The sequence below is a fragment of the Pseudomonas sp. SIMBA_041 genome, from assembly GCF_046535095.1.
In the GTDB taxonomy this organism is placed as follows: Bacteria; Pseudomonadota; Gammaproteobacteria; order Pseudomonadales; family Pseudomonadaceae; genus Aquipseudomonas; species Aquipseudomonas mucoides.
This window is the reverse complement of sequence record NZ_JAWRXJ010000004.1, coordinates 230687-560901: the sequence shown is the minus strand read 5'-3', so window position 1 is coordinate 560901 and position 330215 is coordinate 230687. Positions and strand designations below refer to the sequence as shown.

Sequence of the window (330215 nt, the reverse complement as noted above, 5' to 3'; positions counted from 1 at the left end):
CTTCCGATCACTCGGTAGCGGGAGGCGAATTCTACAGCGTTACACGCTGCTGTCAACACCTCTTTTTCAACTCCTTTTGCGCTTCGATGACCTGAAGCCGCCTGCTGCCGAAAACTGCGTAACTCTTTGTTTACCAAGGAGTTTTTCGTTTCGACTGCGCCGGAAGTGGGGCGAATTATAGACATCCAGAATCTGCCGTCAACCTTTAATTTCACAATTCTGTCATATAAGGCAAAAAGGCCCGGAAACACAAAGGCCGGCCCCAAGGGGCCGGCCTTCTTCCCTTCTACTTACAAGCTAGGGAACGCAAATTGCGACGCCTCATGGCTCGCACGTTGCGGCCAGCGCTGGGTGATGGCTTTGCGACGGGTGTAGAAACGCACACCGTCCGGACCATACGCATGCAGGTCGCCAAACAGCGAACGCTTCCAGCCACCGAAGCTGTGGTAAGCCACCGGCACCGGCAACGGTACGTTAACGCCGACCATGCCCACTTCGATCTCATCGCAGAACAACCGCGCCGCTTCACCGTCACGGGTAAAGATGCAGGTGCCGTTGCCATACTCGTGATCGTTGATCAGCTGCATCGCCTCTTCCAGGCTGTCGACCCGAACAACGCACAGCACTGGCCCGAAGATTTCTTCTTTATAGATGCGCATCTCAGGCGTGACGTTATCGAACAGGCAGCCACCCAGGAAGAAACCTTCCTCATGACCGGCCACGCTCAAGCCACGACCGTCGACCACCAGGGTCGCGCCGGAAGAAACGCCGTCTTCGACATAACCGCTGACCTTGTCGCGTGCCTGACCGGTGACCAGTGGCCCCATGTCCAGACCACACGTAGTCCCCGCGCCGATTTTCAGCGCCTTGATCTGCGGCACCAGTTTTTCCACCAGCGCATCCGCCACCTGGTCACCGACGCACACTGCCACCGAGATCGCCATGCAACGCTCGCCGCAAGAACCGTAGGCAGCGCCCATCAACGCGCTGACCGCGTTATCCAGGTCCGCATCCGGCATCAGCACCGCATGGTTCTTCGCGCCGCCCAGTGCCTGAACGCGTTTGCCGCGCTTGGTGCCTTCGGCGTAGATGTATTCGGCAATCGGCGTCGAACCGACAAAACTCAGCGCTTTGACTTCCGGCGCTTCGATCAGCGCGTCCACCGCCGCCTTGTCACCGTGCACGACGTTCAGCACGCCTTTAGGCAGACCGGCTTCCAGCAACAGTTGAGCGATCAACAGCGTGGAGCTCGGATCGCGCTCGGACGGCTTGAGGATAAAGCAGTTGCCGCAGACGATGGCCAGCGGATACATCCACAGCGGCACCATCGCCGGGAAGTTGAACGGGGTAATACCGGCCACCACGCCCAACGGCTGGAAGTCCGACCAAGCATCAATGTTCGGCCCAACGTTACGACTGTATTCACCCTTGAGGATTTCCGGCGCAGCGCACGCGAACTCGACGTTCTCGATACCGCGCTTCAATTCGCCGGCCGCATCTTCCAGGGTCTTGCCGTGCTCTTCGCTGATCAGCTGAGCAATGCGTGCTTCGTTCTGTTCCAGCAGTTGCTTGAAGCGAAACATCACCTGGGCACGTTTGGCTGCCGGCGTGTTGCGCCAGGCCGGGAATGCAGCCTTGGCCGAGTCGATGGCTTTTTGAATGGTTTCACGGCTGGCCAATGGCAGCTTGTGGATCGCCTGGCCGGTAGACGGGTTGAACACGTCGGCCGTGCGACCGTCTTCGGTCACCAGTTCGCCATTGATCAAATGCGGGATAAGGCTCATGTAACGCTCCTGAAAAGTTGTCCACAGGCGCCCCGTATAAGGACGCCTCTATATAGAAGAGAAAATCAGTCGATCTTGTTCAGCACTTCGCCGACCGCGTCGAACAGACGATCAAGGTCTTGCGGCTTGCTGTTGAAGGTTGGGCCGAACTGCAGGGTGTCGCCGCCGAAGCGCACATAGAACCCGGCTTTCCACAGCGCCATACCCGCTTCGAATGGACGCACGATCGCGTCGCCATCACGCGGCGCGATCTGAATCGCACCGGCCAGGCCGAAGTTACGAATGTCGATGATGTTCTTCGAACCTTTCAAACCGTGCAGCGCATTTTCGAAATGCGGTGCCACCTCGGCCACGCTCTGCACCAGGTTTTCCTTTTGCAGCAGATCGAGTGCTGCCAGGCCAGCAGCGCAAGCCACCGGGTGCGCGGAGTAGGTGTAGCCGTGCGGGAATTCAACCGCGTACTCAGGCGTCGCCTGGTTCATGAAGGTCTGGTAGATCTCGGAGCTGGCAATCACCGCGCCCATCGGGATTGCGCCGTTTGTGACTTGCTTGGCGATGCACATCAGGTCCGGGGTCACGCCAAAGGTATCGGCACCGAACATTTTGCCGGTACGGCCGAAACCGGTGATCACTTCGTCGAACACCAGCAGGATGTTGTGCTGATCGCAGATCTCGCGCAGACGCTTGAGGTAACCCTGTGGCGGAACCAGTACGCCAGCAGAACCGGCCATCGGCTCAACGAATACCGCGGCGATGTTTGACGCGTCGTGCAGCTCGATCAACTTCAGCAGCTCATCGGCCAAAGCAATACCACCCAGCTCCGGCATGCCACGGGAGTAGGCATTGCTCGCCAGCAGCGTGTGCGGCAGGTGATCGACGTCCATCATCGCCTGACCGAACATTTTGCGGTTGCCGTTCACACCGCCGAGGCTGGTGCCGGCGATGTTCACGCCGTGGTAACCGCGAGCACGGCCGATCATTTTGGTTTTGGTCGCCTGACCTTTCAGACGCCAGTAAGCGCGGACCATTTTCACTGCGGTATCCGCACACTCGGAACCCGAGTCGGTGAAAAACACGTGATTCAGGTTGCCCGGGGTCAGGTCGGTGATTTTCTCGGCCAGTTGGAACGATAGCGGATGGCCATACTGGAAGCCTGGCGAGTAGTCGAGCGTGCCCAATTGCTTGGCGACCGCTTCCTGGATTTCCTTGCGGGTGTGCCCGGCGCCGCAGGTCCACAGACCGGACAGCGAGTCATAGACTTTGCGGCCCTTGTCGTCGGTCAGCCAGCTGCCTTGCGCCGCCACGATCAGACGCGGGTCGCGCTGGAAGTTACGGTTGGCGGTATAGGGCATCCAGTGAGCATCAAGCTTGAGCTGGCTGGCCAGGGAAGACGGGGCGTTTTCAGGCAAGTTCATGGGCAAAACCTCGCAGGCAATAAGCGGCATAGAGATCAAAAGCGTTCTTGCAGCTAAATTGCCACGGGGATAAAGTCTGTGAAATCCAACTCTTCTAACGTTCAGTCAGGCCGCTACTAAACTATGAGCACGCGTCGTCCCGATCCACTGGCGCAAGTCAGCGACTTTGATATCCGCTTGTTGCGGATCTTTCGCAGCGTGGTCGAGTGCGGCGGCTTCTCGGCGGCGGAAAGCGTGCTGGGGATCGGTCGCTCGGCCATCAGCCAGCAAATGAGCGATCTGGAACAACGCCTGGGCTTGCGGTTATGCCAACGCGGTCGCGCCGGATTTTCCCTGACCGAAGAAGGTCGCGAGGTGTACCAATCGGCCTTGCAGCTATTAAGTGCGCTGGAAAGTTTCCGCACCGAGGTCAATGGCCTGCACCAGCACTTGCGTGGCGAATTGACCATTGGCCTGACCGACAACCTGGTCACCCTCCCCCACATGCGCATCACCCACGCGTTGGCACAATTGAAGGAACGCGGCCCGGACGTGCAGATTCAGATCCGCATGATCGCGCCCAATGAAGTGGAGCAAGGTGTGCTCGATGGCCGCTTGCACGTCGGCGTCGTGCCGCAGGCCAGTGCGTTGTCGGGGCTGGAATATCAGCCGCTCTATAGCGAGCGCTCGCTGCTGTATTGCGCAGTCGGCCATCCGCTTTTTTACGTCGACGACAAACAACTCGACGATGACCGTCTCAACAGCCAGGACGCGATCGCGCCGACCTTCCGACTGCCAGCGGAGATCCAGGCCCATTACCAGGCACTCAACTGCACCGCCAGTGCTTCGGACCGTGAGGGCATGGCGTTCCTGATCCTCACTGGGCGCTACATCGGCTACCTGCCGGATCATTACGCCAGCCTCTGGGTGCAACAAGGTCGCTTGCGTGCGCTGAAACCGAAGGCGCGTTTCTATGACCTGAGCCTTGCATCGGTCACGCGCAAGGGCCGTCGCCCGCATCTGGTACTGGAGAGTTTCCTGGAAAGCCTCGCTGCGACGCGCTGAACAACCGAAGAATCCTGTGAACCGGGACTTGTCTGAAGCCCGTGGGTGCGCTATCAACGCACTGGTTGCACCCACCTACCTGTCTGTCTGGAAGTGCCTATGACCTTTGAAGTCCCAGCTCACGGCGGTAAACCTGCCAGCCGCATTCGTCAGAAGAACGAAGAGACCATCATCAAAGCCGCCGAAGACGAGTTCGCCCGTCACGGGTTCAAAGGCACCAGCATGAACACCATTGCCCAGAATGCCGGGTTGCCCAAGGCGAACCTGCATTACTACTTCACCAACAAACTCGGTTTGTACGTGGCGGTGCTGAGCAACATCATCGAGTTGTGGGACAGCACCTTCAACACATTGACTGCGGAGGATGATCCGGCCGAGGCATTAACCCGCTACATCCGCGCCAAGATGGAATTTTCCCGGCGCCAGCCACAAGCGTCACGAGTCTTCGCCATGGAAGTGATCAGCGGCGGCGAATGCCTGACCGAGTATTTCAACCAGGACTACCGCGCCTGGTTCCAGGGCCGGGCCGCGGTGTTCCAGGCGTGGATCGACGCCGGCAAAATGGACCCGGTCGATCCGGTCAACCTGATCTTCCTGTTGTGGGGCAGCACTCAGCATTACGCCGACTTCGCGACCCAGATCTGCCGGGTCACTGGGCGTACCAAGCTGACCAAGCAAGACATGGAAGAAGCCGGCAATAACCTGATCCGCATCATTCTCAAAGGCTGCGGCCTGACCCCGTCTAATTAAGATACCTATGCCTTTTACCCTCAGCGGTTTTTGCGAATACCGCGAAGAGATTCGCAAAAGCCGCTTCATCACCTTCGCTGCGCCGATCTCAAGCCCGGCTGACGCCCAGGCGTTCCTCGAACAGCACAGCGACCTTAATGCTTCGCACAATTGCTGGGCATGGAAACTCGGCGACCAGTACCGCAGCAACGACGATGGCGAGCCCGGCGGCACCGCAGGCCGACCGATTCTGGCGGCGATCGAAGCACAGGACTGCGACCAGGTCGCGGTGTTGGTGATTCGTTGGTACGGCGGCATTCAATTGGGCACCGGCGGCCTCGCCCGGGCGTATGGCGGCGGTGCTAACAAATGCCTGCAAGCGGCGCCCAAGGTTGAGCTGATCAGCCGAGTGCCCGTCAGTTGCGCCTGTGTCTTCAGTGAATTGGCGCTGGTGAAACTTCGCGTGACGGAACTGGGCGGGCTGATCGTGGAAGAAACGTTCACCGCTAACGGCGTCGAACTGCAATTGGCGATGGGAAAAGCACAGATCCCTGCCCTGCAAACACAACTGGCGGACTTGAGTCGCGGACGCATTGTGTTGCAGCACTGAACGCACCAACAACGTTCACCCTTATTCCGCCGACGTCGGGATTTTGCCCACATCTACTGTGCACCCGGCTGTGGATAACCTGAGCACATGTGCCTGTAACCCTTCTGTCATGCGGGTTTGCGGGCTTTGTTCATTTTTCGTCCAATTTCCCACCACCAACGTTAAATTCACGTAAAAACAAACAGTTAGCGCGGGTTATCACCTTTAGAAGATAGCCGCACGGTACTTATGCCCGACGTTTGAGCTTGCGCACAAATACTGTGGAGCAATCTGTGGATAACCCGTTCATGGTCGTCGCGGCCCCATGTCCGGCATGGCTTGCGGGCTACTGTTCATTTTTTAACCAATCCCCTGCGAGCAAAACTGGAGCCTGATCAACAGCTTCGCCCTCAAGTGGTGCCTGGCCCGGTGTCGATGGATCGCAATGCACTGACCCTGAGGCCTGTGCTTGCGCGGATTTTCAGCTTTCCTGACCCAATGGCCAGGAAATTGCTTTATCCACAAGCATCACGCCCATCGACCCGAGTCAGTCATGCCCAACCCCGTGCCGATCCCCGATCAAACACCCCGCCTGCAATTGCGCCACATCAGCAAACGCTACCCCGGATGCCTGGCCAACGACGCCATCGACCTGACCATTGCGCCTGGCGAAATCCATGCCTTGCTTGGGGAAAACGGTGCTGGCAAAAGCACGTTAATGAAGATCATCTACGGCGTCACCCAGGCCGATTCCGGGGAAATGATCTGGCAAGGACAACGCGTGAACATACGCAATCCTTCCCAGGCCCGTGGTCTTGGGATCGGCATGGTGTTCCAGCATTTCTCGCTGTTTGAGACATTGAGCGTGGCGCAGAACATTGCCCTGGCGATGGGCGCGGCGGCCGGCACACCAAAACAGTTGGAACCGAAGATTCGTGAAGTGTCCCGCCGTTATGGCATGGCGCTGGAGCCCGAGCGACTTGTCCACAGCCTGTCGATTGGCGAGCGGCAACGGGTGGAAATCATTCGGTGCCTGATGCAAGACATCCGCCTGTTGATCCTCGATGAACCGACCTCGGTCCTGACCCCGCAAGAAGCCGAAGAACTGTTCATCACCTTGCGCCGACTCGCGGCCGAGGGCTGCAGCATTCTGTTTATCAGCCACAAGCTCGGTGAAGTCCGGGCGCTGTGCCACAGCGCCACCGTGTTGCGCGGCGGTCGAGTGGCCGGGCATTGCGTACCCGCCGAGTGCTCGGACCGGCAACTGGCGCGGCTGATGGTCGGCGAAGTCGCCGAGACAATTACGGACTATCCGAAGGTGGTAGGCGGCGGGGTGTTTCTCAGCGTCAGTCAGTTGTCCTGGCTCAATCCCGATCCGTTCGGCTGCTCGCTGAAGGATGTAGATCTTGAAGTGCAAAGGGGTGAAATCGTCGGCATCGCCGGTGTTGCGGGTAATGGTCAGGATGAATTGCTGGCGTTACTCAGCGGCGAAGAACGGCTGACCCGAAACAACGGCGCAACGATCCGTTTCGCCGGGCAAGCGGTCGCCCACCTGCGACCCGATGCACGACGCGAACTCGGCCAGGCCTTCGTCCCCGCGGAACGACTGGGTCACGGCGCCGTGCCGGAATTGAGCCTCGCCGACAACGCGTTGCTCACGGCGTTTCAACAAGGACTGGTCAGCAACGGCTTGATCCAGCGTCGCAAGGTCGACGCGTTGGCCGAAGAGATCATCCGTCGCTTCGGGGTCAAGACACCCGATGCCCAGACACCGGCCCGCAGCCTGTCCGGCGGCAACTTGCAGAAATTCATCCTCGGCCGGGAAATCCTCCAGCAACCCAGACTGCTGATCGCCGCACACCCGACCTGGGGCGTGGACGTCGGCGCCGCCGCGACCATTCACCGTGCGCTGATTGCCTTGCGCGATGCCGGCGCGGCGATCCTGGTGATCTCCGAAGACCTCGACGAATTGTTCCAGATCAGCGACCGCCTCGGCGCGTTGTGCGGCGGTCGCCTGTCGCCACTGAAAGCGACCGTCGACACACGCTTGATTGACGTCGGCGGCTGGATGGCCGGCCAGTTCGACGCCCCTCACTCACCTGCACCCGCATCGGCTTAACGGAGTTTTCCATGCTGCTTTCTCTCGAACCCCGTGGCCAGCAATCACGCCTGATGCTCTGGTGCTCGCCGTTGCTCGCGGCGGCCCTGACGCTGGGCTGTGGCTCATTACTGTTTATCGCGCTAGGCCACGATCCGTTGCTGACCTTGCACACCTTGTTGATCGCACCGATCAGCGACGGGTATGGCGTCTCGGAACTGTTGGTCAAAGCGTTGCCGATTTTGCTCTGTGCATTGGGGCTGGCCGTGGCCTATCAGGCGCGCATCTGGAACATCGGCGCCGAAGGTCAATTGCTGCTCGGCGCGTTGGCCGGCAGTGCCTTGGCGGTGAACATCATCGACCTGCAAAGTCGCTGGGCACTGGTGTTGATTCTGCTGGTCGGCACCCTGGCCGGCGCGGCGTGGGCCGGACTGACCGCGTGGTTGCGCACGCGCTTCAACGCCAACGAAATCCTCACCAGCATCATGCTCAATTACATCGCCCTGAACCTGCTGCTGTTTTGTGTGCATGGGCCGTTGAAGGACCCGGCCGGGTTCAATTTTCCGGAGTCGGCGATGTTCAGTGACTTCAGCCGATTGCCATTGCTGATGGAGGATGGCCGGGTTCACGCCGGGGTGTATTTCGCCTTGCTGGCGTTGGTTGCGGTGTGGGTGTTGTTGCAGAAAAGCTTTATCGGTTTCCAGATCAAAGTGCTGGGGCTGGACAAGCGCGCGGCGGGTTTCGTCGGGTTTCGCGAGAAGCGTCTGATCTGGCTGGCGCTGTTGATCAGCGGTGGTTTGGCGGGGCTGGCCGGCGTGTGTGAGGTGACCGGGCCGATCGGCCAATTGGTGCCGCAGGTCTCGCCGGGCTATGGCTACGCGGCGATCACGGTGGCGTTTCTCGGGCGACTCAATCCCGTCGGCATTCTGTTTTCCAGCCTGCTGATGGCGCTGCTGTACATCGGCGGCGAGAGCGCGCAGATGAGCATGAACCTGCCGCAAGCCATCACCCAATTGTTCCAGGGGATGATGCTGTTTTTCCTGCTGGCCAGCGACGTGCTGATTCTCTACCGACCACGCTTGAACGTGCGCTGGGCCCGTCGCGCACCAGCCACCGTACCTGCAGGAGCGCTGTGATGGATATCGATCTGCTGAGCAATATTTTCTACGCGATGGTCCGTTGCGGCACGCCGTTGCTGTTGGTGGCGTTGGGTGAATTGATTTGCGAGAAGAGCGGCGTGCTCAACCTCGGTCAGGAAGGGATGATGCTGTTTGGTGCGGTGATCGGTTTTATCGTCGCGCTGAGCAGCGGCAACCTGTGGCTCGGTGTGCTGTTGGCGATGCTCGCCGGGATGCTGTTGTCGTCGCTGTTTGCCTTGGTGGCGCTGGTGTTCAACGCCAATCAAGTGGCCACCGGGTTGGCGCTGACGATTTTCGGCGTGGGCCTGTCGACGTTTGTCGGGGCGGCGTGGGTCGGTAAACCGCTGGCCGGTTTTGAGCCGGTGGCGATTCCGTACTTGAGCGAGATTCCACTGATCGGGCGGATGCTGTTTGCGCAGGATCTGTTGGTGTACCTGTCATTCGCGCTGTTTGCGTTGGTGGCGTGGGTGATTTTGAAAAGCCGCGTCGGGTTGATCATTCAAGCGGTTGGGGAAAACCCGGACGCCGCCAGTGCGATGGGCTTGCCGGTGTTGGGTGTGCGCACGCTGGCGGTGTTGTTTGGCGGTGCGATGGCCGGGTTGGCCGGGGCGTATCTGTCCCTGGCGTACACGCCGATGTGGGCGGAGAACATGAGCGCCGGGCGCGGCTGGATTGCGCTGGCGCTGGTGGTGTTTGCCAGTTGGCGAGTGTGGCGCTTGCTGCTGGGGGCGTACCTGTTCGGGCTCGCCAGCATCCTGCATTTGGTGGCGCAGGGGTTGGGGCTGGCGATTCCGTCGAGCCTGCTGGCGATGCTGCCGTATGTCGCGACGATTGTGGTGTTGGTGTTGTTGTCGCGGGATGCCGTGCGGACAAGGTTGTATGCGCCGGTGTCGTTGGGGCAGCCGTGGCAGGGTGGGCATTAGGATTGAATCGACCGGCCCCTTCGCGAGCAAGCTCGGCGCCTACAGGTTTGGCGCTGCGCCCGTAGGAGCATGGCTTGCCAGCGATGGCTGCCGAACTGGCAACACCTGAACCACGCCCCAAGCCAATTCAAAGACCAGGAAAACCACTAACAGCGAACTGGCCCCATGCAGCAAGGCATACAGCTGCCAAGCCGAAAACAGGAATCTTCCAACCGCGTCATACCGCCCAAACACCTGCTGCGGATCCCGAATCCGCAGCACCGCCCAAACGCACACAATCGACCCCAACAGATTTGCCATCAGCATGTGCATCGGCTCAAACGCCGGTAGTGTTCCAGGCAAATCCAACGCCTGACTCAACCCCGTCAGTGCCCCATGCAAACCCGCAAAACTCCACGGCGTGACAAACGCCGCTGTCACGATCAAGTCATACCAGGCACTGCCCCGCACCACCCGGCGATATTGCGCTGAAGTCCACATCGGCCCTGCTCCATATATATTCGAGGAGCAACAAGGCTAAAGCCTGGAGTATGCTCCAAGGTCAAGCCCTCTCGAGACGTCAACATGCGCATCGGTGAATTAGCCCAGGCCAGCGCCGTCAGCCGTGACACGCTACGGTTTTACGAGCAACGCGGATTGATCGCGGCGCAACGCAGCGCCAATGGTTATCGCGACTACCCGGCAGACATGGTGCAACTGGTGCAGTACATCAAGACCGCTCAAAGACTGGGTTTTACCCTCGGCGAAATCGGCAACAGTGTCGCGGCAATCCGGCAGTCGCCTGATCCAGACAGCGCCGTCACGCAATTGCTGCGAGACAAACTCAAACTGATCGAAACCCGGATGGATGAACTCGGCGCGTTGCGTCACGAGTTGCAACAACGGCTCGGGCAACGCTGTCCACTGAATCCGTGAACCTCTTTTTTCAAGGAAGCCACTCATGTCCAAGGCAAAAACCGCGCTCATCATCGGAGCCTCACGAGGCTTGGGCCTCGGCCTGGTGAAAACCCTGCTGGCCGACGGCTGGCATGTCACCGCCACCGTGCGTAACCCGCAAAACGCCGACGCCCTGCGGGCCGTGGGCAACGTGCGGATCGAGAGACTCGACATGGACGATCAGTCGGCGGTGATCGCCCTCAGCCAACAGCTCAAGGGCGACGTGTTTGACCTGCTGTTCGTGAATGCCGGGGTCAAGGGCCCGGACGTTCAAACACCGGGCGGCGCGACGCTGGCCGAGGTTGGCCAGCTGTTTTTCACCAACGCCGTGGCCCCGATCAACCTGGCCCAACAATTCGTCGGGCAGATTCGCCCGGACAGCGGCGTGCTGGCGTTCATGAGTTCGGTGCTCGGCAGCGTGACCATGTCGGACGCACCGGAACTGGCGCTGTACAAGGCGAGCAAGGCTGCACTGAACTCGATGACCAACAGCTTTGTGACGCAATTGGGCGAGCACAAACTTACCGTGCTGTCGCTGCATCCGGGCTGGGTGAAAACCGACATGGGCGGTGAAGGTGCGGACATTGATGTGGAGACCAGCACCCGTGGGCTGGTTGATCAGGTAAATGCCTACACCGGCAAGGGCGGGCATCACTTCGTGAATTACCGAGGTGAAACCATTCCCTGGTAATCACCACACAATTCCCTGTGGGAGTGAGCTCGCTCCCACGGGGGATCATTCCAGACAAGGGATTTTTGTTGTCTGGTCGGGTCGGGCTTGCCCGGCGCTGCGTTTTGTCCGAAACTCCGCACCTCGCCCCCGCGGCGATCCTGGATCAGCAGACAGGGTAATCACTGAGCTGGCAACCCTGAACCCCACTTTCAGAGGAGCCGGCCAACATGCCCGCATCCCGTACCTGGTTAAAAAATCCCCTCGCTATCTTCACTGCCAATGGCCTCGATGCCCGTGGCGGTCTGGTTGTGCAAGACGGTGTGATCGTTGAAGTGCTCGCCGTCGGCCAGCAACCGTCCGCGCCCTGTGGACACGTTTTCGACGCCCGCGAGCATGTGATCCTGCCGGGGCTGATCAACACCCATCACCATTTCTATCAAACCCTGACCCGCGCCTGGGCGCCGGTGGTCAATCAGCCGTTGTTCCCGTGGCTGAAAACCCTGTACCCGGTCTGGGCTCGCCTCACCCCGGAAAAACTGGCCCTCGCCACTAAAGTCGCGCTGGCCGAGTTGCTGCTGTCTGGCTGCACCACTGCGGCCGATCACCATTACCTGTTTCCCGAAGGCCTGGAAAACGCGATCGACGTGCAAGTCGAAAGCGTCCGCGAACTGGGCATGCGCGCCATGCTCACCCGCGGTTCCATGAGCCTCGGCGAGAAGGACGGCGGCCTTCCACCGCAGCAGACCGTGCAGGAAGGCCAAGTGATCCTCGACGACAGTCAACGCTTGATCGCCGAGTACCACGAACGCGGCGACGGCGCGCAAATCCAGATCGCCCTGGCGCCATGTTCGCCGTTCTCGGTGACTCCGGAAATCATGTCCGCCAGTGCTGAACTGGCAAACAAACTCGACGTGCGCCTGCACACGCACCTGGCCGAAACCCTCGACGAAGAAGATTTCTGCCTGCAACGTTTCGGCCTGCGCACCGTGGATTATCTGGACAGTGTCGGCTGGCTCGGCCCGCGTACCTGGCTGGCCCACGGCATCCACTTCAACCCGGACGAAATCGCCCGCCTCGGCGCTGCCGGCACCGGTATCTGCCATTGCCCAAGCTCGAACATGCGCCTCGCTTCCGGCATCTGCCCGACGCTGGACCTGACAGCGGCGGGCGCGTTGCTCGGGCTGGGCGTGGACGGTTCGGCGTCCAACGATGCGTCGAACATGATGCTCGAAACCCGCCAGGCGCTGTACATCCAGCGCCTGCGTTATGGTGCGGAGAAGATCACGCCGGAACTGGTATTGGGCTGGGCGACCAAGGGTTCGGCGAGTCTGCTGGGGCGTACCGATATCGGTGAGCTGGCGGTTGGCAAGCAGGCGGATCTGGCGTTGTTCAAACTGGATGAACTGCGTTTCTCCGGCAGCCATGATCCGGTGTCGGCGTTACTGCTGTGCGGCGCAGATCGGGCGGATCGGGTGATGGTCGGTGGCAAGTGGCGAGTGATTGATGGGCAGGTTGAGGGGTTGGACCTCAAAGGATTGATTGCCGACCACAGCCAGGCCGCTCGCCAACTGATCGCCGGAACCTGATACAACACAAATCTAAAACTGTGGGAGTGAGCCTGCTCGCGATGACGGTGTGTCAGACGCTATCAGTGTCGACTGATACGCCGCTATCGCGAGCAGGCTCACTCCTAAAGGAGATTTGTGGTGGTTTCAGAGACCGAGCAGCGACAACATGATGAATGTCGCGAACAGCACAAAGTGGGTCATCCCTTCGATGGCGTTGGTTTCGCCATCGTTGAGGTTAATCGCACTGACGATCAACGTCAGGAAGATCATCACCGTCTGCACCGGCGTCATCGCCATCTGAAATGGCTGGCCGGTATACAGCGCCATCGCTTCCATCACCGGCACGGTCAGGATCACCGTCGATAGCGACGCCCCCATCGCGATGTTGACCACCGACTGCATCCGATTGGCCAACGCCGCGCGCAACGCCGTCAGAATCTCCGGTGCCGCCGAAATGGCCGCGACCAGAATCGCCGTAATCACCGGCGGAGCGCCCGTCCCTTCCAGCCCCAGATCGAGGGTCTTGGACATCACCTCGGCCAGTGCGCCGATCACCACCACACCAAACACCAACGTGCCGATACTCAGCGCCACATTGACCGGTTCGGCTTCTTCTTCCGGGACTTTGCGCCGGCGTTTTTCAGGGTAGCTGTAGCTGAAAAAGTAACTGTGCGGCCCGACCTGCATCCGCAGGAACAACGCATACAGCACGACCATGGCACCGATGGTGAAGCCCGAATAAATCTTCCAGTTGGCCGCGGGAATAAACTCCGGCACCACCATCGACACGCCCATGGCCGTGAGGATCATCACGCTGTAGCTGCGCGCCGAATCATCGTTGTAGGACTGCTCGCCGTGCTTGAGCCCGCCCATTAATGCGGCGAGGCCGAGGATGCCGTTAATGTCGAGCATGACGGCCGAGTAAATCGTGTCGCGCACCAGAGTGGACGAGGCTTCGTTGCTCATCATGATCGCCAGGATCACCACTTCCACCAGCACCGCCGCCAGCGTCAGGATCATCGTGCCGTAGGGGTCGCCAACTTTTTCCGCCAACAGCTCGGCGTGATGGGCGACGCGCATGGAGGCGGCGACGATGAACGCAATCAACACCAGCCCGGCGGCCAGCGCGACCGGTTGGCCGCTGTGGAGCATCCAGTGCTCCAGCGGGTACGCGACGACGGCGGCGAACATGGCCAGCAGCAGAAATGCTTCTTGCTTGAGGTGTGTGAACATTGCGGGCCTTTTTGCGCAGTGAAGCGAAAGCAGAGTGATGAGCTACTGACTGCGGTGAAGCGCTAACGTTTCGTTACACCTTAGCGCACCAGTGGATGGCAGCAGGTTCAGGGCGTGCACTTTTATCGGCCTCAAGGGCCGCATCGCGAGCAGGCTCACTCCTACATTGGAATGCGTTCCCCTGTAGGAATGAGCCTGCTCGTGATGGCCTCGACACGGTCTCACGTCGTTTGTTGTCCTGTTGGTCAGCAATTTGCATCACCCCTTCCAACCACAAAACAAAATGGAGTTGGAATTCATGCATAAACGTCCGCTGAAGAAGCTGCTTTGCGCCGTCGCCGCGGCCATCGGTCTGAGCGCCAGCCTGACCGCCAGCGCCGCCGACCCGCTGAAAGTCGGCTTCGTCTATATCGGTCCGATCGGTGACCACGGCTGGACGTATCAGCATGAACAGGGGCGCAAGGTGCTGGCTGAAAAATTCGGCTCGCAGATCACCACCAATTACGTGGAGAACGTCGCGGAAGGCGCCGACGCCGAGCGGGTAATCCGCAACATGGCCAAGGACAACTACGACCTGATCTTCACCACCTCCTTCGGCTACATGAACCCGACGCTCAAAGTCGCCAAACAATTTCCCAAGGTCACCTTCGAGCACGCCACCGGCTACAAGCAGGACAAGAACCTCGGCACCTACCTCGCGCGCACCTATGAAGGGCGCTACGTCGGCGGTTTCCTCGCGGCGAAGATGACCAAGACCAAGAAGATCGGCTATGTCGCCTCCTTCCCGATCCCGGAAGTGATCCGCGACATCAACGCCATTCAACTGGCCCTGAACAAGTACAACCCCGGCACCGAGATCAAAGTGGTGTGGGTCAACTCGTGGTTCGACCCAGGCAAGGAAGCCGACGCCGCCAACGCGCTGATCGACCAGGGCGTGGACGTGGTGTTCCAGCACACCGACAGCCCGGCGCCGATCCAGGCGGCTGAACGTCGCGGTGTGTATGCCGTCGGCTACGCTTCGGACATGGCGCACTTCGGGCCGAAAGCGGTGCTGACATCCATCGTCAACGACTGGGGTCCGCACTACATTCAGGCGACCCAAAGCGTGCTCGACCACGACTGGAAATCCCAGGATTACTGGGGTGGATTGAAGGAAGGCACCGTTGAACTGCCGATCAGTGACCTGGTGCCGGCACCGGTGAAAGCCGAAGCCGAGCAGATCATTGCCAACATCAAGAGCGGTGCGCTGCACCCGTTCACCGGGCCGATCAAGGATCAGGCCGGCGTAGAGAAAATTGCAGCGGGGGCGACGGCGAGCAATGCCCAGCTGGCGTCGATGAACTACTACGTTGAAGGCATGAAGGCCGAGATTCCGAAGTAATCCATTTCAGCCACACCACCGTACCTGTGGGAGCGAGCTTGCTCGCGATAGCAGACTAACAGTCAGCCTCATCGCGAGCAAGCTCGCTCCCACAGGGGTACTCCGGTGTTTTTCAGACTGCGTATTCCTCAGGACAATTGCATGAACCGTCTTCCTATCATCGACATCGCCCCGCTCTACAGCGATGACCAAAATGCGTGGACAGCCGTCGCTACCGAGATCGACCACGCCTGCCGCGAATGGGGTTTCTTCTACATCAAGGGCCACCCGATTTCCGCGCAACGCATCGCCGCCGTACTCGACCACGCCCAACACTTTTTCGCCCAACCCACTGCCGAAAAGCTGAAAATCGACATCACCCAAACCCGCCATCACCGCGGCTACGGCGCCATCGCCACCGAACAACTCGACCCGAGCAAGCCCAGCGACCTCAAGGAAACCTTCGACATGGGCCTGCACCTGCCGGCCGATCACCCCGAAGTCCTGGCGGAAAAACCTTTGCGCGGGCCTAACCGTCATCCGTTGCTGCCTGGGTGGGAAGCGCTGATGGAGCAACACTACGTCGACATGCAGGCCCTCGCCCAAACCCTGTTGCGTGCGATGACGCTGGCCCTGGGCATCGAGCGGGATTTTTTCGACAGCCGTTTCAACGATCCGGTCAGCGTGTTGCGAATGATCCATTACCCGCCCCGCCACACCGCCAGTTCCGCCGAACAACAAGGCGCCGGCGCTCACACCGATTACGGTTGCATCACCCTGCTCTATCAGGACGCCGCCGGTGGCTTGCAAGTGCGCAACGTGAAAGGCGAATGGATCGACGCGCCACCGATTGAGGGCACGTTCGTGGTCAACCTCGGCGACATGATGGCGCGCTGGAGCAACGACCGTTACCTGTCGACGCCGCATCGGGTGCTCAGCCCGTTGGGCGTGGACCGTTATTCGATGCCATTCTTCGCCGAGCCGCACCCCGACACACGCATCCAATGCCTGCCCGGTTGTCAGGATGACGTGCACCCGGCGAAATACCCGGCCACTACCTGCGCCGAATTCCTGCTCTCGCGTTTCGCCGATACCTACGCTTATCGACGGGAACCGGAAGCGGTGTGATCAACCGGCTGGTCAGGTTTTGCTAAATGTTTCTACGAGCATCTGTAGAATGCTCGCCATCTGCACCTGATGAGAAAAGACCATGTACGACTGGCTGAACGCCCTGCCCAAGGCAGAACTGCATTTGCACCTCGAAGGCTCGCTGGAGCCTGAGCTGCTGTTCGCCCTGGCCGAACGCAACAAGATCGCCCTGCCGTGGAGCGACGTCGACACCCTGCGCAAAGCGTACGCCTTCAACAACCTGCAAGAGTTTCTCGACCTGTATTACCAGGGCGCCGACGTGTTGCGCACCTCGCAGGATTTCTACGACCTGACCTGGGCGTACCTGTTGCGTTGCAAGGCGCAGAACGTGATTCACACCGAACCGTTCTTCGACCCGCAAACCCACACCGACCGGGGCGTACCGTTCGAAGTGGTGCTCAACGGCATCGCCGCTGCGCTCAAGGATGGCGAGCAGCAACTGGGCATCACCAGCGGTCTGATCCTGAGCTTCCTGCGCCACTTGAGCGAAGACGAGGCGCAGAAAACCCTCGATCAGGCGCTACCGTTCCGCGATGCGTTTGTCGCCGTGGGCCTGGACAGTTCCGAGAGGGGACACCCGCCGAGCAAGTTCCAGCGCGTGTTCGACCGTGCCCGTCACGAAGGCTTCCTGACCGTGGCCCACGCCGGTGAAGAAGGCCCGCCCGAGTACATCTGGGAAGCCCTCGACCTGCTGAAAATCCAGCGCATCGACCATGGCGTGCGCGCCATCGAAGACGAGCGCTTGATGCAGCGGATCATCGACGAGCAGATCCCGCTGACCGTGTGCCCGTTGTCCAACACCAAGCTCAAGGTGTTCGATCACATGTCCCAGCACAACATTCTCGACATGCTCGAGCGTGGCGTGAAAGTGACGGTGAACTCCGATGACCCGGCGTACTTCGGCGGCTACGTGACCGAGAACTTCCACGCGCTGTACACCGACCTGGGCATGACCCAGGATCAGGCCAAGCGCCTGGCGCAGAACAGCCTGGATGCCCGGTTGGTAAAACCGTAAGGCTGCTGAAGATCACATGTGGGAGCGAGCTTGCTCGCGATGACGCCATCACACCCAACATCATTGTTGAATGTAAGGCCGCCATCGCGAGCAAGCTCACTCCCACAGGGATTGTGATTAATTGACGACCACTGCTTCCGTCAACTCCTCCAGCGTCTTCCCTCGCGTCTCCATCCCGAACACCCACACCACCCCCGCCGCAATCGCAAAACACATCGCCCCCAACGCGAAGACCCCGCCCTGCCCGGTCACCGGAAACACCAACCCCGTCACCAATGGACCGAGCAACGAGCCCACCCGACCAATCGCCGAGGCAAACCCCGAGCCCGTAGCGCGTGCCGACGTGGGGTACAACTCCGGCGTGTAGGTGTAGAGCACCGCCCACATGCCGAACAGGAAGAACTGCATCAACAGCCCCGACGCGATCAACAGGCTGACATTGCCGCCAAACACTGCGCTTTGCCCGTAGAGAAACGCCATCACCCCGCCGCCGAGCAAGGTCACCACGCACACCGGCTTACGCCCCCAACGCTCCACCAGCCAGGCGGCCATGAGGAAGCCGGGAATCCCGCCGAGGGAAATCAGCACCGTGTAATACACCGACTGGGTCACGGCAAAACCCGACTGCTGCAGCAAGGCACTGAGCCAGGACGTGAGGCCGTAGAAACCCAGCAAGGCAAAGAACCAGACGCTCCAGATCATCATCGTGCGCTGGCGATACTGCGGCGACCAGATCTGTTGCAACGCGGAAAAGAAGTTGCCTGGCGTAGTCGCCACGTGCGGCAGCCGAACCGGCTCAGGTAAGTCCCCACGTCCCAGCGACACACGCACACGCTCTTCGATCCGTCGCAGCACCGTGTCGGCCGCCGCATGATGCCCGGCCTGTTCCAGCCAGCGTGGCGACTCGGGAATGAAAAAGCGGATCGCCAGCACAAACACCGCCGGCACCGCCAGAACCAGGAAGATGTCCCGCCAGCCAATCACCGGCAACAGAAAATAGGACAGCACCCCGGCCGCGACAAAACCCAGTGGCCAGAAACCGTCCATCAACGCGATGTAGCGCCCACGCCGTTTGGCCGGGATCAGCTCGGACAACATCGACTGGGCAATCGGAAACTCCATGCCCATGCCGATGCCCAGGAGGATTCTGAACAAGGTCAGCGTTTCAACGCTCTGCGCCGTAGAACACAGGTAACTGGCGATGCCCCACAGCACGATGCTCCACTGGAACACCGGCTTGCGACCAAAGCGATCGGCCAGCATGCCCGACAGTGAGGCGCCCAGCACCATGCCGAAGAAACTCGAACTGGCCAGCAGCCCGGCCTGCGCCGAACTCAGGCCGAACTCGGTTTTGATCGAGCCGAGCAGAAAGGTCATCATTGCCAGGTCCATGGAATCGAAGAAAAACGCCAGGGCAATGATGATGAAAATGATCCGGTGATAACCGCTGATGGGCAGACGTTCCAATCGTTCTGCCGCGCTGAAGCCACGTGATTCCATACCACATCCCCCTCATCCGAAAGTCCCTGGATCGAGTGTGCGCGATAGTGTCTGGCGGCTATTGCTGGATGCGACCTGTCCACAGCTCTGAACGACGCCTGAACACGATGCCGGCAGACGTCGACATCAGGACGCTCTAAAGCGCCATTTCCAGTTCGGTTTCCTTGGCGAAACGATGGATTTCACGCTGCCCCGCAGCGGTGATCTGCAAGGCGCGGGACTCGTTGGGCAGGCTCAACCAGCCCGATTGCATGAACAGCTGCAACAACGCCGCCCCCAGTGAACCGCCCATGTGCGGGCGTCTTTCGCTCCAGTCCGGGCAGGCGCAGGCCACTCGACTGTTGCGATGGGCCAGCGCCTGGATGAACACGCCGCGTGTCGCCAGTTGCGTCGAGCCTTTATGGGTAATCATGACCCGCTGATCGATCTGTTCGATCCAGCCTGCATCCAGCAATCGCTGGTAAAGGTCGGCGGCCAGGGTGCCGCCCAAATGGTCGTCGCACAGTCTCGCCCGCAGCAGTGAAGATGGCGCCGCCTGAGGTTTGGCGACGGGATTGGGACGCTTGAAAACATCCGGGACTTCCCGTGGCGTACTGGCCAGCGTGGCGCTGGCCAATGCCTCGATGGCCGCGCCGACTTCGGGGGCAGCCAGGCGGAAAAAACGCTTTCGCCCGCGAACGTCAACTTTCAACAGACCGCCTGCGGACAATCGCCCCAAGTGCGCGCTGGCCGAAGAGGGTGACAGGCCGGCCAACAACGCCAGCTCTTCGGTATGCCGCGCCGCGCCGTCCATCAAGGCCCACATCATTGCGCTGCGCTTTGGGTCAGCCAGTAACGTGGCGATCTGGCTGATGCAAGGTGCATGTTCCATGTATTCACTCCCTGTTGAATCGTTTCGTCTGCTGCTCAGAGACATCTTGACCAGTAATGTGTCGTCGGCCAAGACGCGGAAACCGCCATTAGCCGGGCAAAGTCCCCCGCTCACCCGAGCCATTTCTTCGCAGCCAGGGCAAAGGTCGGGTACTTGAACGGAGTGCCAGCCGACTGTAACGCGGACTCGCCATCGCGAGATCGACGGTGCGTACATGAGGCGGGCGCTAGTATAAGCGGGTTAACCGCCGGTTCCTGCCCTTGGGAAACCGTGGGTGCTGATAGTTGCTGACAGAAATTTCTCTATTTGCCTGCGACTATTGATCGTTGCCCGATATCGTCGGGAATTGTCTGCCCAAATCAGCACATCGGCTGGCAAGCATTTCCCGCAACAGGTTCACAGGCTTACTCAATTGTGCGCGATGGGCGCACAGCAAATTCAGCGGTGCGCGCTCACAGAGCAGTTCCGGCATCAACACTTTCAACCGCCCGGCGAGCACATCGGCGGCGACATCGAGCCAGGACTTGTAAGCGATCCCGGCGCCGGCCACCGCCCACAGACGCACCACATCAGCATCGTCACTGAAACGATCACCGCTGACCGTCAGGCCGACCTCGCGTTTGCCGTCATGGAAACTCCAGTGATCGTGGACCCGACTGCCGAGCATGAACAATAAACAATTGTGCTGGGCCAATTGCTCCAGCTGCCGGGGTTCGCCATGTCTGGCCAGGTAATCCGGCGCGGCACACAGGACGCGGCGGTTCTGCGGGGCGATGGGCAGCGCCACCAGGCTCGAGTCTTCCGGCTCGCCATAACGCAGGGCGATGTCGACCGGTTGCCGGAACAAGTCGGCAATGCGATCACCCAGCAACAACCGCACGGTCAGTTTCGGATGCTCGCGCTGAAACTCGTCCAGCCACGGCAATAACAGGTTGCGGCCAAAGTCCGACGGGGCGGACAGTTGCAGAATCCCGCTGACCTGGTCCTGACCACTGGCCAGCAAACGGCGCCCTTCATCCAGGTTGCTCAGGGCCGCCCGGGCATATTCCAGAAAGCCCTCGCCTTCGGCCGTCAGGCGCAGGCTGCGGGTGGAACGTGCGAGCAAGCGGGCACCGAGTTGTTGCTCGATGCGCTTCAACGCCGCGCTGGCCACCGCCGCGGACATGTCCATCACCCGCGCCGCCGCCGACAGGCTTCCCAGATCGGCAGCGCGAACGAACAGCTGCAAGTCATCGAAACGCAGCATTTTCAGCCTCGATTATCAAAAAAATATTGAAAGAGACTGCTCTTTTAGCGGGTTTTATCTTGCGGCGAAATAGCCAATCATCTGTGCAATCGAATTCATCACGCTCCCGGAGTCGTTCATGTCCCAGCCATTTACCGCCATTGCCACCCTCATCGCCAAAGCCGGCCAGCAAGACGCTCTCGAACAGCACCTGCGCGCCCTGCTGGAACCGACCCGCGCCGAGGCCGGTTGCGGCCAATACGATCTGCACCAGGACCTCGCCAATCCCTTGGCCTTTTACATGATCGAACAGTGGAGCAGCGACGAAGCCCTGCAAGCGCATGACGCCAGCGCCCATATCCAGAATTTCCGGGCCAAGGCCGGCGACTTCCTCGAACACTTCGACCTCAAGCGCCTGCGTACCGTGGCCTGACCCCTCCCGCCGACGCGCACTTTGTAGCAGCTGGCATCAGGCCTACCCCTTCTTTTATTACCTTTCGGAGCTCCTTAGATGAAAGCCATTGCCTACTACAATTCGCTGCCGATCAGCGACGAGCACTCCCTGCAAGACATCGAGCTGCCAGAACCGGTTGCCGGTCCGCGCGATCTGTTGGTGGAAGTCAAAGCCATCTCGGTCAACCCGGTGGACACCAAGGTCCGCCAGAACGTCCAGCCTGAAGAAGGCGCAGCCAAGGTGCTCGGTTGGGACGTGGCCGGTGTGGTCACGGCCGTCGGCAGCGACGTGACCTTGTTCAAGGTCGGCGACAAGGTTTTTTACGCGGGCTCCATTGCGCGTGCCGGTGGCAACAGCGAACGCCATGTGGTGGATGAGCGGATCGTCGGCCACATGCCGAAAACCCTCGGTTTCGCCGAAGCCGCCGCACTGCCGCTGACCGCCATCACCGCCTGGGAATTGCTCTTTGAGCGCCTGCAAGTTCGCGAAGGCAACACCGATGAAGGCCAGAGTCTGCTGATCGTTGGCGCGGCCGGTGGCGTGGGTTCGATCCTCACGCAATTGGCCAACCAGCTCACCGGGCTTAAGGTCATTGGCACCGCCTCTCGTCCGGACACCCAAGACTGGGTTCGTGAATTGGGGGCAGACCTGGTAATTGATCACAGCCAACCGCTGAGCGACGAACTCAAGCGTGCCGGCGTGGACGCCGTGACCCATGTCGCCAGCCTGACCCAGACCGATCAGCATCTGGACCAACTGGTCGAGGCGCTGGCGCCGCAAGGCAAACTGGCGCTGATCGATGACCCCAAGTCACTGGACGTGACCAAGCTCAAACGCAAGAGCCTGTCGCTGCACTGGGAGTTCATGTACACGCGCTCGCTGTTCGAAACCGCGGACATGATCGAGCAGCACAAACTGCTCAACCGCGTTGCCGGGCTGATCGACGCTGGCACGTTGAAAACCACGGTCGGCGAGCACTTCGGCACCATCAATGCGGCCAACCTGCGCCGGGCACATGCGCTGCTGGAGAGCGGCAAAGCCAAGGGCAAGATTGTGCTGGAAGGCTTCTGAAACATGATGAAACAGTGTCGCTCAGCAATGAGCGACACCGTCAGTCCGAAGGTTGACGTCTGTCACAATAGCGATCGTATTCGGGTCTACAATCGAAATCTCTGCGGCACAATCTTTACGTAGCAACTTTTACGAGAGGAGAGATCAGCAATGAAGATCCTGATAAAAGAAGTGGCTAAATCTCAGTGGCAAGTCCGTCTGGACCAGCATGCCGTGACCTTTCGCAGTGAAGCCGAAGCACTGGCCTTTACCCGAACCCTCGAAGCCCGCCTGTACGCCCCCCACCAGATTCCCGGTCGCCAACAGCAGCGCGCTGCTGGCTGAGTCCTGCCTCAGACCTGGGCTTGTGCCAGCGCCCGGGCATTTTGCAAACGACGGGTGAGCATTGCAGCGCTCACCACCAACAGTCCGCACAGGCTGATGACCATCGCCATCGGCACGGCGCTGCCATCGTGTAAAACACCCACAAGCGCAGCCGCACCGGCCGCGACGGTGAACTGCAGGCACCCAAGCAATGCCGACGCACTGCCAGCACGGGCGCCCTGCCCGTTCATGGCGCACGCCGACGCATTGGGCAGGATGCAACCGAGGCTGGAGATGCAAATAAACAGCGGGATCAGCAACGGCCACAGGTGCTCAGGGTGCAGCGCACTGACGGCGAGCAGCGCCAGGCCGGCGGTCAGGTAAACCCACACGGCACGCGCCAGCAGGAACGCCGGCCCCCGCTTGGCCAGCAATCGCGCATTGACTTGCGCCACCAGAATAAACCCCGCCGCGTTCGTGCCGAACAGCCAGCCGAAATGCTCGGCCGGTATGCCATAGAGTTTGATGAACACGAACGGTGATCCGGCGATGTAGGAAAACATCCCGGCAATGGCGATGCCACCCGTCAGGGCGTGACCGAGATAGACCCGGTCGGACAACAGGCGACCGTACTGCCGCAAAGCCCCCGTCAGCGGCTGGCGCGGCATATGCGCGGGCAAACTTTCCGGCAACCCGAGTGCCACGGCCAAGGCAGCCAGGGCACTGAAACCGGACAATACCAGGAAGATCGACTGCCAACCCGTGGTGTTGACCAGCAAGCCGCCGAGCATCGGCGCGAGAATCGGTGCCAGCCCCATGACCAGCATCAGTTGCGAATAAACTTTCGCCGACCCCACGGCGTCGCATTTATCGCTGACCACCGCACGGGAAATCACCATCCCCGCACAACCGCCCAACGCCTGGACAAAACGCGCGCCGATCAGCCATTCGAGGTTCGGCGCATAAGCGCAGGCCAGCGAAGCGAGGGTGAACAGACCGACCCCGGCCAGCAACGGGATACGCCGTCCAAAACGATCGGCCACCGGGCCGTAGGCCAGTTGACCAATCGACAAACCGAGGAAGTACGCCGCCAAGGTCAGTTGAACGTGTTTTTCATCGGTGCCGAAGGCCAGGGCCATTGCCGGGAAGGCGGGCAGATAGAAGTCGATCGCCAGCGGACCGAAAGCGGTCAGGGCGCCAAGAATCAAAATGGTACGGAAATTCATCAGGCATCCAGTTGAGCATGGGTCGGCAGGCCCCACAGTCTAGCCGCGCATGAACGCCTTGAACATTCCGATAGCTCGCTAACTATTAAAAACCCGCTGAATGAATGTAGATTCCCTGTAGGAGTGCGTTGGGTCAGGCGACTTTGGCGTCGTAGCCTTCTTCGGTGATCGCGGCGATTACCTGCTCAACCGTCAGCGCGCTCTCAACCCCGACTTCCTTGGCCGCCAGATCGACCCGCACGCTGGCCGCCGGATCCTTGGCTTGCAAGGCCTGGGTAATGGCTTTGACACAGTGACCGCAAGACATGCCCTGAACGTTGAACACTTGCATGGTGTGGCTCCTTTATTGAGGTTGCGAACAGTCTCGAGCTTGCCACCATGGCAAGGTCAAGTTCTTCAACAATCTGCCGGGCTGGCATTCGGCGTCGTGCTCGGCCAAGCTGCGTGCATCAATGACTCGATTTCAGGAGATTCAGCCATGCGCTGGTCAGCTCTCAGCCTGTTTGGCTTGCTCAGCCTCTTTGCCGCGACACCTTCGGTTCAAGCCGCCGGGGAGGACTATGGCGTACTGATCATTTCCCGCGAGCGCCTGGAAGTCGCGACCTCCTGCGAAATCGGTGTGTACATCCAGGACCAACTGTCCGCACGACTGTTCCAGGAACAAAGCACCTCGTTCAACCTGCCACCGGGCCCCGTGTCCCTGCGCCTTAAACTGCTGCCGGGCCAGGTGCCGGGTTGCAACCCGGGCATGCTCGCGCCGGGTTCGCAGATCATCTCGCTCAAGGCGGGGGATGTGTTGAAGTACCGGATCGCGATGACGCAGGAAGGGATGTACCTCAAGCCTGCTTCTCTCGAATACTGAGCAAATCCAATGTGAAGCCCCTGTGGGAGCGAGCTTGCTCGCTCCCACAGGGTTCGGCGCAGGCATAAATATTGGTGCTTGACCTTGCCCGCATGGCAAGGTTGATCCTGTGGGTATCTACTACAGGGAGTACGACCGATGTCCGAATCCACCACATTCGATCTGCCGATTGCCGGCATGACCTGCGCCAGTTGCGCCGGGCGTGTCGAACGCGCCTTGAGCAAAGTCATCGGCGCCACCGCCGTCAGTGTCAACCTGGCCACCGAACAGGCCCGCGTCCAGGCGCCCAGCGACAGCTTGCCCGCGTTGATGGCCGCTGTTGAACAGGCCGGTTACAGCGTGCCCCGCCACAGCCTGGAACTGAGCATCGACGGCATGACCTGCGCCTCGTGCGTCGGCCGGGTCGAACGTGCGCTGGCGAAGGTGCCGGGGGTCCAGAGCGTCAGCGTCAACCTGGCCAACGAACGCGCCCACCTCGAACTGCTCGGCCAGATCGATCCACAGACCTTGATCGCGGCAGTAACCAAAGCCGGTTACGCCGCCAGTGTCTGGGAAGTCGAACACCCGCCCACCGACACTCAACAACAGCGCCTGCACCGTGAACGCTGGGCGTTGATCATGGCTCTCCTCCTCGCCTTGCCGCTGGTGCTGCCCATGTTGCTGCAACCGTTCGGCGTGCACTGGATGCTTCCCGCGTGGGCGCAATTCGCCCTGGCAACGCCAGTGCAATTCATCTTCGGTGCACGTTTTTATGTGGCGGCCTGGAAAGCCGTGCGCGCCGGGGCCGGGAACATGGATTTGCTGGTCGCCCTCGGCACCAGCGCGGGTTACGGCCTGAGTCTTTACGAATGGGCCACCGCCGCCGGGCGCATGCCGCACCTGTATTTCGAAGCTTCGGCCGTGGTGATTGCCTTGGTCCTGCTCGGCAAATACCTGGAAAGCCGCGCCAAGCGCCAGACCGCCAGCGCCATTCGCGCCCTCGAAGCCTTGCGTCCGGAGCGGGCGATTCAAGTGATCGAGGGACGCGAACAAGACGTCGCCATCAGTGCCCTGCGCCTAAATGACCTGGTCATGGTCAAACCCGGTGAACGCTTCCCGGTGGACGGCGAAGTGGTCGAAGGCCAGAGCCACGCCGACGAAGCGCTGATCAGCGGCGAAAGCCTGCCGGTACCCAAGCAACCGGGGGACAAGGTCACCGGCGGCGCGATCAATGGTGAAGGGCGATTGTTGGTGCGCACCCAGGCCTTGGGCGCGGAAACCGTGTTGGCGCGCATCATTCGTCTGGTCGAAGACGCCCAGGCCGCCAAGGCACCCATCCAGAAACTGGTGGATAAAGTCAGCCAGGTGTTCGTGCCTACTGTTCTGTTGATCGCCCTGGCGACCTTCATCGGCTGGTGGCTGTACGGCGCGCCGATTGAAACCGCCCTGATCAATGCCGTCGCGGTGTTGGTGATTGCCTGCCCCTGTGCCCTCGGACTGGCCACGCCAACAGCGATCATGGCCGGGACTGGCGTGGCGGCACGTCACGGGATTCTGATCAAAGACGCCGAAGCACTGGAACGCGCCCATGAAGTCAGTGCGGTGGTATTCGACAAGACCGGCACGCTGACCTCGGGCGCACCGCGTATTGCCCATCTGACGGCTATCGACGGCAATGAAGCGGCCCTGCTGCAAATGGCCGGTGCGTTGCAACGAGGTAGCGAACACCCGCTGGCCAAGGCCGTGCTGGACGCTTGCACCGAACGCGGCTTGACCGTGGCGGATGTCGGCGACAGTCAATCGCTGACGGGGCGAGGCATCGCCGGCACGCTTGAGGGGCGTCGACTGGCACTGGGCAATCGTCGTCTATTGGAAGAAAGTGCTTTAAACGCGGGTTCATTGGCGGACTCGGCAACCGCCTGGGAAACCGAAGGCCGAACCCTGTCCTGGCTGATCGAACAAAGCCCTGAATCGAAAGTGCTCGGCCTCTTTGCTTTTGGCGACACTCTCAAACCCGGTGCCCTGCAAGCCGTGCAACAACTCAGCGCGCGGCACATCAGCAGTCACCTGCTGACCGGCGACAACCGTGGCAGTGCCAAAGTCGTCGCCGAGGCACTGGGCATCACCGATGTCCACGCCGAAGTGCTGCCCGCCGACAAAGCCGCCACCGTCGCCACACTTAAAAAAACCGGCGTGGTGGCGATGGTCGGCGATGGCATCAACGACGCCCCGGCGCTGGCTGCGGCGGACATCGGCATCGCCATGGGTGGCGGCACCGACGTGGCCATGCACGCGGCCGGGATCACGCTGATGCGTGGCGATCCACGGCTGGTGCCGGCGGCGCTGGAGATCAGCCGCAAGACCTACGCGAAGATCCGGCAGAACCTGTTCTGGGCGTTCGTCTACAACCTGATCGGCATTCCGCTGGCGGCGTTCGGTTTCCTCAACCCGGTGCTGGCCGGGGCGGCCATGGCGTTGTCGAGCGTCAGCGTGGTGAGCAATGCGTTACTGTTGAAAACCTGGAAGCCCAAGGACCTGGAGGACAATTGATGAACATCGGTCAAGCAGCCCGTCAAAGCGGCCTGAGCGCAAAGATGATCCGTTACTACGAGTCCATCGGACTGCTCAAGGCTGCCCATCGCACCGACAGCGGCTACCGGGTTTATGGCGACGACGACCTGCACACGCTGGCGTTCATCAAGCGCTCCCGGGACCTGGGGTTTTCACTGGAAGAGGTCGGCAAGCTGCTGACCCTCTGGCAGGACCGCCAACGCGCCAGCGCCGACGTGAAGGCCTTGGCCCGTCAGCACATCGACGAGCTGAACCAGAAGATCCGCGAACTCGGCCAGTTGCGCGACACCTTGCAAGACTTGGTCGAGCATTGCCAAGGCGACCATCGCCCCGACTGCCCGATCCTCAAGAACCTGGCGTCGGGCTGCTGCGCCGAACCTGTGCGCCCCTGATCGCCAGGCCCTTCACCACCAGCAACGTGGTGAGGGGAATGCCGTGGAACAGCAACACCACCGCACCCGGCGTCCACCATGAATAGAACGGTGCGGCGATCAACATGCCGACGCCGAACCCGGTCATTTGCAGCAGGGTTAAGAAACTGAAAATCGGCAAACGCAGAGCGTCCGGTTCGCGTTGCAAACGGGACATCAAGCCGACTTCCGAGAAGCCGTCACCCAATCCCGCCGGCAACGAGAACAACAGCAAACCGAACAGGGTCTGCTGCTGAAACATCAGGATGAAGCCGCAGGACATCAGCAACACCCCGAAGAAAAATCGCCGCTCCAGATTGATGTTGTCCGAGCCTTTCAGGCGACTGGCGATTCGAGCGCCGATTAACTTTCCGCACGCCCAGACCGCCAGCGCCAAGCCCAGCGTGGTGCTGGCTGATTCGGGGGTCAGCAGTTTGGAAACTATTGGCAAACCCACGTTGTGCGCGGCACTGCCAAGGGTGTCGGCCATGGTGACCGCGAGCATCGCGGCCACGACCGGTGCGCTGTGCAACCCTTGGCGCAGGGCCGCCCATTCACCGCCCTTGCGGGACGACTCATCACTGGCTGCCGGGATGGAAAATCGCAGCGGCAATATGAACAACGCGGCCAACAGGTACGTCACCACGTTCAGCGCAAACACCGTTTCAAACCCAAACGCCGCCACCAAAAGCCCCGCCACCAGACTGCCGCCGACCATCGCGGCCGACGATGCGGAGGTGATCCAGGCATTGGTCTTGAGCAGGTGTACGCCATCGATCAAATGCGGCAGCTGACTGTTCAGGCCGATGGCAAACATCGAGTTGCCCAAACCCAGGCCGAACGCGATAACGGGGAGCAGCAGCGCCTGTTGACTCACCGGCAGCACCAGCAACAACCCGAGCAATCCTGCACGCAACAGGTCGAAGGCGATCAACGGCATGCGCCCGCCCCAGCGGCGATAGAACGGGGTGCCGATCAGACTGGCGAAAATCCCTCCGCCGACACGGCTGGCGAGGAAAATGCCGACACTTATGGCGCTGTTGCTGAGCAGGTAAACGTAAGTGGCCAGGGCGACCATGTTGAGGAAAGCGCCAAAGTCCGAAACCAGACGGGCGGCGATGATCAGTCGGGCGTTGCGGGTGGAGGTGTTCACATTCAATCCTTGAGTGTGGAGGGTCTGGCTGTTGTGGATTGTCTGGTCTGACGCCATCGCGGGCAAGCCACGCTCCCACAGGTTATGTGCAGACCACGGATCTGTGATCGACATCTAACCTGTGGGAGCGTGGCTTGCCCGCGATGCAGACGCCGCGGTTCCACAAATAAAGCCTCTACAAAAAACCCGGCCGAAGCCGGGTTTTTGTTTAGCCCATCACTGCATCCAGGGCGGAGGCGGTTCTTCGGCTTTGCTCGGGGGCGCGTCGTCAGCAGCGCGGATCGCTTGCTTACGCTCTTCGTCCAGCCGCGCAGCCTCGATTTCACGCATGATCCCGCCAACGTCGGCCAACTCTTCCGGCTCGTCGAACTCGCCGGTCAAGATACTGGCCGGGTGCAAGGTGCCGGCTTCGTACAACGCCCACATTTCCTTGGCGTACTTGGTCTTTTTCAACTCCGGCGCAAACCGCCCGAAGTAGGACGCCATGTTGCCCACGTCCCGTTCCAGCATGTTGAACGCGTGGTTGTTGCCCGCCGCATCCACCGCCTGAGGCAAGTCGATGATCACCGGGCCGTCCGGGGTCAACAGCACATTGAACTCGGACAGGTCACCGTGCACCAGACCGGTACACAGCATCAGCACGATCTGTGAAATCAGGAACGCGTGATATTCACGGGCCTGGTCCGGTTCCAGCACCACGTCGTTCAGACGCGGCGCGGCATCGCCGTATTCATCGGCCACCAGTTCCATGAGCAGTACGCCTTCGAGGAAGTCATACGGCTTGGGCACCCGCACACCGGCACCGGCCAGACGGAACAGGGCCGCCACTTCGGCGTTTTGCCAGGCGTCTTCGGTTTCTTTCTTGCCGAACTTGGAGCCCTTGGCCATGGCACGAGCCTGACGGCTGTTGCGTACCTTGCGGCCTTCCTGGTACTCGGCCGCCTGACGGAAACTGCGTTTATTCGCCTCCTTGTAGACCTTCGCGCAACGTAACTCGTTGCCGCAGCGCACCACATAAACAGCTGCTTCTTTACCACTCATGAGTGGGCGCAGCACCTCGTCGACCAGACCGTCCTCGATCAGGGGTTCAATGCGTTTTGGAGTCTTCATCAGCTTTTATTGTGGGTCCTTTATTACCAAACACGCGAAAGTCATTCGTTATACGGCAATCCACTCGTTCGGGGGAGGGGTTGCCGACCTATGAACGTCGTGATGCACACAATGTGCCGGATTAATTGCTCATTCGCCGCCGGTCGTCAATGACCGCCGTAGATCATAGCTGAGCCGATGACACACGTAAGCGAATGGTTTTTAGGGCATTTACGACAGAAGCTGACATCCAGATTCGTACCCTTCGTAGGATTTTTCCAAACAGGCCTCAATTTCCCCCGCCAGCAGCCGAAGTCCTCAGTGACAAAGGTATTTGTCCGACAATCTTTCCTACAGAAAACGACGGCGCACTCACGGACCCGAGATGAACAACAACGTTTTCGGCTGCCAATATTCCGCGAGTCATCTGCACTGCGTGGGCCTACAAGAAAATCTGGAGCGCGGATGAACATCAAACAGAAGTTGACCTGGGCGTTTGCAATCATCGCCTGCTTGCCCGTGGTGCTGGTCGCCACCCTCGTTGTGATGAACCTGCGCAGCGATGCCAAAGAGAGTTTCGTCGATGGCAGCGGCCGCGAAATTCGTCAGGTCAGCAACGCCATGCAACTGTTTTTCGACGGCATCAGCCAGAACGTCGACTATCTGGCCAAACAACCGCTGATCAAAAACTCCGACGACAGCCTCAAGACCTACATGAGCGCCAACGCCGAGAGCATTCCGCAAGGCGAGATGGACAAAAAAGTCTTCGGCCTCCTGCAGGACCTGGGCAACAGTCACCCGTCCTACGCCTACGCCATTCTCGGCACCGCGGCCGGTGGTTATGTGTCGTGGCCGGACGATGCGAAGCTGAACAACTATGACCCGCGCCAGCGCCCCTGGTACAAAGCAGCCCAGGCCAAACCGGGCAAGCCGTTTCGCACCGAGGCCTACTATTGGGCACAGGACGACGCGACTTACGTCAGCACCGTGCGCACCATCGACAACAAGTTGGGCAGCAACGGCGGCGTGGTCAGCATCGACGTGACGCTCAAGCAGCTCACCGAAATCGTCAAACAGATCAAGCTCGGTGAAACCGGCTACCTGATGTTGCTGGAAAACACCGGCATGGTCCTGGTGGACCCGAAACAACCGGAGCACAACTTCAAGCCACTGAGCAGCCTCGGCGAGGGTTACGCACAACTGGCCAAGGCCGGCAAAGGCCTGGTGGAAGTCGAGCTCAATGGCGAACGCTACATGGCCAACGTCTGGCCGTCGGAGCAACTGGGCTGGACCTTCATCGGCCTGATCAAACAAAACGACGTGATGAGCTCGGCCACCCAACTGACCTGGCTGATCGCAATCATCGCCGCCGTGCTGGCCGTGTTCTTCGCCATCCTCGGCGCCAGTTTTGCCAGTGTCATCGTGCGGCCGATCCGCAGCGTGGCCAGCGGTCTGGAAGGCATCGCGCAAGGCGAAGGCGACCTGACCAAGAACCTGGAAATCCGTGGCAGCGACGAAACCGCGCAACTGGCCAATTGGTTCAACCAGTTCCTGACCGCGATTCGTAACCTGATCCAAAGCATCGGCGGCGCCGCGACCAAGATTCTCGCCACCTCGAAAAGCTCGACCCAGGTCTCCAACGACATGGCCGAAGCCGCCGGGCGTCAGCGTGAAGCGGTGGACATGGTGTCCACGGCGTTCCACGAAATGGTCGCCACCGCCAACGAAGTCGCGCGCTCTTGCAGTCAGGCGGCGGACTCTGCCGACAGTGGCCAGCGCCAGGCGCGCGAAGGCCAGCAGCAAATTGATGCGGCAGTAAGCAGCGTTGATCGCTTGAGCCAGGAAATCGAACAGTCGGCACAGTCGATGCAGCAACTCGAGCGCGACAGCAACGATATCCAGTCGATCCTGGGGACCATTCGCTCGATCGCCGAGCAGACCAACCTGCTCGCGCTGAACGCGGCCATTGAAGCGGCCCGTGCCGGCGAGCAAGGTCGCGGGTTTGCGGTGGTGGCTGACGAAGTGCGGGCGCTGGCCAAGCGCACGGCGGATTCCACGGCAGAGATCGACGGTCTGCTCGGCAACCTCGCCAAGCGCACCAGCCAGGTGACTCAACAGATGCATGCGAGCCTGGAAGTGTCGCAGCAGTCGGTGAGCCGCATCGGCGAAGCGCGCAACAGCTTCGGGTTGATTCGCGAGTCGGTGGACGTAATCCGCGACATGAACACGCAGATCGCCACCGCGGCCGAAGAGCAGCATCACGTGGCCGAAGACATCAACCGGCACATCAGCCAGATCCATGGCGACGCGCAATTGGTCGCGGAACTGGCGAACTCGGCGCGTCTGGATTCCCAGAGCCTGGCCGGGCTTTCGAATGAACTGGACGGGTTGGTTCGACGCTTCAAAACCTGATCTCAAGAACACCACACATCCACTGTAGGAGTGAGCCTGCTCGCGATGAGGCCATGTCAGTCAACATCAATGTTGAAGGTCAGTCAGCTATCGCGAGCAGGCTCACTCCTACAAGGATCAGGTGGTGTTATTGCTTGAAGAGCTCGCCAGGGGTAAACCCGAACAGCCCTTTGAACGCCGCAATAAACGCCGACGTCGAGTCATACCCACACGCCAGCGCTGCATTGGTCACGCTGTCGCCCTCCTCCAGCAAACTCAACGAAGACAACAGCCGCATCCGTTGTCGCCAGCCGCGAAAGCTCAAACCCGTCTCGCGCTGAAACAGGCGCATCAGGGTCTTTTCCGACGTGCCCAAGCGCTCCGCCCACGCCTGCAATGTCACGTTCTGCTCAGGGCTTTCAATCAACTCGTTGCACAACCCCAGCAGCCGCTCATGCCGTGGCAGCGGCAGGGAAAACCCCACCTCCGGCAAGTTCGCCAACTGATCCAGCAACACACCCACCAACCGCGCTTCCTGGCTGTCGCCTTGTGGATATTCCACGGGCAACATGCAAAAACTCTTGATCAGCTCCCGCGCCAACGGCGTGACCTCCAGCACCCGGCAGCGCCCGTCCGCCCACTCACAATCTTCGCGACGCACGTACAGGCTGCGCATTTCGGCGCGCATCGAGGTCACGACTTGATGTTCAAGGTCCGCCGGAATCCAGATACCCCACTGCGGCGGCGCATAGAAACTGCCTTCGGCGGTATGCACGCCGAGGACACCACTGATGGCGTAGGAAAACTGCACCCAGTCGTGGCGATGCGGGGGTGTCCAGGACCCGGCGTTAAGACTTTCTACCCGGGCGAATAACGGTCGGGGCAGTAACGACAGGGTTGGGATTGTTCGTTCGAGGGAGATCTGTCCGTTAGTCGGCATCAACGAGCCTTATATCGCACGAGGGCTGATGGGGCCGACGTTAGGCCAAGTAGCAGATTCATACAAATCTATTTGATGCCGAGAATCCTTGTAGGCGTGAACCTGCTCACGCCTACAGGTTACGGTGTTTCTTCAGCGTTCGATGATGGCGGTGACGCCTTGGCCACCCGCCGCGCAGATCGAAATCAATCCCCGCCCCTTGCCCGCCGCGTCCAGCAACTTCGCCAGGTTGGCGACAATGCGCCCGCCGGTCGCCGCAAACGGATGCCCGGCCGCCAGCGAACTGCCTTTGACGTTGAGGCGGCTGCGGTCAATGGAGCCCAGCGGCGCATCAAGGCCGAGCCGGGTTCTGCAATAGTCAGGATCTTCCCAGGCCTTCAACGTGCAGAGCACTTGCGCGGCGAAGGCTTCGTGGATTTCGTAGTAATCAAAGTCCTGCAAGGTCAGGCCATTGCGCGCCAGCAAGCGCGGCACCGCGTAGACCGGCGCCATCAACAGGCCTTCGGCACCGTTGACGAAATCCACCGCCGCCGCTTCGCCATCGCGCAGGTACGCGAGGATCGGCAGCCCCCGTTCCTTCGCCCATTCTTCACTGCCCAGCAGCACCAGCGACGCACCGTCGGTGAGTGGCGTCGAGTTGCCCGCCGTCATCGTGCCCTTGGCGCTTTTCTCGAAGGCTGGTTTCAGCTTGGCCAGTTGTTCCAGGGTCAGGTCCGGGCGCAGGTTGTTGTCGCGGGTCAGGCCGAGGAACGGTGTCATCAAGTCGTTGTGCCAGCCTTCGGCGTAGGACGCGGCCAGATGCTGATGGCTTTCCAGCGCCAGTTGATCCTGTTCTTCGCGGGGGATGCTCCAGGTCTGCGCCATCAGCTCGCAATGTTCGCCCATGGACAACCCGGTGCGCGGCTCGCCGTTGCGCGGAAATTCCGGAATCAGATGCCCGGGGCGCAATTGCAGGAATGTTTTCAGCTTGTCGCCGGTGGTCTTGGCGCGGTTGGCTTGCAGCAAAATCCTGCGCAGGCCTTCACTGACGCTGATCGGCGCATCCGAGGTGGTATCGACGCCACCGGCAATGCCGCAATCGATCTGCCCCAGGGCAATCTTGTTCGCCACCAGCAACGCCGCTTCCAGCCCGGTGCCGCACGCTTGCTGGATGTCATAGGCCGGCGTTTCCGGCAACAGCCGCGACCCGAGCACGCATTCGCGGGTCAGGTTCATGTCCCGCGACAGCTTGAGCACCGCCCCCGCGACCACTTCCCCCAGGCGCAGGCCGTGCAGGTTGTAGCGTTCGATCAAGCCTTCGAGCGCTGCGGTGAGCATCGCCTGGTTACTGGCGGTGGCATACGCCCCGTTGGAGCGGGCGAAAGGAATACGGTTACCGCCGATAATCGCGACGCGGCGCAGCTGAGTCATGAAAAGCTCCTTAAAAAAATGAAATGTGAATGCACATCCCTGTGGGAGCGGGCTTGTCCGCGATAGCGGTGGATCAGCCAACAACAATGTCGGATTGGCTGGCCCCTTCGCGGGCGGGCCCGCTCTCACAGGTTCTGCATGACCCCGCAAGTTCTGCTAAACCCAAGCTCCAACTACTCTGCAATGTTCAAGCGTAGGCCTTATCTCGTGGATCGAACGACTGATTGCCATTCGTGGTCCACACTTTGAACCTCAGCCGCCGGAGCACGTTCCATGTCAGACCGTTATATCGACTTCGCCAATTCGTCCATCGGCCATCGCCTGGTCGGGGCCCTGGGTTTGCCGTCGCCGGTTCGCCTGGAGCGCTGGCAGGCAGGCCGGCTGCGGCCTGTCGAAGGGGCGCTGTTGATCGGTGGAGGCCCGTTGGCGGACAAGGTCAGCGCTTTAGCCAATCGCCTGACCGACGCGATTTACAGCTACGGTACCGAGCCGTCCCTGGCCACCGCGTGGATTCCCGGCCACGGTCCGAAACTCAAAGCCGTGGTGTTCGACGCCAGTCATTTGCTGCAGACCGATCAGCTCAAACAGCTGCGCGAATTCTTCCAGCCGCTGATGAAAAACCTCGATCACAGCGCACACCTGGTAATTCTCGGTCGTGCACCGGAGACCTTGAGCGACCCGTTCGCCGCCAGTGCCCAGCGCGCGCTGGAAGGCTTCAGCCGTTCGCTGGCCAAGGAACTGCGCAGCGGTGGCACCTTGCAGTTGATCTATGTCGGCGACGGTGCGGACGATCAGCTGGAAGGACCGCTGAGGTTTTTCCTCTCGCCGAAAAGCGCGTTTGTGTCCGGGCAAGTGATTCGTTTGAAGGCGTGCGCTACGCCCGTTGAGGACTGGACTCGACCGCTGGCGGGACGCAAGGCGTTGGTAACCGGTGCAGCGCGTGGCATCGGCGCTTCAATCGCCGAGACGCTGGCCCGTGACGGCGCCGAGGTGATTCTGCTCGATGTGCCACCGGCCAAAGCCGATCTCGACGCTCTCGCCGCACGCCTTGGCGGACGCAGCATCACCCTCGACATTTGCGCCGAAGACGCCGCTGCACAGTTGATCGAACACCTGCCCGACGGCGTCGACATCGTGGTGCACAACGCGGGGATCACTCGCGATAAAACCCTGGCCAACATGACCCCGGAATTTTGGGATGCGGTACTCGCGGTCAACCTCAACGCGCCACAAGTGCTGACCAAGGCCCTGCTCGACAGCGGCACCCTGCGCGACAACGGTCGGGTGATTTTGCTGGCCTCGATCAGCGGCATCGCCGGCAATCGCGGGCAAACCAATTATGCGGCGAGCAAGGCCGGGCTGATTGGCCTCGCGCAAGCCTGGGCGCCGTTGCTGGATCAACGCGGTATCAGCATCAATGCAGTGGCGCCTGGGTTTATTGAAACGCAGATGACCGCGCACATTCCGTTCGGCTTGCGTGAAGCGGGCCGGCGCATGAGCTCGCTCGGCCAGGGCGGCTTGCCGCAGGACGTCGCAGAGGCCGTGGCGTGGCTGGCGCAACCGGGCACCGGCGCGTTTACCGGCCAGGCGTTGCGGGTCTGTGGACAAAGCGTTCTGGGGGCCTAAGTGATGATCACCGACTGGCACACACTCAACCGCGAACCGAGCTTGCCGGCGTTGTACATGCGAGCGGCGACGCGACGCAAAATCACCGGCACCACCCTGCCCGACACCGGGTTGCACTGCTGGGTCAATGTCGATCCCAAACGCCTGGCGGCGTATCGCAACGTCTGCGGATTTGCCGACAACGGCTTGCTGCCGCCGACCTATCCGCACATCCTCGCGTTTGCCTTGCAGATGCAATTGCTCACGGCCAAGGAGTTTCCGTTTCCCCTGTTGGGGCTGATTCACCTGAGCAACCGCATTCGCGTGTTGCGCCCCATGGGCGGCGTGAATCGGGTGCGCGTGAGCGTGCAGGTGCAGAATCTGCAACCCCATGCCAAGGGTGCGACGTTCGATCTGGTGACCACGTTGGACGATCAATTGGGAACGCTCTGGGAGGCGCAAAGCCAGATGCTGTGCCGGGGCGTCAAACTGGACGGCGAACCGCTCGAGGACGTGTTGGCCCCGACGCTGGAGATGATCGAAGTGACCCGCTGGAAAGCGCCGGCCGACATTGGTCGGCAATACGCCAAGGTGTCCGGCGACTACAACCCGATTCACTTGAGTGCCGTCAGCGCGAAACTGTTTGGTTTCCCGACCGCCATTGCCCACGGGTTATGGAACAAGGCACGCACATTGGCGGCTCTGGCCGATCACTTGCCGACGGCGAACATCGAGATTGCCGTGCAATTTCGCAAACCGGTGCGGTTGCCCAGTGAAGTGACATTACTGGCGAGCGCGGCGGGATCCAGTGGGGATTTTCGGTTGGTAGGTGTTGGAAATCTTGAGCACATGGTCGGGCATTGGCGGCCGGTGGCTTGATGCCAGGCAACAAAATATCTTGCGAGTTTGAAATGGCTTTCGCGAGCAGGCTCGCTCCCACACTGGATTTGCGCAACAACACAAATCCCTGTGGGAGAGAGCCTGCTCGCGATAGCGGTCGTCCAGACTAAGACGGAGCCACAGGCTGCGGAAACAAATTACCCAGCGTCTCCAGCAACCGCACGTGAAAAATCGGCTTGCGAAACAGTTCGAGCACCTGCAAGCGCAACATGTCGCTGACATCCTCCATGTCCGCGTGCCCGGACGTGACGATTACCGGCAAATGCTGACGCGACGTGTGCTCGCGCAAGCGCTTGATCAGTGACATGCCGCTTTCCTCTGGCATACGCAGATCCGTGATCACCAGCGCAATGTCCGGATGGCGGGTCAAGTGCTGCAAGGCGAGCTTGACCGAGGTTGCGGTAAAACAGCAAAAACCCTCCCCTTCCAGCAACTCCGCCAGTTCCATCAACGCGTCCTCCTCGTCATCGACCAGGAGCAGCTGTTGCCGTGGGTGTGCGGGCGCATTCATGAGGGCTTCCTGCAATGGACCAGGCGATAACGTTAGAACCACTCAGGCTAGTTGGCAAACAGCAATGATCAAGGACCAGGCAGCACAGCTTTGATACTGGCGGTAAGCGAAGTAAAAGCGCTTGTAATGGAGCCCATGAAAACGCCCACAGCCACTGCCGCAAGACCCGCGATGATGGCGTACTCGATGCCCGAAGCGCCTTCGGTGTCTTTGGCCAGGTTGTAGTAGAAAACGATCTCGCTCTTGATGTGCTGAAAAGCGCTTTTAAAGGACATGACGACTTCTCCTAAGGACTGCGGGTGTTGCACGGTCGCAACATGATTCCCCTTTGCCAGCATCAGCATTGTCGGCATTCCCCAACCCAACAACTGTAAGAACGTATTAATACTTAAGTAGTACCCCACCCGTTTTCGGCAAAAAACGGGGCCTGGCATTTCAAACACCCCCATTTCCTCGTTTTTTTGCCACCCAGTAATGGCGTTTTGCTCTAGCTGCGCTACCTTCAAATAGCGAAATAGTTCCATGTATTTAAATGCTTTTTTGCGAATCTATCTCGTTCGAGACGGTACGGATCATCGGCAGCTGGAAAGGGAGAGCCCTCATGAACAGCCGCGTCACCCTGGGATTGGCCGGATTGTTTCTGGTGGGTGCCATCATTGCCGGTTACTGGGGACTTGCGCTGAGCCGTCAACCCGCTCCCGAGCCTGCCGCGCAACCTGTCGCTAACACAGCGCCAACCGCTCCAGCCCCTGTGCCAATGGACGATCCCACGCGCCAACCGGTGGTGGTCCTGCTGCACGACGTAGCCCCCTTCGTTCAAATCACCGCAGCCGACGTCACCCTCGAAAAACTGCGTACCGCCCCGGCCGGCAGTTTGACCACGCTTGAGCAAGCGATTGGCCGTACGCCTTGGCACGCCCTCACCGCCGGCACCTGGCTCAACGATCAAAGCTTCGAGGCCGGCAGCTCGCTGGCACGGATGATCCGCCCCAATGAACGAGCACTCGCGGTCGCAGTGGACGAAGTGACCAATGCCGGCGGACAACTGAGCCCTGGAGATTATGTCGACGTGATGCTGTTTCTGCGCGCCGACGCCAACAACACTCAGCAATCAGCCCAGGTGGTAGTCCCGGCGTTGCGCGTACTCGGGGTCGGCGAACAATTGGGGCTGACTAACGACGGGCGTCCCGCCAACCCGGCGCGCAGCAGTGAAGAACAACTCAAGCAGGACCAACTGCGGGCCAACGCACGCTCGGTGTTGCTCGCCGTCCCCGAACCCTTGCTGAGTCGCCTGACGCTCGCGGCCCAGGCCGGCACGTTGCGCCTGGCCGTGCGCAGCGCCGAAGAAAAACGCCTGGCGCATTACTGGGCCGGCGAAAGCGCTTCGCCGGCCAATCTCGCCAGCGCCAATCGCGACCTCGTGCAATTCAGTCAACTGGCCCTCGTCGGCACCCCCAAACCCCTCACCGTCGGTGCCAGTTCGGCACCGCAGAAAAAAGGCGTGGAAGTCATTCGCGGCAATCAGATCACTCAACAAACTCCCTGAATTGAGCAAGGACGCATCTACATGCGCAGAAGTACCATGTTCATGTTTCAAGGCCTGCTCTGGGGCACGCTGCTGAGCAGCGTGCCACTCACGGCAACCTTTGCGGCTAGCGGTAACTGTGCCGCACTCGGCCAATTGCCGGCGACACTGCAAGTCGGCGAAGGCTTGCAGCAGGAAGTGCAATCCCCGGTGGCGATTACGCGGCTGGCCGTGGGAGATCCGAAAATCGCCGACGTGCGGGTCAACGGTAACCAGGCCTTTTTGCTCACCGGCATGGCGCCCGGCGCTACCAGCCTGATGGTCTGGACGGCGTGCGCCAGCGCCCCGCGTCAAAGCATGGTGTTTGTGCAGGGTCGCGCCACGGCGGCCATGACCGGCAAGTCAACCCTGGCCTCTCAGGACCCGTTGCTACCGTCGCAAGTGCAGACCGACATTCGCTTCGTCGAGGTCAGCCGGACCAAACTCAAAGAGGCCAGCACCTCGATCTACGGTAAAAACTCGAACTTCCTCTTTGGCTCCCCCGGCACCGTGCCGAACACCGCCGTGACCCCGCGAGTGCTGCCATTGCGCAACCTTGATCCACGCATCGCCGTGCCGAGCATTCCGCTGGCCAATGACATGTTCAACATCGTCGCCGGCGGCGGCAACTTCCTGGCGATCATCAACGCCCTGGAAGGCAGCGGCTTCGCTTACACCCTGGCGCGGCCGAGCCTGGTGGCGATCAGCGGGCAGAGCGCGAGTTTTCTCGCGGGCGGCGAGATCCCGATCCCGGTGCCGAGTGCCAACAGCAACAGCTACTCCATCGAGTACAAGGAATTCGGAGTCCGCCTGACGCTCACGCCGACCGTGGTCAGCACCGATCGCATCGCCCTGAAAGTCGCGCCGGAGGTCAGCGAGCTTGATTTCGCCAACGCTGTCACCATCGGGGGCACCACGGTTCCGGCGTTCACCATTCGCCGCACCGACACCAGCATCTCCTTGGCCGATGGCGAGAGTTTTGTCATCAGCGGTTTGATCAGCACGCAAAACACGTCACAGGTCGACAAGTTTCCGGGACTGGGGGATATCCCGGTCCTCGGCGCCTTTTTTCGTAGTTCATCAATCAGGCGCGAAGAGCGTGAACTGCTGATGATCGTCACCCCCCACCTGGTTCAACCGCTGGCCGTCAATGCACCACTGCCGTCGCTGCCCGGTGAACAACTGCGCAACTACGACCCCGGTTTCTATCGCATGTTCTTCCTCGAAGACGGCAACTTCGATAAACGCAGCGGGTTATCGCAATGAGCCAGAACCTGAGCCAGACCTTCCTCGCGATCACGCGCAACGACACTGACCTTGAGTGGCTGCAAGGCGCCCTCGCCCCGTTGGGCCAGGTGGTCAGCGCCGGCGGCGGCAGCCTCGACGAACTGTTGGCGCTGGTCGACGTCACCTTCGCCAGCCTGGTGTTCGTCGGGCTGGACCGCGAACACGTGGTGGCGCAAAGCGCGCTGATCGAAGGCGCATTGGAAGCCAAGCCGATGCTGGCGATCGTGGCGCTGGGCGATGGCATGGACAATCAGCTTGTGCTGAATGCGATGCGTGCCGGTGCGCGGGATTTTGTCGCCTATGGCTCGCGCTCCAGTGAAGTCTCGGGGCTGGTGCGCCGGCTCGGCAAACGCCTGCCAACGGTGGCGCCGAGCACCCAGCTCGGTGGCCTGACCGTGCTCTACGGTGCGCAAACCAACGCCGACGGAGCGCTGATCGCCAACCACATGGCGCAAGTGGTGCAGAAAAGCGGCCAGCAAACCTTGTTGCTGGACCTGGGTTTGCCGCGCGGCGACAGCCTGGCGTTGCTCGGGTTGGAGAGCTCGTTTCATTTCGGTGACGCCGTGCGGCACTTGCGGCGCCTCGACGCCACGCTGATCGACAGTGCGTTTACCAGCAATGAGGCGGGACTGCGAATCCTCGCCTACGCCAGCCACGATGAACCACTGGAGCGCACCAGCGCCGCCGAGTTGTACATGCTGCTCAGCGCCCTGCGCCAACACTTCCAGCACATCGTGGTGAACCTCACCGGCCAGCCGGACAGCGAAGCGCTGCGCACCTTTGTCAGTCATTGCGACAAGCTGCTGTGGTACACCGATCAGAACGTGCTCGACTGCCGGCGCAACCTCGCGGTGCTCAACCTGTGGCGCGAAAAAGGCATGAAGCTCGATCACGCCCGGTTACTGATTGACCGCTACCTGCGCAATGTCGCACCCGACGCCGACACCCTGGGCAAAAGCTTCGGCATGGAAGTCTTCGCGATTCTGGCCTTCAGCCCGGAAGTGCGCCTGAACGCCAAAAACCAGGGTGTGAGCCTGTTCGAACTGGCCCCGCGTGAAGGCCTGACCCAAAGCCTGCGCACCCTCGGCGAAGGCCTGGCCAAACGCTCCGAAGGCCTGGCCAAACCCAGGATCGGCTGGTTCAACCGGCTGAGGGGTGCGCAATGAGTACGGAAAAACTCTTCGGCGCCCCGGCGCGCACGCCGTCCGGCAACACCGACAACGAAGGCCTGAAACTGGTGTTGCACCGCTACATCATCGATGCCATCGAAGAGTCCGGAAAAAACTTGCTGGAAGGGTCGCGGCCGGCGCTGTCGCAATTCGTCATCGACAAAGTGGCCGAATACATTGCCCGGCTGCACCTGGCGATTTCCCGTTATGAGATGGAGCGCTTGGCCGAAGAACTGGTCGACGAACTCACCGGTTTCGGCCCGCTGGAAGTGCTGCTGCGCGACCCGTCCGTGACCGAGATTCTGGTCAACGGTCCGCACCGGGTGTTCATCGAACGCGACGGCGTGCTGCATCAAAGTGACTTGCGTTTCATTGACTCGCACCACGTCGAACGCGTCATGCAACGTATTCTCGCGCCCTTGGGCCGACGGCTCGATGAGTCCTCGCCCATGGTCGATGCACGCCTGCCCGATGGCAGCCGGGTCAACGCGATCATTCCGCCGATTGCCCTCGACGGGCCGTGTCTGTCGATTCGCAAATTTCGCAAGGACATGCTCAAAAGCAGCGACCTGATGGCAATGCAAACCATCGATCAGGCGATCTACGACTTCATTCAGGAAGCCGTGGGCAAGCGCTGCAACATCCTGATCAGCGGCGGCACCGGCACCGGCAAAACCACGTTGCTGAACATCCTCAGCCAGTTGATCAATCCGCACGAACGCCTCGTCACCATCGAAGACGTCGCCGAACTGCAACTGGGCCACCCGCACGTCGTGCGCCTCGAAACCCGGCCGCCGAATGCCGAAGGTCACGGCGAAGTGAAGTCCAGCGACCTGATCCGCAACGCCCTGCGGATGCGTCCGGACCGGATCATCCTCGGCGAAATTCGCGGCGTCGAAGTGCTCGATGTCCTCACGGCCATGAACACCGGTCACGACGGTTCGATGAGCACCGTGCACGCCAACAATGCCCAGGACGCGCTGCTGCGCCTGGAGACATTGGTCGGCCTGACCGGCCGCACCATCGCCGAAAAAACCTTGCGCCAGATGGTTTGCGCCGCGCTGGACGTGGTGATCCAGCTCACCCGCATGCCCGACGGTCGCCGCTGCGTCAGCGAGGTGGTGGAAGTGGTCGGCGTGCGCGAAGACGTGTACGTCACCAACACCTTGTTCCGGCTCGACCGTCGCACCGGTTTCGGTTTTATGCGCGAGGCGGTCAACCCCGCCGGCGACAAACTGCGCCGCGAAACGGCACTTGTTTCCTCACCGCACTGAGGCCACGGCATGCTCAAACCGGCGCTGCTGATTCTCGCTTGCCTGATCCTGTTCGGGCTATCGATCCGCTTGTTGCTCCGCGGGCTGCGCCAGACCGGGACCGAACGCGTATTGGGTCGCCTGAGCCAAGGGCAGCCGCAAATCGTCGTCGAAAAAACCTCCTGGGCCGGGCCGGAACGGGCGTTTTTGCGCGCCGGTCTCGGGCGTCCGACTGAACGGTTGGGACGCTGGGTGCTGCTGTGGGCCCTCGGTATTTTGCTGGGCGTTGTCGTCGGTGGCTGGATCGGTGCGCTGCTGTTTGTACTGGTGCCGCCGTTGCTCCTGCGGCTGTATGTCGGCTGGCGTTATCAGCGCCGGCTCAAGCGCATGATCGAACAACTTCCGCCGTTGCTTGATCACACCGTGCGCAGCCTGAAATCCGGTCGAACCCTGGCCGATGCCCTGCTCGGCGCTATCGAAGCCGCCGATGACCCATTGAAAAATGCCATGGGCCGGGTCCAGCGCAACGTGCAGTTGGGTGTCAGCTTGCCCGACGCCGCGTCGGACTTCGCCGAGTTGTATGAGAGAGATGAACTGCGCCTGCTGGCCCTGGGTTTGAAGGTCAATCATCGCTACGGCGGCAATGCCAGTGAACTGCTGGAGAACCTGATCAAGATGATCCGTGAGCGCGAGCAGGCCGCCCGCCAGCTCAGCGCCATGACCGGTGAAACCCGGGTAACCGCGTGGGTGCTGGGGTGTTTACCGCTGGGCCTGGCCGGTTATTTTCTGATCGCTAACCCGGCCTATTTACTCGCCATGTGGAATGACCACTCGGGGCAAATCATGCTCGCGACAGCGTTTGGTTTGCAGGCGGTGGGCAGCCTCGCGCTCTGGCGCATGTTGCGCAGCGTATGAAAATGCCTCTACTGATCAGTGCACTGCTGTTTTTCGGGGCCACGCTGTTGCTGCTCAGCAGCCTGCTGGACCAGCGTCGACGGGCGCGTCAGGTGGCCCAGCGGCTGGACGGCAAGCCGCTCGGTCACAGCCAGTTGGGTCTCTGGTTGCAGGCGTTGGGCAATAGTCGGATCGGTCAGCGCTCGGTCAATCTGGACAACGAAACCCAGGCACTGCTCAACCGCCTCGGCTGGCGCAGCACCCGTCGTCGCTCACTGTTCGCCGCGTGCCAGGTCGGCGTGCCGGTGCTGGCACTGGCCATGAGTTTGCTGATTCAGGGGGTGTTCTATCCCGATGCGCAGAACCACTGGATCGCCCCGCTGTTCGCCACGGCCATCGGCTATTTGCTGCCTAAGCGCTTACTCGCCGCTGCCTCGTTGCGTCGACAAAAACAACTGGCGTCCGAGATTTCCACCTTCATCCCGCTGCTGCGCATCCTGTTCGAATCGGGCATGGCGGTGGAGCAGTCGTTGCGCGTCCTGAGCACCGAAGGCAAACAACTCATGCCCGCGCTGACCCATGAACTGCGTCTGGTGCTGGCCCGTGTCGATTCCGGCCTGGAACTGGGTGAAGAACTGCACAAGGTCAGCCGTTTGCTGGCGGTCGATGAATTCACCGACACCTGCGTGATCCTTGAACAGTTGATCCACCAGGGCGGCGGTGCGATGAAATCCCTGCTGACGCTCAAGCAATTATTCGATGACCGGCGCCTGACGCGCCTGCAGGAATACATCTCCAAGATGTCCGCCAAAATGTCCGTCGTGATGATGCTGTTTCTCTTCCCGGCGTTATTGATCGTGCTGGCCGGCCCGGGCTTCACCGCCCTGGCCCGGGCCATTGGTTCATAGAGGGGTCCTGATGAAAGCGATGATTGCCGGTTTGAGTTTGCTGTTATTGGGCGGTTGCGCCACCGACGGCCAGACACCATGGAGCGCCCTGACCAGCAGCGCCAGTTGCAGCAAATTGAGTGCCGATGAACAGCTGAAATTAAACCTGGCCGACGACATGGCCAACGACGGCAAACTGCACGCCAGCCTGGCCAACCTGCAAAGCCTGCCGGACAACGTGGCCGACGTACGCCTGCGCCGGGCCAAGGTCTACCGCCTGCTGGGGCGCAGCGAAGCCGAGCCGTTATACCGCAGCCTGCTCGGCACCTGCATGGCCGCCGAAGCCGAACACGGCCTGGGCCAACTCGCTGCAGCCAAGGGCGACAACGGCCTGGCCCAGGCTCACTTGCTGCGCGCCGCGCGGCTGGCGCCCACCGACGACAAAATCCGCAACGACCTCGGCGTGGTGTACCTCAATCAACTGCGCGTCGACGATGCACGCTTTGAATTCCTCACCGCCATGGAACTCAAGCAAGGCGATCAACTGGCCGCATTGAACATGGTGACGCTACTGATCTACCAGGACGACTGGAGCCGCGCCGCCGAACTCGTCAGCCGCCTCGGCCTCAGCCCCGCCCAAGTCACCGAAGCCCAGGAACGCGCACAAAAACTCAAGACCCCGGGCAAGACAGGCCCGATTCCTGTTAACCAGGTCGCCGTCGTCACGACGCCGAGCCTCCAATAGGGAGTCCTTTGCGATGAAACCAATCGTCCTCAGCTGCCTCGGCCTGCTGGCCCTGCCCCTCGCCGCCCTTGCGCTCGACGGCCCATCCTCGCCACAACAAGCGGAAACCGAAGGCTGGCTGCAACTGCAAAGCAGCAACAAGGCTGCTTCGCAGAAACCACAGACCTCGACAGCGACTGAACGCGAGCTGAGCATGCAGCGCTGGTTGAAGAGTTATGAGCATGAGATCCCGCAGTTTTTTGATCAGGATCAGGGGGGGACGGTGAGCAGTGGGTCGGGGGGGTAGGTTTTGGTTTTTTGTGTGTGGTTTGCCGCCTTCGCGAGCAGGCTCGCTCCCACAGGTCAAACAGTGTGCAGCGGAGGAAAATCAGTGAGCCGTAACCCGCTGGCGCATCCCGGAACTGCTGGGCGACAACGCCAACGCCAACTGGGTGCGGTTATGCATATGCGTCAAACGCAACACCTGCGACACATACAGTTTCACCGTGTTCTCGGTAATCCCAAGCTCACAGGCAATCTGATAATTGGTCTGCCCCTTGCCCACCAACCGCGCCACATCCAGCTGTCGTGGCGACAACTGATTGAAAATCGCCGGCATCTCCACCCGATCCACATCACTGACCTCAGCGTCGCCGACATCCGCCTGAGGCCCACGTCGAACCTTATCCAGATCCTGATACAAATCATCGATCGACTCGGACAGATACTGCAGCTTCTGATTCAAATGCCCCAGCTGCAGATTTTTCTGCCGCTCCTGCAACGCCACTTCCTGACGCTGAACCCCTTCCAGCAACTCACCCAGATCAACCGGCTTCTGATAGTAATCAGCAAACCCGGCCCGCAGCGCCTTGATCACATCCTGCTTGTCCGCACGTCCTGTCAGCATGATGGCTTCAAACGCCCGGTGCTTGCCAGACAACCGCTGCAACACCTGAACCAACTCAATCCCGTTCAGCCCAGGCATCTGCAAGTCGCACAGCACCAGGCCGACATCCAGATCCTCCTCAAAGCGCTCGATCGCCTGCTGGCCAGACTCACACGGAATACAGCCATAGCCCTTGCTCTCGAGGAATTCGCACAGCTCCTCCACGATCAAAGGCTGATCATCGACCACCAGGATTTTTACCGCAGACGTAAACTTATTCACGCGCCACTCCATGCTCAGGCCAACGCTGACCGCTCCTGTACTGACAGCCCCAGGCTGCACAACCAGTGATTTGAAAGTAGACGCACTTTCTGACTCTGTACATAGAACGGGCGACTAGTGAATCCAGGCGAACGTGAACAACAACCCCACCAACACAAAGGGCGCAAATGGCTGCTTCCTTGACACTCCCGGCTCCAGGTAGCGAAGACGAGCCCTAAGCCCTTGACCCAAATGAAGCCAGACTCTTGGCGCCACCAGCAGCCATAAAACACTGGCCAGTGCGGCACCGATAAAGCTGCCCAGCAGGTGTATACCGTCCGTCGCGAGACCCAGGGCGCCCATCAGTTTCACATCGCCCGCGCCCATGCGGCGCAGCGCATAACCGGGCAAGGTGAAGGCCAGCGCCAGCAACAACGCCCAACCGCCCTGCGCGGCCTCAGCGCCCAGCCAGGTGGTGTCGGTCCACAACAACCAGGTCAGCGCCAACGCGCCTGCACCGAGGGTCAGGCCATTGGCGATGTGCTTTTCCCGGGCATCCTGTGCCGCGCAGAGCGTCAGCCAGATCAATAATACAAAGCTTTGCATTCGGTAAAAAACATCCGTTATGGCTGAATGATTCTATGCTGATATCACGCTGTGACAGTCAGGGTAGACGCACTCATGAAATCAAGCCTCCCCCGCAAACAAAAAGGCGCCGTTGCGATTGAGTTCGCCTTGGTGTTCGTGCTTTTTTTCGCCGTGTTCTATGCAATTGTCAGTTACAGCTTGCCGCTGTTGCTGATGCAATCGTTCAACCAGTCGACCGCTGAAGCGGTTCGCCGCAGCGTGGCGGTGGACCCGAGCGCGCCCGGTTACGCGGCCACCGTGCAAGCCACCGCAGCAGCAGAATTGAACCGGCAGTTGGCCTGGATTCCTGCCGCACTGAACTTCAATGCCGCCACCGATTCCACCATCACCTTTGTCGCCGGAGTGCTTAAGGTCAAAGTCGATTACCCCACCAGCAAGCTCAACCGTGTGGTGCCGTTTCTGGTGCTGCCGGGGATCGGTTCGGTGCCCAATTTGCCGGCGACACTCAGCGCCAGTTCGAGTCTGCAATTTTGAGTTCCGGCGACAAACTGTTCGGCCGTCTGCTGAACCGCCATCCGCCACAGCCTGTGACCATGCCCGACACCCTGTGCGTGCAGAGTGTGGGCTTGCAACTGTACCTGGATGCCGAAGGCCGGGTGATTCATCAGACGGGACCGCTGCGGCATATGCTGGCCCAGCAGATTCCAGCCGCGCAGTCCCCGCTGCTGGTGGATTACCTCATGCCCCACAGCAGCCTCGCGGTCGAAGGTGTGCCCGCCGACTGGCAGGGACAGACCCTGGACCTGGACTTCTACACCGTCAGCGGACAGCCCCTGCACCTGCGCGGCTGGGTCCAGCCCGCGGACAAAAACTGGTTGTTGCAGTTACTCGACATCGGCGACGTCTTGCTCGAGCGCCGGCAATCGCGCAGCCGCGAACAGAACCAGTTACTCACGGCGAAGATCAGCGAACAGCTGCGCCTGTGCAGCCTGGTGCGTCTGCCCGATGTTTTGCTCGATCAGCTTCAGGTGCTGGCGCAACGTTTTCACATTCCCTGCGTTGCGGTGGCGTTGCTCGATGAGCAGGCTCAGGGCTGGCAAATTCATCAGCAATACGCCGCCCTCGATGCGCCGAAGCTGTGGCAAAACGCTCAGCGCCTGGGCACCGGGCTCGACAGTTTGAACGGCTCGGTCGCCCAACACCTGACGCCCGCCGCGCACCCGCGCCTGCAAGACATCTTCGGGCATGCCGACGGCTTGGCGGTGCCCTATTACGACGCTCACGGTGTGGTCGCGTGGTTACTCTGCGGTGTGTATACGGCGCAGCAACGTGCTCCGGATCTCAACGACAGTGACTGGTTGCAGCTCTGCGCTGCACTGGCCAGCCCGCTGCTGGAACGCCTGCGCGAGCATCGTCATCAACTGCAACTGGAACGGCTGGAATCACTGCAAGGATTGCTCGGCACCGGTTGGTGGGAAATGTTCAGCGACAGCGCCCAGGTGCAGTTGGCGCCGTCGCTCGCCAACGTGCTGAGCCTGACGAGCACGCAATTACCGTTGAACGAATGGCTCGACCACATTCACCCCGCTGACCGCGAAGAACTGCGCAGTCGCCTGCTGGACTTGCAGGACGCCGGCACGCCGTTGTTGCTGTGTGTGCGTCTGCACCGCCCCGAAGCCACACAAACGCCGATCTGGTATCGCCTGCAAGGCCAGGCCCTGGGCGCCGGTAAACAGCGGCGTTTGGTTGGCTTCATGCTCGACATCAGCGATATCAAAAATCAGCAACAGAACGCCGCCACCGCCCATGCGCGACTGGACAACCTGATCGCCAGCTCACCCGCGGTGATTTACGTGCAGCGCTACGTCGAAGGCGCATTGCAACCGACGTTTTTCAGCGACAGCCTGCTGCCGCTACTAGGGCTGACCCTCGCCGATTGCAGCGCCGGGGCCTTGATCGAACGCATTCACCCGCAGGACCGCGATCAGTATTTCGAGCGTACCCGGCAGTTGCTGCGCGAAGGCTCGGTGCGTGCCCGTTACCGACTGCGCGACCATCGCGGCGATTACCACTGGCTGCTCGATGAGGCCAAGCTGCTGCGCGATGACCTCGGCCTGCCGGTGGAAGCCGTCGGCTTGTGGCTGGACGTCACCGAAGCGACCCTGGCCGCCGAACAGGTGAAACAGAGTGAAGAGCGCTACCGGATTCTGGTGGAGGACTCGCCCGCGATGATTTGCCGGTATCGCCCGGACCTGACGCTGACCTTCGGCAATCGGCCGTTGGCGACCTATCTGGAATGCCAGCCCGAACAATTGCCCGGGGTGAATCTAGGCCAATGGATGTCGGACGAACAACGTGAAGCGTTCGTGCAGCGACTCAGTCAACTGAGCCCTGAGTTCCCGGTGAGCACCGCGGAAATCAACCTGCAACTGCCCGGCCGGGAGCACGCGTGGTGGGTCTGGTCTGATCGCGGGGTGTTCGATGAGCAAGGGCTCCTGCTGGAGATTCAGGCCGTCGGGCGCGATAACACCGAAGTCCGGCGCTCGCAGCAGCAACTCACGCAGAGCGCAAAAATGGCCACCCTCGGCGAAATGGCCACCGGCCTGGCCCACGAAATCAATCAGCCGCTGAACGTGATGCGCATGGCCATCGTCAATGTGCTCAAGCGCCTGAGCACGGGCGAGGTGCAGATCGACTACCTCACCGACAAGCTCAACCGTATCGATTCCCAGGTCCAGCGCGCCGCGCGAGTGGTGGATCACATGCGCGTGTTTGGCCGTCGTTCGGAGATCGAACAGCATCCGTTCAACCCGGCGCAGGCCATCGAGGGCACGCTGTCGCTGCTGGCCGAAGGCATGCGCGGCAAAGGCGTTGAACTACGGGTCAGCGAGACCGGTTTTGACGTGCAAGTGCGCGGCTACGTCGATCAGCTGGAGCAGGTGTTGATCAACCTGATGGTCAACGCCCGGGACGCGCTGCTGAGCAAACGCGAGGCCGACCGCGAGTTCAAGCCGTGGATTTCGGTGTACGCCGAACGGGACAAGCAGTCGGTGCGGCTGTGGGTCGAGGACAATGGCGGCGGCATTGACCCGCGGTTGATGGAGAAGATTTTCGAACCGTTTTTCACCACCAAACCGGTCGGCATCGGCACGGGGTTGGGGTTGTCGGTGAGCTACGGCATCGTCGAGAACATGGGCGGACGCCTGAGCGTTCGCAACTCAGTGGAGGGCGCACGGTTTTGCATCGAGCTGCCGGTTGCGTTGGATGATCAGAGCAGCAGTGATGCTCGACCGGAGTGACAGCTGAGGTTGGCGCCGACCTGAATTTTCCCGACCTCGATGCCAAGGGTTTTCAGGACGGTGTTGAGCAGGTTGTCGAGCAGCGGGCTGAGGATCGAGTTCAGCGTTGTCGTCAACAGCGACAGCACGCTGGTCAACAGCGAGTTCAGCAAATCGAAAACCGCCTGCAGCAGGAAGCCGGGACTGAATGACGGGGTGTGAACAATCAATGGCAAGGGATTGATCGCCTGCGACAAGCCGGAGATCGCATTGGTGGCGGTCAAGGTATAAGGCGGACTGGAGGGGGCCAACCCGACTTTCGGCGGGTTGATGAACGTGGTTGATGCGCTGGTCGGCACGACGGGGCTGTCGATCCTGAGTTCAGCGCCACCACCGGAAAAGGGCACGCCGGCATGCCGGATATCGAGCAAGGTGAAGGGCGTGACGCTCAGAGGCGCAATCGAGGAGGCCCAATTGGAGTTGACCCGCCCGACCCGCAATTCAGCCACGGTGGTGGTGGTGAAAGCGGTCAGGCTTTTATTGGATTCGCTGGCGCAGGTGTAGTCGGTGACGTAACTGCTGCCCCCGCCCGCCTCAAGACTCACGTCCAGATTGGGATTGGGCAATACATACAAATCGAGTCCCAGTAACCCGGTGACCACAGACAAAGTGCTCGTCACCAAACCGGTCAGGTTAGTGACCAGCGACAAATCCAGGCTCACCAACACCCGGACCTGCGCGGTGCGCACATAGATTCGATTGGCGCCCAACGGCGCCAGTTTTGCCAAGGCCGGGTTACCCACTACCGACAACTGTGGCGGCTCGATCACCTTGATGTTTGCCGTGGCCCCGAGGCCCAACCCCAACAGATTCACCGGAAGCGTGCCCGTCAGCGCACTCTTGCTGTTGCCCAGTTCGATAAACGCCTGGACCAGTTGAAAGGCATTCACGTTAGCGTTCAGGCCGGACGCGGTGCTGCCCGTCTGCAACTGCAAGATGTCACCCAAATGCACTTTGAGCGGATTGACGACGGTGTTGGCCAGCGCATTCAAACCGGTCTGAACGTCCGCCGTCGCGCCATTGGCCTGGGCCACGGTCGCGGCAGCTCGCAGCAGCTGGCCCACCGTGGCGTCTGCGCCGAGCAATTGGGTGTAGTCGCCGGCGGTGACCTGCAGGTCAACGGCAAGCTGATCCATGTATTTGAGCAGGTTGATATTGGCAGCCACCAAACCGTTCCAGCTGGCGACGGTCAAGTTGATCGGCGCACCGCTCAAGCCAGACAACATACCGTTCAACAAATTAACGTCTGCCAGCGTGCTTTGAATACTCAGTTGGGCCACCGGCGGCCCCGCGACACCCGCAACGGCCGTGGCGCTCAGGTTAATGGTCGAGTTGGCAGGGGAGCCGCCGAACATCGCTCCGAGACCGCCGACCAGACTCTGCGGCACCACATGGCTGGCGATGACCCGGATCGCTTCGCTTTTGCTCGGGTCCGCCGCGAATACCCGAAGGTTGCCGGCGTTCACGGTCACCGCGCCGCAGACAACGGCCAAGGCGCGGCCAGCGCTGGGGAGGGCGAAACCATTGCGTTGGGCGCTGGCGGTGGCGTAGGTGACGGCGGAGGCGCCGACCAGGCAGTCACCGCCCCGTGTGGCGGCTTCCAGCGCAGCCATGTCGGCGACCCGTTGCAGGTTGCGTTTTTCCAGGTAGAGCCGGCCGGTGTCGACCACAACCACCAGGCACAATAGCGCCGCCGCCATGGTCAGCGCCGCCATCAAGCCAATCGCCCCCCGTTGCCGGGCCGGTCCACGAAACTGCAAGCGGGGAGACATCGCGCACTCCTTTGCCGGTGCACTGCCGGGGCTTTCTGCGATCGTGAAGAGCAGTGTAGACAAGGGTTGGCCAGAATGCTGGCAACTCGCCAGCCCAGACAACAAAAACCCCTGTAGGAGTGAGCCTGCTCGCGATAGCAGAGTGTCAGTCGACATCAATTTTGACTGTTACACCGTTATCGCGAGCAGGCTCACTCCTACAAGGGGATTAGTGGGCTAATTTGGGTGGATAGTTGGCCAGGATGCGCGCCACGGTTTCGTGGATCGCAGTGCTGCGATCCGACGGGTTCGGCGAGCCGCTGAGCAGTTGCTCGTCGCTGCCGCGCCACACCAGTTTGCCGTCCTTGCCGTCGAGCAGGTCGATCTGGATGGTCGCCACTTTGTAGCTGACGTTGCGGGTTTCGTTGTACATCGGCGCACCCCAGTAACCGTTCCAGGGGTTGCCATAACCGCCGCCATAGCTGGTGGTGACTTGTTGCTGGCGCTCTTCGACGATCAGATAGGTTTGTACGTTCAAATCGCCCCGGGTGCCGGTGGCGGCCGGGCGCAAGCCGCGCTGATCAAGCTGATCGGTCACCGATTCACGGATGCGTTGTTCGGTCAGGTCACTCTTGATCCGCGGATCATCCGGGCGGTATTGCAGGGCCGGTTCTTTCCAGCTCCAGCTGCGGTAGGCGGCAAAATCGCGGCTGGCGTCAAAGTCATGATTGACCTGGTTGGCGGCGCAGGCACTGAGCAGCGCGGCCACAACCAGTACAGCGAGACGTCGGAACATGATCTTTCTCCGGTTGAGGCGTCACCTGCGCAATGCTTCTTATCGACAGAAGCTAACTCGGAGGATACGCCGACATTGCCTTTTCTACAGCCTTTCGCAGGGCATCGGCTTGTTCGCTCTGGCTGCCGCTTTGGCCGGTTTCGGCGCTGCCGCTCCACACCGGCTGACCGGTGCCGGCGTCGTACAGATCCACCTGCACCACCAGGACTTGCTCCTGATACGTGCGCACGATCGGCACGCTGCCGTACATGCCGTAACCGTTGCCATAGTGGTTGTAACCGCCATAACCAGCGCCGTAGTAACCGTAGTCGTCGCGCTCCTGGCGCAAGCGGGTTTCGATGTGCAGGTTGGCGCTGACAAACAGGTCGGCCGGACGGTTATCGTGCAGCGGACGCAAGCCGCGCTGATCGAGGGCGTTGCTGACCACTTCGGCCACCTGCGCCGGGTCGGCCCAGGTGGTGCCCGGCGGCAGATGGCCGTCGAGCCACGCCCAGCTGCGATAACGCCCATAGTCATGAGGCGGCGCCGGGTAGGCGCTGCGATCGAACACCTTGGCAGCGCCCGGCGGCGCCGGCGGAATCGGATTCGACGACGCCACATACGGGTTGCCGCCCTGACAGGCCGCCAGCCCGAGACAGATCACCAGTAACCCTGAACGACTTTTCATTTCGAGCTCCGATCAGACCGGCCGACAGATCCAGTGCAAGTAGCGCCCGAGCCCGGCAAAGCTCGGGTGACGACGGTGGGCCAGTTCCATTTCGAGCAGGTCCACCAGCTCGGCACGGGCCTGGAATTCCACGGGCATATAGTCGTGAAAAACCCGCACGCCACTCTGGGTTTCGACCTGCCACAAGCCCTCAAGTTGCGCCGCCAATTCCCGCGGGTCGAGCGGTTGTTGCGGGGTCAGGCTCTGCTTTTCGCCCGCCATGTCGTTCTTGCGCATCTTGCGAAAGTGGCCCTTGAGCAGGTTGCGGTAAATCAACGCATCGCGGTTGTAGAAGGCCAGGGACAACCAGCCGTCTTTTTTCGTCAATTGATGCAATACCGGCAAAATCGCGTGAGGTTCGGCCAGCCATTCCAGCACGGCATGGCACAGGACCAGGTCGTAGGGTTCGGTGAGCTGACCGAGCAGTTCCTGCCACGGTGCCTGGATGAAAGTCGCGCTCTGCCCCGCCTCGGCGAAACGTTGGCGGGCGCCTTCGAGCATCGGTTCGGCGGGCTCGGCCAGCGTGACGTCGTGACCACGCTGGGCCAGCCACAACGACATGTGGCCCAGGCCGGCGCCGATGTCGAGCACACGCAGCGGCCGGTCCGGCAGGGTTTCGGCCAGGTCGGCCTGAAGCACCGCCAGGCGGATTGCGCCTTTGGCCCCGCCGTAGATTTTTTCGGCGAAGCGTGTCGCCAGTTGATCGAAATGACGATCACTCATCAGCTGAACCTCTTTTCGCTGTCCGCGAGTTTGCTGAGCACGACTTCATTCATGTCCAGCCCCAACTCGCTGCACAGCAGCAATAAATAGAGCACGATGTCGCCGACTTCCTGCCCGGCATGGGCGAGCTTGTCGGCCGGCAATTGACGCGACTGGTCTTCGGTCAGCCACTGGAAAATCTCCACCAGCTCGGACATTTCCACGCTGGCGGCCATGGCCAGGTTTTTCGGGCTGTGGAATTGCCGCCAGTCGTTGCGGTCACGGATGGCATGCAGGCGTTCGGTCAGTTCAACAAGGTTCATCGGGCTCTCCTGAAGGCGTATAGCTTCGGGGGGATGGCCGGGGATGGCAAGGGCGCTTTTCCCACAGGTGCAGTGCAACCCTCTATGCTTGTGGGGAACTCGCCACTGCGATCAATGGCCCAAGGCTCAACCACTTACATCAGGACGTTAACGACATGCAGGTAGAAGGTTTTTTCGAATGGCTCGGCCAGGCGCTCGGTTCGGTCATCCGCTTTATCGTTGACGCCCTCAGTGGCTTGTTCAACCTGTTGAGCCACGCCGGCAGCAACTTTGTCGATGGGTTGTCCCGGACACTGGGGATGGACACTTCGATCATCAACATCATTGCGCTGATCCTGGGGTTGATGCTGTTGTGGTCGGCGATTCGGGCGTTCATGAATGCGTCGGTCATCATGGGGATTATCTGGTTGCTGTTGGGGCTGTGGCTGCTGAGCTGGATCATCCACTGACACCCAAAAATCTCTGTAGGAGCGAGCCTGCTCGCGATTGATCATTCCCACGCAGAGCGTGGGAACGATCACTTCCAACTATCGCTACAATGCCGGCTTCGCCAAGGAGCCTGCATGTCCAACCTGATTGCCGACTGGCGTGACCGCCCGACCCATCGCCGGGTCTGGGCGCTGGCTGCGCCGATGATTCTGTCGAACATTTCCGTACCGCTGGTGGCGCTGGTCGACAGTACGGTCATCGGCCACCTGCCCCACGCCCATCAGTTGGGGGCCGTCGCCGTCGGGGCCAGTTTGTATACCTTCCTGGCCTGGGCCATGGGTTTTCTGCGCATGGGCTCCACCGGTTTCGCGGCGCAGGCTGCCGGCCGCGGGGATGGCGCAGCGTTGCGGCAGATTTTGCTGCAAGGCTTGTTATTGGCGATGGGGCTGGCGATTGTCCTGGGGGCCGCGGGTGTTCCCTTGAGCGGCGTCGCGCTGCACTTCATGCAACCCTCGGCAGAGCTGGATCAACTGACCCGCGAGTTTTTCCACACGCGGCTGTTCGGACTGCCGGCAGCGCTGGCCAGTTATGCATTGGTCGGCTGGTTCCTCGGCACCCAGAACGCCCGGGCGCCGCTGGCGATTCTGCTGAGCACCAACCTGGTGAACATCGCGCTGAACCTGTGGTTCGTCCTTGGGCTGGAATGGGGCGTGGTCGGTGCCGCCCGCGCCTCGGTGATTGCCGAATGGACCGGCGCACTGATCGGTTTGCTGATGACGCGCAAAGCCCTGCGCGCCTACCCCGGTCATATCGTCTGGGCCGCGTTGGCCCTGTGGCAGAGTTGGCGGCCATTGCTGGCGGTCAATCGCGACATCTTCATCCGCAGCCTGGCGCTGCAATCGGTGTTTTTCCTGATCACTGTACAAGGCGCGCGACTTGGCGATGCCACCGTTGCCGCCAACGCACTGCTGCTGAACGGCTTACTGCTGACGGCCCACGCACTGGACGGTTTGGCGCATGCCGTGGAAGCCCTGTGCGGGCACGCCATCGGCGCCCGTGATCGAGGGGCGCTGCGGCGTTCTCTGGTGGTCGCCTGCGGCTGGTCATTGCTGGCGAGCCTGGGCTTTGCCGTGCTGTTTGCGTTCGCCGGGCATGTGTTTATCGAGATGCAGACGAACATCCAGAGCGTGCGCGACACCGCCTTCATCTACCTGCCCTACCTCGCCGCGCTGCCGCTGATTGCGGTATGGAGTTACCTGCTCGACGGGCTGTTCATCGGTGCCACTCGCGCCCGGGAAATGCGCAACGGCATGCTGTTGACCGTGGTTCTGCTGCTGCCTTTCGCCTGGGCGCTGCAAGGCTTGGGCAACCAGGGACTGTGGATCACCTTTCTGCTGTTCATGGTGTTGCGCAGCCTGACCCTCGGTGCGTTTGCCTGGTACTTGCGCAAGAACGACGGCTGGTTCACTGGATGATGGGGTCAGGGCCCTCTCTGGGTTGAGCGTTCTGCCACAGGGTGCGCAGGCTATCGAGACGCGCCTGCTGGGTGGCGCCCGACAAAGGCAGTTCAGGCGTTGCGCCGGGGTGCTGCAAACGTAGCCACAACCAGCCGTCGAGCACCGGTCGCTCGCTGAAGCCCAGCGCCAGCCCTTCCCTCAGATGGGACCATAGACGGGTGTAATCGCGACCGGTGGATTGGCTCCAGCGCCAGGCATGCTGCTCCAGCAGGCAGGTTTGCAAAGCGTCGCGCTGACGCGCACTGAGATCTTCCTCAATCCCTAGCGGTTTGACGACAAGCCCTGGATTGAACAACTGCTGCCAGCCCTGACAACCGATGGCCCGATCAGCCCAGGTTCCACCGAACCAGCGTATCTGCCGGATCGGACCGAGCCAGCGACTCAGTTCCGGGGCATCGCAGGCATCGAAAAAGTAACTGGCCGTGTGGGAGTTGTAGAAACTCAGCAAGGCGCGGTGGTGCAGGCCAACAGTGACGGTGAGCATGCGGCGTAAATGCTCGAGCAACTGTGACGCAGGCGCCTGACTGACCAGCCACAACCCGCTCCAGAGGTGGGGTTCGCGCAGACAACGCTCGGCCAGCGCCGGGCATCCCTTGAGGTCGACCAGCACGGGCCCGTGATCCCGTAACGACTGCCATTCGGTGTCGTCAAACAGCCCGTACTGGCGGACGTGGGCAAAGGGTTGCCGCAGCGTTGCTCCGGCCCCGGGTACGCCCGGCACATCGAGCAAGAGCCATTGTGAAGTTGGATCGGGAGCCTGGGCGGCAATCATGGTGCACCGCTCTGGCCAAGCTGTGTCGCTGCCCGGCACGCGCAAAGGACTTGTGTGCAATGTACGAAACTGCCCCCGCCGGGTAGCAGACACAGCAACACCAACGGTTCGCTGGACTGTAACAGGCGCAACAATCCATCAACCGACACATTGTTATCCGCCACCACAGCGGGCTGCGCATCGGCCAAGCCTGGCGCCTGGGCGACTGGGGGGCCGCAAAGAAATCCGGTGATGAGCGGTTGATCGGGATCGCCTTCGATAAAGCTCACCAGCACCTCAAGACCTTCTCTCATTGGCAGGGTGTGGGCGCCGCTCAATTCAGGCGCTATCGACAACCAACAGTGGCTGGGGGCCGCGCCTTCGCCCTGATAGAGCCAGTCAAATTGCACCGCGACAGGTCTGGCTACATCGGGTTGAGGCTCATCGACTTCGACCACCCAAGCCCGTTGCAGGCTGTGCATTCGGGGGCCAGTGGACAAATTCATCGGAGGCAACTCTGCGCCGTCCTGAACATGCCCGTCACCCAAGACCAGACAATGACCACGCCTGCGGTGCTCGAAGTGGTAATGCAGGCGTTCCTGCGCGCATAGCCGCTGGAAAAACTGCAGGTCCGATTCCTGATACTGCGTGCAGAAATCCCGAGGCGGGTAATCGCCGGTCAACTCGAAACGCCGATCCTTGCCGGCAATGCCATGTTCCTTGAGTACCTGGGCGAGGATCTCCGGGACCGAACGGTTGCTGAAAATACGCTGGCTGAATCGCTGGGCCAGGCAGGCCAGTTTCGGCTTCAGGCGTACACGACAGCGCCTGGGTGTGGCGCTCTGTCCGGCCTGGACCAGTTCATGCAACTGTCCGTGAAAACCGTTTCCCGGTGGACCGACATGCAAAAAGGCCGGCCGGTACAACAGGCTTGCCAGGTCCAGTGCCGGATCGTCAATCAGCAGCTCCATGTTGAACTCAAAAGGTTCGCTGATCGCGTCACTGCCGCTAAAGGCCAAGACCGCAAAGGGATCAGGCAGACCCTCTACATCCAGACGAAATGACGTCTCGTTGGCTGGATCGAACATCGGCGATTCTCTACAGGAGGGGCGGCTGGGGATTCTCTCTGAGAGAGTTGGCCGAGTAGAGAGCTGAACTACAACTTAGGAAATGACCTACGCGAAAAGAAGACCACATCGCAGGGATAGACGAGGATGTGAGTCATTTCGCGGGAAATCAAAGACGCGTCGCACCAGGCCATCTGAAATTTCCGCAGCGTGCGGAACATTTTCAGACAACCTGATGGGAGCGGTGCCCTACCTTACGAAGACAGGTAAGACGAACGGGTCAGGCCCAGGCGCAGAGCGTCGAGGAACTGGGTGCGCTCGGCCGCGGTGATGCGTGCACTGGCGCACTTGTCGCGGTAGTGGGTCATCAACTCTTCCGGCGACAAGTGCACGTAACGCAGCATGTCTTCGATGGTGTCGTGGGTTTCGATACCGGCGTGGTACACGCTGCCGTCGGCGTTCTGGTAGATGTTCACCGAGTCGGTGTCACCGAACAGGTTGTGCATGTCGCCGAGGATTTCCTGGTAAGCGCCGACCAGGAAGATCCCCAGCAGGTAGTCTTCACCTTCGTTCAGTGCGTGTACCGGCAGGCTGGTTTCGATGCTCTGCTCGTCGACGTACTGCTTGATCTTGCCGTCGGAGTCGCAGGTCAGGTCTTGCAGCACGGCGCGGCGCAGCGGCTCCTCGTCGAGACGGTGCAGCGGCAGGATCGGCAGGACCTGGCCGATGGCCCAGGTGTCCGGCAGGCTCTGGAACACCGAGAAGTTGCAGATGTACTTGTCGGCCAGCTTGTCGTTGAGTTCGTCGAGCACCTGGCGGTGCGAACGCTGACGGGCTTTCAACGAGTTGTGCAGGCGACGGCACACGGCAAAGTAGCATTGCTCGGCCAGGGCTTTTTGCGCCAGGGTCAGCTTGCCGTCGGCGTACTGGGTGGCCACGTCGCTCATGTAGTGCGTCGCGCGCCAGTAGGTTTCGGTGACCATCTCGATGTCGGTCGGGCCCAGCAGGTCAACCAGCCATTGCACGGTTTCCGGCAGTTCTTCCTTGTTGTCGATCTGCGGCACGTCGTCGTTGTGTTTCTCGACGTCGGTGACCTGCACCACCAGCATGGCGTGGTGAGCGGTCAGGGAGCGCCCGCTTTCAGAGAAGATGTTCGGGTGCGGCAGGTTCTGCGCGTCGCAGAATTCCTTGAGCATCCCGACCACGACACCGGCGTAATCGTCCATGTCGTAGTTGATCGAACTGGCGTTACGCGAATGCGTACCGTCGTAATCAACGCCCAGACCGCCGCCCACGTCGATGTGATCCACTGGCAGGCCGAGGTTGCGCAGTTCGCCGTAGTAACGAATCGCTTCCTTGAAACCGTGCTGGTAGTCCGCCAGGTTGGCGATCTGCGAGCCCATGTGGAAGTGCAGCAGGCGAATGCCCTGATCCAGGCCCGCGGCGCGGAAACGCTCAACCACCGACAGCAATTGTGCCGCCGACAGACCGAATTTGGATTTCTCGCCGCCGGTGTCCGCCCATTTGGACGAGGCCAGGGACGACAGACGTACGCGCAGGCCGACCTGAGGCTTGACCTTCAGCGAGGCCGCTTCTTCGATCACCAGGCCGACTTCGGATTCTTTCTCGATCACGATAAAGACGTTGTGACCCAGCTTCTGGCCCATCAGCGCCAGACGAATGAACTCGCGGTCCTTGTAACCGTTGCAAACGATGGTGCCGCCCTTCGGCGCCAGCGCCAATACCGCTAGCAACTCTGGCTTGGAGCCGGCTTCCAGACCAATGGAGACGTCCTGGGTCGCAATGATGTTTTCAATCACCGCTTCTTGCTGGTTCACCTTGATCGGGTACAGCGCGGTGTACTTGCTCTGGTATTCCAGACGCTCGATGTTCGCATCGAAGGCGCCGGTCAGCTGACGCACGCGGTCTTGCAGGATATCCGGGAAACGCACCAGCAATGGCAAGGACAAACCGCTTTTGCGCAGTTGGTCGACTTGCTCGAACAGATCAATAGGCGAACTGGTCGGACCGTTCGGACGAACTTCGACGCGACCGGCGTCATTGATCGCGAAATACCCGGCCCCCCAATGGCGAATCCCGTAAACACTGCGGCTGTCCGCAACTGTCCATTGGCTGCCATCGTCTTTGCGTGTGCGTCGTACGGACATTGAAGTCCCCTATAAAGAAGTCATAGAGCGTCGCCTGGGTTCAGGCCGGCGCAGTCTAAAGAATGAAAATGACGATTAGCCTGCATGCAAGGGCGATAGACCTCACATTCAGGTTTGAGTTTAGAAACCAGTCAGAACAGGCTCTGTGAAAACCATGTAGACGACGCCAGACCCGTTTTCAGGACTGGATCAAGCCGAGGGTGGTTTTCACAGAGGCTGCTAGCCGCCGGACTTCTTCGCTTTGAAACCGAGTTTGATCAGCTCGCCCAAGAGTAGCTCGACATGATCGCCCTGGATTTCAATGATCCCGTCTTTCAACGCTCCGCCTGTGCCACAACGTTTTTTCAACGTGGTGGCCAGTTCCTTGAGCGCGTCTTCGGCCAACGGCACGCCGGTGATGGTGGTCACCGTCTTGCCGCCACGGCCCTTGCTTTCGCGACGCACGCGAGCGATGCCGTCGCCGGCCGGGATAACGGTCTGTTTGCAGATACAGGCGTCCACCGGTTTACTGCAATCAGGGCAATGACGACCTGCGTCGGTGGAAAATACCAGGCCACCAAGGGCGGCGAAGGATGCGGCTTTTTTGGCCACCGGCAATCCTCTTGGGAGGACAAAGACTGGTCGCGGCAACCTGGGCAGGAGCCATCGACCGCGAAGCCCCACTCAGGCAGGGGCAGCGCTACTGAACCAGACGTGCGGGTTCAGCTTGAAAAGGTCGCGCAGTGTAACGGCAAAAAGCCGACTTGCTAAGAGCCAATCGGCGCCAATTTACAGCTCTTTTGCGACGCCATCCCGTTGCGCGCGCAGATAGCGCTTCAACGCCGCCAGAGAGTCCGGGCAATAAGGCTTTTGCTGGATTTCCAGCATGACCTGATCGATGGGCATAAAGCACGCTTCAAGCACCTCTTCGGGCTGCAGAATCAACGGCCCGTCCCAGACCGCCGAAAACGCCGAACACCAGAGCCGGTTGCCGGTGTCTTCAAAGAAGAAGTGATCGTGGGCGGTCAGTTCCACACCGCTCACGCCCAGCTCTTCTTCCAGCTCGCGGGCAGCTGACTCGGCGTAGGTTTCGCTGGCGAGCACCATGCCCCCTGCCGCCACATCCCAGTACCCCGGATAAATGGCTTTGCTCAAGGTTCGGCGGTGCACACAGAGATCACCGGCCGAATTGAACAGCATGATGTAGGTGCCGCGCCCGATCAGCCCACGCTCGCGCAAATCGGAACGGACCAGGGCGCCAAGCAGGTTGTCCTGCTCGTCTACCCAGGCGATCTGTTCGGCATCCGAGGCCGCGCGATGGGCGGCCTCTTTGGCGTTATCAACCATGACTCAGCCTTGATTGAGCAATTGACGCAGATCGATCACTGCAGCGTTGGCCCGGGAAATGTAGTTGGCCATGACCAGCGAGTGGTTAGCCAGTACACCGAAGCCGCTGCCGTTGAGGATCATCGGGCTCCAGACCGGCTCCTGCGATGCTTCCAGCTCACGGATGATCTGGCGCACGCTGACCGTGGCGTTTTTCTTGGCCAATACGTCGGCGAAGTCGACTTCGATGGCGCGCAGCAGGTGAGACAGTGCCCAGGCCTGACCGCGAGCCTCGTAGAACACATTGTCGATCTGCATCCACGGCGTCTCGACGATTTCTTCGTCCACCTGTGGCACTTGCCCTGGCGTCAGGACTTCGGTTTTCAGCGAAGTGTTGAGTTTGACCCGACCGACGCTGGCCGACAGGCGTTGCGACAGCGAACCCAGGCGGGTGCCGACGTCACCGAGCCAGTTGTTCAGGTTGTCGGCGCGGGCATAGAACAGGGCGCTTTTCTGGTTAGGATCGGACAACCGCGCCTGATAGCGGCTCAGCGAATTGATGCCTTCCTGATACTCGGACTCACTGGAAGGCAGCACCCAGCTCTTGTTGTCGAAGTTGAAACGCGGTTCGGCCTTGGCCAGGTCGGCGTCTTCGGCCGATTGCGACTGGGAGCGGGCGAAGTCTTTACGCAGTGCACGGCTCAGGTCGCGAACCTGGACCAGCACGCCATATTCCCAGCTTGGCATGTTGTCCATCCACAGGCCCGGCGGGAAACGGTCGTTGGAAATGTAGCCACCCGGTTTGGTCAGCAACGTACCGGCGACGGTCTTGAGGGTTTCCACGGTGGTGTAGCCGACGACCATCTGCTTGCCTTCTTTCTCGGCAGCGATCTGGGCATTTTGCTGGACCGGGAACAGCGCGGGCTCCTCGCTCCAATACCAACCCAGGGCAATCGCCACCAGCAGGTAAAGGCCGATCAAGGTGGCCAGCGCCCGGCTGAACAGCAGGCCGCCGATATAACTGCGGGTGGCCGACTTCGGTTCAGCGGCACGTTCAGGGGCACTGCCCGCGCGGTTCTTCCAGTCCAGCATGGCGATATCCTTTCAATCACTTGAGTTCATCGGTTCGACCACAACCCTACGCCATCGTGCCTCGTTTTGCCGCGTATTAATCGGCGCGCTGCTGTGAGCCAGGATTGCATCGTCGAGGCGCCACTATAAAGGAAGCACACGCCTTGAGCCTATCCGACCAGCCGGTCACAAACTGAATGACGCCGCATTACAGATTATTGACGTACGACACTCGTGCAATTGCAAAGAGGTGCTAGCATAGAGCCACCAGTCGATCTCAGCTTTTACCCTAACTAGTAGTCAGGATATGACCGAGCCAGAAGACCCCAGCCGTGAGCGCCTCAAGCACCACTTTGCCCAGCGGGTAATTCATCAGGCACGTCAAATTCTTGAGATCTGGCAGCGCCTGCAACGCAGTGAGTGGTCCATCACCGACTTATCGGAACTGAGCGAGGCGAACCTGCGCCTGTTGCGGTTTGCCGAGCGCTTCGAACAACCGGAACACACTCAACTGGCGCGCCACATCGGCCAGTCGCTGGAGGCTGTCGACGCCAATCGCGGACGCCTGAGCAGCGGGCTGATCACCGACCTCAATCGCTTGATGCAGCGCCTGTCGCGTACCGGCCTGCGGCATGGCGATCAGTACGAACAAACCTTCCTGCCGCCGTTGCGCAAGCCGATCTACGTGATGCTGCAGGATCACGACCGCGCTGAGCGCCTGGCCAAGCAACTGGAATTTTTCGGGCTCAGCGCCCAATCCCTCGACAGCGTTGCCGCGTTCCGCGCCTCGATGGTCGAGCGTTTGCCCGCTGCAATCGTCATGGACGTGGACTTCAGTGGCCCCGGTATCGGCCTGAAACTGGCCGCCGAAGCCCAAGAAGGTCTCGATCATCGCCTGCCGCTGTTGTTCTTCAGCCTGCACGAAACCGACACCCCAACCCGCCTGGCCGCCGTGCGCGCCGGCGGCCAGGAGTTTCTCACCGGCACCCTGGAGGCTTCGAGCCTGCTGGAGAAAATCGAAGTCCTGACCTGCGTCGCCCAGTACGAACCTTATAAAGTGCTGATCATTGACGACTCCCGCGCCCAGGCCCTGCACACCGAGCGCCTGCTCAATAGCGCCGGGATCGTCACGCGCACGTTGATCGATCCGATTCAGGCCATGGCCGAACTCTCGGACTTTCAGCCTGACCTGATCATCCTCGACATGTACATGCCGACCTGCACCGGTACGGAACTGGCCAAGGTGATCCGTCACAACGACCGTTACGTCAGCGTCCCGATCATTTACCTGTCGGCCGAAGACGATCTGGACAAGCAGCTCGACGCGATGAGCGAAGGCGGCGACGACTTCCTGACCAAACCGATCAAGCCGCGCCACCTGATCACCACCGTGCGCAACCGCGCGGCGCGGGCACGCAATCTGAAAGCCCGGATGGTCCGCGACAGCCTGACCGGCTTGTACAACCACACGCACATTTTGCAATTGCTTGAAGACTGCAGTTTCCGCTCCCGCCGTGAGAACAAGCCGCTGAGCTTTGCGATGCTCGACATCGACCACTTCAAACGGGTCAACGATAGCCACGGGCATCCTATGGGCGACCGGGTGATCAAGAGCCTGGCGCTGTTCCTGAAGCAACGCCTGCGCAAGACCGACTTCATCGGCCGCTATGGCGGTGAAGAATTCGCAATCGTCATGCCTGACACCGACCTCGCATCGGCTTATGCCGTGCTGGATGAAATTCGTCAGCGCTTTGCCGAAATCCACTATCCGGCGCAGCCTCAAGACCTGTGGTGCACGTTCAGTGCCGGCGTGGTGGAGTTGTGCGAGCACTCCGACAGCCTGATGATGGCCAGCCAGGCAGACGAGGCGCTGTACCGCGCCAAGGACGCCGGACGAAATCGTGTTCAGGCGGCGCGAACGTCACAGCAAAGTGCCACTTTTTCATCAGAATCCACCGATTCGGTCATAACCCTGTAACACAAACGCAATAAATTCAGGCGCTTACCATTCTGCCGTTGGTAGACCCGCTATGCGCCTGAAGCTGCTGACCAATCTCAACACCCTCCTTTTAGTCGCTGTGTGCTTGGCCCTTGGCGCCACGCTGTGGTGGTCGCAAAAGGCCTTGGAGCGCCCCTATCTGTTGATGGAGCGTTACCTGGGGCTGTCCCAGAAATTTCAGAATGAAGTCGCGCGCAATATCGAGGACTACCTCGCCAGTGGCGATGCCCTGCGCCTGAGCAGCGCCAGCCAGGCGATTGATGTCTTGCAAAAAGATCTGGCCGAGCTGCCACCGGCACTGGCCGAGACCTTGCGCCCGAGCCTGTCGACGCTGGATGAGTTCAGCAAAACCGACCTGTTAGCCGCCGGCAAACTCGCGGGCGACCCGCAGGCATTGCTGCTGCAAGCCGAGCGCGAACTCGGCGCCAGTCTTGACCAGCTCAACCAGTACGCCAGCGCAAACGCGGCTTACCTGACGCCGCTGCTCGCCGCTTCTCAACATCTGGGCAAACTCTCTCTGGCCCGGGACAAACTGATCAGCAGCGGCCGCAGCGAACTGGCCGCCGACGTCGAGCGTGAAGTGGCCAGCATCCGTGCTCAGGCGGAACTGCTGGCCAGCTTGCCATTGCTCGGCGTAGCCGCCAAGACAGAATCCAGCACCGATGATTTCGCCTCGATGATGGGGTTGGAGAACAACGAGAAAGCCGCCGCGGAAGACGCTGGTGTCGGCCTCAAGCGTGAACTCAACAGCCTGCTCACACGCTACCCGGCCGAGCTGTCGCGCACCCGTGATCAGATCCAGAAACGCACCGACCTCAGTGCCGCCACACACCTGAAAATCGCCGCCGTGCAGCAAGCGATTGCCGGACTCGAACCGGTGGTCCGCGCGCAGCACGGGCAGATTCAGGGCGAAGTGCGCTTGATGCAGGGTGTGATGATCGGGCTGATCCTGCTGATCGCACTGCTCATCGATACCCTGCAACGACGCCTGGCCCGAACCCTGACCAACCTGGCGCCAGCCCTGTCCACCTGGGCCGAAGGCGACTTCAGCCGCGACATCGAGCTGGGCAATACCAATCGCGAATTGCATGACATACAGGCGTCGCTCAATCGCTTGCGCGCCTACCTGGTGGATCTGGTCGGGACCATTCGTCTCAACGCCGAGCAGGTCGCCGGCAGCAGCCGAACCCTCGCCGATCTGAGTAACGACCTGCACAGCGGTGCCGAACACCAAGCCGGCGACACCGCCCTGATCCGCGATTCCCTTGGTGAACTGGAGGCGACCATTCAACAAGTCGCCGGCGATGCCAGCCAGGCCGCGGATGCCAGTCGCCATGCCGGCCTGGCGGTCGAACACGGTCAGAAAGTCATTGGCCTGAGCCTGACCGGCCTGCATGCGCTGGTGGGTGAAGTGCAGGGCAACGCGCAGATGATCGAGCACCTGGCGGAAGAGTCGGCGACCATCGGCGGCGTGCTGACAGTAATCCGCTCGATTGCCGACCAGACCAACCTGCTGGCCCTGAACGCCGCCATCGAAGCGGCCCGCGCTGGCGAGATGGGGCGCGGGTTTGCGGTGGTGGCGGAAGAGGTTCGCTCACTGGCGCAACGCACCGCAGGCGCGACAGCAGAGATCCAGACACTGATTGCCGGCCTGCAAACCGCCGCGCGTCAGTCGGTAGAGGGCATGCGCGCGCAGGTCGAACACGCCGAAGCTACGGCCAGTCAGGCGCAGGCGGCAGATGGTGCGCTGGATAAAATCGTCGGCGCGATCCAGACCATTGCCGACACGGCCGTGCGCATCGCCGATGTCACCGCCCAGCAAAGTGGCGCGGTCAGCGAGATTCGCGATCACAGTGAGCGCATCCATCAATTGGGTGGGGATAACTTGCTGCGCATTGGTGAAGGGCGTGAGCAAGGGGAGAATCTGTTGGTGCTGGGCGGGCGGCTGCGTACCGCCGTTCAGGCTTTCCGCGTCTGATAGACCGCCATCGCGAGCTTGCTCGCGATGGCGTCGGTACAACCACCACCGAACGCCCCGCCCTGCACACCCGCGCGCCGTCCGCTATCATGCCCCCAATTCCGATACGCGAGATTGTCATGCGCCGTTTGCTCTGCCTGCTGCTTTTAGTGCTCGCCCTGCCGGCCACCGCCGCCGGGTTGCTGGACACCCGACCCAGCTCCACCCTGGGCTCGATCAACAACAGCGCCGACTTCCTGCCGGTGCGCGAAGCCTTTCAACTGAGCCTGGTAGACAGCACGCCGCAATCGATCAAGCTGCGTTTCGTCGCCACCGAAGGCTATTACCTCTATCGCCATCGTTTCCAGTTTCGGGCTGACCCGGCCGAGGTAACGCTGGGCGTCGCCCAACTGCCCAAGGGCGAACAGAAGCACGACGAGTACTTCGGCGATGTCGAGGTGTATCACGGGATCATCGAGGTGGAACTGCCGCGCACCGATCAGCGCGCCTTCACGCTGGCCGTAACCTATCAGGGTTGCGCCGACAAAGGCCTGTGCTATCCGCCGGAAACCGAACGCCTGAGCATTAATGGCATCGGTGCTCCTGATCAGGCCCCGACGCAAAACTGGGGATGGCGTGAACTCGCGCTGTTTTTCCTCGCCGGCCTGGGTCTGACGTTCACGCCTTGCGTATTGCCGATGCTGCCCATTCTTTCCGGTGTGGTGTTGCGCGGTCAGGTCGGTGGTTTGCGCGGTTTCAATCTGTCTTTGGCCTACGTGCTGCCGATGGCCGCCTGCTTTGCCCTGCTGGGTGCACTGATGGGCCTGTTCGGCGCACAACTCAATCTTCAGGCGCGCCTGCAATCGGCCTGGGTGCTGGTGCCGTTCGCGACGTTTTTTGCGGTATTTGCCCTGGCCATGTTCGGCGTATTCGAACTCAAGCTGCCGCACGCCATCAGCAGTCGCCTGGATCGCATCGCCGGGCGCACGGAAGGCGGTTCGCTGTGGGGCGCCGCGGTGCTGGGCGTGGTGTCGAGCCTGCTGGTTTCGCCCTGCGTTTCGGCGCCGCTGGCCGGTGCGCTGCTGTACATCAGCGCCAGTGGCGATGCATTGGGCGGCGGTTTGAAGCTGTTCATGCTTGGCCTCGGCATGGGCGCGCCGCTGTTGCTGGTGGCTACCGGTGGCGCGGCCTGGCTGCCGAAAAGCGGGCCATGGCTGGTCTATGTGAAAAACGCGATTGGCGTGTTGTTACTGGGATTGGCGATCGGCCTGCTCAGCCGCGTACTGCCGGGCCAGATCACCTTGCTGCTGATCGGTTTGCTGGCCGGTGGTGTCGGCTTGTTCATGGGCGCGCTGGAGTTCGTCTACAAACCCCCTCGAAAACGCCTTGGCCAGTTGCTCGGGATGTTCCTGATGTTTTACGCATTGGCCTGCTGGTTCGGGGCGTTCAGCGGACAGACCGATCCATTCAACCCCATCGGCCAATCGCGTGCGATTGCAGGTAACGCGCCTGCGCAAAACGCCGGTACCTGGCAAACCATCAACACGCCCTCAGAACTGGATCGCGTGCTCGCCGATGCTCAATCCTCCGGCACCCCGCTGTTGCTCGACTGGTACGCCGACTGGTGCATCAGCTGCAAAGTCATCGAACACGAAGTGCTCAACGACGCCAACGTCATCGAACGCCTGCAAGGCTATCGACTGGTTCGTTTCGATATCACCGCCAGCAATGCCGAACAACGCGCCCTGCTCGACCGTTACAAACTGTTCGGTCCTCCGGCCCTGATGTTTTTCGGCAAGGACGGTGTTGAGCGTGCCGATGTGCGAGTGATCGGCGAGATCAACGCCAAGGACTTCGCCGAACGTGTTGCGAAGGCAAATGACCGGATTTAATCAGCCGGTCACATATTTCGCGCAAACATCGGCTATCGTGCTGGCTATTGCATAGAACTGGACAGTCACAAAGGCTTTGCGGCATAGTCGCCGGGTTCTGACACTTGCACACAGATAACAAGGAACAGCAGATGGCGACCCTATTGGTGCTGCACGGCCCCAACCTGAACTTGCTCGGCACCCGTGAACCGGGCACCTATGGCGCTACGACACTGGCGCAGATCAACCAGGACCTGGAACGCCGCGCCCGTGAAGCCGGCCATCATCTGCTGCACCTGCAAAGCAACGCCGAGTACGAATTGATCGACCGCATTCACGCCGCTCGTGGCGAGGGTGTGGACTTCATTCTGATCAATCCAGCAGCTTTTACACACACAAGTGTCGCATTACGTGACGCGCTGCTGGCGGTGAGCATCCCATTCATCGAAGTGCATTTGTCTAACGTGCACAAACGCGAACCTTTCCGCCATCACTCTTACTTCTCCGACGTAGCGGTGGGAGTGATCTGCGGCCTTGGCGCCAGCGGTTATCGACTGGCCCTGGAGGCCGCCCTGGAACAGCTTGAACCACAAGCTATACGCCCCTGACCGACCCTTGGGAGTTGATGATTCATGGATATCCGTAAAGTTAAGAAACTGATCGAACTGCTGGAAGAGTCCGGCATCGACGAGCTCGAGATCAAGGAAGGCGAAGAGTCCGTACGTATCAGCCGTCATAGCAAGACGCCGGCTCAGCAATACTACGCACCTGCTCCAATGCAGCACGCTCCGGCACCTGCGCCTGTTGCTGCTGCTCCGGCTGCCGCCGCTGCACCTGCTGCACCGTCCGCACCTGTCCTGAACGGCACCGTAGCCCGTTCGCCGATGGTCGGCACCTTCTATCGCAAATCTTCGCCATCCTCGCCTTCGTTCGTTGAAGTTGGCCAGACCGTGAAGAAAGGCGACACCCTGTGCATCGTCGAAGCCATGAAGATGATGAACCACATCGAAGCTGAAACCAGCGGTGTGATCGAATCCATCCTCGTCGAAGACGGCCAGCCGGTTGAGTACGACCAACCGCTGTTCACCATCGTTTGAACCGCGGAGAAACTTTGATGACTGCGAAGTTGGAAAAAGTTCTGATCGCCAACCGCGGTGAGATTGCCCTGCGGATCCTGCGTGCCTGCAAAGAGATGGGCATCAAGACTGTCGCCGTTTACTCCAAGGCTGACAAAGAGCTGATGCACCTGGGCCTGGCAGACGAATCCGTCTGCATCGGTCCGGCCTCGGCCGCGCACTCTTACCTGCACATCCCGGCAATCATCGCCGCAGCTGAAGTGACCGGCGCTACCGCCATTCACCCAGGCTACGGTTTCCTTGCGGAAAACGCTGATTTCGCTGAACAGGTCGAGAACTCCGGCTTCGCCTTCATTGGCCCGAAAGCCGACACCATTCGCCTGATGGGCGACAAGGTATCGGCCAAGCACGCCATGATCGCTGCGGGCGTTCCAACCGTTCCGGGTTCCGACGGCCCGCTGCCTGAAGACGAAGAAACCGCTCTGCGCATCGGTCGCGAAGTCGGTTATCCGGTGATCATCAAGGCCGCTGGCGGCGGCGGTGGTCGCGGCATGCGCGTTGTGCATAAAGAAGAAGACCTGATCTCCTTTGCAAAACTGACCCGCACCGAAGCTGGCGCGGCGTTCGGCAACCCGATGGTCTATCTGGAAAAATTCCTGACCAACCCACGCCACGTGGAAGTCCAGGTACTTTCCGACGGCCAGGGTCACGCCATCCATCTGGGCGACCGCGACTGCTCGCTGCAACGTCGTCACCAGAAGGTTCTCGAAGAAGCGCCGGCACCGGGCATCGACGAGAAAGCACGCCAGGAAGTCCTCGCTCGCTGCGTCAAGGCGTGCATCGACATCGGCTACCGCGGCGCCGGTACCTTCGAGTTCCTTTACGAGAACGGCCACTTCTACTTCATCGAGATGAACACTCGTGTCCAGGTAGAGCACCCGGTTTCGGAAATGGTCACCGGCATCGACATCGTCAAGGAGATGCTCAGCATCGCCGCTGGCAACAAGCTGTCGTACACCCAGGACGACGTGGTGATCCGCGGTCACGCCCTGGAATGCCGTATCAACGCCGAAGACCCGAAAACCTTCATGCCGAGCCCAGGCACGGTCAAGCATTTCCACGCACCAGGCGGCAACGGCGTTCGCGTCGATTCGCACCTGTACAGTGGTTATGCCGTTCCGCCGAACTACGATTCGTTGATCGGCAAGCTGATCACCTACGGCGCAACCCGTGACGAAGCCATGGCGCGCATGCGCAATGCGCTGGACGAAATCGTTGTCGACGGGATCAAGACCAACATCCCGCTGCACCGCGACCTGGTCCGTGATGAAGGCTTCTGCAAAGGGGGCGTGAACATTCACTACCTCGAGCACAAGCTGGCAGGCGAGAAGCACTAAGCTTCGACCCGATCAACAAAGCCGCCTTCGGGCGGCTTTGTTGTTTCTGGGTATTTCTTATGAGCTGCTACAGGGGCGCGTTGCACATGGCTTCTGCGTTTGGAGCCACCCCACTCCCACAAAACCTCCGCGCTCGCGTAAACTTGCGCGCTTCTCGCAGCCCGCTAGGCTGCAATCAATATTTTTCAAAGGTGCCCGCCATGCCTTGGCTGCAAGTCCGTCTCGCCATCAGCCCAGAACAAGCCGAAACCTACGAAGACGCTTTCCTTGAAGTGGGCGCCGTGTCGGTGACCTTCATGGACGCCGAAGATCAGCCGATCTTCGAGCCAGAACTCAACACCACGCCGCTGTGGTCGCACACGCACCTGCTGGCCCTGTTCGAGGGCGGCACCGAAGCCGCCAGCGTATTGGCCCACCTTGAGCTGCTGACCGGCAGCCCGCTGCCCGAGCATCACAGCGAAGTGATCGAAGACCAGGATTGGGAACGCAGCTGGATGGACGGCTTCCAGCCGATGCGTTTCGGTCAGCGCCTGTGGATCGTCCCGAGCTGGCACGCCGCACCCGAGCCTGACGCCGTGAATCTGCTGCTGGACCCGGGCCTGGCGTTCGGCACCGGCACCCACCCCACCACCGCGCTGTGTCTGGAATGGCTTGACGGTCAGGACCTGAAAGACTGCAACGTGCTCGACTTTGGCTGCGGCTCGGGGATTCTGGCGATTGCCGCCTTGCTGCTAGGCGCCAAGGAAGCCGTCGGCACCGACATCGACGTGCAGGCCCTGGAAGCCTCTCGCGACAATGCCGGGCGCAACAACATCGACGAAGCGCTGTTCCCGCTGTACCTGCCTGAAGACCTGCCACAGGTGAAGGCCGACGTACTGGTCGCCAACATCCTCGCCGGCCCGCTGGTTTCTCTGGCACCGCAACTGTCCAGCCTGGTCAAGCCGGGTGGTCGCCTGGCGCTGTCCGGGATCCTTGCAGAACAAGGCGAAGACGTTGCCGCCGCCTACGCTCAAGACTTCGATCTGGACCCGATTGCCAATCGCGATGGCTGGGTGCGCATCACCGGCCGTCGGCGCTAGAATGAACGCCTGCATAAACCGGATCGCCGCATGACCGACAGCTTCGTCACCCAGTGCCCGCATTGCCAAACCAGCTTCCGCGTCAGCCATGCTCAGTTGAGCGTGGCACGCGGAGTGGTTCGTTGCGGCTCGTGCTTGCAAGTGTTCAACGCGGCCAAGCAGCTGCTTGAGCAACGGGCCGACAAGGAAGCCGTCAAACCGGTAACCCCGGCCATTGTTGAGCCACCAGCGCCACGCGCGATCAGCCAAAAGCAGTGGACGGCCTCCGAACTGGATCTGGACAGCCTGGACCTGGACGAAGAACTCGCCCGGCTCGAACAGCGGGAGATCCAGCCGACCAAGGAGTTTGGCCGGCACCGCGAAGACGGCCTCAGCGCCCGGCGCGACTCTAGCGAGCACGACGAAGAACAGTGGTCCGACAGCCTCTTCAGCGAATCGGCCGCCGACCGCGCCCAACCGGTAGAGACCGAACACCCGGAAACAGCCCCCGAACCGGACAACCACGAACGCACCGAGCCTTCGTTTTCGCTGGAACCGGTTGATCTCGATGATGAACCCCAGGTGCCCCATCTGCGCCTGCACGACCCTCTCGACGCCCCGCTCAACCATGAACGCCTGTCGGCAACCGAGGCACTCGACGACGACCTGCCGTCGATCGAACCGCTGCGCAAACGTCGCGAGCGCAGCGAGCCGGGCGTGCGCGCCGAGGTATTGCAAGACCTGACCGATGACCCACTGCAACTGGACTGGCAAAAACGTCGCTCCCCCTGGGGCCGACGCTTGTTCTGGATGCTGCTGGTCTTGCTCGGCGCTGCGGCGCTGGCCGGCCAATACATTGCATACCATTTCGACGAATTGGCCCGCCAGGACCAGTACCGCCCCTGGTTCCAGCAGCTGTGCCCGCAACTCGGCTGCACGGTGCCATCCAAAGTCGACATTGCAAAAATCAAAAGCAGCAACCTGGTGGTCCGCAGCCATCCGGAGTTCAGTGGCGCGCTGGTGGTCGATGCGATTATCTACAACCGCGCGCCGTTCTCGCAGCCCTTCCCGCTGCTGGAGCTGCGCTTTGCCGACCTCAATGGCCACTTGATCGCCAGCCGTCGCTTCAAACCCGGCGAGTACCTCAACGGCGACCTCGAAGGCATGGCGGAAATGCCACCGCAAACGCCGATCCACATCGCGCTGGATATTCTCGACCCGGGCGCCAAAGCGGTGAACTACAGCCTGAGCTTCCACTCCCCCGAGTGAAACGCTTCACCGCTACAAGCCTGGCGGCAGATTTCTGACTGGGACCGTCCGTACCAAACTGCTGGCAATAACAGAATAACTGTTCAGATTTTGTTCAATTCAGCCTTTATCCAGTCATCGAGAGCGGGTATCATGCCAACCCTTTTTCGAACTCTAATGATCCGGCCCCACAACAGGGAAGTCCTATGTCGGCGGTACGCATCGGTCCATACACATTGCAAAACGGCTTGATTCTCGCCCCGATGGCGGGAGTCACCGACCAACCCTTTCGTCAGCTGTGCAAGCGATTGGGTGCGGGGCTGGTTGTCTCGGAAATGGTCACCAGCGACATGAGTTTATGGAACACCCGCAAGTCGCGGATGCGCATGATCCACGAAGGTGATCCCGAGCCACGCTCGGTCCAGATCGCCGGTGGTGATGCACAGATGCTGGCGGACGCGGCCCGGGCCAACGTCGAGCTGGGTGCGCAGATTATTGATATCAACATGGGCTGCCCGGCGAAGAAGGTCTGCAACAAGGCTGCCGGTTCTGCGTTGTTGAAGGATGAAGCATTGGTCACCGAGATCCTGCAGGCCGTCGTGGCTGCGGTTGATGTGCCGGTGACCCTGAAGATCCGTACCGGCTGGGACCGGGACAACAAGAATGGTTTGACGGTGGCGAAGATCGCCGAGCAGGCAGGCATTACGGCGTTGGCGGTCCATGGCCGCACCCGTGCCGACCTCTACACCGGTGAAGCCGAGTACGACACCATTGCCGCGATCAAGCAGGCGGTGTCGATGCCGGTCTTTGCCAACGGCGATATCGATTCACCAGAGAAAGCCCGGTACGTGTTGGACGCGACCGGTGCCGATGGCTTGTTGGTAGGCCGGGCAGCCCAAGGGCGGCCATGGATTTTTCGCGAGATCGACCATTTCCTGCGTACCGGCGAGAAACTCCCGGCGCTGGAATTGATCGAGGTGGAACGCATTCTGCTAGAGCATCTGGCTGCCCTGCACGTCTTCTATGGCGATGTCATGGGTGTCCGGATCGCTCGAAAGCATGTGGGCTGGTATCTCGCAACCTTGCCGGGCGCCAGGGAGTTTCGCGCCCACTTCAATCGTTTGGAAGATACGGAAGCACAATGCGCCAACGTTCAGGGCTTCTTCGCCGAACGTTACAAGAGCCTGACAGGGGACGGAGAAGGGGTGGCCGCATGACGATGATGACCGAGACTTTAGTGAGTGGAACAACACCCGTGAGCGACAACGTGAATTTGAAACAGCACCTCAATACGCCCAGCGAAGAAGGTCAGACCCTTCGCGGGAGTGTCGAGAAGGCGCTGCACAATTATTTCGCCCACCTTGAGGGCGCTGCCGTCACGGATGTGTACAACCTGGTGCTCTCCGAAGTCGAGGCTCCCCTGCTCGAGTGCGTGATGAACTACGTCAAGGGCAACCAGACGAAGGCCAGCGAGCTGCTCGGACTCAACCGGGGCACGCTGCGCAAGAAACTCAAGCAGTACGATTTGCTGTAAGCATTCAATCAAACCAGAAAGGCGCCCGCGTAAAAACGGTCGCCTTTTTTGCTGACTCCTTTGCTTTTGATGGAAATTGAAATGACCGACCAGACTACCCGCCTGCCGATCCGCCGCGCCTTGATCAGCGTTTCCGACAAGACCGGGATCCTCGAATTCGCCAAAGAGCTTGAAGCCCTGGGCGTCGAGATCCTCTCTACCGGCGGGACGTTCAAGCTGCTGCGTGACAACGGTGTTGCCGCAGTGGAAGTCGCGGATTACACCGGTTTCGCAGAAATGATGGACGGTCGGGTGAAAACCCTGCACCCGAAAATCCACGGCGGGATCCTCGGTCGTCGCGGTATCGACGACGCGATCATGAACGAGCACGGCATCAAGCCGATCGATCTGGTCGCGGTCAACCTGTACCCGTTCGAAGCCACCATTAACAAGCCAGGTTGCGACCTGCCGACCGCCATCGAGAACATCGACATTGGCGGCCCGACCATGGTCCGTTCCGCGGCCAAGAACCACAAAGACGTGGCCATCGTGGTCAATGCCAGCGATTACGCCAGCGTCCTCGAAGGCCTCAAGGCCGGCGGCCTGACCTACGCTCAGCGTTTCGACCTGATGCTCAAGGCGTTCGAACACACCGCCGCCTACGACGGCATGATCGCCAACTACATGGGCACCGTGAACCAGGCCGCTGACACCCTCAGCACCGAAGGTCGCAGCGAATTCCCGCGCACCTTCAACAGCCAGTTCGTCAAGGCTCAGGAAATGCGCTACGGCGAGAACCCGCACCAGAGCGCGGCGTTCTACGTGGAAGCCAAGCCTGCCGAAGTCGGCATCGCCACCGCGACCCAGCTGCAAGGCAAAGAACTGTCGTACAACAACGTGGCCGACACCGACGCCGCGCTGGAATGCGTGAAGAGCTTCGTCAAGCCGGCCTGCGTGATCGTCAAGCACGCCAACCCGTGCGGCGTGGCCGTGAGCCCGGACGCCGAAGGCGGCATCCGCCAGGCCTACGAACTGGCTTACGCCACCGACACCGAATCGGCGTTCGGCGGCATTATCGCCTTCAACCGCGAACTGGATGCCGAAACGGCCAAAGCCATCGTCGAGCGTCAGTTCGTCGAGGTGATCATTGCCCCGTCCGTCAGCGAAGAAGCCCGCGCCATCGTTGCAGCCAAAGCCAACGTGCGCCTGCTGGCCTGCGGCGAATGGTCGGCTGATCGCGCCGCTGCCTGGGATTACAAACGCGTCAACGGTGGCCTGCTGGTGCAGAGCCGCGACATCGGCATGATCAGTGCCGACGACCTGAAAGTCGTGACCAAACGCGCCCCGACCGAACAGGAAATCAATGACCTGATCTTCGCCTGGAAAGTCGCCAAGTACGTGAAGTCCAACGCCATCGTCTACGCCAAGAACCGTCAGACCATCGGTGTCGGCGCGGGTCAGATGAGCCGTGTGAACTCCGCCCGTATCGCCGCGATCAAGGCTGAACACGCCGGTTTGCAGGTAGCCGGTTCGGTGATGGCTTCCGATGCGTTCTTCCCGTTCCGTGACGGTCTGGACAACGCCGCCAAGGCGGGCGTGACTGCCGTGATTCAACCGGGCGGTTCGATGCGTGATGCTGAAGTGATTGCTGCGGCCGACGAAGCCGGCATTGCCATGGTCTTCACCGGCATGCGCCACTTCCGTCACTGATTCAACTCGATCCAAATGTGGGAGCTGGCTTGCCAGCGATAGCATCCCCTCGGTCTAACTGATGAACCGAGTCGCCTGCATCGCTGGCAAGCCAGCTCCCACAGAAAAGCAGCTCCAACGCTGCCCACAGAATTTGCGTCATCCGAGGTTTTTGAAATGAATGTTTTGATCATTGGCAGCGGTGGCCGTGAACACGCACTGGCCTGGAAAGTGGCTCAGGATCCGCGTGTGCAGAAAGTGTTCGTGGCCCCTGGCAACGCCGGTACCGCCATCGAAGCCAAATGCGAAAACGTCGCCATCGACGTGCTGGCTCTCGAACAGCTGGCAGACTTTGCCGAGAAAAACGTTTCCCTGACCATCGTCGGCCCGGAAGTGCCCCTGGTGGCTGGCGTCGTCGATCTGTTCCGCTCCCGCGGCCTGGATTGCTTCGGTCCGACCGCTGGCGCGGCCCAGCTGGAAGGTTCGAAAGCCTTCACCAAGGACTTCCTCGCTCGCCACAAAATCCCGACTGCCGATTACCAGAACTTCACCGAGATCGAGCCAGCCCTGGCTTATCTGCGTGAAAAAGGCGCGCCGATCGTGATCAAGGCCGATGGCCTGGCCGCCGGTAAAGGTGTGATCGTTGCCATGACCCTGGCCGAAGCCGAAGACGCCGTGCGCGACATGCTCGCGGGCAACGCGTTTGGCGATGCGGGTTCGCGCGTAGTGATCGAAGAATTCCTGGACGGCGAAGAAGCCAGCTTCATCGTCATGGTCGACGGCAAGAATGTGCTGCCAATGGCCACCAGCCAGGACCACAAGCGCGTCGGCGACGGCGACACCGGCCCGAACACCGGTGGCATGGGCGCTTACTCCCCTGCCCCGGTCGTGACTGCCCAAGTGCACCAGCGGGTCATGGACCTGGTGATCTGGCCGACCGTTCGCGGCATGGCCGAGGAAGGCAACGTCTACACTGGCTTCCTGTACGCCGGCCTGATGATCGACAAGGCTGGTAACCCAAAAGTCATCGAATTCAACTGCCGTTTCGGCGATCCTGAGACCCAACCGGTGATGCTGCGTCTGCAGTCGAGCCTGGTATTGCTGGTCGAAGCGGCTCTGGCGCAAGCGCTGGACAAGGTCGAAGCGCAATGGGATCCACGTCCGAGCGTCGGCATCGTGTTGGCCGCTGGCGGTTATCCGGGTGACTACGCCAAAGGCGTGGCCATCAACGGTCTGGATGCAGCCGCCGCACTGGAAGGCAAGGTCTTCCACGCCGGTACTGCACTCAAGGACGGTCAAGTGGTCACGGCCGGTGGTCGGGTGCTCTGCGCCACGGCCATGGGCGCCAGCGTCGATGAGGCTCAGCAGCAAGCTTACAAACTGGCGGCAAAAATTGACTGGGAAGGCTGTTTCTATCGCAAGGACATTGGCTACCGTGCCATTGCCCGTGAACGTGGCGAAAGCCAGGAGTAAGGCCATTCATTCGGCCGGGCAAGGGCCGCTGGTCCTTGCCCCACTATTCCGGCACCGCGCATAGTTATAATCTGGCATCAACCTACGAAGGGATTTCGCCGTGCGCAGGCTCAGGATTGCCATCAGTCTCACCGTCACTCTGCTGACCTTGCTCTGCATGCTCCCGGCCCAGGCCGGTCAAGGCAGTGGCTGGGCAGTATTGCTCGACGAACAGGGCGACCTGCAGCTAAGCGACATTCGTTCTGCTCGCTACACCAATCAATTCAGCCCCATCGAACTCGATCGCCTCACGGCGGCCGAGCCCGATGGCGCGTTATGGCTGCGTTTCAGGCTGGCCCCCGGCAAGCATGAACAATTACTGCGGGTGTTCGCTCCCGACCTGTCGTCGCTCAAACTGTATGTACTCGATGGCGACAAACTGATCGATCAAGTGCAGACAGGAACCGTGCAACGCCAGGCTGACCGCCCCCTGCCCAGCAGCGATTTCATATTGCCGCTGCCGCAAAGTGACACCCCCCTCGACGTCTACTTGCGACTGGTCTCCGACCATCAGCTACGGCCCTACATCACCCTGCAATCGGCGGTCATGACCGCGGCCGATCAGAATCAGACATTGCTCTATGGTCTGCTGTTCGGTTGCCTCGGCATGCTGATCCTGCACAACTTTGTCCGTTATGCCTACACACGCTCGCGCAGCAGCCTCTGGCTGGCCTGGTGTGAAGGGTTGTTGATGCTCAGCTTGCTAATGCTGCTGAACCTGGCCGGGCCATGGTTGCCGAACTGGCACGCCATCCAGACGCCTGGTGCCTACCTCGCGTTACTGATGACAGCGCCGAGCGGCCTGATGCTCGCCTGTCGCTTCTTCGCCCCGCTTGGCCCGCACCCGCTGAACAAACTGCTGCTGGCGGACATTCTGTTCATCATCGTCTGCGGCCTGCTGTTATTGTTCGTCAACACACTGCCGCTGAATATCATCACCTATGCCCTGGTTGCTCTGGCAGGCCTGAGCATGTTGTTCGTCAGCGCCTATCACTGGCAAAAAGGTTATCGTCCGGCGCGGTTTTTCGTTGCGGCGATGGTGGTGTTCAACATTGGCACCCTGATCATCCTGCCCGCCCTGTTGGGACTGACTCAGGTCGCGCCGCAAGGCCTGATCACTACGCTTCTGGTGTTCGTTTGCATCAGCGGCCTGCTGATGAGCATTGCCCTGAGCGAACGTCAGCGCAGCATCACTGAAGATCGCTTCAGCGTCAGTCGCGACCTGGCGGCCAGCAACGCGGAGATCAACGCCAAGGCCGAATTCCTGGCGAAAATCAGCCACGAAATCCGAACCCCCATGAACGGCGTGCTCGGCATGACCGAGCTGCTGTTGGGCACACCACTGTCGGTCAAGCAACGCGACTATGTGCAAACCATCCATAGCGCCGGCAACGAACTGCTGACGCTGATCAACGAGATCCTCGACATCTCCAAGCTCGAGTCAGGGCAGATCGAACTGGACGATGTGCAATTCGACCTCAACGCCTTGATCGAAGACTGCCTCAGCATCTTCCGCGCCAAGGCCGAGCAGCAAAATGTCGAACTGATCAGCTTTATTCAGCCGCAAGTGCCACGCGTCATCAGCGGTGACCCGACACGCCTGCGCCAGACTCTGCTGAGCCTGCTGGAAAACGCGCTGAAGAAAACTGAAGAAGGCGAGATCCTGATCGTTGTCGCCCTTGACGAACGCAGTGCCAAACCACGGCTGCGCATCGCCGTGCAGGACAGCGGTGTGCCGATGGAAGCCGAAGAACGCGATGCCCTGATGCACGCCGAACTGCACAGCAAGCACTTCCTCTCGGCGACGAGTCTGGGCGGCAATCTGGGGCTGGTGATCGCGCGCCAGCTGATCCGCCTGATGCAGGGCGAGTTCGGCATCAAGACCGGCGCCAACCAGGGCAGTACCTTGTGGCTGACGCTCCCCCTGGACCCGGACCGGCTTGAACACCCGACCTCCGACCTCGATGGTCCGCTGCAAGGGGCGCGCGTGCTGGTGGTGGACGATAACGACACCTGCCGCAAAGTACTGGTGCAACAATGCAGCGCCTGGGGCCTGAATGTCAGTGCCGTGCCGTCCGGCAAGGAAGCCTTGGCATTGCTGCGTACCAAGGCTCATTTGCGCGACTACTTCGACGTGGTCTTGCTGGACCAGAACATGCCCGGCATGACCGGTATGCAACTGGCCGCCAAGATCAAGGAAGACCCGAGCCTCAATCACGACATTCTGCTGATCATGCTGACGGGCATCAGCAATGCACCGAGCAAGATCATTGCACGCAACTCCGGGATCAAACGCATTCTCGCCAAACCCGTGGCTGGCTACACCCTCAAGACCACCCTCGCGGACGAGCTGAATCAGCGCAACAAAGGCCTGGCGGTTTCACATCACCTACCTGCCGGCCCTGCACTTCCGGTCAAGGTCCCGAGCGACTTCCGCATCCTGGTGGCGGAGGACAACACGATCTCGACCAAGGTGATTCGCGGCATGCTCGGCAAGCTCAACCTGCAACCGGACACCGCCAGCAATGGCGAAGAAGCCTTGCAGGCGATGAAAGCCCAACGCTACGACCTGGTGCTGATGGATTGCGAAATGCCGATCCTCGATGGCTTCTCTGCCACCCAGCAACTACGCGCCTGGGAAGTCAGCAATCAACGCACCCGCACACCGGTGGTGGCATTGACTGCCCACATTCTCGCGGAGCACAAAGAGCGTGCGCGCCAGGCCGGCATGGACGGGCACATGGCAAAACCGGTGGAGTTATCGCAGTTGCGCGATTTGATCGAGCATTGGGTGGCGCAGCGGGATGAGCAAAACCGGGTAGCCGTTAATACGCCCTGAGCGGACAGTGCAGTAGTGCCAAAGCGACGAAACCTCGTCGGTAAGCGTGCCTTACCACTCGGTGTTTGGCGAGGACACCGCCCGTATCTGCTCTTCACGAAAAGGAGCCACAGCCATCGCAATCCGTCCACGCCACGAGTCATAAGCAGCTGAATCCAGCACAGCGACACACCCTTTAAACTCGATTTCCCCGACGATGTCATCGGTTAGAAAGTTTTGCTCGATGATCGAACTCGAAAACGCTTCACGGGTAATGAAACTTACCGTCAGATAGATTAGCCGAGCACCCGCCACGACAATTCCAAACTGCAACCGGACCGTGGTCAGTTTCGAGACCGGATCTTCGGCTATCGAATAATATCGCAGTAACGTACGGGCCAAATGGTGCGGTGAAAGTCTGGACACTTCGATAAACGCGCGACCCACAGCATCGACATATTCAGCGGAAAGAAAACGACGGACTTTGGACGCCACTGCCTGGCTGACCGTCTGGGGCAATAGATCTGGATCAGACCTGAACGAGCCTTCGAAATCCTGAATACGCGACCAACCAAATTTATTAAGCTGCGAGCGATAACCCCCCCACCACTGCTCATACCCGTCCAATCCTGGCTGCTCTGCCGCCGCCGCAAGCTGCATGAATAACGTTGAATCCAGTACATCAGTACACTCACGCGCACTGAGCTCATGCGACATGAGTAAAACGCTCCCACCATCAATATAAACGGCGTAATTAAAATCCAGCATAAGATTCACTTCCGGACTAAAAAAAACCGGAGACAAATGCCTCCGGCCTTTTTGTTACTTACTGGCTAAAATGGCTTGAAACGCACGTTCATCAAGCTCATCCAGATAGGCATTCACCGTCGTCTCCCTTGTACCAGGGTAGTCTTCCTCATGAATGACCAAATACGCCGTGTCCTGGTAAACGTCCACCTCGGAACTTTTCCATTCAACGAACAGCACACCGCCATCTTTACCAGGCTCTTTGGAATAGTTGACTGCTGCGACAGCCATGTTGACGGAACCCTCCTTGTCCTGTGCACAGGAGGCCACACCAAAGCGGCGACCCTGATCTTTCTCTACAGAGCGATTGAAAAGGTTGAGCGCCTTTTCATCCTGTTTGAGGGATCCCAGTGTGTCAGCGACAAGCGAGGGGATACCAATACCTCCAGCGACGCCCTTCACTACGCCGCTAATAATATCGACCGCTACATTGGCCATGGTCAGACTTTGTGTCTTCTTTTCATACGCCTTGGACACCTGAACGACTTTGGTCCACTTCAACGCTGTCAGTACACTGATCAGAAACTGAAAGCGTTGTTCGATCTGATGCTTGGCCGGGTACTTGTTAGTGGCCATGATTTCGGCAAACCGATAAGTATTTAGCGCGATTCGTTTGTTGCGCCGACTCATCCCGTCAAACATACCGATGACGTTAGGGCCGTCGACAACTGCTTGAATATCGTCGAGATTGATAATGCTCGACCCCGAACGTGCGGAAAAACCTGCAACCCGCGGTTTAGCCATTGAAGCAGGGTAACTTTTAACCAAGTCAGAAATAAACGCTGCTTGTTCCGACTCAGCCAACACTTGTACTTCATTCACAATTTAACTTCCTGTTAATTAATATGAGCAAATCCAGCTCGAAGACAACACTACCTAACCCCAGCCTATAACTCAACTCAGAACACATACAAATAATTACCGCCCCAGAAAACAGCACATGAACAACCAAACTAATATTCAACTAACTTGTTTGACCATGCGTTAGCCGCGAGACAGCAAATCCATAAACTCCTTACCCTCCAACTCCGTTAACGCGTCCTGCAACTCCTTGCGGTTTTGCTCAATGACCCGCTGCCGAATGGTAAATTGTCGAACACGGATATCCAGTTGCGCCATCGAATGCCCCACGCTCCAAAAGCCCGTGGACCAATCCAGTTTCAGTAGACGAACATGGCTCAAAAATATCCCCAGGGAGCCGTCCGGCTCACGGTCGGTGGGCAATACTTCAAACGCACCGAAGGCTCTCACTCTGGCGGCGAACGTTCCTTGCAACACTTCATCGCTCTGCAGCATGTTTAAGGCATTTTCAAGCGTTGCAAGCTTGCTGCGTGCAACCCTGCTGGACATGACGTCCAGATACGCTCGCGTCACACTTCCGGAGAACTTCCTGTCAATCACCTCCACCAGGGGTTGATCAAGCCCCCAGCCGATAGACCACATTACCCCGGAGTAGTATTCGAACCACTCAGCCGCCTGTTTGACACTGTTGTATTTTTGGTCCGCCCGGGCTTTGGCATATCGAACGCTGTTTTTGACGAACTGCCTGTCCTGACTCGACAGCTGAGCGCTTAAACCCAGCAAACTATTGTGCAAAACCGCGGCGCCATTTTGCGGCGTAATACCCCGAGTAATGTCTTGTGATGCAAATTCCATTTTGATGCTCCTTTTTTTCATTCCATTGATTGATTTAACGCTGCGCAGAATCTTCTCCTGCGATTGAAAAAACGCGGCACAACTCCCCGTCTGTTAGCCGACAGCCCCCGTACCGCCTGATAGACTCCCCTCGACTCCCCTCGACTTCCCTGACCTGAGAGCGACCACCATGCTCCACGTGTTATTCAGCGTTTACCTGAAGATGCTGGTGCTCTACAGCCCGTTCTTCGTGTTGTCCTGCTTCATCAGCCTGACCCGCGGTTATTCACGCAAGGAACAGCGTCGGCTGGCCTGGAAAGTGGCCACCGCGACGCTGGTGTCCAGCGTCTTGCTGTACTTGTTCGGACGGGTGATTTTCAGTGTCTTCGGCATTACCGTGGATGCGTTCCGCATCGGTGCCGGCAGCGTGCTGTTTATCTCGGCACTGGGCATGGCCCAGGGCAAGTCGGCGGTGCAGACCGACAATGTGCAGCAGGACGTGACGATCGTCCCGCTGACGATTCCATTGACGGTCGGCCCCGGCACCATCGGTGCCTTGCTGGTGATGGGCGTGAGCCAGCCACACTGGGACGACAAACTCACGGCCATTCTCAGCATTGCCCTGGCCAGCTTCACGGTCGGTGTGGTCCTTTATTTGTCCAACCGCATCGAACGGATTCTCGGAGACCAGGGCTTGCAGATTGTCAGCCGATTGATGGGATTGTTTGTGTGCGCGCTGGCGGCACAGATTATCTTCACGGGTGTGAAAGGTTATCTGGTGCCGTAATCAGTGCGGGAACGCTACGCCCTGGATTTTGCCGGTTCTGCGACCACCTCGACCTGAGAACTCGACATCAGCTCCGTTAACGTGGCGCTGCCGGCAACGCCTTTTAGCCTCAGTAACTCGGTCACTATTTCCGAAACCGCCCGTGACCGATAGCCATTGAGCGAAAGGAACACGTCACCCCGCAACGCCACATCCGCAGAGTAAACACCGCGAAAAATCAGGCTGCGCCCGCTGTCCAGGCCGTTCATCACCAGGTGTTCATCGACCAGGCTGACCCATAACTGATCCATGATCGAAGGGTCCAGAATCAGTTTCCCGGGAATCGAGGGTGGCCGCTCAAGCGAATAACGACAATCGACGATGACCGATTCAAGTTTCAACCAGGCCGCTCGGGTCAGTCGGCTTGTCGTGGTCCCCTGACCCATTTTGAGCACCAGGATGCTGACATCATCAGCAATCAACGGCAGAAGGTCATGGGCCCTCTTCGGCCCCTCGACCACCAGCACTTGGGCGTTACGCTGGATATAGTCGAGCGGTCCGACCGTGCTTTTTTGCGGATAGATGTACAACAAACCATCTTCGCGTTCGTGCAGCATCGCACTGGTTTGATCCCGGGTGCCCACCAGCGTGTAGTGCGCAGTAACGGCGGCCTTCGGAATCCGGATCAATCGTCCGCTGCGGACCACATACCATTGAAGGCTGTCGGGGTCTTTGACGGACAGGAAATCGGCGCAGCGATATTCGTTCGCCAGCGCTGCCAGCCCCTCACTCAATGGCCCTTCCAGTGCCGCAACCCAGCGGCTGCCCACCCCCGTAATCCGGACCGGTTCGTTGTGCTGTAAATCCATCTCCAGGCCATCAAGCGTTGTGGCCTTCAGGCCGGCACCCTCCACTTTCACGTCGGTAAAGACCCAGGGCGCCCATTCCTGCATCGGAGCGGGCAATGCCTCAGCCTGCAAAAGCCGGGTTCCCGGGCCAAATGCAGCGTTCAAGTGTGTCGTTTCGATAAAGCGCTGGCTGAAAATCCTGCCCGTTGAAAGATCGAATAACCAGGCAGCCTGATTGTCCGGAACACTACTCAGCAACCGCACTTCTTTGCCATGGCCCAGGTCCGCGAGCAACAGCCGATCCTCCACATACCAGGCGCATAAATCGCCGCTACCCGTAAAGTTGCTCAACCCAAGAAGGGCGAGACTCGACACCGGATACTGCGTCGACACCGCAGGCAGTTCGGACCACCACCGGGCCCGATCCTTGAACCAGGTGCCCGTCAATCCGCCCAAGCGCAGATAGCCTTCCGACGTCATCGTGAAGAACAGGCCCGAGTCGGTCAGGGCAAGATGCCCCTGCTCGACCGCTACAACATTTTTCAGCCCTGTGGGGGCAATTTCTCTGGAAGACCATTGCACGCGCCCCTCGACCATCGACCTTTGCTGGCGCACGAGGCTTTGAATGTCCTTGTCGTAGGTCACGAACACCTCGCCCTCGGCACCGTCGGGCGCAATGAGTAAAAGGGTATCCAAAGCCTTGATCGAATCCTTCCAGCCTCGCACATGGTGACGCCGGGCGGGTGCACGGATGATCAACCCGTCAAGATCGCGGACCCAGACCAGATCACGGGAGTTGTCTTCGCGCTGCCAACAGATCGAAACCAGCGCACCGGGGCGCCAGTCCACGGTATCAACGAACGCTCCCGGCAACACATAATTGCCCAGTATCCGCTTCCAGTCCGTCAGGGTGTCAGCCTCTAAAACCGCCTGCAGTGCTGGATCCTGACCCAGGGTGATCGAGGCGAGCAACACCGTTTGCTGATGGATCAGGAAGGTCAGTTCATCGCGCTGGCCATCCTTGCGAACGTACTGCTGCACGATCTGAATGCCGCCGTTGGCCACGGCCTCACAGCGGCCAATGGTCAAGCCATCCCTGAACAGCAAACGGTAGCGCTGAACCAGCGTGCCGGTGATCGCGTCGACCTGCCAGACATCAAAACTCGCGGGGTGATAGAAATAGGCCGAGCCCTCGACCACGGCGCCCAGCACGGCTTCATCGGCCAGCAGGACATTCGGGTCGCGGATATACAGAAAACGATCCTGCGCCGAGTCGTAATACGCAGCCACCGTTCTCGGTTCGTCCGGTTTTTCAAACGGCACCACGAAGTTGTGAACGGGGGTGTAAGGCATGGCCAGTCGATGTTCGCGGGCCAATGACTTGAAGTGATCCAGCAGCGCTTGTTCCCCGAGCGCCGGATCGGCGTCTTCCTCGACCACCTCCAACTTCAGGGCAACAAGATCAACGCGCACGATTGTGTTCCCCGCCAGCTTGAGCAACACATCGTGAACGCCGCTGCCACTGAACTTCACACCCAGCGTGTCCGAAACGAGCCTGCCCGCAGTGGCTATCCGGATGTCTGCCTCCGTCAACCAGGGCGCCTGCAACACCCAGCGCATGGCCGTGTGACCGGGTGCGTCGAGTACAAGGCTCACCCCGGGATTGAGCAGTACGGAACATTGGGCGCCGGCGCCTTCGATCCGGTAGGAAACCAGTCCGTGCCACGCTTTTGGCAGGGCTGGCACCACCAGCGAACGTTCGATGTTGTCGAGACGCACGTTGAACACCGTGGGCTTGTAGACCGGGTTCAGCCGGCTGACCACGTACTCGCCGGGAAACGAGTAGAACGAAAACAGAAACTGCCATTGTCCCTGTTCATTCTTTTTCTCCAGCCGACGGGCCGTATCGAAGCCGCCGGCATGACGAAACGTGACAAACGGCAGCAATGTGTACTCATAGCCGTACCAGGTTTTGGGTGTGCCGGGCAAAACGATCGCCTGCCCGGGCGGCGGCGCGAAAGGCGCCGAGTCGGGCAACCCGAGGCCCACGCGGATGTCGGTGGCGCGGTCGTAATCCACATCGAAATCGGGAACCCCGAAATGGTCCCGTAGCGGGAACAGCCTGGGGCTGTCGAAACGGACGCAGGATGCGTGCAAATCGAGCTCGGCAAATACCGGCAAGGGGTGCGCAAGCCAGGCGTTCGAGGCCTTGTCCAGATGATAGCCGCCCTCTCGATAAGCCTTCTCCACCCCCTCAAAAAACCGGGCGACCTCCTTGGCTTCTTCGGCAATGGTGGCAAACCCTTCGGCCAGCGCAGCGACGCCCACCGCCAGCCCCCCCAGAATCACCCCGGCACCGCCCAGCACCGCCGCCACCGTTCCCGCCCCGGCCAATGCCGCACCCAGTCCGGCGGCGCCCAACATGGCGCTCGCGGAGTCGAACGCCAGCTGCGTGCCGAATTGCGCCTTCTCAATGTCATTGGTGGCACGGCTTAACTGGTAAATATCAAACCCGACATTCACCATCCCCAACACCGTGCCGACGCCTTCATTGGCCACATGCCCCAACGCCTTTTGCACCAACGGTGCGCTGGTGCGGGCGATCAGTTTTTCATCGTCCAGTGCCTGACGCACCAGCGTCACGACGCCAACCACATCCACCACGTTGCCGTGGACCAGTTGGGCGTAATTGACATAGGCATGCAAGCGAATGGCCGTGGTCAGCGCCTTGTCACCCCCGCTGGCCGCGCCCTCGTGATGACGCAGCGCATTCATCAAGGCTTGCACAGTGAAACCGGCATTGAGCGTATGGACGCTGCCCGCCTCCGTAGGGTCAGGCAAGCTGGCCGACTCATGCGGTTGCGCGGCCAGCGTACGGAAGGTTTCCGAGAGGTAATTCTTGATTCTCAGGAATCGCGGATCATCGGTGGTGACGCGCACAATGGTCTGCGCTGGATCGGTATCGACCAGACTGATTTTGTACTCGCCTGCGGGGGTGATCTCCAGCGTCTCGAACAACGCAACTGCGCTCGACGACAGCCCGTGCTGCGCCTGCAACTGCCGGGTCGCCCGGGCGATCTGATCACCCCACCAGTGGGCGTCCAGCTCCAGCAACGAACTGCCCAGCACCCCATTGCTGACCAACGACTGCCCTCGCGCGCTGGCCAGCCGCTGTCTTACCCGCGGCGCCTGGTCTGGCAGGCTGCCCGAATCGGAAAGACTCGACACCGGGACACCCGACGACAACACCTTTGCATTAAGACGGCCTGCGTCCAGCTCAATCAAATCAAAGGCTGGACGACCGGGCTCCCCATAAGCGGCGTAAGGCCCTGCCATCTCTTGGCTAATGAAAAAATGGGTCAATGCTGCACTGAGCGCTTGCGCGGTATTGAACTCGAAAACACCAAAGTTCGGATCGTAGAAATGATAAGTACTGCGCTCGTCCACCCTACTCTTGGCCAGCAGCATCGAGTGGTTATCCGAATTGAGCATCAACGTGCTGCTGCCGGTTTTCGCTTCAAGCGTCGCGATCACCTGTGCCAGATCGGAGCGCACGACCAGCCCGCCGAGGTCACGGATGTCGACGTCACGAAGTTCTTCGATAACGCTCACGAATGCATTCGAATCTCGGGTACCGGGTTCAATGACCGCCAGGTAAAACCGCTCGCGAAGCATGTTGGCCGCTTCGCTCCCCTTGCTGATCGCCGCCGCCATGGCCAATGCCAACGGATAGCAACGCCCGGCGATCCGGTCACCGGCGCCCTGGAGCAACAAATCCTGTGGCACCAGTTTGAAGGTGCCTTGATCGAAGCTTTCCAGTACATCGGTCATGCGCTCGCTGATGCGATCACGGAATTCGAGTTTGGCGACCTGCTGAATCCGGGCAACCTGGCGTCCCCATTGCAGCAAGGTCAGCGATTGCTCCAACGCCTGCTTCTTCAGTTCAATGCTGGTCTCGGACAATGTCACGGACGGTGTCGAGGCGCGGGCCAAACCGTCAACGAACGCCGGATGACTTTCTTTGAACAGCTCCCGTTCAATCGCCCCGTACCGGTGTGACACGCCCAATTCAGACACGTTGTTAGCGAGGTTTTCCAGCCGCGCGCGGACGTGATCAAAGTTGCGTTGATCCATCGCCCGCGCGCCCAGCAACGAACCGATCAGTAGCCGCTGTCGCGGATCAAGTTGCTCTACCTGCAACATCCCTCGGCCAATTCGGTGAAGCAATTCATCCAGAGCCAACTCCGCGGAGGCCGGCTCACCGACCAGCACCGGCGGTGGCGCGATCTCCTGCGCAAGGATGGATTGACGCTCGTCAAAACCCAGCTGCAATGGTTTGTCGAAAGCCACCTCACCGCTGGTCTGCTGACTCATTGCACGAAAGAAAGGTTCGCCAAGCTGTTCCGCCAGGGATTGCAGCAGTTCAGTCGACAACACGTGTCGACCTTCGATGACGGGCCAGCCATGGTCGAAAGAGAGCGTCTGGCTCTTCAGCAACTGATCCACTTTGCCCAGGTAACGCGCCTTGAACTGCCCGGCTTCCCACCGTTGTTTTTCGTTCTTGAACCACTCCTCGGTGTCGCTTTCGTTTTCTTTCCAGGAGTGGTCCAACTCCTCCTCGGTGGCCCGGTTCACCGTTGCGGCGGGGTCAATTGCCACATCCGTTCGCCAGGCGCCCGCTGCTCGTGGGGTGAAATGCCTGCTTGCGTAATCCGCGAGCGCATCGCGCATCGCAGCGGGCCCGGTCAGATAGATGGTCACTTCGCTTTGGGGGCGAATACCGTCGCTGTAGTAGGAAGCTGCAGCCAGAGCCAGAAGATACTGCGCAGGTTCTACATCCCCCGGCGAAGCACCCAAGAGGGCGAATTTTTCTTCGACGACATCCAACGCAATTTGACTGATGGCCTCAACATCGATAGCGGCGACTTGACGCTCCATGGCCAAACGGGCCGTGGCATCAACGATCTCATAATTGAGTTTGAAGCGATCAATCACGGCGCTGACCATCGCCGATCCTGGATGCGCCATGAGAAACGCATTACTCAGGCTGCCCCCTTCGGCAACCGCTCGCAGTCCGTCCGGTCGCACAAGGCGCTCTGCGGGCTCGCGAAAAACGCTATTCAACGGCGGATGACTGTTGGCGAACTGCTCCAGCGCCGGGCGATGTTCTTCAGGTATGCGCTCGAAGTAGCTTGTGTACTTGCTTCTTGATGCCTCACGACCCGGCATCCACTCCGGGTTCTGATCCAGCAACAACTGCAAGACGCCCAGGCGCGCATCGCTGCTGAATTGACTGATGTCCACCCCGCCCAGCGTCTTCAGAAGAGGCGGCAGGTTATCGACATCCGCATAACTTCCGCCTTCAGCCATCAAGGCCTCAATGCGCACCACATCGGAAGCCGCGGCAAAGTTGCCTCGCAGACTGATTTCCCGTTGGTAAATATCCTGCAAGTGCAACGGTGTTCCATTCGCTGCAATATTACGAAGCTCCACACCGCCCTCGCCCATTGCCGAAATACTTTGATTATTCTTGTCCCGCAAGGCTTTCAAGCTGGCTTCATTCTGACCATATCCACGGACCAGATAATCAATTCGTGCATCATCCGCATTAACACCACGCGCTACCGCTTTGTTGATATGCGCGAACATTTGTTGTTTGAGAACAATGGCCCGTTCCTCATATTTATCACTCAGATCAAGAAACGATTCGCTGCCATGACCGCCATTGACCATTGCATCGGCCTTCGCGGCCTCGACAATGATCCGGTTGGTTTCATAGGCCAGTAATGCATCGCTGTCGTACCAGAGCTTCACGGTATAGCCCTGCCCGGCCAACACCTTTTGCCAGACATTAATATAGTCGCGCTGAATGTTTCCCAAGCCGCCCCCCAGCCAGACGAAGTGGAGATTTTTCGGCACTTCGGTGGCGGCGGTACTCAGCTGTTCAATGCTATTGGACAAGCGCGAGTGGAAGCCTTCGACCCTGTCGCGGATCTCCGTCAGCCCCGGCGCTGCATCGCCCGGCTGTGCTGTGGGCCGCTCCACACCGGCTGCGCGTCGACGCCGGCGCTTGGGCTCGACAAAAGACCCGAGGGCCTCGCGCAGCAAACCCAGCGGCGCAAGCATTCTTGGAAAATCGAGCACTGAGATACAAGCAAAGTAATATCGAAATACTGCGTCATATTCCTCTGCACCTTTATGCTCTTGTAACGCCTGCTCAAGATCAGACAGTTTGAATAGATCGATAAAATCGACGTAGCCGTTTACATGACCAGTTGTTTGTTCACTCATAAAGATACTTCCCTGTAAAAATAAAAGCGGGCCTCCACCCGAACGGAGAACCCATCCGGTTATAAAACAACACTAACCGAACGTTTTATCCGCTTCAAAGAAGAAAACAAACAATTAATGACCCGCCAAACATCCAGAAACTTTAGATATTCAAAAACAACAAAAAAAAGACCAGATAAAGGACAACCATCAACAAACTCGACAGTTTCCTTACACGTGAACAAAACATCGGCTTACATCAACACATCGAACGACCTGCCGCAATGACATCCTGTTCATTAACGGCAGATCGTTATAAAAGCGGCTTCAGAACGAGGCCGCCGACTTTCACGAAGAGGGCTTGTCACCGTACCAGCGTGGCGTATACACCCACTGGCCACCCTCGGCACGCGGGAACACGCAGGTGGTGGAAGAACCGACCAGCACCATGGTGCGCATGTCGACCTGATCGGGGGTCAGATCACCCAGCGTGGTGACACGCAACGTCTGGCCCGGACGACCAATGTCCCGCCCCAACACCACCGGCGTTTCAGCGGAGCGGTGCTGCGCGACAATCTCCAGTGCCCGCCCCAGTTGCCACGGGCGCGACCGCGAAATCGGATTGTAGAATGCCAGCGCCAGGTCGGCCTGAGACGCCAGGTCCAGCCGCTTCTCGATCATTGCCCAAGGCTTGAGGTTGTCTGACAGGGACATCACGCAGAAGTCGTGCCCCAATGGCGCGCCGGCCTGAGCCGCGGTTGCCAGGGACGCGGAGACGCCGGGAAGAATCTCCAGATCGACGCTGTGCCAGCCCGGCTCACTCGACTCATGCAGCGCTTCGAGTACGGCGGCTGCCATGGCGAATACGCCCGGATCCCCCGACGAAACCACCACCACCGACCGCCCTTGGGCCGCCAGCTCAAAGGCGTGGCGAGCGCGCTGCATTTCCTCGCGGTTGTCGGTGCAATGCAGCACTTGATCCTCGCGAAATGGCCCGGCCATGCGCACGTAGGTTTCATAACCCAGCACGTCATTGGCGCGCGCCAGTTCGGCCTTGACCGCCGGCACCATCAGTTCGGCAGCGCCTGGGCCCAGGCCGATCACGGCCAGACGACCGCGTGCACGCCCGATCTGTGCAAGCTCCAGTGGCTCCTTGGCCACCGCGATGGCGATGCCGGTCTCCGCCGACACAATGGTAGCGTTCGGCACGGTGTGGCGGGCCAGCTCGCTGACGCCGCCGTTGACCGACGCAAACCGCAGCGGCACGCCCAGTTCAAGCGCCGCTTCGCGCAACGCAGGATTGGCCATGTGCCGATCGCTGGCCAGCAAGCACGCCAGCGATTGCACGGCGATGTTTGCCTGATGCAACGCCCCGCGAATCGCGTTCGGCAGATCCGCCACCTCGGCGCTCACCGCCACCAGCACGCTGCGCGGGTAGATCAGCAATTCATTGGCCACCGGCGTGCGCTCGGCACTGCCAACATGAATCGACAACGGCGCCTCCGGGTCTTCCGGCAACTGCGCTTGTGCCAGCCAAGGGGCCGCCCCTTCGATGCGCACGCTGTGGCCCGCGAGCAGATCCGAAACAAAACGTTTGCCCAGTTCCAGATCGCCGAGGGCGTAGCCGTTGGGTGGATTGAGCAGGCAGGTGCCGAAGCGCAATTCACCGCTGGTGGTGATCGCCGCCGCCACGTCGAGACCGGCAGCAATCTGCCGCGCCATGACGTTCACGCCACCGAGACCGCCCAGCAGCGGCACCACGGCGCTGCCGTCTTCGGCCACCGCGAGCACTGGCGGTTCGGCGCCCTTCTCAAGCAGCAACGGCGCCAGGGTGCGGATCACGATCCCGGCCGCGCACAAGGCAATGATCGGTGTGTCCTGCTGATAGAACTCGCGCACGGTGGCGCCAAACTCGTGATAAACACGGTCCGCGCCTTCAACCCGTCCGGCCAGGCCATGAATCAGAGCGCCGGGGTAGACCTGCTGGATTTTGCGTGCGGTCGCGAGGCTGCCGTTGCCCAGAATGACAATCGCCGGAGCTGGACGGGCCATCAGCCTTGCCACCTTTCGCCGGGAACGATGATCAGCGAGAAGTATGGCGACGACATCGGCTCGACCTGGTCCAGTGGGACGATTTTCTGATTGGCCATGGTCGCGCGTTCGACGTAGAGCGCACGTTCCGCCAGACCGAGTTCTTCAAGCACTTGGCGGACCTTGGGGAAATTGCGCCCCAGCTTCATGATCACCGCCGCATCGGCATCGGCCAGCCGACGCTTGAGATCGTCGTGAGGCAGCACGCCGGACAGCACCGACAGACTCTGATTGCGGTACACCAACGGCGCACCCAGCACCGAAGCGCCGCCAAGCATCGAGCACACGCCCGGCACCACTTCGGCTTCATAGCGTTCGGCCAGCCGATCGTGCAGGTACATGTAGGAACCGTAGAAGAACGGATCACCCTCGCAGATCACTGCCACGTCACGGCCCGCGTCCAGATGCGCCGCGAGCTCTTCGCCGGCCGCATCGTAGAAATCGCTGATCACTTGCTCGTACGACAGCGGTGCCGGCAGTGCTTCGGTGGTCACCGGGTACACCAGCGGCAGCAGGGTTTGCGCGTCCTGCAAATGGGCTTCGATGATGCCGAAGGCGTTGCCCTTTTTGCCCTTGGCGACGAAGTACGCCACCACTGGCGATTCGCGCAACAGGCGCAGGGCTTTGACGGTAATCAGTTCCGGATCACCGGGGCCGACGCCCAGGCCGATCAAGCGTCCAGTTTGCTGCATCATTCGATCTCCGTGGCGAGGGCGTTGACGGCGGCGGCGGCCATGGCGCTACCGCCCAGCCGGCCTTGCATGATCACAAACGGTACACCGCGACTGTCGGCGGCGAGCGCAGCCTTGGATTCAGCGGCACCGACGAAACCCACCGGGAAGCCGAGGATCAGGGCCGGTTTCGGCGCACCGGCATCGAGCATTTCCAGCAGGTAAAACAGCGCGGTCGGCGCATTGCCGATCACCACCACGCTGCCTTCCAGGTGCGGACGCCACAGCTCCAGCGCAACGGCGGAGCGGGTGTTACCCAATTCGCGAGCCAGCTCCGGAACGCTGTCATCGCGCAGGGTGCAGATGACCTGGTTGTTCGCCGGCAACCGCGTGCGCGTGACACCTTCGCTGACCATCCGCGCGTCGCACAGGATCGGCGCACCGGCGGCCAGCGCCTCGCGCCCGGCCTTGCCCGCGCCTTCGGAAAACTGCAAGCCGTCGATCGCATCGACCATGCCGCAGGCGTGGATCACGCGTACCGCGAGTTTCTCCAGATCGGCGGGGATGCGTGCGAGGTTGGCCTCGGCGCGAATGATCGCGAAGGAGTTGCGATAGATCTCCTGACCGTCGCGGATGTAATCAAGCATCTAGGGGGCTCCGTGAGCGGTCGTCGAGTAAGGCTGCGACCGCTTCAATAGTAAGATTGCGTGCGTGCAGCGCGCCGAAACCGGGCTGTGCTGCGTCGCGAAAATAGAGGTCGTAATGACCGGCGGAAACCGCCAGCAAGGTCATCGGCGCGATGTGCGCAGCCGCGCAGGAGCGCGAGCAACCCGACAGGTGAACGTTCAGCGCCAGCCCTTGGCGTTGCAGCAGCGCGGCCAGTTGCCGGGCATCGCCCTTGGTGTCGGCCAGGCCTTTGCCGCAACCGATCGAGCCGGTGCAGGCGATCAGGTGGGCCAAGGCGTCATCGGCCGAGCAGCGCAGGCCGAGTTGTTCGAGGCGGTGGATAACTTGCGCTGCCTTGTCGAGCGGCACGCCGGGCAGCAACAGGCTTTGCCACGGCGTGAATCGCAGGCTGGTGTCACCGTGTTCCCGTGCCAGTTGTGCGACCCCGCGCAGCATCGCGGGGTCGAGACGTCCCAACGGCGGTACTGCGCCGATGTACACGCGCTCGGCGTCACGCTGCGCATGAGCGCCGATGTGCAAGGCATTCGGACCTGCGATACGCTGCCAACCCTCGATGGCTTTCAGCGGCACTCGCTCGGCCAGTCGAGCAAGAAACGCGTCGAGTGGACATTCAGCGAGCAAATGGCGCATGCGTGTCTGCTCGGGACGTGCCCCTTCAAGAAACAACTCCAGCACCGCCACGACCAGCGCATGGCCCTGATCCAGCGCCACCGAACCGGCAGGCACGTCTGTCGGGCACCCGGCCAGACCGAAGGCCCAGCGTTGTTCGCCGTCACGCTCAATCGCTGCCAGCCACAGGTCATGGGGATGTTCGAGCATCGCCAAGGCTTCGCCGCCATCCAGTTGCACGGCAAATTTGGCGCTGAGGTCATGCAAGCGTGCATCGCTTTGCAGCGTGGCGAGAACCTGCCCGGCCAACGGGCGCGTGTCGATCAACCGGTGCCGATCGATCCCGGCGCTCGGGCTGAGCATCAGGTTGCGCACATCATCGCCAGCGGCGCTGCTCGGGCCGAGTCCGGCCGCCATCAGGCTGTCGATCAAGGCTGCGTGTTCACCGCCAATCCCGCGAATTTGCAGGTTGGCGCGGTTGGTCGCCTCGATCACGCCCCCGGCATAGCGTTCGGCAGCACTCGCCACCGCGTCGGCCTGATCGGCGCTGATCGAACCACCATTCAACTTGATCCGGCAGATGCCGCCGTCCAGCGCCTGGACAATACGCAGCAACCCCGGGCAAGCCGAGGGGCGTAAGGCAGTGGACATCGGACGTTCGTTCAAGGGGGCGACCGGCTGTGTGGGAAAGGCGCTTCGCGGGCGAAGGCGCGGTATTATGCCTGCTTTGTCAGGCGGCATGAAAAGCCTGCCCGTCGGAACCGTCCGATTGAGGACTATTTTTAAGGACTGCAGATGTCACCCTGGCTGACAGTAGTGGGAATCGGTGAAGACGGCTTCAAGGGCCTGGGCAGAAACGCCCGGCATGCCCTGCTGCGCGCTTCGCGGATTATGGGCGGCCAGCGGCAACTGGATCTGCTGCCGGTGTGCATCCGTGGCGAGCGCCAGGTGTGGCCGAGCCCTTTTTCCCTTGAGCCGCTGTTGGCCCGTCGCGGTGAGGCGGTGTGTGTGCTGGCCAGCGGCGATCCGATGTTCTTCGGCGTGGGCGCCAGCCTTGCGCGCCAGGTGTCGGCTGAAGACATGCAGATCCTGCCGGCGCCTTCCTCCTGTTCGCTGGCAGCCGCGCGAATGGGCTGGCCGTTGCAGGAGGTGGTGACGCTTTCAGTCGTTGCCCGGCCGCTCGCCGCCCTCAATGCGCAGGTGTTCAGTGGCGTGCGTTTGCTGGTGCTGAGCAACGACGGTCAAAGCCCGGCGGCGATTGCCGCTCTGCTGCGCGAACGCGGTTTCGGTCCGAGCCGCCTCACCGTGCTGGAACATCTGGGCGGTGCAGCCGAACGGCGCATCGATGGCGTTGCCAATGACTGGAATGATCCGCTGATCGCCGACCTGAACCTGATCGCCATCGAGTGCATCGCCGAGCCGAGCACAGCGAACCTTTCGCGATTGGCCGGGTTGCCGGACTCCGCGTTCAAACACGACGGCCAACTGACCAAGCGCGACGTGCGCGCCATCACCCTCGCGCGCCTCGCGCCGGTGCCGGGTGAGCTGCTGTGGGACGTCGGCGCTGGCAGCGGCTCGATTGGCATCGAATGGATGCGCGCCCACCCGACATGTCGCGCACTGGCCATTGAAGCCGATGAAGGTCGACAGTCGCTGATCGAACACAACCGCGACGCCCTCGGCGTGCCCGGACTGCAACTGATTCGCGGCAACGCACCCCAGGCCCTGGCCGGGCTCGAACGCCCGGACGCGATTTTCATCGGGGGCGGCGTCACCCGTGAAGGCGTGCTCGATACCTGTTGGGCGCAACTCAAACCCGGCGGTCGATTGATCGCCAACGCGGTCACGCTGCAAAGTGAAATGACCCTGATGGCCTGGCGCGAACAGCATGGCGGCGAGCTGACCCGCATCCACATTGCCCAGGCGCAGCCGCTGGGTGAATTCGACACCTGGCGCCAGGCGCTGCCGATTACCCTGCTGGACGTGACGAAGCCCTGCGATGCGTGACGAAACCGCCGAACAACCCGCCCCGTTGCGCAGCGGCCTGACCACCGGCAGCTGCGCCACCGCCACCAGTCTGGCCGCAGCGCGTCTGTTGTTGGGGGGCATGGGTGCTGACGCGGTCGAGATCGTATTGCCCAAGGGCAAGCACGTGCAGATGCGCCTGGAATTTTGTCGCCTGACCGACGACGGCGCCGAAGCCGGAACAATCAAAGACGCGGGCGACGACCCTGACGTAACGCACGGCGCCCTGCTGTACACGCACGTGCGCCTGAGCGTCGAGCCGGGCATTCATTTCAAGGCGGGGCGTGGTGTCGGCACGGTGACGCGCCCCGGCTTGGTACTGGCCGTCGGCGAACCGGCGATCAATCCGGTGCCGCGCAAAATGATCACCGATCACCTGACCTTGCTGGCCGAAGAACTCGGCTACCGCGGCGGCTTCGAGGTCACCGTCAACGTCGAGGACGGCGAAGCCCTGGCGCTGAAAACCATGAACCCGCGCCTGGGGATTCTCGGCGGCTTGTCGATTCTCGGCACCAGCGGCATCGTCCGGCCATTTTCGTGTGCGGCGTACATCGCCTCGATCCACCAAGGCATCGACGTCGCCAAAACCAACGGTTACCTGCACATCGCCGCCTGCACCGGCAACGCCAGCGAAGACACCATGCGCCGGGTCTACGACTTGCCGGAAATCGCCCTGATCGAAATGGGCGACTTCGTCGGCGCCGTACTCAAGCATCTGCGCAAAGTGCCTGTGGATAAACTCAGCCTGTGCGGCGGCTTCGGCAAGATCAGCAAACTGGCGGCCGGGCACATGGATTTGCACAGTCGGCATTCGAGCATCGACCTGCCGCAACTGGCGCAATGGGCAGCAGCGGTCGGCGCGGATGAAGCACTGCAACAGGCCATTCGCGAGGCCAATACCAGCCAGCAAGCCTTGGCGATGGCTGCCGCTGCGGGCATCGCCCTCGGTGATGCGGTGTGTCAGCACGCCCTGGAATTTGCCCGTAGCGTGGTGCCGGCGCAGGTTCAGGTCGAAGTGTTTGCCATCGATCGTCAGGGCGGCATTGTCGGCCATGCGGGGGCTTTTCAATGAAGCGCATCTTGCTGCTCGGCGGCGTGACGGAAGCGCTGGCCATCGCTCGCACCCTTGGCCCTGAACACATTTACAGCCTGGCCGGTGTGGGTCGGGTGCCAACGGATCTGACCTGTCAGGTGCGCGTCGGCGGCTACGGCGGCGCGGAAGGTCTGGCGCAGTTCATTCGCGAAGAAGGCATCGACCTGCTGCTGGACGCGACCCATCCCTACGCCGCCCAAATCAGCCACAACGCCGCGACGGCCGCACAGCTGACCGGCATCACCTGCTGGGCGCTGCGCCGTCCGGCCTGGCGACCCCTGGCCGGGGATGACTGGCGCGAAGTCGCCGACTGGTCCGAACTGATCGAAGCCCTGCAACCCTTCCACCGCCCCTTATTCACCCTCGGTCGCGAACCCTTGCAGCACCTGCAAGAAATCCCGCCGGAGCAATTCTGGACGTTACGTGCGCTGGACGTTTACCCCGGCAACGACCGCTGCGAAGTCATCGGCACACGCGGCCCGTTTGTGATCGAGGAAGAACGCGAGCTGTTTGAGCGCCGACAGATCGATGTGCTGATCAGCAAGAACAGCGGCAGCACCGCGACCGAGCCGAAGCTGGAAGTGGCGCGGGAGCGGGGGGTGCCGGTGATTGTTTTGAAGCGGCCGGTGTTGGCACAAGTTGATCGAGAGTTCAGTTCGCTGGCGGACGTGCTGGCAGCCTTGCGCAAGAGTTCGATACAAAACCTGTAGCAGCCGGACGCAGCCTTCGGCAGCGGCTACAAAAAATGCGCGCCCCTCGCTGGTCGGCACTGGCAATCTGAAATTCGCGACTATCATGAAGTTTATGAAAGCGTGGCACTGCGACACCACACCGCACGCCGCTTTTTTACTTATCGGCCCTGATCAGGCTAAATAGCTGCGCTTGATCGCCCACCCAAACGGATTTCCCCATGTCCCGACATCGGCTTGCAATTGCCTGGATCGCCTGCTTCGCAGTGCTGTTCAACATGCTCGCCATGCCGATGAGCAATGCGATGGCGCAGTCTGCCAAATCGCCTGCCGAGCAATTGTTGTGGGGCAGTTTCTGCACGTCCAGCGGCACCAAGATGGTAGCGATTTCCCTGGGCGATCTCGGGCAGAAAGCGCCGCAAGGCGACGATCACTCCAACATGCAGCATTGCTGGTGTTGCTCGGGCGCAGCGCCTGTCGTGGCGCTGCCAGGGCATGAGCCGCAGCTGTACTTCGCGCAGTTCGAGGCCAATCGAAGCCTGCCTGCCGTCACACTCGATATCCCCACACCGCGCCAGCAATGGCCCAACCTCAACCCCCGCGCTTCCCCTCTGGTGTGATTCCTTCTCGCAATTGATCTGCGTTTTGAATCGCTCTGGAGAACTGCCATGTTGAACAAACTCATCGTTCTGGCCGCGTTGCTGCTGCCTGCCTGCTTTGCCAATGCCCACGAATACAAAGTCGGCGAGCTGGAAATCGCTCACCCGTGGTCGCAGGAGTTGCCGCCGAACGCGCCAACCGTTGCCGCCTATTTCGTGATTCACAACAGCGGCAAAACCGCTGATCGCCTGCTGAGTGTCGACTCGCCGATTTCGGCCGTAGCCGAGCTGCACGAACACGTGATGCAAGGCGATCTGATGAAGATGCAACAGGTGCCGAGCGTTGATATTCCGGCGGGCGGCAACGTCATGTTTGCGCCGATGGCCTATCACGTGATGCTGGTCAACCTGAAAGACCGTAGCCTGTTGAGCGACGGCAAACGCTTCCCGCTGACGATGCATTTCGAGAAGGCCGGTGACGTGACGGTCGAAGTCTCGGTGCAGAAGAAGCCGCCCGAAGACATGCAGATGCACGCTCACGCCCAGTAACCGGCTGAGCAAATGCGCCCGCCTAGCGCCAGGTCATCCGCGACACGCCGTCAGTCATTGAGCCTGACGCGCGGCAGCTGGATCAGCCTGTTCGCCATGCTGATGATCTTTATCGGTCCGCTGATTTCTCAGTCGATGCCGATGGATCAACGCGCCTTGGCAATGGCCATGAACATGTCGATGGACATGAGCATGGACATGTCAGCGATGGAGCACGCCGACCACGGCGCGCAACCCGCTGCCGAGCACTGCCCGCCCACCCCGTCGCACCACGCGATCTGGGAAAAATGCGGCTATTGCAGCCTGCTGTTCAACTGCCCGGCGCTGACCGGCGGTGTTTCATTCACAACCTTCAACACCCCGCTCCCCCACACCTTCACTACTCCGTCCCCCCGCCTGGGCCACGCCCGGCAAACCGTCTTCCCCGGCGCCCGAACCCGCGCCCCGCCCATCGTCGCGTAAACACCTACCTCTGATCTCACACGGATTCGAAGACAGCTTCAGGCTGTCGGCCGTGTCGTTTATGCCGCTCGATGGAAATTGTCATGTCCAGGTTTTCTGCTGACTCACGCTTGAGCACTGCCCAAGCTTCTTTTGCCCTGAACGACGCCAGTGTTCGTTTCAGGCACGCCACCGCCTTCCTTTGTGGCGCTCTATTAACACCCATGGCGCTGGCCGATGAACACGCGGGCCATATCGAAGAACTGAGCCCGACGGTGATCACCGCGATCGCTCCCAGCTCGCCGCTGACCATCGTCACCCACCCCAAGGACCCGCGCCAGCCGGTGCCGGCCAGCGACGGTGCCGACTATCTGAAAACCATCCCCGGCTTCGCCCTCGTGCGCAACGGCGGCACCAACGGTGACCCGGTGCTGCGCGGCATGTTCGGCTCGCGGATGAACATCCTCACCAACGGTGGCCAATTGCTGGGCGCCTGCCCCGGCCGGATGGACGCGCCAACTTCGTACCTCTCGCCGGAAACCTACGACACACTCACCGTGATCAAAGGTCCGCAAACCGTGCTTTGGGGACCGGGTGCATCCGCCGGGACCATCCTCTTCGACCGTGAACCGGAAAGCTTCGGCGAACTCGGTACGCGGGTGAACGCCAGCGTCTTGGGCGGCTCCAACGGCCGTTTCGACAAAGTGGTGGACGCCGCTGCCGGCGGGCCACTGGGCTATGTGCGAGTGATCGGCAACACCGCGCACGCCGACGATTATCGCGATGGCAACAACGACACCGTGCCCTCGCGCTACGACAAGTGGAACGGCGACGTCATGCTCGGCTGGACCCCGGACGCCGACACCCTGCTGGAACTGACTGCCGGCAAGGGCGATGGTGAAGCGCGTTACGCCGGGCGCGGCATGGACGGTTCGCAGTTCAAGCGTGAAAGCCTGGGCCTGCGTTTCGAAAAGTCGAACATTGGCGACGTGCTGGACAAGGTCGAAGCGCAGATCTACTACAACTACGCCGACCACGTGATGGACAACTACACCCTGCGCACGCCCTCCGGCACCGGGATGATGTCCGGCCCGATGGCCTCGAACGTCGACCGCCGCACCCTCGGCGCAAGAATCAAAGGCACCTGGCGCTGGGCCGATGTGCAGTTGATCAGCGGCCTCGATGCGCAAACCAGCGAACACCGCCAGCGCGGCGGCATGGGCGTCGACACTTACAAAAACCTGCCGTACACCGAGGACGCCGACTTCCACAATTACGGTGTTTTCAGTGAACTGACCTGGTACGCCGCCGACCGCGACCGGCTGATTACCGGCGCGCGCCTGGACCGCGCCTCGGCCAAGGATTACCGGCAAACCACCGGCTCAGGGATGACGACCCGCCCCAACCCGACCGCCGACGACACCCGCGCCGACACCCTGCCAAGTGGCTTCGTCCGCTATGAGCATGACCTGGCCGACAGCCCGACCACCCTCTACGCCGGCATCGGCCACACCGAGCGTTTCCCGGATTACTGGGAGCTGTTTTCACCCAAGCTCGGCCCCGCCGGTTCGGTGAATGCCTTCGATTCGATCAAGCCCGAGAAAACCACCCAGCTCGACTTCGGTCTGCAATACAAAACCGAAAACCTCGACGCCTGGGCCTCGGGTTACGTCGGCAAAGTCCACGACTACATCCTGTTCAACTACCTCCCGACCCCAATGGGCACCACCTCCCAGGCGCAGAACGTCGACGCGCGAATCATGGGCGGCGAACTCGGTGCGGCCTACAAGCTGACCTCCAACTGGAAGGCCGACGCGACCCTGGCCTACGCCTGGGGCAAGAACAGCAGCGACGGCAACGCACTGCCGCAAATGCCGCCACTGGATGCGCGTTTCGGCCTGACTTACAGCGAAGACAACTGGAGCGCCGGCGCTTTGTGGCGGGTGGTCGCGGCGCAAAACCGCATCGATCAGAACAAGGGCAACGTCGTCGGCAAAGACTTCGACAAGACCCCGGGCTTCGGCGTGTTCTCGCTCAACGGTGCCTACCGAATCGACAAGCACTGGAGGGTCAGCACCGGCGTCGACAACCTGTTCGGCAAGGCCTACGCCGAGCACTTGAACCTGGCCGGCAACGCCGGTTTCGGCTACCCGGCCAATGACCCGCAGGCCATTAAAGAACCGGGACGAACGCTCTGGACCAAGGTGGACATGAGTTTCTAAAGGCATCGCGGGCAAGCCCGCTCCCACATGGACAGTGTGAAACCTGTGGGAGCGAGCTTGCTCGCGATCGGTTGCGCAGCAACCGCCAACAAACAACTAAAAGATCCATGCTAAAGCGGAGCACACGTGATGAAACAGCCCAAAGTGAATTTCTACAACCTGGCCTGGCGCTGGCATTTCTATGCCGGTCTGTTCGTGGCCCCCTTCATGGTGATGCTGGCCCTGACCGGCACCCTTTACCTGTTCAAACCGCAACTCGATCCGTTGATGTACGGCAGCCTGATGACCGTCCCGGCCGATCACCACACGGTGTCCGCCGACGACCTGCTCAAACGCGTGAAAGAGGCGTATCCACAAGCCACGATCAAACAGTACCTGCCGCCGGTCAACGCCGAGCGCAGCGCGCAATTCGTCGTGATCAACGGCGGCACCGAACTCAACGTGTTCATTGATCCGTACCACGGCGACATCCTCGGCGAGCAAGACGCCAAGAACAACCTGCAAGCCATTGCACGGGCGATTCACGGCGAGCTGATGATCGGCACCGTCGGTGATCGACTGATCGAAATGGCCGCCGGTTGGGGCATCGTGCTCGTGGTGTCCGGGGTGTTCCTGTGGTGGCCCCGTGGTCAGGCGGCCGGCATTTTGTGGCCACGCCTGAGCAGTCGCGGTCGCGTGTTGTGGCGTGATCTGCACGCGGTGACCGGGTTCTGGGGCGCCTCGTTGCTGCTGGTGATGCTGCTCAGCGGCATGACCTGGACCGGGTTCTGGGGCCAGCAATACGCTGGCGTGTGGAACGTGTTCCCGGCCGCCATGTGGGACAACGTGCCCACGTCCGATGTCGAAGCGCGCAGCCTCAACACCGCCACCCGACAGACCGTGCCTTGGGCAATGGAAAACACGCCGATGCCAATGTCTGGCGGCGACCACGCCGAACACATGGCCCACGGCGGCGCGCAAGCCGGCCCCGCCGCCCCGACCATCAGCCTGCAAGACGTGCAAAAAATCGCCGTGCAACGCAAGGTCGAGCCGGGTTACAGCATCACTTTCCCGAAAACCGCCACCGGCGTGTTCACCATTGCCGTGTTCGCCGACGACCCGCGCAACGACGCCACCCTGCACGTCGATCAATACACCGGCGACGTCCTCGCCGACGTGCGTTATGAACAATACGGCCCCGTCGCCCGCGCCACCGAAATCGGCGTGATGCTGCACGAAGGCAAGATGTTCGGTGTGGTCAACCAGATCATCGTGCTGCTGATTTGCCTGATGATCCTGCTCAGCGCCGTCAGCGGCGTGGTGATCTGGTGGAAGCGTCGGCCACAGGGCAAATTCGGTGTTCCACCGCTGCGCCATGACCTGCCTAAATGGAAAACAGCGATGGTCATCATGTTCGCCCTGGCGGTGATGTTTCCGCTGGTGGGGGCTTCACTGGTGGTGGTCTGGGTGCTGGATCGCGTGCTGTTGTCGCGCCTCACCCGACAAACTGAATCGGCCTCATCTTCATCATGAAACAGGCGAGATGCGCGGGTTAGACAGGCCTGTAGACTTCCCGCGCTTATCTCGCGCTTATCTTTAGTGTTACTGTATAACTATAAATTCATCGTTTGTTTCAAAACCGCCATCGCGGGCTTGCCCGCGATGACGTCATCCGCATCACCAAAATCTCCGAGCAAACGCATGACCTCGCTGACCCTCAAAAACCTCGCCTGGACACCCCTGGGCCACGGCCATTGTCATCACCAGTTCCAACTGCGTGATGCCTCCTTGCACGTGGCCGCCGGCGAGTTCGTCGGGTTGATCGGCCCCAACGGCAGCGGCAAGACCAGCCTGTTGCGCTGCGCCTGGCGCTTCAGCAAACCCGAGAGTGGCGAGGTCCAGTTCAATCACCACAACGTCTGGAAGCAATCCTCCCGTTGGTGCGCGCAACGCATCGCCGTGGTCTTGCAAGAATTCCCCGACGCCTTCGGCCTGACCGTTGAAGCAGTGGTCGCCATGGGCCGCACGCCGCACAAAGGCCTGTTCGATGGCGACACCCTCGAAGACCGGAACCTCGCGACCCAGGCGCTGGAATCGGTCGGCCTCAACGGCTTTGAAGACCACGCTTTCGCCACCCTCTCGGGCGGTGAAAAGCAGCGGGTGATCCTCGCCCGCGCCCTGGCGCAACAGCCGCAATTGCTGATCCTCGACGAGCCGACCAATCACCTCGACCCGCGCTATCAACTGGAACTGCTGCAACTGGTCAAACGCCTGAAAATCGGCACCCTCGCCAGCATCCACGACCTCAACCTCGCCGCGGCTTTCTGTGATCGGCTGTACGTGATCAACCACGGCCGCATCGTCGCCAGCGGCACCCCCAAAGAAGTCCTGACCGCCCCGCTGCTGCGCAACGTTTTCGGCGTCGACGCCTTGATCGACGACCATCCTCTGCACGGCTACCCACGAATCACCTGGATAACCCAACCATGACGTTGCGTCCCCTGCTGTGTGCCGCCCTTCTGCTGGGCAGTGCCCAGGCCTTGGCCGAGGCCACTCATTACCCGCTGACCGTGCACAGCTGCAACCGCGAAGTGACCTTCAAGCACGCGCCAAAACACGCGGTCAGTCACGACATCAACATGACCCAGATGATGCTCGCCCTCGGCCTAAAACCAAGCATGGCCGGCTACAGCGGCGTGAGCGGCTGGAAGTCGGTGACGCCCGAGATGCAGAGCATCCTCGACGGCTTGCCGGAGCTCGCCGCCAAGTACCCGTCGGTGGAAACCCTGCTCAACGCCAACGTCGATTTCTTCTTCGCCGGTTGGGATTACGGCATGCGCGTGGGCGGCGACCTGACGCCGCAAACCCTGCAACCGTTGGGCATCAACGTCTATGAGCTGACCGAGTCCTGCGCCTTCGTGATGAAGCGCCCGGCCGCCAGTTTGGAAGACACCTACAACGACCTGCGCAACCTCGGCAAAATCTTCGACGTGCAAGACCGCGCCAACGCCTTGATCGCGCAGATGCAGGCGCAAGTCGACGAGGTGCGCCAGGACCTGCCGGCGGACAAGCCGCGGGTGTTCCTGTACGACAGCGGCGAAGACCGCGCCATGACCTCCGGGCGCCTGGGCATGCCGCAAGCGCTGATCGATGCGGCGGGCGGGCGCAACATTCTCGATGACGTCGACGCGAGCTGGACGCGGGTCAACTGGGAGAGCGTGGTCGAGCGCAATCCGCAGGTGATCGTGATCGTCGACTACGGCGAAGTCACTGCCGAACAAAAGGAGCAATTCCTGCTCGACAACAAGGCGCTGCAATCGGTGGACGCGATCAAGAACCAGCGCTTTATCGTCATTCCCTACGTGCAGGCCACGCCCGGCATCGACAACGTGTTGGCGGTAGAAACCCTGGCCAAAGGGTTCCACGGCGAATGATCAATCGTCGCTACGGTTTGTTGCTGCTGGCCCTCGGCGCGTTGCTGCTGGTGTCGTGCGTGGTGTCGCTGGGCTTCGGCCCGGCGCGAGTGCCGGTGGACGTGGTGTGGCAGATTTTGCTGCACAAGGTCTTTGGGCTTGGTGAGGTGAGCTGGAGCGCCGGGCAGGAACATATCGTGTGGCTGATCCGTGTACCGCGCATGTTGCTCGGCGCGCTGGTGGGCGCCGGGCTGGCGTTGATCGGTGCGGTGCTGCAAGCGGTGACGCGTAATCCGTTGGCCGATCCTCACCTGCTTGGGGTCACGTCCGGCGCGACCCTCGGCGCGGTGATTGTGGTGCTGCATGTGGGTGAGATTGTCGGGCTGCTGACCTTGCCGATGGCGGCGTTTATCGGTGCGTTGGTCAGCATGCTGATCGTGCTGGTGATCGCCCATCGGCACGGGCGGCTGGACAGTGATCGGCTGCTGTTGTGCGGTGTGGCGGTGTCGTTTGTGATGATGGCGATGGCCAATCTGCTGCTGTTTCTTGGCGATCACCGCGCCAGTTCGGCGGTGATGTTCTGGATGCTCGGCGGGCTCGGGCTGGCGCGCTGGGAATTGCTCGCGGTGCCGGCGGTTAGCGTACTGCTGGGGTTGGTGTTGCTGCTGGGCATGGCCCGGCCGTTGAATGCGTTGATGGCCGGCGAGCAGACGGCGGTGACCCTCGGGCTGAATGCGCGCAGTGTGCGGTTGCGGGTGTTTTTGATTGCGTCGCTGATGACCGGGGTGCTGGTCTCGATCAGCGGGTCCATCGGTTTTGTCGGGCTGATGGTGCCGCACATTGCGCGGCGGCTGGTCGGGGCGGAACATCGGCGATTGCTGCCGGCGTGCGTGTTGCTCGGCAGCCTGTTCCTCGTCTGGGTCGACGTCGCCGCCCGCACGCTGATTGCCCCGGAGGACCTGCCCATTGGCGTCGCCACGGCGGCCATCGGCGGGCTGTTCTTCATCGGCCTCATGCGCCGGCGCTGAGCCGTGCCAGCGCGGAAGGCACGGTTCATCCGGCACTCAGATCAATAAGTGCTGCACTTCACAGTTCGTCACGATCCGGCTTCGCCGCCGACTGCACAGGTGGCTGCCAGGTCGACTTCAATCGCCCGCGAAATTGCCAGTAGCCGTCGGTGTCCACGACCTCAAGCCGACCAACACCGGCGAGCGCGGCGAGGTAAGCCGCCACCCCGTCCTTTGCCTCCTCGTTGAACAAGGCCGTTTCCTGCGGCGAGAAGCTGGGGGTGAATTTGAACAGGGCCCCGCCACGACCGGTGAAATAACAACTGCCCCCGGAGACGCCGCTCTTTTTCACGACGTCTCTGCAAAACCACAGATCGGCCAGCGCCAGGTTGTCCATCAGTAGACGATCAGACGCAGTGGGGTCCCACACGAACAGGTTGAAGCGTTTGTAGAACTGATGAACAGCCACCCATTTGTAGTCCTGCGGAAAAACCGGCAACAGCAAGGGCTGCGCGCCCGGCACGGTGACCGGTGCAATGGGCCCGCCCGGTCCTGAGTAAAACAGCGCACTGACAGCCCCACTCTCGACGCCGTCCTCAAGCGGCTCGACAGCCACGAACGACGATGACGCCGGGTGTATCAGCACGCCACCCAGATACTGCTGGCCGACGTATTCGCCAATCTGACTTTGGGCCGAGCGAGCCGCATCATCGGCATGTGCGAATACAGGCCCGAGAGCAAAGCGGTTATCCGACGCCCACCTCACCAACCCGATGCCGGTTTTGACACCCCGGGCATCAACCCTGAACGGCGACCAGAAAGCACTGCGCACCACGACCTGCAATTCACCGTTGGCGATCACTTTGCGCAGATACTCGAACAGCGACTCCTGCCCTGATTGCACAATTCTCTCGTAGGCCTGCGTGGTATGAAACAAGGTCCATTCCGGGGCCTTGCTCCTAGGGGCGTAACGCAACAAGGCGCCATCGGAGCAGGACAAGTAGACGTTGAGGTACGTGGATCCTTCAGCCGTGCGCACACCGACAGCATCCAGCCCGTAGGACAGATCCCGAGGCGATATGAAGCTGTGCGTCACGTCATGGGGCAATCGTCCCGGACGGGTCGACGGACACAAATAGAGGCCCTCGACTCGATACCCCAACGGTAATAAACCTTCGGGAAACACCCGCTCGACCGTGAGATGCCCTTGTCCCCCGTCGATCGGCAACGTCGTCACGTACCGTTCACCGTTCAGCGCCTTGAGCACAAAGCCGAACATCAGGCTGGCACGGGCGCCCACCGTGCGATGGACATGCCGCACGGCGTCGTCCATCTGTGTGAAGACCGGGCTGAGCGCCGGCTCGGCAATGGCAAATCGCTTCACTTGCGACGAAACAATGCCGGGATAAGCACTCCAGTGCGACAGTGGCCTGGCCTCTCCCCACAGTCGGCTCCCCTGAACCACTTGCAACCGCCCGGCGCTTGCAACCTGATTGACGTATTCACTCGGGGTTCGCGTACCGTTGCGCATGTGCAGTTCAATCGGTGTGTGCTGGCGCTGCAACGGGCTGGGTGGCGCCAATGCCCGGGCGAGCTGCTTTTCGCTGGCACTTGCACTGAGGGTGTAGCTGATCAGGCTGCCATCGAGCCCCAGCAGGTATTCCTTGCCGGGCGACAGAGACGGGGAGCGCCCGGAGCCGGTCAGGATGTCCGCCAGAAAGTCGGTAGAAAACATGTTCAGATACACGTCCCGTTCGCGGTTCGACAGGGCGAAAATCGGTTCGATCTGAATTCGGGAATGGTAGCGGGCGACGACCGTACTCCCTGCCAAAAACAACCCCTGTTCAGCCAACTCGTCCAGACGAATCCAGCTGGCAGGGAAGTTCTCGACTTCGACGGCCACCGGCAACGTTGCGACAAACAAACCGTCGGCGCGACGCAGCACCAGGCCACCGTAGACCCGCTCACGCCGCGCGCCCAACTTCGCCAGCGCAAAGCGCGCGGCATCGTCCTGCGACAGAAAGACCGGGCTGAGCGCTCGCCGCTGGATCTGCACGAAAGGTTTCCAGTCAGGACCGACACTGCCCGGCTCGTCCCACAGTTCACTGGTGCGTAGCACCTTCAGTTCGCCGGCCTTGGCGACCATTTGAATGACGCTGGCATAGGGTGGTGTTTCCTTGCCCAATGCTGACGTCAGTTGCTGCACCCCCTTATTGTCGAATTGTGTTGAAGAGGCCGAGTATTGGTACTGCAACAATGCCCCATCCAGTGTCGCGATAAAAATCTTCAGGTCCTGAAAATGCGTCAGACGTTGCGTGCCCTTGTCGTCGTATATCGCTGCTGCCAGATCGCTGACGGGCGCTAAATGCCGGGCTAACCAGGCGTCCGTTGTTGATGACCCTTTAGGCATCCAGCTTGCCGCGTAGTAAAGCCCGAGGGTCCTAAACTCGTCGATCAACACGGGAGCGCCGAAGTCGCTCGCCTGGTTGAGCGTCCCCAGGCGCCCGGTCGTAACCGTTTCGGTCGCCACGTACTCCTCGCGCTCTTTGTGCTTGAGGATAAACCCCCAACCCGCCGCGGCTGCGCGGTAGTCGAGCCGGGCTCGATGACGGGCGTTCAGCACCGCGTCTTCGGCGCTGGTAAAAATTGCCCCCAGCGCCGGAGCGGAGATGTCTGTGCGGGTGGCCTCGTTATCTGGTTCATCACCCAGCAGCGCTCCCCGCGGCCCCCACACGTCGCTGCCGACCACCACACGCAATCTGCCCGTGCCGGCCAGTTCATCGACCACTGCACCGGGCTCCAGAGTGCCGGCCGTCAGCTCCCGATCTATTAGCGTGTTGCCATCAGCGAGTACGGCCACCCGCTGCTGCAGGCGGTTGCGAGCCGCCACTTTCGATACGTCGGGGCTATAAACCAATAGAGAGTCGGCCGAGCCAGACAGGTAAAAATCGACAACATGCGCGTGGCTGTCGAACATCGAGCGAATGTCTTCGGCGGTAAACATTTGCACGTGCGTCAGTTGCCCGTGCAAGTCTGTACGTGTGATGCCCACGGCATCGGCTTGCCAGCGCGAAGCGTAAAGCCCATGAAACGAGTGCCCCTGGACCAGCACAATCGGTGCGCCGTTAGCGTCGAGGGGGCAAAGCATGTCCAGTGCGAACCGTTTTGCGGCAAACACCGGCTCGGTGGCGACGAAGCGTTTGTTTCGATCCTGCAAAATCATCCCGACAAAGCCCTGTTCACGCCGGCTGCCGATGTACTCATGGGCAAAACGTGCGGCATCGTCCGCCATGAGGAACGCAGGACTCAAACGCCGCGACCTGGCATAGGCTTGCCAGGCAGGGCCAACGATCCCGACCACATCCCACAACGCACTGTCCTTCAGCACCGTCAGCTCGCCGGCTGCGACCACCAGCCTGATGTAGTCCGCAGGCTTGAGCGTGCCAGCCTGCAGTCGGACATTGAAATCCGCGCTGTCCTTCAGCGGAGCTTCACGCTGGTGCGCCGAGGGGCGGTACTGCAACACGGCACCGTCGCGGGTCCGGGCGTACACTTTCAGGTAGTCCGGGTATTCCTGCCGGTGAACATCCCACAGCGAAAATTTGATGCCCGCCGCCAATTCGTCCGGTGAAAAAAACCGCTCATAAAGCCAGGGCTCACTGGCACTCTGAGCCGCATCGCCCTGCGGCACGAAGTAAACGCCGTTCAAGTCGAAATCGAGCAGGCGCTCCAGCGTGCGATCAGCTTTCATCGGAAAAGTCTTGAACAATTCGGCTGCCGGCTCGCTGGAAAGTACCGGATAGGTCGCCATGCACTCCGAGCTGTCGGCAGAGGTCACAACAAACCCAAGATAAACGCTGCCGGTGGACAGGGTTACTGTCGCGGCGGCGGCTTCGATGGCCTTGTCCACTTGGTTGAACACCGCACAAAAAAACGGTTGTACCGGGGTCGGACTTCGCACCGCTGCGGTACCGAGCGTCCAGTTCGCCGGCACGTTTCCTCTTACGCCGCCCCACGGCGCATTGGCGACCAGTACGCTGAGCGTGCCGGTCTGGGCAACTTTTTGAATCAGGTGTTCAACGTCGGAGAACGGACCGAAAGCCTTGAACCCTTGCTCAAAGAGTTTTTTCTCTTCTGCCGGCTGAGTGGACTCGTACTTGATCAGTGAACCATCCGGACCCGACAGATAATGACGCTGGCCATAGGCACCCGGGTCCTGCATATGACTCAGGATATGTCCTCTGGAAAAAAATCCGAGGCTCAACGTGATCTGCTCGCTCGTCCAGCCTGGGTGAACACGCAGGACTTCAGCGTGATTGGCCGAATGGGACAGGTAATACGCCGCGCCACTGTAGCCCGGTGGAGAAAACAGCTCTCGGGGGGCTTCAGTAGACAGCAGGAAGTCGAATTCGAAATGCCCCATCCTCCCCGCCACTGGCAACGTGGGCTGAAATTTTCCGTCGCCACGCTGCACGATTACACCGCCGTAAGCCTTGTCGCGGCGCGCGCCGATCTGCCGGTGAACCCAGTAGGCCGCGTCGTCCGCGCTGGTGAATGTCGGCCCCAGGGCAGGAAAGGTTGCCGCCCTTCGGGGTGTTGAAGGTGTGCTGATTGAGGTGCCGTTCATGTGCTGCTCACTCGATTGAGAAGCCACGATGATCAGGATCCCGGAGCGCAGCAGGTGGTACATATGTATCGCCCTCCGGCGTTGCGCTTTTGACGCAGCCAGCACCAATGCTGCGCACGCCGGCGCACCGAAAATAAATCTGTCCCCTTTCTGACGAGTTTATTTTTTGTTTAATTGATGTGTCGAAATCTGGAAGTTCCCCACGGCTTTTTCAGGTTGTTCGTCGGACGTGGGCTGTCTAGTCTGGGGCTGTCACTGAAGACTCAGTGATCGGGTGTGAGAACCCGGACAGGTTTCAATCCAACGCTAGCTCCACCATAATTGCCGCCAGCTTATTCGCTGCCGGCAATGACTATGGCGGCTGTGTGCGGGCGGACTTCGGTTCGGCCGGGTTGATTCCTACCGGTTTCTCACTCCGCACATAGCTGCCACCCCTTCGTCGCGTGAGAAACGACAAGTGATGGCTCCAATTGCTTCAAGGGAATCATTACCATGACTAAGAAAATCGTACCCGATCCACCCATCGACACCACCACGCCCGAACCCGAAACATCTCGCGACGAAGACCTGCTCCGAGACCGCGAAGCCATCAAACGCGCCCTCGACTACTACCTGGATCCGCCTGCGCTCTACACCGAAAAACCCCGCCGCCCCAGCACGATGTACATGATCGCCCCGGACAACGACAGCGAAAGCCTGTTGGTCCATGCCTGTGAATCCCTGGCGTCCGCCAGTGTCCTGGCCAGCGACTTCGCCGCCGACCTGATCGGCCCGCAGCGCCACAAGGCGATGGCCATCCAGCAGATCATCATGCTCGCCGAACTGGCGGTGAACCGCGCGGTGGATAAGGTCGTTCCCACCTGAATACACCGCAAGAAAAAATGTGGGAGTGAGGCTGCTCGCTCCCACCGGGGCTCAACATTCCTTACACTGCGCATCTCACGACCCTCAGGATGAGCCTCATGCTGAAATCTGTTTTCCTGTCGTTGCTGGTATTCGGCTCCAGCGCCGCAATGGCCGATACCACCGTCGATGTCTCGAAGATTTACGGCAAGATCCAATTCGTCGACAGCTTCCCGGACTACAAGGTGCAGGTGGTGAACTCATTTCCCGATCTGAAGGTGCAGCAGGTCGACTCTTTTGCGGACTCGCCGGGCAAGTGGAAAACCGTCGACAGCTTCCCGGATTACAAAATCCAGATCGTCGATTCCTTCCCCGATTTCAAGATCCAATACGTCGACTCCTTTCCCGGCCCCAACTGAACCCTTCTGCATCACCGCTGCCGCCACGCGGCAGCACCACAATGACGCACACCCTCGCACCACCGCCCCGCCCTCGTCCCTTCATGGTGCGCCGCCACCGCGCGCGAGCGCTCTAAAACGACATTTCCCTGCCTTTTGCCGACCGGGCACAGCCTTTGCAAAACACCCTTCAGTAGTCCGCATCTGCCAACCAAAAAAATTCATAAGTTCATGGAGATCGCACAATGAAGCGTCGTAGCTTGATCAAGGCTTTCACACTCTCGGCAAGCATTGCCGCGATGGGCATGACCTGGACTGTCCAGGCCGCCGAGACCATCAAGGTCGGGATTCTGCATTCGTTGTCCGGCACCATGGCGATCTCCGAAACGTCGCTCAAAGACATGGCGTTGATGACCATCGACGAGATCAACGCCAAGGGCGGCGTGAACGGCAAGATGCTGGAACCGGTGGTGGTGGACCCTGCGTCGAACTGGCCGCTGTTCGCCGAAAAGGGCCGGCAGTTGCTGACTCAGGACAAGGTGGCCGTGGTGTTCGGCTGCTGGACGTCGGTGTCGCGTAAATCGGTGTTGCCGGTGTTCGAAGAGCTCAACGGCTTGCTGTTCTACCCGGTGCAGTACGAAGGCGAAGAGATGTCGCCGAACGTGTTCTACACCGGCGCCGCGCCAAACCAGCAGGCGATTCCCGCCGTTGAATACCTGATGAGCGAAGAAGGTGGCAGCGCCAAGCGTTACTTCCTGCTCGGCACCGACTACGTCTACCCGCGCACCACCAACAAAATCCTGCGCTCGTTCCTGCACTCCAAAGGCGTGGCGGACAAGGACATCGAAGAGGTCTACACCCCGTTCGGCCACGCCGATTACCAGACCATCGTCGCCAACATCAAAAAATTCTCCGCCGGCGGCAAGACAGCCGTCATCTCGACCGTCAACGGCGACTCCAACGTGCCGTTCTATAAAGAGCTGGCCAACCAGGGTTTGAAAGCCACCGACGTTCCGGTCGTGGCGTTCTCCGTCGGCGAAGAAGAACTGCGCGGCATCGACACCAAACCGCTGGTGGGCAACCTTGCGGCGTGGAACTACTTCGAATCGGTCGAGAACCCGCAGAACGCGAAATTCGTCGCGGACTGGAAAGCCTACGCCAAGAAACACAACCTGCCGGGCGCCGACAAAGCGGTGACCAACGACCCGATGGAAGCCACCTACGTCGGCATTCACATGTGGGCGCAAGCGGCGGAAAAAGCCAAGTCCACCGACGTCGACAAAGTCCGCGAAGCCCTCGCCGGCCAGACCTTTGCCGCGCCGTCCGGCTACACCCTGACCATGGACAAGACCAATCACCACCTGCACAAACCGGTGATGATCGGCGAGATCCAGGCCGATGGTCAGTTCAACGTGGTGTGGCAGACCGAAGGCCCGATCCGCGCCCAGCCGTGGAGCCCGTTTATCGATGGCAACGACAAGAAGCCGGATTATGCGATGAAGAGCAACTAAGCCACTGGATGTCGGGCCTGGGCATGGAGCCCAGGCCCGACATAAATCCCTGTGGGAGCTGGCTTGCCTGCGATGGCATCACCTCGGAGCATCAGACACACCGAGTCGTCTGCATCGCAGGCACGCCAGCTCCCACAATGTCCGTGTCAAGGCGACTACCTATGCCCTCCGCCCTTTATCGTCTGATTCTCGCCATTGCGCTTTTGCTGCCGGCAACCTCCTTTGCCAGCGACACCGAAGACTTCGTCGCCGCCACCCCCGTGCAGCAAGCCAAACTGCTGGAAGCCTGGGCCGCGCAGCCCGACCCGGCCCGTATCGAACTGATCAACGCCCTGCAACAAGGCGAACTGACTGTCGACGGCCAAACCAAAACCCTGCGCCTGAACAATCGCCTGCGCGGTCTGATCGACACCGCACTGGCCAGCCATCAACTGCTCGCCGCCGACCCGAAAACCCGTCTGGCCGCCGCGCAGCAGCTGCAGAAAAGCGCCAAACCCGCGCAGCTGACATTCCTCGACCAGCAACTGGCCGGCGAAAAAGACGAAAGCGTCCACGCCGCCCTCAGCCTCGCCCTGGCCAATCTGCAACTGGTCGACACCGACCCCGCCGTGCGCCTCGCTGCGGTGCGTTTGCTCGGTGAAACCGGCGACCCGCTCGCCCGTACCCGCCTCGAAACCTTGCTCGAACCGGGCGTCGAAGCCGACGTCGCCGTGCGCACCGCCGCCGAAACCAGCCTCGCCCAAGTCAAACGCAAACTGCTGATCGGCGAGTTGCTCGGCCAAGCCTTCAGCGGCATGTCGCTCGGTTCGATCCTGCTGCTCGCCGCCCTCGGTCTGGCGATCACGTTCGGCCTGCTCGGCGTGATCAACATGGCCCACGGCGAGATGCTGATGCTCGGCGCGTACTCGACGTATGTGGTGCAGATGATGTTCCAGCGCTACGCCCCGCAAGCCATCGAGTTCTACCCGCTGATCGCGTTGCCGGTCGCATTCTTCGTCACCGCCGCCATCGGCATGGCGCTGGAGCGCACGGTGATTCGTCACCTCTACGGCCGCCCATTGGAAACCTTGCTCGCCACCTGGGGCATCAGCCTGATGCTGATTCAGCTGGTGCGCCTGGTGTTCGGCGCGCAGAACGTTGAAGTGGCCAACCCGGCGTGGTTGTCGGGCGGGATTCAAGTGCTGCCCAACCTCGTGCTGCCGTACAACCGCATCGTGATCATCGCGTTTGCGCTGTTTGTGGTGGTGCTGACCTGGCTGCTGCTGAACAAGACCCGTCTGGGTTTGAACGTGCGCGCCGTCACCCAGAATCGCAACATGGCCGCCTGCTGTGGCGTGCCGACCGGGCGCGTGGACATGCTCGCCTTCGGTCTCGGCTCGGGCATCGCCGGCCTCGGTGGCGTGGCGCTGAGCCAGATCGGCAACGTCGGCCCGGACCTCGGCCAAAGCTACATCATCGACTCGTTCCTGGTGGTGGTGCTCGGCGGTGTCGGCCAGTTGGCCGGTAGCGTGCTCGCCGCGTTCGGCCTCGGTATCGCCAACAAAATTCTCGAACCGCAGATCGGCGCCGTGCTCGGCAAGATCCTGATCCTCGCGCTGATCATTCTGTTCATCCAGAAGCGTCCGCAAGGCCTCTTCGCACTGAAAGGACGGGTGATCGACTGATGAACCAGCCCCTGCTCGTTACCGCTACACAAAAAGCCGGCCCCACAGTCACGATCGCGGTCGGCGCGGTGATTCTCGCGCTGCTGCTGGCGTTGCCGCTGCTGTCGCTGTTGTCGCCGATCAGTGTGTTTCACGTCTCGGCCTACACCCTGACGCTGGTGGGCAAGATTCTTTGCTACGCCATCGTCGCGCTGGCGCTGGACCTGGTCTGGGGATACGCCGGCCTGCTGTCCCTCGGCCACGGCCTGTTCTTCGCCCTCGGCGGTTACGCGATGGGCATGTACTTGATGCGCCAGGCCTCGGGCGATGGCTTGCCGGCGTTCATGACCTTCCTGTCGTGGACCGAATTGCCGTGGTACTGGACCGGCACCAGCAGCTTCCTCTGGGCCATGTGCCTGGTGGTATTGGCGCCGGGATTGCTGGCGCTGGTGTTCGGCTTCTTCGCCTTCCGCTCGCGGATCAAGGGCGTGTATTTCTCGATCATGACCCAGGCCCTGACCTTCGCTGGAATGCTGCTGTTCTTCCGCAACGAGACCGGGTTTGGCGGCAACAACGGCTTCACCAATTTCCGCACCATTCTCGGTTTCGGCATCACCGAACCCGGCACCCGTGCCGTGCTGTTTTTCGCCACGGTGGTGTTGCTGGTGGCCAGCCTGTTCATCGGCTGGCGCCTGGCGCAGAGCAAGTTCGGCCGGGTGCTGACCGCACTGCGCGATGCGGAAAACCGCCTGATGTTCTGCGGTTACGACCCACGCGGTTTCAAGCTGTTTGTCTGGGTGTTGAGTGCGGTGTTGTGCGGTCTGGCCGGGGCGTTGTACGTGCCGCAGGTCGGGATCATCAACCCGAGTGAAATGTCGCCAACCAACTCGATTGAAGCGGCGGTCTGGGTGGCCCTTGGTGGTCGCGGCACGCTGATCGGTCCACTGCTGGGCGCCGGCGTGGTCAACGGCATGAAGAGCTGGTTCACCGTGGCGTTTCCGGAGTACTGGCTGTTTTTCCTCGGTGCCCTGTTCATCGTCGTGACCTTGTACCTGCCGAAGGGCGTGATCGGTCTGCTGAAGAAAAGGGGCGAACAATGAGAATCACACCCACGGCGGAATTCATGCTCGAACCAGCCTTTTTTCCCGTAGAGCCAAACAAGGACGCCGGCACCAGCCGCGACGCCATCAGTCACGGCCAACGCGTCGGCCCCGGCCTCGACACCCGCCACGGCACGATCCTGACCCTGGAAGACATCAGCGTCAGCTTCGACGGCTTCAAGGCGCTGAACAACCTGAACCTGTACATCGGCGTCGGCGAGTTGCGCTGCATCATCGGCCCCAATGGCGCGGGCAAGACCACGCTGATGGACGTGATCACCGGCAAGACCCGGCCAAGCCACGGCAAGGCCTGGTTCGGTGAAACCCTGGACCTGACGCAGATGAGCGAAGTGCAGATCGCCCAGGCCGGTATCGGTCGCAAGTTTCAGAAGCCGACGGTGTTCGAAGCGTTGAGCGTGTTCGAGAACCTGGAGCTGGCGCAGAAAACCGACAAATCAGTGTGGGCCAGCCTGCGTGCGCGCCTTACTGGTGAGCAGAAAGATCGCATCACTGACGTGCTGGAAACCATTCGCCTGACCACGTCGGTCAATCGGCCGGCGGGGTTGTTGTCCCACGGTCAGAAGCAGTTTCTGGAGATCGGCATGCTGCTGATGCAAGACCCGCAACTGCTGCTGCTCGACGAGCCGGTGGCGGGCATGACTGACGCTGAAACCGAATTTACCGCAGAACTGTTCAAGACCCTGGCGGGCAAGCATTCGTTGATGGTGGTGGAACACGACATGGGGTTTGTGGGTTCGATTGCCGACCACGTCACCGTGTTGCACCAGGGCAGCGTGCTGGCGGAAGGGTCGCTGGAGCAGGTGCAGGCCGATGAGCGAGTGATCGAGGTGTATCTCGGTCGCTGAACCTGCACACGCAAAACCTGTGGGAGCTGGCTTGCCTGCGATGAGGCCAGCATATCCAACAATGACGTTGACTGTCCCACCGCCATCGCAGGCAAGCCAGCTCCCACAGGGTTCTGTGTGAAACAGAAGGAATTCAGCAATGCTGCAAGTCGACAAGCTGCACCAGTATTACGGCGGTAGCCACATCCTGCGCGGCCTGACGTTTGACGTGAAAGTCGGCGAAGTCACCTGCCTGCTCGGACGCAACGGCGTCGGCAAAACCACCCTGCTCAAATGCCTGATGGGGTTGCTCCCGGCCAAGGAAGGTGCGGTGAACTGGGAAGGCAACCCGATCACAACCTTCAAGCCACATCAACGCGTGCATGCCGGGATCGCCTACGTGCCGCAGGGCCGCGAGATTTTCGGTCGGCTGACCGTCGAAGAAAACCTGCTGATGGGCCTGTCACGCTTCCCTGGCAGCGAAGCCAAGGAAGTCCCGGCGTTCATCTACGAGCTGTTCCCGGTGCTGCTGCAAATGAAGCAACGGCGCGGCGGTGACTTGTCCGGCGGTCAACAACAGCAATTGGCGATCGGCCGGGCGCTGGCCAGCCGTCCTCGCCTGTTGATCCTCGATGAGCCCACCGAAGGCATCCAGCCATCGGTGATCAAGGAAATCGGTGCGGTGATCAAGAAGCTCGCGGCTCGGGGCGACATGGCGATTTTGCTGGTGGAACAGTTCTACGATTTCGCCGCCGAACTGGCCGATCAATACCTGGTGATGTCCCGGGGTGAGATCGTGCAACAGGGTCGCGGTGAACATATGGAAGCCGAAGGTGTGCGCGGTCTAGTCACGATTTAAGGCTACGATCTAATCTGTAGCGTCCTAACGATAATTAGAAACTATGAATGTACCTCTTCCTGCTGTCCTGTTTACCCCGAGCTGGCACGCCGAGCTGGAGCTGGGCTATGCCCGTTTCGGCGACAGCACGCGCCCGGTCCAGCGCCGCCACAAAGGCCCGCTGCGGGTGCAAAAGCACCTGTATGCCGAAGGCCCCGAGGTCTGTCAGCACATCATCGTGCACCCGCCGGGCGGGATTGCAGGCGGTGATCGGCTGGACATTTCGGCCCGTGTCGGCGCGAAGGCCTGGGCGCAAATCACCAGCCCCGGCGCGGCCAAGTGGTACCGCGCGGCAGGCCCGGCCTATCAGCAACTGGATCTGAAAGTCGCGGCTGGCGGAACGCTGGAGTGGTTGCCGCAGGAGACGATTATCTTCAGCGATGCCCAAGCCGAATTGAGCACCTCGATTGAGCTGGAAGGTGACGCGCGGCTGTTCTACTGGGACGTTGTGGCGCTGGGTCGCCCGGCCAGTGGCGAGCGTTTTGACCTCGGGCATTTCCAGGCGCGGCTGGACATTCGCCGCGACGGCCAGTTGCTCTGGCACGAACGCCAGCGCATTGTCGGGAATGACGGGTTGCTGGATTCGCCGATTGGTCTTGATGGTCAACCGGTGTTTGCGACGTTGCTGGTCACCGGGGAGATCGACAGTGAACAGCTGGAAACCTGTCGATCGCTGCCCAATGACGTACGCGGGGATTTGACCCAGTTGCCGGGGCTGTTGGTGGCCCGGTGCCTGGCCAGTGAAGCGCTGTTGGCGCGCGGCTGGTTGATTGAGTTGTGGCGATTGCTCAGGCCTGCGCTGCTTGGCCGGGAAGCGGTCCCACCGAGAATATGGAGCACCTGAAACACGATCCCACAGGGGATTGGTGTTTACAGATCTGAAATTTTTTATCTGCCCAGATGGATTCCAACGATGGACCTGACACCACGCGAAAAAGACAAGCTGCTGATCTTCACCGCCGGCCTCGTGGCCGAGCGGCGTTTGGCGCGCGGCGTGAAACTCAATTACCCGGAAGCCATGGCCTACATCTCCGCCGCCCTGCTCGAAGGTGCGCGTGACGGCCAGACCGTGGCCGACTTGATGCACTTCGGCACCACGCTGCTGACCCGCGAACAAGTCATGGAAGGGATTCCAGAAATGATCCCGGAGATCCAGGTTGAAGCGACGTTCCCCGACGGCACCAAGCTGGTCACCGTCCACCAACCCATCGCCTGAGGAGCCGCCATGACTTACCACATCCGTGACGCGGTGCATGCCGACCTCCCGGCGATCCGCGACATCTACAACGACGCGGTGCTCAACACCACGGCGATCTGGAATGAACAGGCCGTTGATCTCGGCAATCGCCAGGCCTGGTTCAGCGCCCGGCAAGCCCAGGGTTATCCGATTCTGGTGATTGTCGACGGTGACAACAGCGTGCTGGGCTACGCTTCATTTGGTGACTGGCGGCCTTTCGATGGTTTCCGCCACACCGTCGAGCACTCGGTGTACGTGCGCAGCGATCAGCGCGGTAACGGCCTCGGCCCGAAACTGATGACGGTGCTGATCGAACGCGCCAAAGGTTGCGACAAGCATGTGATGGTCGCTGCCATCGAAAGCGGTAACGCCGCTTCCATTCGTCTGCATGACCGCGTCGGGTTCATCACCACCGGGCAAATGCCCCAAGTGGGCACCAAGTTCGGCCGCTGGCTGGACCTGACCTTCATGCAACTGACCCTCAATCCCGGCGCGCAGCCGCCTGTCGCCAGCAAGGAGTAACGCCCGATGAACGCCGCCCAACTGCGACGCGTCAATGTTGAAAGCTTTGCGCACTACCGCCAGGGTTTGATTGATCTGCTGCTCGACGCCGTGGGTTATGGCGCCAGCGTCGGGTTCATGGCCAATCTGGACGCGACTCAGGCCCGCGCCTATTTCGATGAAGTCCAGGAGAACCTGAACAAGGGCAGCGTGCTGCTGTGGGTGGTGGTTCGCGACGAACAAGTGGAAGCCAGTGTGCAACTGACCCTGTGCCAGAAAGCCAATGGCCTGAACCGCGCCGAAGTGCAAAAACTGCTGGTGCGTGAGCACGCGCGTCGTCGTGGTCTGGGCCAACAGTTGATGAGCGCGCTGGAACAGGCCGCGCACCAGCACAAGCGCGGCATGCTCTACCTCGACACCGAAGCCGGCTCCCCCGCCGAAGATTTCTATAAGGCATTGGGTTATACCCGGGCGGGCGAGATCCCCGACTACGCGTGCGACCCGAGCGGGCGCTACAAACCGACCGCGCTCTACTACAAGATTCTGCAAGGAGCCCATTGATGATTCCCGGTGAATACCAGATCCAGCCCGGCGACATCGAACTCAACGTTGGCCGCCGCACCGTCAGTCTGAAGGTAGCCAACAGCGGCGACCGGCCGATCCAGGTCGGCTCGCATTACCACTTTTTCGAAACCAACGACGCCTTGACCTTCGACCGCGCCGCCAGCCGCGGCATGCGCCTGAACATCCCGGCGGGCACCGCGGTGCGTTTTGAGCCGGGACAAAGTCGCGAGGTCGAGCTGGTCGATCTGGCCGGGCATCGCCGGGTGTTCGGGTTTGCCGGCAGGATCATGGGTGACCTCGACTGATTACTGCAGTGCGTCCAAAAAGATCGCAGCCTCGTTTCACTCGACAGCGGCTACAAGACCGCGTGCAACCACAAACGTGTGTGAGCACCTGTAGGAGCTGTCGAGCGCAGCGAGGCTGCGATAGCGAGCTATGCGAGCGGTCTCAAAAACAATCGAATCCCAAGGCAAGCCCATGAAAATTTCTAAACAGGCCTACGCCGACATGTTCGGCCCCACCGTCGGCGACAAGGTTCGCCTCGCCGACACCGAACTGTGGATTGAAGTCGAAAAAGACTTCACCACCTACGGCGAAGAAGTGAAATTCGGCGGCGGCAAAGTCATCCGCGACGGCCAGGGCCAGAGCCAACTGTTGGCCGCAGACGTCGTCGACACGGTGATCACCAACGCGCTGATTATCGACCACTGGGGCATTGTCAAAGCCGACGTCGGCCTCAAGAATGGCCGCGTGGCGGGCATCGGCAAGGCCGGCAACCCGGACGTGCAGCCGAACGTGACCATCGCCATCGGCGCCGGTACCGAAGTCATCGCCGGTGAAGGGATGATTCTCACCGCTGGCGGCATCGACACCCACATCCACTTCATTTGCCCACAGCAAATCGAAGAGGCGCTGATGAGCGGCGTCACCACCATGATCGGCGGCGGCACCGGCCCGGCGACGGGCACCAACGCGACGACCTGCACCTCCGGGCCGTGGCACCTGGCGCGCATGCTTCAGGCCGCCGACGCGTTCCCGATGAACATCGGCCTCACCGGCAAGGGCAACGCCAGCCTGCCGGAGCCCTTGATCGAACAGGTCAAGGCCGGCGCCATCGGCCTCAAACTGCATGAAGACTGGGGCACCACGCCGGCGAGCATCGACAACTGCCTGAGCGTCGCCGACCAGTACGACGTGCAGGTGGCGATCCACACCGACACCCTCAACGAATCCGGCTTCGTCGAAACCACCCTCGCCGCGTTCAAAGGCCGCACCATCCACACCTACCACACCGAAGGTGCGGGCGGCGGTCATGCCCCGGACATCATCAAGGCCTGCGGCTTTGCCAATGTGCTGCCGAGCTCGACCAACCCGACACGGCCGTTCACCCGCAACACCATCGACGAACACCTCGACATGTTGATGGTCTGCCATCACCTGGACCCGAGCATTGCCGAAGACGTGGCCTTCGCCGAAAGCCGTATCCGCCGCGAGACGATTGCCGCCGAAGACATCCTCCACGACCTCGGCGCGTTCTCGATGATCAGCTCCGACAGCCAGGCCATGGGCCGCGTTGGCGAGGTCATCACGCGCACCTGGCAAACCGCCGACAAGATGAAAAAGCAACGCGGCCCACTACCCGGTGATGGCGAAGGCAACGACAACTTCCGCGCCAAGCGCTACATCGCCAAGTACACCATCAACCCGGCGATCACCCATGGCATCAGCCATGAAGTGGGCTCGGTCGAAGTGGGTAAATGGGCGGATCTGGTGCTGTGGCGGCCGGCGTTTTTTGGCGTCAAGCCGACCTTGATCCTCAAGGGCGGGGCTATTGCGGCCAGCCTGATGGGCGACGCCAATGCGTCAATTCCGACGCCGCAACCGGTGCATTACCGCCCGATGTTTGCCAGCTACGGCGGTTCGTTGCACGCCACCAGCCTGACCTTTATCAGCCAGGCCGCGCAGGAGGCGGGCCTCCCTGAGGCGTTGGGGTTGAAGAAAAAAATCGCAGTGGTCAAAGGGTGCCGCGAGGTGCAGAAAACCGACTTGATTCACAACGATTACCTGCCGACGATCGATGTCGACCCACAGACCTATCAAGTCAAAGCCGACGGCGTGCTGCTCTGGTGTGAGCCCGCAGACGTGCTGCCGATGGCCCAGCGATATTTCCTGTTTTGATCGTTCGATCGGTCTGATCATTCCCGGGGACCTGGCGTACCCGTTCCCCGGGAAAGCAGCAATCAAACGTCCGGCTGTACGACAAACGGGACCTCTACCCTTTGCAGTTTTGCGCGGTCGATCGCCTGTTGGGTGAAGGTTTTGAGCAACTCCTTTTTGTCTTCATCGATTGCATTCAGCTCAGCAGCATAGTCTGCGTCGGTCATGACACGGCCCGGCGCAAAATCGCTTTCCGGTTTGCCCAGTTCAGCGCCAAGCACCCTGAGCTCTTCCTTCAACCGAGCCTTTTGCTCAAGGGAAAGCGTTGTGTCATTCGCACGCTGGTCCAATGCCATATAGAAGTCTGTCGTGGCATCGATCCGGCGCCTGAACCCTTTGAAAGCCCGTCGGTTGACCCCTTCGACGTAGGCTGCCCAGAACGGCTGATCGACAAGCAAATCACCGAGCAGCTCACCTTCCTCAAGGTCGAGCACACGCAGGTAAGCATTGTCGATCATCGCCGAGGTGACACCCGCGATCCCTCTGAATTGCATGTTTCGAGACTGCCAGGGCAAGTCCAGCCGTTCGGCAAGATCGGTCATGAACGCCAGGTGAACTTCCACCTCATCGATCGTGCCCATCACCTCCCCCATGGCATTGACACGCCTGAACGCCTCGCCCATCGCCTCGCGTTCGGAAATGGTTTTGCGGGCAATCCTGCTCAGTTCATCCAGACGTGACTTGCCTCGCGCCAGCGTAACCAGCTCACCTTCCACCAGCGAGGGATTGGCCAGTTCATACGCCTCATGAATCAGCACCTCCAGGCCCATGGCATTGAACAGCTGCGCGCCAGCATCGACGCACGCCGTGGGCACGGTGGTCATGGTGAAAAGTTTTTGCCGAAGCTCGGTGTTTTTCGACATCGCTTCGAGCATGCGCCAAACCTTGGCGGTCATATCGACCCGAAATCCGGTGTCGTGCTTGAAATGCCCCGACTCGGTGAGTTTGCGGATCTCGTTGAAAAAACCGACCGATCCGTGCTCATCTTCGACGCTGTTCCAGACCTCCTGTTTCGCCACCCATTCCGACCGTGTCATGCCCGCCTCCCAGTCGAGACTGTCACGCACACCGCGGGGTGGATATGGACGATCCGGGTCCATGCCGACGGATTCAATGGAGTCCCTGAGCGTCTGCAGATTGGCCTCGGCCAACCACTGCGGCTCCCGGCTCAGCAAGGTGCGCGCCAGCAATTCCGCCTGAGCAGAGCCAGGGGGCACTGCCGGAATGTGGGTGATTTCGTTGCGCTGCAAATCCAGGAAAAAATGCCGGAACCGCGGTTGTGCGAACAGCCCCTGCGGCCAGCCATGAATCCCGGTGTCCGCCAGGATCAGCGTGTGCAACCTTCTCATGCTGCCAATGTCCGGGGCTTGCCCCAACGGATTGCCAAACAGGTCCAAAACCTCCAGTCGTGTCAGGTTGCGCAGGTCCGCGACACCTTGTGCGTCCAGGACAATACGGTTACCTCGCATGTTGAGTTCCGTCAGCGCGCGCATGCGGCGGATGGCACCGGGAACAGCGGAGAGCGCATTGCCGTTGACGTTGAGCGAACGCAGGCGGGGAAAATGATCGAGGAAGGAACTGTGTGCGTCGGTCAATTCGGTCAGGGTCAAATTGAGGCGCGTGACGTGATCGAAATTGCCTTCCAGGGCAGGCAGGGTGCGCAGATGACGCCCAAGCGGCATGTTTTCCAGGTCGAGCACCATGCCCTGCAAATGACCGAATGAATCCACATGGCGCAACCCGGTGTGCTGCCAACATTCCCTGACCGCTTTGTACAAGGCGTTTCTGGATTGCCATTCGGCGACGCCGGCAGGGGTGAAGCTGTACGCGTGGGTCGGCGACTTCAACCAGCGTTGAAAGCTGGCATTGAGCCGATCGAATTCCGCTTCGAGTGCGCTGGCCCTCTGCTCCAGACTGAGTTCGCTGCCACTCACCTGCAGATAGGACAAGGCTTCGACCTCCGTCCACCCGGGGCGGACAACACGCACCCGCTCTTGCGGCGTCATGGGCTCGTTGACTCGGCTTAGCCCATGAGCCACCCCGCGCATGCCGCCACGCAGGCGCATCGTGACGGGGTCATACGTCGGTTTGCGTACAGGGTTATCGCCAAGTAGCGCGCTCAACGTGTCCCGTGGCAATGGCGTTTTTTGAATGGCGATCTTGAGCGTGGCGCCTTGATTGACGTGATACCCCAGTGTGTTTCGTTCGGCATCCGGCAAAGCATGCAACACCGACGTGTATAGATCATCGGCCCCGTGCAAATGCAGATCATCGGGATCGCGTGCCTGGTATTGGCCGTCCTCGCTGACCAGGATTCTGCGGTGGGTGGCGTCCGTCGAGCCGATGCTGTCGCGCAACCGCCCGTCGAATGAAAGCTCACGGATTTCGATCCGAACGTTTTCGGGCCACTCCGGTAGCGCTTGAATCGAGTGCAATGCCAGCCGTTCGGTGTCCACACCGAACGGCACGTCGAGAAAGAGCCCTTCATAAGCGCGCGCGGTTCGTATGGCCCGCAAGGCCACTCTCACCCGCTCCCTGAGTTGCAAGGGGATGCGCGACGGCTCGGTGAGGTTGAGCCGGTCTTGCGGCTCGATGTCGGCGAGCAATTCCCGGGCTACGGCCGTGGGGAGCCCATTGAACGCATCCTGAAGCACCTGCACCTGCGGGTTGTCGGTTTGCTGCAAACGGCGACTCAGCGCGTCAAACAGAGCTGCGCGGCGCTGGCTTGCTCGCCCGGCCAACAGGTTTTTCAAGGCTTCGATGCGGATTTGCTCGTCAGACGCAATGCCCTGTCCGAGCATCGCGTGAATGTCCGTCTCGTTCGCAAACTTCACCGCACGCTCCGGCAGTTTCCCTGATCGGACCTCGGCATGGCTGATCTGCAGCGTGTCGGCGGGCAGCGCATCGACGTTGCCCAATTTGATCGAGCGCCCGCTATGCCCGGGGCCGTCAAACAGCTCGATGCTTTTTTGCTCGGGCCATCTGGGCAATTCAACCAGCAACCGGGGCACCTGCTCGACGAACGCCTCCGGAACCTCATCGAGCCTTATCTGCCCGGGCAGTTTTTGCACCTCGGCCCAGGCCTGGAAACGTTCGATCGTGTCGGTCAGCAACGCAGGCGGCGGATCGCCGACGACATGCAACCGACGCAATTGATCCTCTTCCAGCCCACTGACGAGACGAATCTGCTCCAGGGTGTTATCAGAAAAGCCCTCGACCTTCGGTCCCAAGCGCCGCATGAGGGTGGTGGTGTCCCACTCGATGGGGCGGTCGAGTTCGGTCTTCCATGCGCCGGCACCGTTGTGCTCCAGTGTCGGCTGATAAGCCTTTGGCCGGGTCGGATGTTGCAGGCGTGGCTGACCGGTGCGTGGATCGTTGATGACGTCGAAATGTTTGTTGTCATGCTTCAGGATGTCTTTTTCCCTGTGCCGGTACAGGCCCTGCTCGTTTGGCTTCGCCTCGGTGGGCAACACCCTGTCTTGGGCGTAGGGCGAAAGGTCCGGGTTCCATAGGCGCGTCTGACCATCCGCCACTTCAACCTTTTTCAACCGGTCGATAAACGCCGACGGTTTGACAGACGGCGCCGCACCAGACGGCAAGACATGCCCGGCCGCCATAATGGCCAACTGCGCGAAATTGATCATGACACCGGTGAGATGGGCCGCCGCTTCCTCCTTGTCCCCTTTGCTCCAGTCTTCAATGCCTTCCAGGGTTTCGAAAGCCATTTGCCCGGCCATGATGGCCAGCATCGCTTCGCCCAGGCCGGGAACCAGCATGGCGCCAAAGTTGAACACGTTCCAGCCGATGTTCAGATAACTGGTCAGGCGATTCCAGCGGTTGGTGGCGTCTTCATCGCCGGTCGGCACAGCGATTTGCCGCGCGTCCGCAATCGCTTTCTCCCTGCGCCACAGACGGGTCTGCGCCCAGAGATCGCCTGAAAGGGTATGGGTGACAGGTTCTGCGTCGGCATTTTCAACGGCGGTCTCGCGCCACCATGGCCCCATGTCCAGCGGCTCGCGCTGTTTCCAGGTGAATGTCGAGAGGCGCTCGCGAACCCGGGCAAAGAACTTGCCCTGGTCTTTTTGCGCGACGAAACGACTGAAAAACTGTTGATAACCCGGCGAGCGCAATTGGCTCGTCAGTTCCTTCATGAAATCAGTGAAGGACTCGTATTCCTTGAAGGGGTGGTCGGGATCATCGGGGACATACGCAATCAGTGTTCCCTCCAGACGGCTTTGTTGATAAGCATCGTGGCGCTGCAACATGGCCTCGACAAGACCACTGGGGCCATTGGCGAAGAACGCCTGGAGCTGCTTGAACTGTTCAAACTCCTGCCCCGGGAGCAGTGCCAGACTTCGCGACCATTCGAGCATCGTTCGTTGATGCTCTGGAATCAGGGCGTCGTAGACTCTTTTGATTTTAGCGGGATCCGCCACGGCACTGAACAACACAATACCGGACAGCCTGAACCCCATGATCGAAAGCCGATGGCAATGCAGGGGACGACGCCCCATCAAAATGCCTGGTCCGTTGTCACGTATCTGCCGAAGTTTCCCGTAGCCATAGGACGTGACGTCCTTTTTCAGGTACGCGATCAGCGCCGACTCGTGGAACGCGGCTTTTTCACTGGCCGTGCATTGCCGCACGACGTTGGCTCTGGCCGTGACGTCCTCGGGCATCAGTAATGCCGTGAGGTGGCGCTGATATTGCGCACCGATATCGAGCGTCCGGCACAGGGACGCAAATCTTTCGACCGTCAGCGTATGCCGGTGAAGCTCGTTTTCGTCGTCCCTGGTGAAAATGCCCGAGCCACCGCGAAACGCGCCCACCTGCGTTTCGGGGGCCTCGAAATTGTGCAGGGCAGCTTCCAGCAACGACGATTGCCTGAGCCGACTGGCGTTGGTATCGATGCCAATAGCCAGATTGGCGGGGATGTACAGCCGGATCAGCGTCGCGTTGACGTCCAGTTCCAGATTCAACTGCTCTTTCAATGCCTGGACCAGCAAAGGCTCGGCAAAGGCAAGAATGTCCTGCTGCACGTTCTTCAGCGTATTGTCCAATGGCCCCTGAAGGCGCCAGTGCTCGTCGATCAACTCCTTGAGGTACTGGCGATCAATGGCCGTTGAATTGAAATACCACTCAGGAAACTCCGGTTTCGAATGGGCAAAGGCAACAAGGCGCGAGGCGGGTGCGTCTTTGACCAGCGGGGGCAGTTTACCCAGCAGATAATCACGATAAACAGTGCGCTCTGCGTCTCTTGCATGCAGGGCAATGACGGATCGATCCGCAGTGTCTGAACGTTCGTTCATTTCGCAAATCCTTATGCGATGAATTGAACCAACAGATTATTGGCTGGCGACGAAAACAAAAGATCAAAAAACAGCGCTGAAATCAGGCATACCTCAAAGTCGTATTCGATTTAAGAATTAAAAAAACAGGTAATTACCGCCCGGGCGCCAGACGAAAGTGCGCTACCGCGTAATGGTAGTTTTTAGCGGGCAGCAAAGGAGCTAAGATGCGCCAGACTTCCCATCAGGAAACCGGACATGCGCCTACCCGAATTCATCAGGCAACACGTAGACCGTATCGTCGATGAATGGGAGCAGTTCGCCAGTACCATTACCCCGGCGGCCGAGCACATGGACAAGGTCGCCTTGCGCGATCATGCCAAGGCCATTTTGCTGGCCGCGGCGCGGGACATGACCACCGCGCAAACCACCTGCGAACAGATGGCCAAGGCCAAGGGCGAAGGCCCGGAAAAAACCCCGAGCCTGGATGAAGCCGGCGCCAGCCATGGCGAACTGCGCCATACCGTGGGATTTGACTTGGTGCAGATGACCTCGGAATTCCGGCATCTGCGCGCCTGCGTGATCCGTTTGTGGGTCGATACCCTGGAATCACCGGACCTGACCTACTTCCAGGACATGATCCGTTTCAACGAAGCCGTCGACGAAGCCCTCGCCGAGTCCACTGCGGCCTATGCCGATCAGGTCAATCACTCACGGGACATCTTCCTGGCGATTCTCGGGCATGACCTGCGCGCACCGTTGCAAGCGGTGAGCATGTCCACTGAAATGCTGATGCGAAAAGTGGCGCTGGAAGGCGATGCACTCGCCTGCGCGAACAACATAAAGCGTGGCGCACGGCACATGGCGGTGATGGTCAGCGATTTGCTGGAGCTGGTGCGCAGCCGTTTGGGCAAAAGCCTGCCCATCGAGCCGGCGCCCATGGACCTGGCCGATGCCGCGGACGCGGCGATTGCCCAAGCCTGCGCCGGTAACCCGGAGTGCGATCCAACGCTAAAAGTCGTGGGGGACACCCAAGGTGTCTGGGATGCCGGGCGGATCGCTCAACTGTTGCAGAACCTGATCGGCAATGCCTTGCAGCACGGTTTGAACAAACGCGATGTGACCGTCACCGTGAGCGGGGAGCCTCAGGCGGTTCGCCTGACGGTGCACAACTTTGGCGTGCCGATTCCCGAGGAGGCCATTGGCACCGTCTTCGACCCACTGGTGCGCAGTGCCGACGAAGGACTGGGTCAGCCAACGACCAGCCTTGGCCTGGGGTTGTTTATCGTCAAGGAAGTGGTGAATGCCCATGGCGGGACGATAGAGGTCAGTTCGAACAAGACTGACGGGACACTGTTTACGGTGGTGTTGCCCCGGAACGGATAGGCAGGAATACCGCGTTATCGTTCTTCGCGAGCAGGCTCGCTCCCACAATAAACCGAGTTCATCCAGAAGGATGACCGCCCCTGCTCGCGAAAGCGGATTGACAGGCAATCGAGACCTACTCGACCACCAACCGCCCCAACCGTTGCTTCAACATCCGGTTCTCGGCCCGCAACTGCTGAACCTCTTCCAGCAGGTCCAGCGCCAAGGCAACGCCTTCCCACTCCAGCTCCAGGTCGCGCCGCAACTTCGCGGCGCGCTTGGCCAGTGACAGCTCGTAATCGTTGAAACGCCAATCCTTGGGCTGCTTGCCCTGAGGTTCGAGGATGCCGTGTTCGACGATTTCGATCACGTAGACGTCCGACAGGTCGGTCGCCTCACAGAATTCTGCCAGGTCCAGGTGAACGGTCAGGGGGGTGCTCATGATGGGCTACTCCGTCTCTTGGATCAGAAGTTTTCTCTTGGGTTGAACTCGGCTTTTTTCGCCAGTTCCTGCCACAACGCCTTGACCTCATCGTTCGAGGTTTTTGGCATGACCGCCTTCAATTGCACGAACAGGAAGCCACGCTCGCCCGCCTTGTTCAGCAGGCCGTGGCCCTTGGCACGCATGCGCTGGCCGTTCTGGCTGCCGGCCGGGACCTTGAGGTTGATCTTGCCGGTCAGGGTCGGCACCGCCACTTCAGTACCCAGCGCCAGTTCCCACGGTGCCAGCGGCAACGTGATGATCAGGTTCTCGCCTTCAACGTCGAATTTAGGGTGCGGCGCAAAGCGGATGATCAGGAACAGGTCGCCATTGGCGCCGCCACCGATCCCCGGGGCCCCTTGGCCCTTGAGGCGAATGCGCTCGCCGTCGGTCACACCGGCCGGGATCTTTACGTTCAGGCTCTTGGTGGTGTTGCTGACATGCTGGCCGGCCGCGTTGTACTGCGGCACCTGGAAGGTGACCTTCTTCGATTCGTTCGAGAGGCTTTCTTCCAGAAAAATTGCGAGTTCCATTTCCACGTCTTGCCCTCGACGTCCCGCACTGCGACGCGACTCTCCACCGCCAAAACCAGGCCCACGGTTACCGAAGATCGAACTGAAGAAGTCCGAAAAATCGCCCGTGTCCTGACCACCACCGAAACCACCGGCACCACGCCCCTGCCAACCTGGCGGGCCCTGGAACGGCTGGCCGTGCTGGCCGTATTTGCGCAAGTCGTCGTATTCGGCGCGTTTGTCGGCGCTTTTCAGCGCTTCATAGGCTTCCGAGGCGTCCTTGAATTTCGCCTCGGCGTCCTTTTCCTTGCTGACATCAGGGTGATATTTGCGCGCCAGCTTGCGATAGGCAGCCTTGATTGCCTTGTCGTCAGCGGTCGGTTCCACACCGAGAATCTTGTAATAGTCTTTGAAGTCCATCTAAGGATCACCATCCGTTATCAATTCGCGCAGCCACGCACAGCATGCTCCTGTTTGCAGCATTTGGATTGACCGATCTCAACTTTGTGACCGGGCGGCGCGTCAGAAGTTTATCGGCAGCGGGCGGCGGTTCTTGCGACCGCCGGTTGGCTACCAGGCCCATGCCAGCAAGTTTGGGGCAAAGCTGAGTGTTTCAAGCGCTAATGCCTGCGAAATAGCGGATAGTCGGCCTTCGAATATTCGTCGCACTGACATACACTGCGCGGCCGTTTTTTAACCGGAACCTGAAAGTCATGAAAAACGCATCTCCAGCCCGTGCCTGTGGTATCGACTTCGGCACGTCCAACTCCACCGTCGGCTGGCTGCGCCCCGGCATGGAAACGCTGATCGCGCTGGAGGACGACAAGATCACCCTGCCCTCGGTGGTCTTCTTCAACATGGAAGAACGCCGCCCGGTATACGGCCGTCTGGCGCTGCACGAGTACCTGGAAGGCTATGAAGGCCGACTGATGCGCTCGCTCAAGAGCCTGCTGGGCTCCAAGCTGATCAAGCACGACACCAGCGTTCTCGGCACGGCGATGCCGTTCAAGGACCTGCTAGGGCTGTTTATCGGCCAGTTGAAGAAGCGCGCCGAAACCGCCGCTGGTCGGGAGTTCGAGGAAGTGGTCCTGGGTCGCCCGGTGTTTTTCGTCGATGACGATGAAATGGCCGACCAGGAAGCCGAAAACACCTTGGTCGACGTGGCCCGCGCCATTGGCTTCAAGGATGTCTCGTTCCAGTACGAACCGATTGCCGCGGCGTTCGACTATGAGTCGACCATCGAAAAAGAAGAGCTGGTGCTGATCGTCGACATCGGCGGTGGTACCTCCGACTTCTCGCTGGTGCGCCTGTCGCCTGAGCGCCGCAACCACGACAACCGTCACGATGACATCCTCGCCACCGGCGGCGTGCACATCGGCGGGACCGATTTCGACAAGCAGCTGAGCCTGCAGGGCCTGATGCCGCTGTTCGGCTACGGCAGCCGCATGAAGAGCGGCGCCTACATGCCGACCAGCCACCACATGAACCTGGCGACCTGGCACACCATCAACTCGGTGTACTCGCAAAAGTCGACCCTGGCCCTGGGCAGCATGCGCTACGACATCGAAGACACCGGCGGCATCGATCGCCTGTTCAAGCTGATCGACCAGCGCGCCGGGCACTGGCTGGCCATGGAAGTGGAAGAAACCAAGATCCAGCTGACCCATGCCGACAGTCGCCATGTGCCGCTGGACCGGATCGAGCCGGGGCTGAGTGTGGAACTGAGCCGCGCATTGTTCGAATCCGCCATCGAAGCGTTGCTGGAGCGCGTGCGCAACAGCGTGACGCAAATGCTCAACGACGCGAATGTGCGGGTTGATCAGGTGGATACGGTGTTCTTCACCGGCGGTTCGAGCGGGATTCCGGCACTGCGCAACAGCGTTTCGGCGATGTTGCCAAAGGCGCGGCATGTGGAAGGGAACATCTTCGGCAGCATTGGTAGCGGGTTGGCGATTGAAGCGTCGAAGCGTTACGGCACGATGGACTGATCCGAAACCCTGTGGCGAGGGGGCAAGCCCCCTCGCCACAGTAGATCAACAGTCGCTTAGACCATCCCCACCTGCCGCAACTCGCTCTTCAGATAAGCGTAATAAATCGGCCCCGCCACTACCCCCGGCAGGCCGAACGCGGCTTCGAACACCAGCATCGCCAGCAGCAACTCCCACGACTTGGCACTGATCTGCCCGCCGACAATCCGCGCGTTGAGGAAGTACTCGAGCTTGTGGATAAAAATCAGGTAACCCAACGCCGCCACTGCGACCCAGATCGACAGTGACAAACCGACAATGGTGATCAGCGTATTCGACATCAGGTTGCCGATCACCGGCAGCAAGCCGAGCAGGAAGGTCAGCACGATCAGGGTTTTGGTCAACGGCAGCTTGATGCCGAACATCGGCAGGATCACCGCCAGGAAGATCCCGGTGAAGAAGGTGTTGAGCAGGGAAATCTTGATCTGCGCAAACACGATGTTACGAAATGCCTGGACCAGCAAATGCAGACGATCAAACAACGCAGCGGCCAGCGGCTTGCGTTTGGTCAGGTCCGGCACGCGCTGCAAGGCAATGATCGCTCCCAGCACCATACCGATCAGCAGCGTCACGAACATGTGCGCCGCATCCTTGCCGACCAGTTGCAAATCGCTCAAGTGCTTGCTGATCCACTCGCCGATGGCCACGCGAAATTCACCGGCGCTGGCGGGCAGATAGGCGTCGATGAACGGCGGCAATTGTCCGCGCGCGCGTTCAACCACGTGCATGAATTTATCGAGGGACGCGCCGGGGTTTTCCGCCTCGTGCAGCAGGAAACTGAAGGCGCCCGCAAAGATCAGCGCCAGCACACTCACCACCAGAGTCCCGAGCAGCGCCACCGCCAGCCAGCGCGCACGCCGCCCTTCGATCAGCCGCTGCAATTGCGGCGTGAGCATATTGACCAGTTCGAACACCAGCAGGCCGGCCAACAGGCTAGGCAGCAAGCGCAGCGGGATCACCAGCAGCAAACCACCAAAAATGATGACCCAACTGATCAGCAGCAAAACGTGGCGTTGAGAAAACGTTGGCATACAGCCTCAAAACGAACGGCGTAAAAAGGATTGGCAGTCTGCCAGCGTTCCGGTGGCAGCACTAGGGATTGTGTCGATCGACTTTGGTCGGGGCTCTGGTGATTTTTTTGCAGCGCGCCGACGGGCCGCTTCGTGAACTGGCTCGCTCCCACATGGGTTCTGCGAACATAGATCTATTGTGGGAGCGAGCCTGCTCGCGAAGAAGCCCTCTCAGCCCCCACACCCTTCTGGACCAGAACTTATTTTTTCTTCAGGCAATCACTCATGAACGCCTTGCGCTCATCGCCCTTCAGCGCCTTGGTCGTAGCATCGGCGTTGCAGGCTTTCATCTTCTCTTGCTGAGGGGTCATGGCTTTCACGTCAGTGGCCGCCGGCTCGGCTTTCAGGCAGTTACTCATGAACGCCTTGCGCTCATCACCTTTCAACGCCTTGGTGGTGGCGTCGGCGTTGCAGTTTTTCATCTTCTCCTGCTGCGGGGTCATGGCCTTGACTTCAGCGGCGACCGGAGCGGCCGGCGCTGCTTTGAGGCAGTTGCTCATGAACGTATTGCGCTCATCGCCCTTGAGGCTTTTGGCCGTCGCATCGGCATTGCAGGTCGTCATCTTGTCCTGCTGGGCAGTGGCCGCAAAGCCTTGGGAGCAGAGCAGCAAACCGATCATCAACAAAGGGGCACGCAACATCTTCATGGAGTTTTCTCCTTGTTGCCGCACCGATGGGCACGGCCTCATGCTGGAGTGTAGACAACCCCTGTTACACCTTCCTGTTCTCCAGGTGACTGCGTCGATACTGCTCCGGCGTACACCCGGCCTGACGCTGAAACATTGCGATAAAAGCCGAGCCGGTGCTGTAACCCATGTCGAAGGCGATGTCTTGAACACTGCGCTGGCTGTCCAGCGCCTCGATCGCCGCGAGGAAGCGCAAGCGCTGGCGCCATTCACCGAAGCTCATGCCCAGTTCGCGAACGAACTGCCGTGCCAGGGTGCGTTCGCTGACATGGATCTGCGCAGCCCAGTGGGCCAAGGGCCGGTTATCGCCCGGTTCGGCTTGCAAGGTTTCCAGTATCCCGAGCAACCCCGGACTGCTGGCGTAAGGCAGGTAGCATTCATGCACCGGCGCCAGTTGCAGTTGATCCACCAGCACCTGGCCTAGACGAACGTCCGCCTCGTACTCGGGAATTTTCACATCCCGCGCCGCGAAGTCCTTGAGGATCGCCTTGAGAATGTCGCTGATTGCCAGCGTACAGGCCTGTTGCGGCAACTCGCGGCACAGCGACGGCGCCAGGCACACCGCACGATAGTTGATCGGCTGGTTGCTATAGAAGCTGTGCTCGGTCTCGGGCGGCACCCACACCGCGTATTGCGGCGGCGACATAAAGCGACTGTTGCCGATTTCCATGTGCAACACGCCATTGGCCGAATATTCGAGCGTGCCCCAAGGGTGGCGGTGAGCCGAGGCGTATTCGTGGGTGTTGAAGTCGGCGTAGCGGAAATAAATCGGAGCCGGCAGTTCGCTGAACTCCAGCAGGTCGATGTGTTTACTGGTCATGCTGTCCGTCATCAAGGGCCGATTGTCTGGATCGAAGTATAGGCTTGTATCCAGACAAGGGGATAATTGCCCCTCATTAACGTTCTGGTTTTTTTCCGATGCAATACGCTTATCCCCTGCTGGCCATTTTCATTTGGGCTGGCAACACCGTGATCACCAAAATGTCGGCCGGGGCCATATTCCCCGCCGAGATCGGTTTCTACCGCTGGCTGCTGGCCGGAATGCTGTTCACGCCGTTCATGCTCAAACCGGTGATCGCGCATTGGCCGCAGATTCGTCCGAACCTGGGCAAGATTTTCGTTCTCGGTGTGCTGGGCATGGCGGTCTATCAGAGCCTGGCCTACTTCGCCGCCGCCCTGACCTCGGCCACCAACATGGGGATCATCCTGTCGCTGATGCCGCTGATGTCGCTGGCCATGGCGATTATCAGCCTCGGGCAGCGCCTGACCATCGGCGCATTGGCCGGTGCAGTGCTGTCGTTTGCCGGTGTGTTGGTGGTGGTGTCGTCCGGCAGCCTCGGCGCGCTGTTGGAACATGGCGTGAACCTGGGCGACGCGATGATGTTGATCGCCACGCTGGCCTATGCGATTTACAGCACCCTGCTGAAAAAATGGCAGCTGCGTTTGCCGCCGCTGGTGTTGTTGTATTTGCAGGTATGGGTGGCGGTGGTGGTGCTGTTTCCGCTGTTTGCGGCTTCACCGAAGGTCGGGCCGACGCTGCAGAATATTCCGCTGGTGCTTTATGCCTGCCTGCTGGCTTCAATGTTGGCACCGCTGGCGTGGATGCAGGCAGTGGTGCGGTTGGGACCGAGCCGGACCACACTGTTTTTCAACTTGCTGCCGGTGATGACCGCGCTGATTGCGGCGGTGGTGCTGCATGAGCAGTTGGCGATGTACCACCTGGTGGGCGGGCTGTTGACGCTGGGCGGGGTGGTGCTTTCTGAGCGCTGGACCACGGTGATCGGCCGTAAGGTTCGGGTTGCCTGAACTGAAGCCTGCTCGCGAAAAAGGCGACTCGGTCTAGACGCCTGCCTCTTTCAACCGCGCGGCATGCTCAACGAACAACCGAATCGGCTCGGCCCCCTTTCCCACCCACCCCAGCGACTGATTGACGATGTCGAAGTGATCCAGCGGATATTCATCGCCAATCACCGTCCCCAGGTGCGAGCTGTAACGCCCGACCATCCCGTCGCAATGCCCGGCCTCGTTCACAAAGGTTTTGGCAAACAACCGGCAACTGCGATGGGTCCCGTCCAACAGGTTGCGCCCGCGATCCGTAACGCCAGGCTGCAACTTCCCGGACCAGGAGTAATAACGCACGCCATTGACCTCCTCCGGCCCGTGCCCGCCCCAGGTTTCAGGCAAGCCCTGTGGATAACGCTGATTGAACAGCGCCACACCTTCGGTGGTGAGTGAATGATGGGAGGCATGGATATCCACCGGCAGCTTCGGCCCGCGATAACCGGTTTCGAGCAGGCTCATCAACGCAGCAATCATCCGCAATAGAAAGGTCAGCAACCGGCCCTTGGCGCTGTCATGCGGGTAGTGTTTGTGCAGGTAATCGGCCAGTTCCGAACCGTGATTCGGCCCGGCCACCGAGGTCACCGACGCCACAAGGTCCGGGCGTTTGGCGGCAGCGTATCGGGCCGTCAGCGAGCCCTGGCTGTGACCGAACAGGTTGACCTTCTCGGCCCCGGTCTCGCGCAGGATTTCCTCGATCCGCGCCAGCAGCTGTTCGCCGCGCACTTCACTGGAGTTGAGCGGTGAAACCTGTACCGCGAACACCGTCGCCCCACCCTGGCGCAACGCCGCGACGATGCCGTACCAGTAGGGGTAGAGCACCAGCCGGATAAACCCGAGCATTCCCGGGACCAGCACCAACGGGAAGCGCGTGGCGGAACCTTGTGACATGGGCGAACGTCCGTGTGGTCGATGAGATGAAGCAAGGCGCGATGCAAGACGTCAGCCAAGCATCGTCACCGAATATGACAACTCGACGACCAGTCTATGACAACCGCCGCACTTGAGCGCTACTTCAACCCGACCACACCCGCCACGATGAGCCCGACCGACACCAGTTTGATCGCCGTCAGGCTTTCACCCAGCAACGCAACCCCCAGGAATACCGTGCCCAGTGAACCGATGGCGGTCCAGATCGGATACGCGATGCTCACCGGCAACTCGCGCATGGCCAGGGTCAGGAAGTAAATCCCGCCCACGGCGGCCACGACCGTGATCAGCGACGGCCAGAGCCGGGTGAAGCCTTCGGCGTACTTCATGCCCATGGCGAAGGTGACTTCGAACCCGGCGGCGATCAGCAGAAACAACCAGGCCATCTAAAACTCCCGGGCCAGCGCCAACAGGCGCTGCTCGGCCTCGGCGGCGGAGATCCGGAAGGTGCGCTCTTCGGACTCTTCGCCCTCGGCGGCGACCACGGTGATGTCGGTGATGCCGATGAATCCCAGTGCCGTGCGCAGCAACGGATCAGCGTGGTTCATGGCTTCCAGCTCACCGCCCGGGCCGAAGCCGAAGCCGCCACGACTGGTGACGATCAAGGCTTTTTTGCCCCGTACCAACGGCTCGTATTGGGCCACGCCGTTGTCCAGGCTGTGGTTGAACGTCAGGCCGAGCCGCACAACCTGATCGATCCAGGCCTTGAGGCCGCTGGGCACGCTGAAGTTGTGCATCGGCGTGGAAATCACCAGCAGATCGTGGCCGAGCAACTCGCCCACCAATTCGTCGCTGAACGCCAGATCAGCCTGCATCGACAGCGGTCGCGCATCCGGTTCCGGGTAAAACGCAGCGGCTATAAAGGCTTCGTTGACCGGTGGAATCAGCGCCCGGCCAACTTCGCGGCGGGTCAACTGAGTGTGTGGATGGCGCGCCTGCCAGGCCGAAAGAAACACTTCAGCCAAACGGCGGGAGTGAGAGCGGTCGCCACGGGGGCTGGCGTGAATGGCAAGAATTTTACTCATCTGAATCTCCTTGGGATTACACTCGAACGGCGTGTGGATTGCAGCTTGAAGCTCACCGCCAACCGCTTCAAATGAGCAGAAATCAGTCAGGATGAATTCATTTCATCCATGGAGCCTTGAATGTTCGCCTCGTTGCCACTGACCGCCCTGCGCGCCTTTGAATCCGCTTCCCGCTTGCTGAGTTTCAAGGCGGCGGCCGAAGAACTCTCGGTAACGCCGACCGCGGTGTCTCATCAGATTCGCTCTTTGGAAACCTGGCTCGGCGTGCCACTGTTCGAGCGACTGCCACGGCAAGTGCGCTTGACCGACGGCGGTGAACGGCTGTTCCGCAGCCTGCACGGTGCCTTTCTGGACGTGGCGCAAAGCGTCGATACCTTGCGCCCGCAACGCAACGGCACCAGCCTGACGGTTTCCACCACAGCAGCCTTCGCGGCGTTGTGGCTGGTGCCGCGCCTCGGGCGCTTTTATGCGCGCCATCCCGGCATCAGTCTGCGCCTGGACACCCACTGCGAAGTCATCGATCTGCATCAGGACGCCAGCGTCGATCTGGTGCTGCGCTACAGCCTCGACACCTACCCCAACCTCTATGGGTTGTGTTTGTTCGATGAGTCCTTCGGTGTCTACGGCTCGCCCGAGCAGGTCGCGTTGGCCGCCACTCGCACGCCGACGCTGATCAGCGTGCACTGGCACAACTCCAAGCTGTACGCCCATGGCTGGGAGGCGTGGTGCGCGCGGTCGGGCGAGTCATGGTGGGCCGGCAAACCGGCGATCCGTGAATACGACGAAGAGCATTACGCCCTGCAAGCAGCGATTGCCGGGCAAGGCCTGGTGCTGGCGAGCAATATTCTGGTGTCGGAAAGCGTGGCCAGCGGGTTGCTGGTGGCGTATCGCGGCGAGATTCAGGTCGATGGCGCCGGCTATAGCGCGCTGTGTGTGCCGGGGCGCGAGCGGCATCCGCCGGTCCGGGCATTTTTTGCGTGGTTGCGCGAGGAGGCGTTGCTGTCCGGGCATGCATTGGCGTGAGGCCGCCGATTACAAATCACATCAAACTTTTCGGCACGCGCATGACTCACAACTTTCGTAGCGATCACTTCTCTAGACGGTGACGCAAACCGGATTAGCCTCCAGGAGAACGAGATGAGTGACATGCATTTGTCTGATGTAACCACCCTTCGTGAACGGGCTCGCCAGAATGTCGAGAATGGCGCGGTCACTGAAAGCTACAGCGCTGACCGCGATGAAGTCTTGCGCCTGCTCAACGCCTCGCTGGCCACTGAACTGGTCTGCGTGTTGCGCTACAAGCGTCACTACTTCATGGCCAACGGCTTGAAAGCCCATGTGGCGGCCGATGAGTTTCTCGAACACGCGACCCAGGAAGCCGAACACGCCGACCGCCTGGCCGAGCGCATCGTGCAGCTGGGCGGTGAACCAGAGTTCAACCCGGATCTGTTGTCGAAGAATTCCCATGCCCAGTATGTGGCGGGGAACAACCTCAAGGAGATGGTCTACGAGGACCTCGTTGCCGAGCGTATTGCCATCGACAGCTATCGCGAGATCATTCAGTACATTGGCGAGAAAGACCCGACTACGCGGCGGATCTTTGAGGACATCCTGGCTCAGGAAGAAGAGCATGCGGATGACATGGCTGACATTCTGAAAGACCTGTAGCGCTGACAGACCGCCTTCGCGAGCAGGCTCGCGAAGGCGTCTTCATTGACGTCGCATTTACCGGGTAGGTTTGACGGTCACCGGCGCCTTGCCCGCCTTCATCTGCTCCAGCAACGGCGCACACTGGTTCGGCTCGCCACCACTGGGCGCCACCAGCGCCAGCAACCCGGCCGCCGGCGCTGCAATCACGCCCAACGCCACCATCCCCGCCCCGCGCAGCATCAGCGGCACCGCTTTCACCCCGGCATCCGGCTTGATGAACTTGCCCCGTACGTACAGCGGCGAACGCAGTGAGATCAAGCGCCAGCCCTTCGACTCCGGCGTAATGGTGAGGTCCAGTTGTTCGGTCGCCATGTTCGCGGTGCCATCGATGTAGATGATCGCGTTCTCGGTATCGAAGACGAACAGGCGCGTGGTCGCCAGCCCGGTCTTGATGTCGAAGTCGGCCGCCGCGCAATTGATCTTCACTTCCTTGTCGCCGAAGATTTTGCCGACCACGTAGTTACCGACGTTGAGCCCGGCCAGCTCCATCAGCTCGCGGCTGATCGCGCCGTCATTGATCAGCAATTTCAGATTGCCGTTGGCGCTGCCCAGCAGCTTGGCCACCGAGTTGCCGCGCCCCGAGAGGTCGGCATCGCCATTAAGCTCGCCGAAACTGGTTTTCATTGGTTCGAAGGTCGGGAACAGTTGCTTGAGCTTGAACTTGCGCGCAGTGAGTTTGGCCTGCCCTTCCAGCGGTTCAGTCCGGCCATTCAAGCGAATCTGCGCTTCCAGATTGCCGCCCGCCACACCAAAGCGCAGGGGTTCGAGGCTGAGTTGGCCGTCGGTCAACACCAAATGCGTATAGAGGTCGGTGAACGGCAGTTTTTCGCTGTGGACGATGCGCTTGCCGGTGAATTCGACGTCGGCGTCCATGTCGCGCCAGCGCTCGGTCTTGAACGCTTCGACCGGCAAAATTTTGTCCGTCGGCTGCTGGCTGTCGGCGCCACGGGCCTTTTGCTTGGCATTGGAGTCGGCGCCGATCAGCGGTGCGAGGTCGACAAACAGCAGTTGGTTGGAAAGCAGCGAACCACTGAGCTTCGGCCTTGGCTGACTGGCGACATACGCCAGGCTGCCATGAATGTCACTTTCGCCGATCTTGCCGTTGAAGTCTTCATAGCGGAATACCGCGCCACCCGGCTCATGCAGCTTGGCAATCAAGTGCCCGTCGGTGGCGTACGGTGGCGTATCCGGCAGTGTCACACCGGTCAACGGATACAGATTGCCGAGGCTGGTGCCGGCCAGTTTCAGCCGCAGATCCAGCGCGCCGAGGTTCAGGGGATCGGTCAGGGTGCCGGCCAGTTCGACGCCGGTATCGGCAATCTTCACCTGCGCCTGGAGCGGGAACGGCTTGGCCGCGTCCTGCAACGCCAACAAGCCGCCGATCTTGCCGGAGCCCTCGAGTTTCTGCGCGTGGTATTGGCCTTTGACCTTGAGGGCGAAGGCGTAGTCCTGGGGCGCAGCACCCTTCTCAAGCGCGGCTTTCGCGGCCTTGTCACCGACGATGTCGCTGAACGGAATTGGCTTGCCCAGCGGATCGATCAGCACATCGAGCTGCGTCTTCAGGTTCTGGTCGTCAAGGGTAACGTGGCTCTTGTCGAAGCCGATGGCGCCGATATCGACCACCCAGTTCGACGGTTCGGCGTTGGGGTCTTTCGGGTCGAATTTGAAGGTCCAGTTCGCGCGGCCATCAGCCAGGCGTTGGAGCTGGGCGTTCGGTTCGGTCAGGTCGATACGCGGGATGACCACTCGCTGCGCCAGCAGGGCCAGCGGCGAAATACGCAATTCAACGCGCTTGAGGGTGACCATCTGCGGTTGTTTCGACCAGTCCGGGTTGCCGAGACTCAAGTCTTCGGCCACCACATGCGGCCACGGCACCCAGGCCCGCCAGCCACCCTCGTCAGGCTCGCGCTGCCAGACCACCGCGAGGTTGCCATTAATAGCAAACGCTCGGTGCAGCTCTTCGGAGACTTTGGTGTTGATCGTGGGTTTGATCCGGTTCCAATCGAAGAACACGATGATCAGCACGAGTATCGCCAGTAGAACAACCAGGCTGGCAAAGACCCAGGCGAAAATTTTGGGGGTGCGCGTCATTGCACAGGACTCCTGAATACGACTGAGCGCCCTGACTGCGACGCACGTATGAAACGTTAGGCCAGAACCGGCCTGCCATGACAGCTAGGACTGGGAAAAGCCGCGCAGGTTTAACCGAAAAGCCTATTAACGTTCAAATAATCCCCCACGATCACTCTGCGCACTCCAAACGGTGTTACCGCCACCCGCACTGCTGTGCGGCATGAGTGAGTCGAAACTACCCACTCCAGTGCAAAAACACCCGACGGAAAGGCCCGGTTTAGAGCCCTCCAGCAGAACAATCAATTCTGTTGATTATTACCATTGCGTTTATGAACTTTCATATCGACTTATCGAGAGTAGCATTGCCCTCGTACCCACTTTATCGCCCTCCCAAGGAGCACCCCATCATGAAACGCCAATTACTGCTTAGCCTGACCCTCTCGATGCTAGCCAGCACCGCTTTCGCTCTGCCAGCCGCTGATCAGGCCACTCCGCAAGTCAAAGACAGCCACTCGGTGTTCAGCCAAACCGTCGCCGCTGATGGTTCCGACCGCACTCCACAAGGCCAGACCCTTGCCGAAGGCGGTAACGATCGCCTGAAAGAAAAAGGCTTGATCACTCAAGATGGCTCGGATCGCACCCCACAAGGCCAGGCCCTGGCTGCTGACGGTTCCGATCGCACTCCACAAGGTCAAACCCTGGCTGCTGACGGTTCCGACCGTACTCCACAAGGCCAAACCCTGGCTGCTGACGGTTCCGACCGTACTCCACAAGGTCAAACCCTGGCTGCTGACGGTTCCGACCGTACTCCACAAGGCCAAACCCTGGCTGAAGGTGGTGGTGACCGTGTGATCGAACGCAACAGCGCTCTGAGCTAAGCCTCATGGCCGCCCTGAAAAAAAGCCCAATCCCCGGATTGGGCTTTTGACTTATAGAGAAGCCGCGCTTTCCCCCGCCTGCCCCCGATAGTCGTTCGACGCCAGCGAAGCCGATTTGCTAGAGTGCGCCGCTGTCCTGTCCAGAAAACACCCTTGCGATGCTGCCCCGCGCCGAACAGAAACAACAAACCCGCAACGCCCTGATGGACGCTGCCCGTCACCTGATGGAATGCGGCCGAGGATTCGGCAGTCTCAGCCTGCGCGAAGTGGCAAAAACCGCTGGCATCGTGCCCACCGGTTTCTACCGGCATTTCGCCGATATGGATGAACTGGGCCTGGTGCTGGTCAGCGAAGTCGGTCAGACCTTCCGCGAAACCATTCGCCTGGTGCGCCATAACGAATTCGTCATGGGCGGCATTATCGATGCGTCGGTGCGGATCTTTCTCGACGTGGTCAGTGCCAATCGTTCGCAATTTCTGTTTCTTGCCCGTGAGCAATACGGCGGATCGCTGCCCGTGCGGTTGGCGATCGGGCGGTTGCGCGAAGACATCAGCTCGGATCTGGCGGCCGACTTGTCGTTGATGCCAAAGCTGCAGCATCTGGACATTGCCGGGTTGAGCGTGATGGCGGACCTGATTGTAAAAAGCGTGTTCGCGACACTGCCGGACATCATTGACCCGCCCGCCGAAGCGCTACCGGAGCATCTGACGCCGCAAGCGAAAATCACGCAGCAACTGCGCTTCATCTTCATCGGCCTGAAACACTGGCAAGGCCTCGGTAGCACAGAATAATCCCCTATCCCCGCTCCCATAAGGAGTTGCATCGCTGCAAATTGGTGCGCCACACCCTATCCCCGCACCAATTTCAGCCAAAACCCTGCAACATCCAGAAACACCCACTGCGCTCCGACAGGTATTTCCTACGTATCCCCCGATTGGCAAGCCCCTTGCTCTAGCCTGAGCATTGCCCATTGCTGGAAGCCTACCGATGCTGGTGATTCATCGCAGAATCGACCCTCGACCCGTCTGGGCCGCTGAATTGCACCTGACCTTCGAAGCCCGGAGTAAAAGCCGTTTGCGCTGTTTCAGTGCCGAAGGTGAAGACGTCGGGTTATTTTTGGAGCGCGGTCAGCCGCCCCTGTATGACGGCGAGTGCCTGCAAGCGGAAGACGGGCGCATCGTGCGTGTTTGCGCCCGCCCCGAACAATTGCTGCACGTTACCTGCGCCAACGCCTTCGAATTGACTCGCGCCGCCTATCACCTCGGCAACCGCCATGTCGCCCTGCAGATCGGTGATGGCTGGCTGCGCCTGCTTGACGATTACGTGCTCAAAGCCATGCTCGAACAGCTGGAGGCCAAGGTCGAAAACATCGAAGCGCCGTTCCAGCCGGAACACGGCGCCTATGGTGGCGGCCATCACCATTCGCGGCATGGCGACGAAGACTTCAACTACCCACCGAAACTGCACCAGTTCGGCGTCCGTTTATGAACCCGGCCTGGGCGCTGCTGCGCCTGGCCAGTCCGCAGTTGCCGATTGGCGGCTACAGCTATTCCCAAGGTCTGGAAATGGCGGTGGATAACGGCCGCGTGAGCGATGCAGACGGCGCGCGACGCTGGATCAGCGATCAATTGTTGCTGAACCTGGCGCGGTTCGAAGCGCCGCTGTTACTCGCCCATTGCGTGGCCGCCGCGGAGGAAAACTGGGCCGAATTGCAGCAACGCTGCGAAGAACACCGGGCCAGTCGGGAAACCCGCGAATTGCATCAAGAGAGCCGGCAGATGGGCTACTCCTTGCAACAACTGCTCAGCGGTTTGCCGGAACTCGACGCACCCGCCCGCGCCTTCCTCGAACAACGCCCCGAACCGCATCTGGCCCTCGGCTGGGCGCTGGCCGCCCGGGCCTGGGGGATCAGTCCGCAGGATGCGCTGGCCGCGTGGCTCTGGAGCTGGCTGGAAAACCAGTTGGCGGTGCTGATGAAAACCCTGCCGCTGGGCCAGCAAGCCGCGCAACGCCTGACCAGCGAACTGCTGCCGCTGCTGCAACAAGCCCAGCAGGACGCCACCCGAATCAACCCCGAACACTATGGCAGCGCCGCGTTTGGCCTGTCCCTGGCGTGCATGGCCCATGAGCGCCAGTACAGCCGTCTGTTCCGTTCCTAGGGCCTTTTAAGTTGGAGAACCACATGAACACACAACCCCTGCGCGTCGGCATCGGCGGCCCGGTCGGTTCCGGTAAAACCGCGTTGACCCTGGCCCTGTGCCTGGCCCTGCGCGAGCGCTACAACCTGGCCGTCGTCACCAATGACATCTACACCCGCGAAGACGCCGACTTTCTGGTGCGCAACGAAGCCTTGGCGCCGGAGCGGATCATCGGTGTGGAAACCGGCGGCTGCCCGCACACGGCGATCCGCGAAGACGCCTCGATCAACCTCGAAGCCGTGGATCAACTGAACCGCCGCTTCCCGGGGCTGGACCTGATTCTGGTGGAGTCCGGTGGCGACAATCTGTCTGCGACGTTCAGCCCCGAACTGTCCGACCTGACCATCTATGTGATCGACGTTTCGGCCGGCGACAAGTTGCCGCGCAAGGGCGGTCCGGGGATCTGCAAATCCGATCTGCTGGTGATCAACAAAGTCGACCTCGCGCCATTGGTAGGTGCGTCGCTGGAGATGATGGACAGCGACACCAAACGCATGCGCAACGGCAAGCCGTTTGTCTTCAGCAACCAGAAAACCGGTCTGGGCCTTGAAGAAATCATCGCCTTCATCGAACGCCAAGGCCTGCTGACAGCCGCCTGACCACAACTTATCAACAAGGATGCTAATCCATGACACTGAAACGTATTCTGGGCGCCATGGCCCTGCTGCTGACCCCGGCCATCGCCTTCGCCCATCCGGGACATGGCGACAATGGCCTAATCGCCGGTATCAGCCACCCGATTGGCGGCCTCGATCACTTGCTGGCGATGGTGGCTGTTGGCTTGTGGGCGGCGCAGCAAAAAGGCGCGGCGCGCTGGGCGCTGCCGTGTACGTTTGTCGGCACGATGTTGATTGGCGGGTTGCTGGGGTTTGAAGGGCTGAACCTGCCGGCGCTGGAAGGCGCGATTGCCGCGTCGGTGCTGGCGCTGGGTCTGGCGGTGGCGTTGGCGGTGCGTCCGCCATTGAGCCTCGCGGTGGCGGCGACGGCGTTGTTTGCGCTGTTCCATGGTGTGGCGCATGGGCTGGAGTTGCCGGACATGTCGAGCCCTTGGGCGTATGCGGCCGGGTTCGTGGCAGCGACGGCGGCGTTGCATGGGTTGGGTTATGCGGTCGTTCGGGTGTTGCCGCACGCGGCGGCTCCGCTGGTTCGATTGGCGGGCGCGGCGTCCGCAGCGACTGGCGTGTGGTTGTTGGCGGGCTGATTTCTTTATCGCCGGTAATGGCCTCATCGCGAGCAAGCTCGGCTCCCACAGTGGAATGCGTACTCCTGTGGGAGCCGAGCTTGCTCGCGATGGCGGCCTGACAGACACCGCATCTCTCAGGCCTGCTAACATGTCGCGCAATCAACCCTGCCGTGACGACGCCAGCCAATGCCGCCTGTTTCCCGCTCCGCCTCCCAGCCTGAATTGACCGCCCTGTTCGCCTCGGTGCAACAGCACTTCCAGGACGTGATCGTGCCGCTCTGGCAAGGCCCCGGCTGGAATGCCGACATGGCGCTGCCGTATGAGGCGCTGGACGCGGAGCATCAGCCGCTGCCGCCTCAACGCTATCGGGCCATGGCCTGCGCACGGCAGCTGTATCTTTTCTCAAGCCTGATCGGCCAGGTGCCGGGCGCCGAAGCGCGTGCCGCCGTGCTGTTCCGATCCCTTCAGCAGCACTTCCACGATGCCGAGCACGGCGGCTGGTTCTACAGCATCGACCCGCAAGGCGCGCCACTCGACCCGCGCAAAGACCTCTACACCCACGCATTCATTCTGTTCGCCTGCGCCCATTACTGGGACAAGGTTCGCGAGCCGCTGGTGGAATCGGTACTCAATGCAGCGCTGGAAGTGATCGCTCAGCGTTTCGCGACGGGCGACGGCCTGTACGAAGCCAGCCTCGACCGTGGCTGGTCCTCGCTTGATTCCGGGCCGCTGCAAAATCCCCTGATGCACTTGGCCGAAGCCTTCCTTGCCACCCTGTCGGTGCGTGAAGACGCCGCCGTGCAGCGAGCGCTCGTCGACTTATGCACAGCCATGCAGAAGCGCTTCATCGACCCGCAACAGTGCGTGTTGATGGAGAAGCCGTTGGGGGCTGTGGATAACTGGTTTGAGCCGGGGCATCAGTTCGAATGGTATTTCCTGCTGGAATCTTCACCGTTACTGCGCGGCTCGGCATTACATGTGTCGCTTGATCATGCATTTACGCTGACCGAGCAGCGGGGTGTTGATCCACAGACGGGTGCCGTTGTCGCGATGCTCGATCTGGAGGGTTCTGCAAAGGATGCCACCCAGCGCATCTGGGCCCAGGCTGAATACCTGCGCGCCCTGACCTTGCGGCCCGACAGCGAGGCCTCTGTGCAGCGTCAATTGCAGGCGCTGCAACAGCATTTCCTGCATGCGGGTGGTTGGTATGAGTGTCGTGATGAGAAAGGCGACGTGAGCCGCAAGGACATGCCGTCGACGACGCCTTATCACTTGGCGACCTGCTATCGCGGGCTGGTCGAGTTTCTCGGCTAACTGACAGATCGCTATCGCGGGCAAGCCGCGCTCCCACAGGGATCACACTGTACCTGTGTGAGCGTGGCTTGCCCGCGATGGCCGTTACGCGGTCTTACGCCTTGGCATTACGTTCAATCGAGAAACCAGCCCAGGTCTGGCTCACCGGCATCAACTCCAGGCTGTTGATGTTGATGTGCGCCGGCGCATTCATCACCCAGAAAATAGTCTCGGCGATATCCTGCGGCTGGATCGGCTCGGCACCCGCATACGTCGCGTTGTACCGCTCCTGGTCACCGGCGAAACGCACCAGCGAGAACTCGCTCTCACACAGACCCGGCTCAATGTTGCTGACGCGCACGCCAGTGCCTTGCAGGTCGCAACGCAGGTTCAACGAGAACTGCTTAACGAACGCCTTGCTCGCGCCATACACATGGCTGCCCGGATACGGATAGTTGCCAGCGATGGAGCCAAGGTTAACGATGCCGGCGCCACGGCCATGGGCAATCAGGCGCGGTAGCAGCAGACGGGTGCTGTACATCAGGCCTTTGATGTTGGTGTCGACCATGGTGTCCCAATCGTCGAGATCGCACTTGGGTGCCGGGTCCACACCGAGCGCCAGGCCGGCGTTGTTGATCAGCCCGCGCAGCTTGGCGAAGGATGGCGGCAGGTTGGCAATCGCTTCCTCCATGGCTTTGCGATCACGCACGTCGAGCACCAGGCCATGCACCTCGGTCTGCTTCGACAATTCGGCGCACAGGGCATTCAGGCGCTCTTCACGACGGCCTGTCAGCACCAGTTTCCAGCCAGCCTCGGCAAAACGGCGGGCACAGGCTTCACCAAAACCGGAGGTCGCGCCGGTAATAAACAGGGTGTTGGACATCGTGTTCTCCTTGCTTCGGCTGATGGACAGCCCTTGGAATAGAAAATCAGCTGGCAGCATGCCCGGCCTTGCTCACAGCGGCAACCACCGCAAAAGCTGTACGAAAAACAACCAACCCAGCGAACGCCTTACGCCCCGCGGCTTGCAGCCATGTACGCGCACGTTATCCACAGGCCGGTCCACAGTTTCCGGGGGCAAGTGGAAAAGCTGGAAGCCGCTGTGCACAAGGCTTTGCGGGGAGTTTTGAAAGTTTTTTGCTTGACCCTCGAATGCTCGCGGTGTAGCGCAGGGCATTTTGCACGATGGGCCCTACAGAGCAGCGATGGCGCCAAGCCAGTAACTACGGCCCTCAGCCGAGTCTTTCCAGAGTTTAATCACAGACTTATCCACAGGCTTGCCCTACCTGTTTCGCCTCTCTTTTGTCTCCAATAAAAAGGTTGACAACGACGGTTCGCCCCCACGCAAAAACGCCTGATCAAAAAACAACCACAGCGCTACAAGCCACGGATTTAAAGGCGCCCAGCCAGCTACTCCCACGTTATTCACAGCCAGTTCCACAGCAAACGGGGACAAGTCAAAACCGTGACAAAACAACTATTTGCAGCGGCTTTATGTCGCGCTTTCAGAGCTTGTGAATATTGTTTTCCACAATTTCCAGAAAGCACTGTTTTGTGACCTGTAGGGGGTAATGCGGTGAATTGGGGACGTAAAAAAGCCCCGGCGATTGCTCGTCGGGGCTGTGGGTATTTCAGCGAAGAATCAATGACCGCCGAGATACGCGTTACGCACTTCCTCGTTCACCAGCAGCTCCTTGCCGGTGCCCGTGAGGCGGATCTCGCCGTTGACCATCACATACGCCCGGTCCGACAACTTGAGCGCGTGGTTGGCGTTCTGCTCGACCAGGAAGATGGTCATGCCGGTTTTGGCCAGCTCGCGCAAGGTCGCGAAGATCTGTTTCACCACAATAGGCGCCAACCCCAGGCTTGGCTCGTCGAGCAACAGCAGTTTTGGCCGGCTCATCAACGCACGAGCGATGGCGAGCATTTGCTGTTCGCCGCCGGACATGGTCATTGCCCGCTGGTTGCGCCGCTCTTCAAGCCTTGGGAACAACTCGAACATGCGTTGCATGTCTTCCTTGGCGTACTTGTCACCGATAGGGATGGTGCCCATCAGCAGGTTTTCCTCGACAGTCATGTCGGGGAACACCCGCCGCCCTTCCGGCGATTGCGCGATGCCATTGGACGCGATGTAGTGGGACGACTTGTGGGTGATGTCCACACCCTGATAGATGATCTGCCCGTCTGCCGCGCGCGGCTGGCCGAAAATCGACATCAGCAGGGTCGACTTGCCGGCACCATTGGAGCCGATCAGGCTGACTGTTTCACCTTCATTGATGTGCAACGAGACTTTCTTCAAGGCCTGGATCGGCCCGTAAAACACGTCCAGTTCCTTGAGTTCGAGGATCGGTTGACTCATAACACCACTTCCTCTTCATCGGCGCCCAGGTAGGCCGCAATCACTTTCGGGTCGTTGCGGATCGCGTCGGGGCCGCCCTCGGCGATGACGATGCCGTGGTCCAGCACCACGATGTGGTCGGAAATACTCATCACCATGCCCATGTCGTGTTCGATCAGCACCACGGTCAGATCGTGCTCGTCACGCAGCAGCCGGATCATCGCGCTCAATGCTTCGGTTTCCTGAGGGTTGAGGCCGGCGGCCGGTTCGTCGAGGCAGATGATCTGCGGACGGGTGCACATGGCCCGGGCGATTTCCAGGCGGCGTTGTTGGCCGTAGGACAATTCGCCGGCGAGGCGGTTGGCGCAATCCACCAGGTCCACCACTTCCAGCCAGTAGAAAGCATGGTCCAGCGCATCACTTTCAGCCTTGCGGTAGCCCTTGGTGTTGAGGATGCCGGCCAGCATGCTGCGGTTGACCCACATGTGTTGGGCCACCAGCAGGTTTTCCAGCACCGACATTTCCTTGAACAGGCGAATGTTCTGGAAGGTCCGCGCCAGCCCGGCCCGGTTCACCAGGTGGGTGCCGCCAAACATCTTGTAGTACAGACGACTGGCGAAGGATTTAGGCGAGACGAAATCGGTCGGTTTGAACGCTTCGCCCAGCAATTGGATGACATTGGTCTGCTCGCCGCGCACGTTCAGTTCGATCTTGCCGCCGGAGGCCTTGTAGAACCCGGTCAGGCAGTTGAACACCGTGGTCTTGCCAGCGCCGTTGGGGCCGATCAGGGCGAAGATCGAGTTGCGTTTGACCTGCAGGCTGACATCATTCAACGCCTTGATGCCGCCAAAGTGCATCATCAGCTTCTCGACCGAGAGTACGACTTCGCTCATGGCGCTACTCCTTTACGCGGGGTCACACCGGTACGGCTGATCCGAATCAGGCCGCGCGGTCGCCAGATCATCATCAACACCATCAGGATGCCGAACAGCAGCACGCGGTATTCCGCGAAGCCACGCAGCAGCTCCGGGGCGACGGTCAGCACGAAGGCTGCAATCACCACGCCGATGGTCGAGCCCATGCCGCCGAGTACCACGATGGCGAGGATCAGGGCCGATTCAAAGAAGGTAAACGAGGTCGGGTTGACGAAGCCTTGATAGGTGGCGAAGAACACGCCAGCCAGACCGGCCGTCGACGCACCGATGGTGAACGCCGAGAGCTTCACCAGTACATGGTTCAGGCCCATGGAGCGGCAGGCGATCTCGTCTTCACGCAAGGCTTCCCAGGCGCGGCCAACCGGCATACGGGTCAAGCGATGCTTGATGTACAACACCGCCAGCACAACCATGAACAACACCGCGTAGATGAAGTAGTACTTCACGTCGGGGTTGTAGGCGATGCCGAAGAACTCGTGGAACGGTATGCCGCCGTCTTTCGCCCGTTTGCCGAACTCCAGGCCGAAGAACGTCGGCAGCGGTGCCGGCATGCCGTTCGGGCCGCCGGTCAGCGACAGCCAGTTGTTGAGGATCAAGCGGATGATTTCACCGAAACCCAGGGTCACGATGGCCAGGTAGTCACCGTGCAGACGCAACACCGGGAAGCCGAGGATGCACCCGGCAAGCCCGGCAGTGATTGCCGCCAGCGGCAGCACCGTCCAGAAGCCCAGGCCGAGGTACTGGTAACCGAGCGCCAGGCCATAGGCGCCGATGGCATAGAACGCCACGTAACCCAGGTCGAGCAGGCCGGCCAGGCCGACCACGATGTTCAGCCCCAGACCGAGTAGCACGTAGATCAATCCAAGGATGACCACGCCCAGCAGGTAGGAGTTGGAGAAAAACGGAAACACCACGGCAATGACGATCATCAGCGGGATGATCCAGCGCAACCGGGATTTGTAATCGGGCGGCAGTACATGAACTCCGGAGCCGGTGGTTTCAAACCCTTCGAGAATTTTCAGACCCTTGGGTGTTTGCAGGAACAGGCTCAGGGCAAAACGGCCCGCCATGACGATGGCGACAATCCACGCCACGCGTGTTGGTTGCAGGTTGAAGCCATAGCCGTCGAGGACAATGCCGACAATCGGACCAAACACGATGAGCGCTACAAGGCCGGCAAGAATCGCGTCAACCAGGCTTCTTTTGAGATCAATGGTTTTTTTAGTGGTTGAAGACATCGCTTACACCTTCGACACAAGAGGACGGCCGAGCAGGCCTTGAGGCCGAAAGACCAGAACGAGAACGAGCAGCGAGAAGCTGAAAACGTCTTTGTAGTCCGAGTTGACCAGACCAGAGAACAGCGACTCGGAGATCCCGAGAATGATCCCGCCGAGCATCGCACCCGGCAACGAGCCGATCCCGCCGAGTACCGCTGCGGTGAACGCTTTGATACCGATGACGAAACCTGCGTAGAAGTCGAACGTGCCGTAGTTCATGGTGATCAGTACGCCGGCCAGGGCCGCCATCGCTGCACCGATGATGAACACGTAGGAAATCACGCGGTCGGTGTTGATCCCCAGGATCGAGGCCATCTTGCGGTCTTGCTGGGTCGCGCGGCACATGCGGCCGAGCTTGGTGTACTTGATGACGTAGGTCAGCAGGCCCATCCCGACAAACGCGGCGACCAGAATGAAGATCTTGGTGTAGGTCAACTGGACGAAGCCAGTGCCGACTTCAACGCGCCATGCACCGGTCAGCAGTGTCGGAACACCTTGCTGGCGTGCACCTTGGGCGATCTGTGCATAGTTTTGCAGGATCAGGGAAATACCGATGGCGCTGATCAGCGGTGCCAGTCGGGTTGAGTTTCGCAGCGGTTTGTAGGCGACGCGCTCGATGACCCAGCCATACACCGCCGTAACGACGATGGTGAAGACCAGTGTGCCGAGCATCAGCAGCGGGAAGGATTCAATACCGAAGTAAGCCAGCAGAGCCAGACTGATTGCCGCCAGGTAAGCAGAAATCATGTAAACCTCGCCGTGGGCGAAGTTGATCATGCCAATGATGCCATAGACCATTGTGTAGCCGATGGCGATCAGGCCATAGACCGACCCGAGGGTCAGGCCGTTGACCAGTTGCTGCAGGAAAATACCATCCATAACGCAATCTCACGCATTTGAGAGACTGCACAGAAGCCGGGTGCGACGGACCGGGGTTCAGCCGCCGACGCTAACCGGTTGTGTGCAGCTCTACGAGAAAAGACAGGTACTGCACGGACATGTTCTTTGAATGCCCGACGCACAAGGCGCCGGACAATCAGCAGGTCATATCACTTCTGTTTTTCCAGCTGGTGGTATTTGCCGTCCTTATCCCACTGGTAAACCACGTAGTCGGAGACTTTCAGGTCGCCCTTGGCGTCCCAGGTCTTCTCGCCCATCACGGTTTTGACCGGGTTGGCTTTCAGCCATTTGGCAGCGTCTTCGCCCTTGTTGGACTTGGCGCCATTGAAAGCAGCGGCCAGGGTCTGGACCGAAGCGTAAGCGTAGAGGGTGTAGCCTTCAGGCTCGGTACCGGCCTTGCGGAAAGCGTCTACCACGGTCTTGCTGTCTGGCAGCAGGCGTGGGTCCGCGCCGAAGGTCATCAGCACGCCGTCGACGTATTGCGGGCCGCCAGCGGTGGTCACCAGTTCGTCGGTCACGATGCCGTCATCGGACATGAATTTCACGTCTTTCAGGCCTTCGGTACGCAGCTGTTTAACCAGTGGACCCGCCTCTGGGTGCAGGCCGCCGAAGTAGACCACGTCGGCACCGGCCGCACGGATCTTGGTCACCACGGCGCTGAAGTCTTTCTCACCGCGAGTCAGGCCTTCATACAGAACCGGTTTCACACCGCGTTTTTCCAGCTGAGCCTTGGTGGCATCAGCCAGGCCCTGACCGTAGGTGTCCTTGTCGTGCAGCACGGCAACTTTTTTGCCCTTGAGCACGTCGACGATGTAGTCGCCGGCCACGATGCCTTGCTGGTCGTCACGCCCGCACATACGGAACATGGCACTCAGGCCGCGCTCGGTAACAGCCGGGTTGGTGGAACCTGGGGTGATTGCAATGATGCCCGCTTCGTCGTAGATCTCGGAGGCCGGGATGGTCGACGAGGAGCAGAAGTGACCGACCACGCCAGCCACTTTCTGGTTGGTCAGGTCCTTGGCGACCGTCACAGCCTGTTTCGGTTCGCAGGCGTCATCGCCCTTCACCAGTACGATTTTTTCCCCGTTAACGCCGCCCGCCGCGTTGACCGCGTCGGCTGCAGCCTGTGCACCCTTCATGTACTGCTCGCCAAATGCCGCGTTGGCGCCTGTCATCGGGCCCGCCACACCGATTTTCACATCAGCCTGTGCAAACGCAGAAACACCCAGCGCAGCTGCCACTGCGAGGGCCAGAAAGCCTTTCTTGTAAAACGTCTGGGACATGAGGTGGTGCTCCAAGGTTTTTTTTTAGTTGGCACTGCGATTTCACTGATTGCTCAGAGCAAGGGCCGTGCCATCGGTTTTTTATTCTGAAAAAAGTCGCTGCTTTATTGTTTTTTCGACTGTTTCGATCCCATTTTCATTGGGCGTGCAACCGTCTAAACCGCGGAAGGTGAAACCATTTATTTTTAAAGGCGCAACCCGCATGCGCCATCATTGCAACCGCGGCGTTAAACGACGTGCAACCAGCCTGTAACAACGTGCGTCACCGAAGTGCACACTGCTGGTGCGGGACTGCTACAACCCGCACCATTACAGGCTAGTCGCTGCGCCGAAAAGCGCCGCTTCCAGCAACAAATTTCAACAATCAGATGACGATCCGCAAGCACTGGCCTGCGTGATACAGCGAGAATCCAGCCTCGTATAGACAACTGCGCAACCCTACTCCCGCCAGGGGCTGCATCGGTGCGAACGGAATCGGTAGCGCTTGAGGATTTCCGTTACACAAATAATCGGCAAAGGCTTTGCCGACGACTGTCCCCGTGGTCACGCCCCGGCCGTTGTAACCGGTGACTGCCACTAAACCGGGCGCCGGTTCGAACAGACGCATCAAATGATCGGGGGTGAACGCAATGCAGCCGGTCCACGTGCATTCCCACTCCACCGGTTTGAGGTAGGGGAAATAGTGTTGCTGAACGCGGTCAGCCCAGGCTTTGAGGAACCAGGCCGGTTTCTGATTGCCATTACCGAGACTTCCGAGCAACAGACGCCCGTCCTTGTCGCGACGAATGCTGCTGAGCACCTGACGGGTGTCCCAGGAACCCTGGCCGCCAGGCAGAATCTGTTGCGCGGCGTCTTCGGTCAGCGGGACCGAAGCCACTTGGTAGTAATAACCGGGGAAGAAATTGCGCCGCAACTCTGTCCAGTCACCTTCGGTGTAAGCGTTGGAAGCGATCACGACTTTCTCGGCCATGACCGAACCCTGAGCGGTTTGCACCGACCAGCGCTGGCCCTGGCGTTCGAGTCGGGTCACCGGGGAATGATCGAACAGGTGACCGCCGAGGCTGATGGCCGCTTTGGCCAGCCCGGTGGTGTAAGCCATCGGATTGAGGGTGCCCGCACGTCGATCAAGCAAGGCAGCGGCGATTTTCTTGGTACCCGTCGCCTGCTCGCAGGCCTGGCCGGTCAACAGTTCAACCGGCGCTCCGCGACGTTTCCATTGTTCTTCACGACTGCGCAAGTCCGCCTCGCCACGGGCGTTGTGCGCCATGTGCAGCGTGCCTTCGCGGCGTAACTGGCAATCGATGTTGTATTTGTCCACAAGGCTGAACACCAGGGACGGTGCCGCGCCGAGCATGCGGTTGAGCTGGCTGCCCACCGCTTCGCCGAAGCCGGCTTCGATGTCGTCCGGCGGAATCCACATGCCGGCGTTGACCAGGCCGACATTGCGCCCCGAACCGCCATGGCCGGCGCGATGAGCTTCCAGCACACACACCGATTTACCTTGTTCCAGTAGATGCACCGCCGCCGACAGACCGGTGAACCCGGCGCCGATGACGCAGACATCGACTGTCACTTCACCCTTGAGCGCCGCGTTGTCAGGCCTTTGCGGCGTCAGTTTTTCCCACAGACACTCTTCGCGTAACGGCATTGCAAGCTCCTGTCGGAGCAGCTACAAGTCGCAAGCTACAAGCCGCAAGCCAGTTTGCTTGCAGCTGGTAGCTTGTAGCTTGCCGCTGCTTAATCGAATGTAATGCCCTGAGCCAACGGCAATTCCAGCGAGTAGTTCACGGTGTTGGTCTGGCGACGCATGTAGCCGCGCCATGCATCGGAGCCCGATTCACGGCCACCGCCGGTTTCTTTTTCGCCACCAAACGCGCCACCGATTTCTGCGCCGCTCGGGCCGATGTTGACGTTGGCGATGCCGCAGTCGCTGCCGACCGCCGACATGAACTGCTCGGCTTCACGCACGTCGGTGGTGAAGATGCACGAAGACAGGCCTTGTGGCACGGCGTTGTTCAGGCGCAGGGCTTCGTCGAAATCCTTGTAGCCGATCACGTACAGAATCGGTGCGAAGGTTTCGTGGCAGACCACAGGGCTCTGCTCCGGCATTTCAACAATGGCCGGCGCGACGTAGTAGGCGTCAGGGAATTTGTCTTCCAGTTGACGCTTACCGCCGAATACCCGGCCGCCTTCGCTCAACGCCTGCTCCAGCGCGTCCTGCATGTTTTCAAAACTTTGTTTGTCGATCAGCGGACCGATCAGGTTGCCTTCCAGCGGATGGCCGATGCGCACTTTGGAATACGCGGCTTTCAAGCGGGTGACGATTTCTTCCTTCACCGATTCGTGCGCTATCAGGCGACGCAGGGTGGTGCAGCGCTGGCCGGTAGTGCCGACGGCGCTGAACAGGATGGCGCGAACGGCCATGTCCAGGTCGGCGCTAGGGCCGAGGATCATCGCGTTGTTGCCGCCCAGTTCGAGAATGCTGCGAGCGAAACGTGCGGCAATTTTCGGTGCCACTTCGCGGCCCATGCGGGTGCTGCCGGTGGCGCTGATCAGTGCGACACGCGGGTCATCGACCAGCGCTTCGCCAGCGTCGCGGCCGCCGATGATCACTTGGCTCAGGTGCGGTGGTGCGTCGCTGAAGTTTTTCAGTACGCGATCGAACAGCGCCTGGCAGGCCAGCGCGGTCAGCGGGGTTTTCTCGGACGGTTTCCAGATCACCGGGTTGCCGCAGACCAGCGCCAGCGTGGTGTTCCAGGCCCAGACCGCAACCGGGAAGTTGAACGCACTGATGACGCCGACAACGCCCAGCGGGTGCCAGGTTTCACGCATGTGGTGGCCAGGACGCTCGGACGCAATGGTCAGACCGTACAGCTGACGGGACAGACCGACGGCGAAATCGCAGATGTCGATCATTTCCTGAACTTCGCCCAGGCCTTCCTGAGTGATCTTGCCAGCTTCCCAGGAGACCAGTTCGCCAAGATCAGCCTTGTATTCGCGCAGGATGTCGCCCAATTGGCGCACCAGTTCGCCACGGCGCGGTGCCGGGACCTTGCGCCACAATTCGAACGCATGATCGGCACGACTGATGTGCTGCTCGACTTCAGCCGCGCCTTCCCAGTTCACGGCAGCAATCCGGCTGCCATCGATCGGCGAATGCACCGGCACTTTGCCGTTCTGGTACAGGGCCGGGTTTACACCAAGACGATCAAGCAATGCGGCAACCATGGGTCACTCCTCAAGCGAAAAACACAAAGGGTGCAGCCGGAATAATCACGGCTGATCAGACCTGTAGTTTTAGCGCCCCGGAGGTTACCCAACAAACGACCTTTAAGAGAGATATCATTCCGTTTATTCATGCTGCGAATTGCTGGTAAGAAAGAAACAAGAAAAAGGACTACCCATGCTGAATAAACGTTACCTGCCGTCGATCACCGCGCTGCAGTGTTTCGAGGCCGTGACCCGGCATTTGAGCTTCACCCGGGCCGCCGAAGAGCTGAACCTGACCCAGAGCGCGGTCAGTAAACAGGTCGCGCAACTTGAAGAATTGTTGCAGCACTTGTTGTTCCGCCGCGTGCGCCGACGCCTGCAAATGACTCCGGCCGGTGATTTGTACCTGGTGGAAGTCAGAAAAATCCTCACCCAGGTCGAGATGTCGACCCATTACCTGCGCTCCTACGGCGGGGAAACCGAAGTCTTGCGCGTCTCGACTCCGCCAACGTTCGGTGCGCGCTGGTTGGTGCCGCGCCTGAAAGGTTGGCGCCTGCGCCATCCCTCGATCCATCTGGACCTGTGCAGCGAGCAGGAAGCCGACGATTTATTGCAAGGTCGCAGCGATCTGGCGTTCTACTTCGGCCAGGGTTCAAGGCCCGGGACCGAATGCCTGAAGCTGTTCGGCGAAGAACTGGTGCCGGTTTGCGCACCGGGCAGTCTCCCCGACCAGCCGTTCACCGACCCGACACAGCTCACCGACCTGGTCCTGCTGCAAAACGCTTCTCGCCCGCAGGCCTGGCACGACTGGTTCGACAGTCAGGGCTACCACACCGAACACAGCTACCATGGCCCGCGGTTTGAAACCTTCTACATGTGCATTCGCGCCGCCCAGGTCGGCTGCGGCGTGGCGCTGTTGCCAAGGTTTTTGGTGGAAGAGGAATTGGCCGACGGCAAACTGGTCATCCCCTGGAAACACGCGATGCCGAGCACGGACGCCTATTACCTGGCGTATCCCGAGCATTCGGCGGAAGTGCCCAAGGTGCGGGATTTTGTGAAATGGATGCTGGAGCAGATAGATAGCCCGGATGGAGCACAAATCTAAAGTTTCACTCAATCCCTGTGGGAACGAGCTTGCTCGGTCCCACAGGGGTCTGCTGTTGTCCAAAAAATCGCTGGCAATTTTTACCCGTGATATGCGCCACTACCCCCATTCAATGCGGAGAACCCCGTTATGAGCGAGAGCGTGTTTGGCGATCGCATCGTGCAGAACCTGCTCGACACCGACTTCTACAAACTGACGATGATGCAGGCGGTGCTGCACAACTACCCGAACGTCGAAGTCGAATGGGAGTTTCGTTGCCGCAACAGTGAAGATTTGCGCCCGTACCTGGCGGAGATCCGTTTCCAGATCGAGCGTCTGGCAGAGTTGAGCCTGAGCCCTGATCAATTGGGTTTTCTGGAGCGCATCAGTTTTCTGAAGCCGGATTTCCTGCGGTTTCTCGGCTTGTTCCGCTTCAACCTGCGTTACATCCACACCGGCATCGAAAACGGCGAGTTGTTCATCCGCCTGCGCGGGCCGTGGCTGCATGTGATTCTGTTCGAAGTGCCGCTGCTGGCGATTGTCAGTGAAGTGCGCAACCGCTATCGCTACCGGGAGATCGTCCTGGAACAGGCGCGCGAACAGCTGTACCGCAAGTTCGACTGGCTGACCGCCAACGCCAGCAGCGACGAATTGTCCGAGTTGCAGGTCGCCGATTTCGGCACGCGCCGGCGCTTTTCGTACCGCGTGCAAGAAGAAGTGGTCAACGTGCTCAAGCACGACTTCCCCGGGCGTTTCGTCGGCACCAGCAACGTGCACCTGTCCCGGGAACTGGACATGAAACCGTTGGGCACCATGGCCCACGAATGGATCATGGCCCATCAACAGCTCGGTCCACGGCTGATCGACAGTCAAATTGCCGCGCTCGACTGCTGGGTGCGCGAGTACCGTGGCCTGCTGGGGATTGCCCTGACTGACTGCATCACCATGGATGCGTTCCTCGGTGATTTCGATCTGTTCTTCGCCAAGCTTTTCGACGGCCTGCGCCACGACTCGGGTGATCCGGTGGCATGGGCGGAAAAAGCCATCGCTCATTATCACAAGCTCGGCATCGACCCGATGAGCAAGACGCTGACATTCTCCGACAGCCTGACGCTGCCCAAGTCGCTGGAAATATTCCGCGCGCTGCGGGGTCGGATCAATGTCAGCTTTGGCATCGGTACCCACCTGACCTGCGATATTCCAGGTGTCGAACCGATGAGCATCGTGCTTAAAATGACGGCCTGCAACGGCCAGCCCGTGGCGAAGATTTCTGATGAGCCTGGCAAGACTCACTGCAAAGACCCGAATTTCGTCGCCTATTTGCGACACGTTTTCAAAGTACCTGCCGCCCTTTCAAGCACATCTAGCAAGGAGTGAATTCATGCAAGCCGTACAGCGTGAGATTGCTGAGCAGCTCAAGGTTCAACCACCGTTCGCCGACGAGGCCGCCCTTGAGGCAGAAGTCGCCCGGCGGGTGAGTTTCATTCAGGATTGCCTGGTCAATTCCGGGCTCAAGACCCTGGTGCTGGGCATCAGCGGTGGCGTCGACTCCCTGACCGCCGGCCTGCTGGCCCAACGCGCGATGCGTGAACTGCGTCAGCGCACCGGCGACAAGAGTTACAAGTTCATCGCGGTGCGTTTGCCGTACGAGACTCAGTTCGATGAACACGACGCCCAGGCTTCGGTGGACTTCATCGCCCCGGACGAACGCCACACCGTGAACATCGGCCCGGCGGTCAAATCCCTGGCCAATGAAGTCGCGGCCTTCGAAGGCAAGCACGCGGTGTCGGTGGATTTCGTGCTCGGCAACACCAAGGCGCGCATGCGCATGGTTGCTCAGTACACCATCGCCGGCGCGGCCCATGGCCTGGTGATCGGCACCGACCATGCGGCGGAAGCAGTGATGGGTTTCTTCACCAAGTTCGGTGACGGCGCCTGCGACCTCGCCCCGTTGAGTGGGCTGGTGAAGAATCAGGTTCGCGATATTGCTCGCTGCTTTGGTGCACCGGAATCGTTGGTAGAGAAAATCCCTACGGCGGATCTGGAAGACCTGTCGCCGGGTAAGCCGGATGAAGCGTCCCATGGCGTGACCTATGCCGAGATTGATGCGTTCCTGCACGGTGAGCCGGTGCGTGAGGAAGCGTTCAAGATCATTTGTGAGACTTACAAGAAAACTCATCACAAGCGGGTGATGCCGTTTGCGCCATAAGGACGTCGGCGTCTGTATGACGCCTTCGCGGGCAAGCCACGCTCCCACAGATTTTGTGTCGGACGCCGGTAATGGGCACGACGCAAATCCTGTGGGAGCGTGGCTTGCCCGCGATGAACGATGACTCGGTCAAACGTCAGGCACAAAAAAAGCGTCCCAAGCGGACGCTTTTTTTATGAGCTCGATTCGATTACTTCAGGGTAACCGTGCCTTTCATCATCGAGATGTGGCCCGGGAACGAGCAGAAGAAGCCGTAGCTTTCGCCAGCCGCCAGCTTCGACACGTCGAAGGTCACCGAATCCATTTCGCCAGCACCGATGATTTTGGTGTGGGCAATGATGCGCTCGTCACCTTCTTTCAGGTAGTTCTTGTCGATGCCTGCCGCCATGCCGTCGGTGGCGATCGGCTGCATGTCAGCTGTTTTACTCAGCACCCAGTTATGGCCCATGACGTTCTTCGGCAGGCTGCCAGAGTGTTTCAGCTCCACGGTGAAGGTCTTGCAGCTCTTGTCGATGCTGATGTCCTTGGTATCGAAGGACATCTGGTCCGTGGAGTCGACGGTGACCTTGCATTCAGCAGCCATCAATTGACTGCTGGCCAGTGTCAGCAGGGATACCGCAACAAGTTTGGCAAACATGGTGAATCTCCAAGGCAGGGTTAACGAAAAGTGCGAATGGACAGAAGACTGCCTGAAAACTGCGCAAGTTCCTATGACCTGAATCAAAAATTGTATACAACTTTCGGGCTATGACACCTATCGAAACAATCTACCAGCCAGACGTCTGGCCCGGCCCTATCATCAGGCCGTCATCCCTGATCTGGAGCGCCTGTCATGTCCTTGAATAGCCTGTTGTGCAGTTTGCTTGCCGCCTACGCCTGTGGTGCCAGCGGCACCTATGAAACACCCCAGCGCGAGGTTTAACCCTTGGAGCGTAGCTGACCTGCCTTTATTCTGTGGGCCATCCTGCCCCTGGAGTAAGGCATGTCTTTAACGTCTGTTTGTGTATTTTGCGGCGCCAGCACCGGCACCCACCCAGCCTATCGTGAAGCGGCAGTTGCCTTGGGGCGAGCCTTGGCCGAGCGCAAGTTGACCCTGGTCTATGGCGGCGGTGCCGTCGGGCTGATGGGGATTGTGGCCGACGCGGCACTGGCGGCCGGCGGTGAAGTGATCGGGATCATCCCGCAAAGCCTCAAAGACAAGGAAATCGGCCACAGCGGCCTGACTCGTCTGGAAGTGGTCGACGGCATGCATGCGCGCAAGGCGCGGATGGCCGAACTCAGCGACGCGTTTATCGCGCTGCCCGGTGGCCTCGGCACCCTGGAAGAACTGTTCGAAGTCTGGACCTGGGGCCAGCTCGGCTATCACGGCAAGCCGCTCGGCCTGCTGGAAGTGAACGGTTTCTACAGCAAATTGACCGGTTTTCTTGATCATATCGTCGGCGAAGGCTTCGTTCGCGCACCGCACCGTGACATGCTGCAAGTGAGCGAATCACCGCAAACCCTGCTCGATGCCCTGGACGCCTGGCAACCGTCGGTCCTGCCAAAATGGACCGATCAAAAACCCAGCTAACGGCTCGGCACCGATACAGGGCAGAATATGCGCCGCTCAACCTCACCTTCGACCCCAGAGGATCGCCCATGGCTAAACCTAATTATTCCTTCGCCAAACGTCAGAGAGACTTGGCCAAGGAGCAGAAGAAAGAGGAAAAGCTTCAGCGCAAGAAAGCTACAGCTGAAGAAGAAGCAGCAGCACTGAACCCGGATGCCGAAGGCGAAGTGGCTACAGACGAAACTGAAGCACCGAAAGATCAGGCGCCCGACGCCTGAGACCCTCAGGGCCGGATGATCTGATCAGGCCCACCGGATCTGTGTCCAGGGTCAGCAGTTGTTTTTGCTGACCCTCACAGTCCCCCTCTGAAATACCCCAATCCATAGAACACACACACTCCTACAGGGGATCTGTGTTAATCCATTGGCATTACGGTGACGCGGACTTCCGGGTCGTGATTGCCGCCCCCCAGAATCACCCCACGCAATGGCGAAACATCGGAGAAATCCCGGCCCCAGGCCAGGGTGATGTGCTCAAGTGCCGGCTGAACGTTGTTGGTCGGGTCGAAATCGACCCAGCCCAGCACCGGGCAAAACACCGAGACCCAGGCGTGGGACGCGTCCGCCCCGATCAATCGCGGCTGCCCCGGCGGTGGCTGAGTCAGCAGGTAACCGCTGATATAGCGCGCCGCCAGACCACGAGAACGCACGCACGCGAGCATCAGGTGGGCGAAATCCTGGCAGACCCCGCGTCGGCGCTCCAGCACTTCCACCAACGGCGTCGCCACTTGGGTCGCTTCGGCGTCGAAGGTGAACTCGCTGAAGATTTTCTCCATCAGGGCCTGAACGCCCCACAGCAACGGTCGCCCCGCGGGAAAACAGCTCTCGGAGAACTCGACGAAATTGCGCTTCAAATGCACGTAAGGCGATTCGAACCGATACCGGCAGGCTTCGAGTATGTCGGGGGACAGCGGCTGGCTGCTGTAGGTCAACGCATTGCGGGTGTCCTCCCAGGGCGGCGACTGTTTGAAGTCCAGCACGGGCCGGGGCAGGACCTCGACGGTCAGGCTGGCATTGACCAGCAATTCATCGTGCGGGCGCTCGAAGGCCAGGCGCGTGAGCGGATTGCCAAACACATCCAGCTCATCCCGGCGCGTGGTCGGGTCGGGACTGATCTGCAATTGTCGAGCGGTGCAGCGTTGCCAGGCGCAGGGCCGCGGCCAGAGATGAGCGAGCTGCTGAGCCAAAGAAACCGGGCTGTCATAGTGATAATGGGTGTCGTGGAAAATCTGGTAGTGAGCACTCATCAGACAGACACCGTACGTTGGCTGACGTCATCGACATGAGCAAAATGGCGCAGGGCCAGGCGATCCGAGACCTGGCCACTGGCGTCGGCAATCTCTTGCAGCAAATCGGCCAGCCCATCGAGCGCGGCGCGAACGCTGGCTTCGCCGAACAAGGCGTTTTCCAGGCAGCCCAGATCGAACTGCGCCAGCCGCTCCACCAACAGCGGCAAACCGGCTTCGCGTGGCGCGCCAAAGTCGTCATTCAAGCGTTTCAGGGTTCGCGTCACCAACTTCAACTGGAACAGTACGGCGTGAGGGTTCTGCTCATCGAGCAGCAACAGGTCGAGCACCGGCAGCAATTGCGCCACCGCCAGATACCGCGAGCGGTAGGTGATGCTGCTGTTGCCCAACTCCAGCAGCCATTCCAGCCCGGCCTGATCAAAAGCCCCGGCACCGCGCAGAAACGCTGAAAGGCTGGCGCTGAGAAATTGCAGGCGCTCGATCCGTCGGCCGATCATCAGGAAGCGCCAGCCTTCGTCGCGAGTCATGTCGTCCAGGGCGAAACCTGACAGCGCCGCCAGCGACATCACCAGACGGTTGAGGAAATCCAGCAGCTCACCAAAGTCCGGCTCTCCGGTTTCCAGTTCCATGGCTTCGCGCTGCAATTCCACCAGCGCCTGCCAATTTTCCCGCGAGAGTTTGCCGCGCACTTGCGAGGCCGCCCACTGCAGGCGTTGCAGATTGGAACGCAGGCTGAATGGCCAATCGTCACCGAGCAAGGCGGCCAACAAACGCTCCGGCAACTCGCCTTCATCGGGCAAAAGATTCAGCCGTTCACCGAGGTCGACGGCCGCCTGCAAGGCTTGCGGATCATCGCCGTCGACGTAGCGCGCCAGCACGATCCGCAGCAGTCGCGCGCTGTCATCACAACGTTCGCAATAGCGGCCGAACCAAAACAGGTTTTCCACCACCCGCGAGGGCAGATAAGGGTCTCGCCGAACCAAGTCATGCACACCGATCGTGCGCTGGGTTTTCCATTGCTCGCCGCTGGGCGGACGATCCCCTAGTACCCACGTGTCCTTGCTCGCACCGCCGCGCTGCATCGACACCACTTCGGCGTCCGCCTCGGCCGCCACGCGGGTCAGACCGCCGGGTAAAACCCGGTAGCCGTCATGGCTGGCCACGGCGTAGACGCGCATGCCGATGGCACGCGGTTGCAATTGACCGTCTTCGGCCTGCCAGACCGGCGCCTGGGACAACTGGGCCATTTCTTGCGCCACATAGGCATAAGGCCGCGCCTGCATGCGCTCAGCCAGGGCCTGACGCTGTTTTTCACTCAGATCACGGCCAAACACAGGCGCGAAGCTTTGAGACGGGAACGCTGGTTTGATCAGCAACTCTGGCAGTTTTTCCAGCGCTTGAGCCAGCACGGGCGCCTCGCCGCACCACCAGGTTGCGATGGACGGCAGGATCAGTTCTTCGCCGAACAGGAACTGATTGATCTTCGGCAGAAAGCCCAATAACCCCGGCGACTCCAGCACGCCGCTGCCGAGGGCATTCGCCACCAACACCCGCCCTCGCCGCACGGCTTCGAGCAGCCCCGGCACGCCCAGTGCAGAATCGGTGCGCAGCTCCAGCGGGTCGCAGAAATCATCGTCGAGCCGGCGCATGATTGCGTGAACCCGACGCAGGCCGCTCAGGGTTTTCAGGTAGACCGTGGCATCGCGCACCGTGAGGTCGCCGCCCTCCACCAATGGGTAACCGAGCTGACGCGCCAGATACAAGTGTTCGAAATAGCTTTCATTGAAGCGCCCCGGGGTCAGCAACACGATCAGCGGAGCTTCATCATCGCGCGGGGCCTGACGAGCCAGGGTTTCCTGAAGCGTGCGGAAGAACCCGGCCAGATGCTGCACTTTCAAATCGCGATACAGCTCGGGAAAGGCCCGGGACACGATGGTGCGGTTTTCCAGGGCGTAACCGGCGCCGGACGGCGCTTGCGTCCGGTCCGCGGTGACCCACCAGCGGCCATCAGGCGTGCGTGCCAGATCGACGGCATACAGATGCAGAAAAACCCCGTCGGGCGGCGCAATGCCCTGACAGGGCCAGAGGAAGTTGTTATGACCGAACACCAGTTCTGCCGGCAACAGACCTTCGGCGATCAAGCGTTGCGGGCCGTACAGATCCGCCAGCACCGCATTCAACAGACGCGCCCGCTGTGCGATCCCAGCTGACAGCTGCGCCCACTCATCCGCGGCAATCACATGGGGCAACAGATCCAGTTCCCACGGCCGATCCGCGCCTTTTGGATCGGCGTAAACGTTGTAGGTCACGCCGTTTTCCTGGATCTGCCGGGTCAACAAGGCCTGACGCAGCACCAATTGTGCAGGCGTGCTGCGTTGCAATTGGTCGATCAGCCGACGCCAGTGCGGGCGTACGGTGCCGCTGTCGTCGAGCAGTTCGTGATAAGTGCCCGCCGTCAGCGGGTAGCGGTCAAGCAGGTCAGGCATGGAAAGCTCGGCAGACAGCAAAGAACAGTCAGACTAACGCACGCTCATGACGCCCGGATAGACGAAAAATCCGAGCGTCGCGTACGACTTAGAAACGTCGTAAATCGAGCGTCATCGGCAGCTCGTCGTTGATTTCCACAGTCGGTACGGGCAGTTTTCCCGGCGTGTGCCCTATACGGAAAAATCGCGCCATTCGCCGGCTCTCGGCCTCATTGGCGTTCACCGGCAGGCTGTCGTAGTTGCGCCCACCCGGATGGGCCACGTGGTATTGGCAGCCGCCTAGCGAACGCTGCATCCAGGAGTCGAGCAAGTCGAACACCAATGGCGCGTGGACCGGGATGGTCGGTTGCAAACAGTTGGCCGGTTGCCAGGCGCGAAAACGCACGCCGGCAACAAACTCCCCAACCCGTCCGGTGGGTTGCAACGGCACCGGAATACCATTGCAGGTCAGCAGATAACGTTGCGGTGGCAGGCCGGTGAGCTTGACCTGCAAACGCTCCAGCGATGAATCCACATACCGCACCGTGCCGCCGACCGCGCCCTCCTCACCCAACACATGCCAAGGTTCCAGTGCCTGACGCAATTGCAGTTCAATGCCGCTGACCGCGTAATCACCGACCTTGGGAAAACGGAACTCCAGATGCGCGGCGAACCACTCGGCCCGCACCGGATACCCGGCCGCATTGAGATCGACAATGACGTCAGCGAAATCCTGTTCGATAAAGTGCGGCAACAAGAACCGGTCGTGCAGCTCCGTGCCCCAGCGCGCGAGCTTCGGCGGCGCATAAGGCTCACGCCAGAACCGCGCGACCAGCGCTCGCAGCAACAATTGCTGAGCCAGGCTCATGCGCGCGTGTGGAGGCATTTCAAAAGCACGCAACTCCAGCAAGCCAAGACGTCCGGTGGCACCGTCCGGCGAATAGAGTTTGTCGATGCAGAATTCGGCACGGTGGGTGTTGCCGGTCACGTCGATCAGCAGGTTACGCAGCAACCGATCCACCCGCCATGGCGCGCATTCCTCACCCGGTGCAGGCATTTGGGCGAAGGCGATTTCCAGTTCATACAGCGCATCGTTGCGCGCTTCATCGACGCGCGGTGCCTGGGACGTCGGGCCGATGAACAGCCCGGAAAACAGGTAGGACAGCGACGGATGGTTATGCCAGTAGCTGATCAAGCTGCGCAGCAAGTCGGGACGACGCAGAAACGGCGAGTCGGCCGGGGTCGCGCCGCCGAGCACAAAATGGTTACCGCCCCCCGTGCCTGTGTGCCGCCCGTCAATCATGAATTTTTCGGTGGTCAGTCGGGTCTGGCGCGCTTCTTCGTACAGAAACTCGGTGCGCTCAACCAACTCGTCCCAGGTCGCGGATGGCTGCACGTTGACTTCGATCACGCCCGGATCCGGGGTGATACGAAAGTTGCTCAGACGCGGATCGCTTGGCGGTTCATAGCCTTCCAGCAACACCGGGCAATGCAGCTCTTCGGCAGTGGCCTCGATGGCGGTGACCAGTTCCAGATAATCCTCGACCCGCTCCAGCGGCGGCATGAACAGGTACAACCGCCCTTCCCGGGCTTCAGCGCAGAACGCCGTGCGTGTCAGCCAGTCGGCAGACTCGTCGATTTTCGGCTCGCGCTCAACCGCTTCGGCCGGCGCGCCTGGACTGTTCAACGCCATGGTGTCGGGAAGCGCGGGGAATTCCTGATTCGGGTCGTTGGGATGAATGAACGGATACTCGGCCGCTTTCACCCAAGGCTGCGAGCCGAGCGGCAAGCGATAACCCAGCGGAGAATCCCCCGGCACCAGCCGGCAATGCTCGTCACGCAGATACCAGCGACCGCTTTGCCATTGATCACCCTTGGCGGTGCGCGCCAGCGGCAGGACCTGGCCAATGACTTTATCCAGCCCCTGGCTGAAGACTTTACGCAGACGTGCACGCTCCAGCGGCTCTTCCAGACGTGAGTCTTCGGCGCTGACGTTCTGCGGCAATGTGCCTTCGCGCCATAGGTAATAGAAATTGTCTTCGTAGGCCGGGAACACGAAGCGTGTCGGAAGCTTCAGCCGTTCGGCGACGCTCGCCAGAAACCGACCGGCCAGTGCGCCATCAGCGCCGTAGTCTTCCTGCTCATCGGCGATCAGCCCGCTGTTGTGCCAGATCGGCACGCCATCGCGGCGCCAATAGCAATTCAACGACCAACGTGGCAACTGCTCACCGGGGTACCACTTGCCCTGGCCGAAATGTACGAGGCCTTTGGGCGCGTAGTGTTTGCGCATGCGCTGGAACAGTTCGGCGGACAGTCGACGCTTGTCCGGCCCGAGCGCGGCGGTGTTCCACTCGGCGCCATCCGGGTCATCGATGGAAACGAAGGTCGGCTCGCCGCCCATGGTCAGGCGCACATCGTCTTCCAGCAGGTCGGCATCGATCTGCCGGCCCAGCGCCTGGATCGCCAACCATTGATCGTCGGTATAGGGCCTGGTGACGCGAGGGGCCTCCCAAATCCGTTCCACGGACATTTCGTGGGTGAACTCGCACTCGCACGGCTCCACCAGGCCACTGATCGGCGCCGCAGAGCCCGGATCGGGGCTGCACGCCAACGGAATGTGGCCTTCGCCGGCAAACAGCCCTGAGGTCGCGTCCAGGCCGATCCAGCCGGCACCGGGCAAATAGACTTCGCACCAGGCATGCAGGTCGGTGAAGTCCACGTCAGTGCCGGATGGACCGTCGAGGCTTTTGACGTCGGCGGTCAATTGAATCAGGTAACCGGAAACAAAGCGCGCGGCCAGCCCGAGGTTACGCAGCAGTTGCACCAGCAACCAGGCCGAGTCGCGGCAGGAACCGGAGGCGTGTTCGAGGGTGTGCTCGGGTGTCTGTACGCCCGGTTCCATGCGGATCAGGTAACCGATGTCTTCGCTCAAGCGCTGGTTGAGCGCGACGAGGAAATCCACGCTGGGCAGCGGCGTGCGGTCGATGCCGTCCAGATAGGCCTTGAACTTCGGCGTCAGGGGCAGGGTTTCCAGGTACGGCGCCAGTTCCTTGCGCTCGTCGGCGGCGTAGGTAAACGGGATTTTTTCCGCGTAGGGTTCGAGGAAAAAGTCGAAGGGATTGAAGACCGCCATTTCCGCGAGCAGATCGACTTCGATCCGCAGCTCATCGGTTTTCTCCGGAAACACCAACCGCGCCAGGTAATTGCCCTGCGGGTCTTGTTGCCAGTTGATGAAGTGCTGCTCGGGCGAGACTTTCAGCGCATAGGACAGGATCCGCGTGCGACTGTGGGCGGCCGGGCGCAGGCGAACGATCTGCGGACCAAGTTCGACAGCGCGGTCGTAGCGGTAATGCGTGACGTGGTGCAATGCGACATGAATCGACACGGCGTGCCTCCTGCGAGCCCTAAGCGTTATCGAAAGCGCGCAAGACTTATGCCATCGCGGCACCGCTGGCGCTTTCTCCATTTGCTTGAGGCAGTACAGCACCAAAATCGGGCGATGCGGGAAATTGGTTGGGGGCAGTTGCACGCAAATGTTGCGGTCGGGGCGCCGTCGGCCGGGTTTTGCAGTGGCGCACAACGCAAAACGCCAACCCGAAGGTTGGCGTTCTGTTCAGCTCAAGCAAGGCTTAGCGCGGTACAACCGGCTTGCGGGCAGGCTTAGGACCCTTGCCTTTCGCCGCGTCCTTGCGCTCCTTGGCCGCCTGCTGGTTGCGGGCGAACGCCGCCGCCTTGGCCTGTTCACGCTTGTCCCACGGGTTACCGCCATCGCTGGCACGCGGTGGCAGGCCGGTGTGCTGGGTCAGGATCTTGGTGGTCTTTTCCCCTGCAACCTTGTGACTGCCAGCCGGTGTCGAGTTCTTGCGACGGGCGCTCTGGTAGCTGTCGGTCGCCGGTTGATGCAGCGGGATCAACTGGTTCTTGCCCGGCCCGATCAGGTCGGCGCGACCCATGCGGGTCAGCGCTTCACGCAGCATCGGCCAGCCTTTCGGGTCGTGATAACGCAAGAACGCTTTATGCAGGCGACGCTGCTCTTCGCTCTTGACGATGGTCACGGCGTCGCTCTTGTAAGTGACCTTGCGCAGCGGGTTCTTGCCCGAATGGTACATCGCGGTGGCGGTGGCCATCGGCGACGGGTAGAACGCCTGCACCTGGTCGGCGCGGAAGCCGTTGCCCTTGAGCCACAGGGCCAGGTTCATCATGTCTTCGTCGGTGGTGCCCGGGTGGGCGGCGATGAAGTACGGAATCAGGTACTGCTCTTTCCCGGCTTCCTTGGAGTACTTCTCGAACATGCGCTTGAACTTGTCATAGCTGCCAATGCCGGGCTTCATCATCTGGTTGAGCGGACCTTCCTCGGTGTGTTCCGGGGCGATCTTGAGGTAACCACCGACGTGGTGGGTCACCAGCTCCTTGACGTATTCCGGCGACTCGACCGCGAGGTCGTAGCGCAGGCCGGAAGCGATCAAAATTTTCTTCACGCCCGGCAAGGCACGGGCGCTGCGGTAGAGCTGAATCAACGACGAGTGATCGGTGTTCAGGTTCGGGCAGATGCCAGGGAACACGCACGAAGGCTTGCGGCACGCGGATTCGATTTCCGGGCTCTTGCAGGCGATGCGGTACATGTTCGCGGTCGGGCCGCCGAGGTCGGAAATGACGCCGGTGAAACCCGGCACCTTGTCGCGGATCTCTTCGATTTCGCGAATGATCGACTCTTCGGAGCGGTTCTGAATGATCCGGCCTTCGTGCTCGGTGATCGAGCAGAAGGTGCAGCCGCCGAAGCAGCCACGCATGATGTTCACCGAGAAGCGGATCATGTCGTAGGCCGGAATCTTTTCCTTGCCGTACGCCGGGTGCGGGATGCGCGCATAGGGCATGCCGAACACGTAGTCCATTTCTTCAGTGGTCATCGGAATCGGCGGCGGGTTGAACCAGACATCGACGTCGCCATGCTTCTGCACCAGCGCGCGGGCGTTGCCCGGGTTGGTTTCAAGGTGAAGCACGCGGTTGGCGTGAGCGTACAGAACGGCGTCGCCACGGACTTTTTCTACCGACGGCAGACGAATCACGGTCTTGTCGCGGGTCATCTTCGGGCTGGCCAGGATCTGTACGACCTTGGCTTCAGTCGGATCTTCAACCGGCCCTTTTTCCTGCTCGATGGCGCAGGCCTGGGTGTCCTGGGTGTTCACGTACGGGTTGATGATCTTGTCGACCTTGCCCGGACGGTCGATGCGCGTGGAATCGACTTCGTACCAGTCTTTCGGCGTATCACGACGGATGAACGCGGTGCCGCGCACGTCGGTGATGTCTTCGATCTTGTGACCGTAGGACAGACGCTGGGCGACTTCGACGATCGCACGCTCGGCGTTGCCGTAGAGCAGGATGTCGGCACAGGCGTCGATCAGGATCGAGTTGCGCACCCGGTCCTGCCAGTAATCGTAGTGGGCGATGCGGCGCAGGGACGCTTCGATGCCACCGAGCACGATCGGCACGTGGTTGTAGGCTTCCTTGCAGCGCTGGCTGTAAACCAGGCTCGCACGGTCCGGCCGCTTGCCCGCCAGGCCACCGGGGGTGTAGGCGTCGTCAGAGCGGATTTTCTTGTCGGCGGTGTAGCGGTTGATCATCGAGTCCATGTTGCCGGCCGCGACACCGAAGAACAGGTTCGGCTCGCCGAGCTTCATGAAGTCGTCTTTGGACTGCCAGTTCGGCTGGGCAATGATCCCGACGCGGAAGCCTTGCGACTCCAGCAGCCGGCCGATGATCGCCATGCCGAACGACGGATGGTCAACGTACGCATCACCGGTGACGATGATGATGTCGCAGGAATCCCAGCCAAGCTGATCCATCTCCTCCCTGCTCATCGGCAGGAATGGCGCTGGACCGAAACATTCGGCCCAGTACTTGGGATAGTCAAATAACGGCTTGGCTGTTTGCATGACGATGACCGGTGTTGAGATGAAAAATCGCGGGCGCGGAATATAGCACAAAAAATAACCAATTCCGACGGCTATGGTCGGAAATTAGTGTCGACCCAATCGCGAGCAAACCCGCTCCCACAAGAACGTTGAGATCCCTGTGGGAGCGGGCTTGCCCGCGAAGAGGCCCTCTCAGGCACAACACAACTTACTCGTCGTCGAAGTTATAGCTGCCCGGCGCCAGGTTTTCGAAGCGGGTGTACTTGCCGATGAACGCCAGTCGCGACGTGCCGATCGGGCCGTTCCGTTGTTTACCGATAATGATTTCTGCGATGCCTTTGTGCTCGGTTTCCGGGTGATATACCTCATCCCGGTACACGAACATGATGACGTCAGCATCCTGCTCGATCGCTCCGGATTCCCGGAGGTCGGAGTTGATCGGACGTTTGTTTGGTCGTTGCTCCAGGGAGCGGTTGAGCTGGGACAACGCCACCACCGGGCAGTTGAATTCCTTGGCCAGGGCTTTCAAGGAACGGGAGATCTCGGAAATCTCGTTGGTCCGGTTGTCACCGCCGGAACCTGGAATCTGCATCAATTGCAGGTAGTCGATCATGATCAGGGCGACATCGCCGTGCTCACGCACCAATCGACGGGTTCGCGCACGCATCTCCGACGGGCTGATACCGGCCGTATCGTCGATGAACAGTTTGCGGTCGTTGAGCAGGTTGACCGCCGAGGTCAGGCGCGGCCAATCGTCGTCGTCGAGGCGACCGGCCCGGACCTTGGTCTGGTCAATACGGCCCAGGGACGACAACATACGCATGATCAGCGATTCACCTGGCATCTCGAGCGAGTAAACCAGGACGCACTTGTCGCTGCGCAACACGGCGTTTTCCACCAGGTTCATCGCAAAGGTGGTTTTACCCATGGACGGACGGCCGGCGACGATGATCAGGTCGGACGGCTGCAGGCCGCTGGTCTTCTCGTCGAGGTCGGTGTAGCCGGTGGACAGGCCGGTGATGGCGTTGTCGGTGTTGAACAGGGTGTCGATGCGGTCGATGGCCTTGGTCAGCAGGTCATTCACGCTCACCGGGCCGCCGGTTTTGGGCCGGGCCTCGGCGATCTGGAAGATCTGCCGTTCAGCTTCGTCGAGAATCTCTTCAGCCGTGCGGCCTTCCGGATTGAAGGCACTGTCGGCAATCTCGGTAGCGATGCCGATCAGTTGGCGCAATGTCGCCCGCGCACGAACGATCTGTGCGTAAGCCTTGATGTTGGCGACGGACGGCGTGTTTTTCGCCAGTTCGCCAAGGTAACCGAGACCACCGACCTGCGAGGTCTGACCTTCCTTGTCCAATTGCTCGGCAAGGGTCACGACGTCGATCGGGGAGTTCTGGTCGGCGAGCTTGGCGATCGCGCGGAAGATCAGGCGGTGGTCATGTCGATAGAAGTCGCCATCCGACACTTGATCGAGCACGCGTTCCCAGGCGTTGTTGTCCAGCATCAAACCACCGAGCACGGCCTGTTCGGCCTCGATGGAGTGCGGCGGCACCTTCAGGGAAGCGGTTTGCAGATCGTATTGCTCAGGTGCGGAGATATCGTTCATGGCCACTTGAATTGAGTGTGTGAAAATCAGGAACTGCAGAAAGACAAAGGGCACGACCTGTAAACAGGATCGTGCCCGATGTTACCGGCAAGCACCCGAGGGTGCCAGCCGACAAGTACTACTTAAGCTGCTACCACGACAACGCGTACGGTGGCTTCAACTTCAGCGTGCAGGTGCACGGCTACGTCGAATTCGCCTACGTTGCGGATGGTGCCGTTCGGCAGACGAACTTCGCTTTTTGCAACTTCAACGCCAGAGGCGGTCAGTGCATCAGCGATGTCGTGGGTGCCGATCGAACCGAACAGCTTGCCTTCGTCACCAGCGGTGGCAGTGATAGTCACTTCCAGCTCAGCCAGTTGGGCGGCACGGCTTTCAGCCGAAGTTTTACGGTCTGCTGCGGCTTTTTCCAGCTCAGCGCGACGCTCTTCGAACGCGGCCAGGTTGGCAGCGGTCGCAGCGGTAGCTTTGCCGTAAGGCAGCAGGTAGTTACGACCGTAACCAGCCTTAACGTTCACTTTGTCACCCAGGTTGCCCAGGTTGGTGACTTTTTCCAGAAGGATCAGTTGCATGTGAAAATCCTCTTAACTTTTAACCTTCACCGTTCGCGTTATCGGCATCTTTCGGTGCCGAACGACCGCGAAAATCAATCAGGCTGTCGACGATGGCCAAGACCACCAGCAACGGATAGATCAGCTGCATGAACAGCAACAGCGTGACGTACAACCCCACCAGCCAGAACCTGGCCAGTCGCTTTTGCGCCACCAGCCCGTGAATCAGGGCCAGCCCGGCGAACACCAGCGGTACGCTGCACAACGGCGTTAACATGGCCATCTGCGGACCAATGTTCGGCCCCAGAAGCATGCACGCCAGCAGCAACATCGCCGGCAAAAACGGGAATCGGATGGCGCGAAACTCGCGACCAAAACCACCCGGGTTGTACAACAACGCCTGCCAGTAGCGCCCGACAAGCAGGCTCAGCACACTGACGATTTGCAACAAGGCCGCAATCAGGCCGGTCAGGACCGGTGCAATCAGGGACGCAAAATGCGCTTGCTCGTCTACCGACAACTTCTCGTAGACATCACCGAGTAGCGACGGCATGACTTTTATCAAAGCCTGCGCCAGCATCTCGATTTGGGGACCAAACGTCGCCCCCAGCACCACCGAAAACACCACTCCCATCGCTATGCTGACCAGCAGCACGCGGTCCCAGGATTCGCTTGCGCGCAAAACCAACGCAAGGCTCGAAGAACCCAGCAGCACCAGAAGTGCCCGAGGGTCATCCGAGTAAAGCCACCAGATCAACGCCGGCAGCATTCCCAGGGCAAGAACGCCAAGGGCGTCCTTCAATCCGCGCCGCAGAAGCACAAGGCATCCCGCGGCAGCACCCAACCAATACAACAACGGCAATGTTACGCATCCAGCCACTACGAGAGTGGCCTGCATGCGGCCGCGCATGATGAACTCAGCTATGGCGCGCATGCATTCAATCCTTTGCTACGTGTCGACTGCCCGGTCTCAGCGGCCGTGGCTGTCGGTGTAGGCCAGCAGGGCCAGGAAGCGGGCGCGCTTGATAGCGGTGGCCAGCTGACGCTGATAACGTGCTTTGGTACCGGTGATGCGGCTTGGAACGATTTTGCCGGTCTCGGATACATAAGCTTTCAGAGTGTTGAGATCTTTGTAATCGATCTCTTTCACGTCTTCAGCGGTGAAGCGGCAGAATTTACGACGACGGAAGAAACGTGCCATGTAATAGGCTCCTCAAAAGGTCCGTGGATTACTCGTCAGCGTTATCGCTGTTGTCGCTGTCATCACTATCAGCGCTTTCAGCGCCTTCGTGCTCAGGACGGTCGCGACGCTCACGGCGCTCACTGCGGTTTTCTTCAGCCTTGAGCATCTCGGATTGGCCGGTAACGGCTTCTTCGCGACGGATGACCAGGTTACGGATCACTGCATCGTTGTAGCGGAAGTTGTCTTCCAGCTCGGCCAGGGCCTTGCCAGTGCATTCAACGTTCAGCATCACGTAGTGAGCCTTGTGAACATTGTTGATTGCGTAGGCCAGTTGACGACGGCCCCAATCTTCCAGACGGTGGATTTTGCCGCCGTCTTCTTCGATCAGCTTGGTGTAACGCTCTACCATGCCGCCGACTTGCTCGCTTTGATCCGGGTGGACCAAAAAGATGATTTCGTAATGACGCATGAATGCTCCTTACGGGTTGTAGCCTGCCGCTCAAAAGCGGTCAGACAAGGAGTGAATGACACTTATGGACTTGCTTGCGATAGACACATGCGTGCCTGCCGTCACAGCAAGGGGCGCAATTGTAGAGAAGGGACAGGAGAGGCGCAAGGCAATTGGTGATTATTTGAACAGTTCGTTCATACCACCAATCTTCGCCCCACCACAAACCACTGTGGGAGCGAGCTTGCTCGCGATGAGGGCTCAACATTCAATATTTATGCTGAATGTTACTCCGTCATCGCGAGCAAGCTCGCTCCCACAGGGGATTTGCAGCAGATCAGGACTTTTTGGCGGTCCCGGCAGCCTTGACGCTGCGCTGACGCTGGGCTTCGAACAGGCAGACGCCCGTCGCCACGGAGACGTTGAGACTGCTGACGCTGCCCGTCATCGGCAAGTGCACCAGGTAGTCACAAAGATCGCGGGTCAGGCGACGCATGCCGCTGCCTTCTGCGCCCATGATCAAGATGGTCGGGCCAGTCATGTCTTGCTGATACAGGCTCTGCTCAGCTTCACCCGCCGTTCCGACAACCCACAAACCACGCTGCTTGAGCTTTTCCAGGGTGCGCGCCAGGTTGGTCACGGCGACCAACGGAATCACTTCCGCCGCACCACAAGCCACTTTACGCACCGTTGGGGTCAGCGTTGCTGATTTGTCCTTGGGTACGATCACTGCCAGCGCACCGGCCGCATCAGCCGAACGCAGGCAGGCGCCGAGGTTGTGCGGATCGGTCACGCCGTCGAGCACCAGCAACAGCGGTGCGCCTTCGGTACGATCCAGCAGCTCGTCGAGCATTGCCTCACCCCAGACCTGGCTCGGACTCACGTCCGCCACCACGCCTTGGTGCACGCCCTCAACCCACGCATCCAGCTCGCGACGCTCGGCATTGCCGACCGCAACGCGGTTTTCGGCGGCGAGCTGGATCAGCGTTTGCACGCGCGGATCACTGCGGCCTTCGGCCAGCCAGATTTGCTTGACGCGTTTCGGGTGGTGGCGCAGCAATGCTTCTACCGCATGCACGCCGTAGATCTTTTCCAACTGACTCATGGTTTAGCCTTAGGTTTACGCGCCCCGCCGCTTCTTCCGGCTGGAGCAGCACCCGCTTTTGGCGGGCCTTTACGATGTTTGCTCGGTTTTGCTGGCTTGCCGCCGGGGGCCTTGTCAGGCGCCGACCGTCCGGTCTTTCCCCCAGACGCCGCTTTACCGCCGCTTTTCGCTTCAGACAGCAACGCCTGTTTCATTTCACGGCTTTTACGCAGCTCGGCGTTTTTTGCCGCAGCATCGCTTGGACGATAGGCTTCGACAGCCTTTTCCTTGGCAGGACGACGACCGGTTTTTGCCGGTGCCGGTTCTGCGGCGGTTTTAGCCGCTGGAGCGGTTGTTTCGGCTCCGCGCTTCTTGCGGCCAATCGGCGCGCTGATGGTTTTTTCAGCCATCTCGAAGTCGATCTTGCGCTCGTCGAGGTCAACACGCATGACGCGCACTTCAACGGTGTCGCCCAGGCGGAAGCTGCGACCGGTACGTTCACCCGCCAAACGGTGGTGAACCGGATCGAAGTGGTAGTAATCGCCCGGCAGCGCGGTGACGTGCACCAGGCCTTCGACGTAGATATCGGTCAGTTCGACGAACAGGCCAAAACCGGTCACGGCGGTGATCACACCCGGGAACGATTCGCCCACGCGGTCTTTCATGAACTCGCACTTGAGCCAGTTCACCACATCGCGGGTCGCTTCGTCGGCGCGGCGTTCGCTCATCGAGCACTGCTCGCCGAGCTGCTCCAGCGCCGCTTCGTCGTACGGATAAATCCGCGCTTTCGGAATGGTCATCGCGCCAGCACGGCGAACGTGCGGGGTGTCCTGCTTGGAATGGATCACACTGCGGATCGCCCGGTGCGTGAGCAAGTCCGGGTAGCGGCGGATCGGCGAGGTAAAGTGAGTATAGGCTTCATAATTCAGGCCAAAGTGGCCCTGGTTATCAGCGCTGTACACCGCCTGGCTCAACGAACGCAGCATAACGGTCTGGATCAGATGGAAATCCGGACGGTCCTTGATGCTTGCCAGCAAGGCCTGGTAGTCCTTCGGCGACGGGCCGTCCTTGCCTTTGTGCAGGGACAGGCCGAGCTCGCCGAGGAAGGCGCGCAGTTTTTCCAGACGCTCCGGTGGCGGACCATCGTGGACGCGGTACAGCGCCGGGATTTCGTGCTTTTTCAGGAATTCAGCGGTGGCCACGTTGGCCGCCAGCATACATTCCTCGATCAGCTTGTGAGCATCGTTACGAACGGTCGGACGGATCTCGGCAATTTTGCGCTCGGTCCCGAAGATGATCCGGGTTTCCTGCGTTTCGAAATCGATCGCGCCACGCACGTGACGAGCGGCCAGCAGCACTTTGTACAGCGCATAAAGCTGTTTGAGGTGCGGCAGAACGTCGTTGTACTCGCCGCGAAGCTGACGCGCCTCGGTGAGTTTCGGCGTTTCCAGCATCGCACTGACCTTGTTGTAGGTCAGGCGGGCGTGGGAGTGAATCACTGCTTCATAGAAGCAATAGTCGGTCATTTCGCCGGACTTGGAGATGGTCATCTCGCAAACCATGGCCAGACGGTCGACGTGCGGGTTCAGCGAGCACAGGCCGTTGGACAGCTGCTCAGGCAGCATCGGCACGACGCGCTCTGGGAAGTACACCGAGTTGCCGCGAACCTGGGATTCGTTGTCCAGGGCCGAACCGATCTTCACGTAGCTGGAAACGTCGGCGATCGCCACGTACAACTTCCAGCCACCGGAGAACAGGCGCAGCTTGCCCGGTTTGGATTCGCAGTAAACCGCGTCATCGAAGTCGCGTGCATCTTCACCGTCGATAGTTACGAACGGCAGATGGCGCAGGTCGATGCGCTTCTCTTTGTCTTTTTCTTCGACTTCCGGCTTGAGCTTGGCGGCTTCTTTCAAGACCGCTTCAGGCCAGACGTGAGGAATGTCGTAGGTGCGCAGGGCGACATCGATTTCCATGCCCGGCGCCATGTAGTTGCCCACGACTTCGACCACGTCGCCTTGCGGCTGGAAGCGTGGTGTCGGCCAGTGAGTGATCTTCACTTCGACGAACTGACCGATCTGGGCGTTGGCGTTGCGGCCCGGCGTGACCAGCACTTCTTGCTGGATCTTCGGATTATCCGCAACGACGAAACCAATGCCGCCTTCTTCGAAGTAACGACCGACGATGGTTTCGTGAGCACGGGAAACCACTTCGACGATCATGCCTTCACGGCGACCGCGACGGTCGAGGCCGGAAACGCGGGCCAGGGCACGGTCGCCGTCAAAGACCAGGCGCATTTGCGCCGGGCTCATGAACAGGTCGTCACTGCCGTCGTCCGGGACCAGGAAGCCGAAACCGTCACGGTGACCGCTGATGCGGCCCAGGATCAGGTCGAGCTTGTCCACCGGCGCATAAGTGCCGCGACGGGTATAGATGAGTTGAGCGTCGCGCTCCATGGCGCGCAGACGGCGACGCAGGGCTTCGATCTGGTCTTCCGTGGTCAGACCAAACTCTTCGACCAGCTGCTCGCGGTTAGCAGGCGAACCTCGATCAGCAAGGTGCTGAAGGATCAGTTCGCGGCTAGGAATAGGGTTTTCGTATTTTTCCGCTTCACGAGCGGCCTCGGGATCGAGGGACTGCCAATCGGCCATTAGAGAGTTTTCACCTTGTCTATATGCGGGTTAGTTTGGCATAGGCGTAATGAAACGGGAAATTTCAAGCTATGACAGCCCTTCTAAAGCCCTTTATCGACATCGCAACGCTGATTTAAAGACCACTGGCGAAATTTTCCAGGTTTTTTTGATGTCGGGGGTTTACAGTTAAAAAGACGCTCCGTATAGTGCGCGCCATCGACGACGCAGACGCGCTGCCGATACTGCCCAGATGGTGAAATTGGTAGACACGCCAGCTTCAGGTGCTGGTGACCGCAAGGTCGTGGAAGTTCGAGTCTTCTTCTGGGCACCAATTTCGAGCTTGAGATTAGATCAATTTCAAGGCTCACACAAAAACCCGCGAAAGCGGGTTTTTTGCATTCCAAGCTTCTGATTTATTAAATCTAAATCAGGGGTTTACAGATCAAAACGCTCTCCGTATAGTGCGCCACATCAACAGCGGCAACGCTGAAGATAAATGCCCAGATGGTGAAATTGGTAGACACGCCAGCTTCAGGTGCTGGTGACCGCAAGGTCGTGGAAGTTCGAGTCTTCTTCTGGGCACCAATTCAAATTCAAGGTTACGACTTTGAATTTCACAAAAACCCGCGAAAGCGGGTTTTTGCGTTTATGGCATCCGAAAACCTGTCCCCCCTCAAGAAACACATGACCTTGTAGCAGCTGGCGAAGCCTGCGTTCGGCTGCTGCAGGTGTTGGGTCCGCCGCTCTAGCTGGCACTTCCCGACCCAGCAAGGCGCACTTGAGAAACAATATCGTTTATCATTGTTGCAAGTTTTTGCAATGCGACAGTGAGGAACCCTGCGAATGATGTTTCGAAATACCCTACGCCGCGGCCTGACCTTCACCCTGCTCGGCCTGGTACTCGCCACCCCCCTCACCCAGGCGGCCGATCCGGTTTCCCTGACGCTCTATAATGGTCAACACAAGGAAGTCGGCGACGCCATCGCCAAGGCATTCGAAGCCAAGACCGGCATTCATGTGAATGTGCGCAAAGGCAGCAGTAACCAGCTCGCCAGCCAGATCATGGAAGAAGGTGACCGTTCCCCTGCCGACGTAATCTACACCGAAGAATCACCGCCACTGAACAAACTCGGCGAGCAAGGTTTCCTGGCCAAGACCGACGACGCCACGCTGGCGGTTTTGCCAAAGGATTATGTTGCAGGCAACGGCACCTGGATCGGCATTACCGCTCGGGTCCGGGTGGTGGCATTCAATCCCAAGCTGATCGAGGAGAAGGACCTGCCGAAATCGGTGATGGAGTTCTCCAATCCAAAATGGCAAGGCAAGGTCGGCTTCGTGCCCACCAGTGGCGCTTTCCAGGAACAAGCGGTCGCGATCATCAAAGTGCACGGCATGGACGCAGCCGAAGAGTGGCTGACCGGCCTGCGCGCGTTCGGCAAGACTTACAGCAACAACATGGTCGCCCTGAAGGCTGTGGAAAATGGTGAAGTCGCCACGGTTCTGGTTAACAACTATTACTGGTTCGCCCTGCAACGCGAGAAAGGCCAACTGGACTCGAAACTGCATTACTTCACCGGCGGCGACGTCGGCGGGCTGATCACCGTTTCCAGCGCAGCCGTGCTCAAATCCAGCAAACACGCAAAAGAAGCCCAGGCGTTTCTGGCCTACATGGCGAGCGAAGAAGGCCAGCGCGTGATCACTCAAACCACCGCCGAATACCCGCTGCACAAAGGTATGGAATCGGATCGTGGCCTCAAGCCGTTCAGCGAACTGCAAGCACCCAATGTCACACCGGCCGATCTGGGTAACGCCGAACAAGCCCTGGACCTGGAACGCGACGTTGGCTTGAACTGATGAGCGCTTCGCCAGCCTCCCCCGCCTCACGCGGGGTGTACGTGCCTCGGCGCCAACGGCCGTCGATCTGGCTATTACTGCCAGTCCTGCTGCTGGTTGTGCTCAGTCTGTTGCCGCTGATGTATGTCGGCCTAAAAGCCTGGCAAGCCGGCTGGGCCGAAGCATTGCACCTGCTGTGGCGACCTTATGTGTTTGGGTTGCTGCGCAATACGCTGGCGCTGATGGCCGGGGTAACGCTAGCCTGCGCCTTAATCGGCCTGTCACTGGCCTGGCTGCTGGAACGCAGCAATCTGCCGGGGCGGCGATTGTGGGGCGTCATCCTCTGTTTGCCGTTCGCCGTTCCGGCGTTTGTCAGCAGTTTTACCTGGGTTTCGCTGAGCGCTCACTTTGAAGGTTTGGGCGGGGCGATTTTGGTGATGACGCTGTCCAAGTACCCGCTGATCTTTCTGCCGGTCGCGGCGACCTTGCGCAATCTTGACCCCTCTCTTGAAGAATCTGCCCGGACACTCGGACAGAATCGCTGGGGCGTGTTTTTCAGAATCACGTTGCCGCTGCTCTGGCCATCGTTGCTGGCGGGCTCACTGCTGATCGCACTGCACATGCTGGTGGAGTTCGGCGCGCTGTCGATCATCGGCTTGCAAACCTTTACCACGGCGATTTATCAGCAGTTCGAACTGGAATTCAGCAATGCCAATGCAGCGATGCTGTCAGCGGTGTTGCTGGCGCTGTGTCTGGCGTTGTTATGGCTGGAGCTGCGGGTTCGCGGCAAGGGCCGACATGTTCGTACCGGCCAGGGTGCGGCGCGGCATGCGGAACAGGTTCGATTGGGGCCCTGGGCGGGCATCGGACAGCTTTACTGCCTGGCGCTGGCGATCATCGGCAGTGGCATTCCACTGGGAATGCTGGGGTATTGGCTGGCGGTCGGCTCCTCAGCCGCATTTCCGGTCGCCGCCATCGGCGAAGCGCTGCTCTCATCGCTGGCACTCTCCCTCGGTGGCGCAGCGCTTTGCCTGGTGCTGGCCGTGCCAGTGGGCTTGCTGGTGGTGCGTTACAAAGGCCCACTGGCGATCTGGGCCGAGCGACTGCCGTATCTGCTGCATGCGTTGCCCGGCCTGGTGATTGCGCTGACACTAGTGTATTTCGCCCTGCACTATGTGCCGGTGCTGTACCAGACGTCCGCCTTGCTGCTGATCGCTTATGCGTTGTTGTTTCTGCCGTTGGCTCAGGCGCCGATTCGAACGGCTCTGAACAAGGCTGCACCGCAACTGGAAGAGGCTGCACGCACACTCGGGGCTACGTCGTTCAGTGCGTTTTGCCGGATCACGCTGCCGATAATTTTCCCGGCGCTGGGGGCGGCGTTTGCGCTGGTGTTTCTGGATGCGATGAAGGAGCTGACGGCGACATTGCTATTGAGTCCCACCGGGCTCAACACACTGGCAACAGAGGTGTGGGCGCATACCGCGAATGTGGAGTTTGCGGCGGCGGCGCCTTATGCGGCGTTGTTGATAGTGGTGTCGGGGGTGCCGGTTTATCTACTCACGACTCGGATGTATCTGAGCCGTTGAGAGCGCCTTCGCAAGCAGGCTCACTCCCACACTGGATCTACTGTGAACTCACACTACGTGAACACCAGAGATCAAATGAGGGAGCGAGCCTGCTCGCGAAGGGGCCAGTCCGGACAACCGATTACGCCCTGAACTGCCCCAGACTCGCCTTCAACTGCGCCGCCAACCCATCCAGCACCTTGCCGCTGGCCGTGGTCTCCACCACTGCCTGAGCCGCTTTCTCGGCCTGCGCATGAATGGTTTCAACCCGCCCCCGCACCGCCTGCGCACCTTGCGCCTGATGCGCCGCTGCCTGAGTCGCCAGGCCAATCGCCGCATGCACCTGCTCGACCGATTCCTGCACCGACTGCTGCAACCGCGCACTGTCGCGCAGCACCAGCAAACCTTCACTGGCCTGACGCCCGGCTTGACCAATTGCCGCCACCGCTTCGCGCGCACCTTGCTGCAAGGCAACGATGTGCGCCTGAATGTCGCCGGTCGAACTCTGAGTCTTGCTCGCCAGTGCCCGCACTTCGTCAGCGACCACGGCAAATCCGCGACCGGTCTCGCCCGCACGCGCCGCTTCGATGGCCGCGTTCAGTGCCAACAAATTGGTTTGCTCCGCGATCCCGTGAATCACCGTCAGTACCACTTCGATCTGTTCACTCTGTTGCGCCAGTCGTTCGATGACTTTCGCCCCGGTGTCGACCTGCCCGGCCAGCGCCTCGATCAAGCTGCCGACTTTCGCCGAGGTCCGGGTGTTTTCATCCGTGGCCGAACGAATGTCCACCACCTGTTGCAAAGCTGCCTGCATGGCATGACTTTCAGATTGGGCTTCATCGGCCATTTGCGACAACGCTCGCAGGCTCTCAGCCACTTCATCGCGCTGCATTCCGGCGGCCTTGTCAGCTCCGGCATTACGCAGGGTCATGGCACCGATTTCCACGCCGGTACGCTGGGCCACATCGCCGGCTTCACGCACGATCGGCTGCAACTTATCCACAAAGCGATTGACCGCCGACGCCATGTCGCCGATTTCGTCCTTGCTGTTGATCTGCACACGCTTGGTCAGGTCACCCTCGCCAGCCGCCAGATCATCCATGGCGCTGATCAGCATCTTCAAGCGATTGACCACGCGCCGCCCCAGCACCACGGCCAGCAACAACAGCACGCCGCAACCGACCAGCGCCAGACCCAGACCAATGCGCCAGCGCAAGGTCGCGGCAGCTTCCTGTACGGTACCGGTGGTGTTGGCTTTCATTTCAGACGCCGTGGACTGCGCCGACTGCAAACGTGCACCCATCGCCGCGGCACTGTCGGCGGCCGCGCCTTTGAGGCTGTCGCCCACCAGTTGATCGCTGCTGGCAATCAGCGCCGAGAAACGCTTGTCCAGGGCCGCGAGGTCGGTTTCCACTGACGCGGTGGAGACCCCCATTATTACCTTGCCGATTTCCACACCATTGGGATTGATCGAGGCTTCGAGGTAATAAACCGAAGGATCGTTCTTCGCCGCATCCAGCACTTTGTCGAGCGCTCGCTCGCCCTGGCCTTTTTCAAGGAGGGCCTTGTTGATCGGGTTTTCACGATTGAGGTAGCGCGTCAGATGCTGCCCGGTCGCATCGTCATACACCACGAACAACACATTGGGATTGCGCTGGGCCCGGCGGGCGAATTCGGACAAGGTTGGAACGTCACTGTCCCACATCGCGCGGGGGGCGACCGAGGCCAAGAGCTGCGCCATATCATTGGCGGAGTCCTTCAGGTCTTTTTCCAGCGTCGCACGCAACTGAGCCTGCTCATCCTTCAAACGCGAGGACAAACCGGCCGTAAGGCGCTGACGCGTGCTGGTCGATAGGTTGTCGAGGCTCGACGTGACTTCACGCCCTGCCTGCTCAAGTTCGCCAGAGAGCTTTTGACTGTCGACCCCCAGGCGCACACCCAGATCGGCTTCCAATGCAGTCACTGTGCTCCGGGTCAGAGCAACAGCCACCAGCACTTGCACCAAAAGGGCGATACCGAGGGTAACGAACACGGGCCGCAACAAACGGCTTTGTAACAATGAGAGAACTGCCGACACTTAAAATCCCTCTGCTTTGGCGCCATTAAATTGATGGCGCGCTGGAAGCGATGCTTTTATTCAACATCACAGCAAAGGTCATGCCGTCCAAGAGGCATAAACGACAAAGGGTCCTATTAAGGACCCTTTGTGTTTCACTTCAATGACTTATCAAGCAAACGGATGACGCAGAACGATGGTTTCGTTGCGGTCCGGGCCCGTCGAAATAATGTCGATCGGCGCGCCGATCAACTCTTCAACGCGTTTGATGTAGGCACGAGCGTTAGCTGGCAGCTCTTCCAGGGTTTTGGCACCCACGGTCGATTCGGTCCAGCCCGGCACTTCTTCGTACACAGGCTGAAGGCCTACGTAGCTGTCTGCGTCGGTCGGAGCAACGGCGTTGCCCTGCGCATCTTTGTAGCCGACGCAGATGTTGATGGTTTCCAGGCCGTCGAGTACGTCCAGCTTGGTCAGGCAGATGCCCGAGATGCTGTTCACATCGATTGCGCGACGCAGGATAACGGCGTCGAACCAGCCGCAACGACGGGCACGGCCGGTGGTAGCACCGAACTCGTGACCTTGTTTGGCCAGGTGCGCACCCACTTCATCAAACAGCTCAGTCGGGAATGGGCCCGAACCTACGCGAGTGGTGTAAGCCTTGGTGATGCCCAGGATGTAATCCAGGAACATCGGACCTACGCCCGAACCGGTCGCCACGCCACCGGCGGTGGTGTTGGAGCTGGTCACGTACGGATAGGTGCCGTGGTCGATGTCCAGCAACGAACCCTGGGCGCCTTCGAACATGATGTCTTTGCCGGCGCGGCGCAGGTCGTGCAGCTCGGCCGTTACGTCCAGCATCAACGGCTTGAGCAGCTCTGCATATTCCTTGCACTCGGCCAGCGTCTTTTCGAACTCGATGGCAGGCTCTTTGTAGTAACCCACCAGCATGAAGTTGTGGTAATCCACCAGTTCACGCAGTTTGTCTTCGAAGCGAGGCATGTTGAGCAGGTCGCCAACGCGCAGGCCACGACGTGCAACCTTGTCTTCGTACGCCGGGCCGATGCCGCGACCAGTGGTACCGATCTTCAGCTCGCCACGGGCCTTTTCACGGGCCTGGTCCAGCGCCACGTGGAAGGACAGGATCAGCGGGCAGGACGGGCTGATACGCAGGCGCTCGCGCACCGGTACGCCTTTCTCTTCCAGCTTGGTGATCTCGCGCAGCAGGGCGTCAGGTGCAACCACCACGCCGTTACCGATCAGGCACTGCACGCCTTCGCGCAACACGCCCGACGGGATCAGGTGCAAGACGGTTTTCTCGCCGTCGATCACCAGCGTGTGACCCGCGTTGTGGCCACCCTGGTAGCGCACTACGGCGGCAGCATGTTCGGTCAGCAGATCAACGATCTTGCCTTTGCCCTCATCACCCCATTGGGTGCCCAGGACTACGACATTCTTACCCATAACACTTGTCCTCATTCGCGCAAACTTGGTGCCGGCAGCCGCCGGCGGGAAAACTCAAGAAGCCAGCGGCAATACTTGCCAAAGCCCGTTCTGCTGAATCAATTGCCGGTCGCAGTCCGCTTCACGGGCGGCGGCCAAAGGTTGCCCAGGCAATGCCTGAACGACACGCTGACCCTCACTGCGCAACTGGCAAACCTGCTGCCAGAGTGCCGCATCCGTACTGTCAGGCATCCAGATACCGCCAGACGGTAGCTCGATCTCAGCACGCCCCAGGGTCACCAGGGTTTTCAAGTCGGTAGAGAAGCCGGTGGCCGGACGTGCGCGACCGAAGTCGGCGCCGATGTCGTCGTAACGACCGCCTTGGGCAATGGACTGGCCAACACCCGGCACGAACACCGCGAACACCACACCGGTGTGGTAGTGGTAACCGCGCAACTCGCCAAGGTCGAAGTACAGCGGCAGATCCGGGAAACGCACGGACAGACGCTCGGCAATTGCCAGCAAGTCGTCCAGAGCCGCCAGAACAGGCGCCGGCGCACTCGCCAGACGCTCGCGGGCAGCGCTCAACACTTCACGGCCGCCACACAAATCAACCAACGCGCGCAGCATGCCGGACAAATCGGCAGGCAGGCCTTCGGTCAAGGTAATGACCTCGTCGATGGCCTTGCGTTGCAACGCGTCGAACAATTGTTGCTCGACTTCACCGGACAAACCGGCGGCGCGGGCCAGGCCACGGTAGATGCCTACATGACCGAGGTCCATGTGTACATCCGGCACATCGGCCAGTTGCAGCATAGCCAACATCAGGCTGATGACTTCCACGTCGCTGCTCGGGCTGGCATCGCCGTACAACTCGGCACCCAACTGGATCGGGCTGCGCGAGGACGACAAGGCGCGAGGCTGAGCGTGCAGCACGCTACCGGCATAGCACAGACGGCTAGGCCCTTCACGACGCAGGGTGTGCGCATCAATGCGCGCCACTTGCGGCGTGATGTCGGCGCGGAAACCCATCTGCCGGCCCGATTGCGGGTCGATGACCTTGAAGGTACGCAGGTCGAGGTCAGAGCCCGCGCCGGTCAGCAGGGATTCCAGGTACTCGATGTGGGGAGTCACGACAAACTCGTAACCCCAGCTCTGGAACAGATCCAACACCTGACGACGCGCAACTTCAATGCGCGCCGCTTCTGGTGGCAGTACTTCTTCGATGCCATCTGGCAGCAGCCAGCGGTCTACCGTTGCCATTACGCCATTCCCCTATGATCCGGGCGGCAAGCCCTCGGGCGAGCCTTGAGTGAAGCAGAAAATGGTCGGCTCGTACGCAAACCACGCGCATGAACGACATGGCGAAAAGCCTTAAACCGGCTTCGCCAACCACTTTCCTCGAAAAACCTGTTGAGCCTGCATAAAAACAGCAATCAAACGTGCAGACGCAAAAAAGCCGGGAATTTCCCGGCTGCCGCATCATACACACGTTTTCCCAAAGGATCACCCCGCCCGAGGCTTTAGCCGCCAAGCGGGGGATGATTCAGGTCAACGCAGTATCAAGGCTTGGCTTTTTCCAGGTAACGGAAGAAGTCGCTGCTTGGGTCCAGGACCATGACGTCGGATTTGTTCGCGAAGCTTTCACGGTAGGCACGCAGGCTACGGTAGAAACCATAGAACTCCTGATCCTGGCCGTAGGCCTTGGAGTAGATCGCAGAGGCCTGGGCATCACCGTCACCACGAACCTCTTCAGATTCACGATAGGCTTCAGCCAGCAACACGCGGCGCTGACGATCGGCGTCGGCACGAATACCTTCGGCCAGTTCGTTACCCTTGGCGCGGTGCTCGCGAGCTTCACGCTCACGCTCGGAGCTCATGCGCTCGAACACACTGCGGTTCACTTCTTTCGGCAGATCGATAGCCTTGACCCGAACATCGACCACTTCGATACCCAGCTCTTTTTCGGCCATCTTGTTCAGCGAAGCCGTGATGTCGGTCATCAGCGCATCGCGCTCACCGGACACCACTTCGTGCAGCGTGCGCTTACCAAACTGGTCACGCAGGCCCGACTCCAGACGACGGGAAAGACGCTCGTCGGCAATTTGCTTGAGGCCAGACGTTGCGGTGTAGAAGCGCTCGGCATCTTTCACCCGCCACTTGGCGTAGGCATCCACCATGACGGCTTTCTTTTCCAGCGTCAGGAAGCGTTGCGTCGGTGCATCCAGCGTCATCAGGCGTGCGTCGAATTTACGCACCTGGTTAACGTAAGGCACTTTCACATGCAGGCCCGGCTGAACATCGGCCTGGACCACACGACCGAACTGCAGCAACACCGCACGCTCGGTCTGAGCCACGATGTAGAAGCAGTTCCAGGCAGCGATCGCCACGACGACGCCGACAATAAGGGCGATCAGCGATTTATTGCTCATCAGCGACTCTCCCTGGTACGTGCTTGCTGTTGCTGCAGATCAGCTGCTGCACGCGCATTCGCTTCATTGCTGGTGGTTGCTGCACTGGTCACCGGAGCGCTGGTGTTGCGACCACTTTCGACCATCTTGTCCAGCGGCAAGTACAGCAGATTGCTCTGGCCATTCTTGTTGCCGGTCACGAGAACCTTGCTGGTGTTGCTGAAGACTTCCTGCATGGTGTCCAGGTACAGACGCTCGCGGGTGACTTCAGGGGCCTTGCGATACTCGGCAACCAGTTTGGTGAAGCGATCGGCCTCACCCTTGGCGCGCGAGACCGTTTCGTCACGGTAGCCGTTGGCATCTTCGATGATGCGCTGGGCCTGACCACGGGCTTCCGGCACGACGCCGTTGGCATAGGTTTCAGCCTGGTTACGCGAACGCTGCTCGTCTTCACGGGCGCGGATCACGTCATCGAAAGCTTCCTGTACTTCACGCGGTGCGGCTGCGCTCTGTACGTTGACCTGTGTAATGGTGATGCCGGTGCGATAGGTATCCATGAAGCGTTGCAGACGCTCCTTGATTTCGCTGGCCATCAACTCACGACCTTCGGTCAGCACCTGGTCCATCGCAGTGGAACCCACCACATGGCGCAAGGCACTTTCGGTCGCGTGCTGCAGGCTGATTTCCGGTTGATCAACGTTCAGCACGAAGTCCTGCAGGTTGCTGATCTTGTACTGCACGGTCAGTGGCACTTCGACGATGTTTTCGTCTTCAGTCAGCATTTGACCCTGCTTGGTGTAGGCACGCTCACGCGTGACGTTTTCCAGGTACTTGCGATCGATCGGCGGGAAATAGATGTTCAGGCCCGGGCCGACGGTTTCGTAGTACTTGCCGAAGCGCAGCACCACGGCTTGCTCCTGCTCGTCGACAACGTAGACCGCGCTGTACAGCCAAACGGCCGCCAGCACGACAAGGCCGATGCCAAGAATGCCACCGAAGCCGCCGCTCTTGCCCGAACCACCGCCGTCATCACCACGTTTCTTACCACCACCGAACAACCCGTTCAGGCTTTCCTGCAGCTTTCGGAAGGCCTCGTCGAGATCCGGTGGTCCCTTGCGGTCGCCGTTATTGCGGCGCTTGCCACCCCAAGGATCCTGATTATTCGAGTTGCCACCCGGCTCATTCCAAGCCATAGCGCTCTCCATCTGATAAAGCAAAGACGCACCCACGGCGCGCCGACCAATGCTACAGAATGCCTGTCACCACGACACAACCGCTTTCTCAGGCTTTTATTGCAAAGTGTGTTGCTCGATGAAGTCATTCGGCTGCAAACCTTCGCGACTCACCAATCGATTCAACTCGATCCGTGGCAAGCGAACGGCCAGCAAGCTGGTGCCTTCTTCGTCGTGTTCTTCTTTCTGCACCGCGCCAAGTTCGAAAAACTGCGCACGCAGTCGAGCGAAGCGTTGCGGCAAGCGCAAGGTACCGATAAACAAATCACTGCCAAGCAACTCGGCAATGGCTTGCTCAAGCAATTCCAGACCCGTGCCATCACGCGCCGACAGCCAGACCCGCAGGGGTTTACCGCTTTCGTCGCGCTGGATTTGTGGCTCAACGCCTTCAAGCAAATCGAGTTTGTTATACACCTCGAGTATCGGCAAGTCCTGGGCACCAATCTCGCCCAGCACCACCATCACCTGCTCGATCTGCAACATGCGATCCGGTTCGGCCGCATCGATCACGTGCAACAACAGGTCGGAATTGCTCGACTCTTCGAGAGTAGACCGAAATGCCTCGACCAGCTTGTGGGGCAAGTGGCGAATGAAACCTACAGTGTCCGCCAGGACAATCGGCCCCAGGTCGTCCAGATCGAGACGGCGCAGGGTCGGGTCCAGCGTGGCAAACAATTGGTCAGCCGCGTAAACGTCGGATTTCGTCACGTTATTGAAGAGCGTGGATTTACCGGCGTTGGTATACCCCACCAGCGAAACGGTAGGGATATCCGCACGCATACGACCACGTCGCGACTGTTCGCGCTGGCTGCGCACTTTCTCCAGCCGGCCCTTGATCTGTCGCAGGCGAACCCGCAGCAAACGGCGGTCGGTTTCGAGTTGGGTTTCACCCGGGCCACGCATGCCGATACCGCCACCTTGGCGCTCAAGGTGAGTCCAGCCACGAACCAGGCGGGTGCTCATGTGGTCAAGCTGAGCCAGTTCTACCTGGAGCTTGCCTTCATGGGTACGGGCGCGTTGGGCGAAAATATCAAGAATCAGACCGGTGCGGTCGATCACGCGACACTCGAAAACACGTTCGAGGTTACGTTCCTGACTGGGCGTGAGGATGTGATTGAAGATCACCAGATCAGCCTCTTCGGCCTTGACCAGGTCGCGCAGTTCCTCGACCTTGCCACTGCCAATGAGGAATTTGGCGGTTGGCCGATGACGCGGCACGTTAAAAAACGCAACGGTCTCGGCGCCCGCCGAATTAGCCAGTTCCTGAAACTCCTGCGGATCTTCGCGCGCCTCAGGGTCCTGTCCATCCAAGTGAACGAGGATGACTCGCTCACCACCACCGTGGCGCTCAAAGAACAAAGGAGACTCCTATCAGGCGTTACCTGGCTCAGCGTCACCTGCTTCGGATTCGGTTGCGCTTGGCAGACGAATTGGACGAACCGGCACCACTGTCGAGATAGCGTGTTTGTAAACCATTTGGCTAACGGTGTTTTTCAGCAGGATAACGAACTGGTCGAAAGACTCGATCGTGCCTTGCAGTTTGATCCCGTTGACCAGGTAGATAGACACCCCAACTTTCTCTTTACGTAAAGTATTCAAGTAAGGGTCTTGTAGCGAATGCCCTTTTGACATGTGCCGCACTCCTTTAAGGATTCAATATAAAAAATAGGTAAACAGATGGCTTTAGCCGCCACACCCCCAAGGATAGACGGCAATTGCAAGGACTCAGCTCAATATGGAGATGGTCCCCAAGTATTTCAAGGCGCGCGGCAGATTGTCGCAATCGAGACTGTCCAGCCAGTGTAAATCAGCCCAACTGCGCAGCCAGGTGAACTGACGCTTTGCCAATTGGCGCGTGGCAATGATTCCACGCTCCTGCATCTCGGCTTGCGTCAGCTTGCCATCCAGGTAATCCCAAACTTGTCGGTAGCCTACCGCACGTATAGACGGCAACCCGGAATGCAGGTCACTTCTCTTACGCAGGGCTACGACCTCGTCAATGAATCCCTGTTCCAACATATTCGTGAATCTTTGTTTAATTCGCTCGTGCAGTACCTGGCGATTTGCAGGAGCAATGGCCAAGTTCGCGACAGTATAGGGCAATTGTTGCAGTCCCGAAGCGGCTGCTTCGGTACTTTGCACAGATTGTTTCAGCCGCAGCTCGGTCATGCTCTGACCGCTGACGCGATAAACTTCCAGCGCCCGACTGAGTCGCTGCGGATCGTTTGGATGAATACGCGCGGCAGACTCAGGGTCAATTAACGCCAATTGTTCGTGCAGCGCTTGCCAGCCAAGGCGTGCAGCCTCTTCCTCGATCTGCGCCCGAACATCGGGATCGGCCGCTGGCATGTCCGCCAGACCTTCGACCAAAGCCTTGTAATAGAGCATTGTGCCGCCCACCAGCAGCGGGATTTTTCCCCGCGCGGTGATCTCGGCCATCGCCGCCAGGGCATCACGACGAAAATCGGCGGCCGAATAGCTCTCGGCCGGGTCGAGAATGTCGATCAAACGGTGCGGGAATTCGGCCAGGATTTCTTTCGAAGGCTTGGCGGTGCCGATGTCCATGCCCCGATAGACCAGCGCCGAATCGACACTGATCAGCTCGCAGGGCAGAACCTTGGTCAGCTCGATGGCCAGGTCGGTCTTGCCCGCAGCAGTCGGGCCCATCAGGAAAATCGCTGGAGGAAGCTGGCTCATCAACGACCGCGCAAGAACAGTTTGTCCAGATCGTCCAGGCCCAATTGGGTCCAGGTCGGTCGGCCATGGTTGCATTGACCGCTGCGCTCGGTGTTTTCCATGTCGCGCAGCAGACCGTTCATTTCCGGGATCGCCAGGCGCCGATTCGCACGAACCGCGCCGTGGCAAGCCATCGTCCCGAGCAACTCATTCAGATGTGCCTGAATCCGGTCGCTGGTGCCGTATTCCATCAGGTCCGCCAAGACATCACTGACCAGTCGATTGGCTTCCGCCTGCTTGAGCAAGGCCGGGATTTGCCGAATGGCCAGGGATTCAGGTCCCAGACGCTGCAATTCAAAACCCAGACGCTGGAACAACGCCGCGTGCTCTTCGGCGCAATCGGCTTCACGCTGACTGACAGCCAGGGATTCCGGTACCAGCAGCGGCTGGCCGCTCAGGCCTTCGCTGGCCATGGCGATTTTCAGGCGCTCGTACATGATCCGCTCGTGAGCCGCGTGCATGTCCACCAGCACCAGCCCTTGGGCATTTTCCGCCAGGATGTAGATGCCTTTGAGCTGCGCCAGGGCGTAACCCAGCGGCGGAATATCGTCCTGCCCGGCTGGCAGCGCGACCGCGTTGGCCTCGGGCAATGGCGCAAAGAATTCACGGTACGCCGCCTGGGCTTCAGCAACCGGTACACCGGATTGGGGCCGTGGCGTGTATTGATACTGATAACCGGCGCCAGCGCCCGACCCGGCCGGGGTATTGAACGACGGTTGCGCCTGAGGTTGCTCCAGCAGCGCATTGGCCGCCAGACGCATTTCGCCCTGCGGGCCGAATTCGCCGGCATCGAGCCCGGTTGGACGCACGACGGCCGTCACCACCGGTGCGGCCAGATGATCCTCGGGACGCACATCGCCCAAGGCGCGGTGCAAGGTGCCGTAAAGGAAATCGTGAACCATGCGCCCGTCACGGAAGCGAACTTCGTGCTTGGTCGGGTGCACGTTGACGTCGACACCCGCCGGATCCACTTCGAAAAACAGCACGAACGTCGGATGCCGGCCATTGAACAGCACATCGCGATAGGCCTGGCGCACCGCGTGGGCCACCAGTTTGTCGCGAACTGCGCGGCCATTCACGAAGAAATACTGCAAGTCTGCCTGGCTGCGGTTGAACGTCGGCAAGCCGACCCAGCCCCATAAATGCAGGCCATTGCGCTCGATTTCGATCGGCAGCGCCTGCTCGAGGAACCCCGAACCGCAAATCGCCGCCACACGCCGGGCGCGGGCCGCGTCGTCATGGGCTTCGTGCAGGCTGAGGATGGTCTTGCCGTTATGGCGCAGGTGGAACGCGACATCGAAGCGTGCCAGCGCCAGGCGCTTGATCACTTCTTGCAGGTGATCGAATTCGGTTTTTTCAGTCTTGAGAAACTTGCGACGCGCCGGGGTGTTGAAGAACAAGTCCCGCACTTCCACCGAGGTGCCCACCGGATGGGCGGCCGGCTGCACGCGCGGCGCCATGTCCCGGCCTTCGGTTTCGACCTGCCAGGCCTGATCGGCATCGCGAGTGCGGGACGTCAGCGTCAGGCGCGCCACGGAGCTGATCGATGCCAGTGCTTCACCGCGAAACCCGAGGCTCATGACCTGTTCGAGGTCTTCCAGATTGCGGATCTTGCTGGTGGCGTGTCGCGCCAGCGCCAACGGCAGGTCATCGGCAGAAATGCCGCTGCCATCGTCGCGCACGCGCAATAGCTTGACGCCGCCCTGCTCGACATCGACATCGATGCGCTTGGCGCCGGAGTCGAGGCTGTTTTCCAGCAGCTCCTTGATCACCGAAGCCGGGCGCTCGACCACCTCGCCGGCGGCAATCTGGTTCGCCAGTCGCGGGCTGAGCAGCTCGATGCGAGCGCTGTTGATCACGACCTGATTCATTCTTTGGCCGCCAACTCGGTGCCTGGAATGGTCAGGTGCTGACCGACCTTCAGCTCATCACTGGGCAGCTTGTTGACGCTGCGCAGCGTGGCAGGCGACACCTGATAGCGCACGGCAATCATCGCCAGGGTCTCACCCGGGCTGACCCGGTGATCACGCGGGCCTTGAACGATTTTTCCGGAGTCACGCAGCCAGGCAATGTAAGTGCCCGGTGGCGGGTTTTGCTGGAAGAACTGCCGCACGCCGCTGCTGATCGAACGCGCCAGCGCCTGCTGGTGATTCGAGGAGGCCAGTTTGGACGCTTCGTTAGAGTTGGAGATGAACCCGGTTTCCACCAGGATCGACGGGATATCTGGCGACTTCAGCACCATGAACCCGGCTTGTTCCACACGCTGCTTGTGCAGTGGCGTAACCCGTCCGATGTTGCTCAGGACTTTCTGGCCAACGTTCAGGCTGGACGTCAGCGACGCGGTCATCGACAGGTCAAGCAGCACGCCCGCGAGCATGCGGTCCTTGTCATCAAGGCTGACGTTGCCAGCACCACCGATCAGGTCAGAGCGGTTTTCACTGTCCGCCAGCCAGCGGGCCGTTTCCGAAGTCGCGCCGCGATCAGACAGGGCGAACACCGACGCACCGAAGGCAGCGGCCGACGGCGCGGCGTCGGCGTGGATCGAAACGAACAGGTCGGCGCCTTTCTTACGGGCGATTTCGGTTCGGCCGCGCAGCGGAATGAAGTAGTCGCCCGTACGGGTCAGTTCGGCGCGGAAGCCTTTCATGCCATTGACCTGACGCTGCAGTTCACGGGCGATGGCCAATACCACGTCTTTTTCCTTCTGACCGCGGGAGCCTGAAGCACCCGGGTCTTCACCGCCGTGGCCGGCGTCGATCACCACGAGGATGTCGCGTTTGCCAGGAGGTGCAGGAGGAAGTTTGATCGCAGGCTCAACCGGCGTGACGGGCACTGCCGGCATCGTGGCGACCGAAGGGGTCGGTGTCGGAGTCGGGGCTGGCGACGGCGCGGCATCGGCAGCGTTATCAAACAGGTCGACCACCAACCGGTTGCCGTACTGGGCGTTTGGCGCCAGGGAGAAACTTTTCGGGGTCACGGCCTTTTTCAGGTCGATCACCACCCGCAGGTCAGTCGGCGTGCGTTGAGCCGATCGCATGGCGGTGATAGGGGTATTGGAAGTGTTGACGTTCAACGGCGCGCCGAGCGTTGCACCATTGATGTCGATCACCAGCCGATCCGGAGCGGTAAGGGTGAACACGCTGTGTTGCACCGGCCCGGTCAGGTCGAACACCAGCCGTGTGTTGTCCGGCGCCCGCCACAGGCGAACACTGTTGACCTTTGCGTCGGCCACAGCGTCGACGGTCACCGCCAAAAACAACAACCCTACGGCAGCTACCATCGCGCGAAAGCGCATACCTGACCCCATCATTTAATTGGATTCCAATGCCAAAGCGGCACACCAGGCCTCGCCACGCGAGCCCCGGGATAAAATTTTCAGCGAACGCCCGCTGTCTTGCGGGCTAATGGTAATGGTCAGGTCAGGCTTTGGCAAAAAGCCTGCACCTTTATCGGGCCATTCGATCAGGCACAGCGCGTCGTCGTCGAAATAGTCGCGAATGCCGAGGTACTCCAGCTCTTCCGGATCGACCAAACGGTACAAGTCGAAATGGAAAGCGCGGATGTCGCCGATCTCATAGGGCTCGACCAGGGTGAAGGTCGGACTTTTCACGGCGCCTTCATGCCCCAGGCCGCGGATGATACCCCGCGACAACGTGGTTTTACCTGCCCCCAGGTCCCCTTCCAAAAAAATCAGACCGTGCCCTTCGGTGATTTTTGCGATGTGTGTGCCAAAGGCCGTCATCGCCTCTTCATCAGCCAGGTACAGGGTTACTTCAGACACGGTGCTTGCTCCTCCAACAACTGACGAATGGCCGGAATCAGATCACTGGCCGCCAGCCCGCGGCCATTTTTACCTTGTTGCTCACCCGCATTGGCGTGCAGCCAGACCGCCAGGCACGCGGCGTCGAACGCCTGCATGCCTTGAGCCAGCAGCGCGCCGACCAGACCGGCCAATACATCGCCCAAACCCGCAGTGGCCATGGCCGGATGACCTTGATGACACACGGTGAGACGCCCATCGGGACTGGCGATCAGGCTGCCAGCGCCTTTCAATACCACGACTGCTGTATATTTTTTGCTCAACGCATGCGCCGCCGCCGGGCGATCAGCTTGCACTTGGGCGGTGCTGATCCCGAGCAACCGCGCCGCTTCGCCCGGATGCGGCGTGATCACGCAATCCTTGGGCAAATTCACACATTCTTCGGCCAGCAGGTTCAACGCATCGGCATCCCAGACTTGCGGCAACGGTGCATTGGCGGCCGCTGACAGCAAACTGCGCCCCCAGGACGCCTGCCCCAAGCCAGGGCCGACCACCAATACGGAAACCTTTTGCAGCAAATCCATCAACTGGTTGGCCGACGAAGTGCCCAGCACCATGGCTTCGGGAATTCTCGCCAGCGCGGCCGGTACATGCTCACTGCGGGTTGCCACGGAGACCATGCCGGCACCGCCGCGCAGGGCGCTTTGTGCGCTCAGCAGGATCGCGCCACCCAAGCCGAGATCGCCGCCGATCAACAGCACATGGCCGAATTTGCCTTTGTGCGACGTCGGCGCTCGCGGTGCAGGACGCGGCAAGTTGCCGGGCGTCAGGCGCCGAGCGCTGATCGCCGCGGCCTCGACGAGCTGCGGGTCGGCGTGTAAATCATTGAAAACCAGTTCCCCAACCACATCTGCTGCATCCCCGGTGAACAGCCCCAGTTTCAAACCGATGAAGGTCACTGTCAGGTCGGCATGCACCGCCAGACCGAGGATCCGACCGGTATTGGCGCACAGCCCTGAAGGGATATCCACAGCCACGACCGGCAGCCCGCTGGCATTGATCGTCGCGATAGCGTCAGCATAAGGCGCACGCACTTCCCCCGTCAGACCGGTGCCGAGCAAAGCATCGAGCACGACGCCGCGCAATCCGGATTGTGCAGACCAGGGTTCGATCAGTACTTTTTCCGACACCGCCTCGGCATACGCCAACGCCGCATCCCCCTGTAAACGTTGGGGATCGCCCACCGCCAACACGCGAACCGACCAACCCGCACGGCTGGCCAGCACTGCCACCAGATAACCGTCGCCCGCGTTATTGCCGTGGCCGGCCAGCACCGTTAATTCATTCGCCGACGGCCATTGCCGGACCAGCGCCCGCCAGGTCGCCCGCGCCGCGCGCTGCATCAACTCGAAGCCCGGCGTGCCGGCCGCGATCAGGCTCGCATCGAGCCCACGGACCTGCGCGGCGCTATACAGCGCGTCGGGTAAATCATCTTTAGTGTGCGGCATGCGTCTTCGGGCTCCGATGTCTGGCAGAATTATACGCACCTCAGCTCCGGTTTCTCTCGCCTCATGCCCGCAATTACCACAGACCTGCCCGCCCTCGCCCAATCCATCAAGGACTGGGGCCGCGAGCTGGGCTTTCAGCAAGTCGGCATCAGCGGCCTGGACCTGGCCGAGCATGAGCAGCACCTGGAGCGCTGGCTCGCCGCCGGCTACCACGGCGAAATGGACTACATGGGCGCCCACGGCAGCAAACGCTCACATCCGGAAGAGCTGGTGCCCGGCACCTTGCGCGTGGTTTCCCTGCGCATGGACTACCTGCCCGGCGACACCCAAATGGCGCAAATGCTGGCCCAGCCGGAAAAAGCCTACGTCTCGCGTTATGCCTTGGGTCGCGATTACCACAAACTAATTCGTAAACGCGTGCAACAACTGGCCGACAAAATTCAGGCACAGATCGGCCCGTTTGGTTTCCGCGCCTTCGTCGACAGCGCCCCGGTGCTGGAAAAAGCCATCGCCGAACAGGCCGGTCTTGGCTGGATCGGCAAAAACACCCTGGTCCTGAATCGCAAGGCCGGCAGCTACTTCTTTCTCAGCGAGTTGTTTGTCGATCTGCCATTGCCGGTCGACCCGCCCCACACCACCGAACATTGCGGCCGCTGCACCGCGTGCCTCGACATCTGCCCGACCAACGCCTTCGTCGGCCCTTACGTTCTGGATGCCAGGCGCTGCATTTCGTACCTGACCATCGAACTGAAAAGCGCAATCCCGGAAGATCTGCGGCCACTGATCGGCAACCGGGTGTTTGGGTGCGATGATTGCCAGATCGTCTGCCCCTGGAACCGCTTTGCCCGTCCGTCCGGCGAAAGCGACTTCAAGCCAAGGCACAACCTGGACAATGCGGAACTGGCCGAGTTGTTCATGTGGGACGAGGATAAATTCCTCAGCAGCACTGAAGGCTCGCCATTACGCCGGGCGGGTTATGAGCGTTGGTTGCGTAACCTGGCGGTGGGGCTGGGCAATGCGCCGTCGAGCATCCCGGTGCTGGAAGCGTTGAAGGCTCGCAGGGATTACCCGTCGGAGTTAGTGCGTGAACATGTCGAATGGGCCCTGAAACAACACGGTCTCCTGTAGCCGCTGCCGAAGGCTCGGGCCGCGTTCGGACGTTCGAGGCCGCAGAACTCGCTTTCCGGATAGACGACTGCTACGCAGCCGGACGCAGCCTTCGGCAGCGGCCACAGGAACCGTGCCAGTCTTAAGCCTCGTCGTTGTAAACGAACTTCGGCATTTCCCAGTGGAAACGAATCGCCAGCAGTCGCAGGAGGAAGCCACCAAACAGCGTGATCAGAATCGCTTGTTCACCGGGTAATTGCAGGTAGATGCAGAGCATGTAGCACCACGCCGCCGCGAACGAGACGCTGGCGTAGAGCTCTCGGCGGAAGATCAGCGGGATGTCGTTGCAGAAGATGTCGCGCAGGATGCCGCCAAATACGCCGGTGATCACGCCGCTGACCGACGCCACCAGCATGCCGTGACCCATTTCCAAAGCGGTCATGCAGCCGATCAGGGTGAACGCCACCAGGCCCACGGCGTCGAGGACCAGGAACAATGAGCGCAGGTGGCGCATCCAGCGCGCAGTGAAGACGGTCACCATGGCGGCGACCGAGGTCAGCACCAGGTATTCCGGGTGTTTGACCCAGGTCAGCGGGTAGTGGCCGAGCAGGACGTCACGCACCGAGCCGCCCCCCAACGCAGTGATGCACGCGATCAGCACCACGCCAAACCAGTCCATGCCGCGACGGCCGGCAGACAGCGCGCCGGTCATGGCTTCGGCGGTGATGGCGATCAGGTAGAGCATCAGCAACATGGCGGCGGTCCTTGCAGAAAGGCGCGCAGTCTACTCACTTCACCGAAGCCCCAAAAGAGGGCATCAGAGAATCTAGCCAATCATCAATGGTGACTGTAAGGACGCCATCGCGAGCAAGCTCGCTCCCACAGGGACGGCGCTGTACCTGTGGGAGCGAGCTTGCTCGCGATGGGGCCAGCACAGAGGCCGCCGAATCAGAACTTGATGAAATGCTTGCGGTAGTGCTGCAGCTCGGCAATCGATTCGCGGATGTCGTCCAGCGCCAAATGAGTGCTACCTTTTTTGAAGCTGTCGCGTACGTCCGGCGCCCAGCGTGCGGCCAACTCTTTGAGAGTCGATACGTCGAGGTTGCGGTAGTGGAAGTAGCTTTCCAGGGACTTCATGTGCGTATAAAGGAAGCGACGGTCCTGGCAGATGCTGTTGCCACAGATCGGCGACTTGCCCTTGGGCACCCATTTCTCCAGGAAGGCGATAGTCTCGGCTTCGGCTTCGGCCATGCTGATGCGGCTGTCGCGAACGCGCTGGGTCAGGCCCGAGCCGCCGTGTTGACGGGTGTTCCACTCGTCCATGCCGGCGAGGATCTCGTCGCTGTGGTGGATGGCGATCACCGGGCCTTCGGCTAAGGTGTTCAAGTCACTGTCGGTGACGATGGTGGCCATTTCGATGATGACGTCGGTATCAGGGTTCAGACCAGTCATTTCCAGGTCGATCCAGATCAGATTCTGCGGGTTTTGCATGTGTTGGCTCCTAGGCAATGCTGCGCAGTTTAGCCTAGGCAACCGGCGGGGCGTGCTAAACTCGCGGCCGTTTTACCTAATCGCTGCATTCTTGATACGGAACACCCATGGCCAAACGCCAACTCAATCGTCGTCAAAACTGGCGCATCGAAAAGATTCAGGGCGAACGCGCTGCCCGCGCCGCCAAACGCGAGTCCTCGGCTGTCGAGGCACTTGAGGGTGGCGACCTGGGCCCGGAACAGACCGGGCTGGTGATCGCGCACTTCGGCGTACAGGTCGAAGTCGAAGCCCTCGAGGGCGAATTGGCTGGTGAAGTGTTCCGTTGTCACTTGCGCGCCAACCTCCCGGCACTGGTGACCGGCGATCAGGTGGTCTGGCGTGCCGGCAACCAGGGCATCGGTGTGATCGTGGCGCAACTGCCACGCAAAACCGAACTCTGCCGTCCGGACAGCCGTGGCCAGCTCAAGCCTGTGGCCGCCAACGTCGACATGATCGTTATCGTCTTTGCCCCGCTGCCCGAGCCTCACGCGAACCTGATCGACCGTTATCTGGTCGCTGCCGAGCACGCCGGTATCCGGCCACTGCTGTTGCTCAACAAATTCGACCTGATCGACGAGCAGAACGCCCCGGCTCTGAATGCCTTGCTGGCGGTCTACCGCACGCTCGGTTACCCGGTGCTGGAAGTCTCGGCGCATCACGGCAATGGCATGGAGCAGCTGCAGGAACAACTGGACGGGCGCATCAGCGTGTTCGTCGGCCAGTCAGGCGTCGGCAAGTCGTCGTTGGTCAACAGCCTGCTGCCGGAAGTCGAAGCCCGCGTCGGCCCGTTGTCCGAGCTGTCCGGCCAGGGCACTCACACCACGACCACCGCGCGGTTGTTCCACTTCCCCGGTGGCGGTGAGTTGATCGACTCCCCGGGTATTCGTGAATTCGGCCTCGGCCACGTCAGCCGCGCCGACGTCGAAGCCGGTTTCATCGAGTTCAACGACCTGATCGGCACCTGCCGCTTCCGCGACTGCAAGCACGACCGCGAACCGGGTTGCGCCCTGCTCAAGGCCCTCGAAGAAGGCCGCGTGCAGCAGCAACGGATGAACAGCTACCGCTCGATCATCGCCAGCCTGCCTGAAACCAGCTACTAAACAGACGCGTCCATCGCCCCGTCACTGACGGGACGGTGGGCCGCTTGTTGCGACCTACACATTTCCCCGCTGATTAAACGTCAGACACCTCTGTAGGACTTCCGCGCGCCCGCTGGAAGGATCCGTCTCTTTAACCGCGCAGGCCTTGTTGCGGCCAATCAAGTGCATACATTCAAGCCCTCTTCGCATTCCGGCGATACCGAGGGACGACCATGCAAACCTATCATTTGTTCATCAGCCATTCGTGGAGCTACCCCCACGCCCACGACAATCTCGTGCGCCTGCTCAACGCCAAACCCGGCTTCACCTTCAAAAATTTTTCAGTGCCGACGGACAACCCGATCGTCGACGCGCAGACCGACAAGCAACTGGAAACCGCCATCGAAAACAAAATCCGCCCCTGCTCGGCGGTGCTGATCATGGCGGGGATGTATTCGACCTACAGCAAGTGGATCAACAAGGAAATCGAGATCGCCAAGCGGATGGGCAAGGTGATCATTGCGGTCAAGCCGTTTGGGGCAGAGCGGATTTCCACGGTGGTGCGTGATGCCGCGCACGCCGAATGTGCGTGGAACACCAACAGCATCGTCAACGCCATTCGCCTGCACACGGCGGTGTAAGCATGCGCAAGGGACTGTTCATCGGCATCAACCACTACACCCATGTGTCGCCATTGAGTGGCTGCAACAACGACGCGATGGCCATGGCCTCGGTGCTGGAGCGCCACGCCAACGGGCGTCCGAACTTCAGCAGCAAGGTCCTGACTTCGGCGGAGGAAAACCTCACTCATACGAACCTGAAGCAGCAGATCCAGAGTCTGTTTTCCGGCGATTGCGATGTGGCGCTGCTGTACTTCGCCGGTCACGGCCAATTTGATACCAGCATCGATGAAGGCCTGCTGATCCCTCAGGATTTCGGCCAAGGCGTCGAAGGCATCCGCATCAGCGACATCCTCAACTGGGCGGAAAACGCCCCCCACATCAAGAACAAAATCATCATCCTCGACTGCTGCCAGGCCGGCGCGGCGGCAGCCATGCGCGGGTTGCGCGGTGGTAGCAGCGTGATCAGCGAAGGCCTGACCATTCTCACTGCCTGCAAGAAAGACCAGGTGGCGCTCGAAGGTCGCGGCCACGGCGTGTTTACCGACCTCCTGCTGCAAGCACTGCACGGTGGAGCTGCCAATGTGCTGGGCAAGGTCACGCCGGGTAGCGTGTATTCGTTCGTCGACAACGCGTTAGGGGCATGGGAGCAACGGCCGGTGTTCAAGACCAACGTTTCGCAATTTGTGCCGCTGCGGGAAGTGACGCCGCTGATTGCCGAAGAAACCCTGCGCAAGCTCAAGGACTGGTTCCCCGAACCTAGCTACGTATTCCCGCTGGACCCCAGTTATGAACCGACCGAGGCCGCGTTCGATTCCGACAACGGCGACATCTTCAAGCAACTGCAAAAGTGCAACCGCCATAGCCTGACCGAACCGGTAGACGCCGAGCACATGTACTACGCCGCCCTGCATTCCACCGGCTGCCGCCTGACCGCCCTCGGCGCCTACTACCGCGAACTCGCGATCAAAGGACATTTCTGATGCCTGTGTTTATCAGCTACCGCCATAGCGACCGCCCCCACGCCATCGCCATCAACTCCCGCCTGATTCAGGCCAACATCAAGACCTACTTCGACGTACTGGACCCGGAATCACAGACCACTGACGACATCACCGGGGTCATCACCCGCAACATCACCGCGTGTACGCATCTGATTGCGGTGGTCTCGGGCAAGACCGCGTTGTCGTGGTGGGTGCCGTTTGAAATCGGTGAAGCGACCATCAGTAATCGACGGATCTGCTCATTCAAGACAGAACCGGCGGAACTGCCGCTGTATCTCGATAAATGGCCCAAGATCAGCACCGACAGGGATCTGGAGTTTTTCATCGATGCCTATCGAGAGGAAGTGGCGACCAAGCGCTCAATGACACTGGATTCAATCAGCGAATCCCTTTATGGCACCTACAAACGCAATGCCGAGCTGTTCCACGACCAGCTCAAGAACCGTATTCAACGGGGTTTCTGACAGGCACAAAAATTAAGCCGACATCGCTGTCGGCTTTTTTGTCGGTCACTGCTTCGGCGGTTCAGCCGGTTTCGGTGCCGGGTTTTCGAAGATATTCAGACGCTCACGAAGCTCATGGGCCGGCAGCGGCTCTTTGTCCGCCGGCAAGGCGTTCGGGTCAACTGGTTTGGCCGGCACTTCGCCCGGACCGCCCTGCCCTTGTGCTGCCGGGGCTGGTGCCGGCTCTGGCGCAGGTTCTGCACCTTGCGAGCCTTCAATGGCCTTTTGGGCTTTCTTGGTCAGTACCACGATGTCGATGCGGCGGTTGACCGGATTGAACGGGTTCTCGCGGTCGAACAGTGCCGACGAGGCATAACCGACCACCCGCGCGACCTGTTGATCCGGATAGCTGCCGGCGACCAGCGCACGGCGAGCGGCGTTGGCACGGTTGGCCGAGAGTTCCCAGTTGCCGAAATCGCCGGTACCCGAGTACGGCTTGGCATCGGTGTGACCGCTGATGCTGATCTTGTTCGGCACCGCTTTGATGGTGTCGGCCATGGCCAGCAGGATGTCTTCGAAGTACGGTTTCAAACGCGCACTGCCGGAGTCGAACATCGGGCGGTTTTCGGCGTCCATGATCTGGATACGCAAACCGTCCTGCGTGATCTCGAACAGGATCTGGTCCTTGAATTTCTGCAGCTGCGGATTTTCATCGACCTTGTTCTGCAATTCTTGCAGCAACAGTTCCAGGCGTTCCTTCTCGACCTGCTCGGCCATGCCTTCGACCTGTTCGGTGTCGACAGTGACGCGGTCTGGCTGCGGCTGGGATTTCACCTCGGGGTTGAGGGTTTTCTCCGGCGCCAGGGTCGGGGAGCCACCCAGATCGATGATGTACGGCGTGCCACTTTCGGTAAAGCCGACCGGGTCTTTGAAGTAACCGGCGATGGCGATCTTCTGTTCCGGGGTGGCGGTGGACAGCAGCCACAGCACCAGGAAGAACGCCATCATCGCCGTCGCGAAGTCCGCGAAAGCGATTTTCCAGGAACCACCGTGATGCCCGCTCGCGTATTTCTTGACGCGCTTGATGATGATCGGCTGGTTATTTTCCATACAGAGTGCTCTGTCTCACAAATACTGTTCCTTTTTGACGGTGCCTGTTGTCGCCATACGGCGTTGCCGCTCCTCGCCATAGCGAGCTATGACTCGTCTCGGCGCCTTGTCTGGCAACAACAGTCACTCGCCAAAAAAGGAACGTATTTGCAAAACAGAGCACTATCGACCGCGAACCGCTTGTTCCAGCTCAGCGAAGCTAGGACGGTGCGCCGGGTACAGAACCTTGCGACCGAATTCCACGGCCAGCGATGGCGGCATGCCGGACGCCGAGGCCACCAGCGAAGCCTTGATGGCCTCGTAGACGTTCAGTTCTTCCTTGGCATCGTGGGCCAGGGCATGGGCCAGCGGGCCAAAGAAACCGTACGCCGCGAGAATACCGAAGAAGGTACCGACCAATGCCGCGCCCACGTGTACACCGATCATTTTCTGATCGCTTTCACCCAGGGAGGCCATGGTCACCACGATACCCAGTACCGCCGCGACGATACCGAAACCCGGCATGGCGTCAGCGATGCCATTCACCGCGTGGGACGGGTGATCGAGGTCTTCCTTGAGGCTGGTCAGTTCCATGTCGAACAGGCCTTCCAGCTCATGGGGAGCCATGTTGCCGGAGGACATGATGCGCAGGTAATCGCAGATGTACGCGGTCATGCGGTCATCTTTGAGCACCGCCGGGTACTTGGCGAAAATCGGGCTCGCGGCAGCATCTTCGATGTCGCCTTCGATGGCCATCATGCCTTCGCGGCGGCTCTTGTTGAGGATCTCGTAAATCAGCCCCAGCACTTCAAGGTAAAAGGTGTGGTTGAAGCGCGAGCTGAACATCCCGAAGGCTTTCTTCAGAACGTTTTTGACCATGTGGCCAGGGTTGGCTTGCAGGAATGCGCCAAAGGCTGCACCACCGATAATCATCACCTCGAAAGGCTGGATAAGGGCAGCAATCTTGCCGTGGGAGAGCACGTACCCGCCGAGCACGCTCGCGAATACGACAATGATGCCGAGAATTTTAGCCATAGGTAGGAGAGCACTTACTGAGTCGGGTTCAAGGTCATATTCGGAGGTCGAAAAATCTCTTCTTCTCCTTATCGGCAAAACTGCGCCAGACTATAGGCCGTTCAAGCGAAAAGCTAATTTAGCCTACTCCGGGCATAGGTAATGCAGACGAAGATTGCGTCCAACCATGGCTAACCAGACGAACACTCCCACTCAAAAACCGACCACTCTAGAAGGCTGGGTCAAGCTTCTCGATGGCGTGCGCCTGCCGGTTCCGCAAGACAGCCATGACCGTGTCTGCAGAGCTATCGCCGATAACCGCAGCTCACTGCGTGATATCGCCGAATTGATGCAAGACAGCCCGGCCCTGGCCTTGAGCATCATTCGTGAAGCCAATCGCCATACCCACGGCAGCATGACCGAGCCTGCGGAAAACCTGGAAGTGGCGATCAATCGCCTCGGCTTGAAACGCACCGAAGAACTGCTCGCCCGCCTCCCCGCCGAACCCCCAATGCAGATCCCGCTTGCCTTGCGCCAGTTGCAATTGATCAGCCAGCACGCGACGCAACAGGCCAATGGTTTTTTTGCCAGTCGCCTGGCTCGGCTGTGGCAGGACATTCATTGGGGCAGTCTGCTGTTCCTCTCGCCGCTGTGGCCGATGGCGTTGACCTATCCGCAATTGCTCGAAGAATGGGAACTGCGGGTCATCCATAAAGGTGAGTCGGCGCGCAAGGTCGAAAAGCAGTTGTTCGGGGTGCGCCTGCTGGATATTTGCCAGGCCCTGGTGACCATCTGGCGCCTGCCGATCTGGGTAGAACAGGGTTATCGCCTGCTGCTGACCGAGCAGCGCGAACTGGTCAAAGTGCTGCGCATTGCCCGCGATAGTGATCATCCGTTGCGCCAGCAAAACCGCCTCGATGACGATCCGACCCTGCGGCGCTGGCTCAATCAGCCGGCCAATACCGTGCTGCTGGCCAACGGTCTGGCACTGTCGGCGCAACAGGCGTGGGACAGCCCGCACAGCGAGCGCTGGCAATACCTGACCAGCCTTTACCTGCAAATGCCCATGGCCGACGTGCAGCAACAATTGCACCAACAGGCCGCCAACAGCGCCCGACTGCATGCCATGCCGGACCTCTGGCACCCCGCTGTTTCGCTGCTTTGGCCGTGGGGCATGAACCGGGTCCACGCCGCCTTGCTGCCGGCCCCGGCGCCGACCACCGAAGACCTGGCGAAGTGGCGCAGCCAATGCGCCGAGTTGCTGGTGGAGCCAAGCCCCTTCACCAACGCGATGCACTTGACCACCTCCGCCCGGGACGCTCTGGTCGCGTGCGGCATGCGTCGCGTCATGATCTTGATGGCTGATCGCACGCACGCCAATCTGCGGGTGCATCAGGTTGCCGGTTTGCCAGCAGAAGCGGCCGGGCTGAATTTCGCGGTGAGCCAAAGCTCTGTGCTACAACGTTTGCTCTCGCAACAGGCCCAAGTGCGCCTGACACCGGCCAACACCGCGCAGTTCTCGGCGTTGTTGCCTGGCAACCTGCGCGCGCAGTTCCGTGGCGAACACTTGATCCTGCGCTCACTGGTCAATAATGGTCGGGTGATCATGGTGGTGGTGGCGGATCAGGGCGGCGGGCCGTTCTCGGAAATCACCGTGCAAGCCTTCGGCAAAACCGCGCAGTGCATTGAGAAAGCCTTGAACACCTTTAGCCACCGCGGCCAATGACGCTGCGCTACAATCCACCCTTTTGTGCCCTGGAGACCTCACATGTCTGACTTCTCTGGCTTGCCGCTGGTGATCGAGCCGAGCGACTTGCTCCCTCGCCTCGAGGCCCGCGATCTGATTCTGGTGGACCTGACCAGCAGTGCCCGCTATGCCGAAGGGCATATTCCCGGCGCGCGTTTTGTTGATCCGAAACGTACGCAACTCGGTCAGGCGCCGGCACCGGGGTTGATGCCGCCGCAAGCGGCACTTGAAGCGCTGTTTGGCGAGTTGGGCCACAACCCCGATGCGGTGTACGTGGTGTATGACGACGAAGGTGGTGGCTGGGCCGGGCGTTTTATCTGGCTGCTGGACGTCATCGGCCACCGTAAATATCACTACGTCGACGGCGGTCTGACGGCCTGGCTGGCAGAAGGCATGCCGATGTCGATCCAGATCCCGGCCCCCGTTGGCGGCCCGGTGAAATTGACCCTGCACGACGAACCCACCGCGACCCGCGAGTACCTGCAAAGCCGACTCGGCGCCGCCGACCTGGCGATCTGGGACGCGCGCGGGCCGCTGGAGTACTCCGGCGAGAAAGTGCTGGCGGCCAAGGCCGGGCACATTCCGGGCGCCGTCAATTTCGAGTGGACTGCCGGCATGGATAAGGCGCGTAACCTGCGCATCCGCACGGACATGCCGCAGATCCTCGAACAGCTAGGGATCAGCAAAGACAAAGAAGTCATTACCCACTGCCAGACTCACCACCGTTCTGGCTTCACTTATCTGGTGGCCAAATCCCTCGGTTATCCGCGGGTCAAAGGCTACGCCGGTTCCTGGGGCGAATGGGGCAACCACCCCGACACCCCCGTAGAGATTTAAGGTTTAAGGACAGTTAATGAACAAGCGTCTGTTTATCCTCAGCCAATACCTGCTGCCCCATCACTTGCTCTCGCGACTGGCCGGCTGCATTGCCGAATGCCGCGTGCGCTGGTTCAAGAACGCCTTTACCGCCTGGTTCGCCAAGCGTTATCAGGTGGACATGTCCCAGGCGCTGGTCGAAGACCTGACTGCCTACGAACACTTCAACGCGTTCTTCACCCGCGCCTTGAAGGACGGCGCTCGTCCGCTCGACGAAACCCCGGGGGCGATCCTCAGCCCGGCCGATGGCGCAGTCAGCCAGCTCGGTCCGATCGAACACGGTCGGGTGTTCCAGGCCAAGGGCCACAGCTTCAGCGTGCTGGAGTTGCTGGGCGGTGACGCGGCCAACGCCGCGCCGTTCATGGGCGGTGATTTCGCGACTATCTACCTGTCGCCGAAGGACTACCACCGCGTGCACATGCCGCTGGCCGGCACCCTGCGCGAGATGGTCTACATCCCGGGCCGGATTTTCTCGGTCAACCAGACCACCGCCGAAAACGTGCCGGAGCTGTTTGCCCGCAACGAGCGTGTGGCGTGCATTTTCGACACTGAGCGCGGGCCGATGGCCGTGGTACTGGTGGGCGCGATGATCGTTGCGTCGATCGAAACCGTCTGGGCCGGGCTGGTCACGCCGCCGAAACGCGAATTGAAAACCTTCCGCTACGACGAAGCCGCGCGCGCGCCCATTCATCTGGAGAAAGGTGCGGAACTGGGTCGCTTCAAACTGGGTTCGACCGCTGTCGTGCTGTTCGGGCCAGACCAGGTCAAATGGGCCGAAGAACTGGCGGCCGGTTCGCCGGTACAGATGGGCCAGGGCATGGGTCTGCCTAAGGCCTGATCCGCCGATCCGCTCTTGCGAACATCTTCGGAGGGGCGGATACACACCCGGTGGCGACCGCTCTGGTTGTCCCGCGCTGATGGACATAGCTGCTACAGTCAGGTCATTCACTGCCCATTGACCGGCTGGAGTTTTTCCACGGCATGAATGAAACCAGTCCCCACCTGCTGCTAAGCGCCCCGCTCCCCGCGCAATTGCGCCTGACTTTCTGCGAAGCCACCCCACGCGACCTCAAGCGCTGGATCGCCGCCCTGCCCAAAGCCAACATCGGCGAAACCGCGCGCCAGCTCTATCTAGCCTTGGGTGAACTCAACCAACTGCTGACACCGAGTGCCAATCGCCTGCCCATGCTCGAGCTGCTCAGGCCCGAGGTGTATTACGTCTGCAGACACCTGGAGCGGCATTTCCTGCACCAGGCGATTGTTCTCGACGAGCGTTCGCGCAAGATCGCCAACCTTTGCCAGACCCTGCAAAGTCATTTGGCGATCGGCTACAAACAGATCGTCATCCGAATCACGCCTCGTTTCAGCAAAGACCGTGCGCCACTGCTGGCGCAAGCGTTGCAACGGGCACTCCATTGCCTGAACGGTCAGTTGATCCGCGCCACTCAGCTCTACTGCCCAGTGCCGGACGGTGTGTGGCTGGAATTGCATCAGTTGTACCGGATCGGCTGCGAACACCGGTTGCAACACCTGAGCCTGCGCGATGAACTGGCCAGCCAGACGCACTCCCTGAGCATCGAACAGACTTACGCCGTCGCCCTGCTGCTGGGTGCGTCACGCTGCAATCAATTGCGCCAGAACCAGATCGCCCGCCTCGCCGAAGCGCTGGAAGCCTGGAGTCATCGGGTCAAACTACCAGCCGATGGATTGTTCGCCGTCGCGCCGGACCTCGACACTGGCCCGCGTTACCGCAACAAGTTCCGGGCCGGGCAGCAAGCCGGTTTGCTGGGGTTTGATCCGCAGCCACTGGTCGACACCATCGAAACACACTTGCAAGGCAATAAAGACGCCTTGCCCGTACCCACGGGTCTTAGCGTGGACACGCTGCAGCACCTGCACGCCGCCTGGGGTCAAGCGGCCGAGCGCAGTTTTCAGCGAACGGCCGGTCAAGGTACGTTGACGCTGTGCGTGGGGATGAGCGCACTGCACTTTTATCTGGGCGGGCAGCGCTCATTCAGCGACCTGTTGAAAAACCCTGGCCACCGGCCCGCGCAGTTTTCGGCAATGCCTGCGGCCAGTCGGGACAGCGACCCCTGGCATCAGGCGTTCGATGCCGCGTCACAGGGCACTGCCGATGCCTTGCTGCCCTACGAAGAAATTGAATACCCGCAACTGCAAAATGACGACAGCAAAGAGGCCGACAGCAACCGGCATTTTCCGACCTATGCCCTGCCCGTCATCAATCACAGCCCCGGCGGTTATTGCCTGGCCTGGCCCAACGCGGTGCCCGCCGAGTTACAGGCCGGTGAAATGGTCGGGATTGAGGATTCAGTCAATAAAGGCTGGAGCATTGCGGTCGTGCGCTGGATTCGTCAGGTGCGCGGTGGCGGTACGCAAATGGGCATCGAGCAGGTTGCGCCCTTCGCCGAGCCTTGCGGGCTGCAATTGGTGCGCAACCGGGATGACCACAGCCAGTACTTGCGCGGGTTGTTGCTACCGCAGATCAGTGCCATCGACCTGCCCGCCACCGTGCTCGCCCCGCGTTTGCCGTTTCAGGAAGGCAGCAAGGTGCTGATCAACACCAACGGCCAGGAACGCCGGGCCGGGCTGGATCGGCGGGTGGCGAGTACCCACAGTTTTAATCAGTTTGCGTATCGGTCGCTGGAGACAAGTAGAAACGACAACGCCGCGGGGAGCGGCGTTGGGGAGGTGTTTGATTCGTTGTGGCCTTCGCTGTGAGTGTGGCCTGAAAGACCGCGATGAGGCCAGTTCAGACCGTGACGACCTCAGAGCTGCCCGTCACGGTCCCGAAAACCCAACAGGTACAGCACGCCATCCAGCCCAAGCGTAGAAATCGCCTGTTTCGCCGACTGTTTCACCAACGGCTTGGCCCGGAACGCCACGCCCAATCCGGCAATCGCCAGCATCGGCAGATCGTTGGCGCCGTCGCCGACCGCGATGGTCTGCTCCAGACGCAAACCTTCCTTATGCGCCAGCTCACGCAGCAGATCCGCCTTGCGCTGCGCATCGACAATCGGCTCGACCGCCACACCGGTCACCTTGCCGTCGACCACTTCCAGTTCGTTGGCAAACACGTAGTCGATACCCAGCTTTGCCTGCAACTGCTTGGCAAAGTAAGTAAAGCCACCCGACAGAATGGCGGTCTTGTAGCCCAGGCGCTTGAGTTCGGCGAACAGGGTTTCGGCACCTTCGGTCAGGCGCAGGGACGCGCCAATCGAGTCCAGCACGCTGACGTCCAGGCCTTTGAGCAGCGCCAGGCGCTCTTTGAAGCTTGCGCGGAAATCCAGTTCGCCGGCCATCGCCCGCTCGGTGATTTCAGACACCTGATCGCCGACGCCGGCTGCCTTGGCCAGTTCGTCGATGACTTCGGCTTCGATCAGGGTCGAATCCATGTCGAACACCGCCAGCCGACGGTTACGACGGAACAGTGAATCTTCCTGGAAGGCGATGTCGACGTTCAATTCCTGCGCAACGCTGAGGAACTCGGCCCGCAGCGCCTGCGGATCGGCCGCTTCGCCCCGCACGGAAAACTCGATGCAGCCCTTGCCCTTGTCGGCCGGGGTGTCCAGCGGCATGCGCCCGGACAAGCGATCGATGTGATCGATGTTCAGGCCATATTTCGCGGTGATCGAACTCACGGCCTGCAATTGCCCGGCGGTCACTTTGCGGGTCAATAGCGTCACGATGTGGCGCTTTTTGCCCTGGTTGCCGACCCACTGCTGGTAATCCTCTTCGGACACCGGCGTGAAACGCACCTGCTGGTCGAGCTCGTAGCCCTTGAACAGGATGTCCTTGAGCACCGACTTGCCTTGCTCGGTATCCGGAATTTCAACCAGGATGCCGAACGACAGGGTGTCGTGGATCACCGCCTGACCGATGTCGAGAATGTTCACACCACCCTGGGCCAGAACGCCGGTAATGGCCGCAGTCAGACCCGGACGGTCGACTCCCGTGATGTTTATCAGGACGATTTCGCGCAAGGCGCACCCCCGCAAGTGGAAAAAAACCGCATTCTACCCACTTTCAGTGACCATCGGGCACCGTGAGCGCTTTGCCGGTCTAGGGCCTGTCGCTATACTGCGCGTCAACTTCACGGACAAAAGAGCCGAGCTCAAGTGAACCGGCCCACGCCAGTAAAAACCGATAACTTCTTTCTGCTGATCTTCCGGGCACTGCGCCATCGCCGTGTACCGATTGCATTGCGCATCGCCAGCCATAACGTGATCCTGGTCGCTCTGGCCCTGGTGATCTACGCCTGCGTGATGGGTTTGCAGTTCAAGCAGGCCATGCACGAGCAGGCCGATGCGCTGGGCGAAAGCCTGACCACGCAGACCGCCACGTCCGCCACGGAGCTGTTGGTGTCCAACGACATCCTCAGCCTCAACGTGCTGCTCAACAACCTGACCAAGAATAAACTGGTGGCCCACGCCGCCATTTATAGCGTGGATAACCGCATCCTCGCCGAAGCCGGTCAGCGCCCCAAGCACAGCCTGTTGGGCGAAGCCGAGGGCATGTACCAGAGCAAGATCACGTTCCAGGACGTGACCGCCGGGCAACTGCGCATCAGCCTGGACATGGATCAGTTCCAGCAGCCGATGACCATCAGCCTGCAAAGCATGGGCATTTTGAGTGCGATACTGCTGGCCCTGTCCCTGGCCTTGAGCCTGCGCCTGGGTCGGCACATCTCCACGCCGCTGCTGCAATTGCGCGTGTGGCTGCGCAATATCGACGAATACACCCCGGCCACCGAGCGCCAGGATGAAATCGGCGACCTTGCCCGTCAGCTGCACGCCAATTTCGCACCAGAGCCGGCCGAACCCGAGCCAGCGCCAGAACCCGAGTACGACGAGAGCGACTACGAAGACGCGGACGACAACGAACCGACCTTCGAAGTGCGCAACTTGCGTGACCCGAGTTTTGACGAAACCAAGCCTGTGGCAGCCCTCAAACCGGCGCCACGGCACATTGTCAGCACCGCTGAAGACGATGACGACGATGATGCGTTTGCCGATCTGCGTGACGAGTCGGTCGCCAGCGCGCCGAAACCGGCGGCAAAACCGGTGATCTCGAACGTGCCGCAACACAGTGCGGTCCTGGCCGTGCAACTGGGCGCCCAGGATCAACTGCGTCGCCTGCCTCGCACACGCCTGGAAGAATTGCTGAAACGCTATCGCGACTGCCTCGATCAGGCCGCTTCGCTCTACCAGAGCGAACTGCATACCCTGAACGATGGCAGCACGCTGATGCTGTTCCACACCGAAGACAGCGGCGACGACTACCTGACCAACGCCATCTGCTGCGGTGAGCTGCTGCGAGCGCTGGGCCATCAGTTGCAGATCGAAGTCGCGGACAGCGGCATCACCCTGCAATTGCAGCTGGGTCTGACGCTGGGTGAAGAGTTGTTCGGTATGAGTCAGATCGACTTGCTGCTGACCGAGTCCGCCCAGGACGCCCTGGCCCTGTCGCAACACAGCCGCAACCTGCTGCTGGTGGAACGCAAGATCAGTGACGATGCACTGATCCGTCAGCGCGCACGGATTCGTCCGATTGCCAGCCCTGAGGGGGCTTGCTGTGTGGAGCGGCTGATGGAGCCTTATCCGTCGATGCTGGAGCGGCAGTTGGCGCGGATGCATGAGCGTCGGGCGTAAGCACTAGCCCCCGCTGTAAAAAAGCCCGCAGATGAGTGATTGTCTGCGGGTTTTTTGTTGTCTGTTCTGGCCTCATCGCGAGCAAGCTCGCTCCCACAGGGATCTGTTGTGGACGCCGCCTCTGTGAACGCCAGAGATCCCCTGTGGGAGTGAGCTTGCTCGCGATGAGGCCGTCAGCAGCGCCGTAGACCTCCAACCTGCAGAAACAACAAAGCCCGCACAAGGCGGGCTTTGCTTTGGATCAGTCCAGGCTTAGAACCTGAACACTTCCATATCGGTCCGGATCGGTGACGCCATCGGGATCTTCGGTTGTTTCTCTTGCTCTGTCGCCGGTGCTACAGGCTTGGCAGCTGATTTCTTTGGCGCCTCAGCAATCGGTGGCTGGTTGGCCAATGGTTTCAACGCCACCGACAATTGCTCCGCCAGACGCTGCAACAACACCCCCTGAGCCTGAACCTGCGCCGCTGTGCCGCCCGCGTGCTGTTCCTGCAAATGAATGATGCGGTTGTCGCGAACCTGGCCACGACGATCAATCAAACGCCATTGCGCATCGAGGATGGCCGGTTGCGACTCACCGGAGTCCAGGCGAGTAATCGTCAGCAGCACCTGAACATCCGGCGTGAAACCGAGGGTCGCGGGCGCCAGCACAACACGCTGACTGTCCAGACGACCGGCTACCTGACGCAGCAACAACTGATCGATGTCCGAAGACAGGCTCCCGGCCCATCGACCGTCGGTCGACGCCTGAAGGCTGCCATCGGGCTGACGCTGCAACAGGGTTTCACGTTGCAGGTAATCAGCGACGGTTACCGGGCCCAACAATACGGCCATGCCCGCGCTTTGCGCAGGCGCAACCGGACTTCCACTGTCCAGTTGATACAGCGACACCGGCTGGTGAACGCTGCAACCCGCCAGGCCTAAAACGCCAGCGAGCATCAAAATAAAAGGAAGGCGCAGAGCAGTCATCGTCCCATCCAGGTGGCCGCCACAAGGCTGACCACAGTGAAAATACTCAATAAATGTGAAGAACGCTCGGCCACGCCGGCGCTTGAAAGGCCATATCATCCGTGAATATGCGTTCCGACTCCAGCGCCAATGCGTCGATCTACGCGTTAAATCGTAGATCGAGCGGTCTAGGACGCCTAATTGAGGTTTTCGACGAGCAGCGCATCGACCCGCTGGAAGCCACGTGGCAATTTGTTACCACGACGTCCACGCTCACCTTTGTAGTGTTCGAGGTCGTCTGCTTTCAGCGACAAGGTACGTTTCCCGGCCTGCAACACCAAAGTGGCACCCTCCGGCAGCACGGCGATGTCCGTGACATATTCTTCGCGATTGGCCACGCGTTCACCGGTGATGCCGATGATCTTGTTGCCTTTGCCCTTACCTAATTGTGGCAGGTCGCTGATCTTGAAGATCAGCAGGCGACCTTCGGTCGTGACCGAGGCCAGCCAGTTGCTCTCGCGATCGGCGACCGGGCGCGGAAGAATGACTTTCGAGTTGCTCGGCAGGCTCAGCAACGCCTTGCCGGCCTTGTTCTTGGCCTGGAAATCTTCACCTTTGACCACAAAGCCATACCCGGCGTCGGAGGCGATCACGTACAGCGAATCGTCTTCCGGCATCAACACGCATTCGAAGCTCGCGCCTGGCGGTGGCGTCAGACGACCGGTCAACGGCTCGCCCTGGCCACGGGCCGATGGCAACGTGTGCGCCGCCACCGAATAACTGCGACCGGTGGAGTCGATAAACACCGCAAACTGGTTGGAGCGCCCGGCTGCGAGGGCCTTGAAGCCGTCACCGGCCTTGTAGGAAAGCCCGGTGGCGTCGATTTCGTGACCTTTGGCTGAACGGACCCAGCCTTTTTCCGACAGCACGACCGTCACTTTCTCGTTCGGCAGCAGGTCGTGCTCGGTCAGGGCCTTGGCCTCGGCGCGCTCGACAATCGGCGAACGACGGTCGTCGCCATAAGTTTCGGCGTCCTTGATCAGCTCGGTGCGCACCAGTTTTTTCAGCTTGGCTTCGCTGCTCAGCAGCGCTTGCAGCTTGGCTTGTTCCTTGAGCAGTTCATCCTGCTCGGCACGCAGTTTCATTTCTTCCAGTCGCGCCAACTGACGCAAACGGGTGTCGAGGATGTAGTCGGCCTGGATTTCGCTCAGGGCGAAACGCGCGATCAGGGCGGCTTTTGGGTGCTCCTCGGTACGGATGATGTGAATCACTTCATCCAGGTTGAGGTAGGCAATCAACAAACCGTCCAACAGGTGCAGGCGACGCTCGACCTTATCGAGGCGGAATTGCAGGCGGCGACGCACGGTCTGCACCCGGAATTCCAGCCATTCGACCAGCAGCGCCCGCAGGTTTTTCAGCTGCGGCTTGCCGTCCAGGCCGATGATGTTGATGTTGACCCGGTAGCTCGACTCCAGCTCGGTGCTGGCGAACAGGTGCGTCATCAGTGCATCGTGGTCAAAGTTTTTGCGCGCCCCCGGGATGATCACGATGCGGCACGGGTTTTCGTGGTCGGATTCGTCGCGCAAGTCAGCAATTTGCGGCGCCTTGGACGGCTTGGCCTGCATCATCGCGGCGATCTGTTCCAGCACCTTGGCACCGGACACCTGGTGCGGCAGCGCGGTGACAATAATGTCGCCGTCTTCGATGTGGTACACGGCGCGCATACGCACCGAGCCCTTGCCGGTCTCGTACATTTTCAGCAGGTCGGCGCGCGGGGTGATGATTTCCGCTTCGGTCGGGTAATCCGGGCCCTGGATGTGTTCACAGAGCTGTTCGACCGTGGCTTTGGGCTCATCAAGCAAACGCACGCACGCCGTCGCGACTTCGCGCAGGTTGTGCGGCGGCACGTCGGTGGCCATGCCCACGGCGATGCCGGTGGTGCCGTTGAGCAGGATGTTCGGCAAACGTGCCGGCAACACCAACGGTTCGTCGAGGGTGCCGTCAAAGTTCGGGCCCCAGTCCGCCGTGCCCTGGCCCAGTTCGCTGAGCAGCACTTCGGAATAACGCGACAGCCGCGCTTCGGTGTAACGCATGGCGGCGAAGGACTTGGGATCATCCGGCGCACCCCAGTTACCCTGACCGTCGACCAGCGTGTAGCGGTAGCTGAACGGCTGGGCCATCAGGACCATGGCTTCGTAGCAGGCCGAGTCGCCGTGCGGGTGGAACTTGCCGAGCACGTCACCAACGGTACGCGCCGATTTCTTGTGCTTGGAATCGGCGTCCAGCCCCAACTCGCTCATCGCGTAGATGATGCGTCGCTGTACCGGTTTCAGGCCGTCGCCGATATGCGGCAAGGCACGGTCCATGATCACGTACATGGAGTAGTTGAGGTAGGCATTTTCGGTGAAGTCAGCCAGTGACCGGCGTTCTACACCGTCCAGGCTGAGATCAAGGGAGTCGCTCATGCGGGCCTCATCGGTTCGTTGTCTGGCGCAGCAGCATGGTGCCACCGCGCTGGGTAAATTCAAGTTTGTTCAGTGCGCTCATGCCGAGCAGCACCTGCTTACCTTCCAGGCCAGGGGCGACCAGCGCGCGAACATCACGCAACACAATGTCGCCCAGTTGCAGCCGGTCGATGCGGGTTCGATAGCCCTCGCTCAGACCGTTGGCCGTGCTCAGGGTCACCCCGAAGCCTTGTTCCAGTTTCAATCCCTCGGCCACACTGGCCGGAATTGACACATCCGTCGCCCCGGTATCGAGCATGAAATCCACCGGGTGGCCGTTGATCGCGCCGCTGGCGACAAAATGCCCCTGAACGTTGCTGACCAGCTTCACTTCGATAAACCCATCGCCCTGCTCGGAACTGACCACCCCATTCGGGTTTTGCTGCCGCTCTTCCCACTGCCCGAAAAACCGCGTGGCCAGAAACAGCGCCGCGCACCAGGCCAGCACCATCAACACACGACCGGCGCGCTTGCCCGGCGGTTGTTGACTCACGGCTTGGCGCTCCAGCCACCTTCAGGCGCGGCGAAGCGCCAGACAACCGGGCGAACTTCACCATCGGTACGGGGCCCGAAATTGTTGTCGACGCCAATCCAGGCACCGTCAGCGTCAATGATCAACGCCTCTTCCAGACCGTAGTTCTGCGAATAACGGCGGTTTTCCTGCAACAACTCGGCCGCATACGACCAGCAGCGTTCGACCTTGGCCGTCTGCGGGTCGCGGCGACAGATCTGATAGGCGTTGCGCTCAAGGGTAAACAACTTGCCCTCGAACAATGACAGGTCGGAGAAATCCCGGTTAACCGGTTTGGCATGAGGGAACTGCGGCGGCTGCATTTCCATGCCCGCTTCGCTCAGCAGCACACAGCCACCGTCGCAATCCCATACGGTCTGTTTGCGCTTGATCGTCAACAAGCCGCGGCTTTGACGTTCGGCAGCGAACCATATTTGATCGCCCGCCGGATTGATCGCCAGCCCCTCGAACAGCGCATTGAACTGCAACAGCATGCCGCTGGCACGCGCTTCGCGAACCAGCATTGGCGAGATTTTCAACCAGCTCGCCGGCCCTGTAGGGGGTACCAGGAGGACGGCCGCATGGCCTTCGCTGACAATGTAGCGATTGCCGGCGCTGTCACAGGTAATGCCTTCGAAATCCAGATCGCCGCCACGCACGAACGACGCCGCCCAGGTTCGCGCACGCAACCCCCAGGGCAATCCGTTGTCCGGCACCGGAGGTACGCCGAGGCCCACGCTTTCGGCCTGCCAGGTCGCGTTGCTGGTATCAAGGCGGTAAATCTGATCGTCGTCGCGATCCGAGACCGTCCACAGGTCCTTGCCGCACTGGGCCAGTCCCGACAGGTTGCCGCCGCGCATACCGTCAACGGGATGCTCGGAGACCACGCGCAATTCTGGTGCCGGTTCAGCAAAGGCCAGAACCGGGGTCAGAAGCAACGCACACGCCAGGGCAAAGCCAAGCCGCATCAACCAAGAACCTCGGCCAGGTTGCCCTTGGATTCCAGCCAGGACTTGCGGTCACCGGCACGTTTCTTCGCCAGCAGCATGTCCATCATTTCCGAGGTCGCAGCGAAATCGTCCAGGGTCAACTGCACCAGACGCCGGGTGTTCGGGTCCATGGTGGTTTCGCGCAGTTGCGGCGGGTTCATTTCACCCAGGCCTTTAAATCGGGTGACCTGCGGCTTGCCGCGTTTCTTCTCGGCGACCAGACGATCGAGAATGCCATCGCGCTCGGCTTCATCCAGGGCGTAGTAAATCTCCTTGCCCAAGTCGATGCGGTACAGCGGCGGCATCGCGACGTAGACGTGACCGGCATCCACCAACGGGCGGAAGTGCTGGACGAACAACGCGCACAGCAGCGTGGCAATGTGCAGACCGTCGGAGTCGGCGTCGGCGAGGATGCAGATCTTGCCGTAACGCAGCTGGCTCATGTCCGCCGCACCCGGATCGACACCGATGGCCACGGCGATGTTGTGCACTTCCTGGCTGGCCAGCACTTCGCTGCCATCGACTTCCCAGGTGTTCAGAATCTTGCCGCGCAACGGCAGGATCGCTTGAAACTCTTTGTCTCGTGCTTGCTTGGCGGAACCGCCGGCGGAATCACCTTCCACGAGGAACAGCTCGGAACGCATCGGGTCCTGCCCGGCGCAATCGGCGAGTTTGCCCGGCAGCGCCGGTCCTGCGGTGATGCGCTTGCGCTCGACCTTCTTGCTCGCCTTGAGGCGGCGGCCGGCGTTGTTGATCGCCAATTCCGCCAGGAGCATGCCGGTTTCCGGGTTGGCGTTGAGCCACAGGCTGAACGCGTCCTTGACCACACCGGAAACAAACGCCGCCGCTTCACGGGACGACAAACGCTCTTTGGTCTGGCCGGAGAATTGCGGCTCCTGCATTTTCATCGACAGGACGAAGGCGATGCGTTCCCAGACGTCTTCCGGCGCCAGCTTCACGCCGCGTGGCAGCAGGCTGCGGAATTCACAGAATTCGCGCATCGCATCGAGCAAACCCTGACGCAAACCGTTGACGTGTGTACCACCCTGGGCCGTCGGGATCAGGTTGACGTAGCTTTCCTGAACCGCGTCGCCCCCTTCCGGCAGCCACAACAGCGCCCAGTCGACCGCTTCTTTATTACCGGCCAGGCTGCCGCAGAACGGCTCGTCCGGCAGGCGTTCGAATTCGCTGACGGCGTCGACCAGATAGGAACGCAGGCCGTCTTCGTAATGCCATTCGACTTTCTCGCCGGTGGCTTTGTCTTCAAAACTGACCAGCAGCCCCGGGCAGAGAACGGCCTTGGCCTTGAGCACGTGCTTGAGGCGGCTGATGGAGAATTTCGGCGAATCGAAGTACTTCGGGTCCGGCGCAAAGAACACGCTGGTGCCGGTGTTGCGCTTGCCGACGGTGCCGACCACTTCCAGTTCGGTTTTCTTGTAACCGTCGGCGAACGTCATCTGGTATTCGTTGCCGTCACGCTTGACGCGCACCCGGACTTCGGTCGACAAGGCGTTGACCACGGAAATACCCACCCCGTGCAGACCGCCGGAGAACTGGTAGTTCTTGTTGGAAAACTTGCCGCCCGCATGGAGCTTGGTGAGGATCAGTTCGACCCCGGACACGCCCTCTTCCGGGTGAATGTCCACCGGCATGCCACGGCCGTCATCGCTGACTTCCAGGGAGTGATCGGCGTGCAGGATGACCTGCACCGAAGTCGCATGCCCGGCCAAGGCTTCGTCGACGCTGTTGTCGATGACTTCCTGGGCGAGGTGGTTCGGCCGACTGGTGTCGGTGTACATACCGGGGCGTTTACGCACCGGGTCGAGGCCCGAGAGGACTTCGATGGCGTCTGCGTTATAAGAGCTAGCGCTGGGAGTGGCCATGGGGTCTCGTCGTCCGCCTGTAAAAAGAGTGTTCGTTTAATAAGGGGCGAGGGTTCACAGTGCAGTGAAGTCGATCGCCTGATACAAATCTGCGCCGATGCCGGCAAAACTCAGCATCGCCGGCAATTGCGCGGCGAAGCCCTGGAAACCATGGTCGCCACCGGCCTGGATGCGCAAGGCGCAGGCCCGGTAATACTGCTGGGCGAGGCGATAGTCCAGCGTTTCGTCACCGGTCTGCAACCACACCTGATACCGCTGCGGGTCCCGGGGCGCCGGCACTTCCAGTTCGGCCAAAGCTGTCACGTGGTCGTGGGTCAATTCCCAGGCTTCATCGGTATACAGGTTTTTCTGCGTTCCCAGGTACCCGTCGAACATCCGGTGCGGACTGACGGCCGGGTTGATCAGCAAAGCCTTGAGGCCATGACGCTCGGCCAAGTGAGTCGCATAGTAGCCGCCGAGTGAGCTGCCGACCAGCAGTGGCCGCCCCAGCGCTTCAATCGCCTGCTCCAGCTGACCGATGGCCTCGCGCGGGTGGTGATGCAAGGCCGGAACGCGCAGTTGATCGCTCAGGCCGAGTCGGTCCATCACCTGCATCAACTGCGTAGCCTTTTTCGACGAAGGCGCGCTGTTGAAACCGTGGATATAAAGGATCGAACCTGACATTTGAGCTCCCTGTGCGTCGGGTAAAGAGGCGCAGTTTACAGGGAGTCGGGGGGATCGGGGATATCCTTGAAATTCGTGGTGCCTTTGAGGGCGCCATCGCGAGCAGGCTCACGCCTACAGGGGTATGCATTCCAATGCAGGAGTGAGCCTGCTCACGATGGCCGCCCCCGGTCTTACTGAATACTCAATAGCCGTTAGAGCCGTAATCAACCTCAAAATCAAACCCGGTGACTCGTTCCACCCCGGTTTCAATCTGCCCATCCGGCAACAACCGCAACCAGCGATACCCCGGCGCCTGCTCCCCGACCTTGAAATCATCGCTGCCCGGCTCGAACTGAATGCAGGTCGACGGCGAGGCGATCAAACGAACGCCATTACGCAGCTGATCAATCTCCTGATGCACATGCCCCCACAAAACCGCCCGCACCTGCGGAAAACGATCCAGCACTGCAAACAGCGCCTCAGGATTGCGCAAGCCGATCGGCTCCATCCAGGCACAGCCAATCGACACCGGGTGATGGTGAAAACATACCAGATGATGCCGCTCCGGCGCCTCGCTCAGCGATCGAACCAACAGCTGCAACTGCTCATCCTGCAAGTACCCCGGCACCGAACCCGGCACGGCGGAATCAAGCAAGGTGACTCGCCAGTTGCCGACATCCACCACCGGCTCCAGCAATGCGCTTTTCACCGCGGCCTCGGCCATGATCTGTGGCTCATCGTGATTGCCGGGAATCCAGCGCGCCGGCGTATCGAGTTGCCCGGTCAGGTCGCGAAACTGTTGGTAGGACTCCAGCGTCCCGTCCTGAGACAGGTCGCCGCTGGCAATGATCAGATCGATATTCGGCTGCTGAAGCTGCACCAGTTCGATGACTTTTTGCAGGCTGTCCCGCGTGTTCATACCCAGCAACGTCCCGTCCGCTTCGGCGAACAGATGGCTGTCGGAGAGTTGCACCAGCAACGCCGGATCGGCGGTGGTCAATGTGGATACGCTCGGCAAGGCGTTCTCCCAAGGCAGAATCACGGGGGTGGATAGGTGCCGCAATTATGCTGGGGGACGCTCAAAAGGGGAAACCTGTGAACCTGACGCAGTTCACAACTACCGCACAACGGCGTACTCGTGGCCGCACGCCAGGCAATGGCTCAGCCACTCACCCAGAAACATATTCAGCTGGGCCTTTTCGTCCGGCTGGTGCATCGAGGCGTTCGGGTAAGGATAGATGCCGCGAAAACGCCGCGCATGTTCGGCGCTGACCACTTCGGCCATGCAGGCGTCGTGGTAGACCTGCACTTCCAGCTGCGGAATCGGCAGCCACGGCAGGCTGTGCTCCTGACGCACTTGCAGGGTCGTGGTGTACGGACAGACCTGCAACACTTCCAGCGCCAGCACGCCAAGCATCTGTTCGCCATGCGTTACGGCAATGCGCCGCGCCGCCGGCTCGTCGCGCATGTCCGGCAACAGTCGCATCAAGCGCGCGTAGTTCGCCTCACAGGAAGCTTGCAGCCCCGCAAGGTCCACCCGATAGCGATCGCGCAGCTTGTTTACGACCATAACCCCCTCACTTCAGCGCGGTTTAAAGCTAACCATTGCAAGGCAATGATGCTGGCCGCGTTGGCAATTCGTCCGTCGCGCACGGCCTGCAAGGCATCTTCTAACGCCCAGACCGTGACGCGGATATCTTCAGCTTCTTCCTCCAGCCCATGCAGGCCGCCAACCCCGGTAGAGTCGCAACGCCCCAGGAACAGGTGCACGAACTCATTGCTGCCGCCCGGCGACGGGAAATATTTGATCATCGGCCAGAGCGCCCCGAACACAAGCCCAGCTTCCTCCTGCCCTTCGCGGTGAGCAACTTCTTCCGGCACTTCTTCCTTGTCGATCAGACCAGCGACCAGCTCGATCAGCCAGGGGTTGTCGGTCTTGCCCATGGCGCCGACGCGAAACTGTTCGATCAGCACCACTTCGTCACGCTGCGGATCGTAAGGCAACACACACACGGCGTCGTGGCGCACGAACACTTCACGATTGATTTCACGACTCATGCCGCCGGCGAACAACTCGTGGCGCAAGTGCACACGGTGGAGCTTGTAAAAGCCCTCGTAACACATTTCGCGCCGAACGATATCAACGGTGGTCGGAATGGCGTTGGCAAAATCAGTCATGACAATCCTCTTTACTGCAAATCCGTTACGAGGCTCCTTTTTGTTACCTGCAACCTCGACTTCGCGCCATCCTAACGCGCCTGCGACATTTGATGCAGCCCCTTTCCCGTCAGCGGGATAGACGGTGAGGGCGAAACCAACTCTAATTAGCTTAGTGGCGAACTGACTGCTTCGTTGAGAGTCGAAGCGGATAACTTTTTGCCTTTCCCTGTTTTACAAAGGACGCCCATGTCGCTTTTTAAAATCGCCTCCGTGGCCGCAATCGCCCTGACGCTGGGCGCCTGCCAGAGTCTGTTTCAGCCCAACTACCGGGCGCCGCTGGAAACTACCCGCGACGCTACCGAAACCCTGAAACCGGGTTGCACCACACCCGATTGTCCGCTGGTGAACATCGATACATTGCGCTTCCCCGCCGAACCGCAGCTGGACGGCATCGTCGAAAAACGCCTGCTGCAAATGACCCGCACCACACCGGACGCCCCGGTGGCGCCGACGCTGACGGCCTATCGCGATGAGTTTTTGCGCACCGCCGGGCCGCGCTACAGCAGTTACCTGCAAGCCAAGGTACGTGAGCAGCATGACGGCTTGGTGATCGTCGAATTTTCCAGCTACCTGGACACCGGCGGCGCTCATGGCACACCGGGCCGCAGCTTTATCAACTATTCACGCCAGCAGCACAAAGTGCTGACGCTGTCGGACATGTTGGTGCCGGGTCAGGAAGAGGCGTTCTGGAAGGCGGCGCAAGTGGCGCACAACAGCTGGCTGATCAGCACCAAGCTCGATCAGGAACCGGAGTTCGTGAAGAGCTGGCCGTTCCAGAAAACCCAGAACGTGGCGCTGACCTACGGTGGGGTGATCCTCAAGTACGAAACCAGCACCATCGCGCCATACGCGCTGGGCCATGTCGAACTGAAGATCCCCTACCCTCGCCTGAATGGCATCATCAAGCCCGAGCTGTTTCCCGGCCGTAACTGAAAGCCCGGCCCAGCACCAGCTGCAGCAGCCCTGCCAGAATCAACGACGGCAGGGTTGCGCCGATGTCCGGATACAGATTGGCCAGCAAGTGATAGGTGCTCACCCCGCCCAACCAGGCGAGCAACGCCGGCCAGCGCAATGCGGCTGACGCCACCTGAGCCGAACGCTTGCGCAGAATGAAGTGATCCACCAGCACCACGCCGAACAGCGGCGCAAACACCGAACCGATCAACAGCAGGAAGTTCTGGTACTGGGCCAATGGCGCCAGGCACGCGATCAGTGTGCAAATCACGCCGATGGCCAACGCCAGATGCTCGACTTTCAAGCGCAACAGAATCCCGCTGGAAACGGCCGCCGAGTGAATGTCGGCGAAGGCGTTTTCCGACTCGTCCAACAGGATCAGCAACAGCGGAATGCCCAGGCCTGCACCCGCCAGCGCCAGCAACAAGGCATTCACTTCACCGCTCGGCGCGAACGCCAGGGTGTAGGCCACGCCCAGGCTCATCAGCCAGAAATTACCGATAAAGAAGCCCAGCGCGGTGCCGCCGAAGACGTTTTTCGCACGCTTGCCGAAACGCGAGTAGTCGGCAATCAGCGGCAGCCACGACAGCGGCATCGCGATAGCAATGTCGAAGCCGACGGCGAACGGCATCGAACCATCACCGGCCTGCGCCCACAAGGCAGCCAGATCGGCTTTGGCGAACAGGTTCCAGGTCAGCCAGATGCACGCGGCCAGCAACAGCCAGATGCCCCACTTGCGCAGGATCTGCCGCACGAATGTCAGAGGACCGCTGACGGCCAGCAACGTCGCCAGACCACCGAAGACAATGGTCCAGAGCAGCGGATTCGACAGCAGGCTGCCTTCGCTGAACGCCCGCGCGCCGAGCAGGCTGGCGGCATCACGCATGACGATGATTTCGAACGAGCCCCAACCGATCAGTTGCAGCAGGTTCAACACGGCCGGCAGGCTCGCGCCACGTTTGCCGAGGCAGAGTTTGAGCGCGGCCATCGACGACAGGCCGGTATCACTGCCGATCACGCCGACGGCGGCCAGCAGCAGAACGCCGACCAGGGTGCCGAGGAAGATCGCCAGCAGTGAGCCGGACAGGCCCAGGCCTGGCGCGAGCAAGGCGCCGGTCTGCAGCACCATCAAGCCGATGCCGAGGGAGAACCACAGGGAAAACAGATCACGACCGCCGAAAACGCGTTTGTCGGTTGGCACGGCGATGCCAGGGGAATAAGTACTCGGTTGAATGCTCAAGGGGGTTATCTCAAATAAGAGCAGAGGCAAGTTCAAGCGGCAAGCTACAAGTTAGAAGCAATCCGCAATCCGCTTCTTCTTGCAGCTTGTCGCTTGTCGCTCGTGGCTAGATTTTCTTGTACAGCTGACTGCCTTCCTGCTTGAACCGTTCAGCCTGATCCGCCAATCCCTGGGCGACCTCGGCATCCACGGTTTCGATCCGCTGGTTGGCCGCGTACTCACGGACTTCCTGAGTGATCTTCATCGAGCAGAATTTCGGCCCGCACATGGAGCAGAAGTGCGCGACCTTGGCCGAATCCTTCGGCAAGGTTTCATCGTGATACGAACGGGCGGTGTCTGGATCCAGGCCAAGGTTGAACTGGTCTTCCCAACGGAATTCGAACCGTGCCTTGCTCAAGGCATTGTCGCGAATCTGCGCGCCCGGATGTCCCTTCGCCAGATCGGCGGCATGCGCGGCGATCTTGTAGGTGATGATCCCGGTCTTCACATCATCCTTGTTCGGCAGGCCCAAGTGTTCCTTCGGCGTCACGTAGCAGAGCATCGCGCAACCGAACCAGCCGATCATCGCTGCACCGATCCCGGAGGTGATGTGGTCGTAACCCGGCGCGATGTCGGTGGTCAGCGGGCCGAGGGTGTAGAACGGCGCCTCGTCACAGCACTCGAGCTGCTTGTCCATGTTCTCTTTGATCAACTGCATCGGCACATGGCCCGGGCCTTCGATCATGCACTGCACGTCGTGCTTCCAGGCGATCTTGGTCAGCTCGCCGAGGGTTTCCAGCTCACCGAATTGTGCGGCGTCATTGGCGTCGGCAATCGAGCCCGGACGCAGGCCATCGCCCAGCGAGAAGCTGACGTCGTAGGCCTTCATGATTTCGCAGATGTCTTCGAAATGGGTGTAGAGGAAGTTTTCCTTGTGGTGCGCCAGGCACCACTTGGCCATGATCGAACCGCCACGGGAAACGATACCGGTCACGCGCTTGGCGGTCAGCGGCACGTAGCGCAGCAACACGCCGGCGTGGATGGTGAAGTAGTCGACGCCCTGCTCGGCCTGTTCGATCAGCGTGTCGCGGAACAGCTCCCAGGTCAGGTCTTCAGCGGCGCCGCCGACTTTTTCCAGGGCCTGATAAATCGGCACCGTACCGATCGGCACCGGCGAGTTGCGGATGATCCACTCACGGGTTTCGTGAATGTGTTTGCCGGTGGACAAATCCATGACCGTGTCCGAACCCCAGCGAATACCCCAGGTCAGTTTCGCCACTTCTTCTTCGATGGACGAACCCAGGGCGCTGTTGCCGATGTTGCCGTTGATCTTCACCAGGAAGTTACGGCCGATGATCATCGGTTCCAGTTCGGTGTGGTTGATGTTGGCCGGGATGATCGCGCGGCCACGGGCGATTTCGTCACGGACGAATTCGGGGGTGATGATCTTCGGCACGCTGGCGCCGAAGCTGTGGCCGGCGTGTTGCTGGTCCAGCAGGCCAGCGGCGCGAGCCACTTCCAGCTTCATGTTTTCGCGGATGGCGACGTATTCCATCTCGGCGGTGATGATGCCTTGGCGGGCATAGTGCATCTGGCTGACGTTGGCCCCGGCCTTGGCGCGGCGCGGGTTGTTGACGTGGGCGAAGCGCAGTTTGGTCAGTTCGGCATCGGCGAGGCGTTCCTGGCCGAAATTGGAGCTCAGGCCCGGCAGGCGTTCAGTGTCGCCACGGGACTCGATCCACGCAGAACGCACATCGGCCAGGCCTTTGCGCACGTCGATGATGACATTGGGGTCGGTGTACGGGCCCGAGGTGTCGTACACCACCACCGGTGCATTGATCTCGCCGCCAAAGTCGGTCGGCGTTACATCCAGGCTGATTTCGCGCATGGGCACGAGGATGTCGGGGCGCGAGCCCTGGACATAGATTTTTTGCGAGCGGGTAAACGGTTGAACCGACTGTTGATCGACTTGGGCCGAATCACTCAGGTTCATCGTATTTTTTGGTTTTATCGTCATCACGGGCTCTCCAGACAGCATCCAGGCAGTGGAATTTTGTCGGAGCGAACCTGTAACGAATGGACGCGACCAATCAGCAATAACAAAGCTGTTGGTGCTGTGCTCAGTGCTCGAGGGGTGTTCGATTGTCGAACAACATCCCGGACGAAGCACAAGAGGACTCGCCGGGTGACGAGAAATCTTGTTCCCTACGCAGGCGCTAACCTGATCAGGTTCAACGGGATCCGAAATTATTCGATCTCAGCCTCATAGCAAGGCACCCCGACAAGAACCCGGCCAGTCTAGACACAACTGACAAAGAACGCCAACACCGCGCAAACACCTCGATGAATGGCAGAATCAGGATTGTTGCCGCCCCATTGCACAACTACACTCGCTACGCCAAGCCATGCATTGACGTGGTACGTGCCGCGCCTTAGCCTTGGCGCTCAAATTACTTGTGTAATATTAATTCTAGGGAACGCCTATGCTGCGCAAACTTTCACTGGCCCTTGCCGTGTCTTGTGCGTCTTATGGAACGGGCTGGGCAGCAGAAGCGCCCTTATCGACCAAGAACGACCTGGTCAGCGTTTACCAGGAAGCAAAGGCCAACAACGCCGACCTCGCGGCGGCCATCGCGCAATATGGCGCGCAGAAAGAAGTCGTGCCTCAGGCTCGCGCCGGCCTGCTGCCCAATCTGTCAGGGGGTGCCGAAGTCGCCAGCGTGCGCACCGCGATCGACCAGCCTTCATCGACGGCCAATCGCAGCGCAAATTCGTATCAGGCTACCCTGGCGCAGCCGCTGTTCCGTGCTGATCGCTGGTTCCAGTTCCAGGCCGCCAAGGACGTCAACGAACAGGCGGCCCTGCAACTCTCGGCCACCGAGCAAAACCTGATCCTGCAATCGGCTGAAAGCTACTTCAACGTGCTGCGCACCCAGGACAACCTGGCGTCGACCAAGGCTGAAGAAGCCGCATTCAAACGCCAGCTCGACCAGTCCAACGAGCGTTTCGACGTCGGCCTGTCGGACAAGACCGACGTGCTCAACTCACAAGCCAGTTACGACACCGCTCGCGCCAACCGGATCGTTGCGCAACGCCAGGTCGATGACGCGTTTGAAGCGCTGATCACCCTGACCAACCGTCAGTACAACTCGATCTGGGGCGTCGTCCATAGCCTGCCGATCCTGCCGCCGGCGCCGAACGACGCTAAAGCCTGGGTCGATACGGCCGCCCGCCAGAACCTGAATCTGCTGGCCAGCAACTACGCGGTCAGTGCCGCCGAAGAAACCCTCAAGCAGCGTAAGTCCGGTCACTTGCCGACGGTCGACGCGGTGGCGAAATACGAAAAAGGTGATAACGACGCACTGGGCTTCAGCAACCCGAACGCCTTTGGCCAACCGTACAGTGGCAACGTCGAGCAAACGACAGTGGGCCTGCAACTGAATATCCCGATCTACAGCGGCGGCCTGACCACCTCCCAGGTGCGTCAATCGTATGCGCAACTGGATCAGACCGAGCAGCAACGCGAAGCGCTGCGTCGGCAGATCGTCGAAAGCACCCGCAACCTGCACCGCGCGGTCAACACCGATGTGGATCAGGTACAGGCGCGCAAGCAGTCGATCATCTCCAACCAGAGTGCGGTGGAAGCGACTGAAATCGGCTATCAGGTAGGGACACGCAACATCGTCGACGTACTGGATGCGCAGCGCTCGCTGTACAACTCGGTACGCGACTACAACAACACCCGCTACGACTACATCCTCGACAACCTGCGCCTGAAGCAGCAGGCCGGCACGTTGAGCCCGGGGGATCTGGAAGACCTGAAGCGCTACCTCAAGGCCGACTACAACCCGGACAAGGACTTCCTGCCGCCGGATCTGGCGAAGGCTGCGGCTGCCCAGCTCAAGGCAAGACCCGGCGAGTAATACGTCATTATTCTGATGAGGGGGCTTGCCCCCTCTTCAGAAATGTCAGGCTCAGATCGGTCGGTTGATCAACCGCCCCAGCCCATCCAGCAATCGCTGCAACGCCCCCTGATTGCTGCGCATCACCTTCAGCCCCGCCTCAGCCATCCGCTGTGCATCGCGCGGCAATTCGAACAGCCGCTGCACCGCCAGCGCCAGACCTTCGGCATCCTCCACTTCCTGCAACGCCCCGGCACTGCGCAGCTGCGCGGCGATTTCGAGGAAGTTGAACAGGTGCGGGCCACTCAGTACCGGCTTGGCCAACGCGGCCGGTTCCAGCAGGTTATGCCCACCGTTCGGCACCAGGCTGCCCCCCACGAAAGCGGTATCTGCCAAGGCGTAGAGAAACAGCAACTCGCCCATGGTGTCGCCCACCAGCACCGACGTGGCCGAGGTCACCGGCTCGCTTGTGGAACGACGCAGCGTGGCGAAACCCTGCTGCTGACACAGCTCGAACACCGTGTTGAAACGCTCCGGATGGCGCGGCACCAGGATCAGCAACGCATCGGGATGATTGGCCAGTAACTGACGATGGGCCGCGAGGACCACTTCGTCTTCACCTTCATGGGTACTGGCGGCGATCCACACCGGCCGCTCAAGCGTCTGCCATTGCGTGCGCAGCTCGACGGCACGTTGCAGCAATTGCGGGTCGATGGTCAGGTCGAACTTGATTGAGCCGGTGACTGCCACCGTTTCAGGACGCGCTCCCAAGTCACGAAAGCGCTGGGCCTCAGCCTCGGTCTGAACCGCGAACAGGCTCATCTCGGCGAGCATCGGCTGCGTCAGTTTGCGGAAGCGGCCATAACCCTTGGCCGAGCGCTCGGACAGTCGCGCATTGGCCAGCGCCACGGGAATCCCGCGCCTGGCGCATTGGTGAATATGGTTAGGCCAGAGTTCGGTTTCCATGATCACCGCCAGCGTTGGCCGGACCCGGTCGAGAAAACGCGCAGCGGCGCAGGGCAAATCGTAAGGCAGATAGCAGTGCTGAATGCGCGGTTCATTGGCGAACAACGCCTGGATGCGCTCGGACCCGGTCGGGGTCATGCAGGTCACGGTAATCGGCAGCTGTGGATAACGTTGCAGCAAGGCGCGGATCATCGGCGCCGCCGCGATGCTTTCGCCCACCGACACCGCGTGCACCCAGATACCGCCCGGCTTCATTACCGGCAGTGCGAGGGAGAACCGCTCGCCAATGCGTTTGGCATACGCCGGCGCCTTACGCGCCCGCAGCCACAGACGAATCGCTACCAGTGGCAGCCCCAGATAAAACAGCGCGGTATAGAGAGTTCTATTCATGGCGGCGGAGTTTATCGGCTTTTCTCGCCGATCGCCTGCAAGTGCACGGCAAAACGTTCCGCCAGCCAACGAGCCGCCGGGCCCGGCGGTTCATCGCGACGCCACACCAACTCCACCACCAGCGCCGGCGGGGTCCATTCGCTGTCCAGTTCGACCATCAGGCCCTGGTACGCCGGGTATTGCACCACGTGCCGGGGCAACCAGGCCCAACCGAGGCCGCGCACCAGCCATTCGGCCATCACGTAGAAACTGTCGGCCCGCCAGACTTGCGGGCTGGCGGGCTCGCTGCCGGGGTAAACGCTGGACTGGGTCGACATCAGCAACTGCCGATGCTGCGCCAGCGCCTGACAATCAACGTGAGCCTGCTTCGCCAGTGGATGCCCGACGCCGCACACCGTGAGCATCTCGACGCTGCCCACCACTCGCCGCTCAAGGGCCTCGGGAATCTGGTCGTGATAAAACAGCAGCCCCAGATCAGCACGGCGCTCCACCAGTTTGCGCGCGACATCGCCCTGGGCGGCGCTGGTCAGCTGCACTTCGAGGCTGGGAAATTTTTCCGCCAGGGCTTCGAAGCTTTCGATGATCGGCTGATAGGGCATGGCTTCATCCTGAGCCACACGCAATCGAGCTTCCTGGCCGCGCATCATGGCCAACGCGCGACCGTTGAGGCGCTCGCACTGGCGCAGCACTTCTCGCGCCTCTTCCAGCAAGGCATTACCGGCCTCGGTGAGTTTCGGCTGACGGCCGCTACTGCGATCGAACAGACTCACGCCCAGATCTTCTTCGAGCAGCGCAATCGAACTGCTGACCGCTGACTGCGCCTTGCGCTGATCACGTGCCACCGCAGAAAACGAACGATGCTCCGCTACGCTGACAAACAACCGCAGTTGCTCAAGATTCCATTGCATAGGCCAACCCATCTTTTTGGCAGATAGGTAATGACTTTACCGCATCTGAAGAGTCTCTAAAATGCCGACCTCAGAAAGCAACACTTCACACGAGGATGCACCCATGACCGCTTACTACTATCTGGCCATCGCCATCTGCGCCGAAGTGATCGCAACTGTTTCGATGAAAGCCGTCAAAGGTTTCAGCACGCCGCTGCCGCTGGTTCTGGTGATCGTCGGTTACGGCATTGCCTTCTGGATGCTGACCCTGGTAGTGCGCAGCGTTCCGGTGGGAGTTGCCTACGCAGTGTGGGCCGGCATGGGAATCGTGATGGTCAGCGTCGCGGCGCTGTTTATCTACGGGCAGAAGCTGGATGTGCCGGCGATGCTGGGGATGGCGTTGATCGTACTGGGTGTCGTGGTCATCCAACTGTTCTCAAAAACTGCCGGGCACTGATGCACCGCTTTTTGTAGCAGCTGCCGAAGGCTGCGTCCGACTGCGAAGCAGTTGTAAAAACTGACAATAGACATCTCAGACAGATCGAAGGCGAGGACTTCGGTCGAGCGCGACCCCGGCTCGAACGCAGCCTTCGGCAGCTGCTACATAGCGCTTGGCATGAATCTGTATACTGCGCCCTCGTCTTGAACACTGAGGTCGCCGCATGCCATCCGTTATTTCCACCGACGTTCTGATTGTCGGCGCTGGTGTCGCCGGCCTCTGGCTGAATGCGCGCCTGCGCCGCCAGGGTTTTTCGACCGTGCTGGTGGAAAGCGCCAGCCTCGGCGGCGGGCAGAGTGTGAAATCCCAGGGCATCATCCACGGCGGCGCCAAGTACGCGTTGCACGGCGCCCTGACCGGGGCATCGGAAGCGATTGCCGACATGCCGCGCCGCTGGCGTGAAGCGCTGGCGGGCGATGGCGAACTGGACCTGTCCGGCGTACGCCTGTTGTCCGAAGCGCACTATCTCTGGTCCCCCGGCACGCTCGCCGGCAACCTCACCAGTTTCTTCGCGAGCAAGGCCGTGCGCGGCCGTGTCGATCAGGTCAAGGGCGAGCAACTGCCGCCGGCCCTGCAAGACAAACGCTTCAAGGGCAAGGTTTATCGCCTGGCGGAATTGGTGGTCGACGTGCCAAGCCTGATCCAGCGCCTGGCCGTTCTGGCCGGTGATGGCCTGCTCGCCGCGCAGAAGATCGAGCCGCTGCTGGAAGGCAACGTGCTGGTCGGCCTGAAGGTCGATGAGCGCGAGATTCGTGCCCAGCGCATCGTCCTCAGCGCCGGTGCTGGCACCGCGGCATTGCTCGAAGCGCTGGGGTTGAGCCAGCCCGCCATGCAGCGTCGGCCGTTGCATATGATCATCGCCAAAGGCCCGGGCCTCAAACCGCTTTACGCCCATTGCCTGGGCGGCGGCACCAAACCGCGCCTGACCGTGACCACTCACCCGGCCGCCGACGGTCAGTGGGTCTGGTACATGGGGGGCGACATTGCCGAGGCTGAAGGCGTTGCCCGCGAACCTGCCGAGCAAATCGCCACGGCCCAGCAAGAGCTCGGGCAGTTGCTGCCATGGATCGACCTGAGCACCGCGCAATGGGCCACCTTGCGCGTGGACCGCGCCGAGCCGTTGCAATCGGGGCTCACCCGTCCCGACAACGCCTTCCTCGCCGAACAAGGTCGCCTGCTGGTGGGCTGGCCGACCAAACTGGCGCTGGCACCGGACTTCGCCGACCGGGTCATCGCCAGCCTGACGCGTGACGGCATCCAGCCGAGCCATCCAGAGCCTCTGCCGGAACTACCGAAACCGCCAATGGGCGTGCCGGCCTGGGAGCAACTGCTGCCATGAGCCAACCGACCCTGCACGATCTGCACCGCCCATTGGGCAGCACCGGCCTGCTGGTGTCGCCGCTGGGCCTGGGCACGGTCAAACTCGGCCGTGACCAGGGCGTGAAATATCCCAATGGTTTTCAGATTCCCGACGACGATGATGCACGCCGGTTGCTCAAACTCGCCCGCGACATGGGCATCAACCTGATCGACACCGCCCCGGCCTATGGCCGCAGCGAAGAACGCCTCGGCCCGCTATTGCGCGGCCAGCGTCAGGACTGGGTGATTGTCAGCAAGGTCGGCGAAGAGTTTTCCAATGGCCAGTCGAGCCACGATTTCAGTGCCGCCCACACCCGTCTTTCAGTGGAGCGCAGCCTGCAACGTCTGGAAACGGATTTTATCGACCTGGTGCTGGTGCACTCCGACGGCAACGATATGGCGATCCTCAATGACAGCGAGGTCTACGCGACCCTCGCCACGCTCAAGGCCGAAGGCAAGATTCGCGGTTTCGGTTTTTCCGGAAAAACCGTCGAAGGTGGTTTGAAGGCTCTGGAGCAAGGTGATTGCGCCATGGTCACCTACAATCTGAACGATCAGAACGAGAAGCCTGTCATTGACTATGCTGCTGCTCACGGCAAAGCCATTCTGGTCAAAAAAGCCCTCGCCAGCGGTCATGTGTGCCTGAGTCCAGGCGTGGACCCGGTGCGCGCCAGCTTCGAGTTGTTGTTTGAACATCCGGGTGTGGCCAGTGCTATTGTCGGGACCATTAATCCGCTGCACCTCGCCCACAACGTTGCGACCGTTGCCCAGGTCCTCCGTAGAAACTGATGCCGCCCACGCGGCCTTAAGCAGGAGCCGACATGCCGCGTACGCTCATTAGAAAGAACCCGAGCAACTTCAAGACCCTGCCGTTGTACGTCGAAGCGACTCCCGAAGGCTTGAGCTACCAGAGCGTCGGGATGCCGCTCAACTTTTCCCAGACCCTGCAACGTCGCCGTCCTGTGACGGTAGCCAGCACCGAGCGGTTTGCGCTGGAACTGGCCAACCTCGGGGTCTCGGTGCGCCTGACCCTGCATTGGCAGAATCGCGATTACTGGGTGTTGGTGCGCCAGCGTCGGCAAGACCGTGGCGACGTGGTGCTCAAGCTGATCTCCGGGTACGTACCGGCCCATGAACTGAACCTGCCGCTGCACACGGCGATTCAGGAAATTGCCGAAGAGTGCCTGCTGGAAACCCCGGAAGGCTGGCTCGGCGGGCGTTTTAATGACACGTGGTTGCCTGCGCCCTATGCCAGTGCCCTGCACTACCGCGAGGCGCTACCGTTTCGCCTGACGCCGTTGTCCGGTTCGGCGCGGCCGGTGCGGTGCGCCAACCTGCAACTGATCGAACGGCCACGGGCTTACGTGCATTTGCCCACCGCGTCGTTGCAACTGATCTATGACCTGCGCCTGGACGTGCCCAAGGAAGCCAAATCCCTGAGCCTGTTTCATGTCGATGAGCGCCTGGAAGGCGATCAACTGGTGGCCCGCCTCGACCGCAAGCGCCCGGATTTGTACCTGATGCCCTTGCAGGACGGCCAGCCGATGGCCGAGCTGTATACCTTGAAGAAGGATCAGCTCTACCCCGCGAGCACGCGCGGCTTGTTCCTGGCAGAGAGTTTTGCCCAACAGGAAGGCTGGGTGGTGCGTGATGAGCGGATTCGCTGGAAAGATTGGGTGCGCCAGCAGGGGCTGAGCCCGCCGGGGAAGGATTCGGGTCTGGCGCGATTACGCGGGAAGGCAAAGCAATTGCTGAAGAAAATCGTGCCGCATAAAAAAGTCAGCTCTTGATCGTTCCCACATTCTGCGTCCGTTGATCATTCCCACGCAGAGCGTGGGAATGATCAACGTCTCACTCGGATTGACGGATCTTATCGACAATCGCCGTTGTAGAGCTGTTCGCTACCAGCCCCAGCACTTTCACCGTCCCGCCATAAGCCGTCACGATGTCTGCGCCGACCACTTGGTCGATCCCGTAATCACCCCCCTTCACCAACACGTCCGGCTTGACCTCGCGCAACAGATTTTCCGGGGTGCCTTCAGGGAAGCTGATCACCCAATCCACTGCGCCCAAACCGGCCAGTACGGCCATGCGACGGTCGACGCTGTTGATCGGACGACCCGGCCCTTTCAGGCGGCTGACCGAAGCATCGTCATTGACCGCAACGATCAATCGATCGCCCTGGGCCCGTGCCTGCTCGAGGTAGGTCACGTGGCCGGCATGCAGAATGTCGAAGCAGCCATTGGTGAAGACAATCTTCTCTTTGTGCGCACGCGCATCGGCGACGGCCAGCAAGAGCTGCTCAAGGCCCAACACACCGCGCTCGGAACCCTCTTCGCGCTGGATGGCGCGGCGTAGTTCCGGGGCGCTGATGGCTGCGGTACCGAGTTTGCCGACCACAATGCCCGCTGCCAGGTTGGCCAGGGCCACCGCATGGGGCAATTCTTCACCCGCGGCAATCGCCGCTGCCAGGGTAGAAATCACGGTATCGCCGGCACCGGTCACGTCGAACACTTCACGGGCACGGGCCGGCAGGTGCAGCGCCGGATGATCCGGACGCAGCAAGGTCATGCCGTGTTCGCCACGGGTCACCAGCAAGGCGCCGAGGTCGAGGTCGTGCATCAGCTGCGCGCCTTTGCTCACCAGTTCGTGCTCATCGGCGCAGCCACCGACGATGGTTTCGAACTCGCTGAGGTTCGGGGTGATCAGGCTCGCGCCACGGTAGATCGAGAAATCCTTGCCCTTGGGATCCGCCAGCACTGGAATGCCACGGGCACGGGCGGCCTGGATCAGCACCTGATGGTTTTTCAGGGCGCCTTTGCCGTAGTCGGACAGCACCAGCACCTTGATGCCTTCGAGCAGTTCATCGACTTGCTCGCCAAGCGCCAACGCGTCGGTGGCGAAGGGTTCTTCGAAGTCGATACGCAGCAATTGCTGGTGACGACTCATGACCCGCAGCTTGACGATGGTCGGCTGGTGCGCAATGCGCTGGAAAATAGCCCGGACGCCTGCGCCCTGGAGGCTATTGGCCAGGCTGTCGGCCGCTTCGTCGTCGCCGGTCACACCGACCAGCGAGGCAGGAGCACCGAGCGCGGCAATGTTCAACGCAACGTTGGCGGCACCGCCCGGGCGGTCCTCGATTTGCTCGACCTTGACCACCGGCACCGGCGCCTCAGGGGAAATCCGTGAGGTACCACCATGCCAGTAACGGTCGAGCATGACATCGCCGACCACCAAGACAGGGGCTTGATCGAATCGCGGCATGGACAACTTCATGGAGCAACCCACATACAAAATGAACAGGGGCGCGATATTACCACAGGGTTGGCGCTGGCTTGCGTGACGGCTGCAACGGGATGATTTGCCGGGTAAAACTGTTCATTTATTGAGCAGAAATGCCGATAACTGCCAGCAGGCGTCGGCCAGCCCCGTTTCGTCGGTGTCGATCTCACATTCGGCAGACAGCGGCGCCTCGTACGGGCTGTCGATGCCGGTGAAGTCCTTGAGCCGCCCCTGCCGGGCCGCTTGATACAAGCCTTTGGGGTCGCGCTGCGCACACACTGCGAACGGCGTGCTCACATACACCTCAATGAAATCGCCTTCGGCGAACAAACGCCGGGCGGTTTCGCGCTCGGTACGAAAAGGCGAGATCGCCGCAACGATCACTATCAGCCCCGCATCCACCATCAATCGCGCCACCTCGGCCATGCGTCGGATATTTTCCCGGCGACAGTCAGCCCCCATCCCCAGATCACGGCACAAGCCGCCACGCAGGTTGTCACCATCCAGCAGAAAGGTGTGCAGCCCACGCTGATTGAGCTGAAGTTCAAGGGCATTGGCCAGCGTCGACTTGCCCGCCCCGGACAACCCGGTCAACCACAAGCAACGCGGCCGCTGGCATTTGATTGAGGCACGCGCCTCGTTCGACAGCGCCAGCGAGTAAGGCCTGACATCGGCAACTGACATCAACTGCGCTTTATTCATAGCCGAGCATCTCGTAGTCGCGCTGGTACGCCCGGCGTACCAACCGACGGGTACGCGCCGAGCAGAAATCACGGGCGCGCATCAGCTGTCGTTGCCGGGAGCTGTTGACGTGAGGCAGCACCAGCGAACACCCCAACTGCTCGCAGACCAGTTGAAAGTCCCGTTCCAGATGCTCCTGATACCCAATGAAGTCCAACGCCAGATGCCCCAGGGAGTCGGTGAGAAAATCCGTTTGCGCGGCGAAATGCAATTGCCGCTGGATCGTTTCCGGGTGCAGCCAGCGACCGACGAAATCGTCGAAGTCGCGGTAGTGGCTGACCAGTTTTTGCGCCGCATGATCGCGCCGGCCCAACTCGTTGCCCCGCAGAAATGCGTAGGCCGAATAAGCCCTTTCCAGAGGATCACGCACAAAGGCGAATTTGAAACTGGTCGCAAACTGCTCGGAAAACTGCTGCTCGTACCAGTACAACGGCAAGTGACCGGGGCTCCAATTGTCGAACATCGCTGCGCAGATGCTGCTCCCGGCACATTTGGGGACATGAATGTACAGACAGGAAAGCTGCTCGAAGGCTTGGGGAAAACGCACATTGGCCGACATCGATTTGTTCACCACCTGGCGGTCTACCACCGACAGGCGTCCCAGCAAAAATGCCCGCTGCGACTTGGGTAACAGCTTCCAGAGATAACGTTGCAGCATGGCAGTACCCGCGCGATGGGGATGGCCCCATCGATTGAAGTCAAAGGTCGTTCAGGAACCTTAACAAGCGAGTCGCACAGATTTATGCAGGTTTGGTCAAGAAGGGTAAAGGTCTGGATACAAATCGCCGGGCGCATTGCGCGCCCGGCGAGCGAAGATCAGGCGATGTCTTCAGCCGGGGCATCGAGGCCCATGGCGTTCAGGCGGGCGTAGTATCCGTTGTGCGCCAGCAGCTCGGCATGGGTACCGCGCTCGACGATCCGGCCCTGATCCATAACCAGAATCAGGTCAGCCTTTTCGATGGTCGACAGTCGGTGAGCGATCACCAGCGTGGTCCGGCCTTTCATCACTTGATCGAGTGCCGCCTGAATGTGGCGCTCAGATTCAGTGTCGAGCGCCGAGGTGGCCTCGTCGAGAATCAGCAACGGCGCGTTCTTCAACAGGGCTCGCGCAATCGCCAGACGCTGACGCTGACCGCCGGACAGCAGCACGCCGTTCTCGCCGACCTGGGTGTCCAGGCCTTCGGGTAATTGCGCGATGAAATCCATGGCGTAAGCGTCTCGCGCCGCTTTCTCGATGTCTTCACGCGGCGCGCCGGCGAGATCGCCATAGGCAATGTTGTTGGCCACGGTGTCGCTGAACAACGTCACATGCTGGGTCACCTGGGCGATGTGCTTGCGCAGGTTCAGCAGCTTGTACTGCTCCACTTCAACACCGTCGATCAGGATCTCGCCCTTGTCGTGGTGATAGAAGCGCGGAATCAGGTTGGCCAGGGTCGACTTGCCACTGCCTGAGCGTCCGACCAGTGCCACCATTTGCCCCGGTTCGACCGAGAACGTGATGTCATTGAGCACCTGGCGATCGGTGTCCGGGTAGGTGAAGCTCAGGTTACGTACGTCCAGACGACCGGTGACAGCATCGCGTTCGACGGTGCCGGTATCGACTTCAGGCGCAACGTCCAGTTGTTCGAAAATGCTCTCGGCACCGGCCACGCCTTTCTGGATGGTCGAGCTGACTTCGGACAGCTGGCGGATCGGCTTGGGCAACAGGCCGGCCAGGGTGATGTAGGCAACCATGTCACCAGCCGAAGCATCGCCACGCAGGTACAGTACCAGGAACATCAGCACCGCCATGGCGGTGTAAATCACCAATTGCAGCAGCGGCGTGTAGATAGCACCGGTGCGGGTCATGCGCAGTTGCTTGTCGGTATTGCCCTGGCTGGCGTCGAAAAAGCGTTTTTCTTCGTAGACTTCGCCACCGAAGCTGCGCACCACGCGATAGCCCTGAATGGTTTCCGACGCCACGTGCGTCACGTCACCCATGGCCAACTGGATTTTCTTGCTTTGCTTGCGGAATTTCTTGCTCGCGGTGCGCACCATGACGGCGATCAACGGCAGGATGGCGACCATGACCAGCGTCAGGCGCCAGTTCATGAACAGCAGCGAGGCAAACAGGAAGATCACCGTCATGCCCTCACGGATTACGACCTTGATCGCATCTGTGGCCGCCCCGGTGACCATCGTCACGTTAAAGGTGATACGCGAAATCAGATGACCCGAGTTATGCTTGTCGAAATACCGGTTGGGCAGAACCAACAGGTTATTGAACAGCTGTACTCGCAGATCATGGACTAGACCCAGAGAAACTTTGGCTAGAAAGTAGTTGCCCAGATAAGATCCCAGCCCTTGCCACGCGGCGATCAGGATGATCAGCAGCGGCACCGCCTGCAGCAGTTGCAGGTCGCGCAGGTAAGGCACCGTCGGGAAGAGCGCGGCCTCAGGATTGGACAGGCCATCGACAAAGTACTTGAGGATATAGCCGAGCATTGGCTGGGTCGAAGCGAAAATCAGAAAGCCGACGATGCTGATCAGAAACAGACTGATGTACGGCCGGACATAGCCAAGCAGGCGGAAGTAGATTTTCAAGCTCGATGGGCTTGCGGAGAGACTGGAGTCGGTCATATCACGCGTTTGTCGATAAAAAGGACGCTGACTTTAGCACAGCTTCTTCAGGGTTCTGGCAATCGCATAAAGGCTGTTATTGTTAGACGTCGAATCAAGCATCAAATAGCCATCACCCCGAAATGGCCGATCAACTTCAGGATTGAATCTCTCAGCATGCAACTCAGCGGTTTCAATAGTGCGTCAAATCGAGTTTTCGATTTCATTTGCCTCTGGATTCTTCCACTCGGCTATCTCTTGCTCCTGTGTGCCCTGTTCTTCCTGCCGGGCCGAAGTTTGCACCACAAGCTTTTTTATGGCTTGTTCAGCATTCCAGCGCTGATCGCCCTGTGCCTGCGTCCCCGGGAACTCAAGGAAATGATTCGTGAACCGGTGTTCGTCGCCGTGTTGGTGTTCGCGGCCTGGGCGCTATTGAGTTTGTGCTGGGGACCGGACAAGGGGGGCTTCGTCGGCCAGTTCAAACCACCGCTGCATACCTTGTTGTTGTTTGTCGGTTGCTATTTTCTGGTGCGCTATCGCAGCGAAATCATCCAGCCTTTGCTATTCACCGCGGCAATAGTCGGACTGATCGGTACCACCCACGATCTGTTCCTGTTCGCCCGCGTGTACCAGCCCGGCCTGCGATTGATCGGTGGTGGCGCGTTCGACAATCCGCTGCTGAGCTCTCACATGTACGGTTTTTACGCAGCCTACTGGATGAGCATGAGCATGATCTGCAAGCGCCGCCGGATGCTCTGGCTGAGCCTCCCGGCGCTGGCAATCATGTTCGCCGCCGTGATCGCCACGGGCTCCAGGACACCGCTGGTTGCACTGACGATGGCAGCACTCTGGCTGGGCTTCATTTGCTGGAACCGTCGCTCCGTCGTATTGCTAGGTGCGTTGGTTGCCGGCGGCGCTACGGTTTATGGGCTGTTTGCGCGAATGATCATTCTACGAGGCGACTCTTACCGCCTCGAAATCTGGCAACTGGCCTTGCAGAAAATTGCCGACCACCCCTGGATCGGTCATGGTTATAACGCTAATCTGGCCATCGACCCTGGCATTGGCGTCAACTATCAGGAGCCCCACAGTTTTGTCCTCGGCGTGCTCTATTACGTCGGCATTCTGGGTTTGCTGCCTTGGTTGTTTGCCCAGCTATGGGGACTGTTCAGCAGTTGGCGCAATCGTCTGCAACCGCTGTTTATCATGGCCTCGACCTGGCTGATATTCGGTATCGGCGCAGGCCTGACCGAGGGCGGCGGCATCATCTCCCGACCCAAGGAGCATTGGTTCCTGCTGTGGATCCCGCTGGCTTTGATCGTCGCGCTCAGCATCAACCAGCGCGCCAGACGCTTGCTGACGATGCCCGTCAAGACACTGACGCCGATCGCCCAGCAACAACTGACTGCCAATGCGCAGGTGATCGAAGAAGATGGCCTGGGCCCTAAAGTCCTGCGCCTGCTCGATGGCAGCTTCCTCAAGCTGTTTCGTGGCCGCCGCTGGTACACCTCGGGCAGTTTCAACCCCTACTCCGAACGCTTTGCCGTCAACAGCGAGCAATTGCGCAACCTGGGGATCCCTACCCCGCCTATTCTTGCCCTTTATCGCCTCGCGGACGGCAGCAGTGCCGTGCACTATTCGCCGCTGCCCGGCAATACGCTGCGCCAGGTCCTGCAAGGCATTACCGCGCCGGCGGTGCGTCAAGCGCTGGTGGAGCGTTTCGGCAAGTTCATGGCCCAACTGCATGAACAAGGCGTTTATTTCCGCTCACTGCACTTGGGCAATGTGCTGGTGCTCGAGGATGGAGAGTTTGGTTTGATCGATGTGGCCGACCTGCGCATTTACCCTTCTTCCTTGAGCCTGGCGCTGCGTCAGCGCAATCTGCGCCATATGCAGCGCTACACGGTGGACCGGCGCTGGTTGTTCGAAGAACACTTCGAGGCGCTGCTTCAGGGCTACGCCATGACGGCACCCAAGTCCGCTGTCGAGAATCTGCACCGGCAAGTGCTGGCCGGGAGCACCCCGGCCCGGGCTCATTGATGACTGAAACCAACCCACTCATTGCGCTGGCAGCTTATCTGCTAGCCATTGCGACTTCGGCCCTGTTGTTGCGCGCAGTGCCGAAAATCGCCCGACACATCGAACATTCCGGTGAAAGCCGCTATGCCAGCATTGATGGGCTGCGCGGTTATCTGGCGTTCGGCGTGTTCGTGCACCACTCGATCATTACCTTGATCTTCCTGCGCACGGGCGTGATTGATTTTCCGCCCAGCAATCTCTACTCACAGCTCGGACAGGGCAGTGTCGCGCTGTTTTTCATGATCACCGGCTTCCTGTTCTGGAACCGATTGCTCACCCAGGGACGCCAGCACGACTGGCTGGCCTTCGCCATATCGCGGTTTTTTCGCCTCTACCCGCTGTACTTGCCGCTGATGCTGATCGTGTTTATCACGGTGTTCTACCTGCAGAACTGGGAGCTCAAGGACTCCGGCATGCGCTTTTTCGGCCAGATCCTGGCCTGGCTGACCTTCGACCGCCCGGACGTCAACCAATACCACCAAACCGGCATGCTGATCTCCAATGTCACCTGGACCCTGGGCTACGAGGTGTTTTTCTATATGGCGCTGCCCCTTGCCGGCATGGTGTTTATCTACCGGGGCAGTTGGTTGCAAGTGGTGTTGTGCCTGATCGGCATTGTCGCCCTGTACAAAGTGATTGGCCTGGAGCACTCGCTGAAGAAACACTTTATGGCGAGTTTTCTCGGCGGTATCGGCGCTGCGTACTGGATTCGCAGGCCGCAGCTGGTGGCCTGGAGTCAGACGCGAATGGCGGGGATTATCGCGCTGCTGGCCTTGGCGATTGCCTTCACGGCATTCAACCGTGCCTTCAGCGTGAGGCCAATACTGCTCATGTCATTGTTTTTCGTGATTGTGGCGTCCGGCAACACCCTGTTCGGCGCGCTGAAACCACGCAGCATTCGCTGGCTCGGTGAAATCAGCTACAGCACCTATTTGCTGCACGGCTTCGTACTGTGGGTGTTGATCCAGCGCCTGCCGATGGCGCTTGATCTGGACGCTCGCGATATCTGGACCTTCCTGCCGCTGCTGGCTGTCTGCGCCTGCCTGTTGATCATCATCAGCAGCCTGACGTTCCTGTACATCGAGAAGCCGGGCATCATGGCCGGCAGGAAAGTGTTGCAGTGGCTGCGTCAACGCAAAAAAGCCGACAAGGCTCTGGCAGAGAAAGTCGCTCGCTGAAGCAACGCACATCCTTGTTGCAGCTGGCGAAGCCAGCTGCAAAGTGTGCATCAATGCAGGGTCAGTCTTTTTCCAGCGGTGAAAAGTACAGCCGCCCCAGACCACGCCAGGTTTTCTTGTTCCAGGCCTTCAACGGGATCTGCGCCAGCAGTTCGCGGGCCAGCTTGCGATCGCGGTTGGCGGTCTTGAGAAACATCGAGCTGAGAAACTTGTAGCGAACCTCGTCGTACAGCGGATGATCGCTGAACAGCGCATAGGAACGCAGGATGTTATCGATCATGAAGCGGTGATTTTTATAGGAGTTGGTGGGGTGCTTGCGATAGCGCGCCATCAACACATTCAGGCCGTCGATAAAGTACCCGGCGTGGGTCACCTTCAGTTCGATCAGCAGGTCTTCCAGGCGAATGTTCGGATCGAACCCGCCGACCTTGTCCAGCGCTTCTCGACGGATCATCAGGGTCGGGGCCGGTGGATAAGGTTTACGTTCCAGGAACATGTCATCGAAGTCCAGACGGCGAAACGGCACATCACGGCGCTGACGCTTCTCCGGGTACAGATTCCCGTCGGCGTCGATCAGCTCGATGTTGCCGGCGCAGATACCCACCTCGGGCTTGCCATCCATGTACTCAACCTGAATAGCGATGCGTTCCGGCAGCATGATGTCGTCGGAGCCGAATGGCGCGATCAAACTGCCGTTTGAGCGCGCGATGGCAGCGTTGAGCGTGTTCGTCAGGCCCTGATTCTGTTGAACCCGAAAATCGAATCCATATTGCGCCTGCAGCGCACTGATGCGTTCGACGCTGTCGTCTTTGGAGCCGTCGTCAACCACCAGCAGTTCGATGTTTTTGTAGGTCTGATTGAGGACGCTGAGAATGCTTTGCTCAATATAGGGACCGTGGTTGTACGACGCGATGATGACCGTGACGAGAGGTTGCGTGGTACTCATGGCTGCTCCTTGCGGGCTTGATCCAAACCGGAGTCGATCAGGTTCAGGTACTCCTGGCGGAACACCTCGATGTCATGTTGTTCCTGCAGATAACGGTAGGCCTGCTCGCCCTTGGCCTTGAGCTCGTCATCCGACAACCCGAGGTAGGTATCCAGCGCCGCGACCAGGCTCGGCACATCCTTGGGCGTAATCGCCAGCCCGCCTGCCCCTTCAATCAGCGGCAGCATGGCCGGCACGCTGGAGGCGATCACCGGCAGATGCCCGCTCATGCCTTCGAGCAGCGCCAACCCAAGACCTTCCGCCAGGGATGGCATGGTCCAGATGTCGAAAGCGCGGATGTACTGCAAGGCGATTTCCTTGAAACCCAGCAGGTGCGCGCGCCCGGACAGGCCCAGGCGTTCGATCTCGGCCTTCAGGCGCGACTCTTCACGACCGGCACCGATGATCGCCAATTGAGTGTTCGGGTATTTGTCCTTGAGCGCGGCAAACGCCTGCAACAGATAGGTGTGGCCCTTTACCGGCACCAGACGCCCCAATGCGCCAATCAGGCGCACCGACGGATCGATGCCCAGCATTTCGCGGGCGCGCTCGCGGCTGTGCTGCAAACCTTCGGCCTGCTCGATGTCGATGGCATTGGTGATCGCGTAGGTGTTCTGGTCGGTGAAACCGCAATCGCAGTCCAGCAGGTACTGCTTGACCGCTGGGGACACACCGACAAAACGCCAGTGACGATCGATCAGTCGCTGGGTCTGGCGGCGCCGGTAAAACCGGTCGTACTCGCCGAAACCGTGGGAAATGCCGATGCACAGCGGTACTTTCAACCAGCGGTTAAGCGTCAACATCATGTTCACGGGCTTGAAGCGGTTACAGATCACCACGTCGAACTTTTCCGCACGGCAAAACTTGTACAGCGTCCACATCGCCCGCAGGCGCATGCCCTTGAGGGATTTGTCGGAAAACTCGAAATACACCGAACGGTCGGCCCGGCTTATCGCCTCACCCGGCCCGGGTTTGCCGCGCAGGAACGCCGCCGTTACTTCGTAGCGCTCGTTCGGCAAGGCCTTGACGATCTGCTCCGCGAGGTCGGCAAAATCATGGGCTTTGACGTTGTAGTCAGGCTGCAATTGCAGAACCTTTAGCCGCTGGCTCATAACTCTCCCCGCTGCGAAGCGTTTATTGGTGTGTGCTTGAGTATCCACAAGAGCTCGTGACGTCGAACCGCCTTGCGAAAGAATTCGTTCTCGCCGTAGGCCGGCGGTTTGCGCCTGGCCAACAGCCGCTGGATCAATCGGCGCAGACGACGCTTGAACGGCATCGGCGGTTGCAGGTCATGCATCATGCCCAACGCCATGGCTTTATCGCGCTGAAGCTCCAACGACAATGGCAGGCAGCAAGGCTGCATCGGCATGGCCGGGTCAAAGGCTGGCGGCAACGCGACACCATGACCGGCGTCGCCCATTGGCCAGCGGTCGTTGTCGTGCAGATGGTTGGCATAACCAAGCAGTGTGGTCGGCTGCCATTCCAGGCCTTTCAAGGCTTCGAGGACCGCTTGTTGCGCACAGATATGATCGGGGTGCGGATCGAGGGTCGGGTGCGGTAGCACGATCACTTCGGGACGTGCTCGCAGTAATAATTCACGCAGGTCGGCCAGCAAGTTATTCCAGGTCGGCGCTCCGTCGGTATCGCCCGGCAGGGCAAACGGGTTCAACTGGCGAAACAGCCGCGTGTCGCTCAGGTCCGCTTCCCGCGACGCGATCGGTTGCGTCGGCGTGGCCTGCATCGCCGCCAGTTGCAGACAGAAATAACCCAGCTGCACGCAATGCGCTTGCGGCACGCCAGCCCAGCGCGGCACCGCGATGCTGTCCCAAGCCCGCAAACGTCCCTTGAGGCGCGCGGCCTCGACCTTGTTCAGACCGATCTGTTGATAATGCTCGGCTTCGATTTCACCGGCGGTCAGGGTGACGATCCAGGCTTCATCGGCCTGGCTGTACAAACCGTAGGCGGCCAGTTCGGCATCGTCGGCGTGTGGCGCAATCACCATCACCCGTTGACGACGGAAGTCGGGTTGCTCCAACGCCCACAGCACCGGCTCGCCGAGCAGGCGGCAGAAGCGCCCACGCAGACGCAACTCGCCGCGCGACAGTACTTGCGCCTGACCACTGAGGTTCAGGTAGCGCAGGCCGTTAACGCCACGCTCGAAGGTTTGGCAGTCCGGGTTATCGCCACCCGACAACGCCACCATTGGATCGAAAAAGCGTCCCAGCCAGCTGCTTTTTACTCGCAGCGCCAACACCAGTGTGGCGTCGTCGACGAGCATTACGCCGTCATCCAGCCGCAAACGCTCACCGTCCAGGTGCACCTTGGGTTGCGGGGTGTAGGCCGGGAAGCTGTAGTGGTAATCGTCTTGGGGGGAATAAAACAGGTGGTCGGCGAACCAGGCCTCATGGGCAATCCAGCCCAGCACGGCAAGCACCAACGGCAGCCACCAGGCCACCAGCACGCCAAGGGCAATCAACAGCACCAGCGCAATCAACAGGCTGATGCGTTTGTTGCGCCGATGGCGCTTGAGCAGTTGCTGTTTGCGGCTCATGGGTTCACTCACACGGTAAAAACCGGCACAGGATTGCACCAGCGGTCCTTGTATTCCCGGTCGGCGCGGCCGAAAGAAAACCGCAAAGGCTTGTCGAGGGCGCGAGCGTGTTCCCAGGCACTTTGCGTGTTGAGGAAACTCAGTACACTGCCAGGGCTGAACTCGCGGGTTTCGGGATCGACGCCACCGTTGATGTACTCGACGCTGATCCATTCCGGCGCTTCGACGCGGTACACCAGTTGAATCGCTATCGGTGCATCGTTGAGGAAAATCACCGAGCCGATCAGCAAGTCGCGCAGCAGCTCGACCACCTCGCCCATGCGCTCTGCACCCGTGGCCGGGAAGCCCCAGCGGCGCTGGAAAAGGTCGCAATAAATCGCGGCCAGCTCGGCACTGGAAAACTCGGAGACAGGACGCACAACGCCACCGGCTTCTTCCAGCAGGCGCAATTCACGGCGCTGGTTGTAGCGGAATTTTTTCGACAGTTCTTCGGGCGTGCGCGCCATGGCCAGTTGTTCGGCCTGTAGCTTGATATCGCTGAAACGGCCTTCGTTGAGGGCCGACAGATAACGCCCGCGATGGCGCAGCGGTGCGTGTGCATCGGCGGCCGCCGGCAGGATCACCTCGGCATTGCCGAGGTCGAACAGGCCTTTTTTGCCACAGCGCTTGAGCACGTCTTTGGACAGCGCCAGGTCGCGCCCCCAGGTCGGGATGGCGGCTTTCACTTCACCGTTTTGCTCCCAGGCCAGGTAGCGCACCGGGATCTCGGCCAACTGCGCCAGGCGCTCAACCACCATGGGATGCGTCGCGACGCTACCGCCAAAACGCTGCCACGCCTGTGCATAAGTCGGGGCGTCGATCACCGTCCAGCCACGTTCGCGCCAGCCTTGAAATCGGTTGAGCATCAGCCCCTCGGTGCCAGTTCTGTGACGTGTGGCATATGCCAGAAAGCCTCGCGCACGGCGCGGTCGGAGAATCGCTCACGCAAGCGGTCGAGCATCAACTCGGCACACTGGTGACGCTGCTGCTCGTCCATCGCGGCCAGATGGTGCAGCCCTTGAGCCAGGCGCTCGGCATCGCCCAACGGGAACAGGATGCCGACCCCTTCAACGACTTCCCTCGCGCCACCGCACGCGGTCGCGATCAACGGCACGCCCGCGGCCATGGCTTCGAGCAGCACCATGCCGAACGGTTCGTGATCGGAGCTCAGGGCGAACACATCGAAGGCACGGAAGTAGCGACGAGCATCCGGTACTTGACCGAGAAACAGCACCCGATCGCCTATACCCAGTTCCCGGGCCAGTTCCTTGAGGTCCTGTTCCAGTCGACCTTTACCGAGAATCACCAGTTGGCTGTTGGCCGGCAACTGCGGTAATGCCAAGGCAAAACCATGCAGCAGCGTGTTCTGGTCCTTGTCCGGATGCAGTCGTCCGACGTTACCGACAATCCAGGCATCCGCCGCCAGGCCCAGGGTTTCCCGAGCCTCGCGAACTGACACCTGGCTGGTCTGTAACGCCGGGACATCGATCCGGTTATAGAGCGTCTGAATTCGCCCGGCCGGCCATTTCGGCAGGCAGCTGCGCATGTCGTCACGCACCGAGTCGGAGATTCCGAGCAGGCTGAGGCGCTTGCGGAAGATATGAGCGAACAGCTTGCGAGTGCCGCGCTTGTAATCGCCATACCCGTGATGCACCCCGATGACCGGCAGCGAAGTCCCAAGCAGCGCGATGTAGATCGGCTTGAAGCGGTGGGCAATGCAGAAACTGAAATTGCGCGAAGCGGCGATCTTGCGCAGATCGCCGATGGCGCCCAGCTTCAGGCCACGAATGGCCTTGGAGCTGTATTCCATGAACAGCACTTCATCGGAAGCGCAGCCCGCAGCGACTTCACTGTCGGCGGCCCCGGTCAGAAAGACCGTGGTCACTCGATAGCCGGTCCCCGCGAACAGGCTGGCGTACTGCCGAGCGCAGTCCAGAAACGGGCCGTCATAGCCGTGACAGAACTGCAACACATGGCGTTCAGCCGAGCGAGTCATATGCGTCAGCGCCCTCTTTAACCACCAGGATGTCTTCCATGATCAGATACTGTAGGTCAGAGCCGAAGAACATGTTCAGGGCATCGGTCGGCGAGCAGATCATCGGCTCGCCACGACGGTTGAGCGAGGTGTTCAGCGACACGCCATTGCCGGTCAGCACTTCCAGCGCTTTCATCATGTCGTAGTAGCGCGGGTTGTACTCGCGCTTGAGCACCTGGGCCCGGGACGTACCGTCTTCGTGGACGACTTCCGGCACGCGGGTCTTCCACTCTTCAGCCACTTCAAAGGTGAAGGTCATGAACGGCGCCGGGTGATCGATCTTGATCATCTGCGGGGCCACGGTGTCGAGCATCGACGGGCAGAAAGGCCTCCAGCGCTCGCGGAACTTGATCTGGTGGTTGATACGGTCAGCCACGCCAACGGCGCTCGGGCAACCGATGATCGAACGACCGCCCAAGGCACGCGGACCGAACTCCATGCGCCCCTGGAACCAGGCCACCGGGTTGCCGTCGACCATGATTTTGGCGATGTTTTCCGGCATGTTGGCGAGCTTGCGCCAGACCGGTTTGCTCGGGTGACGGGCACAGGCAGCGAGCACGTCTTCGTTGGTGTACGACGGGCCGAGGTAGACGTGTTCCATCTTCTCGACCGGCACGCCACGGGCGTTAGACACATAAGCCGCCGCACCGACCGCCGTACCGGCATCACCGGATGCAGGCTGTACGAACAGCTCTTTGACGTCATCGCGAGCGATGATTTTCTGGTTGAGCTTGACGTTCAACGCACAGCCACCGGCGTAGGCCAGCTTGCCGGTTTCCTTGAGCACGTCGCCCAGGTAGTAGTCGATCATCTGCAGCGCGATTTTTTCGAACAGCGCTTGAATGCTCGCGGCATAGTGGATGTACGGCTCGTCGGCGATGTCGCCTTCGCGCTTCGGTCCCAGCCACTCGATCAGCTTCGGCGAGAAGTAGTAGCCTTTGCCCTTCTCTTTGTAGCGACGCAGGCCGATGACGTTGGCGTAGTCGGTGTTGATCACCAGCTCGCCGTTTTCGAACGAAGCCAGGCGCGAGAAATCGTATTTGCTGGCGTCGCCGTACGGCGCCATGCCCATGACCTTGAACTCGCCGTCGAGCATATCGAAACCGAGGAACTCGGTGATCGCGCCATACAGGCCACCGAGGGAGTCCGGATCGAAGAATTCCTTGATCTTGTGGATCTTGCCGTTCTCGCCGTAACCGAAGAAGGTCGTGGCGTACTCACCCTTGCCGTCGATCCCCAGGATCGCGGTTTTCTCCTTGAAACCGGAGCAGTGGTAAGCACTGGAGGCGTGGGCCAGATGGTGCTCGACCGGCTCGATCTTGATTTTCTTCGGATCGAAGCCCAGTTGCTCGAGGCACCAGACAATCTTGTTGCGATAACGCTTGTAGCGACGGTTGCCCATCAGGATCGCGTCAAGCGCGCGGTCCGGGGCGTACCAGTAACGCTTGGCGTACTGCCAGCGAGCCTTGCCGAAAATACTGATCGGTGCGAATGGAATCGCCACCACATCTACGTCGGATGGCTTGATGCCCGCCTGTTCCAGGCAGAACTTCGCCGACTCGTAGGGCATGCGGTTCTTTGCATGTTTATCGCGCACAAAGCGCTCTTCTTCAGCCGCCGCGACCAGCTTGCCGTCGATGTACAAGGCTGCGGAAGGATCATGGCTAAGGGCGCCGGACAGGCCAAGAATCGTCAATGCCACAGGGGTCTAGCCTCTTTAGTCTGCATGCAGGCGACAAGCGCCTCAAAAATTAATGTGCCCTCGCAAGCGGCGAGAGACAGCTAAAGGGCGGGATTATAGCGTAAACATGGCGGGAATGACCCAGCGCTTATTGTCCTACAAGGGAGGAAAGCATGACGCCCCGCTTATCCTCGGCCCGGGCGCCAGTAAATGCTGAGATTGCCATCTGTAGCCTGGCGGTAGATCGTATACGGCAAGGACACGGTATCGAAGACACCCGACAGGCCCAGGTCCAGCAGCACGAACGGCACGAGGAAGCCGGTGGGATCCGGCGGGGCATTCAACACACAAAAGTCATAGGCCAGGCCGCTATAAATGCGGGGAATGGATTGACAGTAGGTTTTTTGTTTCCTGAGACTGCGGGCTGCGTCCTCATCAGCTTGCAACACCGTCATCGTGGTCCCGCAGCCGGTCAGTGCGAGCGAGAAAGCAGCCAACATAACAGCCATTTTTATGGTCAAGATTTGCCCTCCGTGAACGTCAGGCAAATTAGCATCGCGGCTATTCAGGGCACAGTTCATGGGGTCTGTAGATCACGTAGGACAATTCATCAGAACTCGTCCTCTAGATCTCAGGCGGCGGGTCTGGCCGTCGTCGGAACGCCGCCCGGAGCAGGCTCACTCCTACCCTGGATCTGCGTCGTGCACGAAACCACTGTGGGAGCGAGCCTGCTCCCGATAGGACCGAAGGTCCGATTCAGGCGGCGCCGGAGATATCCTTGGGAAGACGCTGATCAATGACCTGATACAGCGCGCTGCTCTCAGGCCAATTGCGCATGAACCGTGCCCGATCCCGCGCATAGGCCGGGGCAAAGCTGCCCACCGAGCCATGCTGACACATCGAATCCAGGTCAATCAGCGCCCAGCGATCTTCCTGCCAGAACAGGTTGTGGCCCTTGAAGTCACCATGGCTGATGCGCGCGCCGATCAGTTCGGCGAACAAATGATCCAGCGCCAGCAACTCCGCCTCCGGCGCATGGCCGTTTTCAACGTAGGGCGCAAAACGCTCGATGATGTCCGGACCCGGCAAATACTCAGTCACCAGATAGGCCCGACTGCGCAACCAGAGAAACCGCGTCTCCAGCAGCGCCAACGGCTTGGGCGTGGCAATGCCGAGGAATGCCAGGCGATTGCCTTCACGCCACGAATGCCACGCACGGCTCGGACGCCAGAAGCGTTTGAGCCAATGGGCAAAGCCTTTGATGTTGTAGCGCTTGATCACCAGCGTCCGACCATCAATATCGACTTTTCCTACACTCGCCGCGCCGCCGGTCTTGTACAAATGGCCTTGATCGAGCAGGGCATCGGCCTGCCCCAGCACCGGCAGCATCGCGGCCTCTTCCTCGCGACGAATCGCCCGCAGCCCGAACGCCCCGCGCTGGACGCTGAACAGCGTGCAATCGCGGCCGACCTTGATCAGAAAGTCTTTCAAACGCCAGGCGCGAACCTTATCGATCTGCTTCTGCAAGGCCTCCATGGGCAAGGCGTGCTCGCCGTTGCTCAACAAGTAATACACCAGCAGTTCTTCGATGAACGGCTCCAGCGTCTTGGGCAACTGCGCAAAAAATACGCCGAGGTTTTCCAGGACTTTGTTGCGCGACAGCGGTTGGCCCGGCGTTTCAGCACAGACACCGCCGCCATCGATCAAATACAAGCGGCCGCGCTGACGCAGCAGGTTGTCCAAGTGCAGGTCTTCCTGCCAGAGTCCCTTGCGATGCATTTGGCCGATTGCGCCCAATGCCTCGGCAATCACGGCCCCTTGCATGTCCGCCAACACGGGCAAGTGTTCGATTATTTTCCAGGTCTCCCCCAGGCTCTCGGCGCCTTCGAGGAAATCGAACAGCAGCCAGCCACCCTCGCCTTCCTTTAGCCCATCCGCCAGCAGTTGCGGTGTGGTCAGGCCTTGATCGGCCAGCAAACGCACGCCGGCCAGTTCACGCTGAAAATGCCGCGCCGCTTTGCTGCCGACCAATAATTTGGCCAGCACCGGACGGCCACGCCAGACACCGGCACCCACATAACGCTGCCCCGGCAAGACCCGCAGCAAGCTCAACAATTGCAAATCGGCGGGGCCTGCGGCATCGGCCAGAGGAATGCTCATGGGCAGGCTCGGGGTGCGGCCGGCGTTCTTCAGTTCGGACAAACGCATCAGCGGGTCTCCTTACGACTGCGCCGCGCAGTCAGACGTGACACCCAACTGTCCACCAACGCACTGTCCCGAGGCTGATCGACATAGACCGCCAGCAATTCGCGCAACTGCGCGTCGGTCCACTCCGGCGCGCGACGCAGCAACGGTTCCAGATCCTTGACCCGGTCACGTTGACCGAACAACAGCGGCCGGGTCTTTTCCAGGTCGATCAACTGAGCCAGATAGCCGTCGCCGCTCGCCTGAAGAAAAATATGTTTGGGGTAGAAACAACCATGAACCTGACGCACGCCGTGCAGGCGCCGCGCCAGTTCGCCACAGGCTTTGAGGATGGCCGAATGTTGCGCCTCGCTCAGGTCCGACCAACGCTGCAACAGCGAATCCAGGTCATCCCAGCCGTCCAGCGCGCGAGTCAGCAGCACCGCGCGGACTTCACCGTTGATTTTACGCTCACCAAAAAACACCGCCTTCAGCGCCGGAATACCGAGTTTTTCATAGCGGCTGATGTTGCGAAATTCGCGGGCGAAGCTCGGCTCGCCGAAAGGCGCGTGGAAGGTACGCGTCAGGTAGTTGCTCTGGCGCTTGAGGTAAAAACCACGCCCCTCCAGATCCAGCCGAAACACACTGCTCCAGCCACCACCCGCGGTATTGGGCTCGTCCACAGCCTCGAGCTGTTTGGCCCAAAGCGCATCGAACGTGCCGAGGCCATGGCGCTCAAGCAGCGCACGGTCTTCAGCGGCCAGGAAATCAGTCATTCGCGTCCCTCGAAAAATCTCACCACGTGCCGGATGCGTTTCTTGTCGGCGGCATTCAGCCGGTCACGCTGGCGGTATTGCAGATAAAAGCGCAGGCGCTGGGTCGCCGACAGGTGGTATTTGGCCACCTTGTCGAGGCAGGCCAGGTCTTTGGTGATGCGGTACTTAAGCCAGAAGCCGTGCCAGAAATCGCCATTGGGGCAATCGATCAGGAACAGGCGGGCTTGATCATCGACCAGCAGGTTGCGCCACTTCAAATCGTTATGGGTAAAGCGATTGTCGTGCATGGTCCGGGTGTAACCGGCCAGCTGCCGACTGATCGCATCGACCCAGGCGCGGTCCGCCAACTTGGGATCACGCCGATCAGCGAGGGCCGACAAGTCTTCGGTGTTGGGCAACTCGCGGGTGATCATCGCCCCGCGGTCGTATGCCGCGCCGCGTCGCTCCAGGCCCCAGGCCACCACTTCGGCGGTAGGAATGCCCCACTTGGCGAAGCGCTTGAGGTTCTGCCATTCGGCTTTCACCCGGGGTTTGCCCAGGTAACGGCGCAGGCCTTTGCCGGCGCCGACGTAGCGTTTGACGTAGTAATTAATACCGTTGCGATTGACGCGAATGACCTCGGACAACAGGTCGCGAGTCAGCCGCTCACCTTGCAGCGCGAACACCGCTTCAAGGCTGCCAAAATCTTCTGCCAGATCGCTGTAAGCGGGCTCCAGTTTCCAACCCGCCATCAGAGCGCATCCCCATATCGCTGTTTACGGTCATAGAGTTTATTGGCCTTGCCCTCAAGCCAGGCGAGCAATGACGCTTCCTCGGCCAGAATCTGGCGCAGCGGCTGTTGGAAGTAGCCCTTGAGGAAACGCAATTTGTCACGCCGGGTCAGGCCAATGTCCAGGGCCGAAAAGTACAGTGCCGCCAGATCCTTGTTGCGCCAGCGCTGGGTGATCGCCGGGCGGGTCTGGGCACGGTGCAGGTCGATCACCGAGAGTTTGAAATCGTCAGCCGTCACCGGTTTATCGGTGTGCAGCAGGAAGTGGCAGATGTAGCAGTCGCGATGGTTGACCCCGGCGCGGTGCATCATGCCGGTCATGCGCGCGACTTCGGCGATCAGCGCACGCTTGAGCGCAGGCGCAGGCGGATGCTTGATCCAGTCGATGCTGAAGTCTTCGAGGCTGACGGTCGGCGCCAGTTCTTCGGTAACGATGAACGAGTGTTGATCTGCCGGGTTGCTGCCCTTCTCGCCGTAAGCCACGGCGGTCATGGTCGGCACGCCGACTTCTTGCAGGCGCTGAATGGCTTTCCATTCCTGACCCGCGCCGAGGACCGGCAGCTTGGCCGTCAGCAGGTTCTTGAAGATCTCGCCCCAGCCAATGCCACGGTGGATCTTCACGAAAAAACCGTTGCCGTTCACTTCAGTGCGCAACGTCCGGCGCGCTTCCAGCTCACGGTAAACCTCGCCCTCGAGGCCTTCGACTTCGGTGAACGCATCGCGTCCGGCCCAAAGGCTCTTGAACGGTTCAGCCAGCATCAACTTCATTAAGCGTGCTCCGCCAGAATCACATCGGCCGCGTGTTGCGGCATGCTGTAGAGGTCGGCCGTCTCGGCAAAGGCCAGACCGTTGCGGCTCCAGGCCGCCCGTGCTTGAGCGTCGTTCAATATGCCCCTCAGGTACTGCGTCAGTTGGGCCTGCTCGAAGGGTTCGTCCAGCACCAGCCCGGCGTCGGCCTCGGCGATGTAATGGGCGTAACCACACACTGCGCTCACCAATACCGGCAACCCGGCCACCAGGGCTTCGAGCAACACGGTCCCGGTGTTTTCGTTGTACGCCGGGTGGATCAACAGGTCGGCACCGAGCAGGAAACGCGGGATATCGCTGCGCCCCTTGAGGAACGTCACGTTGTCGCCCAGCCCCAAAGCTGCGCTCTGCATCTGGAATAATTTGGGGTCATCCTGGCCAATTACAAACAGCCGGGTGCGCTTCTTCAGATCGGCGGGCAATGCGGCCAGCGCCTTGAGGCTACGATCCACGCCCTTGGTCTTGAACCCCGAGCCGATTTGCACCAGCAGCAGTTCATCGTCTTTCAGGTTGAACTCGGCACGGAAACCGGCACGAATTTCGGCCGCATTGGGCGGCGCGCGACGGTCCTGGGAAATTCCCGGTGGCAGCAGGTGAAAACGCTCCAGCGGCGTGTCGTAATGCTTGATGAACAGCGGCTGCTGCACTTCGGAAATCATCAGCACTTCGGTCTTGGCGTCCTTGGCGAACACCGCGCGCTCATACTCGGCAAAGTGTCGGTAACGGCCCCAACGCCGGTACAACGAGTGCCGCAGGTTCTGCGCCTTGTCTTCGAAGCAGCCGTCGGCGGCGTAGTAAACGTCCAGGCCCGGCATCTTGTTGAAACCGATCAAGCGGTCCACGGGGCGTTTGGCCAGGTCCGCTTCCATCCACTCACTGAGTTTTTCGTTACGGCGATGATTGAACAGCGCCTTGACCGGTGCCACCAGCACTTCGAAACCCGGCGGAACGTCGCCCTCCCAGATCAGCGTGTAGACACGGATCTGATGGCCACGCTGCTGACATTCAAGGGCGATGCGCATGAAGTCACGCTGCAGCCCTCCGAACGGAAAATACTTGTACAAGACGAATGCCAATTGCATCAGCGCAGCTCCTCAGCCAGTAACAACGTGCTCAGTCGGGTCGCGACACGCTCGGGATTCAGACGCGTGAAGCACAGCGGCCACTCGCGTTTCAAGTTGAACTGACGGGCATCCTGTTCCGTCGGTTGATACGTGCATTTCTTTTGCAGGCACGGTGCGCAGGGGAAGTCGCTGGCGATGTGAATCTGCGCTTTACCGTAGGCGCCGGTCAGGCCCGGGTTGGTCGGGCCGAACAGCGACAGGGTCGGGACGTCGAGCGCGGCGGCCAGATGACCAAGGCCGGTGTCCACGGCAACACAGGCCTGCGCGCTGGCCAGCACTTTGCCGACACCGGCCAGGTTCAGTTTGGGCAGCACTTCGACATGGCGGAACCCGGCGGCGATGCGCTCGGCCCGGGCTTTCTCGATCGGGTTGCCCCACGGCAGTTTCACGCCGACGCCCAGATAACCAACGCGTTCGGCCAGCTCACGCCAGTAGGCTTCCGGCCAGTGTTTGGTGTCCCACGTGGTGCCATGCAGGAACAGCACATACGGATTCTTGCGTGGCAGTTCGACCAGGCGTTCGACGTTCAGGCCGTAATCGCCCAGGCCTTTGGGCAAGTCGTAGCCCAACGCCAGGGCGAACAATTGACGCACCCGCTCCACCGCGTGCTGTCCACGGCCCACCGCCAGGCGGCGGGAGTAGAAGCGTGCAGCCACCGGCTCGCGCGCCGAATCCTTGTCCAGCCCGGCGACCGGCGCCTTGACGTAGCGTGTCAGCCAGGCGCTCTTCAGCAGGCCTTGGGCGTCGATCACCAGATCATATTTTTCGGCACGAATGCTTTGTTTGAAGCGCTTCCACTCGCCACTCTTGATGGTTTGCCAGAGGTTCTTGCGCCAGCGACGGATCGCCACCGGGATCACCTTGCCCACGGCCGGGTGCCAGGTCGGAATCTCGGCGAAGCCTTCTTCCACCACCCAGTCGAACGTGATGCCGGGGATCGCCCGCGCCGCATCGGTCAGCGCCGGCAACGCGTGAATCACGTCGCCCAGCGAAGAAGTCTTGATCAGCAGAACCCGCAAACTATTTGACCTCGACCACAGTGCCCTGCAACCGCTGCAAGGCTTCGTTCACGGCTTGCGGCATCAGCTGGCGCAAGCAGTTGTAATGACCGAAACGGCACGTGCGATCGAAGCACGGACTGCATTCGATGCCCAGGCGTACCACTTCGACATGCTCGGCCAGAGGCGGGGTAAAGCCCGGCGATGTCGAGCCATAGACGGCCACCAGCGGGCGGTTCAACGCGGCGGCGACGTGCATCAGGCCGGAGTCGTTGGACACCACTGCGTCAGCGCAGGACATCAGGTCGATGGCTTCCGCCAGCGAGGTGCCACCGCTGAGGTTGACCGACTCTTCACGCAGGCCGGGAATCAGCCGCGCACGGATGTCTTCGCCCACCGCGTGATCGTTTTTCGAACCGAACAGCCAGACTTGCCAGCCTTCGCGAATCTTCGCTTCGGCGACCTTGGCGTAATGCTCGGATGGCCAGCGCTTGGCCTCGCCGAACTCGGCGCCGGGGCACAGGACCAGCACCGGACGGTCGAGGGTCAGGTCGAATTTGGCCAGCGTCGCTTCGCGGGTGACCGGGTCGATCTGCAAGCTCGGACGAGGATAAGGGGTCGGCAGTTCGGCGCCGGGCTCAAACGCCAGGGCCATGAAGCGCTCGATCATCAACGGATAACGTTCTTTATCCAGCGAGCGCACGTCATTGAGCAGGCCGTAGCGGAACTCGCCACGCCAGCCAGTGCGTTTGGGGATGCCGGCGAAGAACGGCACCAGCGCCGACTTCAGCGAATTGGGCAGCAAAATCGCCTGGTCGTACTGGCCGGCCAGGGATTTTCCGATGCGCCGACGGGTCGCCAGCTCCAAGGCACCGTGGCCGAGCGGAAAGCTCAAGGCCTGCCGGACTTCGGGCATGCGCTCCAGGATCGGCCGGCTCCACTCGGGGGCCAGGACGTCGATTTCGCATTGCGGGTGGCGTTGCTTGAGGCACTGAAACAGTGTCTGCGCCATCACCATGTCACCGACCCAACTGGGCCCAACGATCAGAATTTTCATGTGGCTTCCAAAAACGAACCGGGGAGGCCTACGCCTCCCCGCCTCGAGAATTCTACAAAACACTGCAGATCTACTGTGGGAGCAAGCCTGCACACGAGAGGGGCGTTACATACAACATCAACGTCGCCTGAGACTCCGCAATCGCGGGCAAGCCCACTCCCACAGGGTTTTGCGCTCTGTCCTGCTTCTGCAATTCACCGCAGATCACTGTGGGACGGGCTTGCCCGCGATTGCGCAGTGACAGTCAGCATAAATGTTGTATGTGACGGCCCTCTCGCGAGCAAGCCCGCTCCCACATGGGGTATCCAGCGTTACAACTATCCTGTTTCAGCTTAACCCCAGCTCGCGCCAGATCCGCACTACCTGCCGGCGTTCATCGACAAACTGATCGCCTGGTATCACCCCGGCGTCCTTCTGCAAGGCCTGCCGGTGAGCGGCGGAGCGGTAGGCTTTATAGGCCTCGCGCAACAAGTTGGCGTCTTCGACGGGCATCAGCCCTTCGTGCTCCAGCTCTTCCAGAATGCGGATGTTGTCGGTCCAGCGCAGCAATGGCGGGTGTGTTTCGGACCACGCCAGGGCCGCGTATTGCACCATAAATTCAATATCGACGATACCTCCGGCGTCCTGCTTGAGATCGAACGGCGCCGTGGCCTCGAAGGCATTTGCCCCGGTGCCGGCCGCGGTGCTCTTGCTGCCAAGGTTGTCGCGCATCTTGGCGCGCATCTCGCTGACCTCCTGACGCAAGGTCGACAGGTCCCGCGCCTTGCCCAATATCGCCGCGCGCACTTTCTCGAACGCCTGGCCGACATCCTGACTGCCCACTAGTACCCGCGCTCGCACCAACGCCTGATGCTCCCAGGTCCAGGCTTCATTTTCCTGATAGCGGGCAAACGCCCCCAGCGAACTGACCAACAACCCCGATGCACCGGACGGTCGCAGGCGCATGTCCACTTCATACAGCTGGCCGGAGTTGGTCTGCGCCGTCAGCAAGTGAATGATCCGCTGCCCCAACCGAGTAAAAAATTGCGCGCCATCAATCGGTTTAGGCCCGTCGGTTTCTGCTTGCGGATCGCCGTCGTGGATAAACACCAGGTCAAGGTCCGAACCATGCCCCAATTCCAGTCCGCCGACTTTCCCATAACCGACAATGATGAAGCCGGGATCGCACAACGTGCCGTCGGTGCGCAGCGGCGTGCCGTACTTGGCCACAGTCTGGCGCCAGGCCAGGGCCAGCACTTGTTCCAGGATCGCTTCAGCGAGCCAGGTCAGGTAATCGCTGACTTTCATCAACGGCAGGCTGCCGGCAATTTCCGAGGCGGCGACGCGCAAGCGATGCGCCAGTTTGAAATGGCGCAGGGCTTCCATTTGCTGTTCGAGGTCGTCCTCGGGAATCCGCGTCAGGCGCTCGCGCAACTCGGCGGCCAGTTCCGGCGCCAGCGGCGGCTTGAATAGCCGGCCCTCGTTGAGCAATTCGTCGAGCAGCAGCGGGAAACGGGTGATCTGTTCAGCGATCCACGGGCTCGCAGCGCACAAGGTCAGCAAGCGGCGCAGCGCACCGGGGTTTTCGGTCAGCAACACCAGATACGCGGAGCGACGAGCCACGGCTTCCACCAGCGGCAGCACGCGCTCCAGCACCAGATCCGGATTGGCATGTTCAACGGCCTGAGCCAGCAAACGGGGAATAAAGGCATCAAGGCGTTCTCGGCCCAAGCGCTGCATCGCTCGCAATTGCGGGCTGCTGCGCAAACCGGCCAAGGCTTTCAGGGCTTTGGTGGCGTCCTTGAAACCGCCCTCCTCCAACTGACGGCAGGCCGCCTCTTCGTCCTGAGCCTCTTCCCACAGCGGCAGCCATTCGCCGCCGACCACCACTTCGCTTTCAGTGCCCTCCTCTTCATCGGGATCGGCAATCACCTGAGCGAAGTGCCAGGCCACACGACCACGCCAATACATCAGTTGCTCGTGGAAAGCGTCCCAGTCGGCGAAGCCCAACATAAAGGCAATACGCGCCTGATCCTGCGCGCCGTCCGGCAGCATCTGGGTCTGGCGGTCGGCAATCGCCTGGATCGCGTGCTCGGTGTAACGCAGGAATTCGTAGCCTTCGCGCAACTCGCTGATCACCGCCGGTGGCAGATAACCCTGACCTTCCAGTGTGCTCAGTACTTTTAATAGAGGGCGTTGTTGCAGGCTCAGGTCGCGGCCGCCGTGGATCAGCTGAAACGCCTGGGCGATAAATTCGACTTCACGGATGCCGCCGGAACCGAGCTTGATGTTGTCGGCCATGCCCTTGCGCCGCACTTCCTGCTGGATCAGCTGCTTCATGGTGCGCAACGCTTCGATGGCCGAGAAATCCAGGTAACGCCGGTAAACGAACGGGCGCAGCATCTCCTGCAATTGCGCGCCGGCCACTTGATCGCCGGCCACCACCCGCGATTTGATCATCGCGTAGCGTTCCCAGTCGCGGCCCTGATCCTGGTAATACTGCTCCAGCGCATTGAAGCTCAAGACCAATGCACCGGCCGAACCGTATGGCCGCAAGCGCATGTCGACGCGGAACACGAAGCCGTCGACGGTCATCGGGTCCAGCGCCTTGATCAGGCGCTGGCCAAGACGGATGAAGAATTCCTGGTTATCCAGCGAGCGTTTCACCCCGACGGTTTCGCCGCCCTCGGGGTAGGCGAAGATCAGGTCGATGTCCGACGACAGATTGAGCTCCACGGCGCCGAGCTTGCCCATGCCGAGGATGACCATCTGCTGCGGCTCGCCACTGCGGCGGCCAGTCGGCACGCCGAATTGCTGGCAATGACGCGAATATAACCACTGATAGGCCTGATCGATGCTCGCATCGGCCATGTCCGAGAGGTCGCGGCAGGTCTGGACCAGATCGGCCTGACGGGTCAGGTCGCGCCAGATGATTCGCACTTGATGACGGGTGCGCTGGCGACGCAGGACGCGGCCGAGCTCGTCTTCGGTTTGCGCTGCATTCACCGCCGCCGCAATCTGCGCGCACAGCTCGCCGGGCGCGAAGCTGCGGTCCAGTTCGCCGGACTGCACCAGGGCCAGCAACATCAAAGGGTCACGCACACTCTGTTCAATCACAAAGTCGCTGGCCGCCGCGACACGGGCGAATTGCGCCCAGCGTTCAGGTGTCCAGGTCGACAGACCATGGTCATCTTCAAGTGCCGCAACGGCGGCACGGAACGACTGCTCGGCACGGGTGACAAACGGCTGGAGAATGGCGGGCAGTTCGGCAAGCGCGGGAAGGCTCATGGTCTATCCTTGATCGGCGTAGAACGGGTTGCATGTAGTGAATTTTCATATTGCACTACGTGGAGGACTGTCGAACAAAAGTTAGAAATAGCTGAAAATTCTTTATTTTTGGCAGTGAACATCAAGCTTTCACCTTTTGTGGTTGGTAAAAGACCAACCTTAACGATTATTCTCACAACGCAGCCGGAGGCCACAAGCCATTCATCTGTAGTTTTACTACTCGTATATACATTCGAAAGGCTGAAATGCCCGAAGATTTGTAGTAAAACTACACGCCGCCGGAACAACCTCTCGGCAATCCAAGAATTTATATCGTCTGCCCACAAGGCCAGTCGCAAACTCAGGCAACCGATTCTGGAAGCCTTTCCGCCCTGGAGCAAGCCATGCAAGACCTCGATCCCGTCGAAACCCAGGAATGGCTGGACGCCCTGGAATCGGTTCTCGACAAAGAAGGCGAAGACCGCGCTCACTATCTGATGACCCGTATGGGCGAATTGGCGACCCGCAGCGGTTCGCAACTGCCTTACGCCATCACCACGCCATACCGCAACACCATTCCCGTTACCCACGAAGCACGCATGCCTGGCGACCTGTTCATGGAACGCCGCATTCGCTCGTTGGTACGCTGGAACGCGATGGCCATGGTGATGCGTACGAACCTGAAAGATTCTGACCTGGGCGGTCACATCTCCAGCTTCGCCTCCAGCGCCACCCTGTATGACATCGGCTTCAACTATTTCTTCCAGGCCCCGACCGACGAACACGGCGGCGACCTGATCTACTTCCAGGGCCACACCTCGCCAGGCGTTTACGCCCGTGCATTCATGGAAGGCCGCATCACCGAAGACCAGATGAACAACTTCCGCCAGGAAGTCGACGGTCACGGTTTGTCGTCCTACCCGCACCCTTGGCTGATGCCTGACTTCTGGCAGTTCCCGACCGTATCCATGGGGCTGGGCCCGATCCAGGCGATCTACCAGGCACGTTTCATGAAGTACCTGGAAGCCCGTGGCTTCATCCCGGAAGGCAAGCAGAAGGTCTGGTGCTTCCTGGGCGACGGCGAGTGTGACGAGCCGGAATCCCTGGGCGCGATCTCGCTGGCTGGCCGCGAGAAGCTCGACAACCTGATCTTCGTCATTAACTGCAACCTGCAGCGCCTCGACGGCCCGGTTCGCGGCAACGGCAAGATCATCCAGGAACTCGAAGGCGTTTTCCGCGGTGCTCAGTGGAACGTGACCAAAGTCATCTGGGGCCGTTTCTGGGACCCACTGCTGGCCAAGGACGTCGACGGTATCCTGCAACGTCGCATGGACGAAGTCATCGACGGCGAGTACCAGAACTACAAAGCCAAAGACGGCGCGTTCGTGCGTGAACACTTCTTCAACTCGCCAGAACTCAAGGCGATGGTTGCTGATCTGTCCGACGACGAGATCTGGAAACTCAACCGTGGCGGCCACGACCCGTACAAGGTCTATGCGGCGTACCACGAAGCGGTCAACCACAAAGAACAACCGACTGTCATCCTGGCCAAGACCATCAAGGGTTATGGCACCGGTGCCGGCGAAGCGAAGAACACCGCGCACAACACCAAGAAGGTTGATGTTGAAAGCCTGAAGCTGTTCCGCGATCGTTTCGACATCCCGGTCAAGGACGAAGAGCTGGAAAACCTGCCGTTCTTCAAGCCAGAGCCAAACAGCGCCGAAGCCCGCTACCTGAGCGAGCGCCGCACTGCACTGGGCGGTTTCGTACCACAGCGCCGCGCGCAGAGCTTCAGCGTGCCAACGCCGCCACTCGATACCCTCAAGGCAATCCTTGATGGCTCGGGCGACCGTGAGATTTCCACCACCATGGCGTTCGTGCGGATCCTCGCGCAACTGGTCAAGGACAAGGAAATCGGCTCGCGCATCGTTCCGATCATCCCGGACGAAGCCCGTACCTTCGGTATGGAAGGCATGTTCCGTCAGTTGGGCATCTACTCCTCCGTCGGCCAGCTCTACGAGCCAGTCGATAAAGACCAGGTGATGTTCTACAAGGAAGACAAGAAGGGCCAGATCCTCGAAGAAGGCATCAACGAAGCAGGCGCCATGAGCTCCTTCATCGCTGCCGGTACTTCGTACTCCAGCCACAACCAGCCAATGCTGCCGTTCTACATCTTCTACTCGATGTTCGGCTTCCAGCGTATCGGCGACCTCGCCTGGGCCGCTGGCGACAGCCGTACCCGTGGCTTCCTGATCGGCGGCACCGCCGGCCGGACCACACTGAACGGCGAAGGCCTGCAACACGAAGATGGTCACAGCCACATCCTGGCCGGCACCATCCCGAACTGCCGCACCTTTGATCCAACCTACGGCTATGAGCTGGCGGTGATCATCCAGGACGGCATGAAGAAGATGACCGAAGAGCAGCAGGACGTTTTCTACTACATCACCGTGATGAACGAGTCCTACCAGCAGCCAGCCATGCCGGCCGGTGTCGAGGAAGGCATCATCAAGGGCATGTACCTGCTCGAAGAAGACACCCGCGAAGCGGCACACCACGTTCAGCTGATGGGCTCCGGCACCATCCTGCGTGAAGTCCGTGAAGCGGCGAAGATTCTGCGTGAAGAGTTCAACGTCGGCGCTGACGTATGGAGCGTTACCAGCTTCAACGAACTGCGTCGCGATGGCCTGGCCGTCGAGCGCAGCAACCGTCTGCACCCGGGCCAGAAGCCTAAGCTGAGCTACGTCGAAGAGTGCCTGAACGGCCGTAAAGGTCCGGTCATCGCCTCTACCGACTACATGAAGTTGTTCGCTGAGCAAATTCGTCAGTGGGTCCCGTCCAAGGAATTCAAAGTCCTGGGCACCGACGGTTTCGGCCGCAGCGACAGCCGCAAGAAACTGCGTCATTTCTTCGAAGTCGACCGTCATTTCGTGGTGTTGGCAGCCCTGGAAGCATTGGCTGACCGTGGTGACATCGAACCTAAGGTTGTGGCTGAAGCCATCACCAAGTTCGGTATCAACCCGGAAAAACTCAACCCACTGGACTGCTGAGGAGAGATTCTGTGAGCGAACTCATTCGCGTACCTGACATCGGCAGCGGTGAAGGTGAAGTAATTGAACTGTTTGTGAAGGTCGGCGACCGTGTCGAAGCCGACCAGAGCATCCTGACGCTGGAATCGGACAAGGCGAGCATGGAAATTCCTGCGCCTAAAGCCGGCATCGTCAAAAGCATTAAAGTGAAGCTGGGCGATCGCCTGAAAGAAGGCGACGAACTGCTCGAGCTGGAAGTCGAAGGTGCCGCTGCTGCGGCCCCTGCGGCTGCCGCTGCGCCGGCTGCAAAAGCTGAAGCGAAACCGGCTGCGGCTCCTGCTGCCGCCGCCGCGCCAGCTGCTGCGCCGGCTGCCGCTTCGATTCAGAAAGTGCACGTGCCGGACATCGGTTCGGCGGGCAAGGCCCAGATCATCGAGATCCAGGTCAAGGTCGGCGACACCGTCGAGGCTGATCAATCCTTGATCACCCTGGAATCCGACAAGGCGAGCATGGAAATCCCATCGCCCGCCGCTGGCGTGATCAAGGCCATCAGCGTCAAGCTCAACGACGAAGTCGGCACCGGCGACCTGATTCTGGACCTGGAAGTGGCGGGTGCTGCGGCCCCTGCTGCTGCTCCAGCTCAGGCTGCAGCACCTGCCGCCGCGGCTCCAGCGCCAGCCGCTGCAGCTCCGGCTGCTCCAGTGGCCGACAGCGTTCAGGACATCCACGTTCCGGACATCGGTTCGGCGGGCAAGGCCAAGATCATCGAAGTGCTGGTCAAGGCCGGCGACACCGTTGAAGCCGACCAGTCGCTGATCACCCTGGAATCCGACAAGGCGAGCATGGAAATCCCATCGCCTGCCGCTGGCGTGGTGGAAAGCGTTTCCATCAAGCTGGATGACGAAGTCGGTACCGGCGACCTGATCCTCAAGCTGAAAGTCAAAGGCGCTGCGCCTGCTGCTGCCCCGGCTCCGGCCGCCGCTGCTGCACCGAGTGCTCCGGCGCCAGCCGCTGCTGCACCTGCCGCCGCCGCACCGGCTGCCGCCCCGGTTGCTGCTCCAGCCAAGCCTGGCGCCAAAGTTCACGCCGGCCCGGCCGTGCGTCAACTGGCTCGCGAGTTCGGCGTCGAGCTGAACGCCGTCGGCGCCAGTGGCCCGCACGGTCGCATCCTCAAAGAAGACGTGCAGGTTTACGTCAAAGCGATGATGCAGAAGGCCAAGGAAGCACCGGCCGCTGCTGCCGGCGCAACCGGCGGCGCGGGCATCCCGCCAATTCCGGTCGTGGACTTCAGCCGCTTCGGTGAAACCGAAGAAGTGCCGATGACTCGCCTGATGCAAATCGGCGCGTCGAGCCTGCATCGCAGCTGGCTGAACATTCCGCACGTGACTCAGTTCGATTCGGCTGATATCACCGAACTGGAAGCGTTCCGTATCGCTCAGAAAGCCGTTGCAGAGAAGGCCGGTGTCAAGCTGACCATCCTGCCGCTGCTGCTCAAGTCCTGCGCGCATTTGCTCAAGGAACTGCCGGACTTCAACAGTTCGCTGGCACCCAGCGGCAAAGCGATCATCCGCAAGAAGTACGTGAACATCGGCTTCGCCGTCGACACCCCTGAAGGCCTGCTGGTACCGGTCATCAAGAACGTCGACCAGAAGAGCCTGTTGCAACTGGCAGCCGAAGCCGCTGCGCTGGCCGCCAAAGCCCGCGACAAAAAGCTCACCGCTGACGACATGCAAGGCGCCTGCTTCACCATTTCCAGCCTCGGCCACATTGGCGGCACCGGCTTCACGCCGATCGTCAACGCGCCGGAAGTGGCGATCCTCGGTGTTTCCAAGGCAACCATCCAGCCAGTCTGGGACGGCAAAGCCTTCCAGCCGAAACTGATGCTGCCACTGTCGCTGTCCTACGATCACCGCGTGATCAACGGCGCCGCTGCTGCACGCTTCACCCAGCGTCTGAGCAGCCTGCTGGCGGACATCCGCACCATCCTGCTGTAACACCGAGCGGCCCTCCCTCACCAGAGGGCCGCTCGCGTTCCACGTTTTCCGAGCGCCACGCTCGTACCTCAACCCCGCCAATTTGGCGGGGCTTTTTTTGCCCTGAATAAAGCTTCTTCCTACAGCAGCGGCTTACATTGCCCACAACTCAAGTCCACTTCCTCCCGATATTTTCTTCGAAGCAGCAACTAGTCTTAGTTGCACTGAAACTTAATAAAATCACATCAGCTACTTCCTGCTTCGCTAGCAATTACTTCGAATGGAATCGAACATGTTAAAACCGACTGTCGGCCCGATTATGGGCCACACTACAACTAATCACGCGCGCATTTTTCTGCGTGGAGAACTTCAAGATAATGCATTGGCATTTGCAGGGGTTCGTTATCGGCGCCAAGGCGAAGCCCATTGGTCCCGAGGCGAATTTGTTAAGTTGACGCGCTTGCGCGACATGGCCGATGTGATTGCGCTCAATGAGCTGGCCAGCGACACCGAGTACGAATATCAGGCCGGCTGGTTCAGCCCGATGAGCCCGGTGCATACCGTGGAAACGGTCCAGGAACTGCCACTGCAATGGCCACGGGAGATTTACCGGTTCCGCACTCGCTCCAGCAAGACCACCACGCCACGAGCTTACGTGGTCGGCTCTTGCCGCTATCTACGCATGACGGCAGGCATTGCGTCGGCGCCGAAACGGGGTGACCGGATTTTTGCCTCGATTGCCGATTTGACTCAGCAGGTTGACCCGCCTGTCAGCGCGATGCTGATGACCGGCGACCAAATCTATGTCGATGACCTGAACCTCGTTGCTCCCGACCGGGAATACAAGGAAATACTCAATAAGTATCGTGCAGCTTTTTCCCAACCGAACATATCCAGATTAATGTCCAATTTGCCGACCTACATGATCCTCGACGACCATGAAATAGAAGACAACTGGCCTGCCAACAAAAGCAAGGGCGATGCTTACTTATATAAAAACGCCATCGTGGCTTATGAGCTCTATCAAGCCAGCCACAGTCCGGCACATGAACTTCTGACCAACGGACAGATAAACAGAAAACTAGAACGTTATTGGTATCAGTTCACCGACGGTGATATTGAATGGTTTGTCACCGACAGCCGTACTCGCCGCAACCTGTCCGCCGACGATCGCCGTATCCTTGATGAAGAACAGGAACAAACACTGCTCAAATGGCTGATCCACAGCCCGGCCCGGGTCAAATTCGTGGTCACTAGCGTGATGTTCTACCCCGACCGCAAACGCCATGGCGATGACGCCTGGAAGGCCTTTCCAGAACAACGCCTGCGATTACTGGAGACGATTCGCACGCACCGCATCAAGAACGTCATCTTCGTGTCGGGCGATGTCCACGGCTCCTTGACCAGTCGCCTGACCCACAGCGCAAACCCGGACTTCGAGGTGCACACCGTTGTCTCTTCGCCGCTGTGCAACAGCAAACTGCTGCCATACGCCAAGGCCTCCACCTTCATTCTGGATCAGCCGCTGGCGCAAACGGCGGCGGGGGACTATCGGCATGAACTGACCAGCCAAGTCGTCAGCGAGGACAACTTCGCCCATCTGATCGTTGATGGCGAGCAGGTTCAGGTCAATTACCACGACCGGGACGGCAAACGATTACAAACGGTAAACATCCCGCTGCACTAAGGTCATGAAGGCCAATTGCATTAGTTTTGAGCCCGGGCTGAAGAAAACTTCGCGCCGGCCGACATATTCTTATAGCACTTGGCCTTCATGTCTCTTGTCAGTCGGGGCCGCAATGATGCAACCTTGCCGCAGACAACAGTTAAGAGGGCGAGAGCCCGGCGCGATCAGCACATTCGAAGCGAGTTTCCCTCAATGAAAAGCCAACCCGATGCCGCCAGCCGTATGGTGGCCGAGGTAGTGACGCAGTTGCCTGTGCCCTCGCGGCTCGGCATGCTGCGTTTCGAACGGCTGAATGAGCCTAGCTGGGCGCTGCTGTTTCTCGATCCTAATTGCGAACGCCATTTCGGCCTGCCGGCCGTCGACCTGTGTGCGCTGGTCGACTCCCCCTACGCCAGCCTGATGGAGCCCGAAGCGCGCTATCAGCTGCATGACGCGGTCCAGCAGCAACTCACCGACAGTCCGAACTACCAGATCCGCTACACCTTGCACACCGCCTCGGGCGCCTTGAACCTGCTGGAACTGGGCGAAGCCTATAAACAGCACAATCGGCACCTGTTGCGCGGCTATCTGCTGGTGGTCGATGACCTGTTCGAGGGCTTTCAGCTTCAGCCCGCGCAGGATCTGGAAACCCAGAACTCGCGGCTGCAAATTGCCTTGGAGCTCAACCAGCGCGCCCAGCAGGAACAATTGCAGCATCTGGACCGGGTGCGCGCCCAGCAGGACCTGATCCTGTTGCTGACCCGCCAGCGCTACAGCACCAACAATTCCCTGCAAGAAGCCGCCGAACTGATCACCCGCAGCGCCTGCGACATCTACGAAATCGACTGTGCCAGCCTGTGGAACCTCGAAGGCTCGATGCTGGTGCCGATATCGGCCTATCACCGCGCCAGCAGTGAATACCAACTGCCGGAACCGATCGACGTCAGCGGCTTCCCCGATTACCTCGAAGCCTTGCACAGCAGCCGCGCCATCGATGCCCACAACGCCATGCGTGATCCGCGCACCCGGGACATGGCCGAGAGCCTGCGCCCGCGCGATGTGAACGCGATGCTCGACGCCAGTATCCGCGTCGACGGCCAGGTGGTCGGCGTGCTGTGCCTGGAACAGACGGGGGCGACCCGCGCCTGGCAGTCTGACGAAATCGCTTTCGCCGGCGAGCTGGCCGATCAGTTCGCCCAGGTCATCAACAACCACAACCGCCGCACCGCCACCAGCGCCCTGCACCTGTTCCAGCGGGCGGTCGAGCAAAGCGCCAACGCCTTTTTGCTGGTCAATTGCGACGGCGTGGTGGAATACGTCAACCCGAGCTTCACCGCGATCACCCAGTACAGCACCGAAGAAGTCCACGGCCAGCGGCTGTCGGAACTGCCGGCGCTGGAGAACCTCAGCGAACTGCTGTTCGACGCGCCCTCGGCGCTGGCCAAGAGCAACAGTTGGCAGGGTGAATTCAAGAGCCGACGTAAAAACCTCGAACCGTACTGGGGCCAGCTGTCGATCTCCAAGGTCTATGGCGACAACCGCGAGCTGACGCATTACATCGGCATTTACGAAGACATCACCCAAACCAAACTCGCCCAGCAGCGCATCGAGCGCCTGGCCTACACCGACAATCTGACCAACCTCGGCAACCGCCCGGCATTCATCCGCAACCTCGATGAACGCTTCGCCCGCGACACCGACACACCGATCAGCCTGTTGCTGGTGGACATCGACAACTTCAAGCGGATCAACGACAGCCTCGGTCACCAGACTGGCGACAAACTGCTGATCAGCCTGGCCCGACGCCTGCGCAACAGCCTGAGCCCGAGCGGCAGCCTGGCGCGTTTCGCCAGTAACGAATTCGCCGTGTTGCTGGACAACACCGACCTGCGCACCGGCCAACAGGTCGCCCATCAGTTGTTGATGACCCTCGACAAGCCGATGTTCGTCGACAACCAATTGATCAGCGTCACCGGCTCCGTGGGCCTGGCCTGTGCGCCGCTGCACGGTCGCGACCCGCAAACCCTGATGCGCAACGCCGGCCTGGCGCTGCACAAGGCCAAGGCCAACGGCAAGCATCAGGTCCAGGTGTTCACTGAAGCACTGAATGCCGAGGCCAGTTACAAGCTGTTCGTCGAGAACAACCTGCGCCGCGCCCTGACTCAGAACGAACTGGACGTGTTCTACCAGCCCAAGCTCTGCCTGCGCAGCGGCCGCCTGCTGGGCATGGAAGCGCTGCTGCGCTGGAACCACCCGGACAAAGGCATGATCCGCCCGGATCAGTTCATCAGCGTCGCTGAAGAAACCGGCCTGATCATCCCGATCGGCAAATGGATCGCGCGCCAGGCCTGTCGCATGAGCAAGGAACTGAGCGCCGCTGGACTGGGCAATCTTCAAGTGGCGATCAACCTGTCGCCCAAGCAGTTCTCCGACCCGGACCTGGTCTCGTCCATCGCCAACATCCTTAAGGAAGAAGCGCTGCCGGCGAACCTGCTGGAGCTGGAACTGACCGAAGGCCTGCTGCTGGAAGCCACCGAAGACACCCACTTGCAGCTCGACCAGCTCAAGCGCCTGGGCCTGACCCTGGCCATGGACGATTTCGGCACCGGTTACTCGTCGCTCAGCTACCTGAAAAAATTCCCGATCGACATCATCAAGATCGATCGCAGCTTCATCCACGAAATCCCGGACAACCAGGACGACATGGAAATCACCTCCGCAGTAATCGCCATGGCCCACAACCTGAAACTCAAGGTCGTGGCGGAAGGCATCGAGACCGCCGAGCAACTGGCGTTCTTGCGCCGCCACCGTTGCGACGTCGGTCAGGGCTACTTGTTCGACCGGCCGATCCCCGGCGCCGAGCTGATCGAAAAGCTCAAGCGCTACCCGCGCGGCCCTCTCGTCTGACCCCACTCCTACAGGGGTAGTGCGTAACGGGAAGGGTTTGGGCACACTGGCGGTCTGATTCCTACATCCCAACCTGACTGAGAGGACTGATCATGGTCTTGCGCTCGGAAATCCTGGTGAACAAAAACGTGCTTCCAACCAAAGAACAAGCTCTACCCGGCCGTGAAACCCCGATGAACCTGCCGGAAAAACATTTCGTCCACGACTCCCCGCTGCTGGGCCCGTTCGTCACCAACGTCGACTTTGCCATCTTCGGCCTGGGTTGCTTCTGGGGCGCGGAACGTCGTTTCTGGCAGCGTGAAGGCGTGGTCAGCACAGTCGTGGGTTACGCCGGCGGCTTCACGCCGAACCCGACCTATGAAGAAGTCTGCTCAGGCCTGACCGGCCACAGCGAAGTGGTGCTGGTGGTCTACGAGCCGGAAAAAGTCAGCTACGACGAGCTGCTGAAGATGTTCTGGGAACTGCATAACCCGACTCAGGGCATGCGTCAGGGCAACGACATCGGCACCCAGTACCGCTCGGTGATCTATGCGACCAACCCGGAGCAACTAGCAGCCGCCAAACACAGCAGGAACGTGTTCCAGGCTGAATTGACCAAGGCCGGGAAAGGCGAAATCACTACCGAAATCGCCGAAGCGCCGACGGTCTACTTCGCCGAGGCGTATCACCAGCAGTACCTGGCGAAAAACCCTGAAGGCTATTGCGGGATTGGCGGCACAGGCGTGACCTGCCCGATCTAAAGATAGCTGCAAGCGGCAAGTTTCAAGCTTCAAGCGAAAGTCCCGCGCGCACCGCTTTTACTTGCAGCTTGCCGCTTGAAACCTGTCGCTGCTATTCAGCAATCAACCAATCCATCTGCCATCCACCCTGGGTCTGCCCCAATTTCTTGGACAGCCACGGCAGCAACTCACGCAATTCCTCTTCCAGCCCCCACGGCGGATTCGCAATCGCCAACCCGGACCCGTTCAGACTGTTCGGCGTATCCAGCGGATGCACCAGCAACTCCACGCGCAACAACTTCGGCGCGCCCGAGCCTGCCAGATCCTGATAGAAACGACGCAACAGGCGCTGGTCCTTCACCGGGTACCAGATCGCCGCCACGGTCTGACGCATCCGGCCAACCGCTTCTTTCAGCGACGCCGCACAGCGCTGCATCTCATCGAGCTGTTCAAACGGCGGATCAATCAACATCACAGCCCGCTTTTCCTGCACCGGCAACATCGCGCGCGGCACATGCCAACCTTCGCCCAGATGCACCTTCACCCGACGATCACCGGCCATGTTGTCCTTGAGCAGCAAACCGTCTTCGGGGTGCTTCTCGTTGAGCATCACCCGATCCTGCGGCCGCGTCAGACGCCGCGCCAGCTCCGGCGACCCCGGGTAATAGCGCAACTGGCCATCCGGGTTCATGTCGTGCAGCACGTTCATGTAATCGGCGGTCAGCGCCGGCAGGTCCGGCTGATCCCACAGACGCGCAATACCTTCCAGGTACTCACCGGTACGGCTCGCCTGATCACCCTGCAGGTCATACAGACCAATGCCGGCGTGAGTGTCGAGATAGGCAAACGGCTGCTCCTTGCGCGACATCAGGGCGATGAGGCGGGTCAAGGTCAGGTGTTTGAACACATCGGCGTGATTGCCGGCATGGAAGGCGTGACGATAATTCATGATTGCTCCTGCGAAGGCCGGGAAGTTTACCTTGTACCGAGGCGAACGTCAGGACCTCGCAGCCGAGCGGGCACTTGCAGGCCCACAAACCTGCGGTGAGGGGGCTTGCCCCGTCGGGCTGCACAACAGCCCCAAAATATCCCAGTACCCACAAGACCCTGTGGCGAGGGGGCTTGCTCCCGCTCGACTGCGTAGCAGTCGCCAAACCAAACCCCTCGGAACAACTGACATAACCGAGTTGCAGGTTTTGGGGCCGCTACGCAGCCCAGCGGGAGCAAGCTCCCTCGCCACAAAAGCAGCCAGTCGCTATTGCGAAGGCATCGCCCGCAATCGCCGTCCAATCACATCCAGCACATCACACCCATCCCGCAACGGAATGGCGCACAGCAACGCAAAATCACTAAGAATGAACGACTCACACTCAACCGAACCGCGCATCGAAATGTTCTCCAACACCTGCGTGACGGCGCGAATTCGATAGTTGGCAGCCTCGTATAAAACATCGAGCGGCGCGTGGGTATCGACGAACAGCGTGGGCATGTCGGTGCAGTTGCTGGTGAGGGCCATGAAACGGTTTTTGGGGTGGGGGATTGGTTTTTCGTAGGGTGGATCTGGCGTTAGCGTTGTCATTTGTAAATTCCATGAGTATGAAAATGAGCTGCCAAACGCACCCTCCTACAGGTTTGGGTGGCAGCCATGCGCAGGAGTAGGAGTACCGAGCACTCATGAACCTCGGTCACGCCGAAGCGTGTCCCGCACACAGCCGCCGCGAACGATCATATGGACACGAGTTAAGTGCCGCAATCAAACGACAGAGCTGTTGCATCATGAGAGAGGGCTCCTACACCCTGCCACCACTTGCGCGGTGACAGCCAAAGACTATCCCTGCAACCCATCGCCCACCAGTTCATGGAAGCCGTCACAACTTGAAGGAAACTTCCGATGAGTTTGCCCGGAAAATTCGTAAGAATTACGAGATCTTTAAACAAGACGTAAACATTCCGTAGTGCTGGCAATCGGTATTGAGAATGCCGACGCGTGGGATTCGAGACTGATAGGCGCTACCTTCTCCATCACCAGCTGGACTGATCTTCAAGACTTGCTTTATAAAGATCATCTTTCCACTCCAAGCTTGCCAACGCGTATATATCCTCAAAAAAACCGCGAGAATCTACTATCTCCGTCTCATCCCACGCGATAGTAATGCATTCATCGTAGTCGCTTTCAAACTGTGTAGAAAAATCAAACTCCCTATCGGCCAACGCCCCCTCAAGAATTTTAAATAGAGCAAACCGGTGTCTGTAACTTAGGTAGCCCAAACCACGCAGCACGAACGTTCTAATTACTTCACACCGTTCCCGACGAAGATTAGGGTTATATTTCCAAAGGACTTCTCCTAATTCCTCCTCCCGATCATAAATCTCAAGCCCCCCCTAAAATATAAGAAAGTCTAGGTTCCCAAGGTAGGTTTACATTTTCAAATGGAGATTTCAAAATCTGTTACTCGCTTTTATCTCGGAAAAGCCGTAAATGCGCGCCTAGTATTATTTTTATCAAACCTCGTTTCCACCTCATTCATAACCTAAGCATAAAGGGGACGAATTTATTTATTACTCTTGAGAATCCCGACGCGTGGGAGCCCAGACTGACAGGCACCACCTTATCCATCACCAACTGTCCCGATCTTCAAGACTCGCCAAAAGAAGATCTTCCTTCCATGCCTCCTGAGCCAACATATAGACATCTTGAAGAAATCCACGGGGATCCTCCAATGCATACCACTCACCACGCGGCCAACTACCTGCATCTTCTTCATCTATATCAAACAAACTCTGAAAATCATAAGACGCATCGCTTAACTTTTCCGCTAGAAAACCCATGAGCACGAACTTATGTCTATAGGACAGATAACCTAGATTCAAGCTGTATCTTTTGATCAGCTCCGCTCTGTCAAAGCGATCATTAGGATCAAATACTTCCAGTTCCGCGCCCCGAGTTTCCTCACGATCATAAACATCAAAGACGCCAATAAACCACATCAAATCGGGTTGAAACTCTTCATTTAAAAATGGATCTCGCAACATCATTTTCTCTCCGAAGGAAAACCAGTAAAAGGCCGTAGCACATTATCCTTATCGAACTTAACTTCAAGCCAATTCAGATCTTCATTTAGTGTTGGGTTACGAGCGTCTTTCTTGTTCGGTTTATAACCACGTCCGGCCCCAGGAAGCTCCATCCTTACGATCGGATTCTTATGTTGGTCCTTCCCTGTATGCGGGCTCAAACCTAACGCTTCCCTTGTCATAGCTTTATTCAATGCCCCCAAATGCATACGCCAGTTTCTGAATTGAGAGCTCAAGTTCCCTCTAGCGCCTTTCGGAACTTCACCGGTATGAGGGTCGGCCCCATTATCTGCTCGTTGTTTGAGCGCTTGGTCCGGTATTTCTGAACTGTGTTTTTTAACCGTGTGCATGTCATATTTTTTTTCCATTTCCTCAACACGCCGCTTCGCATTCGCCTCCGCAAGCTCATCAATCCGCGCCCTCCGCTGATCACCTGTCAGCTTCGGCAGCGCCGGCTCACCTTCATCTACCCTAGCGCCAGTCGTATCATCCGGCGCCCCACACCCAGGCTTATTCGGTGGCGGACAATTCCCGCTCAACCCCAACGGATCAACCCACCCCGTCGGGTTCGGCGTGTACTGGTACTGATTCAGCCCACCCGCCAACTTGATCGGGTCCGGCGTCAGATACCGTCCAACCTCCGGATCATAGTACCGATGCCGGTTGTAGTGCAGACCGCTCTCGGCATCAAAGTACTGCCCTTGAAAGCGCAGCGGCTGCTCAAGCTGCTCGCCCCCGCCGAACGCCTGCTGCGTAACTTTGCCGTAGGCGTTGTACTTCGCCGACCAGACGATCTCGCCACCAAAATCGGTCAGTTCTTGCGGTGTGCCGAGGTGGTCGAGTTGGTAGTAGAACGGGCAGGCTTTGCGCGGGCCTTTGCCGTCGAGCATGGCCAGCGGGCGGAAGCTGCCGGGTTCGTAGAGGTAGCTGCGGTAGTGTTCGCGACTGCTTTCGGCGACGAGGTTGTCGCCTTGCCAGAAGAATTCGGTGGTGTGGCCGTCGACGGTTTTGGCGATGCGGCGGCCGAAGGCGTCATAGCGGTAGCTGGCGGTGCGACCGTCCGGGGTGGTGACGCCGATCAAGCGGTGTTGGCAGTCGTAGCGGTAGTCGGTGACGAGCTTTTGCCCGGTGCCGCGGCGTTCGCGGATGAGGTTGCCGAAGGCGTCGTAGTCGTAGTGGCGGTCGCCTTGCATCAGCAGGCGATTGCCCAGCACTTTCGCGGCGCCGGGGCGGTCCTGCATCAGCAGGTTGCCGGCCGGGTCGTGGGCGAAGCTTTCCGCTGGGGTGTCGCGGGTGTGGCGCACGCGGGTCAGGCGGTTGAGCGGGTCGTAGGTGTAGTTGCGTTGGCCGTGGCGGGTGTCGGCGATGCTGTCGAGATTGCCGTTGGCGCTGTAGGCATAGTCGCGGCGATACAGCGGTTGTTGCTGTTGGCTGACAGCATGGGCTTTCAGACGCCCCTGATCGTCGTAGGCAAAGTCGCTGAGCAACTGGCCTTGCTGACGTTGTTGTTCGCGACCGAAGGTAAATTGGTGGCTAGTGAGCTGCGCACCATTGAGGTCGATGGCGGTGAGCGCGCCGCCCTTGGCATGGTGGTAGTCGAGTTTGCTGCCGTCCGGCAGGCGCAGGCGATTAAGTTGGCCGCAGGCGTCGTAGCCATAACGCAGCGTGCCCCAGCCCTGATGCTCGGTGATCAGTCGGTCTTGTTGGTCGTATTCGAATTCCAGCGGATGGTCGTGGCCGTCGTCGACGCCGATCAGCCGGCCGAAGCTGTCGTAGCGGTACTCGACCTTGAGCCCGTCGGGCAGGGTTTTGACCAGTAGTCGCCCTGAGGAATCCCGTTCGTAAGCGGTGACCAGCTGCGAACCGTCTGCGCCGAACTCGGTCTTTTCCTGCAGATGACCATTGAGGTCGTAGGCATACGCCGTGCGTTGGCCGTCGAAGCCGGTTTCCTGTCGGATCAGTCCGCCGGCGGTGTAGTCCAGCTGATATTTTTCGCCGGATTCGTTTTCGATTTCCGTGAGCAACAGCTGCGCGTTGTCGTAGCGATACTTCAGCTGGGAGCCGTCGGCATTAAGCCGACGGCTGACCAGGTGCAGGTCGTTGAGGTATTCGTAGCGCGTGATGCGGCCGAGCTCGTCGCGTTCGGCGGTGATTTTTCCGTAGGCGTTGTAGCTGTAGGCGCGACTGGCACCGGTAGGAAGAATCGTCTGGATCAGTCGGCCAACGGCGTCCCATTGCGACTGAGTGACTGCACCCTGCTCGTCCTGACGGGTAATCTGCCGGCCGAGCGAGTCGTAGGAAAACCGCCGTACACCACCGTCCGGTAGCGTTTCCTCGACCAGTTGCCCCAAACCGTTCCAGACGAACACATGCCGACTGGTGTCCGGATAGCGAATCGACAGCAACTGACCTTTTTCGTCGTAGTGGTAATGGGTGATCTGGCCGTCGGGATCGGTCGCTTCGGTAACGTCACCCTGGGCATTGCGCCGATACTTCCACACGGCTTTACCGCGATAGCGGGCGTGCAGGAAACCGTTGCGGTATTCGTAGGCCGTTGGCTCGTCTTCCGGCGGAATCAGCGCCACCAGGCGTCCGACTTCGTCGTATCGGTATTCGGTGACGGCGCCGAGCGGGTCCTGCTCGGCAATCAGCCGGCCTTCTTCGTCATAGGCCTTGAGCTGTTCACCGCCATCCAGTTCGACCTTGCGCACCAGCCGCGCCCGCTCGTCGTGGACGTAAACCTCTTCGCTGCCGTCGACGTTGTGCACGGTGACGCTGCCGGCGTCATCCCACACGTAGCGCGCATCCATCTGTGCGAATGAGGCCCAGTGGCGGACACAGCGTGCCGCTTTTCCGGACCTTTCCCACGCCCAGAAGAAACTCGCCCCACCGGCCAGTTGCCGCTGGAGGATGACGTGCTGGTCGTCGTAGTCGTAGCGTTCGCTTTCACCGGCGGCGTTGCTGGCTTCGATCAGGTGTGCGCGTTCGTCGTAGGTGTAACTGACCAGGGTTTGCTCGGTCTTCCAGGACTCATCGAGGGTCTCGGCCGGGACAAATACCTGGTAGTCGACGGCGACCAAATGGCTGCGCTCATAACGCAAGCGCAAGGCGCGGCCGGCGCCGTTGTCGAGACGCTGGATGCGGTCCTGACGGTCGCGGGTGATGCGCAGGCGGTTGTCGTATCCGTCGCTGATCGCGGTCAAAAAACCATTTTGAAAGTGGTAAAAACGCGTGTCGTCACCGGCCTGGGCGAGGATCAGTTCTTCGGGTTCAGCCCCGAGATAAATCGCCGCGCGCGACAGGCTGTTGTGAATCGCCGGGCGTTCAGCGGTCGGCAGCGGGAATGGGGTGCGACGATTTTCGTGGTCGATCCAGATGACGCTGTCGCCGTCGATGTCCAGTCGATGGGAGAGCGAATGACTCCAGCCGAAACCGAGGCCGCAATCGATTTCGGCAGCACTGGTGCGATAGAGCCGGGTGAAGTCAAACGGCAGGAGGCCGTCCAGCGCACCGTCGGTGAGGGTCAGCAGTTCTTCGCCGGTGACCATCGACACCGGGCACTTGTTGGTGGCGGTTTTGTTGGCGGAATCGGCGGGGTCGCCGTTGGGGTTTTTCGCCTGATCCGGGGCGTTGTCGTGGTGTTCGTTTTGCTTGAGGGTGGTGTTGCGTTTGGCATCCCAGCGCAGTTGCATGCGCCCCTTGTTTAGTCCCGCTGCAACGCCGCGCGCGGCGACTGTTTTGTAGCGGTCTACGTACTCCATAAAGTTGTCGATGATCGTGACCATCGACTTCACGAAGCCCATCACGGCCTGAAAAATCTGCGCGCTGTACTTGGCCAGTCGCACTGTCAGCCAGGCAATACCGACGCCGACCACGCTCAACACCAAGCCAATCAATACGTCGATGACCAGGCCAACCACACCTTTGGAAATGGCCTCAGCCGACGTCCCGGCCAATTGCGATGGCGGCAATGCTTCGAGCCATAACATTGCGGTGCGCATCAGCAAACACAACGCCGCCTCGTCGCTGGCCAGCAACAGGGCTTTTTCCATTTTGTCTGGGGCGCTTACAGCGAGACTTGCCAGTTCTCCTGCGCTTTCACCCAGTTTCTCGGCAAAGGCGTCAGGGTCTTTCAGAATGTCGGTTAGTTCACCGATACCATCCCAAACAGCCTGAACGGCCGCCCAACCTCCTGCGAGCATTCCATTGCCCACGGCGGCCAACGAGGCCGACATCGTTTGCTGCGACCACTGCGGTTTAAACCCCTGCCACTCGTTGCGCAGCCAGCCTTCCAGCTCCGTGGCCAGGCCTTTGTAAGAATCAAAAAGCTTGTCGATCTGCTTCGGTGTAACTTCACTCTGAACATGAACACGGTAGAACTTGCCAGGTATCCCTTCGAACTGCCCCTTACCGTTTTCATCGAGTTTGACCGATTTGATCTCGCCGCCATCCCGGGCAATCACATCAACTGAAATATTCCCCAACGGAATGTCATAAACCGATTCAAACTTGCTCTCGATTTCCAGAATCCCACTTGCCGGACACTGAGCAACACCCGAGAAAAAATCATCATCGCCACCGCTCACCGCTGTCGTGGTGCTCCCAAGTTTTATCAGTCGCTCCATGTCCATCAGCGAAGGCAAATCCATCGCCCGGCTGACCCTGTCCGTATTCCGCCCCAAGAAGCTGCCAAGTTGCTGGCGATACACAACCAGCGTGTCTTTAAACCCGTCGAGCTCCTGCTCGATCCGCACGATCTGATCCATCAGTCCAGCTCCGTCATCAGGTAATCCACCAAGGCTGATTTCGGTGCTTGAGGCAGGTCCGGCGTCTGCAAGAAGAGCGCGACTTTGTGCCGCAATACGCTCGGCGAAAACGCTTCATAAAGATCAGGTCGGTCCTCGCTCAACCACATCAGCAAGTTGTTGATGCGAGTCGTCGCGGACTCGCCAGCGAGGTACTTGAGTAGCGACTCGGAAACTTCCCACCACGGAAAAACCCTGGTGGTTTTCAGCGCACTGCCGCCGATATCCAGCGGCTGACCATTGATCAAACAACGGTCGATCACCGGCATTAACTGCGTGGCATTCACTTCGCCGGACTGAAGAATCGGCAGCACATAACGCCCGTCCCAGAAGCGGAAAAACACCGCATGTCCGTTGGGCAAAAGTACCTGGGTAAGGCTGCGCAGATGCTCGACCAGCCCCTCTTGAGACGCAGAAGAAACCGCTAACCAACCCCAATCGCGAGACTCGGTGGCAGCGACCCACTCGAGAAACTCACTGCCTGCCTCAATGATTCCCACAAAAGGCATCACCGGTTCCCACTCGGCGTAGGCGGTATCGGCCCAGATCGGGTGCGGCGCGTGAACGGTGGTCGATTGCTGCCAGACTTTGAACGGCTCAGCCGTGCTGGCATTACTGAAAATCGCAAAGAGTTGTTCCGACGGTTTCAGCGGCTGCCGCTCCAGCCAGTCGCGAGGCGTTAAATGATCAGGCCGCACAGACACCGTCCTTGCAGCGCTCACATTCCTCACAAAACGGCGCGTCGCTTTTCAGGCTCATGATTTGTGCAGCACTCAACAACGCTGCCGACGCAGCGGCGAGTTTCAACGGCGTATTCGGCGCCGTCGGCGCAGCCGCCATCGGCGGCATCAACGCCCCGCCCACCTGAATCGGCACGCTGCTGAAAATCCCCCCAGGACCGATATTGATCCACTGCCCGCCCGCCTGAATCGTCGCGCTGGCGCCACCGTCGATCACCACTTGCTGGCCGGCGCTGACGTGGAATTGCTGACTGGCGTTGAGCGCCTGGCTAGTCACGCGAATGTGCCGATCACCCATCACCACCAAGTGATCGTCGAGCTTCACTTCGGCCTGGCGCTGGCCATGGGTGATGCGCTGCTCGTCGGCCTTCAACTCGTGGCGAGCGGTGCCGGTGACGACGATGCTGCGCTGGTTATCGACCTGCACGTGCTGATCGTTCAACACATGCTGGGTCCAGTTTCGCTGGGCGCGCAGGTAGATTTCCTCGGCGCCTTTGCGATCCTCGATGCGCAGTTCGTTGTACCCCCCGCCTCCCGGACTGCTCTGGCTGCGGAAAATGCTGCGGGTCTTGTCGGCGGGCAGGTCCAGCGGAACGGGCGTCGCCGCGTTCGGCAGGCAACCCATCACCAGCGGCTTGTCGGCATCAGCGTCGATGAAGCCGACCAGCACTTCCATGCCGACGCGCGGGATCAGCACGCTGCCATAACGGTCATGCGCCCAGCCCGTGGCCACGCGCAGCCAGCAACTGGAGTGTTCGTTGAGTTGTCCATCACGGTCCCAGGCGAGCTGAACCTTGACCCGACCGAACTCGTCGCAATGGATTTCGCTGTCAGTCGGCCCAGTGACCACGGCCGGTTGATAGCCGAGCATGCGGGGCTTTTGCGGCCCCAGTGGCGGACGAAACGAAACGTCCCATGGCGTCGCCAGAAACGTATTGCGATACCCCTGAAAGTCGTCCGGGTCGTCACTGGTGGCCGATTCCTCCAGCACTTGTGGCTGGCGGCCGCGATGTTCGATTTGAGTGATCAGCCACAGGTCGTTCCATGCCTGACGCGGATGCTCGGCGAGGTGCAGGAAATGCCCGCAAACCAGCGACGAATCGTCGCCTTTACCTTCAGCCAGACGAAAGTCGGCATTGTGGCGTTCGAGTGCACGGTGGGTCAGTTGCTTGCCATGTTCGCGATCAATGAACTGGCCGGGGAAGTGGTAATCCTCCAGCACCGGGCGCTGTTCGCTGTCGAGACGGGTTTCGAGTTGCAGGCGAGGTTTTTGAAAGTCGTAGTCGCGACGCGCGACCGCGGTCGTGCGGGTTTCCAGACGCACGTTGAAGCGTTTGATGGCCGGCGCAACCGCCGCCATTCCGCTGCCCGGCAGATACAGCGTCGACTCGGGCAGACGAGGAAAAACCGTCTGGTCATCACCGAACACCAGCAGATGCCCGTCGGGGCTGTGTTGGAAGTGGTAGTGAATGCCGATCTCGGCACACAACCGCTGGATGAACGCCAGATCGCTTTCGGCGTACTGCACGCAGTACTCGCGAGGTGCGTAGTCGCTGCCGAGCTGAAACTCGAACGCATCGCGCTGGATGCCATGGTCCTTGAGGACCTGGGCGATGATCGTTGGCACACTTTTGTGCTGGAAGATGCGCTGGTTGATGCGCTGACCGAGGTAAGCCAGGCGCGGCACGAGGCTGATCTGATAACCCGTCAGACGTTTGCCGGAGTCGCTTTGGCCGACGAGAAAAATCTGACCGTGGATACCGGAACCTTGTGCATCGAAACTCAGAAACGCCTGACGGTGCAGCAGGCTTTCCAGTTCTATGTCTGGCCGTTCACTGACCAGTTCCAGGTCAAAACGGTAGGGTTGGCTGATGGCTTCCGTGCCCGTGAACTCAAGGACTTTGAGCTCATTCTGGACGCCGTCGAGGGTCAACGTGAAACGCGGTTGATTGGCAGGCGCGAACATCCGATGTGTCTCTGCAGAATGAAGGCGGGCGATTCTGCATGAGCGACAAGGGGGGTTGAGGGAGGGACAAGGAAATCAGATTCCCCCTACTTTTAAAGAGATTTGTCCTTCACGAATCAGTGCGTTTGGCTACAGACATCTCCCTCAAAACCACCACCAATCCCCTGTAGGAGTGAGCCTGCTCGCGATAACGGTTAATCATTCAACTTGATGTCGACTGACCCGGCTATCGCGAGCAGGCTCACTCCTACAGGAATATGTACAGGGATTCGAGATTTATACAGGCCAAAAAAAACGGCCCGCCTCCATCAGGAAGCGGGCCGTTTTCATGTTCGGCGAGAGATCAGCGCCTCAGCTCATCCCCATCACTTGTTCAGACGGAAATCTGCCTCGGCCGCAGCAAAACGCTGGAGCATGCCGTGAGTCGGCGAACCCAGCTTGCTGACGATGTAGATCGCCAGGCTGGCGAAGATGAAACCAGGGATGATTTCGTACAGGCCCAGCAGTTCGAAGTGTTTCCACACGATCACGGTGATCGCGCCGACCAGGATGCCGGCCAGTGCGCCGTTGCGGGTCATGTCTTTCCAGATCACGGAGATCAGCACAACCGGACCGAACGCAGCACCGAAACCGGCCCAGGCGTAGCTGACCAGACCCAGTACGCGGTTTTCCGGGTTGGCGGCCAATGCGATGGCGATCAGGGCAACCAGCAGCACCATGGCGCGACCGACCCAGACCAGTTCCACCTGGGAAGCGGATTTACGCAGGAAGGTTTTGTAGAAGTCTTCGGTCAGGGCGCTGGAGCACACCAGCAACTGGCAGCTCAGGGTGCTCATCACGGCAGCCAGGATGGCCGACAGCAATACACCGGCAACCCATGGGTTGAAGAGGATTTTCGCCAGTTCGATGAACACACGTTCGTGGTTTTCAGTGACCGGACCGGCCAAATCAGGGTTCGCCGAGAAGTAAGCGATACCAAAGAAACCTACCGCAACGGTGCCACCCAGGCACAGGATCATCCAGGTCATGGAGATGCGACGGGCGTTGGCAATCGATTTGACCGAATCCGCCGCCATGAAACGCGCGAGGATGTGCGGCTGGCCGAAGTAGCCCAGACCCCAGCCCATCAGCGAAATGATGCCGATGAAGGTGGTGTTTTTCAGCATGTCGAAGTTGCTGGCGTCTTGCGCTTCGATGGCCAGAAACGTGGTGTCGACGCCGCCGGTGGCGAGCAGCACAATGATTGGCGTCAGCAATAGCGCGAAGATCATCAGTGTGGCTTGTACGGTATCGGTCCAGCTTACGGCGAGGAAACCGCCGACGAAGGTGTAGGCAATCGTCGCCGCAGCACCGGCCCACAGCGCGGTCTCGTAGGACATGCCGAAGGTGCTTTCAAACAGACGGGCGCCAGCGACGATGCCGGAAGCGCAGTAAATGGTGAAGAACACCAGGATTACCACCGCAGAAATGATCCGCAGCAAGCCGCTTTTGTCTTCGAAACGGCTGGCGAAGTAATCCGGCAGGGTCAGGGCATCGCCGTTGTGCTCGGTCTGCACGCGCAGACGGCCAGCGACGAACAGCCAGTTCAGGTAAGCACCGATGATCAGACCAATGGCGATCCAGCTTTCGGACAGGCCAGACATGTAGATGGCGCCCGGCAGGCCCATCAACAACCAGCCACTCATGTCGGAGGCGCCGGCGGACAAGGCCGTGACGACGCTGCCCAGGCTGCGACCGCCCAAAATGTAGTCAGAAAGGTTGTTGGTGGAGCGATAGGCCATTAAGCCGATCAGCACCATTGCTGCGATGTAGATCACGAACGTGATCAGGGTTGGATTGCTTACGCTCATTCTGTGATGCCCTGGCTTTGTTTTTATGTGGCGCCAGCGTGTGAACCCGCCGACAAACGACAACGTTTGTTCAGACGATTTCAAAGCCCGCGCATTTAAGACTGATGTTTCCCCAGGAAAGCCATCAGCCGGCGCACCGATTTTTCATCCGGTTGCACCTTGGGGCGCGAATCCTATTCAACAATCCAAATAAGGTGCAACCCATTTCGTGAGAATTAGTTGCACCCAAACTGTTTTCCGTGAAACCGAGCGGTTTTTGCTCCCTTTTAGCGCAGTCACGCGATGTTTCTAGAAGTAAAAGCACCAAGCAGAAGCGGTACGTTCGTACCGGAATTTAATTCCTGACGAGCTGCTTATTATTCCGACAAAAAAAGGGTTGCACCCGGTTGCACCTCGACGGTTGCACGGCTAATCTTGCCGCCAGCTGATGCCACGCGGTCGTGGCAAACATGAGGATAAAAAAATGGCTACCACCACCCTTGGGGTCAAACTTGACGACCCGACCCGCGAGCGCCTCAAGGCTGCCGCGACCTCGATTGATCGCACGCCGCACTGGCTGATCAAGCAGGCAATTTTCAATTACCTGGAAAAACTCGAGGGTGGTGCAACCCTGACCGAGCTGAGCGGTTTGACCAAGGATTCCGACGACGCCGTCGATGCGCCTCTGGATCACGCTCACCAGTGCTTCCTCGAATTCGCCGAAAGCATCCTGCCGCAATCGGTGCTGCGCGCTTCGATCACCGCCGCTTACCGTCGCCCTGAGCCGGAAGTGGTGCCGATGCTGATCGAGCAGGCGCGTCTGCCGGCAGCGATGGCTGAAGCCACCAACAAACTGGCCTCCTCGATTGCCGAGAAGCTGCGCAATCAGAAAAGTGCCGGTGGCCGTGCCGGGATTGTTCAGGGCCTGTTGCAGGAATTTTCCCTGTCATCCCAGGAAGGCGTAGCGCTGATGTGCCTGGCCGAAGCGCTGCTGCGCATCCCGGACAAAGGCACCCGCGACGCACTGATTCGCGACAAGATCAGCACCGGTAACTGGCACCCGCACTTGGGCAACAGCCCGTCGCTGTTCGTCAACGCGGCCACTTGGGGCCTGCTGCTGACCGGCAAACTGGTCGCGACGCATAACGAAGCAGGTTTGACTTCGTCCCTGAGCCGCATCATCGGCAAGAGCGGCGAGCCGATGATCCGCAAGGGCGTCGACATGGCCATGCGCCTGATGGGCGAGCAGTTCGTCACCGGCGAAACCATCGCCGAAGCCTTGGCCAATGCGAGCAAGTTCGAAGCCAAGGGTTTCCGTTATTCCTACGACATGCTGGGTGAAGCGGCACTCACCGAGCACGATGCGCAGAAGTACCTGGCCTCGTACGAACAAGCCATTCACTCGATCGGCAAAGCGTCCCACGGTCGTGGGATTTATGAAGGCCCGGGCATTTCGATCAAGCTGTCGGCACTGCACCCGCGTTACAGCCGCGCGCAGTACGAGCGTGTGATGGACGAGTTGTACCCGCGCCTGTTGTCGCTGACCTTGCTGGCCAAGCAGTACGACATCGGTTTGAACATCGACGCCGAAGAAGCCGACCGCCTCGAGCTGTCGCTGGATCTGCTCGAACGCCTGTGCTTCGAGCCGCAACTGACCGGCTGGAACGGCATCGGTTTCGTGATCCAGGCGTATCAGAAGCGTTGCCCGTACGTGATCGACTACGTAATTGACCTGGCTCGCCGCAGCCGTCATCGCCTGATGATCCGTCTGGTGAAAGGCGCGTACTGGGACAGCGAAATCAAGCGCGCCCAAGTCGAAGGCCTGGAAGGCTATCCGGTCTACACCCGCAAGGTGTACACCGACGTTTCCTACATCGCCTGCGCCCGCAAGTTGCTGTCGGTGCCGGAAGTGATCTATCCGCAATTCGCCACGCACAACGCCCACACCCTGTCGGCCATTTATCACATCGCCGGTCAGAACTATTACCCGGGTCAGTACGAGTTCCAGTGCCTGCACGGCATGGGTGAACCGCTGTACGAACAAGTTGTAGGCAAAGTTTCCGAAGGCAAGCTGAACCGCCCGTGCCGCGTGTACGCTCCGGTTGGTACGCACGAAACGCTGTTGGCTTACCTGGTACGGCGCCTGCTGGAAAACGGCGCGAACACTTCGTTCGTCAACCGCATCGCCGACCAATCGATTTCGATCCAGGAGCTGGTGGCCGATCCAGTGGCCAGCATCGAGCAGATGGCGACGCTGGAAGGCGGCTTCGGCCTGCCGCACCCGCGTATCCCGCTGCCGCGTGATCTTTATGGTGCCGAGCGCGCCAACTCCAGCGGCATCGACATGGCCAACGAACATCGTTTGGCTTCGCTGTCCTGCGCCCTGCTGGCCACGGCTCACAACCACTGGAAAGCCGCGCCGATGCTCGGTTGCGCCTCCAGCACTGAACCCCCTGCGCCTGTGCTGAACCCGTCCGATTTGCGTGACGTGGTTGGCCATGTGCAGGAAGCCACCGTCGAAGACGTCGACAACGCGATCCAGTGCGCCCTGAACGCCGCACCGATCTGGCAGGCCACCCCGCCCGCCGAACGCGCCGCGATTCTGGAACGTGCCGCCGATTTGATGGAAGGCGAGATCCAGCCGCTGATGGGCCTGTTGGCTCGTGAAGCCGGCAAGACTTTCGCCAACGCCATCGCAGAAGTGCGTGAAGCCGTGGACTTCCTGCGTTATTACGCAGTGCAGGCGCGCAACGATTTCACCAACGACGCCCACCGCCCACTGGGTCCGGTGGTGTGCATCAGCCCGTGGAACTTCCCGCTGGCGATCTTCAGTGGCCAAGTCGCGGCAGCACTGGCGGCCGGTAACCCGGTTTTGGCGAAGCCTGCGGAACAAACTCCGCTGGTCGCCGCTCAAGCCGTGCGTCTGCTGCTCGAAGCCGGGATTCCGGAAGGCGTTCTGCAACTGCTGCCGGGCCGTGGCGAAACCGTGGGTGCCGGGCTGGTCGGTGACGAGCGCGTTAAAGGCGTGATGTTCACCGGCTCCACCGAAGTCGCTCGTTTGCTGCAACGTAACATCGCCGGTCGCCTGGATGCCCAGGGCCGTCCGATCCCGCTGATCGCCGAAACCGGTGGTCAGAACGCGATGATCGTCGACTCTTCGGCACTGACCGAACAGGTCGTGATCGACGTCGTGTCGTCGGCCTTCGACAGCGCCGGCCAACGTTGCTCGGCACTGCGCGTCCTGTGCTTGCAGGAAGATTCCGCTGACCGTGTCATCGAAATGCTCAAGGGCGCCATGGCTGAATGCCGTCTCGGCAATCCTGAGCGCCTGTCCGTGGACATCGGCCCGGTGATCGACGCCGAAGCCAAGGCGGGCATCGAGAAGCACATCCAGGCCATGCGCGACAAAGGTCGCAACGTGTACCAGGTGGCTATCGCCAACAGCGAAGAAGTCAAACGCGGCACCTTCGTGATGCCGACCCTGATCGAACTGGAAAGCTTCGACGAACTGCAACGGGAGATCTTCGGCCCGGTGCTGCACGTGGTTCGCTACAAGCGCAAAGACATCGATCAACTGATCGGCCAGATCAACGCTTCCGGTTATGGCCTGACCCTGGGCGTGCATACCCGTATCGACGAGACCATCGCCAAGGTGATTGACAACGTCAACGCCGGCAACGTCTACGTGAACCGCAACATTGTTGGCGCTGTAGTTGGCGTGCAGCCGTTCGGTGGCGAAGGCTTGTCGGGTACGGGTCCGAAGGCGGGTGGTCCGCTGTACCTGTACCGCCTGCTGTCGACACGTCCTACCGATGCGATCGAACAATCCTTCGCTCGCGGTGACGCTATCGCCGCGCCGGACGTTCGTCTGCGTGACGCCATGAGCAAGCCGCTGACGGCCCTGAAAGCCTGGGCCGACAGCAACAAGTTTGCCGACCTGAGCACCCTGTGCGTGCAGTTCTCGGCGCAATCGCAAAGCGGGATCACCCGTGTTCTGGCGGGCCCGACCGGCGAGCGCAACAGCTACGCCATCCTGCCGCGTGAGCACGTGCTGTGTCTGGCCGAGGTTGAAGGCGATCTATTGACTCAACTGGCAGCGGTGTTGGCTGTCGGTGGTTCGGCGGTGTGGCCGGAATCTGACATGAGCAAGGCGTTGTTCGCACGCCTGCCGAAGGAAGTTCAGGCACGCATCAAGCTGGTGTCCGACTGGAACAAAGACGAAGTGGTGTTTGATGCGGTTCTGCATCATGGCCATTCGGACCAATTGCGTGCGGTGTGCCAGCAAGTGGCCAAGCGTGCGGGCGCCATTGTCGGTGTTCATGGTTTGTCGCAAGGCGAGACCAACATTGCGTTGGAGCGTCTGGTGATTGAGCGGGCGTTGAGCGTGAACACCGCTGCGGCGGGTGGTAATGCGAGCTTGATGACCATCGGCTAAACCCGAACCGGGCACCTGCAACGGGGCCTGGCTTGGCAATAATCACTGTGGGAGCAGGCTTGCCCGCGACAGCGATGTGTCAGTCACTATTAATGTTGACTGATCTGCCGCTATCGCGGGCAAGCCTGCTCCCACAGGGGTTTGTGGTGTTTGCTAAGTTTCTGCGCGGCTCTACCATCACGCTCATCAATCATCCTGTTCAGCCTTTATTCCCACGCCTAGACTCGGTCCATTCCAAAAAAAGGTAGGCCGCCATGTCCGAGACGTTGCTCAGTTCCCGCAATCTGGCTTTCGAGCTGTATGAAGTCCTCGATGCCGAGGGCCTGACCCAGCGTGAGCGTTTCGCCGAGCACAATCGCGAGACCTTCGATGCCGCCATCGGTACCGCCCGCAACATCGCCGAAAAGTTCTTCGCCCCGCACAACCGCAAGGGCGACGAGAACGAGCCGCGCTATGAGGATGGTCAGGCGATTCTGATTCCGGAAGTGAAGCCGGCAGTGGATGCGTTCCTCGAAGCCGGTTTCCTCAACGCCGCGCGCAGTTTCGACGCGGGCGGCATGCAACTGCCGACGCTGTTGTCCCAGGCGTGCTTCGCGCATTTTCAATCGGCCAACGCGGCCTCCACTTCATACCCGTTCTTGACCATGGGCGCAGCGAACCTGATTGAAAGCTTCGGCACCGAGGAGCAGAAACAGCGCTTCCTGCAACCGATGATCGACGGGCGTTTCTTCGGCACCATGGCCCTGACCGAACCGCATGCCGGCTCGTCGCTGTCGGATATTCGTACGCGCGCCGAACCTGCGTCTGACGGCACTTATCGCCTCAAGGGCAACAAGATTTTCATCTCCGGCGGCGATCACCCGCTGTCGGAAAATATCGTGCACATGGTGTTGGCCAAGCTGCCGGACGCACCGGCCGGGGTGAAGGGTATTTCGCTGTTCATCGTGCCCAAATTCCTGGTCAACGAGGACGGCAGCCTCGGCAAGCGCAACGATGTGTTGCTGGCCGGGTTGTTCCACAAGATGGGCTGGCGCGGCACCACGTCAACCGCGCTGAATTTCGGCGATAACGGCGAGTGTGTCGGCTACCTGGTGGGCAAGCCGCATCACGGTTTGAGCTACATGTTCCAGATGATGAACGAAGCGCGGATCGGCGTCGGCATGGGCGCGGTGATGCTCGGTTATGCCGGGTATTTGTACTCGCTGGAATACGCCCGGGAACGTCCACAAGGTCGCGTGCCGGACAGCAAGGACCCGAACACCGCGCCGGTGGCGATCATCCAACACGCCGACGTCAAGCGCATGTTGCTGACGCAGAAAGCCTATGTCGAAGGTTCGTTCGACCTCGGGTTGTACGCGGCGCGATTGTTCGATGACACCACCACGCTTGAAACCGAAGCCGAGCGCAAACAAGCCCATGAGTTGCTGGATTTGCTGACGCCCATCGTCAAATCCTGGCCGTCGGAGTTTTGCCTCAAGGCCAACGAACTGGCGATCCAGATTCTCGGCGGCCACGGCTACACCCGCGAATACCCGGTGGAACAGTACTACCGCGACAACCGTCTGAACCCGATTCATGAAGGGACACACGGCATTCAGTCGCTGGACTTGCTCGGGCGCAAACTGGCGCAGAACGGTGGTGCGGGGCTCAAGCAATTGATCCGGCTGATCGCCGACACAGGCGCGCGGGCGCAGGCGTATGAATCCTTGACCGCATTGCGTGAACCGCTGGAGAAACTGGTGGCGCGCCTGCAAACGGTGACCATCGGCCTGCTGACTGATCTGGCGCAGGGCAAGGTCAACAGCAGCCTGGCGAACTCGGCGTTGTACCTGAAAGTGTTCGGGCACACGGTGATTGGCTGGCGCTGGCTGGAACAGGCGATTCGGGCCGAGGAAGGGTTGGCCAAGGGTCATGCGGCGGATGTGAGCTTTTATAAGGGCAAGCTGCAGGCGGCACGGTATTTCCTGACGTGGGAAGTGCCGGGTTGCCACCATGAACTGACGATTCTTGAGGCGCGGGATGATGTGTGTCTGAACATGCAGGATGAGTGGTTCTGATTCTTTGGTGTTGCTGAAGGCCAATCGCGAGCAGGCTCACTCCTACAGTTGAAATGCGATCAACTGTAGGAGTGAGCCTGCTCGCGATAGCGTCAGCGCAGACAACTCATCAGCTCAGTTTGAAGCTGCTCATCTGCCGCGCCAAATCATCCGCCAACCGCTGCAACGTCTGACAGTCCTCACGGCATGCTCTCACTTCTCCAGCCGTAGCCCGCGCCAAATCCGAAATCCCCTGCACGTTGCGGTTGATCTCCTCGGTCACCGCCGACTGCTCTTCCGTCGCCGTCGCCACCTGATGATTCATGTCGCTGATCCGTTCCACCTGCCCGGTAATCGCCGTCAACGACGCGCCAGTGCGCTGGCTCGATTCAACACCGGTGCCCGTCGCCGCTTGTCCGCTGTGCATCGACGACACCGCATTCTCCGCACCCTGCTTGAGGCTGCCGATCATCTGCTGAATCTCATCGGTCGACGACTGCGTGCGGCGCGCCAAGGTGCGCACTTCATCCGCGACTACCGCAAATCCACGGCCCATGTCCCCGGCTCGCGCCGCTTCGATGGCGGCGTTGAGCGCCAGCAAGTTGGTCTGCTCGGAAATCCCGCGAATCACCGCCAACACCTGATCGATAGAGGCGACCTGATGAGCCAACTCGCCCACCGCCGTCGCCGCAAGGCCGATTTCATCCGACATGCTTTCTATATGTCGAATCGATCCGCCGACCACTTCCCGCGCCTGCATCGCCTCATCGCGAGCATTTTGCGAAGCAACCGCCGCGTTGCCGGCGTTCTGGGCGATTTCCTGCACGGTCAACCCCATCTCATGAACGGCCGTGGCGACCATGTCAGTCATTTCCTGCTGCCGACCAGAACGCTGGGCCGTGTTGTCCACCACCTTCGCCACCTGGCCGACGGCGGTGCGCAAGCGTTCGCTGGTGGTCAGCACTTCGCCGATCATTTCACGCTGGCTATCGAGGAACCGATTGAAGCCGCGCGCCAGGTCACCCAGTTCATCGGCGCGACTGGAATCTAACCGGTGGGTCAAATCTCCACCGCCGCTACCGATGGCTACCAATGCCGCTGTTACCTGACGGATCGGGCGCACCAAACCACGGGCCAGCAACACCACCAGCATCAGGCAAACCAGCGCCACGGCCAGGCCGATGCCGCTGCTCATCCACATGGCGCGGCGGGCTTCGGCGTAGATCTGCGATTGTGGCACTTCGGCCACCAGCGTCCAGCCCAGGTCTCGCAGCGGCAGGCTCAAGGCGAGGAAGTCTTCACCGTCTCTTACGAAGCTGCTGTTTGTGGCGGTTTTTTGACCCATGACGGCTTGCGCCGCCGGAGCACCGATTTGCTCGGCCAAGGTGCGTTTGCCGCTGAATTTCGCTTCGGGATGCACCTGGATCAAACCGTCAGAACGCACGAGATAGACCTTGCCGCGCGCCCCGAAGGCGAAGTTGTGGATCAGCTCCGACAGCTCTTTCATGCTCAGCCCCAGGCCGGCAACGCCCACGACTTTACCGGCAGCCTGGACCTTAAGGTCGATGAACAGCGCCAATTCTCCGGTCGCGGTGTCATTGTCGATATTAAGGGTGCGCGGCTGATTGCTGTCGAGGAAGGAGTAGAACCAGGCGTCTTTGGGATTGGAACGGCTGAGGGTCCGGTCCAGACCTTTTTCGGTCAAATAGTGATTTGAAGCGGTGCCGATAATCAGCGCGGTGAAGGCTTTGTGTTCAGCACGGATGCCTTCCAGGTATTGCGCAAATTCAGCCGTCCGGCCGCTGTCTTCACCCGCGGCCAACCAGTCTCGCACCATGCTATTGCTGGCGATGTCCTTGGCGGCTGTGAGGGGTTGAACGAGGATTCGCTCGATGTCGTTGCGCATCGCTTCGATGCTCGACGGCAGGGCCTGTTCGACCAGATAGCTCTGGGCGAGACGGTTAACCACGAGGGTATAAATGCCCACTACGATCAGGATACTGACCAGCAGGGCGGTGCCCATGCTCAAGATCAACTGCCATTGAATACTGCGTCGCCAGAACTGCATGGTGCACCCCCAAAGAATAAGAGGCTGAAACACTGCAACAGCCGTGCCGATTGTATACAACACTTATCGACAATTTATTCTTTGGTTGTGCGCAAAGCCGATCAGGCCTGATTGATCGTCTTGGAGATCACTTCAACCGTGGCGCTGACTTGCTCTTGGTAACGGTCGAGTTCCTGCTTGTGCTGCTTTTTCATTTCGATTTGCTGCGAGCACAGATTCATCGCGGCCAGCACCAGCAGGCGGTCACCGATCAGGGTCGGGTACTTCCGTTTGGTGTCGGCCAAAGCAGCTTTCAACATCATCGCGGCGTCCAGCAGGGTTTGCTCTTCCCCGGCCGGCGCCTTGATCGAATAGTCCTCCCCCAGGATCGAGACGACTTTTACCCCTGCGGCGCCGTGATTCATGCGCTGACCGGACCGGCGCTGACGCGCTCAACCAAGGCTTGAATGCGTGCGGCGGTGGCGCCTTGTTTCTCTTCCTGCTCCATCAGGCTCAGTTGCAGGCTTTCGTTTTCATCCTTGGCCTGAGCCAGTTCTGCGCTCAGGGTCTGGTTAGTGCCCAGCAGTGCCTGGTTCTGTTGCACCAGATCATTTACCAGTTGTTCCAATTGGCTTAGGGATGCTTCCAACATTTTGATTTTCCGAGCATTTTCAAAGGGCGCGTACGATAAAGAAAAGTCACCACGGATGCCAGGGTTATTGGGGCCTAAAGCCTTGATTTTCCTGGCGGGCGACCTTTCTCGCGAGCAGTAGAGACTGTGATTGGCGGATCCGGTTCCTGCACTTCGTCGCCAGGGGGGCTTGTGCGACAAAAACGCGCAGGGACTCAAGACTTTAGTCGCATGACCGATAAGTCACTCATACGTCAGCTTCAGCGCCGCACGGGTGCGCTCACTTCGGTAAACACAATGTCCCTTCGTAATATGAATATCGCTCCACGGGCGTTCCTCGGTTTTGCCCTGATTGGCAGCTTGATGCTGATCCTGGGCGTGTTCGCCTTGAACCAGATGAGCAAGATTCGCGGTGCCGCCGAGGAGATCACCCTGAGCAGCGTGCCGAGCATTAAAAGCCTCGACGAATTCACTCAGCTGACCCTGCGTCTGCGCGTTCTGTCTTATCGCTTGCTGGTCAACCGCGAGCCGGACGTGCAGCAGAAAACCATGGACCTGCTGGAAACCCGTAATCAGCAGATCCGTACCGCCCAGACGACCTACGAAAAACTGATCAGCAGCCCGCAGGAACGTGCGGCTTATGATCAATACGTGCAGTTACTGGGTCAGTACCGCCAGATCGAAGACCGCATGAAGAGCCTGTCACGCAACAATCAGGTCGATGAACTGCGCACGTTGCTCAACACCGACTTGCTGACCAACTCCGAAGCGGTCAACACCGTGCTCAACCGTTTGCTGGAGATCAACACACAGCAGACCCTCGACACCAACCAGCAGGCAGCCGACCAGTATTCCTCGGCATTCAACCTGGTGATCACCCTGCTGGTCGTCGCCACCGGCCTGACTTTGCTGTTCGCCTGGTTACTGACCAACAGCATCACCAAGCCGATCGCCAACGCACTGAGCGCTGCCGAGGAAATTGCCGAAGGCAACCTGACGCGCCCGATCACCGTCGATGGTGAAGACGAAGCCGGTCGCTTGCTGCTGGCGATGTCGAAGATGCAGGACAAGTTGCGCGACACCCTGCAACGGATTTCCGGCTCGGCCACGCAACTGGCGTCCGCCGCTGAAGAGCTCAACAGCGTCACCGACGAAAGCGCTCGTGGCCTGACTCAGCAGAACAACGAAATCGAACAGGCGGCCACTGCGGTCAACGAAATGACCAGCGCCGTGGAAGAAGTCGCACGTAACGCCGTGAGCACCTCCGAAGCCTCGAAAAATGCCACGACGTCGGCCGGTGATGGCCGTGATCTGGTGCAGGAAACCGTCAGCGCCATCGAACGCATGAGCGCCGATGTGCAGAGCACCGCGACGCTGATCGGCGACCTGGCCAACGAATCCCGCGATATCGGCAAAGTGTTGGACGTGATTCGCGGTCTGGCCGACCAGACCAACCTGCTGGCCCTGAACGCGGCCATCGAAGCGGCTCGCGCCGGTGAGGCCGGTCGCGGTTTTGCGGTGGTGGCGGATGAGGTTCGTGCCCTGGCGCATCGCACTCAGCAGTCGACCAGCGAGATCGAACGCATGATCGGCAGCATCCAGAGCGGCACCGAGCACGCCGTGGATTCGATGCGCAACAGCACCGAGCGCGCCGAGTCGACGCTGAACATTGCTCGTGGCGCCGGCCTGTCGCTGGACACTATCAACAGCGCCATCGTCGAAATCAACGAACGCAACCTGGTCATCGCCAGCGCCGCCGAAGAGCAGGCGCAAGTGGCCCGCGAAGTGGATCGCAACCTGGTGAACATTCGTGATTTGTCGGTGCAATCGGCGACCGGGGCGAATCAGACCAGTGCGGCGAGCAATGAGCTGTCGCGATTGGCGCTGGACCTGAACAACATGGTTGGGCGGTTCAGCCTCTGACACCCATCACACCGCCCCTGTAGCAGCTGGCGCAGCCTGCGTTCGGCTGCGCAGCAGTCGTCAAATAGTCATTCGCTGTATTTCAGACAAATCCGGTACATAGGAATCGCGACTGCTGCGCAGCCGAACGCAGGCTGCTACAGGGCGGGTATTGCCATCGCGGTGTATCAATGCAAAAACCTTTTTGACAGCATCACATTTCAACAGGTTAGAATCGCTGGCACGCAGACTGCATGGTCAGTTTGTGCCCGCCTTTCGTTTTCTGGAGTACTGCCTTTGAATGCAATCACCATCAACAGCCTGTTTCTGATCGGCGCGTTGCTGGTAGGTGCGAGCATTCTGGTGAGCTCACTTTCGTCCCGCCTCGGTATCCCGATCCTGGTGATTATCCTGGCCGTGGGCATGGCTGCCGGCGTCGACGGTGGCGGCATTATTTTCGATAACTACCCCACGGCTTATCTGGTCGGCAACCTCGCATTGGCGGTAATCCTGCTCGACGGTGGCTTGCGCACCCGGGTCGCGAGTTTCCGCGTTGCACTGTGGCCGGCGCTGTCGCTGGCCACGGTCGGGGTGTTAATTACCACGGCGTTGACCGGCATGGTCGCCGCTTGGCTGTTCAACCTGAGCATTATTCAGGGCCTGCTGATCGGCGCGATTGTCGGCTCGACCGACGCCGCAGCGGTGTTCTCGCTGCTGGGTGGCAAAGGCCTGAACGAACGGGTCACCGCCAGCCTCGAAATCGAATCCGGCAGCAACGACCCGATGGCGGTGTTCCTCACCGTCACCTTGATCGACATGCTCGCCAGCGGCGAGACCGGCCTGCACTGGAGCTTGCTCGGGCACTTCGTGCGTGAGTTTGGTATCGGCGCCGTCGTCGGCCTCAGCGGCGGCTGGCTGATGCTGCAACTGGTCAACCGGATCAACCTGGCCAACGGCCTCTACCCGATTCTGGTGATTGCCGGCGGTCTGGTGGTGTTTGCCCTGACCAACGCCCTGCACGGCAGCGGCTTCCTCGCGGTGTACCTGTGCGGTCTGGTCATCGGCAACCGGCCGGTGCGTAGCCGTCACGGCATTCTGCACATGCTCGACGGCATGGCCTGGCTGGCGCAGATCGGGATGTTCCTGGTGCTGGGTCTGCTGGTTACCCCGCATGACTTGCTGCCGATCGCCCTGCCCGCGCTGGGCCTGGCGCTGTGGATGATTCTGGTCGCGCGGCCGCTGTCGGTGGTGGCCGGACTGCTGCCGTTCAAGGCATTCCATGGCCGCGAAAAAGCGTTCATTTCCTGGGTCGGCCTGCGCGGCGCGGTCCCGATCATTTTGGCGGTGTTCCCGCTCATGGCCGGTTTGCCCCACGCCCAGCTCTATTTCAATCTCGCCTTCTTTATTGTGCTGGTGTCGCTGCTGGTGCAGGGCACAAGCCTGCCTTGGGTGGCCAAACTGCTGAAAGTGACGGTGCCGCCGGAGCCCGCGCCGATCTCGCGGTCTGCACTGGAAGTGCATGTCACCAGTGAGTGGGAACTGTTCATTTATCGCCTCGGTGCCGAGAAATGGTGCATCGGCTCGCCCCTCCGCGAGCTGAAAATGCCCGAAGGTACGCGCATCGCAGCCCTGTTTCGTGGCCAGCAATTGCTCCATCCGTCGGGTAGTACGGTGCTGGAAGTCGATGATTTGCTGTGTGTTATCGGCCATGAACACAACCTGCCGGCGCTCGGAAAACTCTTCAGCCAGGCACCGCAGCGGGGTCTGGATTTGCGCTTCTTCGGCGACTTCGTACTCGAAGGAGACGCCCAGCTGGGCGCGGTTGCTTCGCTGTACGGGTTGAAAGTCGAAGGCATCGATCCGGACATGACGCTCGGCCACTTCATCGCCCAGAAAGTCGGGGGTGCACCCGTGGTCGGCGACCAGGTGGAGTGGAACAACACCATTTGGACCGTGGCGGTCATGGAAGGGAACAAGATCGGCAAAGTGGGCGTCAGATTCCCCGAAGGAAGTCGCCCGGGTCCGGGCTTGTTCCTCTAAACTCCACTCTTCGTCTCGTTTTCGATCGGTCTCTATGTCAACCCTGCGCACCTTTTTCGTCATGGCCCTGCTGGGCTTGAGCCTCTCCATCGGCACGCTGCAAGCGGCCGAACCGCCGTCCAGCGAAGCCGTGCAGGCAAGCCTGGACAAGATCGCCGACCGCAAGCTGCCGGAAGCCGACCAGAAAGCGCTGCAAGCCATCCTGCAGAACACGCTGACCCAGCTCAACAACGCGCGTGACTACGAGCAGAAACTCGCCGACCTCAAACAGCAACTGGCCACCGCGCCCAAGCAGAACATCGAGAACCAGCGTGAACTGGCGCGCCTCAAGGCGACCAAGGCGCAGCCGGTCGGGCAGCGCTACGCCAACCTGTCGATCCCGCAGCTCGAGCAAATGCTCACCGAGCGTTCGACTCAGCAAAGCGATCTGCAAAAAGCCCTGGCCGATGCCAACAGTCTGGTGATTACCGCCCAGACCCGACCAGAGCGCGCCCAAGCGGAAATTTCCACCAGCCAGACGCGCATTCAACAAATCAACAACACCCTCAAGACGGGCAAAGATGCCGGCAAAACCTTGAGTGGTGAACAGCGCGACTTGCTCAATGCTGAACTCGCCGCCCTGAATGCACTGATCCCGTTGCGCCGTCAGGAACTGGCCGGCAACAGTCAGTTGCAGGACCTGGGCAGCGGCCAGCACGATTTGCTCTCGGAAAAATCCGATCGCCTGGATCAGGAGATCCAGGAGCTGCAAACCCTGATCAACCAGAAACGCCTGGCGCAGTCCCAGGAAACGGTGACCCAGCAGTCCATCGAGGCGCAGAAGTCCGGTGGCAGCGCCCTGTTGGCCACCGAAAGCGCGGCCAACCTGAAGCTGTCCGACTACCTGCTCAAAAGCACCGACCGCCTCAACGAAGTCACCCAGCAAAACCTGCAAACCAAGCAGCAACTGGACAACGTCACCCAGAGCGATTCAGCGCTGGACGAGCAAATCAACGTGCTCAAGGGCAGCCTGCTGCTGTCCAAGATTCTCTACAAACAGAAGCAGTCTCTGCCGCGCTTGAGGCTCGACCGCGACCTGGCCGACCAGATCGCCGACATTCGCCTCTATCAGTTTGAAGTCAGCCAGCAACGCGAACTGCTGAGTAATCCGGCCACTTACGTCGACAATCTGCTGTCGACCCAGCCGCCGGATCAAGTCACCCCGCAACTGCGCAAGAGCCTGCTGGAACTGGCCACGACCCGCGCCGACCTGCTGGAGCGACTGAACCGCGAATTGAGCGCCGTGCTCAACGAATCCATCACCCTGCAACTCAATCAGAAGCAACTGCTGAGCACCGCGCAAAGCCTGCGCGCGACCCTCGACGAGCAAATGTTCTGGATCCCCAGCAATAAGCCGCTGGACCTGGAATGGATTCACGCCGTGCCGGAACGCTTGCAGCGCCAGGTCACCACCTTGCCGTGGTTTTCCAGCCTGAGTGAGTTGAGCGATGGCCTGATTCAACGTCCGCTGCTGTTTCTGCCGCTGGTGCTGCTGATCGGCGCCCTGCTGTGGCGACGCAAAAGCCTGTATGCCCGACTGAACAAGGTTCACAAGGACATCGGCCACTTCAAGCGCGACAGCCAGTGGCACACGCCTCAGGCCATTCTGATCAATATTTTGCTGGCGATGCCGGTCGCGCTCGGCCTGGCCTTGTGCGGCCTCGCCTTGCAGATCGACGCCCGCGGGCAAAACGCCAACATGGGTGCCGCGCTGCTGCAAATGGCCCAGGCGTGGCTGGTGTTCTACACCGCCTATCGGATCCTCGCGCCGGGTGGCGTGGCGGAACTGCATTTCCGTTGGGAAAAGCCTCAGGTCGAATTCCTTCAAGGCTGGGTCCGTCGACTCGGTCTGGTGGTCATGGCGCTGGTGGCGGTAGTGGCGGTCGCCGAACTGCAACCGGCAACGCTCGCCGATGACGTGCTGGGCATGCCGGTGGTGTTGACCTGCTATGCCTTGATGGCCTGGCTGCTCAGCCGCTTACTGATGCGAAGCCCGACGCACGAGAACACTTCGCTGTTCCGCAAAATTGTAGGGATCCTGTTTACCGCCCTGCCAATCGCGCTGTTCGTGGCCGTGTGCTTCGGCTACTACTACACGGCGCTCAAGCTCAGTGATCGACTGATCAACACCCTTTACCTGCTGATGTTCTGGCTGGTGATCGAAGCCACCTTTGTCCGCGGCCTCAGCGTGGCGGCGCGCCGCCTGGCGTACCAGCGAGCCCTGGCCAAACGTCAGGCTGCGAAGGAGGCCGGTGATGGCGAAGCAGTCATCGAGGAACCGACGCTGGACATCGAGAAGGTCAACGAACAGTCCTTGCGCCTGATTCGCCTGGCGCTGCTCGGCGGCTTCATGGCCGCGCTGTACTGGGCCTGGTCCGACCTGATTTCGGTGTTCTCGTACCTGGACAACATCACCCTCTACGAATACACCAGCGGCACGGGCGCCACCATGAGCATGGTGCCGATCAGCATCGGCGACATGCTCGGCGCGCTGATCATCATCGGCATCACTTTCGCCCTCGCCCGCAACTTGCCGGGTCTGCTGGAAGTCTTGGTGCTGTCCAAGCTCAACCTGGCGCAGGGCAGCGCCTACGCCACGACCACGCTGCTGTCCTACGTGATCGCCGGCGTCGGTTTTGTCTCGACCCTGTCGACCCTCGGCGTGAGCTGGGACAAGTTGCAATGGCTGGTAGCGGCGCTGTCGGTCGGTCTCGGTTTCGGGATGCAGGAAATCTTTGCGAACTTCATCTCCGGCATCATGATTCTGTTCGAGCGCCCGGTACGAATCGGCGACACCATCACCATCGGCAACCTGTCGGGTACGGTGAGCAAGATCCGCATCCGCGCCACGACCATCACCGACTTTGACCGCAAGGACATCATTGTCCCGAACAAGACGTTCATCACCGGGCAACTGATCAACTGGTCCCTCACCGACACCATCACCCGGGTGACCCTCAAGCTCGGCGTCGATTACGGCTCGGACCTGGACCTGGTGAAAGAGCTGCTGCTCAAGGCGGCCCGCGATAACCCGCGCGTGCTCAAGGACCCGGAACCGCACGTTTACTTCCTGAACTTCGGCGAAAGCACCCTCGACCACGAGTTGCGCATGCACGTGCGCGACCTCGGTGACCGCAACCCGGTGCTCGATGAGGTCAACCGCTTCATCAACCGCGAATTCAAGAAGCAGCACATCAACATCTCGTTCCGGCAGATGGAGGTCTACCTCAAGAACCTTCAGGGTCAGGAATACAAAATGGTGCCGATCGAGCCGGAAAGTAAAACCATCGTGCCGATGGCCGATGGCAAACCCGTGCAAGAGCCGCCATCCGCCAAGCTCGACTAACCGCCCTATCCCCAGCAGAATGCTTGGACATTCTGCTGGAGATGGCCGGTGAAAGCCCTCGACGAACTGACCTTCGATAATCGTTTTGCCCGTCTGGGCGATACGTTTTCCGCCCATGTGCTGCCCGAGCCCATCGATAACCCGCGCCTGGTGGTGGCCAGCCCTGCGGCCATGGCATTGCTGGACCTGGACCCGACCGTTGCTGAAACCCCGGAGTTCGCCGAGCTGTTCAGCGGCCACAAGCTCTGGGCCGACGCGGTACCGAGGGCGATGGTCTATTCCGGGCACCAGTTCGGTTCCTACAACCCGCAGCTGGGTGATGGACGCGGCTTGTTGCTGGGCGAGGTCTACAACGAGGCCGGTGAACACTGGGACTTGCACCTCAAGGGCGCCGGCCAGACGCCTTTTTCACGCATGGGCGATGGCCGCGCGGTGTTGCGCTCCTCAATCCGCGAGTTTCTCGCCTCTGAGGCGCTGCATGCCCTGAACATTCCGACCACCCGAGCGCTGTGCGTGATTGGCTCCGATACGCCGGTCTGGCGCGAGAAGCAGGAACGCGCGGCGATGGTCCTGCGTATGGCGCCGAGTCACGTGCGCTTCGGGCATTTCGAGTATTTCTACTACACCAAACGCCCCGAGAAGCAGAAAGAACTCGGCGAGCACGTGCTGGCCATGCATTTCCCCGAATGCCTGGAACAACCGGAACCGTATCTGGCGATGTTCCGCGAAATCGTCGAGCGTAACGCCGAGCTGATTGCCAAGTGGCAGGCCTATGGCTTCTGCCACGGAGTGATGAACACCGACAACATGTCGATCCTCGGCATCACCTTCGACTACGGCCCATTTGCCTTCCTCGACGACTTCGACGCCCACTTCATCTGCAACCACTCCGACGATCAGGGCCGGTACTCCTTCAGCAACCAGGTGCCGATCGGCCAATGGAACCTTAGCGCCCTCGCCCAGGCTTTGACGCCGTTCATCAGCGTCGAAGCCCTGCGCGAAGCCCTCGGGCTTTACCTGCCGCTGTACCAGGCCCACTACCTGGACCTGATGCGCCGTCGCCTCGGCCTCACCACCGCTGAAGACGATGACCAGAAACTGCTGGAACAGCTGCTGCAACTGATGCAGAACAGTGGCGTCGATTACAGCCTGTTCTTCCGTCGTCTCGGAGATAAGTCACCGGAAATGGCTGTCGCCCGCTTGCGTGATGACTTTGTCGACATCAAGGGCTTCGACGCCTGGGGCGAGCTCTACGTTGCCCGGGTGGCTCGCGAAGGCGCGGTTGACCAAGCACAGCGCCAGCAACGGATGCACGCGGTCAATCCGCTGTACATCCTGCGTAACTACCTGGCGCAGAAGGCTATCGATGCGGCGGAGAGCGGGGATTATTCAGAGGTTCGGCGGCTGCACGCGGTGCTGAGCAATCCGTTCGAGGAACAGCCGGGGATGGAGAGTTACGCCGAGCGGCCGCCGGAGTGGGGCAAGCATTTGGAGATTAGTTGTTCGTCGTGATGCTGGCTAATCCAGTGGATCGATGGAACTGACGACTCGAGCAACGATGTCGGCCATTGTCACGTCATCAAGACGCTCGATAAATTTGGCAGAGCCATCACGGACGCGCTGTTCAATATCAAAACTGCGCACCTGATTACACACCGCGACCCCAGTCGTGTCATGTCCTGATACGACAACCGCAAGGCCCGAGTTTCGACTGAAGCTGCCGCCGCTGGTGATAGGGACCGTCATGCTGACACCCAGAGCATTGATTTCCCTTGGCGTTATCACCACGAAGCGATGCCGACTCATCATCTCTCGTCCAGCAACCGGATTGGGGTCAACCCAATAGACGTCGCCCCGCTGCGGGGCCTGCCCACGCACCATCAACCCAACTCCCGGCCAACTGGATCACCTTCGCGGGCAGACGATGTCAGCGCATTCAATTCAGCCATTTCTTCAGCGCCTTCAAGCAACTCAGTCAAGCTGTAGCGTTTACGAGAAGACGGCACAACGGGGCGAGCAATCAACTCACCATTAACCACGTTGAGCTCCAACTGTGCCCCTACCTCCAGATGCAGGAGTTTCAGTAAGGTAGGTGGGAGAGTTATCACGGCGGCTCCACCTTGACGGCGGATTTTGGAAGTCACGGACATGGGAGTACTCCTATCCGGAAAGTGAAAAACATCGAGAAGTCGATAAGTGCAACAAAAGTAGCACGCAGTTGAAAGCAAAGCGATCTCCTTGACTGAAGATAAGTCGTGTTGAGTTGCCCGCAGCGTAGCTACCGTTTCAGCACTGCCCCTCCGGAAACTGTGTGCAATTGCGACGGCTGTGAATTCGATTCAGTCGTTTTATCAACTTGATAAATCCTGCCTTCGACTCCAAATCAGCGAGTCTGATTGCTCAATTTTTTGGAGCCCAAAATGACCGACCCACTCCTCATCCCCTGCCCGCACTGCAACGGCCTCAACCGCATCCCCGCCGAGCGCCTCAACGACCATCCAAAATGCGGGCGCTGCAAGGCCGAGGTCTTGCTGAGCAAGCCGTTCGAATTGAAGCAAGGCGATTACGCCAGCCAGATCAAAGGCGATCTGCCGTTGCTGGTGGACGTGTGGGCGGACTGGTGCGGGCCGTGCAAGTCTTTTGCGCCGGTGTTCGAGCAGGCGGCCATTCAGTTGGCGGGCAAGTGCCGGTTGGCGAAACTGGACAGCGAGGCGAACCAGCAGTTGTCGGCGCAGTTGGGGATTCGCTCGATCCCGAGTCTGATTCTGTTCAAGAACGGCCGGGAAGTGGCGCGCCAGAGCGGGGCGTTTCCGTTACCGCAGTTGATGAGTTGGCTGCGTAGCCAAGGTATTTAAGACCACCGCCAATCAAATGTAGGAGTGAGCCTGCTCGCGATAGCGGTATATAACAGTCAAATTGATGTCGACTGACACTCCGCTCTCGCGAGCAGGCTCACGCCTACAGGGGGTCGGTGGTTACGCAGGATCAGGCATTTTCCAGCAGATTGTGCAGTTCGACGAATTGCTGGGTCAGCTTGTGCCGTGGGTCGAGGTGGATCAGCGGCGTGTTCGCCTGGTGAGATTCGCGCATACGCACAGAACTGGCCAGGTACACCGGCAACACCGGCAACCCTTCTGCGATCAACTCGTCGAGGATCTGTTGGGGCAGGCTGGCGCGAGCCTGGAACTGGTTGACCACAATGCCTTCGACTTCCAGGCCTTCGTTGTGGTCTTCCTTCAATTCCTCGATTTCAGCCAGCAGGCCGTACAACGCCTGACGCGAGAAGCTGTCGCAGTCGAAGGGGATCAGCACACGATCCGCAGCAATCAACGCCGATACCGCGTAGAAGTTCAGCGCGGGCGGTGTATCCAGGTAAATCCGGTCGTAATCTTCCCCCAACTCGTCAAGCAGCTTACGCAGCTTGTTGATCTTGTGTTTGGCTTCAAGTTTGGGCTGCAAATCCGCCAGTTCAGCCGTGGCAGTGATCACATGCAGGTTGTCGAAGGGCGTTTCGTAGATGTCGACCTGGTTCTTCTTCGAGAACGGGCCGGAGGAAAGGGTTTGTTTGAAGAAATCGGCGATGCCCATCGGGATGTCATTGCCGGTGAGGCCCGTCAGGTATTGAGTGGAGTTGGCCTGGGCATCGAGATCCACCAATAGGGTGCGATAGCCCTCGCTGGCGCTGACCGCCGCCAGATTGCAGGCAATACTGGATTTGCCCACGCCACCTTTTTGATTAAATACCACGCGCCGCATGTCAGACCTCCGTGTATCAAAGAATGACCGAGTGTAGTAGTCCACGGCATCGCTTAGCTACCTCCTTGGGACAGGGACTACACAGTCATGTCCTGTTTCCCCATTGATAGGAGGCAATCTCATTCACTGATTCGGGTAACGGGCCGACAGACGCGCACATGCTGATGTGGATAATGGCCAACCGACAGCTTTTCGCGAACCGGACGGTACATTTCCTTGCGCAAAATGTAACCAGCATTTGCTACGCACCCGTAGCACCCGGATAATGCGCGCCACTCGGCGTTACGCGCCACGTAAGGTCTGTCGCTGTTTTTGCGACTCACCGCGTCACGTTAGCCCTGCAGGGGCGGGATGTATGTCTGTGATCAACTTCAACATCGCCCAATGGCGCGCGTGGGCTCCCGGGCTCGAAAGCGTGGACGACTGGCAGGCATGGAGCCGACAACCGGTCGTGCTTGCGAGCAGCGATGCCGCTCCCGACGTGTCGTTTCTGCCCGCCATGCAGCGCCGGCGACTCAGCCGTTTGGCGCGAATGGCCTTCAGTGTCGGCTGGCCCTTGGCCGATGGTCGCACTGACCTACCGTTGGTCTTTATATCCCGCCACGGCGAAACGCCGCGCACGTTCGAAATCCTCAGGGATCTGGCGGCCGACCAACCGTTGTCACCCACTCAATTCAGCTTGTCCGTCCACAACGCCGTTATTGGTCTATGGTCGATCATGCGTGGCGAAACCAGCGAAATGACGGCGCTCGCTGCCGCCGGTGACGGGCTTGAACACGGCATGCTAGAGGCTGCGGCGATGCTGGACGAAGGCGCGCCTGCCGTCCTGCTGATTGTCGCCGAAGAACAACCGCCCGACGCCTACGAGACCTGGATCGACGATGTGCCGTTTCCCTATGCCGTGGCTTTGTTGCTGACCCCCGGTACCGACTGGCAGTTGTCCTTGAACAGCTCGACGCAAAGCTTGTCCAAAGCCCACTGGCCCCATGCCCTGAATCTGTTGCGTACCCTGCTCGGCCAGCAAACCACTTGCCAACATGCCTGGAAGAATCGTGTATGGACCTGGCATCGCACCCCGTAACCGGAAAAAACCGCGACGCCTATTACTGGCGCCTGCTGGCCACTGCCGCAAGCTTCACCCTGTTCGGGTTAGGCGGCCTGTGCCTGCGGCTGGTGGTTTTCCCACTGCTGGGTTGCCTGCCCGGTGATGCCAGAACCCACCGCCTGCGCGCACGAAAAACCGTCAGTCGTTGCTTCTGGTTTTTTGTCCGGTTCATGGCCCGTACCGGTGTCCTGACCTACGACATCCAGGGCGCGGAAAAACTCGGTCGCCCCGGGCAAATGATCCTGGCCAATCACCCCTCGCTGATTGATGTCGTGTTTCTGATTGGCCTGGTGCCTCATGCCAATTGCGTGGTGAAACAAAGCCTCTGGGACAACCCCTTTACCCGCGCCCCGCTACGCCGTACCGAATACATCAGCAACGACGGCAGCATGGACATGCTGGACGCGGCTGCCGATGCGCTGAAAGACGGTCAGACCTTGATCATTTTTCCCGAAGGCACGCGCACTCAGCCTGGCGAGGCGCCAGCCTTTCATCGGGGGGGCGCGGCGATCGCCCTGCGCGGTGCGAAAATCCTCACCCCGGTGATTATCAAGGTCAGCCCGACGACATTGACCAAGGCCGAGCCCTGGTATCGGATCCCGAAACGCCGCGTGCACTTCAGTTTTCGCGTTGGGGCCGATATAGACCCACAGTCTTTCGCAACGCTAGGCCCGCCCCCGCAGGCTTCGCGCAAGCTCAACGAATATTTGCATACTTACTTTATTAAGGAGCTCGCCGAAGATGAGCGATCTACACCGTGAAATCAAAGATCTGATCATCGACGCCCTCGGCCTCGAAGACATCAGCGCCGACGACATTGACAACGAACAGACATTGTTTGGCGAAGGCCTGGGCCTGGATTCGGTGGACGCTCTGGAGCTCGGCCTGGCGATTCAGAAAAAATATGGCATCAAAATCGACGCCGACGCCAAGGACACCCGTAATCACTTCACCAACGTGGCGAGCCTTGCGGCGTTCGTCACTGCAAAACAGGCAGCTTGAGACCGGACCATGCAAACTCGTGACGACATTTTCAACACCCTGCGCGATGCCTTGGTCGAACTCTTCGAGCTGGACCCGGCGCGCGTGAGCCTCGAATCAAACCTGTATCAGGATCTGGAAATCGACAGCATCGACGCCGTCGACCTGATCGATCACATCAAGCGTCAGACCGGCAAGAAAATCGCCGCCGAAGAATTCAAATCGGTGCGGACTGTCAGCGACGTGGTCGAGGCGGTGTATCGCCTGGTTCAACCGGCAGCATGAGCCGACTGATCGGCCTTGGCCTGCTGCTCGCGGGCCTGTTGTACCCCTTTGCGGTGTATTTCGGCATGGAACATTTTGCTCCGTGGCAGTTCGGCCTGCTCTTGGGCAGCCTGTGGCTGGCTCGGGCGCTGCTCGGTGCGCGGCGTCCCGGCAGCCTGTGGATGGCGACCATCGCCATCGCTTTTTGCCTGTTGCTGGCACTGTTCGACAGCCCGCAGTTGCTGCGCTGGTACCCGGTACTGATCAGCGCGTTCATGCTCGGGCTGTTTGGACTGAGCCTCAAAGTCGGCCCGCCGATGGTCGAACGCCTGGCGCGCCTGCGAGAACCGCACCTGCCGCCAAAGGCCATTATTTATACGCGTCAGGTGACAATTGCCTGGTGTGTGTTTTTCATCTTTAACGGCGTGCTCGCCGCCGCCCTGACCCTTTGGGCGCCGCTGAGCTGGTGGATGTTGTACACCGGTCTGATTTCCTACGGATTGATGGGCCTGCTGTTTGCCATTGAATGGCTGATACGACAACGGGTACGAGGCCACTCATGAATTGGATAACACTTGAGCAGCTGTTGCTCAAGGCTCAGCCGGAGCGTGCCGTCACGGCCGAACCGGCGTTGAATCATGCACAACTGTGCGAACAGGCCCTGCGTTTGGCAGCCGGCCTGCAAGCCCAAGGTGTGCAGCGCATTGCCGTCCACCTGGAAGACGCCGCCGACCTGGCCATTGCCCTGCTCGGTGCCTGGCGTGCCGGCGTCAGCGTGCTGCTGCCCGCCGATTTGCAACAGCAGACTCGCCAGCGCTGGTCCGCCGATGTCGACCTGTGGCTGACCAATCTGGCCGATGACGCTCATCTGAGCGATTACCGTCACCCGCCTCTCCCCGGTGCCGTGCTGGATTTAGACGCCTGCCAGTTGAGCCTCTGCACTTCCGGCTCCAGCGGCGAGCCCAAGCGCATCGACAAAACCCTGCGCCAACTGGCCAATGAAGTTCAGGCGCTGGAACAGCTCTGGGGCGCAGACCTGGGCGAGGCGTGCATCATCGGCAGCGTCGCCACTCAACATATCTATGGCTTGCTGTTTCGGGTGCTGTGGCCGTTGTGCGCCGGGCGGACATTTGTACGCAAGCAACTGGCGTTTCCCGAAGACTTGCAGCGCGCCAGCCGTGAACACCCGGCCTTCGCCTGGGTCGCCAGCCCGGCGCTGCTCAAACGCATGGGAGACAACCTCGACTGGCCTGCCTTGAGCGCCGTGCGACGAGTGTTTTCCTCAGGTGGTGCGTTGCCCGCCGAGGCCGCGCAGCGCCTGCACCAGTGTCTGGAACAATGGCCGACAGAAATCCTCGGCAGCTCGGAAACCGGTGGAATCGCCTGGCGACAAGGGGACGATCTCTGGCAGCCGTTTGCGGAGGTCGAACTGAGCCAGGACAGTGACGGCGCGCTGCTGATCCAATCGCCCTATTTGCCGGCCGGCCACACCGAACACACTGCTGACGCCGCACGCATTACGGCCAACGGCCGTTTCGAATTGCTCGGCCGGCTGGACCGGATCGTCAAACTGGAAGAAAAACGTATCTCGCTGCCCATGCTGGAAAAGGCTCTGATGGACCACCACTGGGTCGCGGAAGCGCGCCTCGGTGTGGTCCAGGAAAACCGCGCCTCGCTGGGTGCGCTATTGGTGTTGAGCGAATCGGGCCTGCACGCCTTGCGCAATCAGGGGCGACGCACCCTCACGCAGGAATTGCGTCAGCACCTGACTCAGCACTGCGAAACCCTCGCCCTGCCCCGACGCTGGCGATTGCTGCGGCAAATGCCACTGAACGCTCAGGGCAAGTTGCCTCAGGCCGATGTCGAAGCCTTGCTGCTGGCGCCCCGCGTCAAGGCGCCGGAAGTGCTCGAACAGGTCGAAGTCGACGGCGAGTGGAGCCTGCAACTGGCAGTCCCGCCGGACCTCGCTTACTTCAGCGGCCACTTCCCGCAAACGCCGGTACTGCCCGGCGTGGTGCAGGTGGAATGGGCGCTGAACCTAGGCCAGCAATTGATGGACCTGCCAGCGAAATTCGCGGGCATGGAAGTGCTGAAATTCCAGCAACTGGTGCGCCCCGGTGACGAAATCCAGCTGCACCTGCGCTTTGACCCGGAACGCAGCAAATTGTATTTCGCCTATCGCAATGAAACTGCCACCTGCTCCAGTGGGCGGATTTTGCTGGAGGCCGCTTGTGGATAAGTTGAAGCCCCCTGTAGCAGCTGCCGAAGGCTGCGTCCGAGTGCGAAGCGCTCGCATCGACACCACCCCCTATATCCCGGAAAACCGCACATACCGGTTTACGACCGCTTCGCGGCCGGACGCAGGCTTAGCCAGCAGCTACAAGGTTGAGGTGTGATTGGTATGCATAGCCCCTGCGCCGTAATTCCGGTCTACAACCACGAAACCGCCATCACCACGGTGGTTGACGCGGTGATTGCCAGTGGCCTGCCGTGCATTCTGGTGGACGATGCCAGCGATCAAGCCTGCGCCAGAGTGCTCGACCGATTGGCGCAGCGCGAGATGGTCAACCTGATCCGCCTTACTGCCAACCAAGGCAAGGGCGGCGCCGTCATGACCGGCCTGCGCGAAGCCTCACGCCTGGGTTTCAGCCACGCGCTGCAAGTCGATGCCGACGGACAGCACGACCTGCAGGACGTGCCGCTCTTCATCGAGCAGTCACACGCCCACCCGGATGCGGTGATCTGCGGTTACCCGCAATACGACGCCAGCGTGCCTAAAGGTCGTTTGTATGCCCGCTACCTGACGCACGTCATGGTGTGGATCAATACGCTGTCCTTGCAGATTCGCGATTCCATGTGCGGCTTTCGCGTCTATCCATTGCCGCCGACTCTGGAGCTGATCGACTCGGCGAAGATCGGCAAACGGATGGACTTTGATTCCGACATTCTGGTGCGCCTGGCCTGGCGCAACCTGCCGATGCAATGGTTGCCGACCCGGGTTCATTACCCGCTCGACGGCGTCTCGCATTTCCGCCTGTTCCACGACAATGTGCTGATCTCCAGCATGCACACACGGCTGTTTTTCGGCATGTTGCTGCGGGCACCGGTGATCCTCTGGCGACGGTGGCGGGCATGAGCAGTGACGTAGATAAAAAGCACTGGGCCGATCGCCAGGAGCGAGGCAGCTTCTGGCTGATGAAGCTCACTGCGTTCGGCGCCAAAGTGCTGGGCCGGCGGCTGTTGAGCCCGATTTTGTACGGCATCGTCCTGTACTTTTTCCTGTTCGGACGCAGCGCGCGCCACAGCGCCTGGCAGTACCAGCAACGTCTCGTCGACTGGAGCGGTCGCGCGGAACTGCGCCCCACCCATTGGCGCGTGTTCGGCCAGTTCATGGCGTTCGCCGACTCCATGCTCGACAAGCTCGACGTGTGGAACGGCAAGCTGAGCATCGACCAGATCGAAATCATCGACTCGGCGCTGCTGCGCAATCAACTGCGCGGCACTCGTGGGCAAATGCTGGTGGGCGCGCATCTGGGCAATCTCGAAGTCTGCCGCGCACTCGCGGAAATCGGCGAAAAAGTCACGATGAACGTGCTGGTCCACACCAAGCACGCCGAGCAGTTCAACCGCTTGCTCGGCGAGGCCGGTGCAACCAATTTGCGACTGATACAGGTCAGCGAGCTGGACCCGGTGATCATGCTGCAATTGCATGAGCGGCTCGAGCGTGGCGAATGGCTGGCGATTGCCGGCGACCGCGTGCCGCTGCACGGCGGACGCAGTGTGACCGTGGATTTTCTCGGCCACCCGGCGGCGTTCCCTCAGGGGCCGTGGCTGCTCGCCGGTTTGCTGAAATGCCCGATCAATCTGCTGATGTGCCTGAAAAAACCATCGGGCCAATATCGCGTGACCCTCGAACCGTTTGCCGAGGCCGTGGTGTGGAAACGCAGCGATCGCGAACAGGTCATTCATCAGTGGGCGTCCCGCTACGCCGAGCGCCTGGGTCACTATTGCCTCGAAGCGCCCCAACAATGGTTCAACTTTTACCCTTTCTGGAAGACCGATGACGACGCCAACGCATGAGCCGGTAACCTTCGGCGAACTCCCTTTGCGCATCGAAGACGTGCTGGCCCTGGCCAACCGTCAGGTGCCGACGCAGTTGCAGGGCGATCCCGCGTACCGCGAGCGTATCGCCAAGGGCGCGCGATTCCTCGATTCCCTGCTGGACAAGGAAGGCGTGATCTATGGCGTGACCACTGGTTATGGGGACTCCTGCGTGGTCGCGGTGCCGCTGCATCACGTCGAGGCGCTGCCCCGTCATCTGTATACCTTTCACGGCTGTGGCCTGGGCAAACTGCTCGACGAACAAGCCACCCGAGCGGTGCTCGCCGCGCGTTTGCAGTCGCTGTGCCATGGCGTGTCCGGGGTGCGCGTGGAACTGCTGGAACGCCTGCAAGCGTTCCTCGAACACGACATCCTGCCACTGATCCCGGAAGAAGGTTCGGTCGGTGCCAGCGGTGATCTGACGCCGTTGTCCTACGTTGCCGCAACGCTGTCCGGTGAACGCGAAGTGATGTTCCGAGGTGAACGCCGACAAGCCGCCGACGTGCATCGTGAACTGGGCTGGCAGCCGTTGGTACTGCGACCGAAAGAGGCACTGGCGTTGATGAACGGCACCGCCGTGATGACCGGCCTCGCCTGCCTGGCCTTCGCCCGCGCCGATTACCTGCTGCAACTGGCTACCCGCATCACCGCACTGAACGTGGTGGCGTTGCAGGGCAACCCGGAACACTTCGACGAGCGCCTGTTCGCCGCCAAACCGCACCCGGGGCAGATGCAAGTTGCCGCGTGGCTGCGCAAGGATCTGGCGATCGACGCGCCGACCGCGCCACTGCACCGCCTGCAAGACCGTTATTCCCTGCGTTGCGCGCCCCACGTCCTCGGCGTGTTGGCGGACAGCCTGAACTGGCTGCGCTCGTTCATCGAAATTGAACTCAACAGCGCCAACGACAATCCGATCATCGACGCTGAAGCCGAGCGCGTTTTGCACGGCGGGCATTTCTACGGCGGCCACATCGCGTTCGCCATGGACAGCCTGAAAAACCTGGTGGCCAACGTGGCCGACTTGCTGGATCGGCAACTCGCGTTGCTGGTGGACGAGCGTTACAACCATGGCTTGCCGAGCAATCTGTCCGGCGCCAGCGCTGACCGGGCGATGCTCAACCACGGCTTCAAGGCCGTGCAGATCGGCACCAGCGCCTGGACCGCCGAAGCACTGAAAAACACCATGCCTGCCAGCGTTTTCTCGCGCTCTACCGAGTGTCACAACCAGGACAAAGTGAGCATGGGCACCATTGCCGCCCGCGATGCGATTCGTGTGCTGGAGCTGACCGAACAGGTCGCCGCCGCGACTTTGCTCGCAGCCAATCAGGGCGTGTGGCTGCGCAGCAAGGCCGAGGATGCTCGCCCATTGCCGCCAGCCCTGGCCGCCATGCACGAGGAACTGGCCAAGGACTTCCCGCCGGTCATCGAAGATCGCGCACTGGAAGGCGAATTGCGCCTGTGCCTGAAACGAATTGCCGAGCAACACTGGAGGCTGCATGCGTAGCAAGGGAGTGCTTCACACCGATACGGAAATCCAGGTGCCGTTCTTTGACGTCGACACCATGCACGTGGTCTGGCATGGCCATTACGTCAAATATCTGGAAGTCGCCCGTTGCGCGTTGCTGGACAAGATCGGCCATAACTACACGGCGATGTCCGAGTCGGGTTACGCCTGGCCGGTGATCGACCTGCAACTGCGCTACGTGCGTGGCGCAGTGTTCGGCCAGAAACTGAACGTGCGGGCAAATCTGGTGCAGTGGGAGAACCGGTTGAAGATCAATTACCTGATCAGTGACCTGGAAACCGGCGAACGCCTGACCCGCGCCAGCTCCGTGCAAGTCGCCGTCGACATGGCCAGCCGCGAAATGCAGCTGGCCTCACCGAAGGTCTTTACCGACGCTGTCGAAAGGACGCTGGCATGAATCTGCTTACGACTCTCTATAGCAGCCTGCGTTCGATCTGTAGCAGCTGGCGAAGCCTGCGTTCGGCTGCGCAGCAGTCGCCCTGCGTTTTTGCTGAAGCACCGCATGTGAAGGTTTTACGACGGCTTCGCCGCCGGACGCAGCCTCGCGGGCTCAGCAGCTGCTACATGTTTGTGGTGATGCTCGGTTTCTCTTCACTTGCGCAGGCATTTGATTCGCAGCAGTTGAGCGATCAACTGGCCAAACCCGATGTCATCCACGGTAACTTCATCCAGGAAAAACACCTGCGCGCCCTGCCCCAACCGCTGACCAGCAAGGGCACGTTCGTTCTCGCAAAAAATCATGGCCTGCTGTGGCTGCTGAAAACCCCGCTGCAACAGGATTACCGCATCACCGCCAACGGCATCGCCCGACGCGACGCCAGCGGTTGGCAAATGCTGCCGGACAAGAGCGCCGGCGCCGAGCAGAACCGCTTGTTCCTCGCCGTGCTGCAAGGCGACAGCAGCGGTTTGCAGCGTGACTTCGAGCTGTCATTGAGCGGCGACGCGCAGAACTGGAAGCTGACGTTGATCCCGCGCTCGCTGCTGCTCAAGCAAGTGTTCAAGCAGATCAACATCACCGGCAGTGAATTGGTGAGCACCATCGAACTGCTGGAAACCCAAGGCGACAGCACCCTGTTACGCATGCAGGACAGCACCAGCGCCCAACCCTTGAGCACTGCGGAGCAACATGACTTTGCCGAGTGAACGCAGGCTGCCATGGCTATTCCTGATCCTGCTGCTGGCAGTGCTCGCGCTCGCCGGTTGGCAATGGCGCGATGGCGCGCCGCTGTCGGCCAACCTGATGGAACTGGTGCCGGGCACGGCGCCGGATGCGCTGGAACTGCGCGCCGAACAACGCATGCAAGAACCGCTGAACCGCGAAATGCTGGTGTTGGTCGGCCATAAGGATCGCGAGCAAGCCATCGCCATGGCGCAGAAACTCGGCGAGCAATGGCAGGCCAGCGGTCTGTTCGAGAAGGTGCAGTGGACGTTACAAGCCGACTTGCCCGCACTGCGCACGCAACTGCTGCAAGGCCGATTGGCAATGCTGTCCGAGGCGGATCGACAGCAACTGATCGAGCATCCAGACGTCTTCATCCAGCAACGGGTTCAGGCGCTGTTCGACCCGTTTACCGGCTTCAGTCTGGTGCCGAGCCAGGATGACTGGTTGGGCCTGACCGGACGCATCCAGAACAGCCAACCGCAACACGGCGCCGTGCAACTGGACATTGGCAGCGGCGCGTTGATCGCCGACGCCGACGGCAAGAGCTGGGTGATGCTGCGGGCAAAAACCACCGGCAATGCGTTCGACATGAGCCTGCCGCTGCAAGTGGCCGACCTGCTGAAACATAGCCGCGAACAAGCGGCGCAGTCTGACGTGCAATTGCTGGCAGCCAGCGGATTGCTCTACGCCGCGAGCGGTCAGCAACAAGCCACCCGCGAGATGACATGGGTCGGCGGCGGCGCCACGCTGGGGATATTGGCGTTGCTGTTGCTGGCCTTCCGGCGATGGCGGGTATTGCTCGCGTTCGTTCCGGTGCTGGTGGGCATGCTGTTTGGCGCGGTGGCCTGCGTGGCGTTGTTCGGCCATATGCATGTGATGACGCTGGTGCTCGGCTCCAGCCTGATCGGTGTGGCCGTCGACTATCCGCTGCATTACCTGTCGAAAAGCTGGAGCCTGAAACCCTGGCACAGCTGGCCCGCGTTGCGCCTGACGCTGCCGGGCCTGACGCTGAGCCTGATCACCAGTTGCATCGGTTACCTGGCGCTGGCGTGGACACCGTTCCCGGCCCTGACCCAGATCGCCGTGTTCTCCGCCGCCGGTTTGCTGGGTGCCTATCTGTCCGCCGTTTGTCTGTTGCCGGCACTGCTCAAGGGCGCCGATATCCGTCCAGCACAATGGCCACTGCGTCTCTGCGAATGTTTGCTGAGCCTGCGTGACGCGCTGCTCAAACAGGCCAGCACGCCGGTGCTGCTGGCCCTGCTGATTGCCTTCTGCGTGGGCGGTCTGCTGAAACTCGACAGCAAAAACGACATCCGCCAATGGATCGGCGCACCGCAGCAATTGACTGACGAAGCCAAGACCATTGCGCGCATCACGGGTTTTCAACCGACTAGCCAGTTCTTCCTGGTGCGCGGCGCCAATCAGCAAGAACTGCTGGAGCGTCAGACCGCGTTGAGCGAGCGGCTGAATCAGTTGGTGAACCTGGAAAAACTTCAGGGTTACCTGTCGCTGAATCAGCTCGTGAGCCAGCCAAGTGAACAGCAGCAAGTGCGTAATGCACTGAGTAAACTGCCGCAGTTCTGGCAACCGCTGCTCGCCGTCGGCGTACCGGCCGAAGCGCTGCATGCCGAGCTGACGAAATTGCAGGCGTTGCCCACCGAAGACATCGATGCCGCACTGCTCGGGCCGCTGGCTGAACCTTATCGTCCACTGTGGCTGGGGCCGACCGATGACGGTGGCGTGGCAGCGATGGTCAGCCTGCAAGGGCTCAACGACCCGACCCTGTTACGCGTTCAGGCGTTGGACTTGCCCGGCGTCAAACTGGTCGACCGCCTCGGTGAATTGAACAGCGTTTTCGCCGCGACACAGATCAGCGCAGCAGAGCTCAAACTCGCCTCCTGCGCACTGATCGTGCTGGTGTTGATGCTACCATTCGGTTTCGGCGGTGCCCTGCGCATCGTCGCCCTGCCACTGCTCGCCGCGCTGTGCAGCCTGGCCAGTCTCGGCTGGCTGGGGCAACCGTTGACGCTGTTCAGCCTGTTCGGCCTGCTGCTGGTGACGGCGATCAGCGTCGATTACGCAATCCTCATGCGCGAACAGGTCGGCGGCGCCGCTGTGAGCCTGCTCGGCACCTTGCTGGCAGCGCTGACCACTTGGCTGTCGTTCGGTCTGCTCGCCGTATCAAGTACCCCGGCCGTGAGCAATTTTGGATTGTCAGTGAGCCTGGGGCTGGCTTTCAGTTTCATCCTGGCGCCATGGGCGGGCCGACATCTGCACACGGCTCCGGTTGCGGAGTCAGCCGCATGATGATCGCCCTGTTCTGGCTGATGGCCCTCGCGCTGTTCGCCGTGGCCACCCGTGTCGGTCGTCATTTTGGCCTGATCCCGATCGTCAGCCAGTTGCTGCTGGCGACCTTCGGCCTGCCGCTGCTGATGTACCTCTGGATCGAGCCCGGCTGGCAGCTCAGCGGCGCTGAACTGATCTCGCCGACATGGCTGAAAAACCTCTACAGCCTGAGCTTTGCCTTGCTGCTGGGGCACATTCTCAGCGACGTGATCGACCTGCGGCTGGACCGCCAGAGCCTGAAAATCGCCCTGCCGAGTTTTTGCGTTCCGTTCGCGGGCGGGTTGGCGACGGCGGTGTGGTTGCTGCCTGCGCAATCGTGGATCAGTTCATTGGCGGTGGGCCTGGTGTTCGCCATCACCGCGATTCCGGTGCTGTATTTGTACCTGCGCCACATCAACTACCCGCCCGACGCCACCCGGCGCCTGGTGCAGACCGCGATCCTCATCGACCTGGCGTGCTGGACGCTGTTCGGCTTCGCTCAAGGCAGCCTGCACCTGAGCAGTTTGCTCCTGCCGCTGGCTGGCGCCTGCCTGCCGGTGCTGTTGCGTGTGCTCGGTCTGCGTCAGCCGTTGCTGCACAGCGGCTGTTTTTTCGCGCTGCTGGTGGTCGCCGAGCACTTCAAGCTCAATGCGCTGATTTTCGGCATCGGTTATCTGCTGTGCATGGCCGCGCTGAAAGTACCGCTGGTGTGGCCAATGTCCGCAGTGTGGATGACCCGTCTGCAAACCTGGATCGCCATTCCGCTGATCCTCACGTTCGGCATTGTGCAGATCAACGTTCACGCCGCCATGACCAGCCTGAGCTGGCTACAACTGGCCGCATTGCTGCTGTTGCCGATTGCCAGCAAACTGCTGGGCAACTGGCTGGGTCTCGGCTGGGCCGGCGCCTCCTTTGAAGGCGCCAGTCGCTGGCGGGAAAGCTTGCTGCTGAACATTCGTGGCTTGAGCGAGATCGTTTTTCTCAACCTGCTGCTGCAACAACAGCTCATCAGCCCGGCGCTGTACTTTGCGCTGATGGTGATGGGCCTGATCGCGACGCTGCTGCCGGCACTGGCCGGCATGCACAGCCCCCCTTTGAACATCGCCGCCCCGGCAAGGAGCCCCCGTGCCAACAGTTGAAATGCAACGTCGCCAGGTCGTCGTCATCGGCGCGGGGCCCTCGGGCGCCATCGCTGCCGCGCTGCTCAAGCGTAACGGTCATGATGTGCTGATGATCGAGCGCCAGCACTTCCCACGGTTCTCCATCGGCGAGAGCCTGTTATCGCATTGCCTGGATTTCGTTGAAGAAGCCGGCATGCTCGAGGCCGTGAACGCTGCAGGTTTCCAGCTTAAAAACGGCGCCGCCTTCGCCTGGGGCGAGCAGTACAGCGCCTTCGATTTTGGCGACACGTTCAGCCATGGCAAGCCGACCACGTTCCAGGTGCAACGGGCCGATTTCGACAAGCTGCTGGCCGATCAGGCTGCGCTGCAAGGCGTAGAGGTGCGTTATGGCGAAGCCATCGTCAGCGTCGATTTCGACTTGCCCAAGCCGCAGCTCGAGGTGCTGCGCGAAGACGGCAGCCAGTACCGCGTCGAAGCGGATTTCGTGCTCGACGCCAGCGGCTACGGTCGTGTGCTGCCGCGCCTGCTGGACCTTGAAGCGCCGTCGAATTTTCCGGTGCGCCAGGCCGTGTTTACCCATATCGAAGACCACATCGACAGCCCGTCTTTCGAGCGGGAAAAGATCCTGATTACGACCCACCCCATCCATCGCGACATCTGGTTCTGGACCATCCCGTTCAGCAACGGTCGATGTTCGGTGGGCGTGGTCGCGGCCGCTGAACATTTCGAAGGCCGCATGGAGAATCTGGACGAGTGCCTGCGCGGGTTCATCGCTGAAACCCCAAGCCTGGCTGGCGTACTGAAAAATGCCGTGTGGGACACGCCCGCACGCACCATCGGCGGCTACTCGGCCAACGTCAAAACCTTGCACGGCCCGGGCTTTGCGCTGCTCGGCAACGCCGCGGAATTCCTCGACCCGGTGTTCTCCTCCGGCGTGACCATCGCCATGCGCTCGGCGAGCATGGCCGCGGGCGTGTTGCATCGCCAACTGCAAGGGCAAAGCGTGGACTGGCAGAGCGAGTTCGCCGAACCGCTCAAGCGTGGCGTCGACACCTTCCGTTGCTACGTCGAGGGCTGGTACGCCGGGACCTTCCAGGATGTGATCTTCCACACAGGCGGCTCACCGGATATCCGCCGCATGATCAGCGCCATTCTCGCCGGTTATGCCTGGGACGAACGCAACCCGTTCGTCAGTGAACCCAAGCGTCGGCTGCGCATGTTGTCAGAACTCTGCGCCAGAGATGTCACATGAATGACAGGACCGCCTGTTTGCGGTGCAACTCCCTTGAAGGTAATGCCTGATGATCCGTTTTCTGCTCCTGGGCTGCCTGCTGTTGCTGAGCGCTTGCGCCAGCCAGGCACCGCTGCCCGAGCACATCCCGAAGCTGTCGTTGCCGCTGCAACTGCACATCCAGCGCCTGGAAGCCGCGCAACGTCAGGACTGGGTATTGGTGATCCAGCAGGAAGAGGTGGGGCTTCGCTGGTCGATGATGGATCTGCTGGGCATTCCACAAGCGCGGCAGAAACTGATCGATGGCAAATGGCACGCCGATGGTCTGTTGCCGCCCAACCCGGAAGCCCGGGAGCTGTTCGCCGCGTTGCTGTTTGCCCTGACCCCCAAGGACGAACTGTCGGGTAATTACCCCACTGCCTGGCAGCACGGCAGGCAACGCTCGCTGCCAACACACTGGGACGTCTTATATTCACAGCCCATGACCTTTGAATTGAACCTGCCCAAGGGGCCCCGGTATGAAGTCACGCCGCTGAGCGGGGAAGCACCATGACAGCCTACTTGAATGCCCTCGGGGTGATCTGCGCATTGGGTCGTGGCAAACACGAGGTTGCCGCCAATCTGTTTGCCGGCGATTGCTCGGGCCTGCGCGTCGAAACCGGCTGGGTGCCAGAGCGCGCCTTGCCGGTAGCGGCAGTGAGCGGCGAACTGCCGTCGATTCCGCTTGAGTTGAAAGTGCAAGACACTCGCAACAACCAATTGCTGATGGACGCCGCACTGCAAATTCGCGACGAGATTGATCAGGCGGTCCAGACCTACGGCCGTGATCGGATCGGCGTGATTCTGGGCACCAGCACCTCGGGTATCGATGAGGCCAGCCGTGGGTTGGCCCATTACATCCGTGAACATCAATTCCCTGCCGAGTACGACTATCAGCAACAGGAACTCGGCGCGCCGGCCAGCTTCCTCGCCGACTGGCTGCAATTGAGCGGTCCGGCCTATGTGATTTCCACCGCCTGCACCTCCAGCGCCCGGGCGCTGATGAGTGCCCAGCGCCTGCTGGACCTGGGCCTGTGCGACGCGGTGTTGTGCGGCGGCGTCGACAGCTTGTGCAAACTGACCCTCAACGGCTTCTCGGCCCTGGAAGCGGTGTCCGGACAACGCTGCAATCCGTTTTCAGTCAACCGCAACGGCATCAACATCGGCGAAGCCGCCGTGTTGTTTCTGATGAGCAAAAACGCAGGAGATGGCCAGGCCATTGCCTTGCTCGGCAGCGGCGCCAGCTCCGATGCGCACCATATCTCCGCGCCGGAACCGACCGGTCGTGGTGCACTGCAAGCCATGAGCAAAGCCCTGAACCGGGCAAACCTGCAACCGCAGCAGATCCATTACCTGAACCTGCACGGCACCGCGACCCAGCATAACGACGCCATGGAAAGCCTCGCCGTGGCGACGCTGTTCCCGCAAGGCGTACCCTGCTCATCGACCAAGCCGATGACCGGTCACACCCTCGGCGCTGCCGGCGCTCTGGAAACCGCGTTCTGTTGGCTGAGCCTGAGCCCGGACAATCGCGACCACGCCCTCGCGCCTCATCTCTGGGACGGCCAGCCCGACCCGCTCCTGCCCGCGCTGCATTGGGTGACCCCGGCCGATCGCCTGACGTCCATTGCACCTCGCTATTTGATGAGCAATTCCTTTGCCTTCGGTGGCAACAACGTCAGCCTGATTATCGGAGATGCACCATGATTGACTGGCCGCTCGCCGAGTTGCTGCCCCACGCTGGCGACATGATCCTCATCGAGCAGATCCTGGCGTTCGATGACGAGCAGATTCACACCCGCCTCACCGTCAGACCCGGCGGCCTGTTCAACCGTCCCGACGGCAGCCTGCCGGCCTGGGTCGGCATCGAGATAATGGCCCAGAGTGTTGCCGCCTACGCCGGTTGCCATGCGCGCCAGCGCGGTGATGCGGTGGCGCTGGGCTTTCTGCTGGGCAGCCGTAAATTCGAGTGCAACGTCGAGCACTTTCCGGCGGGTATGGAACTGACCATCCACGGCCTGCGCTCGCTGGAAGACGACAATGGCATGGGCGTGTTCGAATGCCATATCAACGCCCCGGGCATCCACGCCAGCGCGCGCCTGAACGTGTTTCGTCCGCCTCAGGCCGCTCAATATCTACATGAACCCGAAGGAGTCCAGTCATGACTGAACCTGTACTGGTCACCGGTTCCAGCCGTGGCATCGGCCGCGCCATCGCCTTGCGCCTGGCTCAGGCCGGGCACGACATCGTGCTGCATTGCCGCAGCGGCCTCGCGGACGCCATCGCGGTAAAAGGCGAAATCGAAGCCTTGGGCCGCCATGCACGCGTCCTGCAGTTCGACGTTTCCGACCGTGCCAGCTGCAAAGCCATTCTCGAAGCCGACGTCGAAGCCCACGGCGCCTATTACGGCGTGGTGCTCAACGCCGGCCTGACCCGCGACGGTGCTTTTCCGGCGCTGAGCGAGGATGATTGGGATGTGGTGATGCGCACCAACCTCGACGGTTTCTACAACGTGCTGCACCCGGTGATGATGCCGATGATCCGTCGTCGCGCCGCCGGGCGAATTGTCTGTATCACTTCGGTGTCGGGGTTGATCGGCAACCGTGGCCAGGTCAACTACAGCGCCTCCAAGGCCGGCCTCATCGGCGCAGCCAAGGCGCTGGCGATTGAATTGGGCAAGCGTAAAATCACCGTCAACTGTGTCGCGCCCGGCCTGATCGACACCGCCATGCTCGACGAAAACGTGCCCGTGGAAGAACTGATGAAAATGATCCCCGCACAACGCATGGGCACCCCGGAAGAGGTGGCTGGCGCGGTGAATTTCCTGATGTCGGCGGAAGCGTCGTACATCACCCGGCAGGTTCTGGCCGTCAATGGAGGCCTGTGCTGATGAAGCGCGTTGTCGTCACCGGCATGGCCGGCATCACTTCACTGGGCAGCGACTGGGACACCATCGCAGGGCACTTTGCGGCCAATCGCAGCGGCATTCGGCGCATGGACGAGTGGGATCGCTTTACCGAACTCAACACGCGCCTGGCCGGCCCGATCGATGACTTCAAGATCCCGAGCCACTGGACCCGCAAGCAATTGCGCAGCATGGGCCGGGTGTCGCGGCTTGCGGTGGGCGCGGCCGAGCAAGCGCTGGCCGATGCCGGATTGCTGGGCGACGAGTCGATCAAGGACGGGCGCATGGGCGTCGCGTGCGGCTCGTCCACCGGCAGCACCGACGAGATCAAGGCATTCGGCAACATGCTGCTCAACTCGGTGGCCGAAGGCCTGAACGCCAACTCCTACGTGCGGATGATGCCGCACACCACAGCTGCGAATATCAGCATTTTCTTCGGCCTCACCGGCCGTTTGATCCCGACGTCGAGTGCCTGTACCAGCGGTAGCCAGGGCATCGGTTACGCCTATGAGTCGATCAAATTCGGCCGCCTGCCGCTGATGCTGGCGGGCGGCGCCGAAGAGCTGTGCCCGACCGAAGCCATGGTCTTCGATGCGCTGTACGCCACCAGCCTGAAAAACGACGCCCCGCAATCCACCCCTCGTCCTTATGACAAGGGTCGCGACGGTCTGGTGATCGGTGAAGGCGGCGGCATGCTGGTGCTTGAAGAACTGGAACACGCACTGGCTCGCGGCGCGCGCATCCACGCCGAACTCGTCGGCTTCGGCAGCAACGCCGACGGTCAGCACACCACCCGTCCCGAGCAACTGACCATGCGCCGGGCCATGGAGCTCGCGCTGGAAGACGCCGGACTGCAACCGTCGGACATCGGCTACGTGAACGGCCACGGCACCGCAACCGAACAAGGCGACATTGCCGAAACACTGGCCACCAGCGCGTTGTTTGGCGAACACATGCCGATCAGTTCGCAGAAAAGCTTCCTCGGTCATACGCTAGGCGCCTGCGGTGCACTGGAATCCTGGTTCAGCATCGAAATGATGAACCGCGATTTGTATGCCCACACGTTGAACCTCGACGAGGTCGATCCGCATTGCGGCAAGCTCGACTACTTGCGCGGGGAGTTTCGGCAGATGAGTAATGAATACGTGATGAACAACAACTTCGCGTTTGGTGGCGTCAACACCTCATTGATCTTCCGTCGTTGGCGCTGACCTGAACCACGTTTGGAGTAAAAGGAATGACGCTTTTGCGTTGTTTGTCATGGCCGGTGCTGGACTGCCACATAAGCGAAAGCGAGCGCTATCAGGATCTACTCAAGAAGGGAGTGTGGCGTGGCGATGGGGGATGAGTTAGCGCGACGGGTGTGATGTTGCTTGGTACGGCCCCTGCACTGGATGCAGGGACCGTCCCGATACTTACTGAGCTTGAATCAACTTGCTTTCAGCAACGCCAGCACGACCGGTCTGGTCATCAACCACTTGCAGGTTGTTGCGTGCCTTGATGAAGCCCACTTTCACTTCCTGCCAGACAAAGTAGTTCTTGCCGGCTTCTGCGGTGAGTTTCAGTTCGGAATCGTTTTCCGCCGAGGACACCAGGGTCTGCTGACCAGCCGGGACGGCCAACATCAGGTACGACTTGGCGACGGTCTGGCCGACCGGTTTACCGTTCAGCGTCACCGGCATTTTCACCCCGGCGCCCATGCTTTCGTTGCGATAAACGTAGATGTTGGCTTTGTCCGGGGCGACCTGGAAGGTCTTCGCCTGAGCGTCCTGAGTGTCATCCGCCATTTTTACCGAAGCACAACCACCGGTCAGCGCCATCATGGCCAGCAACGCGGTAAAAGTTAATTGCTTGAACATCCTGTATCTCCATTGTTTGTGATGAGTCCGAAACCGTTATCGGCTGATCAGAAAAAAGGCGAAGGGATGTATCAAAAAAACATGGCAAGCACCAAGGCGTGAATTTTCGCGGCATCAGAAGTGCTGAAGGCGATAGCGTCCGAGGTGGTGTTGCGTGGGGATCGGGTACAAATAGACTGAAGTGGGTCATGCTAAAACGACAAAGGGCGCCTTTCGGCGCCCCTTCACAAACAGGCCGGCTTGTCATCGCCCTGTACCTGTCTGGCTCTGCGATGGCTGGGTGCCCAGGATCCTCAGAGTCTCACAAGCCCCTTTCGGGAACGGCGCGAGTATTGCGCGAAACAGAACTCAGGGCAACGACTGGCCATTCGCCTCGCTAGGCCTGAAGTGTCCCCACGCTTAAGTCCCTTCAACCTTACGCGTCAACAACTCGACAAACGCCTTGGCCATCGGCGATTTCTGATCCTTGCGCTGCACCAGCCACACCGCCGACACCGCCGCGGGGTCCAGCAACGGTCGATACACCACGCCATCGATGCGCATCCGCTGATACGACGCCGGCAGCACCGACACCCCAAGCCCCGCTGCTACCAGGCCGATAATGGTCATCGCCTCGCCCGCCTCTTGCGCAAAGTGCGGACTGAAACCCGCATCGCGGGCCAGGCTGAGCAATTGTGCGTAGAGACCGCTGCCATAGCTGCGTGGGAAAAAGACGAAAGGCTCGAGGGCCAGTGCTGACAGAAACAGTCCATCTTCGCTGCCATTGACCAAGGGGTGCTTGGAGCTGAGCACCGCCACCAGTGGCTCGCGCATCAGCTCCACGACGCTGAGGGAATCCGGCAACCCCAACGGTCGCATGATGCCGACCTCGATCGACTCGTCGACCAGCGCATCGGCGACCTGGGTGCTGCTCAGCTCCCGCAAATTAAGGTGCACCGCCGGGAAGCGCTGGCGGAACGAAAAAATCGCCTGAGGAATGGTCGAGTTGAACGGTGCAGAGGACGTGAAACCGATCTTCAGTTCACCGAGTTCACCCAGTTGCGCACGCCGCGCCACGTCGGCGGCTTTGTCGACTTGCGCCAGCGCCAATCGCGCCTCTTGCAGAAACAACCGACCGGCTTCGCTGAGCTCGACCCGACGATTGGTTCGCTCGAACAAGCGTGCGCCAACCTCGGCCTCCAGTGCCTGAATCTGTTGGCTCAGCGGCGGCTGAGAGATGCCCAGCACCTGAGCGGCGCGGCCAAAGTGCAGTTCTTCGGCGACGGCGATGAAGTAGCGCAGGTGACGCAATTCCATGAAAACCCCATTAGGTCGTAAAAGCTCTCAAACAGGTCGAACAATATATTGGATTGAATCATTAGGCAGCTATATGATTTTTTCATTGCCTGCCCGGCTGCGTCCCTCCGAGGTTCAACGTGAAAACTGCTGTCGCTCCACTCGCCCATGAAGTTCCGCCCGCCGTGGCGGACGATGTCGTCGCCGAGCTGAAGGAGATTTACATCGAAAAAGGCACGCCGATGTTCATGCGCACCGTGCTGGCGCTGTTCTCCGGCGGCTTCGCGACCTTCGCGTTGCTCTATTGCGTGCAACCGATGATGCCGCTGCTGTCCCACGAGTACTCGATCAACGCGGCGCAGAGCAGCCTGATCCTGTCGGTCGCGACCGGCATGCTCGCCATCGGCCTGCTGATCACCGGCCCGATCTCCGACCGTGTTGGCCGCAAACCGGTGATGGTTGCCGCATTGTTCGCCGCCGCGCTGTGCACCATGGCCAGCGCGATGATGCCGAGCTGGCACGGCGTGCTGGTGATGCGCGCACTGATCGGTTTGTCATTGAGCGGCCTGGCAGCGGTCGCCATGACGTACCTGAGCGAAGAGATTCACCCACAGCACATCGGCCTGGCCATGGGTTTGTACATCGGCGGCAACGCGATTGGCGGGATGAGCGGGCGCTTGATCACCGGCGTGTTGATCGACTTCGTCAGCTGGCACACGGCGATGCTGGTGATCGGCGGCCTGGCGCTGATCGCCGCAGCGGTGTTCTGGAAAATCCTTCCCGAATCCCGTAACTTTCGCGCCCGCTCGCTGCACCCGCGCAGCTTGCTCGACGGCTTCACCATGCACTTTCGCGATGCCGGTTTACCGTTGTTGTTCCTCGAAGCCTTTGTGTTGATGGGCGCGTTCGTCACGCTGTTCAACTACATCGGCTACCGCTTGCTGGCCGAGCCGTATCACATGGAGCAAACCTTCGTCGGACTGCTCTCGGTGGTGTACCTCTCGGGGATCTACAGCTCGGCGAAGATCGGTTCGCTGGCTGACAAGCTGGGTCGCCGCAAAGTGCTCTGGGCGACGATTGTGCTGATGCTCGCCGGCCTGGCGCTGACCCTGTTCACACCGCTGCCGGTAGTGATCATTGGCATGCTTATCTTTACCTTCGGCTTCTTTGCCGCGCACTCCGTGGCGAGCAGCTGGATCGGCCGTCGGGCGATCAAGGCCAAGGGGCAGGCGTCTTCACTGTATCTGTTCAGCTATTACGCCGGGTCGAGCATTGCGGGTACTGCCGGGGGCGTGTTCTGGCATTTGGGTGGCTGGAACGGAATCGGGTTGTTCATTGGCGGGTTGCTGGTGATTGCGCTGCTAGTGGCGTTGAAACTGGCGAAGTTGCCGCCCCTGGGCGGAGTGAAAGCCTGACGCATAACCCATGCAGGAGTGAACCTGCTCGCGATAGCGGAGTGTCAGCCAATACATTCAGCGACTGATTTACCGCTATCGCGAGCAGGCTCACTCCTACATTTGATCTGCGCCCGACATTGGATCGTGCAAACAAAAACGCCCGGCATTAGCCGGGCGTTTTTTATTGGACGACGATCACTCGTGATACTGCGCCGACAACTCATGCACCGCGCGCAAGAACGCACCCGCGTGTTCCGGATCAACTTCCGGGGTGATGCCATGACCCAGGTTGAACACGTGGCCGCTGCCTTTGCCGTAGCTGGCGAGGATGCGCCCGACTTCGGTGCGAATGGCTTCCGGTTTGGCGTACAGCACGGTCGGGTCCATGTTGCCTTGCAGCGCGACTTTGTTGCCGACGCGATCACGGGCGCTGCCGATGTCGCAGGTCCAGTCCAGCCCCAAGGCATCAGCGCCAGCGTCGGCGATGCTTTCCAGCCACAAACCGCCGCCCTTGGTGAACAGGATCACCGGCACCTTGCGGCCTTCGTGTTCGCGGATCAGGCCGCTGACGATCTTTTTCATGTAGGCCAGGGAGAATTCCTGGTACGCCGCCGCCGAGAGGCTGCCGCCCCAGCTATCGAAAATCTGCACGGCTTGCGCACCGGCCATGATCTGGCCGTTGAGGTAGCTGGTGACCGTCTGCGCGAGTTTGTCTAGCAGCAGGTGCAAGGCTTGCGGGTTGTCGTACAGCATGGTTTTGGTCTTGCGGTAGTCTTTCGACGAGCCGCCTTCAACCATGTAGGTGGCCAGGGTCCATGGGCTACCGGAGAAGCCGATCAACGGCACACGACCGTTCAGTTCGCGGCGGATGGTGCTGACCGCGTCCATGACGTAGCCGAGGTCTTTGTGCGGATCAGGAATCGGCAGGGCTTCGATGTCGGCCAGGGTGCTGACGACTTTCTTGAAGCGCGGGCCTTCACCGGTTTCGAAGTACAGGCCCTGGCCCATGGCATCGGGGATGGTCAGGATGTCGGAGAACAGGATCGCCGCGTCCAGTTGCGGATAGCGGTCGAGCGGTTGCATCGTGACTTCGCAAGCGAACTCCGGGTTCATGCACAGGCTCATGAAGTCACCGGCCTTGGCACGGCTGGCGCGGTATTCAGGCAGGTAGCGACCGGCCTGACGCATCATCCACACAGGGGTGACGTCTACGGGTTGCTTGAGCAGGGCGCGAAGGAAACGGTCGTTCTTCAGGGCAGTCATGTCGGCATCCGGAAAAAAAGTGCGGGCATTTTCTCAGAGCGCGACGCAAAAGGCACGGTTGCAGGTCAGCCTTTTGTCTATCGGGTCAATTTGTCGCGGTGAAACCCGGTTTTCGCAACACCACAAACCATTGTGGGAGCTGGCTTGCCTGCGATGCAGACACCTCGGTTTGTCAGTTAGACCGAGGTGATGCTATCGCTGGCAAGCCAACTCCCACAGGTATTGCATTTCAATCAGGTGGAACGGGTTTAGACGCCCAGGTAATCCAGGATCCCTTCAGCCGCATTGCGGCCTTCGAAGATCGCGGTCACCACCAGGTCAGAACCGCGAACCATGTCGCCACCGGCGAAGATTTTCGGGTTGCTGGTCTGGTGCTTGAACTTGCCTTGTTCCGGGGCCACTACGCGGCCCTGGCTGTCGGTCTGGATGTCGAACTGTTCGAACCACGGCGCCGGGCTTGGGCGGAAACCGAAGGCGATGACCACGGCGTCGGCCGGGATGATCTCTTCGGAGCCCGGGATCGGCTCAGGGCTGCGACGGCCACGGGCGTCCGGTGCGCCGAGACGGGTCTCGACCACTTTCACGCCTTCGACGCGGTCTTCACCGACGATCGCAATTGGCTGGCGGTTGTAGAGGAATTTCACCCCTTCTTCCTTGGCGTTCTTCACTTCTTTGCGCGAGCCCGGCATGTTCGCTTCGTCACGACGGTACGCACAGGTCACCGACTTGGCGCCCTGACGGATCGACGTACGGTTGCAGTCCATCGCCGTGTCGCCACCGCCGAGTACCACGACCTTCTTGCCTTTCATGTCGACGAAATCTTCCGGCGACTTTTCAAAGCCCAGGTTGCGGTTGACGTTGGCGATCAGGTAGTCGAGCGCATCGTGCACGCCCGGCAGGTCCTCACCGGCAAAGCCGCCCTTCATGTAGGTGTAGGTGCCCATGCCCATGAACACGGCATCGTATTCTTCGAGCAGTTGCTCGACGGTCACGT

General features: G+C 60.4%; 275 protein-coding genes, 2 tRNA genes, 3 pseudogenes and 1 riboswitch (1 of these 281 cut by a window edge). Of the genes and pseudogenes, 143 read left to right on the top strand and 137 right to left on the bottom strand.

What is annotated here, in order from left to right; translation table 11 throughout:
- From SB725_RS12620 to SB725_RS12610, 3 genes are all read right to left on the bottom strand, one after another.
- Positions 1–185 (bottom strand): hypothetical protein (locus tag SB725_RS12620; protein ID WP_410921838.1); only part of this gene is annotated, 185 nt, incomplete at its 3' end.
- A 105-nt stretch (positions 186–290) separates the two neighbouring features.
- Positions 291–1784, bottom strand: a complete 1494-nt coding sequence (locus SB725_RS12615) for a CoA-acylating methylmalonate-semialdehyde dehydrogenase (RefSeq protein WP_194940928.1) — start codon at positions 1782–1784, stop codon at positions 291–293.
- 65 nt (positions 1785–1849) lie between these two features.
- Positions 1850–3199 carry an aspartate aminotransferase family protein gene (locus tag SB725_RS12610; RefSeq protein ID WP_027921835.1) on the bottom strand — a complete coding sequence of 450 codons (1350 nt, stop codon included), beginning with the start codon at positions 3197–3199 and terminating at the stop codon, positions 1850–1852.
- 123 nt (positions 3200–3322) lie between these two features.
- Between SB725_RS12610 and SB725_RS12605 the strand changes: the two genes are divergently transcribed.
- The 6 genes from SB725_RS12605 to SB725_RS12580 all read left to right on the top strand — a co-directional run bounded on the left by SB725_RS12605 (position 3323) and on the right by SB725_RS12580 (position 9721).
- Positions 3323–4243, top strand: a complete 921-nt coding sequence (locus SB725_RS12605) for a LysR family transcriptional regulator (protein ID WP_027921836.1) — start codon at positions 3323–3325, stop codon at positions 4241–4243.
- Positions 4244–4342: 99 nt separating this feature from the next.
- A complete protein-coding gene (locus SB725_RS12600) occupies positions 4343–4993 on the top strand; it encodes a TetR/AcrR family transcriptional regulator (RefSeq protein ID WP_027921837.1) in 651 nt (216 codons plus the stop codon).
- A 7-nt stretch (positions 4994–5000) separates the two neighbouring features.
- Positions 5001–5582, top strand: coding sequence for an IMPACT family protein (locus SB725_RS12595; protein WP_410921837.1), 582 nt, complete (start codon positions 5001–5003; stop codon positions 5580–5582).
- 532 nt (positions 5583–6114) lie between these two features.
- Positions 6115–7680 carry an ABC transporter ATP-binding protein gene (locus tag SB725_RS12590; RefSeq protein WP_027921839.1) on the top strand — a complete coding sequence of 522 codons (1566 nt, stop codon included), beginning with the start codon at positions 6115–6117 and terminating at the stop codon, positions 7678–7680.
- Positions 7681–7691: 11 nt separating this feature from the next.
- Positions 7692–8795 (top strand): ABC transporter permease, encoded by a 1104-nt coding sequence (locus SB725_RS12585; protein WP_410921836.1) that lies wholly within the window; start codon positions 7692–7694, stop codon positions 8793–8795.
- The gene (locus tag SB725_RS12580; RefSeq protein ID WP_027921841.1) at positions 8795–9721 is read left to right on the top strand and encodes an ABC transporter permease; all 927 of its coding nucleotides are present in this window, start codon (positions 8795–8797) and stop codon (positions 9719–9721) included. The genes SB725_RS12585 and SB725_RS12580 overlap by 1 nt, the downstream gene beginning before the upstream one ends.
- A gap of 39 nt (positions 9722–9760) precedes the next feature.
- Here SB725_RS12580 and SB725_RS12575 read toward each other — a convergent pair whose 3' ends face one another.
- Positions 9761–10201 (bottom strand): hypothetical protein, encoded by a 441-nt coding sequence (locus tag SB725_RS12575; protein WP_027921842.1) that lies wholly within the window; start codon positions 10199–10201, stop codon positions 9761–9763.
- 84 nt (positions 10202–10285) lie between these two features.
- Between SB725_RS12575 and SB725_RS12570 the strand changes: the two genes are divergently transcribed.
- From SB725_RS12570 to SB725_RS12560, 3 genes are all read left to right on the top strand, one after another.
- Positions 10286–10636, top strand: a complete 351-nt coding sequence (locus SB725_RS12570; protein WP_059181680.1) for a MerR family transcriptional regulator — start codon at positions 10286–10288, stop codon at positions 10634–10636.
- Positions 10637–10661: 25 nt separating this feature from the next.
- The gene (locus SB725_RS12565; protein WP_410921835.1) at positions 10662–11348 is read left to right on the top strand and encodes an SDR family oxidoreductase; all 687 of its coding nucleotides are present in this window, start codon (positions 10662–10664) and stop codon (positions 11346–11348) included.
- Between the two features lie 209 nt (positions 11349–11557).
- Positions 11558–12916 (top strand): 8-oxoguanine deaminase, encoded by a 1359-nt coding sequence (locus SB725_RS12560; protein ID WP_027921845.1) that lies wholly within the window; start codon positions 11558–11560, stop codon positions 12914–12916.
- A gap of 126 nt (positions 12917–13042) precedes the next feature.
- Here SB725_RS12560 and SB725_RS12555 read toward each other — a convergent pair whose 3' ends face one another.
- Entirely contained in the window at positions 13043–14131 is a 1089-nt protein-coding gene (locus SB725_RS12555; protein WP_027921846.1) for a calcium:proton antiporter, read from the bottom strand.
- Positions 14132–14429: 298 nt separating this feature from the next.
- On the opposite strand from SB725_RS12555, the gene SB725_RS12550 reads away from it, so the two are divergent.
- The 3 genes from SB725_RS12550 (at position 14430) to SB725_RS12540 (ending at position 17655) form a co-directional block, all read left to right on the top strand.
- Positions 14430–15512 carry a BMP family ABC transporter substrate-binding protein gene (locus SB725_RS12550; RefSeq protein WP_027921847.1) on the top strand — a complete coding sequence of 361 codons (1083 nt, stop codon included), beginning with the start codon at positions 14430–14432 and terminating at the stop codon, positions 15510–15512.
- Positions 15513–15653: 141 nt separating this feature from the next.
- A complete protein-coding gene (locus SB725_RS12545) occupies positions 15654–16619 on the top strand; it encodes a 2-oxoglutarate and iron-dependent oxygenase domain-containing protein (protein ID WP_027921848.1) in 966 nt (321 codons plus the stop codon).
- A gap of 82 nt (positions 16620–16701) precedes the next feature.
- Positions 16702–17655: an adenosine deaminase gene (locus tag SB725_RS12540; protein WP_027921849.1), complete on the top strand. Its 954-nt coding sequence runs from the start codon at positions 16702–16704 to the stop codon at positions 17653–17655.
- Positions 17656–17772: 117 nt separating this feature from the next.
- Here the strand turns inward: SB725_RS12540 and SB725_RS12535 are convergent, their stop codons facing one another.
- The 3 genes from SB725_RS12535 to SB725_RS12525 form a co-directional block, all read right to left on the bottom strand.
- On the bottom strand, positions 17773–19155 hold the full coding sequence (locus SB725_RS12535) for an MFS transporter (RefSeq protein WP_027921850.1): 1383 nt from the start codon (positions 19153–19155) through the stop codon (positions 17773–17775).
- A gap of 136 nt (positions 19156–19291) precedes the next feature.
- Entirely contained in the window at positions 19292–20026 is a 735-nt protein-coding gene (locus SB725_RS12530; protein WP_027921851.1) for an ArsR/SmtB family transcription factor, read from the bottom strand.
- Positions 20027–20342: 316 nt separating this feature from the next.
- The gene (locus SB725_RS12525) at positions 20343–21272 is read right to left on the bottom strand and encodes a LysR family transcriptional regulator (protein ID WP_027921852.1); all 930 of its coding nucleotides are present in this window, start codon (positions 21270–21272) and stop codon (positions 20343–20345) included.
- A gap of 118 nt (positions 21273–21390) precedes the next feature.
- Here SB725_RS12525 and SB725_RS12520 point away from each other — a divergent pair, with 118 nt between their 5' ends.
- From SB725_RS12520 to SB725_RS12510, 3 genes are all read left to right on the top strand, one after another.
- Positions 21391–21684, top strand: a complete 294-nt coding sequence (locus SB725_RS12520; RefSeq protein WP_027921853.1) for a putative quinol monooxygenase — start codon at positions 21391–21393, stop codon at positions 21682–21684.
- A gap of 78 nt (positions 21685–21762) precedes the next feature.
- Entirely contained in the window at positions 21763–22776 is a 1014-nt protein-coding gene (locus tag SB725_RS12515; protein ID WP_059181683.1) for a zinc-binding alcohol dehydrogenase family protein, read from the top strand.
- Between the two features lie 150 nt (positions 22777–22926).
- Positions 22927–23100 (top strand): hypothetical protein, encoded by a 174-nt coding sequence (locus tag SB725_RS12510; RefSeq protein ID WP_172825920.1) that lies wholly within the window; start codon positions 22927–22929, stop codon positions 23098–23100.
- Positions 23101–23108: 8 nt separating this feature from the next.
- Here the strand turns inward: SB725_RS12510 and SB725_RS12505 are convergent, their stop codons facing one another.
- On the bottom strand, positions 23109–24305 hold the full coding sequence (locus tag SB725_RS12505) for a multidrug effflux MFS transporter (RefSeq protein ID WP_194940933.1): 1197 nt from the start codon (positions 24303–24305) through the stop codon (positions 23109–23111).
- 133 nt (positions 24306–24438) lie between these two features.
- Positions 24439–24636, bottom strand: a complete 198-nt coding sequence (locus tag SB725_RS12500; RefSeq protein WP_027921856.1) for a cation transporter — start codon at positions 24634–24636, stop codon at positions 24439–24441.
- A 147-nt stretch (positions 24637–24783) separates the two neighbouring features.
- On the opposite strand from SB725_RS12500, the gene SB725_RS12495 reads away from it, so the two are divergent.
- The 3 genes from SB725_RS12495 (at position 24784) to cueR (ending at position 28109) form a co-directional block, all read left to right on the top strand.
- Positions 24784–25167 (top strand): hypothetical protein, encoded by a 384-nt coding sequence (locus SB725_RS12495; protein ID WP_027921857.1) that lies wholly within the window; start codon positions 24784–24786, stop codon positions 25165–25167.
- Positions 25168–25305: 138 nt separating this feature from the next.
- The gene (locus SB725_RS12490; protein WP_027921858.1) at positions 25306–27696 is read left to right on the top strand and encodes a heavy metal translocating P-type ATPase; all 2391 of its coding nucleotides are present in this window, start codon (positions 25306–25308) and stop codon (positions 27694–27696) included.
- Entirely contained in the window at positions 27696–28109 is a 414-nt protein-coding gene (cueR, locus tag SB725_RS12485) for a Cu(I)-responsive transcriptional regulator (protein WP_027921859.1), read from the top strand. Before SB725_RS12490 ends, cueR begins: the two co-directional genes overlap by 1 nt.
- Here the strand turns inward: cueR and SB725_RS12480 are convergent.
- A complete protein-coding gene (locus tag SB725_RS12480) occupies positions 28063–29280 on the bottom strand; it encodes an MFS transporter (protein WP_410921833.1) in 1218 nt (405 codons plus the stop codon). The genes cueR and SB725_RS12480 overlap by 47 nt on opposite strands.
- Positions 29281–29496: 216 nt before the next feature.
- On the bottom strand, positions 29497–30390 hold the full coding sequence (locus tag SB725_RS12475) for a PA4780 family RIO1-like protein kinase (protein WP_027921861.1): 894 nt from the start codon (positions 30388–30390) through the stop codon (positions 29497–29499).
- Positions 30391–30567: 177 nt separating this feature from the next.
- On the opposite strand from SB725_RS12475, the pseudogene SB725_RS12470 reads away from it, so the two are divergent.
- Together SB725_RS12470 and SB725_RS12465 are read left to right on the top strand one after the other, a co-directional pair.
- Positions 30568–31923, top strand: a pseudogene (locus SB725_RS12470) (cache domain-containing protein); the annotation flags it as partial.
- Between the two features lie 90 nt (positions 31924–32013).
- Positions 32014–32781: a methyl-accepting chemotaxis protein gene (locus tag SB725_RS12465; protein WP_405046792.1), complete on the top strand. Its 768-nt coding sequence runs from the start codon at positions 32014–32016 to the stop codon at positions 32779–32781.
- A 127-nt stretch (positions 32782–32908) separates the two neighbouring features.
- Here SB725_RS12465 and SB725_RS12460 read toward each other — a convergent pair whose 3' ends face one another.
- The gene (locus SB725_RS12460; protein WP_027921863.1) at positions 32909–33700 is read right to left on the bottom strand and encodes an AraC family transcriptional regulator; all 792 of its coding nucleotides are present in this window, start codon (positions 33698–33700) and stop codon (positions 32909–32911) included.
- A 132-nt stretch (positions 33701–33832) separates the two neighbouring features.
- On the bottom strand, positions 33833–35110 hold the full coding sequence (locus SB725_RS12455; protein ID WP_410921832.1) for an acetyl-CoA C-acetyltransferase: 1278 nt from the start codon (positions 35108–35110) through the stop codon (positions 33833–33835).
- A 273-nt stretch (positions 35111–35383) separates the two neighbouring features.
- On the opposite strand from SB725_RS12455, the gene SB725_RS12450 reads away from it, so the two are divergent.
- Positions 35384–36736, top strand: coding sequence for a 3-oxoacyl-ACP reductase (locus tag SB725_RS12450; RefSeq protein ID WP_194940937.1), 1353 nt, complete (start codon positions 35384–35386; stop codon positions 36734–36736).
- Between the two features lie 3 nt (positions 36737–36739).
- The gene (locus tag SB725_RS12445) at positions 36740–37594 is read left to right on the top strand and encodes a MaoC family dehydratase (protein ID WP_059181688.1); all 855 of its coding nucleotides are present in this window, start codon (positions 36740–36742) and stop codon (positions 37592–37594) included.
- 127 nt (positions 37595–37721) lie between these two features.
- Here SB725_RS12445 and SB725_RS12440 read toward each other — a convergent pair whose 3' ends face one another.
- Both SB725_RS12440 and SB725_RS12435 read right to left on the bottom strand, forming a co-directional pair.
- The gene (locus SB725_RS12440) at positions 37722–38126 is read right to left on the bottom strand and encodes a response regulator (protein WP_027921867.1); all 405 of its coding nucleotides are present in this window, start codon (positions 38124–38126) and stop codon (positions 37722–37724) included.
- Positions 38127–38194: 68 nt separating this feature from the next.
- Entirely contained in the window at positions 38195–38401 is a 207-nt protein-coding gene (locus SB725_RS12435) for a Flp family type IVb pilin (protein WP_027921868.1), read from the bottom strand.
- Between the two features lie 326 nt (positions 38402–38727).
- Between SB725_RS12435 and cpaB the strand changes: the two genes are divergently transcribed.
- From cpaB to SB725_RS12395, 8 genes are read left to right on the top strand one after another with little or no spacing between them, the layout of a single operon-like run.
- Entirely contained in the window at positions 38728–39672 is a 945-nt protein-coding gene (cpaB, locus tag SB725_RS12430; protein WP_410921831.1) for a Flp pilus assembly protein CpaB, read from the top strand.
- A gap of 21 nt (positions 39673–39693) precedes the next feature.
- Positions 39694–40956 carry a type II and III secretion system protein family protein gene (locus tag SB725_RS12425; RefSeq protein WP_027921870.1) on the top strand — a complete coding sequence of 421 codons (1263 nt, stop codon included), beginning with the start codon at positions 39694–39696 and terminating at the stop codon, positions 40954–40956.
- Positions 40953–42143 (top strand): CpaE family protein, encoded by a 1191-nt coding sequence (locus SB725_RS12420; protein WP_027921871.1) that lies wholly within the window; start codon positions 40953–40955, stop codon positions 42141–42143. The genes SB725_RS12425 and SB725_RS12420 overlap by 4 nt, the downstream gene beginning before the upstream one ends.
- On the top strand, positions 42140–43420 hold the full coding sequence (locus SB725_RS12415; RefSeq protein ID WP_027921872.1) for a CpaF family protein: 1281 nt from the start codon (positions 42140–42142) through the stop codon (positions 43418–43420). The genes SB725_RS12420 and SB725_RS12415 overlap by 4 nt, the downstream gene beginning before the upstream one ends.
- A 9-nt stretch (positions 43421–43429) precedes the next feature.
- Entirely contained in the window at positions 43430–44314 is an 885-nt protein-coding gene (locus SB725_RS12410; protein WP_059181692.1) for a type II secretion system F family protein, read from the top strand.
- Positions 44311–45201 carry a type II secretion system F family protein gene (locus tag SB725_RS12405; protein WP_027921874.1) on the top strand — a complete coding sequence of 297 codons (891 nt, stop codon included), beginning with the start codon at positions 44311–44313 and terminating at the stop codon, positions 45199–45201. Before SB725_RS12410 ends, SB725_RS12405 begins: the two co-directional genes overlap by 4 nt.
- Before the next feature lie 10 nt (positions 45202–45211).
- The gene (locus SB725_RS12400) at positions 45212–45925 is read left to right on the top strand and encodes a hypothetical protein (protein ID WP_194940943.1); all 714 of its coding nucleotides are present in this window, start codon (positions 45212–45214) and stop codon (positions 45923–45925) included.
- 13 nt (positions 45926–45938) lie between these two features.
- Entirely contained in the window at positions 45939–46211 is a 273-nt protein-coding gene (locus SB725_RS12395; protein ID WP_027921876.1) for a DUF3613 domain-containing protein, read from the top strand.
- An 81-nt stretch (positions 46212–46292) separates the two neighbouring features.
- On the opposite strand, the gene SB725_RS12390 is transcribed toward SB725_RS12395, so the two are convergent.
- Both SB725_RS12390 and SB725_RS12385 read right to left on the bottom strand, forming a co-directional pair.
- Complete coding sequence (locus tag SB725_RS12390) at positions 46293–47072, bottom strand: response regulator (RefSeq protein ID WP_194940944.1); 780 nt, start codon at positions 47070–47072, stop codon at positions 46293–46295.
- 114 nt (positions 47073–47186) lie between these two features.
- The gene (locus tag SB725_RS12385; protein WP_027921878.1) at positions 47187–47657 is read right to left on the bottom strand and encodes a prepilin peptidase; all 471 of its coding nucleotides are present in this window, start codon (positions 47655–47657) and stop codon (positions 47187–47189) included.
- Between the two features lie 75 nt (positions 47658–47732).
- Between SB725_RS12385 and SB725_RS12380 the strand changes: the two genes are divergently transcribed.
- Both SB725_RS12380 and SB725_RS12375 read left to right on the top strand, forming a co-directional pair.
- Positions 47733–48173: a TadE/TadG family type IV pilus assembly protein gene (locus SB725_RS12380; protein WP_027921879.1), complete on the top strand. Its 441-nt coding sequence runs from the start codon at positions 47733–47735 to the stop codon at positions 48171–48173.
- Positions 48170–50938, top strand: a complete 2769-nt coding sequence (locus tag SB725_RS12375) for an ATP-binding protein (protein ID WP_410921829.1) — start codon at positions 48170–48172, stop codon at positions 50936–50938. Before SB725_RS12380 ends, SB725_RS12375 begins: the two co-directional genes overlap by 4 nt.
- On the opposite strand, the gene SB725_RS12370 is transcribed toward SB725_RS12375, so the two are convergent.
- From SB725_RS12370 to SB725_RS12350, 5 genes are all read right to left on the bottom strand, one after another.
- Positions 50908–52749 carry a pilus assembly protein TadG-related protein gene (locus SB725_RS12370; RefSeq protein WP_410921828.1) on the bottom strand — a complete coding sequence of 614 codons (1842 nt, stop codon included), beginning with the start codon at positions 52747–52749 and terminating at the stop codon, positions 50908–50910. The genes SB725_RS12375 and SB725_RS12370 overlap by 31 nt on opposite strands.
- Positions 52750–52957: 208 nt before the next feature.
- A complete protein-coding gene (locus SB725_RS12365; RefSeq protein WP_027921882.1) occupies positions 52958–53524 on the bottom strand; it encodes a DUF4136 domain-containing protein in 567 nt (188 codons plus the stop codon).
- Between the two features lie 52 nt (positions 53525–53576).
- The gene (locus tag SB725_RS12360; RefSeq protein WP_027921883.1) at positions 53577–54191 is read right to left on the bottom strand and encodes a DUF4136 domain-containing protein; all 615 of its coding nucleotides are present in this window, start codon (positions 54189–54191) and stop codon (positions 53577–53579) included.
- Positions 54192–54203: 12 nt separating this feature from the next.
- Positions 54204–54953 carry a methyltransferase domain-containing protein gene (locus SB725_RS12355; protein WP_027921884.1) on the bottom strand — a complete coding sequence of 250 codons (750 nt, stop codon included), beginning with the start codon at positions 54951–54953 and terminating at the stop codon, positions 54204–54206.
- Positions 54953–55255, bottom strand: a complete 303-nt coding sequence (locus SB725_RS12350) for a MazG-like family protein (protein WP_027921885.1) — start codon at positions 55253–55255, stop codon at positions 54953–54955. The genes SB725_RS12355 and SB725_RS12350 overlap by 1 nt, the downstream gene beginning before the upstream one ends.
- 155 nt (positions 55256–55410) lie before the next feature.
- Here SB725_RS12350 and SB725_RS12345 point away from each other — a divergent pair, with 155 nt between their 5' ends.
- Entirely contained in the window at positions 55411–55704 is a 294-nt protein-coding gene (locus SB725_RS12345; RefSeq protein ID WP_027921886.1) for a hypothetical protein, read from the top strand.
- 114 nt (positions 55705–55818) lie between these two features.
- On the top strand, positions 55819–57159 hold the full coding sequence (locus SB725_RS12340; protein WP_410921827.1) for an MATE family efflux transporter: 1341 nt from the start codon (positions 55819–55821) through the stop codon (positions 57157–57159).
- Here SB725_RS12340 and SB725_RS12335 read toward each other — a convergent pair.
- The 6 genes from SB725_RS12335 to SB725_RS12310 form a co-directional block, all read right to left on the bottom strand.
- Entirely contained in the window at positions 57149–57973 is an 825-nt protein-coding gene (locus SB725_RS12335; protein WP_027921888.1) for a DUF4123 domain-containing protein, read from the bottom strand. The genes SB725_RS12340 and SB725_RS12335 overlap by 11 nt on opposite strands.
- Positions 57970–59040: a contractile injection system protein, VgrG/Pvc8 family gene (locus SB725_RS12330; protein WP_027921889.1), complete on the bottom strand. Its 1071-nt coding sequence runs from the start codon at positions 59038–59040 to the stop codon at positions 57970–57972. The genes SB725_RS12335 and SB725_RS12330 overlap by 4 nt, the downstream gene beginning before the upstream one ends.
- A 233-nt stretch (positions 59041–59273) precedes the next feature.
- The gene (gene speA, locus SB725_RS12325; RefSeq protein ID WP_027921890.1) at positions 59274–61187 is read right to left on the bottom strand and encodes an arginine decarboxylase; all 1914 of its coding nucleotides are present in this window, start codon (positions 61185–61187) and stop codon (positions 59274–59276) included.
- 219 nt (positions 61188–61406) lie between these two features.
- Positions 61407–61778 (bottom strand): translation initiation factor Sui1, encoded by a 372-nt coding sequence (locus SB725_RS12320; protein ID WP_027921891.1) that lies wholly within the window; start codon positions 61776–61778, stop codon positions 61407–61409.
- 177 nt (positions 61779–61955) lie between these two features.
- Complete coding sequence (locus SB725_RS12315) at positions 61956–62513, bottom strand: NUDIX hydrolase (RefSeq protein WP_027921892.1); 558 nt, start codon at positions 62511–62513, stop codon at positions 61956–61958.
- A 3-nt stretch (positions 62514–62516) separates the two neighbouring features.
- A complete protein-coding gene (locus tag SB725_RS12310; protein WP_027921893.1) occupies positions 62517–63584 on the bottom strand; it encodes a DUF2333 family protein in 1068 nt (355 codons plus the stop codon).
- Between the two features lie 286 nt (positions 63585–63870).
- Here SB725_RS12310 and SB725_RS12305 point away from each other — a divergent pair, with 286 nt between their 5' ends.
- From SB725_RS12305 to SB725_RS12245, 13 genes are all read left to right on the top strand, one after another.
- Complete coding sequence (locus SB725_RS12305; protein ID WP_027921894.1) at positions 63871–65541, top strand: PleD family two-component system response regulator; 1671 nt, start codon at positions 63871–63873, stop codon at positions 65539–65541.
- Between the two features lie 52 nt (positions 65542–65593).
- Positions 65594–67540, top strand: a complete 1947-nt coding sequence (locus tag SB725_RS12300; RefSeq protein ID WP_410921826.1) for a methyl-accepting chemotaxis protein — start codon at positions 65594–65596, stop codon at positions 67538–67540.
- A 119-nt stretch (positions 67541–67659) separates the two neighbouring features.
- A complete protein-coding gene (locus SB725_RS12295) occupies positions 67660–69411 on the top strand; it encodes a protein-disulfide reductase DsbD (protein ID WP_410921824.1) in 1752 nt (583 codons plus the stop codon).
- A gap of 131 nt (positions 69412–69542) precedes the next feature.
- Entirely contained in the window at positions 69543–69998 is a 456-nt protein-coding gene (gene aroQ / locus SB725_RS12290) for a type II 3-dehydroquinate dehydratase (protein ID WP_027921897.1), read from the top strand.
- A 24-nt stretch (positions 69999–70022) separates the two neighbouring features.
- Complete coding sequence (accB, locus tag SB725_RS12285; protein ID WP_027921898.1) at positions 70023–70487, top strand: acetyl-CoA carboxylase biotin carboxyl carrier protein; 465 nt, start codon at positions 70023–70025, stop codon at positions 70485–70487.
- A gap of 17 nt (positions 70488–70504) precedes the next feature.
- Positions 70505–71863: an acetyl-CoA carboxylase biotin carboxylase subunit gene (gene accC, locus SB725_RS12280; protein ID WP_027921899.1), complete on the top strand. Its 1359-nt coding sequence runs from the start codon at positions 70505–70507 to the stop codon at positions 71861–71863.
- 200 nt (positions 71864–72063) lie between these two features.
- On the top strand, positions 72064–72942 hold the full coding sequence (gene prmA, locus SB725_RS12275; RefSeq protein WP_027921900.1) for a 50S ribosomal protein L11 methyltransferase: 879 nt from the start codon (positions 72064–72066) through the stop codon (positions 72940–72942).
- 30 nt (positions 72943–72972) lie between these two features.
- Complete coding sequence (locus SB725_RS12270) at positions 72973–74190, top strand: DUF3426 domain-containing protein (protein ID WP_027921901.1); 1218 nt, start codon at positions 72973–72975, stop codon at positions 74188–74190.
- A gap of 185 nt (positions 74191–74375) precedes the next feature.
- Entirely contained in the window at positions 74376–75386 is a 1011-nt protein-coding gene (gene dusB / locus SB725_RS12265; RefSeq protein ID WP_027921902.1) for a tRNA dihydrouridine synthase DusB, read from the top strand.
- Positions 75383–75703, top strand: coding sequence for a DNA-binding transcriptional regulator Fis (fis, locus tag SB725_RS12260; RefSeq protein ID WP_007907419.1), 321 nt, complete (start codon positions 75383–75385; stop codon positions 75701–75703). Before dusB ends, fis begins: the two co-directional genes overlap by 4 nt.
- An 81-nt stretch (positions 75704–75784) precedes the next feature.
- Complete coding sequence (gene purH / locus SB725_RS12255) at positions 75785–77392, top strand: bifunctional phosphoribosylaminoimidazolecarboxamide formyltransferase/IMP cyclohydrolase (RefSeq protein ID WP_027921903.1); 1608 nt, start codon at positions 75785–75787, stop codon at positions 77390–77392.
- 156 nt (positions 77393–77548) lie between these two features.
- On the top strand, positions 77549–78844 hold the full coding sequence (purD, locus tag SB725_RS12250) for a phosphoribosylamine--glycine ligase (RefSeq protein ID WP_027921904.1): 1296 nt from the start codon (positions 77549–77551) through the stop codon (positions 78842–78844).
- 100 nt (positions 78845–78944) lie between these two features.
- Complete coding sequence (locus SB725_RS12245) at positions 78945–81722, top strand: response regulator (protein ID WP_410921821.1); 2778 nt, start codon at positions 78945–78947, stop codon at positions 81720–81722.
- A gap of 51 nt (positions 81723–81773) precedes the next feature.
- On the opposite strand, the gene SB725_RS12240 is transcribed toward SB725_RS12245, so the two are convergent.
- The 3 genes from SB725_RS12240 to SB725_RS12230 form a co-directional block, all read right to left on the bottom strand.
- Entirely contained in the window at positions 81774–82469 is a 696-nt protein-coding gene (locus tag SB725_RS12240) for a hypothetical protein (RefSeq protein WP_410921819.1), read from the bottom strand.
- 54 nt (positions 82470–82523) lie between these two features.
- Complete coding sequence (locus tag SB725_RS12235) at positions 82524–83330, bottom strand: hypothetical protein (protein WP_027921907.1); 807 nt, start codon at positions 83328–83330, stop codon at positions 82524–82526.
- A 162-nt stretch (positions 83331–83492) separates the two neighbouring features.
- Positions 83493–84164 (bottom strand): hypothetical protein, encoded by a 672-nt coding sequence (locus tag SB725_RS12230; protein WP_059181698.1) that lies wholly within the window; start codon positions 84162–84164, stop codon positions 83493–83495.
- Between the two features lie 169 nt (positions 84165–84333).
- Between SB725_RS12230 and SB725_RS12225 the strand changes: the two genes are divergently transcribed.
- Positions 84334–84930, top strand: a complete 597-nt coding sequence (locus SB725_RS12225; RefSeq protein ID WP_007937197.1) for a MarC family protein — start codon at positions 84334–84336, stop codon at positions 84928–84930.
- 14 nt (positions 84931–84944) lie between these two features.
- Here SB725_RS12225 and SB725_RS12220 read toward each other — a convergent pair whose 3' ends face one another.
- The 5 genes from SB725_RS12220 to cobG all read right to left on the bottom strand — a co-directional run bounded on the left by SB725_RS12220 (position 84945) and on the right by cobG (position 96736).
- Complete coding sequence (locus SB725_RS12220) at positions 84945–92048, bottom strand: TcdA/TcdB pore-forming domain-containing protein (RefSeq protein WP_410921817.1); 7104 nt, start codon at positions 92046–92048, stop codon at positions 84945–84947.
- 327 nt (positions 92049–92375) lie between these two features.
- A complete protein-coding gene (cobJ, locus tag SB725_RS12215; protein WP_410921815.1) occupies positions 92376–94079 on the bottom strand; it encodes a precorrin-3B C(17)-methyltransferase in 1704 nt (567 codons plus the stop codon).
- Positions 94079–94810 (bottom strand): precorrin-2 C(20)-methyltransferase, encoded by a 732-nt coding sequence (locus tag SB725_RS12210; RefSeq protein ID WP_059181701.1) that lies wholly within the window; start codon positions 94808–94810, stop codon positions 94079–94081. The genes cobJ and SB725_RS12210 overlap by 1 nt, the downstream gene beginning before the upstream one ends.
- The gene (locus tag SB725_RS12205; protein WP_410921813.1) at positions 94810–95436 is read right to left on the bottom strand and encodes a precorrin-8X methylmutase; all 627 of its coding nucleotides are present in this window, start codon (positions 95434–95436) and stop codon (positions 94810–94812) included. The genes SB725_RS12210 and SB725_RS12205 overlap by 1 nt, the downstream gene beginning before the upstream one ends.
- On the bottom strand, positions 95429–96736 hold the full coding sequence (gene cobG / locus SB725_RS12200; RefSeq protein WP_410921811.1) for a precorrin-3B synthase: 1308 nt from the start codon (positions 96734–96736) through the stop codon (positions 95429–95431). The genes SB725_RS12205 and cobG overlap by 8 nt, the downstream gene beginning before the upstream one ends.
- A 144-nt stretch (positions 96737–96880) precedes the next feature.
- Between cobG and cbiE the strand changes: the two genes are divergently transcribed.
- The 11 genes from cbiE (at position 96881) to SB725_RS12145 (ending at position 108123) form a co-directional block, all read left to right on the top strand.
- Positions 96881–98092, top strand: coding sequence for a precorrin-6y C5,15-methyltransferase (decarboxylating) subunit CbiE (gene cbiE / locus SB725_RS12195; protein ID WP_410921809.1), 1212 nt, complete (start codon positions 96881–96883; stop codon positions 98090–98092).
- Positions 98085–99182 carry a cobalt-precorrin-5B (C(1))-methyltransferase gene (locus tag SB725_RS12190; protein ID WP_410921808.1) on the top strand — a complete coding sequence of 366 codons (1098 nt, stop codon included), beginning with the start codon at positions 98085–98087 and terminating at the stop codon, positions 99180–99182. Before cbiE ends, SB725_RS12190 begins: the two co-directional genes overlap by 8 nt.
- Positions 99179–99913: a cobalt-precorrin-6A reductase gene (locus tag SB725_RS12185; RefSeq protein WP_410921806.1), complete on the top strand. Its 735-nt coding sequence runs from the start codon at positions 99179–99181 to the stop codon at positions 99911–99913. Before SB725_RS12190 ends, SB725_RS12185 begins: the two co-directional genes overlap by 4 nt.
- A gap of 200 nt (positions 99914–100113) precedes the next feature.
- Positions 100114–100512: a DUF2946 domain-containing protein gene (locus tag SB725_RS12180; RefSeq protein WP_027921916.1), complete on the top strand. Its 399-nt coding sequence runs from the start codon at positions 100114–100116 to the stop codon at positions 100510–100512.
- A gap of 48 nt (positions 100513–100560) precedes the next feature.
- Positions 100561–101040: a copper chaperone PCu(A)C gene (locus tag SB725_RS12175; protein ID WP_027921917.1), complete on the top strand. Its 480-nt coding sequence runs from the start codon at positions 100561–100563 to the stop codon at positions 101038–101040.
- A gap of 12 nt (positions 101041–101052) precedes the next feature.
- Entirely contained in the window at positions 101053–101502 is a 450-nt protein-coding gene (locus SB725_RS12170; protein WP_059181706.1) for a DUF2946 domain-containing protein, read from the top strand.
- A gap of 83 nt (positions 101503–101585) precedes the next feature.
- Complete coding sequence (locus SB725_RS12165) at positions 101586–103703, top strand: TonB-dependent copper receptor (protein ID WP_027921919.1); 2118 nt, start codon at positions 101586–101588, stop codon at positions 103701–103703.
- A gap of 129 nt (positions 103704–103832) precedes the next feature.
- A complete protein-coding gene (locus SB725_RS12160; RefSeq protein ID WP_410921803.1) occupies positions 103833–105215 on the top strand; it encodes a PepSY-associated TM helix domain-containing protein in 1383 nt (460 codons plus the stop codon).
- A gap of 168 nt (positions 105216–105383) precedes the next feature.
- The gene (locus SB725_RS12155; protein WP_027921921.1) at positions 105384–106172 is read left to right on the top strand and encodes an ABC transporter ATP-binding protein; all 789 of its coding nucleotides are present in this window, start codon (positions 105384–105386) and stop codon (positions 106170–106172) included.
- Positions 106169–107116: an ABC transporter substrate-binding protein gene (locus SB725_RS12150; protein ID WP_027921922.1), complete on the top strand. Its 948-nt coding sequence runs from the start codon at positions 106169–106171 to the stop codon at positions 107114–107116. The genes SB725_RS12155 and SB725_RS12150 overlap by 4 nt, the downstream gene beginning before the upstream one ends.
- Positions 107113–108123 carry a FecCD family ABC transporter permease gene (locus SB725_RS12145; RefSeq protein WP_027921923.1) on the top strand — a complete coding sequence of 337 codons (1011 nt, stop codon included), beginning with the start codon at positions 107113–107115 and terminating at the stop codon, positions 108121–108123. Before SB725_RS12150 ends, SB725_RS12145 begins: the two co-directional genes overlap by 4 nt.
- A 58-nt stretch (positions 108124–108181) precedes the next feature.
- Here the strand turns inward: SB725_RS12145 and SB725_RS12140 are convergent, their stop codons facing one another.
- A complete protein-coding gene (locus SB725_RS12140; RefSeq protein WP_410921801.1) occupies positions 108182–112792 on the bottom strand; it encodes a hypothetical protein in 4611 nt (1536 codons plus the stop codon).
- Between the two features lie 429 nt (positions 112793–113221).
- On the opposite strand from SB725_RS12140, the gene SB725_RS12135 reads away from it, so the two are divergent.
- From SB725_RS12135 to ureC, 13 genes are all read left to right on the top strand, one after another.
- The gene (locus tag SB725_RS12135) at positions 113222–113593 is read left to right on the top strand and encodes a DUF6124 family protein (protein WP_410921800.1); all 372 of its coding nucleotides are present in this window, start codon (positions 113222–113224) and stop codon (positions 113591–113593) included.
- A gap of 98 nt (positions 113594–113691) precedes the next feature.
- On the top strand, positions 113692–113991 hold the full coding sequence (locus SB725_RS12130) for a hypothetical protein (protein ID WP_194940960.1): 300 nt from the start codon (positions 113692–113694) through the stop codon (positions 113989–113991).
- Between the two features lie 224 nt (positions 113992–114215).
- The gene (urtA, locus tag SB725_RS12125) at positions 114216–115481 is read left to right on the top strand and encodes an urea ABC transporter substrate-binding protein (RefSeq protein WP_027921927.1); all 1266 of its coding nucleotides are present in this window, start codon (positions 114216–114218) and stop codon (positions 115479–115481) included.
- 161 nt (positions 115482–115642) lie between these two features.
- Positions 115643–117145 (top strand): urea ABC transporter permease subunit UrtB, encoded by a 1503-nt coding sequence (urtB, locus tag SB725_RS12120; RefSeq protein WP_410921799.1) that lies wholly within the window; start codon positions 115643–115645, stop codon positions 117143–117145.
- Entirely contained in the window at positions 117145–118224 is a 1080-nt protein-coding gene (gene urtC / locus SB725_RS12115) for an urea ABC transporter permease subunit UrtC (RefSeq protein ID WP_027921929.1), read from the top strand. The genes urtB and urtC overlap by 1 nt, the downstream gene beginning before the upstream one ends.
- Entirely contained in the window at positions 118221–119090 is an 870-nt protein-coding gene (gene urtD, locus SB725_RS12110; RefSeq protein WP_027921930.1) for an urea ABC transporter ATP-binding protein UrtD, read from the top strand. The genes urtC and urtD overlap by 4 nt, the downstream gene beginning before the upstream one ends.
- Before the next feature lie 139 nt (positions 119091–119229).
- On the top strand, positions 119230–119928 hold the full coding sequence (urtE, locus tag SB725_RS12105) for an urea ABC transporter ATP-binding subunit UrtE (protein ID WP_027921931.1): 699 nt from the start codon (positions 119230–119232) through the stop codon (positions 119926–119928).
- A gap of 43 nt (positions 119929–119971) precedes the next feature.
- Positions 119972–120811 (top strand): urease accessory protein UreD, encoded by an 840-nt coding sequence (locus tag SB725_RS12100; RefSeq protein WP_027921932.1) that lies wholly within the window; start codon positions 119972–119974, stop codon positions 120809–120811.
- 69 nt (positions 120812–120880) lie between these two features.
- Positions 120881–121183, top strand: a complete 303-nt coding sequence (locus SB725_RS12095) for an urease subunit gamma (protein ID WP_007945249.1) — start codon at positions 120881–120883, stop codon at positions 121181–121183.
- Positions 121184–121192: 9 nt separating this feature from the next.
- Positions 121193–121726 (top strand): GNAT family N-acetyltransferase, encoded by a 534-nt coding sequence (locus SB725_RS12090; protein ID WP_027921933.1) that lies wholly within the window; start codon positions 121193–121195, stop codon positions 121724–121726.
- Positions 121727–121732: 6 nt separating this feature from the next.
- Positions 121733–122266 carry a GNAT family N-acetyltransferase gene (locus SB725_RS12085; RefSeq protein WP_410921798.1) on the top strand — a complete coding sequence of 178 codons (534 nt, stop codon included), beginning with the start codon at positions 121733–121735 and terminating at the stop codon, positions 122264–122266.
- Complete coding sequence (locus SB725_RS12080; protein ID WP_109627750.1) at positions 122266–122574, top strand: urease subunit beta; 309 nt, start codon at positions 122266–122268, stop codon at positions 122572–122574. Before SB725_RS12085 ends, SB725_RS12080 begins: the two co-directional genes overlap by 1 nt.
- 172 nt (positions 122575–122746) lie before the next feature.
- Complete coding sequence (ureC, locus tag SB725_RS12075) at positions 122747–124447, top strand: urease subunit alpha (protein ID WP_194940964.1); 1701 nt, start codon at positions 122747–122749, stop codon at positions 124445–124447.
- Between the two features lie 62 nt (positions 124448–124509).
- Here the strand turns inward: ureC and SB725_RS12070 are convergent, their stop codons facing one another.
- Positions 124510–129795, bottom strand: coding sequence for an NEL-type E3 ubiquitin ligase domain-containing protein (locus SB725_RS12070; RefSeq protein WP_410921797.1), 5286 nt, complete (start codon positions 129793–129795; stop codon positions 124510–124512).
- 237 nt (positions 129796–130032) lie between these two features.
- On the opposite strand from SB725_RS12070, the gene SB725_RS12065 reads away from it, so the two are divergent.
- Complete coding sequence (locus tag SB725_RS12065; RefSeq protein ID WP_027921938.1) at positions 130033–131160, top strand: sensor histidine kinase; 1128 nt, start codon at positions 130033–130035, stop codon at positions 131158–131160.
- Between the two features lie 115 nt (positions 131161–131275).
- Here the strand turns inward: SB725_RS12065 and SB725_RS12060 are convergent, their stop codons facing one another.
- A complete protein-coding gene (locus SB725_RS12060) occupies positions 131276–131581 on the bottom strand; it encodes a chaperone modulator CbpM (protein WP_027921939.1) in 306 nt (101 codons plus the stop codon).
- A 23-nt stretch (positions 131582–131604) separates the two neighbouring features.
- Positions 131605–132552, bottom strand: coding sequence for a DnaJ C-terminal domain-containing protein (locus SB725_RS12055; RefSeq protein ID WP_027921940.1), 948 nt, complete (start codon positions 132550–132552; stop codon positions 131605–131607).
- Positions 132553–132845: 293 nt separating this feature from the next.
- Here SB725_RS12055 and SB725_RS12050 point away from each other — a divergent pair, with 293 nt between their 5' ends.
- A complete protein-coding gene (locus SB725_RS12050) occupies positions 132846–134120 on the top strand; it encodes an Hsp70 family protein (protein ID WP_027921941.1) in 1275 nt (424 codons plus the stop codon).
- A gap of 56 nt (positions 134121–134176) precedes the next feature.
- Here the strand turns inward: SB725_RS12050 and SB725_RS12045 are convergent, their stop codons facing one another.
- The 3 genes from SB725_RS12045 to SB725_RS12035 all read right to left on the bottom strand — a co-directional run bounded on the left by SB725_RS12045 (position 134177) and on the right by SB725_RS12035 (position 136735).
- Complete coding sequence (locus SB725_RS12045; protein ID WP_027921942.1) at positions 134177–135190, bottom strand: AI-2E family transporter; 1014 nt, start codon at positions 135188–135190, stop codon at positions 134177–134179.
- A gap of 239 nt (positions 135191–135429) precedes the next feature.
- On the bottom strand, positions 135430–135876 hold the full coding sequence (locus tag SB725_RS12040; RefSeq protein ID WP_410921796.1) for a PsiF family protein: 447 nt from the start codon (positions 135874–135876) through the stop codon (positions 135430–135432).
- Between the two features lie 64 nt (positions 135877–135940).
- A complete protein-coding gene (locus tag SB725_RS12035; RefSeq protein ID WP_410921795.1) occupies positions 135941–136735 on the bottom strand; it encodes an AraC family transcriptional regulator in 795 nt (264 codons plus the stop codon).
- 98 nt (positions 136736–136833) lie between these two features.
- Here SB725_RS12035 and SB725_RS12030 point away from each other — a divergent pair, with 98 nt between their 5' ends.
- Positions 136834–137721, top strand: a complete 888-nt coding sequence (locus SB725_RS12030; protein ID WP_027921945.1) for a DMT family transporter — start codon at positions 136834–136836, stop codon at positions 137719–137721.
- A gap of 33 nt (positions 137722–137754) precedes the next feature.
- On the opposite strand, the gene SB725_RS12025 is transcribed toward SB725_RS12030, so the two are convergent.
- From SB725_RS12025 to SB725_RS12015, 3 genes are all read right to left on the bottom strand, one after another.
- A complete protein-coding gene (locus SB725_RS12025; RefSeq protein ID WP_059181715.1) occupies positions 137755–138645 on the bottom strand; it encodes an esterase/lipase family protein in 891 nt (296 codons plus the stop codon).
- Positions 138646–138764: 119 nt separating this feature from the next.
- Positions 138765–139070, bottom strand: a complete 306-nt coding sequence (locus SB725_RS12020; RefSeq protein ID WP_410921794.1) for a DMT family transporter — start codon at positions 139068–139070, stop codon at positions 138765–138767.
- Positions 139071–139709: an FMN-dependent NADH-azoreductase gene (locus SB725_RS12015; protein ID WP_027921947.1), complete on the bottom strand. Its 639-nt coding sequence runs from the start codon at positions 139707–139709 to the stop codon at positions 139071–139073.
- A gap of 120 nt (positions 139710–139829) precedes the next feature.
- Between SB725_RS12015 and SB725_RS12010 the strand changes: the two genes are divergently transcribed.
- Both SB725_RS12010 and SB725_RS12005 read left to right on the top strand, forming a co-directional pair.
- Complete coding sequence (locus tag SB725_RS12010; protein ID WP_027921948.1) at positions 139830–140732, top strand: LysR substrate-binding domain-containing protein; 903 nt, start codon at positions 139830–139832, stop codon at positions 140730–140732.
- A gap of 114 nt (positions 140733–140846) precedes the next feature.
- Complete coding sequence (locus tag SB725_RS12005) at positions 140847–141377, top strand: bacterioferritin (protein ID WP_027921949.1); 531 nt, start codon at positions 140847–140849, stop codon at positions 141375–141377.
- A gap of 57 nt (positions 141378–141434) precedes the next feature.
- On the opposite strand, the gene SB725_RS12000 is transcribed toward SB725_RS12005, so the two are convergent.
- The gene (locus tag SB725_RS12000; protein ID WP_194940966.1) at positions 141435–143510 is read right to left on the bottom strand and encodes an AsmA family protein; all 2076 of its coding nucleotides are present in this window, start codon (positions 143508–143510) and stop codon (positions 141435–141437) included.
- Positions 143511–143899: 389 nt separating this feature from the next.
- Here SB725_RS12000 and SB725_RS11995 point away from each other — a divergent pair, with 389 nt between their 5' ends.
- The 7 genes from SB725_RS11995 (at position 143900) to SB725_RS11965 (ending at position 149065) form a co-directional block, all read left to right on the top strand.
- Positions 143900–144370, top strand: a complete 471-nt coding sequence (locus SB725_RS11995; protein ID WP_027921951.1) for a hypothetical protein — start codon at positions 143900–143902, stop codon at positions 144368–144370.
- Positions 144371–144528: 158 nt separating this feature from the next.
- Positions 144529–145161, top strand: coding sequence for a TetR family transcriptional regulator (locus SB725_RS11990; protein WP_027921952.1), 633 nt, complete (start codon positions 144529–144531; stop codon positions 145159–145161).
- A 196-nt stretch (positions 145162–145357) separates the two neighbouring features.
- Positions 145358–145858, top strand: a complete 501-nt coding sequence (gene ureE, locus SB725_RS11985) for an urease accessory protein UreE (RefSeq protein WP_027921953.1) — start codon at positions 145358–145360, stop codon at positions 145856–145858.
- On the top strand, positions 145855–146529 hold the full coding sequence (locus tag SB725_RS11980) for an urease accessory protein UreF (protein ID WP_027921954.1): 675 nt from the start codon (positions 145855–145857) through the stop codon (positions 146527–146529). Before ureE ends, SB725_RS11980 begins: the two co-directional genes overlap by 4 nt.
- 23 nt (positions 146530–146552) lie before the next feature.
- Positions 146553–147167, top strand: coding sequence for an urease accessory protein UreG (gene ureG / locus SB725_RS11975; protein WP_007947546.1), 615 nt, complete (start codon positions 146553–146555; stop codon positions 147165–147167).
- 29 nt (positions 147168–147196) lie between these two features.
- Positions 147197–147769, top strand: a complete 573-nt coding sequence (locus SB725_RS11970; protein WP_059181719.1) for a HupE/UreJ family protein — start codon at positions 147197–147199, stop codon at positions 147767–147769.
- Positions 147770–147937: 168 nt separating this feature from the next.
- Complete coding sequence (locus tag SB725_RS11965) at positions 147938–149065, top strand: AGE family epimerase/isomerase (RefSeq protein WP_059181720.1); 1128 nt, start codon at positions 147938–147940, stop codon at positions 149063–149065.
- 94 nt (positions 149066–149159) lie between these two features.
- On the opposite strand, the gene SB725_RS11960 is transcribed toward SB725_RS11965, so the two are convergent.
- The 8 genes from SB725_RS11960 to SB725_RS11925 form a co-directional block, all read right to left on the bottom strand.
- On the bottom strand, positions 149160–149927 hold the full coding sequence (locus tag SB725_RS11960; RefSeq protein WP_027921957.1) for an SDR family oxidoreductase: 768 nt from the start codon (positions 149925–149927) through the stop codon (positions 149160–149162).
- 759 nt (positions 149928–150686) lie between these two features.
- On the bottom strand, positions 150687–151403 hold the full coding sequence (locus SB725_RS11955) for an ABC transporter ATP-binding protein (RefSeq protein WP_027921958.1): 717 nt from the start codon (positions 151401–151403) through the stop codon (positions 150687–150689).
- Entirely contained in the window at positions 151400–152275 is an 876-nt protein-coding gene (locus SB725_RS11950) for an ABC transporter ATP-binding protein (RefSeq protein WP_027921959.1), read from the bottom strand. The genes SB725_RS11955 and SB725_RS11950 overlap by 4 nt, the downstream gene beginning before the upstream one ends.
- On the bottom strand, positions 152272–153555 hold the full coding sequence (gene livM, locus SB725_RS11945; protein ID WP_027921960.1) for a high-affinity branched-chain amino acid ABC transporter permease LivM: 1284 nt from the start codon (positions 153553–153555) through the stop codon (positions 152272–152274). The genes SB725_RS11950 and livM overlap by 4 nt, the downstream gene beginning before the upstream one ends.
- A 3-nt stretch (positions 153556–153558) precedes the next feature.
- Positions 153559–154473, bottom strand: a complete 915-nt coding sequence (locus tag SB725_RS11940; protein ID WP_027921961.1) for an ABC transporter permease subunit — start codon at positions 154471–154473, stop codon at positions 153559–153561.
- Positions 154474–154643: 170 nt separating this feature from the next.
- Positions 154644–155777 carry a branched-chain amino acid ABC transporter substrate-binding protein gene (locus SB725_RS11935; RefSeq protein ID WP_027921962.1) on the bottom strand — a complete coding sequence of 378 codons (1134 nt, stop codon included), beginning with the start codon at positions 155775–155777 and terminating at the stop codon, positions 154644–154646.
- Positions 155778–156141: 364 nt separating this feature from the next.
- On the bottom strand, positions 156142–157425 hold the full coding sequence (locus SB725_RS11930; RefSeq protein WP_027921963.1) for an NAD(P)/FAD-dependent oxidoreductase: 1284 nt from the start codon (positions 157423–157425) through the stop codon (positions 156142–156144).
- An 89-nt stretch (positions 157426–157514) separates the two neighbouring features.
- Positions 157515–159005, bottom strand: a complete 1491-nt coding sequence (locus SB725_RS11925; RefSeq protein ID WP_410921791.1) for an aldehyde dehydrogenase family protein — start codon at positions 159003–159005, stop codon at positions 157515–157517.
- 175 nt (positions 159006–159180) lie between these two features.
- Between SB725_RS11925 and SB725_RS11920 the strand changes: the two genes are divergently transcribed.
- From SB725_RS11920 to nadE, 3 genes are all read left to right on the top strand, one after another.
- Positions 159181–160092: a LysR family transcriptional regulator gene (locus SB725_RS11920; RefSeq protein ID WP_410921790.1), complete on the top strand. Its 912-nt coding sequence runs from the start codon at positions 159181–159183 to the stop codon at positions 160090–160092.
- Between the two features lie 129 nt (positions 160093–160221).
- Entirely contained in the window at positions 160222–161448 is a 1227-nt protein-coding gene (gene pncB, locus SB725_RS11915; protein ID WP_027921966.1) for a nicotinate phosphoribosyltransferase, read from the top strand.
- Positions 161449–161452: 4 nt separating this feature from the next.
- Positions 161453–162280, top strand: coding sequence for an ammonia-dependent NAD(+) synthetase (nadE, locus tag SB725_RS11910; RefSeq protein ID WP_059181722.1), 828 nt, complete (start codon positions 161453–161455; stop codon positions 162278–162280).
- A gap of 190 nt (positions 162281–162470) precedes the next feature.
- Here the strand turns inward: nadE and azu are convergent, their stop codons facing one another.
- On the bottom strand, positions 162471–162917 hold the full coding sequence (gene azu / locus SB725_RS11905; RefSeq protein ID WP_059181723.1) for an azurin: 447 nt from the start codon (positions 162915–162917) through the stop codon (positions 162471–162473).
- Positions 162918–163262: 345 nt separating this feature from the next.
- Between azu and SB725_RS11900 the strand changes: the two genes are divergently transcribed.
- Positions 163263–163850, top strand: a complete 588-nt coding sequence (locus tag SB725_RS11900) for a TIGR00730 family Rossman fold protein (protein WP_027921969.1) — start codon at positions 163263–163265, stop codon at positions 163848–163850.
- A 68-nt stretch (positions 163851–163918) separates the two neighbouring features.
- Positions 163919–164107 carry a hypothetical protein gene (locus SB725_RS11895; protein ID WP_007947526.1) on the top strand — a complete coding sequence of 63 codons (189 nt, stop codon included), beginning with the start codon at positions 163919–163921 and terminating at the stop codon, positions 164105–164107.
- A 137-nt stretch (positions 164108–164244) separates the two neighbouring features.
- Here SB725_RS11895 and SB725_RS11890 read toward each other — a convergent pair whose 3' ends face one another.
- The 11 genes from SB725_RS11890 to rnr form a co-directional block, all read right to left on the bottom strand.
- Positions 164245–165135, bottom strand: a complete 891-nt coding sequence (locus tag SB725_RS11890; protein WP_059181724.1) for a transglutaminase N-terminal domain-containing protein — start codon at positions 165133–165135, stop codon at positions 164245–164247.
- Positions 165135–167621: a circularly permuted type 2 ATP-grasp protein gene (locus SB725_RS11885; protein WP_410921788.1), complete on the bottom strand. Its 2487-nt coding sequence runs from the start codon at positions 167619–167621 to the stop codon at positions 165135–165137. The genes SB725_RS11890 and SB725_RS11885 overlap by 1 nt, the downstream gene beginning before the upstream one ends.
- An 88-nt stretch (positions 167622–167709) precedes the next feature.
- On the bottom strand, positions 167710–170985 hold the full coding sequence (locus SB725_RS11880) for a DUF2126 domain-containing protein (RefSeq protein ID WP_410921787.1): 3276 nt from the start codon (positions 170983–170985) through the stop codon (positions 167710–167712).
- A gap of 244 nt (positions 170986–171229) precedes the next feature.
- Entirely contained in the window at positions 171230–173533 is a 2304-nt protein-coding gene (locus SB725_RS11875) for a YgiQ family radical SAM protein (RefSeq protein ID WP_027921973.1), read from the bottom strand.
- Positions 173534–173720: 187 nt separating this feature from the next.
- Positions 173721–175115 carry a replicative DNA helicase gene (gene dnaB / locus SB725_RS11870; protein WP_007947521.1) on the bottom strand — a complete coding sequence of 465 codons (1395 nt, stop codon included), beginning with the start codon at positions 175113–175115 and terminating at the stop codon, positions 173721–173723.
- A gap of 122 nt (positions 175116–175237) precedes the next feature.
- The gene (gene rplI / locus SB725_RS11865; protein ID WP_003197251.1) at positions 175238–175684 is read right to left on the bottom strand and encodes a 50S ribosomal protein L9; all 447 of its coding nucleotides are present in this window, start codon (positions 175682–175684) and stop codon (positions 175238–175240) included.
- Positions 175685–175703: 19 nt separating this feature from the next.
- Positions 175704–176597, bottom strand: a complete 894-nt coding sequence (locus tag SB725_RS11860) for a hypothetical protein (RefSeq protein ID WP_027921974.1) — start codon at positions 176595–176597, stop codon at positions 175704–175706.
- Positions 176598–176633: 36 nt separating this feature from the next.
- Positions 176634–176864 carry a 30S ribosomal protein S18 gene (rpsR, locus tag SB725_RS11855; RefSeq protein WP_002551829.1) on the bottom strand — a complete coding sequence of 77 codons (231 nt, stop codon included), beginning with the start codon at positions 176862–176864 and terminating at the stop codon, positions 176634–176636.
- A 28-nt stretch (positions 176865–176892) separates the two neighbouring features.
- On the bottom strand, positions 176893–177315 hold the full coding sequence (gene rpsF, locus SB725_RS11850) for a 30S ribosomal protein S6 (RefSeq protein WP_003217491.1): 423 nt from the start codon (positions 177313–177315) through the stop codon (positions 176893–176895).
- A 316-nt stretch (positions 177316–177631) separates the two neighbouring features.
- The gene (gene rlmB, locus SB725_RS11845) at positions 177632–178399 is read right to left on the bottom strand and encodes a 23S rRNA (guanosine(2251)-2'-O)-methyltransferase RlmB (RefSeq protein WP_027921975.1); all 768 of its coding nucleotides are present in this window, start codon (positions 178397–178399) and stop codon (positions 177632–177634) included.
- Entirely contained in the window at positions 178396–181026 is a 2631-nt protein-coding gene (gene rnr, locus SB725_RS11840; protein WP_410921786.1) for a ribonuclease R, read from the bottom strand. Before rnr ends, rlmB begins: the two co-directional genes overlap by 4 nt.
- 226 nt (positions 181027–181252) lie before the next feature.
- On the opposite strand from rnr, the gene SB725_RS11835 reads away from it, so the two are divergent.
- The 4 genes from SB725_RS11835 (at position 181253) to SB725_RS11820 (ending at position 184427) form a co-directional block, all read left to right on the top strand.
- Positions 181253–181339, top strand: a tRNA-Leu gene (locus tag SB725_RS11835).
- A 167-nt stretch (positions 181340–181506) separates the two neighbouring features.
- Positions 181507–181593: transfer RNA gene (locus SB725_RS11830), tRNA-Leu, on the top strand.
- A 258-nt stretch (positions 181594–181851) separates the two neighbouring features.
- The gene (locus tag SB725_RS11825) at positions 181852–182862 is read left to right on the top strand and encodes an extracellular solute-binding protein (RefSeq protein WP_027921977.1); all 1011 of its coding nucleotides are present in this window, start codon (positions 181852–181854) and stop codon (positions 182860–182862) included.
- On the top strand, positions 182862–184427 hold the full coding sequence (locus SB725_RS11820; protein WP_027921978.1) for an ABC transporter permease: 1566 nt from the start codon (positions 182862–182864) through the stop codon (positions 184425–184427). The genes SB725_RS11825 and SB725_RS11820 overlap by 1 nt, the downstream gene beginning before the upstream one ends.
- Positions 184428–184548: 121 nt before the next feature.
- Here the strand turns inward: SB725_RS11820 and SB725_RS11815 are convergent, their stop codons facing one another.
- The 12 genes from SB725_RS11815 to SB725_RS11760 all read right to left on the bottom strand — a co-directional run bounded on the left by SB725_RS11815 (position 184549) and on the right by SB725_RS11760 (position 199549).
- A complete protein-coding gene (locus SB725_RS11815; RefSeq protein WP_027921979.1) occupies positions 184549–186483 on the bottom strand; it encodes a methyl-accepting chemotaxis protein in 1935 nt (644 codons plus the stop codon).
- Between the two features lie 150 nt (positions 186484–186633).
- Positions 186634–187923, bottom strand: coding sequence for an adenylosuccinate synthase (locus SB725_RS11810; protein WP_027921980.1), 1290 nt, complete (start codon positions 187921–187923; stop codon positions 186634–186636).
- A 54-nt stretch (positions 187924–187977) separates the two neighbouring features.
- Positions 187978–189165 carry an ATP phosphoribosyltransferase regulatory subunit gene (locus tag SB725_RS11805; protein ID WP_027921981.1) on the bottom strand — a complete coding sequence of 396 codons (1188 nt, stop codon included), beginning with the start codon at positions 189163–189165 and terminating at the stop codon, positions 187978–187980.
- Between the two features lie 299 nt (positions 189166–189464).
- A complete protein-coding gene (gene hflC, locus SB725_RS11800) occupies positions 189465–190334 on the bottom strand; it encodes a protease modulator HflC (protein WP_027921982.1) in 870 nt (289 codons plus the stop codon).
- A complete protein-coding gene (hflK, locus tag SB725_RS11795) occupies positions 190334–191506 on the bottom strand; it encodes an FtsH protease activity modulator HflK (protein WP_027921983.1) in 1173 nt (390 codons plus the stop codon). The genes hflC and hflK overlap by 1 nt, the downstream gene beginning before the upstream one ends.
- Before the next feature lie 96 nt (positions 191507–191602).
- Positions 191603–192904, bottom strand: a complete 1302-nt coding sequence (gene hflX / locus SB725_RS11790; RefSeq protein WP_027921984.1) for a ribosome rescue GTPase HflX — start codon at positions 192902–192904, stop codon at positions 191603–191605.
- Between the two features lie 12 nt (positions 192905–192916).
- Complete coding sequence (hfq, locus tag SB725_RS11785; protein WP_007902656.1) at positions 192917–193177, bottom strand: RNA chaperone Hfq; 261 nt, start codon at positions 193175–193177, stop codon at positions 192917–192919.
- Positions 193178–193270: 93 nt separating this feature from the next.
- Complete coding sequence (gene miaA / locus SB725_RS11780) at positions 193271–194242, bottom strand: tRNA (adenosine(37)-N6)-dimethylallyltransferase MiaA (RefSeq protein WP_027921985.1); 972 nt, start codon at positions 194240–194242, stop codon at positions 193271–193273.
- A complete protein-coding gene (gene mutL, locus SB725_RS11775) occupies positions 194242–196152 on the bottom strand; it encodes a DNA mismatch repair endonuclease MutL (protein ID WP_027921986.1) in 1911 nt (636 codons plus the stop codon). Before mutL ends, miaA begins: the two co-directional genes overlap by 1 nt.
- Positions 196149–197561 carry an N-acetylmuramoyl-L-alanine amidase gene (locus SB725_RS11770; protein WP_371258934.1) on the bottom strand — a complete coding sequence of 471 codons (1413 nt, stop codon included), beginning with the start codon at positions 197559–197561 and terminating at the stop codon, positions 196149–196151. Before SB725_RS11770 ends, mutL begins: the two co-directional genes overlap by 4 nt.
- Before the next feature lie 30 nt (positions 197562–197591).
- Positions 197592–198062, bottom strand: coding sequence for a tRNA (adenosine(37)-N6)-threonylcarbamoyltransferase complex ATPase subunit type 1 TsaE (gene tsaE, locus SB725_RS11765; RefSeq protein WP_410921785.1), 471 nt, complete (start codon positions 198060–198062; stop codon positions 197592–197594).
- Complete coding sequence (locus SB725_RS11760; protein ID WP_410921784.1) at positions 198050–199549, bottom strand: NAD(P)H-hydrate dehydratase; 1500 nt, start codon at positions 199547–199549, stop codon at positions 198050–198052. The genes tsaE and SB725_RS11760 overlap by 13 nt, the downstream gene beginning before the upstream one ends.
- A 63-nt stretch (positions 199550–199612) precedes the next feature.
- On the opposite strand from SB725_RS11760, the gene queG reads away from it, so the two are divergent.
- Complete coding sequence (gene queG / locus SB725_RS11755; protein WP_027921990.1) at positions 199613–200677, top strand: tRNA epoxyqueuosine(34) reductase QueG; 1065 nt, start codon at positions 199613–199615, stop codon at positions 200675–200677.
- A gap of 121 nt (positions 200678–200798) precedes the next feature.
- Here queG and SB725_RS11750 read toward each other — a convergent pair whose 3' ends face one another.
- Together SB725_RS11750 and orn are read right to left on the bottom strand one after the other, a co-directional pair.
- Positions 200799–201410 (bottom strand): trimeric intracellular cation channel family protein, encoded by a 612-nt coding sequence (locus SB725_RS11750; RefSeq protein WP_027921991.1) that lies wholly within the window; start codon positions 201408–201410, stop codon positions 200799–200801.
- Positions 201411–201604: 194 nt separating this feature from the next.
- Positions 201605–202147: an oligoribonuclease gene (gene orn, locus SB725_RS11745; RefSeq protein ID WP_007995036.1), complete on the bottom strand. Its 543-nt coding sequence runs from the start codon at positions 202145–202147 to the stop codon at positions 201605–201607.
- Positions 202148–202254: 107 nt separating this feature from the next.
- On the opposite strand from orn, the gene rsgA reads away from it, so the two are divergent.
- From rsgA to SB725_RS11725, 4 genes are all read left to right on the top strand, one after another.
- Entirely contained in the window at positions 202255–203286 is a 1032-nt protein-coding gene (gene rsgA, locus SB725_RS11740; protein WP_027921992.1) for a small ribosomal subunit biogenesis GTPase RsgA, read from the top strand.
- 212 nt (positions 203287–203498) lie between these two features.
- Positions 203499–203906: a TIR domain-containing protein gene (locus tag SB725_RS11735; RefSeq protein WP_027921993.1), complete on the top strand. Its 408-nt coding sequence runs from the start codon at positions 203499–203501 to the stop codon at positions 203904–203906.
- A gap of 2 nt (positions 203907–203908) precedes the next feature.
- Complete coding sequence (locus tag SB725_RS11730) at positions 203909–204868, top strand: caspase domain-containing protein (RefSeq protein ID WP_410921783.1); 960 nt, start codon at positions 203909–203911, stop codon at positions 204866–204868.
- Positions 204868–205353, top strand: a complete 486-nt coding sequence (locus SB725_RS11725) for a toll/interleukin-1 receptor domain-containing protein (protein WP_027921995.1) — start codon at positions 204868–204870, stop codon at positions 205351–205353. Before SB725_RS11730 ends, SB725_RS11725 begins: the two co-directional genes overlap by 1 nt.
- A gap of 45 nt (positions 205354–205398) precedes the next feature.
- Here the strand turns inward: SB725_RS11725 and motB are convergent, their stop codons facing one another.
- Both motB and motA read right to left on the bottom strand, forming a co-directional pair.
- Positions 205399–206442: a flagellar motor protein MotB gene (motB, locus tag SB725_RS11720; RefSeq protein ID WP_027921996.1), complete on the bottom strand. Its 1044-nt coding sequence runs from the start codon at positions 206440–206442 to the stop codon at positions 205399–205401.
- Positions 206443–206604: 162 nt separating this feature from the next.
- Positions 206605–207456: a flagellar motor stator protein MotA gene (gene motA / locus SB725_RS11715; RefSeq protein ID WP_027921997.1), complete on the bottom strand. Its 852-nt coding sequence runs from the start codon at positions 207454–207456 to the stop codon at positions 206605–206607.
- Positions 207457–207622: 166 nt separating this feature from the next.
- On the opposite strand from motA, the gene SB725_RS11710 reads away from it, so the two are divergent.
- The 3 genes from SB725_RS11710 to asd are packed head-to-tail and all read left to right on the top strand — an operon-like array spanning position 207623 to position 210896.
- Positions 207623–209161 carry an HDOD domain-containing protein gene (locus SB725_RS11710; protein WP_410921782.1) on the top strand — a complete coding sequence of 513 codons (1539 nt, stop codon included), beginning with the start codon at positions 207623–207625 and terminating at the stop codon, positions 209159–209161.
- Between the two features lie 42 nt (positions 209162–209203).
- Positions 209204–210019 carry a thiosulfate sulfurtransferase gene (gene rhdA / locus SB725_RS11705; RefSeq protein ID WP_027921999.1) on the top strand — a complete coding sequence of 272 codons (816 nt, stop codon included), beginning with the start codon at positions 209204–209206 and terminating at the stop codon, positions 210017–210019.
- A 16-nt stretch (positions 210020–210035) separates the two neighbouring features.
- Complete coding sequence (asd, locus tag SB725_RS11700; protein ID WP_027922000.1) at positions 210036–210896, top strand: archaetidylserine decarboxylase; 861 nt, start codon at positions 210036–210038, stop codon at positions 210894–210896.
- 1494 nt (positions 210897–212390) lie between these two features.
- Here the strand turns inward: asd and SB725_RS11695 are convergent.
- The gene (locus SB725_RS11695; RefSeq protein ID WP_407692654.1) at positions 212391–212504 is read right to left on the bottom strand and encodes a hypothetical protein; all 114 of its coding nucleotides are present in this window, start codon (positions 212502–212504) and stop codon (positions 212391–212393) included.
- 340 nt (positions 212505–212844) lie between these two features.
- The gene (gene serB, locus SB725_RS11690; protein ID WP_027922002.1) at positions 212845–214059 is read right to left on the bottom strand and encodes a phosphoserine phosphatase SerB; all 1215 of its coding nucleotides are present in this window, start codon (positions 214057–214059) and stop codon (positions 212845–212847) included.
- Between the two features lie 135 nt (positions 214060–214194).
- On the opposite strand from serB, the gene SB725_RS11685 reads away from it, so the two are divergent.
- On the top strand, positions 214195–215727 hold the full coding sequence (locus SB725_RS11685; protein WP_027922003.1) for an AhpA/YtjB family protein: 1533 nt from the start codon (positions 214195–214197) through the stop codon (positions 215725–215727).
- 252 nt (positions 215728–215979) lie between these two features.
- Here SB725_RS11685 and SB725_RS11680 read toward each other — a convergent pair whose 3' ends face one another.
- The 9 genes from SB725_RS11680 to SB725_RS11640 form a co-directional block, all read right to left on the bottom strand.
- A complete protein-coding gene (locus SB725_RS11680; protein WP_027922004.1) occupies positions 215980–216693 on the bottom strand; it encodes a membrane integrity-associated transporter subunit PqiC in 714 nt (237 codons plus the stop codon).
- 176 nt (positions 216694–216869) lie between these two features.
- The gene (parC, locus tag SB725_RS11675) at positions 216870–219137 is read right to left on the bottom strand and encodes a DNA topoisomerase IV subunit A (protein ID WP_027922005.1); all 2268 of its coding nucleotides are present in this window, start codon (positions 219135–219137) and stop codon (positions 216870–216872) included.
- Positions 219138–219144: 7 nt separating this feature from the next.
- Positions 219145–219669 carry a TIGR02281 family clan AA aspartic protease gene (locus tag SB725_RS11670; protein ID WP_027922006.1) on the bottom strand — a complete coding sequence of 175 codons (525 nt, stop codon included), beginning with the start codon at positions 219667–219669 and terminating at the stop codon, positions 219145–219147.
- Positions 219666–220655 carry an esterase-like activity of phytase family protein gene (locus tag SB725_RS11665; RefSeq protein ID WP_027922007.1) on the bottom strand — a complete coding sequence of 330 codons (990 nt, stop codon included), beginning with the start codon at positions 220653–220655 and terminating at the stop codon, positions 219666–219668. The genes SB725_RS11670 and SB725_RS11665 overlap by 4 nt, the downstream gene beginning before the upstream one ends.
- Positions 220655–222559 (bottom strand): DNA topoisomerase IV subunit B, encoded by a 1905-nt coding sequence (gene parE, locus SB725_RS11660; RefSeq protein WP_059181733.1) that lies wholly within the window; start codon positions 222557–222559, stop codon positions 220655–220657. Before parE ends, SB725_RS11665 begins: the two co-directional genes overlap by 1 nt.
- 54 nt (positions 222560–222613) lie before the next feature.
- Complete coding sequence (locus tag SB725_RS11655) at positions 222614–223222, bottom strand: YqiA/YcfP family alpha/beta fold hydrolase (protein WP_059181734.1); 609 nt, start codon at positions 223220–223222, stop codon at positions 222614–222616.
- 184 nt (positions 223223–223406) lie between these two features.
- Positions 223407–224222: a 3',5'-cyclic-AMP phosphodiesterase gene (gene cpdA / locus SB725_RS11650; RefSeq protein ID WP_027922010.1), complete on the bottom strand. Its 816-nt coding sequence runs from the start codon at positions 224220–224222 to the stop codon at positions 223407–223409.
- Between the two features lie 99 nt (positions 224223–224321).
- A complete protein-coding gene (locus SB725_RS11645; protein WP_027922011.1) occupies positions 224322–224774 on the bottom strand; it encodes a DUF1249 domain-containing protein in 453 nt (150 codons plus the stop codon).
- A complete protein-coding gene (locus SB725_RS11640) occupies positions 224765–225382 on the bottom strand; it encodes an NUDIX domain-containing protein (RefSeq protein ID WP_027922012.1) in 618 nt (205 codons plus the stop codon). Before SB725_RS11640 ends, SB725_RS11645 begins: the two co-directional genes overlap by 10 nt.
- A gap of 228 nt (positions 225383–225610) precedes the next feature.
- Between SB725_RS11640 and SB725_RS11635 the strand changes: the two genes are divergently transcribed.
- Positions 225611–226357: an RsiV family protein gene (locus SB725_RS11635; protein ID WP_059181735.1), complete on the top strand. Its 747-nt coding sequence runs from the start codon at positions 225611–225613 to the stop codon at positions 226355–226357.
- Here the strand turns inward: SB725_RS11635 and cytX are convergent.
- Positions 226326–227618, bottom strand: a complete 1293-nt coding sequence (gene cytX / locus SB725_RS11630) for a putative hydroxymethylpyrimidine transporter CytX (protein WP_059181736.1) — start codon at positions 227616–227618, stop codon at positions 226326–226328. The genes SB725_RS11635 and cytX overlap by 32 nt on opposite strands.
- 106 nt (positions 227619–227724) lie before the next feature.
- A complete protein-coding gene (gene thiC / locus SB725_RS11625) occupies positions 227725–229614 on the bottom strand; it encodes a phosphomethylpyrimidine synthase ThiC (RefSeq protein WP_059181737.1) in 1890 nt (629 codons plus the stop codon).
- 168 nt (positions 229615–229782) lie between these two features.
- A riboswitch (TPP riboswitch) is annotated at positions 229783–229888 on the bottom strand.
- A gap of 192 nt (positions 229889–230080) precedes the next feature.
- Here thiC and SB725_RS11620 point away from each other — a divergent pair.
- Positions 230081–231520, top strand: coding sequence for a TolC family outer membrane protein (locus SB725_RS11620; protein WP_027922016.1), 1440 nt, complete (start codon positions 230081–230083; stop codon positions 231518–231520).
- A 51-nt stretch (positions 231521–231571) separates the two neighbouring features.
- Here SB725_RS11620 and waaA read toward each other — a convergent pair whose 3' ends face one another.
- Positions 231572–232855 carry a lipid IV(A) 3-deoxy-D-manno-octulosonic acid transferase gene (gene waaA, locus SB725_RS11615; RefSeq protein ID WP_410921781.1) on the bottom strand — a complete coding sequence of 428 codons (1284 nt, stop codon included), beginning with the start codon at positions 232853–232855 and terminating at the stop codon, positions 231572–231574.
- Positions 232856–232866: 11 nt separating this feature from the next.
- Positions 232867–233763, bottom strand: a complete 897-nt coding sequence (locus SB725_RS11610; protein ID WP_059181739.1) for a LysR family transcriptional regulator — start codon at positions 233761–233763, stop codon at positions 232867–232869.
- A gap of 103 nt (positions 233764–233866) precedes the next feature.
- Between SB725_RS11610 and SB725_RS11605 the strand changes: the two genes are divergently transcribed.
- The 4 genes from SB725_RS11605 to SB725_RS11590 all read left to right on the top strand — a co-directional run bounded on the left by SB725_RS11605 (position 233867) and on the right by SB725_RS11590 (position 237390).
- Positions 233867–234199, top strand: a complete 333-nt coding sequence (locus SB725_RS11605; RefSeq protein WP_015093202.1) for a DMT family transporter — start codon at positions 233867–233869, stop codon at positions 234197–234199.
- Positions 234200–234404: 205 nt separating this feature from the next.
- A complete protein-coding gene (locus SB725_RS11600; RefSeq protein WP_027922019.1) occupies positions 234405–235580 on the top strand; it encodes an NAD(P)/FAD-dependent oxidoreductase in 1176 nt (391 codons plus the stop codon).
- Positions 235577–236389, top strand: a complete 813-nt coding sequence (locus SB725_RS11595; protein WP_059181741.1) for an aldo/keto reductase — start codon at positions 235577–235579, stop codon at positions 236387–236389. Before SB725_RS11600 ends, SB725_RS11595 begins: the two co-directional genes overlap by 4 nt.
- A 32-nt stretch (positions 236390–236421) precedes the next feature.
- Positions 236422–237390 (top strand): hypothetical protein, encoded by a 969-nt coding sequence (locus SB725_RS11590; protein WP_027922021.1) that lies wholly within the window; start codon positions 236422–236424, stop codon positions 237388–237390.
- A 61-nt stretch (positions 237391–237451) separates the two neighbouring features.
- Here SB725_RS11590 and hldE read toward each other — a convergent pair whose 3' ends face one another.
- The 4 genes from hldE to msbA form a co-directional block, all read right to left on the bottom strand.
- Positions 237452–238876 (bottom strand): bifunctional D-glycero-beta-D-manno-heptose-7-phosphate kinase/D-glycero-beta-D-manno-heptose 1-phosphate adenylyltransferase HldE, encoded by a 1425-nt coding sequence (gene hldE / locus SB725_RS11585; RefSeq protein WP_059181742.1) that lies wholly within the window; start codon positions 238874–238876, stop codon positions 237452–237454.
- Between the two features lie 102 nt (positions 238877–238978).
- On the bottom strand, positions 238979–239584 hold the full coding sequence (gene cysC / locus SB725_RS11580) for an adenylyl-sulfate kinase (RefSeq protein WP_059181743.1): 606 nt from the start codon (positions 239582–239584) through the stop codon (positions 238979–238981).
- On the bottom strand, positions 239577–240281 hold the full coding sequence (locus SB725_RS11575) for a sulfotransferase family 2 domain-containing protein (protein ID WP_059181744.1): 705 nt from the start codon (positions 240279–240281) through the stop codon (positions 239577–239579). The genes cysC and SB725_RS11575 overlap by 8 nt, the downstream gene beginning before the upstream one ends.
- A gap of 158 nt (positions 240282–240439) precedes the next feature.
- Positions 240440–242242 (bottom strand): lipid A export permease/ATP-binding protein MsbA, encoded by a 1803-nt coding sequence (gene msbA / locus SB725_RS11570; protein ID WP_027922025.1) that lies wholly within the window; start codon positions 242240–242242, stop codon positions 240440–240442.
- 156 nt (positions 242243–242398) lie between these two features.
- Here msbA and SB725_RS11565 point away from each other — a divergent pair, with 156 nt between their 5' ends.
- Both SB725_RS11565 and SB725_RS11560 read left to right on the top strand, forming a co-directional pair.
- Complete coding sequence (locus tag SB725_RS11565) at positions 242399–244261, top strand: O-antigen ligase family protein (RefSeq protein WP_410921780.1); 1863 nt, start codon at positions 242399–242401, stop codon at positions 244259–244261.
- Positions 244261–245478, top strand: coding sequence for an acyltransferase family protein (locus tag SB725_RS11560; protein WP_410921779.1), 1218 nt, complete (start codon positions 244261–244263; stop codon positions 245476–245478). The genes SB725_RS11565 and SB725_RS11560 overlap by 1 nt, the downstream gene beginning before the upstream one ends.
- Positions 245479–245539: 61 nt before the next feature.
- On the opposite strand, the gene SB725_RS11555 is transcribed toward SB725_RS11560, so the two are convergent.
- From SB725_RS11555 to glnE, 15 genes are all read right to left on the bottom strand, one after another.
- Positions 245540–246424 (bottom strand): glycosyltransferase, encoded by an 885-nt coding sequence (locus SB725_RS11555; RefSeq protein WP_027922028.1) that lies wholly within the window; start codon positions 246422–246424, stop codon positions 245540–245542.
- Positions 246421–247575 (bottom strand): glycosyltransferase family 4 protein, encoded by a 1155-nt coding sequence (locus tag SB725_RS11550; RefSeq protein ID WP_410921778.1) that lies wholly within the window; start codon positions 247573–247575, stop codon positions 246421–246423. Before SB725_RS11550 ends, SB725_RS11555 begins: the two co-directional genes overlap by 4 nt.
- The gene (locus tag SB725_RS11545) at positions 247572–249014 is read right to left on the bottom strand and encodes a PIG-L deacetylase family protein (RefSeq protein WP_410921777.1); all 1443 of its coding nucleotides are present in this window, start codon (positions 249012–249014) and stop codon (positions 247572–247574) included. Before SB725_RS11545 ends, SB725_RS11550 begins: the two co-directional genes overlap by 4 nt.
- Positions 249015–249022: 8 nt before the next feature.
- Positions 249023–249919, bottom strand: coding sequence for an antimicrobial resistance protein Mig-14 (locus tag SB725_RS11540; RefSeq protein ID WP_059181746.1), 897 nt, complete (start codon positions 249917–249919; stop codon positions 249023–249025).
- Positions 249919–251049, bottom strand: coding sequence for a glycosyltransferase (locus tag SB725_RS11535; protein ID WP_027922032.1), 1131 nt, complete (start codon positions 251047–251049; stop codon positions 249919–249921). Before SB725_RS11535 ends, SB725_RS11540 begins: the two co-directional genes overlap by 1 nt.
- Complete coding sequence (locus SB725_RS11530; protein ID WP_027922033.1) at positions 251033–252790, bottom strand: carbamoyltransferase; 1758 nt, start codon at positions 252788–252790, stop codon at positions 251033–251035. The genes SB725_RS11535 and SB725_RS11530 overlap by 17 nt, the downstream gene beginning before the upstream one ends.
- Before the next feature lie 164 nt (positions 252791–252954).
- Positions 252955–253290, bottom strand: coding sequence for a YceK/YidQ family lipoprotein (locus SB725_RS11525; protein WP_032833434.1), 336 nt, complete (start codon positions 253288–253290; stop codon positions 252955–252957).
- A 235-nt stretch (positions 253291–253525) separates the two neighbouring features.
- A complete protein-coding gene (locus tag SB725_RS11520; protein WP_410921776.1) occupies positions 253526–254977 on the bottom strand; it encodes a lipopolysaccharide kinase InaA family protein in 1452 nt (483 codons plus the stop codon).
- Complete coding sequence (locus tag SB725_RS11515) at positions 254977–255729, bottom strand: lipopolysaccharide kinase InaA family protein (protein WP_027922036.1); 753 nt, start codon at positions 255727–255729, stop codon at positions 254977–254979. Before SB725_RS11515 ends, SB725_RS11520 begins: the two co-directional genes overlap by 1 nt.
- On the bottom strand, positions 255726–256460 hold the full coding sequence (locus SB725_RS11510) for a lipopolysaccharide kinase InaA family protein (protein WP_027922037.1): 735 nt from the start codon (positions 256458–256460) through the stop codon (positions 255726–255728). Before SB725_RS11510 ends, SB725_RS11515 begins: the two co-directional genes overlap by 4 nt.
- A complete protein-coding gene (gene rfaP, locus SB725_RS11505) occupies positions 256460–257266 on the bottom strand; it encodes a lipopolysaccharide core heptose(I) kinase RfaP (RefSeq protein ID WP_027922038.1) in 807 nt (268 codons plus the stop codon). Before rfaP ends, SB725_RS11510 begins: the two co-directional genes overlap by 1 nt.
- Positions 257266–258387: a glycosyltransferase family 4 protein gene (locus SB725_RS11500; RefSeq protein WP_410921775.1), complete on the bottom strand. Its 1122-nt coding sequence runs from the start codon at positions 258385–258387 to the stop codon at positions 257266–257268. The genes rfaP and SB725_RS11500 overlap by 1 nt, the downstream gene beginning before the upstream one ends.
- Entirely contained in the window at positions 258387–259448 is a 1062-nt protein-coding gene (gene waaC / locus SB725_RS11495) for a lipopolysaccharide heptosyltransferase I (protein WP_027922040.1), read from the bottom strand. Before waaC ends, SB725_RS11500 begins: the two co-directional genes overlap by 1 nt.
- A gap of 1 nt (position 259449) precedes the next feature.
- Positions 259450–260484: a lipopolysaccharide heptosyltransferase II gene (gene waaF, locus SB725_RS11490; RefSeq protein ID WP_410921774.1), complete on the bottom strand. Its 1035-nt coding sequence runs from the start codon at positions 260482–260484 to the stop codon at positions 259450–259452.
- Between the two features lie 327 nt (positions 260485–260811).
- Positions 260812–263751: a bifunctional [glutamate--ammonia ligase]-adenylyl-L-tyrosine phosphorylase/[glutamate--ammonia-ligase] adenylyltransferase gene (gene glnE / locus SB725_RS11485; protein ID WP_027922042.1), complete on the bottom strand. Its 2940-nt coding sequence runs from the start codon at positions 263749–263751 to the stop codon at positions 260812–260814.
- 383 nt (positions 263752–264134) lie between these two features.
- Here glnE and aceE point away from each other — a divergent pair, with 383 nt between their 5' ends.
- From aceE to msrA, 5 genes are all read left to right on the top strand, one after another.
- Positions 264135–266780 carry a pyruvate dehydrogenase (acetyl-transferring), homodimeric type gene (aceE, locus tag SB725_RS11480; RefSeq protein WP_027922043.1) on the top strand — a complete coding sequence of 882 codons (2646 nt, stop codon included), beginning with the start codon at positions 264135–264137 and terminating at the stop codon, positions 266778–266780.
- Positions 266781–266791: 11 nt separating this feature from the next.
- On the top strand, positions 266792–268753 hold the full coding sequence (gene aceF, locus SB725_RS11475) for a dihydrolipoyllysine-residue acetyltransferase (protein ID WP_410921773.1): 1962 nt from the start codon (positions 266792–266794) through the stop codon (positions 268751–268753).
- 271 nt (positions 268754–269024) lie between these two features.
- Entirely contained in the window at positions 269025–270419 is a 1395-nt protein-coding gene (locus SB725_RS11470) for an alkaline phosphatase D family protein (RefSeq protein WP_410921772.1), read from the top strand.
- A 192-nt stretch (positions 270420–270611) separates the two neighbouring features.
- Positions 270612–273305 carry a putative bifunctional diguanylate cyclase/phosphodiesterase gene (locus tag SB725_RS11465; RefSeq protein WP_027922046.1) on the top strand — a complete coding sequence of 898 codons (2694 nt, stop codon included), beginning with the start codon at positions 270612–270614 and terminating at the stop codon, positions 273303–273305.
- A 92-nt stretch (positions 273306–273397) separates the two neighbouring features.
- Entirely contained in the window at positions 273398–274045 is a 648-nt protein-coding gene (msrA, locus tag SB725_RS11460; RefSeq protein ID WP_027922047.1) for a peptide-methionine (S)-S-oxide reductase MsrA, read from the top strand.
- 91 nt (positions 274046–274136) lie between these two features.
- Here the strand turns inward: msrA and SB725_RS11455 are convergent, their stop codons facing one another.
- The 8 genes from SB725_RS11455 to putP all read right to left on the bottom strand — a co-directional run bounded on the left by SB725_RS11455 (position 274137) and on the right by putP (position 286457).
- Positions 274137–274973, bottom strand: coding sequence for a 23S rRNA (adenine(2030)-N(6))-methyltransferase RlmJ (locus SB725_RS11455; protein WP_194940982.1), 837 nt, complete (start codon positions 274971–274973; stop codon positions 274137–274139).
- A 306-nt stretch (positions 274974–275279) separates the two neighbouring features.
- Positions 275280–275603: a hypothetical protein gene (locus SB725_RS11450; protein WP_027922049.1), complete on the bottom strand. Its 324-nt coding sequence runs from the start codon at positions 275601–275603 to the stop codon at positions 275280–275282.
- Positions 275604–276046: 443 nt separating this feature from the next.
- On the bottom strand, positions 276047–276304 hold the full coding sequence (locus tag SB725_RS11445; protein WP_010464324.1) for a hypothetical protein: 258 nt from the start codon (positions 276302–276304) through the stop codon (positions 276047–276049).
- A 336-nt stretch (positions 276305–276640) separates the two neighbouring features.
- Positions 276641–277060, bottom strand: a complete 420-nt coding sequence (locus SB725_RS11440) for a hypothetical protein (protein ID WP_049870740.1) — start codon at positions 277058–277060, stop codon at positions 276641–276643.
- Complete coding sequence (locus SB725_RS11435) at positions 277057–281862, bottom strand: RHS repeat-associated core domain-containing protein (RefSeq protein ID WP_410921771.1); 4806 nt, start codon at positions 281860–281862, stop codon at positions 277057–277059. Before SB725_RS11435 ends, SB725_RS11440 begins: the two co-directional genes overlap by 4 nt.
- Positions 281862–282599: a DUF4123 domain-containing protein gene (locus tag SB725_RS11430; RefSeq protein WP_059181758.1), complete on the bottom strand. Its 738-nt coding sequence runs from the start codon at positions 282597–282599 to the stop codon at positions 281862–281864. Before SB725_RS11430 ends, SB725_RS11435 begins: the two co-directional genes overlap by 1 nt.
- Positions 282589–284607 carry a type VI secretion system tip protein VgrG gene (locus SB725_RS11425; protein WP_059181759.1) on the bottom strand — a complete coding sequence of 673 codons (2019 nt, stop codon included), beginning with the start codon at positions 284605–284607 and terminating at the stop codon, positions 282589–282591. The genes SB725_RS11430 and SB725_RS11425 overlap by 11 nt, the downstream gene beginning before the upstream one ends.
- Before the next feature lie 365 nt (positions 284608–284972).
- A complete protein-coding gene (gene putP / locus SB725_RS11420; RefSeq protein ID WP_027922055.1) occupies positions 284973–286457 on the bottom strand; it encodes a sodium/proline symporter PutP in 1485 nt (494 codons plus the stop codon).
- Positions 286458–286920: 463 nt separating this feature from the next.
- Between putP and putA the strand changes: the two genes are divergently transcribed.
- On the top strand, positions 286921–290871 hold the full coding sequence (gene putA / locus SB725_RS11415; protein WP_410921770.1) for a trifunctional transcriptional regulator/proline dehydrogenase/L-glutamate gamma-semialdehyde dehydrogenase: 3951 nt from the start codon (positions 286921–286923) through the stop codon (positions 290869–290871).
- 254 nt (positions 290872–291125) lie between these two features.
- Positions 291126–292928: an acyl-CoA dehydrogenase gene (locus tag SB725_RS11410; protein WP_027922057.1), complete on the top strand. Its 1803-nt coding sequence runs from the start codon at positions 291126–291128 to the stop codon at positions 292926–292928.
- 109 nt (positions 292929–293037) lie between these two features.
- Here the strand turns inward: SB725_RS11410 and SB725_RS11405 are convergent, their stop codons facing one another.
- The 4 genes and pseudogenes from SB725_RS11405 to SB725_RS11390 form a co-directional block, all read right to left on the bottom strand.
- Entirely contained in the window at positions 293038–293769 is a 732-nt protein-coding gene (locus SB725_RS11405; protein ID WP_410921840.1) for a methyl-accepting chemotaxis protein, read from the bottom strand.
- A 132-nt stretch (positions 293770–293901) separates the two neighbouring features.
- Positions 293902–294930 (bottom strand): annotated as a pseudogene (locus SB725_RS11400) (cache domain-containing protein); the annotation flags it as partial.
- Positions 294931–295076: 146 nt separating this feature from the next.
- Positions 295077–295379 (bottom strand): cell division protein ZapA, encoded by a 303-nt coding sequence (locus tag SB725_RS11395; RefSeq protein ID WP_027922059.1) that lies wholly within the window; start codon positions 295377–295379, stop codon positions 295077–295079.
- Complete coding sequence (locus tag SB725_RS11390) at positions 295376–295606, bottom strand: hypothetical protein (protein ID WP_027922060.1); 231 nt, start codon at positions 295604–295606, stop codon at positions 295376–295378. The genes SB725_RS11395 and SB725_RS11390 overlap by 4 nt, the downstream gene beginning before the upstream one ends.
- A gap of 210 nt (positions 295607–295816) precedes the next feature.
- On the opposite strand from SB725_RS11390, the pseudogene SB725_RS11385 reads away from it, so the two are divergent.
- The 5 genes and pseudogenes from SB725_RS11385 to selO all read left to right on the top strand — a co-directional run.
- Positions 295817–296653, top strand: a pseudogene (locus SB725_RS11385) (MCP four helix bundle domain-containing protein); the annotation flags it as partial.
- On the top strand, positions 296636–297508 hold the full coding sequence (locus SB725_RS11380; protein ID WP_404942955.1) for a methyl-accepting chemotaxis protein: 873 nt from the start codon (positions 296636–296638) through the stop codon (positions 297506–297508). The pseudogene SB725_RS11385 and the gene SB725_RS11380, both read left to right, overlap by 18 nt.
- 276 nt (positions 297509–297784) lie before the next feature.
- The gene (locus tag SB725_RS11375; RefSeq protein ID WP_027922062.1) at positions 297785–299527 is read left to right on the top strand and encodes a potassium/proton antiporter; all 1743 of its coding nucleotides are present in this window, start codon (positions 297785–297787) and stop codon (positions 299525–299527) included.
- A 34-nt stretch (positions 299528–299561) separates the two neighbouring features.
- The gene (gene mscK / locus SB725_RS11370; RefSeq protein ID WP_027922063.1) at positions 299562–302912 is read left to right on the top strand and encodes a mechanosensitive channel MscK; all 3351 of its coding nucleotides are present in this window, start codon (positions 299562–299564) and stop codon (positions 302910–302912) included.
- A 48-nt stretch (positions 302913–302960) separates the two neighbouring features.
- Positions 302961–304424, top strand: a complete 1464-nt coding sequence (selO, locus tag SB725_RS11365) for a protein adenylyltransferase SelO (RefSeq protein WP_027922064.1) — start codon at positions 302961–302963, stop codon at positions 304422–304424.
- A gap of 6 nt (positions 304425–304430) precedes the next feature.
- Here the strand turns inward: selO and SB725_RS11360 are convergent, their stop codons facing one another.
- The gene (locus SB725_RS11360) at positions 304431–304793 is read right to left on the bottom strand and encodes a type II toxin-antitoxin system PemK/MazF family toxin (protein ID WP_059181764.1); all 363 of its coding nucleotides are present in this window, start codon (positions 304791–304793) and stop codon (positions 304431–304433) included.
- Positions 304793–305062, bottom strand: a complete 270-nt coding sequence (locus SB725_RS11355) for a hypothetical protein (RefSeq protein WP_059181765.1) — start codon at positions 305060–305062, stop codon at positions 304793–304795. The genes SB725_RS11360 and SB725_RS11355 overlap by 1 nt, the downstream gene beginning before the upstream one ends.
- A 270-nt stretch (positions 305063–305332) precedes the next feature.
- Between SB725_RS11355 and trxC the strand changes: the two genes are divergently transcribed.
- The gene (gene trxC, locus SB725_RS11350) at positions 305333–305767 is read left to right on the top strand and encodes a thioredoxin TrxC (protein WP_027922067.1); all 435 of its coding nucleotides are present in this window, start codon (positions 305333–305335) and stop codon (positions 305765–305767) included.
- A gap of 130 nt (positions 305768–305897) precedes the next feature.
- Here the strand turns inward: trxC and SB725_RS11345 are convergent, their stop codons facing one another.
- Positions 305898–306668 (bottom strand): ParA family protein, encoded by a 771-nt coding sequence (locus SB725_RS11345; protein ID WP_027922068.1) that lies wholly within the window; start codon positions 306666–306668, stop codon positions 305898–305900.
- Between the two features lie 355 nt (positions 306669–307023).
- Here SB725_RS11345 and SB725_RS11340 point away from each other — a divergent pair, with 355 nt between their 5' ends.
- From SB725_RS11340 to SB725_RS11250, 19 genes are all read left to right on the top strand, one after another.
- Positions 307024–307749 (top strand): beta-ketoacyl synthase chain length factor, encoded by a 726-nt coding sequence (locus SB725_RS11340; RefSeq protein WP_059181766.1) that lies wholly within the window; start codon positions 307024–307026, stop codon positions 307747–307749.
- The gene (locus tag SB725_RS11335; RefSeq protein ID WP_027922070.1) at positions 307725–308534 is read left to right on the top strand and encodes a lysophospholipid acyltransferase family protein; all 810 of its coding nucleotides are present in this window, start codon (positions 307725–307727) and stop codon (positions 308532–308534) included. Before SB725_RS11340 ends, SB725_RS11335 begins: the two co-directional genes overlap by 25 nt.
- Positions 308515–308775: a phosphopantetheine-binding protein gene (locus SB725_RS11330; protein ID WP_027922071.1), complete on the top strand. Its 261-nt coding sequence runs from the start codon at positions 308515–308517 to the stop codon at positions 308773–308775. The genes SB725_RS11335 and SB725_RS11330 overlap by 20 nt, the downstream gene beginning before the upstream one ends.
- Before the next feature lie 9 nt (positions 308776–308784).
- A complete protein-coding gene (locus SB725_RS11325) occupies positions 308785–309039 on the top strand; it encodes an acyl carrier protein (RefSeq protein WP_007947135.1) in 255 nt (84 codons plus the stop codon).
- Entirely contained in the window at positions 309036–309581 is a 546-nt protein-coding gene (locus SB725_RS11320; RefSeq protein ID WP_027922072.1) for a membrane protein, read from the top strand. Before SB725_RS11325 ends, SB725_RS11320 begins: the two co-directional genes overlap by 4 nt.
- Positions 309578–311257: an acyl-CoA synthetase family protein gene (locus tag SB725_RS11315; RefSeq protein ID WP_027922073.1), complete on the top strand. Its 1680-nt coding sequence runs from the start codon at positions 309578–309580 to the stop codon at positions 311255–311257. The genes SB725_RS11320 and SB725_RS11315 overlap by 4 nt, the downstream gene beginning before the upstream one ends.
- A 162-nt stretch (positions 311258–311419) precedes the next feature.
- On the top strand, positions 311420–312154 hold the full coding sequence (locus SB725_RS11310; RefSeq protein ID WP_410921769.1) for a glycosyltransferase family 2 protein: 735 nt from the start codon (positions 311420–311422) through the stop codon (positions 312152–312154).
- Positions 312151–313098: a glycosyl transferase gene (locus tag SB725_RS11305; RefSeq protein ID WP_027922075.1), complete on the top strand. Its 948-nt coding sequence runs from the start codon at positions 312151–312153 to the stop codon at positions 313096–313098. Before SB725_RS11310 ends, SB725_RS11305 begins: the two co-directional genes overlap by 4 nt.
- Positions 313079–314623: a histidine ammonia-lyase gene (hutH, locus tag SB725_RS11300; protein ID WP_027922076.1), complete on the top strand. Its 1545-nt coding sequence runs from the start codon at positions 313079–313081 to the stop codon at positions 314621–314623. Before SB725_RS11305 ends, hutH begins: the two co-directional genes overlap by 20 nt.
- Positions 314616–315041, top strand: a complete 426-nt coding sequence (locus SB725_RS11295) for an acyl-CoA thioesterase (RefSeq protein WP_410921768.1) — start codon at positions 314616–314618, stop codon at positions 315039–315041. The genes hutH and SB725_RS11295 overlap by 8 nt, the downstream gene beginning before the upstream one ends.
- A 167-nt stretch (positions 315042–315208) precedes the next feature.
- Complete coding sequence (locus tag SB725_RS11290) at positions 315209–315787, top strand: outer membrane lipoprotein carrier protein LolA (RefSeq protein ID WP_027922078.1); 579 nt, start codon at positions 315209–315211, stop codon at positions 315785–315787.
- A complete protein-coding gene (locus SB725_RS11285; RefSeq protein ID WP_410921767.1) occupies positions 315771–318113 on the top strand; it encodes an MMPL family transporter in 2343 nt (780 codons plus the stop codon). The genes SB725_RS11290 and SB725_RS11285 overlap by 17 nt, the downstream gene beginning before the upstream one ends.
- Complete coding sequence (locus SB725_RS11280; RefSeq protein WP_027922080.1) at positions 318110–319270, top strand: hypothetical protein; 1161 nt, start codon at positions 318110–318112, stop codon at positions 319268–319270. Before SB725_RS11285 ends, SB725_RS11280 begins: the two co-directional genes overlap by 4 nt.
- Entirely contained in the window at positions 319257–320504 is a 1248-nt protein-coding gene (locus tag SB725_RS11275; RefSeq protein ID WP_027922081.1) for an NAD(P)/FAD-dependent oxidoreductase, read from the top strand. Before SB725_RS11280 ends, SB725_RS11275 begins: the two co-directional genes overlap by 14 nt.
- 49 nt (positions 320505–320553) lie before the next feature.
- Positions 320554–321036 carry a hypothetical protein gene (locus SB725_RS11270; protein WP_027922082.1) on the top strand — a complete coding sequence of 161 codons (483 nt, stop codon included), beginning with the start codon at positions 320554–320556 and terminating at the stop codon, positions 321034–321036.
- Complete coding sequence (locus SB725_RS11265) at positions 321033–322229, top strand: beta-ketoacyl-[acyl-carrier-protein] synthase family protein (protein WP_410921766.1); 1197 nt, start codon at positions 321033–321035, stop codon at positions 322227–322229. The genes SB725_RS11270 and SB725_RS11265 overlap by 4 nt, the downstream gene beginning before the upstream one ends.
- A complete protein-coding gene (locus SB725_RS11260) occupies positions 322226–322687 on the top strand; it encodes a hotdog family protein (RefSeq protein ID WP_410921765.1) in 462 nt (153 codons plus the stop codon). Before SB725_RS11265 ends, SB725_RS11260 begins: the two co-directional genes overlap by 4 nt.
- Positions 322684–323412, top strand: coding sequence for a 3-oxoacyl-ACP reductase FabG (fabG, locus tag SB725_RS11255; RefSeq protein ID WP_027922085.1), 729 nt, complete (start codon positions 322684–322686; stop codon positions 323410–323412). Before SB725_RS11260 ends, fabG begins: the two co-directional genes overlap by 4 nt.
- Positions 323412–324638, top strand: a complete 1227-nt coding sequence (locus tag SB725_RS11250; protein WP_027922086.1) for a beta-ketoacyl-ACP synthase — start codon at positions 323412–323414, stop codon at positions 324636–324638. Before fabG ends, SB725_RS11250 begins: the two co-directional genes overlap by 1 nt.
- Before the next feature lie 204 nt (positions 324639–324842).
- Here SB725_RS11250 and SB725_RS11245 read toward each other — a convergent pair whose 3' ends face one another.
- Complete coding sequence (locus SB725_RS11245; RefSeq protein WP_027922087.1) at positions 324843–325286, bottom strand: DUF2846 domain-containing protein; 444 nt, start codon at positions 325284–325286, stop codon at positions 324843–324845.
- Positions 325287–325685: 399 nt separating this feature from the next.
- On the bottom strand, positions 325686–326582 hold the full coding sequence (locus SB725_RS11240) for a LysR family transcriptional regulator (RefSeq protein WP_027922088.1): 897 nt from the start codon (positions 326580–326582) through the stop codon (positions 325686–325688).
- Positions 326583–326701: 119 nt separating this feature from the next.
- On the opposite strand from SB725_RS11240, the gene SB725_RS11235 reads away from it, so the two are divergent.
- On the top strand, positions 326702–327976 hold the full coding sequence (locus tag SB725_RS11235; protein WP_027922089.1) for an MFS transporter: 1275 nt from the start codon (positions 326702–326704) through the stop codon (positions 327974–327976).
- A gap of 177 nt (positions 327977–328153) precedes the next feature.
- Here the strand turns inward: SB725_RS11235 and hemE are convergent, their stop codons facing one another.
- On the bottom strand, positions 328154–329221 hold the full coding sequence (gene hemE / locus SB725_RS11230; RefSeq protein ID WP_027922090.1) for a uroporphyrinogen decarboxylase: 1068 nt from the start codon (positions 329219–329221) through the stop codon (positions 328154–328156).
- A gap of 248 nt (positions 329222–329469) precedes the next feature.
- A protein-coding gene (locus tag SB725_RS11225) for an FAD-dependent oxidoreductase (protein WP_027922091.1) crosses the window boundary here: on the bottom strand, positions 329470–330215 show its 3' portion. The gene runs 673 nt beyond the window's last position; the window shows 746 of its 1419 coding nt (coding positions 674–1419); the start codon falls outside the window, past its right edge; it ends in the stop codon at positions 329470–329472.

Coding starts and splice junctions, on each gene's coding strand:
- SB725_RS12615 (WP_194940928.1), bottom strand. CDS start 1,784: ATGAGCCTTATCCCGCATTTGATCAATGGCGAACTGGTGACCGAAGAC.
- SB725_RS12610 (WP_027921835.1), bottom strand. CDS start 3,199: ATGAACTTGCCTGAAAACGCCCCGTCTTCCCTGGCCAGCCAGCTCAAG.
- SB725_RS12605 (WP_027921836.1), top strand. CDS start 3,323: ATGAGCACGCGTCGTCCCGATCCACTGGCGCAAGTCAGCGACTTTGAT.
- SB725_RS12600 (WP_027921837.1), top strand. CDS start 4,343: ATGACCTTTGAAGTCCCAGCTCACGGCGGTAAACCTGCCAGCCGCATT.
- SB725_RS12595 (WP_410921837.1), top strand. CDS start 5,001: ATGCCTTTTACCCTCAGCGGTTTTTGCGAATACCGCGAAGAGATTCGC.
- SB725_RS12590 (WP_027921839.1), top strand. CDS start 6,115: ATGCCCAACCCCGTGCCGATCCCCGATCAAACACCCCGCCTGCAATTG.
- SB725_RS12585 (WP_410921836.1), top strand. CDS start 7,692: ATGCTGCTTTCTCTCGAACCCCGTGGCCAGCAATCACGCCTGATGCTC.
- SB725_RS12580 (WP_027921841.1), top strand. CDS start 8,795: ATGGATATCGATCTGCTGAGCAATATTTTCTACGCGATGGTCCGTTGC.
- SB725_RS12575 (WP_027921842.1), bottom strand. CDS start 10,201: ATGTGGACTTCAGCGCAATATCGCCGGGTGGTGCGGGGCAGTGCCTGG.
- SB725_RS12570 (WP_059181680.1), top strand. CDS start 10,286: ATGCGCATCGGTGAATTAGCCCAGGCCAGCGCCGTCAGCCGTGACACG.
- SB725_RS12565 (WP_410921835.1), top strand. CDS start 10,662: ATGTCCAAGGCAAAAACCGCGCTCATCATCGGAGCCTCACGAGGCTTG.
- SB725_RS12560 (WP_027921845.1), top strand. CDS start 11,558: ATGCCCGCATCCCGTACCTGGTTAAAAAATCCCCTCGCTATCTTCACT.
- SB725_RS12555 (WP_027921846.1), bottom strand. CDS start 14,131: ATGTTCACACACCTCAAGCAAGAAGCATTTCTGCTGCTGGCCATGTTC.
- SB725_RS12550 (WP_027921847.1), top strand. CDS start 14,430: ATGCATAAACGTCCGCTGAAGAAGCTGCTTTGCGCCGTCGCCGCGGCC.
- SB725_RS12545 (WP_027921848.1), top strand. CDS start 15,654: ATGAACCGTCTTCCTATCATCGACATCGCCCCGCTCTACAGCGATGAC.
- SB725_RS12540 (WP_027921849.1), top strand. CDS start 16,702: ATGTACGACTGGCTGAACGCCCTGCCCAAGGCAGAACTGCATTTGCAC.
- SB725_RS12535 (WP_027921850.1), bottom strand. CDS start 19,155: ATGGAATCACGTGGCTTCAGCGCGGCAGAACGATTGGAACGTCTGCCC.
- SB725_RS12530 (WP_027921851.1), bottom strand. CDS start 20,026: ATGGAACATGCACCTTGCATCAGCCAGATCGCCACGTTACTGGCTGAC.
- SB725_RS12525 (WP_027921852.1), bottom strand. CDS start 21,272: ATGCTGCGTTTCGATGACTTGCAGCTGTTCGTTCGCGCTGCCGATCTG.
- SB725_RS12520 (WP_027921853.1), top strand. CDS start 21,391: ATGTCCCAGCCATTTACCGCCATTGCCACCCTCATCGCCAAAGCCGGC.
- SB725_RS12515 (WP_059181683.1), top strand. CDS start 21,763: ATGAAAGCCATTGCCTACTACAATTCGCTGCCGATCAGCGACGAGCAC.
- SB725_RS12510 (WP_172825920.1), top strand. CDS start 22,927: ATGAAGATCCTGATAAAAGAAGTGGCTAAATCTCAGTGGCAAGTCCGT.
- SB725_RS12505 (WP_194940933.1), bottom strand. CDS start 24,305: ATGAATTTCCGTACCATTTTGATTCTTGGCGCCCTGACCGCTTTCGGT.
- SB725_RS12500 (WP_027921856.1), bottom strand. CDS start 24,636: ATGCAAGTGTTCAACGTTCAGGGCATGTCTTGCGGTCACTGTGTCAAA.
- SB725_RS12495 (WP_027921857.1), top strand. CDS start 24,784: ATGCGCTGGTCAGCTCTCAGCCTGTTTGGCTTGCTCAGCCTCTTTGCC.
- SB725_RS12490 (WP_027921858.1), top strand. CDS start 25,306: ATGTCCGAATCCACCACATTCGATCTGCCGATTGCCGGCATGACCTGC.
- cueR (WP_027921859.1), top strand. CDS start 27,696: ATGAACATCGGTCAAGCAGCCCGTCAAAGCGGCCTGAGCGCAAAGATG.
- SB725_RS12475 (WP_027921861.1), bottom strand. CDS start 30,390: ATGAAGACTCCAAAACGCATTGAACCCCTGATCGAGGACGGTCTGGTC.
- SB725_RS12465 (WP_405046792.1), top strand. CDS start 32,014: ATGGCCGAAGCCGCCGGGCGTCAGCGTGAAGCGGTGGACATGGTGTCC.
- SB725_RS12460 (WP_027921863.1), bottom strand. CDS start 33,700: ATGCCGACTAACGGACAGATCTCCCTCGAACGAACAATCCCAACCCTG.
- SB725_RS12455 (WP_410921832.1), bottom strand. CDS start 35,110: ATGACTCAGCTGCGCCGCGTCGCGATTATCGGCGGTAACCGTATTCCT.
- SB725_RS12450 (WP_194940937.1), top strand. CDS start 35,384: ATGTCAGACCGTTATATCGACTTCGCCAATTCGTCCATCGGCCATCGC.
- SB725_RS12445 (WP_059181688.1), top strand. CDS start 36,740: ATGATCACCGACTGGCACACACTCAACCGCGAACCGAGCTTGCCGGCG.
- SB725_RS12440 (WP_027921867.1), bottom strand. CDS start 38,126: ATGAATGCGCCCGCACACCCACGGCAACAGCTGCTCCTGGTCGATGAC.
- SB725_RS12435 (WP_027921868.1), bottom strand. CDS start 38,401: ATGTCCTTTAAAAGCGCTTTTCAGCACATCAAGAGCGAGATCGTTTTC.
- cpaB (WP_410921831.1), top strand. CDS start 38,728: ATGAACAGCCGCGTCACCCTGGGATTGGCCGGATTGTTTCTGGTGGGT.
- SB725_RS12425 (WP_027921870.1), top strand. CDS start 39,694: ATGCGCAGAAGTACCATGTTCATGTTTCAAGGCCTGCTCTGGGGCACG.
- SB725_RS12420 (WP_027921871.1), top strand. CDS start 40,953: ATGAGCCAGAACCTGAGCCAGACCTTCCTCGCGATCACGCGCAACGAC.
- SB725_RS12415 (WP_027921872.1), top strand. CDS start 42,140: ATGAGTACGGAAAAACTCTTCGGCGCCCCGGCGCGCACGCCGTCCGGC.
- SB725_RS12410 (WP_059181692.1), top strand. CDS start 43,430: ATGCTCAAACCGGCGCTGCTGATTCTCGCTTGCCTGATCCTGTTCGGG.
- SB725_RS12405 (WP_027921874.1), top strand. CDS start 44,311: ATGAAAATGCCTCTACTGATCAGTGCACTGCTGTTTTTCGGGGCCACG.
- SB725_RS12400 (WP_194940943.1), top strand. CDS start 45,212: ATGAAAGCGATGATTGCCGGTTTGAGTTTGCTGTTATTGGGCGGTTGC.
- SB725_RS12395 (WP_027921876.1), top strand. CDS start 45,939: ATGAAACCAATCGTCCTCAGCTGCCTCGGCCTGCTGGCCCTGCCCCTC.
- SB725_RS12385 (WP_027921878.1), bottom strand. CDS start 47,657: ATGCAAAGCTTTGTATTATTGATCTGGCTGACGCTCTGCGCGGCACAG.
- SB725_RS12380 (WP_027921879.1), top strand. CDS start 47,733: ATGAAATCAAGCCTCCCCCGCAAACAAAAAGGCGCCGTTGCGATTGAG.
- SB725_RS12370 (WP_410921828.1), bottom strand. CDS start 52,749: ATGTCTCCCCGCTTGCAGTTTCGTGGACCGGCCCGGCAACGGGGGGCG.
- SB725_RS12365 (WP_027921882.1), bottom strand. CDS start 53,524: ATGTTCCGACGTCTCGCTGTACTGGTTGTGGCCGCGCTGCTCAGTGCC.
- SB725_RS12360 (WP_027921883.1), bottom strand. CDS start 54,191: ATGAAAAGTCGTTCAGGGTTACTGGTGATCTGTCTCGGGCTGGCGGCC.
- SB725_RS12355 (WP_027921884.1), bottom strand. CDS start 54,953: ATGAGTGATCGTCATTTCGATCAACTGGCGACACGCTTCGCCGAAAAA.
- SB725_RS12350 (WP_027921885.1), bottom strand. CDS start 55,255: ATGAACCTTGTTGAACTGACCGAACGCCTGCATGCCATCCGTGACCGC.
- SB725_RS12345 (WP_027921886.1), top strand. CDS start 55,411: ATGCAGGTAGAAGGTTTTTTCGAATGGCTCGGCCAGGCGCTCGGTTCG.
- SB725_RS12340 (WP_410921827.1), top strand. CDS start 55,819: ATGTCCAACCTGATTGCCGACTGGCGTGACCGCCCGACCCATCGCCGG.
- SB725_RS12335 (WP_027921888.1), bottom strand. CDS start 57,973: ATGATTGCCGCCCAGGCTCCCGATCCAACTTCACAATGGCTCTTGCTC.
- SB725_RS12330 (WP_027921889.1), bottom strand. CDS start 59,040: ATGTTCGATCCAGCCAACGAGACGTCATTTCGTCTGGATGTAGAGGGT.
- speA (WP_027921890.1), bottom strand. CDS start 61,187: ATGTCCGTACGACGCACACGCAAAGACGATGGCAGCCAATGGACAGTT.
- SB725_RS12315 (WP_027921892.1), bottom strand. CDS start 62,513: ATGGTTGATAACGCCAAAGAGGCCGCCCATCGCGCGGCCTCGGATGCC.
- SB725_RS12310 (WP_027921893.1), bottom strand. CDS start 63,584: ATGCTGGACTGGAAGAACCGCGCGGGCAGTGCCCCTGAACGTGCCGCT.
- SB725_RS12305 (WP_027921894.1), top strand. CDS start 63,871: ATGACCGAGCCAGAAGACCCCAGCCGTGAGCGCCTCAAGCACCACTTT.
- SB725_RS12300 (WP_410921826.1), top strand. CDS start 65,594: ATGCGCCTGAAGCTGCTGACCAATCTCAACACCCTCCTTTTAGTCGCT.
- SB725_RS12295 (WP_410921824.1), top strand. CDS start 67,660: ATGCGCCGTTTGCTCTGCCTGCTGCTTTTAGTGCTCGCCCTGCCGGCC.
- aroQ (WP_027921897.1), top strand. CDS start 69,543: ATGGCGACCCTATTGGTGCTGCACGGCCCCAACCTGAACTTGCTCGGC.
- accB (WP_027921898.1), top strand. CDS start 70,023: ATGGATATCCGTAAAGTTAAGAAACTGATCGAACTGCTGGAAGAGTCC.
- accC (WP_027921899.1), top strand. CDS start 70,505: ATGACTGCGAAGTTGGAAAAAGTTCTGATCGCCAACCGCGGTGAGATT.
- prmA (WP_027921900.1), top strand. CDS start 72,064: ATGCCTTGGCTGCAAGTCCGTCTCGCCATCAGCCCAGAACAAGCCGAA.
- SB725_RS12270 (WP_027921901.1), top strand. CDS start 72,973: ATGACCGACAGCTTCGTCACCCAGTGCCCGCATTGCCAAACCAGCTTC.
- dusB (WP_027921902.1), top strand. CDS start 74,376: ATGTCGGCGGTACGCATCGGTCCATACACATTGCAAAACGGCTTGATT.
- fis (WP_007907419.1), top strand. CDS start 75,383: ATGACGATGATGACCGAGACTTTAGTGAGTGGAACAACACCCGTGAGC.
- purH (WP_027921903.1), top strand. CDS start 75,785: ATGACCGACCAGACTACCCGCCTGCCGATCCGCCGCGCCTTGATCAGC.
- purD (WP_027921904.1), top strand. CDS start 77,549: ATGAATGTTTTGATCATTGGCAGCGGTGGCCGTGAACACGCACTGGCC.
- SB725_RS12240 (WP_410921819.1), bottom strand. CDS start 82,469: ATGCTGGATTTTAATTACGCCGTTTATATTGATGGTGGGAGCGTTTTA.
- SB725_RS12230 (WP_059181698.1), bottom strand. CDS start 84,164: ATGGAATTTGCATCACAAGACATTACTCGGGGTATTACGCCGCAAAAT.
- SB725_RS12225 (WP_007937197.1), top strand. CDS start 84,334: ATGCTCCACGTGTTATTCAGCGTTTACCTGAAGATGCTGGTGCTCTAC.
- SB725_RS12220 (WP_410921817.1), bottom strand. CDS start 92,048: ATGAGTGAACAAACAACTGGTCATGTAAACGGCTACGTCGATTTTATC.
- cobJ (WP_410921815.1), bottom strand. CDS start 94,079: ATGGCCCGTCCAGCTCCGGCGATTGTCATTCTGGGCAACGGCAGCCTC.
- SB725_RS12210 (WP_059181701.1), bottom strand. CDS start 94,810: ATGCAGCAAACTGGACGCTTGATCGGCCTGGGCGTCGGCCCCGGTGAT.
- SB725_RS12205 (WP_410921813.1), bottom strand. CDS start 95,436: ATGCTTGATTACATCCGCGACGGTCAGGAGATCTATCGCAACTCCTTC.
- cobG (WP_410921811.1), bottom strand. CDS start 96,736: ATGTCCACTGCCTTACGCCCCTCGGCTTGCCCGGGGTTGCTGCGTATT.
- cbiE (WP_410921809.1), top strand. CDS start 96,881: ATGTCACCCTGGCTGACAGTAGTGGGAATCGGTGAAGACGGCTTCAAG.
- SB725_RS12190 (WP_410921808.1), top strand. CDS start 98,085: ATGCGTGACGAAACCGCCGAACAACCCGCCCCGTTGCGCAGCGGCCTG.
- SB725_RS12185 (WP_410921806.1), top strand. CDS start 99,179: ATGAAGCGCATCTTGCTGCTCGGCGGCGTGACGGAAGCGCTGGCCATC.
- SB725_RS12180 (WP_027921916.1), top strand. CDS start 100,114: ATGTCCCGACATCGGCTTGCAATTGCCTGGATCGCCTGCTTCGCAGTG.
- SB725_RS12175 (WP_027921917.1), top strand. CDS start 100,561: ATGTTGAACAAACTCATCGTTCTGGCCGCGTTGCTGCTGCCTGCCTGC.
- SB725_RS12170 (WP_059181706.1), top strand. CDS start 101,053: ATGCGCCCGCCTAGCGCCAGGTCATCCGCGACACGCCGTCAGTCATTG.
- SB725_RS12165 (WP_027921919.1), top strand. CDS start 101,586: ATGTCCAGGTTTTCTGCTGACTCACGCTTGAGCACTGCCCAAGCTTCT.
- SB725_RS12160 (WP_410921803.1), top strand. CDS start 103,833: ATGAAACAGCCCAAAGTGAATTTCTACAACCTGGCCTGGCGCTGGCAT.
- SB725_RS12155 (WP_027921921.1), top strand. CDS start 105,384: ATGACCTCGCTGACCCTCAAAAACCTCGCCTGGACACCCCTGGGCCAC.
- SB725_RS12150 (WP_027921922.1), top strand. CDS start 106,169: ATGACGTTGCGTCCCCTGCTGTGTGCCGCCCTTCTGCTGGGCAGTGCC.
- SB725_RS12145 (WP_027921923.1), top strand. CDS start 107,113: ATGATCAATCGTCGCTACGGTTTGTTGCTGCTGGCCCTCGGCGCGTTG.
- SB725_RS12140 (WP_410921801.1), bottom strand. CDS start 112,792: ATGTACCACCTGCTGCGCTCCGGGATCCTGATCATCGTGGCTTCTCAA.
- SB725_RS12135 (WP_410921800.1), top strand. CDS start 113,222: ATGACTAAGAAAATCGTACCCGATCCACCCATCGACACCACCACGCCC.
- SB725_RS12130 (WP_194940960.1), top strand. CDS start 113,692: ATGCTGAAATCTGTTTTCCTGTCGTTGCTGGTATTCGGCTCCAGCGCC.
- urtA (WP_027921927.1), top strand. CDS start 114,216: ATGAAGCGTCGTAGCTTGATCAAGGCTTTCACACTCTCGGCAAGCATT.
- urtB (WP_410921799.1), top strand. CDS start 115,643: ATGCCCTCCGCCCTTTATCGTCTGATTCTCGCCATTGCGCTTTTGCTG.
- urtC (WP_027921929.1), top strand. CDS start 117,145: ATGAACCAGCCCCTGCTCGTTACCGCTACACAAAAAGCCGGCCCCACA.
- urtD (WP_027921930.1), top strand. CDS start 118,221: ATGAGAATCACACCCACGGCGGAATTCATGCTCGAACCAGCCTTTTTT.
- urtE (WP_027921931.1), top strand. CDS start 119,230: ATGCTGCAAGTCGACAAGCTGCACCAGTATTACGGCGGTAGCCACATC.
- SB725_RS12100 (WP_027921932.1), top strand. CDS start 119,972: ATGAATGTACCTCTTCCTGCTGTCCTGTTTACCCCGAGCTGGCACGCC.
- SB725_RS12095 (WP_007945249.1), top strand. CDS start 120,881: ATGGACCTGACACCACGCGAAAAAGACAAGCTGCTGATCTTCACCGCC.
- SB725_RS12090 (WP_027921933.1), top strand. CDS start 121,193: ATGACTTACCACATCCGTGACGCGGTGCATGCCGACCTCCCGGCGATC.
- SB725_RS12085 (WP_410921798.1), top strand. CDS start 121,733: ATGAACGCCGCCCAACTGCGACGCGTCAATGTTGAAAGCTTTGCGCAC.
- SB725_RS12080 (WP_109627750.1), top strand. CDS start 122,266: ATGATTCCCGGTGAATACCAGATCCAGCCCGGCGACATCGAACTCAAC.
- ureC (WP_194940964.1), top strand. CDS start 122,747: ATGAAAATTTCTAAACAGGCCTACGCCGACATGTTCGGCCCCACCGTC.
- SB725_RS12070 (WP_410921797.1), bottom strand. CDS start 129,795: ATGAACGAACGTTCAGACACTGCGGATCGATCCGTCATTGCCCTGCAT.
- SB725_RS12065 (WP_027921938.1), top strand. CDS start 130,033: ATGCGCCTACCCGAATTCATCAGGCAACACGTAGACCGTATCGTCGAT.
- SB725_RS12060 (WP_027921939.1), bottom strand. CDS start 131,581: ATGAGCACCCCCCTGACCGTTCACCTGGACCTGGCAGAATTCTGTGAG.
- SB725_RS12055 (WP_027921940.1), bottom strand. CDS start 132,552: ATGGACTTCAAAGACTATTACAAGATTCTCGGTGTGGAACCGACCGCT.
- SB725_RS12050 (WP_027921941.1), top strand. CDS start 132,846: ATGAAAAACGCATCTCCAGCCCGTGCCTGTGGTATCGACTTCGGCACG.
- SB725_RS12045 (WP_027921942.1), bottom strand. CDS start 135,190: ATGCCAACGTTTTCTCAACGCCACGTTTTGCTGCTGATCAGTTGGGTC.
- SB725_RS12040 (WP_410921796.1), bottom strand. CDS start 135,876: ATGAAGATGTTGCGTGCCCCTTTGTTGATGATCGGTTTGCTGCTCTGC.
- SB725_RS12035 (WP_410921795.1), bottom strand. CDS start 136,735: ATGACCAGTAAACACATCGACCTGCTGGAGTTCAGCGAACTGCCGGCT.
- SB725_RS12030 (WP_027921945.1), top strand. CDS start 136,834: ATGCAATACGCTTATCCCCTGCTGGCCATTTTCATTTGGGCTGGCAAC.
- SB725_RS12025 (WP_059181715.1), bottom strand. CDS start 138,645: ATGTCACAAGGTTCCGCCACGCGCTTCCCGTTGGTGCTGGTCCCGGGA.
- SB725_RS12020 (WP_410921794.1), bottom strand. CDS start 139,070: ATGGCCTGGTTGTTTCTGCTGATCGCCGCCGGGTTCGAAGTCACCTTC.
- SB725_RS12015 (WP_027921947.1), bottom strand. CDS start 139,709: ATGAGTAAAATTCTTGCCATTCACGCCAGCCCCCGTGGCGACCGCTCT.
- SB725_RS12010 (WP_027921948.1), top strand. CDS start 139,830: ATGTTCGCCTCGTTGCCACTGACCGCCCTGCGCGCCTTTGAATCCGCT.
- SB725_RS12005 (WP_027921949.1), top strand. CDS start 140,847: ATGAGTGACATGCATTTGTCTGATGTAACCACCCTTCGTGAACGGGCT.
- SB725_RS12000 (WP_194940966.1), bottom strand. CDS start 143,510: ATGACGCGCACCCCCAAAATTTTCGCCTGGGTCTTTGCCAGCCTGGTT.
- SB725_RS11995 (WP_027921951.1), top strand. CDS start 143,900: ATGAAACGCCAATTACTGCTTAGCCTGACCCTCTCGATGCTAGCCAGC.
- SB725_RS11990 (WP_027921952.1), top strand. CDS start 144,529: ATGCTGCCCCGCGCCGAACAGAAACAACAAACCCGCAACGCCCTGATG.
- ureE (WP_027921953.1), top strand. CDS start 145,358: ATGCTGGTGATTCATCGCAGAATCGACCCTCGACCCGTCTGGGCCGCT.
- SB725_RS11980 (WP_027921954.1), top strand. CDS start 145,855: ATGAACCCGGCCTGGGCGCTGCTGCGCCTGGCCAGTCCGCAGTTGCCG.
- ureG (WP_007947546.1), top strand. CDS start 146,553: ATGAACACACAACCCCTGCGCGTCGGCATCGGCGGCCCGGTCGGTTCC.
- SB725_RS11970 (WP_059181719.1), top strand. CDS start 147,197: ATGACACTGAAACGTATTCTGGGCGCCATGGCCCTGCTGCTGACCCCG.
- SB725_RS11965 (WP_059181720.1), top strand. CDS start 147,938: ATGCCGCCTGTTTCCCGCTCCGCCTCCCAGCCTGAATTGACCGCCCTG.
- SB725_RS11960 (WP_027921957.1), bottom strand. CDS start 149,927: ATGTCCAACACCCTGTTTATTACCGGCGCGACCTCCGGTTTTGGTGAA.
- SB725_RS11955 (WP_027921958.1), bottom strand. CDS start 151,403: ATGAGTCAACCGATCCTCGAACTCAAGGAACTGGACGTGTTTTACGGG.
- SB725_RS11950 (WP_027921959.1), bottom strand. CDS start 152,275: ATGAGCGAAGTCGTACTCTCGGTCGAGAAGCTGATGATGCACTTTGGC.
- livM (WP_027921960.1), bottom strand. CDS start 153,555: ATGTCTTCAACCACTAAAAAAACCATTGATCTCAAAAGAAGCCTGGTT.
- SB725_RS11940 (WP_027921961.1), bottom strand. CDS start 154,473: ATGGATGGTATTTTCCTGCAGCAACTGGTCAACGGCCTGACCCTCGGG.
- SB725_RS11935 (WP_027921962.1), bottom strand. CDS start 155,777: ATGTCCCAGACGTTTTACAAGAAAGGCTTTCTGGCCCTCGCAGTGGCA.
- SB725_RS11930 (WP_027921963.1), bottom strand. CDS start 157,425: ATGCCGTTACGCGAAGAGTGTCTGTGGGAAAAACTGACGCCGCAAAGG.
- SB725_RS11925 (WP_410921791.1), bottom strand. CDS start 159,005: ATGGTTGCCGCATTGCTTGATCGTCTTGGTGTAAACCCGGCCCTGTAC.
- SB725_RS11920 (WP_410921790.1), top strand. CDS start 159,181: ATGCTGAATAAACGTTACCTGCCGTCGATCACCGCGCTGCAGTGTTTC.
- pncB (WP_027921966.1), top strand. CDS start 160,222: ATGAGCGAGAGCGTGTTTGGCGATCGCATCGTGCAGAACCTGCTCGAC.
- nadE (WP_059181722.1), top strand. CDS start 161,453: ATGCAAGCCGTACAGCGTGAGATTGCTGAGCAGCTCAAGGTTCAACCA.
- azu (WP_059181723.1), bottom strand. CDS start 162,917: ATGTTTGCCAAACTTGTTGCGGTATCCCTGCTGACACTGGCCAGCAGT.
- SB725_RS11900 (WP_027921969.1), top strand. CDS start 163,263: ATGTCTTTAACGTCTGTTTGTGTATTTTGCGGCGCCAGCACCGGCACC.
- SB725_RS11895 (WP_007947526.1), top strand. CDS start 163,919: ATGGCTAAACCTAATTATTCCTTCGCCAAACGTCAGAGAGACTTGGCC.
- SB725_RS11890 (WP_059181724.1), bottom strand. CDS start 165,135: ATGAGTGCTCACTACCAGATTTTCCACGACACCCATTATCACTATGAC.
- SB725_RS11885 (WP_410921788.1), bottom strand. CDS start 167,621: ATGCCTGACCTGCTTGACCGCTACCCGCTGACGGCGGGCACTTATCAC.
- SB725_RS11875 (WP_027921973.1), bottom strand. CDS start 173,533: ATGCAAACAGCCAAGCCGTTATTTGACTATCCCAAGTACTGGGCCGAA.
- dnaB (WP_007947521.1), bottom strand. CDS start 175,115: ATGAACGATATCTCCGCACCTGAGCAATACGATCTGCAAACCGCTTCC.
- rplI (WP_003197251.1), bottom strand. CDS start 175,684: ATGCAACTGATCCTTCTGGAAAAAGTCACCAACCTGGGCAACCTGGGT.
- SB725_RS11860 (WP_027921974.1), bottom strand. CDS start 176,597: ATGCGCGCCATAGCTGAGTTCATCATGCGCGGCCGCATGCAGGCCACT.
- rpsR (WP_002551829.1), bottom strand. CDS start 176,864: ATGGCACGTTTCTTCCGTCGTCGTAAATTCTGCCGCTTCACCGCTGAA.
- rpsF (WP_003217491.1), bottom strand. CDS start 177,315: ATGCGTCATTACGAAATCATCTTTTTGGTCCACCCGGATCAAAGCGAG.
- rlmB (WP_027921975.1), bottom strand. CDS start 178,399: ATGAGTCAGTTGGAAAAGATCTACGGCGTGCATGCGGTAGAAGCATTG.
- rnr (WP_410921786.1), bottom strand. CDS start 181,026: ATGGCCGATTGGCAGTCCCTCGATCCCGAGGCCGCTCGTGAAGCGGAA.
- SB725_RS11825 (WP_027921977.1), top strand. CDS start 181,852: ATGATGTTTCGAAATACCCTACGCCGCGGCCTGACCTTCACCCTGCTC.
- SB725_RS11820 (WP_027921978.1), top strand. CDS start 182,862: ATGAGCGCTTCGCCAGCCTCCCCCGCCTCACGCGGGGTGTACGTGCCT.
- SB725_RS11810 (WP_027921980.1), bottom strand. CDS start 187,923: ATGGGTAAGAATGTCGTAGTCCTGGGCACCCAATGGGGTGATGAGGGC.
- SB725_RS11805 (WP_027921981.1), bottom strand. CDS start 189,165: ATGGCAACGGTAGACCGCTGGCTGCTGCCAGATGGCATCGAAGAAGTA.
- hflC (WP_027921982.1), bottom strand. CDS start 190,334: ATGAGCAATAAATCGCTGATCGCCCTTATTGTCGGCGTCGTCGTGGCG.
- hflK (WP_027921983.1), bottom strand. CDS start 191,506: ATGGCTTGGAATGAGCCGGGTGGCAACTCGAATAATCAGGATCCTTGG.
- hfq (WP_007902656.1), bottom strand. CDS start 193,177: ATGTCAAAAGGGCATTCGCTACAAGACCCTTACTTGAATACTTTACGT.
- miaA (WP_027921985.1), bottom strand. CDS start 194,242: ATGAGCCAGCTTCCTCCAGCGATTTTCCTGATGGGCCCGACTGCTGCG.
- mutL (WP_027921986.1), bottom strand. CDS start 196,152: ATGAATCAGGTCGTGATCAACAGCGCTCGCATCGAGCTGCTCAGCCCG.
- SB725_RS11770 (WP_371258934.1), bottom strand. CDS start 197,561: ATGGTAGCTGCCGTAGGGTTGTTGTTTTTGGCGGTGACCGTCGACGCT.
- SB725_RS11760 (WP_410921784.1), bottom strand. CDS start 199,549: ATGCCGCACACTAAAGATGATTTACCCGACGCGCTGTATAGCGCCGCG.
- queG (WP_027921990.1), top strand. CDS start 199,613: ATGCCCGCAATTACCACAGACCTGCCCGCCCTCGCCCAATCCATCAAG.
- SB725_RS11750 (WP_027921991.1), bottom strand. CDS start 201,410: ATGTTGCTGATGCTCTACCTGATCGCCATCACCGCCGAAGCCATGACC.
- orn (WP_007995036.1), bottom strand. CDS start 202,147: ATGCAAAACCCGCAGAATCTGATCTGGATCGACCTGGAAATGACTGGT.
- rsgA (WP_027921992.1), top strand. CDS start 202,255: ATGGCCAAACGCCAACTCAATCGTCGTCAAAACTGGCGCATCGAAAAG.
- SB725_RS11735 (WP_027921993.1), top strand. CDS start 203,499: ATGCAAACCTATCATTTGTTCATCAGCCATTCGTGGAGCTACCCCCAC.
- SB725_RS11730 (WP_410921783.1), top strand. CDS start 203,909: ATGCGCAAGGGACTGTTCATCGGCATCAACCACTACACCCATGTGTCG.
- SB725_RS11725 (WP_027921995.1), top strand. CDS start 204,868: ATGCCTGTGTTTATCAGCTACCGCCATAGCGACCGCCCCCACGCCATC.
- motB (WP_027921996.1), bottom strand. CDS start 206,442: ATGGAAAATAACCAGCCGATCATCATCAAGCGCGTCAAGAAATACGCG.
- motA (WP_027921997.1), bottom strand. CDS start 207,456: ATGGCTAAAATTCTCGGCATCATTGTCGTATTCGCGAGCGTGCTCGGC.
- SB725_RS11710 (WP_410921782.1), top strand. CDS start 207,623: ATGGCTAACCAGACGAACACTCCCACTCAAAAACCGACCACTCTAGAA.
- rhdA (WP_027921999.1), top strand. CDS start 209,204: ATGTCTGACTTCTCTGGCTTGCCGCTGGTGATCGAGCCGAGCGACTTG.
- asd (WP_027922000.1), top strand. CDS start 210,036: ATGAACAAGCGTCTGTTTATCCTCAGCCAATACCTGCTGCCCCATCAC.
- SB725_RS11680 (WP_027922004.1), bottom strand. CDS start 216,693: ATGACTGCTCTGCGCCTTCCTTTTATTTTGATGCTCGCTGGCGTTTTA.
- parC (WP_027922005.1), bottom strand. CDS start 219,137: ATGAGCGACTCCCTTGATCTCAGCCTGGACGGTGTAGAACGCCGGTCA.
- SB725_RS11665 (WP_027922007.1), bottom strand. CDS start 220,655: ATGCGGCTTGGCTTTGCCCTGGCGTGTGCGTTGCTTCTGACCCCGGTT.
- parE (WP_059181733.1), bottom strand. CDS start 222,559: ATGGCCACTCCCAGCGCTAGCTCTTATAACGCAGACGCCATCGAAGTC.
- SB725_RS11655 (WP_059181734.1), bottom strand. CDS start 223,222: ATGTCAGGTTCGATCCTTTATATCCACGGTTTCAACAGCGCGCCTTCG.
- SB725_RS11645 (WP_027922011.1), bottom strand. CDS start 224,774: ATGGTCGTAAACAAGCTGCGCGATCGCTATCGGGTGGACCTTGCGGGG.
- SB725_RS11640 (WP_027922012.1), bottom strand. CDS start 225,382: ATGACTGATTTTGCCAACGCCATTCCGACCACCGTTGATATCGTTCGG.
- SB725_RS11635 (WP_059181735.1), top strand. CDS start 225,611: ATGTCGCTTTTTAAAATCGCCTCCGTGGCCGCAATCGCCCTGACGCTG.
- thiC (WP_059181737.1), bottom strand. CDS start 229,614: ATGACGATAAAACCAAAAAATACGATGAACCTGAGTGATTCGGCCCAA.
- SB725_RS11620 (WP_027922016.1), top strand. CDS start 230,081: ATGCTGCGCAAACTTTCACTGGCCCTTGCCGTGTCTTGTGCGTCTTAT.
- waaA (WP_410921781.1), bottom strand. CDS start 232,855: ATGAATAGAACTCTCTATACCGCGCTGTTTTATCTGGGGCTGCCACTG.
- SB725_RS11610 (WP_059181739.1), bottom strand. CDS start 233,763: ATGCAATGGAATCTTGAGCAACTGCGGTTGTTTGTCAGCGTAGCGGAG.
- SB725_RS11605 (WP_015093202.1), top strand. CDS start 233,867: ATGACCGCTTACTACTATCTGGCCATCGCCATCTGCGCCGAAGTGATC.
- SB725_RS11600 (WP_027922019.1), top strand. CDS start 234,405: ATGCCATCCGTTATTTCCACCGACGTTCTGATTGTCGGCGCTGGTGTC.
- SB725_RS11595 (WP_059181741.1), top strand. CDS start 235,577: ATGAGCCAACCGACCCTGCACGATCTGCACCGCCCATTGGGCAGCACC.
- SB725_RS11590 (WP_027922021.1), top strand. CDS start 236,422: ATGCCGCGTACGCTCATTAGAAAGAACCCGAGCAACTTCAAGACCCTG.
- hldE (WP_059181742.1), bottom strand. CDS start 238,876: ATGAAGTTGTCCATGCCGCGATTCGATCAAGCCCCTGTCTTGGTGGTC.
- cysC (WP_059181743.1), bottom strand. CDS start 239,584: ATGAATAAAGCGCAGTTGATGTCAGTTGCCGATGTCAGGCCTTACTCG.
- SB725_RS11575 (WP_059181744.1), bottom strand. CDS start 240,281: ATGCTGCAACGTTATCTCTGGAAGCTGTTACCCAAGTCGCAGCGGGCA.
- msbA (WP_027922025.1), bottom strand. CDS start 242,242: ATGACCGACTCCAGTCTCTCCGCAAGCCCATCGAGCTTGAAAATCTAC.
- SB725_RS11565 (WP_410921780.1), top strand. CDS start 242,399: ATGCAACTCAGCGGTTTCAATAGTGCGTCAAATCGAGTTTTCGATTTC.
- SB725_RS11560 (WP_410921779.1), top strand. CDS start 244,261: ATGACTGAAACCAACCCACTCATTGCGCTGGCAGCTTATCTGCTAGCC.
- SB725_RS11555 (WP_027922028.1), bottom strand. CDS start 246,424: ATGAGTACCACGCAACCTCTCGTCACGGTCATCATCGCGTCGTACAAC.
- SB725_RS11550 (WP_410921778.1), bottom strand. CDS start 247,575: ATGAGCCAGCGGCTAAAGGTTCTGCAATTGCAGCCTGACTACAACGTC.
- SB725_RS11545 (WP_410921777.1), bottom strand. CDS start 249,014: ATGAGCCGCAAACAGCAACTGCTCAAGCGCCATCGGCGCAACAAACGC.
- SB725_RS11540 (WP_059181746.1), bottom strand. CDS start 249,919: ATGCTCAACCGATTTCAAGGCTGGCGCGAACGTGGCTGGACGGTGATC.
- SB725_RS11535 (WP_027922032.1), bottom strand. CDS start 251,049: ATGACTCGCTCGGCTGAACGCCATGTGTTGCAGTTCTGTCACGGCTAT.
- SB725_RS11520 (WP_410921776.1), bottom strand. CDS start 254,977: ATGCGTTTGTCCGAACTGAAGAACGCCGGCCGCACCCCGAGCCTGCCC.
- SB725_RS11515 (WP_027922036.1), bottom strand. CDS start 255,729: ATGACTGATTTCCTGGCCGCTGAAGACCGTGCGCTGCTTGAGCGCCAT.
- SB725_RS11510 (WP_027922037.1), bottom strand. CDS start 256,460: ATGGCGGGTTGGAAACTGGAGCCCGCTTACAGCGATCTGGCAGAAGAT.
- rfaP (WP_027922038.1), bottom strand. CDS start 257,266: ATGAAGTTGATGCTGGCTGAACCGTTCAAGAGCCTTTGGGCCGGACGC.
- SB725_RS11500 (WP_410921775.1), bottom strand. CDS start 258,387: ATGCAATTGGCATTCGTCTTGTACAAGTATTTTCCGTTCGGAGGGCTG.
- waaF (WP_410921774.1), bottom strand. CDS start 260,484: ATGAAAATTCTGATCGTTGGGCCCAGTTGGGTCGGTGACATGGTGATG.
- glnE (WP_027922042.1), bottom strand. CDS start 263,751: ATGAGCCTTCCCGCGCTTGCCGAACTGCCCGCCATTCTCCAGCCGTTT.
- aceE (WP_027922043.1), top strand. CDS start 264,135: ATGCAAGACCTCGATCCCGTCGAAACCCAGGAATGGCTGGACGCCCTG.
- SB725_RS11470 (WP_410921772.1), top strand. CDS start 269,025: ATGTTAAAACCGACTGTCGGCCCGATTATGGGCCACACTACAACTAAT.
- SB725_RS11465 (WP_027922046.1), top strand. CDS start 270,612: ATGAAAAGCCAACCCGATGCCGCCAGCCGTATGGTGGCCGAGGTAGTG.
- msrA (WP_027922047.1), top strand. CDS start 273,398: ATGGTCTTGCGCTCGGAAATCCTGGTGAACAAAAACGTGCTTCCAACC.
- SB725_RS11455 (WP_194940982.1), bottom strand. CDS start 274,973: ATGAATTATCGTCACGCCTTCCATGCCGGCAATCACGCCGATGTGTTC.
- SB725_RS11450 (WP_027922049.1), bottom strand. CDS start 275,603: ATGACAACGCTAACGCCAGATCCACCCTACGAAAAACCAATCCCCCAC.
- SB725_RS11440 (WP_049870740.1), bottom strand. CDS start 277,060: ATGATGTTGCGAGATCCATTTTTAAATGAAGAGTTTCAACCCGATTTG.
- SB725_RS11435 (WP_410921771.1), bottom strand. CDS start 281,862: ATGGATCAGATCGTGCGGATCGAGCAGGAGCTCGACGGGTTTAAAGAC.
- SB725_RS11425 (WP_059181759.1), bottom strand. CDS start 284,607: ATGTTCGCGCCTGCCAATCAACCGCGTTTCACGTTGACCCTCGACGGC.
- putP (WP_027922055.1), bottom strand. CDS start 286,457: ATGAGCGTAAGCAATCCAACCCTGATCACGTTCGTGATCTACATCGCA.
- putA (WP_410921770.1), top strand. CDS start 286,921: ATGGCTACCACCACCCTTGGGGTCAAACTTGACGACCCGACCCGCGAG.
- SB725_RS11410 (WP_027922057.1), top strand. CDS start 291,126: ATGTCCGAGACGTTGCTCAGTTCCCGCAATCTGGCTTTCGAGCTGTAT.
- SB725_RS11405 (WP_410921840.1), bottom strand. CDS start 293,769: ATGGTCGCCACGGCCGTTCATGAGATGGGGTTGACCGTGCAGGAAATC.
- SB725_RS11395 (WP_027922059.1), bottom strand. CDS start 295,379: ATGAATCACGGCGCCGCAGGGGTAAAAGTCGTCTCGATCCTGGGGGAG.
- SB725_RS11390 (WP_027922060.1), bottom strand. CDS start 295,606: ATGTTGGAAGCATCCCTAAGCCAATTGGAACAACTGGTAAATGATCTG.
- SB725_RS11380 (WP_404942955.1), top strand. CDS start 296,636: ATGTCGAAGATGCAGGACAAGTTGCGCGACACCCTGCAACGGATTTCC.
- mscK (WP_027922063.1), top strand. CDS start 299,562: ATGTCAACCCTGCGCACCTTTTTCGTCATGGCCCTGCTGGGCTTGAGC.
- SB725_RS11360 (WP_059181764.1), bottom strand. CDS start 304,793: ATGGTGCGTGGGCAGGCCCCGCAGCGGGGCGACGTCTATTGGGTTGAC.
- SB725_RS11355 (WP_059181765.1), bottom strand. CDS start 305,062: ATGTCCGTGACTTCCAAAATCCGCCGTCAAGGTGGAGCCGCCGTGATA.
- trxC (WP_027922067.1), top strand. CDS start 305,333: ATGACCGACCCACTCCTCATCCCCTGCCCGCACTGCAACGGCCTCAAC.
- SB725_RS11345 (WP_027922068.1), bottom strand. CDS start 306,668: ATGCGGCGCGTGGTATTTAATCAAAAAGGTGGCGTGGGCAAATCCAGT.
- SB725_RS11340 (WP_059181766.1), top strand. CDS start 307,024: ATGTCTGTGATCAACTTCAACATCGCCCAATGGCGCGCGTGGGCTCCC.
- SB725_RS11335 (WP_027922070.1), top strand. CDS start 307,725: ATGGACCTGGCATCGCACCCCGTAACCGGAAAAAACCGCGACGCCTAT.
- SB725_RS11330 (WP_027922071.1), top strand. CDS start 308,515: ATGAGCGATCTACACCGTGAAATCAAAGATCTGATCATCGACGCCCTC.
- SB725_RS11325 (WP_007947135.1), top strand. CDS start 308,785: ATGCAAACTCGTGACGACATTTTCAACACCCTGCGCGATGCCTTGGTC.
- SB725_RS11320 (WP_027922072.1), top strand. CDS start 309,036: ATGAGCCGACTGATCGGCCTTGGCCTGCTGCTCGCGGGCCTGTTGTAC.
- SB725_RS11315 (WP_027922073.1), top strand. CDS start 309,578: ATGAATTGGATAACACTTGAGCAGCTGTTGCTCAAGGCTCAGCCGGAG.
- SB725_RS11310 (WP_410921769.1), top strand. CDS start 311,420: ATGCATAGCCCCTGCGCCGTAATTCCGGTCTACAACCACGAAACCGCC.
- SB725_RS11305 (WP_027922075.1), top strand. CDS start 312,151: ATGAGCAGTGACGTAGATAAAAAGCACTGGGCCGATCGCCAGGAGCGA.
- hutH (WP_027922076.1), top strand. CDS start 313,079: ATGACGACGCCAACGCATGAGCCGGTAACCTTCGGCGAACTCCCTTTG.
- SB725_RS11295 (WP_410921768.1), top strand. CDS start 314,616: ATGCGTAGCAAGGGAGTGCTTCACACCGATACGGAAATCCAGGTGCCG.
- SB725_RS11290 (WP_027922078.1), top strand. CDS start 315,209: ATGTTTGTGGTGATGCTCGGTTTCTCTTCACTTGCGCAGGCATTTGAT.
- SB725_RS11285 (WP_410921767.1), top strand. CDS start 315,771: ATGACTTTGCCGAGTGAACGCAGGCTGCCATGGCTATTCCTGATCCTG.
- SB725_RS11280 (WP_027922080.1), top strand. CDS start 318,110: ATGATGATCGCCCTGTTCTGGCTGATGGCCCTCGCGCTGTTCGCCGTG.
- SB725_RS11270 (WP_027922082.1), top strand. CDS start 320,554: ATGATCCGTTTTCTGCTCCTGGGCTGCCTGCTGTTGCTGAGCGCTTGC.
- SB725_RS11265 (WP_410921766.1), top strand. CDS start 321,033: ATGACAGCCTACTTGAATGCCCTCGGGGTGATCTGCGCATTGGGTCGT.
- SB725_RS11260 (WP_410921765.1), top strand. CDS start 322,226: ATGATTGACTGGCCGCTCGCCGAGTTGCTGCCCCACGCTGGCGACATG.
- fabG (WP_027922085.1), top strand. CDS start 322,684: ATGACTGAACCTGTACTGGTCACCGGTTCCAGCCGTGGCATCGGCCGC.
- SB725_RS11250 (WP_027922086.1), top strand. CDS start 323,412: ATGAAGCGCGTTGTCGTCACCGGCATGGCCGGCATCACTTCACTGGGC.
- SB725_RS11245 (WP_027922087.1), bottom strand. CDS start 325,286: ATGTTCAAGCAATTAACTTTTACCGCGTTGCTGGCCATGATGGCGCTG.
- SB725_RS11240 (WP_027922088.1), bottom strand. CDS start 326,582: ATGGAATTGCGTCACCTGCGCTACTTCATCGCCGTCGCCGAAGAACTG.
- hemE (WP_027922090.1), bottom strand. CDS start 329,221: ATGACTGCCCTGAAGAACGACCGTTTCCTTCGCGCCCTGCTCAAGCAA.